General features: G+C 34.2%; 469 protein-coding genes, 2 other RNA genes, 73 pseudogenes and 1 riboswitch (2 of these 545 running past the window's edge). Of the genes and pseudogenes, 175 read left to right on the top strand and 369 right to left on the bottom strand.

Annotation, left to right across the window (positions count from 1 at the left end):
* Positions 1-50: the 3' end of a ferritin-like domain-containing protein gene (locus tag N7U66_RS06720; RefSeq protein WP_267677835.1), read on the top strand. It extends 403 nt beyond the left edge of the window; only the last 50 of its 453 coding nucleotides appear in the window; its start codon lies off the left edge, out of view; the stop codon is at positions 48-50.
* A 90-nt stretch (positions 51-140) separates the two neighbouring features.
* Here N7U66_RS06720 and N7U66_RS06715 read toward each other — a convergent pair whose 3' ends face one another.
* Together N7U66_RS06715 and N7U66_RS06710 are read right to left on the bottom strand one after the other, a co-directional pair.
* Positions 141-791, bottom strand: coding sequence for a helix-turn-helix domain-containing protein (locus N7U66_RS06715; protein ID WP_267677834.1), 651 nt, complete (start codon positions 789-791; stop codon positions 141-143).
* A gap of 21 nt (positions 792-812) precedes the next feature.
* The gene (locus N7U66_RS06710; protein ID WP_267677833.1) at positions 813-1178 is read right to left on the bottom strand and encodes a hypothetical protein; all 366 of its coding nucleotides are present in this window, start codon (positions 1176-1178) and stop codon (positions 813-815) included.
* A 204-nt stretch (positions 1179-1382) separates the two neighbouring features.
* Here N7U66_RS06710 and N7U66_RS06705 point away from each other — a divergent pair, with 204 nt between their 5' ends.
* Positions 1383-2084: an SOS response-associated peptidase family protein gene (locus N7U66_RS06705; RefSeq protein ID WP_267677832.1), complete on the top strand. Its 702-nt coding sequence runs from the start codon at positions 1383-1385 to the stop codon at positions 2082-2084.
* Here the strand turns inward: N7U66_RS06705 and N7U66_RS06700 are convergent.
* The 5 genes and pseudogenes from N7U66_RS06700 to N7U66_RS06685 all read right to left on the bottom strand — a co-directional run bounded on the left by N7U66_RS06700 (position 2077) and on the right by N7U66_RS06685 (position 5045).
* Complete coding sequence (locus N7U66_RS06700) at positions 2077-3108, bottom strand: helix-turn-helix domain-containing protein (RefSeq protein WP_267677831.1); 1032 nt, start codon at positions 3106-3108, stop codon at positions 2077-2079. The genes N7U66_RS06705 and N7U66_RS06700 overlap by 8 nt on opposite strands.
* Positions 3109-3319: 211 nt before the next feature.
* Positions 3320-3388 (bottom strand): annotated as a pseudogene (locus N7U66_RS22480) (hypothetical protein); the annotation flags it as partial.
* Positions 3373-3771, bottom strand: a complete 399-nt coding sequence (locus N7U66_RS22475; protein ID WP_390886644.1) for a helix-turn-helix domain-containing protein — start codon at positions 3769-3771, stop codon at positions 3373-3375. The pseudogene N7U66_RS22480 and the gene N7U66_RS22475, both read right to left, overlap by 16 nt.
* Before the next feature lie 457 nt (positions 3772-4228).
* Positions 4229-4351, bottom strand: coding sequence for a hypothetical protein (locus tag N7U66_RS06690; RefSeq protein WP_267677829.1), 123 nt, complete (start codon positions 4349-4351; stop codon positions 4229-4231).
* A 244-nt stretch (positions 4352-4595) separates the two neighbouring features.
* On the bottom strand, positions 4596-5045 hold the full coding sequence (locus tag N7U66_RS06685; RefSeq protein ID WP_267677828.1) for an arsenate reductase family protein: 450 nt from the start codon (positions 5043-5045) through the stop codon (positions 4596-4598).
* A 362-nt stretch (positions 5046-5407) separates the two neighbouring features.
* On the opposite strand from N7U66_RS06685, the pseudogene trxB reads away from it, so the two are divergent.
* The 4 genes and pseudogenes from trxB to N7U66_RS06665 all read left to right on the top strand — a co-directional run bounded on the left by trxB (position 5408) and on the right by N7U66_RS06665 (position 8772).
* Positions 5408-6393: pseudogene (gene trxB / locus N7U66_RS06680) on the top strand (thioredoxin-disulfide reductase).
* A gap of 121 nt (positions 6394-6514) precedes the next feature.
* Entirely contained in the window at positions 6515-7222 is a 708-nt protein-coding gene (locus N7U66_RS06675) for a tetratricopeptide repeat protein (RefSeq protein WP_267677827.1), read from the top strand.
* Positions 7125-8288 carry a tetratricopeptide repeat-containing sensor histidine kinase gene (locus tag N7U66_RS06670; protein ID WP_267677826.1) on the top strand — a complete coding sequence of 388 codons (1164 nt, stop codon included), beginning with the start codon at positions 7125-7127 and terminating at the stop codon, positions 8286-8288. Before N7U66_RS06675 ends, N7U66_RS06670 begins: the two co-directional genes overlap by 98 nt.
* Positions 8260-8772 (top strand): response regulator, encoded by a 513-nt coding sequence (locus tag N7U66_RS06665; protein ID WP_267677825.1) that lies wholly within the window; start codon positions 8260-8262, stop codon positions 8770-8772. Before N7U66_RS06670 ends, N7U66_RS06665 begins: the two co-directional genes overlap by 29 nt.
* A 51-nt stretch (positions 8773-8823) precedes the next feature.
* Here N7U66_RS06665 and N7U66_RS06660 read toward each other — a convergent pair whose 3' ends face one another.
* From N7U66_RS06660 to N7U66_RS06630, 7 genes are all read right to left on the bottom strand, one after another.
* On the bottom strand, positions 8824-9612 hold the full coding sequence (locus N7U66_RS06660) for a GIN domain-containing protein (RefSeq protein ID WP_267677824.1): 789 nt from the start codon (positions 9610-9612) through the stop codon (positions 8824-8826).
* A 186-nt stretch (positions 9613-9798) separates the two neighbouring features.
* Complete coding sequence (locus tag N7U66_RS06655) at positions 9799-10587, bottom strand: nuclear transport factor 2 family protein (RefSeq protein WP_267677823.1); 789 nt, start codon at positions 10585-10587, stop codon at positions 9799-9801.
* An 11-nt stretch (positions 10588-10598) separates the two neighbouring features.
* Positions 10599-10838, bottom strand: a complete 240-nt coding sequence (locus N7U66_RS06650; protein WP_267677822.1) for a hypothetical protein — start codon at positions 10836-10838, stop codon at positions 10599-10601.
* Complete coding sequence (locus N7U66_RS06645) at positions 10798-11919, bottom strand: hypothetical protein (RefSeq protein ID WP_267677821.1); 1122 nt, start codon at positions 11917-11919, stop codon at positions 10798-10800. Before N7U66_RS06645 ends, N7U66_RS06650 begins: the two co-directional genes overlap by 41 nt.
* Before the next feature lie 96 nt (positions 11920-12015).
* Positions 12016-12435 carry a PspC domain-containing protein gene (locus N7U66_RS06640; RefSeq protein ID WP_267677820.1) on the bottom strand — a complete coding sequence of 140 codons (420 nt, stop codon included), beginning with the start codon at positions 12433-12435 and terminating at the stop codon, positions 12016-12018.
* On the bottom strand, positions 12432-12773 hold the full coding sequence (locus N7U66_RS06635) for a PadR family transcriptional regulator (protein WP_267677819.1): 342 nt from the start codon (positions 12771-12773) through the stop codon (positions 12432-12434). The genes N7U66_RS06640 and N7U66_RS06635 overlap by 4 nt, the downstream gene beginning before the upstream one ends.
* Before the next feature lie 163 nt (positions 12774-12936).
* Positions 12937-13383: a DUF4870 domain-containing protein gene (locus tag N7U66_RS06630; protein WP_267677818.1), complete on the bottom strand. Its 447-nt coding sequence runs from the start codon at positions 13381-13383 to the stop codon at positions 12937-12939.
* A gap of 143 nt (positions 13384-13526) precedes the next feature.
* On the opposite strand from N7U66_RS06630, the gene N7U66_RS06625 reads away from it, so the two are divergent.
* From N7U66_RS06625 to N7U66_RS06595, 7 genes are all read left to right on the top strand, one after another.
* A complete protein-coding gene (locus N7U66_RS06625; RefSeq protein ID WP_267677817.1) occupies positions 13527-13982 on the top strand; it encodes a DUF4442 domain-containing protein in 456 nt (151 codons plus the stop codon).
* A gap of 64 nt (positions 13983-14046) precedes the next feature.
* Complete coding sequence (locus N7U66_RS06620; protein ID WP_267677816.1) at positions 14047-14844, top strand: TIGR00266 family protein; 798 nt, start codon at positions 14047-14049, stop codon at positions 14842-14844.
* 147 nt (positions 14845-14991) lie between these two features.
* Positions 14992-15189 carry a hypothetical protein gene (locus tag N7U66_RS06615; protein ID WP_267677815.1) on the top strand — a complete coding sequence of 66 codons (198 nt, stop codon included), beginning with the start codon at positions 14992-14994 and terminating at the stop codon, positions 15187-15189.
* A 121-nt stretch (positions 15190-15310) separates the two neighbouring features.
* The gene (locus N7U66_RS06610; RefSeq protein WP_267677814.1) at positions 15311-15664 is read left to right on the top strand and encodes a hypothetical protein; all 354 of its coding nucleotides are present in this window, start codon (positions 15311-15313) and stop codon (positions 15662-15664) included.
* 68 nt (positions 15665-15732) lie between these two features.
* Positions 15733-16536 (top strand): MbnP family protein, encoded by an 804-nt coding sequence (locus tag N7U66_RS06605; RefSeq protein ID WP_267677813.1) that lies wholly within the window; start codon positions 15733-15735, stop codon positions 16534-16536.
* Between the two features lie 174 nt (positions 16537-16710).
* Positions 16711-17646 (top strand): cytochrome-c peroxidase, encoded by a 936-nt coding sequence (locus N7U66_RS06600; RefSeq protein ID WP_313791520.1) that lies wholly within the window; start codon positions 16711-16713, stop codon positions 17644-17646.
* Entirely contained in the window at positions 17621-18616 is a 996-nt protein-coding gene (locus N7U66_RS06595; RefSeq protein ID WP_267677812.1) for a transporter family protein, read from the top strand. The genes N7U66_RS06600 and N7U66_RS06595 overlap by 26 nt, the downstream gene beginning before the upstream one ends.
* 117 nt (positions 18617-18733) lie before the next feature.
* Here the strand turns inward: N7U66_RS06595 and N7U66_RS06590 are convergent, their stop codons facing one another.
* The 15 genes and pseudogenes from N7U66_RS06590 to N7U66_RS06520 all read right to left on the bottom strand — a co-directional run bounded on the left by N7U66_RS06590 (position 18734) and on the right by N7U66_RS06520 (position 28025).
* On the bottom strand, positions 18734-19672 hold the full coding sequence (locus N7U66_RS06590) for a LysR family transcriptional regulator (RefSeq protein WP_267677811.1): 939 nt from the start codon (positions 19670-19672) through the stop codon (positions 18734-18736).
* A 114-nt stretch (positions 19673-19786) separates the two neighbouring features.
* Entirely contained in the window at positions 19787-20206 is a 420-nt protein-coding gene (locus tag N7U66_RS06585) for a DUF2141 domain-containing protein (RefSeq protein WP_267677810.1), read from the bottom strand.
* A 99-nt stretch (positions 20207-20305) separates the two neighbouring features.
* Positions 20306-20872 (bottom strand): OmpA family protein, encoded by a 567-nt coding sequence (locus N7U66_RS06580; RefSeq protein ID WP_267677809.1) that lies wholly within the window; start codon positions 20870-20872, stop codon positions 20306-20308.
* Positions 20873-20874: 2 nt separating this feature from the next.
* Complete coding sequence (locus N7U66_RS06575) at positions 20875-21006, bottom strand: hypothetical protein (RefSeq protein ID WP_267677808.1); 132 nt, start codon at positions 21004-21006, stop codon at positions 20875-20877.
* Positions 20960-21634 (bottom strand): hypothetical protein, encoded by a 675-nt coding sequence (locus N7U66_RS06570; RefSeq protein WP_267677807.1) that lies wholly within the window; start codon positions 21632-21634, stop codon positions 20960-20962. The genes N7U66_RS06575 and N7U66_RS06570 overlap by 47 nt, the downstream gene beginning before the upstream one ends.
* Positions 21635-21759: 125 nt before the next feature.
* A pseudogene (locus N7U66_RS06565) lies at positions 21760-23092 on the bottom strand (DUF58 domain-containing protein).
* 95 nt (positions 23093-23187) lie between these two features.
* Positions 23188-24172 (bottom strand): annotated as a pseudogene (locus tag N7U66_RS06560) (AAA family ATPase).
* On the bottom strand, positions 24154-24333 hold the full coding sequence (locus N7U66_RS06555) for a hypothetical protein (protein WP_267677806.1): 180 nt from the start codon (positions 24331-24333) through the stop codon (positions 24154-24156). Before N7U66_RS06555 ends, N7U66_RS06560 begins: the two are co-directional and overlap by 19 nt.
* Before the next feature lie 31 nt (positions 24334-24364).
* The gene (locus tag N7U66_RS06550) at positions 24365-25039 is read right to left on the bottom strand and encodes a DUF4350 domain-containing protein (protein ID WP_267677805.1); all 675 of its coding nucleotides are present in this window, start codon (positions 25037-25039) and stop codon (positions 24365-24367) included.
* An 11-nt stretch (positions 25040-25050) separates the two neighbouring features.
* Positions 25051-25383: a hypothetical protein gene (locus N7U66_RS06545; protein ID WP_267677804.1), complete on the bottom strand. Its 333-nt coding sequence runs from the start codon at positions 25381-25383 to the stop codon at positions 25051-25053.
* 6 nt (positions 25384-25389) lie between these two features.
* Positions 25390-25866: a DUF4129 domain-containing protein gene (locus tag N7U66_RS06540; RefSeq protein ID WP_267677803.1), complete on the bottom strand. Its 477-nt coding sequence runs from the start codon at positions 25864-25866 to the stop codon at positions 25390-25392.
* Between the two features lie 73 nt (positions 25867-25939).
* The gene (locus tag N7U66_RS06535) at positions 25940-26119 is read right to left on the bottom strand and encodes a hypothetical protein (RefSeq protein ID WP_267677802.1); all 180 of its coding nucleotides are present in this window, start codon (positions 26117-26119) and stop codon (positions 25940-25942) included.
* Positions 26120-26295: 176 nt separating this feature from the next.
* On the bottom strand, positions 26296-26685 hold the full coding sequence (locus tag N7U66_RS06530) for a hypothetical protein (protein ID WP_267677801.1): 390 nt from the start codon (positions 26683-26685) through the stop codon (positions 26296-26298).
* Positions 26672-27010: a hypothetical protein gene (locus N7U66_RS06525; RefSeq protein WP_267677800.1), complete on the bottom strand. Its 339-nt coding sequence runs from the start codon at positions 27008-27010 to the stop codon at positions 26672-26674. The genes N7U66_RS06530 and N7U66_RS06525 overlap by 14 nt, the downstream gene beginning before the upstream one ends.
* A complete protein-coding gene (locus tag N7U66_RS06520) occupies positions 26988-28025 on the bottom strand; it encodes a stage II sporulation protein M (RefSeq protein WP_267677799.1) in 1038 nt (345 codons plus the stop codon). Before N7U66_RS06520 ends, N7U66_RS06525 begins: the two co-directional genes overlap by 23 nt.
* 35 nt (positions 28026-28060) lie before the next feature.
* Between N7U66_RS06520 and N7U66_RS21490 the strand changes: the two genes are divergently transcribed.
* The 3 genes and pseudogenes from N7U66_RS21490 to N7U66_RS06510 all read left to right on the top strand — a co-directional run bounded on the left by N7U66_RS21490 (position 28061) and on the right by N7U66_RS06510 (position 29650).
* Complete coding sequence (locus N7U66_RS21490; protein ID WP_313791441.1) at positions 28061-28429, top strand: RDD family protein; 369 nt, start codon at positions 28061-28063, stop codon at positions 28427-28429.
* A gap of 17 nt (positions 28430-28446) precedes the next feature.
* Positions 28447-28776, top strand: coding sequence for a hypothetical protein (locus tag N7U66_RS21485; protein WP_313791440.1), 330 nt, complete (start codon positions 28447-28449; stop codon positions 28774-28776).
* Between the two features lie 270 nt (positions 28777-29046).
* A pseudogene (locus tag N7U66_RS06510) lies at positions 29047-29650 on the top strand (trimeric intracellular cation channel family protein).
* A gap of 25 nt (positions 29651-29675) precedes the next feature.
* Here N7U66_RS06510 and N7U66_RS21480 read toward each other — a convergent pair.
* A complete protein-coding gene (locus N7U66_RS21480; protein ID WP_313791439.1) occupies positions 29676-29903 on the bottom strand; it encodes a peptidylprolyl isomerase in 228 nt (75 codons plus the stop codon).
* 25 nt (positions 29904-29928) lie between these two features.
* Positions 29929-30444, bottom strand: coding sequence for a peptidylprolyl isomerase (locus N7U66_RS21475; protein ID WP_313791438.1), 516 nt, complete (start codon positions 30442-30444; stop codon positions 29929-29931).
* Between the two features lie 530 nt (positions 30445-30974).
* Between N7U66_RS21475 and N7U66_RS06500 the strand changes: the two genes are divergently transcribed.
* Positions 30975-31616, top strand: a complete 642-nt coding sequence (locus tag N7U66_RS06500) for an NUDIX hydrolase (RefSeq protein ID WP_267677798.1) — start codon at positions 30975-30977, stop codon at positions 31614-31616.
* A 43-nt stretch (positions 31617-31659) separates the two neighbouring features.
* Positions 31660-32466 carry a lysophospholipid acyltransferase family protein gene (locus N7U66_RS06495; protein WP_267677797.1) on the top strand — a complete coding sequence of 269 codons (807 nt, stop codon included), beginning with the start codon at positions 31660-31662 and terminating at the stop codon, positions 32464-32466.
* Between the two features lie 237 nt (positions 32467-32703).
* On the opposite strand, the gene N7U66_RS06490 is transcribed toward N7U66_RS06495, so the two are convergent.
* From N7U66_RS06490 to N7U66_RS06480, 3 genes and pseudogenes are all read right to left on the bottom strand, one after another.
* Positions 32704-32835: a hypothetical protein gene (locus tag N7U66_RS06490; protein ID WP_267677796.1), complete on the bottom strand. Its 132-nt coding sequence runs from the start codon at positions 32833-32835 to the stop codon at positions 32704-32706.
* Between the two features lie 43 nt (positions 32836-32878).
* Positions 32879-33175 carry a hypothetical protein gene (locus tag N7U66_RS06485; RefSeq protein WP_267677795.1) on the bottom strand — a complete coding sequence of 99 codons (297 nt, stop codon included), beginning with the start codon at positions 33173-33175 and terminating at the stop codon, positions 32879-32881.
* A gap of 4 nt (positions 33176-33179) precedes the next feature.
* Positions 33180-33672, bottom strand: a pseudogene (locus N7U66_RS06480) (RNA polymerase sigma factor).
* Between the two features lie 479 nt (positions 33673-34151).
* Between N7U66_RS06480 and N7U66_RS06475 the strand changes: the two are divergent.
* Positions 34152-35426: pseudogene (locus N7U66_RS06475) on the top strand (NAD(P)/FAD-dependent oxidoreductase).
* Here N7U66_RS06475 and N7U66_RS06470 read toward each other — a convergent pair.
* Positions 35423-36097, bottom strand: coding sequence for a lysoplasmalogenase (locus N7U66_RS06470; protein ID WP_267677794.1), 675 nt, complete (start codon positions 36095-36097; stop codon positions 35423-35425). The pseudogene N7U66_RS06475 and the gene N7U66_RS06470 overlap by 4 nt on opposite strands.
* A gap of 124 nt (positions 36098-36221) precedes the next feature.
* Here N7U66_RS06470 and N7U66_RS06465 point away from each other — a divergent pair.
* A pseudogene (locus N7U66_RS06465) lies at positions 36222-38379 on the top strand (TonB-dependent receptor).
* A 136-nt stretch (positions 38380-38515) separates the two neighbouring features.
* On the opposite strand, the gene N7U66_RS06460 reads toward N7U66_RS06465, so the two are convergent.
* The 5 genes from N7U66_RS06460 to N7U66_RS06440 all read right to left on the bottom strand — a co-directional run bounded on the left by N7U66_RS06460 (position 38516) and on the right by N7U66_RS06440 (position 40740).
* Positions 38516-38806 (bottom strand): hypothetical protein, encoded by a 291-nt coding sequence (locus tag N7U66_RS06460; protein WP_267677793.1) that lies wholly within the window; start codon positions 38804-38806, stop codon positions 38516-38518.
* A gap of 164 nt (positions 38807-38970) precedes the next feature.
* Positions 38971-39150, bottom strand: a complete 180-nt coding sequence (locus N7U66_RS06455) for a hypothetical protein (protein ID WP_267677792.1) — start codon at positions 39148-39150, stop codon at positions 38971-38973.
* A 256-nt stretch (positions 39151-39406) separates the two neighbouring features.
* On the bottom strand, positions 39407-39796 hold the full coding sequence (locus N7U66_RS06450; protein ID WP_267677791.1) for a hypothetical protein: 390 nt from the start codon (positions 39794-39796) through the stop codon (positions 39407-39409).
* A 204-nt stretch (positions 39797-40000) separates the two neighbouring features.
* Positions 40001-40333, bottom strand: coding sequence for a hypothetical protein (locus tag N7U66_RS06445; protein ID WP_267677790.1), 333 nt, complete (start codon positions 40331-40333; stop codon positions 40001-40003).
* 5 nt (positions 40334-40338) lie between these two features.
* The gene (locus tag N7U66_RS06440) at positions 40339-40740 is read right to left on the bottom strand and encodes a hypothetical protein (RefSeq protein WP_267677789.1); all 402 of its coding nucleotides are present in this window, start codon (positions 40738-40740) and stop codon (positions 40339-40341) included.
* Between the two features lie 224 nt (positions 40741-40964).
* Here N7U66_RS06440 and N7U66_RS06435 point away from each other — a divergent pair, with 224 nt between their 5' ends.
* The 6 genes and pseudogenes from N7U66_RS06435 (at position 40965) to N7U66_RS06415 (ending at position 44201) form a co-directional block, all read left to right on the top strand.
* On the top strand, positions 40965-41423 hold the full coding sequence (locus N7U66_RS06435; RefSeq protein WP_267677788.1) for a hypothetical protein: 459 nt from the start codon (positions 40965-40967) through the stop codon (positions 41421-41423).
* Between the two features lie 16 nt (positions 41424-41439).
* Positions 41440-41619, top strand: coding sequence for a hypothetical protein (locus N7U66_RS06430; protein ID WP_267677787.1), 180 nt, complete (start codon positions 41440-41442; stop codon positions 41617-41619).
* 3 nt (positions 41620-41622) lie between these two features.
* A complete protein-coding gene (locus N7U66_RS06425; protein WP_267677786.1) occupies positions 41623-42891 on the top strand; it encodes a histidine kinase in 1269 nt (422 codons plus the stop codon).
* Positions 42815-42973 (top strand): 2TM domain-containing protein, encoded by a 159-nt coding sequence (locus N7U66_RS21470; RefSeq protein ID WP_313791519.1) that lies wholly within the window; start codon positions 42815-42817, stop codon positions 42971-42973. The genes N7U66_RS06425 and N7U66_RS21470 overlap by 77 nt, the downstream gene beginning before the upstream one ends.
* Positions 42974-42984: 11 nt before the next feature.
* Positions 42985-43329 (top strand): 2TM domain-containing protein, encoded by a 345-nt coding sequence (locus tag N7U66_RS06420; RefSeq protein ID WP_267677785.1) that lies wholly within the window; start codon positions 42985-42987, stop codon positions 43327-43329.
* A 115-nt stretch (positions 43330-43444) separates the two neighbouring features.
* Positions 43445-44201 (top strand): annotated as a pseudogene (locus N7U66_RS06415) (LytR/AlgR family response regulator transcription factor).
* Positions 44202-44380: 179 nt separating this feature from the next.
* Here the strand turns inward: N7U66_RS06415 and N7U66_RS06410 are convergent.
* Positions 44381-45181, bottom strand: a complete 801-nt coding sequence (locus N7U66_RS06410; RefSeq protein ID WP_267678487.1) for an LETM1-related biofilm-associated protein — start codon at positions 45179-45181, stop codon at positions 44381-44383.
* Positions 45182-45189: 8 nt separating this feature from the next.
* Positions 45190-45540 carry a hypothetical protein gene (locus tag N7U66_RS06405; RefSeq protein ID WP_267677784.1) on the bottom strand — a complete coding sequence of 117 codons (351 nt, stop codon included), beginning with the start codon at positions 45538-45540 and terminating at the stop codon, positions 45190-45192.
* A 186-nt stretch (positions 45541-45726) separates the two neighbouring features.
* Between N7U66_RS06405 and N7U66_RS06400 the strand changes: the two genes are divergently transcribed.
* The 5 genes from N7U66_RS06400 to N7U66_RS06385 all read left to right on the top strand — a co-directional run bounded on the left by N7U66_RS06400 (position 45727) and on the right by N7U66_RS06385 (position 50594).
* Positions 45727-46380: a DUF4331 family protein gene (locus tag N7U66_RS06400; RefSeq protein WP_267677783.1), complete on the top strand. Its 654-nt coding sequence runs from the start codon at positions 45727-45729 to the stop codon at positions 46378-46380.
* Between the two features lie 26 nt (positions 46381-46406).
* Positions 46407-46967, top strand: a complete 561-nt coding sequence (locus tag N7U66_RS06395) for a DUF4331 family protein (protein ID WP_267677782.1) — start codon at positions 46407-46409, stop codon at positions 46965-46967.
* Positions 46968-47045: 78 nt separating this feature from the next.
* Positions 47046-48101, top strand: coding sequence for a tetratricopeptide repeat protein (locus N7U66_RS06390; protein WP_313791437.1), 1056 nt, complete (start codon positions 47046-47048; stop codon positions 48099-48101).
* Between the two features lie 29 nt (positions 48102-48130).
* A complete protein-coding gene (locus N7U66_RS21465) occupies positions 48131-48253 on the top strand; it encodes a hypothetical protein (RefSeq protein WP_313791436.1) in 123 nt (40 codons plus the stop codon).
* A 91-nt stretch (positions 48254-48344) separates the two neighbouring features.
* Complete coding sequence (locus N7U66_RS06385) at positions 48345-50594, top strand: TonB-dependent receptor (RefSeq protein ID WP_267677781.1); 2250 nt, start codon at positions 48345-48347, stop codon at positions 50592-50594.
* Positions 50595-51132: 538 nt separating this feature from the next.
* On the opposite strand, the gene N7U66_RS06380 is transcribed toward N7U66_RS06385, so the two are convergent.
* The 4 genes and pseudogenes from N7U66_RS06380 to N7U66_RS06365 all read right to left on the bottom strand — a co-directional run bounded on the left by N7U66_RS06380 (position 51133) and on the right by N7U66_RS06365 (position 56449).
* Positions 51133-51939, bottom strand: coding sequence for an anti-sigma factor (locus tag N7U66_RS06380; protein WP_267677780.1), 807 nt, complete (start codon positions 51937-51939; stop codon positions 51133-51135).
* Complete coding sequence (locus N7U66_RS06375) at positions 51939-52469, bottom strand: RNA polymerase sigma factor (protein WP_267677779.1); 531 nt, start codon at positions 52467-52469, stop codon at positions 51939-51941. The genes N7U66_RS06380 and N7U66_RS06375 overlap by 1 nt, the downstream gene beginning before the upstream one ends.
* 21 nt (positions 52470-52490) lie before the next feature.
* Positions 52491-53075, bottom strand: a complete 585-nt coding sequence (locus N7U66_RS06370; protein WP_267677778.1) for a superoxide dismutase family protein — start codon at positions 53073-53075, stop codon at positions 52491-52493.
* A gap of 156 nt (positions 53076-53231) precedes the next feature.
* Positions 53232-56449 (bottom strand): annotated as a pseudogene (locus N7U66_RS06365) (WD40/YVTN/BNR-like repeat-containing protein).
* Between the two features lie 121 nt (positions 56450-56570).
* Between N7U66_RS06365 and N7U66_RS06360 the strand changes: the two are divergent.
* Positions 56571-57697 (top strand): annotated as a pseudogene (locus N7U66_RS06360) (vWA domain-containing protein).
* A gap of 152 nt (positions 57698-57849) precedes the next feature.
* Positions 57850-59316 (top strand): magnesium chelatase, encoded by a 1467-nt coding sequence (locus tag N7U66_RS06355; RefSeq protein ID WP_267677777.1) that lies wholly within the window; start codon positions 57850-57852, stop codon positions 59314-59316.
* Here the strand turns inward: N7U66_RS06355 and N7U66_RS06350 are convergent.
* The 8 genes and pseudogenes from N7U66_RS06350 to N7U66_RS06315 form a co-directional block, all read right to left on the bottom strand.
* Positions 59313-60524, bottom strand: a pseudogene (locus N7U66_RS06350) (bifunctional alpha/beta hydrolase/OsmC family protein). The gene N7U66_RS06355 and the pseudogene N7U66_RS06350 sit on opposite strands and share 4 nt — an antisense overlap.
* 201 nt (positions 60525-60725) lie before the next feature.
* Complete coding sequence (locus N7U66_RS06345) at positions 60726-61661, bottom strand: transporter substrate-binding domain-containing protein (RefSeq protein WP_267677776.1); 936 nt, start codon at positions 61659-61661, stop codon at positions 60726-60728.
* Between the two features lie 98 nt (positions 61662-61759).
* Positions 61760-62293 (bottom strand): YdeI/OmpD-associated family protein, encoded by a 534-nt coding sequence (locus tag N7U66_RS06340; RefSeq protein ID WP_313791435.1) that lies wholly within the window; start codon positions 62291-62293, stop codon positions 61760-61762.
* A 189-nt stretch (positions 62294-62482) separates the two neighbouring features.
* Positions 62483-64294 carry an acyl-CoA dehydrogenase family protein gene (locus N7U66_RS06335; RefSeq protein WP_267677775.1) on the bottom strand — a complete coding sequence of 604 codons (1812 nt, stop codon included), beginning with the start codon at positions 64292-64294 and terminating at the stop codon, positions 62483-62485.
* A 43-nt stretch (positions 64295-64337) separates the two neighbouring features.
* A complete protein-coding gene (locus N7U66_RS06330) occupies positions 64338-64649 on the bottom strand; it encodes a four helix bundle protein (RefSeq protein ID WP_313791434.1) in 312 nt (103 codons plus the stop codon).
* A gap of 114 nt (positions 64650-64763) precedes the next feature.
* Positions 64764-65958: pseudogene (locus N7U66_RS06325) on the bottom strand (acetyl-CoA C-acyltransferase).
* 5 nt (positions 65959-65963) lie between these two features.
* Complete coding sequence (locus N7U66_RS06320; protein WP_267677774.1) at positions 65964-68372, bottom strand: 3-hydroxyacyl-CoA dehydrogenase/enoyl-CoA hydratase family protein; 2409 nt, start codon at positions 68370-68372, stop codon at positions 65964-65966.
* Between the two features lies 1 nt (position 68373).
* Positions 68374-68828 (bottom strand): annotated as a pseudogene (locus N7U66_RS06315) (MarR family winged helix-turn-helix transcriptional regulator).
* A 485-nt stretch (positions 68829-69313) separates the two neighbouring features.
* Here N7U66_RS06315 and N7U66_RS06310 point away from each other — a divergent pair.
* Positions 69314-69445: a hypothetical protein gene (locus N7U66_RS06310; protein ID WP_267677773.1), complete on the top strand. Its 132-nt coding sequence runs from the start codon at positions 69314-69316 to the stop codon at positions 69443-69445.
* 86 nt (positions 69446-69531) lie between these two features.
* Here the strand turns inward: N7U66_RS06310 and N7U66_RS06305 are convergent.
* The 8 genes and pseudogenes from N7U66_RS06305 to N7U66_RS06270 all read right to left on the bottom strand — a co-directional run bounded on the left by N7U66_RS06305 (position 69532) and on the right by N7U66_RS06270 (position 78624).
* Positions 69532-71303, bottom strand: a pseudogene (locus tag N7U66_RS06305) (AMP-dependent synthetase/ligase).
* A gap of 409 nt (positions 71304-71712) precedes the next feature.
* Positions 71713-75402: a phosphoribosylformylglycinamidine synthase gene (gene purL, locus N7U66_RS06300; RefSeq protein WP_267677772.1), complete on the bottom strand. Its 3690-nt coding sequence runs from the start codon at positions 75400-75402 to the stop codon at positions 71713-71715.
* Between the two features lie 168 nt (positions 75403-75570).
* Complete coding sequence (locus tag N7U66_RS06295) at positions 75571-75900, bottom strand: T9SS type A sorting domain-containing protein (RefSeq protein WP_267677771.1); 330 nt, start codon at positions 75898-75900, stop codon at positions 75571-75573.
* Positions 75901-75919: 19 nt separating this feature from the next.
* Positions 75920-76216, bottom strand: a complete 297-nt coding sequence (locus N7U66_RS06290; protein ID WP_267677769.1) for a hypothetical protein — start codon at positions 76214-76216, stop codon at positions 75920-75922.
* A 26-nt stretch (positions 76217-76242) separates the two neighbouring features.
* Complete coding sequence (locus N7U66_RS06285; protein ID WP_267677768.1) at positions 76243-76725, bottom strand: fibronectin type III domain-containing protein; 483 nt, start codon at positions 76723-76725, stop codon at positions 76243-76245.
* A complete protein-coding gene (locus tag N7U66_RS06280) occupies positions 76691-76945 on the bottom strand; it encodes an endonuclease (RefSeq protein WP_267677767.1) in 255 nt (84 codons plus the stop codon). The genes N7U66_RS06285 and N7U66_RS06280 overlap by 35 nt, the downstream gene beginning before the upstream one ends.
* Before the next feature lie 144 nt (positions 76946-77089).
* Positions 77090-77395 (bottom strand): hypothetical protein, encoded by a 306-nt coding sequence (locus N7U66_RS06275; RefSeq protein WP_267677766.1) that lies wholly within the window; start codon positions 77393-77395, stop codon positions 77090-77092.
* Positions 77396-77402: 7 nt separating this feature from the next.
* Positions 77403-78624, bottom strand: a pseudogene (locus tag N7U66_RS06270) (RsmB/NOP family class I SAM-dependent RNA methyltransferase).
* Positions 78625-79097: 473 nt separating this feature from the next.
* Here N7U66_RS06270 and N7U66_RS06265 point away from each other — a divergent pair.
* From N7U66_RS06265 to N7U66_RS21450, 5 genes are all read left to right on the top strand, one after another.
* Entirely contained in the window at positions 79098-80561 is a 1464-nt protein-coding gene (locus N7U66_RS06265) for a hypothetical protein (RefSeq protein ID WP_267677765.1), read from the top strand.
* A gap of 145 nt (positions 80562-80706) precedes the next feature.
* Complete coding sequence (locus N7U66_RS06260) at positions 80707-82158, top strand: hypothetical protein (protein WP_267677764.1); 1452 nt, start codon at positions 80707-80709, stop codon at positions 82156-82158.
* A 72-nt stretch (positions 82159-82230) separates the two neighbouring features.
* Positions 82231-82704, top strand: coding sequence for a hypothetical protein (locus tag N7U66_RS21460; protein ID WP_313791433.1), 474 nt, complete (start codon positions 82231-82233; stop codon positions 82702-82704).
* A gap of 56 nt (positions 82705-82760) precedes the next feature.
* The gene (locus N7U66_RS21455) at positions 82761-82886 is read left to right on the top strand and encodes a hypothetical protein (RefSeq protein WP_313791432.1); all 126 of its coding nucleotides are present in this window, start codon (positions 82761-82763) and stop codon (positions 82884-82886) included.
* A gap of 31 nt (positions 82887-82917) precedes the next feature.
* Positions 82918-83298: a WD40/YVTN/BNR-like repeat-containing protein gene (locus tag N7U66_RS21450; protein ID WP_313791431.1), complete on the top strand. Its 381-nt coding sequence runs from the start codon at positions 82918-82920 to the stop codon at positions 83296-83298.
* 281 nt (positions 83299-83579) lie between these two features.
* On the opposite strand, the gene N7U66_RS06250 is transcribed toward N7U66_RS21450, so the two are convergent.
* From N7U66_RS06250 to N7U66_RS06195, 13 genes and pseudogenes are all read right to left on the bottom strand, one after another.
* Positions 83580-84020 carry a YceI family protein gene (locus N7U66_RS06250; RefSeq protein ID WP_267677763.1) on the bottom strand — a complete coding sequence of 147 codons (441 nt, stop codon included), beginning with the start codon at positions 84018-84020 and terminating at the stop codon, positions 83580-83582.
* 42 nt (positions 84021-84062) lie between these two features.
* The gene (locus tag N7U66_RS06245) at positions 84063-84341 is read right to left on the bottom strand and encodes a hypothetical protein (RefSeq protein WP_267677762.1); all 279 of its coding nucleotides are present in this window, start codon (positions 84339-84341) and stop codon (positions 84063-84065) included.
* Positions 84307-84435, bottom strand: coding sequence for a hypothetical protein (locus N7U66_RS06240; protein WP_267677761.1), 129 nt, complete (start codon positions 84433-84435; stop codon positions 84307-84309). Before N7U66_RS06240 ends, N7U66_RS06245 begins: the two co-directional genes overlap by 35 nt.
* Positions 84436-84447: 12 nt before the next feature.
* Positions 84448-84774, bottom strand: a complete 327-nt coding sequence (locus N7U66_RS21445; RefSeq protein WP_313791430.1) for a DUF5777 family beta-barrel protein — start codon at positions 84772-84774, stop codon at positions 84448-84450.
* A gap of 16 nt (positions 84775-84790) precedes the next feature.
* Entirely contained in the window at positions 84791-85297 is a 507-nt protein-coding gene (locus N7U66_RS21440) for a DUF5777 family beta-barrel protein (protein WP_313791429.1), read from the bottom strand.
* A gap of 7 nt (positions 85298-85304) precedes the next feature.
* A complete protein-coding gene (locus N7U66_RS06230; RefSeq protein ID WP_267677760.1) occupies positions 85305-85691 on the bottom strand; it encodes an OB-fold protein in 387 nt (128 codons plus the stop codon).
* 86 nt (positions 85692-85777) lie between these two features.
* Entirely contained in the window at positions 85778-86335 is a 558-nt protein-coding gene (locus N7U66_RS06225) for an acyl-CoA thioesterase (RefSeq protein ID WP_267677759.1), read from the bottom strand.
* Between the two features lie 3 nt (positions 86336-86338).
* Positions 86339-86702, bottom strand: a pseudogene (locus tag N7U66_RS06220) (6-phosphogluconate dehydrogenase).
* Positions 86703-86717: 15 nt separating this feature from the next.
* Positions 86718-88043, bottom strand: a pseudogene (gene rmuC, locus N7U66_RS06215) (DNA recombination protein RmuC).
* Between the two features lie 259 nt (positions 88044-88302).
* Entirely contained in the window at positions 88303-88674 is a 372-nt protein-coding gene (locus N7U66_RS06210; RefSeq protein WP_267677758.1) for a hypothetical protein, read from the bottom strand.
* Between the two features lie 84 nt (positions 88675-88758).
* The gene (locus N7U66_RS06205) at positions 88759-89556 is read right to left on the bottom strand and encodes an ABC transporter ATP-binding protein (RefSeq protein WP_267677757.1); all 798 of its coding nucleotides are present in this window, start codon (positions 89554-89556) and stop codon (positions 88759-88761) included.
* 160 nt (positions 89557-89716) lie between these two features.
* Positions 89717-90747: pseudogene (locus tag N7U66_RS06200) on the bottom strand (FecCD family ABC transporter permease).
* Positions 90748-90749: 2 nt separating this feature from the next.
* Positions 90750-91901: an ABC transporter substrate-binding protein gene (locus N7U66_RS06195; protein ID WP_313791428.1), complete on the bottom strand. Its 1152-nt coding sequence runs from the start codon at positions 91899-91901 to the stop codon at positions 90750-90752.
* Positions 91902-91968: 67 nt separating this feature from the next.
* Positions 91969-92177, top strand: a riboswitch (cobalamin riboswitch).
* A 28-nt stretch (positions 92178-92205) separates the two neighbouring features.
* Here N7U66_RS06195 and N7U66_RS06190 point away from each other — a divergent pair.
* Positions 92206-94040: pseudogene (locus tag N7U66_RS06190) on the top strand (TonB-dependent receptor plug domain-containing protein).
* A gap of 6 nt (positions 94041-94046) precedes the next feature.
* A complete protein-coding gene (locus N7U66_RS06180; protein WP_267677753.1) occupies positions 94047-95075 on the top strand; it encodes a DUF5074 domain-containing protein in 1029 nt (342 codons plus the stop codon).
* Positions 95076-95127: 52 nt separating this feature from the next.
* Here the strand turns inward: N7U66_RS06180 and N7U66_RS06175 are convergent, their stop codons facing one another.
* Both N7U66_RS06175 and N7U66_RS06170 read right to left on the bottom strand, forming a co-directional pair.
* Positions 95128-95835 (bottom strand): Dph6-related ATP pyrophosphatase, encoded by a 708-nt coding sequence (locus N7U66_RS06175; protein WP_267677752.1) that lies wholly within the window; start codon positions 95833-95835, stop codon positions 95128-95130.
* Entirely contained in the window at positions 95825-97240 is a 1416-nt protein-coding gene (locus N7U66_RS06170; protein ID WP_267677751.1) for a S41 family peptidase, read from the bottom strand. Before N7U66_RS06170 ends, N7U66_RS06175 begins: the two co-directional genes overlap by 11 nt.
* 131 nt (positions 97241-97371) lie before the next feature.
* Here N7U66_RS06170 and N7U66_RS06165 point away from each other — a divergent pair.
* The 4 genes and pseudogenes from N7U66_RS06165 to N7U66_RS06150 all read left to right on the top strand — a co-directional run bounded on the left by N7U66_RS06165 (position 97372) and on the right by N7U66_RS06150 (position 99687).
* Positions 97372-97880 (top strand): annotated as a pseudogene (locus N7U66_RS06165) (RNA polymerase sigma factor).
* Entirely contained in the window at positions 97867-98337 is a 471-nt protein-coding gene (locus N7U66_RS06160) for a hypothetical protein (RefSeq protein WP_267677750.1), read from the top strand. The pseudogene N7U66_RS06165 and the gene N7U66_RS06160 overlap by 14 nt, the downstream one beginning before the upstream one ends.
* A 126-nt stretch (positions 98338-98463) precedes the next feature.
* Positions 98464-99060, top strand: a complete 597-nt coding sequence (locus tag N7U66_RS06155; protein ID WP_267677749.1) for a DUF4252 domain-containing protein — start codon at positions 98464-98466, stop codon at positions 99058-99060.
* Between the two features lie 87 nt (positions 99061-99147).
* Positions 99148-99687, top strand: coding sequence for a DUF4252 domain-containing protein (locus N7U66_RS06150; protein WP_267677748.1), 540 nt, complete (start codon positions 99148-99150; stop codon positions 99685-99687).
* A gap of 259 nt (positions 99688-99946) precedes the next feature.
* Here N7U66_RS06150 and purB read toward each other — a convergent pair.
* Positions 99947-101291, bottom strand: a pseudogene (purB, locus tag N7U66_RS06145) (adenylosuccinate lyase).
* 203 nt (positions 101292-101494) lie between these two features.
* Complete coding sequence (locus tag N7U66_RS06140; RefSeq protein ID WP_313791427.1) at positions 101495-102166, bottom strand: adenylosuccinate lyase; 672 nt, start codon at positions 102164-102166, stop codon at positions 101495-101497.
* A 36-nt stretch (positions 102167-102202) separates the two neighbouring features.
* Here N7U66_RS06140 and N7U66_RS06135 point away from each other — a divergent pair, with 36 nt between their 5' ends.
* From N7U66_RS06135 to N7U66_RS21435, 3 genes are read left to right on the top strand one after another with little or no spacing between them, the layout of a single operon-like run.
* Entirely contained in the window at positions 102203-102589 is a 387-nt protein-coding gene (locus N7U66_RS06135; protein ID WP_313791426.1) for a heme-binding domain-containing protein, read from the top strand.
* Positions 102590-102644: 55 nt separating this feature from the next.
* Positions 102645-103706, top strand: coding sequence for a glycosyltransferase (locus N7U66_RS06130; RefSeq protein WP_313791425.1), 1062 nt, complete (start codon positions 102645-102647; stop codon positions 103704-103706).
* On the top strand, positions 103699-103887 hold the full coding sequence (locus N7U66_RS21435; RefSeq protein WP_313791424.1) for a hypothetical protein: 189 nt from the start codon (positions 103699-103701) through the stop codon (positions 103885-103887). Before N7U66_RS06130 ends, N7U66_RS21435 begins: the two co-directional genes overlap by 8 nt.
* A gap of 77 nt (positions 103888-103964) precedes the next feature.
* Here N7U66_RS21435 and N7U66_RS06125 read toward each other — a convergent pair.
* The 3 genes and pseudogenes from N7U66_RS06125 to N7U66_RS06115 form a co-directional block, all read right to left on the bottom strand.
* Positions 103965-104412, bottom strand: a pseudogene (locus N7U66_RS06125) (KTSC domain-containing protein).
* Between the two features lie 323 nt (positions 104413-104735).
* Positions 104736-105140, bottom strand: coding sequence for a DUF1801 domain-containing protein (locus N7U66_RS06120; RefSeq protein ID WP_267677746.1), 405 nt, complete (start codon positions 105138-105140; stop codon positions 104736-104738).
* Between the two features lie 36 nt (positions 105141-105176).
* The gene (locus tag N7U66_RS06115; protein ID WP_267677745.1) at positions 105177-105587 is read right to left on the bottom strand and encodes an MFS transporter; all 411 of its coding nucleotides are present in this window, start codon (positions 105585-105587) and stop codon (positions 105177-105179) included.
* Positions 105588-105697: 110 nt separating this feature from the next.
* On the opposite strand from N7U66_RS06115, the pseudogene N7U66_RS06110 reads away from it, so the two are divergent.
* Positions 105698-107335, top strand: a pseudogene (locus N7U66_RS06110) (ABC-F family ATP-binding cassette domain-containing protein).
* Here N7U66_RS06110 and N7U66_RS06105 read toward each other — a convergent pair.
* Both N7U66_RS06105 and N7U66_RS06100 read right to left on the bottom strand, forming a co-directional pair.
* Positions 107336-108268, bottom strand: coding sequence for a DUF4421 family protein (locus N7U66_RS06105; RefSeq protein ID WP_267677744.1), 933 nt, complete (start codon positions 108266-108268; stop codon positions 107336-107338).
* A pseudogene (locus tag N7U66_RS06100) lies at positions 108268-108938 on the bottom strand (SIR2 family NAD-dependent protein deacylase). Before N7U66_RS06100 ends, N7U66_RS06105 begins: the two are co-directional and overlap by 1 nt.
* A gap of 31 nt (positions 108939-108969) precedes the next feature.
* Here N7U66_RS06100 and N7U66_RS06095 point away from each other — a divergent pair.
* On the top strand, positions 108970-109629 hold the full coding sequence (locus N7U66_RS06095) for a TrmH family RNA methyltransferase (protein WP_267677743.1): 660 nt from the start codon (positions 108970-108972) through the stop codon (positions 109627-109629).
* A 73-nt stretch (positions 109630-109702) separates the two neighbouring features.
* On the opposite strand, the pseudogene N7U66_RS06090 reads toward N7U66_RS06095, so the two are convergent.
* The 3 genes and pseudogenes from N7U66_RS06090 to N7U66_RS06080 all read right to left on the bottom strand — a co-directional run bounded on the left by N7U66_RS06090 (position 109703) and on the right by N7U66_RS06080 (position 113412).
* Positions 109703-110486 (bottom strand): annotated as a pseudogene (locus tag N7U66_RS06090) (carboxypeptidase-like regulatory domain-containing protein).
* A 103-nt stretch (positions 110487-110589) separates the two neighbouring features.
* Positions 110590-112460 (bottom strand): annotated as a pseudogene (locus N7U66_RS06085) (DEAD/DEAH box helicase).
* Between the two features lie 376 nt (positions 112461-112836).
* Entirely contained in the window at positions 112837-113412 is a 576-nt protein-coding gene (locus N7U66_RS06080; protein ID WP_267677742.1) for a non-canonical purine NTP diphosphatase, read from the bottom strand.
* A 166-nt stretch (positions 113413-113578) separates the two neighbouring features.
* Here N7U66_RS06080 and N7U66_RS06075 point away from each other — a divergent pair, with 166 nt between their 5' ends.
* The 7 genes and pseudogenes from N7U66_RS06075 to N7U66_RS06050 all read left to right on the top strand — a co-directional run bounded on the left by N7U66_RS06075 (position 113579) and on the right by N7U66_RS06050 (position 117975).
* A complete protein-coding gene (locus tag N7U66_RS06075) occupies positions 113579-114037 on the top strand; it encodes a hypothetical protein (protein WP_267677741.1) in 459 nt (152 codons plus the stop codon).
* Entirely contained in the window at positions 114003-114203 is a 201-nt protein-coding gene (locus N7U66_RS22470; RefSeq protein ID WP_390886643.1) for a hypothetical protein, read from the top strand. The genes N7U66_RS06075 and N7U66_RS22470 overlap by 35 nt, the downstream gene beginning before the upstream one ends.
* A 20-nt stretch (positions 114204-114223) precedes the next feature.
* Positions 114224-114355, top strand: coding sequence for a hypothetical protein (locus N7U66_RS06070; RefSeq protein WP_267677740.1), 132 nt, complete (start codon positions 114224-114226; stop codon positions 114353-114355).
* Positions 114324-114830: a serine hydrolase gene (locus N7U66_RS06065; protein WP_267677739.1), complete on the top strand. Its 507-nt coding sequence runs from the start codon at positions 114324-114326 to the stop codon at positions 114828-114830. Before N7U66_RS06070 ends, N7U66_RS06065 begins: the two co-directional genes overlap by 32 nt.
* Positions 114831-114846: 16 nt before the next feature.
* Positions 114847-115539 (top strand): annotated as a pseudogene (locus N7U66_RS06060) (serine hydrolase domain-containing protein); the annotation flags it as partial.
* Between the two features lie 193 nt (positions 115540-115732).
* Positions 115733-116134, top strand: coding sequence for a hypothetical protein (locus N7U66_RS06055; RefSeq protein WP_267677738.1), 402 nt, complete (start codon positions 115733-115735; stop codon positions 116132-116134).
* A complete protein-coding gene (locus N7U66_RS06050; RefSeq protein ID WP_267677737.1) occupies positions 116074-117975 on the top strand; it encodes a prolyl oligopeptidase family serine peptidase in 1902 nt (633 codons plus the stop codon). The genes N7U66_RS06055 and N7U66_RS06050 overlap by 61 nt, the downstream gene beginning before the upstream one ends.
* Here the strand turns inward: N7U66_RS06050 and N7U66_RS06045 are convergent.
* Positions 117955-118167, bottom strand: a pseudogene (locus N7U66_RS06045) (23S rRNA (pseudouridine(1915)-N(3))-methyltransferase RlmH); the annotation flags it as partial. The gene N7U66_RS06050 and the pseudogene N7U66_RS06045 sit on opposite strands and share 21 nt — an antisense overlap.
* 1010 nt (positions 118168-119177) lie before the next feature.
* Here N7U66_RS06045 and N7U66_RS06040 point away from each other — a divergent pair.
* The gene (locus N7U66_RS06040) at positions 119178-119621 is read left to right on the top strand and encodes a hypothetical protein (protein ID WP_267677736.1); all 444 of its coding nucleotides are present in this window, start codon (positions 119178-119180) and stop codon (positions 119619-119621) included.
* 1 nt (position 119622) lies between these two features.
* Here the strand turns inward: N7U66_RS06040 and rlmH are convergent.
* Positions 119623-120097, bottom strand: a pseudogene (gene rlmH, locus N7U66_RS06035) (23S rRNA (pseudouridine(1915)-N(3))-methyltransferase RlmH).
* Between the two features lie 91 nt (positions 120098-120188).
* On the opposite strand from rlmH, the pseudogene nadC reads away from it, so the two are divergent.
* The 5 genes and pseudogenes from nadC (at position 120189) to priA (ending at position 125067) form a co-directional block, all read left to right on the top strand.
* Positions 120189-121049, top strand: a pseudogene (nadC, locus tag N7U66_RS06030) (carboxylating nicotinate-nucleotide diphosphorylase).
* A gap of 8 nt (positions 121050-121057) precedes the next feature.
* Positions 121058-122059, top strand: coding sequence for a YihY/virulence factor BrkB family protein (locus N7U66_RS06025; RefSeq protein WP_267677735.1), 1002 nt, complete (start codon positions 121058-121060; stop codon positions 122057-122059).
* A complete protein-coding gene (locus tag N7U66_RS21430) occupies positions 122049-122303 on the top strand; it encodes a DUF2147 domain-containing protein (RefSeq protein WP_313791423.1) in 255 nt (84 codons plus the stop codon). Before N7U66_RS06025 ends, N7U66_RS21430 begins: the two co-directional genes overlap by 11 nt.
* A gap of 4 nt (positions 122304-122307) precedes the next feature.
* A complete protein-coding gene (locus N7U66_RS21425; RefSeq protein WP_313791422.1) occupies positions 122308-122478 on the top strand; it encodes a DUF2147 domain-containing protein in 171 nt (56 codons plus the stop codon).
* A gap of 137 nt (positions 122479-122615) precedes the next feature.
* Positions 122616-125067 (top strand): annotated as a pseudogene (priA, locus tag N7U66_RS06015) (replication restart helicase PriA).
* Positions 125068-125240: 173 nt separating this feature from the next.
* Here priA and N7U66_RS06010 read toward each other — a convergent pair.
* Positions 125241-125935: pseudogene (locus N7U66_RS06010) on the bottom strand (LytR/AlgR family response regulator transcription factor).
* A gap of 209 nt (positions 125936-126144) precedes the next feature.
* Here N7U66_RS06010 and rpsF point away from each other — a divergent pair.
* The 14 genes and pseudogenes from rpsF to N7U66_RS05940 all read left to right on the top strand — a co-directional run bounded on the left by rpsF (position 126145) and on the right by N7U66_RS05940 (position 136767).
* The gene (gene rpsF, locus N7U66_RS06005) at positions 126145-126483 is read left to right on the top strand and encodes a 30S ribosomal protein S6 (protein WP_267677734.1); all 339 of its coding nucleotides are present in this window, start codon (positions 126145-126147) and stop codon (positions 126481-126483) included.
* Positions 126483-126783 (top strand): annotated as a pseudogene (rpsR, locus tag N7U66_RS06000) (30S ribosomal protein S18). Before rpsF ends, rpsR begins: the two are co-directional and overlap by 1 nt.
* A gap of 13 nt (positions 126784-126796) precedes the next feature.
* Positions 126797-127258: a 50S ribosomal protein L9 gene (gene rplI, locus N7U66_RS05995; RefSeq protein WP_267677733.1), complete on the top strand. Its 462-nt coding sequence runs from the start codon at positions 126797-126799 to the stop codon at positions 127256-127258.
* Between the two features lie 105 nt (positions 127259-127363).
* On the top strand, positions 127364-128014 hold the full coding sequence (locus tag N7U66_RS05990) for a glycerophosphodiester phosphodiesterase family protein (RefSeq protein ID WP_267677732.1): 651 nt from the start codon (positions 127364-127366) through the stop codon (positions 128012-128014).
* Complete coding sequence (locus N7U66_RS05985) at positions 128014-128265, top strand: hypothetical protein (RefSeq protein WP_267677731.1); 252 nt, start codon at positions 128014-128016, stop codon at positions 128263-128265. The genes N7U66_RS05990 and N7U66_RS05985 overlap by 1 nt, the downstream gene beginning before the upstream one ends.
* A gap of 36 nt (positions 128266-128301) precedes the next feature.
* Positions 128302-128770, top strand: a pseudogene (locus N7U66_RS05980) (DUF6495 family protein).
* Between the two features lie 264 nt (positions 128771-129034).
* Positions 129035-130415, top strand: a pseudogene (gene hisS / locus N7U66_RS05975) (histidine--tRNA ligase).
* Positions 130416-130956: 541 nt separating this feature from the next.
* Positions 130957-131526: an FAD/NAD(P)-binding protein gene (locus N7U66_RS05970; protein ID WP_267677730.1), complete on the top strand. Its 570-nt coding sequence runs from the start codon at positions 130957-130959 to the stop codon at positions 131524-131526.
* Between the two features lie 23 nt (positions 131527-131549).
* On the top strand, positions 131550-132347 hold the full coding sequence (locus N7U66_RS05965; RefSeq protein WP_267677729.1) for a hypothetical protein: 798 nt from the start codon (positions 131550-131552) through the stop codon (positions 132345-132347).
* Positions 132317-132709, top strand: a complete 393-nt coding sequence (locus N7U66_RS05960) for a hypothetical protein (protein ID WP_267677728.1) — start codon at positions 132317-132319, stop codon at positions 132707-132709. Before N7U66_RS05965 ends, N7U66_RS05960 begins: the two co-directional genes overlap by 31 nt.
* A 201-nt stretch (positions 132710-132910) precedes the next feature.
* Entirely contained in the window at positions 132911-135043 is a 2133-nt protein-coding gene (locus N7U66_RS05955; protein WP_267677727.1) for a catalase, read from the top strand.
* A 137-nt stretch (positions 135044-135180) separates the two neighbouring features.
* Positions 135181-135920, top strand: a pseudogene (locus tag N7U66_RS22465) (DUF3891 family protein).
* Positions 135921-136033: 113 nt separating this feature from the next.
* Positions 136034-136519 carry a YciE/YciF ferroxidase family protein gene (locus N7U66_RS05945; RefSeq protein ID WP_267677726.1) on the top strand — a complete coding sequence of 162 codons (486 nt, stop codon included), beginning with the start codon at positions 136034-136036 and terminating at the stop codon, positions 136517-136519.
* A 92-nt stretch (positions 136520-136611) separates the two neighbouring features.
* Complete coding sequence (locus tag N7U66_RS05940; protein WP_267677725.1) at positions 136612-136767, top strand: hypothetical protein; 156 nt, start codon at positions 136612-136614, stop codon at positions 136765-136767.
* On the opposite strand, the gene N7U66_RS05935 is transcribed toward N7U66_RS05940, so the two are convergent.
* From N7U66_RS05935 to N7U66_RS05925, 3 genes are all read right to left on the bottom strand, one after another.
* Positions 136764-137483: an SOS response-associated peptidase family protein gene (locus N7U66_RS05935; protein WP_267677724.1), complete on the bottom strand. Its 720-nt coding sequence runs from the start codon at positions 137481-137483 to the stop codon at positions 136764-136766. The two genes, N7U66_RS05940 and N7U66_RS05935, sit on opposite strands and share 4 nt — an antisense overlap.
* Positions 137484-137662: 179 nt before the next feature.
* Complete coding sequence (locus N7U66_RS05930) at positions 137663-138262, bottom strand: helix-turn-helix domain-containing protein (RefSeq protein ID WP_267677723.1); 600 nt, start codon at positions 138260-138262, stop codon at positions 137663-137665.
* 2 nt (positions 138263-138264) lie between these two features.
* A complete protein-coding gene (locus N7U66_RS05925; protein ID WP_267677722.1) occupies positions 138265-138612 on the bottom strand; it encodes a hypothetical protein in 348 nt (115 codons plus the stop codon).
* A gap of 573 nt (positions 138613-139185) precedes the next feature.
* On the opposite strand from N7U66_RS05925, the gene N7U66_RS05920 reads away from it, so the two are divergent.
* The 8 genes and pseudogenes from N7U66_RS05920 (at position 139186) to N7U66_RS05885 (ending at position 148206) form a co-directional block, all read left to right on the top strand.
* Positions 139186-139737 carry a helix-turn-helix domain-containing protein gene (locus N7U66_RS05920; protein ID WP_267677721.1) on the top strand — a complete coding sequence of 184 codons (552 nt, stop codon included), beginning with the start codon at positions 139186-139188 and terminating at the stop codon, positions 139735-139737.
* Between the two features lie 34 nt (positions 139738-139771).
* Complete coding sequence (locus N7U66_RS05915) at positions 139772-140218, top strand: response regulator (protein ID WP_267677720.1); 447 nt, start codon at positions 139772-139774, stop codon at positions 140216-140218.
* An 87-nt stretch (positions 140219-140305) separates the two neighbouring features.
* Complete coding sequence (locus N7U66_RS05910) at positions 140306-141289, top strand: chemotaxis protein CheB (protein ID WP_267677719.1); 984 nt, start codon at positions 140306-140308, stop codon at positions 141287-141289.
* Complete coding sequence (locus N7U66_RS05905) at positions 141290-141637, top strand: chemotaxis protein CheB (protein WP_267677718.1); 348 nt, start codon at positions 141290-141292, stop codon at positions 141635-141637.
* Positions 141634-144270 carry a CheR family methyltransferase gene (locus N7U66_RS05900; protein WP_313791517.1) on the top strand — a complete coding sequence of 879 codons (2637 nt, stop codon included), beginning with the start codon at positions 141634-141636 and terminating at the stop codon, positions 144268-144270. Before N7U66_RS05905 ends, N7U66_RS05900 begins: the two co-directional genes overlap by 4 nt.
* Positions 144260-145354, top strand: coding sequence for a PAS domain-containing sensor histidine kinase (locus tag N7U66_RS05895; RefSeq protein ID WP_313791516.1), 1095 nt, complete (start codon positions 144260-144262; stop codon positions 145352-145354). Before N7U66_RS05900 ends, N7U66_RS05895 begins: the two co-directional genes overlap by 11 nt.
* A gap of 1566 nt (positions 145355-146920) precedes the next feature.
* Positions 146921-147308 (top strand): annotated as a pseudogene (locus tag N7U66_RS05890) (START-like domain-containing protein).
* 55 nt (positions 147309-147363) lie between these two features.
* A complete protein-coding gene (locus N7U66_RS05885) occupies positions 147364-148206 on the top strand; it encodes an aminotransferase class IV (protein ID WP_267677717.1) in 843 nt (280 codons plus the stop codon).
* Here the strand turns inward: N7U66_RS05885 and N7U66_RS05880 are convergent.
* From N7U66_RS05880 to N7U66_RS21415, 6 genes and pseudogenes are all read right to left on the bottom strand, one after another.
* Positions 148203-148763 carry a YqgE/AlgH family protein gene (locus tag N7U66_RS05880; RefSeq protein ID WP_267677716.1) on the bottom strand — a complete coding sequence of 187 codons (561 nt, stop codon included), beginning with the start codon at positions 148761-148763 and terminating at the stop codon, positions 148203-148205. The genes N7U66_RS05885 and N7U66_RS05880 overlap by 4 nt on opposite strands.
* A gap of 137 nt (positions 148764-148900) precedes the next feature.
* Positions 148901-149173 carry an HU family DNA-binding protein gene (locus N7U66_RS05875; RefSeq protein WP_044404057.1) on the bottom strand — a complete coding sequence of 91 codons (273 nt, stop codon included), beginning with the start codon at positions 149171-149173 and terminating at the stop codon, positions 148901-148903.
* 193 nt (positions 149174-149366) lie between these two features.
* Positions 149367-150291, bottom strand: a pseudogene (fmt, locus tag N7U66_RS05870) (methionyl-tRNA formyltransferase).
* Between the two features lie 31 nt (positions 150292-150322).
* On the bottom strand, positions 150323-152224 hold the full coding sequence (locus N7U66_RS05865; RefSeq protein ID WP_267677715.1) for a RecQ family ATP-dependent DNA helicase: 1902 nt from the start codon (positions 152222-152224) through the stop codon (positions 150323-150325).
* A gap of 96 nt (positions 152225-152320) precedes the next feature.
* Positions 152321-152584: an AAA family ATPase gene (locus tag N7U66_RS21420; RefSeq protein ID WP_313791421.1), complete on the bottom strand. Its 264-nt coding sequence runs from the start codon at positions 152582-152584 to the stop codon at positions 152321-152323.
* Complete coding sequence (locus tag N7U66_RS21415) at positions 152574-152864, bottom strand: ATP-binding protein (RefSeq protein WP_313791420.1); 291 nt, start codon at positions 152862-152864, stop codon at positions 152574-152576. The genes N7U66_RS21420 and N7U66_RS21415 overlap by 11 nt, the downstream gene beginning before the upstream one ends.
* A gap of 91 nt (positions 152865-152955) precedes the next feature.
* Between N7U66_RS21415 and N7U66_RS05855 the strand changes: the two genes are divergently transcribed.
* The 3 genes and pseudogenes from N7U66_RS05855 (at position 152956) to murA (ending at position 155418) form a co-directional block, all read left to right on the top strand.
* The gene (locus N7U66_RS05855) at positions 152956-153249 is read left to right on the top strand and encodes a DUF493 family protein (RefSeq protein WP_267677714.1); all 294 of its coding nucleotides are present in this window, start codon (positions 152956-152958) and stop codon (positions 153247-153249) included.
* Positions 153250-153428: 179 nt separating this feature from the next.
* Positions 153429-154090, top strand: a pseudogene (locus N7U66_RS05850) (DUF4290 domain-containing protein).
* Positions 154091-154098: 8 nt separating this feature from the next.
* A pseudogene (gene murA / locus N7U66_RS05845) lies at positions 154099-155418 on the top strand (UDP-N-acetylglucosamine 1-carboxyvinyltransferase).
* A gap of 115 nt (positions 155419-155533) precedes the next feature.
* Here the strand turns inward: murA and N7U66_RS05840 are convergent.
* The 3 genes from N7U66_RS05840 to N7U66_RS05830 all read right to left on the bottom strand — a co-directional run bounded on the left by N7U66_RS05840 (position 155534) and on the right by N7U66_RS05830 (position 156764).
* Positions 155534-155749, bottom strand: coding sequence for a SnoaL-like domain-containing protein (locus tag N7U66_RS05840; RefSeq protein WP_267677713.1), 216 nt, complete (start codon positions 155747-155749; stop codon positions 155534-155536).
* A 204-nt stretch (positions 155750-155953) separates the two neighbouring features.
* Positions 155954-156277: an amidohydrolase family protein gene (locus N7U66_RS05835; protein WP_267677712.1), complete on the bottom strand. Its 324-nt coding sequence runs from the start codon at positions 156275-156277 to the stop codon at positions 155954-155956.
* Positions 156246-156764 (bottom strand): amidohydrolase family protein, encoded by a 519-nt coding sequence (locus N7U66_RS05830; RefSeq protein WP_267677711.1) that lies wholly within the window; start codon positions 156762-156764, stop codon positions 156246-156248. Before N7U66_RS05830 ends, N7U66_RS05835 begins: the two co-directional genes overlap by 32 nt.
* 300 nt (positions 156765-157064) lie before the next feature.
* On the opposite strand from N7U66_RS05830, the gene N7U66_RS05825 reads away from it, so the two are divergent.
* The 3 genes from N7U66_RS05825 to N7U66_RS05815 all read left to right on the top strand — a co-directional run bounded on the left by N7U66_RS05825 (position 157065) and on the right by N7U66_RS05815 (position 158849).
* Positions 157065-157430 carry a hypothetical protein gene (locus N7U66_RS05825; RefSeq protein WP_267677710.1) on the top strand — a complete coding sequence of 122 codons (366 nt, stop codon included), beginning with the start codon at positions 157065-157067 and terminating at the stop codon, positions 157428-157430.
* 84 nt (positions 157431-157514) lie between these two features.
* Entirely contained in the window at positions 157515-158051 is a 537-nt protein-coding gene (locus N7U66_RS05820; RefSeq protein WP_267677709.1) for a hypothetical protein, read from the top strand.
* Between the two features lie 3 nt (positions 158052-158054).
* Positions 158055-158849, top strand: a complete 795-nt coding sequence (locus N7U66_RS05815) for a hypothetical protein (RefSeq protein ID WP_267677708.1) — start codon at positions 158055-158057, stop codon at positions 158847-158849.
* A gap of 207 nt (positions 158850-159056) precedes the next feature.
* On the opposite strand, the pseudogene N7U66_RS05810 reads toward N7U66_RS05815, so the two are convergent.
* The 25 genes and pseudogenes from N7U66_RS05810 to N7U66_RS05695 all read right to left on the bottom strand — a co-directional run bounded on the left by N7U66_RS05810 (position 159057) and on the right by N7U66_RS05695 (position 175994).
* Positions 159057-160365, bottom strand: a pseudogene (locus tag N7U66_RS05810) (cryptochrome/photolyase family protein).
* 42 nt (positions 160366-160407) lie between these two features.
* Positions 160408-160872, bottom strand: a complete 465-nt coding sequence (locus N7U66_RS05805) for an SRPBCC family protein (protein ID WP_267677707.1) — start codon at positions 160870-160872, stop codon at positions 160408-160410.
* Between the two features lie 62 nt (positions 160873-160934).
* Positions 160935-161396 carry a TspO/MBR family protein gene (locus N7U66_RS05800; RefSeq protein WP_267677706.1) on the bottom strand — a complete coding sequence of 154 codons (462 nt, stop codon included), beginning with the start codon at positions 161394-161396 and terminating at the stop codon, positions 160935-160937.
* The gene (locus N7U66_RS05795) at positions 161393-161932 is read right to left on the bottom strand and encodes a glutathione peroxidase (RefSeq protein WP_267677705.1); all 540 of its coding nucleotides are present in this window, start codon (positions 161930-161932) and stop codon (positions 161393-161395) included. Before N7U66_RS05795 ends, N7U66_RS05800 begins: the two co-directional genes overlap by 4 nt.
* A 3-nt stretch (positions 161933-161935) precedes the next feature.
* Complete coding sequence (locus N7U66_RS05790; RefSeq protein WP_267677704.1) at positions 161936-162619, bottom strand: SDR family NAD(P)-dependent oxidoreductase; 684 nt, start codon at positions 162617-162619, stop codon at positions 161936-161938.
* A gap of 53 nt (positions 162620-162672) precedes the next feature.
* Positions 162673-162894, bottom strand: coding sequence for a hypothetical protein (locus tag N7U66_RS05785; protein ID WP_267677703.1), 222 nt, complete (start codon positions 162892-162894; stop codon positions 162673-162675).
* 2 nt (positions 162895-162896) lie between these two features.
* A pseudogene (gene folE / locus N7U66_RS05780) lies at positions 162897-163407 on the bottom strand (GTP cyclohydrolase I FolE).
* 288 nt (positions 163408-163695) lie between these two features.
* Positions 163696-163974 carry a TIGR03643 family protein gene (locus N7U66_RS05775; protein WP_267677702.1) on the bottom strand — a complete coding sequence of 93 codons (279 nt, stop codon included), beginning with the start codon at positions 163972-163974 and terminating at the stop codon, positions 163696-163698.
* Positions 163975-164403, bottom strand: coding sequence for a hypothetical protein (locus tag N7U66_RS05770; protein ID WP_267677701.1), 429 nt, complete (start codon positions 164401-164403; stop codon positions 163975-163977). It lies immediately after the preceding gene.
* A gap of 148 nt (positions 164404-164551) precedes the next feature.
* On the bottom strand, positions 164552-165343 hold the full coding sequence (locus N7U66_RS21410) for an FAD-binding domain-containing protein (RefSeq protein ID WP_313791419.1): 792 nt from the start codon (positions 165341-165343) through the stop codon (positions 164552-164554).
* A 56-nt stretch (positions 165344-165399) separates the two neighbouring features.
* Positions 165400-166044, bottom strand: a complete 645-nt coding sequence (locus N7U66_RS21405) for a deoxyribodipyrimidine photo-lyase (RefSeq protein ID WP_313791418.1) — start codon at positions 166042-166044, stop codon at positions 165400-165402.
* Positions 166044-167578: pseudogene (locus N7U66_RS05760) on the bottom strand (cryptochrome/photolyase family protein). The gene N7U66_RS21405 and the pseudogene N7U66_RS05760 overlap by 1 nt, the downstream one beginning before the upstream one ends.
* A 5-nt stretch (positions 167579-167583) precedes the next feature.
* A complete protein-coding gene (locus N7U66_RS05755) occupies positions 167584-168501 on the bottom strand; it encodes a DASH family cryptochrome (protein WP_267677700.1) in 918 nt (305 codons plus the stop codon).
* Positions 168452-168895 (bottom strand): annotated as a pseudogene (locus N7U66_RS05750) (deoxyribodipyrimidine photo-lyase); the annotation flags it as partial. The pseudogene N7U66_RS05750 and the gene N7U66_RS05755, both read right to left, overlap by 50 nt.
* Positions 168841-169017, bottom strand: a complete 177-nt coding sequence (locus N7U66_RS05745; protein ID WP_267677699.1) for a DUF2256 domain-containing protein — start codon at positions 169015-169017, stop codon at positions 168841-168843. The gene N7U66_RS05745 and the pseudogene N7U66_RS05750, both read right to left, overlap by 55 nt.
* Positions 169010-170434, bottom strand: a pseudogene (locus N7U66_RS05740) (SDR family oxidoreductase). Before N7U66_RS05740 ends, N7U66_RS05745 begins: the two are co-directional and overlap by 8 nt.
* Before the next feature lie 138 nt (positions 170435-170572).
* A complete protein-coding gene (locus N7U66_RS05735; protein WP_267677698.1) occupies positions 170573-171199 on the bottom strand; it encodes a flavin reductase family protein in 627 nt (208 codons plus the stop codon).
* On the bottom strand, positions 171200-172510 hold the full coding sequence (locus N7U66_RS05730) for an ABC1 kinase family protein (protein ID WP_267677697.1): 1311 nt from the start codon (positions 172508-172510) through the stop codon (positions 171200-171202).
* Positions 172511-172535: 25 nt separating this feature from the next.
* Positions 172536-172984 (bottom strand): annotated as a pseudogene (locus N7U66_RS05725) (TetR family transcriptional regulator C-terminal domain-containing protein).
* A 303-nt stretch (positions 172985-173287) separates the two neighbouring features.
* On the bottom strand, positions 173288-173812 hold the full coding sequence (locus tag N7U66_RS05720) for an MIP/aquaporin family protein (protein ID WP_267677696.1): 525 nt from the start codon (positions 173810-173812) through the stop codon (positions 173288-173290).
* A complete protein-coding gene (locus N7U66_RS05715) occupies positions 173778-173960 on the bottom strand; it encodes an aquaporin (RefSeq protein ID WP_267677695.1) in 183 nt (60 codons plus the stop codon). Before N7U66_RS05715 ends, N7U66_RS05720 begins: the two co-directional genes overlap by 35 nt.
* Before the next feature lie 68 nt (positions 173961-174028).
* A pseudogene (locus N7U66_RS05710) lies at positions 174029-174665 on the bottom strand (arsenate-mycothiol transferase ArsC).
* 26 nt (positions 174666-174691) lie between these two features.
* Complete coding sequence (locus N7U66_RS05705) at positions 174692-175180, bottom strand: GNAT family N-acetyltransferase (RefSeq protein ID WP_267677694.1); 489 nt, start codon at positions 175178-175180, stop codon at positions 174692-174694.
* A 1-nt stretch (position 175181) separates the two neighbouring features.
* Positions 175182-175649 (bottom strand): DUF6428 family protein, encoded by a 468-nt coding sequence (locus N7U66_RS05700; protein ID WP_267677693.1) that lies wholly within the window; start codon positions 175647-175649, stop codon positions 175182-175184.
* A 12-nt stretch (positions 175650-175661) separates the two neighbouring features.
* The gene (locus N7U66_RS05695) at positions 175662-175994 is read right to left on the bottom strand and encodes an ArsR/SmtB family transcription factor (protein WP_267677692.1); all 333 of its coding nucleotides are present in this window, start codon (positions 175992-175994) and stop codon (positions 175662-175664) included.
* Between the two features lie 141 nt (positions 175995-176135).
* Here N7U66_RS05695 and N7U66_RS05690 point away from each other — a divergent pair.
* The 18 genes and pseudogenes from N7U66_RS05690 to N7U66_RS05605 all read left to right on the top strand — a co-directional run bounded on the left by N7U66_RS05690 (position 176136) and on the right by N7U66_RS05605 (position 189405).
* A pseudogene (locus N7U66_RS05690) lies at positions 176136-176994 on the top strand (DUF2911 domain-containing protein).
* A 669-nt stretch (positions 176995-177663) separates the two neighbouring features.
* A complete protein-coding gene (locus N7U66_RS05685; protein ID WP_267677691.1) occupies positions 177664-178002 on the top strand; it encodes a hypothetical protein in 339 nt (112 codons plus the stop codon).
* 16 nt (positions 178003-178018) lie between these two features.
* A complete protein-coding gene (locus N7U66_RS05680) occupies positions 178019-178531 on the top strand; it encodes a 50S ribosomal protein L11 methyltransferase (protein WP_267677690.1) in 513 nt (170 codons plus the stop codon).
* A complete protein-coding gene (locus N7U66_RS05675) occupies positions 178531-178731 on the top strand; it encodes a hypothetical protein (protein WP_267677689.1) in 201 nt (66 codons plus the stop codon). The genes N7U66_RS05680 and N7U66_RS05675 overlap by 1 nt, the downstream gene beginning before the upstream one ends.
* Before the next feature lie 125 nt (positions 178732-178856).
* Positions 178857-179395, top strand: a pseudogene (locus N7U66_RS05670) (helix-turn-helix domain-containing protein).
* Positions 179396-179432: 37 nt separating this feature from the next.
* Entirely contained in the window at positions 179433-180584 is a 1152-nt protein-coding gene (locus N7U66_RS05665) for a PAS domain-containing protein (RefSeq protein ID WP_267677688.1), read from the top strand.
* Between the two features lie 20 nt (positions 180585-180604).
* Positions 180605-182215, top strand: a complete 1611-nt coding sequence (locus tag N7U66_RS05660; RefSeq protein WP_267677687.1) for an ATP-binding protein — start codon at positions 180605-180607, stop codon at positions 182213-182215.
* Positions 182208-182489: a response regulator gene (locus tag N7U66_RS05655; protein ID WP_267677686.1), complete on the top strand. Its 282-nt coding sequence runs from the start codon at positions 182208-182210 to the stop codon at positions 182487-182489. Before N7U66_RS05660 ends, N7U66_RS05655 begins: the two co-directional genes overlap by 8 nt.
* 22 nt (positions 182490-182511) lie before the next feature.
* On the top strand, positions 182512-182643 hold the full coding sequence (locus N7U66_RS05650) for a hypothetical protein (protein ID WP_267677685.1): 132 nt from the start codon (positions 182512-182514) through the stop codon (positions 182641-182643).
* 482 nt (positions 182644-183125) lie between these two features.
* On the top strand, positions 183126-183311 hold the full coding sequence (locus N7U66_RS05645; protein WP_267677684.1) for a CsbD family protein: 186 nt from the start codon (positions 183126-183128) through the stop codon (positions 183309-183311).
* Between the two features lie 91 nt (positions 183312-183402).
* Complete coding sequence (locus N7U66_RS05640; RefSeq protein WP_267677683.1) at positions 183403-183579, top strand: Ig-like domain-containing protein; 177 nt, start codon at positions 183403-183405, stop codon at positions 183577-183579.
* Positions 183580-183586: 7 nt separating this feature from the next.
* On the top strand, positions 183587-184951 hold the full coding sequence (locus N7U66_RS05635; RefSeq protein ID WP_267677682.1) for an Ig-like domain-containing protein: 1365 nt from the start codon (positions 183587-183589) through the stop codon (positions 184949-184951).
* Positions 184944-185111, top strand: coding sequence for an ice-binding family protein (locus N7U66_RS05630; RefSeq protein ID WP_267677681.1), 168 nt, complete (start codon positions 184944-184946; stop codon positions 185109-185111). Before N7U66_RS05635 ends, N7U66_RS05630 begins: the two co-directional genes overlap by 8 nt.
* A 31-nt stretch (positions 185112-185142) precedes the next feature.
* Positions 185143-187164 carry an OmpA family protein gene (locus N7U66_RS05625; protein WP_267677680.1) on the top strand — a complete coding sequence of 674 codons (2022 nt, stop codon included), beginning with the start codon at positions 185143-185145 and terminating at the stop codon, positions 187162-187164.
* 348 nt (positions 187165-187512) lie between these two features.
* A complete protein-coding gene (locus tag N7U66_RS05620) occupies positions 187513-187665 on the top strand; it encodes a lmo0937 family membrane protein (protein WP_267677679.1) in 153 nt (50 codons plus the stop codon).
* Positions 187666-187701: 36 nt separating this feature from the next.
* Entirely contained in the window at positions 187702-188364 is a 663-nt protein-coding gene (locus N7U66_RS05615; RefSeq protein WP_267677678.1) for a hypothetical protein, read from the top strand.
* A gap of 34 nt (positions 188365-188398) precedes the next feature.
* Positions 188399-188896: pseudogene (locus tag N7U66_RS05610) on the top strand (hypothetical protein).
* A 158-nt stretch (positions 188897-189054) separates the two neighbouring features.
* Positions 189055-189405 carry a cupin domain-containing protein gene (locus tag N7U66_RS05605; RefSeq protein WP_267677677.1) on the top strand — a complete coding sequence of 117 codons (351 nt, stop codon included), beginning with the start codon at positions 189055-189057 and terminating at the stop codon, positions 189403-189405.
* A gap of 29 nt (positions 189406-189434) precedes the next feature.
* Here N7U66_RS05605 and N7U66_RS05600 read toward each other — a convergent pair.
* Positions 189435-191278: pseudogene (locus N7U66_RS05600) on the bottom strand (cystathionine beta-synthase).
* A 580-nt stretch (positions 191279-191858) separates the two neighbouring features.
* Between N7U66_RS05600 and N7U66_RS05595 the strand changes: the two are divergent.
* From N7U66_RS05595 to N7U66_RS05515, 17 genes and pseudogenes are all read left to right on the top strand, one after another.
* Positions 191859-192458 (top strand): Crp/Fnr family transcriptional regulator, encoded by a 600-nt coding sequence (locus N7U66_RS05595; RefSeq protein WP_267677676.1) that lies wholly within the window; start codon positions 191859-191861, stop codon positions 192456-192458.
* Positions 192459-192652: 194 nt separating this feature from the next.
* Positions 192653-194443, top strand: a complete 1791-nt coding sequence (locus N7U66_RS05590) for an acyl-CoA dehydrogenase (RefSeq protein WP_267677675.1) — start codon at positions 192653-192655, stop codon at positions 194441-194443.
* Between the two features lie 70 nt (positions 194444-194513).
* Complete coding sequence (locus tag N7U66_RS05585) at positions 194514-195287, top strand: glucose 1-dehydrogenase (RefSeq protein WP_267677674.1); 774 nt, start codon at positions 194514-194516, stop codon at positions 195285-195287.
* A 12-nt stretch (positions 195288-195299) separates the two neighbouring features.
* The gene (locus tag N7U66_RS05580) at positions 195300-195653 is read left to right on the top strand and encodes an acyl-CoA dehydrogenase family protein (RefSeq protein WP_267677673.1); all 354 of its coding nucleotides are present in this window, start codon (positions 195300-195302) and stop codon (positions 195651-195653) included.
* Positions 195654-195680: 27 nt separating this feature from the next.
* Positions 195681-196526, top strand: a complete 846-nt coding sequence (locus tag N7U66_RS05575) for an acyl-CoA dehydrogenase family protein (RefSeq protein WP_267677672.1) — start codon at positions 195681-195683, stop codon at positions 196524-196526.
* The gene (locus N7U66_RS05570; RefSeq protein ID WP_267677671.1) at positions 196519-197145 is read left to right on the top strand and encodes a phosphotransferase family protein; all 627 of its coding nucleotides are present in this window, start codon (positions 196519-196521) and stop codon (positions 197143-197145) included. Before N7U66_RS05575 ends, N7U66_RS05570 begins: the two co-directional genes overlap by 8 nt.
* A gap of 37 nt (positions 197146-197182) precedes the next feature.
* Entirely contained in the window at positions 197183-197599 is a 417-nt protein-coding gene (locus tag N7U66_RS05565; RefSeq protein WP_267677670.1) for a phosphotransferase, read from the top strand.
* Between the two features lie 2 nt (positions 197600-197601).
* On the top strand, positions 197602-198000 hold the full coding sequence (locus N7U66_RS05560) for a hypothetical protein (protein ID WP_267677669.1): 399 nt from the start codon (positions 197602-197604) through the stop codon (positions 197998-198000).
* A gap of 19 nt (positions 198001-198019) precedes the next feature.
* On the top strand, positions 198020-198283 hold the full coding sequence (locus N7U66_RS05555) for an SDR family NAD(P)-dependent oxidoreductase (RefSeq protein WP_267677668.1): 264 nt from the start codon (positions 198020-198022) through the stop codon (positions 198281-198283).
* Positions 198276-198776 carry an SDR family NAD(P)-dependent oxidoreductase gene (locus N7U66_RS05550; protein ID WP_267677667.1) on the top strand — a complete coding sequence of 167 codons (501 nt, stop codon included), beginning with the start codon at positions 198276-198278 and terminating at the stop codon, positions 198774-198776. Before N7U66_RS05555 ends, N7U66_RS05550 begins: the two co-directional genes overlap by 8 nt.
* Positions 198777-198800: 24 nt before the next feature.
* Complete coding sequence (locus tag N7U66_RS05545) at positions 198801-199766, top strand: NADP-dependent oxidoreductase (protein WP_267677666.1); 966 nt, start codon at positions 198801-198803, stop codon at positions 199764-199766.
* Between the two features lie 94 nt (positions 199767-199860).
* Positions 199861-200679, top strand: coding sequence for an NADPH:quinone oxidoreductase family protein (locus N7U66_RS05540; RefSeq protein ID WP_267677665.1), 819 nt, complete (start codon positions 199861-199863; stop codon positions 200677-200679).
* Complete coding sequence (locus N7U66_RS22795) at positions 200666-200839, top strand: zinc-binding dehydrogenase (protein WP_267677664.1); 174 nt, start codon at positions 200666-200668, stop codon at positions 200837-200839. Before N7U66_RS05540 ends, N7U66_RS22795 begins: the two co-directional genes overlap by 14 nt.
* A gap of 31 nt (positions 200840-200870) precedes the next feature.
* Positions 200871-201608: pseudogene (locus tag N7U66_RS05530) on the top strand (SDR family NAD(P)-dependent oxidoreductase).
* 12 nt (positions 201609-201620) lie between these two features.
* Positions 201621-202085: a MaoC family dehydratase gene (locus N7U66_RS05525; protein WP_267677663.1), complete on the top strand. Its 465-nt coding sequence runs from the start codon at positions 201621-201623 to the stop codon at positions 202083-202085.
* Positions 202086-202169: 84 nt separating this feature from the next.
* Entirely contained in the window at positions 202170-203444 is a 1275-nt protein-coding gene (locus tag N7U66_RS05520; protein WP_267677662.1) for an AMP-dependent synthetase/ligase, read from the top strand.
* A complete protein-coding gene (locus N7U66_RS05515; RefSeq protein ID WP_267677661.1) occupies positions 203413-203994 on the top strand; it encodes an AMP-binding protein in 582 nt (193 codons plus the stop codon). The genes N7U66_RS05520 and N7U66_RS05515 overlap by 32 nt, the downstream gene beginning before the upstream one ends.
* A 370-nt stretch (positions 203995-204364) precedes the next feature.
* Here N7U66_RS05515 and N7U66_RS05510 read toward each other — a convergent pair whose 3' ends face one another.
* The 156 genes and pseudogenes from N7U66_RS05510 to N7U66_RS04745 all read right to left on the bottom strand — a co-directional run bounded on the left by N7U66_RS05510 (position 204365) and on the right by N7U66_RS04745 (position 337649).
* On the bottom strand, positions 204365-205645 hold the full coding sequence (locus tag N7U66_RS05510; protein WP_267677660.1) for a Kelch repeat-containing protein: 1281 nt from the start codon (positions 205643-205645) through the stop codon (positions 204365-204367).
* Positions 205646-206112: 467 nt separating this feature from the next.
* Complete coding sequence (locus tag N7U66_RS05505; RefSeq protein ID WP_267677596.1) at positions 206113-206655, bottom strand: DUF4287 domain-containing protein; 543 nt, start codon at positions 206653-206655, stop codon at positions 206113-206115.
* A 3-nt stretch (positions 206656-206658) separates the two neighbouring features.
* Positions 206659-207243, bottom strand: a complete 585-nt coding sequence (locus N7U66_RS05500) for an SRPBCC domain-containing protein (protein WP_267677595.1) — start codon at positions 207241-207243, stop codon at positions 206659-206661.
* Positions 207244-207376: 133 nt separating this feature from the next.
* On the bottom strand, positions 207377-207937 hold the full coding sequence (locus N7U66_RS05495; protein ID WP_267677659.1) for a helix-turn-helix domain-containing protein: 561 nt from the start codon (positions 207935-207937) through the stop codon (positions 207377-207379).
* A 351-nt stretch (positions 207938-208288) separates the two neighbouring features.
* Positions 208289-209725 (bottom strand): amidohydrolase family protein, encoded by a 1437-nt coding sequence (locus tag N7U66_RS05490; protein ID WP_267677658.1) that lies wholly within the window; start codon positions 209723-209725, stop codon positions 208289-208291.
* 170 nt (positions 209726-209895) lie between these two features.
* A complete protein-coding gene (locus N7U66_RS05485) occupies positions 209896-210243 on the bottom strand; it encodes a hypothetical protein (RefSeq protein ID WP_267677656.1) in 348 nt (115 codons plus the stop codon).
* Between the two features lie 157 nt (positions 210244-210400).
* Positions 210401-210625 (bottom strand): hypothetical protein, encoded by a 225-nt coding sequence (locus N7U66_RS05480; protein WP_267677655.1) that lies wholly within the window; start codon positions 210623-210625, stop codon positions 210401-210403.
* Between the two features lie 68 nt (positions 210626-210693).
* Complete coding sequence (locus N7U66_RS05475; RefSeq protein WP_267677654.1) at positions 210694-211620, bottom strand: POT-type proton-dependent oligopeptide transporter; 927 nt, start codon at positions 211618-211620, stop codon at positions 210694-210696.
* Positions 211621-211791: 171 nt separating this feature from the next.
* Complete coding sequence (locus tag N7U66_RS05470; protein WP_267677653.1) at positions 211792-212442, bottom strand: hypothetical protein; 651 nt, start codon at positions 212440-212442, stop codon at positions 211792-211794.
* Positions 212443-213552: 1110 nt separating this feature from the next.
* A complete protein-coding gene (locus N7U66_RS05465) occupies positions 213553-213795 on the bottom strand; it encodes a hypothetical protein (RefSeq protein WP_267676744.1) in 243 nt (80 codons plus the stop codon).
* A 33-nt stretch (positions 213796-213828) separates the two neighbouring features.
* The gene (locus N7U66_RS05460; RefSeq protein WP_267676745.1) at positions 213829-213963 is read right to left on the bottom strand and encodes a hypothetical protein; all 135 of its coding nucleotides are present in this window, start codon (positions 213961-213963) and stop codon (positions 213829-213831) included.
* A complete protein-coding gene (locus N7U66_RS05455; protein WP_267677652.1) occupies positions 213964-214359 on the bottom strand; it encodes a hypothetical protein in 396 nt (131 codons plus the stop codon).
* 673 nt (positions 214360-215032) lie between these two features.
* Positions 215033-216172 (bottom strand): erythromycin esterase family protein, encoded by a 1140-nt coding sequence (locus N7U66_RS05450; protein ID WP_267677651.1) that lies wholly within the window; start codon positions 216170-216172, stop codon positions 215033-215035.
* 245 nt (positions 216173-216417) lie between these two features.
* Positions 216418-217548 carry a WG repeat-containing protein gene (locus N7U66_RS05445; RefSeq protein WP_267677650.1) on the bottom strand — a complete coding sequence of 377 codons (1131 nt, stop codon included), beginning with the start codon at positions 217546-217548 and terminating at the stop codon, positions 216418-216420.
* Between the two features lie 55 nt (positions 217549-217603).
* Complete coding sequence (locus N7U66_RS05440; protein WP_267678482.1) at positions 217604-218452, bottom strand: IS3 family transposase; 849 nt, start codon at positions 218450-218452, stop codon at positions 217604-217606.
* A gap of 2 nt (positions 218453-218454) precedes the next feature.
* A complete protein-coding gene (locus N7U66_RS05435; protein ID WP_267676733.1) occupies positions 218455-218826 on the bottom strand; it encodes a transposase in 372 nt (123 codons plus the stop codon).
* Positions 218827-219010: 184 nt separating this feature from the next.
* Positions 219011-220501 carry an alpha/beta hydrolase family protein gene (locus N7U66_RS05430; protein WP_267677649.1) on the bottom strand — a complete coding sequence of 497 codons (1491 nt, stop codon included), beginning with the start codon at positions 220499-220501 and terminating at the stop codon, positions 219011-219013.
* Positions 220502-220756: 255 nt separating this feature from the next.
* Complete coding sequence (locus tag N7U66_RS05425) at positions 220757-220993, bottom strand: hypothetical protein (RefSeq protein WP_267677648.1); 237 nt, start codon at positions 220991-220993, stop codon at positions 220757-220759.
* Entirely contained in the window at positions 220971-221522 is a 552-nt protein-coding gene (locus N7U66_RS05420) for a hypothetical protein (RefSeq protein ID WP_267677647.1), read from the bottom strand. Before N7U66_RS05420 ends, N7U66_RS05425 begins: the two co-directional genes overlap by 23 nt.
* A gap of 625 nt (positions 221523-222147) precedes the next feature.
* Complete coding sequence (locus tag N7U66_RS05415; RefSeq protein ID WP_267677646.1) at positions 222148-223089, bottom strand: hypothetical protein; 942 nt, start codon at positions 223087-223089, stop codon at positions 222148-222150.
* A gap of 153 nt (positions 223090-223242) precedes the next feature.
* Positions 223243-223716, bottom strand: coding sequence for an SRPBCC family protein (locus tag N7U66_RS05410; protein WP_267677501.1), 474 nt, complete (start codon positions 223714-223716; stop codon positions 223243-223245).
* A gap of 129 nt (positions 223717-223845) precedes the next feature.
* The gene (locus tag N7U66_RS05405; protein WP_267678481.1) at positions 223846-224262 is read right to left on the bottom strand and encodes a glycosyl-4,4'-diaponeurosporenoate acyltransferase CrtO family protein; all 417 of its coding nucleotides are present in this window, start codon (positions 224260-224262) and stop codon (positions 223846-223848) included.
* A 208-nt stretch (positions 224263-224470) separates the two neighbouring features.
* Positions 224471-225121 (bottom strand): hypothetical protein, encoded by a 651-nt coding sequence (locus N7U66_RS05400; protein ID WP_267677645.1) that lies wholly within the window; start codon positions 225119-225121, stop codon positions 224471-224473.
* A 148-nt stretch (positions 225122-225269) separates the two neighbouring features.
* On the bottom strand, positions 225270-226229 hold the full coding sequence (locus N7U66_RS05395; protein ID WP_267677591.1) for an SEL1-like repeat protein: 960 nt from the start codon (positions 226227-226229) through the stop codon (positions 225270-225272).
* Between the two features lie 607 nt (positions 226230-226836).
* Positions 226837-227217 (bottom strand): hypothetical protein, encoded by a 381-nt coding sequence (locus N7U66_RS05390; protein WP_267677498.1) that lies wholly within the window; start codon positions 227215-227217, stop codon positions 226837-226839.
* 167 nt (positions 227218-227384) lie between these two features.
* On the bottom strand, positions 227385-227897 hold the full coding sequence (locus N7U66_RS05385) for a DUF6933 domain-containing protein (protein WP_267676752.1): 513 nt from the start codon (positions 227895-227897) through the stop codon (positions 227385-227387).
* Between the two features lie 70 nt (positions 227898-227967).
* Entirely contained in the window at positions 227968-228765 is a 798-nt protein-coding gene (locus N7U66_RS05380) for a hypothetical protein (RefSeq protein ID WP_267677644.1), read from the bottom strand.
* A 154-nt stretch (positions 228766-228919) separates the two neighbouring features.
* The gene (locus N7U66_RS05375; protein ID WP_267677643.1) at positions 228920-229306 is read right to left on the bottom strand and encodes a hypothetical protein; all 387 of its coding nucleotides are present in this window, start codon (positions 229304-229306) and stop codon (positions 228920-228922) included.
* 528 nt (positions 229307-229834) lie between these two features.
* Positions 229835-230455: a hypothetical protein gene (locus tag N7U66_RS05370; RefSeq protein WP_267677642.1), complete on the bottom strand. Its 621-nt coding sequence runs from the start codon at positions 230453-230455 to the stop codon at positions 229835-229837.
* Positions 230456-231045: 590 nt separating this feature from the next.
* Positions 231046-231792: a hypothetical protein gene (locus N7U66_RS05365; protein WP_267677641.1), complete on the bottom strand. Its 747-nt coding sequence runs from the start codon at positions 231790-231792 to the stop codon at positions 231046-231048.
* 160 nt (positions 231793-231952) lie between these two features.
* On the bottom strand, positions 231953-232519 hold the full coding sequence (locus N7U66_RS05360; RefSeq protein ID WP_267677640.1) for a PHD finger domain-containing protein: 567 nt from the start codon (positions 232517-232519) through the stop codon (positions 231953-231955).
* 133 nt (positions 232520-232652) lie between these two features.
* Entirely contained in the window at positions 232653-232991 is a 339-nt protein-coding gene (locus N7U66_RS05355) for a hypothetical protein (RefSeq protein WP_267677639.1), read from the bottom strand.
* A gap of 280 nt (positions 232992-233271) precedes the next feature.
* Complete coding sequence (locus N7U66_RS05350; protein ID WP_267677638.1) at positions 233272-233595, bottom strand: hypothetical protein; 324 nt, start codon at positions 233593-233595, stop codon at positions 233272-233274.
* A 104-nt stretch (positions 233596-233699) separates the two neighbouring features.
* Positions 233700-234884, bottom strand: a complete 1185-nt coding sequence (locus tag N7U66_RS05345) for a serine hydrolase domain-containing protein (protein ID WP_267677637.1) — start codon at positions 234882-234884, stop codon at positions 233700-233702.
* Positions 234885-235181: 297 nt separating this feature from the next.
* On the bottom strand, positions 235182-235721 hold the full coding sequence (locus tag N7U66_RS05340; RefSeq protein WP_267677509.1) for a hypothetical protein: 540 nt from the start codon (positions 235719-235721) through the stop codon (positions 235182-235184).
* 143 nt (positions 235722-235864) lie between these two features.
* Entirely contained in the window at positions 235865-236071 is a 207-nt protein-coding gene (locus N7U66_RS05335; protein WP_267677636.1) for a hypothetical protein, read from the bottom strand.
* A 412-nt stretch (positions 236072-236483) separates the two neighbouring features.
* Positions 236484-236933 carry a hypothetical protein gene (locus N7U66_RS05330; RefSeq protein ID WP_267677635.1) on the bottom strand — a complete coding sequence of 150 codons (450 nt, stop codon included), beginning with the start codon at positions 236931-236933 and terminating at the stop codon, positions 236484-236486.
* Between the two features lie 296 nt (positions 236934-237229).
* A complete protein-coding gene (locus N7U66_RS05325) occupies positions 237230-237613 on the bottom strand; it encodes a hypothetical protein (protein WP_267677634.1) in 384 nt (127 codons plus the stop codon).
* A gap of 296 nt (positions 237614-237909) precedes the next feature.
* Positions 237910-238359, bottom strand: coding sequence for a hypothetical protein (locus tag N7U66_RS05320; RefSeq protein WP_267677633.1), 450 nt, complete (start codon positions 238357-238359; stop codon positions 237910-237912).
* Positions 238360-238450: 91 nt separating this feature from the next.
* A complete protein-coding gene (locus N7U66_RS05315) occupies positions 238451-239224 on the bottom strand; it encodes a hypothetical protein (protein WP_267677632.1) in 774 nt (257 codons plus the stop codon).
* 164 nt (positions 239225-239388) lie between these two features.
* Positions 239389-239898: a hypothetical protein gene (locus N7U66_RS05310; RefSeq protein ID WP_267677505.1), complete on the bottom strand. Its 510-nt coding sequence runs from the start codon at positions 239896-239898 to the stop codon at positions 239389-239391.
* A 155-nt stretch (positions 239899-240053) separates the two neighbouring features.
* Complete coding sequence (locus N7U66_RS05305; RefSeq protein ID WP_267677631.1) at positions 240054-240773, bottom strand: DMP19 family protein; 720 nt, start codon at positions 240771-240773, stop codon at positions 240054-240056.
* A 173-nt stretch (positions 240774-240946) separates the two neighbouring features.
* Entirely contained in the window at positions 240947-242083 is a 1137-nt protein-coding gene (locus N7U66_RS05300) for a hypothetical protein (RefSeq protein ID WP_267677630.1), read from the bottom strand.
* Positions 242084-242695: 612 nt separating this feature from the next.
* A complete protein-coding gene (locus tag N7U66_RS05295) occupies positions 242696-243433 on the bottom strand; it encodes a S41 family peptidase (RefSeq protein ID WP_267677629.1) in 738 nt (245 codons plus the stop codon).
* An 846-nt stretch (positions 243434-244279) separates the two neighbouring features.
* Positions 244280-245053 (bottom strand): AraC family transcriptional regulator, encoded by a 774-nt coding sequence (locus N7U66_RS05290; RefSeq protein ID WP_267677628.1) that lies wholly within the window; start codon positions 245051-245053, stop codon positions 244280-244282.
* 167 nt (positions 245054-245220) lie between these two features.
* Entirely contained in the window at positions 245221-245739 is a 519-nt protein-coding gene (locus N7U66_RS05285) for an AbiH family protein (protein WP_267678480.1), read from the bottom strand.
* Positions 245723-246478 carry an AbiH family protein gene (locus tag N7U66_RS05280; RefSeq protein WP_267677627.1) on the bottom strand — a complete coding sequence of 252 codons (756 nt, stop codon included), beginning with the start codon at positions 246476-246478 and terminating at the stop codon, positions 245723-245725. The genes N7U66_RS05285 and N7U66_RS05280 overlap by 17 nt, the downstream gene beginning before the upstream one ends.
* A 195-nt stretch (positions 246479-246673) precedes the next feature.
* Positions 246674-247240 (bottom strand): hypothetical protein, encoded by a 567-nt coding sequence (locus tag N7U66_RS05275; protein ID WP_267676736.1) that lies wholly within the window; start codon positions 247238-247240, stop codon positions 246674-246676.
* A gap of 598 nt (positions 247241-247838) precedes the next feature.
* On the bottom strand, positions 247839-248441 hold the full coding sequence (locus tag N7U66_RS05270; RefSeq protein WP_267677626.1) for a hypothetical protein: 603 nt from the start codon (positions 248439-248441) through the stop codon (positions 247839-247841).
* 160 nt (positions 248442-248601) lie between these two features.
* A complete protein-coding gene (locus tag N7U66_RS05265) occupies positions 248602-249108 on the bottom strand; it encodes a hypothetical protein (RefSeq protein WP_267676758.1) in 507 nt (168 codons plus the stop codon).
* 43 nt (positions 249109-249151) lie between these two features.
* Entirely contained in the window at positions 249152-249625 is a 474-nt protein-coding gene (locus N7U66_RS05260) for an ATP-binding protein (protein ID WP_267677625.1), read from the bottom strand.
* Between the two features lie 155 nt (positions 249626-249780).
* Complete coding sequence (locus tag N7U66_RS05255; protein WP_267677624.1) at positions 249781-250287, bottom strand: hypothetical protein; 507 nt, start codon at positions 250285-250287, stop codon at positions 249781-249783.
* Positions 250288-251288: 1001 nt separating this feature from the next.
* A pseudogene (locus tag N7U66_RS05250) lies at positions 251289-252319 on the bottom strand (serine hydrolase domain-containing protein).
* Positions 252320-252523: 204 nt separating this feature from the next.
* Entirely contained in the window at positions 252524-252826 is a 303-nt protein-coding gene (locus N7U66_RS05245; protein WP_267677623.1) for a type II toxin-antitoxin system RelE/ParE family toxin, read from the bottom strand.
* A gap of 14 nt (positions 252827-252840) precedes the next feature.
* A pseudogene (locus tag N7U66_RS05240) lies at positions 252841-253064 on the bottom strand (type II toxin-antitoxin system ParD family antitoxin); the annotation flags it as partial.
* A gap of 192 nt (positions 253065-253256) precedes the next feature.
* Positions 253257-253745, bottom strand: coding sequence for a hypothetical protein (locus N7U66_RS05235; protein WP_267677622.1), 489 nt, complete (start codon positions 253743-253745; stop codon positions 253257-253259).
* Positions 253742-254050, bottom strand: a complete 309-nt coding sequence (locus tag N7U66_RS05230; RefSeq protein ID WP_267677621.1) for a hypothetical protein — start codon at positions 254048-254050, stop codon at positions 253742-253744. The genes N7U66_RS05235 and N7U66_RS05230 overlap by 4 nt, the downstream gene beginning before the upstream one ends.
* 1552 nt (positions 254051-255602) lie before the next feature.
* Entirely contained in the window at positions 255603-256133 is a 531-nt protein-coding gene (locus tag N7U66_RS05225; protein WP_267677620.1) for a hypothetical protein, read from the bottom strand.
* A gap of 31 nt (positions 256134-256164) precedes the next feature.
* Positions 256165-256728 (bottom strand): hypothetical protein, encoded by a 564-nt coding sequence (locus tag N7U66_RS05220; protein ID WP_267677619.1) that lies wholly within the window; start codon positions 256726-256728, stop codon positions 256165-256167.
* A 153-nt stretch (positions 256729-256881) separates the two neighbouring features.
* Complete coding sequence (locus N7U66_RS05215) at positions 256882-257136, bottom strand: rhomboid family intramembrane serine protease (RefSeq protein WP_267677618.1); 255 nt, start codon at positions 257134-257136, stop codon at positions 256882-256884.
* Complete coding sequence (locus N7U66_RS05210; protein WP_267677617.1) at positions 257072-257956, bottom strand: rhomboid family intramembrane serine protease; 885 nt, start codon at positions 257954-257956, stop codon at positions 257072-257074. The genes N7U66_RS05215 and N7U66_RS05210 overlap by 65 nt, the downstream gene beginning before the upstream one ends.
* On the bottom strand, positions 257953-258420 hold the full coding sequence (locus N7U66_RS05205) for a hypothetical protein (RefSeq protein WP_267677616.1): 468 nt from the start codon (positions 258418-258420) through the stop codon (positions 257953-257955). The genes N7U66_RS05210 and N7U66_RS05205 overlap by 4 nt, the downstream gene beginning before the upstream one ends.
* 301 nt (positions 258421-258721) lie before the next feature.
* On the bottom strand, positions 258722-259288 hold the full coding sequence (locus N7U66_RS05200) for an integrase core domain-containing protein (RefSeq protein ID WP_267677615.1): 567 nt from the start codon (positions 259286-259288) through the stop codon (positions 258722-258724).
* A 109-nt stretch (positions 259289-259397) separates the two neighbouring features.
* Positions 259398-259667, bottom strand: a complete 270-nt coding sequence (locus N7U66_RS05195; RefSeq protein ID WP_267677614.1) for a helix-turn-helix domain-containing protein — start codon at positions 259665-259667, stop codon at positions 259398-259400.
* 241 nt (positions 259668-259908) lie between these two features.
* Positions 259909-260433: a DUF4844 domain-containing protein gene (locus N7U66_RS05190; RefSeq protein WP_267677613.1), complete on the bottom strand. Its 525-nt coding sequence runs from the start codon at positions 260431-260433 to the stop codon at positions 259909-259911.
* The gene (locus N7U66_RS05185; RefSeq protein WP_267677612.1) at positions 260372-260731 is read right to left on the bottom strand and encodes a DUF4844 domain-containing protein; all 360 of its coding nucleotides are present in this window, start codon (positions 260729-260731) and stop codon (positions 260372-260374) included. Before N7U66_RS05185 ends, N7U66_RS05190 begins: the two co-directional genes overlap by 62 nt.
* Positions 260732-261299: 568 nt before the next feature.
* Entirely contained in the window at positions 261300-261983 is a 684-nt protein-coding gene (locus N7U66_RS05180; RefSeq protein ID WP_267677611.1) for a hypothetical protein, read from the bottom strand.
* Positions 261984-262141: 158 nt separating this feature from the next.
* A complete protein-coding gene (locus N7U66_RS05175) occupies positions 262142-262945 on the bottom strand; it encodes a hypothetical protein (RefSeq protein ID WP_267677610.1) in 804 nt (267 codons plus the stop codon).
* Positions 262946-263100: 155 nt separating this feature from the next.
* Complete coding sequence (locus N7U66_RS05170) at positions 263101-263424, bottom strand: hypothetical protein (protein ID WP_267677609.1); 324 nt, start codon at positions 263422-263424, stop codon at positions 263101-263103.
* 238 nt (positions 263425-263662) lie between these two features.
* A complete protein-coding gene (locus tag N7U66_RS05165) occupies positions 263663-264085 on the bottom strand; it encodes a hypothetical protein (protein WP_267677608.1) in 423 nt (140 codons plus the stop codon).
* Between the two features lie 158 nt (positions 264086-264243).
* A complete protein-coding gene (locus tag N7U66_RS05160) occupies positions 264244-264702 on the bottom strand; it encodes a hypothetical protein (protein WP_267677607.1) in 459 nt (152 codons plus the stop codon).
* A gap of 163 nt (positions 264703-264865) precedes the next feature.
* Entirely contained in the window at positions 264866-265378 is a 513-nt protein-coding gene (locus tag N7U66_RS05155; RefSeq protein WP_267677544.1) for a DUF6933 domain-containing protein, read from the bottom strand.
* 124 nt (positions 265379-265502) lie between these two features.
* Positions 265503-265640, bottom strand: a complete 138-nt coding sequence (locus tag N7U66_RS05150; RefSeq protein WP_267677606.1) for a hypothetical protein — start codon at positions 265638-265640, stop codon at positions 265503-265505.
* 37 nt (positions 265641-265677) lie between these two features.
* On the bottom strand, positions 265678-265992 hold the full coding sequence (locus tag N7U66_RS05145) for a hypothetical protein (protein WP_267677605.1): 315 nt from the start codon (positions 265990-265992) through the stop codon (positions 265678-265680).
* A gap of 880 nt (positions 265993-266872) precedes the next feature.
* Positions 266873-268014, bottom strand: a pseudogene (locus N7U66_RS05140) (PepSY-associated TM helix domain-containing protein).
* 58 nt (positions 268015-268072) lie between these two features.
* Positions 268073-270499, bottom strand: a complete 2427-nt coding sequence (locus N7U66_RS05135; RefSeq protein WP_267677604.1) for a TonB-dependent receptor — start codon at positions 270497-270499, stop codon at positions 268073-268075.
* A gap of 439 nt (positions 270500-270938) precedes the next feature.
* Positions 270939-271223 carry a hypothetical protein gene (locus N7U66_RS05130; protein ID WP_267677603.1) on the bottom strand — a complete coding sequence of 95 codons (285 nt, stop codon included), beginning with the start codon at positions 271221-271223 and terminating at the stop codon, positions 270939-270941.
* A gap of 855 nt (positions 271224-272078) precedes the next feature.
* The gene (locus tag N7U66_RS05125; RefSeq protein ID WP_267676734.1) at positions 272079-272774 is read right to left on the bottom strand and encodes a hypothetical protein; all 696 of its coding nucleotides are present in this window, start codon (positions 272772-272774) and stop codon (positions 272079-272081) included.
* Between the two features lie 161 nt (positions 272775-272935).
* Entirely contained in the window at positions 272936-273331 is a 396-nt protein-coding gene (locus N7U66_RS05120) for a hypothetical protein (RefSeq protein WP_267677602.1), read from the bottom strand.
* Between the two features lie 189 nt (positions 273332-273520).
* Positions 273521-273937, bottom strand: a complete 417-nt coding sequence (locus tag N7U66_RS05115; protein WP_267677601.1) for a hypothetical protein — start codon at positions 273935-273937, stop codon at positions 273521-273523.
* Complete coding sequence (locus N7U66_RS05110) at positions 273892-274533, bottom strand: RNA-directed DNA polymerase (RefSeq protein ID WP_267677600.1); 642 nt, start codon at positions 274531-274533, stop codon at positions 273892-273894. Before N7U66_RS05110 ends, N7U66_RS05115 begins: the two co-directional genes overlap by 46 nt.
* Before the next feature lie 34 nt (positions 274534-274567).
* Positions 274568-275086 carry an RNA-dependent RNA polymerase family protein gene (locus N7U66_RS05105; protein WP_267677599.1) on the bottom strand — a complete coding sequence of 173 codons (519 nt, stop codon included), beginning with the start codon at positions 275084-275086 and terminating at the stop codon, positions 274568-274570.
* Between the two features lie 1611 nt (positions 275087-276697).
* Complete coding sequence (locus N7U66_RS05100; protein ID WP_267677598.1) at positions 276698-276898, bottom strand: hypothetical protein; 201 nt, start codon at positions 276896-276898, stop codon at positions 276698-276700.
* Positions 276899-276932: 34 nt separating this feature from the next.
* Complete coding sequence (locus tag N7U66_RS05095) at positions 276933-277676, bottom strand: hypothetical protein (protein WP_267677597.1); 744 nt, start codon at positions 277674-277676, stop codon at positions 276933-276935.
* Positions 277677-277833: 157 nt separating this feature from the next.
* Positions 277834-278376, bottom strand: coding sequence for a DUF4287 domain-containing protein (locus N7U66_RS05090; RefSeq protein WP_267677596.1), 543 nt, complete (start codon positions 278374-278376; stop codon positions 277834-277836).
* A 3-nt stretch (positions 278377-278379) separates the two neighbouring features.
* Positions 278380-278964 (bottom strand): SRPBCC domain-containing protein, encoded by a 585-nt coding sequence (locus tag N7U66_RS05085; protein WP_267677595.1) that lies wholly within the window; start codon positions 278962-278964, stop codon positions 278380-278382.
* Positions 278965-279024: 60 nt separating this feature from the next.
* Positions 279025-279855 (bottom strand): helix-turn-helix domain-containing protein, encoded by an 831-nt coding sequence (locus tag N7U66_RS05080; protein WP_267677594.1) that lies wholly within the window; start codon positions 279853-279855, stop codon positions 279025-279027.
* A 157-nt stretch (positions 279856-280012) separates the two neighbouring features.
* Positions 280013-280255: a hypothetical protein gene (locus tag N7U66_RS05075; RefSeq protein ID WP_267676744.1), complete on the bottom strand. Its 243-nt coding sequence runs from the start codon at positions 280253-280255 to the stop codon at positions 280013-280015.
* Between the two features lie 33 nt (positions 280256-280288).
* Positions 280289-280423, bottom strand: coding sequence for a hypothetical protein (locus tag N7U66_RS05070; protein ID WP_267676745.1), 135 nt, complete (start codon positions 280421-280423; stop codon positions 280289-280291).
* Positions 280424-280819, bottom strand: a complete 396-nt coding sequence (locus tag N7U66_RS05065) for a hypothetical protein (RefSeq protein ID WP_267676746.1) — start codon at positions 280817-280819, stop codon at positions 280424-280426.
* Between the two features lie 145 nt (positions 280820-280964).
* Positions 280965-281606 (bottom strand): hypothetical protein, encoded by a 642-nt coding sequence (locus N7U66_RS05060; RefSeq protein WP_267677593.1) that lies wholly within the window; start codon positions 281604-281606, stop codon positions 280965-280967.
* Positions 281607-283128: 1522 nt separating this feature from the next.
* Positions 283129-283587: a hypothetical protein gene (locus N7U66_RS05055; RefSeq protein ID WP_267677592.1), complete on the bottom strand. Its 459-nt coding sequence runs from the start codon at positions 283585-283587 to the stop codon at positions 283129-283131.
* 1097 nt (positions 283588-284684) lie between these two features.
* Positions 284685-285644 carry an SEL1-like repeat protein gene (locus tag N7U66_RS05050; protein WP_267677591.1) on the bottom strand — a complete coding sequence of 320 codons (960 nt, stop codon included), beginning with the start codon at positions 285642-285644 and terminating at the stop codon, positions 284685-284687.
* A 452-nt stretch (positions 285645-286096) separates the two neighbouring features.
* Positions 286097-286435 carry a hypothetical protein gene (locus N7U66_RS05045; protein ID WP_267677590.1) on the bottom strand — a complete coding sequence of 113 codons (339 nt, stop codon included), beginning with the start codon at positions 286433-286435 and terminating at the stop codon, positions 286097-286099.
* A gap of 155 nt (positions 286436-286590) precedes the next feature.
* A complete protein-coding gene (locus N7U66_RS05040) occupies positions 286591-286872 on the bottom strand; it encodes a hypothetical protein (protein WP_267677589.1) in 282 nt (93 codons plus the stop codon).
* Positions 286872-287363 carry a hypothetical protein gene (locus N7U66_RS05035; protein ID WP_267677588.1) on the bottom strand — a complete coding sequence of 164 codons (492 nt, stop codon included), beginning with the start codon at positions 287361-287363 and terminating at the stop codon, positions 286872-286874. Before N7U66_RS05035 ends, N7U66_RS05040 begins: the two co-directional genes overlap by 1 nt.
* A gap of 163 nt (positions 287364-287526) precedes the next feature.
* Positions 287527-288264, bottom strand: coding sequence for an SDR family oxidoreductase (locus tag N7U66_RS05030; protein WP_267677587.1), 738 nt, complete (start codon positions 288262-288264; stop codon positions 287527-287529).
* Positions 288265-288355: 91 nt separating this feature from the next.
* A complete protein-coding gene (locus N7U66_RS05025) occupies positions 288356-288925 on the bottom strand; it encodes a Crp/Fnr family transcriptional regulator (protein WP_267677586.1) in 570 nt (189 codons plus the stop codon).
* A gap of 1135 nt (positions 288926-290060) precedes the next feature.
* Complete coding sequence (locus N7U66_RS05020; RefSeq protein ID WP_267677585.1) at positions 290061-290441, bottom strand: hypothetical protein; 381 nt, start codon at positions 290439-290441, stop codon at positions 290061-290063.
* A 384-nt stretch (positions 290442-290825) separates the two neighbouring features.
* The gene (locus tag N7U66_RS05015) at positions 290826-291182 is read right to left on the bottom strand and encodes a hypothetical protein (protein ID WP_267677584.1); all 357 of its coding nucleotides are present in this window, start codon (positions 291180-291182) and stop codon (positions 290826-290828) included.
* A gap of 546 nt (positions 291183-291728) precedes the next feature.
* Positions 291729-292028, bottom strand: coding sequence for a type II toxin-antitoxin system RelE/ParE family toxin (locus N7U66_RS05010; RefSeq protein ID WP_267677583.1), 300 nt, complete (start codon positions 292026-292028; stop codon positions 291729-291731).
* Complete coding sequence (locus N7U66_RS05005) at positions 292021-292272, bottom strand: type II toxin-antitoxin system ParD family antitoxin (protein WP_267676762.1); 252 nt, start codon at positions 292270-292272, stop codon at positions 292021-292023. Before N7U66_RS05005 ends, N7U66_RS05010 begins: the two co-directional genes overlap by 8 nt.
* Before the next feature lie 188 nt (positions 292273-292460).
* Entirely contained in the window at positions 292461-293195 is a 735-nt protein-coding gene (locus N7U66_RS05000) for a hypothetical protein (protein ID WP_267677582.1), read from the bottom strand.
* Between the two features lie 624 nt (positions 293196-293819).
* A complete protein-coding gene (locus N7U66_RS04995) occupies positions 293820-294245 on the bottom strand; it encodes a hypothetical protein (RefSeq protein WP_267677507.1) in 426 nt (141 codons plus the stop codon).
* 30 nt (positions 294246-294275) lie between these two features.
* The gene (locus tag N7U66_RS04990; RefSeq protein WP_267677506.1) at positions 294276-294455 is read right to left on the bottom strand and encodes a hypothetical protein; all 180 of its coding nucleotides are present in this window, start codon (positions 294453-294455) and stop codon (positions 294276-294278) included.
* A 180-nt stretch (positions 294456-294635) separates the two neighbouring features.
* Positions 294636-295175 (bottom strand): STM3941 family protein, encoded by a 540-nt coding sequence (locus N7U66_RS04985; RefSeq protein ID WP_313791416.1) that lies wholly within the window; start codon positions 295173-295175, stop codon positions 294636-294638.
* 208 nt (positions 295176-295383) lie between these two features.
* Positions 295384-295836, bottom strand: a complete 453-nt coding sequence (locus N7U66_RS04980; protein ID WP_267677581.1) for a UPF0158 family protein — start codon at positions 295834-295836, stop codon at positions 295384-295386.
* A gap of 5 nt (positions 295837-295841) precedes the next feature.
* Positions 295842-296225 (bottom strand): hypothetical protein, encoded by a 384-nt coding sequence (locus N7U66_RS04975; protein ID WP_267677580.1) that lies wholly within the window; start codon positions 296223-296225, stop codon positions 295842-295844.
* Positions 296226-296438: 213 nt separating this feature from the next.
* Positions 296439-296948 carry a hypothetical protein gene (locus N7U66_RS04970; protein WP_267677505.1) on the bottom strand — a complete coding sequence of 170 codons (510 nt, stop codon included), beginning with the start codon at positions 296946-296948 and terminating at the stop codon, positions 296439-296441.
* A gap of 220 nt (positions 296949-297168) precedes the next feature.
* Positions 297169-297882, bottom strand: a complete 714-nt coding sequence (locus N7U66_RS04965) for a DUF7674 family protein (protein ID WP_267677579.1) — start codon at positions 297880-297882, stop codon at positions 297169-297171.
* 1063 nt (positions 297883-298945) lie between these two features.
* Positions 298946-299635, bottom strand: a complete 690-nt coding sequence (locus N7U66_RS04960) for a hypothetical protein (protein ID WP_267677578.1) — start codon at positions 299633-299635, stop codon at positions 298946-298948.
* Positions 299636-299706: 71 nt separating this feature from the next.
* Positions 299707-300300, bottom strand: a complete 594-nt coding sequence (locus tag N7U66_RS04955; RefSeq protein WP_267677577.1) for a DKNYY domain-containing protein — start codon at positions 300298-300300, stop codon at positions 299707-299709.
* 423 nt (positions 300301-300723) lie between these two features.
* Positions 300724-301116: a hypothetical protein gene (locus tag N7U66_RS04950; RefSeq protein ID WP_267677576.1), complete on the bottom strand. Its 393-nt coding sequence runs from the start codon at positions 301114-301116 to the stop codon at positions 300724-300726.
* A gap of 128 nt (positions 301117-301244) precedes the next feature.
* Positions 301245-301622, bottom strand: a complete 378-nt coding sequence (locus tag N7U66_RS04945) for a hypothetical protein (protein WP_267677575.1) — start codon at positions 301620-301622, stop codon at positions 301245-301247.
* 107 nt (positions 301623-301729) lie between these two features.
* Complete coding sequence (locus N7U66_RS04940; protein ID WP_267677574.1) at positions 301730-302071, bottom strand: hypothetical protein; 342 nt, start codon at positions 302069-302071, stop codon at positions 301730-301732.
* 4 nt (positions 302072-302075) lie between these two features.
* Positions 302076-302378, bottom strand: a complete 303-nt coding sequence (locus N7U66_RS04935; RefSeq protein ID WP_267677573.1) for a pepsin/retropepsin-like aspartic protease family protein — start codon at positions 302376-302378, stop codon at positions 302076-302078.
* A complete protein-coding gene (locus N7U66_RS04930; RefSeq protein WP_267677572.1) occupies positions 302362-303048 on the bottom strand; it encodes a hypothetical protein in 687 nt (228 codons plus the stop codon). The genes N7U66_RS04935 and N7U66_RS04930 overlap by 17 nt, the downstream gene beginning before the upstream one ends.
* Positions 303049-303207: 159 nt before the next feature.
* Positions 303208-303999 carry a CPBP family intramembrane glutamic endopeptidase gene (locus N7U66_RS04925; protein WP_267677571.1) on the bottom strand — a complete coding sequence of 264 codons (792 nt, stop codon included), beginning with the start codon at positions 303997-303999 and terminating at the stop codon, positions 303208-303210.
* Between the two features lie 178 nt (positions 304000-304177).
* Entirely contained in the window at positions 304178-304465 is a 288-nt protein-coding gene (locus tag N7U66_RS04920) for a type II toxin-antitoxin system RelE/ParE family toxin (RefSeq protein WP_267677570.1), read from the bottom strand.
* Positions 304458-304697, bottom strand: a complete 240-nt coding sequence (locus tag N7U66_RS04915; RefSeq protein ID WP_267678479.1) for a ribbon-helix-helix domain-containing protein — start codon at positions 304695-304697, stop codon at positions 304458-304460. The genes N7U66_RS04920 and N7U66_RS04915 overlap by 8 nt, the downstream gene beginning before the upstream one ends.
* Before the next feature lie 227 nt (positions 304698-304924).
* Positions 304925-305098 (bottom strand): hypothetical protein, encoded by a 174-nt coding sequence (locus N7U66_RS04910; protein ID WP_267677569.1) that lies wholly within the window; start codon positions 305096-305098, stop codon positions 304925-304927.
* 273 nt (positions 305099-305371) lie between these two features.
* A complete protein-coding gene (locus N7U66_RS04905) occupies positions 305372-306004 on the bottom strand; it encodes a hypothetical protein (protein WP_267677568.1) in 633 nt (210 codons plus the stop codon).
* A 143-nt stretch (positions 306005-306147) separates the two neighbouring features.
* Positions 306148-306555 (bottom strand): hypothetical protein, encoded by a 408-nt coding sequence (locus tag N7U66_RS04900; protein WP_267677567.1) that lies wholly within the window; start codon positions 306553-306555, stop codon positions 306148-306150.
* A gap of 361 nt (positions 306556-306916) precedes the next feature.
* Positions 306917-307771 carry a serine aminopeptidase domain-containing protein gene (locus tag N7U66_RS04895; RefSeq protein WP_267677566.1) on the bottom strand — a complete coding sequence of 285 codons (855 nt, stop codon included), beginning with the start codon at positions 307769-307771 and terminating at the stop codon, positions 306917-306919.
* A gap of 1084 nt (positions 307772-308855) precedes the next feature.
* Positions 308856-309107, bottom strand: coding sequence for a VOC family protein (locus N7U66_RS04890; RefSeq protein WP_390886622.1), 252 nt, complete (start codon positions 309105-309107; stop codon positions 308856-308858).
* The gene (locus N7U66_RS22460; protein ID WP_390886642.1) at positions 309101-309193 is read right to left on the bottom strand and encodes a hypothetical protein; all 93 of its coding nucleotides are present in this window, start codon (positions 309191-309193) and stop codon (positions 309101-309103) included. Before N7U66_RS22460 ends, N7U66_RS04890 begins: the two co-directional genes overlap by 7 nt.
* Before the next feature lie 78 nt (positions 309194-309271).
* Positions 309272-309610, bottom strand: coding sequence for a VOC family protein (locus tag N7U66_RS04885; RefSeq protein ID WP_313791417.1), 339 nt, complete (start codon positions 309608-309610; stop codon positions 309272-309274).
* A 686-nt stretch (positions 309611-310296) separates the two neighbouring features.
* On the bottom strand, positions 310297-310770 hold the full coding sequence (locus tag N7U66_RS04880) for a hypothetical protein (RefSeq protein ID WP_267677564.1): 474 nt from the start codon (positions 310768-310770) through the stop codon (positions 310297-310299).
* 1167 nt (positions 310771-311937) lie between these two features.
* Positions 311938-312615, bottom strand: a complete 678-nt coding sequence (locus tag N7U66_RS04875; protein ID WP_267677563.1) for a hypothetical protein — start codon at positions 312613-312615, stop codon at positions 311938-311940.
* Positions 312616-312818: 203 nt separating this feature from the next.
* On the bottom strand, positions 312819-313748 hold the full coding sequence (locus tag N7U66_RS04870; RefSeq protein WP_267677562.1) for a phage exclusion protein Lit family protein: 930 nt from the start codon (positions 313746-313748) through the stop codon (positions 312819-312821).
* Between the two features lie 152 nt (positions 313749-313900).
* Positions 313901-314221 (bottom strand): hypothetical protein, encoded by a 321-nt coding sequence (locus N7U66_RS04865; RefSeq protein WP_267677561.1) that lies wholly within the window; start codon positions 314219-314221, stop codon positions 313901-313903.
* A gap of 156 nt (positions 314222-314377) precedes the next feature.
* The gene (locus N7U66_RS04860) at positions 314378-314785 is read right to left on the bottom strand and encodes a hypothetical protein (protein ID WP_267677560.1); all 408 of its coding nucleotides are present in this window, start codon (positions 314783-314785) and stop codon (positions 314378-314380) included.
* 218 nt (positions 314786-315003) lie between these two features.
* The gene (locus N7U66_RS04855; protein ID WP_267677559.1) at positions 315004-315546 is read right to left on the bottom strand and encodes a hypothetical protein; all 543 of its coding nucleotides are present in this window, start codon (positions 315544-315546) and stop codon (positions 315004-315006) included.
* Between the two features lie 2058 nt (positions 315547-317604).
* Entirely contained in the window at positions 317605-317976 is a 372-nt protein-coding gene (locus tag N7U66_RS04850; protein WP_267677558.1) for an SMI1/KNR4 family protein, read from the bottom strand.
* A gap of 4 nt (positions 317977-317980) precedes the next feature.
* Positions 317981-318199, bottom strand: coding sequence for a hypothetical protein (locus N7U66_RS04845; RefSeq protein ID WP_267677557.1), 219 nt, complete (start codon positions 318197-318199; stop codon positions 317981-317983).
* 138 nt (positions 318200-318337) lie between these two features.
* Positions 318338-318949, bottom strand: coding sequence for a hypothetical protein (locus N7U66_RS04840; protein ID WP_267677556.1), 612 nt, complete (start codon positions 318947-318949; stop codon positions 318338-318340).
* Positions 318950-318994: 45 nt separating this feature from the next.
* Positions 318995-319048 (bottom strand): annotated as a pseudogene (locus N7U66_RS22455) (hypothetical protein); the annotation flags it as partial.
* Between the two features lies 1 nt (position 319049).
* Positions 319050-319595, bottom strand: a complete 546-nt coding sequence (locus tag N7U66_RS04835; RefSeq protein WP_267677555.1) for a hypothetical protein — start codon at positions 319593-319595, stop codon at positions 319050-319052.
* Positions 319596-319844: 249 nt separating this feature from the next.
* Positions 319845-320492 (bottom strand): SLATT domain-containing protein, encoded by a 648-nt coding sequence (locus N7U66_RS04830; protein ID WP_267677554.1) that lies wholly within the window; start codon positions 320490-320492, stop codon positions 319845-319847.
* A gap of 163 nt (positions 320493-320655) precedes the next feature.
* Positions 320656-321435: a hypothetical protein gene (locus tag N7U66_RS04825; protein ID WP_267677553.1), complete on the bottom strand. Its 780-nt coding sequence runs from the start codon at positions 321433-321435 to the stop codon at positions 320656-320658.
* A gap of 307 nt (positions 321436-321742) precedes the next feature.
* Positions 321743-322630, bottom strand: coding sequence for a hypothetical protein (locus N7U66_RS04820; protein ID WP_267677552.1), 888 nt, complete (start codon positions 322628-322630; stop codon positions 321743-321745).
* A gap of 28 nt (positions 322631-322658) precedes the next feature.
* Positions 322659-323270 carry a hypothetical protein gene (locus tag N7U66_RS04815; RefSeq protein ID WP_267677551.1) on the bottom strand — a complete coding sequence of 204 codons (612 nt, stop codon included), beginning with the start codon at positions 323268-323270 and terminating at the stop codon, positions 322659-322661.
* Positions 323271-323406: 136 nt separating this feature from the next.
* Positions 323407-323715, bottom strand: coding sequence for a hypothetical protein (locus tag N7U66_RS04810; protein WP_267677550.1), 309 nt, complete (start codon positions 323713-323715; stop codon positions 323407-323409).
* Positions 323716-323774: 59 nt separating this feature from the next.
* The gene (locus N7U66_RS04805; RefSeq protein ID WP_267677549.1) at positions 323775-323963 is read right to left on the bottom strand and encodes a hypothetical protein; all 189 of its coding nucleotides are present in this window, start codon (positions 323961-323963) and stop codon (positions 323775-323777) included.
* Positions 323964-324520: 557 nt separating this feature from the next.
* Positions 324521-325012, bottom strand: coding sequence for a hypothetical protein (locus tag N7U66_RS04800; protein ID WP_267677548.1), 492 nt, complete (start codon positions 325010-325012; stop codon positions 324521-324523).
* A 168-nt stretch (positions 325013-325180) separates the two neighbouring features.
* On the bottom strand, positions 325181-325756 hold the full coding sequence (locus N7U66_RS04795) for a hypothetical protein (protein WP_267677547.1): 576 nt from the start codon (positions 325754-325756) through the stop codon (positions 325181-325183).
* A 71-nt stretch (positions 325757-325827) separates the two neighbouring features.
* Entirely contained in the window at positions 325828-327705 is a 1878-nt protein-coding gene (locus N7U66_RS04790; RefSeq protein WP_267677546.1) for an ATP-binding protein, read from the bottom strand.
* A gap of 15 nt (positions 327706-327720) precedes the next feature.
* Complete coding sequence (locus tag N7U66_RS04785) at positions 327721-328494, bottom strand: hypothetical protein (RefSeq protein ID WP_267677545.1); 774 nt, start codon at positions 328492-328494, stop codon at positions 327721-327723.
* Between the two features lie 604 nt (positions 328495-329098).
* Positions 329099-329611: a DUF6933 domain-containing protein gene (locus N7U66_RS04780; protein ID WP_267677544.1), complete on the bottom strand. Its 513-nt coding sequence runs from the start codon at positions 329609-329611 to the stop codon at positions 329099-329101.
* Between the two features lie 256 nt (positions 329612-329867).
* Positions 329868-330332 (bottom strand): PHD finger domain-containing protein, encoded by a 465-nt coding sequence (locus tag N7U66_RS04775; protein WP_267677543.1) that lies wholly within the window; start codon positions 330330-330332, stop codon positions 329868-329870.
* A gap of 1146 nt (positions 330333-331478) precedes the next feature.
* Positions 331479-332060 (bottom strand): DUF3885 domain-containing protein, encoded by a 582-nt coding sequence (locus N7U66_RS04770; RefSeq protein ID WP_267677542.1) that lies wholly within the window; start codon positions 332058-332060, stop codon positions 331479-331481.
* A gap of 591 nt (positions 332061-332651) precedes the next feature.
* Positions 332652-333389 (bottom strand): hypothetical protein, encoded by a 738-nt coding sequence (locus tag N7U66_RS04765; protein ID WP_267677541.1) that lies wholly within the window; start codon positions 333387-333389, stop codon positions 332652-332654.
* A 2034-nt stretch (positions 333390-335423) separates the two neighbouring features.
* Positions 335424-335813: a hypothetical protein gene (locus tag N7U66_RS04760; RefSeq protein WP_267677525.1), complete on the bottom strand. Its 390-nt coding sequence runs from the start codon at positions 335811-335813 to the stop codon at positions 335424-335426.
* Positions 335803-336030: a hypothetical protein gene (locus N7U66_RS04755; protein ID WP_267677524.1), complete on the bottom strand. Its 228-nt coding sequence runs from the start codon at positions 336028-336030 to the stop codon at positions 335803-335805. Before N7U66_RS04755 ends, N7U66_RS04760 begins: the two co-directional genes overlap by 11 nt.
* Before the next feature lie 339 nt (positions 336031-336369).
* On the bottom strand, positions 336370-337062 hold the full coding sequence (locus tag N7U66_RS04750; protein ID WP_267677540.1) for a DUF4238 domain-containing protein: 693 nt from the start codon (positions 337060-337062) through the stop codon (positions 336370-336372).
* A gap of 95 nt (positions 337063-337157) precedes the next feature.
* On the bottom strand, positions 337158-337649 hold the full coding sequence (locus N7U66_RS04745) for a hypothetical protein (RefSeq protein WP_267677539.1): 492 nt from the start codon (positions 337647-337649) through the stop codon (positions 337158-337160).
* A gap of 274 nt (positions 337650-337923) precedes the next feature.
* On the opposite strand from N7U66_RS04745, the gene N7U66_RS04740 reads away from it, so the two are divergent.
* Positions 337924-338391, top strand: a complete 468-nt coding sequence (locus N7U66_RS04740) for a hypothetical protein (protein ID WP_267677538.1) — start codon at positions 337924-337926, stop codon at positions 338389-338391.
* A gap of 201 nt (positions 338392-338592) precedes the next feature.
* Positions 338593-338856, top strand: coding sequence for a hypothetical protein (locus tag N7U66_RS04735; protein ID WP_267677537.1), 264 nt, complete (start codon positions 338593-338595; stop codon positions 338854-338856).
* Here the strand turns inward: N7U66_RS04735 and N7U66_RS04730 are convergent.
* The 18 genes from N7U66_RS04730 to N7U66_RS04645 all read right to left on the bottom strand — a co-directional run bounded on the left by N7U66_RS04730 (position 338853) and on the right by N7U66_RS04645 (position 349789).
* The gene (locus N7U66_RS04730) at positions 338853-339179 is read right to left on the bottom strand and encodes a hypothetical protein (protein ID WP_267677536.1); all 327 of its coding nucleotides are present in this window, start codon (positions 339177-339179) and stop codon (positions 338853-338855) included. The genes N7U66_RS04735 and N7U66_RS04730 overlap by 4 nt on opposite strands.
* 187 nt (positions 339180-339366) lie before the next feature.
* Positions 339367-340071: a hypothetical protein gene (locus N7U66_RS04725; RefSeq protein WP_267677535.1), complete on the bottom strand. Its 705-nt coding sequence runs from the start codon at positions 340069-340071 to the stop codon at positions 339367-339369.
* A gap of 686 nt (positions 340072-340757) precedes the next feature.
* The gene (locus N7U66_RS04720) at positions 340758-341015 is read right to left on the bottom strand and encodes a hypothetical protein (RefSeq protein ID WP_267677534.1); all 258 of its coding nucleotides are present in this window, start codon (positions 341013-341015) and stop codon (positions 340758-340760) included.
* A gap of 3 nt (positions 341016-341018) precedes the next feature.
* Positions 341019-341537 (bottom strand): HEAT repeat domain-containing protein, encoded by a 519-nt coding sequence (locus tag N7U66_RS04715; RefSeq protein ID WP_267677533.1) that lies wholly within the window; start codon positions 341535-341537, stop codon positions 341019-341021.
* Positions 341538-341787: 250 nt separating this feature from the next.
* Positions 341788-342438, bottom strand: coding sequence for a hypothetical protein (locus N7U66_RS04710; RefSeq protein WP_267677532.1), 651 nt, complete (start codon positions 342436-342438; stop codon positions 341788-341790).
* A complete protein-coding gene (locus N7U66_RS04705; RefSeq protein ID WP_267677531.1) occupies positions 342422-342727 on the bottom strand; it encodes a toll/interleukin-1 receptor domain-containing protein in 306 nt (101 codons plus the stop codon). Before N7U66_RS04705 ends, N7U66_RS04710 begins: the two co-directional genes overlap by 17 nt.
* Before the next feature lie 624 nt (positions 342728-343351).
* Complete coding sequence (locus N7U66_RS04700; protein ID WP_267677530.1) at positions 343352-343753, bottom strand: hypothetical protein; 402 nt, start codon at positions 343751-343753, stop codon at positions 343352-343354.
* A gap of 3 nt (positions 343754-343756) precedes the next feature.
* Positions 343757-344230: a hypothetical protein gene (locus N7U66_RS04695; protein WP_267677529.1), complete on the bottom strand. Its 474-nt coding sequence runs from the start codon at positions 344228-344230 to the stop codon at positions 343757-343759.
* A gap of 141 nt (positions 344231-344371) precedes the next feature.
* Positions 344372-344752 carry a hypothetical protein gene (locus N7U66_RS04690; protein ID WP_267676740.1) on the bottom strand — a complete coding sequence of 127 codons (381 nt, stop codon included), beginning with the start codon at positions 344750-344752 and terminating at the stop codon, positions 344372-344374.
* A gap of 167 nt (positions 344753-344919) precedes the next feature.
* Positions 344920-345639: a DUF3667 domain-containing protein gene (locus N7U66_RS04685; protein ID WP_267676747.1), complete on the bottom strand. Its 720-nt coding sequence runs from the start codon at positions 345637-345639 to the stop codon at positions 344920-344922.
* A gap of 5 nt (positions 345640-345644) precedes the next feature.
* Positions 345645-345899: an FUSC family protein gene (locus N7U66_RS04680; RefSeq protein WP_267677528.1), complete on the bottom strand. Its 255-nt coding sequence runs from the start codon at positions 345897-345899 to the stop codon at positions 345645-345647.
* A 388-nt stretch (positions 345900-346287) separates the two neighbouring features.
* The gene (locus N7U66_RS04675) at positions 346288-346608 is read right to left on the bottom strand and encodes a hypothetical protein (protein ID WP_267677527.1); all 321 of its coding nucleotides are present in this window, start codon (positions 346606-346608) and stop codon (positions 346288-346290) included.
* A gap of 156 nt (positions 346609-346764) precedes the next feature.
* Entirely contained in the window at positions 346765-347355 is a 591-nt protein-coding gene (locus N7U66_RS04670) for a hypothetical protein (RefSeq protein WP_267677526.1), read from the bottom strand.
* Between the two features lie 280 nt (positions 347356-347635).
* Positions 347636-348109 carry an SRPBCC family protein gene (locus tag N7U66_RS04665; protein ID WP_267677501.1) on the bottom strand — a complete coding sequence of 158 codons (474 nt, stop codon included), beginning with the start codon at positions 348107-348109 and terminating at the stop codon, positions 347636-347638.
* Positions 348110-348241: 132 nt separating this feature from the next.
* Positions 348242-348631 (bottom strand): hypothetical protein, encoded by a 390-nt coding sequence (locus N7U66_RS04660; RefSeq protein ID WP_267677525.1) that lies wholly within the window; start codon positions 348629-348631, stop codon positions 348242-348244.
* On the bottom strand, positions 348621-348848 hold the full coding sequence (locus N7U66_RS04655) for a hypothetical protein (protein WP_267677524.1): 228 nt from the start codon (positions 348846-348848) through the stop codon (positions 348621-348623). Before N7U66_RS04655 ends, N7U66_RS04660 begins: the two co-directional genes overlap by 11 nt.
* A 160-nt stretch (positions 348849-349008) precedes the next feature.
* Positions 349009-349329 (bottom strand): hypothetical protein, encoded by a 321-nt coding sequence (locus N7U66_RS04650; protein ID WP_267677523.1) that lies wholly within the window; start codon positions 349327-349329, stop codon positions 349009-349011.
* Between the two features lie 19 nt (positions 349330-349348).
* A complete protein-coding gene (locus N7U66_RS04645) occupies positions 349349-349789 on the bottom strand; it encodes a c-type cytochrome (protein WP_267677522.1) in 441 nt (146 codons plus the stop codon).
* A 289-nt stretch (positions 349790-350078) separates the two neighbouring features.
* On the opposite strand from N7U66_RS04645, the gene N7U66_RS04640 reads away from it, so the two are divergent.
* Positions 350079-350504, top strand: coding sequence for a hypothetical protein (locus N7U66_RS04640; RefSeq protein WP_267677521.1), 426 nt, complete (start codon positions 350079-350081; stop codon positions 350502-350504).
* Positions 350488-350679, top strand: a complete 192-nt coding sequence (locus N7U66_RS04635; RefSeq protein ID WP_267677520.1) for a helix-turn-helix transcriptional regulator — start codon at positions 350488-350490, stop codon at positions 350677-350679. Before N7U66_RS04640 ends, N7U66_RS04635 begins: the two co-directional genes overlap by 17 nt.
* Positions 350680-351366: 687 nt before the next feature.
* Here the strand turns inward: N7U66_RS04635 and N7U66_RS04630 are convergent.
* The 23 genes and pseudogenes from N7U66_RS04630 to xerA (N7U66_RS04520) form a co-directional block, all read right to left on the bottom strand.
* The gene (locus tag N7U66_RS04630; RefSeq protein WP_267677519.1) at positions 351367-351759 is read right to left on the bottom strand and encodes a hypothetical protein; all 393 of its coding nucleotides are present in this window, start codon (positions 351757-351759) and stop codon (positions 351367-351369) included.
* A gap of 620 nt (positions 351760-352379) precedes the next feature.
* Positions 352380-353312, bottom strand: coding sequence for a CBASS system CD-NTase-associated NAD(+) hydrolase Cap12 (gene cap12, locus N7U66_RS04625; protein ID WP_267677518.1), 933 nt, complete (start codon positions 353310-353312; stop codon positions 352380-352382).
* Entirely contained in the window at positions 353309-354232 is a 924-nt protein-coding gene (locus tag N7U66_RS04620) for a nucleotidyltransferase family protein (protein ID WP_267677517.1), read from the bottom strand. The genes cap12 and N7U66_RS04620 overlap by 4 nt, the downstream gene beginning before the upstream one ends.
* 329 nt (positions 354233-354561) lie before the next feature.
* Entirely contained in the window at positions 354562-354939 is a 378-nt protein-coding gene (locus tag N7U66_RS04615; RefSeq protein ID WP_267677516.1) for a nuclear transport factor 2 family protein, read from the bottom strand.
* A 656-nt stretch (positions 354940-355595) separates the two neighbouring features.
* Complete coding sequence (locus N7U66_RS04610) at positions 355596-356129, bottom strand: hypothetical protein (protein ID WP_267677515.1); 534 nt, start codon at positions 356127-356129, stop codon at positions 355596-355598.
* 129 nt (positions 356130-356258) lie between these two features.
* The gene (locus N7U66_RS04605) at positions 356259-356780 is read right to left on the bottom strand and encodes a hypothetical protein (RefSeq protein WP_267677514.1); all 522 of its coding nucleotides are present in this window, start codon (positions 356778-356780) and stop codon (positions 356259-356261) included.
* A 1250-nt stretch (positions 356781-358030) separates the two neighbouring features.
* Entirely contained in the window at positions 358031-361075 is a 3045-nt protein-coding gene (locus N7U66_RS04600; RefSeq protein WP_267677513.1) for an Eco57I restriction-modification methylase domain-containing protein, read from the bottom strand.
* A gap of 311 nt (positions 361076-361386) precedes the next feature.
* Positions 361387-362031 carry an alpha/beta hydrolase gene (locus N7U66_RS04595; RefSeq protein WP_267677512.1) on the bottom strand — a complete coding sequence of 215 codons (645 nt, stop codon included), beginning with the start codon at positions 362029-362031 and terminating at the stop codon, positions 361387-361389.
* 227 nt (positions 362032-362258) lie between these two features.
* Positions 362259-363704, bottom strand: a complete 1446-nt coding sequence (locus N7U66_RS04590; RefSeq protein ID WP_267677511.1) for a hypothetical protein — start codon at positions 363702-363704, stop codon at positions 362259-362261.
* A 164-nt stretch (positions 363705-363868) separates the two neighbouring features.
* Positions 363869-364501 (bottom strand): tetratricopeptide repeat protein, encoded by a 633-nt coding sequence (locus tag N7U66_RS04585; RefSeq protein WP_267677510.1) that lies wholly within the window; start codon positions 364499-364501, stop codon positions 363869-363871.
* Between the two features lie 139 nt (positions 364502-364640).
* On the bottom strand, positions 364641-365180 hold the full coding sequence (locus N7U66_RS04580; protein WP_267677509.1) for a hypothetical protein: 540 nt from the start codon (positions 365178-365180) through the stop codon (positions 364641-364643).
* A gap of 812 nt (positions 365181-365992) precedes the next feature.
* Positions 365993-366328, bottom strand: coding sequence for a hypothetical protein (locus N7U66_RS04575; protein WP_267677508.1), 336 nt, complete (start codon positions 366326-366328; stop codon positions 365993-365995).
* Positions 366329-366945: 617 nt separating this feature from the next.
* Positions 366946-367371, bottom strand: a complete 426-nt coding sequence (locus tag N7U66_RS04570) for a hypothetical protein (protein ID WP_267677507.1) — start codon at positions 367369-367371, stop codon at positions 366946-366948.
* A gap of 30 nt (positions 367372-367401) precedes the next feature.
* On the bottom strand, positions 367402-367581 hold the full coding sequence (locus N7U66_RS04565) for a hypothetical protein (protein ID WP_267677506.1): 180 nt from the start codon (positions 367579-367581) through the stop codon (positions 367402-367404).
* Positions 367582-368227: 646 nt separating this feature from the next.
* Complete coding sequence (locus N7U66_RS04560) at positions 368228-368737, bottom strand: hypothetical protein (RefSeq protein WP_267677505.1); 510 nt, start codon at positions 368735-368737, stop codon at positions 368228-368230.
* 133 nt (positions 368738-368870) lie between these two features.
* The gene (locus tag N7U66_RS04555) at positions 368871-369410 is read right to left on the bottom strand and encodes an STM3941 family protein (protein WP_313791416.1); all 540 of its coding nucleotides are present in this window, start codon (positions 369408-369410) and stop codon (positions 368871-368873) included.
* 553 nt (positions 369411-369963) lie between these two features.
* Positions 369964-370209, bottom strand: a complete 246-nt coding sequence (locus tag N7U66_RS04550) for a hypothetical protein (protein WP_267677503.1) — start codon at positions 370207-370209, stop codon at positions 369964-369966.
* A 13-nt stretch (positions 370210-370222) separates the two neighbouring features.
* Positions 370223-370513, bottom strand: a complete 291-nt coding sequence (locus N7U66_RS04545) for a hypothetical protein (RefSeq protein ID WP_267677502.1) — start codon at positions 370511-370513, stop codon at positions 370223-370225.
* 1131 nt (positions 370514-371644) lie between these two features.
* The gene (locus tag N7U66_RS04540; RefSeq protein ID WP_267677501.1) at positions 371645-372118 is read right to left on the bottom strand and encodes an SRPBCC family protein; all 474 of its coding nucleotides are present in this window, start codon (positions 372116-372118) and stop codon (positions 371645-371647) included.
* Between the two features lie 157 nt (positions 372119-372275).
* Positions 372276-373415: a hypothetical protein gene (locus N7U66_RS04535; protein WP_267677500.1), complete on the bottom strand. Its 1140-nt coding sequence runs from the start codon at positions 373413-373415 to the stop codon at positions 372276-372278.
* 383 nt (positions 373416-373798) lie between these two features.
* Positions 373799-374590 (bottom strand): hypothetical protein, encoded by a 792-nt coding sequence (locus tag N7U66_RS04530; RefSeq protein ID WP_267677499.1) that lies wholly within the window; start codon positions 374588-374590, stop codon positions 373799-373801.
* Between the two features lie 152 nt (positions 374591-374742).
* Positions 374743-375123 (bottom strand): hypothetical protein, encoded by a 381-nt coding sequence (locus N7U66_RS04525; RefSeq protein WP_267677498.1) that lies wholly within the window; start codon positions 375121-375123, stop codon positions 374743-374745.
* 592 nt (positions 375124-375715) lie between these two features.
* Positions 375716-376847, bottom strand: a pseudogene (xerA, locus tag N7U66_RS04520) (site-specific tyrosine recombinase/integron integrase).
* Positions 376848-376940: 93 nt separating this feature from the next.
* Between xerA (N7U66_RS04520) and N7U66_RS04515 the strand changes: the two are divergent.
* Entirely contained in the window at positions 376941-377318 is a 378-nt protein-coding gene (locus N7U66_RS04515) for a hypothetical protein (protein WP_267677497.1), read from the top strand.
* A gap of 20 nt (positions 377319-377338) precedes the next feature.
* Here the strand turns inward: N7U66_RS04515 and N7U66_RS04510 are convergent, their stop codons facing one another.
* The 3 genes from N7U66_RS04510 to N7U66_RS21400 form a co-directional block, all read right to left on the bottom strand.
* On the bottom strand, positions 377339-379801 hold the full coding sequence (locus N7U66_RS04510) for a TonB-dependent receptor (RefSeq protein ID WP_267677496.1): 2463 nt from the start codon (positions 379799-379801) through the stop codon (positions 377339-377341).
* A 96-nt stretch (positions 379802-379897) separates the two neighbouring features.
* Positions 379898-381067 carry a hypothetical protein gene (locus N7U66_RS04505; protein WP_313791415.1) on the bottom strand — a complete coding sequence of 390 codons (1170 nt, stop codon included), beginning with the start codon at positions 381065-381067 and terminating at the stop codon, positions 379898-379900.
* A 197-nt stretch (positions 381068-381264) separates the two neighbouring features.
* Entirely contained in the window at positions 381265-381582 is a 318-nt protein-coding gene (locus N7U66_RS21400; RefSeq protein ID WP_313791414.1) for a M23 family metallopeptidase, read from the bottom strand.
* Positions 381583-381892: 310 nt separating this feature from the next.
* Here N7U66_RS21400 and N7U66_RS04500 point away from each other — a divergent pair, with 310 nt between their 5' ends.
* From N7U66_RS04500 to rny, 4 genes and pseudogenes are all read left to right on the top strand, one after another.
* Complete coding sequence (locus tag N7U66_RS04500; RefSeq protein WP_267677495.1) at positions 381893-382183, top strand: hypothetical protein; 291 nt, start codon at positions 381893-381895, stop codon at positions 382181-382183.
* A 15-nt stretch (positions 382184-382198) separates the two neighbouring features.
* Positions 382199-382492 carry a cell division protein ZapA gene (locus N7U66_RS04495; protein ID WP_267677494.1) on the top strand — a complete coding sequence of 98 codons (294 nt, stop codon included), beginning with the start codon at positions 382199-382201 and terminating at the stop codon, positions 382490-382492.
* A gap of 60 nt (positions 382493-382552) precedes the next feature.
* Positions 382553-382681: non-coding RNA, 6S RNA (gene ssrS / locus N7U66_RS04490), on the top strand.
* 50 nt (positions 382682-382731) lie between these two features.
* Positions 382732-384305: pseudogene (rny, locus tag N7U66_RS04485) on the top strand (ribonuclease Y).
* A gap of 53 nt (positions 384306-384358) precedes the next feature.
* Here rny and N7U66_RS22450 read toward each other — a convergent pair.
* The 7 genes from N7U66_RS22450 to N7U66_RS04455 form a co-directional block, all read right to left on the bottom strand.
* Positions 384359-384634, bottom strand: coding sequence for an ATP-binding protein (locus N7U66_RS22450; RefSeq protein ID WP_390886641.1), 276 nt, complete (start codon positions 384632-384634; stop codon positions 384359-384361).
* Positions 384621-384935 carry a hypothetical protein gene (locus N7U66_RS04480; RefSeq protein ID WP_267677493.1) on the bottom strand — a complete coding sequence of 105 codons (315 nt, stop codon included), beginning with the start codon at positions 384933-384935 and terminating at the stop codon, positions 384621-384623. Before N7U66_RS04480 ends, N7U66_RS22450 begins: the two co-directional genes overlap by 14 nt.
* Positions 384936-384979: 44 nt before the next feature.
* Positions 384980-385459 (bottom strand): PAS domain-containing protein, encoded by a 480-nt coding sequence (locus tag N7U66_RS04475; RefSeq protein WP_267677492.1) that lies wholly within the window; start codon positions 385457-385459, stop codon positions 384980-384982.
* Between the two features lie 241 nt (positions 385460-385700).
* Entirely contained in the window at positions 385701-386243 is a 543-nt protein-coding gene (locus tag N7U66_RS04470) for a sensor histidine kinase (protein ID WP_267677491.1), read from the bottom strand.
* 62 nt (positions 386244-386305) lie between these two features.
* Complete coding sequence (locus tag N7U66_RS04465) at positions 386306-386797, bottom strand: PAS domain-containing protein (protein WP_267677490.1); 492 nt, start codon at positions 386795-386797, stop codon at positions 386306-386308.
* 161 nt (positions 386798-386958) lie between these two features.
* Positions 386959-387855: a site-specific tyrosine recombinase/integron integrase gene (gene xerA, locus N7U66_RS04460; RefSeq protein ID WP_267677489.1), complete on the bottom strand. Its 897-nt coding sequence runs from the start codon at positions 387853-387855 to the stop codon at positions 386959-386961.
* 66 nt (positions 387856-387921) lie between these two features.
* On the bottom strand, positions 387922-388275 hold the full coding sequence (locus tag N7U66_RS04455) for an NINE protein (protein ID WP_267677488.1): 354 nt from the start codon (positions 388273-388275) through the stop codon (positions 387922-387924).
* Positions 388276-388325: 50 nt separating this feature from the next.
* Between N7U66_RS04455 and N7U66_RS04450 the strand changes: the two genes are divergently transcribed.
* The 7 genes from N7U66_RS04450 (at position 388326) to aroQ (ending at position 392266) form a co-directional block, all read left to right on the top strand.
* Positions 388326-388721 carry a hypothetical protein gene (locus tag N7U66_RS04450; protein WP_267677487.1) on the top strand — a complete coding sequence of 132 codons (396 nt, stop codon included), beginning with the start codon at positions 388326-388328 and terminating at the stop codon, positions 388719-388721.
* 65 nt (positions 388722-388786) lie between these two features.
* On the top strand, positions 388787-389200 hold the full coding sequence (locus N7U66_RS04445; protein WP_267677486.1) for a hypothetical protein: 414 nt from the start codon (positions 388787-388789) through the stop codon (positions 389198-389200).
* Between the two features lie 211 nt (positions 389201-389411).
* Positions 389412-390053 carry a porin family protein gene (locus N7U66_RS04440; protein ID WP_267677484.1) on the top strand — a complete coding sequence of 214 codons (642 nt, stop codon included), beginning with the start codon at positions 389412-389414 and terminating at the stop codon, positions 390051-390053.
* 200 nt (positions 390054-390253) lie between these two features.
* Positions 390254-390520: a hypothetical protein gene (locus tag N7U66_RS04435; protein ID WP_267677483.1), complete on the top strand. Its 267-nt coding sequence runs from the start codon at positions 390254-390256 to the stop codon at positions 390518-390520.
* On the top strand, positions 390460-390876 hold the full coding sequence (locus N7U66_RS04430) for a porin family protein (RefSeq protein WP_267678478.1): 417 nt from the start codon (positions 390460-390462) through the stop codon (positions 390874-390876). The genes N7U66_RS04435 and N7U66_RS04430 overlap by 61 nt, the downstream gene beginning before the upstream one ends.
* Before the next feature lie 200 nt (positions 390877-391076).
* The gene (locus tag N7U66_RS04425; RefSeq protein ID WP_267677482.1) at positions 391077-391724 is read left to right on the top strand and encodes a porin family protein; all 648 of its coding nucleotides are present in this window, start codon (positions 391077-391079) and stop codon (positions 391722-391724) included.
* A gap of 125 nt (positions 391725-391849) precedes the next feature.
* Positions 391850-392266 (top strand): type II 3-dehydroquinate dehydratase, encoded by a 417-nt coding sequence (aroQ, locus tag N7U66_RS04420; protein ID WP_267677481.1) that lies wholly within the window; start codon positions 391850-391852, stop codon positions 392264-392266.
* A 97-nt stretch (positions 392267-392363) separates the two neighbouring features.
* Here the strand turns inward: aroQ and lpdA are convergent, their stop codons facing one another.
* The gene (gene lpdA / locus N7U66_RS04415) at positions 392364-393740 is read right to left on the bottom strand and encodes a dihydrolipoyl dehydrogenase (RefSeq protein ID WP_267677480.1); all 1377 of its coding nucleotides are present in this window, start codon (positions 393738-393740) and stop codon (positions 392364-392366) included.
* A 362-nt stretch (positions 393741-394102) separates the two neighbouring features.
* Here lpdA and N7U66_RS04410 point away from each other — a divergent pair, with 362 nt between their 5' ends.
* Positions 394103-394960 carry a hypothetical protein gene (locus N7U66_RS04410; protein WP_267677479.1) on the top strand — a complete coding sequence of 286 codons (858 nt, stop codon included), beginning with the start codon at positions 394103-394105 and terminating at the stop codon, positions 394958-394960.
* Between the two features lie 383 nt (positions 394961-395343).
* Here the strand turns inward: N7U66_RS04410 and msrB (N7U66_RS04405) are convergent, their stop codons facing one another.
* A complete protein-coding gene (gene msrB / locus N7U66_RS04405) occupies positions 395344-395739 on the bottom strand; it encodes a peptide-methionine (R)-S-oxide reductase MsrB (protein ID WP_267677478.1) in 396 nt (131 codons plus the stop codon).
* A complete protein-coding gene (msrB, locus tag N7U66_RS04400) occupies positions 395732-396217 on the bottom strand; it encodes a peptide-methionine (R)-S-oxide reductase MsrB (RefSeq protein WP_267677477.1) in 486 nt (161 codons plus the stop codon). Before msrB (N7U66_RS04400) ends, msrB (N7U66_RS04405) begins: the two co-directional genes overlap by 8 nt.
* Before the next feature lie 235 nt (positions 396218-396452).
* On the opposite strand from msrB (N7U66_RS04400), the pseudogene N7U66_RS04395 reads away from it, so the two are divergent.
* The 4 genes and pseudogenes from N7U66_RS04395 (at position 396453) to N7U66_RS04380 (ending at position 399970) form a co-directional block, all read left to right on the top strand.
* A pseudogene (locus N7U66_RS04395) lies at positions 396453-397284 on the top strand (M48 family metallopeptidase).
* A gap of 61 nt (positions 397285-397345) precedes the next feature.
* Positions 397346-398724 (top strand): annotated as a pseudogene (locus tag N7U66_RS04390) (MFS transporter).
* 44 nt (positions 398725-398768) lie between these two features.
* Positions 398769-399011, top strand: a complete 243-nt coding sequence (locus N7U66_RS04385) for a hypothetical protein (RefSeq protein WP_267677476.1) — start codon at positions 398769-398771, stop codon at positions 399009-399011.
* Positions 399011-399970 carry a hypothetical protein gene (locus N7U66_RS04380; protein ID WP_267677475.1) on the top strand — a complete coding sequence of 320 codons (960 nt, stop codon included), beginning with the start codon at positions 399011-399013 and terminating at the stop codon, positions 399968-399970. The genes N7U66_RS04385 and N7U66_RS04380 overlap by 1 nt, the downstream gene beginning before the upstream one ends.
* A 204-nt stretch (positions 399971-400174) precedes the next feature.
* Here N7U66_RS04380 and N7U66_RS04375 read toward each other — a convergent pair.
* From N7U66_RS04375 to N7U66_RS04350, 6 genes and pseudogenes are all read right to left on the bottom strand, one after another.
* Positions 400175-400321: pseudogene (locus N7U66_RS04375) on the bottom strand (GIN domain-containing protein); the annotation flags it as partial.
* Between the two features lie 44 nt (positions 400322-400365).
* Entirely contained in the window at positions 400366-400851 is a 486-nt protein-coding gene (locus N7U66_RS04370) for a GIN domain-containing protein (RefSeq protein WP_267677474.1), read from the bottom strand.
* A gap of 37 nt (positions 400852-400888) precedes the next feature.
* Positions 400889-401995 (bottom strand): hypothetical protein, encoded by a 1107-nt coding sequence (locus tag N7U66_RS04365; RefSeq protein ID WP_267677473.1) that lies wholly within the window; start codon positions 401993-401995, stop codon positions 400889-400891.
* On the bottom strand, positions 401973-402215 hold the full coding sequence (locus N7U66_RS04360; protein WP_267677472.1) for a hypothetical protein: 243 nt from the start codon (positions 402213-402215) through the stop codon (positions 401973-401975). Before N7U66_RS04360 ends, N7U66_RS04365 begins: the two co-directional genes overlap by 23 nt.
* A 20-nt stretch (positions 402216-402235) precedes the next feature.
* Complete coding sequence (locus N7U66_RS04355; protein ID WP_267677471.1) at positions 402236-402535, bottom strand: hypothetical protein; 300 nt, start codon at positions 402533-402535, stop codon at positions 402236-402238.
* Positions 402536-402660: 125 nt separating this feature from the next.
* A complete protein-coding gene (locus N7U66_RS04350) occupies positions 402661-403218 on the bottom strand; it encodes an RNA polymerase sigma factor (RefSeq protein ID WP_267677469.1) in 558 nt (185 codons plus the stop codon).
* Between the two features lie 337 nt (positions 403219-403555).
* Here N7U66_RS04350 and lon point away from each other — a divergent pair.
* The 8 genes and pseudogenes from lon to cmk all read left to right on the top strand — a co-directional run bounded on the left by lon (position 403556) and on the right by cmk (position 411751).
* A pseudogene (lon, locus tag N7U66_RS04345) lies at positions 403556-406003 on the top strand (endopeptidase La).
* Positions 406004-406005: 2 nt separating this feature from the next.
* On the top strand, positions 406006-406512 hold the full coding sequence (locus tag N7U66_RS04340; protein ID WP_267677468.1) for a LysM peptidoglycan-binding domain-containing protein: 507 nt from the start codon (positions 406006-406008) through the stop codon (positions 406510-406512).
* 79 nt (positions 406513-406591) lie between these two features.
* Complete coding sequence (gene porQ, locus N7U66_RS04335; RefSeq protein ID WP_313791413.1) at positions 406592-407425, top strand: type IX secretion system protein PorQ; 834 nt, start codon at positions 406592-406594, stop codon at positions 407423-407425.
* A 470-nt stretch (positions 407426-407895) separates the two neighbouring features.
* Complete coding sequence (locus N7U66_RS04330; protein ID WP_267677467.1) at positions 407896-408750, top strand: hypothetical protein; 855 nt, start codon at positions 407896-407898, stop codon at positions 408748-408750.
* The gene (locus N7U66_RS04325) at positions 408750-409055 is read left to right on the top strand and encodes a hypothetical protein (protein WP_267677466.1); all 306 of its coding nucleotides are present in this window, start codon (positions 408750-408752) and stop codon (positions 409053-409055) included. The genes N7U66_RS04330 and N7U66_RS04325 overlap by 1 nt, the downstream gene beginning before the upstream one ends.
* A complete protein-coding gene (locus N7U66_RS04320) occupies positions 409000-409452 on the top strand; it encodes a hypothetical protein (RefSeq protein WP_267677465.1) in 453 nt (150 codons plus the stop codon). Before N7U66_RS04325 ends, N7U66_RS04320 begins: the two co-directional genes overlap by 56 nt.
* Positions 409453-409458: 6 nt before the next feature.
* Positions 409459-410055, top strand: coding sequence for a DUF6705 family protein (locus N7U66_RS04315; RefSeq protein WP_267677464.1), 597 nt, complete (start codon positions 409459-409461; stop codon positions 410053-410055).
* 1000 nt (positions 410056-411055) lie between these two features.
* On the top strand, positions 411056-411751 hold the full coding sequence (gene cmk / locus N7U66_RS04310; RefSeq protein ID WP_267677463.1) for a (d)CMP kinase: 696 nt from the start codon (positions 411056-411058) through the stop codon (positions 411749-411751).
* Positions 411752-411947: 196 nt separating this feature from the next.
* Here the strand turns inward: cmk and N7U66_RS04305 are convergent, their stop codons facing one another.
* On the bottom strand, positions 411948-412325 hold the full coding sequence (locus tag N7U66_RS04305) for a LysM peptidoglycan-binding domain-containing protein (RefSeq protein ID WP_267677462.1): 378 nt from the start codon (positions 412323-412325) through the stop codon (positions 411948-411950).
* A gap of 394 nt (positions 412326-412719) precedes the next feature.
* Between N7U66_RS04305 and rpsA the strand changes: the two genes are divergently transcribed.
* The 7 genes and pseudogenes from rpsA to N7U66_RS04270 all read left to right on the top strand — a co-directional run bounded on the left by rpsA (position 412720) and on the right by N7U66_RS04270 (position 419118).
* Positions 412720-414558, top strand: a complete 1839-nt coding sequence (rpsA, locus tag N7U66_RS04300; protein WP_267677461.1) for a 30S ribosomal protein S1 — start codon at positions 412720-412722, stop codon at positions 414556-414558.
* A gap of 122 nt (positions 414559-414680) precedes the next feature.
* Positions 414681-415220 carry a bifunctional pyr operon transcriptional regulator/uracil phosphoribosyltransferase PyrR gene (gene pyrR, locus N7U66_RS04295; RefSeq protein WP_267677460.1) on the top strand — a complete coding sequence of 180 codons (540 nt, stop codon included), beginning with the start codon at positions 414681-414683 and terminating at the stop codon, positions 415218-415220.
* Positions 415221-415396: 176 nt separating this feature from the next.
* Positions 415397-416326 (top strand): aspartate carbamoyltransferase catalytic subunit, encoded by a 930-nt coding sequence (locus tag N7U66_RS04290; RefSeq protein WP_267677459.1) that lies wholly within the window; start codon positions 415397-415399, stop codon positions 416324-416326.
* Positions 416327-416329: 3 nt separating this feature from the next.
* On the top strand, positions 416330-416662 hold the full coding sequence (locus tag N7U66_RS04285) for a ribonuclease Z (protein WP_267677458.1): 333 nt from the start codon (positions 416330-416332) through the stop codon (positions 416660-416662).
* A gap of 89 nt (positions 416663-416751) precedes the next feature.
* The gene (locus tag N7U66_RS04280) at positions 416752-417657 is read left to right on the top strand and encodes a ribonuclease Z (protein ID WP_267677457.1); all 906 of its coding nucleotides are present in this window, start codon (positions 416752-416754) and stop codon (positions 417655-417657) included.
* A 134-nt stretch (positions 417658-417791) separates the two neighbouring features.
* A pseudogene (gene pdxH, locus N7U66_RS04275) lies at positions 417792-418438 on the top strand (pyridoxamine 5'-phosphate oxidase).
* A gap of 188 nt (positions 418439-418626) precedes the next feature.
* Positions 418627-419118, top strand: coding sequence for a CAP domain-containing protein (locus tag N7U66_RS04270; RefSeq protein ID WP_267677456.1), 492 nt, complete (start codon positions 418627-418629; stop codon positions 419116-419118).
* Positions 419119-419324: 206 nt separating this feature from the next.
* On the opposite strand, the gene N7U66_RS04265 is transcribed toward N7U66_RS04270, so the two are convergent.
* From N7U66_RS04265 to N7U66_RS04240, 6 genes are all read right to left on the bottom strand, one after another.
* A complete protein-coding gene (locus N7U66_RS04265) occupies positions 419325-419867 on the bottom strand; it encodes an OmpA family protein (protein ID WP_267677455.1) in 543 nt (180 codons plus the stop codon).
* Positions 419868-419871: 4 nt separating this feature from the next.
* On the bottom strand, positions 419872-420777 hold the full coding sequence (locus tag N7U66_RS04260) for a TolB family protein (protein ID WP_267677454.1): 906 nt from the start codon (positions 420775-420777) through the stop codon (positions 419872-419874).
* Between the two features lie 271 nt (positions 420778-421048).
* Positions 421049-421273: a hypothetical protein gene (locus tag N7U66_RS04255; RefSeq protein WP_267677453.1), complete on the bottom strand. Its 225-nt coding sequence runs from the start codon at positions 421271-421273 to the stop codon at positions 421049-421051.
* Positions 421274-421280: 7 nt separating this feature from the next.
* A complete protein-coding gene (locus tag N7U66_RS04250) occupies positions 421281-422225 on the bottom strand; it encodes a PorP/SprF family type IX secretion system membrane protein (protein ID WP_267677452.1) in 945 nt (314 codons plus the stop codon).
* 6 nt (positions 422226-422231) lie between these two features.
* Positions 422232-427514, bottom strand: a complete 5283-nt coding sequence (locus tag N7U66_RS04245) for a gliding motility-associated C-terminal domain-containing protein (RefSeq protein WP_267677451.1) — start codon at positions 427512-427514, stop codon at positions 422232-422234.
* Between the two features lie 60 nt (positions 427515-427574).
* Positions 427575-428978, bottom strand: coding sequence for a hypothetical protein (locus N7U66_RS04240; protein ID WP_267677450.1), 1404 nt, complete (start codon positions 428976-428978; stop codon positions 427575-427577).
* Between the two features lie 357 nt (positions 428979-429335).
* Between N7U66_RS04240 and N7U66_RS04235 the strand changes: the two genes are divergently transcribed.
* The 4 genes from N7U66_RS04235 (at position 429336) to N7U66_RS04220 (ending at position 433508) form a co-directional block, all read left to right on the top strand.
* Positions 429336-429845 carry a SixA phosphatase family protein gene (locus N7U66_RS04235; RefSeq protein WP_267677449.1) on the top strand — a complete coding sequence of 170 codons (510 nt, stop codon included), beginning with the start codon at positions 429336-429338 and terminating at the stop codon, positions 429843-429845.
* Positions 429846-429910: 65 nt separating this feature from the next.
* Positions 429911-431968, top strand: coding sequence for a polyphosphate kinase 1 (gene ppk1, locus N7U66_RS04230; protein ID WP_267677448.1), 2058 nt, complete (start codon positions 429911-429913; stop codon positions 431966-431968).
* Positions 431969-432880 carry a Ppx/GppA phosphatase family protein gene (locus tag N7U66_RS04225; RefSeq protein ID WP_267677447.1) on the top strand — a complete coding sequence of 304 codons (912 nt, stop codon included), beginning with the start codon at positions 431969-431971 and terminating at the stop codon, positions 432878-432880.
* 250 nt (positions 432881-433130) lie between these two features.
* On the top strand, positions 433131-433508 hold the full coding sequence (locus tag N7U66_RS04220) for an outer membrane beta-barrel protein (protein WP_267677446.1): 378 nt from the start codon (positions 433131-433133) through the stop codon (positions 433506-433508).
* Between the two features lie 66 nt (positions 433509-433574).
* On the opposite strand, the pseudogene miaE reads toward N7U66_RS04220, so the two are convergent.
* The 3 genes and pseudogenes from miaE to dnaX form a co-directional block, all read right to left on the bottom strand.
* Positions 433575-434157, bottom strand: a pseudogene (miaE, locus tag N7U66_RS04215) (tRNA isopentenyl-2-thiomethyl-A-37 hydroxylase MiaE).
* A gap of 136 nt (positions 434158-434293) precedes the next feature.
* Positions 434294-434737, bottom strand: coding sequence for a hypothetical protein (locus N7U66_RS04210; protein ID WP_267677445.1), 444 nt, complete (start codon positions 434735-434737; stop codon positions 434294-434296).
* Positions 434738-434832: 95 nt separating this feature from the next.
* Positions 434833-436552 (bottom strand): annotated as a pseudogene (gene dnaX / locus N7U66_RS21395) (DNA polymerase III subunit gamma/tau).
* 247 nt (positions 436553-436799) lie between these two features.
* On the opposite strand from dnaX, the gene rnpB reads away from it, so the two are divergent.
* An RNA gene (rnpB, locus tag N7U66_RS04190) (RNase P RNA component class A) lies at positions 436800-437104 on the top strand.
* 50 nt (positions 437105-437154) lie between these two features.
* On the opposite strand, the gene N7U66_RS04185 is transcribed toward rnpB, so the two are convergent.
* From N7U66_RS04185 to N7U66_RS04155, 7 genes are all read right to left on the bottom strand, one after another.
* Complete coding sequence (locus N7U66_RS04185) at positions 437155-437655, bottom strand: hypothetical protein (protein WP_267677441.1); 501 nt, start codon at positions 437653-437655, stop codon at positions 437155-437157.
* Positions 437652-437855, bottom strand: coding sequence for a hypothetical protein (locus N7U66_RS04180; protein ID WP_267677440.1), 204 nt, complete (start codon positions 437853-437855; stop codon positions 437652-437654). Before N7U66_RS04180 ends, N7U66_RS04185 begins: the two co-directional genes overlap by 4 nt.
* Before the next feature lie 66 nt (positions 437856-437921).
* Entirely contained in the window at positions 437922-438464 is a 543-nt protein-coding gene (locus N7U66_RS04175; protein ID WP_267677439.1) for an ester cyclase, read from the bottom strand.
* 279 nt (positions 438465-438743) lie between these two features.
* Positions 438744-439535 carry a hypothetical protein gene (locus tag N7U66_RS04170; RefSeq protein ID WP_267677438.1) on the bottom strand — a complete coding sequence of 264 codons (792 nt, stop codon included), beginning with the start codon at positions 439533-439535 and terminating at the stop codon, positions 438744-438746.
* 75 nt (positions 439536-439610) lie between these two features.
* The gene (locus tag N7U66_RS04165; RefSeq protein WP_267677437.1) at positions 439611-440153 is read right to left on the bottom strand and encodes an RsmD family RNA methyltransferase; all 543 of its coding nucleotides are present in this window, start codon (positions 440151-440153) and stop codon (positions 439611-439613) included.
* A 159-nt stretch (positions 440154-440312) separates the two neighbouring features.
* Complete coding sequence (locus N7U66_RS04160; RefSeq protein ID WP_267677436.1) at positions 440313-440993, bottom strand: DUF3822 family protein; 681 nt, start codon at positions 440991-440993, stop codon at positions 440313-440315.
* Complete coding sequence (locus N7U66_RS04155) at positions 440959-441702, bottom strand: hypothetical protein (RefSeq protein ID WP_267677435.1); 744 nt, start codon at positions 441700-441702, stop codon at positions 440959-440961. Before N7U66_RS04155 ends, N7U66_RS04160 begins: the two co-directional genes overlap by 35 nt.
* Positions 441703-441829: 127 nt before the next feature.
* On the opposite strand from N7U66_RS04155, the pseudogene N7U66_RS04150 reads away from it, so the two are divergent.
* From N7U66_RS04150 to N7U66_RS04130, 5 genes and pseudogenes are all read left to right on the top strand, one after another.
* Positions 441830-443259 (top strand): annotated as a pseudogene (locus tag N7U66_RS04150) (ATP-dependent DNA helicase).
* Between the two features lie 191 nt (positions 443260-443450).
* Positions 443451-444179 (top strand): 3-deoxy-manno-octulosonate cytidylyltransferase, encoded by a 729-nt coding sequence (gene kdsB / locus N7U66_RS04145; protein WP_267677434.1) that lies wholly within the window; start codon positions 443451-443453, stop codon positions 444177-444179.
* Between the two features lie 80 nt (positions 444180-444259).
* A complete protein-coding gene (locus tag N7U66_RS04140; protein ID WP_267677433.1) occupies positions 444260-444964 on the top strand; it encodes an HAD family hydrolase in 705 nt (234 codons plus the stop codon).
* Between the two features lie 643 nt (positions 444965-445607).
* A pseudogene (locus N7U66_RS04135) lies at positions 445608-446690 on the top strand (iron-containing alcohol dehydrogenase family protein).
* A gap of 1 nt (position 446691) precedes the next feature.
* Positions 446692-447240: a 1-acyl-sn-glycerol-3-phosphate acyltransferase gene (locus tag N7U66_RS04130; protein ID WP_267677432.1), complete on the top strand. Its 549-nt coding sequence runs from the start codon at positions 446692-446694 to the stop codon at positions 447238-447240.
* 320 nt (positions 447241-447560) lie between these two features.
* Here N7U66_RS04130 and N7U66_RS04125 read toward each other — a convergent pair.
* The 4 genes and pseudogenes from N7U66_RS04125 to gcvT form a co-directional block, all read right to left on the bottom strand.
* A pseudogene (locus tag N7U66_RS04125) lies at positions 447561-448284 on the bottom strand (YebC/PmpR family DNA-binding transcriptional regulator).
* 194 nt (positions 448285-448478) lie between these two features.
* Positions 448479-448775 carry a 4a-hydroxytetrahydrobiopterin dehydratase gene (locus tag N7U66_RS04120; RefSeq protein ID WP_267677431.1) on the bottom strand — a complete coding sequence of 99 codons (297 nt, stop codon included), beginning with the start codon at positions 448773-448775 and terminating at the stop codon, positions 448479-448481.
* A gap of 154 nt (positions 448776-448929) precedes the next feature.
* Complete coding sequence (locus tag N7U66_RS04115) at positions 448930-449763, bottom strand: sugar nucleotide-binding protein (protein WP_267677430.1); 834 nt, start codon at positions 449761-449763, stop codon at positions 448930-448932.
* Between the two features lie 124 nt (positions 449764-449887).
* Positions 449888-450958, bottom strand: a complete 1071-nt coding sequence (gene gcvT, locus N7U66_RS04110; RefSeq protein WP_267677429.1) for a glycine cleavage system aminomethyltransferase GcvT — start codon at positions 450956-450958, stop codon at positions 449888-449890.
* A gap of 193 nt (positions 450959-451151) precedes the next feature.
* Between gcvT and N7U66_RS04105 the strand changes: the two are divergent.
* Positions 451152-452785, top strand: a pseudogene (locus N7U66_RS04105) (aminopeptidase P N-terminal domain-containing protein).
* A gap of 231 nt (positions 452786-453016) precedes the next feature.
* Positions 453017-453664 carry an SDR family oxidoreductase gene (locus N7U66_RS04100; protein ID WP_267677428.1) on the top strand — a complete coding sequence of 216 codons (648 nt, stop codon included), beginning with the start codon at positions 453017-453019 and terminating at the stop codon, positions 453662-453664.
* A 93-nt stretch (positions 453665-453757) separates the two neighbouring features.
* Here N7U66_RS04100 and N7U66_RS04095 read toward each other — a convergent pair whose 3' ends face one another.
* The 4 genes and pseudogenes from N7U66_RS04095 to thrA all read right to left on the bottom strand — a co-directional run bounded on the left by N7U66_RS04095 (position 453758) and on the right by thrA (position 459820).
* Positions 453758-454630: an alpha/beta fold hydrolase gene (locus tag N7U66_RS04095; RefSeq protein ID WP_267677426.1), complete on the bottom strand. Its 873-nt coding sequence runs from the start codon at positions 454628-454630 to the stop codon at positions 453758-453760.
* A 152-nt stretch (positions 454631-454782) separates the two neighbouring features.
* Positions 454783-456079 (bottom strand): annotated as a pseudogene (gene thrC, locus N7U66_RS04090) (threonine synthase).
* Positions 456080-456358: 279 nt separating this feature from the next.
* Positions 456359-457288 carry a homoserine kinase gene (locus N7U66_RS04085; RefSeq protein WP_267677425.1) on the bottom strand — a complete coding sequence of 310 codons (930 nt, stop codon included), beginning with the start codon at positions 457286-457288 and terminating at the stop codon, positions 456359-456361.
* A gap of 86 nt (positions 457289-457374) precedes the next feature.
* Positions 457375-459820: pseudogene (gene thrA / locus N7U66_RS04080) on the bottom strand (bifunctional aspartate kinase/homoserine dehydrogenase I).
* 333 nt (positions 459821-460153) lie between these two features.
* Here thrA and N7U66_RS04075 point away from each other — a divergent pair.
* Positions 460154-461373, top strand: a pseudogene (locus N7U66_RS04075) (NAD(P)H-hydrate dehydratase) (it continues 373 nt past the right edge of the window).

Below are 461373 nucleotides of genomic sequence, written 5' to 3'. Positions count from 1 at the left end.
TCGAAACCAGTTTGTCTAGAATAAAAAGGTTAGAAGATTTAGTAGATTAATTATCATTTTCATTGGTTGATTGATAATTAATGCTAATTAAAAAGGATGCTGTTTAGGCATCCTTTTTTCATTATTAATGTAGCTACGTTTTAAGCTATTTCTTTGTTTCGTATGAGTTTTCTATAACGTTTAGGACTGCAGTTGTATTTTTTCTTGAATATTTTACAAAAATAACTCCTACTGGTTAATCCTATGGTATACACAATTTCAGAGATATTTAAATCGGTTTCATTAAGTAGTTTTTCTGCCTTGTCAATGCGAACATTACGTATAAAATCGGCTACCGTAGTATCATGCATTTCTTTAAAACCCTCTTGTAATTTAGCAGGTGACATATAAATTTTGGCACACAAACTGCTTATGGAGTGCTGAATTTCCGGACTCTCTATAATATAGTCTGTAAGCTGTATAATTTTGTTTAATTCCGTCTTGTTTAAAGTGGCAGTTGGTCTTTCTTGGTGTATTTCTTTATAGAACTGTTCAATATGCAAAGCGAGCATTAATAAGTGCTGACTTTCAAAACGTATTAAATCTGTAATGGTATTAGTCAGAATAGCGTCCTTAGAAATCCGTAATTGCTCGGCTACTTTCAGGTTGTAAGTGCATTGGTAAATGTACGATTTAAAGCTGTCAAAGGATTTAAACAGTTCTTGAAGTTTGATGGTGTTCTTGTTATCCTGGGTGGTTATTAAATGTTTTAAAGTACAAAGCTGTGTCGACGCTAATAATATTAATGGCAAAAGAGACGTCTTTTTTTATGTTTATTTTGTTTTCTGAATTATGATCACATGATAATACGCCGATTTAAGTTCTTCAATTTTTTGATATTTGTCGTCGTGATTGGATTTAAAATGTGCCGTACCTTCTAAACAATATATAAAATGAAACAGATGGGCGTCAGGTGTTCCCAATCTAAAACGAAGATCCTTAGTAAGAAGGACCTCAATATCTAGAACAGAAATTCCTCTGCTCAATTGGGCACACGTAATCTTTCCGCAGCCAAAATCAGAATTGAAGACCAATTTAAAGAGGCCGTAATCTTCTGATATTTCACCGCCGACGACATTGTGAAAATTTATAAGTTGTTGGGGTGGGGCAATGCACTGGGTTTTAGAGGGATTTTCCATGGTTTTTTTCTTTTAAGTAAAAATACATTGATTGCTTGTATAAAGTTAGCTTTTTTGCGCTTAACTATACCACTTATGAGATCCTTTTTGAGAACTTTGTATTTTGTCGTAATAAATTAACAGTTTAACAGTGAATGGGTTATTAATAAACGTTATTTTAATATTATTATTGGTTGATTTTCACGTAATTGCAATGTGTAAATTATGTACTATAAACTTTCAAATACGGCCGAATTAGATAGGGTAGAAAATGAATTGAACCTTCATTTTAAACATCCAAAAATCTACGAAACTGAGAAAATTATTAATGGTTTTAAAGAAAATACCGTTAGTATAATTACCTCAGAGAACCCTCATATTATTGATTATGGCATTTGGGGCATTCTACCCATGCCTTTTAATGATGACTGGGAAGCTTTCCAGCAAGTAAGTAATACGCTTAATATTAATAGAGCAGATTTGCAGACAAACAAATGGTACAAGGATGCCTTTTTAAATAGGCGGTGTCTTATCATTATTACTGGCTTTTTCACCTCTTTCATTAAAGATGGTTCAGTCTATCCTTATTTGGTTTATTCCCCCTTAAAATCTACTATTACTTTAGGAGGTATTTATAATATATTAGAAGATGGTTTTATAACCTGTTCTCCCATACTTTCAAGAGCAAACAGTTTTATTCGTAGCATTCATAATATCAATTCAAAAATGCCATTAATCATTAATGAAGCGCAACGAGAGGAATGGCTAGACACTAATAAAAAACAAGACTTAGATTATTTTGCTTATTGTTCGCAACAAACAGAATTAAAAGGGCACCCGATAGCTAAAGAGTTCTATAAAAATGATATCATTTATAATTCCATTCCGGAACCAGTAAATTATGAAGATTTGCCTCTATTTAATTAGCCTTGTTTTTAACCTTATCTTTATACTCTTTAGGCAATATACCATAGCCTTCGTAAAATACCTTTGAAAAATAGCTTCTACTTTTATAGCCTATCTTATATACAATTTCTGAAACGGACAAATCAGTATTTTTAATGTAGTCTCCGGCTAATTCTAAACGAATTTGCCTCATGTATTCATTAATAGACTTATTATATAGTAATCTGAAACCAATTTGTAACTTTTTAGGGCTCATGCCTGCCTGTTTAGAAAGGTGCTCAATATTGGTGGTCTCAGAGATGTTGTCTAGAATATAGTCACACAATTTATGTATTTTTTTGATGTCTTCTTTTGAAAGGGAATCTGGTAATAGCGGCTTATTTTCATGTTTTGTGTGTTCTAAGAGTTGTAGCGCCAATATAAGATTTAACTGTCCTTCGATGGTAAGCGATTTTACTAATCCTTTTTCATCTGTTGCATTTAGCTCCTTTACATGATCTGCAATTTTAATGTTGTAATTACCAATGTGTTGGAAGACTTCATCATTATGACCTCCTCTAAATATTGATAGTATGGAGTTCTGAAGGCTGTCAAGTCGTTTCGAGTTATTCTTACCTTTTTGAAACTCCTTTTTTATAAGCTCAATAATATTAACTTTGATGTCAATATTACGCGGAAAATAAAAAGTGTTTTTTGCATTTGATTTATTAGAAATAATAACATTTTGATAACGTTCCAATAGCACAGGATTTTCTTCGCTATCAGGGGTGAATTTTAAATTCCCTTCTGAAACAAATATAAATTCAATAGGGCTTTCTTTCGCCACTCTTAAAACAATTTTTATATCCTCATTAAAATTCACATTGTAATCTAACAACGATACGCCTAAGTCAAAACTAATACTGCGAATCGTTCCTTTCCCAAGACTATTATTGAAAGTTAAGATGCTTTCTCCAAAACTCTCTGTAATTTCTCCTTGAATGTAAGCGTTTAGTTCCTTTAAAATGAGAGTGTTTTTAGTACTCTCAATGTTTATTATTTTCATAGATAAAACTTCCTTTTCATTAAAAATGACATTGGTTGGTTGGTAAGTTTTGGAATGCAAATAAATAAATAAAGGGCTATATAGATTAACATTTCTGAAACGAAGAATAACACTTTTGGGCGCTTTTTTTTGAAACTAAACTTGGTTTTTAGTAATTAAAAAACTTCTAAAGCGTTATTCTCGAAGGAATTATTATTGTTAACTATGTAAATTATGCCGACTTTTCTTTTTTGACTCTTGATTGACCGATATACTGCTTAGGGGTTAATCCGTAGCGTTCTTTAAATAGTTTTGAGAAATAGCTTCGGAGTTAATACCAATTTTATAAGTGATTTCCGTAATGTTTAAATCAGAATTTTCCAATAATACTTTTGCACGCTCTATTTTATGGTCTCTCATGTATTCGTTTACAGAAGTAGAAAAGAGTTGCTTGAAACCAGCTTGAAGTGTATTCCGGTTCAAACCAACACGTTTTGCAAGTGCGTTAACACTTATTCTGATGTCAAGTTCTTTTTTTATAATATCTACTGCCGCTTCAATTTTAGTGATTGTGGATTTTCTTAGCAGTTTAAGATCATCCGGTTCATTACGCTTTTCAGTAAACTGTTGCAAAAATAAAGTCAAAATTTCATACGTTTTACCTTCTAAAAATACGGATTGCATGAAGTCCGAGAGATCACATGATTTTATTTCCTCGATTAATTCTGAAATTTCTAAAGTATAAAAGCTTTTATAATAAAATTTATTAATACCGTTAAGATCCCTAAAGAGTGTTTCCAAGTCCACACTCATATCACCTATAAACTGCTCTAATTTTTCTTCAAACACTTTTCTGTTAATGTGTATACAGAGAAAAGTTGTGGGTTTATCTTTTGTAAATTTTAATGTCTGAGACTCGCTCGTCGCAGGTGAGAACATTAAGCTTTCTAATCTAGTTAACCTGTGTTCTATATCACTACCAAGGAGTGTTATAGGGGCGTTTAGATTGAACAATAATTTCAAGGGGTTTATTTTTTCTTTTGTGAATTCAATGCAGAGATCTTTCTTGAGTAAGCAATCAGCGATTATAATACCAACACCAAAGTCAAACGTAATAGATTTAAAATACCCATCACCATAGTCATCTCGGAAAATCAAAGCACGTTTGGTTGTTGTCAATATCGTGATCGGCTTTTAGTTCTGCCGCTAACGATAAAACAATGTTTTTAACTTCATCATGTATAACACTAATCTTTTTGGTCATGTCGGGTTTTTTGAAAAAAAATATATTAAAGATACATTATAATTTATAATTTTCTTCTGTTCTTATTACTATATTAAATCAATAATGAGTGTTATATAAAAAAATGTTATATGTATATATGCTACTGAGCGTTTATCATATAATTTTGTATGCTAATTTCTTTTAAAAGCATACCGTACTTTATTAAAAATGGTATAGTAATTAAATTTTAGTAGATTGAATAAATTAAAAAGCAGATAGGTAACTATCTGCTTTTTAATTTTGTGTTATAAAAAACACAGGTCTCAATCAGAATTTCGGCATCAAATCCTTCGGCTTTCACTTTTATTATGCGCTCTACTTCAGAAGGGGTGTCCACTAGAAAGTAATTTTTTTGAAAAATTAAAACGGGAGCTTTTAAGCATTTTGGATGCGCATGTAACACTTTTATCCAATCATTATCATCGAAACTCGTGGTGTCATCGTATTCCGACTTAAAATCGGGATGTTCCGTGTTTATTAAATTCGAAATAGATAGGTCTAGATTTTCGGCAATGGTAGCCCACTGTGTTCCCGTAACTTTCGTTTTAGAAATGTCTATGGCTTGAAGGTTCTTGTCTAATCCGTAAACATAAGCATGCGTTTGTTTTCCTAATGAGGTTTCCGAGTTGTAAAACAAGGTGGTTTGTCGTTCATCTGTCGCTATAGTTCCCATAATACATTGTGTTTTTTTGTTATGGGGAATATAGGTATAAAGATGATTTTCAGATAGCACAATCGGTCTTATTAATAGCTCATTTCAGATTTAAAATAGCGATCCTCACATTTATTGCAGTTAATGGAACCGTTGTGTTTTATATTCCAAATACTGTTATCTACTATGCAATAGGTAAAGCCATGTTGGGAAAAACAAGTTAATAACGCCATATAAGTTGAGTGTAACCATTTAGCATAACTAGGACGTATGCTTTTGTCTTGGTTTCATAAAAAATCATTATTGTTTAATAACATCTGTTGATAACTTAACTGTAAGTTTTCTACCAAAAATACTACTTTTACTGTATTAAATAATGAAACATGTCTGATACAATAGAAAGAGTAAAATGCTTAATAATAGGATCTGGTCCTGCAGGTTATACTGCTGCGATTTATGCAGCCGGAGCGAATATGAAACCCGTGTTATACCAAGGAACACAGCCTGGTGGACAATTAACAACAACAAACGATGTTGAGAATTTTCCAGGGTACCCAACAGGTATTACTGGTCCGAGAAATGATGATGGAACTGCAAAGTCAAGCCGAGCGTTTTGAAACAGACGTTAGAAACGGCTGGATTACCAAAGTTGATTTTTCACGGCGATATACATAAAGTGTGGGTTAATGATGAAAAAGAAATTCACTGTGACACCATTATAATATCTACTGGTGCGAGTGCTAAATATTTGGGTTTAGATTCTGAGCAAAAATATTTGAAATTAGGCGGTGGTGTTTCAGCATGTGCTGTATGTGATGGGTTCTTTTACAGAAACCAAGAAGTGGTTATTGTTGGAGCAGGAGATAGCGCTTGTGAAGAAGCACATTACCTTTCAAAATTATGTAAAAAGGTAACAATGTTAGTAAGGCGTGATGAATTTAGGGCGTCTAAAATTATGGCTTCACGCGTAAAAAACACCCCTAATATTGAAATTTTGTTCAATACGGAAACGGAAGAGGTTTTAGGTGACGGACAAGTGGTTACTGGGGTAAGAGTAGTAAATAATCAAACCAATGAAAAGCACGATATTCCTGCTACAGGTTTCTTTGTAGCTATTGGTCATAAACCCAACACAGATATCTTTAAAGATTATTTGGAGTTGGACGAAACAGGATATATTGTAAATGCGAAACCAGGGACGTCTAAAACTAATGTAGAAGGCGTATTTGTAAGTGGTGACGCAGCAGACCATGTGTATCGTCAGGCGATTACTGCGGCAGGAACCGGTTGCATGGCGGCCTTAGACGCAGAGCGCTACTTAGCGGCAAAAGATTCTACTTTTGAGGTGAGTACTTCTACCTATAACTAAAGATTAACAACAGATCACGACGAACTAAAAGCCAAAACTATGTTTTGGCTTTTTAAGCTTCTGATTTAAAAACAATTATCGGGTTATGAAATAATTTATCTATTTTTGAAAAATTAAAAGTTTGTCCCTAATCGAAGCGAATACTGAGAAATTAATGGCTTTTACTAATCTACCTCAAATGGAACGTGTTAATTCGCTTTTGGAGAAAGCGTATGTAGGTCGCACAAGTGATTTGTCTAAGAGTATCGCCTTGTCTAAAGAAGCTTTACAAATGAGTAGAGATTTAGAGGACCAATTATTAATAGGCAATAGTTTAAACAAGCTGGGGCTTTTTTACATGATCATTAGTGATTTTGAAAAGTCGAATGCGGCATCAAGTGAAGCCATTACCTGTTTTAAGGCTATTAAAAATGAAAGGGGCATAGCAGATGCCAAGTACACTTTAGGCAGCGTGCTTTATAAGTCTGATAATCATCATAAAGGGTTGTATTATTTGCTTGAAGCCATGACTATTTATAAAACATATGATGATTTTTCAAACCTCTCTAAAGTTGAAAAAGCGATAGGAACCATTTATGAATATCTTGGGGATACAATAAATGCCTTTAAAGCCTATAAAAGTGCCATTAAAAATGCTAGGAAAATTAACGATACCAATTTAGAATCCAACGTATTTAATAATCTTTACTGGTTTAGTACTAAAAAAAGGCAAGTCAAAAATTGCGATGAGAATGATCACCTATTCTCTAAAATTAAAACAGGAAAGTGGCGATATAAGAGGTTATGGTTTTGCCCTTTACGGTCGGGCAAAAGTATATTTATTCACTAAAGAATATAAAAAAGCGGAACAGGATTTTATTAAAGCAATTGAAATTCATCAAGAAACAGTCGAAAATATGGGAGCCTCTATGTCCCTCAGTAAATTGGGTAAGTTATATTGTGAATTAGGCGATTACACTAAAGCAGAAAAAACCGTTAAACAAAGTTTGAAACTTACGGTAACATACAATATATCGCTTATAAAAATTAAAAATTACCATTTACTGTACCTTATATTCAAAGGGGCTAATAATATTAAAGAGTCCTTGTTTTATTTAGAGTGTTACCTTAAGGAAAAGGAAAGTGTCATGACGACTCAAGCCTTAAGAATTATTGAGAATTACGACTTGATAAACCGGATGAATATACTAGAGAATGAGGCTAAAATTCAAAGAGAAAAGCAAAAAGCGATAGATAAGAAAAATAGAGATCAAAAGCATATTTTAAAGCAGAAACAGGATTTTTTATCTATAATGAGTCATGAGATTAGAACCCCTTTAAATGCCATAACGACCATTGTGTCTTTATTGAAAAATAAGATTAGGGGTGAGGATAAAAAATTATTTGATAGTTTGCAGTTTGCCTCGAATAACTTAATTATTATAGTTAATGACATCTTGGACTTTACAAAGTTAGATTCCAATAAATCGGTAATAGAAGAGAATAATATAAACTTTAGTGCGCTGTGTGCAAACATATTAAACTTATACGGGAATGCGGCGAATAATAAAGGTATAAATCTTATTTTAAAAAACGGTATTCCGGAGGAACAACATTACCTAATAGATCAGCCAAAAATGGCTCAAATATTAGGGAACTTAATTAGTAATGCCATAAAATTTACAAGAGATGGGGATGTGATATTTCATACGCAACTCATAGCGCAGGATGATATACACGATAAGATTAAATTTATTATAAAAGATACCGGTGAAGGCATTTCTAAACAAGATCTGGAGGTTATTTTTGATAGTTTTTCTCAAATAAAGCCTATAACAACCAGGAGAACAGGGGGGCACGGGTTTAGGCCTGGCCATAGTAAAGAAATTGGTATCCTTATATGGAGGGAGAATTGAAGTCAAGAGTGCTCTTAATAAAGGTTCAGAATTCTATTTTACGATTAAATTAAAGCGCGTCGCTAAAAAGGAAGTTATCGAAATTACTGATTTTGAATTGCTAAAAGGAAAAAAAGCTTTAATTGCTGAAGACACCCCTTTAAACGCCATGTTAATGCGAAAAGTGCTAACCAATTGGGGTATTGATACCGATCATGCCAAAGACGGAAAAGCCGCTTTAGAGGCTTCTAAAAAGAATGCCTACGATTTCATTCTTATGGATGTACACATGCCAGTAATGAATGGATTTGAAGCGACACGATTGATAAAAACCACAGCTAATAAAAACCAAAAAACACCGGTGTTTGCCGTAACCGCAGATGTTTTAACTAGTGACAATAAAGAGAGTACTCATCTTTTTGATGCCATACTATGGAAACCGTTAGAGATTGATAAGCTTTTTAAGGCGTTATCAAACTGTAAATTACAAAAAAGGGCGCTTTAAGTGCGCGCTATTTCTTTCTTATTATGGCTTCATCATCAAATTTTTTCAAATCTATTTTCGGGTTCCCATATATGTACGTTTCTGTATCACCGAAGCTTCAATAGTTAAATTTTTAGTGGCTTGAAGGTAAATTTCAGATCGGCCTTCAGTAAGTAAATTACAGTTTTTTGCCTCAAGTTTATCGGCTTTTAGAGTTATGTTATTATCCGCTTTAATAATTAAATCATCCACATCGCCTTCAATTTTCGCATCACTGCGTTGTAAAAGGTTCATGTTAATAGTTGACGCATTAAACAGTGCTTCCAAATCACTGTTATCACTCATTTCTAATGTAATGGTGTTTGCGGTAACATTTAATTCAGACTCACTCTTGCCTGCGGTTATATAGGTGAAATGATCGGCTTCCAAGGTCATATAAGCTTTTGCTGATTCTTTTGTTTTCAAGATGAAATCTTTTAATTTTAAATCTACAGTAGCAGTAATTTCTGCATCCTCTTTTAATTCAATAATTTTAAGCGAGTCTTTATAGATTACAGTAATATCCATCGTTTTACTTGATGTGATTCTTTTGTTGGTCTTAAAAGACAAAGTGCCAGTATCATCCACAGCGAAATTGATGACCTCGTGTAAATTGTCATCTGTATCTATGTGTACCGCAGCTTGATCTCCATATTTTATTTTTAGCTTAAAATCATCACCAATGAGTAGCCTGTTAAAATTTAGTATTTCAGTAATTTGGGTGGTGACATTTCTGTTGCCTTTTATTTTTTCACTACTCTGAGAAAAACCAGTGAGTGTTATAAAGGTAGTAAGTAGAAGTAGGTGTAATTTTGTTTTCATTAGTATCGTTTATGGTTATGGCAAAGATATAACAAAAACCATCCCAAACTTTTAAAAAGCCTGAAATGGTTATGTACTTGTTGATTCTAAGTGGTTTTAGAAAGTGATTACAAGAAAATATCGATGAGTATATTGGTGATGAATTTAACGATGGTTATCATGTTGATTGGTTTTTTGATTAATGAATTATTGTTTAATAGCTTCTTCTACAATGCTATTGTTTTCTCGGACTATAAACTTTTCGATATGTCCTTGTGAGTCTGATATAAACTCAAAAGTTAAAGGGGCCTGCTGATGCGTAAACAAGGTCTCTGTTTTAGGAAAAATATCGGCATCCATTTTTCCTGCTTTTATGTGCAGACCTTTTTCTGTTTTCGAAATCACTACAAGTCCTGAAGTTTTAGCATTGTAGTGCCCAGTATAAGATTCTAGAAGATCTTGAGACACTTTTGCGTTCTCGGTTTTCGGTTCCTTTTTTATGGTATGATCATAACTTAGAACTCTTTTTAGTTGCCAATTATTTTCTGTTTTTATCCATAAATGAGTGAATTTAGCAAGGCTGGCTTTTTGTTCAGGCTGCCCTTCTTGTGATTCATAAAATTGGTGCTCTCCTTTTTGAATGGCGCCATATAAAACGCCTTTGCTATATAGCGGATAAACAGAAAGACTGCCATTTACTAATTCACGTCTTGACTTTATAGTGTTCTTGGCATTGCATAATCCGTCTTTTATCCCAATGATAAAGACTTCTTTAGATGATGTAACACCCGATTGGTCATGATAAAACTCAAAATCGTCTGCAATTAAGGTTTCAAACGGTTTGATATCACAGGTATTAAAACCATTATTAAAAAGTAAGCTATCGCTTTGTTTTAATGTAATAAATAGTTCTGATTTTATAGACGCTTGAGCGACTACGTTATAACAGAGGCCTAAGAAAAGCGTGGTGGTAATGATTGTTTTGATTGATTTCATGTTGTCTTGGTTTATTCTTTCTTTTCAGAAGTTATTTTCACGCCTTCCTCATCAATGTTCACTTTTACATTTTTAGTGCTGCCTTTCACGCCATTTTCATCAATAATTAAAGTGTTTTCATCGGTTTCAGCTTGAAAACCTTGGGTGTTGATTTTAATTTTCGCATTGTCGTTATTGATATTGACATCGATTTCAAAATCTTCATTTTCCTCAAAGTCTTCTCGGACAATCGTTACAAATAAGTTTTCCATTTTCAACTGTTAGATAATGATTTTCCATGCCTTGATCTAAAAGGTCATTAAACCTGTTTGAATCATTACTATGGTAATTGTAAACATTTTCATTAGCATATAATGTACTGCCAACGGGTAAGTATAAAGTGACTTCTACGCCTTGATCCCGCTGAGATTCATTATTAGGTATCGTGAAATGGTTGTTTAATAAAAGCGTGTTATCTTTTAATTCATAACTATAAGAAATACGGCTGGCCCTTTTTTTGGCACCATCAAAAGAACTTCCTCGAGCCGTTTTTATGACTTTTACTTTTGCAACGCTATCTTGAGTAGATTTTACAAGTAGCCTAATGCCTTGTGAATAGACTACTCGGTCTCCATTTTCATTAAATCCAGTATTAAAATTGCGGAAACGTCTGTTGAAATTTTCTGCAAATTGATCATTACTTCTCATAGATAATACTAAAGTATCTTGTGAGTTTATAGTCTCTAATGTCTTACTCTGAATCACTGGTGCTTTCTCGCTGTAAGAGATACTTTGTTTTGCTCCTACGATGGCAATACCTATTAGTGACAATACCCGGACTCCCAAAAGGGTGAATTTAGCCACATTACCCATCGATTTTAAGTTGGTTATTAAGATTTTTAATCCTAAATAGAACAAGAGTAATAAGGGGATGCAAATAATAAAGTATAACAGTAGAGATACTAACCATAAAGGTGTTTCAGAGGCTTGAGATAACCACAGAAAGTCTGAATTACCCATGTGCACGTGATCTATAAAGTTTGAAGATATAACGGCAACTGTTGTAGCAATTACACCAGCAGCACCAGTGATCATTAGTATGATACCAATAAATTTGGCGAAAATCTTTAATAGGAAAGTGAAGACTTCCGCAAGCGTATCAAAAAAAGTTTGTGAGCTGCTTTTTATGCGATTAGAATCTATCCTTTTCATACCTTCACTTGCTTGTTCAAAACCCTCTTTAAGTTTATCCCCTGCTTTTTGAAGATTGGGTCCTATGCTTTCTGAAACGCTACCAAAACCATCACGAATTTTTTTTTCAATGTTAGAAATGGTAACACTTTCACCAGTCATCTGTATTTTTTCTGAAGTGGTTTTTGCTTCAGGAATAAAAATCCACAGTAGTATGTAAATTAAAACACCTGTACCAAATCCTAGAACCGGAATTAACTAGATGAGTCTAATCCGGATGGCATCGACACCAAAATAGTGTGCTAATCCAGCTGAAACACCTCCAACATAGGAGTTGTCTGTATCTCTAAAAAGTTTTCTGCTAGCACTTTTACTTCTATAGTGATTTTGAGGTTCATCTTCAAAAATTTCATCATCTACAATATAGTCTTCGGGCTGTCCCATAATGGAGATCACTTCATCAACCTCTTTGGTGCCAATAACTTGTTTGTCATGTTTTACACGTTCTGTGAATAATTCTGAGATACGAGCTTCTATATCTGATATTATTTCAGAACGGCCTTGAGAATCTGTAAATGAACGTTTTATAGCCTCAAGATAGCGCTGTAATTTTAAGTATGCATCTTCATCTATGTGAAAAAATATACCTGCTAAATTTATGTTGACTGTTTTATTCATTTTGCTTTAGTTTTTGATGGTGTTACAATGTTAACTGCGGTTTGTAATTCGTCCCAAGTGGTGGTCAATTCTTTTAAAAACAGTTGTCCCGTTTCTGTGAGTCCGTAATACTTTCTTGGAGGTCCTGAGGTAGATTCTTCCCAACGGTAATTAAGAAGGCCTGCGTTCTTTAATCTTGTTAGCAAAGGATAAATAGTCCCTTCTACCACAAGTAATTTGGCGTCTTTTAATGTGCCTAAAATTTCGGCGACGTAGGCATCTTCGTCTTTTAAGACCGATAAGATGCAATACTCTAAAACACCTTTACGCATTTGTGCTTTTGTGTTTTCTATTTTCATGTGCTCATTTTTTTTAAAGGGGTTATACCGTTCGCATGGTAAACGCTTGGATTGATTCGTTTTACTAATTGCTGCATGGCTTCCTTTTAATTTTTGTTAAACTGTTCATTTTTTGATTGATTGAATTGATGATTATTTTTTTCTGAAATACGTCAGTATCGATTTATTTTAAAAAGTTAATGGTTAGCGGGTAGTGATAATAAGCCCCTTCTTTGGCACTTAAACTGGCCTTAATAACAAACACAATTTCCAATATAAACCCGACAACGGCTAAGAATCCAATGGAACCTCCTATATAAAATAGAGGTGTGGGATGACTAATATTTAGGTTCATGCCATCAAAAAAATTGAAATCGATGACATCGAATGTTCCGAAAAGATTAAATAAGAAAAAGGGTACAGTAATTAAACCTATAATGATGCTGTAGAGTAAAATACTAATCTGAAAATTAATGGCTTGCTTGCCGTGTTCGTCTATAAATTCCGATTTATCTTTGTTAATGATCCATAAAACCAATGGCGCAATAAAATTACCAAATGGAATGAGAAACCTTGAAAAGGTAGATAAGTGAATAAAGGTAGCAATGTTATTGTGGTTATTTGTAGTCATTTTAAAAGTATATAATAGTTTCTTATACAAATATATGTCTAAAAAAAGGTATTATGTTACGCATAGTACTAATATTTAACAAAATATTAACATATTGCTATGTGGATTATTTTCAATAATTTTGATAAAAACAAAACAACAATATGACCCTTACACCTAGAAAAATCAACATGTTTAATGCACTGAAGTTGCCTTCGGTTTACTTAATGGGCGTACGCGTCACAGACATAACAAAAGATTCATGTGCCGTTAAAGTAAAACACCGATGGCTTAATCAAAACCCATTTAAATCCATGTTTTGGGCCGTGCAAGGTATGGCGGCAGAGTTAACCACTGGTGCTCCGGTACTCATGAAAATTAAAGAAAGCGGAGAAAAAGTTTCCATGTTAGTCTCTAATAATAATGCCAATTTTTCAAAAAAAGCAACAGGTAAAATCACTTTTGAGTGTAAAGATGGTCATAAAATAGACGAAGCCTTAAAAAAGACTATTGAAAGTGGTGAAGGAGAAACCATATGGATGCAATCCATTGGAACCAATGAAGCTGGGGTAGTGGTATCCACGTTTAATTTTGAATGGTCTGTAAAAGTTAGACGTTAAAATTTTGTAACAAAAACAAAATAATGCGAACTAATAGCCGTATTAATCTAAATAAAATAAAGAAATGAACGCACACGAAATAGATTACAGGATTTACGGAGAAGAAATGCAGTACGTAGAAATCGAACTCGATCCACAAGAAGCTGTTGTTGCAGAGTCCGGAAGTTTTATGATGATGGACGACGGCATTAAAATGGAAACCATTTTTGGTGATGGCTCTCAAAATGACTCCGGATTTTTTGGTAAAATTTTAGGTGCTGGAAGGCGTATTTTAACTGGAGAAAGTTTATTCATTACCGCATTCTATAATACGTTAAGTGGTAAACGTAATGTGTCCTTCGCTTCACCCTATCCAGGAAAAATTATTCCCATAGACTTAGCCGAGTGTGGTGGTAAATTTATCTGTCAAAAGGATGCCTTTCTCTGCGCAGCTAAAGGGGTGAGTATAGGTATAGAGTTTAGTAAAAAATTGGGACGTGGTTTATTTGGTGGAGAAGGCTTTATAATGGAAAAACTTGAAGGTGATGGCATGGCGTTTGTACATGCAGGTGGAACAACCGCTAAAAAAGAACTAAAGGCTGGCGAAATACTTCGAGTAGATACAGGGTGTATTATAGGTTTTACCCAACATGTAAACTATGATATTGAATTTATAGGCGGTATTAAAAATTCGATTTTTGGCGGTGAAGGTCTGTTTTTCGCCAAATTAGAGGGGCCAGGAACCGTTTACATTCAATCACTACCATTTAGTAGATTGGCCAATCGTGTCATCGCAAGTTTGCCTAGAGGCGGAAAAAGCAAAGGAGAGGGCAGTATATTAGGAGGATTAGGAGATTTTTTAGATGGTGATAATCGATTCTAAACGGTATTGATTATTGTTTTTTTAATTGTTAAAATAAGAATGAATTGCGTTTCGTACTCTTTTTTTTATTACATTTAATCGAATTAATAAACCGTTTGCCTATTTATACATCTACTTTTTATTTTAACCTAACCCTATTACTAAATTATGGCAAGAGCAATGTTCGAGTATACCAAGACGATACTCAGTAAAGTTAGTTTTGACGTTAATTTGTTTTGTAAAGAGGTTCAGAAAGCACTTCAACGATTATTACCCTATGAGATTGAAGAACTTAAGATTTATATTGAATCTTTGGTTAGCCGTAATCCCAATTTAAATCAATGTTTAATCTATTTAAAGCAATAATAAAAAAAGCGACTTTCGAGTCGCTTTTTTATTATTCTATAATTAGTAAAACTAAAGTTTCGGGTTTATCTTTGCATAAAGATATGTTACACTGAAATCATTTTTTACAATATTACTTTTTATGTCATTTGCCGCTCGTCCATTATTTTTCGCTGGATATGTAGCTTATTTTGAATTAAACATCGATTACATTATTGAAAACTATTGTGTTAACAAAGAAAAACCACAGTTGCAATGTAATGGTAAATGTCATTTGGCGAAACAACTGGCCTCTGTGCCCTCTTCAATAGATCTTGAAAATGAATTAGCATTAAATAAATTAGTAGAATCTTTCTTTCCTGTATTTTACTTAAATTATAATTACAAGAAACTTATTAAAATTGATTATAAAATTAATCTAGACAAGATTTTATCAGATAATAAGTTGTATTCTTTTTGTTTTGAAAACACACACTTTAGACCTCCAATAGTTTAGATTTTATTTTTTGTCAGTCGTTATCTAAGACTGAAATTCAAACATTTCAATTAATAAAATTTAAACAAATGAAAACTTTAAAATTTACATTTGCGCTTTTACTATGCGCAATACTATTCTCATGCTCATCAAATGACGATGACAACATTGCGGAAGATCTTTCAGGTCAAAAAGGACAATTAATTCTTAAGTTCGATAATGGTATTGGCGATCAGGATTTTATCTTTGGTACTAACTACAGTAAATCAAACAATGAATCCTATAAAGTTGATAACTTAAAGTATATCATTAGTAATATTAGAATTAAAGATAGTCAGGGAAATTTGGTTATGTATCCCGAACAAGACAATGCTTTTATTATTGATGAAGCAGAGGCCAACAATGCAGGCGAAATTTTACTAACTTTAAATAACATTGATGCAGCAGACTATACTGAAATTACTTTCGGAATTGGAATAGACCAAGAGCGTTTTGCTTTAGGGGCAAATGGTCAGGGAAATTTTTTAGAATTGGCAGAATCTAAAGGTATGCTTTGGAGCTGGGCTGCAGGTTATAAATTTATTAGAATAGACGGGACATTTTCTAACGATTCAGTGACAGATGAGCCATTAAATATACACATGGGAAGTGTTGGCTCTTCTTTAGATAATTATCGTGAAGTCACTTTAAGTTTTACCAATACGGCAAGAATAAGACAACATACTTCACCTGAAGTTCATATAAAATCTGATATCTCAAAAGTATTTGATGGTATAACGACTATCAATTTTGCGGATGGATATGATCAAGTACATGTTGATGCGGTTGAAACACCAATAGTGGCTAATAACATTAGCGGAATGTTTATAGTACATCATGTGCATAACGATTAATTAATAATTAAACCATTGGAGAACGAAACATCTTCAATGGTTTTTATTTAATCCATACAATTATGAAAAAAATAATTCTTTTTTTTCTAAGTATTCTTGTATCTGTATCATGTTCTAACAAGGCTGATGTTTTGGTATATGAACCATTTCCAATAGCTCTAGAATTACCTTCAAATTTTCCGAGAGACCACTTATAATTTAGAAAATAACCCGCTTACAGAAGCTGGTTTCGAACTTGGTAAAAAACTATTTTACGAAGGGAAATTATCTTCCAATAATGCTATTGCTTGTGCCTTTTGCCATGAACAGGCGTTTGCTTTTACTCATCACGGACATAATTTAAGTCATGGTGTTAATGGAGGTATTGGTTTTAGAAATGCGCAACCAATTCAAAACTTAGCTTATCAAAGCACTTTCATGTGGGATGGTGCAGCGACACACTTGGACCTTCAGCCAATTATTCCCATAACTAGTGCTTTAGAAATGGGAGAAAGCTTAAGTCACGTAATAGAAAAATTAAGTTCAGACCTTTATTACCAAGAACAATTTGAGCGAGCCTTTGATGACGGTGAGATTAATACAGAAAACATGCTTAAGGCTTTGTCTCAGTTTATGTTGATGATGGTGTCTTCAAATTCTAAATATGATAAATTTATTAGAAATGAAGATGACACAACATTGAGTTCACTTGAATTAGATGGCTTAAGTACATTCGAAACAAAATGTGCTGGTTGTCATGCAACAGATTTATTTACAGATCAAGAGTTTAGAAATAACGGGTTATCTATTAACCCACAATTAAATGATAAAGGACGTTTTAATGTTGGAAATAATCCTAATGATCTGTATAAATTTAGAGTCCCAAGTTTAAGGAATATAGAGGTTTCCTACCCCTATATGCACGATGGTAGATTTGCAACTATAGAAGCCGTTTTAGAGTTTTATAATTCAGGAATTACAGATAATGGTAATGTTGATTCCATATTACAAAAGCGAGATGGGACTTATGGTATTACACTTTCTAATTACGAGAAAGAAAGTTTAACAGCCTTTTTAAAAACACTAACAGATTACGAATTTTTAAATGATGAACGTTTTGCAGAATTTTAGAAAAATAACAGTATTACTTCTTATTAGTATAACACAGGCACAATTTTTAAGTGCTCATGAGAAAAATAGAGCATGTAACAATCATTATAAACACACTTTTTTTTGTGATTTATGTGGTTGTTCTACAAGTAGTGGTAGTTTTGGTTTTGGAACTTTGAGTAATGCTAATTTTGTTGGTGTTCGATATCTTTATCAAAATTTCGAATCTAAAAATGGAATTTTTGAAAATTCACCAATAAGTAAAGAGGTATTTCGTACCTATCAATTATGGGCTCAAATTCCTGTTATAAAAACATTTTACTTAAGTGCGAATGTACCTTATCACGATTTAAGCAGAACATTTAATGGAATAACTGAAAACATATCCGGATTAGGCGATAGTAGTTTAATAGGCTGGTATAAATTGATTTTTTACAAGAAACAGAATGAAGAAACCTTAAACTTTGATGTAAAAAAAGAGGCTTCAGGTCATTCTATTCAATTTGGTTTAGGTTTAAAATTACCTACAGGTGAATTTGAAGAACGATTGGCAGATAATATTAACCCAGGTTTTCAAGTAGGAACAGGAAGTACAGATGGTATTCTATCTTTTGGTTATAATTATGGTGGTAACACGTTAGGTGTTAATACGCTTTTTAGTTATTATTTAAAAGGAGAGAATAAAAATGAATACCAGTTTGGTAACCAATTCAGTTATACAACTAATCTATATACTGCATTGTCAACTAAAAAAATGAATATTATGCCTTTTTTAGGAGTTTCAGGTGATATTTATAGTTCAATTAAACAATATGGAGAAACTTTAAATGACACAGATGGTAGTATAATCAATGCGTCATTAGGTTCAGAATTTGCAGTTGAAGATTTTATTTTTGGAGCAAGTTATACCTTACCTGTGAATCAAAATCTTTTTGGTCACGATGTGAAATCTAAGCAGCGTATTTCTGTCTACATCAATTATGCATTATAACATAAACCTCATAAAATGGGTTACTCTCGGACGCCGTTGAAATAATCTAAAATAGTATAGACTATAGTTTTCAATTGCGCTCAGAGTAAAACATTTTAGTTATTTATAAATCATCTGTTATTTTGCTAAAGGACTAACAATTTGTACATTACGGAAGGCTATAGCACCACGAACAACACTAGCGATAACCTCCTGCATGGCTTCAATAATTTGCATCTTTAGTTCACTTTTGTGATAGATAATACTCACTTCTCTTGCTGGAGAAGGGGCTGTGAAATGATGTAAGTTTTGTTTGGCGCTTTCACTCATATCTATGGTGTGTAAATAGGGAAGTAAGGTCATGCCCATCCCTTCGTTAGAAAGCTTAATAAGTGTTTCTATGCTACCGCTCTCCAGTTGGAAATGCTCATCGGTTTGATCTTTAAACCCTTTACAAAGATTAATGACCCCATCTCTAAAACAATGGCCATCTTCCAGTAAAAGCATGTCGTCAATATCTAAATCTGAAACTTCCAGTATTTTTTTATCTTTTAATCTGTGATTATTGGGGACATAGGCAACAAAGGGCTCAAAATAAAGCACCCGTTCCTTGATGTTTGCATTTTCTAAAGGAGTCGCTGCAATGGCGGCGTCTAAATGACCATCATTAATTCTCGTGATGATCTCTTCAGTGGTAAGTTCTTCTATTTTGAGTTTTACTTTTGGATGTTTTTTTATAAAGGTTTTAAGAAACATAGGCAATAGGGTAGGCATTACGGTTGGAATAATACCGATTCTAAATTCTCCACCTATAAAGCCTTTTTGCTGGTCTACAATATCTTGAATGCGGTACGATTCATTAACAATATTACGTGCCTGACTAACTATTTTCCTGCCAACATCAGTGAGTTCAATGGGTTTTTTACTGCGATCGAAAATTTGAATGCTTAGCTGATCTTCCAATTTTTGTATTTGCATGCTTAAAGTCGGCTGCGTTACAAAGCATTTTTCAGCCGCTTTCGTAAAATTTTGATACTCTGCTACTGCAAGAACATAGGTGAGTTGCGTGATTGTCATATTTGCATAATAATTAATTATGCAAATATACAAAACAATCAATAATATTGATTGCTTAAATGAAAAAAGGAAATAATTAATTATTATTTCCTTTCTATCTTCAATGGAGTTGAGTTAAAATCTAATAGTTAAGTTTAAATCTTCATCTTTAACTTCAATTTCGGCGTCACTATATCTTGGTGGTCCATAACTTAATGGATTATTAGACATGCCGTAAGATTCTGCCGGCATTCCATTGGACTCAAAATCCATTCTCCCATTTTCATTTTCATCGTGTAATGCCATGATACCGTAAGTTCCAGGAGCAACATTTTTAAATGTAATGGTTATTTTTCCGTTCTCTATTTTGCTTTCAGCAGTCTGTACCGCTTCTGTTTTCATAAAAGTAGCTTCGGTATGTAATCCTAATACAACTTTGCCTACATCATTTTTCACATTGTCAATGGTTACTGTGATGTCATGGTTTTGGTTTTGTTGAGCAAAGCCAAATAGTATAGGTAAAATAAATGCAAATGTAATTGTTAATGTCTTCATGAATAAAGGTTTGTTTGTTAATACTGATTCAAATATCCTCAGAAATTAAAAAAGTACCGAAACAGAATGACTCAACTGTTGTTTTTTAAGGCTGAACGGTTAATTTACAATAAAAATCTCCACACGTCTATTTGCTAAACGGCCTTCTTTTGTATTATTATCTGCAATAGGATTGTCTTCACCATAGCCTTGAGACGTTAAACGCTCTTCATTTATACCACTCAAAACCAAGTAGTCTTTAACACTTTTAGCACGCTGCTCTGATAGCGCTAAATTGGTTTGAGTACCTCCAGTGCTATCGGTATGTCCAGCAATGTGAAATTTCATTTTTGGCTGTGATTCCATGATCTTCTTTATTTCATCTATAGCACGTTTGTCTCTTTGATTTAATACGGCAGTACCATTATTAAACACAATGGTACGGGATAAGGCATTTAGTTGACTAGTAACTTCAGCTTTTATGGCTTTATTTCGCTCCTTTTGTTGTAATGCTAGTATGTTGGCTTGTTCCTGCTGCTGTTGTACAGAAGGACATCCTGCGTTTTCAGGTGGGCCAGGTTGTTCCGGGCACTTATCTTGGCTATCCACAATTCCATCTTTGTCGGTGTCTATACGTGGACAACCCCCATCATTGATGGCACCTTGCACTACCTGGGCAATCATCATATTTATCTCGGTGTCCCATCGCCATCATTATCGGGACAGCCACGCATAGAGCCTGGTCCAAAATCGTTAGGACATAAATCTTCTGAATCAATAACACCATCTTTGTCTGTATCTCGGACACCCCTTAGTTTCATAGCTACCAAATAATTCAGGACAGGCGTCTTCAGTATCATTAATGCCATCATTATCGGTGTCTTTTCCGCCAAATCGGAATACAATTCCGGCGGAATGTTGGTAATGTTTTAAGCCATAATCTTCAAAAGCATGTTTGTATACCGATTGTACATTAAAACCAAACGAATGACCTATCCATATATTCAAGCCAACGCCGCCATTTATGGTTCCAGCGCCAATGGTATCTAACCAAGTATAACCGCCTCCAATAGTTATGTAGGGGTCTAAAATGTTTAGCCCATTACTAAATTGATATTTAAACATACCATCTAATGAAATATAAGGATACTCTGGTTCTGAGATCTCCGCATCAAGAATGGGATAGTTCTCTTGAATACTATTTAGGGAGGCAACACCCTCAAAAGACAGCTTGTTTTTAATTAGGCGGCCAGCAGATAATCTAAAACCAGCAGGGTTTTGATTCCATGTTTTAAACCTGCCTACTCCGGCTTCTTGTTCCCGTACAGGATTATTAATGGCACTGGTTCCAAAACTAGTGGTCCAAGGCTTATTTACAGTTTGAGAATGAGACGTTTGAAAACTTAAAGCACAAACGAAAATAAAAAAGAGATAACCAAATGGTTTCATCAAAGTATAGTATTTAATTAATAGCAATGACAAGATATATTAAAAATAGAATACTGAAAAAGATAAGTTTGTTTTGTGGATTAAGTGCTAGAAAACACAGTCAAAAATCAAGATTTAATCAAAAATCACAGTAAACCTCTTGCTTTAATTTCTAAGTACTTGTTTATGGTATTGACAGATAATTTTTCCGGAGCAGTTAAAACACTTTGAATACCATGCTTTTGAAGCTCCTTAACCATTAAACGTTTCTCATAAGAAAATTTTTCAGCGATGGTTTTATGATAAATGGCTTGAAGATTCTCAGCATCCTCAGCAATAAGCGCATCAAGTTCTGTATTTTCAAAAATAACCACCACTAGCAAATGTTTTTTGGCAATGGCTTGTAGATAGGGCAATTGTCGTTTCAAGGCACTAATATGTTCAAAATTAGTGTAGAGCATCAATAAACTTCTATGGGTGACTTTTCGTTTTAATTGTGCATATAATAAACTAAAATCACTATCGGTAAAATGCGTGTCGATGTTATATAAGCGTTCTAAAATAGTATTTAAATAGGTTAATTTTTGTACGGCTGGTAGATAGGAATCTACCGTTTTAGAAAACGTTAACATGCCTACTTTATCATGTTTCTTTAAGGCCACATTACTAAAGGCTAAGGTAGAATTTATGGCATAGTCTAATAATTTCAAGCCGTTAAAAGGCATTTTCATAACCCGTCCCGTATCTATAATAGAATAGATAGGTTGAGATTTCTCATCTTGGTATTGATTAACCATTAGAGCGCCACGTTTAGCAGTGGCTTTCCAATTTACCGTTCTAAAATCATCCCCTTGTACGTAATCTTTAATTTGCTCGAATTCTGAAGTATGTCCAATACGTCTTATCTTCTTAAGTCCAAACTGGGTTAAGCGATTACTCATGGCGCGTAAAATCATATTTCTGCATTTGAATAAATGAGGGATAAACGGCCACCATTTGCTCATTTTGAAATTTGAACTTCCGTTTAACGATCCGTAAACCTGAAGACACATAGATATTAAGAAAACCAAAGGTGTACTCGCCGCGTTCTACTGGACGCACTGTATAGCTAAAATCATGAATTTCACCAGATTTTAAAGGAACTTCATAATTGAAATCTCTTTTTTGAAACTGAACCGGTAGCTCGTCTATTACTGATATATGGGTTTTAAAGGGGTAGTGGTTGGTGATCGTGATAGGTACCGGGTTTTCATCACTATTAGAAAATTTATCGGGTAACAAGCGTCTAACCTTAAAGGGGTGTTTAAAACGATAGAGTAAAAGTAAATCGGTTAGAAATAATACTGAAACTCCAACAGTAACCATCCAAGCCACAGCATACAGAACAGGAATCCAATACGACAATAAAAAGCACACCGATGCGCTCGACATATAAATGTAGAAGCCTTTATGTAAATATAGTGAGCGTAGGAATGTCATGTTTTTCAAAGTTATGAATATGTTATAGTCTTCCGGCTGCAAATAATGCGTGTCTTCAGCCTCTGAATCTCATTATTCCAGTTTGGTTTTAACTGTTACCTCGGTACTTCTACAGATTGTACTATCATTTCCACAACATTCTCTGTCGTCATCCCTTCCATTTCACGCTCTCGGTGTTAAAATAATTCTGTGATTTAACACAGGGATGAGAGCTCTTTTCACATCTTCAGGAATTACAAAATCTCTTCCATTAATAGCCGCAAAGGATTTTGAAGTATTTAAAATAGCAATGGATGCTCTTGGTGATCCCCCTAAATATAAATGCGGATGGTTTCCGGTTTTTGAAACCAGTTCTGCAATGTATTTAATTATTTTTTCTTCTACTAAAACCGATTGAATCTTCGTTTTATAATCTGCTAAATCTTGAGCATTTAAAATAGGTTCTATGAGCGTTTGTGGTTTTTCGCCTTTGCGCTCATGGTGGGTTTGAATGATTTTTACTTCATCTTCTAGGGTGGGATAATCTACTTTTATTTTAAAGATAAAGCGATCTAACTGCGCTTCGGGTAGGGCATAGGTGCCTTCATGTTCAATGGGGTTTTGAGTGGCTAAAACCATAAAAGGATTTTCAAAGAGATAAGTAGTCCCATCTACAGTAGCTTGCCGTTCTTCCATGGTTTCAAACAAAGCTGCTTGTGTTTTTGCTGGTGCCCGATTGATTTCATCTATCAACACAATATTAGAGAAAATAGGGCCTTTTTTAAATTCAAAGGCCGCATTTTTCATATTTAATATAGACGTTCCTAAAACATCACTAGGCATTAAGTCTGGTGTAAATTGAATCCGGTTAAAATCGGTTTTTAAAACCTTAGCAAATAGTTTTGCTGTGATTGTTTTCGCAATCCCAGGAACACCTTCTATTAGTACATGACCATCTGAGAGTAAAGCGACTATTAATAATTCAATAAAATCTTCTTGTCCTACAATGACTTTGCCAAGTTCATTTTTTATCTGCGCTACGGCATTTTTTAAATCCTCTAAAGGGATTCTGTTATTGAAATCTAAATGTTGTTCTTCCATGTGTTATTGGATTTGAATTTTTCTATAGAGGTGTTGAGTTTTTCTAAGGCCTCTGTTTTAATAGTGTCACTATTTAAAATCGTTTCTATCATGTTAAACAGGACTTGAGTGTCTTCTACAGTATTATTGCTTCTTGCTGCCAAGTGCTTTGTAAAAGTCATATCAATGGTATTGGTGCTTAAATGTAAATGACTACGAATATACTCCGAGAAAATGCTCAATTTTATGTTGCGCAAGGTCTATGTGCTTTCCGTTTTCGTAATACATGTTTGCAATAGTACGTGTAAACGCTAGCGTTTGATTCTGTAACGGCTCTACCACAGGTACTGCACGTTGCTTACGTTTGCCTTCAAAAAGCACATAAAAAAGGACTGCTATAAGGGACATATAATACGCCCATTTTAGCTGTTTCGCTTTAAAAAACACATATAACGGTGAAGTGCTTATTTTTTTGCCACGCTTATAGTGGTTGTCTAGATAGATCTGTTTTGACGGATTTAAATACGAGAGGACTCCTGCGGTATACTCATTATTTGGTTCTTCTAAAATAAAATAATTGGTAAAGGCCTGCGGAAAAGTAGATAAAATAATTTCGCCATCTCCAAAGGGGTGTTTAATGATATTGGTATAACTGTCGTTTATATCAACACGCTCTTCTGATGCACTATTGAACACACCTATAACTTCTGTAGAATCCGCATGGGGTGCTTTAAAATAATACATAAAGTTCACTTTGTTAAATGCGTAAGGCGCTTTGCCTTTTAAGTCTTTATCTTTAAGTTGAAGCGCGAACTGGTTATTAAAATTATCAAAATTACTCTTCAAAACCTGTTCTAGATTCAAGGTGTCCAGTAATTTTTGGGTCATGGTTTGTGAGGCTATGAATAACGTGTTGCCTTTGGTGGTCCAATCCGAAGTTTATTCAATTCGGCTTCATCAATAGTTACCCGGTCATTTATAAAAACATAAGAACCAGATATGGTGTTGGTATTTAGGTATTCAAAAGGCGGGCGGTCTACATCAACAACCGCTTCTTTAGAAAACATACGTTCCATTTGTGCATGGAAGATAAAGGTTCCAAACGGAATTTTGTGGTGTTTCGCGTATGAGGGAAACCAATTTAATTCCTCGGGCTTATTAGCTTCTAAGACCACAATAAGTAGTATCGCCAACGCCGTAAGGACCACATATATTTTACCTTTATTACTCAATAGCTATTAGTTAATTTGGTTATTTAGGGTAATGAATTCTAATTTTAAATGTTCAAATTTTGGAGCATCAATCTCAAATTCACCGTACCAGATGTAATCATAAATTCTAGTTATTTTTTCGAATTGGCTTAGCATTGTGTTACTCACGATTTCTTTTTTGTAATCCTCGTTCGTTTTTTGAGGTTGCCAATCAATAATATGGGCTTCGGTAAGCGTTTTTAGAGACCATAAATAATAATATCGAATGGCTAAGCGATAATTGTTTTGTTTGACGGCTTCTGAAATTAAAATAGTAATATCCTCATTTTTAATAATCTGCTCTTCATCAGTAAAGGCCATAGTGCCTTTTTTAGTTTTACCGGAAATAAAATGCTTAGCATTGACTTTTAGAAAAAAACGAATTAAGAGAAATACTAAGCCCGCGAGTAAAATATAAGGGAGTATTCTGAGTATAAACCATAAAACACCACCAGCGGATTCCATACCAAAAATAGCTTCTAAAACTTTTTTTAAGCCATTGTACAGCCAACGTTTAAATTTGGCCCACCAAGAATCTTCATTTTCTCGGCTTTATTTCATAATTAAAAGCGTGGTCCTTTTTATATTCTTGTAAATCTGTTTTAGAGAGTTCCTGCTTTTTATAATACGAAGTTTCTTTTGTAACTGTAGCGTCTTGTTGTGAAAAACTAAAGTTAAAAAGGATGAAAAACAAAAAGAAAACTCTTAAAAGTGGCATGTGCTATTCTATTTTACCTAGAGTGTCTATACGTTCAAATGTTCCTGTAAAATGCTTTTTTTCGTTTAAATTAAAGTAGATAAACACAGAAGCGATTACAATCACAATATTAGATAGAAATTGAAAGAAAGAGCTCAATACATTAAGCATGATATAAACTGGATCAACAATAGTATTTAAAGCGGTGGGGTCGATGTCACCGAAAAAAGACCCATTTTTAGATAAGTATACATGGTGGCCGGTAGGGCAAATACAAAGCTCAATACCATGACTAAGATAAATAATAATAAAACGGTTAAAAAAGTCATTAATAATTCATCTCTAATCAAGCTATAACTTTCACTATAGGCTCCAGTAGCATCTTGCTTTGTAAAGACATAAATAGGCATAACAATGGCCATAGGAATCATAAAGTAGAGTACTGGGAAACAGCATATCATGACAGCGACAATAATGGTTAAAAATTTTAAAACACTCAATCCAAAAAAGCCCCAAAACGAATGGTTGACTTGCGCTCGTATGTCTTGTAACTGAACCAGACCTCTATTTTCTTCATACGATTTCATGTAATGCAATGTCGTAGATACCGTAAACACATAAGCTAAGATGGCAGAAATAATATAGACTAGGTAGGCTAAAATTAATATAATTACGTTGGCACCAGTAAAATAAATTAGCGTTAGCTTGAGGGTTGGTGAAATCAAGATTGAATTGACCCCCCATAGTATATATATAAAAGACTAGTGCAAATAAAAACAATAATAAATAAGGGCCTGCAATAGCTATAATAGATTTGAACAACGGTTTGTATTCGTTACGAATAAAAGCAAAAGTGTCTGTAAAAATCTCGCCCAATTCGCGTTGTTTTTTAAAATCGATGTAGGTTTTCATGATGTTCGTTTAGTTGGTTTGGAAGTAAATGTAATTCTTGTTCTTGTAACGCTAATTTTTGTTTTTCTTTTTTATTTAAAGCCATGGGGTAAAACACATAATAGAAACATATTAGCGTCAATGAACTTGTAATAATTAAAATAGCCAGCCAATCCGGCATTTCAGTATGTCTCGTCACAAAGCCTTCTAAAAAGCCTGCGATAATAAAAAAGGGAATGGTACTCATTAAAATTTTAAGCCCGTTCATTACACCTCGTTTAAAAGATGCTAACCTCGTATAAGTACCAGGAAAGAGCATGCTGTTTCCTAAAACTAGACCGGAAGCACCGGCTATTATAATTACTGAAATTTCAATGGTACCATGAATCCAAATGGTTCTTACAGATTCCCACAGTAACCCTTGTTCGTAAAACATATATTGAAAACTGCCAAGCATGATGCCGTTCTGCATCATAATGAAAAGCGAACCTATAGCGAACATAATCCCATACCCAAAGGCCATAAGAGCGACTTTGATATTGTTTAAGGTGATACCTAAAAACATGTGGAATTCCCCTTGTTCTTTATATACGCCCATGGGGTCTCCCTTTTCAATATTTTCCATGGTCATGTTTACATAATTGTCACCTAGAAAACCTCGAACAAAGTCGCCTTCATTAGCAGCAGAATAAACGCCAACAATGACGAATAATGTAAAGACGAGAAAGGCTACTAGTAATTCGCGATGGTGATGAAAAAACATAAGTGGGAACTCATGTGTAAAAAACGTGATAATCCTGTTTTTTGATTCTTTTTTAGTCTCATAAATTTGTTGATGCGCCACAGATGCTAAACCGTTTAGGTAGCCTTCAGTATTGCTATCGGGGTAGAAGGTTTTAGCATAGCTAAGATGATCAGTGATTTCTATATATAGGTTTGATAAAGCATCTGGTGAAATTACTGTTTTATTTAACAGAACATTTTCAAATGTTAACCATTTATCCTTATTTTGCTTCACGAAAGCAGCCTCACGCATATAGTACCCTCTTTTGCTTTCAAAGAAAAGAAAATATGAAGGAATTTCAAATAGAAACCGCTCAAAATGTAAGCATACAACAAAATGCAGCCACTATTGTCGATAGAATGTGGGCATACCTTATAGATACTGCTATAATTTATGCCTATCTCATCTTGAGTATTTTATTATTGGTGGCATTAGATCTTGATTTAGGGGATACTTGGGCCATTTACTTACTAGTGTCACTGCCTGCTTTTTTATATTATGTGTTGTTAGAAACGTTTTGGAACGGTCAAACCATAGGCAAACATTTAATAAAAACAAGAGTGGTTAAGTTAGACGGTTCAAAACCAGGCTTCGGTAACTATTTTGTACGTTGGATTATGCGTATTGTAGATGTGGTAATCACTTCGGTGGTTTAGCGGCCTTAGTGATTTTATTGAAAGGAAATGGCCAGCGTTTAGGCGATATGGCGGCAGGAACAACGGTGATCTCGTTAAAAAGAAAAGTGACCTTAAGCGATACTATTCTTAGGGATATAGATCCAGGATATTTGCCAATGTACAGTCAGGTAACATTGTTTAACGATACTGAAATGCAAACCATTAAAACAGTATATGAAGACGCGAATCGAAAAGGAAATCATAATGTTATTTTATCTTTAAATAAACGTGTGAGTGACGTGATGCAAGTAGACCCAAAACAAACACCTATTGAATTTTTAAACACCGTAATTAAAGATTACAATTACTATACCCAACAAATGTAAGCAGAGAACCACTTTGTTCATGTGCAAAAAGTGTGTGAATCGCTTATCCCAAATTTATTTTGGGATCTATAAAATTAAAACGAACGAGAGTTACTTTTCATTTTGCTAAAAGTGTGTGAAACACTTTTGAGATTTAAAAAGGGGAATGCTCTCCTTAAGAAAAAAGTGTATAAATCTTGAATATAACCAGCCGCCTGATCGCAGTCGAAGACCTATTTTAAACGAAAACACACTTGGACTTTACTCAGTGTGACATTAAAGCTATAACTCATGTTTTACATTATTGACATTTTAGGTACCATTGCTTTTTCAATTTCACGGCGTTTTAGTAGCCTTAAACAAAAAGATGGATCCTTTTGGAATCCTCATCATCGCCTTTGTGACTGCTGTAGGAGGAGGGACACTGCGTGACGTACTTATCGGTGATACGCCTGTAAGTTGGATGACCAACATCACATTCGTTTATGTCATTACGGCCTCAACAATTTTTGCAGTGATTTTAAAATCGAAAATCGATTATCTAAGAAAATCATTGTTTTTATTCGATACTATAGGGATTGGATTATATACTGTTGTTGGTGTAGAGAAAGGAATTTCAGCAGGATTACATCCCATATTATGTATTGCTTTAGGTACGATGTCTGCGTGTTTTGGTGGCGTTATTCGTGACATTTTATGTAATGAAATCCCTGTGATTTTTAGAAAAGAGGTGTATGCAACAGCCTGTATTTTTGGAGGAATCGCCTATTTCTTAATAAAACGACTTCCTATTGAAGGAGATTTCGTCTTTATCATCGCTGGATTAGTTGTCATTGTCATTAGAATCATTGCCGTAAAGTATAAAATTAGCTTACCGAGTTTGTATAAGCAATGACCTGGACAAAAGCCAAAAGCCAAAACTATTTTAATACCTCCACTTTAGTAATGTAAACATTACGGATGGGCCAGTCGCCACTATCGGTTTCTACTTCTGCAATTTTATTCATAACCTCTAGACCCTTAATAACTTTTCCGAAAATCGTATACTGTCCATCAAGGTGGTATTGATTGGTTTGGGTAATGAAAAACTCAAAAGGTGAGGCCAACTTATAGGCGTTTTCAATCTCACTACTGGGTATAGATATCACTCCCCGATGATGTTGATAGCCGTGTCTAACATCTCGGTGGTAAAAGGTACCTTCCTATTTTGCCTCTCTTTTTCACTACGTCTCGGTCATCTGAGTTACCGCCTTGAATAACAAAATCTTTTACGACACGATGAAATTGAGTGCCATCGAAAATTTTATTTTTTGTTAGAAAAATAAAATTGGCTCTGTGGAATTCAGTTTTGTCAAATAACTGGATATCTATGTTTCCAAATTCAGTATAAATCCTTACTTTATTTTCGGGATGTCTTTCACCATATTCGCGGAAGAATGCCATGGCATTGTCGTCATTTAGCGGCAGATATCTTTCTTCTAAAGATAATTTAGAACTGTCCACTGGAGTTTCGACGCCTGTTGTGTCTTTAACCTTTTTAATTTCTTTTCTAATTGTAGTAGAAGACGTTTTCTTTTGCTTAGAGTGATCTTCTCCACAATTAAATAGTAAAAAGAAAGTACAAAAAATAAGTGTTATACGCATAAATAAAAAGTAATGAATGATCAAAAATAAAAAAGCTGACTTCATAAACCAGCTTTTTGCTTAAATAATGTCTAATTGTTATTCTAAAACAGGCTTTTTAGTATGAACAGAGGCCTCCTCTAATTCTACTTTTATTAGATACAATTCTCTAAGATACTTTTGAATTTTAATATGATTTGTGTGTTTCTTTAGATGAGATTCAGAAAGTAGCATGTTGCGACGAATACCCATTGTCGGTTTGTAGGTTATTACTCCAGCTGTATAACTTTGAAGTTTGATGGCTAACGTTTGTATTACAAGTACCAGTAAAAGGAATAGTAAATAAAAGGAGTGCGCGAAAAAGTTGAATTGTGTATTCTGTTTTTTTTGATTTATGAATTAATTGGTAGTGAATGTATCAATTTATTAATGGTATTTTTAGCGAAAATACAGTGACACCGTTTTCGAGGTAATACCTTTTTGTTTTTAATTAAAAAAGTTGATATTTACGCAATGTGCATAGGTTCACATTGGTATTTATTATTATCTTCACTTCTTAGTTTATTTTACCAAATAACCCTCATAATCCATAATTCATGAAATTTGATGTATTTTCTAAAGCGATAAAAGGCATAGAAAATTTACCCTTACCGGGGCTGTCTTCTCAATTGAAAATGTCTCCACCCTACAGAGAACATTTGGTGAAATTGCAAGCCGGTAAGATAAAGGATGCGCGACAGGCTGCCGTTATGGCTTTATTTTATCCTAACTTAGATCATGAAACACATATTATACTCATTCTAAGAAAAACGTATAAAGGTGTACATTCTGCACAAATTGGTTTTCCGGGTGGAAAATTAGAAGCAGGGGAAACAAAAGAAGAAGCGGCCATGCGTGAAACCGAAGAAGAAGTGGGTGTTAACCAAGAGGATATAACAGTACTCAAGCAATTGACACAAATTTATATTCCACCAAGTAATTTTTATGTGCAGCCCTTTATAGGGATTTGTGATTCGACTCCAATTTTTACAAAACAAGATGATGAAGTAGAGGCATTACTAGAAGTCCATATTAATGATTTCTTGAATGATGCACATTTGATTACTAAAACAGTATCAACGGCTTATGATGTTTCTGTAGATGTTCCGGCCTATAAACTGAACGGTCATTCTGTTTGGGGAGCAACAGCAATGATGTTAAGTGAAGTGAAAGACTTGTTAAACACTGCGCTTAAATAAGATGCTTTCTTTACATTTGTAAGACTTAATAGCTAAAATTACTATGGGATTATTCAAAAAAAATCCTTTCGGACACAATTTATTCATAAAAAAGTGGCTCATCCGTATTTTGGGTGCATTGTCTCATAGACGCTTTCGTGGCTTTAATGAACTACAGATTGAGGGTTCTGAAATTATAAAGGATTTGCCGGACACTAATGTGTTATTCATTTCAAATCACCAAACCTATTTTGCCGATGTGGTTGCCATGTTTCATGTGTTTAATGCGAGCTTAAGTGGAAGAGAAGACTCCATTAAAAATGTGGGATACCTGTGGCACCCCAAACTAAATTTATACTACGTCGCTGCAAAGGAAACGATGAAATCGGGACTTTTACCCAAGATATTGGCTTATGTAGGTTCTATTAGTATTGAGCGTACCTGGAGAAGTGAAGGTAAAGAGGTGAACCGTCAGGTGAAAATGAGTGATATTTCGGCTATTAGTAAGGCTTTAGACGATGGCTGGGTGATCACGTTTCCCCAAGGCACAACAACGCCTTTCAAACCCATTCGTAAAGGAACAGCTCACATTATAAAACGCTATAAGCCTATAGTGGTTCCTATTGTTATTGATGGTTTTAGACGCTCTTTTGATAAGAAAGGATTGCGTGTAAAAAAGAAAAACGTGTACCAAACCTTTGAAATCAAAGCACCTTTGGAAATAGATTATGATAATGAATCTATTGACGATATTGTAAAGAAAATAGAATATGCTATTGAGCAACACCCCTCTTTTTTAAAGGTAATTCCACAAGAAGAACTGGAAGCACAGGAAGAATTGAACAAACAACGGGAGTGGTTAGAAAGTTAATTTTTTTAGCTATTCAGGCTGCTTGCTATCGGTAGTCAGTTTACACTAAACCCAGCACTTTAAGATGCGTTGCGGTTTATACTTCTAACTTCTTTAATTCGGTATAATTTCTATTTAGGCGTTTCATTAAAATACCATAAATTAATTTATAGAATAACCGGATTACGGTAACAAATAACACAGTAATAAGCAACACCACGACACACACTATAATTTTACCGCTAGTGTCTAATTTTGTTACCACATTTGCAACTTCGGGTTGGTCGTGGACGAATAATAAGACATGCCAACCATGGTGACAAAAGCCATAATTAGATTATAACCCACATAGTATTTAACGACTTTACGTGTTTTGATAATACTTTCCATTAGTTTCTTAGTACTGTCAGTAACCGATATTCGTTTGTGTGATTTATATAATAAATACACAAACACAAGAATGACCAGTAAAACTAAAGCCCGTGAGCGTGTTTAACAAGGTCTCATCCATGTTGGACGCTTCTATCCTGTCTCTGTAAGATTTAGAGAGTAGGGGTAAAAAGGAAATTAATACCCGTAATACAAATTCGGCAATACTAATATAGAATAGAGTCTTCACAATCGAAGACGACTTTCTTAATAACATTGGGTATAATTGTGAAGAAGACAGTTGCTCCTCCTCAACGGCATCTTTTTGCCAGTGTTTTTTTAATACATCTAATTTATCCATAGGATCACGGATTTAAAATGGTTCTTAACTTTGTCTTCACGCGGTTCATTTTCACTCTAGCATTGACTTCAGTTATACCCATGGTTTCACTAATTTCTCTATAATTTTTGTCCTCCAAATACAAGAAAACAAGGGCCTTTTCAATATCATTTAGTTCATGCACAGCACTGTACAATAACTTCAACTGTTGTTCTTCTGTATCGTCATAATCTTCAGCTTTAATTTTAAACTGTACGGCGTCAAATTCTGAAGTGTTTATCGTCCGTTTAGACTTTCTATAAAGCGTAATAGCAGTATTTAAACCAACGCGGTACATCCAGGTACTGAACTTAGAATCGCCTCGAAATTTTGGATACGCCTTCCGTAGCTGTATTGTAATCTCTTGAAACAAATCATTATGTGCATCATAGTTGTTTGTATATAAACGGCAAACTTTGTGAACAATGTTCGGTTTTTTCAAGCAATTCTACAAAACTATGTTCTAGCTCTTTATTCAATGTCATTGGTTAGGTTTTGAAACAGCATTTAATTAAAAATTCTTCTTCGCTATATAAGTAGCGTAAAAGTAACATATGTTACAAGATTATTAATAATATTTATTTGGCCCCTGTTCTGTCCTCAGGTGACTAATCTGTTAAGCCCATATATCAGTCCATTAGAAGGATCTAGGATTAGACAATTTCGGGTATATTAACGGCTAAATAAGGTAATCGAATTCTTGTTGTAGCATATATTCGATTTTAAAATCAAAAGAGTAATGTTATAGAAAGATTAATGCTGCTCTTGTAGTGGTCGTAGTTGAACTGTGAGAATCTGTTTATTAAAGAAGACCCTCATTGCTGGAAACAGTAAAATAATGGAAGCGTCATGTCATGATGAAAACAACTTTGTAGAACAAATAGATTTCAACTTTTAAAATAGACTTTAAAACACTTAATTTGTATCTTTAGATACTAATATACGTCAATACCTTTTTATGAATATTCCTAAATCTGACTTTCCCGAATCGTGATCGTTGGTGGTGGTTTTGCAGGAGTGAGCCTTGTTAAAATGCTCGCTAATAAAAAAGCTCAGGTGATTTTATTGGATAAGCACAACTACCACACCTTTCAACCTTTGTTATATCAGGTCTCTTCCTCTCGGATTAGAGCCCGATTCGATAGCTTACCCTTTGCGTAAAATTATTAAAAAGCACAACAGGTCTTTTTTTCGTCCGGCAGAGGTGGAAAAGATTGATGCCGATAAAAAAGAAATTCAAACCACCATTGGAAACCTCTCATACGATTATTTGGTATTGGCCACAGGCACCAAAACCAATTATTTTGGAAACAAAACCATTGAGAAACACAGCATGCCAATGAAAGAGGTCTCACAGGCGCTAGATATTAGAAGTTTGATATTGCAAAATTTTGAAAAGGCGGCTATTGCTGAAACTGAAGAAGAGCGTTTGGCTTTTCTCAATTTCGTCATTGTTGGAGGTGGCCCTACTGGAGTTGAGCTTGCAGGTGCGATAGCAGAACTCAAAAATAATATTTTACCAAAAGATTATAAAGATCTCGATCCCAATATGATGAAAATTCATTTGTTAGAAGGTCACTCCACAGTGTTACCACCCATGAGTGAACATGCATCTCGCAAAGCTGAATTATTCTTAAAAGACCTTGGTGTTATCGTGCATTGTAACACACAAGTTAAAGATTACGATGGTAAGACGGTGCAGACCAATGCAGAGTTGACTTTGAAGTCCGAAACCCTTATTTGGGCAGCAGGTGTTACCGGGAATCCTGTGCATGGCTTAAATGCAAACGCCCTTCAAGACCGTTCAAATCGCTACAAAGTGAATGCATATAATCAAGTAGAGGGTTTTGATTCTGTTTTTGCATTAGGTGATATTGCATTAATGCGAACCGAAGCCTTCCCTGAAGGGCATCCACAAGTAGCACAGCCCGCCATTCAACAAGGGCAATTGTTAGGTAAAAACTTATTGCATTTAATTAATGGTAACCCCATGAAGGCTTTTGTTTATAAAGACAAAGGTTCTATGGCTACTATAGGAAGAAATAAAGCCGTTGTCGATTTAAAACATTACAAGTTTGCTGGCTTTTTTGCATGGTTTATTTGGATGTTTATTCACTTGATGTCATTGGTTGGTTTCCGTAATCGCGTTATTGTCTTATTTAATTGGACCTACAATTATATTAACTTTGATAAAGCGGCACGGTTGATCATTAGGCCTTATAATAAGTCTTAGTTTTTTAAACCTTTTAATATGCCAGTAGTAATTAGCAATTGTGCTAACGCATAAGTAAACATAATACTAAAACTTGATAGAGGAACGGGTGTGTAGAATTTGTTAATAGCTAAAAGACTATCGGAAATTATAAAAATTAATGCCCCTATAAGCACCAAGTTATAACTTACAGTGTTTGCGCGACCTTGTCTTAAAAAAGCAAGGGTGGCCATGGTTAGTAGCACAAGCATATACAGGATGACGGGGATCAATAAATCATTCAATCCAGATTTTAAAAACCAAAAAAGTATTAAAGCATAGACTACGAGTAATACAATACAAATCTGTGGTTTTTTACTTTTATTTCTTTGCTTAAAAAAAAGTAAAGAATACATGACATGCGCTATTAAAAAAGCTAGTAAGCCAGTAATAAAAAAAGCTTTAGATTTAAAAACAAAAAGTAAAAGGATATCACCTATTAGGGAGAATCCTAGGGCAAGTACGGTAAGTTTTCTAATATTAAAACTCAAGTGCTTGCTTTTACTAATAAAGTAAAATAGTAGCGCGCCAACAATTAAAGGTTTAGAAATATAGTGCACATTTTGTAAGCCTTCTAAATTCGCGATTATTGTTTCTATACCTATCAAAAGGGCAAATAATATATAGAAGGTGTGCCTTTTTAACAATTTCATCCTGGTTGATTCTTTTTTAGTAAAAATAGTCAATTCATCTCCAAAATGTCACAGTTCAGTAAGTATAAGTTTTAAAATAGAGACTACAAATACACCTTTGTGGTATCAAATAAAACTAATGAACATGACGAAGTCTTTACTAACCATTCTCATTCTATTAATCAGCTTGCAACTCTCAGCACAAACTACTATTACCGGCTTTGTAACAGATACTAAAAATAATCCTATTGAAGGTGCAAATGTATATTTGGAAGGCACTTATGATGGAAATACCACTGATGTTAAAGGCCAATTTACGTTTGCAACCAGCGAATCAGGCACGCAAAGGCTTATTGTTTCATTTGTTTCTTACGAAAGGTATCAAATGACAAACGATGTGAGTACTTTACAAAATTTAAAGATAACATTACGGGATGATGTCAATACTCTAGATACCGTCGTTCTCTCTGCAGGCACATTTTCTGCAGGCGACAATAGTAAGGTGTCGGTATTAAAACCGCTGGACGTAGTCACTACGGCAAGTGCTTTAGGTGATTTTGTAGGTGCCTTACAAACCTTACCAGGTACCACAACGGTGGCCGAAGATGGGAGGCTCTTTGTGCGCGGAGGAGAAGCAGAAGAAACTCAAATATTTATAGATGGTATTCGTGTATTTACACCTTACACCCCAACGACAAATAATAGCCCGACACGTGGGCGTTATTCTCCGTTTCTTTTTGACGGGATTACTTTTTCAACAGGGGGGTACTCTGCAGAATATGGGCAAGCGTTGTCAAGTGTGCTGTTGTTAAATACTATCGATGAACCAGATCAAGAGAAGACAGATATTGGCATTATGACCGTTGGTGCCACCTTGGGGAATACTCAAAAATGGGATAGCAATTCATTGAGTGTGAATGCCTCTTATATAAATTTAGATCCCTATTTAGCACTTTTTAAGGATAGAAATCAATGGATTAAACCTTTCCAATCGGGATCTGGTGAAGCGGTTTATAGACATCAAACGAATAACGGATTGCTAAAAGCATATACCGCTTTCGATGCTTCTAAATTTGAGTTAATTCAAGAGGATATAAATGATCCGGAGGGCATCCGTTTCAAGCTCAATAATAACAATGTATACTTCAACAGTTCCTATCAAGCCCAACTAAAAAAGAGTTGGACACTGTCTTCAGGTTTTAGTTATACCCAAGCCCAAACGAATAGCAACATTAATACAAGAGTTATAGAGGCAACCGAAAACTCGCTTCATGCGAAATTTAAATTAAGAAAAAAGTTTAGTAACCGGTACAAACTTAATTTTGGAGTAGAGTATTTTGCGACCCGTTTTAATGAAGCATATCAAGATACAATGGTTTCACCTTTTGACTATGGTTATGATAATGGTATTTCGGCGGTTTTTGGAGAAGCAGATCTTATTTTTTCAAGACAATTAGCGCTAAAAATAGGATTGAGGGGAGAATACAGCGAACTTCTTGATGAAACAACAATCTCCCCAAGACTGTCTGTTGCTTATAAAACAGGAAAGAGAAGTCAATTGTCATTGGCTTATGGCGATTTTTATCAAAATCCAAACAGCGCTATTTTAAAGTTTGAACAACAGTTAAAAGCGGAACACGCCCAACACTATATTTTAAATTATCAGTATAATAACGACGGACGCATTTTTAGAGCAGAAACCTATATTAAAAACTATAGCAATTTAGTGAAATACGAGACAGCGTTTACTAGACTGGATAGCGATTACAACAATCAAGGGATGGGATATGCCAAAGGCTTAGATTTATTTTACAGAGACAATAAGAGTTTTAAAAATTTGGATTATTGGGTAAGTTATTCGTTTCTAGATACGGAACGCGACTATAGAAACTATCCCATGGCGGCGCAACCAAATTTCGCCAATAGCCATAACCTCTCTTTGGTAGGAAAATACTGGATTGATGATTGGAAAAGCCGAGATAGGCTTTAGTTATGCTTTAGCTTCCGGGAGATCGTATACCAACCCAAACGTGGAAGGATTTTTAAATCAGAAAACTAAAAGCTATAGCAGTTTGAGTCTCAATTGGGCGTATTTATTGAGTCAGCAGAAGATTTTATATTTTTCGGTTAATAATGTATTGGGAACCAAAAACGTTAATGGTTATCAATATGCTAACACAGCAGATGTAAATAATACTTTTGCCCGTCGCGCATTACGACCAGCAGCAGATCAGTTCTTTTTTGTAGGGTTCTTCCGGACCATAAGTGAAAAAGGAACGGATAATCAATTGGATAATTTATAGTTGAAAAGTGTAGCCGTGAGAGGCGCGATTTAGAAGTGTTATCCCTAGAATTAATAGCAGTACTTAATAATAACTTTCCAAAAACCTTTACTTCAAAAAAAAATGAGACTACTGTAGAAATACCCATTTGTTATCCCTAGGTTAAGCGAATCGCAATACCTCCATAAAACTTAATAAAAAAGTCTTTCGTTTGGTGTGTAAATCTATCGGTGCTTGATTTTTCTGTCGCAACTTTTTTATTCTTTATGACTTTAAAATCGCAATTTAAATGATACCACTTTAAAGTTAATAGACTGGTAATCGTTTGGTTTTGAATATCAGGTCTAACATTTGATGCCGTTTTGGCTTGCAAAACAGATGTTTCATTTTGACTATGCATAGTGAGGCCTATTGTTAGAAATAGGGTCGTGAGTATTAAATTGTTCATACTATTGGACTTTGATTAATTTGCGCATAATAATATACGTAAATTCAAAGCATTAATAGTCTTAAACGCTTAATTTTCAATACTTTTATTTCGTAAGAAAAGATGAGGCCGTTAGAATTTTAGTAGTATATGAAGTATTTTGATGGTTTTAAAAACGTTGCGGTTTAGTACACTTCAATACCAATAGCTGAATATAATATGGTAATAATACTATTCCAAAGTTTCTCTAATGTAACTAATAAAAGGCCTTTTAGGGTATGGATGAAATTTTGTACCATGGCTTCTAAGCCTTCCAAAAAGAAGTCAAGTAAATCCTCGTCTATATCTCCGTGAAATAAGACCAATCTTTATTAATTCGGTTTGTTTAGCAATCGCTTCTACTTGACGTTCACTAAATCCACATACTGCTGTGATGTCTTTTTGAATAATGGTGGTCGCTATATTTTTTTATCTCTTCTATAAGGTTTATAGTATTATCTGTCATGACTTATCGTTTTAAAAAGCTTTCGTCAGTAATTGCTTGGTCTAAGAAAATTAAAATTTCACCTTTAAAAAGAGTAACAACTAAGGGTTTCAATCCTGAAGAGCTGTCCGTGTCTTTCATTTTTTTATATTTTCGGCAATACGTTTAAAGGCGAAGGCACTTAGATAATCTCTGCTTAAACTGGGTTTACCCCGTGTGTTTAAAATGGCATTTATTTTTTCGGAGGCTTTGTTTTTTGGTAGTGGTCTTGCTCCGGCTTGAAGTTCTAAGGTTTCAAAAGCGCCAATGATTGCGTTGTAGGTGTCTGCTCTTTCCATGAACGTATTGCTATCTGTACCATTAGAAACACTTGCTATAAAAGCGAATGTCTCAGTCGTGCTTGTGTCTAAATTTTCTATTATGATCGCGTCATACTTTGCTGCCAATACTGCTTTGCAGCCTATAAGCAATAACATGGTTAACCCTAGAAATGTATATTTAAAACGAGGAGAGTTTGTTATTTTCATAATTCGTATTTTTCACTATGCACTATGCACTATGCACTATGCACTATGCACTATGCACTATGCACTATGCACTATGCACTATGCACTATGCACTATGCACCCACATGTTGTTGACGCCAAAAAAAATACCCTATCAACATGCCAAAAGCCATAGAAATGGCGTGCGCAATACGTATTTCGTTTTGTGTCGGCTGAGACGGTATTTCAGAAACAACAGCCATTAATAATGGACCGATTTTTAAAAAGAAAATCAGTGCAGCCACTCCAAAGAGAATAATAGTGCCCAGGACATCGCTGACTAATTTGTTGCTTTTTCTTGTAATAAATAAATTCATGGCTAAAGCGCCCCGTGAAATAGGTTAATACAAAAAAGGCTTTTTCGGTTTCCCCTTTTATGACTTCGCTAATGGTAATATTATCTGTCGCGGCTAAGATGATATCAAACAGTATTAAAAATACAAATAACCCCATGAGTACGTATTGTACCATACGAACTAATTTAGGATGTTTTTTTATATAGAGGTCTAAATTTTGCATGGGTGTTAATTGAAAAATTCAAAATAGTCTAAATGCCGTTGTGACCAAAAAAAATGGCCGTACAAAACACCAATAATAAGGAGCAGAAACTGAATGCGTCGCTTCATAACAAAATCCTTTGGTTGCTTAAGTCCAACAAATAAAATAGCAAGTAGTAATACCACTACTAGTATAACAGGCAACCACGAATTAGGCCCCAGTATGGGCACTTGACTCCCTAAAAAGAAGTGTCCGCCTAAAACACCCCACGCCAAGGGTAAAAAAAAGTATTTATTATAGGCCCATTGTTTTATAATGAAGTTTATGGTATCGTCTTTCTCATCATTAAAATAGAGATACATGTTAAAGAGCATAAGAAATATAATAGTAATGCCAATGACTGTTTGTACGATGAGGGTGAAATCCATTGCTTATTTTTTGGTTCGATTCATTAAGCGATTTAAAGTTAGTTAATTTTCTTTAGTCTACCTCTTTCCATTTTTAAGATTATTAAATGTTTTTGGGATGTAACATTGCAACACTTAAACAACGTAATTCACATTTCAGAATGAATAAATGACATTTCAGACAATACCTTTTTTAAAACAAAGTGTTTCAAAGGATATTTGCTTAAACCTTAAAACCACATATTATGTACAGACTCGTATTTTTAATCATCATGTCTTTAACTACTCAATTTGAAACACAAGCACAGGAATCCTCTGTCCTACCTACTCATTATGAAATAGGTATGGAAAAAGCCTTTGCACTTTGGCAGGAAAATAAAATCAGTGATGCCGCCAATGTATTTGAGCGTATTGCAAGTGCAGAAACCGAGAATTGGTTACCTTCTTATTATGCCGCTCAAGTGTTAATTCTTGATGCATTTACCAAAATGAAGGATGTTGATGCTTTAAACGCACAATTAAAACGGGCACAGGACTTTGTTAATGACGCTACTGCGATTTCAAAACAAAATCCTGAAATTTTGGTTATGCAAGCCTTACTACATACCGTATATGTGGCTAGCGATGGCGCAAAGTACGGCATGATCTTAGCCTCAAAGGTGTCTCAGATTTATGCTGAGGCTTTAAAATTAGCGCCGAGATAATCCAAGAGTAGTCTATATGAAAGCGGATTGGGGTATGGGTAGTGCTAAATACTTTGGTCAAGAGGTAACACCTTTTTGTAAAGATTTAAAAGCAGCTCTTAATCTTTTTGCTAACTTTAAACCAAAATCTAAATTCCATCCTAATTGGGGAAAGGAAAGAGTCCTGCAAATTATTGCCGAATCGTGTAAAGAGTAATCTATGTTAGCGTTTTTTAAAGATTTAGGAAGAGCCTTTTCAATTGGTGTTTTAATATTCTTAATCATTGGAATAATAATTTATTTCACAGGGAGTGAAATAGAATTCAATGAAAAACTATTGGAAACCTTTATATATAACCAAATATACTCTGTAGTACTGTATATGTCTAATGCGTATGTTTTTAGACTTTTAGTTGCGCGATATAAAAGCGATTTCTATAAACTAAAAAACATAATATTTGCTTCATTTTTCTCTGTACTCATTTCCGTTTTTGCTATTTTTTTATTGCGTTTAGTAGCGAAAGTCTTTATTTATAATCAACCGTTTAGGCTTTTTATTAGTTCTGAATCGGTATTAAATTACTGGTTTTCCTTAACCATATCCATCACGGTAACCGCCATATTTTATATTGCCTATTACCAAAAACACAAACAGGAGAATAAAGTAAAAGAGCAAAAAGTTATTGCGGGTACTGCCAGTGCCAAGTTTGATGCGTTAAAGAATCAATTAGATCCTCATTTTTTATTTAACAGTTTAAACGTATTAACAAGTTTAATTGAAGAAAATCCAGATAGCGCACAAAAATTTACCACGAGCCTATCAAAAGTCTATCGCTATGTTTTAGAACAAAAGAATAAAGATTTGGTTACAGCAGATGAAGAACTACAATTTGCTAAAACCTATATGTCGCTTTTAAAAATGCGTTTTGAAGATAGCATCGTGTTTGATATTCCTGAAAAGGCCCAAAACCCTGAAGCTAAAGTTGTGCCCCTAGCACTTCAGTTATTACTAGAAAATGCTGTAAAGCACAACATAGTGACCTCTGGTAAACCATTGCATATTAAAATTTATGAAAATGAAGGACATCTCGTTGTTGAAAACAATTTACAAACCAAACAAGTCGTGAAAAAGAGTAGTGGTGTAGGTTTAAATAACATTAGACAGCGCTACCAATTATTAACAAACAAACAAGTAAGTATTACCGAGGATAAAACGCATTTTAGAGTGGCTATTCCCATGCTTACCAAACAAATAACAGTTATGAAACAATTACCAAAAAAACAAATGGACGACACCTACGTAAGAGCACGTAAGCACGTAGAAGAATTAAAAGGCTTTTATTATAACTTAATCTCGTATTGTTTAGTGATTCCGTTTTTAATATTTATTAATTACAGAACGTATTGGGAATATAAATGGTTCACGGTTCTCTGCCATTGGCTGGGGAGTTGGCTTATCCTTTCACGCCTACAAAGTATTTATAAATAATGGAGTCCTTGGTCGGGATTGGGAACAACGTAAGATTGAAAAATTCATGGAAGAGGAGCGTAACAAGAGTAATTCACTTTAAAAAATAATACAATGAGAAAATATGAGATAGAGCCCTTTGAAGAAGCTGATTCAAAGCAAAATTTTGAAAGAGAAGAAGCTTACCTAAGGGCAAAAAAGAAAGTCGATAATATAAGAGGTTTTTATGTACATTTGGTAGTGTATTTACTTATAAATATTTTTTTGATTGTCACTATTACAAGTAATTCAGACCAGCCACTATTTAGCTTCGGGACTTTTTCTACTCCTATTTTTTGGGGTATTGGCTTGTTTTTTCATTTTTTAAGTGTTTTTGGAAAAAATTTAATATTTGGAAAAGCGTGGGAACAGCGCCAGATTGATAAGTATATGGATGATGATAAAAGGCGTTGGGAATAATATGTTTAGGCAATAGCTAAAAGTTGAAAAATGATTAGAAAACGGTAGCATCAATTTGTCACGCACTAATCCAACAGTCTAGCAATCCAACAAAGCAATAACCGAATAATTCACTATGCAAGTAATTATAATTGAAGACGAGAAACCATCAGCACGACGTTTACAGCGTATGTTACAAACTATAGGTGTTACAGCAGACACGCTATTGCATTCTGTAGAAGAAGCAATCACTTGGTTCAATCAAAACCAACACCCGGATCTCATATTTTTAGACATTCAATTAAGTGATGGCCTGTCTTTTGAAATCTTTGATGCCATAGACATAAAATCTGCTATTATTTTCACCACAGCTTATGATGAATATGCGCTTCAAGCCTTTAAGTTAAATAGTATTGATTATTTATTAAAACCAATAGATGACGAAGAATTGGAACAGGCCGTTTTAAAATTTAAAGTACGATTACCGAGAGAAACAACGGGTGACTTTAGATTTTAATGACATTAAAAAACTACTGGTTAACCCTATAGAACAGGAGTACAAAAAACGATTTTCTGTTAAAGTGGGTCAGCATTTAAAATTGATTAATATTGATGATATAGAATGTGTTTTTAGTGAAAACAAAGGCACATATCTTCATACTAAGGAAGGGCGGAATTATTTAATAGACCTCTCGCTCGATACCTTAGAGAAAGAACTCTTGCCATCACAGTTTTTTCGTATTAACAGGAAATTCTTTGTGAATATTCATGCTATTAAAGATATGGTGAGTTATACCAATTCCGGACTTCAGATTAAACTAAACAATTATAGAGAACAGGAGATTATTGTGGCTCGGGAACGAGTAAAAGATTTTAAAAGCTGGTTGGAATAAAAATATGTGGTTTATTAATAATTTCAAAAACAGGACATGAAACTGATGATGATTGTCGTATGTTGAGTGTCATTTATGTGCTTACTGTGATCTTATATTGACTGCCGGTTCCTATTCTGCTTAGACTAAAAAAAACACTAGTTTTAATAGACCTGAGTGCTATTTATATTTTCCAAGCGTTACTCTTTATCAATTTTGTTGTCATCAAAAGCAGAAGGCAACAAATTAGGAATTAATTTTATAACAATAGGTAATAAAATAGCACCTCCGGGTAAAATAAAAATAGCTAAACTGGGAATGGTTTTAAAAATATCTAATAAATGTAGTTGTACCTTAGTTTGTTCTTTTTTTGTTAATTCTCGCGTTGTCGCTTGGGTTAATAGAATCATTAACTCTTTACTTTGGGTTAATTCTTTAATAATACGTTTACTATTTCTTTTAATGAGTTTTGAGGCTAATTGGGAAGAGTTAAAGTAGAAATTGCTCAAAGGGTCTGAGGGCTTGAGGAGATGAAAAAGCTTTTTGTTTTCTGCATAAAAATGAGCCATATGCTTTAAAGAGTCGCTAATATTATCTTCAGAGAGGTTCATATCTGTCCCTATAGATCTAATGAAATTGTATTCATAATCTGAGGTAAAGAGGTCTTCCCAAACAGTTAAACAAGCCACATCAAGAAAATACTTTTTTTCTTCAAAGCTAAAATCTGTTTCTATCGCTCTACGATAAAATAGGTTAAAATCTTTCCTGTTAGTCTTTATAAAGGCTACAGACTCTTTAATTTTCTTTAAAATGCCTTTATCTGAAATTAGCTTTTTATTCTTAAAACTTAAAGCATCGTAATTAATATTTACCACCATTGTTTCTATACTTGCAGCATAGGTGTTCACATGATTGGGTGTGTTTAAATACCTTTTAAAAGCAAGAACATCTACAAAAAGCAAAGTGCTTGTAGTTGCTTTATTAAAATTTTTAGTAAGGATATTTTTGTCTACAAAGACTCGGAGTGAATAACACGTTCTAAAATGGAAAAATTATTTTTCCCCATCAATAACTTATCCCAAATCGATAGATCTGCGACCTCCATCTCTTTATAAAAGGCAAGCAATGTATTTACAAAATGGTCAAAGTCTACCGATTTTGTATGGAACCAATGAATATGGTAAAGGGCATCCAACAGGTTCACCTTTATAATTTCATCTTGAGAATACTGGTGCTCATGAATGATATAATGTGGTATAGATTTTAGTACACCATAAATAAAACCATTGGCCCTGAGTTTAAAGTATAAATCATTATAATCATTAAAAACAGGAGCAGTGTTTTTAATAAAGGAGAACATTTTTTTTATCCAGCCATTCGCAGATGGGTTCACAATTATTTTATTTGAGTTATCAAACCAATTGATTTAGTAATAAATTTCAAATGGTTTTTAGTGTTAACAAAATTTTAACAAAACCGCTATTTACTTATTTGCGTAAATATAGGCGAGAACCAAAAAATAATTAACAACAAATCTCAATTTATTATGAAAAAAATCAAAATTTTATTAGGAGCTTCAGCAATTGCGGTTGCCGGTTTCTTTATGGTAGCAGCAGATCACATTGATGCTCCTGCAGTAGCAGGTGGAACAAGTGATATCACAGATTTCTATGCCTTTCAAGGTGAAAACACAAACAATATTGCTTTTGTAGCAAATGTTCAAGGATTATTAAGTCCTACAGCAACGGCCGGTGCAGCATTTGATGAAAATGTTTTAGTAGAAATTAATATTGATACCGATGGAGATTATGTCGAGGATCTAGTATTACAAGCGATTCCTAGAAATGGGAAGATGTATGTTTTCGGACCCGTATCCCCGTCAACTACAGGATTGAATAGTGTTATTCAAACCAGTGCAGTTCAAACTTCAGTAGATATTACGGCCTACGGCTCTCCAGCAGTAACCGCGACAGGAAGCAATGGTGTAATGGTATTTGCGGGTCCAAGAGATGATCCGTTTTTCTTTGACTTTGCACAATACAGTGAAATTATCGCGGGTAATGCACCAGGAGGTTTCAATAATCCTGGATCAGATACTTTTGCCGGGACAAACGTAATGTCTATTGTAATTGAAGTGCCAAAAACGTTAATTGGAGGAACAGGAAACATTAATGCTTGGGTAGAAACGAAGTCTAAATAATAATCAACTTATAAAAATATAGAATCATGAAAAATATAAAAACAATAGTATATGCCTTATTGATCTCTGCGGTAGCATTTAATTGCTCTAATGATGATGATAACTCAACACCAATAGAACCTACTGGAATTAATTTCTCCGGAACTTATACACAAGACGATCAAATGGGAAGGCCTGCTGTTAATACAGTCTTTGTTTCGGCAGCGAGTAAAAATACATTTAACACCACCATTCCATCAGCTCAAGATGCTGCATTTCAAGGTATGTTTGAAACAAATCTTACCGCTTTAAGCCCAGCATTTGCTAATCCTGGAGATCAAAATGCTTTAGGACAAGATGCTGCCGCTTTTACAGGTTTGTTGGCTACCGATGTGTTAAACATATCTTTAGATGGAACCACTACATTTTATGATGGTACCAACGTGTTAACAGGTCGTGCACTTGCAGACGATGTGATTACTGTAGAGTTATTACTCATTTTTGGAGGTGAAGATTTTACTGAGAATCCAGCATTAAGTGATGATCATGTAGATGGTAACGATAAAACATTCTTAACCTCATTTCCATATTTAGCTTCTCCTTTCTAGAAGATTAAATGTAAAGCTAGAGTGTTTTTTTCGAGATGCTCTAGCTTTTTTATTTCCAACAACAAACAAAACAAAACAATGAAAACAACGATATACTCACTTTTGGTGTTACTTCTTTTTGGCTGCACCACTAAAATCGAAAAATTAACTAAAGCTGAAGATTACGAGGTTTTCTTAATCGCTGAAAACACAGCACTAACTCATGCAAAAACAGATCATAGTTTTTGGACAAATAAGTTAGAAAAAACACCTAATCAATTTCCTTACTTAGCGAAATTAGCAGGGACACAAACACAATTATTCAGTACTACAGGTGAGATTAACTATTTAATTCAAGCCGAAAATAGTTTAAAACAACTCAACGAAAAAACAGACTATAACAAATCGTCTTATTTACGGGCCTTAGCTAGAAACTATATTTCTCAGCACCGTTTTAAAGAAGCACTAATTTTATTAGAGAAAGCAGAAATACTTTCTGAAGATTTAGAAAGTACACAAAAGATGTTATTTGATGTACACATGGAATTGGGTAATAATGAGAAGGCAAAATACTATTTAGAACGAATAGTAGATTTAAAGAGTTTTGATTTTTTAATTAGAACAGCAAAATGGAACGACCACAAAGGCAATCTTACAGCTGCCATTAAATATATGGAACAAGCGATGGCAAAAGCGGAAGCTTCGAAAATTAAAAGCACTATGCAATGGGCTTACACAAACATTGCAGATTTTTATGGTCATGATGGCCAAATCCAAAAATCATACGATTATTTTTTAAAAGCATTAGCATTAAACCCTAATGATGCCTACGCTAAAAGGGGTATTGCTTGGATTGTCTATTCATATGAGAACAATCCGGAGGAAGCACTTCGTATTTTAAACAATATTACGACCTCTTATAATGCTCCAGATTATTATTTGTTAAAAGCAGAAATAGCGGAGTATTTGAAAGATGATGAGATGAAAGAATCTTATTTGGAGCTTTACGCAGAGGCCGTTAAAAATAAACAGTATGGTGACATGTATAATGCCTATAATGTTGAGGTATTTGCTGAAAAAAATCCGATTCAGCCATTGCTATTGCAAAGCATGAAATTGAAAACAGAGCTACCGCACAGTCTTACGATTTGTTAGCTTGGTCACAACTGCATAAAGGGAATACTATGGAAGCCTTAGAAATCATGGAGAACCATGTCGTTGATAAAACTTACGAACCAGTAGCGCTTTATCATTTAGCCGAAGTTTATAAAGCCAATAATATTCCGAGAGAAAGTAAAACCACTTAAGGAAGAACTTTTGGGAGCATCTTATGAATTAGGACCTATTATGGCTTTAAAAATAAAACAACTTTAAACAATATTATAACCCAATCTACCAATGAAAACATATAAAAGTTTACGCTATGTAACTTTTATCTTTATCGTTTTCCTAAGTTCGAAAATCAGTACGGCACAACAGTTAAAAGGATTTGTTTACGATACGTATTCACAACCTTTAAATGGTGCATACGTTTATAACTTAAATAGTAAAAATCATGCTCACACCAGTGATAATGGGTATTTTTTGCTAGAAAACAATAAGATAGGAGATACTTTATCCATAGGATTATTAGGATTTAAAAAAACTAAAATAGTACTTTCTCAACAAGACATCACTACGACATTATACGTCGCTCTAGAACGACATATTTTTAAACTTGATGAGCTGGTTTTAAAGCAAGAGAAAAGTGTGTTAAATGCGCTGGTAAAAGTGGATCTTGAAACAAATCCAATTAATTCTTCTCAGGAAATTTTACGAAAAGTTCCTGGATTAATTATAGGTCAGCATGCTGGAGGAGGTAAAGCAGAACAACTATTTCTTCGAGGTTTTGATATCGATCATGGTACCGATATTTCAATAAATGTAGATGGCATACCTGTAAACAATGTGTCGCATGCACATGGGCAAGGTTATAGTGATTTACACTTTTTAATTCCTGAGACCATTAAAAATATAAATTTTGGAAAAGGGCCCTATTATGCTGAAGCCGGAGATTTCACAACAGCTGGCTATGTGGATTTCAAAACGAAGAACAGACTCAATGAGAATACCATAAAATTATCATATGGTCAGTTTAATAGTCTACGCACTTTGGGATTATTCAATTTAATAGATAATGCTAAAAGTGATAATGCCTATATTGGTATTGAGTATATAGAAACCGATGGCCCTTTCAAATCACCACAAAATTTTAATCGCTTAAACCTTTTTGGAAAATATTCAGCTTTTATCAATGAAAACGATAGGGTAGCCGTAACCTTATCTCATTTTAATAGTCGTTGGGATGCTTCCGGTCAAATACCGGAACGATTAGTAAAAAACGGGACGATTGATAGGTTTGGTGCCGTTGACGATACAGAAGGTGGAAATACAAGTAGATCTAACCTAAATGTAGAATATTTTTCAAATCTTAATGAAACGACTTCAATAAAGTCAAATGTGTTTTATTCACATTATGATTTCGAACTGTATTCAAATTTCACATTCTTTTTAGAAGATGCGATTAATGGCGATCAAATTAAGCAAAAAGAGGAGCGCAACATTTTTGGTTTTAATACACAGATTAATACCAAAAAAGCACTAAGTTTTTCAAAATTAGCGACAACTGCAGGGATTGGTTTGCGCTATGATAGCGTAGATGATGTCGAGTTATCACATACCCTAAACAGGAATACCACTTTAGAGTTTATTCAACTTGGCGATATAAACCAAACTAATTTCTTTGGATTTTACAAAGCGGCATTCGATTTTGGAAAATTTAAAATAACACCAGGGTTGCGTTTTGAATATTTTAAATTCTTGTATACAAATACGTTAGCAGAAACCTACGAAACACAATCACAAACCAAGACCGCACTACTTCCAAAACTAGATGTTTTATTTAAACAGAATGACCAGTTGCAATGGTTTTTAAAATCAGGAATTGGTTTTCATTCTAACGATACACGAGTGGTTGTAAACAGGAATGGTGAAGATGTATTACCTAAGGCTTATGGTGTTGATTTGGGTGCCGTTTATAAGCCAATATCAGATTTGGTATTTAATGCAACGGCTTGGTTTTTGCATTTAGATCAGGAATTTGTTTATGTGGGAGATGCAGGAATTGTTGAGCCTAGCGGAAAAACAAGACGTATTGGTTTAGATCTTGGCTTACGCTATCAATTTAGTGATTACCTCTATTTTGATACAGATGCGACACTTACAAAAGCAAGAAGTACTGAGGAAGTTGAGGGGGAAGATTATATTCCGTTAGCACCCATCTTTACGTTTGTTGGTGGCTTAGCGCTAAATGATTATAAAGGGTTTTCAGGCGGAATAAGATATCGTTATTTAGGTGATCGTGCTGCAAACGAAAACTACTCTGTCACTGCTCAAGGTTATTTTATTACTGATTTTAATTTGAATTATGAAATAAACAAGAATATGACTCTTGGGTTTTCCATTGAGAATATTTTTGATACCGAATGGAATGAAACACAGTTTTTAACGGAGTCCAGATTAGCAAATGAAGTGGAATCGGTAGAAGAGATTCATTTTACACCCGGAACACCGTTTAATGCCAAAGCAACGATAACATATAATTTTTAGAAATATGAAACCGATGTTATACTATTTACGTAGGTATATGGAAAGACATAAAACACAAGGATTCATAACCTACAATACTATAATTCTAACGCTATGAATAAGATGGATTTTTGTTTGTTTTTTGTTGGTTGATGAGAAAGTGTCCTGTGTATTTATTTAACTAAATAGGCAGGAGCTTTCCTTGTTTTATAGGAGTTCAAATATGTAAAGTCCATCTTAATGGATGATTAATATTATAAGTGGCGTCTATAAATTTAAGGGGTATAGTATACTATTAAAAAGCTCAGGCCATAAGTCTGAGCTTTTGCTTTTCTAAAAGGCTATAGGTTTTAATTATAGACAGTTGAGCGTATAAATGTGGACTAGAATCCATATTGAATGGGTGACTTTTAACTGGATGTAGGTATTAGAAATAGTTGTTTTTAAGTGTTTTAAGCTTTTTATCAGATGGTTATTTGTTTCGTTTTAACGAGGTCATAAAAAAACTCAGACCATAGTCTGAGTTTTTACATCGTTTTTAAATTTGTTTCTTACTGTTCTATGCGTCAATAACACCTAAAGTGTATAATTGCTCCATAGTAGGCGATGCACTTCCTCCTGCAGGTTCTAAAGTAATACCAAAAGCTTGAGATGCGTTAGCATTTTCTAAACGAAATATTTTATTAGTATCTGTTACAAAATTATCAATGGTACCTAAACTTGTAGGTGTTAATGGATTTAAAGTTAATGACCGAGACCTGGTAGACTTTGCCTTCTGGTGGCTCGGCAAGCCTTGTAGGTCTAAAAAGACCGTGTTATCGCTTTTATCCCAATAAACCTTTGCGTACCCTTCCGGATAAACGGCTTGGCCTGCTAGAGGTACCGTAATAATGTTTTTATCTCTAAAAACATTTAGAATTTGCTTGGTATCTGCTAAATCAGAATTTATATTTTCAATCTGTATTTCTAAGAACTCTTTATCCGTCTCGACCGTTTCAATTTGTGAATTTAATGTTTGATTTTGATTAACCATCCACAATAATCCACCTGCCAAAACAATGGAAGCAGCCCAACCAGTATACGCAAACCAGTTTGATTTTTTAGTATCCATAGAAACCACTTTCGTTTCGTTTGATTTATTATCAAAACCTAAGGCTTCTCTTATACTGTTAAAAATAAATTGAGAGTTTCTAGGTGAAGTCTGTGCGGTTAATTTAACAATTGCCGATTCAATATTTAAAACTTCCTGAAGGACTTCATTATGTTTTAACATCATTTGGTATACTTCCGGATTTTCTTCGTCTGAAAGCGCTCCAGCGACGTAGAGCTCTAAAATTCCGCTATTAATATATTCTTGTGTCTCCATTATTCTAAAACCATTTGTCTTAATTCGCTAATACAATTCCTATTTCTAGTTTTTATTGTACCTATAGGCATGTCTAATTCTTCAGACGCTTCTTTTTGTGTGTACCCTTTAAAGTAAAGAAGTTCAATAACTTTTTTACAATTTTCGGCTAGCTTTGTCACAAACTTCGCAATACCAATGGCATTGGTAGAATCGTCGAGGCTTTCATGCGTAGGCAGTATATCTACGAAATATTCTGCATTAAGGTTTTTAGAACTGTTTTTAAAGCTTTTAGAACGGGTCTTATCTATCGCTGTGTTTCTAGCAATATTAAGAATCCAGGTAAAGAAGCGACCTTTTTGTGCACTGTAAGTATCAGCTTTATTCCAGGCTTTAATAAAAACATCTTGCATTAATTCTTCGGCTATATCATGATCTCTTACGATATTATAAATCACGCCATGCATGCTTTCGCGATACATATTATAAAGTTCTTCAAATGCTTTTTCATCTTTATTCTGAAATTTGACCACTAATGTATCTAACTGCATCTATTATTTTTTAGTAATCGATTATTCAATAATTCCACCACAACTTACACGACTTCCTGCATCTCCACTAGGTTGAGAGGTGAAATCATCAACACCTTGGTGCACAATAACGGCTTTTCCAAGAATGTCTTTGTTTGCATCACCGCAACCAATACACCACTCGTTTGTAGAAAAATTAACTACAGCATAGCCTTTGTCGTCTGCTATGAAGTTTCCAATATCTCCTTTGTGATAACCTGCAGCACTTCCCCATTTTCCATGTGGTTGGTTTGTTGGGTTCCAATGCCCACCTGAAGACTTTCCGTCATCTGAAGAACAGTCTGCTTTTTCGTGTAGGTGTATGGCATGTTCGCCAGGTGTTAATCCTTCTAACATGGCCACCATAGCAACTTCCTCACCTTCTTGCGTGAATACAATATTACCTTTTACAGCACTCTCACTTTTAGCGTTCATGGTTAATTTTACCTTGGCCGTTTTTTCTGTTTCCACCATGGAATCAGTCGTTTCTATTTCGGTACCAGGTTCAACATTATCTTTAGTATTTTTTTTACAGCCCGTCGCAAATAATAAAGCGGAAACACAGGCCAGTAGAACTAATTTTTTCATGTTATCTAATATTTTTGGTTAATGGTGAAAGTTAACGAGATAATTATTCAATTGCAAATACTAAAGGACTTTTAAAAGCCATTATAGATCTGTAATTCCATCTTAATATTTCTATAGGTGCCAATCTTTCAAGTATTGCATTATGATCTTTTCATATTACTCTATTTTAAAAACTTCAATCGCTTTAAAAACAGAAAGGTCTAAGGCTTCCATTTTAGATTGGTAGTTTTTCCAATCCGCTTCATAGAAGGTGTTTATTTTCTTAAATAAATCATCCAACGCTGTTTTTGCAAGATCTATTAAGGTGGTTTCAGTACGCGTGATACCATTTTTTCTTGAACTAACATAGCTAGAAGCCATTCCTATTCTAGAATTTACTGTTGGAATATGGCTGCGTGTAATGCCTTGTCTGTCATCTTCTTTTCCAAAGAAAATATCCTGAATTTCCCCAAGTTTTTTGATAATCTCTTTTGAATCCGTTATCTCTTCCTTGTATTTTTTAGCATCTAACCCTTTTAAATCCTTTTGAAATTTAGACGCTGTTTCTTTGCTTTTAGCCAGTTGTTGCATCGCATCGGCAGCAGTTTGTCTTAGATCTTCAATGCCTTTTAGAGTCGTATAGACCTCTTCCTCATTTTGTTCTGAGACCTCAAGTCGTGGGTCATTTTTAACGACGACCTGTGTTTCTGTTGTTAGATCCCCATAGGTCAACAGGGCACGATAAATGCCTGCTTTTACTTCAACACCGCCTGGTTCTTCTTCCTTCTTCTTGATTTCTTTGGAAGGATAGTCGGCTCCTTTTTCACGTAAACGCCACGTCCATGTATGAATGCCTGTTGAATCTGGTGCTTTCCGTTTTAGGGTACGAATGTGCTTGTCTCCGTTATAGATGTTCATCGTTATTGAATCCCACTTTATTTTGTTTTCGTCTTCCAAAGATCCTTCGTTGTCTTCTATATCTTCCTCTTTTTTATCATCATTGTCTTTCAAGTCTTCCGCTGGTTTTTCAACTTGAATATAATATTGAAGACGCGCCCCATAACCACGATTGTCCCCACTAAAAAGAGCGTCACCGCCAAAACGACTCCCCGTGGCTTGTTGATAGGCCGCTTTGTATGCTGTGGGTGTTGTAAATAGAACTAATTTTTTATTTAAAATAGCAGAGTTAGTCGCAATGTCCCGTAACGGACGAATATCGTCTAGTACCCAAGCTGCACGGCCAAAAGTTCCAATAACTAAGTCGTGTTCACGTGGGTGTATTACTAAATCTTTCACCGGAACGGTAGGAAAGCCTTCGGTCCATTTCGTCCATTTCGCGCCAGCATTAGTAGAGATGTAAAGGCCATCATCGGTACCTAGAAAAAGTAGGTTAGGTGTTTCGAGATCTTCTACAATACAAAGCGCATAACTTTTTACGTCGTTACCATCAACAATACGGTCCCATGTTTTTCCATAATTCTTTGTTCTATAAGCATAAGGCGTGTAGTTGAATCGTCTGTAATCGTTAGCGACCAAAAGCGCTTCTCCTTTATTTTTATTAGAGGCTTTAATTTGTGCAATCCAACTTCCGTGAGGCAGTCCCTCAATATTCTTACCAACATCTGTCCAACTATTTCCTCCATTTTGAGTAATATGCACACGCCCATCATCAGTACCCACCCAAAGCATTTCTTTTTCAATAGGAGAGGGTTCAACCACTAAAATTGTGCAATGGTTTTCTGCTCCTGTGGCATCAATGGTTAATCCACCACTATCTTTTTGTTTTAATTTTTCAGAATCATTGGTGGTTAAATCCGGAGAAATAATGGACCAAGTATCCCCTTTGTCTGTCGATTTATGTACAAATTGACTGCCGAAGTAAATGGTGCTACTATTAAAAGGATCACTATTTATAGCAGCATTCCAATTGAAACGTAATAAAATATCAGCATCAGGAGGGGTGGGCCTTACGCCATAATTATCGCCTGTTTGCCAATCGTAGCGACTCACGTAACCTTGCTGACTCATCGTCCACCCATAACGGGAGTCATCGCGATCTGGAATGACGTCAAAACCATCACCAAAGCTAATCTCTTGCCAATAACTATTTCTAATCCCTTGAGCACGCCAAACATAGGCTGGCCCACGCCAAGAACCATTGTCTTGCATGCCACCATACACATTATATGGGTAGTCATTATCTACATTAATATGATAAAATTGTGCGACAGGTAAATTACCTACAAAGCGCCAAGATTGTCCGCCGTCTTTTGTAATATTCATACCGCCATCATTGCCATCAATCATGAAATTTCCATTTTCAGGATGAATCCACCAGGCATGATGATCTGGGTGTACGCCATTACTTACGCCGTAAGCTGGCATCAACTGCGTAAAATTTTTTCCACCATCTTCACTGACATTGATATAGGTAAAAACCGAATACACGCGATTTTCATTTTGTGGATCTACATAGATTTCAGAATAATAAAAAGGCCGATTTCCAATATCGCTTTTATCATTAATTTTTTTCCAATTAAAACCACCATCGACACTTTTGTATAAGGCATTTTTTTTGGCTTCTACTAAGGCATAGATAATATTGGGTTTATTTCGGCAATAGCCACGCCAATACGTCCTAAATCCCCTTTTGGAAACCCCTCTTTCTCGGTCATTTTTTTCCAAGTATTTCCACCATCATGAGTGATGTGCAAACCGAACCCTTTTCCACCGAATTAAAAAACCAAGGCTCACGTTTATGCTCCCAAAGTGTTGCAATTAATTTGTTTGGGTTCGTGGGATCCATAACCAAATCTGCAGCCCCCGTTTTGTTATTCGCAAATAAGATATTACTCCAGGTAAGACCGCCATCAATGGTTTTATATACCCCACGCTCACTATGTTCCCCCCATGGGCTTCCAATAGCAGCAACATAAATGGTATTTGGATTGGTAGGATCTATAACAATACGGTGGATGTGACGGGTTTTTTCTAAACCCATGGATAACCAGTTTCTCCCACCGTCTAAAGATTTATAAACCCCAAAACCACCATTTAGACTGTTTCAGGATTTCCTTCTCCTGTACCTACCCAAATCACGCTAGGGTTAGATTGTTGGATGGCCACAGCACCAATGGAAGCGGTGACTTCGTTTTCAAAAATAGGATGCCATTTGATACCTCCCGATGTTGATTTCCAAAGACCACCGAGAGGCAGTGCCTACAAACATGATGTCCGGGTTGCTATGCACAGCATCAATGGCTGTTACACGACCGAGACATACCCCCAGGACCTATGTTTCTAGGAGGGTTGTTTTTTAATAAGTTTATGGAAAATTCTTGAGCAGATAGGGTTGCGATACAAAAAAGCAGTAGCAACGAGAAGAGGTATTTCATTCGGTTTCTTTGGATTCAAATTTGATTCAAATCTAAAGGTAGTAAAATCTACCGTTTTTTTCATAAAGACTTGTTAAGATTGGTGTAGAAGACTCTAAAATTATCGTATTTTTATAATCCTATGAAAAATGAAAAACACATACGAAAGGGCTTCGTGTTTAAGCAATATGAAGCGCCCTTTCAATCTCCTTTCGAGAAACTCTTCGATATTTTTAAAGAATTAATTACTCATACTTACGGTGATTTTGATGAAGCCATCGATTGGTTACGAGAGTTGGATAAAGAATACGAATTGACAACACCGGACTACACTATTGATGATTTTATTGAAGACTTGAAAGCCAAGGGCTATATTCGAGAAGAAATTAAGACAGATGGCTCAAAAGGTACTGGTATTACAGCAAAAACAGAACGTGCCATCCGGCAGTCTGCGCTAGATCAAATCTTCGGACAAATTAAAAGAAGTGGTTCGGAAATCATAAAAGTAAGGGTGTTGGCATAGGTGATGAACACACTGGTGATTTCAGAAATTATCAATTTGGGGATAGTTTAGATAAAGTTTCTATGACCGAAAGTCTCCGAAATGCACAGGTAAATCATGGTATTGGAGCGTTTAACTTAACGGAAGAGGATTTGGTGGTTGAGGAAACGACTCATAAATCTCAAATGAGTACGGTGCTCATGATTGATATTAGCCATAGCATGATTTTATATGGGGAAGATCGTATAACACCAGCAAAAAAAGTGGCCATGGCCTTAGCGGAGCTGATTACGACCCGTTATCCAAAAGACACTTTAGATATTTTGGTTTTTGGAAATGATGCTTGGACCATTCAGATTAAAGATTTACCTTATCTAAACGTGGGACCGTATCATACCAATACAGTTGCAGGTTTACAACTAGCTATGGATTTATTACGCCGAAAACGTAATACTAATAAGCAAATTTTTATGATCACCGATGGGAAACCCAGTTGTTTGAGGTTACCCGATGGAACCTATTATAAAGATAGTAACGGCCTTAATCCATACATTACTAATAAATGCTATGCACAAGCACAACAGGCTCGAAGATTGCACATTCCCATAACCACCTTTATGATTGCTCAAGACAACTACCTCATGCAATTTGTAGAAACTTTTACTAAAGCCAATCAAGGCAAGGCATTTTATACAGGCTTAAAAGGGTTGGGAGAGATGATTTTTGAAGATTATGAAACCAATAGGAAGAAACGAATTAAAGGATAAGCATGAGTTAAGAGCAAAGGAGACGTGTTTTTTTCCTTGCTCACATACTAGAAAGAATAAAGACAATAAAGAATAAAGAGAATAGAGAAAAGAAATAAATAAGACACGTGCTGTTTTTTTCTTTATCTAAAATCTCTTCTGAATAAAAGCATATGAAAATAGAAACAATAAAAACCTTAGGTGATTTAAAAAAAGCGGGATACGAAAGCAAATCCATTAAAGATGAGTTAAGAGATAATTTAATAGATAAAATAAAGAACAAGCAAACGACTTTTGAAGGGGTTCACGGTTATGAAAATACGGTGATTCCGGAACTGGAACGCGCGATTTTATCGCGTCATAATATTAATTTTTTAGGCTTACGCGGTCAAGCTAAAACCCGATTAGCACGCTTGATGCTTAATTTATTAGATGAATACATTCCCGTGGTGGAAGGTTCTGAAATTAATGATGATCCTATGCAACCCATTTCACGCTATGCCATTGAATTGATTGAAGAAAAAGGAGAACATACTCCCATTTCATGGCTGCATAGAAGCGAGCGTTTCGCTGAGAAATTAGCAACACCGGATGTTACGGTGGCCGATATTATTGGAGATGTCGATCCTATAAAAGCGGCAAATTTGAAACTCAGTTATGCCGATGATCGTGTGATTCATTATGGTATGATTCCTCGTGCTAACCGCTGTATATTTGTTATTAATGAGTTACCCGATTTACAAGCTAGAATTCAAGTGGCCTTATTTAATATTTTACAGGAAGGAGATATTCAAATTAGAGGCTTTAAATTACGATTGCCTTTAGATATGCAATTTATTTTTACAGCAAATCCTGAAGATTACACCAATAGAGGGAGTATAGTAACCCCATTAAAAGATAGAATAGGCTCGCAGATTTTGACGCATTATCCTATGGATATTGAAACCGCAAAAATGATCACGGCCCAAGAAGCGAAGTTAGATGTAAGACAAAAAGAAATCATTCATGTCCCTGAGCTTGCAAAAGATTTATTAGAGCAAATAGTCTTTGAAGCACGAGAAAGTGATTTTATAGACGAGAAAAGTGGGGTCAGTGCGCGTTTAAGTATTACGGCTTATGAAAATTTATTAAGTACTGCAGAGTTGCGGGCTTTAAAAGGAGGTGATGAAAAAACCACAGTGAGACTGTCAGATTTCTTAGGGATCATCCCTGCGATTACGGGAAAAGTAGAATTGGTTTACGAAGGCGAGCAAGAAGGAGCAGCGCAAGTGGCTTATAATTTAATAGGTGATGCCGTTAAGCATTTGTTTTCCGAGTTTTTCCCAAAGATTGAAAAGTTGAAGAAACAAGAAGATGAAAGCCCATATGATGATGTGGTGTCTTGGTTTTTTAATCATTCTGAAGGGTTTGAATTGTTAGACGACTTTAGAGATAAAGAGTATAAAAGCATGTTGGATGCGGTCTCTCCTTTAGATGATTTACTAGCCGAGCATCAACCAAAATTGTCAAAAGAAGAAAGCTATTTCGTTAAAGAATTTGTGCTATGGGCACTTGTGGAATATAAGCAATTGAGTAAATATAGGTTTACAGAAGGCATTCAGTTTAAAGATCCATATGGCAGTTTTATTAGTGGTATTTAAATAATTTTGGTGATGACTTGAACTGTAGCATGCAGTGTTTTATGTACAGGACATTTATCGGCAATCTGAAGGATTCTTTCTATTTGTTTACCGTCTAAAGGTCCTGTTAACTTAATCTCACGATGGAACGTATCAATTTTTGCCGTATTCGTTTCGCAGTGTTCACAATCTATTGCATGTACTTTACTATAACTGGTATGGACTTCAACATTTTCTAGATTCCATGCTTTACGTTTAGCATACATCCGGATCGTCATAGCGGTGCATGCTGAAAGACCAGCAGATACGAAATCATAGGGAGAAGGGCCAAAGTCGTTGCCTCCATAACTTACAGGTTCATCTGCGGTCATAGAATGCTGACCAACTTTCATGAGTGTTGTAAACCCATCAGCGGCATCCAAACTCGCAATGACTTGGTGTGTGGTGGATATTTCTTCGCTTTTTTGGAAATTAACATAACGTTTAGCCCAATTAGAAATAATGGTTCCCACATAGTGAGAGTCTTCTTTTCGAAGGAGTAAATGATCAGCGCCGTCTAAAGACACGAAACTTTTTGGATGATGCGCAGCACTATAAAGTTCTTCCGCATTTTTTATTGCTACTATCCTATCTTGAGGGGAATGCATTATTAATAATGCTTGGCCCAAGTTTTTTGTCACTTCAGTTAACGATTGATTTTCTATATCCTCTAAAAATTGTTTTTTTATAGTAAACGGTCGACCTCCTAAGTTCACGGTTGCTTTACCAATAACATTAATATCATCAATGCTGCTCTGAAGTAAATGCTTAACATGTTCGGATTCGAAGGTGCGCCAATAGTGGCAACAGTTCTAATAGATTCTATTTGAGACGCGGCAAATAGAGACGCGGTACCCCCTAAAGAATGACCAACAAGCAGTGTAGGAGCAGTGTAATTTTTCTTTAAAAATTGTGCAGCACTTATTAAATCTTCAATGTTTCCGAGAAAAATTGGTGTTTTCAAAATCACCATCACTCTCACCTAATCCCGTAAAATCGAAGCGCAGTACTCCAAAGCCATTTGCGGTTAATGCCCGACTTATATTTTTAACGGCAGAAAGGTTTTTAGTGCAGGTGAAGCAATGCGCAAAAATAGCATAGTTATGAGGGTGCTGGTTTATTGGTAGTTCTAGTCGCCCAACCAATGTTTGATTTTCCGAGTTTAGAAAAGATATTTTTTGAATATTCATAAATTTTAAATAAGCGCTATTTATATGTATAACATTGCAATCTTGTGGTCTTCAATTCTAATTAGGGTATCGTTGCCTTTATTGGTTACGAAATAAGTCTACCTAATGAAGCTTTACTCTATGCTTTTGCTGTGAATCCGCAATCTGTATATCACCATAGCTTTATTGATGATAGTCCTACTATTATTTTAGATATGGGATTTATATATTTAGATTCTCTTTCATCATTCGTTTTTTGTATGTTTTGAACCTCTTAAATAAGTATAGGTTTAATAGCAATGATAAGAGACATAAAATAGATAGAATAGTGACCATTTTGCTAAAAAAAGCAGCTTTTTCTTCATAAGGTGTCACGACATCATAGAGCCACATGTTTAGAATTTTATTTTTTTCTTCAATGGATATAGAGCGATTACCTTTCTTAATGATGTCGGCAAGAATAGGCTTGCCTTTACGTATCGCAAGGCTTAATTTATTGTCATAATCAACAGTTCCATGAACCTTAAGATCTTTATAGCCCTCTTTGAAAATCAAGTATTTTGTTATGGTTTCTAGACCTATAAAAGCATCGGCTTCATCATTATAAAGGGCTAATAAACAAGCTTCTTCGTTGGGTTTTGGTACAAGAATAATATCTGGATAATTTTTAATTAAGTATTCTTCAATAGAAAAGTGAGCACCAACGGAAACTCGTTTGCCCTTCAAGTCTTTTATAGTGATCTCCTTATCATTATGTTTGGTTACAATAACATGACTACCAGTAAATATAGGCTCTGTAAAGGTTAAGAATTGTCTTCTCTCCTCAGTACTTTGTATTTCTAAGATAATATCAATTTTATTGTTCTTAGCGTCTTCGATAAGCGGTTGCCAATTGGTATAATACTTCTTTTTAAAGGTGTGATTAATATTAGCTTCTAGTTTCGAAAAATATTCTAAGAGGATCCCATCTATTTCACCATTATTATTTATAAACTGGTAAGGGGGGTAATTGATATAAATACCTACCGGAATATTCGGGTTCTCAAAAAGGTATTTTTCTTCTTCTTGAGATAATTGTGTTTTAGAAGCACAACTAACCAATGAGATACTGAGACCTAAAAGAAGGAGGGTAAATAATAAATAAAAATGGTTTTTCATTTTAATAGCGTTGGTTACTTCAATTTACCATATTTTATTTAAAACTAATACTTAAATTTCACCAATTGCTTCTCGATTTTATGTTTTCATTGCACAGTTTAATAATTTCTATAATTCTTTTTTGTCTCGGTTTCCTCGCGCTTGGCTTGGTTTAACCAGTATAGATAGCTTTTTCTATATGATGGTGAAAACTTGTTGTAATTTTCGAAAGCGATTTTATTACGATCAAAATGATGTTGTAAATCTTCAGGAATGATGCCTTTTTCGACCGCATCTAAAGCTGTCCACGAACCATTTTGCTTTCCCATTTCAATAATTCTCAAACCGCTTTCATGCATTAAATCTTTTGAATGTAAGTCTTCAATGTGTTTTTTATTTAATGCACTCCAAACACTTTTTGGATTGCGCTTGCAAAAATATTGTCTACGCTTTCCATTTCCCAAACTTTTTACAGTACTATCAATCCACCCATAACATAATGCCACTTTAACAGCCTCTTCCCAACGCATACTCTCATGTTGATGTGCTATTTTATAAAATATAAGGTAAACTCCAGTGTCACTTTCATGATTTTCATGCAGCCATTCGCGCCATTCTTGGTCTTTTTTAAAGTAGTATTCTTTTATAGTCATTAGTTTTTTATCTACCAAAAGCGGGCTATTTCTCTCCACCATATCACGGATTCGATATTACGGCATAATCAAAAAAAGTGTATGGGGTGGCACTTGTATTGTTTTAAATTTTATCTAAAATACTAAAAAAAATAGCTGCTTCATTTCTGAAACAGCTATTTAAAGGTAATTAAAACTAAAAAATTATTTTTAGAAACAGTATTTGTTTTCTGCTTTAACTTTTTCAGCAACTTCTTTACGTAAATCTACAATGTCCGGATAGTTTGCGTATTTTGTAAAACGCTTTAATCCCATCAACATCATACGTTGTTCGTCACCTTCAGCAAAAGAAATAATAGATTCTTTTCCTTTTTCTTCTATAATATCGACGGCGTGATATAAGTATAGTTTTGACATGGCAATTTGAACCGATTGTGAGTCCTCACCAAAACGTTTGGCATTTTTCTCTGTTCTTAAAATAGCAGACTCTGCCATATAAATTTCTATCAATATATCGGCCGCAGCAATCAATAATTGTTGGTGCTTTTCTAGATTCTGACCATATTTTTGAACCGCGCCTCCAGCGACCATTAAGAAGGTTTTTTTCAACTTTCTAATCATTTCTTTTTCTTCTGCGAACAATTCAGAATAATCAGGCGTCTCAAATGAAGGGATGCCCATCAATTCTTCTTGTACGGCTTGAGCAGGTCCTAGCAAATCAACGTGACCTTTCATGGCTTTCTTTACGAGCATACCCACGCAAAGCATTCTGTTAATTTCGTTTGTACCTTCATAGATACGAGCAATACGTGCATCTCTCCATGCCGATTCCATTGGTGTCTCTTCAGAGAAGCCCATACCTCCAAAAATTTGAATCCCTTCATCTGCACAATTTTGTACATCTTCAGAAACCGCCACTTTTAAAATAGAACATTCTATAGCATATTCTTCAACGCCTTTAAGCTCCGCCTCTTGATGCGTGTTTCCAGCAGCTTGACGCATTGCAATACGGTCTTCAATATTTTTCGAAGCTCTATACGTAGCAGATTCCCCAGCATAAGCACTAGCGGCCATTTCTGCTAATTTCACTTTTATAGCACCAAAATCAGAAATAGGAGTGTTAAATTGCTTACGTTCATTGGCATATTGTACCGCCGTTGTTAAAATACGACGCTGAGAATCTAAACAGGCACCAGCCAATTTAATACGTCCAACGTTTAGCGCATTCATAGCGATTTTAAACCCTTCACCACGACCAGCCAACATGTTTTCTAAAGGCACAACCGTGTCATTAAAAAATACCTGACGTGTCGATGACGCTCGAATACCTAATTTGTGTTCTTCTTCACCTAGAGTAATTCCGTTAGGATTTTTTCCATCGTATTCTACTATAAAACCAGTGATGTTTTTATCGTCTTCTATACGTGCAAAAACAATCATCAAACTACAGAACCCTGCGTTTGAAATCCACATTTTTTGTCCGTTAATTTTATAAGACTTTCCATCTTCAGATAGAGTAGCTGTTGTTTTTCCTGAATTGGCATCAGATCCTGCGCCTGGTTCAGTTAAGCAATACGCTCCAAACCATTCGCCAGTTGCTAATTTAGGCACATACTTTTGTTTTTGAGCTTCTGTACCGTATAAGGTAATTGGCATAGTACCAATACCTGTATGTGCACCAAAAGCAGTACTAAACGAACCTGTTCCACTTGAAATGTAATCACAGGTTAAAAGGGTAGAAACAAATCCCATGCCTAATCCACCATATTCTTCCGGAACGGCAACCCCTAAAAATCCTAGGTCACCTGCTTTACGCATCACTTCTTCTGTTAAAGCAAAATCTTTGGCTTCGAATCGGGCTTTGTGAGGGATAATTTCACGCTCATTAAACTCCATTACTGCTTCCTTCATCATTGTTTGTTCTTCTGAAAAATCTTCAGGAGTAAAAACATCTTCACATTTGGTTTCTTTAACAAGGAATTGACCGCCTCTTAATAATTCTTTTTCTGTTGTTGTTTCCATAATTTTTAGATTAAAGAAGATAGAAAATAGAAGATAGACTCTATTACAGACTATTTTGAAATCCCATGGTCATTCGTTGGAATTCTTCTATTTTTTCTTCTAGTATTGTTAAGGTTTCTTTTTTTATATATTTTCTATGTTGTGCGACTAACAACTGGGTGCCTAATTCGAATGAAGCGCCTAAAGAGATGTCAAGAAAATGACTAAAAGATTTATTGGTTCTAGCAGATCCTTCTGCAAGGTTGCTTGGCATAGACACAGAACATTTACTTATCCGGGAACTTAAATCGAATCTTTCGTGTTTAGGAAAGTCTAGGAGCACATCAGAAATGTAATCTCTAAGCTTAGTTTCCAAATCTTTAAATTCTTATAGTTATGTCTTTGCTTCGCACACACCGTGTTTGTATCTCTTTTTCTGTTCTCTCTTAATCTATTATTTATTCTCTTTATTTTAACAATCTTTTTTCTTTTAGTTTAAAAATTCAAATATGCCACAAGCGCCTTGTCCTGTACCTACACACATGGTGACTGCACCGTATTTCCCTTTCATATCTCGTTGACGCATTTCATCAAAGAGCTGTACAGACAATTTTGCTCCGGTACACCCCAGTGGATGACCTAATGCAATAGCACCACCATTGACGTTAATAATCTCCGGATTCAAATCCAATTCACGAATGACGGCTAAGGATTGAGAGGCAAAAGCTTCATTTAATTCAATAAGCGATAAATCGTCCTGTTTTAAACCTGCTAATTTTAAGGCTTTTGGAATGGCTTTTACTGGCCCAATACCCATGATGCGAGGCTCAACACCAGCCGCAGCATAGTTTACCATTCTAGCCACTGGTTCTAAATTTAACTCCTTAACCATGTCTTCACTCATCACCATAACAAACGCGGCACCATCACTCATTTGTGAAGAATTACCAGCAGTAACACTGCCACCAGCAGCAAACACGGCTCTAAGTTTAGCTAGAGCTTCTTTGCTCGTACCAGCACGCGGTCCTTCATCTTTGGTTACCGTATACGTTCTGGTCGCTTTTTTACCATTGTTATCGATATAAGTTTCCTCAACTTCGATAGGAACAATTTGATTTTGAAAACGATCTTCGGCTAATGCTTTTAAGGCCTTCATATGAGAATTATAAGCGAAGACATCTTGATCTTCACGAGATACCTTGAATTGCTTCGCTACGGCTTCTGCTGTATTTCCCATGCCCCAATAATAATCTTCGTGACCCGCTTTTACAATGGCATCGTAATTTAATTCCGGTTTAAAACCGGTCATGGGTACGCTACTCATACTTTCTGCGCCCCCAGCAATGATACAATCGGCCATTCCTGCTTGAATTTTTGCAGTAGCCATTGCAATGGTTTCTACTCCGGAAGAGCAAAAACGGTTAACGGTAACTCCAGGGACATCAACAACTTCTAATCCCATTAAAGAGATTAAACGCGCCATATTTAGACCTTGAGAACCTTCTCGGCATGGCATTACCAACGATAACATCGTCAATACGTTTTGGGTCCAAGTTTGGCAATTCCTTCATCATGTATTTGATGGTTTCTGCTGCCAACTCATCTGTTCTTTTAAATCGGAATACGCCTTTTGGTGCTTTACCAACTGCGGTTCTATATGCTTTTACTATATATGCTGTTTTCATTTTTCTTAGTTTCTTAAAGGTTTTCCTTTGGTTAACATGTGCTGAATTCTTTCCAACGTTTTACGTTCTGTACAAAGCGAAAGGAAAGCTTCACGCTCTAAATCTAATAAGTACTGTTCGCTTACTAACGTTGGCTCCGATAAATCGCCACCAGCCATAACGTAAGCTAATTTATTAGCAATTTTGAGATCGTGTTCACTAATGTAGTTAGAGTCCTTCATTGAGTCAGTACCTACTAAGAACATGCCTAGTGCCTGTTTTCCAAGTACCAAGACATCTTTTCTGTGTACCGGTTGTGTGTAACCAGCATCAGCCATTAATTTAGCGTGTGCTTTAGCCACAGCAATCTGTCTGTCTTTGTTAACAACAACAATATCTTTACCTTTTTGAAGAAGGCCTAAATCGAAAGCTTCGTAGGCAGAAGTTGAAACTTTTGCCATACCAATGGTTAAGAAGTAATCTTGCAAAGTATTTAACTGGACATCTCCTTTTCTAAACGTGTCTGATGCTCTTAAGGTCATTTCTTTAGAACCCCCACCACCAGGAATCACGCCGACACCAAACTCTACAAGTCCCATGTACGTTTCTGCAGCTGCAACAACTTTATCTGCATGTAATGAAATTTCACAACCACCACCAAGTGCCATGCCGTGAGGTGCAGAAATGGTTGGGATAGAAGAATAACGCATGCGCATCATGGTGTCTTGGAAGTATTTGATGGCCATATTTAGCTCATCATATTCTTGCTCTGCTGCCATCATGAAAATCATCCCAATGTTTGCACCAACCGAGAAGTTTGGTCCTTGGTTTCCTACTACTAGTCCCGCAAAATCTTTTTCAGCCATATCAATGGCTTTGTTTAGTCCTGCTAAAACATCACCTCCAATAGTATTCATTTTAGACTGGAATTCTACATTTAGAATACCATCACCTAAATCTTGAACGGAAACGCCGGAGTTTTTAAAGACTTCTGTTGTTTTTCTAATATTGTCTAATATGATAAATGCATCTTGTCCAGGGATTTTTTCTTGCGATTTCTTAGGGATATCGTAAAAATAGGTGGCACCATCTTTAATAGAGTAGAAGTTATCACTTCCGGATTGTACCATATCCATCACCCAATCTGCAGGTTTTAAACCTTCAGCTTGCATCATTTCTATTCCTTTTTCAACACCAATAGCATCCCGCATTTGAAACGGGCCATGTTCCCATCCAAACCCTGCTTTCATAGCATCATCAATTTTGTAAAGCTCATCTGTGATTTCAGGAATACGGTTTGAAACGTAAGCGAATAATGCCGAGAAACTCTTACGGTAGAATTCTCCCGCCTTGTCTTTTCCTTTGATTAATACTTTAAAACGATCTGCAACTTTATCAATTGTTTTTGTTAATTCTAAAGTGGCAAATTTAGCTCGTTTATTAGCTCTGTATTCTAATGTATTTAAGTCTAAAGTTAAAATGTCTTTAGAACCATCAGCTTTTCTTTCTAGTTTATAAAATCCTTGGCCCGTTTTACTTCCTAGCCATTTGTTTTCCATCATGGTATCGATGAAATCTGGTAAAACGAATAATTCTTTGCGTTCGTCGTCAGGGCAGTTTTCTCTAATCCCGTTAGCCACGTGAACTAAAGTATCAAGACCAACAACGTCAACAGTTCTAAAAGTGGCCGACTTAGGTCTACCAATTACGGGGCCTGATAATTTATCTACTTCCTCAACGGTTAAATCTAATTCTTTAACGGTGTGAAACAAACTCATGATACTGAAAATCCCAATTCGGTTTCCAATAAAAGCAGGGGTGTCCTTAGCAATAACAGATGTTTTGCCTAAGAATTTTTCACCATATTCATTTAAAAAGTCTAAAACAGAAGGGGCTGTTTTAGGACCAGGAATGATTTCAAATAATTTTAAATAACGTGCCGGATTAAAAAAGTGTGTTCCACAGAAATGCTTTTGAAAATCTTCAGAACGCCCTTCACTCATAAACTTAATAGGAATACCAGAGGTGTTCGAGGTTATTAATGTCCCAGGTGTTCTGTACTTTTCAAGCTTTTCAAAAACTTGTTGTTTAATATCCAATCGTTCAACAACGACTTCCATGATCCAATCTACCTCTGACACTTTTGCAATATCATCTTCCAAATTACCAGTGGAAATTCGGCTAGCAAAAGAGGGGTGATAAATAGGAGACGGCTTAGATTTTAACGAGGCGGTTAACGCGTCGTTAACTAGTCGATTTCTAACAACGTCATCCTCCAAGGTTAAGCCTTTGGCTTTCTCTTTGTCGTTTAGTTCTCCGGGAACAATGTCTAATAGTAATACATCTACACCAATATTGGCGAAATGACAAGCGATACCGCTTCCCATAATTCCTGAACCAATAATAGCTACTTTTTTAATTCTACGTGTGCTCATATTATTTTAAAACAGTTTGTTTTTGGTTGTATATTTTTTTGTTTGAAATTAATTCGTTTATGGTTTCTGTGACTTCTTGAAAGTGCTTTAATTTTTCTTCAGATATGTGTTCTTTAATCACGGTATTAAAAGTTAAAACACGCTCTCTAGAGTATTCTCTTTTTTCTTTTCCGAAATCGGTTAAATAGATTAATACACCACGACCATCTTCCGGGTTTGGTTTACGTTCTATTAGTCCAAGTTCTTCCATTTTTTTTAGTATTCGTGACAGGCTTGTGGCTTCCATTCCCATAATAGGACCCAAAGACGTTGAAGGCGTACCATGCTCGGATCGATACTTAGAAGGGTGAAACCAGTTGCCATAGTCGTATCGAATTTGGCAGCTTCTTCATTATACATTTTATTAACTGCCAACCAAGTGGTGCGCAGTAAATAATCTATAGTCTTATCTTTCATAGTTAAATTCCTAATGTTGAGGTTTTCAAAGATAAGAAAAAATACTATGCGTGCATAATAAATATGATAAATATTATCAAATTGTTAAAAAGATGTGTTATGCATTGCTAATTAGTTGTTTGTGTGCTACTATTTATTGAAGTATTGATAAAAAAATGGATGTAATAAATCTATTCTTAATGCATATGAAGTGTTTTTATTCAGGTGGTTTAAATCCATACGATTCTTTAATATGTGGCTTTAAACGTAATTATCAGGACAGTTAATATGTCGATTCAAAGGGCATTAGGGGCGTTAATTTTAATTGGAGAGCGCTTCGTTTAACTACTTAAGCTATTTTAATTTTAATAAATAGCAAATAATGCTTGCATTAGATTGTGTGTAGGGCTATTAGAAATCTCCTCTTCTATAAAAAAAAAGGGGCATTTTTATTATATCAACCTTATTAATTTGTTTGAGTATCACAGTCAAATAAATGTTTTACCATGAAACCAGTAATTTTTAGTGCGTCAACGAAAGTGTATGTTATGCCTTGTAATTCAAAACACATACTAGACAAAGTGATGGGTCATGACATTTTTGACAATGTTATTAGCAGAAAAAGCGATAATGATTAGAACCCATTCAGGAGAAGGATACTCTATCTGTGAATGTTTATTGTGAACCAATCACAGGGCTTTTTTAATAGCCATATCAACTAAATTTAAGCTCTATATATCTTGTCATAAAGGTCTTGATAAATGCCTTTAATGATTTCACGTTTCATTTTCATGGTTGGTGTTAAGTGGCCGCCTTCAATAGACCAAACATCTGGTGTTAATTCGAAACGTTTAATTTGTTCCCATTTACCAAATTTTTTATTACAGGTATCTACTTCTTGTTGGATGCGATCGATAACGTCTTGAGAGCAAACAATCTCTGTTTCCGTTTTGCCTATTTTTTTACCTTTTTTATCTATCCAATCTTGTATGAATTCAAAATTAGGTTGTATTATGGCTGCAGGCATTTTCTCGCCTTCGCCAACGACCATGATTTGTTCTATAAATCGAGATTGTTTTAAATCGTTTTCTAACAACGTTGGAATCACATATTTTCCGCCGTAAGTTTTAAACATTTCTTTTTTACGTCCTGTAATTTTAAGAAAACCATCGGCGTCTATTTCGCCTTTATCTCCTGTGTGAAAATAATCGCCAGTCATAACACTTGCTGTTTTTTCCGGATCTTTATAATAGCCTAACATGACGTTCGGTCCTTTTATAAGTAATTCACCATCTTCGGCAATTTTAACTTCAACACCATCTATAGGTTTACCAACAGTACCTACTTTAAAATGATGATCACGATACATCCCTACGGAAACTACAGGAGAGGTTTCTGTAAGTCCATAACCTTCCATAACCTGCATGCCAGCAGCACAAAAAATACGTGTTAATCTGGGTTGCAGAGCGGCGCTACCGTAAACCATAGTGGTGAGTTCGCCTCCTAAGGCTTCACGCCATTTGCTGAATATTAATTTGTTTGCGATACTTAATTTGAATTCGTACCAAGCGCCATTTTCTCCGTAAGGTTTCCATTGTTCTCCCAAAGCAATCGCCCAGTGAAAGAGCTTGCTTTTAATTCCGGACAAATCGGAACCTTTGGCGTAAATCTTATCGTATACTTTTTCTAATAAACGCGGTACGACGCTCATTAAATTAGGTTGTATTTCTTTAGCGTTGTCCCCAATTTTGTCAATACCTTCTGCAAAATAAATGCCGACCCCAGCATATTGATAAACGTAAATTAAAACACGTTCAAAAATATGACAAATGGGTAAAAAACTTAATATTTTTGGATTCCCTTGAGACAGCGGTAATCGTTTTACGGCACTTAAAACATTGCTCGTAATATTATCATGAGATAACATAACCCCCTTTGGTCTTCCAGTCGTTCCGAAGTATAAATAATAGTTGCTAAATCATTTGGTTTAACTGCTACTTTTCTAGCTTCAACGTCATTTTGATTACTGTGGTCTTTTCCAAGTTCAAATAATTCAGAATAATGTTTGCATCCTTCAATATGATCGAAAGAATAGACTTCTTTTATTTGGGTGTTTGCTTTTACTTTATTTACTTTTTCAAGTACTTCAGCATCACTAACAAAACAATAAATAGAGCCACTGTGATTTAATACATACTCATAATCTTCTGCAGATATGGTTGGATAAATAGGGACGTTTTGCGCACCTACTTGCAATACACCAATGTCCATGATATTCCATTCCGTTCTATTTGAAGATGAAATTATGGCTATTTTATCATCTTTTTGAACGCCCATCTTTAATAAAGCCCTACTAACAGCATTGGCCTTGTCAAGATAGTCTTTAGTAGAAATGGGCGTCCATTTTCCATCATATTTCGTGACTAGGGAAGCATCCGGATTATATTTTTCAAGTTGATAATATGGGAAATCGAAAAGGCGTGTAACGTTTATCATTGAACAGTTATGCATTAAAAAGTCTTGCAAAATAGGAATAAAATAAAGGATTGTCAAATATGTGAGACAAAAAAGGAGCTGTTAAAAAACAGCTCCTCTGCTAATTGATTGATAGCAAGAATTTATGTTTTACCAAAGTTTATTTAATAACTAACTATTTTTAAATGAATCCCTTAACTTTCATTTAATTAAATAAATATTTCACATAAATTCGATGTAAAGTTAAGTAGTTTACTCTAAAGTAAGGTGCTTTTTAGAAATTAATTATATAAAAAAGACTGTTTTTTTAATTTTTTAGGCGTGGTATATGCTCGTTTTTAGTCTGTTTATTCCTTAAAAATCTTGAATATACTGTAAAAAATGTTTCACTCGCGAGTCTCTTATTCAATAATTTAATAGGAAAACTTCTTTATTTTTTATTTTCAATCCATAATCGCGCATTCACAAAAGCTTCTAGCCAAGGTGACACTTCATCTTTTCGATCTTGAGGATAATTTGCCCAGTTCCATTGAAATGTTGAACGCTCAATATGTGGCATGGTTACTAAATGACGCCCTGTTTTGTCGCATAACATAGCGGTATTAAAATCTGAACCATTAGGATTATTTGGATACCCTTCATAGCCGTATTTAGCAACAATACTATAGTCTACTTCGTTTTTTGGTAAATTGAATTTTCCTTCACCATGAGAAATCCAAACACCTAAAGTTGTTCCTTCTAAGCTAGATAACATCACAGAATTGTTTTTCTGAATCGCCACTGAAGTAAATGAACTCTCATGTTTTTTAGAATCATTATGATTCATTTTTCCATGCACCTCATGCTCAGGATTAATAAGCTCTAATTCCATAAACAGTTGACACCCATTGCAAATACCGATGGAAAGCGTGTCTTCTCTTTTAAAGAAATCATTAATTACCTTATTGGCTTTATCATTATACTTAATAGCGCCTGCCCAACCTTTAGCAGATCCTAAAACATCGGAATTAGAAAAACCACCAACAGCTCCTAAAAACTGAATGTCACTTAAATCTTCACGACCCGAAATTAAATCGGTCATGTGTACGTCTTTCACATCAAAACCTGCTAAGTACATGGCATTGGCCATCTCGCGTTCAGAATTAGACCCTTTTTCACGTAGAATTGCCGCTTTTGGTCTAGGGGTATTATTGTCAACAGTGGGTAGTTTACCTGTGAAATGTTTAGGAAAGGTATAGGTTAATGGCTGAATCGCATAATTCTTGTAACGTACGTGTGCTAAATTGTTAGCCGTTTGTTCTTGGTCTAATAGAAACGAGGTATTGTACCAAACATCACGCAAACGCGAGACGGTCATAGTAAAAACTTCCTCGTGATTAATGATGCTTAGCACGTCTGTTTCAGTCACTTTTCCGATGTTAAAGAACTCAATATTGGCAGCTTCTAAAATGGTTTCAACAGTCTTGTCTTTGGCTTGAAACACAAGACCTGCATTTTCCCCAAAGAGGACTTTATAAGACTCTTTTTGATTTAATGCTGTAATATCTAATTCAGCACCAAGATTGGTATCTGCAAAGCATAGTTCTAATAAGGTCGTGATTAAACCACCGTAAGCGACATCATGTCCGGCAACAATTTGTTCGTCTTTTATTAGTTGTTGAATAGTATTGAACACCTTTTTTACAAATGCAGAATCAGTAACGGTTGGTGTTTCATTACCAATTTTATTTAGTATTTGAGCGAATGAGCTTCCTCCTAATTTAAACTCATCTTGAGAGATATTAATATAGTAAATAGCGCCCCCATTCTTTTGAAGTACAGGCTCTACAACTTTTGAAATTGCATTACAATTTCCTGCGGCTGAAATAATAACAGTTCCAGGAGAAATCACATCCTCTTTAGGATACTTTTGTTTCATCGATAGCGAATCTTTTCCCGTGGGAACATTGATTCCTAAATCTATAGCGTATTCTGAAATCGCTTGCACGGCTTCATATAAACGGGCATCTTCACCTTCGTTTTTACAAGGCCACATCCAGTTTGCAGATAATGAAACAGATTTTAATCCCTCTTTTAAAGGCGCCCAAATAATATTGGTTAGTGCTTCAGTAATGCTATTGCGACTGCCGGCTACAGGATTAATTAAGCCGTAAATTGGAGCGTGTCCTATGGACGTGGCAACACCTTCTTTGCCTTTATAATCTAAAGCCATTACTCCAACATTATTTAATGGGATTTGTAATGGACCAACACATTGTTGCTTGGCTACTTTGCCACCAACACAACGGTCTACTTTATTCGTTAACCAATCTTTACAGGCTACTGCTTCTAATTGTAAAACCTGATCCAGATAGTTGTAAAACGCATCCGGATTGTATGAAACGCTATCATAATTTCTATCGATAGTCACATCAGTCATAATGGTTTTAGGCGAGCTACCAAACATGTCTTCAAGTGCTAAATCCATAGGTTTGTCCCCTTTGGTCTTAGACTCGAAAGAAAACCGGTAATCACCAGTAACTTCACCTACTGTGTACATTGGTGAGCGTTCTCTATCTGCTATTTTATTTAAAGTCTCTAAATGTTTTTCGGCAATCACTAACCCCATACGTTCTTGAGATTCGTTACCAATGATTTCTTTAGCCGAAAGTGTTGGATCTCCAACGGGTAGTGCATCTAAATCTATTTTTCCGCCGGTGTCTTCGACCAATTCAGACAAACAATTTAAGTGTCCACCAGCACCATGATCGTGTATAGACACGATAAAATTCTCATCGCTTTCCACCATACCTCTTACAGCATTTGCTGCTCTTTTTTGCATTTCCGGATTAGAACGTTGTACCGCATTAAGTTCAATACCGGAAGCAAATGCTCCAGTATCTGCACTAGAAACGGCAGCGCCACCCATTCCAATACGATAATTTTCACCACCAAGAATAACGATTTTGTCTCCTGTTTTTGGGGTGTCTTTTATGGCTTGATCTGCTTTACCATATCCAATACCACCAGCTTGCATAATGACTTTGTCGTAACCCAGTTTTCTTGAGCTTGTGCTGAGCGTAGTTGAAGTATCTTGCTCATGCTCAAAAGTTAAAACAGAACCACAGATTAAAGGCTGCCCAAATTTGTTTCCAAAGTCTGAAGCACCATTACTGGCTTTTATTAAAATGTCCATAGGAGTTTGGTATAACCACGGACGTGCTTCCATTTTTTGTTCCCAAGGACGATTGGCTTCTAATCTTGAATAAGCCGTCATGTAAACCGCTGTTCCTGCCAATGGTAACGAGCCTTTTCCGCCAGCTAAACGGTCTCTAATTTCTCCACCAGCACCCGTTGCAGCACCATTAAAAGGTTCTACCGTTGTTGGAAAGTTATGGGTTTCGGCTTTTAAAGAAATAACCGACTCGTAGTCTTTTGTTTGGTAAAAATCAGGCTTGTCGGCAGTTTTAGGTGCAAACTGTTCTACTCTAGGACCTTCGATAAAGGCGACATTGTCTTTATACGCTGAAACAATTGTATTAGGATGTTGTTTCGATGTTTCTTTAATTAATTTAAAGAGAGAGCTTGATTTTTCTTCACCATCGATAATAAATGTTCCATTAAATATTTTATGACGACAGTGTTCTGAATTGACTTGTGAAAATCCAAAGACTTCAGAATCTGTTAATGGACGGCCAATTTTTTTAGAAACACGGTCTAAGTAGTCTACTTCTTCTTCACTTAGCGATAAGCCTTCTTTTTGATTATAAGCTGATATATCCTCGATATTTAGAATGGCTTCAGGGTGAATGTCTATGCTAAAAGACTTTTGGTTCAGACTTTTATACTTTTCAGAAATCATAGGATCGAAATCTTCATAGTGTTCTGTACAAGCATCAAATTCTTCAATTCTAATAATATCTTCGATACCCATGTTTTGAGCAATCTCAACAGCATTAGTACTCCAAGGTGTTATCATGGCAGCACGTGGACCAATAAAAAAAGCGTCCAAAGACGCTGCATTTATTTTAGGCTGGTTGCCAAATAACCAAGTCAATTTTGAAATGGTTTCGGTTGATAATTCTTTTGTTGCTTGAACAGCAAAGATTTTACTGTTTTGGTTTCCGAAGAAATGAATCATGCTGATTTAGTTTGTGAGTTGATTTTAAAAACACAAATTTAAGTTTTTTAGTCTGATATTTTTACCAAAATAAAGACTAAATTTTAGAGTTATTCACTAGGTTTTAAACAATAAAAAAAGCGACTCTGCTATGAGTCGCTTTGAGTAATCCTATAGCTTTTATATTAATTATTCTTTAATTATTTTCTTAGTGAAGCTTCCATTGTCTGTTTTAAGTCTCAAAATGTAAACCCCTCTATTTAATTTTTCAACATCTATTTCACTATTATTAGAATCTACGATTCCGCTTAGTAAACGTTTTCCTATGATGTCAAAAATCACGTAATACGTACTCTTGTCTGTCTTAATATTTAACATAGAACCTTTAATAGGGTTTGGATAAATATTAAATTTGCTTGAAGAGAAATCAGGAGCGCTTAAAGTGCCAAAGCATGTCCAGGATAAATCATCAATAGCGACTCGAGAACCTTCGGAAGTATTATCGTCTTGAATAACCACACGTACAGTACCTTCTATATTAATGCCGAGATATTGTGGTTGTTTGAACAGAAGAACTGTAAGGAATATCCCCTGCTAAAACATCATTTACATAAACATTAAGAATACCGGGAGCTCCAGTAAAAACCTGAAGTGTTGAAACCGTTAGATCTTCAATGCCACCAGTTACGGTTGGTGTTGTTATAGAACCAGCAGAGTCGGTTCTTACATCAATTACTATAGCTCTTGAATTTAAAGTTTGATCTGTTCTAGCTCGAGTTGCATTCCAAGTACCATCACTTGTAGTCCATGTTCTGTTTGAATAAGAAGAATTCATAGCAGGAATCGTTTCGAAATCTTCGCTTATACATCCAGGACCAGTAGTCGTAGCAGGAAGCGTTGTTTCGGATTTGATTCAGCGCTCATTGGTGAATTGTTTGTAGCAGCATCCCTAGCTAAAACTGTAAAAGTATAAGTGGTTTCCGGAGTTAAATCTGTAACGGTAAAAGTAGTTGCTGTAGCATTTGAAGCAGTATAAAAAACGCCATCAATAAAAATTTGATAAGCAACGACACCCACATTATCTGTAGAGGCCGTCCAAGCTAAATCTATTGTCGTTTCAGTAGGATTGCTCGCAACTAAATTGGTTGGTGTTGTTGGCGCTTGAGTATCAGGTGGTGGTTGGCTTCCCCATCTATTTTGAGCAGGAGTACCTCCCCATATTGCTGTTGCCAAATAAGGATTGTCAATAAATGGGTTGCGATTACCTTGTCCGTAAGTATTTGTATCATCTGCGTGGTAAGCGTTTCTATTATCTTCTATTCCGAGATACAGGATCTTCTGCATTCCACTGTAATAATATATCTATCATATTAGGGTCGATACTATTTAATGTACCTTCTGCGGCATAAGAAGGATAGCATTGTGTTCCATATCTTACGTACATATACATTATTATCCTTGCGGCATCACCTTTAAATTCATCTCCAGGGTACCAATCTCCCGATATGTTCGTTGCATTACCGGAGCCTGCTGCAAATTGTCTATTTCCTCTGTCACTATTCATAGTAACATCTGAAGGTCTTAAATTGTGAGCATCTGCATAAGGTGGACCACTAGTTCCGAATTATCTAGCCGTGGATTGGCTAAAGAATTTGGAAACACGTGCTCTCTATTCCAGTCTGTCCCAGGATTACCACCATTCAAATCTTTATCTCTCGGTAGTGTCTGTAACGTAATTGCCATCTATATCACTATATCCATAAAACAATTGAACATTATTAGGGTTATTAGGGTCTTCATCAGTAATTTTACTTGACTCCCAAATACCTGGAGTGTAGCTCAGCGGGTTGGTGTGCTTTGAGGCCGTTTTAACTGCCAAATCGTCGAATAAATCCAATTCAGTTTTTGTAAAATCGACACCTGAGTAATAAGCCTGAAGATTTGCAGGAGGCGTTAATTGCGCATAGCCTAACGACGTAATTACAAGTAAAATTAGAGCGTAGTGTTGTTTCATGAAAATATTATTTTGTGTTACTTCTTTCTAGTAAAGCCATATAAAATCCATCAAAACCGGACTCATGACTTAAAATTTTCTTGTCTTTAATAAAGGTGAAATTTTTTCCGTTTTCAGATTCTAAAAATAAGTTCACCTGTTCTTGGTTTTCGGAAGGCAATATAGAACATGTAGCATATACTAACTTTCCGCCGGGTTTAACCATTTTAGAATAGTTATCTAAAATTTCCTGTTGTGTTTTTTTGATGCGCTCAATAAATTCAGGTTGTAATTTCCATTTAGCATCCGGGTTTCTACGTAAAACACCTAGTCCCGAACAAGGTGCATCAATCAACACGCGATCTGCCTTATCATATAATTTCTTAATTGGCTTAGTTGAATCAATCACCCGCATTTCAATATTGTGAGCGCCGTCACGTTTTGCACGACGTTTTAATTCTTTAAGCTTGTTATCATAAATATCCATGGCAATCACCTGCCCCTTGTTTTCCATAAGAGCAGCAATATGTAACGTTTTTCCACCAGCACCTGCACAAGCATCTACAACTTTCATGCCTGGTTTTACATCTAAAAATTCGGCAACCAGTTGAGAAGAAGCATCTTGTACTTCAAAATACCCGTTTTTAAAGGCTTCTGTTATAAAAACATTCCCACGTTCGGCCAATTTTAAAGCGTCTCGGATATCCTTTTAAAGCTTCGGTTTCTATGTCTAAATCAAAAAGCTCGGCTTGTAATTTTTCTTTAGTCGTTTTAAGAGTATTCACTCTTAAAATAACGTCGGCCTGCTCATTTAATGCAACCGCTTCCTTATTCCATACTTTTTCACCCAATTCCTTAGCTGCCAAGGCATCCATCCAATCGGGAAATGATTCTTTTATTTTTCTAATTTTAGACAATTCATCAAAACGGCCCTTAATTTTTCGAGAGGGGGTATTTTCAAAATATTTCCAGTCTGGTAATTTGATACCTTTTAAGGTGGCCCAAACTGCAAATAAACGCCAAATATCGTCGCGTGAAAAAGGTTCTTTGACTTCGGCTATTTCGGCATAGAGACGTTTCCATCGAACAATGTCATAAGTGGTTTCGGCAACAAAGCCTCTATCTCTGCTTCCCCAACGTTTATCACGTTTTAGAAGCATTTGTACTACTTTATCTGCGTACATGCCTTCATTAAAGATTTGTAATAAACCATCAACAGTGGCAAAGCATAAATTTCTATGTAATCTCATCATTAAGTATTCTGTTTTCAGTGAGTAGTCATTAGTAAAAAATGTTGAATACTTCTGAAATTTAATTAAATGAATTAAAACCAAGGTATTATGATTTTTAATTCAGCGTGCAAAGGTAGCTTTTTTAAAGGAAAAAAAACAGTATTTATACCGAATTAAACTTTTGTAGTGGTCTAAAATGTACGGATTATTGTATTAATTGAAAACACTAACAGGTGTATGGTTTATTAATGAGTGAAATAAACGGGAATCCAAGGGTGAATTTGAGTAAAAAACGTTGATAATAGCGAAACAGTTGTTTTATGGTTATCCAACACCATTATTTTTTATATGAACAAAAACAACAGTTGTTATCACCTATTATAAGTTAGCTTTTTGAGCTATTCAAAGGGGGGATATTTCTGAGATTAATTAAAAGAGACAAAAACCAAAGCGTAATTAACTTCGTAGGTAGTGAAACCTACACAAATATTATGAAAATACAATTGTTACTTTTATTTATTACTTCTGCATTTATAGCTAACAGCCAAGTGGCTATTGGAACTACTAATATTCAAAATGGAGCTGCTTTACAGATTGAAAGTGATTCTAAGGGCGTACTAATCCCTAGAGTCTCTTTAATGGCAAAAAATTTAGAGGCCCCTATAACACCTTCTCCTATTGCAACGGGTCTCATGGTCTATAATATAGCTACTTCAGGAAGTGATAGCAATGCTGTTGTTCCCGGATTTTACTACTGGAGCGGAAGCTTATGGGTATCATTAGAAGAAACAACTGGTAGTGGTGATTCCTGGTCGCTATCAGGAAATACTGGAACCACTCCTGGTACTAATTATCTTGGGACTTCCAATAATGTTGATTTACAATTTAAAACAAATGCTGTTAGACGCGCCACGATTAAAAATGATGGGGCGTTAATTCTTGGTAATAACAATACACCATTAAGTAATACGTTAACAAGCGTTTATCCCTCAGGCTCTCAAATTGGTATTTATGCGTCTAGTCAAAATTCACCAAGAACCATACGGGCTCTTAATTTTTCAGGAACAGAATTTGTAATCGATGGCGGGAATTTTGATGCCAATGGCGGTAGAGGTGTGATAGGCATTAGTGCAAATATGGCAGCCAATAGTACTGTTACTGTAACGGGGGTTTTAGGGCTTGCAGGCAGAACTTCGTTTACAGAATTGCAGGGAGAATCTGTTGGCGTCTCAGCACAAGGAACCACTGCCTTACACGCTAGAGGTGTGGGCAAAAGTACTGAAGATTATTATGCAGGTTATTTTGAATATGATCAAGATGATAATATAGGTACTTCAACAGGTCCATTTGCTAGAATCGCAGGTAAGGATTATGATTATTTTACTGGAGGCGCCAGTAGAAGAGATGTGACTTATGGGGGGTATTTTGATGCGAATACCAACAGTAATGATTACGTGTTTGTTGGCGCAAGAAATAACAATACCTCATACAAGGTATTAGGAGGAGGTTCTGTGTCTACTATGGTTAAAGATAAGGAGGGTAATAATAGAATTTTGCATACCACAGAGACCCCTGAGATTTTATTTGAAGATTTTGGAATTGGTGAACTTGTAAATGGTGAAGTGTATATTGAAATAGATGAAGTATTGTCAAAAAATATTTACGTCAATAAAAACCATCCCATGAAAGTTTTTATTCAATTGGAAGGGGATTGTAACGGAGTATATGTCACTAATAAAACAAAAAAAGGCTTTTTGGTAAAAGAATTGGGTAAAGGGAAGTCTAATGTTAGTTTTTCATGGAATTTGGTTGCAAACAGAGCAGATGCACTCAATGCAGATGGCAGTTTGTCTTCAAAACATGTTGGGGTTCGCCTGCCTATAGGACCCGCTAAATTAGAGCCAAATAAGCAAACGATTAAATCGTATGATAATACAGAATATTATAAAGACTAAGCTTCATCTGTTATTAGGACTTTTTGAGTTGGCCTAATTATAATCCAAGGTTTTAGAATAGTAAATTATTTAACTTACGTTTAATGTTTTTAGTATTTTGTTAAACAAAATACGAAATCTTTTGTACGTTTGTAAAAAAATAATTATGAAAAGAATATTTTCGTTATTGATTTTAGGGTTTAACGTTTTGGCATATGGTCAAGTGGCTATTGGAACATCTAATATTCAAAATGGAGTCGCTTTACAGATTGAAAGTGATTCCAAGGGGTTATTAATACCTAGGGTTTCATTACAAGCAAAAAACTCAGAATCACCAATAACACCGTCCCCTATTGCTACGGGTCTCATGGTCTATAATATAGCTACTTCAGGAAATGATAGCAATGCCGTTATTCCCGGATTTTATTATTGGAACGGAAGCTTATGGGTGTCATTAGAAGACACAACTGGTACTAGTGACTCTTGGTCGCTATCAGGAAATGCTGGTACCACTCCTGGGACTAATTATCTTGGGACTTCCAATAATGTTGATTTACAATTTAAAACAAATGCTGTTAGACGCGCCACGATTAAAAATGATGGGGCGTTAATTCTTGGTAATAACAATACACCATTAAGTAATACGTTAACAAGCGTTTATCCCTCAGGCTCTCAAATTGGTATTTATGCGTCTAGTCAAAATTCACCAAGAACCGTAAGGGCTCTTAATTTTTCAGGAACGGAATTTGTAATAGATGGCGGGAATTTTGATGCCAATGGTGGTAGAGGGGTTATAGGGATTAGTACAAATATGGCAGCCAATAGTACAAGTACTGTAACTGGTGTCTTAGGGGTGTCAGGCACAACTTCCTTTTCAGAATTACAAGGGGAGTCTGTAGGCGTTTCGGCACAAGGGACAACCGGAATACATGTAAGAGGTGTTGGAAAAAGTACAGTAGATTATTATGCTGGTTTTTTTGAGTACGATCAAGACAATAATACAGGTACTTCAACAGGTCCATTTGCTAGAATCGCAGGCAAGGATTATGATTATTTTACTGGAGGCGCCAGTAGAAGAGATGTGACTTATGGGGGGTATTTCGATGCGAATACCAACAGTAATGATTACGTGTTTGTTGGCGCAAGAAATAACAATACCTCATACAAGGTATTAGGAGGAGGTTCTGTGTCTACTATGGTTAAAGATAAGGAGGGTAATAATAGAATTTTGCATACCACAGAGACCCCTGAGATTTTATTTGAAGATTTCGGAATTGGTGAACTTGTAAATGGTGAAGCGTATATTGAAATAGATGAAGTATTGTCAAAAAACATTTACGTCAATAAAAACCATCCTATGAAAGTTTTTATACAATTGGAAGGGGATTGCAACGGGGTATATGTTACTAATAAATCAAGAAAAGGATTTAAGGTAAAAGAATTGGGTGATGGAAAGTCTAATGTTAGTTTTTCTTGGAATTTGGTTGCAAACAGAGCAGATGCACTCAATGCAGATGGAAGTTTGTCTTCAAAACATGTAGGTGTTCGTCTGCCTATTGGGCCTAATAAATTAGAACTCAATAAGCAAACTCAAAAAAAGTACGACATAAAAAAATAAAAAAAAGACATTTTAAGATGAAAGCTTCGCTATAATGCGAAGCTTTTTTACTTTTATAGAAATTTAAAATTTATGAAATACATTATAAGTACTCTTTGTATCATGCTCTCAATGTTTTCATGTAAAAATGAAGAAGAAAAAAAAGCAAATAGTTTTATTCCTAAAGAAATTAAGGAAGTCATTATAGAGGAGTCTTTAACCGATTCGACATTAAATGTTCGCGCCTTTCAAATATTTGAGGACGGCACATTAACGTTTGCCGGAGCAAACAATACGTATGGTATGCTCGAGCCAAATGGAGAAAGATGGTTGTTTTCCAAACAAGATTATGATAGTTTGAAACTTGAATTTCGAGCGGTTGGTAAAACGACATTAGATTTTTTTATGATGAGCGTTGGTAGTCCAGCTTTAGTTTTTAAAACAGGTGATTCAGGAAAGATGGAATTAGTTTATAAAGAAGACCACGAAAAGGCCTTTTATGATTCTATGGCATTCGGAATGATCAAGAAGGCATTGCTATTGGTGATCCAACAGACAATTGTATAAGCGTAATCATCACTCGTGATGGAGGTGGAACTTGGACAAAACTGTCTTGTGAAACGTTGCCAAAAGCCAAGGAAGGTGAAGCGGCTTTCGCTGCTAGTGATACCAATATAGCTATTGTTGGAGATAACACGTGGGTGGCAACAGGAGGAAAGGCGAGCAGAATATTGTTTTCTCCGAGATAAGGGTAAAACATGGGAGGTCTTCAAGACGCCAATGGTTCAAGGTTTAGAAACGACAGGCATGTATTCACTAGCTTTTTACGATGAAATAAATGGTTTTGCCATTGGAGGTGATTATACCAAGCCGGATGATAATGCAGCGAATAAAATAAGAACGGCAGATGGTGGGAAAACATGGGAGTTAGTTGCGAAAAATAAAAATCCTGGGTACCGCAGTTGCGTGCAATATGTACCAAACAGTCAGGCAAAAGCATTGGTGGCCGTTGGTTTTAAAGGTATTGATTACTCCAATGATTCAGGAAGTACTTGGAAGCATTTAAGCGATGAAGGGTACTATACTTTGAGGTTTTTAAACGATAGCATCGCTTATGCCGCAGGAAATGGAAGAATAAGTAAGTTGACTTTTAGGAAGTAAGATTAAAAATAGTAATGGATTCTATCTAATGATAAGAGCATGCAACTAAAACAATACCATCGCTATTGTCAAGCCTGAGTGCAATTGAAGACTATATTAAGTTATCGGTTTTAACACTTATCGGCTGCGATAATATAATATGAAATACGTGTTTCATAAAAAATAAGAAGAATTATTTTTTAGTCAATTCAAAAGAAAAAGAAACGGCCACTTCTTTAGATAATTTATTACTTACGACACTCGGTATTTTAATGTCAAAGTCAGAAACATTAACTAAAATTTCACCGAGATAGGGAAATCTGTCCACTTGAATTTTGAAAGATGTTTAAAGTCTTATTTTCTAGTTTTTTGGTTTTACCATGAAAGACTAAGCTTCCATTATAAATCATTGTTTTTTGTGTAGAAATATTTTCTAAAGTGAATTCTGTGATCGTTCCTTTAAAGGTAGCTTTTGGATAATCATCAGACTCCGCATAATTTTCATTAAAATGCTCTTCCATTAAAGCATTTTTAAAACGAAAGCCCTTCACCAAGACCAAGGCTGCAAACTCACCATTTTCAGTATTTAAAATGGCAGTAGTATTTTTATTTTCGGCTTTAACCTCTTCAAAAGAGGGGACAGAGGCTTCAAAAACTACGGTTCCTGTTTTCGTTAAGTATTTGTCTTGACTAAACGTGAAACTCGAAAAGAATACGATAATTATGATGACTAAATTTTTCATTGTAAGTTATTTATTAATTTAAATTCTACTAGTGTGCCAAGTTTAATTTTCAAGAAGGCCATCCATTTCCCATTGAATGACTAAATTGATTAAGTTTTGAGGTAGCCTTGGGCCGCCAAAAGGCATGGCGCCAGCTTCTCCAGATTGTCCGGAAATCCTATTGATTAAATCACTATTGTTTATGGCGCTAACCACTTGGTTATAAGTGATTAGTGCGATTGGGGCGCCATTTACAGGAGGGTCACTATGACAAAAGGTGCAATTATTAGATATGATACTTTGAATATCATCTGTATAATTTACGGTCCCCTCCTGGCTCACTTGTGGCCGGCGTTAATAAATCTTCAATACTATCTGTGGTGCAGCTAAAAAGCAATATACCAATAAGACACGTTGTATAAAGTAACTTTTTCATAGTTTCATTTTCTTAAAATACCCGACTTAAATTAAACCCGAAATATATATCACCATCATTCCAATCGCCAGTAGCTTGCCCTAAAAAGCCATTGGTATTCATGGCTTGGGAGTTCGTGAAATGCATTTGAAAAACGTGACCTCCAGTCTCCAAGTCAATACCAATAGATAATGGATTTTTAAAAGGCGAAGTGGTACTTCTATTTAAATGCCAACCGTAGTCTGCGTTTAGCGACCAACGTTTTCCTAATTTATAACGACTCCCAATACCTAAGGCGTATTGTGCATTGTCTTGGTTGGCATCTAGAACCGGATTATCTTGAAAAAATGTTGGTGCCAATTCTAAAGATAATTGCTTACTTATTTTTCTCGGCGATAAGCACTTGTGCCGTATAGCCTAGACGATTTTTAAACTTTAATTTTGGTAGATTAGCTTTTTGGTAAGCCGTATTAACTAAAATAGAATTGTAGCCTACAATGGTAAAAAGAGCCCCCCCTTCTTTTTGTTTAACTAATCTATACTTTATAGCTGCCTCATAGATTTTTTGAAAGGAACTACGAGATACACTAATATTGATTCCCTCTGAAAGGCCATAGATGAAATTCAATCGCGTCACAGCATCATCTAAGCCAAAAAAAGTATCTAGTCCATTCTCTAAACTTCCAAAACGGTGAGCAACAACGAATGTAAATTCCTTTTTAGCGGTAAGTTTAGTCGATTCAAAGTTTACAATTTTCAACCCTTTAAAAGTAGCCGTTGCATAATTATCCTCAGGAGACGCTTGGTCGATTTCATCCAGTAGATCGTCTTGTGAAAATAGCGATAGCGGAAAGGATAAAAGGAGAATGATAAGGTATTTCATGGTTAGTTTATTGGGAGATGGAGCATTGGTCGAATTTTACTTGCTCAAGTAAATCATCATATCCAATACACCGTCCTTTGATTGAAATTTTAGTATTAAGTTCTGTTTTTTGTAAATTATTATCTGCATTAAAGCTACAAAAAATCACATCGTTTAAGGTTAAATTGGAGGTGTTAATTTCAGAAACGTCGCCATTTATTTGAATAGTTTGATTTAGAAACTTTGATTCTGCTAATGTTGAATTATTTTGGAAAGCATTAATTAAATCATCAGCATTTAAAGAAAAAGCCACTGTTTCTTCTTCAATAATTCGATGTTTCTGATATACCACATTGTAAGCGATAATCGCAAGTATAATAATTAGCGATAAAATAACCCAATAGCTTCTTTTCATAGAAATCTGATTTTAGTAGCCGATGTTTTCCTAGGAAACTAATATAGGAATAAAAAACCGAAACGCCCTATGTTATTGGATACTATTTAGTTATGGTTTTCCGGTAATTCAATTTTAACTTTATAGCCTTCTAGCTGCTCTAAGTAGTGTTGATGAGAAAAATCTTCATGGTTAAACTCCGCTTGTCCGGATTTTTTCGTTTCAATCCGTTTTAAAGCTTTAAGATACCGCTTGACCTCAGTATTATCATTTAAAATCAATCCTGGTACTTCAACCGAAATCCCCTCTTTAGTCTTAGCCACCATTGTGAAATAGGAAGAGTTACAATGTTTCATCACCCCCGATTGAATGTTTTCGGCTTCAACACGTATACCGACAACCATGGATGTTCTACCTGCGAAATTTACGGAGGCTTTCATGGTTACCAATTCCCCAACCTCAATAGGATTTAGGAAATCAACCGTATCGACAGAAGCAGTAACACAGTACATTTTTGAATGTTTACTGGCGCAGGCAAAAGCAATTTGATCCATTAAACTTAAAATATACCCCCCGTGAATTTTGCCGCTAAAATTAGAGTGGGAGGGCAGCATTAATTCTGAGATGGTAATGCGTGATTTATCGACTGATTTGTAGTTTGTCATGAATTAATTTCTAAAATGTGGAGAGGATTCTTTTTCTACAGCGGTAATAAAATATTTTGTGTCTCCCATCCAAAAAAATGTTACAAAGCGTTCTACATAGGTTAGTTTTACATATTCTCCCTGAAACTCTTTTAATTTACTAATAACGTCTTTGTCTTGATCTAACACTGAAAATGAAAAAATTTGAGCACCGAGAGATGCCTTGGCTTATTTCTCCTTCATACGTTTTGAAAATGACACCCTTATTACTGAATTTTATGAGTTCACCAGAGCGATTGCCTTCGCTATAGGGAACAAAATAGACAAATGCGTAAAATATAGCGAGAGCTATAACAAGAATGGCTAAAAATTTTAATAGAAATTTCATGTGTTATTTTATATTTTATAAGTTATCGTCTTCTTGTGCTCTTTTTAATATTTTTTCAGGTAAGGCTTTCTTTGCTTTAGCCCCCATTTTTTTGAGTTTTTCAACGCTGGTGATCAAATTACCACGGCCTTCTACCAATTTATTCATAGCCGATGAGTAATCTTTTTTAGCGTCGTCAATTTTTTTACCAACACCTGTTAGATCCTGAACTAAACCTTCAAATTTGTCATATAAGGCACCGGCCTGACGCGCAATTTCAATAGCATTTTGCTGCTGTTTTTCATTATTCCACATACTATCTATGGTACGCAAGGTCGCTAATAAGGTAGAAGGAGTAACAATGACAATATTACGTTCAAACGCTTTGTTGTATAGGGAGTTGTCTTCATTAATAGCAATGGCGAAAGCGGGTTCAATAGGTATAAATAATAAGACAAAGTCTCGGTGATTCAATGTCATACAAATCCTGATAATTTTTAGCCGAAAGCTGCTCAACATGTTTTTTAATAGAATTAATATGGGCTTTTAAATAGACAGCTCTATCTTCCTCTTCTGCATTAACAAAGCGTTCGTAATCGACAAGTGATACTTTACTATCAATAATCATACGTTTGTTATCCGGCAGGTGTAAGACAATATCGGGCAATACACGAGAACCATCGGGTAAGGTAAAACTTTGTTGTACGTAGTATTCCCTGTCTTTTTCTAAGCCGATTTCTCAAGGACGCGTTCCAAAACCAATTCGCCCCAATTGCCTTGCATTTTACTATCCCCTTTTAAAGCCCGTGTTAGGTTAGTGGCCTCTTTTGTCATTTGTTGATTAAGGTCTTTTAAGCCTAACAGTTGTTCTTTTAAAGCAGAATGCATACTGATGCTTTCTTTTTGAGTATCGTCTACTTTCTTTTCAAAGACCTGAATTTTTTCTTGTAGCGGACTCAGTATGTTCTTAATATTTTCTTTATTCTGAAGGGTGAATTTCTCTGATTTCTCATCAAGAATTTTTGTAGCTAACAACTCAAAATCTTTTCGAAGTTGTTCCTGCCGTTCTTCTACTTCTGCCTCACGCTTATGGTGTAACTGCTGAAGATTCTCGTATTCTGAAGTCTTTCTTGTTAACTCTGTATTTAAAAATTCTTTTTCTCTTCTTATTTCTTCGCGCTCATGTTCAACTTTATCTACATTTTTTTTCAGCGCATCAATGGTTAATCCCATTTGACTTTGGCGTTCTTCTAGCGTGCTTTTTTCACTTTTACTTTTCAGTTTTGAAAATAACATGCCTAAGTAAGCACCAACAACTGCAGAAATGAATATGGAAAGAATGAGGATGAGGTTGTCGTTCATTTATGGATTGAATTTATTTAAGCAATTGGTAGTTTCTATTAAATATCAAATATTAATGTCTGAAATTTTTTCCTTACCATAATACAAACTGCCAGTTTTAATACCTTTTGGATATACGAAAAAAATTGTAATAGTTGTAGATCTTAGTTTTTTTGATTCAAAATGCATAATTAGTAAATCTGAATTTTTTCTTGTGCCAAACTCAAAAGGAATCTTTACATTTTCTATATCATCAAAATTATAATCTAAAAAAGTGTCTTTAATTTCTCGGATTATATAATTTTCTATATCTCTTTAATTTAGGTTTTACTTTAGAGACTCTATTAAAAGGAATAAGGTTAGTAAACCTTTTTGCAAGGATATCAGTCGGTCTAAATCTCAAATTATTAGTATGGTCTATTAAAGAAATTTTATTTGGATCAAAAAAACCTTTTTTATCAACGGCCTGTACTTTGACTTTTACAATTACTTTATTTACTTGTTTTGATTTATAGTTGGCACTAAATGTTGTAATTGCTTTAATAGTTTTATTTGCCTTAATAAATTCAATAGTAAAGTCGTTACTCTGAGAATAAGTAAGACTAAAAATTGAAAAGAATATTAAAAAGAAAAAATTTATTTTTAATTTCATTGTTATAGCATTAGGGGAAATATAGTTTTTTTATCAAAGATAATTTTTTTAGGTGGAAGTTAGAAGACTGTAGCTTCAAGTTTTTTAGTTATTTCTTAACACGAAAGGCTCCGAATTCTCATCAAAAACGATGAGGTCCTTTGGGAATAAGTTGTCAAAAGCACCTTGTTTAATGAGGTTGTTAGGTGTGTCTGATACCACAAAATCGTTAGTCATTACAATTAAACGGTCACATAGTTGTATCGCTAAATCTATTTCATGGGATGAAAACAGGATGGTTTTATTGGTTTCTTTTGCTAACTTTTGTAGCAGTTTCAAAATATAGGCTTTATGATACATATCTAAATGTGTTGTGGGTTCATCTAGAATAATTAGTGAGGTATCTTGTGCTAAGGCACGCGCAATCATTGTTTTTTGCAACTGCCCATCACTCAACTGAAAACACTTTTTATCGACAATCAATTCTAAATGGGTTTGCGAGATAGCACTATTAACAATCTCTAAATCTTCCTGGGAAAGTTTGCCTACCCAATTGGTGTAAGGCTGTCTTCCTAATGCAATAAGCTCAAAGACAGATAAATTTTTAGAGGCCACACTTTCTGTGAGCACGAGACTCAATACTTTGGCGAGATCAATAGCTGGATACTCTGAAATGGCCTTGTTGTTCACTAAAATAGTGCCATCAATAGGCTTTTGAATTTGAGATAAGGTGCGTAGTAATGTTGATTTACCAATACCATTGGCACCCACTAAGCCAACGAGTTCCCCTTCATATAATTCCATATTTATATTAGAACTCACAACAGTTGTTGCTTTCTTAGCGTGGTAACCAATAGAAAGGTTTTCGGTTTTAAGTATGGTATGTCTTGTGTTTTTTATCACTAATTCACGAATTGTTTTTTATTTCTTAATCCTCTGTTTGTCAAAGTATAAAATCCCTTGGCTCTTTTTTTGGTTAAACCATCCTGTTTTTTCTTTAATAAACCATTTTTTCGCATCTGAAGGAGGGAACTTATTGGTATTTTTCTTCTAACTTCTAACTTTAAAAAATCATCCTTCTTTTTTTAACGAGCAACCAAACCACTACTGGCGCTCCAATAAGTGAGGTAATGGCATTAATAGGCAATGTATAATCACTGGTTGGTAATTGTGCAATGCTATCACAAATTAACATGACGATAGCGCCGAACAAAAATACGGCTGGTAATAGTATTTTATTATTTGAGGTGTTAAACAGTTGGCGTGTCATGTGTGGGATAGCTAAACCAATAAAAGCGATAGGTCCCGCAAAAGCCGTAATGCTTCCGGCTAATAAACAGGTAGCTAAAATGATTATCATACGACTTTGTTTAATATTTAAGCCCATACTTTTAGCATAGCTTTCACCTAGAAGTAAACTATTTAATGATTTAATAGAAATAATGGTGAATACGATTCCTACACTGTAAACCAATAAGAAAACTCTTACTTCCGGCCATTGCAAATCACCAAGACTACCAAACCCCCAAAAAATGTATTGTTGTAAGGTTTCGGCAGAGCTGAAATACGACAAAACACTTACTATGGCAGATGTGATACTTCCAAACATGAGCCCGATAATTAATATCGCCATGGTGTCTCTTACTCTGGAGGAGACAATTAATACAGCAGTAAGCACAATAAAGCTACCCAAACTTGCCGCAATAACCAAACTCCATTGCGACGCCAATACGCCCGCGAAAACACCTCCTAGTAATGAAGCACCCATGATTACCAAAGCCACTCCTAGACTTGCACCGAAGTGATGCCTAAAACAAAAGGACCCGCTAAGGGATTGCGAAACATGGTTTGCATTAATAATCCGGAAATACCTAGACCAGATCCCACTAAAATGGCGGTGATCGCTTTAGGCAATCTGTAATTCTGAATGATGTATTCTTGATTGGTATATTCGTAGGTTTCTGTAAAGAAGCTGTTAAAAATAGTTTCTGAAGGGATGCTAATAGATCCCAAACTAATATTCACCAAAAACAAAGCAAGTAATACTATTATGAGAATTAAAAAGGTAAGTTGGTATGATTTTTTTGTTGCCAAGATTAGTCTAAAGCTTTAAAGAAAAACGGTTGATATTCGGGTAGCAATTCGGGATGACTTATTTTAATAATGTCTTTTAAAACCAAATCCGGACGTGCGATACCTAATTCATAATAGAGAACACCACCAGTTTTCCCCGTCGTATTTGTAAAAGAATAAATGGTTTTGTTTTTATAAGCGTTGAACTCTGTATAATGTGCATTAGCCGTTTTTAAATCTTCTAAGCTTGTGTAATACGAAGGACTCAGCCATAAATTGGCGGATTTGGCTTTTTCATAAACGACTTCAAAATTTAGTGCCAAACTACCACTTCCAGTAGTGTCATGCCATAAATAATTGGTGTTGGCATCCTCTAAAAATTGCGCTTCTGTACTGCTGCCATTTGGTAAATACCAAACATCTTTATGCATGGCGCCACTTAAAACGGTGGGTTTGGTAGCAGCTTTTGAAGCTATTTGTTTCGCTTCGGAATAATTATTTACAATCCGATTAAAAATAGAATCGGCTTTTTTTTCTTTGTTGTATAAGGCGCCAAAAAATTTAATCCATTCGGCTTTTGCTAAGGGTGATTTTTCTGTCCAATCGCCATTATAAATAACAGGTATATTGGCTTTTTTAATGGTTTCCAAAGTCTTACTCTTGCCATCTACACCAAAGGCAACCACCAGATTCGGATTGATTTCTAATAACACTTCGGTGTTTAGTCCTTCATTTTTACCTAATTCCCTAACTAATCCGCGGTCTATTCGTGCTCTTGTTTTTTCGGAAGAAATATAATCTGTTCCTGGAAAACCTTTCAGCGTCTCTTCAACGCCTAATAATTCTAAAGAAGGCACATGAGTTGTCGAGGTCACTACAATGCTTTCAATAGGTGTAATGATAATGCCGTTGTATGCGTCACGCATAAATGTGGTTTTGGCTGCTTCTTCTGCAGAAATCAAAACATATTTAAAGGTTTCATCGGCTTTAGGCCAAGGGTTTTTAATTTCGAGAACACTAAAATTACCGTTATCTTCAATACGAAACCCTTCAGCATAAGCGATGTTGTTGTTGCCTGTCTCATATATAGGAGGTAAGCTGTTATTTATCCCTTTATCTTCTTTACACGCTAAAATAGCGAGCATAAAGAATAGAATGACACCGTTTTTCATCATTAATGATTTTTAATCAAAAATAAGATTAATTACCGTTTCGCATATAAGATATTCCAAAATAAAGATTATTTTTGCAGCGAATTTTGGTTTGACTTTGCAATTAAGCGAAGTTAATTAAAAGGGAATCAAGTTTAAAACTTGAGCTGTTCCCGCAACTGTAATCTTAGTTCACATTTGTGAATGCTTGTTATTAAACTTCAAGTCACTGGAAAAATTTTCCGGGAAGACCAATAGCAAGACGAAAGCCAGGAGACCTGCCATTTTCAACATCAAAAGAATCTTCGGGAGAAAGATTTTAAGATTTATGAAAAAAAGTATTCTTATTTTTTGGTTACTAATTAATGGTTTTTGCTGTATGGCACAAACCAGGCTGGATTCTGTTCACAATTTGGAAGAGGTTGTATTGAGTGATACTAAACTTAAAAACTATGCTGCTGGTTTTAAAATAACAAAACTTAATGATTCAGTAATTTCTAAAAACACAAACACGCTTACAGGTTTGTTAGCCTTTAATTCTAATATTTATTTCAAAGAAAACGGCTTTGGGATGGTGGCTTCTCCTTCGTTTCGTGGTACAAATGCCTCACAAACTGCTGTGATATGGAACGGTATAAATATTAATTCGCAATTAAATGGGCAAACTGATTTTAACACCATAAATGCCTCTCAGTTTAATTCTATAGCTATAAGAAGCGGTGGAGGCAGTGTGCAATATGGGAGTGGAAGTATTGGCGGGACAGTACATTTAAATAATAAACTTACGTATAGTAATCATTTTGACAATAGTTTACGTGTTACTTATGGCAGTTTTGATACACAGCAGTATACAGTTTCAACTGATTTTGGAATTTCGAAGTTTTCAGGAAATATAGGGGTAACTTATGTTGATTCTGAAAATGATTACAAATTTCTGAGAACGGATGAAGTTAATGAAAACGGACAATTTAACAATCAAAACATCAATGCGAATTTTGGCTATTTTATTAGTGACAGAGATGTTTTAAAGTTTTATCATCAAACGTTTATAGGAGCCCGGAATTTGTCAGGGACGCTAGTGGCGCCTTCGCGTAGTCGCTATGAGGATACTAATATTAGAAATTTATTAGAATGGTCCCGGGTTGGTGAGCGCATAAAATCGGGATTCAAAGTCGCACATTTACAAGAAGCGTTTCAATATTTTGAAAATAAGGATAAGGATAATTTTTCCTTCGGAAAAGTAAATACATTAATTCTAAAACATGATTTAAATTTTCAATTATCTGAACAAATAAAAGTGCAATCTGTTGTTGAGTATAATACCATTACTGGTGAAGGTGGTAGTTTTGGAGATCCTAAAAGAGAGGTCTTTTCTCTATCGGGACTATTAAGTCATAAACTGACTAAAAAACTAAGCTATGGCTTAAATATTAGAAAAGATTTTACCAGTCAATTCGATAGTCCGATGGTGTTTTCCATAGACTCAAAATTCGAATTAGCTAAAACCTATATATTAAAACTAAATGCTTCAAAGAACTACAGAGTGCCCACGTTTAATGATTTGTTTTGGCAACCTGGCGGGAATCCGAATTTGGTTCCGGAATCTTCCTATCAGATAGATTTTGGGCAAGAATTACAATTTAGTTTTTTAAATTTTAAGATGAATGCCTACTATATTTCAACGGAAGACTTAATCCAGTGGCGACCAAATGCTGTTTCGGTCTATGGAGCCCAGTAAATATTGCTGAAACCGAAAATTATGGCGTAGAAGCAGAGTTAAGCTTACAAAAGCAGTTTAATAAGCAGCATTTAGAACTTAAGGGAAACTATTCTTATACAGTTTCAGAAAATAAGATGACTGGTAAACAACTTATTTATGTGCCTTTTCATAAAGGTAATTTATCTTTTGCTTATAGCCATAAGGCTTTTTCTATGTATTATCAGCATGTATTCGTTGGAGAGGTTTTTACAATTTCTAGAGATGAATTAGAGGTCTACGATATTGGGAATATAGGATTAAGTTATGTTTTAAATATGAAAGGAAAAGTGAACTACCATTTAGATTTTAAAGTAAATAATATTTATAATAAATATTACGAAAACGTAGCATTGCGACCAATGCCCAATAGAAATTTTCAAATACAAACAACCATTAAATTTTAAAAAAAAATGAAACTAAACAACTTAGCTTTAATAGCATTAGTAATTGCTGTAACGTTTACCTCTTGTAGTAATGATGATGATTCAACAGCAGTTGTGCCATTAGGTGCTTATGAAAATGGTATTTTAATTTCTCATGAAGGAAGTTTTTCCGGAGGAGTAGGAACAGTCTCATACGTATCAAATGATTTTACAACAATAGAACATGATATTTTTTCTAATGTAAATAGCAGAAGTTTAGGTACTGTGGCACAAAGCATGGCTTTCAATGGAGATTTTGCTTATATAATAATAAATGTATCAAATCAGATAGAAGTAGTGAATAGATATACTTTTGAATCTATTGCGACTATAAATACAGGAGTTATTAATCCAAGATATATGACCATTTCCAATGGGAAAGGTTATGTTACTGCTTGGGGAGATTATTCAGATACAACAGATGATGCTCTATTGGTAGTAGATTTAGGTACAAACACAATACTTGATACAATAGCTACAAGTTACTTACCAGAGGAAATTATTGCTGTAAATAATAAGGTCTATGTAGCAACAGGAATATATGGTAATGGAAATAAGGTAGATGTATTTAATTCAGCAACTGATGAATTAGTAGATAGTATAACTGTTGGGAATTCGCCAAATTCTTTACAACTGGATTCAAACAATGATTTGTGGGTTTTGTCTTCGGAAAATTTAATAGAGATCAATACTAATTCCAATATTATCAATAAAACAGTAACATTTGATAGTTCAATTTCATCTCCTTCTAAGTTGAATTTTGATAGTGGGAATCTGTATTTATATGCAGGAGGTTCAGTATATAAAATGGATGAAACAGCAACAGATTTTCCGACAATACCTGAGTTCACAGATGTTAGTTTTTATGATATGTCTGTCAGAAATGGTTTGTTATATGGACTTGATGCTGGAGATTTTTCAACTAATGGGACCTTAAAAGTATTCGATTTAACTACTAATACAGAAATGGAAGTTATTACTGTAGGTGTCATTCCAGGGGAAGTGTATTTCAATTAAAAAAACATTTTCTTTAACATAAATAAAAGCCTCTTTTAAAGAGGCTTTTATTTTAATACCAAATCACAAAACCAAAAGCCCGTTTTGCTGAATTACAAACGGAGTCTTCCGTTTTAGGGGCATTGTATTCTCGATATACTTTTTCTCCGATAGAAAAGGGAATGGGGGTTTTGAAAATGGGACCATCATAACAAAACGTGTGAAACTCGCCATTTTCGCCACAGACATCGACTTCCTTTGGTAAATTTTCAATGAGCTCTTTGGTGATGGTTTGCCCAACAAAATCTTCAGAAAAATATTTGGCATTGGCACAAACAATCACCGCTTTAAAGCCTAAGTCTATAAATTCATTGATTAAGTGGTTCGTGTCTTTTTTCCAAAGCGGAAACAAGGTCTTTATTTTGAATTTAGATAGATTGTCTTCACGATAACGTTTTAAATCTTCCAAAAATATATCACCAAAAACAGCGTGTGAAAAACCCTCCGTTTTTAAACTATTCACCACTTTGGTCATTATCCTCTCGTAGTCCTCCATAGTGGGTTGCTCCGGCAAATCAATGGTTTGTAATGGAATACCAATGGCATTGGTTTGCGCTTTTAATAAATCTAAGGGCAATCCATGCATGGATACACGATTGTAATGGGTATTAACAGAAGTGACTAACTTGCCTATAGTATAATTAGGATCTTGTAGTAAATAATAAAGTGCTAAAGCAGAATCTTTGCCGTAGCTCCAGTTAAAATAGGTCTTATTGTTCAATGTACATTTCTTTTTTATGTGGTAACAAATCGTTACTGTCAAAAATGGCTTCAATAGTTTTTCCGCTTTTTTGAGGCACAGATTTATTTGTAGCTGCAATATCTGCCAAAGCTTCGGCTAATAGCGGCTCGTTTTCATCGCCTAAAACACCTAGGTTGTTTATGCGTTCTTCTAAGGTGATATCTGGTGTTATTCCATCAATAGGAACCTGACCATTATCTTTATTTACGGAGATGGCCACTAAAGGTTGTAAGGCGTAGGTGTGTCTTGGGTTTGCTTCATTTCTAGTAAAATTAGGAGCATCATACAGGGTTATTGAAGCTTGTGATTTTCCAACGGTAGTCGTTCCTACGTGTATCACTGGTATATAGGCCTTTAAGCTATTAATCACCATTTCACTGGCAGAGGCAGAGGACCCTGTTGCCAAAACATAGACCTTATTAAGGCCTAAACTATTCAATGCGGCACCATTGGCTTCATTAACAAATAGATAGTTAAAATTATTGTCTTGTTGTATACTGTTATAATTTAATTTAGCATACACTTGATTATTAAACTGTCCTGTGACTAAACTTCCCATAATAGCTGAAGAATTTACAGAGCCACCAGGGTTGTATCGTAAATCTAACACTAAATGTTGCACGTTGTTCGCTCGAAATTCACCAAATGCTGCGTTTAAAGCCGTATCAAAATTAGAGGTGAAACCATTATACATTAAATAGCCCACGTTTTCACCTTCCACCTGAAGAATTTTAGTTTTAAAAACAGGGTTTTCTGTGTAGGGTATGCTGGTTAACATGACCTTGTTTATTGTCGGGTCTATACTATCGTCAGTCGTGTCAATCGTACCGTTATCATTATAGCTCGCTAAATTGAGTGTAAAACTGTCTTGTCTTAATAACGTTCTCCAGTTACTTACGGTTAAGGGGGTATCATTAACGGCATAAAACAAATCACCCCGCTTCAAATTCACATTTTCAGCGCTTGTATTGGGCAGGATGTAGCGTACATAACCAAATAGGTCATTCCCATTTTCTGTATATCGTACCAGTCCGAATTCCATACCATTATTTTTAGATACACCATTAAACTGCTGTTCTAGAGCAATATAATCACTGGTGATCCAACTAAAGCGATCTGCGGTACTTCTGTTGTAAATTAGGCTTTCAAAACAAGTTTCGGGAGAATCGAAACTGGCCAGGTAATTAGAGTAGTTACTGCTGTTTTGTTTGTCTTCAGCCAAATCCGGAACACTGTCGCGGTATAAGTAATAGGCATCCATACCACGGTAAACAAAATCATTGATATCTGTAACGGTTATAGGCGTGTCGTCTCGGTCTTCAAAACAACTTAAAGAAATCAACGCGAGTAGTAATACTAGTAGTGCTTTGGGGGATTTTTTCATTTTAATCTTTTCTTTTTCACTCTAAATGTAGTTACTTTTTAATAAATTAAAAATTATTTGTAACAAAATAGAAAGTAGGTCGTCGTAATAACATAAAGCGATAAAAACCACTTTAACGTTTTATACTAACCATGACACAAATAGAATTTTTAAATATAGTATTGCCTTTTAAGGATAAGGTATTTCGGCTAGCAAAAAGATTGTTAGTGTCTACTGAAGAAGCAGAAGATGCCACACAAGAAATATTAATTAAGCTTTGGAATAATAAAAAGAAAATTAAAGACTATAAAAACGTTGAAGCATTTTCTATGACCATGACAAAGAATTTTTGTTATGATAAGTTGAAATCGAAGCAGGCACAAAATTTAAAAATTGTACACAGTAATTACGAAGATCACAGCGTTGCGCTTCAAAAACAGTTAGAAGTAAACGATAGTCTTCACTGGGTTGGCAGAATAATGAAAGGTTTGCCGAACAGCAAAAGTTAGTAATACAATTAAGAGATATTGAACAGTACGACTTTAGCGAGATCGCGAAAATGCTAGACATGACAGAAACAGCAGTAAGAGTGACGCTATCAAGAGCTAGAAAAACAATAAGAGAACAATTAACTAAAACACACAATTATGGTGTTAAATAATATAGAACAATTACTCGAAAAGTACGAGAACGGAGAGACCACATTAAAGGAAGAGCAGCAGTTAAAAGACTATTTTTCGCAAGAAACTGTAGCGCCACATCTAGAAGTGTATAAATCCATGTTTGATTACTTTTTGGTAAACCAACAAGAACAATTTACTAAACAACTACCACTAAACACTAAAAAAAGTTTTAACTATAAGTGGTTATCTGTTGCAGCAGTTGCGGTTCTAATGGTGAGTATTTTCTTTTCTAATCCGTTTGCTAACGACAGCGTCACAATAACAGATGCAGATCGAGCAGATTATGAAAACGCAAAAGCGGCTTTAGCTTTAGTTTCAAAACAATTAAACAAGGGCGTTTCGCAAGTGAGTTACCTAGACGTTATAGGGAAAGCTGGCACACAAGTTGACTATTTAAAAGAATTGAATGACCCCATGGGTAGAATATTTAAATAGAAACTAAACACAATAATTATAACAAGAAAAAATGAACCGAGCGTAAAGTGATAAGTGTATACTTATTTAAGAACATAAAAACGCGAATTCATTTTTACAAATTAATAACAAATAAATACTAAAAAAATGAACACAATAAATAAATTAAACGGAATGAAAAAATCTCTAATTGTATTTGCATTCGCAATACTTTTAATGCCATTAACAGCAATGGCCCAAAGCGATATTTTTGCTAAGTATAGCGGCAATGACGATGTAACTTACGTCTCTATTAAACCAAAGATGTTTCAAATGTTGGCTAAAATGGATATAGAAACAGATGATGCAGATGCTCAAGAATTTTTGAAAATGGTAAATAGTATTACCAGTTTTAAAACGATGGCTACAGACAATAAAATGATAGCCAGCGATATTAAAAAATGGGTTAGTGGGCGTTACGGTGCTTTAGAAGAATTAATGGAAGTTAAAGATAATGGTATGGTGGTTAAGTTTTACGTTAAGGAAGGTAAAGATCAAGATCACGTTGCAGAACTTTTAATGTTTGTTAACGGCTTAGACGCCGTAATGAAAGACAATGATATTTCTATTAATGGTAAAAAGAGAAGTTTAGAAACCGTTGTTATTTCTTTTACAGGAGATATCGATTTAAACCAAATTTCTAAATTGACTAAGAAATTCGATTTACCAGGTGGTGAAGAGTTAGATAAGAAGAAAAATAAGTAAATTTTAATTAAATGAAATGGCCATATTAAACCAAAGGTTTCGTGTGGCTTTTTTACTTAATCACACCAGCAAAAAAAAACAGAACCCATGAAATCAGTAATTAAAACCATAGTCTTTAGTCTTTTATTGTCACTAGCATTAGTAAGTTGTAAAGATGAAGGCTCAGTACAAACGTATTTTGTAGAACACCAAGATTTACCCGATTATAAGCAAATGGATTTATCGGCTAATTTGATGGATTTTTCAAGTGCTGAGTTGTCTGCTGAAGAAAAAGAAACCATTCAAAGTCTTAAGAAAATTAGTTTTACGGGATACCGTGCTACTGGAGATGAAACGGAATATAAGCAAGAATTAGAGAAAGCCAAACGTGTTTTTAAAAATGAAAAGTATAATGAGCTCATGGATTTTAGTATGGGTGGCATGAAAATCAAGGTGAATTCTATTGGTACAGATGATGCTGTAGATGAGATTTTGGTGTTGATGAGTTCTCAAAAAACAGGCTTTGGTGTTGCGCGTATAATTGGTGATGACATTAATCCTGAAAAAGTTATGATGATGATTAATAACATGCAAAAAGTAGATGTAGACAATAGCCAACTAAAAAGTATTATGAACTTTTTTAACTAAAGGTTTATATGTTAATGTAAAAAGGACTGTTGGCGCAGTCCTTTTTTTATTTTAAAACCTTGTTATTCTTCTCAAATTCAGAGGCCTTTATTTTTACACTTGAATTGAGAAATACATAATAAACAGAAGTAGAAAGACACGACCTTAACTAACTAAAACAATAGGTTGTTTTAAATTTAGAAATCAATGCCATTGCCGCTATAAAAGCGCTGTGCTATTACTGTTAGAGCAAAGGATTCCTTCTTATTTGTAAATCTATTTATATACCGGTATAGTTACTTGGCGAAATGGCTTTCAATTCCGTTTTGATAGCCTCACTGACTTCTAAAGTATCAATAAAATTTGAAATGGATGTTTTGGTAATCGCTTCGTTCGTTCGGGTTAATCCTTTTAATGCTTCATAAGGATTGGGATAGGCTTCCCGACGTAAAATCGTCCGGATGGCTTCGGCCACAACCGCCCAATTATTTTCTAAATCCTGAGCAAACTTTGGTTCGTTTAGTAATAATTTACTTAAGCCTTTTAAAGTGGATTGAAATCCGATTAAGGTGTGACCAAACGGGACACCTACATTTCGCAACACCGTACTGTCTGTTAAATCGCGCTGTAAACGCGAGATGGGAAGCTTTGCCGATAAATGTTCAAAAATAGCATTAGCCATCCCTAAATTACCTTCGGAATTTTCAAAATCTATAGGGTTTACTTTATGAGGCATGGCAGAGCTACCTACTTCACCCGCTTTTATTTTTTGTTTAAAATAATCCATAGACACATACGTCCGAGATGTCGCGATCTAAATCGATGAGTATGGTATTGATACGTTTCATGCAATCAAATAAGGCCGCCAAATGGTCGTAATGCTCAATTTGTGTCGTGGGGAAGGAGTGTTGCAAACCTAATTTTTCCTGAACAAATGTGCTTCCAAAAGCCCTCCAGTCTATCTTAGGGTAAGCGACTTTATGGGCATTAAAATTTCCTGTTGCACCACCAAATTTTGCAGCACTCGGTATGTCGTTTAACAAGTTAAACTGCTCTTCTAAACGGACTACAAATACTTGGATTTCTTTACCTAAACGTGTTGGTGATGCTGGTTGCCCATGCGTTCTTGCTAGCATTGGGATGTCTTTCCATTCTTCAGCTAATGCTTTCAATTTTTGTAGAACTTCAAAATAGCCAGGAACATAAACATCGTTCATGGCTTCTTTAATGCTTAAAGGAATGGCTGTATTGTTAATATCTTGAGAGGTTAATCCAAAGTGAATAAACTCTTTATAATCATTAAGGTCTAGTTTATCAAACTGTTCTTTTATAAAATATTCCACCGCCTTTACATCGTGGTTGGTCACTTTTTCGATGTCTTTAATGGCTTGTGCATCTGCCGTACTAAAGTCTTTATAAATCTTACGAAGCGCTTCAAAGACAGAAGGGTTTACCCCTTGTAATTGTGGTAAAGGCTGCTCGCAGAGTGCAATAAAATATTCGATTTCTACTAAAACACGGTACTTAATAAGTGCTTCTTCAGAAAAATAATGGGTTAATTTTTCTACTTTATTTCTATAACGACCATCAATAGGTGAGATGGCATTTAAGTGTGTTAATGACATAGTTTGTGTTGGTTTTTTAAAAGCTGTAAAGATAGCTAAGAAAGTGAGAAGATGGAAGTGAGAAGTGAGAAGTTTTATTCAGTTATTAACGGTGAGGGATGAGTGAGGAGTTAGTAGTGAGAAGTTAGTAGTAAGTAGTGAGAAGTGAGAAGTGAGAAGTGAGTGGTGAAGAGTTGTGCGTTAACTATAATGGACTAGAATTGTCAAGGTTTAAGCGTTATTATTTGTTTTTCAACTGCTTCAAAATAGGTCTCGGCACGTGCTTTGTACCCGCAGCTTTGCATATGGAAATCCCGTTCTAAAACCCCGATCAATTCAGGATGAATCCAATGGTATTCGCTTCCTAATAAAAATAACGTGTTCATGCTATAGGCTTTTGGGGCCACCTTCGCATCGTTTAACATCCAATCGAAACAGGCTTCAATTATTTTTTCTTTATGTTTTGGGAGTAGCGCTTGTTTTAGTTTTGAAGTTCCTTTGCCATAGTACGCTTTTGCTAAGTTTTCGCAAACCTTGGCTACTGGACGTTGTGCGGAATCCAAATGTACTTTATGTAGGTGTTCTGTAAAAACATCTAAGTATGGAATAATCGCTTCTAAATTGATGTCACAGAGGTATTCCAAGACCCAAGCCGCTTTTGATGATCTTTTGTCATCTACCATAAACAGAATATCTAATAGTTTTGGAATTAACCCTGGGTTTTCAAGGACGACGTTTGCATAATAGAGTCGCTTATCACGAGAGTGATTCACATCATCTAATTCTTGATATAAGGCTTCGGTAGTCACGAGATATTTATTACTTTTAAACTCTAAATTTAATGAAATGAAAATTGCAAAAAAAATTCTTTTGGTGCTGCTGGTGGTTGTTCTCATCGCTCAATTTTTTGGCCCGAAAAAAATGACGGTTCGATGGAATCGGTTAATGCTTTTTTAGCAGAAACAAAACCATCGGATGACGTAAAGGCAATTTTAACAGAAACATGTTTTGATTGCCACAGTAATCACACGACATATCCTTGGTATAATAAGATTACTCCAATAAATTACTGGTTGGCTGAACATGTTAATGATGGTAAAAAACATTTTAATGTATCGTTATGGGATAATTATTCTATTAAGAAAAAGGATCATAAGTTTGAAGAACTTATAGAGGAAGTTGAAGAAAAAGAGATGCCTTTGCCAAGTTATACCTACACACACAGTGATGCCAATTTAACAGATGTTCAAATCCAGCAAGTTGTAGATTGGGGCAATAAAGTAAGATTAGGTTATGCTTTAACGCCAAGGCCGGAATAATTTTTTATTATATAGACGATATACAATACTCTAAAAACTCATCAACCTGCTCCCTTTGAATAAAAAACTTTTAATTATCGGTTTTGTCTCGCCCGAGCCTAAAAGCTCGGCTGCAGGAAGCCGAATGATGCACCTAATAGCACTGTTTCAATCTAAAAATTACGACATTATTTTTGCAACCGCTTGTGCAAAAAGTGACAACGCCTTCGATTTAAAAAGTATAGGGGTTACGATTGAAACCATACAATTAAATGCCCCTAGTTTTGACGTGTTTTTAAAAAGCATCTGTCCCGATGTGGTGCTTTTCGATCGCTTTATGATTGAAGAGCAATTTGGGTGGCGTGTGGCGCAACACTGTCCTGATGCCCTGCGTTTATTGGATACAGAAGACCTACATTGTTTAAGAAAAGGTCGAAAACAAGCGTTAGATGATCAATCGGTTTTTGATACGAATTACCTCTACAATGATGTGGCTAAACGTGAAATTGCGAGTATCTATAGATGCGACTTGAGTCTTATCATTTCGGAAGTAGAAATTGATATTTTAAAACATCAGTTTCATGTTAATGAACATTTATTATGCTATCTGCCTTTTTTACTTAATGCCATATCTTTAAAAGAGCACAAAGCATTACCAGGATTTAAACAACGGGAACATTTTATTACCGTGGGTAATTTTTTACATGCCCCCAATGTTGATGGCGTTAAATATCTAAAGACCTCTATTTGGCCAGCCATTAGAAAGAAACTCCCCAAAGCCGAAATGCATGTGTACGGCGCTTATGAATCTTCTAAATTGAGCCAATTGAATGATAAAAGTCAAGGTTTTTTTATTAAGGGCTTTGTTGAAGACATCAATGCGGTTATGCAAGAACATAAAGTTTGCTTGGTGCCTTTACGGTATGGTGCAGGGTTAAAGGGGAAATTGGTGGATGCGATGTTAAACGGTATCCCTTGTGTAACCACAAGCATTGGTGCAGAAGGGATGTATGGTGCTTTAGAGCCTAACGGATTTATTGAAGATGATCCTATGGTATTTGCCAATATGGCTATAGAATTGTACACCAATAAAATTTTCTCGGACAGGAAAACAAAAGCATGGCATCCAAGTGATTAATCTCCGTTTCGATAAGCAGCTCTTTGTTGCCGATTTCTTACAACGATTAGAATTGCTTCAAAAAGGGATAGCTGCCCATAGGAAAAGTAATTTTACAGGGAGCATGTTAATGCATCATACCATGCAAAGCACGAAGTTTATGAGTAAGTGGATAGAGGAGAAGAATAAGAAACAAGACTAGAAGCGCTAAAAAGCATAAAAAAGAAAGAGCCAAAACAACTAGCGTTTTGGCTCTTTTTTAAATAGACTAACATTGAGTTAAGCAGTAACTTCTTGCTTCTTAATTTTTCTATATGGAAATGAATTGAAAATACTACGTTTTCCAAAACGGGTTTGTTTGTCACTTTGTGAAAACTTAATGTATAAGGCTTTGTTCACTCCAAAATATTCATAAGTATTACCATCTAAAAAGGTAACCTCTAATAATAAGCCTTTATGTTTCCAATCTAATATGGCACTGTTAATAGTGGTATCATATTCTTCTTTATTGGCAGCAATCGTTTACGGTGCCATACTTACTAAAAAGTGGTAACCATCAATCACTTTACGACTCATTAACTCGGCTTCATGCGCTTTCTCGTCACCTTCCTGAAACTTATCTCGGATGCCATTCTTTAACTAAATTACGGTAAGACGTCTTTAAGCTTTTTAAAGTCATGTCTTGCTCTACATTAAATAGTTTTTTGTACTCGTTAATACGCTTCATAAATAAAGGTGTTTTTTTAAATCGAGTGCAAAGGTACTATTTCTTTTTACATTGAGGATTAGATTGTTGGGAAAAGTATGTTTTAAAAACAGAATTTTTTTAAATAGGTTTTACTGTTTGTTTACTATTAGTTGTCTTTAAATGAATACCTTTAATTAGTCCACTGGACTTTACGTATCCTCCAAAACTATGTTTGCGCTTTCTTTCGCTATACCGATCTCTTCAATTGAATCGCTATTGAAATTTAAAAAGTCATTTTTTATAGGTAAAACTGGATAATACTTTGTCAAACGTTTTCAAAAAGGTTTCTATACCCCATGATATTACAATTTGTGTTTCGCTTTCATATGCATTACCGATGCTGTGATTAGGGCACTCAATGCTTCTATATTAATAGTATCTAGACTTTTAATATAAAGACAAGAAGACCCTGTTTCATGGGTTCCTAATTGACTTAAAAGGGGCTTGTAGTTTTTAAATCCAGCGATGATGTAGACCACCAAGTTTTGTTTTCTAGGGCAGAAACCAGTGAGAAACCACTCACCTTCGCTACCACTATCGTTGGTGTATTGGTACTTGCCAAAACCTATCATATTTCCTCTCCATAGCGTGGGCGGCTCTCCTGTTAGGTCCTGCATTAATTCTAATAAACGAAAACAATCTTGTTTTTTTTGTTCATCTTTTATGTTACTAAACTGCTTCTTTATTTCTTCGATATCATTAGCCATATATAAGGGGGTTTATATTTAACATCTGTTGCGGTATTAGGTTAAGTTATTTAAGTCGGTATGTATTTTATCTGCTGTAGGTCTTATTAAAAACAAATAAATAATGAGTAGGACGCCGATAAGTAGTAGCTCCGGCTTTAAGAAAATAATTAAAAATGCGGCCACTTCTATAAAAACGTAACTTATAATGCATGCACTTTGATATTGTGTTAATTTTTCATCCATAGATAATGCTGGATCTATTTTGTTAAGTGCTGTTTTAAACATAAAGCGGCTAACTACAATAGCGAGAGCGGGAATTAAGAGATACATTAAAACTAAAGCATCAATCTGTGGAAGTTTAAAAGATTCTATAGACAAGAGATTGCCTAAAAAAATATAGACTAAAACCAATCCAGCGCATAATGCTAAATGTATTATTTGTAGAGGTCTTAATTTTTCTTTCATTCGTGTTGCTTTTTATTCGCGTTCTAAGTTCGTATAATTTTCAACAAAATAAATACTATTAATAATAATGTTTCTCTTTTTAGTACTTTCGCGCTTTCAAAAAGCATAATATGATTACAGTAGATAATATAGCGGTAGAATTTAGCGGCACCACCTTATTTAAAGACGTTAATTTCGTGATTAATGAAAATGATAAGATTGCGTTAATGGGTAAGAATGGTGCTGGAAAATCGACCATGATGAAAATTATTGCTGGCGAGCAAAAAGCGACACGAGGCAAAGTGAATGGGCCTAAAGATACGGTGATTGCTTATTTACCACAGCATTTATTAACTCAAGATAATAGTACCGTTGTTGAAGAAGCGTCTAAAGCCTTTGCCTCTGTTTTCGAGATGAGAGACGAGATGGCGCAGCTTAATAAACAATTAGAAACGCGAACAGATTATGAGAGTGACGCCTACATGTCTATTATTGAAAAGGTCTCAGAGTTAGGGGATCGCTATTATGCTCTAGACGATATTAACTATGAAGCAGAAGTGGAGAAGGCTCTTAAGGGGTTAGGATTTAAACCCGAGGATTTCACACGACTGACTAGTGAATTTAGTGGCGGTTGGCGCATGCGGATAGAATTAGCAAAAATTCTATTACAAAAACCGATTTAATTTTACTCGATGAGCCTACAAACCATATTGATATTGAATCGGTGATTTGGTTAGAAGACTTTTTAGTAAATAAAGCCAATGCCGTGATGGTAATTTCTCATGATCGTGCTTTTATTGATAACATTACTAATCGCACCATTGAGGTAACTATGGGGCGCATTTATGATTATAAAGCCAACTACTCCCATTACCTACAATTACGTGAGGACCGAAGAATCCATCAAATTAAAGCCTATCAAGAACAGCAAAAGTTTATTGCCGATAATATGACATTCATTGAACGTTTTAAAGGGACGTATTCTAAAACCAACCAAGTAACCTCACGTGAACGTATGCTTGAAAAGTTAGAAATTATTGAAGTCGATGAAGTTGATACTTCCGCTTTAAAACTGCGTTTCCCGTCTGCACAGCGTTCGGAGATTTTCCTGTGACTGTGGAGAATTTAACCAAGACATACGATGAACATGTCGTGTTTAAGGATGCTAACCTATCTATAAAAAGAGGGGAGAAGGTGAGTTTTGTAGGACGAAATGGAGAAGGGAAGTCTACTATGATCAAATCTATTTTAGGAGACATTGATTTTGAAGGAAAATGTAGTTTAGGTCATAATGTGCAAGTGGGCTATTTTGCACAAAACCAAGCGGCTTTATTAGATAATGAGTTAACGGTATTTCAAACCGTTGATGAGGTGGCAAAAGGTGATGTGAGAACAGGTATCAAAAATATTCTTGGCCGTTTTATGTTTAAAGGCGATGATATTGATAAAAAAGTAGGGGTGTTGTCTCGGTGGAGAAAAAAACCAGATTGGCGATGGTGAAATTATTGTTAGAGCCCGTAAATTTGTTGATTCTCGATGAGCCCACCAATCACTTGGATTTAAAATCTAAAGATGTGCTTAAGGAAGCCCTACTAGATTTTGATGGTACCTTAATTTTAGTCTCTCACGATCGTGATTTTTTACAAGGGCTTTCAGAAAAAGTCTTTGAGTTTAAAGACCAACGCGTTATTGAACATTTTGAAACCATTGATGCCTTTTTAGAACGAAACCGTATCGATAGTTTAAAAGCTATAGATTTAATGAAATAATTACAAATCAATCTGTTCTTTTACCCATTTCGAGCTTTGTTTTAAAAAGGGAGGTGGATCAAACCGGTAGCCAAAATATAGGCTAGCGTAACTCTTATCGTTTACAAAATTTCGAGCGCTAGCTTTTTTAGCTTCGCTGGAATCGAAATTAAATACGGCACCTGTACTAATGCTGTTAGTGGTATACCCAAATTGTAATTTAAAGTTTAAAGCTTTGGTTACAAAGGAATAGGACGCATTGGAGTGTTCTGATTTTTCATTTGAAAACCGAATCCCTAAGGCAGGCGCTATACCGCCGGTGACAAAATAATTTGTTTTAATCGTTCTCGTGTAATAATACATGGGTGAAATAGAAATGTCAAAATTATTTTGAAAGTATTTCCCAGTTTCGTTAACATCAGACAATCGATTAAAACCGTAATTAAGTGTCGGTACTAAACTGCCCGCACTACTTTTTTGCCATTCATTTAAGGCCACTAAATGTTTTAAAGAAAAATTATCGTTTAATGTATAAGAGGTACTACCAGTAAAGCTGGTGGTTTTTAAATTTGGAAATGCCGCTAGGGTCGTATTGATATTGGTGCGTTCTTGATAAAACCCTTGTACTTTTCTGTATTCAAAGGTCTGTAACCATTGTTTTAAAAAGACACGTAATTGGATGTTTCTAAACTTAGACTGGTTGTTTCCATGCGTACTGCTTGGTGAAAAATTAATACTCAAACCAAGAAATTTATAATTAGCAGAACACTTTAATTTATACACATTATTGGCTTCTACGATAAAGGAACGTTCACCATCGTCTGTAATTAAAAACGATTCACTTTGTTTATTAAAGTCTACTTTAACCAGCATTTTATTTGAAAAATCCACAATGTCTTGTGCGTAGGACGAAGTAAAAATGAATGTAATTACAACTAAAAGTGCCTGTTTCATTAAAAAATGGAGATAAATTCATTAATACCTTCTGTTGCTGTTTTAGCAATGACGGTTAGATTTTTTGTGCTTGAAATAGAAGGATTGGGATCTATAAAATACATGGGTGTATGGTCCGGGACATAATGCATTAAACTCGCTGCAGGATATACTTGCAGCGACGTACCAATGATAAGTAATCGGTCTGCCGTTTGGCAAATCTCTACCGCCTTATCTATTAAAGGTACGGCTTCACCAAACCAAACGATGTGTGGGCGTAATTGATGGCCATTGGTATCTAAATCTCCTAAGTTAAGGTCTTTTTTCCAATCTAACAGTACCTTGTCGTTTTGGATGCTGCGTACTTTTAATAATTCACCATGTAAATGAATGACATTAGAACTACCAGCGCGCTCATGTAAATCGTCTACATTTTGGGTAATGATGGTCACTTTAAAATGGTTTTCAAGATCTGCTAACGCCATATGAGCTTTGTTAGGTTCTACTTCTAATAGCTGTTGGCGTCTTTGATTATAAAAATCGAAAACCAATTCAGGATTGGCCGCAAAACCTTCGGTGACGCCACGGCCATCACCTCATGGCCTTCCCATAAACCATTAGCGTCTCGAAACGTTTTTAAACCACTTTCGGCACTCATTCCAGCGCCAGTTAATACAACAAGATGTTTCATGCTTTAAAAATAATCTTTAATTTTGGATTCTATGATAGATATTAAACTCTTAGAACATTTAGAAACCTTTTTAACGCCAAATCGCTTACAGCGTTTCCATCACGTATTAGAACAGCGCACCAAGTTTTTTACAGTTGCGACCGAAGATGTGTATCAGCTTCATAATACAAGTGCTGTTATTCGTAGTTGTGACGTCTTTGGCATCCAAGAAGTTAATATTGTAGAAGAGCGCAATAGCAAACGCATCGATCGGGAAATAGCAATGGGGGCACAAAAATGGGTAGACTTAAATCGCTATCACTCGGTAAAAGATAGCTTAAACCAATTGAAAGCAGAAGGTTACTGCATTGTGGCGACCACGCCACACACTAATGATTGCGAATTACATGATTTTGATGTGACAAAAAAATCATGTTTTTTCTTTGGGAGAGAAACGGAGGGCCTTTCGGAAGAGGTCATAAAAGCAGCAGATGTGTTTTTGAAGATTCCTATGGCTGGTTTTACAGAGAGTTTAAACATCTCGGTCTCTGCCGCAATCATCTTACAACATGTCACAACTAAATTAAAGAAAACAGACATTCATTGGCAATTAACAGCCGCCGAAAAACTTGAAAAGCGTCTGGATTGGTGCAAGAAAACCATTAAAAGTTATGATGATATTATTGCACGTTATCACGAAACCAAAATATAATTCAAGTAAAATACTTATTTAAAAGGGAAATGTTTTTAAATAGAAAACAGGTTGTTGAAACTGTGCTTTAGAGTTATTTTCTATCGCGACTTAACACTTTGTATTCTTCGTAACACTCACTAATAGCATCCAACATTTGAAGATCATTGGCCTTTTGAATAAATTCTTTAGAGTAGTTACATTGTGATACAATTTCATCTAGATCTACCTTATTAACTTGTAGTAAAACCATGAGTGTTTCACGATCAAAACGAGACGCTAAAAGGTTTCTAATCTCATCGTCTTGTTTCATTTTTTTAAGCTTTTTAAGCTCATTGCCTTTACGGCTAAACGTATTGTATAAAAAGTCTAAGGGATTGAATATGGAGCCTAACACTTTACTAATACTACCTGCAGACTTGTTGTTTCCAGCTTCATAGCCGGTGGTTAAACCAGTAGATGCTATATCTATAATTGGTGTTTACTTGTACCTGTTGAATGTCTATTTCAAGGTAGCCAGTGAGTTTTAAATCGTTTACAACAACTTCTTCTAAGGCTAAAGCCAATTCGGTTAGTGTAATTTTTGAGCTTCCAAATTTTATCCAGTCATTCGTTACACGTACTTTAATAGACTTGTAACCAATATAGGTTAAATGCAAGGTGTCGTTAACTTTTGCCTTAATATTAAATGCACCATTGGCATTTGTAGATGTTCCAATTACCTGATTAAGATTTACAATATTCACGCTCTCTAGAGGCCCCTCTGTTTGCGAGTCTATGATAATACCTTCTACATAATTTCTTTGCTCCATTTGGTCGTCCTGTGAAAAGGTGACAGTAATAGAGAATAGTAATACGAGTGTAAGTAGGTATTTCATTATAGGATATTAAACCATAAAAGTACTAAACAAATTGTATTTAGCACTTTTATAGTTCTCATTTTGACTTAATATTAACAAAATGATTTAAAATCAAGTGGTTTTATCTTCTAGAACGTCTAGGTGTTGCGTGTGTGGTTTTAAATTCAGATTTGTCTCTGTCACCACCATCACTTCTTCTTGATCTTGGTTTAGGACTGTCATCACCACCACGGCGTTTGTCGCTAGAGCCTTCACTGCGTCTTCCGCTTGGTCGTCTATCGCCACCAGCTGATCTTCTGTCACCACGGTTTCTATCTCCACCACCATCTCTACGTCTTCCGCCACCGCTTGCACCACGACCTCGACCACCACGACTTGGTTTGTCTTCTGTGATTTCTACATTAACAAAACGTCCGTTGTGTTTATAGTCTGTAAAGAAAGCCAGTATTTTCTCTTGGTGTTCCTTTTCAGTATTAAAGAAAGAGAAGGTGTCCTTACAATCTACTTTAAAGACATCATCACGACCCAATTGCAATTCTTCTTTTAAGAAATCTTTTAATTTCATCCAGTCGAAACCATCTTTCTCACCAACGTTGATAAAGTAACGTGCAGCGCTTCCGCTAGATTCTCTACCGGAATCTCTTCCGCTATCTCTACCGAATCTCCGGCAGCAACGTTTAAGTTTTTAGATTTTTGGTAATAGTTAAAGAAACGTGTGAATTCTACAGAGAAGAATTTCTTGATTAATTCATCTTTTGAAGTGTCTTCAAACAAAGTATTAATATCTTCTAAATACTTATCAATTTCGTGATTGATTTCTGTATTATGTATCTTATTGGCTAATGAGAGTAACTGTACTTCGCAAATCTCCATACCGTTTGGTATTTCTTTTAGCTCAAATTTCTTGTTAATAATACGTTCAATGCTCTTTAAACGACGCACTTCACTTTTAGAAACAATAACCATAGAGACCCCGGTTTTACCCGCACGACCTGTTCTGCGTAACGGTGTGTATACGTTTCTATTTCATCACTTAATTGATAGTTTATCACGTGTGTTATATCGTCTACATCAATACCACGAGCAGCAACATCTGTAGCAACCAACATTTGTATTTGGCGGCTTCTAAATTGCTTCATCACGATATCACGTTGATTTTGTGACAAATCCCCGTGTAGTGCTCCAGCACTGTAACCATCTTCAATTAAGTTTTCTGCAACCTTTTGTGTATCGCGTTTGGTACGACAAAAAATCACCGAAAAGATATCTCGGATTCGCATCTGCTAAACGCTTTAACGCTTGGTAGCGATCACGAGCATTCACTAAATAGTATTCGTGAGAAACATTATCTGTACTCTCGTTTTTATGACCAACCGTAATTTCTTGCGGACTTTTCATGAATTTTCTTGCAATGGTTGCCACTTCTTTAGGCATCGTTGCAGAAAATAACCATGTATTTTTATCTTCGGGAGTACCGGAAAGAATTTCTGTAATATCTTCCTTGAAGCCCATGTTCAACATCTCATCGGCTTCATCTAAAACCGAATATTGAATTTTTGTAATATCAACCAATCTGCGGCTAATCATATCTTTCATACGACCAGGAGTTGCCACAATAATTTGTGCCCCACGTTTTACCTCACGTGCTTGATCGGTAATGCTAGAACCACCATATATTGCTACTACATTTAAGCCTTTACAGTATTTACCGTAAGCTTTCATTTCATTAGCAATTTGTAAACATAGTTCACGAGTAGGTGATAAAATAAGACCTTGAGTCGTACGACTGTCAATGTCAATTTTTTGTAACATTGGGAAACCAAAAGCGGCTGTTTTACCGGTTCCAGTTTGCGCTAAAGCCACTAAATCTGTGTCTTCGTTTAATAAAATTGGGATTGCTTTTTCTTGTACTTCAGATGGTGTTTCGAAACCTAAATCTGTAATACCTTTTAATAGATCTTCATTAAGACCTAAATCTTGGAATGTGCTCATTCTTTGTTATGTATTTCAATGTCGTAAAATGTTTGGTGTTACATTTAGAAGCGCATTGAACATACTTAACCTAAAACTTCTAATAACACATCCTCTCTCTGAGGAGTAAAATAACGCATATGCGTTTTTCAAGATGCAAAGGTACAACTAATTTTGATATTCTCATGAAAGTGACACTCTTTTTAATTTTGAAGTGGTTTTAATCTGTTGATTTTTAATAATTTGAACGATATAGCACGCTATCTTCTATGACTTTTTAGACTTTTAGGGTAGAAAAAAGGAGGCTTCTCCATATTGATATCAGAGGATGAATCCTTAAAGAGCCAATAAATAGTAACACAATCTCCTTGTTGCCTTTCCTTTTACCTATTTATGGTTATAGATTGTTTAAATATTGGACTAATTGTGTCACTGCTTTTCCACGATGTCCAATTTTGTTTTTTAATTTTAAATCCATTTCAGCAAAGGTTTCCTTATAAGGAGTAGGTTTAAAAATAGGATCGTAACCAAACCCATGGTCTCCTATTTTTTCTTTGGTGATCTCGCCTTTACAAATGCCTGTAAAGGTTTCCGTTTTTCCATTGAGGTGTAAAGCAATGACTGTTTTAAACTGTGCGTTTCGATCATGGGTATCGTTTAGTTTTTTAAGTAGCAAATCCATATTGTCATTCGCATCGCGTTGCTCACCGGCATACCGCGCACTAAAAACACCTGGCTCTCCATGTAATGTTTCGACTTCTAAACCCGTATCGTCTGCAAAGCAATCATAGCCGTAATGAGCTTTAATAAATGCTGCTTTTTGAACGGCATTACCTTCAATAGTATCTTGTGTTTCAGGAACGTCTTCAAAACAACCAATGTCTTTTAAACTCAGCAACTTTATACTCTTTGGAATTAAGCTTTGCACTTCTTTTAATTTGTTTTGATTATTTGTGGCGAAAACGAGTTGCATAAGATTTAATTTTAATTGTAATTCAAAAGTAAAGGTTACTACTGTTTTTAATACCTTATTTGTGATAAAAAATTAAAAGGGGAAAAACACGTATTTAATAGGGAGAGAAGTCCTTATTTATCTCATTAAATTAAGATTAATTTTGTTATCATAAAAAAAATAGATCATGAACACGATTACAGCTTTACAAAGGTTTAAAATAAAACGATTCTCGATATTAAAAACGATTCTTTTATGTGCATTTATAGGTGGCGTCTTTTCTTGTAATAGTTTAAAAGGAATTATAAAGGACATTCAAGAAACCACTGCGCCACCAGGACTTCAATGGGGTTCACGACGTGATTTGACGAGTGAGCAGTTTTCTGCTTATTTTCAAGAATATAAAGACAAAGGATGGATTATTAAGGATGTGGATGCCTATACCAGCGGTTTAGAAACAAAGTATGCCATGATTTGGGAAGAAAATACTGATGCTCGTGGTTGGGCAGAGTGGCGAGACTTAACCTCAGAGGGGTATCATGAAAAATGGGTAGAATATAAAAACATGGGATGGCGGCCTACAGATATAGAATGTTACCAAAAGGGTTCCAATACCGAGATATGCTGGTATTTGGGAAGAAAATAAAGAAGGTATCGGTTGGTCATCGCATCGTGATTTATCATCAACAGCATTTGGTGATTTATTTGAAGAAAAATCAGCAGCGGGATTTCGTTTGGTAGATATAGAAGCTTATTACATTTCGGAAATCTTAAGTTTTCAGCGATATGGTATGAGAACCCTACAAATTTAGAATGGGCCGAATATAGAGGCATGACGCGCACAGAATATCAAGAAAAAATTGATGATTTTGGTAATCGTGGCTACAAAGTCATAGATTTTGAATCATATACTGTTGGTAATACACAAAAATATGCGGCTATCTCGGGAAAAAAACACCTATAATCATAAAACAGCGGTTCGCACAGATAGAACAGAAACCGAATATGCCAATTATTGGCGGTTATATAATGATATGGGCTACCGTTTAATTGACTTCGAGAGCTATAGTACGCCAAGTGGCAAGCGCTATGCTGGGGTGTGGACCGAGAATAACACCATTAGATCACGCTACAGTAAGCAAGAGGCTATTAATGCAATAGTCAACCAATATCAAGTCGATAATGCTATAGCAGGTGTTTCAGTTGCCGTGCTTCAAGGCGGGAATGTTGTGTATCAAAGAGGTTTTGGTGAAGCAGATAAGTTGGCCAACAAAAAGGCTCATGGCAAATCGGTATACCTTATCGCTTCTATTTCAAAAGTGATTGGAGGTACTTTAGCGGCCAAACTAGAAGCCGAAGGACAATTGAAAGATGGGACGGCGGTGTCCTTAGACTTAACGCAACCCACCACTAATTTTTTAGCGATTCCGAGAGAATAGCCACACCCATACCGTTGAACAATTATTTTCACATACGGGTTGTATGTGGCATTACTCCACAGGGCCCGAGCCTATAGGCGTTCATTTTAATACTGCTTTAGCAGCAACACAGCAACTATGGAATGCGCCTACGCTCGCTAATTGCACCATGGGAAGCTCAAGGAATTATTCAACCCATGCCTTTACCTTTATTGGAGCGGTGTTAGAATCGGTTACCAATCGACCAATCTCACAATTGGTAGAAGAAGAAATTGCAGACCAGTACGGTTTGAGTAGTATGAAGGTTATGTTTAAGAATGCTTTTTTAGAGGCTGATTATGAACGGGCAACACCTTATTTTGACACTGGACTTTTAGCGGTTCACGCTAATAATAGCTGGAAGGTGTTAGGGGGAGGTATAGAGTGTAATGCCGTAGATCTGGTGCGTTTTGGATATAAGCACTTAACGGGCGAAATTATTAATGCAGCAACACGAGATAATCGGTTATGGAACCCTGTGAATGTGAATACCACCAATGGCATCGCCTGGGATATAAGAACGCGAAATGGTCGCAGGGTGGCAGAGCATGGCGGCAGTAACATAGGGGCGCTTTCTCATTTAAGGGTGTATAGAGATGATGATTTAGTCATTGCTGTGCTATCCAATCAGCGGGGTCATGCACCTCGAGATTTGGTGGACGCCATTGAGAATGAAATATTAAATCCATAGTGCTATGATCATATTGTGTTGACTTTATCCGTTGGATGGCCTGTTTTACGAATGACATTGATGAAGCCATTTATTACTAAAACCGGACTTCTATTTTAGTAATGTTGCACATTTAAGAAAAAACACGCTCGTGTTAAAGATTCTAATCAATATAAAACCCATTGGGTTTGTGGTTGCTATTCATTAATATAGAATGTTAGCAAAACCTGCAGCATTTATCGGTTTTAAATCAAAAATAGGATTATTTTCGCCATTCAAATTTAAAAAGAATATCATGACGCGTTTAATCAGTGGAGTACTTATTTTAGGATTCATTTCTGTTACTTCTGCCCAAAAAAAACAGGAATATCCTATAGCTCCAAAAGATTCTATCGAGGACACTTATTTTGGAGAAACGATAAAAGACCCTTATCAATGGATGGAAAACCCTGAAGACCCAAGGCTGCTTGACTGGTTAGATAAACAAGAAAAACTGACAAGGAGACAGAAAAAAAAATATGTAAAAAGTTGGAAACTTAGAAGCCGATTGCAACCATGTACAGTGGAGTTAGAACGGAAAAATCTGAGTTGTACAATGAAAGAGCAGATAGTTTAAAAACCAAATACGAATTTAAATATAAATCTTCAAATTCAAATCGTGCTTCTGATTTAGTATATAGGGTAAGAGGTATGAAAAACTATAAAAGGTTGGTCTATATTAAGGATTACAGGTTGGACATAGAAGATAATGTAATTATTAGTAATACTTATTTGAATGAAGATCATGATTTAATTGCTGTCGAGCTGTCTCATAATGGTAGTGATTGGAGAGAAGTTTATTTCTATGATCTTATCACAGGAAAGCAATTTGAAAACAATTTAAGAAATATTAGAGTTACAAGTAATTTAATATGGGATGGTAAGGATGTTTTCTATGATGCATACGATGCACCAAAAAATGGGAGAGAACTATTAGATAAAGCTACAGGGCAAAAATTTTATCATCATAAATTGGAGGATATCCAGGGTGATGATAAATTATTGTACAGTAATCCAGATGAGACAGGAACTAATCGCTTTAGCTATTTTAAATTAAATGATAAATTGTTTTTTAAGCATTTTTATACGGTGAAAGGGAAAATATATAAAGCATTATCTGTGGCCAATGTAAATTCAGAATCTTTTTATTTATCCAACTTTTTGCTGTATCCAAACTCTGAAAATATTCATGTGGATATTGAAGAAACATTTGGTGATCGGGTTATATTGATTACCAATTGGGAAGCTCCAAATAGACGTGTATTAAGAGCCGATATTACTAAATTAAATGATGTTTCTGAGTTAATACCCGAATATGACATTCTTTTGCAAGATGTAAACAAGTTAGGAAAAGAAAAAATAGCTTGTATATATAGTGATAAAGGAAAGAATGTTGCTTTGATATTTGATTTAGATGGTGAGCTATTGCGGAAAATAGATTTTCCGGAAGGTAAAAAACTAAACTATTTTTCTGAGAGTGAAGATAATGCGATAAATACTGATTTTTGTGTGTCTTCATTTTATCATCCAGATATTTGGTATCAAATGTCTCTGTTAGATTTAACTTTCAAACCTATTCAAACACTGTCTGTACCTTATAAAGTTGAAACTTTAGAAACGAGATATGTAAATTATAAGTCTAAGGACGGCACTGAAATTCCAATGTACATCACCTGTTTAAAAGATACGAAGTTGGATGGTAATAATCCGACATTATTGTATGGGTATGGAGGTTATGGAATAACAGTAACCCCTAGGTTTAATGAGTCTCAGACCTTGTGGTTGTTGCATGGTGGAATTATGGCCGTTCCCAACATTAGAGGAGGAGGGGCAAAAGGGAATGCCTGGAGTCAGGCTGGTAGAAGATTAAATAAACAAACGGCGATTGACGATTTTATAGCTGCCGCAGAATATCTTACTAATCAAAAATATACTAATAAAGAAAAGTTAGCCATAAATGGAGCTTCACATGGTGGAATGTTAGTCGGAGCTGCTTTTACCCGTGAGGCCGAATTGTTTAAAGCTGCAATTATTGAAGCAGGGGCTTTAGATATGCTTCGGTTTTCAAAGTATACAGTAGGCTCAGTAAAGACCAATGTAAACGAGTTCGGTGTGCCACAAAATGAAGAAGACTTTTATAATTTAAAATCATATTCACCTTTACATCATATTAATGAGGATGTGAAATATCCTAATCTTTTGCTAATTACTGGTACAGATGACGATAGAGTCCCTCCTTTTCATTCCTATAAATTCTTAGCTACCCTTCAGGAAAAAGGAAGTGATGCGTCTATGTATCATTTGTTTTTTTTAAACGGAAATGGACATGGAGGTGCACTTAATAATGAGGACTATACAAATGAATTAATGACTAAATATATTTTTCTCTTTAGTCAATTAGAGGTAACTATCGATTAGTTTTTCACTGTGATGATAAGGTTCATTCCTCAAAATGGTAAAGCCGCGATAGAGTTGTTCAATGAAAAATAAACGGACCATTTGGTGGGAGAACGTCATTTTTGAAAGGGAAATTTTGCCTTTAGCTTGGTCGTAGACTTCTTGTGAGAAGCCATAAGGGCCACCTATAAAAAAAACCAATTGTTTTACTCCGAATTCATATGCTTTTGCAAGTGCATCAGTCTAGCTATAATAGCTTTCCAAAAAAAGGAAGTTTCGGAATACGTAAAATAAAGTAACTAATAATTCCATATACCCTGAGTAGTTCCAATGTAAGCCAGTCCAAAATAAAACTACTATTATAGAAGAAGGCTTTTGATATGTTTTGTTTTTCAAAGAATACCGTAGCTCAGTTGGCAATATTATAAACGAGATTAGTGTGTTAAAAAGTGTAGAAGATTATTACGACTTGAAATCCTATTCGCCTCTACATGATATTAATGAGTATATAAGACATCTTGATTTTTTGGTAATAATTAAAGTAGATAATGATAGAGTGATACCTTTTTACTCATACAAGTTCTTGGCAACGCTTCAAGGAATAGTAAGTGTTGAGTTTATGTATGATTTATTTGTGGTAACTAGACCTTGTGATGGAGGCATACTTAACAATATGTATTTCACTAATAATCTAATGAATAAAGATGTTTTTCCATTTAGACAGATAGAAGTAAGCGTTGATTAAATTTGTAAGAATGTAGGCTCATTGCTTAAAGGAGTAAAATCACGGTAAAGAGGTTGAAGGATGCATGCGGAAGTCCTTGGAAAAATTATTTATTGAGAGTAATGGATTATTTTAGTTGTACTCCGGTAATTTTGAAATAGAAATTATATTGAGAATGAACGCTTAAGTTTTGTAATTACTATATTTTTGTTCAGCATAAAAATAATTTTAATGAAAAAAATACTTGGGGTTTTAGTTTTTCTTTTTTCTTTTTTCTTTTTCAGGTTTTAGTCAAGAGCCTATAAACGAAAAATTATATAAGTTTGATTATTTTTTAGAGTACTCAAGTACGGAAGGTGAATGTGCTGAAGATTCATGTAAATATTTTAAGCTTATTAATTCTAAGAACAATACTTATAGTCTTACATTATATGAGTATAGACAGGATTCATTACAGGTCTATTTTGATGATTTTTATAAGCTCAAAGCTAATGGGGCAATGCTTAAGAGTGATTTGCTTAAGACTGATACTTTAGATTTTAATTGCGGTTATGAAAAGGTGATAAGAGATCTTTATGCATCTAAAACTAGAAGGAATCAATACAATTTTCATTTCGACTACCATAAAATAAAAGACACCTTAATTAATAATAACCCTTCTGTTAAGTATGCTGTGGTTAATAAGAGAAAGTTTAGAAAGAATAGGAATCTTAAACTTAATGATTTCATAGTTATTGAAAAAAACAGCAATTTAATAGCGCCTAACTTCACTAGTTTTTTTGAATTGGAGCAGTGGAATAAAAGTGGAATACATTCAAATGGAATTATTAGTTATCAATTTCATAAATTCAAACATCATGATGAAATACAGCTTTGGGAACAAAAATTGGTAAGGTATTCTAAATTTGATAAGGTTCTAAAAATCAACCTTTCATGTCAATAACTCACCTATGATGATAAGGTTCATTCCTCAAAATGGTAAAGCCACGATAGAGTTGTTCAATAATAAATAAACGCACCATTTGGTGGGAGAACGTCATTTTAGACAAAGAAATTTTACCATGGGCTTTTTCGTAGACTTCTTGTGAGAAGCCATAGGGGCCACCAATAACAAAAACCAATTGTTTTACTCCGTAATTCATATGCTTTTGCAAGTAGTTGGAAAAGCCAACAGAATCGTGTTGTTTTCCGTTTTCATCCAATAGTATTAAAACGTCGGTATTGGAGCGTTTGGCTAAAATGAGCTCACCTTCCTTTTGCTTTTGTTGCGTTTCGCTTAAGTTTTTAGCATTTTTAATGTCTCGGAATAATTTCCAATTGAAACTTGATATAAAACCCTAAACGTTTTGTATACTCGTCTATTAGCGCTTGTAACTGTTTGTTATCGGTTTTGCCAATGGCAATAAGTTTGATTGTCATGGTACCAAAGGTAAAACTTTTTGGAATTTGGAATTTGAAAATTTGAATATTTTGATTTTCAATCATTATTTTAGCAGTAAAGTAATTTTCAATGATAAGCAAAGCCCAATTCGATAAAGAAATAGAATTAATAATAGCCAATGCTATAAGAGAAGATGTTGGTGATGGAGATCACAGCTCCCTGTCTTGTATCCCTGCTTCTGCTCAAGGGAAAGCCAAACTTTTGGTAAAAGATGAGGGCATCATTGCCGGCGTTGCCTTTGCTAAACAAGTGTTTGCCTATGTCGATCCGAGAAATGAAAATGGAGGTGTTAATTGAAGATGGAAGCAAAGTAAATTATGGAGACATTGTTTTTTATGTTACAGGGGCGTCTCAATCTATTTTAAAAGCCGAACGCCTCGTGCTTAATGCCATGCAGCGTATGAGTGCTATTGCAACAAAAACTAAACAATTTGTCGATTTATTAGAGGGTACGGGTGCGAAAATTTTAGATACCCGAAAAACAACGCCTGGTATTCGTGCTCTAGAAAAATGGGCAGTGAAAATTGGAGGCGGAGAGAACCACCGTTTTGCCTTGTATGATATGATAATGCTTAAGGACAATCACATTGATTTTGCTGGCGGCATTACCAAAGCCATAGAGAAAACCAAACAGTACTTAAAGGAGACCAATCGCGATTTAAAAATAATTGTAGAAGCTCGAGATTTAAATGAAATCAAGGAAATCCTAAAGAGTGAGGGTGTGTATCGTATTTTAATAGATAATTTTAATTACGAAGACACACGAAAAGCAGTGGCGCTTATTGGAAACCAATGCTTAACCGAAAGCTCGGAGGTATCAACGAACAAACCATAAGAGACTATGCCTTGTGTGGTGTTGACTATATTTCTTCGGGTGCTTTAACACATTCTGTTCACAATTTAGATTTAAGCTTAAAAGCAGTCGATTAGTAATTGGTATGTCAGAAATTTTAGAAGAAAATATTGTTTTAGAAGAGAAAATCGTTGAAATTCAACTTAGAGATAAGCTCCTTAAAATTCCTGTGCTTAATATTTTTATTAAGCTATTTAGTAAAGTAAAATTACCAGGTTTAGAAGGACTGTCACTCTACGATTTGATGGAGCTGTATGTTATAGGATTAGCTAAAGGGGCGCTAACAACCAGAGGGAGTGCCATTGCCTATAGTTTTTTTACCGCTTTGTTCCCGTTTTTATTGTTTATTATTATTGTCATACCAAACATTCCAATCGATGGCTTTGAACAAGATTTTCTAACATTTTTAAAATCAGTATTACCCCCAACAACTTCCGATTTCTTTTCAGATAATATCTTTAGAGCCTTACAGGGTAAAAATACCAATAGTGGCCTTTTGTCTACCGTATTATTTTTGGCTATTTTTTTAATGACTAATGGGGTTTACGCATTGTTTTTAGGTTTCGAAAGTTCGTACCATGAGCAATTGACGCGTAACGTATTCAAACAGTATTTTTTTGCAATGGGTGTCGCATTAATTCTGTCTTTACTACTCATTATTACCGTAGCTGTATTAGGGTATTTTCAAATTTATGTCGTTGGTGGTACACTAGATTTTTTAGAGACTTTTGGAATCGATACACATCGTGAAACACATTTTTGGGCCAATGTAGCACAATATAGTTTCTTTGTAATCGTCACATTTTTAGCAACAGCGACATTGTACTATTTGGGAACAAAAGAAGGTAGGTACGCAAGGTTTTTTTCAATAGGGGCGGTGTTTACAACATTATTGATCATCCTTACCTCATATTTATTTGGTATTTATATTAAGTATTTTTCAAGTTATAATGAACTCTATGGTTCCATAGGAGCTTTATTGATTCTCCTGTTTTATTTGTGGTTAAATGCAAATATTTTATTACTGGGCTTTGAGTTAAATATGGCTTTAATGCGTTTAAAAAGAGAACATAAAAATGGTGAATAGATTAATTATAATAACACTTCTATTATTTTCAATTAGTGGATTTTCTCAAGAGGTCTTAGGGAAATGGAAAACTATAGATGACAAAACCGGTGAGGTAAAATCAGTAGTTAAGATCTATAAGCGGGATGGTGAAGTTTTTGGAAAAATTATTGAAATTTTCGATGCTTCTAAACGCGATTTACCCTGTATCAATTGTGAAGGTGAAGACTACAACAAACCTATTTTAGGTCTCGGACATCATTAAAAACATGCAAAAAGATGGGGACTATTATCGACACGGTACCGTAGTGAACCCCGAAGACGGAAAAGTCTACAGACTGCGTTTAGCCCTGGAAGAAGATGATTCAAATGTTTTACAAGTGCGGGGCTATATTGCTTTCTTTTATCAAACTCAGTATTGGAAGCGGGTTGTAGAATAAATAGTATGTTGTATAAGTAACCCATGTCGTTTTATTGCAACCAAGTACGGGAATTACAATATATAAAACGAAGGACTGCTACTGGGAACATCGAACTGAGAAAATTATTAAACGATTTAATCTTCTAAAAATTAAAAGTGAATCATTTTATAGACGTCATATTACCCATTCCACTAGAAAAACTATTCACTTATAGTATTACCGAAGCGGAGTCTAAATTTTTGAAAGTTGGCATGCGGGTGTCTGTCCCTTTCGGGAAAACAAAAATTTATACAGGATTGGTTGGGAAAATTCATAATGAAGCGCCTTTGGTATACGACGCTAAGGAGATTCATCAGATCTTAGATGACGCTCCCATAGTTACCAAAACACAACTGGAACTACGGTATTGGATTGCCAAGTATTATATGTGTACTGTAGGTGAAGCTATGCGAGCCGCTTTACCAAATGCTTTTATTTTAGAAAGCGAAACACTCATTAGTCGAAACCTTAACATGACTGTTGATGAGGCGGATTTAAAAGACGATGAGTTTTTAGTGTTTGAGGCGTTACAACATCAATCGTCGCTTAAAATTCAGGATGTTTCGAATATTCCGGATAAAAAAAATGTACTTCCTGTAATTAAGCGATTGATTGAAAAAGAAGTCATACTACTGCAAGAGGAGATTTACGAAAAGTATAAGCCAAAATATGTACGCTATGTAAAACTGCAAGAAGCCTATGCCTCAGAACAGGGGTTGCAGCAATTATTAAAAGCATTAAGCAGAGCTGAAAAGCAACGACAAGTCGTAATGACTTTATTTAGTATTTCTGCTAAAACAAAAAAACCTGTAAAAGTTAAAGAACTTATTGAGCAAAGCGGAAGTTCTTCTGCCATAGTTAAGACGTTGATAGATAAAGACATTCTAGAAGAATATCACATTCAAACTGATCGGGTACAATATGATGGCGCAGAGAATGAAGCGTCCAAAAAATTGAATGACCATCAAATTGAAGCGCTTCAGCAAATAAAAGACACGTTTAAAACACAAAATGTCACCTTATTACATGGTATTACATCTTCCGGAAAAACAGAAGTTTATGTCAAGTTAATAGAAGAGGTGCTTTCTGAAGGGCGCCAAGTGTTGTATTTGCTTCCGGAAATAGCATTAACAACACAGTTGGTGACGAGGCTGCAAAACTATTTTGGAGAGCAAGTGGCGGTGTTTCATAGCAAATACTCGGCGCATGAGCGCGTTGAGGTTTATAATCAGGTGCTTCATGATTCGGCTAAAGCGAGAATCGTATTAGGGGCACGTTCCTCAATATTTTTACCATTTCAGGACTTAGGATTAATAATCGTAGATGAAGAGCATGAGCAGTCTTTTAAACAATTTGATCCTGCACCACGCTATCATGCACGAGATACGGCAATCGTGTTGGCCCATTTACACAATGCAAAAACACTGTTAGGAAGTGCTACACCAAGCTTGGAATCGTACTACAATGCTAAGGAGGATAAATATGGGTTTGTTGAAATAAACAAGCGTTACAACAATGTGCAACTGCCGGAAATTGAATTGGTAGACTTAGTAGAAAAGCAGAAAAAAAGCTAATGAAAGGGCATTTTACGGACCGATTGGTTAGTGAAATTAATGACGCTTTACAAGACGGGCACCAAGTTATTTTATTTCAAAACCGCCGTGGGTATTCCCCAATAGTAGAGTGCAATACTTGTGGTCATTCGCCACAATGCCCTAATTGTGATGTGAGTTTAACCTACCACCAATACCGTAGCCAACTACGATGTCATTATTGTGGCTATACTATTGCGATGCTTCAAAAATGTATGGCTTGTGGTACGCCAGGTTTAGATTCTAAAGGTTTTGGTACCGAGCAAATTGAAGCTGAAGCAAAAGTATTGTTTCCAGAGCATAAGGTGGCGCGTATGGATTTAGATACGACGCGAGGTAAATATGGTTATGAAAAAATCATCACCGCTTTAGAGCAGCAGGAAATTGATATTTTGGTGGGTACACAAATGCTAACTAAAGGTTTAGATTTTAGAAACGTAAAGCTGGTTGGAATCATGAATGCCGATAATATGCTTAATTTTCCGGATTTTAGAGCACACGAACGCAGTTTTCAGCTTATGTTACAGGTGTCAGGGCGTGCGGGAAGAACCGAGAAACGTGGTAAAGTGCTCATTCAAACCTATAATCCCTATCATAAAATTGTACAGCAAGTCTCTACAAATGACTATAAAGGGATGTTTGAAGAGCAATTGCAAGAACGTTATAATTTTAAATATCCGCCCTTTTACCGCTTGATTAAAATAACGTTCAAACATAAAGATTATAATAGAGTAGAGTTGGCTAGCGATTGGTTTGCCAAGTCTTTGCGACAGGTATTTAAAGCTAATATTTTGGGGCGGAATTTCCGCCCATTTCAAGAATTCGCAATCAATATCATAAAAATGTGTTAATAAAAATACCGCAAACTCAATCCTTAGGAAAAACCAAAGAAGCCATCGCTAAAATAAATAGTAGTTTTGAGGCTGTAAAAGATTTTAGAGCCGTCCGGGTGATTATTAATGTAGATAATTATTAGTGTTTTGGGCCTTTTGAGTATAAAGTGTGTTGCACTCTATTAGCAAAGATTGGCCTAAATTGTTTGACGCGATGGCCTTGTAATAACAACGTTTGCCAAAAAAAAATCCCGCTAATTAAAGCAGGATTTAAAGGGAGAGGTGTATGTAGGTTATATTGTAAACTAGTTTCGGCTTATATATTATTTAAAGCATCTACTAATAATGTTTTCTTATTTCTACTTAAAGGAATTTCATACGCGCCAACTTCAACATTTTTACTGTTAAAACGATCTACTTTATCTAAATTCACGATGTAAGACTTATGTATTCTTAAAAACTTACCTTCGGCAATTCGCTTTCAAAAGCTTTCATTGTAGATAAAACTACTAAAGAGGTGTCTTCTGTTACTAATTTAACGTAGTCACCAAGCGCTTCAATCCATTTAATATCTTTAACATAAACTTTACGTTTCTTCAGGTTGCTTTTTACAAAAATATGTTCCCCTTCAGTTTCATTAAAGTCAAGTTTTAGCTTGTGTTGTTCTAGAGCTTTCTCTACTGCTTGATTAAACCGGTCTCGAGTAATTGGTTTTTGTAAGTAATCTGTCGCATCATAGTTAAACGCTTTAAACGCATATTCTGTTTTGCCAGTAACAAAAATAATTTGAGGTTTATTATTTAGTACATCTAATAGTTCAAAACCATTAAGTACAGGCATCTCAATATCTAAGAAGATAAGGTCTACCTTATGTGTGTTCAAGCCGTTCTTTGTTTCTAAAGCACTGCTATATTCAGCAATTAAATTTAAAGAGTTATTGTTCTCAATCAACTTTACAATAGAAAGTCGCTGTATTGCAGAATCATCAACTACTACGCAATTTAGAGTCATAACGTTAGCATATTTGGGTTTATTTATCGACAATGTTACAAAAAATTCGGATGAAAACCAAAAAACATCGCTAAAATGTAAATTTTAACATTTCGTTAAGTAAGTAAAGAGCGGTTAATAATTGAAGTGAATTTAATAGATAACTATTTGTGAGAGTAAATAAAAAGAATTATTTTTGCACTCATTTTTAACACAATAAATAGATTTTTATGAATCATTATGAAACTGTTTTCATCTTAAATCCCGTTTTATCTGAAACACAGATAAAGGAAACAGTACAGAAATACGAAGAATTTCTTACTAGCAGAGGAGCAAAGATGATATCCAAAGAAGATTGGGGCTTAAAGAAATTAGCGTATCCCATTCAAAACAAAAAAAGTGGATTCTACCACTTGTTTGAGTACACCGTAGATGGTGAACACATCAATCCTTTAGAAGTAGAGTTTAGACGTGATGAGCGTTTTATGCGTTACTTAACTGTAGCTTTAGATAAGCACGCGATCTCGTGGGCAGAAAGAAGAAGAGTTAAACTTAAACAAAAAGCGTAATTATGGCATCTATAGAGCAACAAGCAAAAGGAAAGAAAGAAGGTGAAATTAGATATTTAACGCCTTTAAATATTGACACGAACAAAGCTAAAAAGTATTGTCGTTTCAAAAAATGCGGAATCAAGTATGTCGATTACAAAAATCCGAGACTGGTTAATAGGTTTCATTAACGAGCAAGGTAAAATTTTACCAAGACGTTTAACAGGAACCTCTTTAAAGTATCAAAGAAAAGTATCTGTAGCAGTAAAAAGAGCGCGTCACCTAGCGTTATTACCATACGTAACAGATTTATTAAAATAAAATTATCATAACAATGGAACTTATATTAAAACAAGACGTTGAAAATTTAGGATTTAAAGACGATGTTGTAACGGTTAAGAACGGTTATGGTAGAAACTTTTTAATTCCTACAGGTCACGCTGTGTTAGCAACCTCTTCTGCAAAGAAAGTGTTAGCTGAAAACTTAAAGCAACGTGCTTATAAAGACAAGAAAGTAATTGAAGAAGCGAACAAAACAATGGACGCTTTAAAACAATTAGACATTAAGATTGCTGCTAAAGCAACCGAAGGCGCTTCAGCTGGAGATAAATTATTTGGATCTGTTACTAAAGCCGATTTAGTAGAAGCTTTCCGAGAAGAAGGTCAAACAGTAGACAAAAAATTTGTATCTATTACTGGTGGAAACATCAAGCGTTTAGGTCAATACACTGCAACAGTGCGTTTGCACAGAGCAGTATCTGCAGATATCGAATTTGAAGTTGTAGCTAAAGCTTAATTTTAAATTTATAATAGTTTAAAACCGTTTAGATATTTTCTAGACGGTTTTTTTAATTCATACTTTTTACGCGCTCAACAGTTTTAGAGCAGAAAACGCTATTTTATGAAGTATTTATATTCTTTGCTTTTACTTGTTTGTATGGTGTCTTGCAAGCAGGAGTCTACCAAGACTTTAATGTCTTCGGAAACCAACACGCAAGCCATTAAAAGGTCTGCGTTAATTGATACCTTTAAATACCAACCCGATGTCCTGCCCATTATAAGTGCACACCGGGGAGGAAAAAACATTAAGAACTACCCGGAAAACTGTTTGGAAACCTTACAATATGTTAATGATAGTATTCCAGCTATTTATGAAATTGATGTGGCAAAGACCAAAGACCATCAATTAGTATTGCTCCATGATAATAGTTTAGAGCGTACCACAACAGGAGCAGGTAGATTAACAGCGTTTACTTACCAGCAATTAAAAAATTACAATCTAAAAGATGCTTATGGGAACGTCACGTCTTTTAAAATTCCTTTGTTTTCAGACGTTCTAAAATGGGCAATAGCGAATGACGCTGTTTTAACGGTAGATATTAAACGCAGTGTGGAAGTACAGGTGGTTATTGCTGCTATTCGTCAAGAACAAGCTGAAGACCACTGTATTATTATTACATACGATATGGAACAGGCTAAAAAAGCATACGCATTGGCGCCGAATTATTATTGTCTGTTTCCGCAAGAAATGACGAGGAGCTGGAGTGGTTAATGCAATCACAGATTCCAACAGAAAACATGTTGGCCTTTACAGGAACCCGCTTATCAACAAATGAATTTTATAATAAGGTACAGTCCCAGGGTATAAAAACCATTTTGGGCACTTTAGGAAATTTGGACCAACAGGCAGAGACCAAAGGCGATATAACGTATAAGGTTTGGCAAGAAAAAGGTATAGATGTTTTCGCTACAGATAGACCTTTTGCCGTTGCAAAAGCATTAAATATTACAAAACAAAAATAGACTTCCGTTTAAAGGAAGTGAAAACATTTTTTTTCGATGAAGTACTCTAGACTTACAAAAGAACAATTTGAAGAACTCCACCAAGAATTTATTAATTTTTTAGCCTCGCAAACCATTAGTGCAGACGAGTGGCAGGATATAAAAACCAATACACCGAGACGTTGCAGAACAAGAATTAGATGTGTTTAGTGATTTGGTTTGGGAAGGGGTATTAAATCAAGCCAAGTATTTAGAACACTTGTCGCCAAAAGACATGCATTTGTTTGCTTTAAATGAAGATCACATGCATTTAATAGGAGTGAAAGTGACTACAGACATCGATTTGACTACAACCGAAGGTTTTAATTGGTTACGTAGCAATCTCATGGATGATGCTGTTGAATTTGTACAAGCTAAAAAAGACTATAGCACCGATAAACATTTAGATAAATTCACTTTAATACAGCAAGGCGCCAATATTACAAAAGGAGAATTGTACGCGTATTTATTTAAGCTTATAAATTAATAATTAGTCTGTCATTGCGAGGACGAAGGACGCGGCAATCTCATAAAAAGTATTTCAATTATTAATTTGGGAACAGGTCATGAGATTGCCACACTTCTACTGCGCTTAGTACAGGCTAATTTTTTCTAATGAAAAGCTCGCAATGCGGTGTATTATTATATATTTTTGTCCCACAGAGTCTTTCGGCTAGGCTCAAGACACGCTTTGTCGAAGTGAAACAAAATAAGAATCATTAAAAAGAGCCCTTTTTTAAAAGGAATACACATGGCACAAAAACCAAGCATACCCAAAGGCACTAGAGATTTTAATCCGGAGCAAGTTGCAAAACGTAATTATATTTTTAGTACCATAAAAGCGCAGTTTGAAACCTTTGGTTTTCAACCTATAGAAACCCCAAGTTTTGAAAATTCCGAAACCTTAATGGGGAAATATGGTGAAGAAGGGGACCGGTTGATTTTTAAAATTTTGAATAGTGGTGATTATTTGTCGAAAGTGGAAACCAAGAGTTATTTAGATAAAAACACACTAAAAATCACGCCTCAAATCTCAGAAAAAGCCTTACGTTACGATCTTACCGTGCCTTTTGCACGTTATGTAGTACAACATCAAAACGACATCGAGTTCCCATTCAAGCGTTACCAAATGCAACCCGTTTGGCGGGCAGACCGGCCGCAAAAAGGGCGTTTTAGAGAATTCTATCAATGTGATGCCGATGTGGTAGGTAGTGACTCGTTATGGCAGGAAGTAGAGTTTGTGCAATTGTATGATAACGTCTTTTCAGCTTTAGGATTAAAAGGCACCACGATTAAAATCAATAATCGAAAAATATTATCGGGTATTGCAGAAGTGATTGGCGCCAGTGATAAATTAATAGACTTCACGGTCGCTTTAGATAAACTAGATAAAATAGGCGAGGAGAAAGTTAAAGAGGAAATGTTGGGTAAAGGAATTCCGCAAAATGGCATAGACCAACTGCAACCATTGTTTTCGTTATCAGGCAATTTTGAGTCTCAAATAGAAAGTTTAAACGCCATTTTAAGCACTTCCGAAGAAGGAAAAAAAGGAATTGAAGAACTAGATTTTATAAATAAAGCAATTCAAGCCCTGGGCTTAACATCGGCAAAATTACAGTTAGATGTTACTTTAGCACGCGGACTTAACTACTACACAGGCGCTATTTTTGAAGTTTCTGCACCGGAAGGTGTGGCTATGGGATCCATTGGGGGCGGTGGAAGATACGACGACTTAACCGGTATTTTTGGATTGCCAAATGTGAGTGGCGTGGGCATTAGTTTTGGTTTAGATCGCATCTATTTGGTTCTTGAAGAATTAGGGTTGTTTCGAAACCATAACTAAGAGTACAGAGGTGCTATTCATCAATTTTGGGGACAAAGAGGCTTTATTCAGTTTAAAGGCTGTAAAAGTGTTGCGTGAAGCTGGAATTCATGCCGAATTATACCCAGATCGCATCACCAATGGCAAGCACATGAAAAAGCAAATGAATTATGCGAATAAGCGTAACATTCCATTCGTGGTGTTGGTAGGGGATGAGGAAATGGAAAATTCGGTCTATACCTTAAAACATATGGCATCTGGTGAGCAGTCTAAAGTGTCTTTAGAAGCCCTCATAAAAGCATTAGAATAAAGAGGTATTTTTATAAAATGAAAAAGGCTGTTTACCAACAAGTAAGCAGCTTTTTTTATTGATACTAGTGGCCCCTCGAAAGGAACAGGTTACTACTCTAACTTTTTTTAACGGCAGGATTCTTATTCGAATTGTTTTTGAGACCTACGTGCAACTCTATCAAAGCCATTCCCTGCACCATTATGCTTAGACATTCCTGTACTCATTTTAATAGCTGTGATGGACTGTTCTTAGAATGAAATACAAGTTTGTTTTATCTGTACACCTCTGTATTTCCTGGCATTACAACTTATTATTCACCTCTTCATTAGGTGCTTGATACTATTTTTTAAAGACCTAAATAAATGCGAGTGTGGCATAATAACTCATTTTTTTTAAAGAATTTTACTGTTGCAGTTTTAAACATTAGAGTTGTTGTAGATATAAAAGACAGCTTATCATCTGCCAAGGGGGAGACTTGAGGTATAGACTTTTAATAATGGTTAATATGGATACACGCGATTTGGCAATAATAGGATCTGGGGCCACCGCTATTTATTGTTTGAAACATATTTTGGATAATAGCAGTCGACTCATTAAAACGTTTAATAGCATTACCATTTTTGAAAAAGGAAAGCAAATGGGCTTTGGGATGCCTTATAATCCAGAAACGACTGATATTTATAATTTATCTAATATCTCATCAGAAGAAATACCAAAGTTACCACAGTCCCTTGCTTCATGGCTTCGGGAACAAGATCAGGAGTCGCTAAAAAAATGGAATGTGACTACATTTCCTATTGAAGATTCACAAGTGTATAGTAGGCTGGCATTAGGCCACTATTTTCATGCACAGTTCGACGTGATCATTAAGAAACTTAAGGCTGAAGGGTTTCGTGTTAACGCATTGGTGAATTGTACTGTTACCGATATTCTTCTTGAAATTAAAAGTAATACGGGGAAAGTTGTCGCTAACAATGGTGATTATAAATGCTCTAAAATAGTCATTGCGACGGGGCATAACTTCCTTAATACAGACCAACCAGTTACGGTTATTATGGAACCCCGTGGCCTATTAAAAAAATTCTACCTCGTCAATCGCAATTCTATAATTTTGAGATTGGCATTTTAGGGGCTTCTTTAAGTGCTTTTGATGTGGTGACGTCTTTAGCGCATCGGCATGGTGTTTTTAAAATCGAGGGGGACGCACTACGCTTTCAACTTCATGAAAACGCCAAGGGCTTTAAATTAACCTTACATGCTGCAGAAGGTTGGCTGCCTCATTTACAGTATGAGCAAGAAGAACCTTTTCGTGAAATTTATCGCTATACGAATCGTGAACAAATGCTGGGCCTTCGCAACCCGAACGGATTTGTAAAAATAGAGACTTTTTTTAATGTTATCTGTCGTCCAGCATTAATAAGTGCCTTTGAGAAAGACAATAGCCCTAAATTAAAAAAATGGTTGTCCAACCCAAACATTACGTTTAAGCAGTTTATCGATAAAATGGCTGAGAATCATGAATATATTGATTCTTTTAAGGGCATGCAAAAAGAACTGGTGCATGCTAAGGATTCTATTGACAATAAGAAGCCTATACATTGGATGGAAACCTTAGATGATTTGATGTTTTGTTTAAATTTTCATGCAGAAATGATGTCTGCTGAAGATCATCTCTTCTTAAAAAAAGAAGTTTTACCCTTCTTAATGAATGTGATAGCGGCATTACCTATAAGTTCTGCTCAAATTCTATTAGCACTATATCATGCGAATATTATTAATCTAATACCAGGACGGGTGACTGTAACTCAGACTCAAGAAAATAAAGGGCAGACCCAAGTTGAAATTGCAAAAAGTGAGGAGGACCCTGTCTATAAAACGTATAACATGTTTATTGACTGCTCGGAAAGGATAACATTCAAATGGAAGATTACCCTTTTAAGTCACTGGTGACTTTAGGTCATGTGAGGAAGGCCTGTGCTCCATTTGAATCAAGAGGGAATATGTCCAAATGGAAATCGGTGTTGAACGATAAAGATCTGCTTTCCACACATAAAGGCATGCTTTTACATCTTGGGGGTATTGACGTCGATGGCGCTTATCGCGTAATAAACAAAAAAGGCGAGGTAGAGCCTAGAATTCATGATCTTTCTTTCACCCACACTTTTGGTCTCAGACCCTATTCCTATGGGTTACAAGCGTGCAATACTACTAGTGAAATAATGGTCCATTCATGGCTGTCGGCCGCGATACACGATCATGAAGAAATAGCACCCGAGACCCTCTCAAAAATGTATAATAAAATAGAGGAATAATACTGCCAAAAATTAGGTGAAGATAATTAACAAAGAGATCGTAAGGCTACTTATGATACTTTCACTTTACTAGTAAAAATCATGGGAGTATTGATTTTTTTCAGCAATTAAAATATTTTTTTGTGTCATTCAGGTTCAAAAAATAATAGGAACTTAGATTTTACTTTTTATGCATAAATCAAATTCTTAATTCTGTAGGCAATGGCTAAAAAAACGAATACCGAAAATCAAAAAATCAAAGATTTAAAACAGTTTGAGAAGGATGCTAAGAATAAAGTGTTAACAACCAATCAAAATTTAAAAGTCAATGACACCAATAACTCTTTAAAATCAGGAGAAAGAGGTTCTACGTTATTAGAAGATTTCTTACTTCGGGAGAAAATCACACATTTTGATCATGAACGTATTCCGGAACGTATTGTTCATGCCCGTGGCAGTGCCGCACACGGCTATTTTGAACTTTACGAAAGCATAGACCAATACAGTAAAGCAGGTATTTTTACAGATACGCAACGTATTACACCTGTCTTTGCAAGATTTTCTACGGTAGCGGGATCTAAGGGTTCACCTGATTTGGCAAGAGACGTACGCGGGTTTGCAGTAAAATTTTATACGGCAGAAGGGACTTGGGATTTAGTGGGAAACAACATGCCTATATTCTTTATTCAGGATGCTATGAAATTTCCGGATTTAATTCACGCCGTGAAACCGGAACCCAACAAAGAAATTCCACAAGCGGCCTCTGCTCATGACACGTTTTATGATTTTGTATCCCATACCACAGAAACGCTTCACAACCATATCCGGGTGATGAGCGATCGTGCGATTCCTCGAAGTTTGCGTATGATGGAAGGGTTTGGAATACATACGTTTAGGTTGATTAATGACCAAGGCGAATCACACTTTGTGAAATTTCATTGGAAACCAAAATTGGGTGTGCATTCGGTAACATGGGAGGAAGCAGTAAAAATTAATGGCGCTGATTCTGATTTTCACAGACGTGATTTATGGGATGCTATCGAGGCAGGCCAATATCCTGAATGGGAACTAGGCATTCAAGTAGTACCTGAAGAAGACGAGCATAAATTTGAATTTGATTTGCTTGATCCTACGAAGTTAATTCCCGAAGCGATGGTGCCAGTTCAGATTATTGGTAAAATGACACTCAATAAAAACCCCGAGAACTTTTTTGCAGAAACAGAACAAGTTGCCTTTTTGCCGGGACACATCGTTCCAGGAATCGATTTTACAAACGACCCTTTGTTGCAAGGGCGTTTATTCTCGTACAGAGACACTCAGCTATCCCGATTGGGTAGTCCTAATTTTCATCAAATTCCTATTAATCGTCCTGTTGGAGAGCCGCACAACAACCAACGCGATGGGCACATGCAAATGGATATTCCTAAAGGGCAAACGGCCTATTTTCCTAATTCCTTGAGTGGTGGGTGTCCGCATTTAGCAAAAATGGCTGAAGGGGCATTTACATCCTACGAAGAACGTATTGATGCCAAAAAAATTAGATCGCGAAGCGAGAGTTTTAACGATCATTTTTCGCAACCCGCTATGTTTTATCGCAGTTTAGAAAAATGGGAAAAACAACATGTTGCCGACGCTTATGCGTTTGAATTGGGGAAATGTAACCAAGAACCTATTAAAGAACGCATGTTGTGGCTTATTTCTCAAATTAATCAAGATTTAGCAAAAAAAGTAGCCCATGGTTTGGGACTCGATATTCCTAAAAATATAAGTCAGCCAATAAATCAAGCTATTGGGGCCGATGCTGATATTAAAAAACAACAACCGCCGAAGCAGAAAAATTATCCGGAAAGTGATTCAACTTTAAGTCAGGCTCACACTAAATTTGAGAGCATAGCTACGAGACAAATTGCAGTATTGGTTGCCGATGGATTTTCAATACAAGATTTAAAAAAAATGAAAGGACCTCTAGAAAAGGGAGGCGCCATATTAAAAATAATTGCACCACATGGGGGTCATATTTTGTGTGATGAAGGGATGAAGCACAGGGTAGATGCTGCAATCATGACCACCGAGAGTGTGTTGTTTGATGCTCTTTATATTCCCGGTGGTAAAAAATCAATTAAAAAGCTAAAAGAAGACCCTAAATATAGGGTGTTTATTAATGAAGCTTTTAAACATTGTAAAGCGATAGCCGTGGACCATGAAGGTGAAGATTTACTGAAGGAAACCTTTGTGTGGGAATACAAAGATGATCAAGCTGTCTTTATTAATGATACACCTAAGGCTTTTATTGATGCCATTGCTAAACACCGGTATTGGGAAAGAATGGACCTTGCCGCTAAATTACCCGTATAACTATAAACCTTACTAGAAAAGGCGTTACCAATAGGTCTGCGAGAACATTATTAACAGCAGTAGTAGAGGCCCCTTCACAGGGGTCACTTACTATGTAAACAAAATGTCAATCGTACAGACCGTCCTGTGTCACTCTCATGATTGTAACAAAGTCTATAAAAGGATTCCACATTATTTATCATGCCACTCAAGGGGTAATAGTTAGTGAAATCGCCAATGAGATTGTTAGTGAACTTCGGCCTGCGCCCTGGTTTGAAACGTTAATAGCAATTACGGAACACGATGATAGGTAGCTTGACTTTACCGAAAAGAAATACCTATCATAGTTAGGCATGCCTCTAGATTTTACAGAGAACCCGACTTCGACTAATGAAATTCTTGAACGCATGGCACGTGCAATAAAATCGGCTAAGAATAAATCGAGTTGGGTGAAGTTACTGCTGTCTTACCATTTAGAATTTCTTTATTCAAACTTACGCATCAAGAGTAAAAAGATCGACACTTTTTTTTAAATGAAGAAAAAATACGCCGCAACACGTTAAAGCTTTACGGTATAGAGGATGCCTTAGGTAGAGATTATTATGAGTTTATGCGGTTCTGTGATCGCTTGTCTTTAATCTTATGTAAAGATGAAACCCCGAATGCGGGACGTCTTTTAGAAATTAATACCTCTATAAACAAGAAGCAGTATTTTATTAGTAAGCATGATGATGGTGTTTTAATTCTAAGTCCATGGATTTTTAAAACGAGTCCTTTTGATTCAGAAGTTGAAGAAATAATTATTGAAACCCCAAGTTTTAATTCTTCTAAAGTATTTGAAAAAGCTTTAGAGAATACATGTCCTGCTTTAAAAAAATGGACCTTAATAAAGAGCTGATCTCCATTGTTTTACTTTAATATCTTTTTGGGTTAAAAGTGCTATTTAAAGGATTAATAGATTTTAAATTGATGTTGTACTTTTAGTTTGGAACATTTAAAATTTAAAAAATTATGAAAAATTTACAAGAATTATTTGAGCACCAATTAAAGGATTTATACAGCGCAGAAAGTCAATTAATAAGTGCGTTACCAAAAATGGTAAAAAAAGCAACAGACTCTAAGTTAAAAAAGGCATTTGAAAGTCATTTAGAGGAAACCAAAACGCATAAAACACGGTTAGAAGACATCTGTAAAGAATTAAGTATTAAACCAGGTGGGGAGAAATGTAAAGCGATGGAAGGACTTATAAAAGAAGCTGGAGGCTTTATGGACGAAGTGAATGATAAAGAGGTTATGGATGTAGGATTAATTGCTGAAGCGCAACGCGTGGAGCATTATGAAATCTCAGGATATGGAACAGCAGTACGTTTTGCAAAGGAGCTGGGTCATGCAAGCATTGCAAAAAAATTGCAACAAACCTTGGATGAAGAATATGATGCAGATAATAAATTAGACAAGTTAGCTCAAGGGCGATTGAATGAAAAGGCGATGGCTTAGTTTAAACTTTAATTACTTTTAGAAGATCGTGATTGGTATGTAAATACACAGTCATGATCTTAAGTATTCGTATAACAATAAAATAAAAAATTATGGCATTAGACAGAGAAAACCCAAAAACAAAACACGAAAAGAAACTACATCAAAATGCTACCGATGAAAAAGGCCCTCTAAAAGACGCGCATTATAATCAGTACGGTAAACAGGACGATACGCCTAAGAAAAGAGGTGCGCGCCAAAAGGATTAAATAGGGCTATATAAATTATTTGAAACGAAATAGTTCGGAAGGCCTTCGTATAGTTTAGATTCCAATACCTTATCAAATGTAAGATTGTTGTCATAATACTCTTTAGATATGGTATGTGCATACAAAGGGTGCTCAGTATATGAGGCATCCTTTTTTTTGTTAAATATAGTATGGTTTTCCAGCCAGTTTTCCAGTTGTGAAGTATCTACAATTACTGGCATCATGTTGTTTAGGGTTTGAATTTTATTTATAAATGGGGTCGCATGGGTTAACACTAAAGAACAGGTCATAAAACCGTCGTCTAGCGTGTTGTAAATGCCACCAAGTAAAAAGGGTTTTCCCAATCCTTGGTGTACATAATACGTGTAGATCTGTCCCATCCTTAAAAAACTGGTAAAAAAGCCACCGACAATGATAACACATTTTTTATAATCTGAGATTGCTATATTTTGAGTACTCATATCTTTGAGAGTAACATTTAGCGTGTTTTGAATTTTTTGAAATTTATCCCAGTCCCCAGTATATTGCTCAGGGAGCATTCCCCATATGCCAATAGATATTTTAGTTTTATCTTCTACAGTAATTATAGAAAGCGTTTCCTCATTTAATCCGTTTATTACGAGATTGGGCTTATATAAGTTGGGATATTTGAACGGAATATTGAATGCTTTCTCAATGGAATGCAGAGTAAATTTATTTGATAGTGTATAATACAAAATGCTATATGTTTACACCAAATTAATACTATTTCTAAGTAAAAATTGATTCAAATAAATCATTAAAGAACCTAATTGAAATGAAAAAAGAACAATGTTATTCTAGCGAAGAAAATAAGGTTTTAAATGCCTAGGTTATTTTATAAATACCTAAGATCAAAATAAATTTTCACCTAATATTATCCTAATTTTTTTAAGCAGTTGTTTTTGTATTCTGAAGGACTACATCCAAATCGTTTTAGAAAAACGGTGTACAAGTAACTTCTTTGGGTATACCCATTTTGGTAAGCGATTTCAGCCAATGAATTATCTGTAGTCATTAATAAGTTTGCAACATTCTCAAGTTTTATCTCATCGATCAAGACGCTCAAGTTGCATTTAAAAATAATGTCACACCCTAGCTCTAATCGGTCTATTTTAATAGCTACTTGGGAAGCTAATATTTTTGAGGTTAGATTGGTGTTTAATTGATCCATAATAATACCAGGAAGTTCACTAATTTTCTGAATTTCAAGATTACTCAAAATGTTATCACTATTTAAAATTAAATACTGTTGCATAAAAACAGACTGTAATTCTGCTATTGCAGCTTTGACCAGTACATTATTACCCTGTTCAATATTCCAATATTTCTTAATCTTATTAAGCGTTAGTGAAATCCTTTTGTCTCCGGTAGATTCATGAAAATAGGTCATGTGTCCAGATTTTGAGCGTTGGAAATTATTTAAAAAAACATCTGTAGTATCCACTCCAAAAGTTTTAAGGAATGGATAACTCATACTTAAAATGGAGACTTCGGATCTTTATTACCTGTGACATCCAAAACATTTTTAACTGACGTCTCATAGCTAAAAATAGTGGTTTTGTTAGCAGGACAAACCATTGCCTTGTAAGATTCTCCTTCAAGATTAATTGAAATACTATGTTTACGAGGGTATATAAAATGAACTGCTTTCTTGGCTAAGAGCGTATTTAATATTTCACGATTTGAATTGCTATTACACGATAAATTGGTGAACACAAAATCATTGGAAGTTTTTATCTGAAAAACACTCTTGTTTGTGGCATTGTCTATTTTAGTCACATGCCGATTAAAAGTATGGGTATTATAGCTCTCTGTTTTTTTCATTATTCTATTAAATTACGACTTGATTTTAGATGAAAAATGATTGCTAAAAGAAGTGTGGCAGTACTTGTAACAAGGAATAGAAAATTAATAAATTGATAATTGTCAACTATAAGTAAACTTCCCCACCAGGTGACCGAGATATGATTTGAGAATAAAATTTGGAATTTTTAACATCTTGAGGGATTTAATATTGTTGATTAATTAATGTGTTTTTTTAAACATAAAGGCGTTAGATAAATTTTAACTTCATATCTCTTAATAATAAAAAGTAGAGATGGTTTAATATCAAAAATAACCATTGGGTCAAAATTATATTAAAACGACTCCGAAGTTTTATACAATTAAGCTAAATGGTTGTATAATTCCGTTTTTTTTACGCTAATAGGCTATTTTTGTAGATTAAACAACTCTTATAAAACATTCGTACTTTTATAAGTAGGTGAAATTAAAACGGTTGTTCCTGTTAGGGATAAGGAAAAAGTGTCTTGATTATTGAATTTTTATTAGTAAAAATTAAAATTTTAAGGGGATTATTTTAACTTGTAAAGAGATTACAATTTTCAACGGGCTATTATGAAAATACAGGTTAAATTTGATGTGCAATTGATATGCAAAAACCTTCTAATTGAGAAATTAGATCAATTAGGAGTAGTATACAGATTAAATCCTCCCGGAGGTATAGAAATATTACAAAACTTAGATAAAGAACAAAAAGTTGTTTTGTTTCATGAATTGAATACGTCTGGTATAGAGGTTATAGGTGACCAACAATTAATTCGCGTACAAAAGGTTAAAGAGATCATTTCTAATCTTGTAAGACTTGATACCTTCGATGAGAGCATGAAAGTGTCTGCTCATATAGAAGAGAAGCTGCCATACACCTATAGTTATTTATCAAGAATTTTTTCAGAAACAGCTCACATATCTATAGAAAAGTTCTTAATTTTAAAGAAGATTGATTTCGTCAAAGAATTGCTAACAGAACAAAATTTGAGTTTAACAGAGATTGCGTATAAATTGAATTATAGCAGTGTCTCCCATTTATCAAAACAATTTAAAAATACCACAGGATTTAGTCCTTCTTATTTTTTAAATTTAAAAAAGCAATTAAATATCACGGGATAATTACTAAACTAACCATACTCGCAGAAAATAATACATGATAGAGAAAAACTTGAATATCGCTTTAGTAGATGACGATAATGATGACAGAACGTTATTTGAATTGGCTATTAGTCGCATTGGTATACCATCTCAATTAAAAATGTTTAAAAGCGGCATTGAACTAATCACTTATATAAGAGACCCAGCAATTCGAAGACCAGATTTATTGTTTTTAGATCTTAATATGCCTAACATGGATGGATTAGAATGTTTAAAAGAGATAAAACAAGATCCTGGGTTAAGAGATATTACAGTTATAATTTACTCCACCTCTTGTTCAGAAAAAGATATCGAAGCGACTTTTTTAGAAGGCGCAAACATTTATCTTAATAAACCATCAGATTTTAATGATTTAAAAAAGGCGTTAAAACGAATATTAGCTTTAGACTGGCAATACCAAAATTCGACTTTAAATAGGGATAATTTTTTATTTAGACTTTAGTTCAAAAAGATAAGAATAAAATGAAAAACGTTAATCGATAGTTATAAAAACAGTTAATTTCCCTACTGTCGGATAAATTGAATTAAAATGGCTGAAAATTTTAGAACCTTTGTCATTGGTGCTTCATCCGGGGGATATAGAGCATTAAAGAAAATCCTTTGTGATATCCCAACAGGTTTGAATGCGGCTTTTTTAGTCGTTTTACATAGTGCTTTCAATTCCACAAATTCTTATGCCTCCATTCTAAAAAAAAATGTTGATTTAACTGTGGTTGACGCAGAAAACGGCATGCAAATAGAAGTCGATACCATCTATTTTGCGAAACCGGACCATCACCTCTTTATTAGTAATAATAAAATTTTGTTATCAAAAGGTCCTAGGGAAAATTTATTTAGACCTTCTATCGATGTGCTTTTTCGATCGGCCGCGGTAGCGTATCAAAATAGATGTATTGGAATTCTTTTAACAGGAAGACTCAATGATGGAACTAACGGTTTAGATGCCATTCAAAAATGTGGAGGGTTGACCGTTATTGAAAACCCGGAAACAGCTGAGTTCAGTGGTATGCCTTTGTTTGCTCATAAGACTATAGCTATTGATTATGTCGTTAATCCGGAAAACATGGCTGAGGTTATACGCAAGATCGTTAAGGAAGAGTTTCCTGAGGACAAAAACGTGCCTATTAATATTGTTCGAGAAAATGATATTGCCATGCGCATTAAAAGTCAGATTAGCTTACAAGATAAGTTGGGTAAAAAAGTAGCAATGAGTTGTGCAACATACGGCGGTCCCTTATGGAAAATGAAAAACTCAAATCCAGTGAGGTATCGTTGTCATGTGGGCCATGCTTTTACTCAAGAAGCACTATTGAAAAGTCAAGATGCTTCGCTAGAGGAAGCCCTATGGGTTTCTATAAGAACGTTAGAAGAAAAAAAGACATTGTTGAACAACATGATCATTGAATATGAAAATAAGGGGATGAAGACGTTAGCAGAATCGTATAATAATAAAATAGAAGAGGTCTCAGAACATATCAATAGTATTAAGTCCGCTTTACAATTAAATGATTAGATGGTAGGTAAAAAAAATGAAACACAAAGAAGAGCAGATTTGTATGTTGTTGGAGTGGGTGCATCAGCTGGTGGTCTCGATGCTTTAACTAAATTCCTAAAGAATTTTAACGGAGTAAGTGCCGATATCTGTATCGTCATTGTCATGCATTTAAGCCCAGATTATAAAAGTCAGTTAGCTCCTATATTAGACAAGCGCTGCAAGTGGCCCGTCGTTTCGGTTGAAGATAACATGGTGCTAAGTAGTGGTAATGTCTATGTGACGCCACAAAATAAACAAATTCGGATTTATAATAGTAGCTTTGTGCTGGAAGATTTGTCTCCGAATATGCCTTTACACCATCTATAGATAATTTCTTTAGTTCTTTAGCAAAAGATAAAGCTAAAAAGGCCATAGGCGTCATATTGTCGGGATTTGGAAAAGATGGGTCAAAGGGTATGTCTGCTATTAGAGCGCTAGGTGGTTTTACTATCGCTCAACTTCCTGAAACGGCAGAACATCGCGACATGCCATCGGCAGCCATAGATACGGGTCATGTAGATTTGATTGTGCCTGCAGAACAAATGTACGATGATATTATTCAGTTTATTACCAATACACGAGCCATTGCTTCAAGTCTTCCCAAAACGAATTCTGTAGATGCTATTTTCGAGTTATTGGAAAAACGATCAGGCACAGATTTTTCAATGTATAAACCAACGACAATCATGCGTCGTATTAATCATAGAATAGCATCTCTTCAGCTTGGGTCTATGCTAGACTATTATGAGCTTATAAAATCTAATCCAAGAGAGTTGGACAATCTTTTTGATTCTGTGTTGATTGGAGTTACCGAGTTTTTTCGTGACTTGAATGCTTTTGACCATTTAAGGAAACAGCTTGCAGACATGCTTGAAGATAAAGAGCCAGGAGATTCTATACGTCTGTGGAGTGTGGGTTGTGCCACTGGAGAAGAATCATATTCCATAGCGATATTATTATATGAATTACTAGGTAAAAAAGTAAACCAGTATCACATACAGATTTTTGCATCAGATATAGATGAGCGTGCCATTAATTTTGGAAGAAAAGCCATTTATAACAAAGAGCTTTTAGGTAATGTGCCTGCAGAAATTATAAGCACCTATTTTGATAAAATAGATCAACTGCATTACGAGGTAAAAAAAGAAATTAAACAACATATTTTATTTACTAGACACGATATCACAACAGACCCACCGTTTGTAAAACTTGATTTAGTAGTTTGTAGAAATTTATTAATCTATTTTAATAACAATTTACAGAAACAAACGCTTCAAATTTTTCATTACTCTTTAAAACCTAAGGGCCTTTTGTTTTTAGGAAAATCTGAAAGTGTGAGTGTGGCAGCAGATCTATTCTCTAAAGTTGTAGGTGATAAAATATATAGAAAGGCTGAGGCATCTTTAAATTATCAGTTAAAGTTTTCCAAGCTTAGGACTCGAAATCAAGAAATTAAAAAAGAGGAAAAGAAAAACAATATTCGTAATATGAGTATTGTAGATGTGGCCAAAGAAACACTCTACTATAAATACGATAGCCCCTTTGTAATTATTAATGAGCATGCTGAAATAAAGGAAGTACATGGTAGTCTAAGACTTTATTTAGAGATTAGCCAAGGGACCATGAACGTAAGTCTTCATAAAATGGTTAATCCTGAATTGTCCACTATAGTTAAAGCTGTGCTCGCTCAAGTTAAGAAAACCAATATTACACATACGAGCCATGTGGTTAAATTCAATTTGTATGAGCAACTACACTATGTACGCATAAAGATGATTCCTTTAGTTTACAGAATAAGTGAGACACAATACTTCATGGTTATTTTTGAAAAAGTAGAACCTAGTGAAGGCCAATTAGTGCTTCAAAAAAAACTGGAAACTTCAGATTTTGTTAACCTTCGCATTAAAGAGTTGGAAGATGAATTAACCTCGACCCAAGAGCACCTTCAAATTTTTACAGAAGAATTAGAGGCCACTAATGAGGAATTGCAAACCATAAACGAAGAGCTTCAGTCTTCGAATGAAGAATTAAAATCTAGTAATGAAGAACTGGAAACGAGTAATGAAGAACTGCAGTCTGCTAACGAAGAATTAAATACGGCCAATCAGGAGCTTCGACTCACCAATGATTTATTGATTGAAAAAGAACAAGAGCTTAAAGAAGAGAAAGAAATAAGTCAAAACAATGAACTTATTTATAGAACGATAGCAGAAAACATACCTGATGCAGCAGTCGGTATTTTAAATAAAGCGCTCAATATTGAGTATTTGGCCGGTCAAGGGGTTGATGAATTTGAAGCTGCAGAGGTTATTGGAAAGCACATGCCAGGAATAAACCCGTCGAAAAAAGAGGCAAAACGTATAGAAAAACTCTGTATGGAAACACTCGAAGGCAAACCAGGTTCTATTCAGGTAAAATACAACAATCGCTACTATGAAATAAAAACAGTACTTTTTAAATTACCAGGTTCAGATGAAGATAAAATACTGTATTTGGCTCAAGAAATAACGTCATTAAAACAAAGTCAGTTAATTCTTGAAACAGCTTTAAAAGCCTCAAATTTAATTCTTTTTCAGTATGATTTTGATGTCAATGAAATGATTTTTGACGAAGCACTTTATAAATTTCTTGAATTCAGTCCAAAAAAGAAAGTGACGGAAGCTGATATTATTAAAAAAGTGCATCCTGATGATGTAGTGAGTAGAAGTAAGAATATGAAGCAAGCGAAGAAGACAGGTGAAATTAATCACGAAGTTAGGCTGATGCTTAAAGAGGGAATTAGATACGTGAGAGTTACTGGTAGAGTGCTTTTTGATGAGGAAAAAAACGCGAGAAAGGCTTTTGCAACGATTTTAGATATTACTCAGGATAAAATGTTATTGCAAAAAATAAAACAAAGCGAAGAACGGTTTAAAAAAATTGCAGATACCACACCAATGACTATCTCGGATAACAGATAGAAACGCACAATGCACGTATATTAATAAAACATGGCTAGATTTTACAAATAGCAAACTGGAAGATAATTTGGGAGATAACTGGTTGAAATTCCTTCATACAGAAGATAAAGAGCGCGGAATGGGAATATATATGGAGGCCTTTGAAAAAAGAATCCCATACTCTGTAAAATATCGGGTAAAAAAACACGATGGTACCTATCAATGGTTTTTAAATCATGGCATTCCCAAATTTGACATAGATAATAACTTTGTAGGCTACTTGGGGTCGAATACCAATATTCAAGACCAAGTGGCGTTTAGTGAAGCCTTAGAGGAAAAAGTAAACCAGCGTACAAGGGAAGTGACTAAAGCGAATAAAGAGCTCATAAAGCTCAATATGAATCTGGAAGAGTTTGCTTACATGGCGAGTCATGATTTAAAAGAGCCCTTACGAAAAATAAGAACTTTTAATTCTCTAATTGTCTCCGAAGATACTGATGTTGATACGATTCCAACCTATGCTTCTAAAATTGAACATTCCGCTCAACGCATGACGGATTTAATAGATAATATTTTAGAATATAGTAGGATTGAAAATAATAGTATTCAATCTGAAAAAGTGGTTTTAGATGATACCCTCAATCAAGTATTGTCTGATCTCACAATAATGATAGAAGAACAAGAGGTTACTATAAAAGCAGAAGATCTAGGTACGGTAAACGGGATTCAAATTAGAATATATCAGCTGTTTTCTAATTTAATTAAGAATGGGGTTAAATTTAATAAAAAGAAACCCATTATTGATATTACGGTATCTGAAGTAGAAGGTGAATCAGTTCCAAAGCGCTTTAATGCAAATAAAAAGTTTCATTTCAAAAAGATCGTTTTTAAAGACAATGGTATTGGTTTAGATGTAGACAAAAAAAATTATATTTTTAAACCCTTTAAAAGATTAAATTCTTCTAGTGATTATACTGGAACGGGAATTGGCTTAGCGATATGTAAACGTATTATGGACTTACATGGTGGGTATATAGATGTAGAAAGTGAAAAAGGAAAAGGAGCAAGCTTTATCCTTTATTTTCCTATGAGTAAAGAGGCATAACCCAATGGGTATTTCTCAAGTTTGAATTTATTTATGCATTGCTATTTTAAGGGCACCAACGCGGTTTGCCTTTTTGATCCGTTTATAGAGCGCTTCAATAGTACATGCCTTGAACTATTGGTGCTAACAGTCTAATTACAATAGTAAGTGTGACGTTTGTAATTCTTTACGCTTAGGTCATGATATAACACTTGTCCGGTAAAATTAGATATTCATGTATGTTTTTAATACCAAAGATGTTCATTAATAGATGTTTTGTTCCACAAGTGAAAAATCTTACAACAAATTGAATAAATTGTATAATAAACGCATTCTTATTGGTTTATATATTTGTTAAAAAAAGAACCAGCACTATTAAATCTATGGAACAGAAGCCTAAAAATCCCGTAAAGCAGTTCGCAAGAGTTGGTAAAGTTTTTTCTAAACAATTTGTAAAAACATCAAACTTTATAGCGAATTCTAAATCTCGAGAGATGAATACGAATTGATTAAAAGACACCATTCGTTTAAATTAATGCGGGAAGGATTACGAAAAAATTATAATTAAGAACAGGATATAAACATGAAAATTTGTGGTTTGACTGTCAATCATTTGAGAATTTTTCGATAGTTTGAAGACAGGTGTTCTTGCGCTTATATTTTTAAAGAAAGGTATAATTGTACACCAGGTTCCGCTAGGTAAAGTAAATAGAATAGTAGCCATTGATTATATAAACTCAAAAAAGAACTATTAACCATTGTATATCCTGTGTTTATTGAAAAAAAACTGTGATACTTTTATAATAAAGCATCGAAACTTTAGCAGGGTAAAGGTTTGACACTGTTTGGGAGCATTTTTTATAACATAGCTTTACTTCGTTAATATGTGGCGCTTTTTTTAGTTCAAAGATAAACCTTCGTTAAGACTAGCAAGTATTCAACGTTTATTCGTTGTAATACATCTGCCTTTTTGTTTAGAAAAAAAGGATAGATTTGCTGGTACTTATTTATTACCCAGTTTCACAATTAAATAAAAAAGCACTTTGCAATCTGGTTTTTAGTGTTTTACTTACTGTGATTTGAAGTGTAGCTCTTATTTGTTCCCTCAATGGATTATCTAGACAAAAAAAAGCCGGAACCTAAGTTCTGACTTTTAATGGTCTTTGTAGCGAGAACGGGGCACGATCCCGTGACCTCCAGGTTATGAATCCAACGCTCTAACCAACTGAGCTACCTCGCCATAATTTTGAGTGTGCAAATATATAAACAATTATAGTTAGTACAAATAAAAAATCGAGTTAAATTTAAACTCCAAGTTTTTGAGGTGTCATTGTAGATTTTAATCTCAATGGTCTCATAAAAAAACAGAACTTGAATAGCATTATTTAAGAGGCGTCAATGGAATTTATAAACAGAAATTATAGGCCTGATTGTCTGAAATAGCGTAGGTTCGAAGTGATAAATAGAATATGTAACCCTTATTTTTTTATCGTGACATTAATATAGATTTTCACTTTTTGATATTAATTTTTTTAACACTAATTAATGTTATATATTGGACAAAATATTATTATAATAAACCAACAAATGGACGAAAAATTAAAATACGAACTAGAATTTCCTATTCACGCTTCTCCGCAATTGCTATATCAATATATCTCGACACCGTCTCGGTTTATCTGAATGGTTTGCAGACAATGTAAATTCGCGAGGAGAGCTTTTTAAATTCATTTGGGATGGATCAGAAGAGTCAGCAAAACTTATTACTAAAAAGAGTGGTGAGCGCATTAAATTTAAATGGTTAGTAGATGAAGAGGATCCCTATTATTTTGAAATAAGAATACAGGTTGACGAAATTACTAAAGACGTGTCTATCATGATAACCGATTTTGCTGAAGAAGGTGAAGTGGATGAAGCAAAAATGCTGTGGGAAAATCAAATTTCAGATTTAAAACAAGTATTGGGTTCTGCATAATGAATTTTATATTTTAAACTTATATTTGTCCTGAAGAAATTCAGGACTTTTTTTTATGATTAATGACAACGGAACTTTAAGTGAACAGGTGAAAACGTTAAGTGTTACTAACAGAGGTTATGCCTATGGAGATGCTTTATTTGAAACTATAAAAGTATCCTATGGGAAGCTATTATTTTGGGAAGATCATTATTTTAGACTCATGGCGTCTATGCGCATCATGCGCATGGAAATCCCTATGAGTTTTACCATGGAATTTCTTGAAGAGGAAGTGCTAAAAACCATTGAAGCTAATGATTTACAGCGTACCTCTACGCGCGTTAAAATTAGTGTACACAGAAATGAAGGGGGCTTGTATGCTCCTACAACCCACGACATAAGCTTTGTAATTACGGCGAAACCCATTGGTCATGATTTCTATTTGTTAGATGAAAGCCATTACGAGGTGGATTTATATAAAGATTTTTACATGTCCCCAAGCTTATTATCAACGCTTAAAACAAATAATAAAGCGTTAAACGTATTGGGGAGTATTTATGCAAAAGAAAATGATTTAGATAACTGTTTGGTATTGAATACCAATAAGAATGTGATTGAAGCATTAAATGGGAATGTATTCCTGGTGAAAGGAAATGTCATTAAAACGCCACCTTTGACGGATGGTTGTTTAAAGGGAATTATGAGAAAGCAAATTCTAGAAATTTTAAAATTACTACCAGAATATGTTGTTGAGGAAACATCAATCTCTGCCTTTGAGCTTCAAAAAGCAGATGAATTATTTGTGACTAATGTTATCCAAGGCATTCAGCCGATAACAAAATACAGAAAAAAAACATTTTCAAATGCTACTTCTAAAATGTTGCTTCAAAAATTAAATGTGAAGATAAGATTGTCTTAATTGTAGCTGGGATTTTCAGGGGCGTTAGACCAAATACTATAATCGCCACCCAATTCTATCATTTTTTCTTTCCAAAAAAATTCGTAGTCTTTTTCAATAATGGTATTTTTATATACGTTTTTGGTAACTACCCAGGCATTAGACTTGAGTTCTTCTTCTAATTGATTGATGTCCCATCCAGAGTACCCCAAAAAGAACTTGATATCTTTCTCATTTATTTTTTCTTCAACTATTAATTTTGATACCACACTGAAATCACCGCCCCAAAAAATACCCAATGAAATTTCTATGCTATTCGGTATCAATTCGGGTACTTTATGTATAAAATAAAGATTGTCTTGCTCTACCGGGCCGCCATTATACACTTTGAACGCCGCATTTATCTCAGGAATTAAATCATTTATAGTGTAATCTAATGGCTTATTAAGTATAAAACCAATAGAGCCTTCTTCTGAGTGATTTGTTAATAAAACAATGGACCGATTAAAAGATAAATCTCCAATTATTGATGGTTCTGCAATTAACAAATCCCCTTTTTTTGGTTTGGTCAAAATCATATTAAAAAGGAATTAATCTTACTAAATGTAAAGTTTATTTATTAAATATACAACGTTTACATAGGTTAATATACAAAAAAAAGCCTTCTCACGAAACTTCGTGAGAAGGCTTTTAAATGATATAATGTTGTAAATAATTAGTTTACAGCACTTGATAAATCAGATCCAGCTTTAAACTTAACAACGTTCTTCGCTTTGATTTTGATTGTTTTTCCAGTTTGTGGGTTTCTTCCATCTCTTGCAGCTCTTTTAGAAACTGACCAAGAACCGAATCCTACTAATGAAACTCTGTCACCTTTTTGTAAAGCGCCTTCAATTTCAATTAACGCACATTCTAAAGCTTTTTTTGAAGCTGCTTTAGTAATTCCTGCGTGTTCTGCCATAGCATCGATTAAATCTGTTTTGTTCATAATTTAAATTTTAATTATTAATAAATAGTTGGTAAACAATATTTTTGTTAAATCCTCTACAAATTTATACGGATTATGCTACTATGCAAGTAATAGCAAGGGAAATACCCAAATTTGTTGATAACTTGAAGCATTTGTTAATAAAGGAGGTGGTTTTTTAGGGTTTTTCAACTTTATCACTGTTGATAAGGCTTTACGCCATTTTTGCATCCGTTTCAAAATGGTAACCATTTAAAAGTGATTTTATATCCATACTGCGTTTTCCAGGGAGTTTTATCTCCGTAATTTTTATAAACCCCTCCTTTACAGCGACTTTAGTTTCTTTTTTCGTTGAAATAATTTGGCCTATTTCATAATCATGCGCTATTTTTTCTTTTTCTGAGGTATAAATCTTTACATCCAATATAGCATCCCCATTATAAAGGGTGCTCCAGGCCGCTGGATATGGGCTTAGACCTCTAATTTTGTTATATATGGTATCCATAGAGGCCGTCCAATCAATTTTACAATTTTCCGTATTTAGCTTATAGGCCGTTTTGCTAATGGCATCCTCTCGGTTGCGGTATGGTGTCGACCGCACCGTTTTCAATGAGTTTTACCGTCTTTAATACTAGTTTGCTACCAAGCATCATAAGGGTGTCGTGAAGACTTCCTGCATTCTCATTGGCTGCAATGGGTTGTTCTTCTTGAAGAATCATAGCGCCAGTATCAATTTTTTCATCGATAAAGAATGTAGAAACTCCTGTTTTTGTTTCTCCATTAATTATGGCCCAATTTATTGGAGCTGCCCCACGGTAGTTTGGTAAAAGAGACGCATGAAGATTAAAGGTGCCGTATTCAGGCATTTGCCACACGGCTTTTGGTAACATTCTAAATGCAACCACGATTTGCAAATTGGCATCAAGGGCCTTTAATTCTTTTAAAAAATCGTCAGCTTTAAGATTAGTGGGCTGTAAAATATTTAGTTGGTGTGCTTCAGCAAATGTCTTTACGGCACTTTTGTTAAGTTTACGGCCACGACCTGCAGGCTTGTCAGGTGCCGTAATGACACCAACAATAGTATAGTTGTTTTCTATAAGTGTTTGCAACGTAGTGACAGCAAAATCCGGCGTGCCCATAAAAACAATACGTAAATCTTTTTTTTAGTCATTAGATATGTGCTAATTTGTAAGTGTTCGTGTGAGTGATTTTTATTATTTCTTGTTCTAATAACGCTTTTAATGTGTTATTTATTTGTGTTTCAGTAAAGTTGAGCCGTTTAAATAACTCTCGGGAGGATAAATGCTCGGTCTCTAGGGCTTCAATGATTTTTCTAGTAATTATTTTGGGATCGATGGTTTTTATGGGTTTCCTACTTAGACAAACAGAACAAACCCCACATGCAGTCACTTCTTTTTCGCCAAAATAGGAGAGGAGTTGTAGACTTTTACAAAGGGTGTCATTATTTATATAGCTTAAGATCGAATGCACTTGCTTCTCTTTTAAAACATTCTGCTGTTTTATAATAGTAGAAATTCTATTAATGGTGTTGTCATCTTCTCTCGGTTGTAAATAGGTTATTTGAGCATCGGTCTTCGCATTTTTAAGTGTAATGATCGCCCCTTTCTCTAATTGTTTAAGCACAGCAAAAACAACGTTTTCATTCACTGAGGCTTTCTCGGCGACCAAAGAGGTGTTGATTTTAGTTTCCTGTTCAAAAACACCACCATAGGTCCTTAAAATAGCTTTTACCACCGTGTTACTCTCAGCGTGTGTCTCTAGGTAATTAAAAAGAGCGGCATTACTTACCGCAAATTGAACGATGGTTCTTTGGTTGAATTGTTTTGATAAGGTAATTACACTTGTTCTGTCGAGTAATAGTAGCGCATTGTAGGCTAAAAGGGTATTGAATTTATAAATTTTACAGAATTCATTAAAGTTAAAATCGAAAGTGTCATCAACACCTTCTCCGTAAGGTATTTGGAAATAACTGCTTAGTTTTCTGTAAGTGATCTTTATAAAATCAACACTAGGCAGCACATTTAAAAACTGATTTTTCACTAGAATTTCATCGGAGTTATTTTTTAGAATAACAGCAAATGCTTTATTGCCATTTCTACCTGCACGGCCAGCCTCTTGAAAATAGCTTTCCATACTTTCCGGTAAGTTTAAATGGACTACTGTTTTTACATCCGGTTTGTCTATTCCCATTCCAAAGGCATTAGTCGCTACCATGATTTGCGTTCTGTTTTGCATCCAGTTATCGAGTGCAGCATCCTTTTCTTTGTTGGTTAGGCCGCCATGATAATACGTCGAAGTGAAGCCTTTGCCTTCAAGAAACCGACTCACTTCTAGTGTGGCTTTTCTGTTTCGAACATAGACAATTGAAGCGGCCGGATTTTTTTTTAAAATCGCCTCGAGTCGGAAATATTTATCTTCTTCATGAAAAACCATATAGGCTAAATTCGGTCGAAAAAAAGACTGTTTAAATACTTTTGGACTAATAAAATCGAGTTCGATAATAATGTCATCTACGACTGTTGGCGTGGCACTTGCGGTTAAAGCAATAACATTGACGGTAGGTTGTAACTCGCGTAGCTTTGTAATGTTTTTATAGCTTGGTCTAAAATCATTTCCCCATTGGCTAATACAATGGGCTTCATCTACTGCAATAAGATTAACATTCATCTGTCGTATGCGGTCTTGAACAATATCTTGTTGCAATCGTTCGGGAGATAAATACAAAAATTTATAATTCCCATAAATGCAATTATCTAAAAGAGTGTCTAGCTGTGAATATGAAATACCACTCGTTAAAGCCATGGCCTTTATGCCTTTATCTTGTAAGGCCTGCACCTGGTTTTTCATAAGTGCCACTAAAGGGGAAACGACAATGCAAATGCCTTCTTTCACTAAGGCTGGAATTTGAAAACACAGGGATTTACCACCGCCAGTGGGTAAAAGAGCAAAGGTGTCTTCTCCAGCTAAAACCGATTGGATAATCGTTTCTTGTAGTGGTTTAAAGGAGGTGAATTTCCAATACCGTTCTAATATGTCTACAGGGTGTTTCATTACTGCTCATTACCGTCTAAATGACGCATTCGGTATGTTGGCTTTACATAACGATAATAAATTATTTAGATTTGTCATTTCGAATTTAATTACGTTTTACAATGCTTTTACAACATCGATGATGTAATCTGTTCTAGCTTTAATAGAACCAAAAGGAACATCTCTTAAGTTGTAACCATACTTAGTGTAGGTCTCTAGAAGTTTTTCATGAATTTCTATAGCCTGATCGAAATTTTCATAGCGTTCATTGTCACTGGTAAAAATATCTTGCCAAGGCGCCAATATAAAGATGGAATCATAAACATGTTCTGTACAAGCGTGCTTGAAAAAATCGGCATAAGTGGTGCCTTTATAATCCATATATGCAGGTACATCTCGGAATCCCACGATCTAAAAACACAAATTCATTGTTACTGGCGTTCGCTTCTTTGAATTGCTTAATTCTTCCGTCTAAAAGTAATTCACTAAACTTTATGGGGTCTGTTAAAAAAAGCTGTTCTATGCCTTCTGCTTTGGCTTTAATGATGATTTCTCGCGAAATTTCTTCAAAGCAAGTAAACCCTCTTTTTGTTAACTCATTTATTAGTGATGATTTCCCTGTGCCAGGACCTCCGGTTATGACAATTGTTTTTGTATTCAATTATGGTATAATTTTAGCTGTAAAATTCGTAATTTAAAAGGTATAAAAAAAATACAAAGGATAACTTATCTTTGTAACATATTTGAGACTTATGAGTGAGAAACAAAATCCAGATGAATTTTATAAGAAGCTAAAAGAGCAATTGCAAGATACGGCACTATGGCCAACCGAATACTTATATAAATTTATTGTTACTTCTGATGCGGAAAAAATTTCTGAAATTGAAGCTATTTTCAACCATTTAGGAGCGGTAATAAACACAAAAGAATCTAGTAACGGTAAATACACGAGCGTATCCATAAATGTACGGCTAAAAAATCCGGACGCTGTGATTGACAAGTACAAAGAAGTAGCCACAAAAATAGAGGGTGTTATTTCCTTATAAATTATAAGTTAAGGCTTTATTATAAATGATAAAAAGGCAAAGGTAAAGGCTTGACGACTAAATATTTCTGCTTTTTGGCGCAATTTCTTTGTAATTATAACGTTATGCATTAAACTTTTTGTATTTTGCCCAAGCATTAGAATCTTCAATGCAATACATTAATTCTACACATTTTTATTTTGATAGACGACATAGAATACAATACAGAGCGTGAGCATTTAATCATTCCGAATACGGAAGACACGTTCAAAAAATGGTAAATTTTGCTATTAAGCAAGAGACTAAAGAAGAACGCAGTAAAGTAGCTAAAGCCATTATTTCGGTCATGGGAAATTTACAACCTCACTTGCGTGATGTGCCCGATTTTCAGCACAAACTTTGGGATCAGTTATTTATCATGTCTAAATTTGAGTTGGATGCCGATTCTCCTTATGGAATGCCATCTAAAGAACTTTTAGAAGAAAGACCTGAAACTTTAGAATACCCTCAAAATTTCCCAAAGTATCGCTTCTACGGAAATAATATCAAGACCATGATTGATGTCGCCATTTCTTGGGAAGATGGTGATTTGAAAGAAGCTTTGATATATACTATTGCCAACCACATGAAAAAATGTTTCTTAAATTGGAACAAAGATACCGTGGAAGACAGTGTGATTTTTAATCATTTATTTGAATTGTCTAATGGGGAGCTCAATCTTAAAAACTCTGAAGAAGAGTTAACAGATTCTACAAGTTTGTTAAAAAGCAGTAATAAGAAAAAATATACCAATACACACTCGAACAAAAAAGGATCTCAAAATAAATCCAATACGTCTAATCGCAACAAAAAACGATATTAAAATAGCAAATGGGTACATTTATTATTGAAGGCGGTCACCAGCTAAAAGGTGAAATACAGCCTCAAGGCGCTAAAAACGAAGCATTACAAATTTTGTGTGCTGTATTGCTGACCTCTGAAAAGGTTACTATCAATAATATTCCGAGATATTATAGATATCAATAAATTGATTCTTCTGTTAAAGAATTTAGGAGTTAAAGTTGATAAAATAAAAGAAGGAACGTTTACTTTTCAAGCAGACGACCTTAATTTAAAATATTTAGAATCCGCACTATTTAAAGAAGAAGGACGCGGTTTACGTGGCTCTATCATGATTGTTGGCCCACTATTAGCACGTTTTGGAAAAGGGTACATCCCTAAACCAGGAGGTGATAAAATTGGACGTCGTCGTTTAGATACTCATTTTGAGGGCTTTATTAATTTGGGCGCAAAATTTAGATACAATCGTGAAGATTATTTTTATGGTGTAGAGGCTGAAAAATTAAAAGGAGCAGACATGCTTTTGGATGAAGCATCTGTTACTGGAACAGCAAATATTGTTATGGCTGCTGTTTTGGCAGAAGGAAAAACAACGATTTACAATGCCGCTTGCGAACCCTACTTACAGCAGTTATGTAAAATGCTGAATCGCATGGGCGCAAAAATATCTGGCGTGGGTTCTAATCTATTAACCATTGAGGGTGTTGACCACTTAGGTGGAACAGAGCACACCATGCTTCCGGACATGATTGAAATTGGAAGTTGGATTGGTCTTGCTGCAATGACCAAGAGTGAACTCACTATTAAAAATGTGAGTTGGGACGATTTAGGACAAATACCGAGATGTATTCAGAAAACTGGGAATTACTTTAGAAAGACGTGGAGATGATATTTTCATTCCGAGAGCATAAACAGGGTTACGAAATACAAAACTACATTGATGGTTCTATTTTAACGATTGCTGATGCCCCTTGGCCTGGTTTTACACCGGATTTACTGAGTATCGTCCTAGTAGTCGCTACACAAGCCGGAGGAGAAGTTTTGGTACACCAAAAAATGTTTGAAAGTCGATTATTCTTTGTAGATAAGGTGATCGATATGGGCGCAAAAATTATTTTGTGCGACCCACATAGGGCGACCATTATAGGACATGATTTTAAATCACAACTAAAAGCCACCACAATGACCTCTCCGGATATTAGAGCCGGTATTTCATTATTGATTGCTGCATTATCAGCAAAAGGAACCTCTAAAATCCATAATATCGAACAAATCGATCGCGGGTATCAGCACATTGTAGAACGTTTACAACGTATAGGAGCCAAGATAGAACGAGTAGAAGGAAACTAAATTTAAGTCTTTTACGTAAAGCATAAAAAAAGCTTCCGTTTTAATGGAAGCTTTTTTTATGCTATAAAGTATTAATAGATACAGTTAACTTTATTTCATAGTATAAAAATACTGCTCACTGGTAATTTTTGCCGTCTTTAAATTTATAGACGCCAACTTCTTTTATTTTTTGCCTGCCTCCTTCTTTAAAAGTGCAATCGAAATTCATTTTTGAAGTAAAAAAATCACCGGCTATTAGGGGTTCAGAAACAGAGCTTGAATGCACACTTCCTAACCATTCCTTACCTTTATTCCAAACATTTTGCATGCCTGTGATTATCTCTCCAGGCACACCAGGCTATTACATTTTCTGCATAAATTTTTTTAATACACTCTAGGTTTTACCTTTAGGGCACTTTTGTTTCCGTTTTTGATCTATAGCCTTGGTTTCCATAATTTTATATTTTATGAGTTAAACTATAACGCTAACAAATTTTTGAAAACTAACAGATACAAACGGTTTAGATGGCTTACGCTCGCTGTATTGTAATACACATTAAAGCGTCTTAACATCAATTTTAAAAACCTCAGCCGCATTTTTCCGGAGAATTAATTCTTTTTTTTCATCTGCTAATTCTAATTGATTCATGAATTTTAAATAAGACTCCATATTAGAAATGGGCCAATCTGTGCCATATAATAGATAATTTGGATCACCAGCATAAGTAATCATTTCTTCGATTTCTTTTTTCATGTAGCGTTCAAATTTTTCAGAAAAATTGCCTAAAACCAATCCCGAAATATCAGCATAGACATTTTTGTTTTTGTACACCACTTCCATACAGTCTTTAATCCAAGGGTTTCCAATGTGGCAAATCACTATTTTTAGGTCTCGGATAATCTACTGCCAAATCGTCAATGTGTAACGGATGAGAGTATTTTACTTTGCCAGTAGGCGCATAAGTATCTCCAGAATGAAACATGACAGGTACGTCGTACTCTATGGCCATTTCATACATGAGTTTAAACCGAATATCGTTTGGGTAAAAGGGTTCGTAACCAGGATAAAATTTCAAACCCTTTATTAAACCTTGTTCCGGATATTCACTTATTTCTCTAACATCTCTGTGGTCGTAATGTAAATAACTAACACCAGCAACAACGCCTAAATTATGACGCCCTTTAATAGCTTCTACAACTTGGCGGGTACTGGGACGGTGTTCATTAACTTTATAAGAAGACAACACCAGTGAATAATTCACCTTGTTTTGTGCCATATTCTCAGTAAGGTTATTAAGGCAATCTTCTAGTGAAACAACGCGGTCTTCATGGTAATTGTTAATATGGGTGTGTACGTCTATGATCATGTTTGTTTTAGCTTTAAATGCAGTGGTTTAGAATATTAATATTTACAAAATGGGGGCTTTTGAAGGATTTAATAGTCTTTTTCTGTTCTCCAAAAAACAGATTAAAATTGGTCATATTAAAAATAATGAAAATACCAAAAATCTACTACAATAACCCCATTCATTTTCTTGTTTTTTTTAAGGGTAAACCACCCTTTTTAATTTGGTGTTATGTCTTTTTAAAAACAAGTTTTTTCCTGCAATAAATTTTATATTCTAGACATAACTTGCATGTATTATAAACCAAAAGAAAATTTAATTATGGAAAATGAATGCAAAAATGACTTCTTTAAGGACATGAAGTTGTCAAGACGAGAAATTGAAACTTTTGAAAAATATGTAACTACTATTGAAAAAGCACAAAAGAATGGTGTAGAGTTTTTAAATGCAGACGTTTTGGCATTTACACCTGCAGCTTTATTAGTTGTAGCCGTTGCAAAATTTGCGTACGATGTGTACCAAGATTATGGAACAATTGCATCAGATCCCCAAGACTTTCAAGTACACTTTAAAAGTATTATTAAAGAGCTTAATGCGTTAGAATCTATGGATCAAGATTCACCAAGTTTAGATACTTATGCAAGATTAAGAAAGGACTTAATTTGCGCCAAAAAAAAATCTAAATAATTTAGTAATTAATAAAGATGTCTTGAGGAAATAGCTTGTAAAGCTTATTTAAGTTAAGGCATCTTTTAATTAAAAAAACAAACAATGTATATATTATATTTAATAATTTTTGGAGCTTGGTTACTTTTTACCATGGCTTGGCAATTTGAAAAAGTAAGAGAACAAAACAAAATACTACGGATCATAAACACTTTTAATATATTACCCATTTGGACTTTTTTTGCACCAAATCCTGGGATGTATGATACCCATCTTTTATATAGAGATAAGTTAGATGGTGGAGAATTTAGTGATTGGGATGAGATCGATGTCGTACAAAGCCGAAAATTTTATCATTTTATTTGGAATCCTCATAAACGAACAAATAAACTAACTATTGATGCTATTTCTGAGGTTAAGGCCATTAAAAATGCTGGGATACTAAAAGAAATTGACGACACAATTCTTGTTAACCAAATTAAATTCTCTAAAGGTTATATGTTATTACTAAATATGATATTTAGCCATAAAAAGAAAAAAGACACTTCAGTATCTCGGCAATTTATCGTTTTAGATTCTACAAATATTGGCGGCCAAAGAAATTTAATCCCTTTATTTTATTCACCTTTTCATAAATTTTAAATCATGGAAATTACAATTATATACTACTACATCATTTTAATATTATCTATAGGATTATCTATAAAATCGTTCGAATATTTATCCACTATAAAAATGTTTCAAAAAGGGAAGGCTTTTGATTATTCGGTAATTGGAATAGATATGTTTCAAATGGGAAAACTCGGTTGGTTTTTTAACCTTATTTATTCAAAAAACGGTGTGATTTCACTTATTGCTTTATCTTTAATGTCTACCGTAATTATTTATGTCTCAGCATTTAATAGTGTACTGTTTAGTAGTGCTGTGGTGGTATTATTAAGTGTCAATTTACTATTGTATTACAGACATTCTTATGGTTTGGATGGAGCAGATCAAATGTCGTTGTTGCTTATTATCACCTTGTTTTTATGTTATGTTTTTGCAAGTGATCCTAAGATTCAAAAAATTGGTATTTTCTTTATTGCCTTTCAATTATCGTTATCGTATACCGTTGCAGGAATTGCAAAATTATTTTCTAAACAATGGAGAAGCGGTTTAGCTATTCAGGGTATTTTAAGCACTTATACCTATGGTATGAAATTTACTAGAGAAAAACTTACCAAAAACAAGTTTATGTGTTTGACTTTATGTTGGCTTACTATTATAATGGAAATATGCTTTCCCTTAGTTATATTTTTAGATCCACAAATAACTTTAATCTTTTTAGGTTTCGGTTTCTTATTTCATTTATCGATAGCAATAGTAATGGGTTTAAACGATTTTGTATGGGGTTTTTCAGCTGCCTATCCAGCATTTTATTATTTATCGACCTTAATATAATGTCCTTTTAACTCGATTGAATTCATTTATATAAACATTAGTCTTTCAAGACTAATGTTTATAATAGCTTTTCCTTTTTTGATATATTAATAATTGTAGCAGTGCCTACTGTGTAGTTTTTAAAAATAAAGAATTTGAGAAAAGGTTTTGGTTTTATAAGTATTCTGTTCCTCTTATAATTTTCACTAGATTTTGAAAGTTCTACTATTAACTTACTGCTTCCTTGTATACTCGCAAACACCGCTCGCGCGCTTCTTTATGGTCCACTATTTTTTCTCGGATAGTTGTCGGTACCAAACTCAGGAACCCATTGTTTGATGTATTTCCTATCCTTATCAAATTTATCAATTTGTGTCGTAGGATTGAAGATTCGAAAATAAGGAGATGCGTCAACGCCGTGAACCCGCCACCCATTGCCAGTTCCCTACGTTACTTGCCATCTCGTAATCGTGTAGCTTTTCTGCAAAATAGGCTTCTCCTAAGCGCCAATCGATTAACAAATGCTTGCATAAAAAGCTACCCACTAACATGCGTACGCGATTGTGCATAAACCCTGTTTTGTTTAATTGTCGCATACCAGCATCTACTAAAGGGTAGCCCGTTTTTCCTTCACACCGGAGTTTAAACTCCTGCTCATTATTACGCCATTCAATGCGGTCATATTTGGCTTTAAAAGCGTCTTTATGGGTGTCTCGGAAAATGCCATAAGATTTGCATGAAAAATTCACGCCATATCAACTCCTGCCGAGAAAATTTCATTCTTTTCCGCAATGGCTTTCTTAATCATTTTACGTATGCTTACGGTGCCGAATCGTAAATGGGGTCCTAATCGTGACGTGCTGTCTTTTGCTGGAAAATTTCCGGTAGCTTCATAGTCTTGAATTAAAGTTGGGGTCACCGTATACGGGGCAATGTCTTGCTTTGATTTCCTAAATCCAATGTCTGATAATTCTAAATTTGGAAGCCTTGAGTTTTGAATTAGGTTATTGAGAAAATCATTGGTGTAGTAGATTTTTAAATCATGAGAAATGAAGGCTTCTTTCCATCTTTTCATAAAGGGCGTATACACGCGATACGGCTTACCGTCGTCCTTTGTGATTTCGTCTTTTTCAAAAATAACCTGATCTTTAAAGCTTTTAAAAGAGATATCATTTTCTTTGAGTACCTTTTCTATGTTTTCATCACGTGCGGTAGCATACGGTTCATAATCATGATTGGTAAACACAGTGTCTATGGTGTAGTTTTCAATTAATTGTTTGAAGATGACTTCAGGTTTACCAAAATACAAGGCGATGCTGCTACCGTATTCATCCTGCACGGTTTTTCGTAATGTTTGAATCGTGGTATGAATAAAATTCACACGAGCGTCGTCTTCCGGTAATTTTTCTAGAATGTCACTATCGAAAATAAATAGGGGTAACACGGGATGGTCAGATTTCAGGGCTTCATAGAAGCCCACATTATCGTCCAAACGCAAGTCGCGTCGAAACCGGAATATATTTACAGTTTGTTTCATTAAAAAGATAAATTTCACTTACGCATCTGCGGCGCGGACTCATTATTTATAAACGCCAAAAAGGGCTTCCAGTTTTTTAGTACGGTACTCGAAAATCTCATTGAGTTTTGGTTTTACTAGAAATGGATGTACCAGTTGCCCCAAAATGCCAAAGGGGATTTTGTAATCAATAATATCCTCCATCTCAATGCCACCATCAATTTCTTTAATAAAATGTTTATGATGCCATAAGGCATAGGGACCAAAACGTTGTTCATCGACAAAGTAATCGCCCTCTTGCACATGGGTGATTTCTGTGACCCATTTGGTTTTTATACCTAAAACCGGGGTTACAATGTATTGAATGATTTGTCCTGCAAACATGGGCCTATCTGCTCCGTAAAGAATATTGAAGCCCATGTAATCCGGGGTAATTGTTTTCAAATTATTCGGACTGGATAAAAAGGCCCAAGCTTGTGCTTTGGTAATGGGAAGCTTTTGTTTTTTATGTAATCTGTATATTTTCATAATGTGCCAGCGACGGATCGCCATTTTTAATTATATTTTCAGCGCTAGTGCAGCGCTCTTATTTAATTATTGACTAGGATATACGCATTTAAAGAGGTTGCAATCAACATCCAAATCATATAAGGGAACAGCAAATAACTCTTAGCGTGCATTTTTTTCCTATTGCAAAAGAAAAAGGTGAACACAACAATCGTTAGTGTACTAATAACAACTAGAGCGAACGCTATTTTGTGTTGATTGAAAAACACGTAATTCCATGAGACATTTAAGACCAATTGAAAGGCGACTGCCAATCGCAATTGTAACGTATCCGATTTTAAAAACAAGTAGCCTAAATAGATAGAAAAACAAATCATGATGAGCGTCCAAGCAATACCAAAGACCCAGCCTGGTGGTGTCCAAGGCGCTTTGTTAAGGCTAGTATACCATTGGGTTAACGGGCCATTATTCATCAACCAGCTTCCATAAGCTAACCCTCCAAAATTAAGGATTAAGAAAAGCAATATACGTTTGGCTAGTTTCATAAATACTTGGTTATTTTTTTACTTAAAGGGGTAGTGGCAGAGTAGAAATAATCCTTAAGGACACCGTTTCCATCTACTAAATATTTTTGAAAATTCCATTTCACTGAAGAATTAGAGCTTCCGTTTTTCGATTTTTGTGTGAGCCATTGATACAAGGGGTGTATTTCATGTCCCTTAACATCAATTTTTTCAGTGATTAAAAAAGTAACACCATAATTTACTTCACAAAATGTTTCGATCTCTTTTGCATTTCCAGGTTCTTGCTTACCAAATTGATTGCATGGTACACCAATGACCATTAGGGTGTCTTTATAGGTGTCACTCAATTCTTGTAGCTGCTTATATTGCGGTGTAAAGCCACATTTGGAAGCCACATTAACAAATAATACATGTTTGTTTTTAAAATCTGATAAATCAATAGCTTTGCCATTCAAGCTCCTTATTTTAATGTCGTAAATAGAGGTGATTTGACGGGTTCCGGTCGCTTCAATAGGCTTGGTGAAAAAGGTTTTAAAGAAAACTTGAAATGGATTCATAACTTAAATTTTGAAACTTACAATACCACAATCCATTTCAAAAATTTGCCCGTAAATAGACGCCGCTTTATCAGAAATTAAAAAGTCTGCCATATTGGCAACTTCTTCAGGATTTAGAAATTTTTTAAGAGGGTGGCGATCCACCATATTTTCTACCATTTTCTCATTCCGGAGCAATTTAGAAGCCAAGGTAGTGTCTGTTACCGTTGGCGCAATGGCGTTAATACGAATGCTTGGCGCTAATTCAGCACCTAAGGATTTCACTAAACCTTCAACACCAGATTTTGCTGTGGCTACACTGGCATGAAAGGGCATGCCTAGTTTAGCAGCAACGGTACTAAATAATAGAATAGCCGGTGACTTCCCGTTTTTCAAAACAGGTAAATATTTTTGAATAGCCTTTACCGCGCCAAGGACATTGATTTCAAAATCGGCTCTAAAATCGTCTAAGCTTAGCCTGGAAATGGGTTTCAAATTGATGCTGCCTGGGCAATAGATTAGGACGTCTAGAGCCTCTAAGTCTCGGAGGTCATCCTTTAACACATCACAGGCGTGATGTGTTAAATTTTGATGTGACTGTTTTGGGGACGTTCTACTAATGTTTATAACCTTATTATTGTCTAATAGACAGGTAATAATGGCATTGCCAATACCTTTGCTTCCGCCTATAACTAGTATGTTTTTCATATTTTTATGAGATGTTTTAGCATAGACGGAAGGCAGCTTTTAAGCTGTATTCTCTATGATGTAGGGCGACCTTTTAATCGCTTTTCAATTTTTTGCTTCATAGCTGTAAGACGTTTCATAACGTCCATAAGCTCAGGGTTTTTTGTTTCTTTATAAATTTCGTTTAAGCCTAATATGAGTTCTTTTACTTGGCGCGAAGCTATTATACGTTCATTCGTGGTTATAAATGTTGTACCCGCTTCTTCAAATTCTAAGGCTTTTTTTAAAATGTCCATTGTCAATCTTTTAGATAATTCTGTAATTCAGTTATTTTGGCTTGCGATTTAAAAGCGCCTCCGTAATAAGCAGTTACAGTTGTAGAGGTATCGTCTTTGATACCGCGTGATGACACACATAAATGTTTTGCATCAATAATTACAGCTATATCTTCTGTTTCGAGAATTAGTTTTAATTCGTTTGCTATTTGATTTGTTAAACGTTCTTGTACTTGCGGTCTTTTCGCAAAATATTGTACAATCCGGTTCAACTTTGATAGACCAATAACCTTGCCGGAAGAAATGTATGACACGTGTGCTTTACCAATGATAGGAACAAAGTGATGCTCACAGTTAGAGTAAAACGTGATATTTTTTTCGACAAGCATCTCGGTTATATTGATACTTATTGTCAAATAAAGCAATTTTTGGTTTATTATTCGGGTTTAATCCGGAAAATATTTCATCAATGTACATTTTAGCCACGCGGTCCGGTGTGCCCCTTAGCGAATCATCAGTAAGATCTAAGCCCATAACGTCCATGATTTCTTCAAAAAGAAGGGCAATTTTTTCTTTCTTTTCTTCATCACTCCATTTAAAAGCATCCGTTTTCATGGGGGTTTCTAGTCCTGTATATAAGTGATCGTCACCAATATCTTCAGAAGAGAAACCATTGAGCTTCATTCCGTTTTTTTCTGTAAGCAGTTCTAAATTTGGATTTTTCATCGGTGGTGTTTAATTATTTTTAATACGTTAGATGCTTTTTGCTTGTCATTCGCTTATTGGAAAGTAATACCTTTAGAGCTCGTGCCATAGCAATATTTATCGTTTACTTATTTTATTATGTGTAATTTGTTTTTGTCTAGAGCTTTTAAAACGCCCCTCATCAAAATCACGTTTTTTCGAGTGCTTTGTTGTACGACCTTGTACCCGAGCGCGCCAAAGTTTAAAACTGCTAGATTTCATCTCGCGTCTCATAAGGTTTATTACCTCTTGTTCTTTAATGTCAAATTGAAAGGCAATGGCGTCAAATGGTGTTCTGTCTTCCCATGCCATTTCAATAATGCGATCTAGTTGCTCTAAAGTATAGTCTTTTGTCATCTATTGGTCCATGAATTTGTATTGTTCATCAAAATTTACTTTTAACGCAAACAGTCGATCAAAAAAAGACTTATTCTCCTTAAAGGTTTTACTGTTTCTAAAATGAATAAACTTGCCTTGAGCATGAATGCTGGAACCGTTGGTCTTGTAAATAACCAAGTGGTAATAAGGAATCGCCCAACTAAAATTTTTTAAACCTTGATTGATATGAATTAATATACCACTCGGTCTTAATTCAATATTTGCATAGTTTATGTCAGAAATAATATTGAGATAGCGGTGTAAACTCGGACTCACTTCATCAACAATCATACGTTTAGAACCTGTACCTTTCATTTTAATGGATTGCATAAAGGAGTACGGCTTCCCAAGTAAATCGTTGATTAATACTTTGGTTTTCTTGTCTGTGTATGTGGTGTTAAATATCAATTTTTTATTTCTAATGTAATCAAAGTTACGAAATGTTTAACTTTAATTAATATTTGTTAAACAAAAATTAACATATTAGTTGTTTATGGTGTCATAGTTTTGAGTGATGGCAGTGAAATTGTTGGTGTAAAGTATTCAATTTAAGCTATTAAGAATTCCGGGTCATAATTTTTCTGTCGCTTAACGTATGCCTTCCTAATATGCGTATAGCTTCTTTTTTAACAAGAACATCTTCTTTCATACTCCAAAGTCTATCACTTGCTTTTTTCCTGGATTCTTTTTCATTCACTATGGGAAACGGGTAGTCTTCACCCAATTCAAAACCGGTTATTTGTTGATCAAAATAGGGTAATTCTGATGGGTTATGAATATGAGGCGCTTCTAGTCTTGACAACTCCGGCACCCATTTTTTAATAAATTCACCTTCTGGGTCGTGCGCGATGCTATTTTTCAAAGGATTGTAAATTCTTAACATATTTATACCTGTTTCTCCTGCCTGCATTTGTATTTGCGGATAGTGAATACCGGGTTCAAAATCTAAAAATTGAGAGGCTAGGTATTCACTCATATCCTGCCAGGGTTGCCAAAGATTATGGGTGAACATAGAAACGATCATGGCGCGCATTCTAAAGTTCAAGTATCCTGTTTCATTTAAACATCGGATGCAGGCGTCAACAAGTGGAAAACCCGTTCGTCCGGTTTTCCATGCATTTTGAAATTCTAAATTTACAGATTTATCTAAGTGGTGATAGCCTTTATTGATACTTTGAAATTCCATCTGACTTTCCATTTCAAATTTCTGGATAAAATGTGCCTGCCAACGTAATCTGGAAAGAAAGGCATTCAAATGTTTTTTATGATAACTCTCATTAAAGACCTCGCCTGTAGCATTGATTACTTCCTTTATTGAAAGGTTTCCCCAGGCAATGTAAGGAGACAAACGACTACAACTTAGTCTCGGCTTCTAAAGGTTTTGAAATATTAAAGCGATAATTTTTATGGCGTTCCTTTAAAAACGAATGCAAATATTTTAATCCTGTTGTTGTTCCTCCTTTCTCGGATGGTTTTACTCTCATTACATTTTAAATCAGTAGTATTGAAATCTTTTTTCAAAGTTTCAAGTTCTTCTATAGATATAAGTTGATTGGGTCTTGGGAGAAATTTATAGTCTTCCTTCATTATAAAATGCTCCCAATCTTCAATCCAGGTTTTCCTATTTTTAATGCCGCGAAAAACACCATTGTTAACATTCTCAATCCACTGAATATTATTTTTTTTACAAAATGATAAAAACGCGAGATCCCGATCAAATGTTTTTTTGATACCTGTTTCCTGATGCGAGTAAACCGTTGTAATATTAAAATGTTTTTGAAGTTTCAACATACACGATTCAATAGTGTCATTAATAGCAAGTACCTTCGATTGATTGTTTTTTAAATTACTGTTTAAGTCTTCTATTGATTGCTTTACAAAGTTCCAATGTCTTTCACTATAGTGTTTATCATGGAGGAGAAAATCTTCAAAAAGATAGAGTAGAAGTACCCGCTTTCCGTAATATAATGCCTTGTAAATGGCTTCGTTATCTGTTAAACGTAAATCTCGTTTTAACCAAACAATTTGAAGTTCTTCTTTATTGCTCATTAAAATTGGTTAGGATTTTCAATGATTTTTTGAGCCCTTTCTTTTATAACCTGTAAATCTTCATTATTCATTTTGTCCAGCAGACTATACATCATGCCCATTCTAAAATTCCCACTCAATTTTTCACGCTTTTCGTCCGAGAAAATTCCAATACAAACTATTAAAAGGACAAGCTTTGTCACCTACTTTTTCTTTATGATTGTAATGGCATTCTTTACAGTAATTGCTCATCTTATTAATGTAGCTTCCACTTGAAACATAGGGCTTTGTAGCAATTTTACCACCATCTGCATATTGACTCATACCTCGGTATTTGGGAGTTGCACCCATTCAATAGCATCAATATAAATACCTAAATACCAGGCATCAACTTCATCTGGATGTATTTGTGTTAGTAATGCATAATTTCCTGTTATCATTAATCGTTGAATGTGATGGGCGTAACTATTATTTAAAGAATTTGTAATGGTCTGTTTTAAACAATTCATTTTCGTATCACCCGTCCGAGAAGAATTTAGGCAATGGATTGTAGTTTTCTAAGTGATTTTGTGTTTTATAATCGGGCATTAACGCCCAATACATACCACGCATGTATTCTCTCCAACCTATAATTTGGCGAATAAACCCTTCTACCTGAGAGACATCTATATTTTCGCCATATTCACGCCAATAATTTAGAATGGTGTCTATCACATTCTTTGGTGATAATATTTTACAATTCAAGGCAAACGACAAACGCGAGTGAAAGAGATAGACTTCTTTAGTATGCATGGCGTCTTGGTAATCACCAAAATGTACTAAAAGATTTTCGCAAAAGTATTTAAGCTGGTCTAATGCCTGAGTTCTATTTATAGGATATTCAAAAACAGCTCTATTAAACGTTCCAATGGTGACCACGCCTTCAGATTGTAGTAATTCTATAATTTCTGAAACCTCATTATGAAATGCTTTAAAATCGGGAATGGCGTTCTCACCTTTCCATTTGTTTCTATTGCTTTTGTCATAATTCCATTTACCACCTTCTGGTTGTCCAGCAACCATTAATATATCGTGTTTCTTTCGCATGTCGCGATAAAAAGACTCCATTACCCATTGTTTCTTTCCTTTGAAGAAAGTGTCTAAATCGTCACGATTGGTATAAAAATGTTCAGTAGAGAAGACTTTGGTATTTATTTTCAGGGTATCACAAAAGGTCTTGAGCTGGTCATCTAGACGATATTCATCTCGGCATTTGGTATTGAAACGTATCAATGGCATGTGTTTTAATAAGTAGCTGAAGGTTTTTGGCGAGGTTTTGAGTATTGTGTTTATCATCTAATGTATAATAAATAACAGTACATTTATTGGACTCTAGATGTTTTGCAAAGTCTCGCATAGCCGCAAAGAAGCCAACTACTTTTTGAATGTGGTGTTTAACATAATCGGTTTCCTGCCGCATTTCAAACATACAGTAGAGGTAGTCTTCGTGAGGGTCCCTGTACCAAGAATGTTTGCTGTTTAATTGGTCGCCTAAAATTAATCGTAGTGTTTTCAATCGTTTCAAAATAAAGTGTCTTGTAACCACAAGCGTTGAAACTTACCTGCGCTATCATAGCGCTCAGCTTGTCGTTTCACGTTAAATGTTCGGTCTCTTGGATCATTACCTACACCTGAAACATACATCCAGTTGCCATAATTGCTATGTACATCGTAGTCTATTAATTGGGATTCAAAATAGGCAGCACCAATACGCCAATCTAAATTTAAAGTTTTGGCAAAATAACTCGCTACGTTTTGTCGCCCACGATTACTCATCCAACCTGTTTTTTTAAGTTCAATCATATTGGCATCAACAAAAGGTTCGCCTGTTTGCCCATTAATCCATTGCTCAATGACTTTTAGATTCTTTTTCCATTCGTAATCTTTTTCTAAAATACCGCCAATAAGAAAAATGTTGATTTTGTGCTTTAACGAAATGTATTTAAAATAATCTCTCCAAATTAATTCAAAAACCAACCAGTACGTCGAATCGTTTTTAAAATACTCTTGCTCAAACTGTATTACGTACCAATAAATAGTTCTAGCGCTTAAACTACCATTAGCCAGCCATGGAGAGAATTTAGAACTAAAATTTGTTCCTATTAATCCATTTCTTGTTTTCTTATAAACACCAAGTTTTTTAGAGGTAAAAAAGTAATCTTCCAAACGTTTAATGGCTTCGGTTTCTCCACCTCTAAATGGGAATGCAGCATTCGGATGGGTTTCAAAATCATCAAGCCCCAACTCTTTTAAGGAGGGGCTTTTTGTGTCGTTTTGAATTGTTTCTTGTTGAAAAGCAGCAGTCTCTCGGTTGGGTTTCAGGGCGTATTTCACTGTGGTCTTGTACTTTTTTACGAAACTCAGTAAAGACCTCCGGAACCGCTTTAAAAGAGAAGGGGAGGTCTTCCGGGTGGTATAAAAACTGATTATAGGTTTCAACAATCTCTATGTCTTCCGGAAGTACACCCAAAACGTTTTCACTAATAGCTAATTCCTCGGGCGTCCATTCCTTTTGAAAATAAATGGACTTGAAATGAAATTGCTTATGTAATTTGGAGATGGATGCTTCTGTAAAGGCGTGATATATAAATAATGGAATATTAAAAGGCCGTAATTCCGATTTTAGATCCGCTATAGTTTCTATTAGGAACTGTGCTCTAAATTTTTCTGTTTTTTTGAATCCGAAACCATCTTTAGAAAATTGTCCGGGGTCAAAGCAGTAAACAGCCACAACTTGACTGCTGTTGTTTAAGGCTTTACTAAAAGACGTGTTATCTCTTAATCGTAAATCGTTTCTAAACCAGATGAGGCCGCTGTTTTGTTTTTCCTGCATTTGTCACTACAATATTTTACGTTGTTCCAATCCTTTTCCCATTTTTTACGCCAAGTAAATAGCAAACCACAAGTAGGGCAGGTTTTGGTTGGGCGGTTTTGTTTTTCTATACGTTTAGGCATTGGCTAATTTATTTATCATCCCTTTAAATATAAACCCATGAAATGGTAAAACACTATACCAATATAAGCGACCTGCTAATCCGCGAGGTCTAAAAACAGCACGCTGGTATACTTTTCCTTTGGCAACCCGAAATTCTAACCAGGCTTCCCCAGGTAATTTCATTTCAGCAAAAAGTAAAAGGCGTTTGTTTTTTTTATCGATAAGAAGCACGCGCCAAAAGTCTAAAGCATCCCCAGTTCTAATCGTATTTTTATTCGTTCTACCGCGACGTAACCCGGTACCGCCCACCAACTTGTCCATATAGCCACGAATTTTCCATAAAAACGTGCCGTAATACCAGCCGTTTTCACCTCCAATAGCACATATTTTCGCAAAAGTGCGGTCCTCGTCTAGAACGTTTCTTTCTTTTACATCTTTAAAACAGCCATATTTTGGGACATGGACGTATTTTGTTGAAACCCGCTTTTTATAGCGACTGCTAACAAAAGAATCCTTCCAACTGGAGAGTATACTGTTTTGTTTAATCTTGACAAAGGCAAATTGTACGGCTTCATCATAATTCATGGGTTCAATATCTAATAGCCTGTTAATGTTGCTTTTATTACCAATGATTTCAACACCCATGCTATTGACTAAGGTTCACGCTAGTTTGTATGAGGTTGATGTTACAAAATAAAGCCAGTAACTCGATAATTTGGGGGTCATTACTGGAACTGTAATAATAGATCTTTTCAGTTTTCTAATTTTCGCAAAACGCAGCAACATTTGCTTATAGGTTAAAATTTCTCGGACCAAAAATGTCATAAGATTTATTATATAAACGGGAATCGCCTAGGCCGCGACTTAAAAAGGATAGGACATCTCGAATACCAATGGGTTGCGTTTTTGTATTCAACCATTTTGGCGCTATCATAACGGGAAGTTTTTCTACTAAATCTCTAATAATTTCAAAAGAAGAACTTCCGAGCCTACTATAATACCCGCTTTAAAAACAGTTAAGGCATAGGTTGAAGATTGTAATGCTTGTTCTACATTTTTTCGCGATAACAAATGTTTCGAGAGCTTAGTATCGTTAGTAATACCGCTTAAATAAATAACCTGCTTGGTATTAGTTTGTTCGATGTAGTGTTTAAAATTCATCGCACAGTCGTTTTCCATTTGATGAAAACTATCAATGCTATTCGACATAGAATGAATTAAATAATAGGCAGCATCGATATCTTTGGGGATGTTTTCAAGTGTTTCCGGATTTAAAAAATCGGCTTCAACGACAATGACATGATCCTCTGCTCTATAGCGGTGTTCTGTTCGTAGTTTGCCCCGTACCGCACATATTACAGTATGACCTTGTTCTATTAACAGGGGTATTAATCGTTTTCCTATATACCCCGTAGCACCTGTAACTAATACTCTCATTTTATTTAATTTATAACTTTAGATCACACCTCGCGGTTTTGAAATGTTGTAAGCCATTGATTTTTATTGACCTTCCTATTAATGGAGTTTATTTTTATCTAAACATTTTTATTCTCTATTATGCCCAATCCAATAATATTACCAATTTAAATTTTTGGTCTCTCGGTAATTCAATCTTGTTTTTAATTTCGGAATGGTATAGCCGTCTAGACCATTAATGGCTGCGATATTGGCCTTTTCCAAATCTATAAAACCATCTTTTGCTAGCAAATGATCTTGAATATACAAATTTTGAATTTCGCCTATCACCAAAATCGTCTCATTCGCTTTAATAAAATATTCCTCAATAAATTTCATTTCTATTTGAATGGGTGCTTCTTTAACAAAAGGGGCAATACAGTCTCTTTTGTATTCTGAAATTAAGCCTGTTCTATCAAATTCTGAGATTTCTGAAGGGTATTTTGCCGAGGTATGGTGGGCATCCTCAAGAATGGATTCATGAATAGGGTTCATCGTGTAAATACCAGTGTCTTTAATATTAGTGTAAGTATTACGTGTAACAGTGGTCGGTCTACAAAAGAAACCTAGCAAAGGAGGGTTGGACCCAACATGTGTCACAGAACTAAATACAGCAACATTTTCAACACCTTCTTTTGAGGTTGTAGCTATTAAATTAGCGCTTTTAAAACCGGAACAGCTATTAATAAGGTTAATCTTATATAGATGCTCTAAATTATTAATGTCCTTACTGTTGAAAACCGCCATTTATAAGGTGTTAAAGTTATTTATTTTAACATCTTGAGCTTTTAAATCAAACATCAAGTTATATAGGCCAAAAAAGGTGCGGTTGATATAAATAAAATGTTTAGAGCCTCGATTGCCATTCATTTTACGTAATTCTGCACTTTTACTATACCGCTGGCCTAATTCTCCAATTTTTTCGAAAAACTGTGGATTAGAAAAATCAAAAGTTTCATTATGGAACGGCTGGGTAAATAAACTTAACATTTCGTGAAATAAACTTCTAAAAAAGGCAAGTTCTTCGAGCGAATCATCTGCTCGGAGAATTTCCAATTCATACATTTTGGCATCAAAAAGTTCGGGGTTATCGATACATTCTTTTTTAGCTAATTCAAAATAAGGGACATAGAATTCGTCCGGGATGCTTTTCATACAGCCAAAATCTAGAGCAACGAGTTCTCCTTGTTTAGAAATTAAAAAATTACCTGGATGCGGATCGGCATGTACTTTTTTCAAGTTATGTATTTGGAACATATAGAAATCCCAAAGGGCTTGGCCTAAGATATTTGCTTTGTTCTGGTCGGTATTATAGGCGGTGAATTCAGAAAGGTGTTCACCTTCCATCCAGTCCATAGTAATGATGCGTTCTGAAGACAATGCTTCGTAATAACGAGGAAATTTGAGATTAGGGATGTGTTGGCACGCTTTCACGAGTTCCATACTTTGTTCAATTTCTAAGAGATAATTAGTTTCTTCAACCAATTTATCTTCTACTTCCTGAAAGTATTTATCGCTATCTTTTCCTTTAATGTTAAACATCTTAATAGCAATAGGCTTTACCATGGCTAAGTCACTAGAAATACTCTCTGCGACACCAGGGTATTGAATTTTTACAGCAAGTTTCTTTCCATCCTTTTCTGCAATATGTACCTGCCCGATGCTGGCAGCATTTACAGAGGTTGCATTGAAGGTCTCGAAAATTTCAGTTGGTAATTTACCAAAGTATTTTTTGAAGGTTTTGGTCACTAAGGGCGCCGATAAGGGAGGCACGGAAAACTGCGCTAATGAAAATTTCTCTACATAAGCTTGCGGTAATATACTCTTTTCCATACTTAGCATTTGCGCAACTTTAAGCGCGCTTCCTTTCAGTTTTTTTAAGCCATCATAAATGTCTTCGGCATTATTTTCATTTAATCTTTCTTTAGATTCTAATTCGGTTTTCGTAATGCGATCACCATAATACTTAATATAATTAACCCCAACCTTGGCACCCGTTTGGACTAATTTTGAGGCGCGTTGGATTTTTGAGGTTGGTATGTTGTCTATCGTTTTCAAAGTGGTAAAATTTAAATTAATTCATCTAGATTTTCTCTTTGAAAATGAATTTTCCAAAGTCAATTAAACTTTTAAGGGGTGCAACATCCAGCACATCAAAACTCGTGTTTACCGATTTTTCGATAAAAATATCCGTTTTTTCAAAATTAGGTGAGGTGTCATCCAGCGAAATTTTATAGTTAATAAGAGTTGCAGCCAAGCGGTCTCTTTTAAGCTTCTAGTTTGGATTTTTTCTAATTGATCTTGTTTTAGGTCAATCATCTCAATGCCTAGTTCTGAAATATAATGTGTAAAGCTTGACTTTAATGTCGCTAAGGCGCCTAGTGATTTCATGCTGTTTTTATGCTTGTGTAGGGCATAAATAACATAACTTCTATTCGCTGTTAAATTTTCAAAAAAAGTAAAATAGAAACTAAGGAGTTGGTTGCGAGGCTCAAAATCTTTATAGTCTTGACTTTTATGTAGCGCGGTCATTGTATTATCGAAGAACGTATTGAATATTGCTTTTTCTAAGGCTTCAAACGAACCGAAAAACTCATAGAATTTGGACTCTTCAAAATGGTTGTGCTTTGCAAAACTATAGACCGATGTTGGTTGCTTGTCGTGCTCTAATACATAATCCATATAATAAGTAATCATGTCATTTGCACTCATGTTTTTTTTCTTTGCCATCTTATTGAAATTTGATAGCCTAAAGATACGAAATGTTTAACTGTTTAAGGTTTAAGTTAAACAAAATTAACAAGAGTTTGTGACCTACGATTGTAGTCGAATACACTAACAGTTTATGTCTTTGCAGCAGGAGTCCTCCTTAACTAGTTTACAAGACGATACGGCTGCGATTGCACCTAATATGGGTGCTGAAATATACAACCATAAATACTGATAATTACCAGTAAATAGAGCAGGAGCAATGGAGCGAATAGGGTTCATGGAGGCCTTTGTCATTGGGCCAGCAAACATGGCTTCGAGTAAAATAACGCCGCCTACAGCAATGGCAGCCATCGTGCCAATTTCTTTACTTCCTGTAGACACATTGATAATAACAACCATTAAAAAGAACGTGAGTAGAAACTCCAAAATGGCAGCTTTGTATGGGGGAAATCCTTGAGCGGGGGTGGTTTCCCCTAAAAACTGACTATCAGGAAATAGAAACCACAAAAGCGCACTGGCTACTATTGCTCCAATGGCTTGAGCAATAATGTATTTAGGGACTTCTTTCCAGGCAAAGCGTTTGGCAAAGGCAAATCCAATAGATACCGCGGGATTAAAATGGGCGCCGAGAGATGTCTCCAAAAGCATAAATCATGGCCATGACTATTAATCCCCAAGTCATTGCAACACCAACGTGAGAAATATCTCCATTTGTAATTTCATTGATGGTCATAGCACCAGTTCCACAAAAAACCATTGCGAATGTTCCGATTGCTTCAGCGTAGTATTTTTTCATATTTATTTCCCACGAAAGTGGGAATCTGTTTAAGGTTGTACTTAATTATTCCTATGAAAATAGAAATCTTAGTTTTTTACTTGTTCAAAAACATACTTCATTTCTGTTGCTATTTGGTTGGAGCGCTCCGGATATTTTTCGTCCTGTTGTGGCGTATTATCAAATAGCTTTGGATCGTCATAGGTCACAGGAATCCTTCTTTCCGCACCAGCAATAAAAGGGCAGGCTTCATCTGCGGATGAGCAGGTTAATATGGCCGCAAACGCTGACTCCTGGATTGAACACATGATCAAATGTTTTTGAAAAACCAATAATGGGATGCGCGTTAGCGTCAAATTTAATACCATATACGGGATTACTTTCCACAGATAGTGTTTCAATTTGCACCCCACAGCTTTGTAACGTCTCAGCTATTTTAGGGAATAATGCCGTGGCTTCTGTACCACCGGAATAGCAGGTTACTTTTTCTACCTTATAATAAAAGGCCATAATCTGTGCCCATACTTGAGATAAATGGCTTCTACGTGAATTATGAGTGCAAATAAAGTTAAGCCTAATAGGCTCATGAGCGCTTTTTTTCTCTGTAATATAGTCAACAAGGGGTTGTAGTACTTTTTTTCGGTCATCGCTAACCGTTATAACATTGAGCGTTTGTATGTGGATTTGTAGGGAATCAAAAGAGGTTCTATTTTCTGATTGTATCATGCTTTTGAGCTGTTTTTTTAATAAAGCTAAACCCCAACGGTTTTACTTCTTCTTTCTAAAATAATATTATCTAGCCACTTATTATTCAATTTTCCTATTTTTTCTCTATAACCAATGATTCTAAAACCGCAACCCAAATGTAAGTTAAGACTGCTTTTATTTTCCCTCATAATACCGGCTTGTAAGGTCCAAATCTCATTGTTTTCACTTATGGTAATTAGCTGCTCTAATAATCGTTTTCCAATGCCTTGTCCGCGGTGATCCTTCGCCACATAAACGCTCGCTTCTGCAACACCTCTGTAAACTGGTCTTGTGGATGTGGCACTTAACGCAGCCCAACCCAAATAAGCATTTTTTTCTTTAGCTAAAAGTCTACCAAACGATAGGTGAGCGGCCTGCCACTTATCCCAATCGGGAACTTCTGTTTCAAACGTGGCCAACGCTGTGTTAATCCCTTCTTTATAAATGGTTTGAACTTGAACATAGTTGGTTTTATTTATGCCAACGCATTCCATGCTAACAGCAACCAGATTCAGGAGAGCAGCTAGCTTGATCTTGCAGCTGAGAGAGTTTTACTTTTTGTTTAACGGGAATACCACAGGCATCTTTCGCTAAACAATCTGTGACTAAAGACGTTAATAAAAAAGTATTGTTCTCAAAGGCTAAACCAAATTTTTCAATGGTTTGCTCCCCTTGGTATTCCACCTCTATTTCTAAGTCTTCAAGATTTAAAGTGTCTTGAGAGAGTGCTATAATTTTTAAGAGTTTTTCGGGATGTAATCTGTGATCATAATCGTTTGCATTCCGGAGCTGAAAATTCACTTTTTTTTCTTGCCTTAAAGTACCACCACAATCTATAAAGGTTTTAGAAATCTTTCCTATTTCTGTGACATGAAAATGGTTAGGAACTAATGTCCCATTTGGTAAGGTAAATGAAATCGTGTCTAATTTTTCTAAGGTATTTTTAATTTCTGTAAGTGTCATAATGTTTAAGTATTAACAGCAGTCGCCGTGGTTTATAGTGTCTTCATTTAAAAAAGCGAACAACACCGTTTTCATAGATTTCCAATTTTCCGGGTCTATACAATAGCAAACACTAGTGCCTTCCACCGAGCCTTTAATTAATCCTAATGTTTTTAGTTCTTTTAAATGTTGTGAAATGGTGGGTTGTGCCAACCCAATTTGATTGACTAAATCGCCACAGACGCAAGAATTGATTTCAAAAAGATGTTGAATGATAGCCACGCGAGCCGGATGCCCAAATGCTTTTGCAAATAATGCGATTGTGTTTTGTTCTTTTGTGAACTTTTCTGATTTAATTAAGCCCATTTAATTTGTTTATTGCAATGTTACGATTAATGAATGAGAAATACAAATACTTTCTGGTTAATTTAAGGTTTTATTAACAAGCAAAAGCCTAGCTTATTCGTAAATTTACTCTCGTTTTATAACCAACACACTTAAAATATTATGAAAAAATTACTTTTATTGGCTATGGTATTTGCTGTATCATTTACTACAAATACTACCTATGCCCAAGTAGAAACACCACAACCGAGTCCGTTCTCAAAAGTAGAACAGAAAGTTGGACTAACCGATGTTACTTTAGAATACTCAAGACCTGGGATGAAAGGACGTACCATTTTTGGAGATCTAGTACCTTATGGAAAATTATGGAGAACAGGCGCAAATGCAAATACAAAAATCACGTTTAGTGATGATGTTATGATTGGTGGAAAAGAAGTGAAAGCTGGATCTTATGCCGTTTTTACAACACCGAACGAAAAATCTTGGGATGTTGTTTTTTATTCTGATGCAGATAACTGGGGTACACCAGCAAAATGGGATGATAGTAAAGTGGTAACAACGGTGAAAGCTGACGTTATGAAAATGCCTATGAAAATGGAAACGTTTACGATTATACTGGATGATTTGTCTAACAATTCAGCAACCTTAGGAATGCTATGGGAAGATGTTTATGTTCCTGTTAAAATAGAAGTGCCAACGGCAAAAAAAGTATCTGCAAATATAGAAAAGGCTATGTCTCGGACCTAGTGCTGCAGATTATTATTCATCGGCAGTATATTATTTACAAGAAGGTAAAGATATTGAAAAAGCAGTGAAATGGATTGATAAGGCTGTAGATATGACTAAGGACGAACCACGTTTTTGGTATTTACGTCAGCAATCTTTAATTCATGCCAAAGCAGGAAATAAAGAAGGTGCAATTGCTGCAGCAAAGGCCTCTTTAGCTGCTGCTGAAAAAGCGGGTAATACAGATTATGTAAAAATGAATAAAGCGTCTCTTAAAGAATGGGGGGCTAAGTAATATTGATTTTTAGAGTCAGTCTCTAGTAAAAAGCGCAATCGTACGATTGCGCTTTTTTTTATGTTTTTTTTAATGTATTCATACTTACCAGTTGATGAGAGCATTGACGAAGTATGCTAAACGTTTATTTAATACATTGGTGCGCCACGAACAGTACCTCATGCTATTCCCATGAGTTAATTCTCGCTAGAAAGGAGGGGTGCACTTTAGCTTTGGAGGTCATTGCTTATGCTCCGTTATTTTAACTTTAAATCATTTCTTCTACTTTTAATAATGAGGCACTAACTATAATAATAGGGTGTTGTTCGCTAATTAGTAGAGGAGTATGGTGGTAATGGGTTTTAATACGGTATCTTTACTTTTGTGTTAATGATCTCTTGATATTAATGACCTCTTCGCAACACTTCAGCGAATGGTTGAGGCTGTTTTTTAAGCTTTTATTTCGATTAATGAAACTTAGTAGTCAATTTGATGCCTGATTGCTATACACCAGTATCTCAATAGTAATGTTAATAATACGTTTTGCCGATGTCATTAGGCTGCAATTCGTTTCAATTTTAAAACAAGACTTTTTTAAAACGGTTTTCTTATTTGTTCCATTTTTTATCACTATACACTGGACTCCATAATAAATAAGCAGCAACCATTTTATGGAAGTGCACTCAAAAAATGATTTCAAATATAGAAATAAACAAACCGGCACCTATGGCTAAAGGAAACCGGATAGACCTGTTTAATCGGGAAACAGATTTCAAGCAGACCATAAAAATATTAGAAGCAGGAAAACCGGTGTTAATAACGGCGTTTTACAGTAATGGTTTATTGTTGCTTAAGGCGTTAAAAATGCATCTTAAGCGAAAGTTGCCAAATAGCTCTTTCCAGGAACAACGGGCGTATCGATCGGAATACCATAAGTTGTCTAATCTTGTCTTAATTGAAATCGCAGACCATGAACTGTCTGTTAAAAAAGGGCCTTCAATAGGATGGTTAAAGAAACTGTATCCGTGAAACCAGTCATTTCTTATTGCCTTTTCCTCAAATACAAGGACTCAACAGTGCTTGGCAGTGGTACAAAAATGGCATTACTATTCCTATGTTAAGGAATAAATTACATCCCTATTATGGGACTTATTTCCCTACGCGTTTCGATCATTTAGAACTTTTCGATCGTTGGTTAAAATATTATGAGGGGGCGAAAAAAACGGCAATAGACGTTGGCATTGGTAGTGGCGTTCTATCACTACAAATGATAAAGCATGGCTTTCAAAAGGTTTTTGGTACAGACATAAATCCTAATGCCATTATAGGGTTAACAGAGTATATGGGGGAGACAAAGTTATCTCGGAAAATTGATTTAGATTTGGGGTATCTTTTTGGAAAGTTTGAAAAACAAACAGAACTTATAGTTTTTAATCCGCCCTGGTTACGCGAATCCCATAATGTTGACAACCTTGAGGAAGCTATTTATTATAATGAAAACCTCTTTCCTGATTTTTTTGAAGGCGCCAAACAACGTCTTTTGCCGAAGGAAAGCTAGTGCTCTTATTCTCGAATTTAGCCCAAATAACTAATGTAACAACAGTACATCCTATAGAAAAGGAACTTACCGAAGGTGGGCGATTTCAATTGGAACATTTTTTTAAAAAGTCTGTAAAATTAGCGTCCTCAAAAACAAAGCGTGATCAACATTGGCGTGCACTAGAAGAAGTAGAACTGTGGGTGCTGACTCATAAATAATTTCTAAAAAAAGGATGAAATTATATTTATACTATAACATATCTTTTGTCTGAGAAACAACAGCTTTTTGAACTGTTTTAGTTGTACATTTAAAAAAAAATCTTTTGAAACTACATATTAAATACATGGTAAGCAACCGCTGCAAAATAGCAGTTAAAGAAGATTTAACAAAGCTAGGTCTACACTTCGTTATTGTAGATTTAGGTGAAGTAGAGGTCATGGAAAACATTACCCCGAACTGCGAAATCAAATTAAAGCCGTTTTACTTAAATCCGGATTTGAATTGATGGACGATAAACGGGCTGTTTTAATTGAGAAAATAAAAAATGCCATAATTGAAATGGTGCATCATTCTGATGCAGTAATCAAAGTAAATTTTTCAAATTATTTAAGCGAGAAGTTAAGCCATGATTACACGTATATGTCTAACTTATTCTCTGAAGTTCAAGGCACGACTATTGAGCAATTCATTATTGCACACAAAATAGAAAGAATCAAGGAATTCATTATTTACGGCGAATTAAATATTACTGAAATTGCTTGGAAAATGAATTATAGTAGTGTCGCCCATTTATCGAATCAGTTTAAAAAAATGACTGGACTTTCGCCTTCTCACTTTAAAAAATTAAAGGATAAAAGACGTAGCCCATTAGAAGAAATTTGATCAAGATAAGGGCTTGAATCCCATGACAATGAAAGACATGAAACACACACAAGTTACAGATTTTAATTATGCGCGTAGTCTAATTGAGGCTAGCTTAGACCCCTTAGTCACTATAAGTGCAGAAGGGAAAATTACAGATGTTAACAAAGCATCGATAAATGCTACGGGCATTTCGCGGGAAGCACTTATTGACACTAATTTTTCGCAGTATTTCACAGACCCTAAAAAAGCACAGGAAGGGTATTTGCAAGTCTTTGAAAAAGGTTTTGTGTCGGATTATCCATTAACGATAAAACATAAAAATGGAGATTTAATGGATGTATTATATAATGCTTCCGTTTATAGAGATGACAAAGGGCATGTGCTTGGCGTTTTTGCCGCGGCTCGTGATGTCACCATTCAAAAATGGGCGATAGATATAAGAGAAGCTAATGCAGAGTTGGCTGCTCAAAATAGAATAATAGAAAAACGTGCTGCTGAGTTGGTCATTGCCAATAAAGAACTGGCGTTTCAAAATAAAGTAAAAGAGAAACGCGCCGCAGAATTGATTATTGCTAACAAAGAGCTCGCCTTCCGTAATACTGAGAAAGAAAAACGTGCTGCTGAGTTGGTCATTGCCAATAAAGAATTGGCATATCAAAATAAAGTAAAAGAGAAACGCGCCGCAGAATTGATTATTGCTAACAAAGAGCTCGCCTTTCAGAATACTGAAAAAGAAAAACGTGCTGCTGAGTTGGTTGTTGCTAATGAGGAACTGGCGTTTCAAAATATTAAGAATACAAAACAAGACCTTACCAATAAAAAACTTCAAGCGTCTAATATTAATATAAAATTAGATTCCCAATATTCTTTGAGTCTCATTGAAGCGAGTCTAGATCCATTGGTTACTATTAGTTCAAAGGGGAAGATAACAGATATGAACGAGGCTTTAACCAATGTTACGGGACTAACAAGGGAAGAGCTAACCGATTCTGATTTTCTAGATTATTTTACAGAGCCAAAAAAAGCAAGAGATGTTTATTTGGAAGTATTTGCAAAAGGGTCTGTTGCCGATTTTCCATTAACACTGCGTCATAAAAACGGTAAATTGACAGACGTATTATTTAATGGATCCACGTATAAAGACGAAGATGGAAATGTAGATGGGGTTGTTATTGTTGCCCGTGATGTTACAGAACAAAAAAAGTAGCTAAAGAGCTTACAGAAGCCATGCTGTTTGCAGAAATGGCTACATTACTTGCTGAGGAAGCAAAAATAAAAGCTGAAAAAGCGACATTAATTGCTGAAGAAGCTATGAAAGCTAAACAGCAATTCTTGTCTAACATGAGTCATGAAATACGTACGCCAATGAATGCCATCATTGGTTTTACGAAAGTGGTTTTAAAAACAGACTTGACCGCGAAGCAAAAAGAGTATTTAAGAGCCATAAAAGTAAGTGGTGATGCATTAATAGTCCTTATTAATGACATTCTCGATTTGGCAAAAGTAGATGCTGGTAAAATGATGTTTGAACAAATACCATTTAAAATTTCCTCATCGCTACCAGCAATGCTTCATTTATTTGAACCTATAATTCAAGAAAAGAATTTGAAACTGGTTAAAATTTACGACGACAACATTCCTGAGGTCCTCGCTGGCGACCCGGTAAGACTACATCAAATCATTTTGAATTTAGTGAGTAATGCGGTAAAGTTTACCTCAAAAGGAAAAATTACAGTCAGTACTAAGTTACTAAATGAAGATGACCATAAAGTATCTGTAGAATTCTCAGTGAAAGATACTGGAATAGGAATATCAGACTCAAAAATAGAAACGATATTTGAAAACTTTCAACAAGCATCAAGCGGAACCTCCCGCTTGTATGGTGGAACAGGTTTGGGGCTTGCTATTGTAAAACAATTAGTGGAACTACAGGGTGGATCTATTCTTGTGACCAGTGAAATTAATGAAGGATCTACTTTTAGCTTTGTATTACCTTTTCAGAAAACAAAAGCAGATGCTGAGGTAGAAATGGAATTAATAGCCTACGATAAAGATGTCTCTAACATAAAAGTATTGGTTGTAGAAGATATACCACTCAATCAATTACTTATGAGAACACTGTTGGATGATTTTGGATTTGATTGTGATATTGCCGATAATGGAAAAATTGCTATTGATAAAATGCAAACCATACCGTATGATCTTATTTTAATGGACTTGCAGATGCCGGAAATGAATGGGTTTGAAGCCACCGATTATATTCGAAACACTATGAAAAGTGATATTCCCATTATCGCTTTAACAGCAGACGTGACTACAGTAGATTTGGATAAATGTACAGCGGTTGGGATGAATGACTATATAGCAAAGCCTGTTGATGAACGGCTATTATATAGTAAAATGTTAGGGTTTATAAAAAAAACACATGTGGTGAACGACGCTGAGGTAGATGAGCTTGTTAATCCAGTAAGCATAAAGTGTACTAATTTACACTATTTGAATACCCGTACTAAATCTAATAAGATATTGATGATAGAAATGATTTCTCTCTATCTAGAACAGACACCTCCTTTAATTATAGCAATGAAACAAGGGGTGTTAAATAAGGATTGGCCGTTGTTACAAGACGCTGTACATAAAATGATTCCTTCATTTTCCATAATGGGAATAAGTGTTCATTTCGAAAACATTGCAAAAAAAATTCAGGAATATGCCAGCGCCGGAGAGCAAACAGAAAACATCGAAGAGATGGTGTTTCAACTTGAAAATGTATGTACGCAAGCCTGTGAGGAATTAATGGTAGAATTGAACACTTTTAAAAATTTAAATAATGAATAGTAATAATAAAGTTAAACTTTTTCTAGTGGATGATGATGCCTTATTCTTAAAGTTATTAGAAATTGATTTTATGGAAAGTGCAGATTTTGAGATTGAAACCTTCTCTACAGGGGAACTTTGTATTTCAAATTTATCAAAAAATCCGGATGTAATTGTTTTAGACTACCACCTCGATGGCATTCAAAAAGGCGTGATGAACGGTTTAGAAACATTAGATCAAATAAAAGCATTAAATCCGAGAGATCCCAGTTATAGTATTATCTTCCCAAGATAAAATAGCAGTAGCCGTGGAATGCATGCATCATCAGGCAACAGATTATATTGTAAAAAGCGAAACGGCATTTATTCGGCTAAAAAAAGTGATAGCAGAAGTATTGCGTTATAATACCATGGAAAAGCAATTGAAATGGTATATGGAGCGCATGTAATAACTGTTTATTAAGTACCTTAAAAAGGTGTCACGTATGCTTAGAAATACCCCTAGATTACTTTCGCACTTCTTTTAAAGCACGGTAGCCTTAATTAATATGTCTCTTCATTAGAGTCTGTTACATTTTAGATCACTAATGCTTTTCTTACTTTCATGAATAGGACATGAGTTCAGGTCCATCCTTAATTTTATGTGGCATCATCATGAGCCTTCTATTTCTTATATAACTCTTTCCCTTAACAGGTTAACTCAATAAAGCCAATGACTCCAAAACCTAGGCTGAATGTTTAGAGTAATCCTGGACTGTTAATTAGGCTAAAAGACCTACAAAACCATACGTCCTTCCTTTTATTATTCGTACTCAAAGCGGTGGTGTTCGCATGTTAACGTGTGAATGATGTAACTAATTTAATAAGTTATACAACACTTCTTAGTGCTTATGAATCCACCTTTGTCCTGTAAATATAATTTCTATAGCGCATGGATACAACAGGTGTAAACGATACATGGAGCGCTCAAAAAAGCAAACTTAAATTAAAATTTGCTGCATTGACCGATTCTGATTTGTTATTTGAAACAGGAAAGAAAGAAGAGATGATTGCCAAACTTCAAATACGCCTTGGAAAAACGAAAGAAGAAATAGAAGCACTCTTAAAAACAATATAGGCTGTATTTTTTTAAGAGGTTTATAAATAAAAAAGTCGGAATAAACCGCTGTAAAAGCAGCACTAAAAACAAAAACTAAAACCCAATAAAAATGAAAATTAAAAATTTAATTTTACCCTTTGTAATACTATGTATTTCATTGTTTTCCGGATGTTCAGATGATGATTTTCAAGAAGTCATAGGGCTTTGCCCTGTTGTTACCTCAACAAATCCAGTGGATGGTGCTATTAATGTGCCTTTAGACCGAGACGATTACCGTTTTGTTTAACAAGGAGATGAATCCAACAACGCTTACCCAATCTTCATTTATTATAGAAGAAACAGGTTCAGTTATTATTGCAGGAAATGTTTCTCTTAATGGAGCAACGGCTTCGTTTAACCCAACAAATGCTTTATTAATTAACACGACCTATGTTGGTACTGTTAAAACAGTGGTAAAGGATATAGACGGTAATGCATTGCAAGAAGACTATGTTTTTACATTTAGCACAGGCTCAACAGTTACTCCAGTGGTTGCTTCAACAGATCCATTGGACTTAGCAACTAACGTATTCCTTAATAAAACAGTTGCTGCAAATTTTAATATGTTGATGAATCATACCAGCATTAATACAAACACGTTCCTTTTAAGACAAGGAACAACAGATGTTGCAGGTGAAGTGGCCTATATAAATCAAGTCGCGTGTTTTAATCCAACCAACAATTTGTTAGATAATACTGAATATACAGCTACAATTACTACAGGAGCAAGAAATGTGCAAGGAACTGCTTTAGTAAGTGACTATACGTGGACCTTTACAACAGGTACTGTTGCAGGACCTACAGTCATATCTACCGACCCTATAAATAATGCTTCAGGAGTTGCTCTTAATAAAGTTATCACTGCAGAGTTTAGTGAACCTATGGACAATACGACTATTAATAGTACCTCTTTTACTTTAAAAAATGGATCAACGGTAATAACTGGAACGCTATCTTATTACGGTACAACGCTTACCTTTATTCCAGCAAGTCCACTTTTAGAAGCAACGACCTATACAGGAACTATTACTACAGATGCTGAAAATACTAGTGGTGTTGCATTGGTAAATAATTATGTATGGAACTTTAATACGCTGTCAACTGGAGGAACGATGGTAGACCTTCAAAGTGTTGCGCGATTTGGAATTATTGCTGGTGTTGCGGTAAGCAATAATGCAGGATTTAGTGAAATTAGAAACATGGATGTAGGTATTTACCCAGGTGTAAGAAGCTCTTTAACTGGATTTCCTCCTGCAGTTGTAGTCAATGGCGCCATTTTTGCTTCAGATGACACCGCACCAGCAGGCGTACCTGCTATGCTATTGCAAGCTAAAGATGACTTGACTGCGGCATATTTATATGCTGAAGGGGCCTCTTCTCCAGCACCTGCTACCGTATCCGGAGACCAAGGCGGTACAACTTTAGCACCAGGAATCTATAAATCAACCTCTACACTTTTAATACAATCAGGTGATTTAACACTTGACGCACAAGGCGATCCTAATGCCACCTGGATTTTCCAAATCGCTTCAGACTTTACAACCGTGGGAGGCGCTGGAGGAGACGTCATTTTAGCAGGTGGAGCGAAAGCTAAAAATGTTTTCACGGCAAGTGGGTAGATCGGCGACCATAGGCGATTATACCGACTTTAAAGGAAATATATTAGCCTTAACTTCTATTACCATGAATGTCTATGCCACCGCAGAAGGTAGAATGTTAGCTAGAAACGGAGCTGTTATAATGACACATACCAATATTATTACTAAACCTATTGATTAACAAGCATCTAAATATTTCTCAATTTCAAATTATGAAAAATAAAATTAATTTAAAAAAGGGATCGCATTCAGCGTGGTCCCTTTCTCTAAAAAGCCTTTTTGTAAGTGCTTTAATAGTCATCGGAATCCAAGCCGTACAGGCACAAGAGGTGCAATATTCTGCACCTACCTGGTATTTTGGAATAGCTGCTGGCGCTAACATAAACTTTTACGAAGGCTCAACCAATCAGTTATCTACAGATTTTACACCTCCTACAACGTTCCATAAAGGAAACGGTTTTGGGTTATTTCTTGCACCTAGCATAGAGTTTTACAAACCCGATACTAGATTCGGATTTATTTTACAAGCAGGATTAGACAGTCGTAAAGGAAATTTCGATAAACAAGTAACCGATTGTAATTGTCCAGCAGACCTGACTACAGACCTTAGCTATATTACTGTAGAGCCTAGTTTGCGTTATGCACCATTTAAATCGAATTTATATTTCTACGGTGGGCCACGTATTGCTTTCATTCAAAATAAAGAATTTACATACCAACAAGGTGTAAATCCAAATTTCCCTAATCAAATGGCACCTGCAGACGTAGAAGGCGATTTTAGTGCTGTGGAGAAAACAATTATCTCTGCTCAAATTGGAGCAGGATATGATATCCCCTTGTCTTCTAATAGTGAAAAGACACAATTTACACTGTCTCCTTTTATAGCATTCCACCCGTATTTTGGGCAGAATCCACGGAGCATTGAAACTTGGAACTTAACAACTATTAGAGCAGGTGTTGTTCTTAAATTTGGTCAAGGTCAAAGAATGGATACTCCAGTACAAGTTGCCACTGTAGTAGTTCCTCCTAAAGTTGACTTTACCGTTGATGCGCCCTTAAATATTCCTGAAAAACGAAGTGTAAGAGAAATATTTCCATTGCGTAATTATGTGTATTTTGATTTGGGATCTACTGAAATTTCAAACCGTTATAAGTTACTTGACAAGGGTGAAGTAAAAGCCTTTAGTAGAGAACAACTGGAAACAGAACCACCATTAATTCAATCTGGGCGTTCAGCAAGACAAATGAATGTGTATTATAATGTGATTAATATTCTTGGTGATCGTATGGTTAAATACCCTTCAACTTCAATTAACTTGGTGGGGTCATCAAAGCAGGGGCGAGAAGATGCTGAAGCAATGGCAGGGTCTGTTAAGAGCTACTTAGTGGATGTATTTGGAATTAATGCGACAAGAATTAGTATTAAAGGTCAATTCAAACCGGAAAAACCGGAAGGAAATGGAGGTGTTCAAGCGGATATGGTTCTTCTACGTGAAGGCGATCGTCGCGTTTCTATTGAGAGCAATTCTTCAGAATTATTAATGGAATTCCAAAGTGGACCCAATACACCGCTTAAACCAATAGAAATCGTTGCTATTCAAGAAGCGCCTATTGACAGCTATGTAACCTTTAGTGCAAAGAGTGATGAAGTAAAGTTTAAGACTTGGTCATTAGAGATTTCAGATGCTGAGGGCGTTACACAAAAATTCGGACCTTATACAAGAGAAAGTGTTAGCATTTCCGGAAAATCAATTTTAGGCACGCGACCTGAAGGCACCTACAACGTGAAAATGATAGGACAAACTGAAAGTGGTGATATCATCGTAAAAGAAACGTCTACACATATGGTGTTGTGGACGCCATCTGAGATAGAAGAAGGCATAAGATACAGTATTATTTTTGAATTCGATCAGTCAACTGCACCGTCTATATATAAAGAGTATTTAAGTAATATTGTAAGCCCTAAGATTCCTGAAAACGGAACGGTTATTATTCATGGTCATACTGATATTATAGGAGAAAGAGATTATAATAAAAAATTATCTACCCAACGTGCTAATGAAGTGAAAGATATTCTTAAAAACAGCCTTTTAAAAGTAGGAAGAAATGATGTTACCTTTAAGATATTAGGATTAGGTGAGGCTGAAAATGTGTCTCCTTTTGAAAATAAATATCCAGAAGAAAGAGCTTATAACAGGACGGTAATTATTGATATAATTCCTAATAAAATTTAAGACATTTGCTTAATTATTTACCAAGGGAATAACATTTAACTAAAAGGATAGGGGTTCAATTTCTATCCTTTTTTTAATTTAAATAGTTCCCAATACAAGTTATTTTATTAGCCCATTAGCAGTCACTAGTGGTGATTAAAAAAACCTTTTATAGGTGTAGTTATAGGATGCCCTTATATAACTCATTCAATTAAACCTGTGATTTATGTAATAGTGTCCTATAATTATATAACGCAATGTAGCGTTAAATAATCACCTTTGTCTGTATAATTAGCTTTTTGGTTGTTAGGGGATAAAGCCTAACTTAAAATTGAATTATAGGATATTAACCATTAAAAAAAAGACAAAATGAGAAGTTTATTATACATTATTGCAGTCATCTTGATTATTGGCTGGGCATTAGGCTTTTTTGTCTACAGCGCAAGTGAATTAATACACGTTTTATTAGTTGTGGCTGTTATAGCGATACTATTAAGACTGATAGGCGGTAAAGGGATTTAGTAAGAATAAATAAAAATAACAAATAAAATAAAAACCATGAAAATAATAAAATTTACAATTGCATTATGCGGATTAGGCTTAATTTTTACATCATGTAATGATGATAAAAGACAAATAGCTGCAGAAAACGTAGAAGACTATTCGCACTATGTTGATTCAATAAGTAATTTAGAGCTAGCTAATGCGAGTTCGAATTGGGAAACTATTGAAAATGAGCATACTGCTTATAGGTTTACTGCAAATAAAAATGTAGATGAACTTAAAGAAAATGAAACATTAAAAAAGGACATAGAGGAATCAACATCATTATTTGAAGCCTACAAAACAGAGGTTATGGTTGATAGAGAACGTCAAGAGATTATCGCTTTAAAAAATAATTTGAGAATGTCTCTTTTGGGAAAAAATCACATGAATGATGACATGACGTTTGAGTGGATAAATAAAGACAATATCTTAAGTGTCTATCAAAATTTTGTGGATACGGCAGAGGCTAATAAAGATAATTATTCAAGAGAAGATTGGGATGAAATTAAGTTGTTATACGAGGCAATTGATACCGGAAAAAACACTGTTGAAAATGAAGGGTTAACAAGTGCTGATAACATGAAAATTGCAGGCTTAAAACTAAAGTTTGCACCTATGTACACCTTCAATAGAATGGGAGCAAAATCAGAAGAAAACGCGAAAGCAAAAGAATAACATATATTAAAAATAATTTAAACAATAAACGAACATGAAAAACACAATTATAACAGTCATACTGGTATTAGTAGCAAGTATTACAATGAATGCCCAAGAAATTTCTAAAAATGCATTAGGTCTTAGGTTAGGAGATAGTGGGGGCTTTGGAGGGGAAATCTCTTATCAAGCTCGTTTAAGTACTAGCCATAGACTAGAATTGGATTTAGGATGGAGAGACGGTAAAAATTTTGATGGCTTTAAGCTTACAGGTTTGCACCAATGGGTGATGCCAATAGAAAACCGCTTTAATTGGTACCTTGGTCTTGGTGGAGGTGTTGGATCATATGATTTTAATAATTATAATAATAACAATGATAATTATAAAGATACTTTTGTTTTTATCGCAGGAGATATAGGTGTTGAATACAATTTTGATATCCCTTTATTAATATCATTAGATTTTAGACCGTAACTTGGTTTTGGGGATTCCAATTACAATAATGATGGTTTAGATTTAGACATTGCTTTAGGTCTTAGATATCAGTTTTAAAGTTTCATTAAAGAGAAGAATAGAAAGAAAACTCTTTATAAAAAAGCCGACTTATAAGTCGGCTTTTTTCTTTCTTGGATGTCTGTATCGACAAGAGTTGTAAAGGATTTCAGGACACGGCCTCTTATGTTTAATTTTAAACGTATATGCTATAAGCTATGGAACATTATGAATTTGAAAATTTAATTGCTTTTAACATTAAAGATACTTTAGACTACGTTTCAAACTCAGTAAACATTAAACATATTCTAAACAAAAAGACAGGAAATATTATGGCAATGTCTCTAGATTATGGTAAGGTTTACCAGCCCACAGTAAGCTCTTTTTCTACATTCCTTCATGTTATCGAAGGTAAAGCAGAGGTAGTATTAAACAATTTGTCAAGTTACATGCAAAATGGTGATTCCATGATTATTCCAAGTCAAACGGTTTATACCATTGAAGCAAACCAAAGGTTTAAAATGCTTTTTATTGTTCTAGAAAGTGGTTGTGACGATTTAAAATCTTAAAAACAAATACAACTCCTGGTCCTTATTAATCAAAGTTCTTCAACAAATTTTAAAAATACTTTTTTATGAAGATCAAGATCCATGTTAGGAGAAAGTGATGCACGAACAATATAATCTTTGTCGCCTTCTTTAGTCGTCCCTTGAGTAGATGTTGCCGGTATCGTCCAATAACATCCTTTTAACTGTCCATAGCTCACACAAAACTTACTTTCATTTGGAATTTCGTTAATCATTAAATGGATTAACTTAAGATTCAACTGTCTTTTATATGCTTCTTTTTCTTCCTCCGTGTTCCCTTTAGTTGGGAGGTCTAAGGAAAATACAGACGGGGTAAAACCTTGTTTGGCCAATTCAGAGGAAACAAAATTTATTTTTGCTTCGGCAGCACTTCATTAATAAAACTTACAAACTCACGTGTGTTTTGATAAGCAGTACTAATTCTTTGGTTCATTGAAGGCAATTGTTTGGCTAATATTTCATATTGAAGTGCTGTCGCCTCATTATCGCAAAGTCCTAGATGCTTTTCAATTTTTTCAATTAAAGCATTTGTTTTTTGATTTCCTATGCAGTAGCCGGCTGTACATTGCCCTCCACTTGGGAATTTAGACCCACTAGCATATGAAATGGTGCGCACCGTTGATAAAATTTCACCTTCGCCTAAAAAATGGACGTTAGGACAAAACGTTTGGTCTAAAATAAAAACAGGATCTATGGCCGCTTCCCCAGTTGCCGTTTTACGCTCCTTACGCAGTACCTCTTTTAATTGTATTAGATTTGGTACTTCAACTCTAGGATTTGTTGGAATTTCAGCAATAATGTATGGGATCGCATCATCGTTTGCGATTTTATCTAAAACCGTATCGATACTTTGAACCATATCATTATCGCCATCCACAGGTAAATCAACCACTTCAACGTTGTCAAGACAGGCGGCAACACGTCTTGCTTGGTCATTGGTTCCGCCATAACAATTTGGAGGCACAACAAATTTAATAGCTTTGCCTTGATGTTTTTCTATGGCCTCATGAATGAGCCCCATCATAATAGCATATTGCATAGATAAGCCACTAGAAGCTACTAATGCCTTCGTGTTAGACCCCGTAATCTTATTAATTGAATTTAAAACATTTGATTTGTTTGCCTCTACAGGACTGTTTTGAGGTTCAACAGCAGATTGATTCACTAGTGATTTTAATGCAAGAAGAGCATTCGCTGGTGTCATAGCAATCGTTTCTCTTCTTCTCACGTGCTGAATGTCTGATACGTAACTTTCATTGTCTTGCCCGTTTATAATTAAAACACTTCCGAGCTGCGATTGCAGATTGATTAAAAAGTCGATACGTGGGTGAAGTACCATAGTATTTATATCATCGTGTTGTGATATGAAAACAGTACTCCCGTTGAACTGGGGAATATTAGCGGTGTTTTCCACCTTTTTCAATTCAAATTTATAACCATAAACTTGTTTTATTACTTCGGCATCAAAACAATCGGGTAGTTGACCTGTATAATTGATTTGGGTGTTCTTATTATCCAGTAAATTTTTTCTTAGAACGGCCAAAATGGGCACCGTCTTCGAAGAAAAACTGATGACATTTTTTGGTTCTAGCGCATGTAGCTTTGCAATACTCCATTCTAGAACACAAGATAGCGGGTGTCCTAATCGAATATAGTCATAAGCAGTGGGTAATTTAGCAAGTGCCGATGATTCAGAATTGTTATCCTTAAATAATAGTTCAAACTGGTCTAAGAATTGCGTTTTGGCCAATGCTTCATTATAAATATCCAGCCGATGGGTGGTGATGTTCAACCAGTCTATTGGCATATTCCCTGTTACTTCTTTGATGTATTTTAGTATTTTATTGTCCTGCATAATGCTCACTTTTAAATAGGGCGATAATATACATTAATTAGATTTGTTTTAAAAGTGTTAGAGGTGGTATTGTTGTCTCGAATATCCTAAAAAAAGTGGCGTTTTTTAAAATGGATTTTACTAGATATTGCTTGTCAATACTTTAAAGCACATTGATTGATGTAAAAAAAGATTTTTACTATTTTATGGGGTAAACAAGGCATTCTTAAAGTAATATTTGAAACATTGATACTATTTACTTGTAGGTCGCCCATGGTTCATCTCAGCAAAACAGCATTGTTGTCCACTAGTAATTTATTCTAACTCGAGTTTTAATGTGGATCGTGTAATCCCGAACTTTTATTTGTTTAATTTAGCATTTAAACAAAGTCGTATTTGTTATGTAAGTCACAGAATTAAATGTCAAAATTATAGTCCAAGAGCTTGGTTGGTTTCAAAATCTATTTTTACTTCAAAGTAATTTTTTTCGAGCAGTTCGTATCCCTTAAAGCAGTAATGAAAGACTATATGCCAATGACTATCTAGTATATAGACACCCGTACGACACTTTGATTCAAAAACACCAAATTAAAGATACCCTTTGAAAACTGTAGTCCATACAACCCCTCTTGAAAACCTAAAGGAAAAAATTTTATCCTACACTTTGGTGGATGATGAGGTATTGAAAGAACAATTGCAATCTTATCAAAAACTAAATCTAAAAAAAGGGGATACTTTAGTAATTCCAGGACAGTTGGTGCAACACTTCTATTATGTTGTGACTGGGTGTATTTATTATTATAAGTTGGATGAAGGCGCGCAAAACGTATTAGAATTTTATACCGACGATGTGTTTTTTACCGATCTACCTGCTTATGTAAAGGAAACACCTTCCAATTATTATCTCAAGGCTTCCGAGGACACGATAGTTTACGCCATAAAGAAAACGGATGCCGAAAACTCCTTTAAAAAGTCGCATCAGTTGGAGCGTTTTGGTCGGTTGTCTATGCAAGAAGCTTTTATAAAGAGCTTTACTAGGATAGAACGTCTTAATAGTCGTACGAATGAGGAGCGTTATTTACGTCTTTTAAAAAAACGTCCAGATCTGTTTCAGCGTGTTCCACAATACCTTATTGCTTCCTATTTAGGATTGACACCAGTAGGACTTTCTAAACTTAGGAAGCGTTTAGGAAAGAGTTAACGTCTTCAGCTATTTTAATTTGTATTAGAGTTATAGATACCTTGGGCTTTTTCTAAAGAAGCAGTCCTTATTATCTATAATAATCGATATTCCCACTTTTATTAAACCAGTTTAATGAGATTCCTAGGAATAAATCCTAACTTGAACTTCATAAATCAGTTAAATAAATTGTTATGGCCAATACGTATATAGAAATGGAAACCCTCAAATTTTTGTTGTTCAACGTTCACGATCTTAAAAGTGTACTGGAACAGGAACGGTTTGCGGAATATGATGAGGCATCTATTGCCATGATGCTTGACTCTGTTAAGGATTTTTCAGATAAAGAACTCTATCCTTATTTTCGGGAGATGGACGAAAATCCAGCACATTTTAAGGATGGAGAAATTATAGTGCATCCTCAAGTAAATAAATACATGAAAGCAGGTGGCGACATGGGGTTTATATCGGGACCATTCTCCTATGAATCCGGTGGCATGCAAATGCCTTCAATGGCAGTAAATGCCTCTGCCTTTATTCAGGAAGCAGCTAATAATCACTTACCTGGTTACATTGGTCTTACTGTAGGTGCGGCGGAATTGATTGCACATTTTGGAAATCAATTTCTTAAGGATACCTATGTGCCAAAAATGATATCGGGAGCTTGGGGAGGCACCATGTGTCTTACCGAACCACAGGCTGGTAGTTCGCTTTCAGATATTGTAACCACGGCCATTCCTGATGGAGATGCTTATAAAATAAACGGTCAAAAAATATTTATTTCTGGAGGAGATTATAAGGGCGCTGAGAATATTGTACATCTTGTTTTGGCGCGCATTAAAGGAGCGCCTGCAGGAACCAAGGGGATTTCACTTTTTGTCGTGCCAAAGCATCGCCTCGATGAAGGCGGTAATTTAGAAGATAACGACGTCACTACGGTTGGCGATTTTCAAAAAATGGGACAAAAAGGCTATTGTACCACACACCTGTTTTTTGGCGATAAAGAAGATTGTACCGGGTGGTTGGTTGGTGAACCCAACCAAGGCCTAAAATATATGTTCCTCATGATGAACGGTGCAAGAATCGCTGTGGGCCGTGGGGCGGCGGCAATTGCTACGGGAGCATATCATGCCTCGCTTAATTACGCCAAAGAAAGACCTCAGGGACGGGAGCTACAACAAACAGGTAAAAAGGATGCCTCCCAAGAACAAACCCTTATCATCAATCATCCTGATGTACGCAGAATGCTGCTTTTACAAAAAGTAATTACTGAAGGGGCTTTAAGCCTGGTATTTCTAACGTCGCGGTATCAAGACCTTTCGCAATCACTTCCGGATGCAGAAAGTAGAGCGAAATACAAATTGCTGCTGGAAATATTAACGCCGGTAGTGAAAACTTACCCTTCTGAAATGGGGATTACTTCGGTAAATAATGGGGTGCAAGTACTAGGAGGTTATGGTTTTTGTTCCGATTATATTTTACAGCAATATTTAAGAGACATTCGAATATCAGCTATTTATGAAGGCACCACAGGCATACAGTCTCAAGATCTTTTGGGAAGGAAGGTTACCATGGAAAACGGGAAAGCACTACAATTACTCTCTGAGGAAATTATGAATACTATCAAAGAAAGTATGGCGTACGAAGCGTTGAAACCCTTGGCAGAAAAATTAGGAAATAAACTGGAGCTAACCCAAGAAGTGCTAAAATCCCTTATGACTTATGCAGCAAAGGGTGATTACCAACGATTCTTGGCAGACGCCACGCCATTTATGGAATTTTTTAGTACCATTATCATGGCATGGCAATGGCTAGATATTGGTTGCGAAGCACAAAAAGCATTGCTTTCCGGAGACACTAATTTTAGTGCTGAATTCTACGAAAACAAGATTCATGCCATGCAGTTTTATTTTAAATACGAGCTCCCTAAAACCACAGGACTCGCAGAACTATTGATGGATAAACAGGCATTGACTTTAAATTCAGAGAAGCAGGTATTCGCTTGATTTAAAAGAAATTTATTTAACAACCAACAACCAACAACCAACAACCAACAACGAACAACCAACAACTAACATGAGTATAAAATCAAAATTTGACCTAACGGGAAAAGTAGCCATTATCACGGGTTCAAGCAAGGGTATCGGGCTTTCTATAGCCGGAGGGCTTGCTGAAAACGGGGCTAAAGTAGTCATAAGTAGTAGAAAGCAAGACGCTGTTGATGAGGTAGCGAAAGAATTTAAAGACGCTGGTTTGGAAGCCATAGGAATTGAATGTCATATTGGAGACGCTGCCCAAAGGCAACAACTCATAGCCAAAACGATGGAAGCCTATGGGCGAATAGACATTTTAGTTAACAACGCTGCTATAAATCCGTTTTACGGACCGTTGGAAGCTGCAGAGGAAGCCGTGTTTGATAAAATCATGAACGTGAATGTTAAGGCGCCTTGGGTGCTTTCTAATTTAGCGCAACCGCACATGAAAGCAAATGGCGGTGGGAGTATTATCAATATTGCATCGGTAGAAGGTATTCATCCCGGATTTCGATTAGGACTTTATAGTATGACGAAATCTGCTGTGATTATGCTTTCAAAAAACCAGGCAAAAGAGTGGGGCCGCTATGGTATTCGTTCTAATGTGGTCTGTCCTGGATTGATTAAAACAAAATTTAGCGAAAGTTTGTGGTCAGATGATAAATTGGTGGCGCAATACACCAGTATCGTGCCTTTAAAGAGAGTGGCCGAACCCGATGAAATGGCTGGAATTGTTATGTTATTGGCGTCCGATGCGGGATCTTATATGACAGGCGGCGTGTATACTGCAGATGGCGGATATTTAATTTCAGGTTAATATAAAAGAATTATGAATTTTGATTACAGCGATACATCGATAGCACTACAAGAAAAATTGAAGGAATTTATGGAAATTCATGTCCTCCCTATTGAAAAGGAGGTAGAATTATTTCATAAAAATCCTGAAAATAGTTGGAAGCGTTGGCCTGGTTTGGAAAGTTTAAAACAAAAGGCTAAAGATGCCGGACTCCGGAATGTGTTTTTACCCGGTTCTTATGGCGCACTTAGTGCTGGACTTTCGAATTTAGAATATGCTCCTTTGGCAGAAATCATGGGGCGTGTTTTATGGTCGTCCGAAATCTTTAACTGTAACGCTCCCGACACCGGAAATATGGAGGTGCTTGCTAAATATGGAACGCCGTAACAACAAGAAAAATGGTTGAAGCCTTTAATGAATGGAGACATACGTTCGGCTTTTTTAATGACGGAGCCTGAAGTTGCTTCTTCCGATGCCACTAACATTGAAACCGCTATAGTTTCCGACGGAAATGATTATGTCATCAACGGTCGAAAATGGTGGGCCTCCGGTGCTATGGATCCCAATTGTAAAATTGCCATCGTAATGGGTAAGACTGATTTTGATGCACCACGACATGTACAACAGAGTATGATTTTGGTACCCATGGATACCCCTGGCCTCAAGATTGAAAGAGGGTTGAGTGTTTTTGGATATACAGATTCGCCGGAAGGTCACGCTGAAATCATTTTAAATAATGTTCGCGTCCCTAAAACGAATTTACTCTTAGGTGAGGGTAGAGGTTTTGAAATCGCACAAGGTCGTTTAGGCCCTGGGCGTATTCATCATTGTATGCGGTTGATTGGTATGGCGCAACGTGCTTTAGAAATCATGTCGGAACGCACAGTACAAAGAAAGCCCTTTGGTAGAACCTTGGATACTTATAGCAGTGTACGACAGGATATCGCTCGTTCTGCTTGTGAGATACAACAGGCACGTTTGTTAGTGTTATCTGCCGCTTATAAAATGGATAAAGTGGGTAATAAAGAGGCAAAAGATTTAATTGCCATGATAAAAATAGTTACCCCTCAAATGGCTTTAAAAGTTATTGACAGAGCCATTCAAATTTTAGGAGGAAAGGGCGTTGGAAGCGATACCCCTTTGGCGCATTTCTTTGCCGCTGCAAGGGTGCTACGTTTGGCTGATGGACCTGATGAAGTTCATATGAGTCAACTGGGAAAAAGTACGATAAACAAGTATATACAAGCGTCTAATGTCTAACGAAAAAAACTTAAAAGAGGTACGGGAAGGAGAGGAGCTCAATCAGGGTAAGCTTAAGGAGTTTATGCTAAAACATTCCCTAATAGCGAAGGAGAATACAGAATTGACAGTGAAACAGTTCTCCAATGGGTATTCTAACCTAACCTATCTACTTCAAATGGAAAGCAAAGAATATGTCTTGAGGCGGCCTCCCTTTTCAGCTCCAAAACGCGGGCATGATATGGGACGTGAATTTAAGGTGTTACAGCATTTAAATCCTGTATACGATAAGAGCCCTAAAGTCTTTATATTTAATGAAGATCCCAAAATTATAGGTGCTCCATTTTATATTATGGAGAAGGTTGACGGAGAGATTTTAACAGCTAAATCTGCGCTTGACAAGCAAGTTTCTCCCGAAGAATTTAAAACCATCTCTGATACTTGGGTTGCTGCTTTTGTAGAATTTCACAATATAGACTATAAGGCTGCAGGGCTTTCCGATCTAGGAAGACCAGAAGGCTATGTGGAACGCCAGGTGCATAATTGGGGCAAGCAATATCCGGCCGCAGCAACCGATGAGGTACCAACAGCACAAAAGGTAATGACATGGATGAGCGAAAACCAACCCGAGAAAATATGATCACACCCTAATTCATAATGATTTTAAATATGATAATGTGGTTTTTAAAACGGATGGCTGGAAGGATATTTCAGCTGTTTTAGACTGGGAAATGTGTACGCTTGGAGATCCTATGATGGATTTGGGAACTTCATTGGGCTATTGGACAACGGCAGGTGATCCCGAGTTTATGAAACAGGGGCTGCCGTCTTCAACGATTATGAAAGGCAATCCTTCACGTACTGAAATTGTTCAGCAGTATGCTCTTAAAAGTGGTAGAAATATTGACAATCTCACCTTTTACTATGTTTACGGACTTTTTAAGATTGCGGTAATTGCTCAGCAGATTTATTACCGATATAAACAGGGCCATACCAGTGATCCCAAGTTTGCGCATTTGAATAAGGCTTCTGCATTATGTTGTAATACCGCTTGGCAGGCCATCCAAAAAAATCAAATAGATAATTTGTACTAACAATGGACGAGCAATACTTTTTGAATATGAACCCAGGGCAAGTATCAGACTTTGTAAAGAACACATCCGGAGCTCCCGTTGTTATGCTAAATATGGTAAAATACAAAACTTTCGTGCCTGAAACGGGAATGACAGGAAAGGAGTCTTACACGGAATATATGCGTCAAGCAACGCCTTTTTTTCTTAAGGCGAATGCGGAAATAGTGTTCTACGGTGCGCCCAAACACATATTAATAGGTCCGGAATCAGATCCCCTATGGGATGATGTACTCATCGTAAAGTACCATTCTGTTTCTGATTTTATGGCCATGATAAAGGCCGAAGGATATCCTTCAGAATTGAGGACGCAAGCATTAGCCGATTCACGATTAATTCATTGTGCACCTAATAAAAAAAAATAAATCAACCAAAAACGAAAAAATGAACTTTAAAGATAAAGTAGTAGTAATTACAGGTGCTGGTAGTGGCATTGGGGCAGCCACGGCAAAGCTTTTTGGAACGCATAAGGCCCATGTAGTGGTCTCTGATATCAATTTGGAAAATGCAGAAAAAGTAGCAATTGAAATCCGAGATGCTGGTGGTAAGGCCTCGGCATTAGCAACAGATGTGACTCAGTTCGAGCAGGTGGAGGAATTACTACAAACTGTTATTAAAAAACAGGGTCGTCTCGGACGTCATGGTTAACAATGCAGGAATAGGAGGTAAGCACCAAGCAAAGACAGCAGATCATTCCCTTGACGACTGGCATAATGTAATTGCGGTTAATCAAACAGGCGTATTCTATTGCATGAAATTGGCGCTAGAACAGATGCAGAAACAGGGCTATGGTAACATTGTGAATGTTGCTTCTTTAGCGGGTTTAAAAGCTTCAGGAAATAATTTGTCTTATTCCGCTAGTAAATTTGCAGTGGTGGGCATGACAAAATCGGCTGCTTTGGAGTATGGCAGAAAAAACATTCGAATCAATGCGGTGTGTCCAGGATTTACCCATTCGGCTTTGTTGGAACAATTGCTTTCCGTGAGTCCCGATATGGGTGATAAGCTAAAACGCTTTATACCTATGGGCAGGTTCGGGGAGGCGAACGAAATTGCTGAAGCTATTTGCTGGCTGGCCTCTGAAAATTCAAAATTTATCACGGGACAGACCATAACCTTAGACGGCGGAACTTCTTTATAATAATAAATAGATAATTAAAACAAGATGAATAAACAACAGATATTTAAAAAAAGACCAGTAGGAGCCGCAGATGCATCTACATGGTCCTTAGAAAAAAATCCTATTCCGGAACTAGAGGAAGGGCAAGTCTTAATAAAGAATCATTATATCTCTCTTGACCCAGCTATGCGTGGTTGGATGAATGAGGGGAAATCATATATAGCACCGGTAGAAATCGGGGCAGTCATGCGCGCAGGTTCAGTTGGCGAGGTCATAAAAGCAAAAAACCACCCGACATTCAAGGTTGGCGATTTCGTTTCAGGGCATGGCGGCGTGCAACAATATGTGGCGACAGATGGAAAAGGCTATTATAAAGTGGACCCAAATTTAGCGCCACTTCCCACTTATATTGGCACCTTGGGGATGCCAGGAATGACCGCTTATTTCGGAATTTTAGAAGTAGGTAAAATTAAAGAAGGAGATGTTGTCGTGGTTTCGGGAGCAGCTGGTGCCGTAGGCAGTATTGTTGGACAAATAGCCAAGATAAAAGGGTGTAAAGTCATTGGCATCGCAGGGGGTACGGATAAGTGTAAATATGTAGTCGACGATTTGGGCTTTGATGCGTGCATCGACTATAAAAACGAAGCGGTAAAGGAGCGATTAAAACAAGAATGCCCTAAAGGATTGGATGTTTATTTTGATAATGTTGGAGGCGAGATTTTGGATGCCGCTTTAGGAAGATTACGAATGCACGCAAGAGTCGTTATTTGTGGGGCGATTTCTCAGTATAATAACAAGGAAAATATGAGAGGGCCAGCCAATTATCTTTCATTATTGGTGAATAGAGCAACTATGCAGGGCATGGTTGTATTTGATTGGGCCGAACGCTATGGAGAAGCGGGTCAGCAAATGGGCAAATGGATGGCCGAAGGCAAGCTGAAAACACGTGAGGATGTTTATGATGGTATTGAGAACTTCCCGGAGACTTATAACCGATTGTTTTCTCGGTGATAAACTGGGTAAATTGGTATTGAAAGTTATAGAAGATTAATGTCTTGCTAAAGCGTGAAGATTATTTCAAAAACAAAAGAGCAAAATATAAAAAATGAAAGCAATACGATGTAATACTTACGGTCCACCGTCCAATTTGAAGTTGGAGGAAATAGCCTCCTTGCATGCAGGTCCAAAGGAAGTTTTGGTACAGGTAAAAGCCTGTGGATTAAATTTTCCGGATACACTAATCATTCAAGGCTTGTATCAATTTAAACCGGAGTTACCATTTACTCCGGGAAGCGATATAGCTGGTGTCGTCAAGGAAGTGGGCGATGGTGTGACTCATTTAAAGGTTGGCGATGCCGTTTTTGGTTTTGTAGCACATGGTGGCTTAGCTGAAGAAGTTATTGTGCCAGGAAACGCTTGCTTTCCTAAACCACCCCAAATGGAGTATCCAGTAGCGGCCTCTTTTATGATGGCTTATGGCACTTCTTATCATGCATTAAAAGATAGGGCCAAGCTAATGAAAGGGGAAACACTTTTAGTTTTAGGAGCCTCGGGAGGGGTTGGTTTGGCCGCTGTTGAATTGGGCAAATTAATGGGGGCGAAGGTTATTGCGGCGGCGTCTAATCAAGAAAAGCTAGACCTCTGTAAGGCGTATGGCGCAGATGAACTAATAAACTATACCAAACAAGATTTGAAAGCCATTTTAAAAACGCTAACAGAAGGTAAAGGGGTAGATGTCGTTTATGATCCTGTTGGGAGCGATTTTTCTGAGCAGGCACTAAGAGGTATCGCATGGAACGGTCGCTTTTTAGTGGTAGGCTTTGCAGCAGGTACGATTCCTAAAATTCCGTTAAACCTTCCTTTACTTAAAGGCGCTTCGATTGTTGGCGTTTTCTCGGGGTGGTTTCGCAATGAAATATCCTAAAGAGAATATGGCCAATACCATGACCCTAATGCAATGGCATGCCGAAGGAAAGCTAAAACCACACATTCATAAAATAGTGTCCTTAGAAGCTACTGAAGTAGCTTTAGACGAAATGATGCATCGCAAGGTAAAAGGAAAAATGGTTGTTCAGATTTCATAAATAACAAGCAATAACACTAAAAACAAAAGACATGAGATTAAAAGATAAAATAGCAATCGTTACCGGAGGTTCTCGGGGCATTGGAAAGGCTATTTCCGAACTCTTCGCTAAAGAAGGTGCTACCGTTATTATCATGGATCTACTGCCTCAAGGCGAAGCAGTCGCTAAGGATATATTGGCGTCAGGGGGAACCGCAGAATTTCATAAGGTTTCAGTAACCGACAAATCGGCTGTAGAAAATCTTTTTAAACAGGTGAATTCTAAATACGGGAAAATTGATATCCTAATTAATAATGCAGGGATTACACGGGACCGTACCTTAGAAAAGATGAGTGAGGATGAATTTGACGCGGTCATCGAGGTGAACTTAAAAGGGGTGTTTATTTGTACACAAGCGGTAGCTCCTTATATGAAGTCGAATAACTACGGAAGAATTGTTAGTGCGGCTTCCAATGTGGGTTTGCGTGGTAATTTTGGGCAAACCAATTATGCAGCAACCAAAGCAGGGGTCATCGCCATGTCTAAAACGTGGACGATGGAACTGGGTAAATATGGAATAACTGCCAATGCTATAGCTCCTGGCTTTACAATGACCGATATGGTTGACAATATTCCGTAAGTACAGTTAGAGGCCATTAAGGCCAGTATCCCTTTAAAAACGGCTGCACACCCCATAGATATCGCCTATGGTTATTTATATCTAGCCTCTGACGAGGCACGCTTTGTCTCAGGAATTTGTTTAACCATTGATGGGGGGACTTCACGATAAACAAGAGATAAAATGACTAAACTGGTTTTTAAAGACTTAAAGGAATTTAGTACCTGCGAAGGGAAAGCACTTCCACCTGGAGAATGGGTTACCATAACACAGGAAATGATAAATGATTTCGCCAAAGCGACATTGGATTTTCAATGGATACATGTAGATGTGGAAAAGGCAAGGCAACAGTCTCCATTTAAAAAGCCAGTGGCACATGGCTTTATGTCTGTATCCCTATTGTCCAAAATGTTGGGAGACCTTCCGGAGGTTAAATCGGTAAAAATGGGGGTGAATTATGGCTTGAATAATGTTCGTTTTCCAAATGCCGTCTTGGTAGATAGTAAGTTGCGACTGAACGGGAAAGTGACTGCTATTGAGACCTATGCTGAAAACGGTGTTAAAGTCACCTGTCACTGTTCAGTGGAAATTGAAGGCGCTGATAAACCAGCTTGTGTAGCAGAATTTATTAGTCTTATGTTTGAATGACCTTTATTCTAATATTTTAGCGCCCCTTATTAATTAGAACCCTTTATTTTGTATATTCAAGGGTTGTCAAAATAAACCAAACCAATGACCAGACTTTTCGATTTATTAGACCATCAATTAAAAAATAATCCATTAGAAGCTTCCATTAGTGGAAGAAATTCAACTGGGCAATGGGAATCGTATAGTACCCAAAAACTAATGGATACTGCCGAAAAAGCGGCAGCAGGATTATTAAAACTAGGACTTGTTCCCGGCGATAAGGTCGCCATTGTTGCCTATAAAAATAGGCCGGAATGGATTGTAATGGACTATGCTATACAAATAGCAGGAATGATTAGTATTCCATTGTATCCTACAATTAGCGTTTCGGAATATGAATACATTTTGAATGAAGCTGAGGTAAAAGCCGTCTTCTGTGGCGGATTGGATTTGTATGCGAAACTATCGGAAACTCAAAAAGCAGTCGCTACACTAAAACACATTTACACCTTTGATGCGGTAAGTGGAAACCCTTTTTGGGAATCAATTTTTGACACTCAAGGCATTTCAAGTTTAGAACAGATCAAATCCAATATAAAAGGAGATGATTTAGTAACCATTATATATACATCAGGAACTACAGGAAACCCCAAAGGTGTTATGCTAAGCCATGCTAATATTATGCATGTTGTTAAAGCAACCGCAGCATTATTAATAGCTAAACCCAATGAGAAAGTGCTAAGTTTTCTTCCGATTTGCCACGTTTATGAACGCGCCGTGTCTTTTTGTTATTGCTATAAGGGCGTTTCAGTATTTTTCTGTGGAACAGACAATCTTAGTGGACCCGATGGAGATTTGCTAGCAGTTCGACCTGTGGTTTTCACTACAGTGCCGCGATTATTGGAAAAGATTTATGAAGCTATTTACAACAAAGGTTTGGCTCCGGAAGGAACTAAGCGTAAACTATTTTTTTGGGCTTTGGATTTAACCGATGATTACGAGCTAGACCAGCAGTTGTCTTTTGTTGAAAAGCTAAAGTGGAAACTGGCCGATACATTAATTTTTAGTAAATGGCGGGCTGCTTTAGGCGGTAATATAAGGCAAATTATTACTGGTGCCGCTCCGTGTCCAGTTAAGATATTACGTGTTTTTTGTGCGGCAGGTATTCCTATTAGAGAAGCCTACGGATTAACGGAGACCTCACCGACGTTAACAGGGAACAGCTTGGAGCCAAATGGTACCATTATAGGAACCGTTGGGTATGCCATTGAAGGTGTTTCCTTATTTATTGATACAAAATCCGGCGAGTATAAAGAAGATGAAGGTGAAATTTTGGCTCACGGCCCCAATGTCATGCTCGGGTATTACAAAAAACCGTGATAAAAATGACGAGGTATTCCAGATCATTGATGGGAAAAAATGGTTTCGTACAGGCGATATAGGAAAACTAATTAAAGGACCCGATGGCAGGGCGTTTCTTAAGATTACAGATAGGAAGAAAGAGTTATTGAAAACCTCAGGGGGAAAGTACGTCGCTCCTGCACCCATTGAAAACCGTATTAAGGAAGACTTTTTGGTTGAACAATTGATGGTTATAGGGGATAATCAAAAGTTTGTTTCCGCTTTAATTTTACCTTCAGAAGCAGCGCTAAAAAGTTGGTGTCTCCATAAGAAAATGGCGTGGACCAATTTGGAGGAAATGATACAAAATAAAAAGGTAATCCGTAAATATCAGAAAGTCATTGATAGCTACAACCCGGAATTTGGTCATATAGAACAAATAAAGAAATTTAAACTAATAGCCACGCCTTGGCTGCCCATTCATGAAGATGGGGCATTAGCAGAACTCACGCCTACTCTAAAACTAAAAAGGAGAGTTATACGAGAAAAATACAGTTCGGAAATCTTGGCTATTTACGAGGGGGAGTAAAAGTTGTTTGTGAATGGACATGATTTGTTTTCTCGGTTAATCAAATAATTGGGCGAAAATGGAGCGAAGCATAGGGTGGTCTAAATGATTTTCCGAGTAGGCAAGAACTTAGCAATAAATTATTCTACTTAGTTTAAAAGCAGGAAATGTTAAAAAGCTTAATTATATGAGTCAATTGAGAACAGACACTGTAGCCTCGCCAAAAATTAGAACCTTATGAAATTCGATTTAACACTTCAAGTATTTGCAGATCAAATTAAAGTAGACTTTTCAAATATATTATTTTAAGAGGAAAAGCAAAGAGACGTAACAAGCAAAAGGTTCTAATACTTAGTATTAGAACCTTTTGCTTGTTGGAATAATCAAGGGATTAATTAAGTTTCCAAACTTGATTATCTACGGATGTAACTTGGGTGGTTATGGTAGTTCCTCCTATAGCATATAACGATCCACCCAATGCTACAAAATTATAATTTCTTGCAGCAATTGGTGTTGTTTGCATGGTTGCTGGACTCCAATCTATACCATTTTCAGACTCATAAAAAGTAGTAGAACTTGAAATATTACTTGGTGGAGGTGTGATCAGAATTAATTTATCACCAAGTTTTACAGTCTTAATAGAAGTGTATCCTCTCTCTGCTGTCATCCAAGTTGTTTCATTATTCCAAGTGATACCATCAGAACTTGTATATAATGTAATCGAATTTTCGCCGCTATCAGCAGAAGGTTCTAGAGCAATAAGGTTATTATTTATAGCGGTAACCAAAAAACTATATTTTGATTCAAAACCATGGTTAGCAGTTTCTAAGATCCAATTTAAACCATCAATACTGCTATAAGTTGCGCGTTCATCAGATAATTCAACAGCACTTGCATTATATCCTGCTACTCTATATAGTTTTCCGTTATACACAGTCATTAGTGCATTATTGTATTGACTGAATGGTGTTGTTTCAGTCTCTTCTACCCAAGTTACTCCATCAACTGAACTAAATATTTTTGAGGAAACAAAACCATCAAATATACCTCCGTATAGCCGGAGTTTATTATTGAAAGTTATTAACTTATGTCCATAAACAGTTCCATTAAGTGCACCTTCATAAGTCCAAGTGATACCGTCAGTACTAGACCAAATATCATCAAGTGCTATATCTCCTGCATCTTTTCCTCCAACGATCCAAAGTTTGTCATTAAAAGCAGCCGCAGATGCATTAATTCTTTTTGGGTAGTCTGCATTTTCAGTTAATTGCACAGTAGTTATTAATTCTGTAACAAAGGATTGTATTTCGCTTTCGGCAACTATTGCTCCTTGAATATTCGCTTGTACCTTCCAGTAGTAAGTGGTTGCATTCATTAGTACATTACTAACGTCAACGGTAAACGTTGGATTGACACTTTGTATTTCTGATGCTACTAATGGGATGTTACCTTGCTCAGTACCAATAAAAATTGAATAATTTACCGTCTGTTCACTGTCGTAGGCTTCCCATGCAAATTCAGGTAGAACTTGTACAAGGGTTCCGTCTGCTTCTGGAGAGGTTAAGATAATACGATTTAAAGTTGGTGCGTTTCCGCCTTGATCGTCATCCTTACTACAAGAAAGAATGAGTAAAAAGCTACAAAATATTGCTGTGAAATTTAAAAGTTTCATTTGGAATGATTTAAGGTTTAATAGCTTGGTGCTATTACAAAGCTAATAAATTCTTAATAAAATCAAAATCTGTAATGTTCAATACCTTTATTCATACAAACTGGATGTTTAGAATGCATTTTCCTTATAACTATCACAAACTAAAATTTTGGGTGCTCTACCAATTAGAAAATCTTTCTAAAAGCTTAAACCAACTTTGTTTTAAAAGCTGTCTTCTCCTTAAATTTAGCTGTAGTTTAAAAGGTTCTGAATACCGTCTGATTACTTTGTCATTTCTGTACATAATGTTTAAAATTATGTAGCCTTATTTCAGGACGGGTCAAAATTAACCACAACGGTATTCTATAAGAAAAGTAGCAGGTTTTAAATGCCACACTTTTCGGATAGATGAAAGATAATAAAAAAGTGCAAACCAAACGGCTTGCACTAATTTTGCTATTTTTTATATACGTTGTTGTAGCCAGTACTTATTCTGCTTTTAGGTAGGCTTCTTTCAGTAATTCTTTTAATTCAGAGTCTATTTGGCTTATGTCAGTTAATCTAACTCTATGCGTACACATTGTTCCAAAAGATCCGTAATTTTCAAGACGTTCGGTTATTAATTTATCCTTAAGTTTTAACCCTAAATCAATTCGTGATTTGGTAGCAGGTTTTATTACGGCAAACTTTCTTTTTCTATCCAAACTTACTTCTGTCTTCTTGGGTGTAATTTTCACATCGCTTCCAAATTTTTTAACTAATGAGATTAAACTTTCAAAAATTGGTAATAAATTTTCCTTGCCCTTGTATTGTTCTGCAACCAAATTTTTATCATTGGATTTTTCTTCTTTTGATAACGACACAATAGTGTTAGCAAATCCGTGTGTTACATTATGTTCTTTTTTTAAATAATTTACAGCCTCACTATGCTTCACGAACGTTTTTGATTTAAGTAAAGATTTCCACTCCGTTAGTGATTTGCCTGTTTTTTCAGGCATATTGTCAATCATTGTTTGTAATGCTTTGTCCATAGTTTAATACTTTGCACTTGGTTCCCCTGTTTCTAAATAGGACATTAAATTTAAGTAAGATTGTTCATTACCTTGGATAAAAAACTTCATCAATGACATATACTTTTCATTGTTTTTATATCCAATTCCATAAGAGGTAACCTTTGTTTTTGTGGAACTTACTTCTTCGAAAAGAATTACATTGTACAAGTCTTTTTCATCGGCTTTCATAAATTCAGGAAAATTCTTTGTCAATTCAGCCTGAAGCGTTAACATCCGTTTTGGGATATAATTTAGTATGTGAAGCGTAATGGTAGATTCATCTCCAATTTTTCCAGCTTTATTATAATTGGTTTTGATAATTCCGTTGTTTTTAAAATCTATTTCTGCGATTGCTGTTGCCCAACTTTCCCAACCTTTTTTAGTTGTATAAGCATTCCATACGGAATCTAAAGCTACATTGACAATAAATGACTGTTTTAAAACCATATTATCAACTTTCGAAGAATCAATAACAGATGTAATTCTGTTTTCAGTATTTCCAGTTGTTTGAGCAACTAAAACAAAAGGAAAATATAGAAACAATAATGTGTATAATACTTTTTTCATAATAGTAAAACTGATAAAACACAAAGTACCATAAAAAAATACTAATGAGATAGTAAAAAATTAACCTTTCTTGTCCAAAGGAAAGAAATTCGGTTCGTCTTTATGGAAGTCAGAATTAATAAACTCTTGAGGATTAAAGCCGAGAAAACTCTTTAAATTCCTTAATGAAATGAGATTGGTCTGAATACCCAAATTCGTAGGCGATGTCTACCCATTTTAATTGATTTTTGTTCTGAATTTGCTTAAGTATTTCGTTGAACCTGAAAATTCTATGGAATGCCTTTGGTGTCAATCCAAAATAGGTTTTGAATTGATTAATTAGATGTTTTTGAGAAAGAGGATAAGAAGCTATGATTTTATTGCTTTCTGAAATTGGCTTTGTATATAATTGAGATAATACATTTAGAAGTTCAGCACTCGCTGTCTTGGTTATATCAAATTTAGTGTTCAACCAATTTTCTACACATTTAAATTTTTCTGAAGGATTTTCTGCATTTAAAATTACTTGTCTCAATTCTAAAATCTCGTTGCCAAAGAAATCTTGTGCATCTATTACTTTGTTGTTAAATTGATTGATTGGTGTGTCAAAAAATGGGAATGCACCATTCGTTTTAAATTGAATTACGAGCATTTCGGAATCTTGGTGTGCCGAAATAGAGAGAAAATCTTTGTGCATTCCGAGAAATCCATACATTTTTAAAAGTTCCGTTGGGTTTTAATGTATCTCTATCGAAGGTATAATATTCAAACCCATCCAATTCGAATATGATAAAAACGTGTCCTGTTGGCACTAAACGTTCGATTGAATGGTCTCGGCTTAAAATCCTTGTAATAAAATATAGTTTCAATATAGTCTACAAGCGGTTTTTCTAATATGTGAGTTTCAAATATCACTGTTTATTCGTATTGGCTACAACGTTTGTGTATAAGAAAAGTAGCGGGTTTTACCCACTAATTCTTCGGTTTATAACTGACCTTTAATTTATTCATTTTGTTTCGATTAAGAGATTAAACCGCTATTTTTTATACACGTTGTTCTATGCAGTTATTCATCTCCAAATTTTCCATCCATTTCCTCTAAAATCAATTTTGGGTCAAATCCATAACCATCTTTGAAAACTAACTCTACATTTCGTATATTTTCTGTAACATCTCCTTTAATAATTACAAAGTCTGCCTTTTTTCCTTTCTCAATTGTTCCAATTTCGGGTTTGGAAAGAATTTGTGCCCCATTACTTGTCATAACTTTGATAGCTTCCTCGGTTGTTAATCCTGCTTCCTTTAATAATTCAAAATTTCGTTGGTCTCCAAAGCCTGGAACTACATGTCTTCCTGCATCAACTCCTGCTGTTAATGTTCCTCCCATTTTAAAAAATTGGTGCTCAAATTCCATTATTCGTTTCAGTCTTTTTTCTCTAATATTATCATTTGATTTTTGAGTATCGAAATCATTTCTTCTCTCACGATATTGTGACTTTAAAAATGACGACATTACTTTTAACGTGCGTTCCTCTGCAAAGGCTCTATTTGGAACGCTTGCCTCATAAATCGCTAAGGTCGAAGTCAAAAAGACATTATTATCAATCATTAGCTGTTGAAGCTGTTTAACCTCTTTGCTATTAATAGTCAACTCGTCCATATATTCTCTTGAGCCATCACAAATGCCCATTGTCTTGTTTTTTCTAAAATCACTTGTGCTATTCAAACCGTGTTCTATTCCGTCAATCCCTAAATTTGTAGCCTGTTCAAAGGTGATTGAACACAAATGTCCTGTTACTTTTGCATTCCGTTTATGCGCCTCGTTGATGATAATTTTCAAGTCGCTTGGTGTTGTATGGCGATAAACTTTAAACCACCTTACTCCTCTTTCTGTCCAATATTGAATTGTGTCTTTAATGTGGTTTTCATTGCGTGGAATAATCATATTTGGATTACCTCCCTTTCCCGTAAAATAAGGCCCACTTGTTATTATATTGGGCCCAATGAATTTGCCTTGCTCTATTCTTTTTGACAATTCGATTTCCTGTTGTGGTGAAGCTGAACCACAAGTTTGGATAGTTGTTACTCCTGAAGCCAAGTAAAGTTTTGATGCCGTTTCTCCTACAAATGGGAATCTTGGAATATGAAGATGATTGTGAACTCCTACAATTCCGGGAATAATTGTTTTTCCTTTTAAGTCGATTATAGTGGCTCCCTTTGGTAGGTCAATTTCCGATTTTTTTACAATTGCTTGAAAATAGCCATTTACAATAATCAACGTTTGGTTTTCATTAGCTGGATTTCCTTTCCCATCAAAAACAGTTGCATTAATTAAAGCAAGAACATCAGATTTATACTTTACATATTTCAGAATATTTTTATCTAATTCAGTTCGTTCTCGTTTAGAGCTTTTATCCGATTTCAAAGCTATGAATTCAGATTTAGAATTTTGTTTACAACCAAGAATGGTTATTAATAAAAGTATGAATGCTAAATGTTTCAAGAGGTGTTTTTTTAATTGCATAGAACGTTGATGTGTATCTTGGAAAGTTGCGTGTTTGTGTGCGAGGAATTTCCGAAGGAAATTCAGACGCAGCAAACACGCAACGACCTTAAGTTTAGCCTAAAATAGCAATTTTTTATATACGGTGTTGTGTACAGTTTTTTATTTTTTCAGTTCAATAAATTCAGTTTTTTCACAAGAAACAATGGCAAAGATTGAATTCTGTATGTTGAAATCACAAGTGGTTTCAGACTTGTCGGTTTTCCATATTCAAATTCCAGTTTTAATTCAGATTCTAAATATTCAAAAATTCGGTCATTGCATTTTATTTCTCCCTCAAACCAATTAGTCCAACCAAACAGTATTTTTTTAAACCCTTTTCTTAATATCAAAAAATCGTCATCAATTCCAGCGTCAAATCCGTAATATTTGGCAGTAACTATCCAACCTCTTTTTCTTAATTCAGAGATTATTTCATTCCACTTTTCAGTTTTGATATTTATTGCAGTTTTTCTCAAGTTCAATTCAACGTTTTTTTCCTTCTTTTAAGTTAGTTGAGTAATTGTACACAACGGTCTCGGCTATGAGTAGTTGCGTGGTTTAGCGATTAACTTTGCAAGTACACACCAAGTTGGAAATTCCGCAGGAATTTCCAAAGTATGCGAGAACAAGCAATTACTTATAGCCATTGTTGTAGGTAGTTTTTTTATTTATTAATATATATGCAATCAGTCCAATTCCGATGATAGTCATTCCAACTATTCCGATTTTCAGTCCTAACATTGGATTGTCATATAATTTATCATTAAACAAACCAAAAATTAAAGAAATCAATCTTGTTGGTAAAAATGCTAAACTACTTAAAATTGCTAAATATTTTGGATTAGAATATTTTGTCAAAATCGAGTGGATTATTGGTGCAATATGAATTTCCGAAATTGCAAGAAAAAGTAATGAAATCAAATAAGTTACTGTATGCTGTTCAGTCGGTACTTCGGAATTAAGAATAATATTCCGAATGATATTACTCCAAAAACAAACCCAAGCATTAATTTAAAGAACTGACTGCTGTAAAAGTAAGTCCACAAAATAATTGCAATTATACTAATAGGTAAAATGAAAATAGAGTTGATTGATTGCCATAAATGATTTGGGATACCTAAAGTTGATATTTCACTCAATTGTAACTGTAAATCAAAAGTCCGAATGCTTGATAATTCGTAAAATCCCCAAAATAAACCAACAACAATAAATGCAATTAAGATGTTTAAAATTCTTTTACCTATTGGAAACTCATTTTTCTCAATTTCATCCATCCCTTTTTCTTTTGAAAGAATGATAGGAATTATTGAGATTAACATTAATATTCCGGATATTACAAATCCGATATTGTAGCCATATGTTTCTCCTAAATATCCAATTAGTAAAATCCCCAGGAAAGAACCCAAATTTATTGCGAGATAGAATATCGTAAATCCTGAATCTAATAGTTTAGTCTTATTCAGATATGTTTTTCCGAAATTTGAGATGATATTTGGTGTGAAAAATCCGCTACCTAAAACGACAAGAAATAAACCTAAATAAAGTCCAGTTGTGGAAGGAATGCATAAACTGAAAGCTCCGATTGCTTGAATAATTCCACCAATTATAATTGTTTTTTTATTTCCAATAAGTAAGTCTCCAAAAAGACCTCCGATAATTTGAGAGAAAACTAACGAACCTACAAGCCAACCGTAAATCGTTAAGGCTTCAGTTCTTTCCATATTCAATGTTTCTCCTACCATATAAAGAACCACAAGAGCACGAAATCCATAATAAGATGCTCTTTCCAACATTCGTGAAATAGAGTAGTAGAGAGTTTCTTTTGTGTGTTTCTGATCTTGAATTTTTTCCATTCAGTTTATTGGGTTGGTAAATTACCTACAACGTTGTTGTATAAGATTAGTTGCGTGTTTTAAGCACTAAAGATAACAAACAAATCACAGATAGAAAGTCCGCGAGGACTTTCGTAAGTAGGCTAAAACCAGCAATTAATTATACACGTTGTTGTGTGTTCGTTTTTTTTGTCAGATTAATATATTACTAACTTTTAAAAATGTTAGTTCAGAGTTCTCTAAAAATTCTTTCAGTTCAGTGTTTTTATCAGCATTCTCGTTAGTTAATTCAAAGAGATATACTCGTGCATTAACAGTTTTAGGAAACATTAACCAAAACCGAAACCTTTTAACTTTTGGTGAGTCAGACAGAAATTCAAGTTCCTCCAAATTCGATATTGTTAGATTATCGCCTCTACTCATTTCGTAAAATACTCTTTCAGAAACAGAAAGAGAATCAAGTTCTTTGTCAGATTTTCGAGGTTCAGTTGAGAATCCGCTAAACAATTGAGGATATAAAAGACCTTTTTTAAAAATCAGTTTTAATGATTTATCTAATCCATATATTTTGAACGATTTATTGTCATAAAACAATTGAATTTCATCTATTTCTTCAATTTCATTAATTGCTATTTCCGTTATATCATTAGAAAATGTTTCGTAAAATTGTTTCTCGTATTTTGTTTTAAAAAATTCTTGAGCCCAATAATTTTCTTGTTCTCCTTGATTTTTAAAAGGTGGTTTTAATTCAGTACTTTTTTTGGTATTAACTTGTTCAAGATTGCTTTGAGATTTGCAACCAATTGAGAAAGTCAGAAGTAACATTATTGTAAATAATTTCATTTTCTTCGATTTAGTTTCTCAAATGTTATTTAATATTATTAATCAAAAAAGTCAAAATGAGTGAACTGTGATTTTCGTTGAGTGACGATGTTCTCAAAATGACACACAACGTTACGTGTAAGGTAAGTACGGGTTAGTGTGCGGGGATTTTCCGTAGGAAAATCCGAAGCAAGCTAACACGAACAGCCTTTAGGTTAAGCCATAAAAGTAGTATTTATTTTACACATTGTTACCAACCGTTATTTTATTTTTCTCCATATGGTTTTGCAGCTCCGCAGAGTTTTGTTTTACGTGCTACTATTGATTTTATCTTTTGTGCGTTACGATTTGCCGTTTGCTATATAAATCCGTCGTAAGAGTTGCGTTTTTCTAAGGTCAGAAAATGCTTGAGTAATCATTTTTTAATCTTTTACGCATACAGTTTTGCCGCAACGTAAAAGAGTCCGTCGCAACAGTGTCGCGTTGTGTTTTTATCCGAAATCGGTTGAGTAAGTAGGAGAGAAGCATTGTTTTTTTACTTTTAAACCACTTTTAAGCAACTTTAGGATTTTTTTTCGAGCCGAGTGGGCATGTGGGCTAACGGTTCGTGTAAAGTAAGTACGTGTTTGATTGCGGGGATTTTCCGTAGGAAAATCGGAAGCAAGCAAACACGAACTGCCTTTAGGTTAAGCCATAAAAGTAGTATTTATTTTACACATTGTTAGCCCACGTTATTTTATTTTTCTCCATATGGCTTTGCAGCTCCGCAGAGTTTAGTTTTATGTGCTACTATTGATTTTATTTTTTGTGCGTTACGATTTGCCGTTTGCTATATAAATCCGTCGTAAGTGTTGCGTTTTGCTAAGGTCAGAAAATGCTTGAGTAATCATTTTTTAATCTTTTACCCATACAGTTTTGCCGCAACGTAAAAGAGTCCGTCGCAACAGTGTCGCGTTGTGTTTTATCCGAAATAGGTTGAGTGAGCACATGAGAAGTGTTGTTTTTTTATTTTTAAACCACTTTTAAGCAACTAATTTAGTAAACTTAAACGTACCGGAGAAAATTCCGAAGGAATTTTCCAAATAAGCACTTGCCAAAGCAATTAATTATACACCGTGTTGTGTGTAGTTTTTATTTTTCAATTTCTTTTATAGGATTCGTCATTAGCCCAACAATTTTAGAAACTACATACTTGGCAACTACTGTTCCACCTTCGTGACCATTACCTTTCATTCCTATTTTAATTTTATCTTTGTGGTATTTTCTTAATGCATCATTAATAATCCACATTTTAGCTTTTCCTGAAGTTGGAACAGGACTATTTTTTTGAGTAATGACTTGTCCATTCTCATCCATAAATTCAGGCCAAATCATAAAAAGCTGGTCTTTATGTTTCCCATTATATTCTTACCAAAAATCCCAACGAATTCCTTGATAAGGAAGTGTTTTTCTGCCACCTTCTGATTGCGTTAAAATGCGATATTCTACCTCAAAATCGTGAGAGTATCCAATTTGTTTATCGTAAGGTTTATGATTTTCCATTTATTCGAATTCAGTGTTATGGAATACTAATAGTTTGTCTGTAAAAAAAATGATTTCTTTTTTCTCTTTTAGTTTAAAGTCAATTAATATAATCAGTCCAAAAATAACAACTACAATTGGTAAAATCCAATTTCCTTTAATCAACGAAATTATTGAAATCAAAATTCCGAGTGTGAGTAAAAATTTCACTGCAATATTCAATGGTGATTTAAAGTCAAATTTCAAATCGTAATTTTTTCCGTCATTTGAAATTCCGATTATTCTATGGTTGTTAGGAAAACGATTCCGCATTAATTCGAACTTTTTAGTTCCGACATAACCATTGTAAAATCCGTTCACAATTAGGTTGTTCAGAATCTTTAAATTTTTATCACTTTTGGTTATCGTTTGTCTCATTTCTCAAATTACACACAACGGTTCGTGTATGATAAGTTGCGTAGTTTGAGTGCGGGGATTTTCCGTAGGAAAATCAGAAGCAAGCAAACAAGCAACTACCATTGTGCTAGCCCAAATTAGCAATTTTTTATACACCTTGTTAGCCCACGTTATTTTATTTCATCACAGTTGGAACTCCAGTTTCGCAAAGTATTGTTTTAAAGATAGCTATTGATTTTATATTTTGAAGGTTAAGATATGCCGTTTATAATAGCAATCCGTCGTAAGAGTTGCGTTTTGCTAAGGTCAGAAAACGCTTGAGTAATCATTTTTTAATCTTTTACGCATACAGTTTTGCCGCAACGTAAATCAGTCCGTCGCAACAGTGTCGCGTTGTGTTTTATCCGAAATAGGTTGAGTGAGCAGGTGAGAAGTGTTGTTTTTTTACTTTTAAGCAACTTTAGGATTTTTTTTCGAGCCGAGTGGGCATGTGGGCTAACGTTCTTGTGTATGGAACGTAGCGTTTAAAAAGGTAATAATTTCGCTTATAAAACAGAGCTAAATTTTTAATTTTGTTTTTAACTTGTCAAACGTAAAAGCCAAATTAAAAATTTGGCGGACTTAGTAAATAAATAGAAACTTCTCGCAAAGCCTGATTTAGTTATGTTTTATACACGGTGTTAGCAACAGTATTTTATTTCGGATATTTAACTTTTTCTCCTTTTGATATAAAAACTAAAGCATCAAAATGTTTAAACCAATTGGTTTTATTTTCTTCAAGATTAAACATTCCTTCATATTCTTTTTCCTCATATTCTGAATTTTCAATAATTATTTGCTTTGAGTCAATAAAATAATTTTTTTCAGTTGAAGGCAAAAAGTGTAAAAGGTTTTCCTTGTCATTACTAGATTTCTCTATCCATTTAGCTTTTCTATAAGGCATATGTATTGATGAAATAGCAATGTGATAAGAAATGTCAGGATTTATATTCACGAATTGACTTCCCATCGTTTGACCTTTCATAAATTCGTATTCATATTTTGCCATATGTGCATTTGCCAACCATACAATGAATTTTGTTTCAGGCATTGTTTTGACTAAAAAATTTAGGTTTTTAGCCATTTGGCTATCTCTAATTGGTATGCCCTTTTTACTGCTTTTATGAGTTGAATTTATAATAATGTCGCTTTTGTAGCTTTTTAAAATTTGAGACCAAAGCTCATTTTTAATTACTGTCTCATTTTTTAATAGTTTTTCAACTTCATTGATTAAGTATTCCAAACTTGATTTGTCAAGAACTTTGTTTGCCTTTTTTCTGTTTTTGATATAAGTTTCAGTTGTTTCGATAAAGTCTTCTTCAAAATTGACAGAGTTATCTTTTAGAAATTCAGTCAGTTTATTTGTGAAATTGGTCCAAGTATAACGAGAACCCATTTGATTATCAAAGCCCCAAATAGTAACATTATGTTCTTTTAAAAATTCAAATAGTTCTTTACATTGGATCGAACGAGACCAAAAAGAATATAAATTAATTTTGCTGTGGTCAAAATAAAGCCCAAAAAAATCAGCTTCAAAAGCGATGTCTTTATATCCTTTTTCTAAAACTAAATATTTTACAAATTCAGTTTTAGCTAAAAAATCCGAACCAATGTGATGTTCAGCTTCTCCCAAAAAGACAACTTTTTTGTCAGTTAAATTTATGTCTAAAATATCTTTAATATCTTCAGTTAAAAGATTATCCATTGAGTTCAATTCGTAAATGTTCTGTTCAATTTGAGCAAATATTGAATTGAGGCTAAAGACCAAAAAAATGAATAAGATAATTTTTTTCATAAGAGCTTATTTGATTCAAAGTCAAAAGAAGGTAGATTTAATTCTAAAAGTGTTAAATATGTTTTAATTATGAAAACTTTAATTAATTGAATCAGCGTGAGTTTATATTGTTGCTAACGTATTTGTGTATGATTTTTTGCGGGAAAAGGACGCGAGTCATTTTCCGTTGTTGCGGAAAGATAATTAATAAGATTGAATTTCCGGTGAGGAAATTCAGCCGCAATTAATTATACACCTTGTTGTGCTTAGTACTTTTTTGGTTTTATGATATCACCTTCTTTATTAATATATAAATAGTCACTGAATCCTTTAGGAAGATATACTCCGGCAATATTACCTTTGAAATGTTCAACTTCTTTAAACTGCGGTTTAACTTTTATCTCGCCCTTTATGTTCATAAAACCATATTTGATTTGAGTTAAACTTTCTCCTCTTTTATAAAAAGGAATCATTCCATTTGAGACCTCACCTAAAAAAAAGTCCTTGCTAATTTTGAAAAGAATGTTTCCTTTTTTGTCTATATAACCTACTTCGTTTTTGGTGGAGAATCGTGCAACTCCCTCTTTAAAACTAATCAAGGTCTCAAACATGCTGTTAGGTTTAATCACAACATCTCCATTTTTGTTAACATATCCATAGCCTTTTCCTTCTTCATAGAATATTGCTAAACCTTCACTAAAGTTGTCACAAGTGTATGAGGATTTTATTTCAAGAATCTCTTCTCCTTCTTTGTTTAAAAACTTAGTCTTATATCCGGAGTCTTTTACTGCAGCAAGTCCATTGGAAAAATTAGTAGCCAAGTAATATTTTGGTTCTATCTTGTATTTTCCTGATTTATTGATGTAACCAAAATCAGAGCCATTCTTTGAAACTAAAGCGAGACCGTTTTCGAAATTACTTGCAGTTTTATATTGTGGGCTTATAACAACATTTCCTTTAGTGTCTATATAGCCAAAACCATTTTTTGTTTTTACAATTGATAAACCTTCATAGAACTTATTAAGTTTATAATACTGTTCCAGTTTAATATCAATCATTTCTCCTTTTGTATTGATATAAATTTCTTTATCCTCCTTTGTTGTAACAATGGCTATGCCATCTTTGAACTTTCCTGCATCTTCAAAATAGGGAGGTATTACAAATTGCCCTGTATTGTTAATATATCCATAAAAACCCTTTTCTCTAATAGCTGCTAAACCTTCAGAAAAATCTAGTGCATAATAAAATTTAGGCTCAATAATCACGTCCCCAACAGAATTTATATATCCGTATTTCCCATTATTCATTTTGATGGGATATAAGTCATCTTGTTTATTTTGGGAGTTACAACTAATAATAAACAAGATTGAGAATACAAATATTATAATTTTTTTCATTATGTTTTTTTAAGTATGTCTTGCCCTGAAATATGGCTACAGTTTAAAATTGATTTTATGCGGTTAATTTATAGACCATATTTGGTGTTTTGAAGTCTAAAGATAAATGTAATCTTATTTCATTGTATAGATTAATTGCATTTTTTGCTACTGCTTTAGCGTGTGGTACGTTAGCAAAGGTCTGGTCGAGATAAAACTCATCTTTTAAGATCCCATTTACCCTTTCTGCCATTGCGTTTTCGTAACAATGATTTTCTTCTGTCATACTAATATCTATCTTTTTTCTTTTGAGTATTTGCGTGTAAACATTGCTACAATACTGTATTCCTCTATCGGAATGATGTATGAGCCCTTCAATATTTTTAGCTTGGTAAATAGCCTTATTAAGCGCTCTCACGCATCCTTTTAGTTCCGGACTATCACTAAGATCATATCCTACAATTTTACGAGAATACATATCTGTTATTAAAGCCAAATAGCAAAACCCTTTTACTGTTCTTATGTAGGTTCTGTCTGATGCCCAAACTTGGTTAGGTCTTGTAATCTCTATACCTTTAATACTGTTTTTGTACTTATAAAAACGATGATGTGAGTTTGTAGTCTTCATACTATATTTTTTTCTAAGTGTTAACATTTTATGCTCTCTAAGAATCTTATTTAATGAGTCTCGTCCCACTTTTACTTGTTGTTTTTCAAAGTCTTTTTTTAAGGATTTTGTTAGCTTAAGCACACCTTCTCTTGGAAGGGATTTACGTCTTTTCTTTACTATGTTTATAACTTGCTGTTCTATTTCTTTACGCTTGTCTGCTCTATTTTTGTACTTATAATAGGCATCACGTTTAAGGCCAAAACAATGGGTTATAGCCTGTAAAGAAGCAAATCCCTTAGATTTCTTTTTAGCTATGATTAAGGCTTTATACTTAGCTTTTTTTTTAGATCAACCACAGATTTATAGCCTAGATCTTCAGCAGCTACTTCCAGGTAAGAATCCAGTACCATAGCATCGAGATCCTTTTTTAGCAGCAACTTTTTAAGCTGTTCATTCTCTTTTTGAAGTGCTTTAATTCTAGATATTTCGTCTTTAGTTTCCACTTTTACTCCGGTATTCATTAAGTCTTTACGATTGTACTTTTTAATCCATTCATTGACCGTTGTAGGTGCAATAGAGTAGAGTTTGCAAAGTTCGCTTTTTGTGTGTTTTCCGATTGTAAGTTCGGCTAAAATTTTTAATTTAAAAGGTTCTGAGTACCGTCTGATTACTTTGTCATTTCTATACATAATGTTTAAAATTATGTAGCCTTATTTCAGGACGGGTCAAAATGGTGTACAACGGTCTCGGCTATGAGTAGTTGCGTGGTTTAGCGGTTAATTTAGCAAGTACACGCCAAACTGAAAATCCGCAAGGATTTTCAGAAGTAGGTGAGAACAAGCAATTACTTATAGCCATTGTTGTGCGTAGTTTTTAATTTAAATTTTGTTCACTAATATATTCAGCTGTAATTTTTCCAACTTCCTCCGAATGTTCCCCATACCAAATAAAATGCTCTGCATTAGATATCTTATGTAGTACGATATCATTATTTAAAGCTTTCATTTTATTGTAGAATGTTTCTGCTGTTGAATAAGGACAGTTTCGGTCATTTTCTCCGTGTATTAAAAGGAATTTAGTATTTGTTTTTTTTGTCAATTCATTAGGCGAAATTCCGTTAACTAAATTCTTTTCTTGGTTATATTCTTTAATCCAATTGCTACTACGTGTTGTTAAATCATAAACTGCTGCGTTAGCAACGACAAAATTTGGAATGGCACTAATATCCGGATTATCTGAAGGCTCATTCCAATCATCTACAAGAACGGTTGAAATGCTTAAATGACCACCAGCTGAATTTCCTGTTGCCAAAATTTTATTTTCGTCTATGTTCAATCTATCAGAATTTTCTCGCAACCATCTAATGGCAGATTTTGCATCTTTTACAGCATCAAAAGGATAAGTTCCGTGTCTACCTTTAATTCTATATTCAACTGCTGTGGCAACCCATCCCATTTCCGTATATTGTTTTGCAGTTTCAAAAAACCAATCTGGTTTTCCCTGTGACCAACTTCCGCCGTGGAAATATACTATAGTTGGTCGCTTCCCTTTAAAAGTACTGTCAGGTTGGAAAATATGCATTTCGAGATTAAAGCCATCTACTTTCTTATATATTTCGATAGTATGTGATGCTCTGTTGGTAATGTGTGAATTATAGATACTGCTAATATTTTTTACACTTTCACTATTATCCTTGCAAGAGATTGTAAATTCATTATAAATAGAATCAATGTTTTTAACACCCAAATTATCTATATGGTTGTAGATATATTCTCCTTTCCATAAACATTTGATATACTGATTTGAAAAACTAGAGTCAACCGCATTTAAATCAGCTAATAGTTGTTGATTATCTTTTCTATTGTAAATATTGTTTTCAAGATATTTTTTTGATTGTATCGATAAATATGATTTAATATAGTTCTTAAAGTATTTATTTTCATAAGCCTTTATATCATTTATTTTCTGAAGATTATGAGAAACCCTTAATTCATTTGCTTTAGATGTTTTAATCTTTTTGCCTGTAAATTCATAGTGTAGCTGAGGATATTCTAGAAGATATTTATCAAACAAATATGTAAAATTCATAACTTCTTCATTTAGCGTTGACTTATCAAGTTTATCTTCATATTTTGCCAAATGAGAGGTAAATATGTTTTGTAAAGAATCAATTTTGGATGTGAATTCTGATTCTTCCAACACGTGAAGTTTGTAAAAATTGTTTCCGATATATTTGATAACTGGTGTTCCTAATTCTTCCTGTTCTTTGAGAAAGGTTTCCTTAACAGTTTCAGTATTTGACACTTGAGCTTTGCAACTTTGAATTATAATTAATAATAAAAGAAAGAAGTAGTTTAATTTCATTTTTTTTGATTTTTTCTATAAGACTTTGTTTTATTTGAAATGTTACAGGAAATTACGCACAACGTCTCTGTATATGGCTCGTAGCGTGCAAATTATGAAATTACTTTCGGATTAAGCACAAGCCGATTTTTTAATTTTTCTTATTATCTTTTTTTCTCAATAAGCCAAATTAAAAAATTTGGCGGACTCGCAAATATACCTTAACTTCGATTAAGCAACTAACTAGCTATGAGCTATATACGTTGTTAGCAAACGTTATTTTATCAGTTCAGCTAATTCAGTCGGATTTATTTTCTTTGCTCCAAATTCTTGGTTTAAGATATTCATATTATTTAAACTCAAAACAGAATTCGTTCCAGCTTTTTTTGCATTATCATTTGTACAAAAATAATCTCCATTAATAGCCGGATGAGAAGCTAATGAATCTCCATCAGCCCATTCTGCAACTGCATTCGCAATAACTGAATTTTCAGAGTCTCGGTGCTTTTCCAACTCCTTTGAACCAACTATTTGTATCATATTTATAACCAATTTGTTGAATGTCATAAATTCCAGCTTTTAAGTTTTTAATTCTATCACATATTGAAAAAACTTTGTCAAGTTCTTGTTGGGTCATTTTAAATCTCAAATCATTAACATCTTTATTTGTAACTCCACCAATTCTTGGTAAATTAATAATCTTAAAACCTAAATTCACAGCGTCTGTTAGGTGTTCTTTTAAAAATTCATTATTTCCAGGATGAGCATCTGGATTTGGTCCAATTGTGAAGGACATTTTTATTGCTCCATTTTCTTCAGTTACGTTAGTTTTGAAATTAGCCTTATATTCTCGAAAGAAATCTTTACGATTCTTCTTTTGTATTCCTTCAAGAGTAAATATAGTTTCTGAAATAAATGCTTCTATTTGTCCGGAGTCAATGGCTTTTCGTATTTGTTTATAATCTTCTATTATTGGGTCTTTTGGGAAATTATTTGGTGAAGCTACTTTTCTCCAAACGTTTGAATCAAATGTTATTTTCATAAAGTTTGGTTTTAATGTTTGCTAACGGTTCGTGTAAGGTAAGTACGGGTTAGTGTGCGGGGATTTTCCGTAGGAAAATCCGAAGCAAGCTAACACGAACAACCTTTAGGTTAAGCCATAAAAGTAGTATTTATTTTACACATTGTTAGCCCACGTTATTTTATTTTTCTCCATATGGCTTTGCAGCTCCGCAGAGTTTTGTTTTACGTGCTACTATTGATTTTATCTTTTGTGCGTTACGATTTGCCGTTTGCTATATAAATCCGCCGCAAGAGTTGCGTTTTACTGATGTCAGAAAAGGATTGAGTATGATATTTTATTTCACATACAGTTTTGCCGAAACGTTAAAGAGTCCGTCTCAACAGTGTCGCGTTGTGTTTTATCCGAAATAGGTTGAGTGAGCAGGTGAGAAGCGTTGTTTTTTTTATTTTTAAATCACTTTTAAGCAACTTTAGAATTTTTTTTCGAGCCGAGTGGGCATGTGGGCTAACGTACCGGCTATGCGTAGTGCGGGATTTCAAGGCACTCCACTGTCCGATTACCGAAAAGTTTGTTTAATGTAATTAATTTCATATTAGCACTTTCACCCGCATTACGTATAGCCAATGTTGGCGGTATGTGCTTTTTATTTTCTCTTTGGATATTCATAAATATTAGTTACTTGTCTATAATTTTTAAGTCTTTCTCTTACATTCTCAAGATTATCTGAGGTGTCCACAAGTTGAACATAGTAATGTTGTGGATTATTCTCATCTCCGACTTCTCCATTGTTTCGTTCAATTATTTCTTTCACTTGTTTTAAGTCTGTTCCATTCTTAAATTTCAATGATATTGCTGCTTGGTGGTCAATTGTCCCACCACCGAAACTTTGCATTGGAAATGAAATTTCTGATTGTTCAATTATCGTTGCAACTGTCATAATACTGTCAACAATTTCATTAATCTTTTTTGTTGCATCTTTTGCATTGTCGTCCTGTTCTCCTTGCCATTTACTACGGTCAACCAATTCTTTAATTGGAGTTGTTTGAAGATATGTGAAACCTAAAGTTGTGTGGTGGTTAGATACTCCATCCATAAAAAACAAATGAAGTCCGCTGTTGTCAAAGGCTTTTAATATGTCTTTGGGTTCAATAGTTACGGGAATTTGGAGATTATAAATGTAATGTGTCGGTTTGGCTTCAAGTTGTTTGATATACCCCTTCATTTTTGATTGCATCTTGCTGTTACTCCGCAAAAATTCTTCACACTCTTGATTAAATGGGATATCGTCTATTTGGTCGTCAGGACTTACCCAAAATTGAATTGCATAGTGATAACCACAAGCGTGTCCATAGGTTTTGTTGTCAAGAAAAAGTCGTTCGTTGTCTGTTATTTCTTTTGTGTCAGTTATTAGTAAAGCTGCGTTTGGTTTGTAAATATTTGAACGATTAAAAAAGGCATTCTTAACAACAATATATTTCGTCTTCCCTGTCGTAAAAGGAATTCGCTGTCTGCTAAATGCGAACAAAAGTCCGACTATCAATGTCAAACTTGTAAATGTCAATATGATTTTGGTTCGTGTTTTCATTGCATTATCGCCAACGGTCTCGTATAACCGTCAGTTACGGGTTAATATGCGTTGCTTTTCGGTTTAGTACAGACGTTAGCAATTCCGCGTGGATTCGGACGTAGTCGAATCCGCCGTAATTGCGGTTATACATTGTTGTACACAGTACTTTTTTTATTTTATCATTTCTTTCCATTTGTCAGATTCCGCAAACTCTTTTACAATTCGGTTTCTTTCAGTTAGTAATTCAGTCATATATTTTTTCAGAAACAGCTTGTCCGCTAACTTTCCTAAAATTCCAAAAGGCGATTTGTAATCAAAAAAGTCGGTCATCAAAGTTCCGCCATTCGATTCCGAAAAATGATGTTCGTGTTTAAATTCCGCAAACGCTCCTTTAACCATTTCATCCGCAAAGTATTTTGGTCGGTCATATTCCGTTATTTTGGAAGTCAGTTTTTGATAAATTCCAAAGTGCTTTGCTCGCCAAGTTACGCTTTCATTCATTCCAATTAATCCGCTTGTTTTTCCTGCGATTGCTTCTTCATTAGTTTGTTCAGTCGATATTTTATGCAAATCGATACTTCGTGACAAGTCAAACACGATATTTCTATCAGCTTTTATTTCAGTTTGAAGTTCGATTCTTGGCATTTTTGGGGTATTGTGTACAACGTTGTTGTATAAGATTAGTGGCGTGTTTAAGCACCTAATTTAGTAAATAAACACGAGATAGAAAATCCGTAAGGATTTTCGTAAGTAGGCGAGAAATAGCCATTAATTTTATACGGTGTTAGCTACAGTTTTTATTTGTCTTTTTATCAGTTTGTCAATTCGTCTTTTGTTTTCTTGCTGTAATAATGAAGGATATAAATTCATTAAAGTATTTACGACCATTATTATCAGTCCGAATAATAAGTTGTGAGTAAAACTTTTATAGACGGCAAAAAAAGTGACGAAAATAAATCCAATCAGATGGCTTATTTCCGCAAGAGTCATTTCTTTTCGTATTTCAGTCAATTCAACTTGTTTGTTTCCAAGTTTTATTTTTTGATTAAAGAATTTGAAAAAGGTGTTTTTCACAACCCATTTAAAATATCCAATTCCGATTTTTTTATTCGTGTTCTTACTCACAATAAAGTTCAGATTTGACAATTTTTCGTAATATTCCGTTTTCACGAGTATACTATTCAAAATCATTCCCACAATCCAAGATATAAAGGAAATTGATATTCCAAATGTCAAATATTTAATCATAAATTTTCTTGTTCTGTCAAATTGTAGCTAACGTTTATGTATAAGATTAGTGGCGTGTTTTAGCACCTAATTTAGCAAATAAACACCGAGATAGAAAATCCGCTAGGATTTTCGTAAGTAGGCGAGAACTAGCCATTAATTTTATACGGTGTTAGCCACCGTAATTTATTTTTTTTAGATAACTTTTCAGATTGTCAGAAACCTCAAATGGATAATCATAATACATAGCACAATCATCCTTTTTTAATTCCTTGTTATTTTTATCGGTCAGAGAATAATTCCGCTCAATTCTATTGAAATCAGAATTATAATATTCAGTTATTTTTTCATAAGCAACTCCGTCAGTACACATACTGTTAAAGAAATTTGTGTTTCTTTGAAACGCAATAGTTTTATCTTTTATGTCAAAATAGTGCAAGTATTCAATATACCAATCTCCGCTTTCGCTTGTTGGAAATTCGCCAATTAGTACAATATTCCCGTTTTTATTTTTCCAAATATTGTATGTTGTTTCTATAGTTTCCCGCCAATTTTCATTAAGCACTATTGTTAATTTTTCTTTATTGGGTTCTTTAGTTAAAACTTCTAATGTCAGTTTGTTTTGGGATTGTAAAGTGTCAACAATTATTTTTTGACTTTTTAACCTTTCCAAAATGTCAGTTTCAGGAAGTAATTCAGTTGAGCGATTAACTTTATCTTCTTTTATGTCTTTGAGTAAATCACTCGTTATTTTTTTCGTTTCGCCTTTTTGTTGACAAGAAACAAATATGAATATTAACAATATGTATTTTAGGTTTCTCATTTTCCCTTATGGTGGCTAACGTTGATGGGTATGGTTAGTTGCGTTTATAAGCAACTAATTTAGTAAACTTAGACGTGCCGGAGAAAATTCCGAAGGAATTTTCCAAATAATCACTTGCCACAGCAATTAATTATACACTGTGTTGGCATTAGTTTTTCTTTAATTTTTTTAAGCGACCTATTGAATATTGGTCGTTTTGTGAAGCGGCCCTTTCATACCATTCAATAGCTATAGTTACATCTTGACTAACTCCTTGTCCATTTTCATACATGTAAGCAATACTCACTTGAGCAGTTACAAAACCTAATTGAGCAGATTTTTCATAGTTATCAGCTGCTTTTTTGTAATCCACTTTTACACCTTCCCCATTATAGTAGAGATTGCCAAATTCAAAAAGCCCATAAACATTATTCTTTTCTGCTGCTCGACTTAAATATTGAAATGCCAAATCAAAATTCTTTTCAACGCCTAATCCTTGTCTGTATATTCTACCTACGTTAGTTATAGCGGTTGACTCATTTTGATTTGCTGCTAGTTTAAAGTAATACAAGGCTTTATTAAAGTCTTGCTCGACTTTTTTGCCTAGTAGAAAGAGAGTCCCAAGATTATTCTGAGCTAGGCTATGGCCTAATTCAGCAGATTTTTCATACCAAAAAATTGCACTATCAATATCAATTTTAGTTCCATACCCATTCTCAAAACAGTCTGCAAGATTCGACATTCCATAAGGGTCACCAAGATTTGAAGCCTGCCTGAACAAAACTATTGCCTTTTGATAATCTTTGATGACATGGTAACCATTCTTGTACATATCACCAACATTGTTTTTAGCCCTTGCGTGTCCCATTTTAGCTGACTGACCATAGTAGTTAAAGGCTGTCTCATAATTCTGTTTTACAGTTAAGCCTTTAGAGTAACAGTATCCCAAGTTGTTTAGTATAGTGTCACTTTTTGGTTCAGTTTTTTCCCATTCCTTAACCAATTGACTAATCTCTGATTCAGATTTGTTTGTCCAGTCAGTTTGTGCTAGTGCATTAAAGCACAAGATAAGTGGAATTATATAGGTTGAAATTTTTATTAGTTTATTCATTTTCTCAATTAATGCCAACGGTTCGTGTAAGGTAAGTACGGGTTAGTGTGCGGGGATTTTCCGTAGGAAAATCCGAAGCAAGCTAACACGAACAGCCTTTAGGTTAAGCCATAAAAGTAGTATTTATTTTACACATTGTTAGCCCACGTTATTTTATTTTTCTCCGAGATGGCTTTCCAGCTCCGCAAAGTTTTGTTTTATGTACTTATCGATTTTAAGTTTTGTGAGTTACGATTTGCCGTTTGCTATATCAATCCGCCGTATGAGTTGCGTTTTGCTATGGTCAGAAAACGCTTGAGTAATCCTTTTTTAATCTTTTACACATATAGTTTTGCAGCAATGTAAATCAGTCCGTCGCAAGAGTGTCGTGTTGTGCTTTTATCCGAAATCGGTTGAGTAAGTAGGAGAGAAGCGTTGTTTTTTTACTCTTAAACCACTTTTAAGCAATTTTAGAATTTTTTTTCGAGCCGAGTGGGCATGTGGGCTAACGTTGATGTGTATTGGTTAGTTGCGTTTATAAGCAACTAATTTAGTAAACTTAAACGGACCGGAGGAAATTCCGAAGGAATTTTCCAAATAAGCACTTGCCATAGCAATTAATTATACACCGTGTTGTGTGTAGTTTTTATTTTCGCTTTTCATTAAATTCCTTTTCTGCTTTTTCTCTTGTCAATTTCATAAAATCTTCGCCATATTCTTCTTCAATTTCATAATTCATTGATTCCTCGTAGCAAGCCTGTGGATAATTAGGAACACAATTAGCTTTCATAGTTATACTATAATTCCGTTTCATAAAATCAGAATAATGCATTTCAAGTTCAGTCGCATATACTAATCCCATTATTGTGTATTCTTTAATTCCATTTTTATAATCAGTTTCCGCTTTTTTGTGCATGAAATCGCATTCAATTAAAATTGGGTCTGTCAATTCTAAAGTTGTTGGTTTTTCTTGGTTATTTTTACATCCGAAAACCAATATGGTAAAAGTCAGAATCCAGTATTTCATTCAGTTTTATTCTGTTAGTTTTGAGTATGCTAAAATTACACACAACGTTACGTGTAAGGATAGTTGCGTTGATAAGCCACTAAAATAGTAAAAATGGAACGAACCGGAGGAAAATCCTTTAGGATTTTCCGAGTAATAGAGAACCAAGCAATTATTTTTACACATTGTTATGCACAGGTCTTTATTTTTGTAATCATTACTTCCCGTGGATTCTTCCATTTAAAAACTTCGGTTGGCGTGAAATTTAATCTTTTGGCTATATCGCGGAAAGGCATATTTTCAAATGTTCCATATTCATATTTCCAATATTCAATATTTTCAAGATAATAATTTTGAGTTCCAATTGTTTTGCGATCACCATCAGTCGGCAAAATATTTATTTCTCCAATATATCTCTTCAATTCTTTAAAATCTAAGATTATATTTTCGTAAATAAATTGGCTGTATAGGTTATCCAGGAATACATTTTGAAAATTTTTAATGTCAGAAGCTTTGAGATCCGGAATTATAAGAGAAAATTTAGTTTCAGCGTTTACAATTAGCCAACACTTTTTTCGGTTGACATAGAAAACAGTCCCATTCCATTTTCCGAGTTTTGAGATCGATTCTATAGTTGGTTGGCTTACATACTTTGACACAAGTTTTTCAAGTTTTTTTGATATGTAAATTGGTGTTGTCATTCACTTGTGCATAACGGCTCTTGTATGGTGCGTTTGCATCCCGAAGGGTGCATATGCATTATACAAATTGTTATGTGCTGATTTTTTTGTAACTAAACCTAACCTTTTTAGTTAATATATTCTTTTCGAAAGTTTTTTCTTCGATTAGGTTATTTTCATTATCGTATTTATATTCAATATGCTTATTTGATTTTATAAACAATCTTTTAATTAAATTATTTTTATCATCATATTCATACGAAACTGTTAAATCTTTATTACCATTCTTAATATTATAAACTTTTGACTTATTTCCTTTCTTGTCATATTCATATTCTGATAAACGAATTAATTTACCGTTAGGATTGAAAGACTTTATTTTTGAATATTTACCGTCTTTATTGTAATAGTACTTACTACTTCTAAAATAGTCTTCGCTGTTTTTTCGTTTGTTATGAAGTTCAGTATTTAAGTTCTTTTTGTTATACGTCCGTTTTTGATGAATTAACAAAGTTCCATCTCGCTTATGTTGGAAGTTATCTGTTCTATTGCCATTCTCGTCGTATTTATATGTAAGAATAGTTGAAATTTCTCCAAATTTATAACCTGTTTGTTTTTCCATTAACCCTTTTGAATTGTGTTCAATGGTATAGCTATATCTTATTTCACCTTTTTCATTAAATCGTAAATCTTTAATATGCTTTCCGTTTTTATTATAGAAATCTTGATCAATCAAAATGCTATCATTTGTCTCTAAATTAAATTCATAAGTCAGTTTTTCACCAATCCGGTTTTTAACTCTAAGACTTTCTTCTTTTTCGGATTCGTTTTGTCCGAATAATTGGATTGAAACAAATATTATAAAAAGTATAGTAAGCTTTATTTTCATAGTTTTTTTATTTGCACATAACGTTTATGTATAAGAATAGTTACGGGTTTGTATGCGAGGATTTTCCGAAGGAAAATCAGACGTTACAAACACGCAACGACCTTTGATTAAGCACTAAACCGCAATTATTTTTATACGGTGTTGTAAAACGTTTTTATTCGTTTGTTTGTTCAGACAGAGTATTAAATTCAAATACTTTGTTTTCAATATTAACTGTTGTGAATTTTTTAAAGTCATTCACAAAAAGAGTAATATCCTGATTTCTGTCGCTTACTATTTCTAAATTATACTTTTCATTAATTATTATTTTTAAAGGTAGTTTGCTTTTTTTAATAGCGAATGATGTAAAACTTTCAAACATCGTATTTATGTTTATTAAACTATCCTTTGATTTTATAGTACTCCCAATTCCAATTCCGTCATTATTTTTAGAATTCACATAAGATTTGAAAGATATTTTCACTTTTATTGAATCAGTTAAGTTTTTAGTTTCTTTTATTGAGATACTGTCAATAGGATGTTTCGACTTAATAAACTTCAATTGAATTTTCTTGTTTTCAATCAAATATTCTCCGAACCAAATTCATTGATTATAAAATATGGTCCATCTATATGTCCTTTTATTTGATTCTTATCGTTATAATATGATAATGGTGAATCTCCTTTGTATGAAATAAAACCAAATTTTTGATTTGGCAATAAATGAATAAAAGATAAACTGTCAGATGTAAAATAGATTTTTTCTCTATTGTTTTCTTGAGAGTAAAAGTTTTTACTAATTAAAAGAATTGTCAAGAGTAAAATTGTTTTCAATTTCATAATATATGTTTATTCAAATTTATTCGTTTTGTGTTTTGAATAAAAATTCAATTTAGTAATCAATTCGTTTGAACTAGTGAAAAGGACTGTTGGTTGAGTCAAATGTTTTACAACGTTGATGTGTATCTTGGTTAGTTGCGTGTTAAGCAACTAATATAGTAAACAAAGACAAACCCGAGAAAATTCCGAAGGAATTTTCCAAATAAGCACTTGCCAAAGCAATTAATTATACACGGTGTTGTAGTGCGTTTTATTTAATATTTTTCACAATTTTATTTGTCAATTTTATAACTCCTTTTTTAGTCAGTTTTCCTTCTTTGTAAACCACTTTAATTTTTTCAGTTCCAGCGATTGCATTAAAATTATCATCACAGTCAGATGTTTTTATTGTATCTGCAACGTAAATTCGGTATTCAGAATCGATTGTCATATTTTCAACACATTCATAGCAAGGGTCAGGTCCACAATATCCAATGTTAATCGGTTTTGAGTCTATTTTTTCTCCGTTCAGTTTGTAAGTGTTCAGGATTGGAACGAAACAATCAGCTTCTCCAAGAGTGATTGTAGATATGTAGTTTCCATTGGTAGAAATTTTTCCGTAAATATGCTCATATTCAGCATCTTTGGTATATTCAGAACTTAATTTGATATCTAACTTTGGTAAATCAAGAATTTCGTCTGTACAACCATTTATTTTTATTGGAAGAGTTTTTGTCGGAAACTGGTCAATAAATGCTTGAAATTGGTCGTTGACTTGAGGAATTTCTGAAATCGGTTCTTGAAGTTCAGTTGTCAGACTTTTGTCATTTTTGTTTTCTGATTTACAGCTCGAAATCAGAACTAATGTTATTATTAATAATATTCTTTTCATCGGTTTCCTTAAATGCACTACAACGGTTTGTGTAAGGGTAGTTGCGTTGATAAGCCACTAAAATAGTAAACAAAACCGAACCGGAGGAAAAATCCGCAGGATTTTTCCGAGAAGCACAGCCCAAGCAATTACTTTTACACCTTGTTGTGTACAGTGCTTTATTTATTTTTTGCGGTTTGCTTTGCCGTTTAGAAGGTCAGTCGTTCGCAACTTTTCGTTTTGCGTTAATCAGCAGTTTTAGAGTAATATTTTTATCCGCAATAGGAGTAGAGCATAAGTCCGCGCAACAGTTGCCCACCGTTTTGTATATCCGTTTATAATCCGCTTTTTTATCCGCAAAAATCCGTTTAGTTGTGCTCCTAATTACGTTTTACTTGCGTTAGAATTTATTGGACTTAAACCACTAAAATTTAATTATTTTTATTTTTTTTCCGGCCGAGTGAGGCATTGTACACAACGTTGATGTGTATGATTAGTGGCGTGTTTAAGCACCTAATTTAGCAAATAAAAACGGAATAGAAAATCCGAGAGGATTTTCGTAAGCAAGCTAAAACCAGCCATTAATTATACACGGTGTTGTACACTGGCTTTTACGTCCAACGATTTTTAATTTCCGCTATGTGATTTTCTAATCTCTCCGAAAAACTTTCTTCATTAAACTTCTCTTTCTGTTCCAATCTCTTGATGATTTTTACACTTTGAGTCCATATTTGTATTAATTCAGATATTTTTGGTTTCAACGCTACTGCATTGTCAGGTGTAAAATGTACCGTTTTATTTCTTAAACTAAACAGGTTTGTTATTTCGTTCAGATGTACTTTATTATTATTTAAATCGTCTTTGAATATATAAATTAAGCGTTCCATTATTTTTGAAATCGAAATTCTTGCGTAGCTAAACTCATCAATGATTTTTGTTTGACTTAAAAAGAGTAGATGTCTATTTACGAGTGTCTCAATAAAAAAACCAAAGTTGTTTAAATGACCTAATATTTCAATAGAATCTATTCGGTGATTTAAGCCAAACTTATGCTTTTCTGTTTCCGCTCTGAGTTGGGCTTTTTGCCAACAAGTTGACATCAAATTCCTTGTCTCCTCAGTTAGAATATCAGGAATATCTGATTGCAAAAGTCCAACAGCGTCATTCGGTAAATCCGTTTTTTCAATTATCTCTCTATCTTCTTTTGACGGCTCAATTGCGTCTAGTTCTTTAGAGAATATGATTGATGCAAATTCGTATTTTAAAGCTGTGTGTAAATAATGAAATGATTCTTGAAGAAAGAATGTTGCACCAAATTCTAACTTTGAATAAGTATCTATTTCGTGTTTACTGTTCATTTTTTTTGCTTGTGTACAACGTTATTGTGTAAGGAACGTTGCGTGTTTGAGTGCGAGGATTTTCCGAAGGAAAATCAGAAGCTAGCAAACAAAGCAACGACCAAACGATTGAACTAAAATAAGCAATGTTTTTTACACGGTGTTGTGTGTAGTGTTTATTTCAGTTACTTTTCTTTATTACATTATATGGCAAAAGTTCGACAATTACTTTTCCGTTCTCATCTTTTTTAATAATTTTTTCAGGCTTGTTTTCTCCGTTTGTCAAAATTCTCGCTTTATAAAACAATTCCGGATTTCCATTTAAGAAACCATTTCCAAATTCCGATAAATCAGATTTCGCTTTTTCCAAACTCTTTTTTAATTCACTCTTTTTTGGAAAGTCATATCCATTATGATTTTTATTCGGTTCGGACATTCTTTGAATATCAGAAATCGAAATGGAATCCCATTCTGATTCAAAAAAGTCATCGCAATTTCCTTTTCCCAGTATTATATCATAATTGTATGGATAATCAGTTGGGAAATCAGATGCAGTTATTTTTATATACTGCTCTTCTTTTCTCCAAATAATATTCGTAAAGTACGTTTCAATTTTTTTACTATGTAATTGAAATCCGTTTTTCTCTACAAATGTTCCAATTATTTCCAATGCAGTGTTTGAGAACAAAATATGCTTTCTCGAAGGTTTAGAATTATCGGTATTTTTCAAAAAGTCAAATATTCCCATAATATTGGTTTACATTACACACAACGTTTATGTATAAGATTAGTGGCGTGTTTAAGCACCTAATTTAGCAAATAAACACTAGATAGAAAATCCGCGAGGATTTTCGTAAGTAGGCGAGAACTAGCCATTAATTTTATACGGTGTTGTAGCACGTATTTATTTTTCTTATCCAACTTTTTTTGTTTTCAATAATTTCATTTGGTAATTCATCGATTTCGTTTTGTTCAATTTTTCCTAAACAAGAAGCAAGTATAGTTTCAGTTCCGCTAATTTTTAGAATTTCATTTCGGTCAGGTCTTCCATATTCCAATATTATAAAGGATGACCATATTCCGACACGATATTGATATTCCATTATAAATCGTGCAAAATTTTGAATTCCAAGCTCTTCCATTAACTCTTTTCCAAGTGCAACTATTCCTTTATATTCTTCAGTATCTGTTTTGTTAAAATCGAAAGGATGAATTTCCATAAAATACAGATTTTTACATCCAAAAAGAAAGTCAGTTGTCCTTGAGTTCGCCATTTTTTAAATATGCTATAAACAGTTTTGTTATATTTATCTATATTTTTTTATTAGTAAAAAATTCCTTTCGCAATCAATGTCAGATTGATAGTAATCCATTTTGAAATTGTCGTGAGTAAATTTCAATCTCCAGTCAACTGCGCCAAAATACACAAACGAAATAAATAAAGACCAAACTAAAATTAACAAGCCAAAAATTCCAATTATTTTCTTTATAAGTTTTCCTTTAATCTTGTCCAAGAGCAAAACAATTCCCCCAATTATTATTGTCCAAAATATTAGATTTCCTAAAAATCCGAATAGATAAATTTCTCCGAGACATAGAAAAGACCCAAGTTGTGTCAGTTTCTTGTATAAATGGAAATCCGTAAAATTTAGGTCCACGTTCGGGATAATCACAAACATATTCAAAAATCAGACATTCATCTGTAACAAATCCGAGTGCTGTTATTATCGTGAATATGAGTTTTTTCATATGTGCTACAACGGTCTCGGCTATGGTTAGTACGGGAATTAAAATCACTAAATTTCCGATTAAGCACTTAGCCAAAGCTTTTTATTTTGTTTTTATCTTTTCATTTTAAAAGCCAAATCAAAAGATTTGGCGGACTTTATAAATGTGCACAGACTTCGGGTTAAGTACTAAAACCCGTATTAATTATAGCCATTGTTATGTGCTGGCTTTTCTACTTTCAATTTATCAAAATATTCATTCATTTTATCCCAAACGGCATAGTATTCTAATTCTTTCGCTCGTTCATCATTTCCCATATCTGTATTAATTACTATGTATCTGCCTGTTTTTTTCTCTTTGTCAAAATACATCCAAGTTCCTACTCCTGCATCTCCTCCTGAATGTCCTATGTAGCCCAATGCACTATGTCCAATGAATAGGGCAGGACTATAATCTCCATTATAGGGATTCCCAGCATTTCGTGATTCAAAGTTTTGTTCTTCTAATTGTTCTGTGAAGAGTTCTTTGTAGCTGTCTGTTGAAAGTAATGTACCTTCTCCTGAATAACCTTTAACTAATTCAGCTAGGTATTTAGCCATATCGCTACTTGAAGAAATCAACATTCCATCGGGATAAGTTATAGCTGTATAAAAGGGTAAAAGCGTATTATCATTTCTATATAATCTCGAATGCTTTTTTATATCCACATCCTCAAGTGACCAACCTGAAGAATTCATACCTAAAGGCCTTAAGATATGTTCTTCGGTAAATGAATCAAATGCTTGACCTGTCGCTTTTTCGATAACCAAAGCACATAGTGTAGCACCTATGTTTGAATAGTTATACCGTTCTCCTGGTTTGAAGTTTATGTAATTATCATCTTGATAATATGCACCATTAAACTCCAAATATCCTTTTAAATATTTTTCCATTGGAATATCAAGTTCATTTGGGTTTAATCTTTGAGCTGGATAATCTTTGCTTACCTTTGTCAAGTCTTGGTTTTTTGTAAGAATCCAAGCTCGATTCATATATTGGTCCGTATCATTAATACCGTAAGTATGTGTCGCTAATTGTCTTATGGTAATCGTTTCATTCGGATAATTTGGGTTTATCACTTTAAAAGGCAAATAGTCCTGAATAGGGTCGTCTAAATCTAGTTTCCCCATTTCTTTAGCTTTCATTAAAGCAATACCAATTAGGGTTTTAGAAACCGAAGCAATATGCTGTATGGTGTTTTCAGTATACTTCTCTTTTGTCTCAAGATTAGCTAATCCAAAGCCTTTTTCATAGAGTACTCCGTTTTGGTCGACCATTGCAACTGCAAATCCATTTATTTGTCCATTTTTTTGAATAGAATCTAATTCCGCTGTTAAAGAATCCATTACGATTTGCTTTTCACTTATTGGATTGTCGGTGTTTTTTTTACTTTGATTACACGATGAAAAAGAAATTACTATGATTAATATTAAAGCTAATTTTCTCATTTGTTCTTTTGGTTTCCTTTAAGGATTAAAAAATTGGATTATTGTTACACTTTTGTTTTTTCAGCTTGCACATAACGTGTTTGTATATGGTTTGTTGCGTGGTTTAAGCACCTAATTTAGCAAATAAAAACCGAATAGAAAATCCGCGAGGATTTTCGTAAGTAGGCTAGAACTAGCAATAAATTATATACGGTGTTAGCCACCGTTTTTTATTTTTATTAGTTCGAGTATTACTCCGCTTTTCTGTAATTCAGAAACTTTGTCTTTAACTTTTTGGTCAGAAAGATTTTCATCAGTCCAAAAGTAAGTTGGTATTTTTCTTATTTTCAATTTTAGCGAATTAGAAGTCAGATTTTCAATTCCGTAATCAAAGACCATATCTAAATCGACCATAACTAATTTTTGTCCATCGATACGATAAGAAACAGAAGAGAAAAATTCCGATTTATTTGTCTCATAAACTCTATGTTTTCCATTTTCTAAAAATTCGAATATTGTATTCAAATAAAGTTTTTTTCCGTTCGATATTATTTGAAAAGGTTCGACATTTGAGTTAATTACTTTCCATTTTCCAACAATCGGACTTTCTATCTTTTTATTACTATTCAGTTCGGTCAATTCTGAGTTTCCATCATATTTATCTTGAATAACATAAATTCCGATTAGAACAAATCCAATAGCAAAAACTACTAGAAATGCGAAAATGATAATTAATATGTCTTTAGTTTTTCTCAAATGGTGGCTAACGGTTTTATGTATGGCTTGTTGCGGAAAATCAGCTATGATTTTCCGACGTAACCGAAAGATAGCAAATTGCAATGAATTCCGATTAGGAATTCAGCCGCAATGAGCTATACACGTTGTTGTACACAGTTATTTTATTCAGTTTCTTTTATAGATTTCAGCGTGTATTTATCATATGCCATTAAGTCAAAGACTTTTGATTCGCCAGTAATCAGCCACTTTTTATAAATCAATTTTCCATTCAGATAAACATAAAGTTCATTGTCCTTAGTTTTTTCCTTAAACACCATTTTCAGTAAAAGTTTTATTGAAATCACGAACTCTTTTCGGTTCAGCTCCATTTTCTCTTTCATATTCAGCCCAAAGCATTACGTCTCTTGGGTCAGTTCCGCTAAAATCAGGTTCTTTTCAAAGTTTTCAATTCCGTTTTGAGTTAGATAAACTATACAGCGAATAATTCGGTCAGAATTCAGGTAATCGTATTCAGTTAGATATTCCGCTAAAATTTTATTCGCTAATATTAAGTCCGAGTCAAATCGGATTTTCATTTCGTCAGTAATATCTTTTGGTAATTCTCTCAATTTTTATTTTCAGCGAAATGCTTGTTTTTAATTGTGTACAACGGTTTCGTATAACCGTCAGTTACGGGTTAATATGTGTTAATTTTTGGTTAAGAACTGGCGTTAGCAATTCCGAGTGGATTCGGACGTAGTCGAATCCGCCGTAATTGTGGTTATACATTGTTGTGCATAGTTATTTTTCCAGTTTACTTTCAAATTTTTCAAGCGTAATTTCTTTCCGCCACCAAGAGTATTCTCCGTATGCAATTTTCTTGTCGTAATCCACTTCTAAATAATCGGTATGGCAAGAAAATAGGTCATAATCATTTTTTTGTTCAGGTTTCGAGTCGTATTCGATTTTCGATGGTGCAATTAAATAATATTTTCCAACTTTAAACTCCTCAATATATGGTCGACATAAGATTCCGTTATCTCCCCAAATTTTTATTCGTTTTCGAGATTCCGAACCTTTATATTTTTTAATTATTTCAACCGTTATCGAATAAGGAAATTTTTCATTTCCGTGTTCCAAATAATCCGTGTATTCAATGACTTTAATAAGTGCCACGAATTCCTGATTATCAGAAACTGCTCCGAATCTACAATCCCAATTACATTCGCAAGAACACGCGAAAGATTTCATTGAAATCAGCAGTATAAAAATTATTAGAATTCGTTTTTTCATAATTATGCACAACGGTCTCGTATAAACGTCAGTTACGGGTTAAATTAGCGATTATTTTCGGTTTGGCACTGACGTTAGGAATTCCGAGTGGATTCGGACGTAGTCGAATCCGCCGTAATTGCGGTTATACATTGTTAGCCACTGGCTTTTTTAAATTCTTTTTCAGTCGTTTTATATTCCGTTCGTTTTCATTAAAAACCGATATGCACGACCTCATTTCCGGGTCACAAATACTATTAACCAACAAGTAATTTTCAAATCGTAGAATTGTCATTGTTAATCCCCAATTCCAGCCGTGAACCATTGTAAAATTTCGCAAAACTTTTGGTGTTATTTGTCAAATTCCAACTTTCTTTTTCCGCTATTTCCAACATTTTCTCTTTAAATTCAGTTTCGTTAAGAGAAATGTCAATTCGCACAAAATTCAGTCGTCTTTTCTTAATTATAAAGACTATTAAAGCTAATGAAAACCAAACGATAATAGAAGTTATGATTTCCTTTTCAGTCCGAATTCCGTTATAATTTTCAGAATTTAGCCAATAAAGGTTCATAATTCCAACACTCAATAGAATTAGTCCAAGAAAATAATGCCAAAATAATTGCCAATTTGATAGCAACAAAGTTTTAGTCTTATCCATCTTTTTGATTGAAGTACTGGTCATTTTTAAGCTTGTGGCTAACGTGTTCGTGTAAGGCTTGTTGCGATATGTTTTGCTAAAGTTAAATAAAAAAGGGTTAACAATTTATAGTCATTAATGTTTCAGATGAAAAATGCTGAAGCAATAAGCTTTACACGTTGTTAGGCACTGGCTTTATTCATTCAAAATGTTCAATTCCTTTTGAAATTACAATCCTAATTAATTCATCTAAACTGATCTTTTTTATATTCTCAAAGAAACTTATTACTTTATTCAATTTAGGTTTTGGTAATTCTTTACTGTTTTCCGAGATAACTCTCTATTGTGGTGTAGAGTTCTTGGAATGAGAATAAAATATTGTCTTGCACTAATTCAACAATTTTCACATCAATAACATCTTTATTTTCTACTTTAAAAAATAGAACAGAAGGAAGTTTCGCTTTCTTTTTAATTTCAAAAGCTCCTAAAAATATTTTATTGAAAGAGCTAATTAAACGTTTATCTTCACTATTTATATAGAAAATTGATAAGTCAAAACCTGAAAGCCTATCCAATTTTGCAAAACCACCTTGTGTTTTTAATATTTTTCTAATTTGCTTATCGTGAAAATCGTAAAGTATGAAAGCGAATGATTTCGCTCTTCCATTCTTTAAATGACTTTCACAAATCTCTAAAAAGCGTTTAAGAAAGTATTCATAATTATATCCAATTCCTTCTCCACTTTGTTGTTCAAATATTGGATTCATATTATAATTTATTCAAGGTTTAGTTTATTCTGATTCTCTGTTTTAGATTTATGCTCAAGTACCTTGTCAATAACGTAACTACTTTGGTCGACTAAATACGTTTGTAAACTTTCATCGTAATTACGAGTTCGGACAAAATCACTTTTAAAGCGTCACCTTTTCTGAATGCTTCATTGTTAAGTCGGTTAATAAAATCTGTATCTTTAATTGAAGCTTTTATTGGATAACCTCTAAAAATAAATGCCCATTTTGCTTGTCCTTCGAAATGGATTGTCTTAATAATTAAAATTGCCTCATCAGATAATATATCAGATTCAGGAATAGATTCTATTTCAGAAACAGAAAGGTTTTCTATAACATTATTAAATTCAGATTTCGGGATACTAATAATTTCTCTTTCTTTATTTTCAATTTTTAAATCTGTGATATTATCGTCGTTATTTACGATAATGAATGTTTGTTGAATTTTTTGTTGAGCTCCGTAATTTTGATAAATATTGTAAACTATTTTTGGAACATCAGTATTCTGAATTTGCTTTTGCTCTAATATGCTTTTTATTTCCTCCAAATCTTTTTTACCTCCAACATTTGCAGAATAGATCGCAATTAGTCCTAACAAGACACCAACACTTAAATCTCCAATTTTATCTAAAATTAAGTCTTTGTATTTTGACTTTATCTTTATTTTAAAGCTTCCATTTTCAGGTGGAGAAACTTCAATTACTAAATCATCTGATTTGTAACCTAATTCCGTATTTATTAAGTATAGTAAGTTTTTATACTCATCTAGAAAGTCAGTCAAAGTTTCTACTTTGATATTTCCGTCTCCTCCAAATTTAATGGTTAGTTGGTTATTTTCTGTCATTCTTTTTTAGCTTGTGCCTAACGTTACGTGTAAGGATAGTTGCGTGATTAAGCCACTAAAATAGTAAAAATGGAACGAACCGCAGGAAAATCCGCAGGATTTTCCGAGTAAGAGTGGACCAAGCAATTATATTTACACATTGTTAGCAAATCGTTTTTTGTTCATTAAGCGACTAAATTCAGTCCGCAATTTTTACATTCAGTTTCATTCGTTAAAATTCCGCTATTGCAAGCAGGACATTTGTCTGTCACTTTTATAATTTCTTGATTATATTCTTTTTGTAATTCGTCTAATAATTCAACATCTTTTTCCTCAATTAGATTAAGGATCCGTTTTCCAAAAGGTCGGTACCAAGATTTTAATTCAGCCCAATATATTTTGTGTTTATTCTTGTTTTGAGAAAATCCAATTATTTTATATTCAGACTTTGTAGAGAATATATTATCAAATGTCAATCCTTTTTCCTGATTAAAAATATTTCTTTGTTTTTCCTCCTTATTAAGAGCTTTATATTCAATAAATAAACATTCTTTCTTGTTCAGGAAATCAATAATTTCAGATGTCTTTATTTTTGGTTTAAAAAACAATGGATTTAGAAAATATTTTACAGTCAGATACCAAATAGATAAAACAATTAAGATAGCAATTATTATTAAAAATATCGAATTTCCCATTCAGTTCTGAAATGTTTGCTAACGTGATTGTATAAGATTAGTTGCGTTGTTTAAGCAACTAATTTAGCAAATACAAACCAAATAGAAAATCCGTCAGGATTTTCGTAAGTAGGCTTGCACTAGCAATTAATTTTATACGGTGTTGTAAGCCGTTTTTATTCTTTTATTGTTGCAAATTTGTCAATGTTATTCTCGATTAAATCTGCGACTTGTTTGTAAAGCTTTTTCTTAAATTCTTTGTCGTAATAATAATCTTCAATTTTTTCAGTCGATTTTAATTCTTTATATCCATCAGCAAACGAATTCCATCTTTTTTCCCAATCTTTGGATTCATCGTTAAAAACTGCTTTAAGTTCGCTGATTTTTGTCGATTTTCCAGTTAATTCTTTCAGTACATTTTCATAGTCAGTATTCAATTCGGTCATTTTTAGTTCGTCCCAAGTTTCTGCAACTGCAACAATAAATTCAGGTCTGTTGAAAATAAATTGATAAACTCCGCCATTGTCAGTATCTCCGTTAAATGATAGAAATGCCCAAAATATTTTTTGTTCACGAGTTAATTTATTCCACAATTCATTGTAGTCCTCAATTCCACTTTTAGCAACTGTCTCGTCAAAGAATTTATACATATATTCCCACATTCTGTTGTCATATTCATCAAATTCATTCCAGTCATATTTTGTTTTTGTCGAATCAAGCCATTTCTGAGAAATTTCCATTGATATAATCAGTTCATTTTGGTTTCCATCATTTAATGAGTAGAAATTAACTGGTTTAGGGTTTTCAGATGTTGATTCTGTGGGGTTTTCTTTTTTCTTGTTTAAGTAAAAAAACATAAGTCCGATTGCTATAATTATTCCGATTATTATTTTCATTGGCGTTTTTCTCAAATGGCTTACAACGTCTCGGCTATGGTTAGTGCGGGATTAAAAGGAACTGCCCTTTTGATTAAGCACTTAGCCAAAACTTTTTATTTTGTTTTATCTTTTTTATTTTAAAGCCAAATCAAAAGATTTGGCGGACTTTGTTAAAAGCTCTACACTTTGGGTTAAGCACCAAAACCCGTATTAACTATAGCCATTGTTAACTGCTGGCTATTCTTCTTTTTTTCAGGTAATTCAAGTATTGATTCTCCACTAGTCTCGATAAATTCAATATTGCTCGAACTCTTTTGTATTGATGTAACTAAATCAATTTGTGCTTGTTGCGTTTCAGAGATTTCATCTTCCTTTTTAGGTTTTGGTAAAGGTTCTACTCTAATTTCTACGTTAAAACCATTATCGATTCTGTTTGCTAATTTGTTAAGTGCAAATACGACTCCATTTTCAAGCTCGTTTTTTCTAGCAGTATCGCCATTATTATAATGTTCTTCCAATACTTCTTTAGCAATCTTTTTAATTTCCGTTTCCATCATTCCGTTGGCGTAAGTGTCAACCCCTTTAGTTTTAGCTATCGGAACTCCTTTTTCACTTAGTTGATTTCTTAAGACCTTTATTTCCAAAATTTGCTTATAATGGTTCAAAATCCTTTCAGTTGCTTTAGATAAAACATCAGCTACCTGAAGTCCGATTACTACGTAAAGAAGAAAATCACTAGAAGAAATTGTTTTGATTTTATATTCTTGTTTTTCTCCCTCTACAGCTTCTGATATATGATTTAGAATAAATGTAAGTTCCGAAACTTCTTTTTTGAAAGAAGAAAGTTTATTATCTATGAATTCTCTTGGGATAGTATATCCAAGTTCGCATTCTCCTGGTTCAAGTTCTTCTTCCTCTATTCCAAGTTCTTTGAATCCTGCAAGAGTGTTTGTAACGGCAGTTTGAAATAATTTAAACTCAGCATTAATTGCTTTTATGTCTTCAAGAGCTTTAGCAGGAGTAATTGTATTCTGAGATAATATTTGTTCTAATTTTGTCTTCAATGGATTACCGAGTAGGTCATCTGCTGTTATTTCATCAATTACCTGTTTCCAACTAGGAGAGAAACCATTGTACTTTGAATTCTCAAGAGCTTTGTATAAATTTTCGAGAGCCTTAACAAAATTTGTTTGATGAGTAGGTTGTTGTGGTTGGTTTATTTGGTTTTGCAAATGAGTTTCAATCTGCTGAATCAAAGTTGCTTGATTCGTTTTGGTTAATTCTTGTTGTATATCCAACAATATTCTATGTAATCTTTCTACGTTCATATTTTGTGCTTGCAGTTAACGTTAAGTGTAAGGATAGTTGCGTGATTAAGCCTCTAAAATAGTAAATATTAACGAACCGGAGGAAAATCCGCTAGGATTTTCCGAGTAAGATAGAACCAAGCAATTATTTTTACACACTGTTGTGTACAGTGCTTTATATTTTTTATTCCATTTATCACACCGAGTGGTATCCGTTGTCAATATTGCTTTTTGCTTTAAACAGCACTTTTAGAGTCATGTTTTTATACGTAATAGGAGCAGAGCGGTAGTCCGTTACAGTCGCGCATTTAAGTTGTCAGAAAGCGATTGAGTGGTAGAACCGTTGCGCATTGCTCCGTTTTGCTATTTAATCCGTTTACAAACCGTTATTTTACGTAATAATTACGTGTTAATTTTTTTGATAAAAATTAATGCTTTAGAGTATTAGTTTTAGCGAATATGGTTTTTTTTTGGAGCCGAGTGAGCCATTGTACACAACGTTTACGTATAAGATTAGTGGCGCGTTTAAGGAACTAATTTAGTAAACAAATACTTGCCAGCGGAAAATTCCGCAGGAATTTTCCAAGTAGGCTAGAACCAGCCATTAATTTTATACTTTGTTAGGCAACGTTATTATTCCGTACTGTTCTTTTTTATTAAATCTAATACGAAATTCATTTGTACGTCCTTTTGGTTCAAATAATCCTCAAAAGTTTGCTTTACTTCAAAGTCAGGAATAATTCCTCTGTTATATAGTTGATTTTCTTTTTTCGGAACATCTTGTTCCAAATTTACGATAGAAAATGAGGTTGAAATTTTAGATTTTGGAAGAATATAAGTAAAAGGTGTATGTCCATTGTGTCCATAATATCCACCCATTGTTTCCTCTCCAATTACAGTTGTATTACTATTTCCAGCTACCATTGAAGCAAATAAACTTCCTGCTGAAGCAATTCTTGGGCTTATAAGAAGATATATTTTTCCTTTAAATGCTTGCTTGTTAGGTGTTCTTACTTTATGGTCTTCGCTTAAAGGACCTTGATAAAAGCGATTTTCTTTTTCTATATAAAATTCTTTTTGAAACCATTTGTTAAATTTGCCAACGCCTAAAAACCTCAAAAATGACGGCACTTTACTCTCTATATATTTTAAATGTGGTATTTTTTTAAAACTTATCCAAGCTTGCTTATTCTCTGAAAAATTTCGGTCGGTCAAATAAGAGTATGTTACTAAATCATTTGGGTCAGTTCCGCCACCATTGTAGCGTACATCTACAATTAAATTTTTTATTTCATTTTGTTTTATAGTTGTAAAAATACTATCTAAAAATGAAACATATTTTAGATGTCTTTGGTCTTCTTCGTTTCCCATTCCAAAGTCATTAATGGTTAAAATTCCGGTAGACTTGTCAATTGATTTATAACTGTAGATTTCATTATCGTTCCAATCTTTATAATTTACTTCATCGTATGGTTTTGAAAATCTGTTTTTTGCATTTGCATAATAGTTTTTATAATCAATGCTTTTTACGGTTATTTCGTCTGTTTCATCTGACTTGTTTTCTTTATATTTTACCGAAAATGTTTCTGTTATACCATATTGTAAACGATAATATTTACTAAAACTGTAATTTAAACCTATTCGCTTTCCTGTTTTATTTATTCCGTCCGTAGTATAGTATTTGTAGAGATTTTTTACAATATTCTCAATTTTTTCATTGTTTATTGATATGATTTCAGAACCTAAAGGAATTTTTCCTTTTTCAAAATTAATAATCCATTTTCCATCAATCCATTTTATTGGATATGGAAAATAACCTTTTTTTTCAGTTCTTAAAGATTCATTTAATTTTTCAGGTATAGATGTATCGTTATGTAGACTACCTTCAAAATCTGTTAGCTGTAAAATGATATTATAAAAATCACGATAAGTAGAAGATTTATCAATTTGGTTATCTGCCCAATTATAAATGCTATCGATTTCTTGACTTGTACGATATTTGTATAATCCGAATTTGTTGTTACTCTTATTTTTTTTAACACTTCTAAATCTTTTCGCATCTTTTTCTGTGAAAAAGGGTCATCTATGGATTGTGCAAAAATTACATTTGATATAATACAAAAGAGAAGAGAGAAATATGATATTTTTTTCATTTGGGTTTGAAATTTTTCCAAATGTAATGAGGAAATAATATTGGCACTTGTATAATGTTGGCAATTATAATTTTTGAATAATGCTTTGTTGGTAATTTTTAGGTGAAATTCCAACAAAACGTTTGAACGTTTTGGAAAAATGTGCCAAGTCTGTAAAATTGTATTGATACGCTATTGCTGTAAGTTCTGTTTGCTGATTAATTAACTTTTTGCTTGAAAATACTTTTTTCATCAATATGTAATTAATTGGTGACATCCCTGTTGATGTTTTGAATTTTTTAGCAAATCCAAATTTATTAATGTTCGCAATTTTTGATAGTTCGTTTAGACTAAATTTGTCGTAAATATGAGTTTCAATGTAGTTGTTAATTTGCTTGAAACTATTTAAATTTAATTCAGAATATTCATTTTCGTTTTCTTGAGAGTAGGATTTTAACTTGCTAATAAATTGTCGTAAATAAAATTCGATATTTTCAGTTTCCTGTTTGTCAATAGCATTTTTAAGTTTCACAAATAAATTGTTAGCATTTTTACTCTTTATGTTTCTATTAATAAATTTGATGTTTTTCCCATTTAATATATTTTTCATTAATTGATTTGGAATGTAAATAGTATCAAATTTCAATTGATTTTTTTTGTCAAATAAAGGATTAGAATGTATTTCGTAGGGATTAGTTATTGATATAGTACCAGCTTCACTAAAAAGGCTTTGATTTTCAAAATCAATTTGTTCAATTCCTTTATGTATTAGTGAAATACAAAACGTTTCGTGAAAGTGTTTCGGAAATTCCGTTGTTTGGTTTTCTATAGTTATATATTCTAAATCATCTAAAATCATTCTTGTTTTCTCGATGTTTTTTTAATGTTGCCTAACGTGATTGTATAAGATTAGTTGCGTGTTCAAGCACCTAGTTTAGCAAATACAAACTGAATAGAAAATCCGAAAGGATTTTCGTAAGCAAGCTTGAACTAGCAATTAATTTTATACGTTGTTGGCAACTGGCTTTATTTTAATTGTTCGCAATAATTTTTATTCACAACTCTGTCTCTCATTTTAGCTTTGTCATTAAAGTTCCTAGAGATATTCCGAACTATATCACTATAATTATCTATATGTTCTGCTTTTTGATGGTAAAATAGTTTAATTGAAGCACAATTTTCGTGTTCAAAAATGGTGTTAAGAAGTGTTCTGTCTGAAATACCACAAGAATGTCCAAAAATAAAAATCTGAAAATTCCCACTATTAATATATTCCAAAAGCTTTTTATAGTTGTCTGTCTCTAGATAATTAATTGACTTTATGTGTTCAAGATAGCTATTGTCGTTTAATTTTTCTATTGACTTATAATCATCATCAATTTCATCTCCGAATCCGAAAATCACAGGATTATTGTCGTGTCTATCTGTAGTTCCGTGTATATGAATTGATTTTACAGAAGAATATTTATCCTCATTATATTGGTCAAATTCTCTTGGGTTGTTATATGATTTGTCGGTGAAAGTGTAATTAAAATTTAGGAATATTGTTTCGTCTCGGAATTAAGTCAAAATAATTAGTTGCAGAATCTGATTGCAGAAGTTTTTTAATTTCTGATAATGGTTTTTTTGAGTCAATTCTTTGAATCAATCTTCTTTTGCTTTCGCTTAACTCGTCCATTGTTATTTGCTTTTCAGCAAGAGCTTCTAAATCTTTTTTTATTAGATTGTATTCTAATTCCGCTTTTTGGTTTAAAGATGATTCTGAAAAGTCTTTTAGTTTAAAAGGATGATAAATTTTATAACCAATTATTCTTTTTGTATTTAAATATTCTTTTCCTAAATCATTATTAAAGTTAGTCTCAATTTCTTTGAGATACTCAACTAATTTATTTTTTACATTATTAAAGTCAGAATTTAGTTGTGTTACACTATAGCTTCCTGCTTTTCTAGAATTTTTTAATAAAGTGTAGTATTCATTTTCAATATCCACCCAATTATGGATACTAGAATTATCTGTAATAATTTGAAAAAATTTATTTTTAAAAATTAGCTTTATATTTTGCCTTTTTAAAGTTTCGCTAAAGTCTTTATAATTAGTTGCAGTAATTTGACCATAACCTCTTTGTTTTACAATTATTTCTTCATTTTCATATTCAGTATTTATTGCTAATTCAAGAACTTCTTTGATACATTTTTCCCAATAACTGTCTATGAAATGTCTGTAGCTGGTTTTCATTCCGTGAGCTAAATCAAATCCATTTCCAATTAATATTATTCTGTTCATTTTATTGTTTGTTCGGATGTTTTTTCAGCTTGTTGCCAACGTTTGGGCTATGGTTTCGTTGCGTGAAAATCCGCGAGGATTTTCCGCCGTAAACCGAATATAGCACATTTGCGAGGACTTTCCGAGAGGAAAGTCAGAAGCAATGAACTATAGCCGGTGTTGTAAACAGTTGTTTTATTCATTTTATAATTCCGATTACCGGAATTTATACCATTTTTTCTGTTCAGTTGTCGGTTCAGTCAATTCAGGTGGAATAGTTTTCGAGCCTTCTATTAGTCCATAAACCGCTGTATTAAATCCAGATTCAACTTCCAAGTCGTTTTGACATTGTTGGATTATGAAAGCTGTCGACATTGCGCAAGCTACAGACATTTCCTTTTCGGTCAACTTGTGCTTTTTCATTATTTCATTTGCTTTGGCTTGGGTCAAGTTCAGGGATTGTAAAAAGTCAAGTTCAGTTTTTTGGATTTCAGCTGATTTTATTTTTTTATTGTCAACAGTTACTCCCATATTCGCCAAGACAGCTCCAATCACATTAATCAGTTCAGGTCCTTGCTCATTCGCTTCTTGAGAAAGAACTGCTGTTCCAGGTTTTGCATCATCAATATTCAGTCCGAATGATTTGAATAAAAATGAACCTGATAATCTTGATGAAGTTGCGATTGCGGTCGCAGAATGTACTTCCCTATTTTTTCCAATCGCACTTGCAATTAGGTCAACTATTTCCCCTGTTACTTTATTCTGATTTTGGCTTATTTCCATTTATTGGGTTTGTTTGGGCAATTGTTTACAACGGTTTGTGTAAGGGTAGTTGCGTTGATAAGCCACTAAAATAGTAAACAAAACCGAACCGGAGGAAAAATCCGCAGGATTTTTCCGAGAAGCACAGCCCAAGCAATTACTTTTACACCTTGTTGTGTACAGTGCTTTATTTATTTTTTGCGATTTGCTTTGCCGTTTAGAAGGTCAGTCGTTCGCAACGTTGCGTTTTGCGTTAATCAGCAGTTTTAGAGGACTATTTTTATCCGCAATAGGAGTAGAGCATAAGTCCGCGCAACAGTTGCACACCGATTTGTATATCCTTTTATAATCCGCTTTTTTATCCATAAAAACACGTTTAGTTGCGCACCTAATTACGTTTTACTTGGGTTAGAATTTATTGGACTTAAACCACTAAAATTTAATTATTTTGATTTTTTTTTCCGGCCGAGTGAGCCATTGTACACAACGTTGTTGTGTATCTTGGTTAGTTGCGTTTATAAGCAACTAATTTAGTAAACTTAAACGTGTCAGAGAAAATTCCGTAGGAATTTTCCGGATAAGCACTTGCCATAGCAATTAATTATACACCGTGTTGGCGTTAGTTTTTTACGTAAATTCCAAATCCAAATATTCTCATAATTAAGATAGCAATAAAAAACAAACCAATTAAAACAAATGTTTGTCTTACTTTCAGAATTGAGAAAGCATTGAGTAATAAAATAATTCCTCCAAATATGAATATTACTTTATAACGCAAACTGTACATTTTATTATCAGTTTTAAAATTCTCTAAACTTATATATTTCTTACCATTATGTTCGAGGGAATAAATTGGAATTCGCTCTAATTTGTCCGTGAAGTCATAACTGTTTTTATCAACCCTAATTTTAATTACATCATTTTTTTTTAAATTCATAAAATCTTTAAAATTATTAGAAATTTTAATCCCTCTCTCAATAACAAATTCAGCATTATTTTTTTTAGTCCAAAACTTGTAACCATAAAGACCTCTCGTCCCAGTGATAGGCTTTATTTTAGTGCTTAAAACTACATTTATTTGTTGTAGTTTGTTTTCGTTAACGTCAGCATTTTTAATAAATCCGAATAGTAGAAATAATAATCCTAAAATCAGAAAAGGAATATTTAAGTCAGATTTTAACTTTTTAAATTTATTTTTTTTCTTCTTATTCTTTTTCCCCATTTATGATTTTCAAATTAATGCCAACGTGATTGTATATGGTTTGTTGCGTGTTTCAAGCAACTAATTTAGTAAATAATAACCGACCAAGAAAGTCCGCGAGGACTTTCGTAAGTAGGCGAGAAGCCAGCAATAAATTATATACGGTGTTACCTGCAGTTTTTTATTTTTCTTGTTTCCAAATGTTAGTTATAAACTCTATTGAATTTGGATTAAATATGCTTGCTGTTCCATTTGGAATTTCTCCGGTTTCTTTATATCTATCCTCGTGTTCTTTTGATCTGAAATTATACGCTGAATAATCGAAATTCTGTTTTAGATTATTCTCTCTTATTATTCTCCAAACTTCGTTACGAGTACATTCAGGACAAATTTCTTTAACTTTGTCAGCGACTTGTATCGATGTTAAAGGGTAACGTTTAATTAAATTTTCTTTAACCTTACGAACGACATCTACTTGGTCAATTGGTGTTATGTCTCCAACTAATTGAAGAGTTTTCGCTCCTTTTTTCTCAGTAAATTCTCCTTCTTTAATGAATGTTAATTTCTTCGCTAATCGTTCATCTATTACCATTAATTGATTATTTCCTTTTTCAATTAATGCTTTTTCTGTGTCTAATATTGCAGCATTTTGTGGTCCTGCTTTTCCGATTTTAGTTACTAAATCCATCCAAGAATTATTGTTTTTTTCAATTCTATGATTAATGATAGATTCAAGTTCGAAATCTTATTTTTTGTGTTCTACCACCATATCTAAAATAAATTTCTCCATTTTTTATATGGTTATCTTTCCCTTCATCTTTTTTTGCAATTATGGGTTTTACATTTGCTTCAGTAATTTTAAATACCCCAAAATTTAAATTATTAATTTCCATTAATTCTTGTTCCCATTCAATATGTCCCGAAAAAATATCAAGTAAATAACCACTAATTTTTTCTGGGTCAATTTTTTCAAATTGATTTTCTGATTGGTCAGAAAGTCCTGTTGCTTTTCTTGGACTATCAGTAATCCCAAAAATCAGATAACCACCTTTATTATTAGAAAAGGCAGAGAAGTCTTTGAAATAATCCGCTAAACCAGCAAAATTAAACTGTTCTTTAAATTCAACAGTTTGACCTTCTCGATGATACAGATTTCCATTTGCTTTAATTCTCAATAATTCAACAATTTCTTCTCTGTCTATCATTTTTTTTAAATTGCAGGTAACGGTCTCGTGTATGATTTCGTTGCGTGTTTAAGCATTAAAGTTAGCAAACAAATCACAGATAGAAAATTCCAGCGGAATTTTCGTAAGTAAGCTCTAACTAGCAATGAATTATACACATTGTTGTAACACGTTTTTTATCTGAATAGATTTTTAATTCGTTCAAGTATACTTTCATTAGATGTTTTAAAATTGTCTTTAATAGATTCAGAGTATTTTTTTTTAGTCCTAAAAACTTTAAAATTCTGTTCATAAACAGATTCCGTATATTCTTTTCCTATATGTTCAATTCCATTCTTGTCAATTAATATCGTTTTACAATACAAATATCGATATCCAGTTTTACCCATTTTGATTACCATAAAACCTTTCTTTATAAAGTCAGATTCGAAATTTTGACTTTTTAATGTTTTATGTACAGTCTCTTTTAATCTTGGTAATTGACTTAAGATTGGTTTTATTTCGAGTTCATTTGGCGTAATTGTATTATTCCAAAAGTCAATTGTTAATTCACTCACATTTTTTTCAGATGCAGCATTGAAAACCCAATCAGCCATATATCCTTTACTATAATAAAAAGTCGTACTGAAAAACTGTTGAGTTATAGTATTCGGCAATCCTTTCAGTCTATTTATTTTAGGCAATATTGGTTTTTTTTAAATGTGTTACAACGGTTCGTGTAAGGTAAGTACGGGTTTGAGTGCGGGGATTTTCCGTAGGAAAATCGGAAGCAAGCAAACACGAACAGCCTTTAGGTTAAGCCATAAAAGTAGTATTTATTTTACACATTGTTACCAACCGTTATTTTTATTCACCAAGTTAGCCGTTTCGTATATCAATCCGCCGCAAAGATTGCGCCTTGCTTTGGTCAGTCAGAAATTGGTTTTATAAATACTTTGATTTGCCGTAATGTTAATCAGTCCGACGTAAGAGTTGCGCGCTTATTTGGTCAGAATGTTATTGTGATTTTATATCCGCTAACTGGTATAGTTTTTAATTTTAGAGATCTTTTAGATTCTATTTTTTTAGAGCAGAGTGGGATGGTTGGTAACGGTTCGTGTAAAGTAAGTACGGGTTAGTGTGCGGGGATTTTCCGTAGGAAAATCCGAAGCAAGCTAACACGAACAGCCTTTAGGTTAAGCCATAAAAGTAGTATTTATTTTACACATTGTTAGCCCACGTTATTTTATTTTTCTCCATATGGCTTTGCAGCTCCGCAGAGTTTTGTTTTATGTGCTACTATTGATTTTATTTTTTGTGCGTTACGATTTGCCGTTTGCTATATAAATCCGTCGTAAGAGTTGCGTTTTGCTAAGGTCAGAAAATGCTTGAGTAATCATTTTTTAATCTTTTACGTATACAGTTTTGCCGCAACGTAAAAGAGTCTGTCGCAAGAGTGTCGTGTTGTGCTTTTATCCGAATTCGGTTGAGTAAGTAGGAGAGAAGCGTTGTTTTTTTACTTTTAAACCACTTTTAAGCAACTTTAGGATTTTTTTTCGAGCCGAGTGGGCATGTGGGCTAACGGTTTTGTGTATGGCTCGTTGCGGGAAATCCGCGAGGATTTTCCGCCGTGACCGAAAGATAGCAAATTGCAATGAATTCCGAATAGGAATTCAGCCGCAATGAGCTATACACGTTGTTGTGGCTAGTTTTTCTTTTTAATAATTTTCACAATTCGGTTAATTATAATTTCCGATAAATTCCATTCATATCCTTCAAAATCTGTTGTGTTAATAAATTGAACGACAACCGCATCTATATCTTTGTGGTATTCTGCCAAACTTTGATAACCAACCACTAAACCGCCGTGATTATATTCGTAAGGATAGATTTCTTCTTCTCCTTCTTCAAACACCGAACCATCATTTAAGGCTCTAATAAAGATGGCAACATCTTCTGCTGTTGCCAACATTCCATTATCACGTGCCTTAAAGTCTTCTTCAATTCCTACATAATATCCGCTCATCACATCTTCCAAATCCACTTCAGATATCGAAAAGTAGGTGTTTTTCAACTCTATGGGAATTAATATTTTTTCTTTGATATAATCATTGTGATTGTATCCTAAAACCTTATCCAAAATCCTACGAAGTAACAAATAATTCGTGTTTGAATATTCATATCCTTTGTCCGGTTTAAAACTAGCAGGTAAGTCTAAAGCAAACTCTAAGGCATTTTTGCCATTTTCTTCTTCGTTTTCCCGTAACGCTGGATTGTCGGTAAAGTTTGGAATTCCGAGACCGGTGTTGAATCATCATTTTTAATGTGATTTCATCGGCATTTTCTATTCTTCCTTTTAGTTCGGGAAGATAATCGGTTAATGGTTTATCAAAAGACAAACGCTTTTCTTTGACCAATTTCGTAGCTGCTACAGCTGTATACAACTTACTAATACTAGCAATTTTGAACAATGATTTTGGGTCGGCTGGAATTTTCTTTTCTCTATCTTTCCAACCGCCAGTATAGAACTGGGGTTGTTTTCCTGCTTGGTCTACGTAAACAATCATACCATCAAAACCATAACCTATTGCTTCATCTACTTGTTCTTGAACGGTATCTCGGTAGCGGTAAAATCCAAGCCTTTACCAAAATCCAAGGGACGAAAAATAATGAAACTACGGTTCCAATAAGCAATAATGCTCTTACAATCCATTTAGCTTTTTTATTTTTTATCATTTTTCTGTTTCAGTCTTCTTTTTTGTGTTTGGTTTTATAATTCAGGGTGCGCTTTCAAATTAGCCACAACGGTTCGTGTATGATAAGTTGCGTGTCAAGCAACTAATTTAGTAAACTTAGACGTACCGGAGAAAATTCCGAAGGAATTTTCTAAATAGGCAACGACCAAAGCAATTAATTATACACCGTGTTGTGTGCAGTTTTTTATTTCAGTCGTTTTTTAATATCCATTCTCTGATGTAAAATCCTAACGATTTCAACAATTTCATTTTCGACTTTTCTGTAAAAAATCAGATGCGATTTAATTTTCGTTACTCGATAGTTTTTTCGAGTTTGTTCTGCGGATTTTCCAGTCAGATAATTATCCGCTATAAATTCAATCTCTCCAATTATTAGGGCATAATATCTGTCGGCTTGCTCTTTAGACCATTTGTGGAAAGTATAAACCCAAATGTCATTTAAATCATCTATCGCTTGTTTACTTATTCGATATTTGTTTTTACTCATAAGTTTTGGCGATGTAACTCAGCCAGATTTTGTTTTGGGTCAAAATTTTCAACAAATCCGCTATTTTCTCCAACTTCAAGAGCTTTAATCAGTTCTCTTTCCTTTTTTTCTTCACGTTCTAATAAACGTAATGCTGAACGGATAACTTCGCTAACCGAACCATATCTTCCGAATTTACTTCTTCTCGTATAAAATCCTCAAAATGATTTCCTAGTGATATTGATGTGTTTTTTCCCATTTTGACTATAATTTACTCAAAGATACCAAATCTTGGTAACGTAGCCAAATTGCACACAACGGTGTAGGCTATGAGTAGTTGTGGTGTTTTGTAATCTTTTTTTCAGATAGGGAAGTTATTGATTATTTGTAGTCTTTTTCAAATGCTTAACCCTCTACACAATTACTTATAGCCATTGTTGGCAAATCGTTTTTATTTTTTGTAAATCAATGAGTTTTCAATTCCTTTTACGGTTTGTAACCAACCTTCGTCATTCAACATAAACATTTCAAGAGGCAGGTCCAATTTTTCTCCCTTCATTGAATTTTGAATTGTTCCAATACAAGCTGCTCTTGAATTGTCAGAATAAGTGTCAAGCACAAACCCAAGCATTAAAATGTTTTCATTGTTTCTAACCATTGCATAATGATATACTTCATTTATGACACTTACTTTTGAAAAATTACTTTGAAATTTTTTCAATAATTTTTCTGAAATCGGTTTCATTGGTGTTCCTACTGTAACTTGCGTTTCTTCTTGAATTGTTTCCGTTTGAATATTTTCTCTGTTTCGTTCAAGCACAAACATTGTTGGCATATCTGAATCTATAACAACTCTGTCAATTCCGTTTGCTTGACAAAAGTCAACGACATCTTTTCCTTTCATTGCCGTATATTCGGTAACTTTTCCAGTCCATTTCACAAGATTTTCTGATGATGTAAAAGCTCCCGAACTTTTAGTCCGTCTTGGTCGAAAACAGAAGTAAGTTTTAATGTCGAACCCTTTTCCAAAGTTTCCCAATCGTTTTTCGGTGCTCCACCATTTATAGATGACAATACTAACATAGAGTTCCCATACATTATTTCCTCTATTGCTTTTCTGTAATTCTCTTGAGTTCTGTTTTTGCCATATTTTTCCAATAACCTAATCAATTTCGTGTTATCAGGATTTTCATTAGTTTCGGAAACTTTCTTTTTCGTTCCAAAAAGTTTGTCAAATATTCCCATTCAGTTTTCGTTTCGTATAAATGTTTGCCAACGGTTCGTGTATGATAAGTTGCGTAGTTTGAGTGCGGGGATTTTCCGTAGGAAAATCAGACGCAAGCAAACAAGCAACTACCATTGTGCTAGCCCAAAATAGCAATTTTTTATACACCGTGTTAGCCCACGTTATTTTATTTCATAACAGTTGGATTTCCAGTTTCGCAAAGTATTGTTTTACAGATAGCTATTGATTTTATATTTTGAAGGTTAAGATATGCCGCTTTTAATAGCAATCCGCCGTAATAGTTTCGTGTTGTTTAAGTCAGAATACGGTTGAGTAATAAACTTAGAGCGGCATCAGCTTTTTACATCTATCTTTGCCGCAACGTAAAAGTGTCCGTCGCAACAGTGGCGCGTAGTGCTATTATCCGAAATCGGTTGAGTAAGAAGGTGAGAAGCGTTGTTTTTCACTTTTAAACCACTTTTAAGCAACTTTAGGATTTTTTTTCGAGCCGAGTGGGCATGTGGGCTAACGGTTCGTGTAAGGTAAGTACGGGTTAGTGTGCGGGGATTTTCCGTAGGAAAATCCGAAGCAAGCTAACACGAACAACCTTTAGGTTAAGCCATAAAAGTAGTATTTATTTTACACATTGTTACCAACCGTTATTTTAATTTACCCAGTTAGCCGTTTCTTATATCAATCCGCCGCAAAGATTGCGTATTGCTTTTGTCAGTCCGAAATCAGTTTTTATGTATTTGATTAGCCGTAATTTAAACCAGTCCGCCTTAAGAGTTGCGCCAGGCTTAAATCCGTTTTTATTATAGCGTAGGAGTGAGGTTTGTCCGACGTAAGATTTACACTCTTATTTGCCGAGAATGTTATTGTAAAATTTTATCCGGTAACTTTAGTGGTTTTTATCCTTAGAGATTGTTTAAGAAGTGTTTTTTTTTAGAGCCGAGTGGCATGGTTGGTAACGGTTCGTGTATGATAAGTTGCGTAGTTTGTATGCGGGGATTTTCCGTAGGAAAATCAGAAGCAAGCAAACAAGCAACTACCATTGTGCTAGCCCAAAATAGCAATTTTTTATACACCGTGTTAGCCCACGTTATTTTATTTCATCACAGTTGGAACTCCAGTTTCGCAAAGTATTGTTTTACAGATAGCTATTGATATTATATTTTGAAGGTTAAGATATGCCGTTTTTAATAGCAATCCGCCGTAATAGTTTCGCGTTGTTTAAGTCAGAATACGGTTGAGTAATAAATTTAGAGCGTCATCAGCTTTTTACAACTAGTTTTACCGCAACGTAGATCAGTCCGACGCAACAGTGTCGCGTTGTGCTTTTATCCGAAATAGGTTGAGTAAGTAGGTGAGAAGCGTTGTTTTTTTACTTTTAAGCAACTTTAGAATTTTTTTTCGCGCCGAGTGGGCATGTGGGCTAACGTGATTGTGTTGATTAGTGGCGTGTTTAAGCACCTAATTTAACAAATAAAAACCGGATAGAAAATCCGCGAGGATTTTCGTAAGTAAGCGAGAACCAGCCATTAATTATACACGGTGTTGGCAACTGGCATTTTACTTTTTATCTTTTTTTATTTCAGTTTTATTTTCTTTTAACATTTTAATTATTGGATATGTTTTATCCCATTCAATTTTTTTGTTAAAATAATACTCTTCTGAAATATCAGCCTCAATTTGATTTATAAAAGAATCAACCCATTCATAATATTGCCAACTATTCGTTTTGAATAAAGAACTTAAATGAAAATGAATTTCAATTTCGTATGTTGCTATAAATGCAGGTTGGTCATTGTTATATTCTGACCCAAGATAGTATTTTCTATATTCCCAAGGAATATATGTGTTTATTCCGCTAATTATTGTTTTAAGATTAATTGTAAACCTTTCAGTAATTAGAGAAATAGAATTGTCAGAGTTTCTCTTTAATTTACTGTTCTTTGGTAATTTTAAATCAAAGTGACTAAACATTACTCCGTTCTTAAAGCTTGAAACAATTTTACCAGCAGACTTTTTCTTTCCTTTTTTCTTTATCTCAAAAACTCCATCTATTTCATCGTCTGATATAAACGATTCTCTTTGTTCCATTGGTTTTGAGAACAGTTCTAAAAATCTGTTGTTAAGAAGAACGTCTCGGAATGTCATTTCTTTCATATTCAACGAGTTCATCTTTGTCAAATTTTGAGTTATTAAAATAAACAGATAAATGGCTGGATAATTTTTCTAGTAAATAATATTCTGACGCTTCATTGATAATTTCAAGAAACTTCATTCCTTTTTTAAAGACATTTTCAAAGTCAACTTTATTCCAAGTCTTTTTTAATGCTTTGTCTTCTTTAAAAGCATATTTTAAATTACTAGCTAATTTGTTTGCATAATCATAATTGTCAATATCTATAACTTTCTTTTCTTTTTTATCTAAAATGAAAAATCCTTCAATTTTTTTTGAGAATTTTTTTCTTCCAAAAAACTTATTGAGATAAAAAATAAATCCAATCAGTGTAAGTATAGAACCTATTATGAGAAATATTAGATTTTTATATTTGAAGTCGAAATATTCAAATATACTAGAAGCAATAAAACTTATTCCTAGTCCTATGACGATGGCTGCTGCAACTAGTTCAGCGAGATTCTTTTTATTATTTAATATACTCGATAAAAATTCCGTTCGATGATTGTTCATTCTTTAGGGTTAGTTGATTTTGCTTGTTGCCAACGTTGATGTATAAGATTAGTTGCGTGTTTTAAGCACCTAATTTAGCAAATACAAACTGGATAGAAAACCCGCGAGGATTTTCGTAAGCAAACTCGAACTTGCAATTAATTTTATACGGTGTTAGCTTGCGTTTTTTTTCAGTTGTTCCGTATTAATTAAAATCAATATTCCTCCAATAATAAAGCCACTTATCAGTCCTCCAAAATGAGCAGCATTGTCAATTCCGCCTAAAAATCCGAATAATAAACTTACTCCAGCATAAAATCCTAATAGCATCCAAGTCATTCCACGCATATAGTTGGGATAAATCTTAAAAACTGTAAAGGCTAAAATTAGTCCATAAAGCCCGAAAATAGCACCGAGACGCTCCAACACTAACTGTATTCTCGTGCCAATAAATACTCGCTAAACTTGCAAGTATTCCGCAAACAATGTAGATAATTATTAGTTTTACAGAGCCAAGAACCTTTTCCAATAAACTGCTACCAAGTCCAAGTCCGATTAAGTTCATAAACAAGTGTAAAAGTCCACCGTGAATAAACATAGAAGAAAATAATCTCCAATATTCTCCATTCATAACTTCAAATCGTCGATTTCCTCCAATTTCGAGCAATTCTTTTGGCGTAGGTGAAACTATATTTAGTCCGTCAAATGTCATAATTAGGAAAACAATGATATTTAGAAGCAATAAAATTGCTGTGGCTTTATTTTCACCCATTGGATTTAAAAAGCCTATCATATCTTTTAAATCATCTTCTTTTAATGGTTTATTCTTTTTAAAATCGTTTAACTCCTTTTCGTCAATTTTTGGTATTAATACCATTGCTAGAAGTATAAAAGCTCCAATTCCAAAAGAGCCGAAAATCCAAGGGAACGAATTGCCAAGTCTTTTTTCAAAAACATCTTTTTTAGGTACAAGTATTATTTGTTTCTTTTCGTTTATATTAGGTTTTTTTTCTTTGATTGCCTCTATAAATCCGTCTCTGTCGTCTGAATATCCAAGTCGTTCAAAATATTCTACATCTTGAAAATCATAGGTTTTAAATTCTTTCTCTGATTTGTTTATGAAAGTTCTATACTCTGAATTTTTCCTTTGTTCATTAATTCTATTGCTTACATTCTTATTATATTCAACTCCATACCAAATTGAACTTGTATTTTCGAAAGGACAAGCGAGATATAAGTAAAAGTTCAAATTATCATTATTTCGCCCGAAGTTCTCGCAGTTACATAAGGAAGACTTGAGTTTTGGTCAATATCAAATGAAGCTATTTTGAAATATTTTTCCTTTTTTAATTCTTTTACTTTTAAGATTGATGATATTTCGTTCAAGTTAAAAGAACTTTTCTCAATGTAGTTTTGACTTATAATTATTGGTACAGCTATTGCTGCTGCCATAGCAAATTGATATCCAAAATATCCATTATCTCTTTTACCCCTTACATTTAAAATTCGAATCCTTCTTCGTAACCAAATGAGTATTGGAATCCAGGGAAGAGCGAAAGGAATCCAAAAATTCAACAAGTTTTCCTTTAAAGGTAAAATACCTAGTTTAATATCTAAAGTCCAACGAAAAAGGTTGTAAAAAAGAATAGTTCCTATCGAAACTATTAAAAATGGAATATATACTTCTTTAAGTTTTGTCTTAGTATTGTTCAATTCTCAATGTTCGTTTTAAATGTTCGTTAAGGGACATCCTTTACACAAGTTAAAGATTAGACTTTACACTAAATTAGTTTCTAACCTTGTTGATTGTTGTTTATTTCTCAGATGTCTCTCATCAAAGAAACCTAAAAGTACATTTCTATAAAATACTTTCCAAATTCCATTTCCAATATCTTCAATAGCGACATATTTATCCATTAAAGCAGCAGTTACATATACCCAGTAATAGGACTTCCATCTGATAGAACCATTCTTTGTAACCTTAAGCACTTTGTATTTAGAATCATAGTCAAAATTAGGGATTCTTTCTGGGAATGGTCTCGGTAGAAAAATCATGGACATCAGCTGGTGTTTTCATATCTAAAGCTTCATGTGGTCTTATGTTATTATATTCCTTTACAAAGTGATTTAAACGTCTTTGTTGCGCTTTTAAATCAAAGGCTGAGGGTTTTGCACAAGCAGCCTTTAAATCACGATGCATGCGTTCATGCCTGCCGTTTTGTTGCGGGTGTGCAGGATCAGAAAACACAGGAGCAATTCCAAGTTCAATAAACCAATACGAGAGTCTTGTATAGCGTTGAATAGCTCTCACAGAACCAAAGGGACTCCCATTGTCTGTGTGGATTTGTTTAGGTATGCCATAAGTTCTAAAAACCCTTGTAAACTCAGCTTTAGCAGACTTTAAATTTTCTTTATAATGCCCTTTAGCAGTAAACAAAAAACGGCTTTTAGAGTCTGCAATGGTTAGAGGATGACAATAGATTTTATTACCCATTAGAAATTTCCCTTTGTAGTCTGCGCTCCACACTTCATTACATGCTTTTGGATCGAAAATAGGGAAGACTGGCTTGACTCTTCTCATTCGTTTTTGAGGACAAACTAAACCGTTTTTCTTGAGTATATTATGAACAGTAACGATAGAGGGTACTTGGTCGATAGTAAACTCTTTAAACAACAATTCTCTGATTTTTTTAGCACCCCGTGAGCTTGTGTTTTGCCTTTAACTTTAAAATGCTTTCAACGATATTTTCGCCTGTAGCATTAGGATGATTAATGGGGGCTTTAGATAGTCTTTTTAAGCCTTCAAAACCTTCATTTTCGAATCTACTAATTAACTTATAAGCTGTTGGTCTAGAGATTTCAAAGTTTTTGCACAATTCTGTTATGGTATATTTTCCTGTACGCCATTCACAGATAAATTCAATTTTTTGTTCCATAGTTGTTGTTTCTTTCCAAGGCATGATAATTTGATTTTGATCTCAAATTACAACCTAAAAAAGTGTAAACTATGTGCCTTTAACTTTGTAAACTATGTGCCTTTAACGTACCTAAATGCAAGCTAACGTGATTGTATATGGTTTGTTGCGTGTTTTAAGCACCTAATTTAGCAAATACAAACCGAATAGAAAATCCGCGAGGATTTTCGTAAGTAGGCTATAACTAGCAATAAATTATATACGGTGTTGGCAACAGTTTTTATTTTTAATCTCCTTTTCCGACTGGAACTATAACAAAAGCAAAGTCAATTTCATTCGGTACGCCATAATCAGTCAAATATTTTCCTCCAAGTCCACTAACTTGCGATTTTTTGTCCTCAACTTCAAGTCCATAGGTTTCTCCGAACGTAAACTTAACTCCATTATCTAATTTAAGAGTATCTGTGTCTGAAACATTAAATACTTTAAATTCTCTCGGTTTTATAATTAAGTCTTCTATAATTCCAATATTTTCATTCGTTTCGTTGTAAAGAAATACTTTATATTTTGTACCTGTTTTATTGTATTTTGCTGGAATTATTGAAACTTCAGTTCCTTTTTCGATAAAGATGTTTCCGTGCGAATCAGTCCATTTTTTTTCTTTAGGCTTTTCCATTGGGTCAAAACCGTACATAAACTTATTGAGTTGACCATTCGAGCTTTTCAGTCCGACAATATCCATTAATTCCTCAAAATACATACAAACTCTTTCCCTGTCTTCGGTATCTAATTCCGAGATAAATGTCTGCAAACCTTGAAAGTCCAATTCTGATTTTTTCTTGATATTTTATATCAGTTGGGTTTTCAGATTCGGAAACAGTTTTAAAATCAGTCGCAACTTGGTTTATTTTTTCCGTGAAAATTGGTCGCATTTTTTCGTCTGCAATTCCAGGATAGTAATTCGGATAGGGTTGTTTTATGAACTTTTTCTTTGCAATGAATTCTGTAAACATTTCATTCGCATTTTCAGGTGTTTTCATTTCAGTTGCATTTTGTCCGCAAGCAGATAATGTCAATAGGATTATTAAAATTTGAATGTATTTCGTCATTTTCTCAAATTGTTGCCAACGGTTCGTGTAAGGTAAGTACGGGTTAGTGTGCGGGGATTTTCCGTAGGAAAATCCGAAGCAAGCTAACACGAACTGCCTTTGGGTTAAGCCATAAAAGTAGTATTTATTTTACACATTGTTACCAACCGTTCTTTTAATTTACCCAGTTAGCCGTTTCGTATATCAATCCGCCGCAAAGATTGCGCATTGCTTTTGTCAGTCCGAAATCAGATTTTGGTATTTGATAAGCCGTAATGCTAATCAGTCCGCCATATGAGTTGAGCCAGAGTTAAATCCGTTTTTAGAAAAGAGTAGGAGTGAGTATTGCCCGAATTAAGAGTTGCGCTCTTATTTGCTGAGAAAGTTATTGTAAATTTTTGACTGCTAACTTTAGTAGTTTTTATCCTTAGAGATCGTTTAAGGAGTATTTTTTTTAGAGCCGAGTGGCATGGTTGGTAACGTGATTGTATAAGATTAGTGGCGTGTTTAAGCACCTAATTTAGCAAATAATTACTAGATAGAAAATCCGCGAGGATTTTCGTAAGTAGGCGAGAACTAGCCATTAATTTTATACGTTGTTGGCAACAGTTTTTAATCTTTTTGTTAATTCAGATATTGTCATTTTCTGAATAATATTATTCGTATTTGCACTTAAAATATCGTCATTTTCCAATTTTAAAGTCATTAATTCCGATTGTTCTTTTAACTCAAGTAAAGATTCGTTTTTCTGTATTTCCACAAGTTTTGTATCAAATCTTTTTTTCAGAGTTATTGTTCCGTTATTATTTAGCAATTCAAAACCTGCATAGTCAATTAAGCGCTTAATTCCACTTAAAAACTTAACTCCTAAAATTCCGATTGCTATCATTCCGATTTCTGTGATTAGGGAAAATATACTGAATTCACCTTCGCTTGAAAATGAACCAATCAGACCTAAAATTCCGAAAAATCCAATTAAACAAAATATTGTTCCCAAAACAATCGCAACAATATCCACTAAAACAGCTTTGTCAGTTCGGGTAACTTTAATTGAGTTGCCGAATTTGTCGGCTTTAAAACCAAGATTTTTTAAATAATCAAGATTTTCAATTTCAGAAATTTTTTCACTAATAGTGTTTTCCAAATCTGTGATATTCTCTTGAATATTTCGGTGATTTAATTCCGCTTTTAAATTTAGTTGAGATTGGAATGTCAACTTTTTATGAATTGCTAAAAGTTCAATTAATTCTCTATCAGTTTTTTCTTTGTACATAGTTTTTCTTTAATTGTTGCCAACGTTGATGTATAAGGAAAGTTGCGTGTTTGTGTGCGAGGATTTTCCGAAGGAAAATCAGAAGCTGGCAAACGAGCAACTAACTTTGGTTTAGCTAAAACTAGCAATTTTTTTTATACGGTGTTAGGCAACGTATTTTATTCAGTTCCTCTGTATTTCGCATATCTTGTTTTCATTTCTTGTTCAATTCCTGTGCTGTCCCCAAATCCACGAATTCCTTTTAGTGTTTCTCCGTAATTTGGGTGAAGTCCACCTTTACAAATTATGTCTTGAATGTCGTCTTTGAATATTAATACACCACGTTGGTAAATATGTACTATCAAAACGCCGATTGGATATGGTTCAATATTATTCTTTCTACGAACATAGTTGTATCCAATTAGTCGTTCGTTTTGGAATCCATAATTATCGGTCAAATTTTGAAATTCCATTAGAATTGCGGTAGCTCCATCAATCAATTCTTGCAATGTCATTTCAATTTTTTTCGTCCTCCATTCGTGATATTTACTATTAAATTCACTATCTCGATTCAATAACGAGATTAATTTTTCCCGCAATTCAGAGTTTAAGTTTTCTCTATAATAATTGGAATAATTTTCAAATTCATAGTTGAATTTTTGATACCAATTCTTTTTTTTATATTTCACGAAATATCGTAATGGAACTCCACCTTGAGCAAGTTTTTCTGCAATAAAACCAGCCCACATATCGTCATTCGTTTTATTTGCAGTTACTAATGCAAAACTCAAATCGTGTCCAAGAGGAAAGTCAGTTTTGGAAAAGGCAAGCTTGAAATTTTTACTTGCTTCTTTATAATTTTGTTGGGAATATTCTTTTTTTGCTATCGCAACTAACTGATAATATTCTGCATATTCACATTCTTGCGCTGACAAATTTGTCATCAAACCAAGGAATATCAATGTTAGCAGAATTTTTTTCATATGTTGCCTAACGTTTTGGGCTATGGTTTCGTTGCGTGAAAATCCGCGAGGATTTTCCGCCGTAAACCGAAGATAGCAAATTTGCGAGGACTTTCCGAGTAGGAAAGTCAGAAGCAATGAACTATAGCCGGTGTTGTGCTTAGTTTTTTTGTTTTTTAAGTTAAAATCACAGAGATTACTCCTAAAAATCCGAATCCAAAAAATGAAATTAAAGTCAGATTTTTTAATGAGTTTAATTCCGTTAACTTATTTTCTATTTTTTTTTCAGACTGGCTTAGTTTTTTCCGTTCCGATATTAAATCAAAAAAATTAACTCGATTTATTCCTGCATTTGGTCCAAAGTCAATTCCGTTTTCGTTCAGTAATTTTTTATAGTTTAATATTAAATTATCACTCAATTCATGATATTTTTTCCAAGTCAGATATGCAAATCGTCCAAATCCAATAATTGCAAAAATCACAGGAATATAATCCCTCATTGGTTTGTTGAGTATTAAAATCAGAATCAAACTCGTAAGAAGAATTACTAATAATTCAGTTCTATATTTTCTACTTTTCTCCATTTCAGAAATTAAGCACAACGTTTATGTGTAAGGAACGTTGCGTGTTTGAGTGCGAGGATTTTCCGAAGGAAAATCAGATGCTAGCAAACAAAGCAACGACCAAACGATTTAACTAAAATAAGCAATGTTTTTTACACGGTGTTGTATGCAGTTTTTATTTTATTCGGTTGAGTATTATGAAATCATAATCTGTAAAATTTTCAGGTCTTATTCCATTTGAGCCTCTTGCAAACATTATACGGTCATTTTCTAAAACGTCTATTATACAAGGCCAAACTAACTGTCTTTCGGTTTCTAATTCCGTAAATATAAGGTCAACCGTTATGGGTGATTTATCATAATCAACTTTATAACTCAAGCTAAATTTTTTTCCGTCTTTTATGAATTCTTTTCCGCCTAATAAGTCTGTTCCGAACTTGATATACGCATAGCCTTCTTTGTCAAATGTAAAATATCCAACATCATTTTTATCCGTCCCTTCCCATTCTCCAATTAACTTGAAGTCAGATTTGAGTTCAAAACGATTAAAAGAGATTAATGATAGACTAATTACTAAAGTTAATATCAGTTTATTCATAATGTCCGGTCAAATTGCATACAACGGTCTCGGCTATGAGTAGTTGCGTGGGTTAGTACCTAAATTTATAAGTACGCACCAAGTTGGTAATTCCGCAGGAATTTCCAAAGTAGGCGAGAAAAAGCAATTACTTATAGCCATTGTTGTGCATTCGTTTTTTATTCAATTATTAAATTCACTCTAACTTGTCCTTCATCTAAAAAGTCACGATTGAAAATCCTTTTTCCAATTATTTCTTTAGACTTTTTTATATCATTTAAATCTCCGCCTAATTCAAGTTTATATTTGTTGGATTCAGTATTATTTTCCGATTCCAAAAAGTCGGAAACGTGTAAATAGTATTTGTCCAAAACATCTTCTAAAGGATATTGATTATTGCTATCATCGGATTCCAATTCGTAAGCGATAGTTATTCGGTATTTTGCGTCATCGTCGTCATTCAGGTCTTTATAAATTCCGTTCTCAACGAGCTCATACAGTTCAGTATTTTCATATTTCTGACTTTTTTCCAATGAGATATTTTTCATAATATTATATTCCATTCGAAGTTCTTGATTAGAAGACGAGTCAGATATTTTTTCTTTTTTACCTCCAAATAATTTATCAAATATTCCCATTCAGTTTGATTTTAGTTCGGTTTTCTTAAATGACGCACAACGTTACGTGTAAGGATAGTTGCGTTGATAAGCCACTAAAATAGTAAAAATGGAACGAACCGAGAGGAAAATCCGTTAGGATTTTCCGAGTAATAGAGAACCAAGCAATTATTTTTACACATTGTTATGCACAGGTCTTTATTTTTGTAATCATTACTTCCCGTGGATTCTTCCATTTAAAAACTTCGGTTGGCGTGAAATTTAATCTTTTGGCTATATCGCGGAAAGGCATATTTTCAAATGTTCCATATTCATATTTCCAATATTCAATATTTTCAAGATAATAATTTTGAGTTCCAATTGTTTTGCGATCACCATCAGTCGGCAAAATATTTATTTCTCCAATATATTTCTTCAATTCTTTAAAATCTAAGATTATATTTTCGTAAATAAATTGGCTGTATAGGTTATCCAGGAATACATTTTGAAAATTTTTAATGTCAGAAGCTTTGAGATCCGGAATTATAAGAGAAAATTTAGTTTCAGCGTTTACAATTAGCCAACACTTTTTTCGGTTGACATAGAAAACAGTCCCATTCCATTTTCCGAGTTTTGAGATCGATTCTATAGTTGGTTGGCTTACATACTTTGACACAAGTTTTTCAAGTTTTTTTGATATGTAAATTGGTGTTGTCATTCACTTGTGCATAACGGTTCGTATAACCGCAGTTACGGGTTAATATGCGTTAATTTTCGGTTTAGGCAACGACTTTAGCAATTCCGAGTGGATTCGGACGGAGTCGAATCCGCCGTAATTGCGGTTATACATTGTTGGCAATAGTATTTATTTCCATTTTTTTATATCTCGGAATTAATTCCGAAATTATTTCAGTGTCTGAAATAAAAATAACTTTATTCAGTTCAGATTTTTTACTTGTTTTATATACTTTAATATTCAAAAGTTTATTTTTTGAGTCGTAATAAAAATTTATTGTATCAGTTTCTCCGAGATGATGTCAATTTAAATTTTGGATTAAGTTCTTTTACAAGTTTATGAAATCGATGATTATCTATTGCTTGTTTACTTTCAATTTCTATCATTGTCACGATATTTTCAGTATTGTAATTGAATTTAATTGTTTCCGATTCATTTTGTTTTTTAACCTCAAAATGGTTTTCAGCTGTTTGAGATTCTGATATGTTTTCGATTCTGAATTTCTGTTGAACTTCTTCGTAAGTCAAATTAATTTGTGAAAAGCTAATTAATGATATAAATAAAGATATTATTGTGATGATTTGTTTCATGTTCATTAGGTTTCGATATTATTGCCAACGGTTCGTGTAAGGTAAGTACGGGTTAGTGTGCGGGGATTTTCCGTAGGAAAATCCGAAGCAAGCTAACACGAACAGCCTTTAGGTTAAGCCATAAAAGTAGTATTTATTTTACACATTGTTACCAACCGTTCTTTTAATTTACCCAGTTAGCCGTTTCGTATATCAATCCGCCGCAAAGATTGCGCATTGCTTTTGTCAGACCGAAATCAGTTTTTATGTATTTGATTAGCCGTAATGTAAATCAGTCCGCCTTAAGAGTTGCGCCAGGCTTAAATCCGTTTTTATTATAGCGTAGGAGTGAGGTTTGTCCGACGTAAGATTTACACTCTTATTTGCCGAGAATGTTATTGTAAAATTTTATCCGGTAACTTTAGTGGTTTTTATCCTTAGAGATTGTTTAAGAAGTGTTTTTTTTTAGAGCCGAGTGGCATGGTTGGTAACGGTTGGTATATGAAACGTAGCGTCTAAAAAGACACTAATTTTTCGGATTATACACGAGGCGAATTTTTAATTTTTATATTTTATTTTTCTGTTCTAAATATACAAAATTAAAAATTTGGCGTACTTTGTAAACACACAAAAACCTTTCGGAAATCCTGTGACAGCTATGTTTTATATACATTGTTGTACACAGTATTTTCCCCAAGCCTTTGATTTTAAGTACTTAATATTTCGTTTATGCAATTACTTTTAGTTTCAAATTTGTCCAATTTCAGATGGCAGATACTAAAGTAAATAGACAACCAACTTACTCAAAAGTTTTCTTCTCAAATGTTTCTTCTGCAATGTAATGGAACACTCTTTTTTGCTTGGATGAAGCGTTGGCGTAAAAGTGTGTGGAATGGTAATTTATAGACTAAACTTTAATGCTATCTAAAGATTTTTTCTTTTTATAATTTCGTCCGTACCACAATAGAATTCCAGTTACTGGCAAACTTGCAACGAGTAAACTAACTAAAAATGCAATAATTTTGCCCACAATTCCTCCTATTGCTCCAATATGTATGTCATAATTCATTCGTAGTATTTTGTCAGCAACTTTGGTGTTTTCATACTTTCCATAAATGGTTTCGGATTGTATTTCGTTCAATGTGTTTTGGTCAAAAAACAAAAAGTCTGCATCGTAGTGTAAACCTTTACTATTGCCTACTTCGACATAAATTGCATCTGAATTGGAATGTGGATAATGTATTTCAAAACTTTCCGCATTTGGTTTTTCTTTTTCGAGTTTAGTTAAAAGGAAATCTATTGGTAAAACATCAGTTATATTTACAAGGTTTTCACTCTGATTTTCAGGTATTAAAAAAGTGGGATTTTTTTCTCCACCTGCCGATTTATAAACGACATATTGAAGCCAATCATAGGACATCATTGAACCCGTAAATGCTATGATTAACGCAAGTGAACAAACATAAAACCCTATAACTGTATGCAAATCGAAATTTTTACGTTTCCAACGTGTTGTTTTTTTCCAATCAAATTTTAAACGCTGTTTTAAGTTTTTACGCTTTTTAGGTAACCATAAAAAGAAACCGAAATAATGATTAAAAGAAAAATTAAAATCGACACTCCAACTACTTGTTCGCCATTATCTTTTGGTAACCAAAGTCGCATATGACCTTTTAAGATAAAAGCAAAAAAACCTGAAAGGTGGTCGTCAATTTGTATAATTTCTCCTGAATACGGATTTAGAAAAACACTTTGGTAAAACTACGGTTCTGCATCATAAAAAATAACTTCAATAGCATCGTCATTTTTTCCAAAAATAGTTCCGTGAACAGAGTTGTTTGGAAATATTTTTTTAGTAAGTTCTTTTGCTTCTGTTGGTGTTAAATTAGATTCGATTTGTGGTGCTACTTTTTTATAATCATCATAAAGGCTTTCAATTTCTTCTTTAAAAGCCCAACAACAACCTGTAATTGCAACAATGAAAACAACAAGTCCAGTCGCAAGTCCTAAAATTTTATGTAGTTGAAAAAGTATTTTTTTAAATGACATTGTTTTAAATTTAAAAAGAGCAACTATTAAAATAAGTTGCCCTTTTGACTTTGACTAATTAAAATTTATATGAAATATTTGCCAATAATGCTCTTGGTGTTTGTGGATTTATAGTTGACCAACCTTTGTAATATTCTTTATTAAATGCATTGTTTAATTTTAACCCAATTCTATATTTATCGGCTTGATAAAATACAGATGCGTTTGCAACTATATAACTTGGTAATGTAAAATTGCCTGTTGTCGTGTAGTTCTTTACAAAACGCTCACTTGCACCATTAAAACCAAAGCCAGCACCAAAACCATTTAATTTTCCTTCTTGAAATTCGTAATTTGCCCAAAGATTATAAAGTGTTTTTGGACCAGCTTCTAAAGGTCTTTTATTTAAAATTAATGGGTCGTCCGTTTTTGTAGTTATACTTTCGTTATTACTATATCCAGCTCTTATATTTAACCCTTTAAGTGGATTGGCATTGATTTCTATTTCTACACCTTTGCTCTCAATTTCTCCACCTTGAATTCTATTAAAAGGTGAATTTGGGTCAATGATAACTCTATCTTTTACTTTAATATCGTAATAGCTAATAGTTGCGTTTAAACGGTTATTAAAGAAATTTGTTTTCAATCCAAACTCTAATTGATTGGCTTGCTCCGGCTTAAAAGTTTCTAACCTTTGTGGACCATCTTCTGGATTTCCTACTAATTGAGGTGCAACATTATTAAAGCCATTTTGATAGTTAGCAAAAACAGATAATTTGTCTTTTATTAGTTGATATAGTAAGCCAAATTTTGGCGAAAAAGCTGTTTGTACAAAATCGTCTTCTGTATTATTCAAATCTCCTTTATTGTCAAAACGGTCTAATCGTAAACCTATCATTGCAGATAGATTTTCTGTAAAGTTCACAACATCTGAAGCATAGATGCTATAAATATTATAAGAGGATTTATTGTTTCCAACAGCTTGCGATTCTAAAACACCATCAACTCCAGCAGTTGAAAGTGGAAATAAATCAGTTTCTACAACATCCGGCGTAAAAGGATTGTCTCCATTTGAGCCTCCTTCAAGTGTTATATTTCCATAAAATGCGTAACCACTATTATTACTTGTTTCGGTTGCATTGAAATAGTCTAATCCAATAACGATTCTATTTCGAAGCGATGCAATTTTAAAATCTCCTATAAAGTTTTGTTGAATATCGGTTGTTTGTGTATTTGCATTTTGTTTGCTGATAAAACGAGAAAATGTATCATCGCCTAAAATACCAAATTCAAATAGATACGAGTAATAGCCTTTCGTAGAAGTTGAGCTTTTGGAAAGTAAGGTTTGTGATTGCCAAGTGTCCGACAATTTATAGTCCATTTCAATTCTATAATTCTGTGTTGGATTTAGCAATGTTAAATCGTTGCTTGTAAACGAAAGCTTGTTGTTGTAACCCAATTCCTCAAGATTAGCTGATTCTGTTGGTGCACTTCTGTTCAAGAATAAAAAGGTTGGATTTGTTTGTTCTGCTTGTGTGATTTCTCCGTAAAATGAAAATGAAAGTCTGTTGTTGACTTTATACGATAAAGATGGTGCTACAAAAAATGATTTTCTAAAACCTGCATCTTGAAAACTTTGTTCTGTAGTGTAAGCTGTATTTAATCTGAAATACAAATTATCTTCTTTACTTAATGCAGTATTGAAATCTCCCACGATTTGATTAAGTCCATAAGTTCCGGATGTAAAAGATAATTCTCCACCAGTTCCAACATAAGGTTTTTTGGTAACAACATTTATAAGTCCACCATAAGAACTTACCGAATTTCCAAATAAAGTTGCAGAAGGACCTTTTAGAACTTCAATACGTTCAATATTTGCAGGATTAATTGTTCCGTTTGTTAATCCAGGCAGACCATTTACTAATTGTGGTTGAACAGAAAATCCACGAAGAGCATAATATCCAGCTCCATCTCCACCACGACCAGTTGAAGCCCATAATTGTTCTACTCCTGTTGCATTTTTTAGAGCATCATCAAAATTTGTAACTACTTGTGATTGTAAAAGTTCATTGGTAATTGTACTATACACTTGTGTGTTTTCAATATCTTTTAAAGGAAGTTTAGAAACATATGCTGTTTTCTTTCTCGAAAATTTATTACGTCTTTCTCCTTCAACAACAACTTCGCTCAAGATTTCATTTCCTTCGTAAAGTATAATTGTTTCTAATTTTGTGTTTTGATTATTTGAAACTGAAATGGAAATTTCTCTTGTTTTAAATCCCAAGTAAGAAATTGAAAGCGTGTAGTTTCCGTTTTCTAAATTAGTTATTTCAAACTCTCCATTTTCGTTGGATTGCGTTCCTTTGGTGGTGTTTTTTAAAGAAACATTTACTCCGAAAAGAGCAGTTTTATTATTGTCTGTGACAGTTCCGGAAACTGTTCCGTTTTGTGAAAATGCTAAATTAGTTAGCAAAAATAAGGTTAAGATTAGTAATAAATTTTTCATTGTTTTTATTTAGACTAAATATAAATAATTAATTTTTCGACAAAAATATATTTCGCATTTGACATAGGCAAATTATTTAGAATAAATCTAAATAAAGATTTTTAAGAAGTTGATTTTCTGTTGTTAGTACTGTGTTTTTTTTCTATCGAAGACGAAAAGTAGCAAGTGCAAAGAAATTATCTCGCAGAGTAATTTTTTGCTCTTGCGGGAATTAAGTACTAAATTTTCTGAAAACTTTTTTAGCGAGGAACATTCCAAATAAGCCCATTTTTCATAGGTTTTTGATATTCAGAATGTGATTTGTTATATTGTGTACAACGTGATTGTGTATGATTTCGTTGCGTGGTTTAAGCACTAAAGTTAGCAAATAAATCACAGATAGAAAGTCCGCGAGGACTTTCCTAAGTAGGCTATAACTAGCAATGAATTATACACGGTGTTACCTGCTGGCTTTTAACTTTTCAGTTATAATGTCAAATATTTTTTCTTCATTCCCTTTTCTAAAATACCAAGTGGCATTAAAAATTGTTTCTTTTAATCCACTTTCGTTATAATTCATTTTGGACAATGGCAAATGAGCCAAAATTAATTCGCTAATGTCAAAATTCACAAATGGTGAATCAGATGCCTGATTCCTAATTTTGTAGACCAAAGATTTGACTTCGGAAGTCGTACTGTTTTTATAATATTCTTTATTATCGAATTTTGTAAAGTTATAGTTCATTTTATTTTTTCTTTTCCGAATTCGTTGTTAAAATCACGAACTCTTTTTTCGGGATATTCATATTCTGCGTTCATAAGTAAATCTCTCCAATCAATTCGTGTTAATTCAATCATTTTTTTCAGATGAACAATGTCCTTATTTCCTGTAAATATTGCTGCTCGAACAATTCTTTGACTTCTAAAATCCTTGTTGGAAATTATTAATTCTTGGATACTTCTTTTAGCTTCTCCGAGTTTTTCCCATAATCAGATTCAAGTCTATTTTTTATGTCAATTGGATATAAATTCAGATTTATTGTCTTTTGGTCAATATCAGATTCGCATTTTAAGTCAGTATTTATAACCTCGATTATTTTACCGAAACCAATAGTCCGACTTCCTTCGCAAAATTTGAATTCCATATTTTCATAAAGCCGTTTTGCAAAATATCCAGTTCCTAAAATTGCAATTTCTGCTTTTACTTTTTCTCCAGGTTCAACTTTTTCTTTTCCAATATAAGTCTGGTTTCCTGAAGTTAAGTATTACGGGTAATTTTCAAATTCAATATGTGGTCGATAACCGTGAACTTGCATATCCTTTTCGTCCACCTTGTTCAGTAGATAAAAATTCTAATTCAGCTATGAAGTCAATTTGTTTCACGATGGTTTGTTTAGCTGCAGGTAACGTTCCGGCTATGGTTAGTACGGGAATTAAAAGTAATTAATTTCCGATTAAGCACTTAGCCAAAACTTTTTATTTTGTTTTATCTTTTTTGTACTAAAGCCAAATCAAAAGATTTGGCGGACTTTATAAAAAAACACTAAACTTTAGATTGAACACCAAACCCCGTATTAATTATAGCCATTGTTAGCAAAAGTTATTCTACTTCAGTTGCAATAATAGAATTAGATAAAAATTCTTTATTATTTAACATTTTCATTTTTGGAATCTTATTCAAAAATTCATTTAGTTTTTTAAAATTGTCTTTCTCAGTACTTCTATAACTACTTGCATTGTAATATAATATATAATTCAATTCTATTGTTTCTTTTTTGATTAAGTCATATTTCTCTTTTATTTCTGTAACTAATTTCTCATCCATTACTTGAACATTATGTTTGTAATTTAGTTGAATTTTATATTCTCTTTTTTTACAGAAATTACCATCGAAACGTTCTATTTTTATGTTTTTATAGGTTTTAGATTCATTTGGTTTTATTTCAACCATTTCACTTTTCAAATGTGTTTGGTCATTATCTTGCATTGGTTGTATATAGCCTTCATCGTTAGTTTTACATTTTTTATTTGATGTTATTTTCAAACTATAAGGTGCAACATTAAGTCCGTGAAAACCTAGTTGATTTCTTTTATCATAGTGTTTGTCGAAAAAGTAGTTTTTAGGCTTGATAAAAAATGCAGTACTATCGGTATTGTTCTTTACTATTAAATCTATTTTTAAATATTGTTCGTCAGCCTTATATTCAGCTTTAACTATATTAAATGATAATTCACTTTGTCCAAAAGTAAGTAATGATAAAAAGGAGAATATTACGAATAATTTAATTTTTTTCATTCTAGTGTTTTTTAATTTTTGCTAACGTTTATGGCTATGGTTTCGTTGCGTGAAAATCCGCGAGGATTTTCCGCCGTAAACCGAAGATAGCAAATTTGCGAGGACTTTCCGCGAGGAAAGTCAGAAGCAATGAACTATAGCCGGTGTTAGCCACTGTTTTTTTATTTGTCATTTATTAATTCCGAATGAGTTTTTGCTTTTTGAACATCAACTTTCCATTGTCGGGTAAAGTCATCTTGTTTCAAGTCAGAAATCCGTTCGAGTAAGAAAGTCCGAAGTTCCTCAATAGGCATTTCTTTATACATATTCTTAAACACAATTTTTGTTTTCCAAACATTTGGGATAAATCTTAACCAATTCCGCCATTCTTCAGTCATTTCAGCTTTTCCAATGGCTTTGTATATTTGTCCATTTCCGTCACAAAATAATTTGTCTTTATAATATTTTTCAAAAACCGAATCTTTATTTGTGTAGATATATTCATCGTAACAAACATATTCCATCAAATCTTCGTAATTCCATTTTTTAGTCGATATGTCAATTATTGGAAACGTCATTTTTTAAATTGTGGCTAACGGTTAGTATATGGCAAGTAGGGCAGTAGAAAGCGATAAACTTTCAAGTTTGCTCTGAGCCAAAACGTTGTATTTTGTTTTTAATTTATTCATTCTTAAAAGCCAAATCAACGATTTGGCGGTGTTTGTAAATAGCACTTAACTTTCGTAAACCACCGAACGCCCTATTTGCTATATACAGTGTTGCCCACAGTTTTTTTTAATACGAACTACCTCCACCACCACTTCCGAAACGATTGTTGTAGCTTCTTCAGTTTCAGGTTTCTTGGTAGTCTCGTTTATTTTTTCTGTTGGTTTCTTTACAGTAAATGTTTTCACTTTAGCATCTTCTTTGTAAAAATATATTCCATTTGCTAAGAGAATTTCAAAATACTTGTTTTCATCAATTGGATTATCGGTTGGTGTTAACCAACCTTTCTTAATTGATTCATAAGTAAACAACCAATTTTCATTCATTAATGATTCCTCTGTCAATTCAGTTAAAAGTTCGTCTGTACTAACCGTTGTGTTAATAAGTCCTCTGCTTTTTAAATCCATAGCGATTAACATTGACACATAATCATTAGAAGCAAAAATCCGTTCTGCCATTTTATTTTTAAGTTTAATATTAAACTCAACACACATCCGAGTGCCCAAGCCACTTCATAATTATGACCTTTGGGTAAATGAATATCGATTAATTTTTCGATAATATTTTTAATTTTTCTTTTTGAAATTCGACCAATATTGGATGCTAATATTTCAGTTACTACTGGCAATGTTCTTGGCTCTGTTATTCCAATTTTTAGAATAAGTGATTCGTAAGTGTCCCAGTTTTCATCAAATAGTTGTAAATATTTGAGGACTTGAATTGAGAAAAGCAATACAGAGTCTTTTGGATTCTCGTTTGAATGAATAAGTGAAAGACTTACAAATCTTTCAATGTCTGTCAATTGAGAATTTGCTCTTTTTCTAAAGGTAAATGAACCTAACTCAATTGACCATTTACTGTCAAATGCAAAAGGTGCTTTAGAAATTTTTGTTTTTTCTTCATTAATGTCAAGTTGATATTCTGTTAGAAGAGACTGGATAAATTTGAATGCTTTTTCAGCATCAGCATAACTGTCACAATACAGATAATAGTCATCAATGAATCTATAGGATTTTACATTTTTTAATTTTGCTTGAATTTGTTCGTCCATCAAACAAGTTATTATTTCTGCTATGACCAATGAAGTATCAGGTCCAATTGGTATTCCTACTGTTTGACCAGGAGTTAAGATTTCTTAAATCTTTATCTAAAGCGTTTCCAAGCAATGTCGTATCAGTTCTATTTGCTTTAGCTACAGGTTTTGTGTGAACTAACCAGGGTATGGAGTGTGTGTAAATTGTTCCGTAAAATCTTGATACATCAGTTCTTACTTCATATATATTGGCAAATGATCCATTTAAACGCCTTCTTTTAAATTCACTAAAGTTGTGTTTAGGAATTAATGCTCTATCCTTTTTAGGGTCTTCAATTGGTGAACTTGATGAAATGGTCGATTTTTTTAATATTTCATCAATTTCTGTCCATCTATCCGCAATAGTTGAAGTTAATTTTGATTGGTGAAGTGGATTTGGGATATTTATTATGCGTCTTGATAATTGTACTTTCGGAATTGAAAAAACAACCCAATTAGAATCAGAATATTTTAAACGTTCTCGGTCTTGCAAATGGACTTGATACTGAATTCCATTGTGTTTTAATAATGTCAATTTTATCCGAAAAAGACTTGCTTTCAAATGGTGGTGGAAGTTCTTTGGGGAAATATCCCAACTTTAGCATCTCTTTTTCTGTCATTTATGATGTTTCTTTAATTGTGGGCAACGGTTCGTGTATAAGTTGCGTAGTTTGAGTGCGGGGATTTTCCGTAGGAAAATCAGAAGCAAGCAAACAAGCAACTACCATTGTGCTAGCCCAAAATAGCAATTTTTTATACACCGTGTTAGCCCACGTTATTTTATTTCCCACAGGAGTGGATTTTAAAACGTAAGATTTTGCTTTACAGTGAATTATTGATTCTAATTTTTTATGTGTTGAGATATACCGATTTTATTTCTAATCCGCCGCAAGAGTTGCGTTTCACTGATCTCAGAAAAGGATTGAGTATGATATTTTATTTCACATACAGTTTTGCCGCAACGTAAAAGAGTCCGTCGCAACAGTGTCGCGTTGTGTTTTATCCGAAATAGGTTGAGTGAGCAGGTGAGAAGTGTTGTTTTTTTACTTTTAAACTACTTTTAAGCAACTTTAGGATTTTTTTTCGAGCCGAGTGGGCATGTGGGCTAACGGTTCGTGTAAGGTAAGTACGGGTTAGTGTGCGGGGATTTTCCGTAGGAAAATCCGAAGCAAGCTAACACGAACAACCTTTAGGTTAAGCCATAAAAGTAGTATTTATTTTACACATTGTTACCAACCGTTATTTTAATTTACCCAGTTAGCCGTTTCGTATATCAATCCGCCGCAAAGATTGCGCATTGCTTTTGTCAGTCCGAAGTCAGATTTTGGTATTTGATAAGCCGTAATGCTAATCAGTCCGCCATATGAGTTGAGCCGGAGTTAAATCCGTTTTTAGAAAAGAGTAGGAGTGTGTATTGTCCGAATTAAGAGTTGCGCTCTTATTTGCTGAGAAAGTTATTGTAAATTTTTGACTGCTAACTTTAGTAGTTTTTATCCTTAGAGATCGTTTAAGGAGTGTTTTTTTTAGAGCCGAGTGGCATGGTTGGTAACGTTGATGTGTATAAGTTGCGTAGTTTGGGTGCGGGGATTTTCCGTAGGAAAATCAGAAGCAGGCAAACAAGCAACGACCTTTGTGCTAGCCCAAAATAGCAATTTTTTATACACCGTGTTAGCCCACGTTATTTTATTTCCCACAAGATTGGTTTTTAGAACGCAAGTTTTAGTTTTATAGAGAATTATTGATTCTTATCTTTTACGTGTTAAGATTAAGAGTTTTTATGCCCAATACGCCTCAAGAGTTGCGTTTCACTTACGTCAGAAAAGGGTTGAGTAAGATATTTTATTTCACATGCAGTTTTGCCGCAACGTAAAAGAGTTGGTCGCAACAGTGTCACGTTGTGCTTTAACAGAAATCGGTTGAGTAATAGGGTTAGAAGCGTTGTTTTTTTTACTTTTAAACCACTTTTAAGCAACTTTAGAATTTTTTTTCGAGCCGAGTGGGCATGTGGGCTAACGGTCTCGGCTATGAGTAGTTGCGTGGTTTAGCACTCAACTTTGCAAGTACACACCAAACTGAAAATCCGCGAGGATTTTCAGAAGCAGGCGAGAACAAGCAATTACTTATAGCCATTGTTGTAGCACGTTTTTTATTCTTCGTAAATTAATTCAATTTCCAATTCCTCGAAGTTTTCTGCTTTGCTGTTATCCATATTTACCAATGTTTTACGACTTCCGTATATTCTATGTGGAATTCCAGGGTCATAATAATATTGATAGTAATTTAAATCAGTGATATCAAAAACTGCGGTTTTCATTATTTCTTCAGCTTTTTTTCCCTCAATTCCCATTTTTTCTAATAAAACAACTACTTGTCTTTTGGTGTCATCTCGGATTTAATTCTACTTCTTCCTTAAGTACACAATAAAATTCCTCAAAATCAACTTCTACGATTGATAATTTGGCGTTGCCTTTAATAGGTTCTCCACCAACCATATTTGGCAATTCTTGTTCATATTCGAATGGTGAGTTTAAATCGTATTCAGTTCCAAAAGGAAAATGAAAATATTGTAATTCATAAAGTATTAACTGTTCAATTCCGTCTTTAGAACTGTAAATTTCAGCTAAAGGTTTCATTGCTTGTTTTACTTCTTTTAATTTGTCCGGTTTTCGAGCTTGAATGCTTTTTTCTAATTCTCCGAGCATATTACTCATTAACTTGCTAATGTCTTGCCAATTAACAATTTCCAAGAACTCTCCATATTCATCTGTCTTGTAAATAACTTTAGTTACATCATATTTTTTGACAATTTCATTAACTGCTTTTTTGTCCTCGTATATTTTATTCAGATTTTCTTTATATGTGTTTATTAGATAATTTTTATAAGACCATTGAATTGTATAGGATTTTTCGGTTGAGTCAATAACCTTGAAGTTAGCAATGTATTGCGTAGAGTCATTTTTAGTTAGTTTATCATTGGTCCACATTTTTTTAATTTTAGTGACTTTAAAATTATAATTGTCACCTTTTGACCAATATGCAATAAAAGAGACTTTGGTAGTATCTATTTGACTAAATATAGGTGTAGTAAATATTAATAGAAGAATTAGGCTTAATAGTTTGTTCATTAGTTTTTTCTCAAATGTGCTACAACGGTATTGTATAAGAAAAGTAGCAGGTTTTAAATGCCTCACTTTTCGGATAGATGAAAGATAATAAAAAAGTGCAAACCAAACGGCTTGCACTAATTTTGCTATTTTTTATATACGTTGTTGTAGCCAGTACTTATTCTGCTTTTAGGTAGGCTTCTTTCAGTAATTCTTTTAATTCAGAGTCTATTTGGCTTATGTCAGTTAATCTAACTCTATGCGTACACATTGTTCCAAAAGATCCGTAATTTTCAAGACGTTCGGTTATTAATTTATCCTTAAGTTTTAACCCTAAATCAATTCGTGATTTGGTAGCAGGTTTTATTACGGCAAACTTTCTTTTTCTATCCAAACTTACTTCTGTCTTCTTGGGTGTAATTTTCACATCGCTTCCAAATTTTTTAACTAATGAGATTAAACTTTCAAAAATTGGTAATAAATTTTCCTTGCCCTTGTATTGTTCTGCAACCAAATTTTTATCATTGGATTTTTCTTCTTTTGATAACGACACAATAGTGTTAGCAAATCCGTGTGTTACATTATGTTCTTTTTTTAAATAATTTACAGCCTCACTATGCTTCACGAACGTTTTTGATTTAAGTAAAGATTTCCACTCCGTTAGTGATTTGCCTGTTTTTTCAGGCATATTGTCAATCATTGTTTGTAATGCTTTGTCCATAGTTTAATACTTTGCACTTGGTTCCCCTGTTTCTAAATAGGACATTAAATTTAAGTAAGATTGTTCATTACCTTGGATAAAAAACTTCATCAATGACATATACTTTTCATTGTTTTTATATCCAATTCCATAAGAGGTAACCTTTGTTTTTGTGGAACTTACTTCTTCGAAAAGAATTACATTGTACAAGTCTTTTTCATCGGCTTTCATAAATTCAGGAAAATTCTTTGTCAATTCAGCCTGAAGCGTTAACATCCGTTTTGGGATATAATTTAGTATGTGAAGCGTAATGGTAGATTCATCTCCAATTTTTCCAGCTTTATTATAATTGGTTTTGATAATTCCGTTGTTTTTAAAATCTATTTCTGCGATTGCTGTTGCCCAACTTTCCCAACCTTTTTTAGTTGTATAAGCATTCCATACGGAATCTAAAGCTACATTGACAATAAATGACTGTTTTAAAACCATATTATCAACTTTCGAAGAATCAATAACAGATGTAATTCTGTTTTCAGTATTTCCAGTTGTTTGAGCAACTAAAACAAAAGGAAAATATAGAAACAATAATGTGTATAATACTTTTTTCATAATAGTAAAACTGATAAAACACAAAGTACCATAAAAAAATACTAATGAGATAGTAAAAAATTAACCTTTCTTGTCCAAAGGAAAGAAATTCGGTTCGTCTTTATGGAAGTCAGAATTAATAAACTCTTGAGGATTAAAGCGTGAAAACTCTTTAAATTCCTTAATGAAATGAGATTGGTCTGAATACCCAAATTCGTAGGCGATGTCTACCCATTTTAATTGATTTTTGTTCTGAATTTGCTTAAGTATTTCGTTGAACCTGAAAATTCTATGGAATGCCTTTGGTGTCAATCCAAAATAGGTTTTGAATTGATTAATTAGATGTTTTTGAGAAAGAGGATAAGAAGCTATGATTTTATTGCTTTCTGAAATTGGCTTTGTATATAATTGAGATAATACATTTAGAAGTTCAGCACTCGCTGTCTTGGTTATATCAAATTTAGTGTTCAACCAATTTTCTACACATTTAAATTTTTCTGAAGGATTTTCTGCATTTAAAATTACTTGTCTCAATTCTAAAATCTCGTTGCCAAAGAAATCTTGTGCATCTATTACTTTGTTGTTAAATTGATTGATTGGTGTGTCAAAAAATGGGAATGCACCATTCGTTTTAAATTGAATTACGAGCATTTCGGAATCTTGGTGTGCCGAAATAGAGAGAAAATCTTTGTGCATTCCGTAAATCCATACATTTTTAAAAGTTCCGTTGGGTTTTAATGTATCTCTATCGAAGGTATAATATTCAAACCCATCCAATTCGAATATGATAAAAACGTGTCCTGTTGGCACTAAACGTTCGATTGAATGGTCCCGCTTAAAATCCTTGTAATAAAATATAGTTTCAATATAGTCTACAAGCGGTTTTTCTAATATGTGAGTTTCAAATATCACTGTTTATTCGTATTGGCTACAACGTTGATGTGTATGGTTAGTTGCGTGTTAAGCAACTAATTTAGTAAACTTAAACGTACCAGAGAAAATTCCGAAGGAATTTTCCAAATAAGCACTTGCCAAAGCAATTAATTATACACCGTGTTGTGTGTAGTTTTTATTTTTCAATTTCTTTTATAGGATTCGTCATTAGCCCAACAATTTTAGAAACTACATACTTGGCAACTACTGTTCCACCTTCGTGACCATTACCTTTCATTCCTATTTTAATTTTATCTTTGTGGTATTTTCTTAATGCATCATTAATAATCCACATTTTAGCTTTTCCTGAAGTTGGAACAGGACTATTTTTTTGAGTAATGACTTGTCCATTCTCATCCATAAATTCAGGCCAAATCATAAAAAGCTGGTCTTTATGTTTCCCATTATATTCTTACCAAAAATCCCAACGAATTCCTTGATAAGGAAGTGTTTTTCTGCCACCTTCTGATTGCGTTAAAATGCGATATTCTACCTCAAAATCGTGAGAGTATCCAATTTGTTTATCGTAAGGTTTATGATTTTCCATTTATTCGAATTCAGTTTTATGGAATACTAATAGTTTGTCTGTAAAAAAATTGATTTCTTTTTTCTCTTTTAGTTTAAAGTCAATTAATATAATCAGTCCAAAAATAACAACTACAATTGGTAAAATCCAATTTCCTTTAATCAACGAAATTATTGAAATCAAAATTCCGAGTGTGAGTAAAAATTTCACTGCAATATTCAATGGTGATTTAAAGTCAAATTTCAAATCGTAATTTTTTCCGTCATTTGAAATTCCGATTATTCTATGGTTGTTAGGAAAACGATTCCGCATTAATTCGAACTTTTTAGTTCCGACATAACCATTGTAAAATCCGTTCACAATTAGGTTGTTCAGAATCTTTAAATTTTTATCACTTTTGGTTATCGTTTGTCTCATTTCTCAAATTACACACAACGTTTGGTGTAAGGATAGTTGCGTTTATAAGCCTCTAAAATAGTAAATATTAACGAACCGAGAGGAAAATCCGCAGGATTTTCCGAGTAAGAGAGGACCAAGCAATTATTTTTACACGTTGTTGTGCCTAGTTTTTTTTATTCCATTTTGTTAAAATACTATCAGCTTGTTTCTTTGTAATGTTTCCAAAATAAGGTTTTCCGTAAATCCGCTGTTCCTCTCTTTCCATTATCAAAGGTGTTCCGCAAGAGAATTCGTCTAACTTATAAATTGAATGATTAGCCTCAAAGTAATCTTTATTTCCATTGTCGTCTCTGAAATGATATGTAATATTCAAACTTTCTGTTGTCGATGAGTCAATATCTCTTTCATACATATCCATTTCGCCGGATATTCCATTTTTCCAAAAGAGTATATTTGAGTTAATCCAAATAACTTTTCCAATGAAAGTTGTATTATTATCCGGAGCATGATTTACATAATTCATTCCACTTGTTATGTCACTGAAGCTAAATACTTGTTCAAATTCGGAAGGCTCAAATCCAGTTATGTTGTCGTCAGAATATGCTAAATTACCGAGATATTCTGATTCCCAATTTTCAGAAATTTCCATAAGTCCAATTTCCGCTCTTTTTGCATTAAATGCCATTCCATATTTTTCATAGTTCCGTTCTTTATCTAGTGAAGAAATAGTGATTTTATACAATATAAATCCAACGAAAAGTATTCCGATAATTGCAATTGATATTTTCTTTAAAGGGATTTTCATAATTAGGCACAACGTTACGTGTAAGGATAGTTGCGTGATTAAGCCTCTAAAATAGTAAATATTAACGAACCAGCAGGAAAATCCGCTAGGATTTTCCGAGTAAGATAGAACCAAGCAATTATTTTTACACACTGTTGTGTACAGTGCTTTATATTTTTTATTCCATTTATCACACCGAGTGTTATCCGTTGTCAATATTGCTTTTTGCTTTAAACAGCACTTTTAGAGTCATGTTTTTATACGTAATAGGAGCAGAGCGGTAGTCCGTTACAGTTGCGCATTTAAGTTGTCAGAAAGCGATTGAGTGGTAGATCCGTTGCGTATTGCTCCGTTTTGCTATTTAATCCGTTTACAAACCGTTATTTTGCGTAATAATTACGTGTTAATTTTTTTGATAAAAATTAATGCTTTAGAGTATTAGTTTTAGCGAATATGGTTTTTTTTTGAGCCGAGTGAGCCATTGTACACAACGTTTCGTGTAAGGATAGTTGCGTGATTAAGCACCTAAAATAGTAAATATTACCGAACCGGAGGAAAATCCGCTAGGATTTTCCGAGTAAGATAGAACCAAGCAATTATTTTTACACATTGTTATGTACAGTGTTTTATATTTTTTTATTGCGTTTACGCCTCTGAAAGTCAGCTATTCGCAACATTTCGTTTTGCTTTAAGCAGCAGTTTTAAATTCGTGTTTTTATCCGTAATAGGAGTAGAGCAATCGTCCGCAAGAGTTGCGCATTTAACTTGTCAGAAAGCGATTGAGTGGTAGATCCGTTGCGTATTGCTCCGTTTTGCGATTTAAACCGTTTACAAACCGTTATTTTACGTAATAATTGCGTGTTAATTTTTTTGATAAAAATTAATGCTTTAGAGTTTTAGTTTTAGCGAATTTGGTTTTTTTTGAGCCGAGTGAGGCATTGTACATAACGTTTCGTGTAAGGATAGTTGCGTGATTAAGCACCTAAAATAGTAAATATTACCGAACCAGAAGAAAATCCGCTAGGATTTTCCGAGTAAGATAGAACCAAGCAATTATTTTTACACATTGTTATGTACAGTGTTTTATATCTTTTTATTGCGTTTACGCATCTGAAAGTCAGCTATTCGCAACATTTGGTTTTACTTTAAGCAGCAGTTTTAAATTCGTGTTTTTATCCGTAATAGGAGTAGAGCAATCGTCCGCAAGAGTTGTGCATTTAACTTGGCAGAAAGCGATTGAGTGGTAGATCCGTTGCGTATTGCTCCGTTTTGCTATTTAAACCGTTTACAAACCGTTATTTTACGTAATAATTGCGTGTTAATTTTTTTGATAAAAATTAATGCTTTAGAGTTTTAGTTTTAGCGAATTTGGTTTTTTTTGAGCCGAGTGAGGCATTGTACATAACGTTGATGTGTATGGTTAGTTGCGTTTATAAGCAACTAATTTAGTAAACTTAGACGTACCGGAGAAAATTCCGAAGGAATTTTCCAAATAAGCACTTGCCACAGCAATTAATTATACACGGTGTTGTGTGGCGTTTTTTTATTTTTCAATTTTCTCAAGAACGAATTCAGATTTTTTCCCATAAAGCGCTGAAGTCAGATGTAATTGCTTATCGACTAATTCATAGTCCATTTCCCAATTCACACTGTCTTTTAGTAACACATTTATTTTTCCAATAGATGGTTTTAATTCGTAAGTTCCATTCATACTCAATTTCGAATCAATTTTTTGCGTATAAATTCCGCTCTTATTGAATTCCATTACATTATTGTCGTAAGTCATTTTTGCAACTTTTATGACATTATCTAATTCCAATGAATCAGTGAAAATCTCTTTAAAATGCTTTAAAATAGAAACAGAATCGGTTTGAGTATTCAGATAAAAGTCTCCACTATTTACTGAAATAATTTTCCATTCTCCAATTACATTGGCTTGCTCGTTTTGCGCACAGGAAACAGTCAGATTAATTAAAAAAAGTAACGTTGAAATTCTTTTCATAGGTTTGAGTTCAAATGACACACAACGGTTCGTGTATGATAAGTTGCGTAGTTTGAGTGCGGGGATTTTCCGTAGGAAAATCAGACGCAAGCAAACAAGCAACTACCATTGTGCTAGCCCAAAATAGCAATTTTTTATACACCGTGTTAGCCCACGTTATTTTATTTCATAACAGTTGGAGTTCCAGTTTCGCAAAGTATTGTTTTACAGATAGCTATTGATTTTATATTTTGAAGGTTAAGATATGCCGCTTTTAATAGCAATCCGCCGTAATAGTTTCGTGTTGTTTAAGTCAGAATACGGTTGAGTAATAAACTTAGAGCGGCATCAGCTTTTTACATCTATCTTTGCCGCAACGTAAAAGTGTCCGTCGCAACAGTGGCGCGTAGTGCTATTATCCGAAATCGGTTGAGTAAGAAGGTGAGAAGCGTTGTTTTTTACTTTTAAACCACTTTTAAGCAACTTTAGGATTTTTTTTCGAGCCGAGTGGGCATGTGGGCTAACGGTTCGTGTAAGGTAAGTACGGGTTAGTGTGCGGGGATTTTCCGTAGGAAAATCCGAAGCAAGCTAACATGAACTGCCTTTAGGTTAAGCCATAAAAGTAGTATTTATTTTACACATTGTTAGCCCACGTTATTTTATTTTTCTCCATATGGCTTTGCAGCTCCGCAGAGTTTTGTTTTACGTGCTACTATTGATTTTATCTTTTGTGCGTTACGATTTGCCGTTTGCTATATAAATCCGCCGCAAGAGTTGCGTTTTACTGATGTCAGAAAAGGATTGAGTATGATATTTTATTTCACATACAGTTTTGCCGAAACGTTAAAGAGTCCGTCTCAACAGTGTCGCGTTGTGTTTTATCCGAAATAGGTTGAGTGAGCAGGTGAGAAGCGTTGTTTTTTTTATTTTTAAATCACTTTTAAGCAACTTTAGAATTTTTTTTCGAGCCGAGTGGGCATGTGGGCTAACGTTGATGGGTATGGTTAGTTGCGTTTATAAGCAACTAATTTAGTAAACTTAGACGTGCCGGAGAAAATTCCGAAGGAATTTTCCAAATAATCACTTGCCACAGCAATTAATTATACACTGTGTTGGCATTAGTTTTTCTTTAATTTTTTTAAGCGACCTATTGAATATTGGTCGTTTTGTGAAGCGGCCCTTTCATACCATTCAATAGCTATAGTTACATCTTGACTAACTCCTTGTCCATTTTCATACATGTAAGCAATACTCACTTGAGCAGTTACAAAACCTAATTGAGCAGATTTTTCATAGTTATCAGCTGCTTTTTTGTAATCCACTTTTACACCTTCCCCATTATAGTAGAGATTGCCAAATTCAAAAAGCCCATAAACATTATTCTTTTCTGCTGCTCGACTTAAATATTGAAATGCCAAATCAAAATTCTTTTCAACGCCTAATCCTTGTCTGTATATTCTACCTACGTTAGTTATAGCGGTTGACTCATTTTGATTTGCTGCTAGTTTAAAGTAATACAAGGCTTTATTAAAGTCTTGCTCGACTTTTTTGCCTAGTAGAAAGAGAGTCCCAAGATTATTCTGAGCTAGGCTATGGCCTAATTCAGCAGATTTTTCATACCAAAAAATTGCACTATCAATATCAATTTTAGTTCCATACCCATTCTCAAAACAGTCTGCAAGATTCGACATTCCATAAGGGTCACCAAGATTTGAAGCCTGCCTGAACAAAACTATTGCCTTTTGATAATCTTTGATGACATGGTAACCATTCTTGTACATATCACCAACATTGTTTTTAGCCCTTGCGTGTCCCATTTTAGCTGACTGACCATAGTAGTTAAAGGCTGTCTCATAATTCTGTTTTACAGTTAAGCCTTTAGAGTAACAGTATCCCAAGTTGTTTAGTATAGTGTCACTTTTTGGTTCAGTTTTTTCCCATTCCTTAACCAATTGACTAATCTCTGATTCAGATTTGTTTGTCCAGTCAGTTTGTGCTAGTGCATTAAAGCACAAGATAAGTGGAATTATATAGGTTGAAATTTTTATTAGTTTATTCATTTTCTCAATTAATGCCAACGTCTCGGCTATGATTAGTACGGGAATTAAAATTACTGAATTTCCGATTAAGCACTTAGCCAAAACTTTTTATTTTGTTTTATCTTTTTTATTCTAAAGCCAAATCAAAAGATTTGGTGGACTTAGTTGAAAGCACTAAACTTTGGGTTAAGCACCAAAACCCGCATTAATTATAGCCATTGTTGGCAATAGTTTTTTAGAAGGAGTGGAGAGGGGGATTCGAACCCCCTTACCATTATCTTGATAAGTCAATGTCATTTAATCAGTCCTACGAGTCGAATTTGTGTTTGGCTCCACACAATAGCACCCACTCCGACAATTACGCTTTTCAATATATTCATAGTTTTAAGTTTTAGTATTTCATTAATAAATTGCTTTACAATGAAGCTAATCCAAAATTCTAAGCTCGTAATCACATTATAAACTAAATCAACTTGTTGACACAAGCTCTTCTATTCTTTATTAATTCGGTTTGATAAATCAGTAAATACTGAATTTAAATCAGTCGAATCAGTTAACTCAAAAATTTCCAATAGTGAATAAACACTTTCTGCATTCCATGCTGAATTTTTAAATCCATTTATTTGATACCTGTCCTGCAATTTTGACAAATTACTTTTAGATGCTTTATCTCCAATTTCCTTTTCAAGTAAATCTATGAACTGATTTAAGTCAGACACTGGTACAACCCAATCTCTTTCTGCTTCAAGAATTCTTTCTACAATCTGTCTGTCAGTTTTACTTTCAATCTGATTGTTTTCAAGGACATCAAATAAATTATCAAAAGTCATTAATCGTATTTCTGTTTTAATTATTGCCAACGTTGATGTATATGATGCGTTGCGTGGTTTAGCACATAATTTAGCAAATAAAAACCGACTAGAAAATCCGCGAGGACTTTCGTAAGTAGGCTATAACTAGCAATGAATTATACACGGTGTTGCCATTAGTTTTTTTTCCAACGTTGCATTAATTCGCCTGTTTTTTCTTGGTATTCAAAAACAAGTCTATCATATAATCCTCTGTCCTCTGACCAACCGTCTTTGTCAAGTTCTGTCATTTCAGTTCTTCTGTCAATAGATTGAATTGATTGAAGATACATTTCCTCAATTTTATTCATTTTGTTTATGTTTTCACAGATAAGTAATTCAACTTCTTCTCTCAAATCGTGCATTCGTGAATAATGCTTTTTTCTATGGTCTTTTACCACAATGTTTAATAATCCCATTAAAAGTAAGATTTTATAAAATTCAGTATTGAACTGATATTAGTTAGTATTGCTCCAGCGACAAATGCTATTATCGAATAAATTACATATCTCTTAATTTGTCTATTCTGTAATTTTAAATTTTCGATAGTCAAATTGTCAATTTCCGATTGTTTGTCATTCATAGAGTTTTGGTATTTTAAACTCTCATTCTGAAGTTGCAGGTTTTCAGTATTTAAAATCTCTACTTCGTTGTTTCTATGTTCTGTTAGTCTTTGGTCATAAAAGGTAGTGAAATCCCAACCTTTTTGAGTAAGTTTAATATGTTGCCTTGGTACGTATTCCGCAAGTTCTAATTGTTGAAGTCTATCTGCTAAAAAACTAGCATCATAATAAGTGTGACCTTTTCGAGATAAATCTCGCTCAAGTTCGTGAAAGTTCATTCTTCCACTTCTGTCTTTTAAGGTATGCACTATAACTTGAAGTGCTGATTCTTGTCTTTCGATACTCAATTTTCTCGGTTTTTTTTAAATTAATGGCAACGGTTAGTATAAGAATAGTAGCGGATTTTGAGACACTACGTTTCTTGTAGAGACAACTGTAAATATAAAAAAAGCGACTTCGATAAAGTACCGAACCCGCTATTATTTTTATACCTTGTTATGTGCTGTTCTTTTACCAAGGGCATTCTACACCATCAGGGTAAAACTCCTCACTATAGAATTTTCCAGTTGGTCCATTATTATCGATAAGGGCATATTTTGTAACTCTTTTTGCAGCTTCTTCAACGGTTCCTGTTCCTCTGTGATTATTGAAATCTGTTTTAGTAAAACCTGGGTCAACCATATTTACTTTTACTAAGGTCTCACGCAGTTCGTATGCCAAAACAATGGAATACATATTTAAAGCTGCTTTCGAAGATTGATATACAGCTCCTTTAAAGTGATAAAATTTGTTCGATTCATCACTTGCCAAAGTAAGTGAACCTTGACTTGAACTTAGGTTTACAATACGTGGTTCGGAAGATTTTTTTAATAAATCAATAAATGCTTGCGTTACCCTAATTACTCCATAAACATTGGTGTCATAAACCGATTTGAATACATCTACACTAGAGGTAAGCGCAGATTGGGGCATTCCTCCGTTTATTCCTGCGTTGTTAATTAAAACATCTAAAACTTCGGAATGCTTTATAATTTCTGCCCGTGCAGAATCAATTGATTCCTGATTGGTTACGTCTATTTGGATAATCTGAACGTTGTCTAATCCTTCGTTTTTAAGACTTTGAACAGCTTCTAGTCCATTTTCTAGGCTTCTACTTCCTAAATAAACATAGAAACCTTCGTTTAATAACTGTCTTGCTACTTCAAAACCAATACTTTTATTAGCTCCTGTAATTAATGCTGTTTTCATTTTTCTTTAATTTTAAATTGATAAATAAATTAACAACACAAAGGTCGCTATAAGAAAAATGAAATCATTTGCCATATGGCAAAAAGCAAATTTAACTAATGTTCTTTCTAATTCGGCTTAATGATGATTGTGTAATTCCAAGGTAGGAAGCTAAATAAGAAAGCGGGATTCTGTTTGCCAATTTTGGAAATTTTTCTAAAAAACTAAGATACCTTGTAGTAGCATCTTGGTCAACGAGCGGACTTCTTCTTTCGAGTTTTTCAGTCAATGCTTTCTGAACAATTTTATGGACAATAGCATCCCAAATAAGAATGGTTTTGGATAAATCTTCCCAATCTTCTTTAGAAAAAATCAAAAGTTTACAATCTGTTACTGCTTCTACATATTCGGTAGCCTCTATTTTGGGTTGAAAATGCTGATAGTCTACGATTAAATGATTTTCATCAACAAAATATTTAGTAATTTCTTCTCCCTTATTATTAAAATAACATACTCGAAGCACACCTTCTAAAATAAAACCAACTTGTCTTGGGGTTTTTCCTGCTTCTGAAAAGTAATCACCCTTTTGAAGCTGTAATTCGGTTGCCTTATTAGCGATTAGTTTTATTTGTTGTTGATTTAAATCGCCAAACTGTAAGATGTATTCTATCAATTCTTCCATTTGACCAAAATAATTGAAATTGTTTTTTCAGGATTTGTCATTTGGCAAAAAGAGCTTGTTTTTAATTGCACATAACGGTTCGTGTAAGGTAAGTACGGGTTTGTATGCGGGGATTTTCCGTAGGAAAATCCGAAGCAAGCAAACACAAACTGCCTTTAGGTTAAGCCATAAAAGTAGTATTTATTTTACACATTGTTAGCCCACGTTATTTTATTTTTCTCCATATGGTTTTGCAGCTCCGCAGAGTTTTGTTTTACGTGCTACTATTGATTTTATCTTTTGTGCGTTACGATTTGCCGTTTGCTATATAAATCCGTCGTAAGAGTTGCGTTTTTCTAAGGTCAGAAAATGCTTGAGTAATCATTTTTTAATCTTTTACGCATACAGTTTTGCCGCAACGTAAAAGAGTCCGTCGCAACAGTGTCGCGTTGTGTTTTATCCGAAATAGGTTGAGTGAGCACATGAGAAGTGTTGTTTTTTTATTTTTAAACCACTTTTAAGCAACTTTAGAATTTTTTTTCGAGCCGAGTAGGCATGTGGGCTAACGTTAAGTGTAAGGATAGTTGCGTGATTAAGCCTCTAAAATAGTAAATATTAACGAACCGGAGGAAAATCCGTTAGGATTTTCCGAGTAAGAAGGAACCAAGCAATTATTTTTACACACTGTTGTGTACAGTGCTTTATATCTTTCATTCCATTTATCACACCGAGTGTTATCCGTTGTCAATATTGCTTTTTGCTTTAAATAGCACTTTTAGAGTCATGTTTTTATACGTAATAGGAGCAGAGCGGTAGTCCGTTACATTTGCGCATTTAAGTTGTCAGAAAGCGATTGAGTGGTAGGTCCGTTGCGTATTGCTCCGTTTTGCTATTTAGTCCGTTTACAAACCGTTATTTTGCGTAATAATTACGTGTTAATTTTTTTGATAAAAATTAATGCTTTAGAGTATTAGTTTTAGCGAATTTGGTTTTTTTTGAGCCGAGTGAGCCATTGTACACAACGTGATTGTATAAGATTAGTTGCGTGGTTTAAGCACCTAATTTAGCAAATACAAACCGAATAGAAAATCCGTGAGGATTTTCGTAAGTAGGCTTCCACTAGCAATTAATTTTATACGGTGTTGGCAATAGTATTTTATTCAGTTTCTGTTTTAATCATTTCTTTTTCGACAGTAATTCCATCCGATTCAGTTTTGCACATAATTTTGTTATTATCGATTCCAATAATTTCAATCACGTATTTAATTCCGATTAATGATTCCATTTTAGGGTCATTAACTTTTGTATAAACTATTTCATATTTACAATCTGTTAACCATTTAACTCTGCTTGTCATTTCCCAACCCATTTTTGGATAAGAGTCAATTTGAAGCGAGTCATTGCGAACAGTAATTAAGTCAGCGTAATCTGGGTCAGAATAAGTAAACTTACCAACTTTAAAATCCGAACAATTTTTTTCTTGCGCCCAACCATTCAAAGTCAGATTTAGGATTAATATTAAAATCAAATTTTTCATATTCATTCTTTAATTTTTGAAATCAACATTTTCCCTTTGGTAATCCATAATATTGGACCAATTAATCCAATCATAACAGTCAGAATCCAAGTAGTTTTATCTCCATTGAAATCTTTTGTTAGTATTAGGTAAATTGCTCTGAAAGTTGTGATAACTGACCAAAAACAAATTACTATTATTGAAAGTATTAAAATTGGATGCATTTCGTTTTTCGATATTATTGCCAACGTTACGTGTAAGGATAGTTGCGTTGATAAGCCACTAAAATAGTAAATATTAGCGAACCGAGAGGAAAATCCGTAGGATTTTCCGAGTAAGAGAGGACCAAGCAATTATATTTACACATTGTTAGCCACAGGTTTTTTTCAGATATAGTCATTAACGTCATCTTCTCGGAATCCATTCTTTCATATCTCGTAATACTTGTCTTTGCATAAACTCAAAGAAATCAGAATATTCTGATTCGATAATATCCCAACCTTTTACGTTTTGTCCGAAAGATGGATGAAATACAATTATTTTTTCAGTGACTTTTTCGTCTATAATCTCAAATCCAACAAAGGTGTCCATACCTTGTCTGCGACCAAAAGTCAGAACTTGTCGATTTTGTTGACACTCAATTTTAAACTGTTCATTAATTGATGAATTCGAATTAATTTCCTTTTCAAAATTCCACGGAATGAATTGAGTTAAATTCAGTTTCGCAAACCAATTATATGAGTTTGGTATTTTGTAATTCATATTTAGGGTCTTGTTTTTTCAACTTGTGGCTAACGGTTCGTGTAAGGTAAGTACGGGTTAGTGTGCGGGGATTTTCCGTAGGAAAATCCGAAGCAAGCTAACACGAACTGCCTTTGGGTTAAGCCATAAAAGTAGTATTTATTTTACACATTGTTACCAACCGTTCTTTTAATTACCCAGTTAGCCGTTTCGCATTTGAATCCGCCGCAAAGATTGCGCATTGCTTTTGTCAGTCCGAAATCAGATTTTGGTATTTGATTAGCCGTCATGCAAATCAGTCCGCCGTAAGAGTTGCACCCTGGTTTGATCAGAATATTATTGTAATTTTTTATCCGCTAACTTTTGCAGTTTTTTAATTTAGAGATCGTTTAGATTCTATTATTTTTCACAGCAGAGTGGCATGGTTGGTAACGTTGATGTGTATGGTTAGTTGCATGTTAAGCAACTAATTTAGTAAACTTAAACGTATTTGATAAAATTCCGAAGGAATTTTCCAAATAGGCAATTGCCAAAGCAATTAATTATACACCGTGTTGTGTGCAGTTTTTATTCAGCTATTCTTTTCTTCAAATCCATTCTTTCGTGCAATATTCTCGTTATTTCAACATAATTTTCGTTCAAAGTTCTGTAGAATATTATATGTCGATTTGCACTCATTCCGTGAAGTTGCTTTGATATTCCATCGTAGAATTTCCCTATGTCCGGGTTTTCGGCAATTTCTTGGCAATTAGAAATCAGTTCTGCGTAATATTTGTCAGCTTGTTTTTCCGACCAAACTTCAAAAGTGTAATCCCAAATTTTTGATAAATCCTCAACAGCTTTATTGGTTAACTTATATTCAGCCATTCGAGTGCTTTTTCGCTTTTAAAGATTCAAGATGTTTTTTTGGGTCAAAGTCGTGAGCTATTCCGCTGTCAATTCCTTCTTGAATTGCCTTTTTTAATGCAATGACTTTACTTTCTTCCTCTTCTAAAAGTCTTAATCCTGCACGAATAACTTCGCTAACGTTTTTAAATCTTCCTTCGCTTATGCTACTTTTCACAAATTGGTCGAAATAATTTCCGAGTGATATTGATGTGTTTTTATTCATTTGAGTACTAATTTACATCAAATATACCAAAAATTGGTATAATCACCAAATTTCTCAAATTGCACACAACGTTCGCGGCTATGAGTAGTTGCGTGGGTTAGCACTTAACTTTGCAAGTACGCACCAAACTGAAAATCCGCGAGGATTTTCAGAAGTAGGCGAGAACAAGCAATTACTTATAGCCATTGTTATGTGCTGGCTTTTTTAAATTTATTTTCCATTCCGTAAATCAATTCTCGGAAGTTTTGAAATCCGCCAAGATTTAATTTTTCAGGTTGTTTTTTATCTCCAATTTGGAATGTCACAACTCCGATTATTATTGGTAACGTTAACCACCAATTAAAACTCCAAATCCACCAAATTCCAATCATCGCAAAAATTCCGGTAAACATAATATTTCGTCCAATCCGAGATAATTTATGAGACTTAAATTCAAATTCCGACATTGTCCCTGGCGCAATTCTATTCACTTCATCAATCAATAGTCCACCATATTTTAGAAAAAATGGATTTATTTCAGAACTCGGTTTTAATTCAGTCGTGTCAGCTCCTTTTTCAGTCAGATTTTGTTTTAATGTTCTAAATATTGAAGCAGTTTGACAATTTTGTCCCAATAGTTTAATTGTCTCGATATTTTCTCTTTCAGCGTATTTAGAAATGTACTCGCAAAAATCAGATACAGTTCTACTATCTTCATTTATTAAAATGTCTTCCAATTCCGAAAGTGGTCTGTCAATTTTAAATTCTTTGTGATAGATTTTAGCCAATTTTTTAGGACTTACTAAATCACAAGCATCTCGCCAATCTAAGATTGAACTTTCATAGTTAAAGTCCATTCCCTTAACAACAACTGGGTCAAATTCAATTGCGAATTGATATTGAGAAATCAACATCTGAAATATGTCTTCTTTATTGTATTTCATTTTTTGCACGATGTTTTTTCAGCTTGCACATAACGTTACGTGTAAGGATAGTTGCGTGATTAAGCACCTAAAATAGTAAATATAACCGAAGCAGAGGAAAATCCGCTAGGATTTTCCGAGTAAGATAGAACCAAGCAATTATTTTTACACATTGTTATGTACAGTGTTTTATATTTTTTTATTGCGTTTACGCCTTTGAAAGTCAGCTATTCGCAACATTTCGTTTTGCTTTAAGCAGCAGTTTTAAATTCGTGTTTTTATCCGTAATAGGAGTAGAGCAATCGTCCGCAAGAGTTGCGCATTTAACTTGTCAGAAAGCGATTGAGTGGTAGATCCGTTGCGTATTGCTCCGTTTTACTATTTAATCCGTTTACAAACCGTTATTTTACGTAATAATTGCGTGTTAATTTTTTTGATAAAAATTAATGCTTTAGAGTTTTAGTTTTAGCGAATTTGGTTTTTTTTGAGCCGAGTGAGGCATTGTACATAACGTTTATGTATAAGAATAGTTGCGGGTTTGTATGCGAGGATTTTCCGCAGGAAAATCAGACGTTACAAACACGCAACGACCTTTGTTTAAGCACTAAACCGCAATTATTTTTATACGGTGTTGTGCGTTCGTTTTTATTCCGCTATGTTTATTTTCATTCCGTTAATTATTGTTTCGTTTTTCAATTTCGACACAGTTTTTAATTCCGATTTAGGATTCCATTTGCTTAAAATCAATTCGTTTTTCTCGTTCCACCCAATTATTTTATATCCTTGAGGAATCAATCCTTTTCCAAGGTCATTTTCTTTTTTGTTATTTTCTATAACTGACCAAAAAATTCTTGAATATCCTAATCCGCCTTTGTCAAATTGATATTCATAATATTTATATTTTTTGTTCGGTGAAATAGAGTCCGAAAGAATTATCAAATCAGATTCATTTAGTGAATGTTCCGAATTAAGAGCTTCCACGACATCGTCCAAATCCGAGTTGATTTTGATTCCAATTCCGACTATTCCAATCAGGATTATTCCAACAATTATTAAAATCCATTTTTTCATTAAATTCCTTTGAATATTTAGTCCAATTTATTAATTAAATGCTCTCGGAACACTTTTATGTAAAACCTTATCAAGACATTTAGAGTGAGCATAAACTGCTTGAACATCTTTTGTTTCCTTATCACATTCTATCGTGATTTCAATCGCTTTGTTAAATGTTGAATCTTGACCACAAAAACAACATAAAACTTCTAAATCTCTGTTTTCCATTTGTTCTAAAAATTTTGTTTTTTTCTCTAATTTTGTTGGTTTTCACGGTTTTTCTTAAATGACGCACAACGTTAATGTATAAGAATAGTTGCGGGTTTGTATGCGAGGATTTTCCGCAGGAAAATCAGACGTTACAAACACGCAACGACCTTCGGTTAAGCACTAAAATAGCAATTATTTTTATACGGTGTTGTGTGTAGTTTTTTTATTTGAATCGGTTTTTTCATATGCTACAGAAATCGTTTCAAAAAGTTCTTCTAAATTACAGTCAATTAAAGCACTTGAAATGAGAATGTTTTTTTTATAATTCCAATTATGCATAAAAGTCAGGAATCTTTTCAATAAATTTCTTTTTTTAGTTTTAAACACAGTCTTATTCAAAGTCAACTCTATATTATTTTTCTTAAATCTCTGTATTTCGGAAATATCACACCATCTTATTTTTCCTAATGATTCATATTTCGAATTATCAATTAAGAAATCATCTGAAATGAGAATAGCATATTTTCTTGGAAGAATTCTTAAAAAGGAATACAAAAGAGTTGAAAAATAAGCAATACCTATTATACCAATAATCTGAATATATTCTGCTTTCATAAAGAAGTGTCTAATAAATATCTCAGGGTTCAGTAAAAACGAAATAGACGCAAAAAGCATTAAACTAAAAAAAAGTATACCTAAGATAATCCGCCAATTTTTAAATTTAATTTCTCTCCTCATTTAGTTTATTGCTTAGTTCGGTTGCTCAAATTACACACAACGGTCTCGTATATGAAAAGTAGCGCTGAAAACAAGCGATAGATTTTCGGATTAACACAAGCCGAATTTTTAAATTTTACTATTTATCTTTTTACTTGGAAATCGTCAAATTTAAAAATTTGGCGACTTCGAAAAAATGCCCGAGCCTTTGTGTTAGCAACAACTCGCGCTATTTTTTATATACTTTGTTGTGCGCTGGCTTTCTGCGTTCTAATTCATTTTCTACTCTTTTTTCAAGCTCTCTATGTTTAAAATCAAACCAATTTTGTCTAAAATCAGAATGGTCAATTTTATACTTAAATTTTTGAAATGGCTTTTTGTTCGTTAAAATACTTTGTAATTCTAACTTCAGATTTTGGTCGGTTAATTGCTCAACAAAAAGTTCCATAATTTTAAATGACTCAAAACTTTCTAAAACCTCAAGTTTTATAAAATCCTTTTTATGTTTTTCGACTTCCTCTAAACTGTCCCTAAAAGCCTCTTTAAAATCTTCCTCGTCTGAAAATTGCGAGAAGCTTGGTATTGCTATAATTTCGTCAGTCTTTAAATTATAATAGCAGTCAAATCCGCAATCCAATTCTTGAGCAATTTCTTTAACGATATTTGACTTAACGTTCTTCATTTGTTTTAAACTAAATAAGAGTAGACGGCACAAATTAATATAATTATTCCAATTGCTATTCGGAAGTATTTTTGTTGTTTAGCCTTTCGAGGAAATCCATCTTTTTTAAGTTCCCAAGAAAATATAATTTCAAATAAAGTCGGAAATGGATTTAAAATGAAATCACATACGTGATAACTTTCTTTTGCCTTAATGTTTTTCTCAACTTTGTCACGCTTTTTTGACAGATATTTTGCCGTTTCTATTTTCTTTGGTTCGACTTTTCGATTTGCTAATTCGTTTGTCGCAAGTCGAACAGCTTTCGGATTCCACTTTTCAGGTGCTCCTGCAATTTTGAGCAATTCCTCTGTTGTTCTTTCTTTTATTGGCGGTGTAAATTCGTCCGTCATAATACTTTTAAAAATTCCAAAATTTTGAATTGAATAACTATTTTTCTTGATTTGGTCAGCTTGCGCACAACGTTACGTGTAAGGATAGTTGCGTGATTAAGCCACTAAAATAGTAAAAATGGAACGAACCGGAGGAAAATCCGCAGGATTTTCCGAGTAAGAGTGGACCAAGCAATTATATTTACACATTGTTAGCAAATCGTTTTTTGTTCATTAAGCGACTAAATTCAGTCCGCAATTTTTACATTCAGTTTCATTCGTTAAAATTCCGCTATTGCAAGCAGGACATTTGTCTGTCACTTTTATAATTTCTTGATTATATTCTTTTTGTAATTCGTCTAATAATTCAACATCTTTTTCCTCAATTAGATTAAGGATCCGTTTTCCAAAAGGTCGGTACCAAGATTTTAATTCAGCCCAATATATTTTGTGTTTATTCTTGTTTTGAGAAAATCCAATTATTTTATATTCAGACTTTGTAGAGAATATATTATCAAATGTCAATCCTTTTTCCTGATTAAAAATATTTCTTTGTTTTTCCTCCTTATTAAGAGCTTTATATTCAATAAATAAACATTCTTTCTTGTTCAGGAAATCAATAATTTCAGATGTCTTTATTTTTGGTTTAAAAAACAATGGATTTAGAAAATATTTTACAGTCAGATACCAAATAGATAAAACAATTAAGATAGCAATTATTATTAAAAATATCGAATTTCCCATTCAGTTCTGAAATGTTTGCTAACGTTTAGGCTATGATTAGTACGGGAATTAAAAGTAATTAATTTCCGATTAAGCACTTAGCCAAAACTTTTTATTTTGTTTTATCTTTTTTGTTCTAAAGCCAAATCAAAAGATTTGGCGGACTTGGTTAAAAGCTCTAAACTTTAGATTTAGCACCTAAACCAGTATTAATTATAGCCATTGTTACCTGCTGGCTTTTTCAGTATTCAGCTTGGATATTTCCATTTATCATCCAATATTCGTAAACTTCTTTATTCCGACCTTTTAGTAAACTTCTGCTTAAATCATTACACTTTTTACTCCAATATAGACCTTCATAAATTCCAACAACTAATAAATTGTCTATTTCCTTATCGTTCTTGTTCCCCAAATGGTTGAAGAAAGTAAATGAGTCTGTAATCAGTTTATTCGGTTTTTCTAATTCTGTAATCTGTTCCGAAAGTCTCAAGCTTAAATCTCCAAAGACAGAATAAAGTAAGTCGTCAGAAGTATGATCACTTATTTTATCAAAATCAGGCACATTTTTATATAATTCCTCAATTAACGGATGCATATAAGCTTCCAAACCGTTTGATTTCGTATTTATTTTGACTTCATTTCCAAAGCTTGTATTACTTTCAAAAATCAGACTCGAAGTATCCGAAGTCCCAAAGTCAATTGCTTCCACAAGACAATTAAAAATTTCGGTTTTTGTCAAATCACAATTACTAAAATCTGTTGATTTAAGATTGCATTCAGAAAATCGTGCGTTTCTAAAATTAGAATTTGAGAACTCCACTCCGAAATAACAATTCTCAAACATCGCATCTTGGAAATTAGAATCCGCATAAGATTCTCCATTATCGAAATCCACATTCCGATAGAATCTTTGTCCGTTTTGATAATATTCTAATATTTCTTTTTTTGTTTTCAATCGTGGTTTTTTGCTTGCAGGTAACGGTTTGTGTAAGGGTAGTTGCGTTGATAAGCCACTAAAATAGTAAACAAAACCGAACCGCAGGAAAAATCCGCAGGATTTTTCCGAGAAGCACAGCCCAAGCAATTACTTTTACACCTTGTTGTGTACAGTGCTTTATTTATTTTTTGCGATTAGCTTTGCCGTTAAGAAGGTCAGTCGTTCGCAACGTTGCGTTTTGCGTTAATCAGCAGTTTTAGAGTAATATTTTTATCCGCAATAGGAGTAGAGCAGTAGTCCGCGCAATAGTTGCGCACTGTTTTGTATATCCGTTTATAATCCGCTTTTTTATCCGCAAAAATCCGTTTAGTTGCGCACCCAATTACGTTTTACTTGCGTTAGAATTTATTGGACTTAAACCACTAAAATTTAATTAATTGGATTTTTTTTCCGGCCGAGTGAGCCATTGTACACAACGGTTCGTGTAAGGTAAGTACGGGTTAGTGTGCGGGGATTTTCCGTAGGAAAATCCGAAGCAAGCTAACACGAACTGCCTTTAGGTTAAGCCATAAAAGTAGTATTTATTTTACACATTGTTAGCCCACGTTATTTTATTTTTCTCCATATGGCTTTGCAGCTCCGCAGAGTTTTGTTTTACGTGCTACTATTGATTTTATCTTTTGTGCGTTACGATTTGCCGTTTGCTATATAAATCCGCCGCAAGAGTTGCGTTTTACTGATGTCAGAAAAGGATTGAGTATGATATTTTATTTCACATACAGTTTTGCCGAAACGTTAAAGAGTCCGTCTCAACAGTGTCGCGTTGTGTTTTATCCGAAATAGGTTGAGTGAGCAGGTGAGAAGCGTTGTTTTTTTTATTTTTAAATCACTTTTAAGCAACTTTAGAATTTTTTTTCGAGCCGAGTGGGCATGTGGGCTAACGTTGTTGTATATGGTTTGTTGCGTGTTAAAGCACCTAATTTAGCAAATAAAAACCGAATAGAAAATCCGCGAGGATTTTCGTAAGTAGGCTAGAACTAGCAATAAATTATATACGGTGTTGCCACACGTTTTTATTCCGCTAATCTTTGTCAAATCCATTAAATTCCATTCTTTTCATTGTCGGACAATTATTTACAATTATATCAAATTCCGACACTTTATTGTTTGGTGTAACGTACTGTTTACTTACAACCTTATCAAAACTATATGTCAATTCATAAACGTTTTTAAATTCAGTCGGTTTTATTGTTAATTCTGCTTTTTCAGATTCCGTTTTCTGTGGAATAGTATTTAATTTCAAAGCGATTTCGTTTTCTCTCAATTTTTTCAATTCAGATATTAAGTCAGCATCTGCTTCAAGTTGATGAAAGAAAAGAACAGAATTTTCATTGATTTCGTATGATGGCGTATTTCCGTCACAAGGTTCGTAAATCACGAATTCGTTATTCAACTTTTTTAAACTAATCCAATATCTCGGAAATCTCTTTAAGTATACTTTTTTGGGTTTGTGTTTTTTTGAAATTTCTTTCTCGTAATAAGAAATTGCATCATTATCCATTCGATTCGGTTTCCAGTTAATTACCTTTTCGTAAATCTCCGAATTTCGTGTTGTGTCGATAAAAAGTTGATGTTTTGTTAAGTCAAGACTTTTGGGATTATTTCTTTCCAAAATTGTGTCTAAATCAATTTTCCACGCAGGAATTTCAGTCGGTTTATTTTCCGCCTGTTTTGGTTCTTTTTTCTGTTTGCAAGAAATCAGAATTCCCAATATTAATGTTATGTATATAGTTTTTCTCAAATGTGTGGCAACGGTTTGGCTAAAACCAGTTTTAATTGGTTTTAGGTTTTGTTGTAAACAGTTTTCTCTAGTTGGTACCACCAGTAATTCGAATTCAAGATTTCTCTTTTCATTTCAAATAATGGAGCATTGAATTTGAAGTCAAATTTACTAAAGTCGTTCTCCTTTGATAAATACTTATAAATCGGTTTGAATTTGTCTGAAACAATTCCAAGAATGCTGTTGTTTTTTATGATGTTAACGAATACTAAAGAATCAATATCAACTCCTTCAATTTTCTTTATCGTCTGTTTATTATACGAATAAACACATTGGTGATCTGCAAAAAAATCCGGTGTGATTCTTTTAAGGCTGGGATGAACGTTTTTGGCTAATTTACCACACCAATACACTTTTTCATCAGTGGTTGCAATTTTGGAATCCCAATGTGATAAAACTTGCTTTGGATTTTCATCAGGGTTTAACTTCAACCATTCTTTTTTATAGGTATTGTCAAAAAACAATTCTAGATTCTTTTCATTAATAATCTTCGCACCTGGACCGTAATAATATCTGTATTTGTCTTTTGCATAATTTTTACCCAGTGGTTCGAAGGTTTCAAAATCAACTTTTGCTTTAAATGGTGTTAAGAACATTTTTGTTGAATTACTTTTCTCAATGAGGGTGAAACCAAATAGTGTTTGTTCATTTCTGAAGAAGGTTTGGCTAAGCCATTCGCAATTATTTGGATTGATTTCAATTGGGATGCCTGTTTTACCGAGATAAGATCCAGTTCAACAATTTCCCCTCATGTTGAAAGTAGTTATCAATCAGATAGTTTTCACCAATAGATATCTTGTTTATTATTTGATAGTTCCTTCCGTAACCACCGTTCCCATCCGGGAAAGCATTTTACGGTAATGTCATCACAAATTGTTTACAACGTTTAAGTATAACCGTCAGTTACGGGCTAAATATACCAAAAATTTCGGTTCGTCACTGACCTTAGCAATTCCGAGTGGATTCGGACGTAGTCGAATCCGCCGTAATTGCGGTTATACATTGTTGTAAAACGTTTTTTATCCAAATTGCCACCATTTTTTTCGTTTTATCAGTTTATTTATCGAAAAGGATTTTGTTATTCCATTCGTCTTCTCGTGTTCCAATTGTTGGTTTACTGGTTCAATCATATTTTGCCAACTTGCTGAAAAACTTGCTCGAATTTCACTTCCATTTGGTGTGTAATTCAATTCGATTGGAATTTCGCCAACGTTCTCAAACAATTCTGAAAATTCTTTTTTAAATCGCTTGGGCAAATACCAAGTTACTTTCGGTTCATTTTTCCAATGTCCGAAACTTGCAACTAAAACATCACAATTTTTAAAGTCCGAAATTGTTGGTTTTTCAACTTGATTTATTCGTGTAGTAACAATTAGATTATATCCAAAGCCTGTTTCAAAGTCAGATTCCAAAACTAGTCCACCACCATAATTTCCGTTTTCTAATCTGAATGTTAAACAAGTTCCTTTTTTAAAAATCGGTTCTTTTTTGACAATTCGCTTACGTGCTTTTGGTTTTGCTTTTTCTGATTCTAATTTGGCTAAAAACTTGTCAAGAACAACTTTTCTTTTTTTATGTCCGATTCACTTGCGTCAAGTTCTTCCCATAATTTTAAATCAGATTCACTTTCTACAATTCCACGAATTTTTTCGAAAATGTCATTTGATAAACTTTTAGTTTCCCAAAGAGCCAAAGCCAAAGCAAACCAAAAATCATTTGTTCCATTTGGGTTTTCAGAAATCAGTTTGTTTTTGATTTCGTTAGGTTCTTTTCCATCATTGTATAAATCAAAAAAATCAGCATAAGTATCTGCTGAAGTATCGTTACTTTTTATTGCTGTTCCCCAAGTTCCCAATTCAGTTCGTGATTTTTTTAAATGTTTTACAACGTTTATGTATAAGGTTAGTTGCGTTGGCAAGCAACTAAATTAGTAAAAATGGAACGAACCGGAGGGAAATCCGCAGGATTTTCCGAGTAGGCAAAAACCAAGCAATTAATTTTATACGGTGTTATGCGTTCGGCTTTTTATTTATTATAATAGTCCTCATAGACTTTTAGAAACTCTGATTTCAAACCATTTAATTTTCTACTTTCAATTGTCCATTTCTCTCTATGACTCCTATTTTTATTGTCATAATTCTTTGGGATGTCATCGCTAAAGTCAGATTTGAAATTTAAAATATTATGTTTTACAAAATATATCTTTTCAAGTATTTTCCCCTCTCTTGATTCCCATTTTTCTATTAAATCTAATAATAATTGAGCATAATTTTCTAGAGAATTTAGTGAATAATCACTTGTGAACTCTTCTTTGGTTTTCTCTAAATATTGTTTTATTTCAGTTTTTGGGTCAAAGCTATTTTCCATTATTTTATTTTTCTAAAATCAAAAGTTGCAAATCATTATCAATAGACCATTTTTTAAAGTTGTCTAAAAAACTTTTACCTAACAAGAGAGGTGATTCTTTAAATCCGATTGAAGCCACAACATTTTTTATAGTGAAATTACCAACTTTTAATTCTTTAATAATAATCCTTCTACAACTAATAATTGAGCCATCAGCAATTCTGTATAAACCTGACTCTATATAGTCTTCTTTTTTTAATAATCCTTTTGAAATCAAATCATCTTCTAAATTTAGTGATATTGAAATTTCACTAGCTCCGAGAATCAAGTACAAAACTTTTTGTAATTGAACCAAATTCAACATTAATTTTATAAACACCGTTTTCGTTATTTAGTCTAATTTGATCTTTGTCTTTTTTTGATATGACTTCAAATGTTTTGTTGTGATTTTTTGAGGAAAATGGGTCACTATCGTTTTCTTGATATTTTTTATCATGTTTAGCTAGAGATATTAAGTATCTAAACGCATTAAATAATTTGTCATTATTATCTCTGTCCGGATTCGAAATGTTAATTATATTTCTACTTTCGGTATTTCTGATTTCTCCATTTTTATCATATTTTTTGTATTTGCTACAACCTTTCTTATCATAATTACATTTAATTTGAAATAAGAAATCCCCATACGTATAACCATTGCCTACAAAGTCCTTATTTTCTATATTAATTTCATGAATAGAAATTTCTTCAGAATATAAAGCAATCATTTTATAATTATTGCTTTCTTGTCTTTTTTGCATTTCAGTAAGTACTAAGTTGTCAAAGAAATAGTCAGGTCGTAACTCATAAATTTTTAGTTTGCCACCTTCAGTTAGCTCTAATTTTCTTCCACCTTTAAATTTAGTATTTATATAATTGATTGCTTCAGGAATGCTTAGTTCTTGAGAATAAATGTTTAAAAAGATTAATGAAAATAAAACAACAATATATTTTTTCATAATTAGAATTCTATTTTAGTACAGTTGAGTCAGAGCTGACGCATAACGTTTATGTATAAGGTTAGTTGCGTTTATAAGCCACTAAATTAGTAAAAAGGGAATGAACCGAGAGGGAAATCCGCAGGATTTTCCGAGTATGGCAGAACCAAGCAATTAATTTTATACGGTGTTAGCTGTAGTAATTTTTTTTATTCCGATTAATGTTATAAAAATTCCAATTCCAAATAAGAGCCAATAAATTAAGTCAAAATTATAACCAATCAGCCAATTGTCATAAGAAGTTCCCATATAACTTGTAGTAACTATAATTAAGTTTACAATGAAATGAAGCATTATACAGTAACCGCTTTTTTTAGTTTTTAAATATATTAATCCGAGTATAATTCCACTGAAGAAAGTCGGTATTAAATTATTTGGTGTTTCAATGTGCATAATTGAGAAACAAAGACTTGAAGTAATGATCGCTATAATTGGGCTATTATTTTTCGATAATTTATCCAATAAAAATTTTCGATAAAATAGCTCTTCGATAATTGGTGCAATTAATATTGCGGAAATTAAATTGTAAATTAAAGCACTATTATTACTAGAAATATTTACATAATTATTTATAGGAATCCCTTGATAATATTCAATAATTTTGGTGAAATCCCAAAAAGGTTTATTTAATAATAATAAACCAATTGCAATTAATGGTAAATACAAATATATTCTAGGATTATAATTCTGAATTTTCAAAGCTCTTTTTAAATCAAAGTTTGGTTTCCGGAAGAAAAAATAAATTAGGAAAAACGAACCAATGACAGATAATATTCTAGTTATTCCATAAATATGAGTAAAATCATCTGGTTTTCCAATCAGATATACAATTGGAAGAAGTATTGCGAGTTGAATTATTGTCCAAAATACAAATGCTAAAATTGTATATAAAAATGCTTTAATTATACTCATTATTTTTGTTGGGAACGATTTGGTTTTTATTACAGCTAACGTTACGTGTAAGGATAGTTGCGTGATTAAGCACCTAAAATAGTAAATATTACCGAACCAGCAGGAAAATCCGCTAGGATTTTCCGAGTAAGATAGAACCAAGCAATTATTTTTACACATTGTTACCAACTGTATTTTTTTAAATTAAATTTTTTAAATCTTGTCGACCAACAATAGCCATTATCTCAACAATATCACCATTGATTTTATAGAACACACTATCCGATCCACAAACGCAACGTCTATATCCAGTTTTAATAAAATCAACTGATTCGAATGAATATGGCCTTTGAGAGATAATATCAAAGTATTCAAAAAAAGAGTCAAAATATTTGTCAGCTTGCGCGATACCAAATTTTTTAACTCCGTAATGATGAATTCTAATTAAGTCCTCTTTGGCAGTGTTACTTAATCTGTATTTAGCCATTTAATAAGCTCTTAGATTGAGATAAAATCTGCTCTTTACTATCAGAGGTAAACCCACCGTTTTCCGCCTTATCTAACTTTGCAGCAATCCAATCAATTTGTTTTTGTTGTTTGCGTGCTTGTCTAATTAAGTCATTAACAAGTTCACTTTTGCTTGAGTATTCATTATTCTCAACCTGAGTTTTTAACCAATTATCATTTGGTTCAGTAAAAGAAATGCTTTGTCGTGCCATGAGATGCGTATTTGATGTAAAATTACACCAAAAATCTCTGTTTCCCAAATTTTTTAATTAAAAGTATTGGTTTTTTTGAGAGTAGAGTGGTTATAGTTGGTAACGGTTGGGCTATGAGTAGTTGCGTGATTTAGCACTAAACTTTGCAAGTACACACCAAGTTGGAAATTCCTGCGGAATTCCCAAAGTAGGCGAGAACAAGCAATTACTTATAGCCATTGTTGTGCTTAGTGCTTTTCAATTTTGTTTATTAATTTTTCCAATTCAATTAACTGTTCCTTGTATTGCTTAATAATACTTTTCAAGTTTTTTGACATATAATGTTTTTCCAATTCGATACCCTTAACAGCATTTATTCCTTTTGTCATCGAAGAAGCCGAGACCTTTTGTTCTTGGGTCAAGTCTCATTTGAGCTAAGATTTCTACTAAAGGCTGAAAAAATTCCCTTTTTAAAACAAATGGATTAAAATTCCCTTCTCGTAAATATGGCATTATTTGAGACGAATAAAGTTCGGCAATTGGTTTATACCTTGGGTCATTCATAGGGTCAGAATTTAGTTCCTTCTCAAGTTCCACTCCATAGTCTCTAAATTCGCTACTAAAACTTTGAAGGCTTAAACTGAGAGATGTTGTATGTTCTGAAATCCCTGATAAATATCGATTAAATTTTTCTCTTAAAGTTTCATAGAGATGCACCGAATACTAACATATCCATTAGTGCTATTCGATATTTTTACAATTTCCTTAAAATCGGTTTTCTCATTATTAAGTTGAATATATTTGATTAATTCATCTTTATTGAGGGATTTGAAAATTTCGCCATTTAGCGATGAATAAACTTGTAAATTTTGAATTTCAAAGTCCTCTTTTTCGTGTTCAACTAAATATTCCTCTAAAGTTTGAATTTGCTTTTTAAGAGGCTCTTCAACACTTCGTAGTTCAGCAATCCAGCGTGCTCCAGATTTTTTAATTTTCTTTTTGTTCGAGCGTTTTTCAATTAGTTCTTTTACCCAAATACCTAAGAGTAAAGTAAATATTGGCAATAAGTATTTTAGCCAGTCAACTTTAGTTTTTTCCTTAACCATAACAATTTTGGTTAAGTTATCAGTCGAAATAGGAATGTTTAATTCTTTTTTGTCGAAATGAAGAATTGTTGTGTCGACTTTTTGAGAAGTCTGTTTTAATAAACTATCCGATGAAATAGGGGATTTTTCTTTTTTTAACGAGTCAATTTGTATTCCAATTGAATTTTGGCTAAAAGCATTAACTGTGAAGAAAATCAGAAAGGTTATTAAAGTTCTATTCATTTTTTTCGGCATTAAGCACAACGTTGATGTGTATGGTTAGTTGCGTGTTAAGCAACTAATATAGTAAACAAATACAAACCCGAGAAAATTCCGAAGGAATTTTCCAAATAAGCACTTGCCAAAGCAATTAATTATACACGGTGTTAGGGCAAGTTTTTTGCTTTGCCAATATCATCATCTGTTTTTAAAATTCCGTCTTTACCTTTCGAAATTAGAACATAGCTTAGTCCGTTTTCTTTTTGTTCGTAAAAGAACTCATTATTCCAATAATCCAATGTTATCTTTTTTCTCAATGGATTATTTCTAATTATAATGTTCAGTTTTTCAGGATAGATTCCAAGTGCTTTTTTTTCTTTTTCAAGAATCTGATCTATTTTGTCAATTTTTTCGACAGTTTTCCTCTGTCCATAATCAGAAAAGAAGAAAAACCTTACGACAATTATAAATAACAGTAAAATTCCAAATAATTTCCAAACAGGATGAATCATTAATTTTTTTGGAAGATTATTTTCCTTTTCATATTCACGTCTCGGCTTTTTTCCGTTTCGCAAATTTATAATCTTCGCGCCATAAAAGTAAATCTCCAATTATATCTAACATTCGGTTTTTATCAAATTTGCCCTAACGTTTTGTATATGGGCTGTGGCGTGTCTCGGCACAGACCTTTCCTTATAAAAACTGGCTTTGGAAAATCCGCAGGATTTTCCAAGTGTGGACTGACCAAGCCATAGCTTATATACGGTGTTGGCAACAGTTATTTTTTTAGTTCGATTATCCAATTCACTAAATATTCTTTAAATGAATTATCAATATCATAAATTTCATTTGTGAGTTGGTTGGTTCCTTTTTTTGTCATAAAGTGGTCTAACTTTTCGATTTCTTTAAATTCAATATTTGTGTTTCCAATTCTATTTAGTTCGCTTTTACTTTGTTCGGGTCAACTAAAATATCTTCTTTTCCAATAATTACCAAAGTTGGAAAATCAATATTTTGATAGGTTTTTGTGTTATCAATTCGAGCAAATTCAACATTATGAGGCATAAGGTAATTAGAAAAGGATTTTTTATTCACGTTTACTTTTTTAGATTCCTTCTTTCCAATTTTCCATAAATCCAAAGCACTTTTATTTGGGTTTTGGTCAATCAATTCATAAACATAATTTAAAGCGTTTATTCGTTCTTCTGTGCTTTTTCCAATTATTAACTTGTCATAATTTTTAATTCCATTTTCAATTTGATATTTCAATAATTCTCTTGGCTTTTCGATTGGTGCTGACCATTGAATTAAAAAATCAGGTTTTACATTGTGTTCAATTGATAGGGTTGTAACTATTCCACCTAAGCTGTGACCTAAAAAGCCTATAATTTTGTTTTTAGTGAATTTTGAATTTTTAAATTCGCTGTAAATTTCAATGAAATCATTTGTGTAAACTTTTGGTTGGTCATTATATTCTCCTGTAGATTTTCCAACTCCTCTTTTGTCAAATTTGAATACACCAATATTATTTTCAAGCAAATACTCGGTTAAGTAATTATGAGCTTTTTGGGATATTTTTCCAGTTCCTGATATAATTACTAAGATTTTATTATATTCAGATTTTGGTGTTAATAGTGTTCCGAAAACTGTGATTTTTTCATCTACTTTTTTATTTATTTCTGCAATGTTATAACTTTGAATATTCTCTATTTCCTTTTCATTATCGAACTTTTCTTGACAAAAAATCAAGTTTGAAATGAATAGGATTAATATTATCGGAATGTTTTTCATAATTATTGCCAACGTTTCGTGTAAAGTAAGTACGGGTTTGATTGCGGGGATTTTCCGTAGGAAAATCGGAAGCAAGCAAACACGAACTGCCTTTAGGTTAAGCCATAAAAGTAGTATTTATTTTACACATTGTTAGCCCACGTTATTTTATTTTTCTCCGAGATGGCTTTCCAGCTCCGCAAAGTTTTGTTTTATGTACTTATCGATTTTTTTTTTTGTGAGTTACGATTTGCCGTTTGCTATATCAATCCGCCGTAAGAGTTGCGTTTTGCTATGGTCAGAAAACGCTTGAGTAATCCTTTTTTAATCTTTTACACATATAGTTTTGCAGCAATGTAAATCAGTCTGTCGCAAGAGTGTCGTGTTGTGCTATTATCCGAAATCGGTTGAGTAAGTAGGAGAGAAGCGTTGTTTTTTTATTTTTAAACCACTTTTAAGCAACTTTAGGATTTTTTTTCGAGCCGAGTGGGCATGTGGGCTAACGGTTCGTGTAAGGTAAGTACGGGTTTGTATGCGGGGATTTTCCGTAGGAAAATCCGAAGCAAGCAAACACAAACTGCCTTTAGGTTAAGCCATAAAAGTAGTATTTATTTTACACATTGTTAGCCCACGTTATTTTATTTTTCTCCATATGGTTTTGCAGCTCCGCAGAGTTTTGTTTTACGTGCTACTATTGATTTTATCTTTTGTGCGTTACGATTTGCCGTTTGCTATATAAATCCGTCGTAAGAGTTGCGTTTTTCTAAGGTCAGAAAATGCTTGAGTAATCATTTTTTAATCTTTTACGCATACAGTTTTGCCGCAACGTAAAAGAGTCCGTCGCAACAGTGTCGCGTTGTGTTTTATCCGAAATAGGTTGAGTGAGCACATGAGAAGTGTTGTTTTTTTATTTTTAAACCACTTTTAAGCAACTTTAGAATTTTTTTTCGAGCCGAGTAGGCATGTGGGCTAACGGTCAAGTATAAGAGCAGTAGCGGATTTCAAGGCGATTACCTGTTCGATACTACCAAAGTTTATCTAATGCACAGAACTTCGATTTATCCCTTCACCCGCTATTGCTCTTATACAATGTTGTGTGTAGCTTTTAGTTCATAGAATGTAAGCCCACTGTATTTCCTTCAGAGTCAATAAATAACGCTGAAAATCCGTGTTCTCCAAGTGCCATTCTTGGTTGTATTATTTTACCACCTGCTTTTTCTACTCGGCTTATTTCTACAGAACAATCATCTGATGCTAAATAAACGATAGTACCACCGACTCCAGGCTTAATTTGTTCCATTTTCACTAATGCTCCGCTAATATTTTCCTTCCCTTCTACCCAAGGAAAACTTAGCATTTGCATTTCACCCATACCTTCGGCATTTGTAGAGGTGTCAATTGAATATTTAAAATTGTTTCGTAGAATTTTTGTGCTCTGTTCATATCTTCTACATAAATTTCTACCCATGTGAATGGGTTTTTAGCGCTTGTTGTCATAATATTTGATTTATAACTAATGATTTATCTATGCTGGTCAATTAAAATGTTATTTCCGTCAGGATCAGTCAACGTGATGTGCCCTGGACCCGTTGTAGTTTCGTCTGCAACTTTCGTTAATTCGATTCCGGCTTCTTTTAACTGTTTTTGAATATCCCTTACATCATCAAATTTATCAATATTTTGTGCGTTTTCGTCCCAGCCCGGATTAAAGGTGATAATATTGTCTTCAAACATTCCTTGAAACAGACCAATAACAGCGTTACCATTTTTTAAAACAACCCATTTTTGGTCTATATTCCCTCCTTTGTCTTTAAACCCTAGTTTTTTATAAAATTCTACTGATTTGTGGATGTCTTTCACTGCCGAGACTAATTGAAAATGCTCCTAATTTCATATTCATTTGATGTTAGTTTAATTTTTTAGGTTTTGGTTTTTTAAGTTACACACAACGGTTCGTGTAAGGTAAGTACGGGTTAGTGTGCGGGGATTTTCCGTAGGAAAATCCGAAGCAAGCTAACACGAACTGCCTTTAGGTTAAGCCATAAAAGTAGTATTTATTTTACACATTGTTAGCCCACGTTATTTTATTTTTCTCCATATGGCTTTGCAGCTCCGCAGAGTTTTGTTTTACGTGCTACTATTGATTTTATCTTTTGTGCGTTACGATTTGCCGTTTGCTATATAAATCCGCCGCAAGAGTTGCGTTTTACTGATGTCAGAAAAGGATTGAGTATGATATTTTATTTCACATACAGTTTTGCCGAAACGTTAAAGAGTCCGTCTCAACAGTGTCGCGTTGTGTTTTATCCGAAATAGGTTGAGTGAGCAGGTGAGAAGCGTTGTTTTTTTTATTTTTAAATCACTTTTAAGCAACTTTAGAATTTTTTTTCGAGCCGAGTGGGCATGTGGGCTAACGGCTTCGGCTATGAGTAGTTGCGTGAGTTAGTACTTAACTTTGCAAGTACACACCAAACTGAAAATCCGCGAGGATTTTCAGAAGAAGGCAAGAACAAGCAATTACTTATAGCCATTGTTGTACGCTGGCTTTAATTCGGCCAATTTTCGTTGGTTATTTCTATTTCAGTTCGGTCGAAATAAACATCATAAGTATTAGTCAATCCGAAGGCAATGTCAGCAAATGTTTTAATCAAGTCGTGATATCTTCTTGGTACAGAAACATTTCCATTATTATCATAATTTGGAAATGGAATTGGGCATCTACCTCCATCTACAACGCAATAAGATGTTCTAAAAACTAATGCATCGTTATAGAAAAAATCAAGATAATGAGAAACACCAGGATTGTCATCTGGATTATTTCGTGCCCAAGGTCGGTCAACTCTGTCTTCAGCATTTCCAACGTCAATTCCCCAAGCAATCGTAATAGATAAATCTTCTTTGTACGAAGCAACGTCCGAATGTTCTCTGTGAGTTATCACATTTTCATTTCCGTTAAATACTTCCCAAAAAGTAAATTGATTTCGGTAAGATGGTCCGAGAACCGTGTCCCCAACACGCAATTCTATTCCAATCGTCTCGTGAAGAGCCTATGAATGTGTCTAAAAGTTCATTTAAAGTCATAATTTTTTATTTAGAGTTTGTTTTTCAGCTTGCGTACAACGGTTCGTGTATGATAAGTTGCGTAGTTTGAGTGCGGGGATTTTCCGTAGGAAAATCAGACGCAAGCAAACAAGCAACTACCATTGTGCTAGCCCAAAATAGCAATTTTTTATACACCGTGTTAGTCCACGTTATTTTATTTCATAACAGTTGGATTTCCAGTTTCGCAAAGTATTGTTTTACAGATAGCTATTGATTTTATATTTTGAAGGTTAAGATATGCCGCTTTTAATAGCAATCCGCCGTAATAGTTTCGTGTTGTTTAAGTCAGAATACGGTTGAGTAATAAACTTAGAGCGGCATCAGCTTTTTACATCTATCTTTGCCGCAACGTAAAAGTGTCCGTCGCAACAGTGGCGCGTAGTGCTATTATCCGAAATCGGTTGAGTAAGAAGGTGAGAAGCGTTGTTTTTCACTTTTAAACCACTTTTAAACCACTTTTAAGCAACTTTAGGATTTTTTTTCGAGCCGAGTGGGCATGTGGGCTAACGTTAAGTGTAAGGATAGTTGCGTGATTAAGCCTCTAAAATAGTAAATATTAACGAACCGGAGGAAAATCCGTTAGGATTTTCCGAGTAAGAAGGAACCAAGCAATTATATTTACACACTGTTGTGTACAGTGCTTTATATTTTATATTCCATTTATCACACCGAATGGTATCCGTTCGCGATATTACATTTTACTTTAAACAGCGATTTTAGAATCATATATTTATCCGTAATAGGAGCAGAGCAGTAGTCGGCGACCGTCACGCATTTAAGTTGTCAGAAAGCGATTGAGTGGTAGAACCGTTGCGCATTGCTCCGTTTTGCTATTTAATCCGTTTACAAACCCTTATTTTACGTAATAATTACGTGTTAATTTTTTTGATAAAAATTAATGCTTTAGAGTATTAGTTTTAGCGAATTTGGGTTTTTTGTGAGCCGAGTGAGCCATTGTACACAACGTTGATGTGTATGGTTAGTTGCGTGGTTAAGCAACTAATTTAGCAAATAAATCACAGATAGAATATTCCGCAGGAATGTTCGTAAGTCGGCAGTGCCCAAGCAATTAATTATACACGGTGTTACCAACTGTGTTTTCTTTTTGGGATTTCATAAAAAATATACACTCCTTCTTCAACTAGAACCTCAATACTGTCAGGAATAGCAGGAATGGAATCATTTATAATTTCGTTTTTAAGTGTACCATTCTCGATTTTTAATTTCGGTCTGATTGAGGATGTATAAATATGAATTGAAGAATATTTAGTATCCAAATCTAGAACTGCAAATCTTTTTAAATCCGGGTAAATAATCTTTACTTTATGATTACCAGTATTTCTATCCAATATACCTATCTCTATTTTTTTGTAGATACTGTCCATAGATTCGTAATAGTAATCTACTTCTTCATATTTATCGCTAAGATTTGTTAAATCAGTCCTGTCTTTTCCCTCGAAAATAACATGATTTTCTTTCCCTGTTAAGTATATTCTAGTCATATTTGAAGTGTCCGCTTCGATGTCTTTAATTCTTTCAGCTCGTGACTCTTTGAATTTATTTCTAAAATCTTTCTTTTTATCATTTGTTAGATTTCTCCATACGCTCATCACTTTTTTATCTAACGTATCTAATTCAAGAGAAATATTTCTTGTTGGGTAGGCTTCGACATTAATATTAGTTATTTTTTGAAAATCCTTGTGTGGTTTACAGGATAAACTTAAAAGTAGGAATATTAGGAATATCGGTAGCGTTCTTCTCATTGTTGGTAACGGTTAGTATATGGCAAGTAGGGCAGTAGAAAGCGATGAACTTTCAATTTTGCTCTTAGCCAAAGCGTTGTATTTCGTTTTTATCTTATTCATTATAAAAGCCAAATCAACGATTTGGCGGTGTTTGTAAATAGTACTGAACTTTCGTTAATCACTGAATGCCCTATTTGCTATATACAGTGTTACCACACGTTTTATTTTGCCTGTTCCAAAAGTTCATAGTATAACTCTTTGTATGTGTCATATGCGTTTTTTTGCTTGAAATTAAGAGAGAACTGTTGTTCCCAAAGTTTTAAAAATAGAACCAAAAATGTCCAAACAGGACTGTCATCAGGCAAATTGACTTTCTGTAAAAAATTTTCAATCCTCACATCAATATTTGGATGTCGAGTACCACCATATAAGTCATTTCTTGAAAATAACATTGAAGCAAGACCAATGGTGATTGCTATAACTGTCGCATTTCTATTACGACAATTAATCAGCATTAGATCAATTGCTCTTGAGTCTGCTTCAAGTTCTAAATCCTTGATGGCATCATTTGAAAGACTATTTAATTGAATATTATTTATATGTTCATATTCGGCATGAGCGATTTCGTGATATAAAATAAAATTAAGGACTTCTACATATAGGTCGTTAGTTCTTAAGATGTAGTATCCTTCGTCAGTTTTTTCATCAAAATATTCCGGATTTGGGAAATAATCTTTATCCCATTCAGTATATACACGAATTAAAGATTTAGAGTAGTCAAATAATTCCTTCGACAAATCTAAAATATCCGTATTTTGTTTTTTTGGAGGCTCAATACCTTGCTTAAGGTAATCAGGTATAGCGATTCCTTCTTCGTGCATTACAAACATTGAAAAAGTAATTGACCATATATAAGAGAGAAATGTTTCGTGAATATTTATCTGACCACTACTTTCAATAAAGGGTGTTTGTTTTTCTATTAATGGAAGTTCTGCAATATGATACTTTATATGACTTTGTAGTTTAAAGTTTAATTGTAATTCATTAATCAGTTCTGTATTTCTTTCTACTAATCTATGAGTCAAATTGTGTTTTAAAACTCTAATTGGTTGAATTCCATTATGTGTATCTTTTTTTACGCTGACTTTCATTTAATGTGTGGTAACGGTTTTGGCTATGGTTTCGTTGCGTGAAAATCCGTGAAGATTTTCCGCCGTAAACCGAAGATAGCAAATTTGCGAGGACTTTCCGCCAGGAAAGTCAGAAGCAATGAACTATAGCCGGTGTTGTGCATAGTGTTTTTTTATTCAGTTCCGTATTCCATATTTAAGTCCAAAATTTTGTGTCCGAATATCTCTTTCTTTTCCAAATCCACAACAATTGTCAGAAATAAATTTTGTTTTTCAGTCGGAAGTAAAATATGGTCAAAGGTTTTTAAATCATTCCGATAAACTTTTTCCACGAGTTCTTTTTCGTAAACAATTCGGTTCACGATTTGATTTTCAGTCAGTTTTTTGACATAATTCCAAATGTCAATCGGCTCATCAATTTCCGTTTCGGTAATGTCAGTCATTCCATTACCAAAGGTTTTTTTAAATTCTATTTCGGTTAATTCTTGCGTCATTCTCGGACATTATGCACAACGGTCTAGTATAACCGTCAGTTACGGTTAAAATATACCAAAATATTCGGTTTGGCACTGACTTTAGCAATTCCGAGTGGATTCGGACGTAGTCGAATCCGCCGTAATTGCGGTTATACATTGTTGTGCGTAGGTTTTTTATTCATAAAATTTATTCAAGTCAATTATTTCAAATACATCTTTTTCTAGAGTTTCTTTTCCGTTGAAATATATGTATCTCCATTTAACTTGTGATGTGTCATTATTGATTTCAATTCGGTCGTTTGGGGTTATAATTCTAACTAATCTTTTGTCCGTATGTACAAATTGAATTTTCAAACTGTCAATCACTTCGAGCATTTGTCCGTTGTACCACATAACATCATCCGCAATAGTATAAAAATCATCTTCTCCATATTCTTTTTTCATTTCCGCTATCTGTATTGAGTCAGGCGAAATTCCGACAACTGTTTTTTCAGTTAGATTAATTTCAAAAAATTCGTTTTTATTTTCCGTTTTACACGAATAAAATAAAGTCAGAATTATAATTATTTTTAGGTATTTCATTTTCTCGACTTACGCACAACGGTCTCGGTATATGGCTCGTAGCGTGTAAATTAGAAATAAATATTCGGTTAGGCACGAGCCAAATTTTTTAATTTTCTTATTATCTTTTTTTTTCTATAAGCCAAATTAAAAAATTTGGCGGACTTGCAAATATGCCTTAACTTTGAATTAAGCAACTAATTAGCTATGAGCTATATACGTTGTTGTAGCCAGTTATTTTATTTATTACCAAACAAATAATTCCAGTTATCATCAACGTATTTATGGTTAAATTCTTTTTCAGAGTTCATATATCCTCCTTTTATCATTCTTTTGGTTGATAATTCATTTATTTTATCGAATGTCAAATTTTCATTATAGTAGTGAGTGAAATAGTAAAAAGTCATATCAATTCCGTCATTAATTATCCAATTGTTTGATAAACGTTCTGCTGATAGCACATTTACACTTCCTAGTGTGTCTTTTTTGTTGTCTAATCCGATACTCATTAATAGAATTACAGCCTTGTCAGAGTTTTCATTTATTAAAATATTATCATTTATTTTCCAGCTAAATTGATTCTTCAGAAACCAATATTTTGGATAATTCAATGAGTCAATTTGCCTGGCATTAATTGTATTTTCAAATTTTCTTATCAATTCATTTTTACCGCTAAAATCATTGTTGGAAATCCAATAATTATACTTATTTTCAAGTGATTCATCATTACAAGAAAAACAAATTAAACCTATCAGAAATATTAGAAAGGGTTTCGTATTCATTGGTTTTTTTTAATTGGCTACAACGTTTCGTGTAAAGTAAGTACGGGTTTGATTGCGGGGATTTTCCGTAGGAAAATCGGAAGCAAGCAAACACGAACTGCCTTTAGGTTAAGCCATAAAAGTAGTATTTATTTTACACATTGTTAGCCCACGTTATTTTATTTTTCTCCATATGGTTTTGCAGCTCCGCAGAGTTTTGTTTTACGTGCTATTATTGATTTTATCTTTTGTGGGTTACGATTTGCCGTTTGCTATATAAATCCGTCGTAAGAGTTGCGTTTTGCTATGGTCAGAAAACGCTTGAGTAATCTTTTTTTAAACTTTTACACATATAGTTTTGCAGCAATGTAAATCAGTCCGCCGCGAGAGTGTCGCGTTTTTCTTTTATCCGAAATAGATTGAGTGAGCAGGTGAGAAGCGTTATTTTTTTTACTTTTAAACCACTTTTAAGCAACTTTAGAATTTTTTTTCGAGCCGAGTGGGCATGTGGGCTAACGGTTCGTGTAAGGTAAGTACGGGTTAGTGTGCGGGGATTTTCCGTAGGAAAATCCGAAGCAAGCTAACACGAACAGCCTTTAGGTTAAGCCATAAAAGTAGTATTTATTTTACACATTGTTACCAACCGTTCTTGTAATTTACCCAGTTAGCCGTTTCGTATATCAATCCGCCGCAAAGATTGCGCATTGCTTTTGTCAGACCGAAATCAGTTTTTATGTATTTGATTAGCCGTAATGTAAATCAGTCCGCCTTAAGAGTTGCGCCAGGCTTAAATCCGTTTTTATTATAGCGTAGGAGTGAGGTTTGTCCGACGTAAGATTTACACTCTTATTTGCCGAGAATGTTATTGTAAAATTTTATCCGGTAACTTTAGTGGTTTTTATCCTTAGAGATTGTTTAAGAAGTGTTTTTTTTTAGAGCCGAGTGGCATGGTTGGTAACGTTTCGTGTAAGGTAAGTACGGGTTAGTGTGCGGGGATTTTCCGTAGGAAAATCCGAAGCAAGCTAACACGAACTGCCTTTAGGTTAAGTCATAAAAGTAGTATTTATTTTACACATTGTTAGCCCACGTTATTTTATTTTTCTCCATATGGCTTTGCAGCTCCGTAGAGTTTTGTTTTACGTGCTACTATTGATTTTATCTTTTGTGCGTTACGATTTGCCGTTTGCTATATAAATCCGCCGCAAGAGTTGCGTTTTACTAATGTCAGAAAAGGATTGAGTATGATATTTTATTTCACATACAGTTTTGCCGCAACGTTAAAGAGTCCGTCGCAACAGTGTCGTGTTGTGTTTTATCCGAAATAAGTTGAGTGAGCAGGTGAGAAGCGTTTTTTTTATTTTTAAACCACTTTTAAGCAACTTTAGAATTTTTTTTCGAGCCGAGTGGGTATGTGGGCTAACGTTAAGTGTAAGGATAGTTGCGTGATTAAGCCTCTAAAATAGTAAATATTAACGAACCGCGAGGAAAATCCGTTAGGATTTTCCGAGTAAGAAGGAACCAAGCAATTATTTTTACACACTGTTGTGTACAGTGCTTTATATTTTTTATTCCATTTATCACACCGAGTGGTATCCGTCGTCAATATTGCTTTTTGCTTTAAACAGCACTTTTAGAGTCATGTTTTTATACGTAATAGGAGCAGAGCTGTAGTCTGTTACAGTTGCGCATTTAAGTTGTCAGAAAGCGATTGAGTGGTAGTTCCGTTGCGTATTGCTCCGTTTTGCTATTTAATCCGTTTACAAACCGTTATTTTGCGTAATAATTACGTGTTAATTTTTTTGATAAAAATTAATGCTTTAGAGTATTAGTTTTAGCGAATTTGGTTTTTTTTTGAGCCGAGTGAGCCATTGTACACAACGGTTCTCGCTATGAACAGTTGCGTGGGTTAGCACGGACTTTTGCAAGTACACGCCAAGCTGAAAATTCCGCAGGAATTTTCAGGATAAGCCTGTAATAGCAATTTTTTATAGCCAATGTTGTGCATAGTTTTTTAGTTAAATTTCGATTTTATTTTATTCCGAGAATGAGCTTTTTTCAACGGAAAGTTTGTTAATGGATTCAGCTATTTTTTCCACTTGTCGTGTCTCGTGATTCCGTGAAATATAGTTCGTCAGTTAAATTTCCATTTCCGTTATGAGTCAAGATTAGTTGATTTCCAAATCCGTCCGCTCCGATTGCGATTCCATTTTCAGGAAACCCATTCCATTCACGAGCGTTTTTTGTTTCAAGTCCAATATGATTACAAGTCCGACTTATTCTTTTTCGGTCAGATTTATCAAAGAAAGGATATAGTTCAAATTCAAACTTGCCCGAAATCAATAATTCTCCACCATTTGATTTTATCATTCGGTTTTTAAATTCAGATGGGAATTTCACATTCAATTCCGATTCTGTTTCTGTTATATATTTTTCTTCTAATGGGAATGGCATTTTTTTAATCAGATATTAAAAATGAAACAATTAGTATTGCATAGGCAGTCCAATAAAATGATTGAAACCCTTTTGTGATTATACTTTGTTTATCAGCTAACCAATTATTGTTTGGATTCTTACGAACCACCTCTTTCACTAATTTGGTAACAGCGTATTTATTCCAAACAAAAATTATTGCTCCTACAAATAAAATAAATGTGATTTTTTCTAAAACTCCCATTTTCTCAAATTATGCACAACGGTTTTGTATATGATACGTTGCGTGGTTTAACACGTAATTTAGCAAATAAAAACCGGATAGAAAATCCGCGAGGATTTTCGTAAGTAAGCCTTCACTAGCAATGGATTATATACGTTGTTAGCAACTGGCTTTTGTTTCTTCAAAACTCTTTTTTGCTATTAAATTTGGGTCAGGATAAATGAATTCTGAATTAATACCCTCTTGTCTAATTTTATCTTTCACATAATCAGTTAATTTTTTGTTTATGTTATAGCATTTTGAAAATCTATAAATTACATCTTCTTTATTTCCAAATTGTTCGTTACCAACTTGTTCTATTGGTTTAAAAGGGTGAGAATTCCAAATAAAAACTCCTTCTTGATTTATAATATTCATACTGTTATTAAGTGAAAACTGTATGTCATTTTCTTCATTAATATCTGAGAAATAAGTCAATGGAAACTCAATTAGTCTTTCTATTTTCGTTACGAATTTTATTAGACTATCTTGGTGAAGCATTTTTGTTGCCATTTTAAGTCTGTCTCTTCCAAAGAATTTTTCCATTTCAGTTTGTTCAATTCCTTCAGATTCTCCATTTTGGATGACATTATCTTTTACGTGTCTCTCCATTTCCGAAATTCCTTTTTCAACGAGAGAGACTAAACTGGTTGAAATTAAATCCTTTTCCTCAATGTGGTATACACTAAAGTATTTTTCTATTTCTCTAGATTCATCCTTATATTCATTCACGTTTTCGGTAGCAAAATATAATGCGTTTTTGAAATTATTACTCCAATCTACTAAAGGTGTTGGGCAACCATAGTGTTGTAAAAAACTTAAAACTGCAATATCATTCTCTCGGGCTTATTCCATTTTTTTTGAAGAACTTTTCTAAAATTCCACCATTTTGTTTTTTTGCATTGCTGATAGTTTTTTCTATGAAAGTTTTATAGTCCGTACCGTTTTCATATAACTTTTCATTTATCCAATATCTTTGAAGTGAACTGTAAATTCTCCATTTCGCTTCTGTTACTCCTCGATAAAGTGTTGATTCCGAATTTTTATGTTGCTCATATATAGAATCAAAATCCTCTTTAGTGTCAATCATTATTTGCTCAAAAAAGAGAGCTTTTTGTAATGTTGTTTGATATTCAGTCATTAGCTCAATCGAAGAATGTGGTGGTGTCCATTGTGTTCCTTCGTAAGCTAAGAGAGAAGCTCTTACAACTGAGCTTACTGTAGATTCATCTACTGTTCCATCTGCTCTAAATTTGACTTTTATTAAATCTTCTAGCAAGTGATTTGACCAAATAGTTTTGACACCACCATTATTCAGCCAGTCAGCAAATAGCTTGATTCTAGAATTCAAATTTGATGATGTATCAACTTCTTTCATTTAGTTCGGATTTCAGCTTGTTGCTAACGGTCTTGTATATGGCTCGTAGCGTGCAAATTATGAAATTATTTTCGGATGTAGCACGAGCCGAATTTTTAAATTTTTCTTATTATCTTTTCTCAATAAGCCAAATTAAAAAATTTGGCGGACTAGCAAATATACCTTAACTTCTATTAATCAACTAACTAGATATGAGCTATATACGTTGTTGCCACACGTTTTTTTGCGTTACATTCCGAGCTGTTTGGATTATTTCGTCACTACAAAATATAAAATTATACCAGGAATTAACATCATTGCAATGTAAATCAAACGAGTATTTGCAAAATATAAAATATGTGTCCATATCCAATCGTACCATTTTACTTTATAATAGTCTCGAAATTTTATTCTGAATTTGTTATTATCGATTGGGTCGTGGTTTTCATAGCGACGTAATATATTTTGATATTCCTTTTGAAGTCTATTGCAAAATTCCATTTTGTCGTTTTCAGTAGCATTTTCTTCATAGGACTTATAATTTTGAAGTTCATTATATAAGTCAGCCAAATCCAATGCGCAATCGTGAAAATTTTTAGCTTTGACTGGATAGTTTTGTGCATTTTCTATTAATGAAAAAACTAATACTAAAATTGACAAGGCTGTAATCGTAAATGCTATTACATTCGCATCTATCGCATTTGGATTATATAAATTATAAACAGATACCAATCCAAAAATTATCAGGTAAGCAGAAAGAAAACTTATACTCAAAGTTGAATATTTTGCGATTGTTTTTAATCGAGTATCAGCTGTAAATCGAGTTCCTTTAGTTGACCAAATTTTATGTTTTAGTTCCTCAAGAAATCCTTTATCTAAATGTTCCTTTCCTTTTTCTTTCTCAAAACTTTTTGTCATTCGCTATGTTTTTTTCAAATGTGTGGCAACGTCTCGGCTATGAGTAGTTGCGTGGTTTAGCATTTAACTTTGCAAGTACACACCAAACTGAAAATCCGCGAGGATTTTCAGAAGTAGACGAGAACAAGCAATTACTTATAGCCATTGTTAGCCATAGTATTTTTTAATTTCCGAATAGACTTTTGTCGTTCATAAACGGACTTTCAAAAGTTGTCCAATCAGTTGTTTTTATTGATTTTCCGTCAGTATTCATTGGTGTGAACCTAACTTTATATTTTCCTTTATTCTTGTAAGTAAATGCTCCTGCACACATTCCGTGTCCGACATTTAGTTTACCATTCCATTCTTTAATGTAAAACACTTTTTTATCGTTAGTGCTCAAGTCAACAACTTCAGTCTTATACCAAATTTCAGATTCCGATTTGTTTTTAACATCAAAAATCGCATTTGCAGAAGGTCCACAACCATAGTGTACAACTTCTGTTTCTTCAAATTCAACATTCAGATTGGAATTCAGAGTTTCAAGTTCCTTTTTGTCCGTTGTTTTCCAATAAACTTTTTCTCTTTCTTTTTTCTCTCTGTTGTATTGCTTCATTTCTCTTTCTTCATTTTCGGTCCGGTCATAGTATTTAAGAAAGTATTTCGTATTAGGCTTTAATTCTGATGCTGGACAAAAAATGGCTTGAGTTAATTGCATTTGTCCAGTATAGAATTCTTCAAGATTAAGTTCAATTAATTCTCCGCTTTCACTTTCAAGATAAACTTTTCTGTTTTTAAAACTATTTATTGTCTTTTGACTATATGCGTAACCTTGAATGATAAATTTTGAATTCAAGCTAATTTCTTTAGTTTCCGGAAAGAAATACATTGCACTCATTGCACAATCCGCAAATACTGTTTTAATTCCGAAAGTCAGTAATAAAAGAAGTATGATTTTTTTCATAATGTTAGTTTCTTAAATAACTTCAAATATCGTTCCGTTCATATTATGGCTAACGTGTTTGTGTATGATTTCGTTGCGTGTTTCAGCAACTAATTTAGCAAATACAAACCGAATAGAAAATCCGCGAGGATTTTCGTAGGTAGGCGAGTACTAGCAATGAATTATACACGGTGTTGGCAATAGTTTTTCTTAATTAAAATTTAATCTAATTCCTTGACATTCATTATTTATTAACAAGAAATCATTTGTCCATAAACTCTTTTTGTTTTCAGCATAAAATTTATAATTTCCTCTTGGTAAGTAAAATTTAATGACACTTTCTGTTGTTTGACAGTCTCGGAATTTCATTCCAGTAATTTGTTATTGAACCACCATTATAAACAATATTGTCGCTTTCTAAAATCATTGATATTTTTCCTCCGTTATTAGATTCGGTTACATAGAAGAATACAACATTAGGATATTCATAGTAAGGTGTATACTTCAATGGTTCATTTTCATAAAAGCTCATAATTCCGTAATCTGTCATTGAATTGTCCGGATAAATCAATTTGAATTTGTAATAACTCGTAACTTTATCGAAGTTATAAATATCATATACTAAATGGCTAAAACCAATATATTTTACAACTTTACCATCTTGTAATAAAACTTCTCTTTTAAAAAGAACTTCCTCATATTCATTGTTAATTTTAACTGAAGTCCTAACTATCGCATAATACCAACCATCAGAGAAGTTTTTTATATCTAATTCCTTTTTATTGTTTATATATTTTTTATTTTTTTTTGTTGTTTTACGTATGTCTTTATTGTATTTTTTATTTTTTTTAAGTGAAATTTTGGCAAGTTTGTTTAATTTTTGACTTATCCATTCTTTTTGTCTTCCATAGCTATGGATCGGTTCTGTTTTTCTATAGTTTCTTAAATTTTTACTTCTATTCGATGAAATATAAGAATAAGCATAATTATCGTCTCTTGGTATCCAACCTGCTTCTCCAGTATAAGGATTAGTGTTTCCTCTTGTCGAAAAGTTATCAATGTTTGTAGAATTGGGTGCAGTTCGGTAATATGGTTTAACTACTGTTCCGTCACTACGAGTATAACCATTTACAAGAACATGATTTGGATTAACTTGAGCGTAAATATTCCAAAAAACACCTAATAGGAAATAGAGTATTAATAAAGCCTTGTTCATTTTAATTATTATTTAAAGTATATGGTACCTATTCTAAAATGCAATTTTGAATGTTTTTAATGAATTCAATTTTCAAATCGATAAACTCAAGTAATTTAGGTTCTAATTTATTCGGAATATCAAATTCGTTTCCTCCTACAAATCTATCTCCCGCAATTTTTGAAAGCTCACGCATTTTTTCAGTTAGTGCACTTTTTTTATCATTTTCAATGCTTGGAAATAAATATGTATAAGTCTCAATTAATGAATAGAAATCGTTCCGATGTAATATAATATTTAGTTCTGAATTTTCATTAGACTTAACAAGTTCGAGCTGAAACTTAGATAAATTATTATTAAAGGCCTTTAAAGCATCGTGCTTTAATCCATAAATAGCAATTTGTTTTTGAATTTCAAGTTCTTTTTTCACTCTGTTAGAGTCTATTTTATGAACTAAATGGGTCAGGTATATTAAAATTCCGATATTAATTATTGCAAAAATTGGGTTCAGAATTCCGCCAAAATAATCTCCGAAAGCTCCCCAAACTGCTGTCTCGTTAGATATTCCTCCATTAAATTTTATGAAATAAGGAATAGCAACTGTTAATATTAATATTAAGCATGCAATCGTAAAGTATTTGTAAAATGAATTTACTCTCAATGTTCGTTTTTTTAATTGTTGCCAACGGTCTCGTATAACCGTCAGTTACGGGTTAATAAGCGTTAATTTTCGATTTAGCACTCACGTTAGCAATTCCGAGTGGATTCGGACGTAGTCGAATCCGCCGTAATTGCGGTTATACATTGTTGTGTGCAGTTTTTTTCCATTCAGATTTTAGATTATTCCATTCAGTCCGGAATTGACGAAAGCCATTTTGGTCAAAATCATCTTTCGGGACTTCTTTCTCACTTGGGTTTCCATAAAACTGCTCAACTTGGTCAGTAAAGTCAATTACTTGATTTATGTAAAAGTCAATTGGTATTTTCGTTTTATTTCCTTTTTCAGTTGTGAATTCAACCATACCGTTTTCGTGTTTTACACTCCAATCAATTCCGTTATTGCATCCACAAATCAAAACGTAATCTTTCTCGTCATTCGGTATCATAAAATGTCCGCAACAAGGCACCAAATAATTATCAAAATCTCCGATTGAATAATCTTTTTTTAAAGTCCGAAGCAGATAAAGTCCGAAGCACTTAAACACCACGAGTCAGATTCCGAGTTAGATAAAATTTCATCTCCGATTTTCAGATACAATTCTCCGTGAGAACATAAATCGGTTTTATCGTCCAATCCGTCGTCTTTAATCCAATGCTGTCTTAAAATCTTTATTTCAAATTTAGGGTTCGTCATTTCTCAAATTGCACACAACGGTTCGGGCTATAATTTCGGCGTGGGGTAGGAGTTGCTACCTGTCGGCCTGATTGTTTTGTTATTAAGATGAAGATAGTTAATTTTTAATAATTCAGTCGCGCTGAATTATAGCCGTTGTTGTACACCGTTTTTTATTCAGTTATTATTTTATTATTATTATCAAAAATCCAAACTCCTATCACTATTGTTAGCGAATATATCAAAACCCAAATTGTCTGTTCAGACCATCTTGTAATAAATCCGCTATCAACGATGAAAAACGTAATCCAAACCGATAAAAAACTATAAATTGATAATATAATTTTCTCGTTTAGGGTTGAGAATTTATCTTTCAAAAACCTTTTAATTAACCAAAATATTACCATTGCAGGAATTGACGAAAGAAGGCCGACAATTATCATTACAAATATTATTTCGTAAGAATTTAATATACTCGTAAAACTCGAATCATTTATAATAGCACCTAATATTAATGCTAATAAAAGAGGTGAAATGATTATCGTAAATAACCAAATTTTGATAATATATCTCATATATTATTCAGTTGTTATTTTATACTTTTCGTCTATTAATTCCCAATAATTTTTCTTTCTGTCAAACACAAATCTCATATCAGAAACGTAGCCATTTGTTCCGCCACAGTCTAATGCAAAATCCGCTTTTTTAAATTTCAATCCATTGTTGAAATGCATTTTCCTCTTTCCAGTAACATTTACAATTCCAAAATTCACGTCAACTGTATCAGTTCCAATTTTTTTGTGAGTCAGACGCAAAGCCCGAATTGTCTTTTTTTCTTTAACTGACAAATCAATTAGTTCCTCAATCGTCAAGAATTTGTATCGTTCGGATACGTTCATTTTGGAAATCCGTTTTCCGTTTTGATTCAGTTCGATATATTTCCAACCACTTGATAGTAGAAGGTCAAATCTGCTATTTAATGCCTGAACATAGATGCTATCCAATTCGCTTGGTTTAATCGAATTCAGTTCCATTTCTTGTCCAAATGACAAAAATTCGATAAAGGTCAATATAATTACAAATGCTTTTCTCAAATGGTGTACAACGGTCTAGTGTATGATTTCGTTGCGTGTTTAAGCACTAAGTTAGCAAATAAATCATAGATAGAAAGTCTGCGAGGACTTTCGTAAGTAGGCTATAACTAGCAATGAATTATACACATTGTTGGCAATAGTTATTTATTCTATGGTTCCTGTATTTACCTGATTAATAAAAGTTCTCATTGATTTTTTATATTCAAATACCATTGGAAATGTTACAATAACCTTTTGACCTAAAAGAGCATTAAACTCTATTTGAGAAATAACATCATAATCTTTCAAAATTCGTAAGCTTTTATCATTCCAAAAACTTTTTGAGTGAGTTATAGCATTTCTTACGGCAATTAACTCCATTGATCCTTTAATAGACCATTCAAATTCAGGATCAACGTATTTCTTTAATGCTTCAATTTTGCCTTGAGGAAAATTTTGGATTGGTAAACTCTTGTCTAGCATTAAATCGTTTAGAATTTCATCAAATATTACAACTAGATCTTGAATGAGCATACCAGCGACCCTTGTTACTGTTTTTTTGAAGTTTTTCGAAGGGTCTCTTCTAAAACGCATTTTCTTTTTGTTGGAAGTTACGACGCGATGAGTAATTGACTCGAAATTATTCTTTTCAATATTCCATTTTAATGAATCTTTTCCACTTTCATTTAATTCTTCACGAGGCTCAAAATCATTATCCTTACTGACTTTTAAGGAATGCATTAAAGAATATAGTGTGCAAGTCCATTCGTTTAGGTTGTCTAAGTTTTCCTTTAAAATCAATATGTTTTTATTTAATTGTTCAAATCATTATTGGAATTAACTTTTATTGATTCTTTCAAAATGCTTAGAAATGTTTCATTTCGTTTTTCTGCATCATCTAAAAAAGCATCAAAAGAGAGCACTGTAATTCCAATTGGGCATTCTATTTTTTTGTCTTTTACTTTATAAACAATACTTTGAGTTTTATAAAATGCTTTTCCAACACTATAAATTTCTGTATAGTCATTCGAATCTAAATAAAGTTCGAAGTCTTCATCAATATCTACAATACCATAAAACCACATTCGTTGTATCCTATTTGGGAAATATTGTAATAAACGCCTTGCTCTTCTTTGAATTTGACCAATAACTTTTTCATTTTCATGCAATCCTGCCTTTCGTTTCTTAAGTTCTACAATTACTAAGTCTACTCTTTGTTCAGCTGGATTACCATTAAAAATAATTGATATATCAGGTCTTGTTGTTTTGTCTTGACTAATCTCTTCTTCTAAGGCTAATTCATCAATTAATTTACTTAATTCTTGGTCACTTAAAATTGTATTATAAGACATGAATTTATCATCTAATAACCACGCGTTATTTCTGTAAAGATTTGTGAAATATTCTTTTGACCTGAATGTTTCACGTATAGGAACAATCATTTCGTGTATTTCTGATTCACTATTATTATGGTTTGTACTCTTAAGTTTTTGAATTATTAAATTTCTATAAAGTATATATTCGGTAAGTACTCTAGAAGATACTTCTAATGATTTTTTGTATAAAGTATCAGTTAAATAGGTCGCTTCTAGGGTTTCTTTTTGATCTTTAAAAAAACTTTCTTGAGCTTTTTCAAGAAGTTTGTTTTTGTCTACAAGTCCAGCAATATTCTCATTGAAATAACCTTCTAAATGAGGGTATTTTTTATCTAAAAATGCTTTTTGGTTTTTGTTCCTTTCGACTATAGATGGGATTTCTTGTTCAAGGATAATTTTAATTTCCTCTATTACTGAATATTTAAGAGCATTAAACTGATTTTTTTCTAATTCTAGTCTTTGTCTCGAATTACCAACTTTTCCTTTGAAATAATCAGATTGAATTAAGAAAATACAATTATATCCTTGAGGAATATTTTCTTTAGAAATAATATCAGAAATCGGAATAGTACGATTATCAGCGTTTAATGCGATAGTAAGATTTGAATTTTCAAAGTCTTGTTCTACTTTGTATAATAGCTCAAAATCAGCATATAAATCAGTTTGTTCTATTTTAAAAATTTTACTTTTTAATTTGGGTAATTTCTTAGAAGAAATGATTTTTTTATCTGAATGAAAATTTTTATCTGGATTTGGTATTTCTGTTCTTACATCTATTGATATATTTACTTCATTACCATTTTTATTAATGATATATAATCTAGGCAAGAAATGTAATTCTATTGATTTTGCTAAAGTTTCAGCTCTAATATAATCATAGGTTTTAATGCTTTCTAATTTATAGTTTTCCAATAATAGCTTTGTTCCATTAGAATTTAGTGATGTTTTCTTTTCAAAATCTCTATCAAATTTATTATCAAGTGTAAATGTTCTTTTGGAATCATCAGATAAAGTATCATAGAATGCTTTTTTAAAGTAGTTTAAGAAAACTAAACGACCTAAACCTTTGTTGTCTGGTGAATCTGTTTCTAAAAGTTCGCAAAACTTGTCAAACCCTCTATTTGTAAATCCATGACCGTTATCTGCGATTTCAACTTTCAATGATTTTGCTTCTTCAAAAGACTGAATAGTGATTATTAAATTAATCTCAGAAGCATTTGCATCTAAAGCATTTGCGATAGCTTCAAAATAAACTAAATCTAAAGATGGATTAGGAAAAAATTGTTTAATTGCTTTTGAAATATTTATTTTCATTTAGGTAGTCATATTTTATTCCTTATCGGGTTGTTTTCCATATTCTAAAAGGTCGATATGAACTGGCGTTGATCTATATTTTCCAGTTTGCATACTTTCTATAAAATCATCTTTAGAAATCCCAAAAGCACTTGAAATATAATGAAAATGAGGTTGACCGTTTTTCCAATTTTCTCTACCACCAATACTATTGTAGGTTAGAAAAAAACAGTGCCAATTATCATCATTTACGAAAAAATGCGAAACTATAACCTTTCTGTGGTCAATAACATGTTTTAATTCTCCGTCACTTAAATCAGTATCTCCGGTTTTATCAATTGAACCGTCTTCTTTTACGTGGAAAATCTTTGGAAGTTTTTTTCCTTCAAATCCGTTGGGTAAATTTTTAAAATGATATTTGCTGTAAAGATATCCAAAGTCATTAAATGATTTAAAAATTAAAGACATTAATTGGTCAGGGTTTAATATCATACCCTTTAATAACCTAATTTGGTCTTTTTTACGTTCAGTTTGTAAAAGTTTTATAAAATTATCATGAACTTTTGTGTTCTCGAATTTTTCAAAAAATCCAACTAAAGTTTCTTCTGCTTTTCGACGAAAATAATCATCGTCTAATTGAGCTGTAAGAATAGCGTTTTCCATACTTAGAATATCGCGCAATGAAATCATTCTTCTTTGAAGTTCGAATGTTTTATAATATTCAACAGGATTCACATTTTCTACCTTATCAGAGGCGAAAACCCTAGTGAAGCTTTTTCCATTCTCGTCATATATTTTTTCTGTATGCATGTCCTAATTATTGCCAACGGTTCGTGTAAGGTAAGTACGGGTTAGTGTGCGGGGATTTTCCGTAGGAAAATCCGAAGCAAGCTAACACGAACTGCCTTTAGGTTAAGCCATAAAAGTAGTATTTATTTTACACATTGTTAGCCCACGTTATTTTATTTTTCTCCATATGGCTTTGCAGCTCCGCAGAGTTTTGTTTTACGTGCTACTATTGATTTTATCTTTTGTGCGTTACGATTTGCCGTTTGCTATATAAATCCGCCGCAAGAGTTGCGTTTGACTGATGTCAGAAAAGGATTGAGTATGATATTTTATTTCACATACAGTTTTGCCGAAACGTTAAAGAGTCCGTCTCAACAGTGTCGCGTTGTGTTTTATCCGAAATAGGTTGAGTGAGCAGGTGAGAAGCGTTGTTTTTTTTATTTTTAAATCACTTTTAAGCAACTTTAGAATTTTTTTTCGAGCCGAGTGGGCATGTGGGCTAACGTTACGTGTAAGGATAGTTGCGTTGATAAGCCACTAAAATAGTAAAAATGGAACGAACCGGAGGAAAATCCGTTAGGATTTTCCGAGTAATAGAGAACCAAGCAATTATTTTTACACATTGTTATGCACAGGTCTTTATTTTTGTAATCATTACTTCCCGTGGATTCTTCCATTTAAAAACTTCGGTTGGCGTGAAATTTAATCTTTTGGCTATATCGCGGAAAGGCATATTTTCAAATGTTCCATATTCATATTTCCAATATTCAATATTTTCAAGATAATAATTTTGAGTTCCAATTGTTTTGCGATCACCATCAGTCGGCAAAATATTTATTTCTCCAATATATTTCTTCAATTCTTTAAAATCTAAGATTATATTTTCGTAAATAAATTGGCTGTATAGGTTATCCAGGAATACATTTTGAAAATTTTTAATGTCAGAAGCTTTGAGATCCGGAATTATAAGAGAAAATTTAGTTTCAGCGTTTACAATTAGCCAACACTTTTTTCGGTTGACATAGAAAACAGTCCCATTCCATTTTCCGAGTTTTGAGATCGATTCTATAGTTGGTTGGCTTACATACTTTGACACAAGTTTTTCAAGTTTTTTTGATATGTAAATTGGTGTTGTCATTCACTTGTGCATAACGTTATTGTGTAAGGAACGTTGCGTGTTTGAGTGCGAGGATTTTCCGAAGGAAAATCAGAAGCTAGCAAACAAAGCAACGACCAAACGATTGAACTAAAATAAGCAATGTTTTTTACACGGTGTTGTGTGTAGTGTTTATTTCAGTTACTTTTCTTTATTACATTATATGGCAAAAGTTCGACAATTACTTTTCCGTTCTCATCTTTTTTAATAATTTTTTCAGGCTTGTTTTCTCCGTTTGTCAAAATTCTCGCTTTATAAAACAATTCCGATTTCCATTTAAGAAACCATTTCCAAATTCCGATAAATCAGATTTCGCTTTTTCCAAACTCTTTTTTAATTCACTCTTTTTTGGAAAGTCATATCCATTATGATTTTTATTCGGTTCGGACATTCTTTGAATATCAGAAATCGAAATGGAATCCCATTCTGATTCAAAAAAGTCATCGCAATTTCCTTTTCCCAGTATTATATCATAATTGTATGGATAATCAGTTGGGAAATCAGATGCAGTTATTTTTATATACTGCTCTTCTTTTCTCCAAATAATATTCGTAAAGTACGTTTCAATTTTTTTACTATGTAATTGAAATCCGTTTTTCTCTACAAATGTTCCAATTATTTCCAATGCAGTGTTTGAGAACAAAATATGCTTTCTCGAAGGTTTAGAATTATCGGTATTTTTCAAAAAGTCAAATATTCCCATAATATTGGTTTACATTACACACAACGTTACGTGTAAGGATAGTTGCGTGATTAAGCCTCTAAAATAGTAAATATTAACGAACCGGAGGAAAATCCGCTAGGATTTTCCGAGTAAGATAGAACCAAGCAATTATTTTTACACACTGTTGTGTACAGTGCTTTATATTTTTTATTCCATTTATCACACCGAGTGTTATCCGTTGTCAATATTGCTTTTTGCTTTAAACAGCACTTTTAGAGTCATGTTTTTATACGTAATAGGAGCAGAGCGGTAGTCCGTTACAGTTGCGCATTTAAGTTGTCAGAAAGCGATTGAGTGGTAGATCCGTTGCGTATTGCTCCGTTTTGCTATTTAATCCGTTTACAAACCGTTATTTTGCGTAATAATTACGTGTTAATTTTTTTGATAAAAATTAATGCTTTAGAGTATTAGTTTTAGCGAATATGGTTTTTTTTTGAGCCGAGTGAGCCATTGTACACAACGTTAAGTGTAAGGATAGTTGCGTGATTAAGCCTCTAAAATAGTAAATATTAACGAACTGGAGGAAAATCCGCTAGGATTTTCCGAGTAAGATAGAACCAAGCAATTATTTTTACACACTGTTGTGTACAGTGCTTTATATTTTTTATTCCATTTATCACACCGAGTGTTATCCGTTGTCAATATTGCTTTTTGCTTTAAACAGAACTTTTAGAGTCATGTTTTTATACGTAATATGAGCAGAGCGGTAGTCCGTTACAGTTGCGCATTTAAGTTGTCAGAAAGCGATTGAGTGGTAGATCCGTTGCGTATTGCTCCGTTTTGCTATTTAATCCGTTTACAAACCGTTATTTTGCGTAATAATTACGTGTTAATTTTTTTGATAAAAATTAATGCTTTAGAGTATTAGTTTTAGCGAATTTGGTTTTTTTTGAGCCGAGTGAGCCATTGTACACAACGGTCTAGTATAAGAAAAGTAGGGCAGTTGTAAGCGATACTTTTCGGATTAAGCTAAAGCCGAATTTTTAAATTTTGTTAATTATTTTACTCTTTTTAATTAAGCCAAATTTAAAAATTTGGCGACTTGGAAAACACGCACAGACCTTTTGATTAAGCACTATTCGCCCTATTTTTTTTATACATTGTTGTAACACGTTTTTTTTCGCGTTACATTCCGTCTTCTCTTTTCGAAAGCCAATCTTTGTATTTTACTTTTAGTTCATTTCGCTTTTTCTCAGAGTCAACTATTATATCTATTCCGCCATCATAAGGTGCTATGATATAATTCCTTTTTGGACAGACAAACATTGCTCGGAATTCATCATCCGCAATATCTTTCAGCAGTTTGTTTTGGGAATTCCGTTGCCATTTATCAGTTCTGAAATAAACATTATAGAAAAAATCATCTTCATATTCTTCTCGATAGATTTTATGAAGTTCAATTGTTCGACATTTCTCAAATTCTCCATATTCCGACAATTCAGATGATATTTCGTCAGTAAATTCTATTTCGTATTGTCCAGATACAATTATGACTTCGCTATTTTCTCCAATTAATTCCGAAATCAATTTGTTTTGTCTGTTCAGGATTATTTGATATTCATTTTCCGATTCTGCGTATCTTTTTGATTCGGGCAAACTATGAATTCGCAACCATTTATTCGGATAAACACCTTTTAATTCGTGTCCGATTGGATTGGATTCCGGATAATTTAAATCCCAGTATTTGTTGAATTCTATGCGGTTCATTAAATGTGTTACAACGTTTCGTGTAAGGTAAGTACGGGTTAGTGTGCGGGGATTTTCCGTAGGAAAATCCGAAGCAAGCTAACACGAACTGCCTTTGGGTTAAGCCATAAAAGTAGTATTTATTTTACACATTGTTACCAACCGTTCTTTTAATTACCCAGTTAGCCGTTTCGTATTTGAATCCGCCGCAAAGATTGCGCATTGCTTTTGTCAGTCCGAAATCAGATTTTGGTATTTGATTAGCCGTCATGCAAATCAGTCCGCCGTAAGAGTTGCGCCCTGGTTTGATCAGAATATTATTGTAATTTTTTATCCGCTAACTTTTGCAGTTTTTTAATTTAGAGATCGTTTAGATTCTATTATTTTTCACAGCAGAGTGGCATGGTTGGTAACGGTTTTGTGTATGAAACGTAGCGTGTAAAAAGACGCTAAATTTTCGGATTAACAGAGAGCCGAATTTTTATATTTTGTTTTTAATTTATCAATCTTAAAAGCCAAATTTAAAAATTTGGCGGTCTTCGCAAGTAAACACAAACCTCTCGGAAAGCCTTTATTAGCTATGTTTTATACACGTTGTTGTAAAACGTTTTTTTAGCGTTTATATTGAAGTTGATATAGTTCGTCATTTTCTGAATTAAAATCGATATCAATACTAAACTCGTGATTTTGTTTTTCTCTTAATAATGCTCCTGATAGATGTAGTATTTCTTTGCCTTTAAAAGGGACAATCATAAATCCAAAAAAGCGATATTCCTTTATGTTTCCGAATTGAGGTTCAAGTTCAATTAAGCGAGGTACAAGTTCTTCTTTGTCAAAGGGAATTAATTCATTGTTTAGCATAGAACTTATTTCTTCAAACTTTTTTTCTTTGAGTAAACTCACAGTTTTGTCATTCAGACCCATTCTCTTTTCAACCTGTTCCAATGTGGAAATTGGATATTCAAATTGTTGTTTTGAATTGTCTTTGGAAATTAAAACTACGTGAATAGCATCGTAATTATTTTTTTCTTCTTTTAGATTTTTATAAAATATATAAGCAATATTTGAAGAAGGTAATTTGGGTTTATCTAATCTTTCTTCGATAGCATCACTTTCACTCATTTCGAGTTCGAAATATTTCTTTTTTCCGTCTTCTGTTGACGCTGAAACTCCAACAGCATATTTACATTGTCCACCATAAAAATCCGTAATTTCTTTTACTCCAGCATCTTCATTGTCAGTTATACTAATAAAGTTTGAAAGTAGTCCGGTTTTTTGTTCACCATCACGTTTATTTCCGCAAGATGTTATTAAAAATGTACAAATTAGTAGGCTTAAAATTCTGTTCATTGGTTTTTCTTAAATGTTTTACAACGGTTCGTGTATGATAAGTTGCGTAGTTTGAGTGCGGGGATTTTCCGTAGGAAAATCAGACGCAAGCAAACAAGCAACTACCATTGTGCTAGCCCAAAATAGCAATTTTTTATACACCGTGTTAGCCCACGTTATTTTATTTCATAACAGTTGGAGTTCCAGTTTCGCAAAGTATTGTTTTACAGATAGCTATTGATTTTATATTTTGAAGGTTAAGATATGCCGCTTTTAATAGCAATCCGCCGTAATAGTTTCGTGTTGTTTAAGTCAGAATACGGTTGAGTAATAAACTTAGAGCGGCATCAGCTTTTTACATCTATCTTTGCCGCAACGTAAAAGTGTCCGTCGCAACAGTGGCGCGTAGTGCTATTATCCGAAATCGGTTGAGTAAGAAGGTGAGAAGCGTTGTTTTTTACTTTTAAACCACTTTTAAGCAACTTTAGGATTTTTTTTCGAGCCGAGTGGGCATGTGGGCTAACGGTTCGTGTAAGGTAAGTACGGGTTAGTGTGCGGGGATTTTCCGTAGGAAAATCCGAAGCAAGCTAACATGAACTGCCTTTAGGTTAAGCCATAAAAGTAGTATTTATTTTACACATTGTTAGCCCACGTTATTTTATTTTTCTCCATATGGCTTTGCAGCTCCGCAGAGTTTTGTTTTACGTGCTACTATTGATTTTATCTTTTGTGCGTTACGATTTGCCGTTTGCTATATAAATCCGCCGCAAGAGTTGCGTTTTACTGATGTCAGAAAAGGATTGAGTATGATATTTTATTTCACATACAGTTTTGCCGAAACGTTAAAGAGTCCGTCTCAACAGTGTCGCGTTGTGTTTTATCCGAAATAGGTTGAGTGAGCAGGTGAGAAGCGTTGTTTTTTTTATTTTTAAATCACTTTTAAGCAACTTTAGAATTTTTTTTCGAGCCGAGTGGGCATGTGGGCTAACGGTTCGTGTATGATAAGTTGCGTAGTTTGAGTGCGGGGATTTTCCGTAGGAAAATCAGAAGCAAATAAACAAGCAACGACCATAATGTAAGCCCAAAATAGCAATTTTTTATACACCGTGTTAGCCCACGTTATTTTATTTCCCACAAGAGTGGATTTTGAAACGCAAGGTTTTGCTTCACATTGAATTATTGATTCTAATTTTTTATGTGTTGAGATATACCGATTTTATTTCCAATCCGCCGCAAGAGTTGCGTTTCACTGATCTCAGAAAAGGATTGAGTAGGATATTTTATTTCACATGCAGTTTTGCCGCTACGTAAAAGAGTCCGTCGCAACAGTGGCGCGTAGTACTATTATCCGAAATCGGTTGAGTAAGAAGGCGAGAAGTGTTGTTTTTTTACTTTTAAACCACTTTTAAACCACTTTTAAACCACTTTTAAGCAACTTTAGAATTTTTTTTCGAGCCGAGTGGGCATGTGGGCTAACGGTTCGTGTATAATAAGTTGCGTAGTTTGAGTGCGGGGATTTTCCGTAGGAAAATCAGAAGCAAGCAAACAAGCAACGACCATAATGTAAGCCCAAAATAGCAATTTTTTATACACCGTGTTAGCCCACGTTATTTTATTTCATAACAGTTGGAGTTCCAGTTTCGCAAAGTATTGTTTTACAGATAGCTATTGATTTTATATTTTGAAGGTTAAGATATGCCGTTTTTAATAGCAATCCGCCGCAAGAGTTGTGTTTCACTGATCTCAGAAAAGGATTGAGTAGGATATTTTATTTCACATACAGTTTTGCCGCAACGTAAAAGAGTCCGACGCAACAGTAGCGCGTAGTGCTATTATCCGAAATCGGTTGAGTAAGTAGGAGAGAAGCGTTGTTTTTTTTACTTTTAAACCACTTTTAAGCAACTTTAGGATTTTTTTTCGAGCCGAGTGGACATGTGGGCTAACGTGATTGTGTAAGGATAGTTGCGTGTGCAAGCAACTAACTCAATAAGAATGGAACGAACCGCAGGAAAATCCGAAGGATTTTCCGAGTAGGCAAGAACCAAGCAATTATTTTTACACGGTGTTGTAGCACGTTTTTATTTTTTTTATCCAGTTATTTTTGTTTTTGATAATGTCAATCGGTAATTCATTAATTTCTCTCTGTTCGATTTTTTCCAAACAAGCTGAATATATTGTTTCAGTTCCATTAATTTTCAGAATTTCATGTCGGTCAGGTTTTCCAAATTCCAATGTTATAAACGATGACCAAACTGCAACGCGATATTGATATTCCATAATAAATTCCGCAAAACTTTGAATTCCGTTTTCCTTTATTATTTCCTTTCCAAGTTCAACTCTTTCTTTGTATTCTTTTGAGTCCGATTTGCTAAAGTCAAAAGGATGTATTCCTAAAAAATAAAGGTTTTTACAGCCGAATAGAAAGTCCGTCGTTTTATTGTTCATTTAATGATTTTAAATACTTTCTGAATTTCAGCATTCTAATTCCAGTGAAAACCATAAAAACAATTCCAAAAACACAACCAAATAGACTAATAGTTTGCGGTGTTGGTCTTTTACTTCCTAATCGGTGAAATAAAATTGACACAATAAAAACTAAAAGTCCGATTATAAATGGTATCAATAAATTCCGCCAAGATTTTCTAATATTTTCTTCTGTCATTTTGGTTTTCTCAAATGTGGTACAACGGTCTCGTATAACCGTCAGTTACGGGTTAATATACACTAACTTTTCGGTTTAGCACAGGCTTTAGCAATTCCGAGTGGATTCGGACGTAGTCGAATCCGCCGTAATTGCGGTTATACATTGTTGTGTAACGTTTTTTATTTCAGTTTGTTAAATATTTCAATTTTCAATTCCTCAACGGAAATATTATATTTTTCAAAATTATTTTCCAATATATCGACATATCTTTCATCTGTACAACTTACATACTTTATTGCTTGTTTATACACTAAAGTATCAACCATAAGTCTTAAATAAGCAGGAAAATTCTCCCTTCTATTTGTTTTTATGAATAACCTGTTGCCGAGATAAAGGGAAAAGATAATCGTCTTCATAAACTTTCGGCATTTCGTTTTTTTCTAATATCACAGGATTATCAGAACATAAGTATGGGAATTTATCAGTACTCTCTATAATCGTATAAGGCGTTCTGCATTCAAATCCTCTCATTGAGTCCATTAAAGAATTATAATACTTGTAAGCATTTAAAAACGGCTCGCTGTTTTTTAATTCCTCTTCACGTTTTTTATCTTTAATTCCATTTTTATCTTTTATAGCTAATCCTAAAGTATTCAAGTCGTTATTTCTTACGAAGTTTCTTAACTCTTCTTTTCTGTGAGGTAAACGCCAATACATTAGGCTTACAAAATGATTAAGAGCTGGCATATCATCTTCGTCTACATTGAAACGATTGTCAATACTCGATGAATTTATCTTTTCAATTAGTTTTGCAGCATTATTATCGAAATGGCTATAGTGTTGAGTTTCTAAAAAGTCCGTTTCAGATTCATTGAATTTTATCGTGTTTCCATCTTTTTCAAAGAAGTAAGATTCCGGTGAAAACTCCTTTCCATTTTTAATAAATCTTTTTTCTTGAACATTAAATATTTTAAACTTATTTGATTCTTTGGTAAAACCTTTTAAGTAAAAAACCGGTAAATAATGATGTCTCCAAGATTTGTTTTTCATTCAAATTATGATGAGTGAGCAAATGTTACACAACGGTTTCGTATAACCGTCAGTTACGGGTTAAATTAGCGATTATTTACGGTTTAGCACTGACTTTAGCAATTCCGAGTGGATTTGGACGTAGTCGAATCCGCCGTAATTGCGGTTATACATTGTTGGCAACTGGCTTTTACTTTTTCAAATTCAGTTTGTTTAATCGTTCCAAAAATCAGTTTATCTCCATTGAGAATAAATCTTGAAGGTTTTATTTCCTCAATTTGATTCCAAAAACGCTTTGTGTCCGCCAATTCCAATTCATTCCGAGATTCGTTTAAGTCGGTTGAAAATCCACCATAATTGACAAAAATTTCCATTGCTTTAAACCTTTGCTTTTTCTCAAAAATTAGCCATTGATCATAAATGTCAAACAATGATTTTTGAGATAATTCAAATTCTGTCATTTCATCGAAATAAGCAATTTCATTTTCATAAGTCCAGCCCCTTTTCAATTCAGATTCGGTCGGCAGGAAAGAGTCGCTGTCGAATGAAACTATTGAAAGATATTTATCGATAATAAGTTCAGGAAATTTAGAAATCAGTGAATTCATATCGTACTTTTCGGATAATATTTCAATCCAATAGTAATCTTTATATGTTCCGAGTTTATCATTTTCAGCTTGTTGCCAACGTTTTTGTATATAATTTGTAAGGAAAGTTAAAAATAATTGATTTTCAGATAGTTACAGTATTTATTTTATGCGCGATTTGCTGAAATTTATTACTTACTTTCCTTATTGATTATATACTATGTTGTATGCAGGTTTTTTAATTTTCTTCTAATGTAATTCTTTTATTTTATATTGGTCAAATTATATTTCCATTATGTTAAAACCTAACCATATTACTTACTTAAGATTAGCTGATTCTGTTATTAATAATTTGAACTTACCTTATAAGTCTTATACCAGTTCAGATAAAGAGCTTTTTCAGAGTATCAATTCAGATGTTCCTTATGAGAGAATCTACTCTAACGACTTGGAAAAATTCTTTTTGGAAGATTTTGATGCAAGTAAAGAAGTTGAAGGTAAACAATCTCTTTTTAATTCTATTTTATACTTCTTGAGGAATGAAGATTTGATACATATTAATAAAAATAATATTACTCTGTCTTATAAAGGAATACTTAAAAACCTATACGGTTTCGAATATGATTATATAAAGGAAAAACAAGAAGCAGAGGAAGCCGGACAACAACGCAAGTTTGAAAATAAGATTCGCATTTTTAAAACTGTATGGCCAGTCATTACCTTTGTGAGTGGACTCATAATAACTTATTTCTTTACTAAATAATCCTACTGCACTAGATGCTCCTATAAAATACATAAGGATTCCAAAAAGTGCCAAAGCCATTAATTTCATATTTTATTCATTTAGCGCGTTATACTTCCGCACAGTTATTAATTCAGATTATCAGTCCAGTGTAACATTTGCGTACTGATTGTAATTCAGATGTTGATTGTTTTTTATTATCTTGGTTGAAAATATAATTAGATGCCTAATAAAAATCAGATTGAAATTTCTATAGATTTAATAAACCACTTTACAAATATTCTTGAAGACACTTCTAACACAAATGAGGATAGGATAGAATCTTTAAAAGCATTACATCGTGTGGTAAATGATTTAGGAAGAAATATGGACTATACTGATTTTACGGGTGAAATGGGCAGAAATAAAAACAATCACTTATTAGCTATTCCTCAGTCTATCATTTTAGCAAAAGACCTTGTTAAAAGGTTGAAAACAGAACTTTAATATTTTGCTAATACAAACTTATCTCTCCAAAATTTATTAGAGTTTAATTCCTCTACTATTCCTTTAAAGTGTTCTTCTTTAAATACAATCTTATCGTCTCCTACTTTAATGAACTCATATATAAGAGCTAAATATATTCTGTATTTAATTGTGTCTGAATTTCGTGTTGGTATTAATGGTCCTTTTGGGCGTTTTTCGTTTTCTATATCCTCTTCATCTAACTCATAATGTCCTATATGCCTACTTTTAGTAGATATCATCTCTTCTGTTAATTCTTCAGTAGAGATTTCAGCATATGCTTTCCTCATATCATCAGTAATCATATCTTCATTGTTATTTCAACAACTCTTTATATACCTTTCCACCGTATGAGTTAGTTACTTGCATACAACGTGTTTGTATAAGATTAGTTGCGTGTATAAGCACCTAATTTAGCAAATACAAACCGAATAGAAAATCCGAGAGGATTTTCGTAAGCAGGCAAGTACTAGCAATTAATTTTATACGGTGTTAGCCACTGGCTTTTTCCGTTATTTTATTAACTTTCACATAGAACCAAGGTGAAGACTCAAATCCGTTTTTCTCATCGTTCATATATTCCACCATTTCGGTCCATTTGTCATTTTCGTTAATCAGTCCGAATTCGTTTATTTCAATTCCGAACTTTTCGATTAAGTCACTTGCTAAATCGTGGCAATGAAAACTATGAAATTCACTACTATCTTCAATTCCGATTAAGTCGTAGCCTAAAGTCAGTTCGTCTTTGTTTTCTATTATTCCTTTTTTTAAATTTATTGAAAGTCCGATTTCGCCAAAACTTGTCTTTTCAGGATTGAATAAATTTAGTAATTCGGTTCTTTCTGATTCGGGAAAGTTAATACTCAATATTTCACTTTCTGCTTTTGGAAAAAACGAACTTTTATATTCGGTTAAGGTTTCTAAATCGGCAAATGTGCAAATCCATCCGATTTTATTTTCCTCCATTTTTTTGTCAGTCCAATTCTGTATTTCTTTAATCAGCTTTTCATTGAGATTAAAATCCGATTTAGTTTCTGCACTAACATTTTTTCCGTTTTCAGACCACGAAATCGACCAAGCGTCAAAAAAAGAATCGTTGATACAAGTGCTACAAGTATGCATTTTTTTTCCTTCGTAAGCTCCAAAATTGGAATCACGAAGTTTAATTAAATAATATGCTCCAATGTAGTATCTCAATGTTTTTTCAGCTTGTGGCTAACGTTAAGTGTAAGGATAGTTGCGTGATTAAGCCTCTAAAATAGTAAATATTAACGAACCAGGAGGAAAATCCGCTAGGATTTTCCGAGTAAGATAGAACCAAGCAATTATTTTTACACACTGTTGTGTACAGTGCTTTATATTTTTTATTCCATTTATCACACCGAGTGGTATCCGTTGTCAATATTGCTTTTTGCTTTAAACAGCACTTTTAGAGTCATGTTTTTATACGTAATAGGAGCAGAGCGGTAGTCCGTTACAGTTGCGCATTTAAGTTGTCAGAAAGCGATTGAGTGGTAGAACCGTTGCGCATTGCTCCGTTTTGCTATTTAATCCGTTTACAAACCGTTATTTTACGTAATAATTACGTGTTAATTTTTTTGATAAAAATTAATGCTTTAGAGTATTAGTTTTAGCGAATATGGTTTTTTTTTTGGAGCCGAGTGAGCCATTGTACACAACGGTCTTGTGTATGAGCAGTAGCGGATTTTACAACACTACTTTTCAGATTATCAATGTAATGAATTTCAAGTAATTTCCTTTGGGTTTAGACCTTAAATCGCTATTGCTTATACACCGTGTTGGCGGTAGTATTTATTTCTTTTTCAAGCTCATAACGTAGTCATAACTTTCGTTCAAATATTTCGAAACATTGTCCAAATCCTTTAACATTTCTTCGGAATTAGTATGTAACCTTTCATTTTTGCTCCATAGGATAGGAAGAATGTTGTATCAAGTTCTTGAATATATTTTTCTTGGATTTCTTTTGAAAATCGAATACCTATTTCTCCTGCTTTGTTTAATGCAGAAAACATATAACCATTCGCGGAAGTATAAGGCATTGTCTTTCCCAACCTTTCAAAACGAGGACATTTTGAAATTAACTCGTCATAGAGTTTTAGTTTTTCCTGCCAATTATCCATATCTTACTTTTTAATTTTTTTTAATGCTCCAAGATATTTATTCTTTACGCCATTATCTCGTTCTGCATCTGCCAATTTCTCAATTTTTGTCAAAAGCTTTGAATTATATTCAAGTTTCAATTTAAGGATTTCTCCCAATGCAAATGCACTTGCCCAACGCACAACTGTGCCATCAGACTTTGCATTTGACAATAGGTTTTTTATCGCATCTGATAAGTCGGCTGGGAATAATTTTGCAATGTTTCCGATAACTTTTGCACTTTCCCATTTTACTCCGGGTTCGTTTTCTTTTAAGGATTTTGTTACAAAAGTAAAAACAGTTTCATCTGCGATTTTTGGTTGTTTTTTAGTTGCATATTCTATAGCTTCAATACAACTGGCTTTAATTGGTTTTGGTTGTTTTTCTGAAAAAACCATTAGTTCATCAATGGGCAAAGTGCCTTCCAAGAGCCATTCTCCAATTTGCTTAACTTTAGCTTTGGCTTTAATGGTTTTGTCTGTAAAGATTTGTTCAAGTGTCATAAATTTTCTTTTTTTGCCAATTCCTGCATTTGTCCAACTGACCAATTGGTTGTTTAAACACTCCTCTCTTTTCTGACTATTCTTTTATTTATATTATGATTGTTCATATTACCGCCAACGTTGATGTGTATGATTAGTGGCGTGTTTAAGCACCTAATTTAGCAAATACAAACCGAATAGAAAATCCGCTAGGATTTTCGTAAGCAAGCTCGAACTAGCCATTAATTATACACGGTGTTAGCGGTAGTTTTTATGCAGCAAGAGCGTAATTTTTTTCGCCACCAGATTTTATTTTATCATTGGGGTCTGTTCCAAAACTATTTACAAATCGAATAATATTTTCTTTAATATCAATTTCCACTTGATAAAAATTTCCAGCTCTTAAAAACACTTCTTCACGAGTTTTCTTATCTATTGCAATTTTTAAATCGTCAATTCTATAACCAGCGAAATGACCATAACTTGGAAATGGTAAGTCGGACTGAATTTCAAACCTTTGACCTTTTTTAAATTTAGCTATCGATTTTAAACTTGCAGGTAATAGAATTGGTCGTAATTCCTCAATCTCTTCAATTGTTTTATCTTCTTTTGAAATCAATTTTTGATACTTTAATCTTGATTCAGTAGAATTAAAACCTATCAATTCATAATTTCCTCTATGAATTGTATTTGAGTTCTTTTCAATGATTGGTTGAGAAGATTTTATTGATTTTATAATCTCTTCTTTTTCGGTTTTATTAATAGCTTTTGAGTTATTTCGAATTGCTCTAACTAATTTCAAAAATACTGCATCGAAACCATCTGAAATAAATTTGATTTTTTTCGAATCATCTGTAGGCAGTACAACTTCATTGGATAAGTCAGCGTGTAATAAATCAGTTAATTCATCTCGGAATTTCACATTTTCTATATTTAATCGGAATTATTTTTTGCATTAATCCAGTACGTTTATTATCTAATGCTTTTTTTAACTCAAACTTTACCCAATCTGATTTTACAGAATTTGGTGAAAGTATTAAAACGAGATGTGAAGATGTATCAAGAGCGTTTTCCAATCTTGTAACTAAACTATCGCCCAAGTCAAGTTGGTCCTCATCGAACCAAGTTTCGATACTATTTTCTAATAAAGCATCTTTCAACATTCGTACGAATTTTTTATCTGTACTACTATGAGATATAAATACTTTCATTGGTTGATTGTTTTTTTTTAAATTACCGCTAACGTTAAGTGTAAGGATAGTTGCGTGATTAAGCCTCTAAAATAGTAAATATTAACGAACGGGAGGAAAATCCGTTAGGATTTTCCGAGTAAGAAGGAACCAAGCAATTATATTTACACACTGTTGTGTACAGTGCTTTATATTTTATATTCCATTTATCACAACGAATGGTATCCGTTCGCGACATTACATTTTACTTTAAACAGCGATTTTAGAATCATATATTTATCCGTAATAGGAGCAGAGCAGTAGTCGGCGACCGTCACGCATTTAAGTTGTCAGAAAGCGATTGAGTGGTAGAACCGTTGCGCATTGCTCCGTTTTGCTATTTAATCCGTTTACAAACCGTTATTTTACGTAATAATTACGTGTTAATTTTTTTGATAAAAATTAATGCTTTAGAGTATTAGTTTTAGCGAATTTGGTTTTTTTTTGGAGCCGAGTGAGCCATTGTACACAACGTTTTTGTATAAGATTAGTTGCGTGTTTTAAGCACCTAATTTAGGAAATAAACACCAGCTAGAAAATCCGCGAGGATTTTCGTAAGTAAGCGAGAACTAGCCATTAATTTTATACGGTGTTGTACACCGTTTTTCATTCATTTATTTCTATTCTATTATTTTTAAATATCCAAACTCCTATAACTATTGTCAAGGAATATATTAACACCCAAATAGTCTGTTCAGACCATCGTGTTACAAATCCATTATCTACTATGAAAAATGTAATCCAAACTGATAAAAAGGCATAAAGTGATAATATAATTTTCTCTGTCAAGTTCGAATATTTGCTTTTTATACTTCTTTTAATAAACCAAAAAATCACCATTGCAGGTATTGACGAAAGAAAACCAACAATTATCATTACAAATATTATTTCATAAGAATTCAATATACTGTTGAAACTAGAATTATTAATAATAGCACCTAAAACTAACGCTATTAAAAGCGGTGAAATTATTATTGTAAATAACCAAACTTTAATTATATATTTCATTTACTATTCAGTTGTTTCTTTTCCATAAACAAGATAAAATTCAGACACTTGTCTCACAGTTTCAGCGTCCATTTTTTCTTTCTTTTGGTCGATTTGTTTAACTAATTTAATTCCGTCGAAATAGTATTTACTATTCACAATTGTGTCAGTTCCAGTTTCATTAAATTCCACAATTCTCGCAAAAGTTAAACTGTCTTTCTTAAAGTAAAATTCATAATTCGCTGGCGATTGATTTGGTTGTCCTACTTCTGCGATTATTCTATAAATTTCTCCGTCTTTGTTAGTCAGTTCATAGATTGATATTCCACCAACAATTTCGCCATCCAAATCCTCCGTGTTAAATTCAGTAATCGATTCCGATAGATCTTTTCGATTCTCAATTTCGTTCACGTATTTTTCTATTTCAGCTAATGTTTTATCATTTCTACAGCTGATTAGAAATCCGAATATTAATAATATGTAAAATGCTTTTCTCAAATGGTGTACAACGGTTGTGTGTATGGCTTGTTGCGGAAAATCAGCTATGATTTTCCAACGTGGAACGAAGATAGCGAATAAGATTGAAATTCCGAGAGGAATTTCAGCCGCAATGAGCTATACACGTTGTTGTACACAGTTTTAATTCCCATGCATATTCCAATATTCAATTTTAAATTTAGTTACAATAGAATCCTGAGATATTTCAATTAAAAGTTTAGCGTCTTCAACAGGGTCAATATCCCACCCGTAATCGACTATTAATTCATATCCGATAGTATTTTTTTCTAAATTCGCATAGTTTTCGGGTTGTCCAATTAAATTTGTTAATTCTTTATAAGTCATTCCCTTTTGAATATAGTTTTTTATTAAGTCATCAACCATATTCAATCTGTTTTCTTCGACACCAATTCCGCTTTTATAATTGTCCCATTTTTCTTGATTGAATTTTTCTTTTTTATCGTCACAAGATGAAAAAAACATTATAATTAAGAATATGAAGTATAAATTAGATATTTTCATTTTGATGCTTATGAAATGCTTTGTTTAATTGTGTACAACGGTCTAGTATAAGAATAGTAGCGGATTTTGACGCACTAACTTTTCTGTTAAACACAGACCTTTTTATATTTACTTTCTTTTGTTTAAACGATTAAACCGCTATTATTTTTATACCGTGTTAGCTGCTGTTATATTATTTTTTCCACAATAATTCCTGTTAAAACAACCACTATCATAAAAGTTATCATTCCTAAAAAATAGCTCAAGATACCTTTCAAGTAATTCAATTTCTTTTTACCATCAAAAAACTGTCCTATTGCCCAAGCTGTATAAATTATGGCAATGTTGGCTCCATACTGCAAAACAGGATAATCAATAATCCCTTCAACAATACCGAACAATGCAAATATTAACATTGAAATTCCCATTGTGAAGCAGAGTAAAATGAATATCTCATAGTGATTATACTTGTATTTTCTAAAAAATAGTTTAATCCATATTGTTATGAAAACAGCCATTAAAATATTGGCATACCCATAATTTTTTGAAATCCAATTGAATATTTTTCCGATAATTCTATCATTCCAATGATCAAAATTCATATTTATATAACCGTCCTCAAATTCCAAGAACTGTTGAGCGATTGTATATATCACTGAACAGACTATTAAAAAAAGTATTGGTTTGACTAGTCTTTTTCTGTCTTCAAGAATAAATTCTTTAACAGCTTTACCAGGTCTCAATATTAATTCCTTAACGGTATAAAGTATTCCTTTGTCAAAGTTTAAAACACTTCCTATTTCGGTTGCAATGTATTTTCCGTCAATTCGTTTAAGTGAATTTGGATTACCACAAATCGGGCAATAATTTTGAGTTATTTCAATATTACATTTTTTACACAAACGCACAATTCTTATTTTAAATTACGTTCTTTTAAAAGGCTATCAATTTCGGATTTCTTGTATTCGTTCTTGTTTGACAATTTATAAACTGCATACAAAAGAATTATGCCAAAAAAGTAACTAAAGTTACCTGCTGTAATGCTGTAAATTAAAATACCTATCAAAACTCCAATTAAGGTTGCATCAATAATCCGGGTAGTTTTAATTTTTTTAGATTCCTTCAATAAATCCTCGTCAGTTAATTTGTTTAATTCTTTTTTGTTCATTCGTATTTCGGTTGTTCTAATTGCAGCTAACGTGATTGTGTATGATTTCGTTGCGTGGTTTAAGCATTAAAGTTAGCAAATAAATCACAGATAGAAAGTCCGCGAGGACTTTCGTAAGTAGGCTATAACTAGCAATGAATTATACACGGTGTTACCAACTGGCTTTATTATAGTTTAATCCAATTTAATTCGTTTTCCTTAATATTCTTTAAAAAATCAACGTTAATATTTTCCGCTGAATTCATTTTTCCGTTTTCTATTTTTATTCGCTCGTTTTGTAATTCGCGAGAAAATTGGTGATAAAAAACTCCGATTTCGTTTAGTTTGTTTTTCAGTCGTTTGTCAGTCAGAAATTCAATCCATTTTTTCGCTTCTTTGTTTTCCGCTTTTAATTCACTTGAGTTTTTTTTGGTATACTCTTTTCGTTTCTGTTCCGAAGCATTTCAATTCGGCGTTTTGAGAAGCGTTTTCTTTCGAGTTTTTTCTGTTCTTTTTTCCAATCAGGTTTAGATGAATCGTCCGAATATTTTTTTCCTAAAACAGAACCACAATCGCAATCTTTAGTTGTCGTTAAGAAAGTCTGAATTTCATTAGAATTTGGTATATCCAATTTATATTCTGCGTAATTCAGTCCGAATTCAGACGCAATTCCCTTGATTTCTGAAATGTTAGATTTCTCTTTTGTAACTAAAAAGTTGAATTGGCACATAATTTTCTTTCAGCTTGTTGGTAACGTGTTTGTATATGGTTTGTTGCGTGGTAAAGTAACAAATTTAGCAAGTACAAACCAAATAGAAAATCCGCAAGGATTTTCGTAAGTAGGCTAGAACTAGCAATGAATTATATACGGTGTTGGCAACTGGTTTTATTTTTCCGTTCCTTTAATTCGGATTTCGTTTGCTTTTTTTATGTTTTCAGGTGTTTTGCTAGTTAACTTAATTAAATTAATTACAGTATCTTTTTCAGACGTTTTTATTTTGTTCAGTTCAATTTTAAGAATAAAATTCTCGTCAACTGAATAGTCATTGTAATCTTGGTTGACAACATTTTCGTCAATTTGAAATATTATTGGGTTTGTGTCTAAAGTCAAATATTTACTCGTAAGTTCATTTAGGGATATAAAATTTGGTTTATAATCCGATTTCATTTCTATAAGAATTTTTCCAAAATATTCTTTACCATTTTTTTCAAAACTTTCTTTCTCAACTTTCATAGTTTCAATCTTATCAGGATTGATTGCTGAAATTGAATTTTCATTAAGAAAAATTCCGTTTACAAAAATTCCGACAGGTTTGTTTTTAGAATGAAACGTGTTTAAACTATCATTACAGATAACTTTTATTTCAGAGTTTTCTGAATAGTTCAGTTTCGCAGCAGATTTCTTTCCGATATTGTCTTGACTAAATGAATTAAAAGTCACGAACAATAATATTAGTGCAAAAATATTTTTCTTCATATCAGTTTGGTTTTTATAATTCAAATTTAAAGTGATTTTAGCTATTCCGAAACTAGTAATGAGTGAATAAGGTTCTTTATTGAGTAAACGATATTTAATGGTTAGTTAATCAGTTTCTTGGTTTGGTTAACTTGTTGCCAACGGTCTCGTATAACCGTCAGTTACGGGTTAATATGCGTTGCTTTTCGGTTTAGTACAGACGTTAGCAATTCCGCGTGGATTCGGACGTATTCGAATCCGCCGTAATTGCGGTTATACATTGTTGTACACAGTACTTTTTTTATTTTATCATTTCTTTCCATTTGTCAGATTCCGCAAACTCTTTTACAATTCGGTTTCTTTCAGTTAGTAATTCAGTCATATATTTTTTCAGAAACAGCTTGTCCGCTAACTTTCCTAAAATTCCAAAAGGCGATTTGTAATCAAAAAAGTCGGTCATCAAAGTTCCGCCATTCGATTCCGAAAAATGATGTTCGTGTTTAAATTCCGCAAACGCTCCTTTAACCATTTCATCCGCAAAGTATTTTGGTCGGTCATATTCCGTTATTTTGGAAGTCAGTTTTTGATAAATTCCAAAGTGCTTTGCTCGCCAAGTTACGCTTTCATTCATTCCAATTAATCCGCTTGTTTTTCCTGCGATTGCTTCTTCATTAGTTTGTTCAGTCGATATTTTATGCAAATCGATACTTCGTGACAAGTCAAACACGATATTTCTATCAGCTTTTATTTCAGTTTGAAGTTCGATTCTTGGCATTTTTGGGGTATTGTGTACAACGTGATTGTGTAAGGATAGTTGCGTGTGCAAGCAACTAACTCAATAAGAATGGAACGAACCGGAGGAAAATCCGAAGGATTTTCCGAGTAGGCAAGAACCAAGCAATTATTTTTACACGGTGTTGTAGCACGTTTTTATTTTTTTTATCCAGTTATTTTTGTTTTTGATAATGTCAATCGGTAATTCATTAATTTCTCTCTGTTCGATTTTTTCCAAACAAGCTGAATATATTGTTTCAGTTCCATTAATTTTCAGAATTTCATGTCGGTCAGGTTTTCCAAATTCCAATGTTATAAACGATGACCAAACTGCAACGCGATATTGATATTCCATAATAAATTCCGCAAAACTTTGAATTCCGTTTTCCTTTATTATTTCCTTTCCAAGTTCAACTCTTTCTTTGTATTCTTTTGAGTCCGATTTGCTAAAGTCAAAAGGATGTATTCCTAAAAAATAAAGGTTTTTACAGCCGAATAGAAAGTCCGTCGTTTTATTGTTCATTTAATGATTTTAAATACTTTCTGAATTTCAGCATTCTAATTCCAGTGAAAACCATAAAAACAATTCCAAAAACACAACCAAATAGACTAATAGTTTGCGGTGTTGGTCTTTTACTTCCTAATCGGTGAAATAAAATTGACACAATAAAAACTAAAAGTCCGATTATAAATGGTATCAATAAATTCCGCCAAGATTTTCTAATATTTTCTTCTGTCATTTTGGTTTTCTCAAATGTGGTACAACGGTTTTGTGTATGATTTGTGCGGCTGAGAATCCGCAGGATTTTCAGATGTAGCAAATCAGTTGTTTAAATATAAGATTTTTAATTGAAGTTAAAGAGTAAGCATGAATTATACACATTGTTGTACGTAGTTTTTTTATTTTTTAATTATTCCTAATGCTCTTGCTTGTTCGTGAAAAAGTTCAGTGTGTTTTTTTGCAAGTCTATTTAGAGATTCAGTGTTTTCAATCAAATTGTTTTGATTATTAACTACTTTATCAAGTATTTTATATGTCTCTTTGTTTTGTTCAAATGATTTATATAGATGGTCAATTGAAAAATTTAAGCGTTCCACTACTTTTTCAAGAAGTAACCGAATCTCTAAATCATTCATATCTTCAAACCTTTTGCTAATTTTCAAGTGATTTGAATTATTATTTGATTGGCTTTTCCATTCTTCAAAATTTATAACTTTCATATTGTTTATGGCTTAAAATCTATTTAACATAATCCATTAAATATTCAAATTCTGTTTTTGTCATTGTGAAATTATGATTAAAGTCATAATTATATTCCTCATTTAGAATTTTAGTGTATTTGTCATTTATTTTATTCAGAGAATCTTCTTTTGTTATAAAATCAAACACATAATTTTCATAAGGAAATTCTCCTTTGTTATTAATTCCACGTAATGCTGGTCCAGTCATCTTTTTGTCTAATTTGTGACAAGCAGCACAATTAATATTAAATATTTTTTTTCCTTCAGTTGCATTTTCGGATAAACTTGGTGAAACTGTTCCGCAAAAATTCTGTGGTATTTCAGTCGCACAACCTAGATAATTAGTTTCGCTTAAATTGTACAGAAAGTAAGAAATTCCGATTGTCAAAATCAAAAATCCGCTTGAGATTATCAAAATCCGATTCGTTAATTTTCTCATAGATTTTCTTGTGTAGTTCGATTTTCCAAAATTACGTACAACGGGTTTGTGTAAGGAACGTTGCGTGTTTGAGGCGAGAATTTTCCGCAGGAAAATCAGAGGTGGCTAACAAGCAACGACCAAACTGTGTAACTAAAATAAGCAATGTTTTTTTACACGGTGTTATATGCTGTTTTTTTATTTATCTGCTTATTCATATTCAAATTCACTTGATATTAAATTTTAATAAAAATATTTGTGTTTAATGTTAGAAATAATTAATATTGTGTTAGAAATAAATAACATAATTATGAAAGCAAGAAATTTCGCCATAGCAAAGTTTACTGCGGCAGCCATTATTTTGGGTTTAATGGGCTTTTGGATATTCAAGACAACTACGCCACTTAATGAATTGGCTTATGGCACCATTGGAGTCATGCTGATAATAGTCGGATTTGTAATATATTACGGAATTCAAGCACTTAAGGATGCTAAATCGGGACTAAACGCTGAAGATGAACTCTCAAAAAAAATTACTCAAAAGGCTGCTTCCATGGCTTTTAGTATTTCGATTTATATGTGGCTAATTGGTATGTTTGCACTCGATATATTTTCTGTCGATTCAGTAAATAAAGCCAAATTGGTAATAGCGATTGGCATGATGGGTATGACCCTGATTTTTATTTTTATTCGCTTGTACCTGTCAAAAGTAGGGGTGGATGACAACAAAGATTAAGGAACTCCGTGCCAAGGAGGGCTTGACACAGATTGAACTCGCTCAAAAAGTTGGAGTGCGCAGAGAAACTATTGTTTTTCTCGAGAAGGGAAAATATAATCCTTCCCTTAAATTGGCGTATGATATATCAAAGGTATTCAAAATGAGAATCGAAGATGTTTTTATTTTGGAATAATGGGAAAACAAAACCGAAGAGCTCTAATTGCATATAACGGTTTGTGTAAGGGTAGTTGCGTTGATAAGCCACTAAAATAGTAAACAAAACCGAACCGGAGGAAAAATCCGCAGGATTTTTCTGAGAAGCACAGCCCAAGCAATTACTTTTACACCTTGTTGTGTACAGTGCTTTATTTATTTTTTGCGATTAGCTTTGCCGTTAAGAAGGTCAGTCGTTCGCAACGTTGCGTTTTGCGTTAATCAGCAGTTTTAGAGTAATATTTTTATCCGCAATAGGAGTAAAGCAGTAGTCCGCGCAATAGTTGCGCACTGTTTTGTATATCCGTTTATAATCCGCTTTTTTATCCGCAAAAATCCGTTTAGTTGCGCACCCAATTACGTTTTACTTGCGTTAGAATTTATTGGACTTAAACCACTAAAATTTAATTAATTGGATTTTTTTTTCGGCCGAGTGAGCCATTGTACACAACGTTGATGTATATGGTTTGTTGCGTGGTAAAGTAACAAATTTAGCAAGTACAAACCAAATAGAAAATCCGAGAGGATTTTCGTAAGTAGGCTAGAACTAGCAATAAATTATATACGGTGTTACCACACGTTTTTCATTTATTTATCCCAACTTTTATCTCCTTTGTATTCCCACAGTTTTCTGTCAAACGGTTTTACAATCTCAACATCTTTTTCTCTATTTACTTCGCCGGATTTTATTCGCCATTCGAATGTTTGGACACCAGTATATTCTGTTATAAAATGAACTTCTGCGTGAGACCGAGATAAGTTCCGACAAAAGGTTTTCAAACTTATCTTTCCATTCGTTCCATTCATATTCCACAGATTTTAAATTTGCTCCGAAATGGATTATTCTTCCACCATAAGCAAAATTCGGACTCTCATTTGGGAAATCAGAATTGTCAGTTATTGAAAACATTTTTCTCACCAATGGTGGCCATTCAGATTTCGAAGGTAGTTTTTCAATTACTTTTTGATTATTAGCATTAATTCGGCTCTGTATTTCAGAATTCGGAAGTCCATAATCTAATTCCGTTATACAGCCATAAATTCGCGTAGCCATTCCCATAATCAGTCAATATTTTTATTTATGCGTAATGTTTTTCTCAAATGTGTGGTAACGGTTTGTGTAAGGGTAGTTGCGTTGATAAGCCACTAAAATAGTAAACAAAACCGAACCAGCAGGAAAAATCCGCAGGATTTTTCCGAGAAGCACAGCCCAAGCAATTACTTTTACACCTTGTTGTGTACAGTGCTTTATTTATTTTTTGCGATTAGCTTTGCCGTTAAGAAGGTCAGTCGTTCGCAACGTTGCGTTTTGCGTTAATCAGCAGTTTTAGAGTAATATTTTTATCCGCAATAGGAGTAGAGCAGTAGTCCGCGCAATAGTTGCGCACTGTTTTGTATATCCGTTTATAATCCGCTTTTTTATCCGCAAAAATCCGTTTAGTTGCGCACCCAATTACGTTTTACTTGCGTTAGAATTTATTGGACTTAAACCACTAAAATTTAATTAATTGGATTTTTTTTCCGGCCGAGTGAGCCATTGTACACAACGTGTAGTATATGAAAAGTAGGCGATTTCGAAGCACTAAAATTTCGGCTAAGCACAAAGTTTGATACGCGCCAAAAGCCTTGAATTTATTACTGTTTCGCCTATTTTTTATATACATTGTTAGCCACTGGGTTTTATTCAGTTTTCTCAAATACTAGCATTTCGTCAAATCCACTTCTCAAAGCCAAATCTTTTAATGTTACTATAAACCTTTCTAATTCACGACTTAAAATCGATTCATAATCTTCACTCATAGAATTGAAATCATTCGGCAATAGATTTTGAATTGCATAATTAATTCCTGCTAATATTGTCGGGAAGTCAATGAATACTAATTTATTCTCCTTAATTTCTGTTTCAAGATTTATAAATCTTGGTCGACCTGCATAATGAAATGATACACTTTTGGTTGAACGTCCTTTTTTTAGTTTTTCAAATTGAAGGTTTAAATCTGTATTCAGCTTTTTCGGAATAATAATTTTGATTAAACAATCTTCATATTTTGTTCCATCTTCTTCAAACCCGCCTTGTTCAATTAAATATCTACAAGTTGGTGAGATTAAATTCTCAAAATAAACAGAAGCTAAAGTTGAAGAAGGAAAGAAATTTACTGACGAATCTCTTTGGGTTCTGAATAAATCTCCAACTGTTGAAATTGCACTTATAAAACTATCAGGTTCTTTTTTTGAAAATCCGGCAAGTGAAATACCTTTAATGTCGGATAATATCTTTAGTTCTTTCTCAACAACAAAAGCACATTTAGACAACCCTAACCGCCCCATAAATATTCCTAACTCGAAAAGAACATTATCCCGTGATTGAAGCATTTCCTGTTCTCTAACAATTACTTTGTCATCAGTCGTCCCAAGTAGAATTCCAAAGTCATATTGTAAAGTTGCTTTGAGCAAATCGTGAAGGAAATTGTTATTTATCTTAAATACCGCTGTATCCCAAACAGTATCATTCCAAATAGTTACTTCAAATTCAGGCTCTAAAATTTTCTTAGCTGATTCAGCTAAACTTAATTCTTCTGAAGATGAACCAATGAATATTCGCTTTTTTCTCATATTACTACTGCTTTTTTAAGGTCTAACAGGATAGAGTCAATTTCCGACATAAGATTTCGTAGGCTATTTAGTTTACTGCTATCATTACGAAAGATGTATTCATTATCGTCAACCGATTTTAATTTATTTGAATGTTCTACATTTTCAGATAAACTCTTTAGCTGTAAGTATATGATTGGCACTAACTCATAAAAGTTTTTACTTGAATATTTATATGTTTCAATGTCGTAGCAAATAGCATTAAAATCAAAACTTGTGAGTTTAATTTCTTGGTCTGAATCGGCTTTAATATTCTTTAAAAACCGAATCATTTTTTTTAATCTTCCATTTGTTTCAGAACTTCTATCATTTATTCTTTTAATGCTCAAAAATGGATAATCTGGGTCGCCTTTTGAGTTTAATTCTTTATTGTAAACTTGAATACCACGGAAATCTGAATCTTTATCTCTCAACACGGCAGTAACATTATCATACCAATTCGCAATCACTATGTCTACATCTCTATTAAGGCTTTTGTTTGTGATTTTAATTGCTTTTGAATGTGATATGTCGCATATGTCATAAACAGGTACTAGCGTGCTTTCTGAATCTATTCGATTCTTTTTTAAATCATTTATTGCACTACCTGAATAACCTGCATTGTCGATTTCTCCCTGAAGTTTGTGAATTTGAGTATTGTTTAATTGATTTTTTAAGCTTTCTGTAGTTAGTACTGTCGTTATTGATTTGCGGTCAAAAGTGTAGAACTTGTCACATATAACTAGTAAATCAATATCACTAGTTCCTTTGATATGTGTATTAGTCATTACCGAACCTTGATATTTATAAACTACTTCTGTTAAATTTTCTTTTAGGTGGTTTTGAACTCTTTCTCCTGCTAATTTACTTTTTTGGGTGTATTCAGGTTCTACACCTTTCATCGCGTAACGGACATATTTTAATATATTGCTATATGAAATAGAAGATAATTCATCCGAAAAAGACTTTTTAACTGCAATATTTTCTCGGATTCGTTCTTGCTTGTATGTTTTCGATTAGTCTTCTATAGTCTTTCATATTTTCTTTTGTTCGTTGTTTGGTTTACCTTGTGGCTAACGGCTCCGTATAACCGTCAGTTACGGGTTTCAAGGTACGTTTTTTTCGGTTTTGTGAAATGTTTCTGTAGGAATTCAAATTCAATTAACCATCAAGCGCCGTAATTGCGGTTATACATTGTTGGCAACTGGCTTTATTTTTTTATTTAAGTTTTTCAATTCTGTTTTTTTGCTTTAACCACAGCAAGATTATTGATTATTCTCCATTCATTGTCCGTGTCCAACACAAGAGAGTTATATGAAATAAAATCATTTTCAGAACTTTCGATTCTCAACTTAACGGATGCTATTTTTCCGCTTCGGTCAAGTTCCGTTATTTCCATCTCTCTAGGAAGCCCTCCAAATATTCCTTTTTCAATTTTGTTTAGGTATTCTTTTTTGTCAATAATCATAACACCGTAAGTTCCCATAAATCCATTGTTTGTAACTCTGAAATCCTCGTGAAGCACTTTGTCCAAAAGTCCGACATCGCTATTATCTCCGCCTTTTACAAAGTCAATTATTGTTTGTTTTATTCTTTCGGTTTCATCCATTTCAGTTTTGGTTTGAGTTATTTCAGCTTGTTGCCAACGGTTTGGCTATGGTTTGTTGCGGGAAATGTCCAACGGACTTTTCTGCGTGAACCAAAGATAGCAAAAGTGCAGGAATTTTCCAGCGGAAAATTCCGCCGCAATGAATTATAGCCGGTGTTGTAAATAGTTGTTTTATTTGTCACGGTTTTTTGTTTGATTTTTTTCCGTCCGAGTAGAGTCCGACTTCGATTTTTTCCGCACAGTTTATAATTCTGATTTTACACGTCCGAGTGAAGTCCGACTGCGCAATACTCCTAACAGTTTGTAATTCCGACTGCGAGTTGCTCCGTTTTGCTTATAGTTCCGATTTCCAGTTTTTGTTGACTTTAGGTCATTCGTCTTAAAAAACATATTCTAAAAACTCCGTAAATGAGATTTTTTTGTACGTCGCTGGGCAATTATTTACAACGGTTACGTATAAGAATAGTGCGGTTTTGTGTGTGAGGATTTTCCGAAGGAAAATCGGAAGCTAACAAAAGCGAACTAACCTTTGATTAAGCACTAAACTAAGCATTATTTTTATACAATGTTACCACACGTTTTTATTTGTTCAGTCAAAAGTCAGTCGCACTTAATAGTAGTGTTTTGTTTTAATCAGAATTATTAAACTTTCAGCACTACTCATTTTTTTTGGATTTCTTGGTGGTATTTAAAGAGTCAATATCTTTTTGGATTAAAAATGAATTATGCAATTTGGATTCTTCCAATTCCTTTTTCTGTTCTGATTGAAAGTGTTTTATTATTCCAACACGTTCTATGAAATCATAAAAACCATAAACACCTCCAAAAATGGAAATAACAAACAAAAAACCAAAAGTTTTTACTTTAAATTTCGAGAATTTTAAATCATATTTCAGTTTACTATCAACCATCCACCTTTTGTTTATTCCGTCATTTTTAAGAAACTCTTGTATTTTTGACTTATCAAATTTTATGTTTCTTAAAGTAAAGTTAGAGTCCAATATTAAAGTTACTAACGATTTCCTTTCGAGGTATTCACATATAAATAAAGCCCTTTCTTTAGATATTTTATCTTTTTCAAAGAAATGGTTAACTACACTTTTAAAAGCGTGTGTTTTTTCGTGAGTTAACAAATCTTCTAAGAACAAGTCCGCTACTTTAGATTCTTTCTCGGTTAAGGCTTTGTTCATCGGTTTTTTTTTAATGTGTGGTAACGTGTTTGTGTATGGCTCGTTGCGGAAAATCAGCTATGATTTTCCGCCGTAACCGAAAGATAGCAAATTGCAATGAATTCCGATTAGGAATTCAGCCGCAATGAGCTATACACGTTGTTGTACAACGTTTTTTAATTTCGGTTTCCATTTTTTCAATTCTGCTAACATTTCATTTTTAGTATCTTCTAAATGTTTTTTGTCGGGATTTAATTTATCTAACTCATCATAATATTCAACAAAAAGCCCGTGAATATTTTCAAATCCGACGCTATCATAACAATATTTGTCTGATTCAGAGTAAAAATCATAGCAAGAAAAAGCATCATTTTTAATTTCGGAAACTCCTTTTATAATATCCTTTTTATTGGTCAAAATTTCGTTTATTATTCCGCTTGAATAGAGTAGTGCTGCTTTTCTTTTTGTTGGAATTTCAATATTCAATTCTTCGATTGTCCATTTTAGATATTTTCTCAATTCAGATATTTCGTCAGTTCTTTTCATTGCTGCTAAATTTCCAAGGTATTTTGAGTCATAACCGTCTAAAAGTCCAGCAATAGCAAATTCAGGATATTCCTTTTCAGATAGATATCCGCAAACATATTTTCCTAAATATTGATTAAATTTCATTGGTTTCACAAATGTTGTACAACGGTTCGTGTAAGGTAAGTACGGGTTAGTGTGCGGGGATTTTCCGTAGGAAAATCCGAAGCAAGCTAACACGAACTGCCTTTAGGTTAAGCCATAAAAGTAGTATTTATTTTACACATTGTTAGCCCACGTTATTTTATTTTTCTCCATATGGCTTTGCAGCTCCGCAGAGTTTTGTTTTACGTGCTACTATTGATTTTATCTTTTGTGCGTTACGATTTGCCGTTTGCTATATAAATCCGCCGCAAGAGTTGCGTTTTACTGATGTCAGAAAAGGATTGAGTATGATATTTTATTTCACATACAGTTTTGCCGAAACGTTAAAGAGTCCGTCGCAACAGTGTCGCGTTGTGTTTTATCCGAAATAGGTTGAGTGAGCACATGAGAAGTGTTGTTTTTTTATTTTTAAACCACTTTTAAGCAACTTTAGAATTTTTTTTCGAGCCGAGTAGGCATGTGGGCTAACGGTTCGTGTAAGGTAAGTACGGGTTAGTGTGCGGGGATTTTCCGTAGGAAAATCCGAAGCAAGCTAACACGAACAGCCTTTAGGTTAAGCCATAAAAGTAGTATTTATTTTACACATTGTTACCAACCGTTCTTGTAATTTACCCAGTTAGCCGTTTCGTATATCAATCCGCCGCAAAGATTGCGCATTGCTTTTGTCAGACCGAAATCAGTTTTTATGTATTTGATTAGCCGTAATGTAAATCAGTCCGCCTTAAGAGTTGCGCCAGGCTTAAATCCGTTTTTATTATAGCGTAGGAGTGAGGTTTGTCCGACGTAAGATTTACACTCTTATTTGCCGAGAATGTTATTGTAAAATTTTATCCGGTAACTTTAGTGGTTTTTATCCTTAGAGATTGTTTAAGAAGTGTTTTTTTTTAGAGCCGAGTGGCATGGTTGGTAACGGTCTTGTGTATGAAACGTAGCGTATAAATGAACGCTAACTTTTCGGATTTAACACGAGCCGAATTTTTTATTTTTATGTTTAATTTCTTTTCTAAATATAACCAAATAAAAAATTTGGCGTACTTTGTAAATACACAAAAACCTCTCGGAAAGCCTATAGTAGCTATGTTTTATACACGTTGTTGTAAGTAGTGCTTTTCGCGTTCTGCTTGGTTTTCCGATGTTTATTATTTAGTTCAAATGTGAGCGTTGGCAAGACATACTCTTTTGCGATTTTTGGCTTGTGTGTTGGCTAAAGCGAATTGCAAATGTGTATGGCTTTAAGCGTTGGCATTTTCTATTAATTCAATTTCATTTTCTGACAATCCGTACAATTCATAAACTTTTTGGTCAATTTCTTTGGTCGTTTTATCAATTTCTGTTTTCAAAGATTGTGCTTTTACTTTTTGTTCATTAAAATACTGCATCCATTCAGCTTCTTCGCTTAATGAAAAGTTGCTAAATTCAATTTTATTTTCTTTTGCCACAATTTTTCTAACTTTCTCTAACTCCTTAAGAAATTCTCCAAAATTTAGTCTATCCCAATTTTTTAATTTCATTGGAAACTTTGAAATATTAAACTTATTAGAAAGTAAGTCAAGTAAGTTTGTCAAGATTGAATTGTAGCTAATATAGTTTGACCTTATTTTTGTTGTGAGTTCTATTATTTCTTTTTTTAGACCAATTTTAATTGGTAGTTTTTCTAAATATTTAGGCTTAATATTATAGTCGATATGAACATTTTTGAAATAAAAATTCATTAACGAAGAATTTAATATTCCTATTAAAAAATCAAGACTCTCATCATTACTCGAATTTTCTTCAATAAATGAAAAATTATTTAGAGGATAATATTTTCCCTCTTTATCTAATGCTGAAATTATCCTAATTGGCATACTTAACTTTCGTATATATTGAACTAAAATTTTTGGGCGTTCAAATGAATTTTCTGAATAGCCTGCTAAATGATTTCCAAAATTCAGATAATGACCTTCCCAATTAAGTTGAAACTTTTTTACAGTACTCGCAGAAGGTAAACAGTATTTCCAGTTATCGTCCAAGCTATCATTTGAGACATACTTTTTGTTATTACCTGTCTTAATACCATATCTTACATTGTAAAGAGTTTTAAGAGGAACAGAACCTTTTTTAATTTTAACCAAAAGAGATGCAACATTATTAGTTAAACTTAAATTAAATGGTGTGCTTTCAAATTTTAGCCAATCATTTGATTCAATCCGATAATTTTTAAAGATTGTATTATCAACTAAAAAAGTTGGAATAATACCTTTGTTTAGTTTATAAGTTTGTATTACTTGATTTTCGGATTTCAAAGTGTTTTCCAATATGAAAACAGCTGGAACAATGTCAGGTGCGTCTTTAAAAATTCTTTTTTCCAACTCTATTAATTCGACAATTTTTTTGTTCAATAAATTGTCTCTCAATTTTGCATATTTATCAAGATAATACCAAGTATTTGGTGTGATGAAACCAAGAACACCATTTTCTTTGCATAACCTTGAAATCCCTAATTCGGTAAAATGAACATATGTTTCTATTTCTCCCTTATTACACCAATAATTACTGTTAACAAAATCTTTTTGTGATTTTGGAATTTTAGCTCCCCAAGGTGGGTTTCCAATAATCACATCAAAACCTCCTTTTGAAAATATATTAGGAAATTCTTTTTGCCAATTAAAAGCTTTTTCTTCATCTATATTTTGGTCGTCAATTAAGCTATTCCCACATTTGATATTACTATTTAAGGATGTCAATTTTCTACCCTTTTGTGCTGTTCTTAACCAAAGTGAAAGTTTAGCAATTTCAACACTTTCATCATTTATGTCAACTCCATAAATATTGTTTTCCAAAATAGCGTTTTCAACTTCGCTTAATATCATTGCATCTCCAAAAAGTTTAGCTTGAAGTTCGTCAATGTATTGATGTTCTGCGATTAAAAATTCTAATGCTTGGTTTAAAAAGGCACCACTTCCACAAGCTGGGTCACAAATTGTAATTTGTAATAACCATTTTCTATAATCTTCTAACTTTTTAGTGAGTTTTTTTAGTGTTGCTTTTTGTCTGCCTTTACGCTCTTTTTCATATTCGGCTTCTTGTATGTCGAGTTCAATTTTCTTTTCCTCACATAATTTTCCAATAGTATTATCAACGATATATTTTGTAATGTACTTTGGTGTATAGAAAACACCGTCTTTTTTACGTTTTGTTTTGCTTTGAACAGTTTTTATTCCTTTTATTTCTGACTGAATTTCGTCAATATCGTTTAAAGAATGCTCAAAGATATGTCCAAGAATATTTACACTTACTTCACTTTCAAAATCGTAATTACTTAAATTAACTGTGTGTTTATAAAGTAGGTCATCGTTGATTTTGATATTGTCTAAAATCTTGTCAGGTGCGAACAAACCTCCATTATAAGCGAAAATATCGTGCTGTTGTCCTTTGTGTCCTGTATTCATATAACCGAAATATTTTAAAAAACGGTCGTACAAAGGAAAATACTCATCGTATTTGTCTTTTAAATCTGTCCATTGGTTTACAATTGAACGAATTGAATTTGGTGGAAGTAATAATCTATCTTCTGCAAAGAAGATGAATAAAAAACGGTCAAGTAACTTTTGGGTTTTTTTGAATAAAGTGAGTTTGTCGTATTGAGGGTTTTCTTTTTGAATACTATCAAATACCTCATTTCTGAAAGATGCGTAATCTTTATAAAGTGCTTCTGTAATTTTTTCCTCTTGCGTTAAAGATTCGTCTTTAATCTTTTTAGGAATGTCTTTTAAAAGATATTCAGACGATAGGCAAAGCCAAAGAATTTCAAAACGCTCTTTTGTAAGTTGAAACAAATTAAATTCCTCAAAATCTACCGCGTTGTCAATGTAAAATCGCAATTTTTCAAAGTTGGAAGTAATTACATAATTACAACCTGGTTGGTTGTTTTTATATCCAAATGCTTGGGTTTCTACTTTGCTTAAATCGGTTGTACTTGTTCCTTTCAGTTCAATTACCGCAAGTGCTTTTTCGCCTTTTAAAATTGCTCCATCTGTCTTTTTTGAACCTTTTATGTTTTTTAATTCCGTTGTGAGATTAAAATCAGGTGTTGGATTTTTAATGTATCCAAATACGTTTACAAAAAGGTCAATCAGAAACTCGCCTTGATATTGTTCCTCTTTTGAATTGCGAATATTTTCCTGAATTGCAGGATTGTGGAAATGGTTTGTAAATCTGTCGTAAGCAACATTAACTTTTTCGGACTCTAATCCCTTTAAATATTTGTTTAGAACAGAGTTCTGAAATAAGCTCATAAAATTTGAATCGTTTTTCTCAAAGTTAATATCATTTCAAGCGTTGGCAAGAAACAGCTCTTTTATTTTTTTTCAGCGTTGGCATTTAGCGTTGAAAAAAAAATGAATGTGCTGTTTGTGCGTTGGCTTTTTTAGTTCAAATGTTGATGTTTAGCACGATTTTTCGCATTACTTACAACGTTGTTGTATAAGATTAGTTGCGTGATTTAAGCACTAAAGTTAGCAAATAAAACACAGATAGAAAGTCCGCAAGGACTTTCGTAAGTAGTCTAAAACCAGCAATTAATTTTATACTGTGTTGCCCACAGTTTTTATTCTACGTTGTAATTTCCATTCGCCCATTTTATTGACGGTTCAATCCAATCTTTTAAAGGTTTAAATAAAAATCCGTGTCCCATTCCTGTATTCAGTTCTATTTCTTTAAAGTGTTTTATTTCGCAGTTCGATATTTTCTTTCGTTCGAATGAAGAAACTCCAAATGGGTCAGACTTTTCGTAAATCGTTAAAATATTTCCGCAAAAATTGATTTCAGGTATATTTTGAATATCACTATTCCTAAAACTTGCAATAAACACGAAATTCAAATCATGATTATTTGCTAAAGTCGAAACGTATTGAGCAATATATCCGCCTTTTGAAGTTCCAACCACAGTTATGTTTTTCGGTTCTGTTCCGTTTTTTATTAAACTGTCAATTTGGGTTACAATTCCGATTGCGTATTCTCTTGCGTTAACATTTCCACTCCGTTTTTCGCTTATTACTTTAAGTCCACTTTTTTTAAATTCAGCTATAATTTCGTTGTATTCAGTCCGCCCAAATTCAGGATGCAATTCATTCAGTCCGTGTTCTTCTAGAAATCGGTTGTGAAGAAAGAAAACAAATCGATCATCATTTTTGTTTCCGCACGCAAATAAATTTGAGCAAAAAAGAATTCCAATTAATAAACTTATTTTCATTGAGTTACGATTTTTTCAAATTTTGGGCAACGGCTCGGCTATGGTTAGTACGGGATTAAAATTACTGAATTTCCGATTAAGCACTTAGCCAAAACTTTTTATTTTGTTTTATCTTTTTCTTTATAAAGCCAAATCAAAAGATTTGGCGGACTTCGTTTAAAGCTCAAAACTTTGGGTTAAGCACAAAACCCCGTATTAATTATAGCCATTGTTATATGCTGGCTTTTTTATTCTCTCAGAGGTTGTGAACATACATATGTTACTTGTTTAGATTTTCTTTTAGGATAGGCTTCTTTCCTTTCCTCAAGTGTTGCATATTCACATATACTTTTTCTGTAACTCCTATAGTCAATAATGTTAAGTATTAAATCACGTAAAATATGGTCTAATTTCTGATAGTTGATAAACATTTCTGTCGAATTCTCACCAAATTCACCATTATGAACAGCCGAATGTCTTTCTTTTGTTACTAGATTTTCAACATTTTCATTAATAGGAATACAGCCAAATTCGAATAGGTCATACATTTTTTGAACAGTACTATTTTTTCTTCTATTTAATTCTCCAAGCTTTGATTTAAATATTCCAAAAGCATTTTTATTTGTTGAGTTTATGAGTGATTTTTTTGAATCCAAAACTTTAAAAATAGATTCCTTCACAGTATTTTCCCAAATATCATTATCTATTAGATGTTCATCAAAAACATTAATTGATTTCTGATGATTAGAACAAAATTTTTCTAATGCATTAATAAGGATTGAATATGCTTGATGTATACCTGAGGTTGAATGAGCAGAATTAATTGAAGCGACAATTGAGGTTAATTCTAATTCTAAATCATTATGATAGAAAGAGTCGAAGCAATTTCTAAAGGTTTGTTGGAAAATCGAAGAACTATTTGAATGATGTTCATTAATTGGAACATAATCACTTGTATTCGTGTTTGAATGTTTAGTAAAGGAATAATTATACACTATTTGTGAATCCGAACCATCAACCTTATAGAAATCCCCTGTTAGTTCTCGTCTAACATAGACATTCCCTCCATTTAATAAAGATAAAAAACCTAAAAACTGTTTTTTAAAAACTTTATAATGTTCAAAAGTCAAACGACCATAACCGCCAGTTCTAGTAAAGTCTATCTGAATATTATCATTTGTTTTAGATTTACTAAAAATTAGATGGAAGTAGTTTTCTTTATAACCTTCAATCTGAATATATAATGTACAACTTGTGTGGTCGAAATTGACATTAAATTTATCAACCTCTCCATATTGTCTGTACTTTTTTATATCTGTTCGGTCGGCAAACTTTGTGTTAAATCCCTCTATTTCTACAAAGAGGATTGCATCTTCTGTATTGTCTTCCTCTTTTGGTACATCTCTTTCCTTTTCTGTTAGTTTAACGTAATTTCTACAAACGAATTTGGCTTTATAGTTTTTGTGTTTATACAAAGTGAAAGTCAAATCTCGAATTTCTATTTCGAATCCTTTTTCTGTTATTCCATTAAGATTAAATCTGCTAGAAAAGTCTTCATCTTCAAAAAAGCCTTCTTTTAGAAATGTTTCTAAAAAATAAACACCATTCTCTTCAAAAACTAAAGCAAAAGGTAATTCACAACTTTTGTTTTCGTTAATTAAAGTTCCTTCGGTTATGGTATATCTATGGTTCAAATTTTAGTTCAGGTTTTTAGCTTGCATATAACGGTCTCGGCTATGAGTAGTTGCGTGGTTTAGCACTTAACTTTGCAAGTACACACCAAACTGAAAATCCGCGAGGATTTTCAGAAGTAGGCGAGAACAAGCAATTAATTATAGCCATTGTTGGGCATAGTTTTTTATTCAGTACAATATTTGTTCAATTCCGAAATATCAGTTTTATATTTTGGATACTTTTCTAATAGTTTTAATTCGATAGCTTTTTCTTTATCAGCGCAAGCATTTTCTTTTGAGTCCATTGCTTTATAAATCAAAGCTCTGGTTTTATAAGAAATTGAATTATCTGGTGCTTTCTCAATCGAAATGTTTACATCTTTTAAAGCCTCATTATAATTTTTTGTCAAATAATGGACTACGCTACGATGCTCGTATGAGTAAGCATTTGGATTTACCTCAAGTTCGGCAGTAAAATCATTTATTGCCTTTTGATATTCACCAATATTTCGATAAGCATACCCACGATTTGTTCTTGTTGTATGTTTTTCAGGTTTCAATTCTATAACCTTGGTAAAATCCTCAATACATTCTTTAAACTTCAAATTTTTCTCTCTGACGTAACCTCGCTGAAATAATAATTCCGCATTGTTAGGATATAGTTTTATTAATTCAGTTAGATTTTTTTCGGCTTTGTCCCATTCCTTATTTTCAATTTGCTTTTTCGTAATTTCTAGCAAATCATTTGGCGAAACTTTTTTTGTAGTTCCGCAACTTGTGAGTAATAAAGTCAAAAATATTAATGTTAATTTCTTCATTTTCTTAAATTATGCCCAACGTGTTTGTATATGGTTTGTTGCGTGGTTTAAGCACCTAATTTAGCAAATAAAAACCGAATAGAAAATCCGCGAGGATTTTCGTAAGTAGGCTAGAACTAGCAATAAATTATATACGGTGTTAGCCACCGTTTTTTATTTTTATTAGTTCGAGTATTACTCCGCTTTTCTGTAATTCAGAAACTTTGTCTTTAACTTTTTGGTCAGAAAGATTTTCATCAGTCCAAAAGTAAGTTGGTATTTTTCTTATTTTCAATTTTAGCGAATTAGAAGTCAGATTTTCAATTCCGTAATCAAAGACCATATCTAAATCGACCATAACTAATTTTTGTCCATCGATACGATAAGAAACAGAAGAGAAAAATTCCGATTTATTTGTCTCATAAACTCTATGTTTTCCATTTTCTAAAAATTCGAATATTGTATTCAAATAAAGTTTTTTTCCGTTCGATATTATTTGAAAAGGTTCGACATTTGAGTTAATTACTTTCCATTTTCCAACAATCGGACTTTCTATCTTTTTATTACTATTCAGTTCGGTCAATTCTGAGTTTCCATCATATTTATCTTGAATAACATAAATTCCGATTAGAACAAATCCAATAGCAAAAACTACTAGAAATGCGAAAATGATAATTAATATGTCTTTAGTTTTTCTCAAATGGTGGCTAACGGTTCGTGTAAGGTAAGTACGGGTTAGTGTGCGGGGATTTTCCGTAGGAAAATCCGAAGCAAGCTAACACGAACTGCCTTTGGGTTAAGCCATAAAAGTAGTATTTATTTTACACATTGTTACCAACCGTTCTTTTAATTTACCCAGTTAGCCGTTTCGTATATCAATCCGCCGCAAAGATTGCGCATTGCTTTTGTCAGTCCGAAATCAGATTTTGGTATTTGATAAGCCGTAATGCTAATCAGTCCGCCATATGAGTTGAGCCGGAGTTAAATCCGTTTTTAGAAAAGAGTAGGAGTGAGTATTGCCCGAATTAAGAGTTGCGCTCTTATTTGCTGAGAAAGTTATTGTAAATTTTTGACTGCTAACTTTAGTAGTTTTTATCCTTAGAGATCGTTTAAGGAGTATTTTTTTTAGAGCCGAGTGGCATGGTTGGTAACGGTCTCGGCTATAATTAGTTGCGTGGTTTAGCACTTAACTTTGCAAGTACGCTCCAAATTGAAAATCCGCGAGGATTTTCAGAAGTAGGCGAGAACAAGCAATTACTTATAGCCATTGTTGTACGCAGGTTTTTTATTCGGTTAAATTTACTATACATTTTTCTCTTATTCGCCAAATTTGGTCAAATTCAAATTCCGATTTGGTTTCGCTTAACCAATTTTCGATAAACTTTTTATGATAATCAACTTTGAATTCCGCAACCTGATTTGGTTCAATTAGCTTTTCTTGGATTATGTCTTTCTCAATTTTCTTAAATTTCGATTGTTCACTTGTTAAGTCAGTCCGGTTTCCATTTATTCTTAAGTAACAATGTGCTTCGGAATAAATTCAATTGAGTTATCAGTCAGTTCAGTTCCAATTTTTGGCGTGTTCGATTCGGTCATTCGGTAAATTCCGATTATCAATTCAATATTTGGCACATTATTAAAATCCGCAATACTTTTTAAAAGAGCGTGTTTCGAACTACAAGTTCCTTTTTGTTCAGATAGTACGAGTCCAAAATCAGTCCGATTTTTATTTCGTCCGTATGGTAAATTCTTAATGAATTCGGTCAATTCATTCCATGTTTCAATTCCTTTGCTTTTTGCAAGTTCAGTTAGTTTATCCTTTGATGTTAATTTGTAATCTATGTTCATTTCTCAACTTGCGTACAACGGTTCGTGTAAGGTAAGTACGGGTTAGTGTGCGGGGATTTTCCGTAGGAAAATCCGAAGCAAGCTAACACGAACTGCCTTTAGGTTAAGCCATAAAAGTAGTATTTATTTTACACATTGTTAGCCCACGTTATTTTATTTTTCTCCATATGGCTTTGCAGCTCCGCAGAGTTTTGTTTTACGTGCTACTATTGATTTTATCTTTTGTGCGTTACGATTTGCCGTTTGCTATATAAATCCGCCGCAAGAGTTGCGTTTGACTGATGTCAGAAAAGGATTGAGTATGATATTTTATTTCACATACAGTTTTGCCGAAACGTTAAAGAGTCCGTCTCAACAGTGTCGCGTTGTGTTTTATCCGAAATAGGTTGAGTGAGCAGGTGAGAAGCGTTGTTTTTTTTATTTTTAAATCACTTTTAAGCAACTTTAGAATTTTTTTTCGAGCCGAGTGGGCATGTGGGCTAACGTTTATGTATAAGAATAGTTGCGGGTTTGTATGCGAGGATTTTCCGCAGGAAAATCAGACGTTACAAACACGCAACGACCTTTGTTTAAGCACTAAACCGCAATTATTTTTATACGGTGTTGTGCGTTCGTTTTTATTCCGCTATGTTTATTTTCATTCCGTTAATTATTGTTTCGTTTTTCAATTTCGACACAGTTTTTAATTCCGATTTAGGATTCCATTTGCTTAAAATCAATTCGTTTTTCTCGTTCCACCCAATTATTTTATATCCTTGAGGAATCAATCCTTTTCCAAGGTCATTTTCTTTTTTGTTATTTTCTATAACTGACCAAAAAATTCTTGAATATCCTAATCCGCCTTTGTCAAATTGATATTCATAATATTTATATTTTTTGTTCGGTGAAATAGAGTCCGAAAGAATTATCAAATCAGATTCATTTAGTGAATGTTCCGAATTAAGAGCTTCCACGACATCGTCCAAATCCGAGTTGATTTTGATTCCAATTCCGACTATTCCAATCAGGATTATTCCAACAATTATTAAAATCCATTTTTTCATTAAATTCCTTTGAATATTTAGTCCAATTTATTAATTAAATGCTCTCGGAACACTTTTATGTAAAACCTTATCAAGACATTTAGAGTGAGCATAAACTGCTTGAACATCTTTTGTTTCCTTATCACATTCTATCGTGATTTCAATCGCTTTGTTAAATGTTGAATCTTGACCACAAAAACAACATAAAACTTCTAAATCTCTGTTTTCCATTTGTTCTAAAAATTTTGTTTTTTTCTCTAATTTTGTTGGTTTTCACGGTTTTTCTTAAATGACGCACAACGGTTTGTGTAAGGGTAGTTGCGTTGATAAGCCACTAAAATAGTAAACAAAACCGAACCGGAGGAAAAATCCGCAGGATTTTTCCGAGAAGCACAGCCCAAGCAATTACTTTTACACCTTGTTGTGTACAGTGCTTTATTTATTTTTTGCGATTAGCTTTGCCGTTAAGAAGGTCAGTCGTTCGCAACGTTGCGTTTTGCGTTAATCAGCAGTTTTAGAGTAATATTTTTATCCGCAATAGGAGTAGAGCAGTAGTCCGCGCAATAGTTGCGCACTGTTTTGTATATCCGTTTATAATCCGCTTTTTTATCCGCAAAAATCCGTTTAGTTGCGCACCCAATTACGTTTTACTTGCGTTAGAATTTATTGGACTTAAACCACTAAAATTTAATTAATTGGATTTTTTTTCCGGCCGAGTGAGCCATTGTACACAATGTTACGTGTAAGGATAGTTGCGTGATTAAGCCACTAAAATAGTAAAAATGGAACGAACCGCAGGAAAATCCGCAGGATTTTCCGAGTAAGAGTGGACCAAGCAATTATATTTACACATTGTTAGCAAATCGTTTTTTGTTCATTAAGCGACTAAATTCAGTCCGCAATTTTTACATTCAGTTTCATTCGTTAAAATTCCGCTATTGCAAGCAGGACATTTGTCTGTCACTTTTATAATTTCTTGATTATATTCTTTTTGTAATTCGTCTAATAATTCAACATCTTTTTCCTCAATTAGATTAAGGATCCGTTTTCCAAAAGGTCGGTACCAAGATTTTAATTCAGCCCAATATATTTTGTGTTTATTCTTGTTTTGAGAAAATCCAATTATTTTATATTCAGACTTTGTAGAGAATATATTATCAAATGTCAATCCTTTTTCCTGATTAAAAATATTTCTTTGTTTTTCCTCCTTATTAAGAGCTTTATATTCAATAAATAAACATTCTTTCTTGTTCAGGAAATCAATAATTTCAGATGTCTTTATTTTTGGTTTAAAAAACAATGGATTTAGAAAATATTTTACAGTCAGATACCAAATAGATAAAACAATTAAGATAGCAATTATTATTAAAAATATCGAATTTCCCATTCAGTTCTGAAATGTTTGCTAACGTTAATGTATAAGAATAGTTGCGGGTTTGTATGCGAGGATTTTCCGCAGGAAAATCAGACGTTACAAACACGCAACGACCTTCGGTTAAGCACTAAAATAGCAATTATTTTTATACGGTGTTGTGTGTAGTTTTTTTATTTGAATCGGTTTTTTCATATGCTACAGAAATCGTTTCAAAAAGTTCTTCTAAATTACAGTCAATTAAAGCACTTGAAATGAGAATGTTTTTTTTATAATTCCAATTATGCATAAAAGTCAGGAATCTTTTCAATAAATTTCTTTTTTTAGTTTTAAACACAGTCTTATTCAAAGTCAACTCTATATTATTTTTCTTAAATCTCTGTATTTCGGAAATATCACACCATCTTATTTTTCCTAATGATTCATATTTCGAATTATCAATTAAGAAATCATCTGAAATGAGAATAGCATATTTTCTTGGAAGAATTCTTAAAAAGGAATACAAAAGAGTTGAAAAATAAGCAATACCTATTATACCAATAATCTGAATATATTCTGCTTTCATAAAGAAGTGTCTAATAAATATCTCAGGGTTCAGTAAAAACGAAATAGACGCAAAAAGCATTAAACTAAAAAAAAGTATACCTAAGATAATCCGCCAATTTTTAAATTTAATTTCTCTCCTCATTTAGTTTATTGCTTAGTTCGGTTGCTCAAATTACACACAACGTTTCGTGTAAGGTAAGTACGGGTTAGTGTGCGGGGATTTTCCGTAGGAAAATCCGAAGCAAGCTAACACGAACTGCCTTTGGGTTAAGCCATAAAAGTAGTATTTATTTTACACATTGTTACCAACCGTTCTTTTAATTACCCAGTTAGCCGTTTCGTATTTGAATCCGCCGCAAAGATTGCGCATTGCTTTTGTCAGTCCGAAATCAGATTTTGGTATTTGATTAGCCGTCATGCAAATCAGTCCGCCGTAAGAGTTGCGCCCTGGTTTGATCAGAATATTATTGTAATTTTTTATCCGCTAACTTTTGCAGTTTTTTAATTTAGAGATCGTTTAGATTCTATTATTTTTCACAGCAGAGTGGCATGGTTGGTAACGGTCTCGGCTATGAGTAGTTGCGTGGGTTAGTACTTAACTTTGCAAGTAAACACCAAACTGAAAATCCGAGAGGATTTTCAGAAGTAAGCGAGAACAAGCAATTACTTATAGCCATTGTTGTGTACAGTGTTTTTTATTTCAATTCCGTTATTAGTTTTTCAATATTTTTCACAATTTTATTTTGCGAAATGTTCTTTCCGTTTCCTAATGAAAAAATTTCGTCACAAATAGAGACTAATCTTCCAAGTTGGGATTTTTTATTTGGCGACCAAGTTTCTCCAATTTTAACCTTTTCATTTTCGTTGGTCGTAGCAAAATAGTAAGTCGTTCCGTCAAAACCGATTAATTCATCCTCTGATTTTTTTATATTTTCATCCAATAATTTAAAAAGTTCAATGATTTTCTCGGTAAAGATTTTCGGTCAATTTTGTTTTGTTAGAAATCAGTTTAACATTCTTATTATTTTTGGAATACCAGTAATTCGTGGAAAGTTTATTACTAACAACATATTTCCTGTCTTCCATAGTTTCTATTGAAAATGAATACTCATTAGAAAATGAAGGCATCGAAGTATATCTTGCAATTGGTTTTTCGGAATAATTTTGATACAGTAATGGAAAAACATTATCGTAATATTCTTTAAGAATTCCCTCGTAATTTTCAAATTCTTTTGCAGGTTTCAAATGAGCTTTTTGTGCAAAACAAAAGAGGGAGGATAAAATCAAAATTAATATTAAAGTCGTTTTTTTCATTTGTCGGTTTACATTGTACACAACGGTTCGTGTAAGGTAAGTACGGGTTAGTGTGCGGGGATTTTCCGTAGGAAAATCCGAAGCAAGCTAACACGAACTGCCTTTAGGTTAAGCCATAAAAGTAGTATTTATTTTACACATTGTTAGCCCACGTTATTTTATTTTTCTCCATATGGCTTTGCAGCTCCGCAGAGTTTTGTTTTACGTGCTACTATTGATTTTATCTTTTGTGCGTTACGATTTGCCGTTTGCTATATAAATCCGCCGCAAGAGTTGCGTTTCACTGATCTCAGAAAAGGATTGAGTATGATATTTTATTTCACATACAGTTTTGCCGCAACGTAAAAGAGTCCGTCGCAACAGTGTCGCGTTGTGTTTTATCCGAAATAGGTTGAGTGAGCAGGTGAGAAGTGTTGTTTTTTTACTTTTAAACTACTTTTAAGCAACTTTAGGATTTTTTTTCGAGCCGAGTGGGCATGTGGGCTAACGGTTTGTGTAAGGGTAGTTGCGTTGATAAGCCACTAAAATAGTAAACAAAACCGAACCGGAGGAAAAATCCGCAGGATTTTTCCGAGAAGCACAGCCCAAGCAATTACTTTTACACCTTGTTGTGTACAGTGCTTTATTTATTTTTTTGGCGATTAGCTTTGCCGTTAAGAAGGTCAGTCGTTCGCAACGTTGCGTTTTGCGTTAATCAGCAGTTTTAGAGTAATATTTTTATCCGCAATAGGAGTAGAGCAGTAGTCCGCGCAACAGTTGCGCACTGTTTTGTATATCCGTTTATAATCCGCTTTTTTATCCGCAAAAATCCGTTTAGTTGCGCACCCAATTACGTTTTACTTGCGTTAGAATTTATTGGACTTAAACCACTAAAATTTAATTAATTGGATTTTTTTTCCGGCCGAGTGAGCCATTGTACACAACGGTCTCGTATAACCGTCAGTTACGGGTTAATATGCGTTGCTTTTCGGTTTAGTACAGACGTTAGCAATTCCGCGTGGATTCGGACGTAGTCGAATCCGCCGTAATTGCGGTTATACATTGTTGTACACAGTACTTTTTTTATTTTATCATTTCTTTCCATTTGTCAGATTCCGCAAACTCTTTTACAATTCGGTTTCTTTCAGTTAGTAATTCAGTCATATATTTTTTCAGAAACAGCTTGTCCGCTAACTTTCCTAAAATTCCAAAAGGCGATTTGTAATCAAAAAAGTCGGTCATCAAAGTTCCGCCATTCGATTCCGAAAAATGATGTTCGTGTTTAAATTCCGCAAACGCTCCTTTAACCATTTCATCCGCAAAGTATTTTGGTCGGTCATATTCCGTTATTTTGGAAGTCAGTTTTTGATAAATTCCAAAGTGCTTTGCTCGCCAAGTTACGCTTTCATTCATTCCGATTAATCCGCTTGTTTTTCCTGCGATTGCTTCTTCATTAGTTTGTTCAGTCGATATTTTATGCAAATCGATACTTCGTGACAAGTCAAACACGATATTTCTATCAGCTTTTATTTCAGTTTGAAGTTCGATTCTTGGCATTTTTGGGGTATTGTGTACAACGTGTTTGTATAAGATTAGTTGCGTGGTTTAAGTACTGAAGTTAGCAAATAAATCACAGATAGAAAGTCCGCAAGGACTTTTGTAAATAGGCTTTTACCAGCAATTAATTTTATACGGTGTTGGCAACTGGCTTTATTCATTCGTGTCTCGGATATTCAAATTCACTAAACTTAATTTCATTTATATTCGTAAACCATTTTAAAGCTTTAATATTTTTCTTCGTTAACTCTTCATCTTCTTTACTAAAAGGTTCAATTTCGTCGTATCCAAATTTGAATTGTTTACAGTCGTTAGTTGCTGCAATTAATATTACTTTTTTATGTTTATAGTTAGTGTAAACAGCATAAGTGTCAATAACAATCGGCAAAAGAAAATTTACTTGTTCTTGAGTCATATCAGTTGTATAGAATACGAAAATGATTGCTGTTCCATCTATTTCTCCATACCTTCTCGCTAAAAATGAGCCTTTAGTATGGTTGTAATCTTCTATAAAGCTAAATAAGTTTTTAGAAATAACTCTTCTGTTAAATCTATTAAATGACAAAATTTCTTTAGCAAACTTAATACTTTGCTCATTCGGATTAGGAAGAACTTCTCTTTTTACAAATTCGTCAATGAAATAGCTTACTTTGTCATCTTGTAGCTTTTTTTGAACTTTTTGTTTTTTTATAAATTCATCCCAATTTCCATCTATTTGAAATAACATTCCATCATATTTGTCAGAAGTTATTTGTTTGGAAAATCCTCTGTCATTTTCTATATAATGAGCAAGAATGTCACTTTCTGTTCCGGAAATGAGAATATTTTTTTTAACCCATTCCTTTTGGGTTTGCATTTCCATAAATTGCTTATGAGTATTAAAATCAAACTCATCCTCTTCACTTGGTAAAATCAAAACTTCTTTATTTCCAAATGCTTGTTCTCGTTTATCTAAATACTCCTCAAAATCTTTAATCGTATCTAAAAAATCTGTGACATTAGCGAAAGAATTTTTGTCAAATATGTGAACGAACTTTTCAGTTTTGGTGTTTCTGTTGAAAGGGTAGAAGTGAACTTTTTCTCCTAAATGGACAATTATTCTATGGGTTTTGGTAATATCTTGTTTTCTAATTATATGATTTCTTCCATCTTTAGTTTTTATTTTTATATCGTAATTAGAAGCTAAAATTTTCTTTTCAGCACCATATAATTGACGGACATCTTTTTCAATAGATTTCCGAAAATATCTTGAATAAATTCCCTTAAATTCATAGTTTTTTACACAAACTAAAATCAAGATTCCATTGAAGTGAATTAGTAAATCACAAATCTCTTTTTTATTACCTAATTCGTCTTTTGGATTAGCGTAACACCAATAGCTTAAAAAGGAATTTGTCGCTAAATCATAAACTAACGATTCTCCTTCAGCTCCTTTTTTTGGTTGTTCATTGTTCAGCGGTTAGTTTTGTTTAGCTTGTTGCCAACGGAATTGTGTATGAAACGTAGCGTGTAAAAAGACACTAACTTTTCGGATTAACACAGAGCCGAATTTTTATATTTTGTTTTAACTTATCAATTTTAAAAGCCAAATTAAAAATTTGGCGGACTTTCTAAACATACACAAGCTTTTGGGTTAAGCACTTATTAGCTATGTTTTATACACCGTGTTAGCAACAGTTTTTATTCGTAATATTCGTATTTATAATCTTCTTCTCGTCTTAAAATTCCATTTTTGTCTTTAGAAACTACTTTCATTAATAGTCCGTTTGAATATTCGTAAACAGTACTAAATATTAAATTTTCACTATTATCTGTTTTCGTAGTTTTTATAATTTGTCCGATATCATTTCTGTCATATCTGAATATTATTGAATCCATATTTTGATAGACAAATTCTCCATTTTTGTATTTATATTTTAATTTTTTATCTGCGGAATAACCAAAAACAAAATCTCCTTTTTTCTTGTAATAACTTTTAAGTTCATTTTCTGTGGTTTTGACCTTAAATATTCGATTTTTTCGATAAATATAAATTAGACATTCTTCAAGAAGAAATTCGGTTGCATTTGTGCTTTTATAATAATCACAACTCTTAATTAGTTTGTTGTCCGAATCGTATTCATATTCAGTTAAATCTTGGTCTTTATCGTCTAACCAAGTCCATTCTGTTCGTATGGTTTGGTGATTGTCATTGTACTTGTATTTCACGTCCCAACCGTCAGTAGAATCTGAATCATAAAACTCACGTTCTCTAATAATATCTCCATTTATAGCAAAATTTTGGATTAGCTCGACATATTCTTCATTTAACTTTCCATTATCAAATTCCTTCGTTGATACTGTTAAGGATTTTACTTTTAGTTTACTGTATAATTCGTGGTAAGAATTATCTAAATCATAAAAATCTTTCTCTTGTCCAAATGATAAAAGTGGAATAAAAATCAGTAATATAAATTTAAGCGATGAGTTCATTTAAATTGTTGCTAACGTTGATGTGTATGGTTAGTTGCGTTTATAAGCAACTAATTTAGTAAACTTAAACGGACCGAGAGGAAATTCCGAAGGAATTTTCCAAATAAGCACTTGCCATAGCAATTAATTATACACCGTGTTGTGTGTAGTTTTTATTTTCGCTTTTCATTAAATTCCTTTTCTGCTTTTTCTCTTGTCAATTTCATAAAATCTTCGCCATATTCTTCTTCAATTTCATAATTCATTGATTCCTCGTAGCAAGCCTGTGGATAATTAGGAACACAATTAGCTTTCATAGTTATACTATAATTCCGTTTCATAAAATCAGAATAATGCATTTCAAGTTCAGTCGCATATACTAATCCCATTATTGTGTATTCTTTAATTCCATTTTTATAATCAGTTTCCGCTTTTTTGTGCATGAAATCGCATTCAATTAAAATTGGGTCTGTCAATTCTAAAGTTGTTGGTTTTTCTTGGTTATTTTTACATCCGAAAACCAATATGGTAAAAGTCAGAATCCAGTATTTCATTCAGTTTTATTCTGTTAGTTTTGAGTATGCTAAAATTACACACAACGGTTCGTGTAAGGTAAGTACGGGTTAGTGTGCGGGGATTTTCCGTAGGAAAATCCGAAGCAAGCTAACACGAACTGCCTTTAGGTTAAGCCATAAAAGTAGTATTTATTTTACACATTGTTAGCCCACGTTATTTTATTTTTCTCCATATGGCTTTGCAGCTCCGCAGAGTTTTGTTTTACGTGCTACTATTGATTTTATCTTTTGTGCGTTACGATTTGCCGTTTGCTATATAAATCCGCCGCAAGAGTTGCGTTTTACTGATGTCAGAAAAGGATTGAGTATGATATTTTATTTCACATACAGTTTTGCCGAAACGTTAAAGAGTCCGTCTCAACAGTGTCGCGTTGTGTTTTATCCGAAATAGGTTGAGTGAGCAGGTGAGAAGCGTTGTTTTTTTTATTTTTAAATCACTTTTAAGCAACTTTAGAATTTTTTTTCGAGCCGAGTGGGCATGTGGGCTAACAATGGTATAATGAACATTATGTTCATTATACCGCTAATTTAAGATATAACGAACATATGTTTATTATATCTTTTATGTTTTTTAGTAATCCAGGGGATTCATAACGTCTTTAAATGAAGTAGTGGCAACATGCGTATAAATTTCTGTGGTCTTGGTAGAAGCATGACCCAATAATACTTGAATTTGTCTTAAATCTACCCCCGCTTCTAGTAGATGTGTTGCAAAACTATGCCTAAGCATGTGTGGTGTTACAGGAATTAATATCCCTGCTTTTTTAGCGGCATTTTTAACTAGTTTAGCAATACTCTGACCGTGAATATTGACTGCCATACAAGCCTTCGATAATATATTTTTCTGGTTTGTATTGTTTATAATAGTCTCTCAAATCTTTCAATAGTGTATGTGAGAGTAGCGTATATCGATCTTTATTACCTTTTGCAGCCTCAATACGTATGAGCATTCTTTTACTATCAATATCTGTGATTTTTAAATTTACTAATTCATTTCTACGTATTCCGAGATGAGTAAAGAAGACTAACAATACATTTGTGTTTCAAGTTATTGGTGTGCTCAATAATCTTTAACACATCTTCTTTAGAAAGTACTTTGGGTAATTTTTTTCTTTTCTAGGTCTTTCTATTTGGTAAAATCGATTGGGCATTCCTAGTACCGCTTCATAATAAAATTTAATACTATTTATAACAGAATTTATGTGAGAATTGGATTTGTCTTCTTGTATTAATTTTAAAATGTACTTTCTAACATCATCCTCATTAATAGCTATTAATTCTTTTGTGTTGTAATAATTAATAAATGTTTCAAAAGTGGAAACATAAGATTTTACCGTATTGTTAGCATACTTTTTTAATTCTAATTTATCTAAATAATTGTTGGGGCAAACCCTGTAATTCTTTGGGAGTTTTCGATTTCTAAACCATGTAATATCTATGGGCTCATTATTCTCATGTATTTGTTTATTATCAAAAAAGTAATTACAGTTGACCCAAGCCACACCGCTAAAAACATTGAAAATGTCATCGATATTCTGTTTTGAATTCAAAATATATGCCATGTTAAACTCATTACTCCATTTTACATTAGGTAATTCTTTAACAAGTGCTTGAATGATCTTATCGGTGTTGAATTGTAGACCAATATATCTTTTGCCTCTAATTAAAAGATGTTTCAGTGTAATGCTTCTACCTTTTTCCATAATGTAGTATTTTGTGTAATTTACTGGATGTAAATGATTTAATCGTATCTTATTCGAATAAGATTCGTATAATATACTGTTAAATTAAAAAACATGAGATTTTATAAAACGTGTTTGTATTGTGATAAAGAATTAATAGGACGAACCGATAAAAAGTTTTGTGATCCACAATGTAAGAGCGCCTATCAATATCAACAAGGAAAAGAACATCCCGAACGCTTTTATAATAAAGTGGATAACCAGTTAAAACTTAATCGAAAAATATTAAAAGAATATAATAAAGGCGGTAAAGTTATCTTACGGGCAGAGCTATTAAAAGAGCAAGGCTTTAATCCGAATTTCATCACCCATTATTGGAAAAATGGTAAAGGTGATACCTACCTGTTTGTCTACGAGTATGGCTTTTTAAAAAAGAGGGAGAATAATAAAGAAAAGTATGTTTTGATTAAATGGCAAGAGTACATGGAATAACAGCTCTTTGGATTTTTATATTAAAAACGCATACTAGTCCTCACATTAAACACACGTGGCGTTAAATAATTAGGAATGGCATATTGTCTTTTGCTATACACATCGCGTACCCATGTATTGGTAATGGAATTTTGAACATCAAAGACATTAAAAATCTCAAGCCCTAGAGATAAAGCTTTAAACGGCTTTTTCCACCCGGAGGTATACTGCTTTTTATCATCTACCAACACAAACTGAAATCCAACATCGGCACGTTTATAATCCGGTAACCGCAAGGGATAGTCGTAAGGATCTGCATAACTTGGCGAACCACCAGGTAACCCCGTGTTGTACACTAAATTTAAATACATTTTAAAATTAGGGAGGTTAGGTACATAGTCTTGAAAAAGCGCTGCAAACTTTAAACGCTGATCTGTAGGTCGTGCAATATACCCACGGTTGTTAATATTTTCTTCGGTTTTAAGATACCCAAAGCTAAACCAGCTTTCGGTTCCTGGCACAAATTCACCGTTTAAACGTAAATCTAATCCATAAGCATAGGCTTCTGCTGTATTATTAGCTCTGTAGCGAATGCGAACGTTTTCTACCGTGTACGGATTTACGTCACTTAGTTTTTTATAATAAGCCTCCGTAGTTAATTTAAACGGCCGGTCCCACATTTTAAAACTGTAATCGTTTCCTAATACCAAATGAAACGATTCTTGTGCCTTTACATTGGCTTGTACCATACCATTAGCATCACGTAATTCTCTGTAAAAGGGCGGTTGGTAATACAAGCCACCACTAATACGAAAGAGCATGTCTTTTTCCCAATCGGGCTTTATAGCAAACTGTGCTCTAGGGCTTATCACAGTTTGTGATGCGCCATTAATATTGTCATCTGTTACATTCCAACTATGAGAGCGAATACCAGCATTGTACCGGACATCTGCACCGCCAAGGGTGGCGCGTTTGCTCCATTGTAAATACGCCTGTAGCCTATTGATTTGGGTGTTGTTGCGTGCTTGTACATTTTGAAAAGCAGTGATAGGAAAACTGTCGGGCTCATAAGGTTCTTCATTAAACCCTCCAGCACCTGGCGGATTGATAGAAAAGCCTGCCGAATCTATAACTTCCCATTCTATCAAGCGGTCACGAATGTCTTCATTAGTATATTTTATAGACCATTTAATTTCATTGTCGTTGATATCTGCTGTGCCCTTATGTTCTACTGTCGTAATAAGCGCGTCTAAATCGTTTCTCCCATGATTTAATTGACTGCCAATACCTTCAGAAAAGTCGACTTCTCCTAAATCTTCATCACCAATATTACTATTGACTTCTCCTAAACGGTATTGTGCAAAAATATCAAAATGTTCTTCTTCCGTGGTATGGTAGGTTGAAGCCACGAGATTCACCTTTACATTTTCATTTACTTGGTAGCTCCCTTGTATTGCTCCAAATAAGGTTTGATAGCTGTCGCGTTCCTGACCTTCATAAAAGACTAATAAGGCTAGCGGATTATCTAATGTTCCAAAATTGGTCTGTCGCGTTTGTGGTTCGTAGTTGTACCTATTTAATGATGCATTCCCAAGAAAAGACAATTCCAACCGGTCTGTAAACTGATAGGTTAAATATGTTTGCGCATCTAAAAAGGTGGGATTGTAATTGGTTTCGGTTTCTTTAGCGCTCACCAACAGGGAATTGTCGCGATATCTTACACCCGCAATGCCTGTAAACTTAGAGTCTTTACTAGCCGTTTCTATAGCGACACTACCACCAAGCAGGCTTAAATCTGCCGACGTACCAAAACCAATCGGTTTTTTATAAGTGATGTCTAAAACCGAAGAGAGTTTATCGCCATACTTGGCTTGAAAGCCTCCTGCTGAGAAATCTACGTTCGCTACCAAATCACTGTTAACAAAACTTAAGCCTTCTTGCTGTCCAGAGCGCACTAAAAAGGGTCTGTAAACCTCAATACCGTTAACATACACCAGGTTTTCATCGTAATTACCGCCACGAACAGAATATTGAGTGCTTAATTCGTTATTGTTATTAACGCCAGGAAGTGACAAAAGAATATTCTCAACGCCTGGATTAGCACTCGGGATGGCTCGTAAAAGTTTCGGTTCAATCGTCACAATGCCTTCGACATCTTTTCGTTTTTTGCCGTTTAATACGACTGTAGACATTTGCTCTACACTCATTTTCATCACGGGATTAAACTCAAAAATTTCACCGTTTTTTAGATTTACTGTAACACTCACATTTTTATGTGAGATATGAGAATAGACAAGGTTAACGTTGGTGTTCGATGGGACAATGAGTTCGTAAAAGCCATTACTATTGGTCTGTGTGCCTTCAGCCTCCGTTTTAATGTTAACCCCTTCTATAGGCAACTGCTGTTCATCTAAAACAACACCGTTTATAGTGGCGGTTTGCGCTAGTGTAAATAACGGAACAAGAAATAGAAAGAGTTTTAGTGCGTTGGTTTTTGTAGTCAAGGTATATTGTTTTTGTCGCTGTCAGCCTGCGCGCAATCTAAGTCTTATCAAAATAAACAGACCTTTCAACAGCACTCTATTTGACATTTAGTGTCCTTATTTTCTGAAAAAAGTTGATTCAAATGTAGTACTATTTCCTACATGATCTGTAACAATTACTTTTAATTTGTTTTTAGTATCGTGTACCACGCCATCATTAAAATCGTAAGTTAATGTCTTCTCTTTATAATCATATTCCATTAAAATCCATTGTCCATTTACCGTCGCTCTATAATTGGAGACCCCAGTAAGGTCGTCATCAATTTTCACTTTTAAGAAGCGGTATTTGCTTAACCAAGACCCATCTTTAAAATTTACGGGCGTTATGGTTGGTGCCACCGTATCTCTTGCTAAAACGTAAGTACCTAAGTCTTTAGTGCGTGTATATAACGTATTTCCTTTACGTTTGGTAGAGGAGTAGCTGGGGAAATTATTCCAACCCAGTAATTCTGCGATGTATAATTGCTTTAAATCAGCTTCAGCATATTGGCTAATATCGTAGCTAATAGTGAAGGTTTTTTTTACTGGCAGTGTGGGTTTATGCAAGATTAACGTATCATTTCTTACACTAAAATACATATAGAAACTATCGTAAAACGTGTCTTTTGGAAAATGAACACTTACATTGCCTTCCGCTAAATCTGTACTTTCACTGTGCTGAATGTAATACTGTGTTTTTATTTCTTCTGCTACATCCAGCGGTACGGTTTCGTCCCCTTGTATGTTGATGTCTATAACGGTTTCATTGCCTTTAAAATCGCATATCTTTACTTGATAGACTGCAGAAGTACCTGCTGCAATAGATAAGTATCCTTGGTCTATGGCATTATTATAGAGGCTTAACGGATTATTTTTTTCTATAAAGAGTTTCTGAAGCCGTTCATCATGTTCCTTATAATGTTCATAATCAATCAATCGATTTAAATGTTTGGTCTCTGCAAATGAAAACCGCCTGAAATCAATTTCAAAGTTGGGGAGCCCATTATAAAAGGTCGAAATCGTATAAACCCCATTATTATTAGCAGCCATATCTTGCCGGTCCACCGTTTCAACCGCAAAGCCTATAGTGCCAAAGGCTTTCAAATCTTCTAATTTATAATCGCCGCTTTTTTGAGGGATTAGACGTAGTTTTTGCTTTTTATTCGATCCATTAATGTGAGAGTGTTTTCCAATAGGATAGGCGTAAACATTAGAAACTATAGGTTTTCCGGTGTCTTTTACGTCCATGCCAAAGAGCATCGGGTTAATGGGCCGCTCTGCGTTATCACGAATTTCAAAATGTAAATGGGGCCCGGAAGAACTTCCTGTGTTGCGGAATAAGCAATAACATCATTTTTTTTAATCTTGAGGGTGTCTGCTGTTGGAAACAATTCAATAACAAACGATTCTTTTTCGTACTGTTGGGCTTTTACATAGGCTTCAATTTACGGGCTAAACTTTTGTAAGTGCGCATAAACACTGGTGTAGCCATTAGGGTGTGTAATGTAAAGAGCTTTTCCGTAGCCATAATGCGCCACTTTAATGCGGCTAATGTAACCATCGGCAATGCCGTATACTTTTAATCCTTCTACGTTTTGAGTTTTAATATCTAAACCAGAGTGAAAATGATTGGATCGTAATTCAGCAAACGTTCCTGCGAGTACCACAGGAATGTCTAAAGGCGACTGGAAATACTCTTGAGGATAAGGGTTTTGGGCAAAAAGCGAAGGGCTTAATGCTAAAAGGAAAAGGATTAATCTCATAAAATAAAATTGGTATTAGCGCTAAAGTATATAATTGATAACAAACAGCAAAGAGAAATCAATTTCTGAGCCATAAATTTTGTGTTGCGTCTAAAAAAGAGTCTATTAGAGTGTACTCGAGTTATTCTGTATCCCGAAAAAAATAGGTGGGTGGAAGTTATGATGGTATATAAACGATAATATTTAACACAGCAGTCTGATTGTCAGAATACAAAAAATATTTTATTGAGCACTTTAAATTTTATCATAAAACAATTGTAAAATAGGTTGCGTTCTGTTAACTTTGTAAGATAAGTATTGATATTTGTAAATGAGTAATATAGAAGTAATTGTAGATGCTCTAGAAAATAAAATTAGTAAAGTTTTACACCAACAAAGGGTTTTAAAGCAAACTAATGTAGCATTATTAGAGGAATTACAGCAATCTAAAAGTACCATTCAAGATCAGGATTTAGCAATAGCGACCTGGAAAGAAAAGTACGAATCGCTCAAGATGGCCAATTCAATACTTGGCAGTGATAACGATAAACGAGAAACTAAACTCAAAATAAACGCGTTAATAAGGGACATAGATCATTGTATTGGTCAATTATCAGAATAACGCAACATAGTATGTATGGCTGAAACGCTTAAAATAAAGCTTTCAATAGCTAATCGAGTGTATCCTTTAAACATTCCTCCAAGTCAGGAAGAAGGATTGCGAAAAGCGGCTAAAAAAATTGATGCTATGATACAGCAATTTGAGCAAAGTTATTCTGTAAGAGATAAACAAGATGTTTTAGCCATGTGTGCTTTGCAATTTGCTTCTCAAGTAGAACAGAAAACGATAGAAAAGGAGCAAGTGAGTGAACATGTTGAAGTGAAGTTAAAAGCACTAAATGATATGATTCACGAGCATTTAAGTTCTTAAAATACGTTCTTATAAATAAATTAAAGGTTACTGCCTACATTAATTATTTTTTTTTGATAAACTCAACGTTAATTCTTTAAAAAGGGTGAGTTGAAGTTGTAAAAGCGTGCTGCTAGTATTAGATTCATTCCAATGCTTGGGCAGATACTTGATCAGCTTGTTAACCCTAAACTTGTTTTTAAGGAGTTTATACAAAACCAAAATTGATGTAGGCTTTTTTATATTCAAAACTAACTAAAATGGATAATACAATTTTAATAATTGTTGGAAGTATAGCTATAGGCGCAATCATAGGATTTATCATAGCTAAATTACTAGAGAGAAATAATGCTTCTAAGCTAATAAAAAATGCTAAAAAAGCAGCTTCAAGTATTTTAAGAGATGCAAAAAGTGAAGGTGAAAGCATAAAAAAAGATAAAATACTACAAGCCAAAGAGAAATTCTTAGAGCTTAAAGCAGAGCATGAAAAAGTGATCTTATCACGCGATAAGAAAATGTCGGAAGCTGAAAAAAGAACCCGTGATAAGGAATCGCAGGTGTCTAATGAATTGGCTAAAAACAAAAAACTTAACGATGCTGTTGAAGCTAAAGATAAAGATTACAATCACCGTTTAGATATTCTTGATAAAAGGCAAGAAGAGTCAGATAAGCTCCATAAAAGGCAAATTGAACAATTAGAAGTGATTTCTAGTTTGTCTGCAGAAGAAGCTAAAACGCAATTAGTAGAGTCTTTAAAAAGTGAAGCTAAAAGTGATGCCATGTCCTACATTCAGGATAAAATGGAGGAAGCTAAACTTACCGCACAACAAGATGCAAAGAAAATTATTATAAATACCATTCAGCGTATAGGAACAGAGGAAGCTGTAGATAACTGCGTTTCTGTATTTAATATAGAAAGCGACGATGTTAAAGGGCGTATTATTGGCCGTGAAGGAAGAAATATTCGAGCGATTGAAGCTGCAACAGGCGTTGAGATTATAGTAGATGATACTCCGGAAGCCATTATTTTATCGTGTTTCGATTCTGTAAGACGGGAAATTGCACGATTGTCTTTGCATAAATTAGTCACCGATGGTAGAATACACCCTGCAAGAATTGAAGAAGTTGTAGAAAAAACGACCAAGCAAATTGAACAAGAGATTATTGAAGTGGGTAAGCGTACAGTTATAGATTTAGGAATTCATGGATTAAATCCTGAATTAATAAAAATGGTTGGACGCATGAAATACCGTTCGTCTTACGGTCAAAACTTATTACAACACTCACGTGAAGTAGCTAAACTTTGTGGCGTTATGGCGGCAGAGTTGGGCTTAAATCCGAAGTTAGCAAAACGCGCAGGACTATTACACGATATAGGTAAAGTGCCGGATGCCGAAGCAGATATGGAAACCCCACATGCTATTTTAGGGATGCAATGGGCCGAGAAATTTGGCGAAAAGCCGAAGTGTGTAATGCCATTGGAGCACACCACGATGAAATTGAAATGACTTCACTATTATCACCAATCATTCAGGTGTGTGATGCGATCTCCGGGGCAAGACCAGGGGCAAGACGTCAAGTGTTAGATTCGTATATTCAACGTTTAAAAGATCTTGAAGATGTTGCTTTAGGTTTTAACGGTGTGAAAAAAGCTTACGCTATTCAGGCTGGACGCGAATTACGTGTTATAGTAGAAAGTGAAAAAGTAAATGACCAAAATGCAGCAGATTTATCGTTTAGTATTTCACAAAAAATTCAAACCGATATGACCTATCCTGGTCAGGTTAAAGTTACCGTGATTCGTGAAACTCGAGCGGTAAACATAGCTAAGTAATATTAAACAAGAAGATATAAGCTAAAGCACAACCCTAAAAGGATGTGCTTTTTTTATTTGGTGTTAGCTCTTGTGGGTATCTTTATTTCTTTTGCAAAGAAAAGCGTAAAGGTAGAGCCTACATTAACGACGCTAGAAACTTCTATTTTTCCTCCAAAAGCCTCCATTTGACTCTTTGTTAAATAAAGCCCAACACCTTCGGCATTCTCATTATGATGAAAGGTGCGATAGAGTCCAAAAATTTCGCTACCGTATTTGGCTAAGTCAATACCTAAACCATTATCTTCAAATTGTAAAACCGTGTAGTCGTTGGATTCACTTGAGCTTATATTTATTACTGGATTCCTCTCTCGGATGTCTGTATTTTATAGCATTAGATAATAAGTTTTGTATGATACTTTCTAAGTAAGCAGGGTTAAATAGTATGGATAGATGATTGTTTAACTGATTATTTATAATGACCTGATGTTCTGTAAGGTCCATATCCAATAAACAAATACCAGATTCAATATATTTATTAAGTAAAATGTGTTCTGTGGTAATTTTGTTTTGAGATTCTACCGAAACAATTTTATTAAGATTTAAAATGGTTTTACTTAAAGAATCAGACAAAACGTCTAGGACATTCATGATTTCTTCCTTCTCACTATCAATAACAGTTTCCTTGTAAAAATTTAATAAACTTTTAAAATTTCCGAATGCTCTTTAAGATTATGAGTCACAATATGTGCGAAATTTTTAAGCGTGTTGTTCTGTTTTGTGATTAAACTTAGGGTATTGTTTATTCTGTTTTCATTTTCAACAAGTTCTGTAATATCGGTATGTGTGCCAATGACTCTTACAGGAACACCCTTTGAATCTCGAGAGATTATTTTACCTTTATCTTGTATCCATTTGTAGGTGCCGTCATTACACAATACACGATGTTTGTTTTGGTAAATCAGGCATAAACCGTTGAGATGGTCTTGAAAATCTTGAAAATATTTTTCTTTATCATCGGGGTGAACACGATCATTCCAATCCTGGGAATTGATTCCAAAGCTAGGATCATCATCAAGATAGCCAAGAATGAATTTGGATTCTTTAGAGTAGGAAACAATATCCTCATTTGTAGTGTTATCCCAATGCCGAGACACCAACATTAAAATTTTCAAGTGCAAATTGCCATTTTAAGGTTTCAAAATCATCAATTCCATTACGATTATCACTTGCATTTTTAGACTTCATTAGTTAGGTTATCTATAAAAGTTTATGGGGAGAATTTTAAATATCTATAAGTTAATATAAAAGATATATTTCAATATAAAAACTTTTTTAGTAGTCATTATAACCTTGGAGCGCTATATGATGTCATTTTTATGTTTTTCTTAACTAATTAGATTAAAAAAGCACACGTTAACTGAATTTGCCTTTTTTGTTATTTATAACGACTGTGAACGTTGTTCCAACATTTACTTCACTTTCAATAGAAATCTTTCCACCAAAAGATTCAATTTGATTTTTAATAAGATACAAACCAACACCTTCAGCATCTTTGTTATGATGAAATGTTTTATAAAGCTCAAATATGTCTTGGCCATACTTTTCTAAATCGATACCTAAGCCATTATCGCTAAATTTAAATATGATATTGCCATTTGAAAACTGTGAAGTAATCACCACCAAGGGATTTCTGTCCGGATGCTTATATTTAATGGCATTGGAGATTAAATTTTGCATGATGCTCTCTAAATATGCAGAATTGTAATAAATGTAAAGCTTTGGGTTGATTTTATTAATAATCGTGGCTTTACTTTCTGAAATAACAACGTCTAATAACTTTAGCGTACTATCAATAAATTGGCTAACATTGAGCTTTTCTACATGGGTATCTTTCTTTGATTGTACAGAAACAATTTGATGTAAATTTTGAATGGTTTTATTTAAAGAGGCAGACACTTCCTTGAGATGTGCAATTAATTCTTCTTTTTCTGAATAGCTTTCGGCATCATCATAAAACTCTAAGAGACTTTCAAAGTTCCCGAATACTGTTTTAAGTTATGAGTAACAATATGGGCAAAATTCTTTAATTTGTTATTCTGTTTGGTCGCTATAGTTAGGGCGTTTTCAACTTTAGTTTCGTTTTTTATTTCATCTGTAATATCTGTGTGTGTACCCACAAAATGTATGTACCCGTCAGATTTATGATCATTAATGATCTTTCCTTTGTCTAGAATCCATTTATAGGTGCCGTCCTTACACTTGACACGATGCTTATTAATATATAGTGGTTTTAAGCCATTAATATGATCCTGGTAATCTTGGAAGTACTTTTTGCGATCTTCAGGATGTACGAGGTTATTCCAATCATCTGTATTAGTGCCAAAGGAAGGGTCGTCTTCAAACCCAATGATGGATTTGGATGATTTTGAAAAAAATACGGTGTCTAATTTTTCATTAAAATCCCAAACTCCAATTTTTGAAATCTCTAATGCAGCAAGTAGCCTTTCCATTTGGTTTTGATCCGGTTTTTTCAAATTCGAAAATAATGTCTTCGTTTCACGCATAATTAGAATTATTGTGTACTTGAAGGGATTCGGATTATTTGATTAATAGCTCTCCTAATATACATAAATTATCTGTAAAATGCACATTGGTCTATTAAAAGAGGATTTCACTGCCTAGGATGAAAGTTTTCAATCGCCGCTTTTAGATGGCTTTTATCGACATGCATGTATATTTCTGTAGTGGTAATGCTTTCATGGCCAAGCATGAGTTGTATGGCTCTTAAATCGGCACCATTTTCTAATAAATGCGTCGCAAAAGAATGGCGAAAGGTGTGCGGGGAGATCGTTTTACTTAGATTTATGGAAGTGGCTAGATCCTTAATAATAGTAAAAATCATCGCTTCGGAGAGTTGTTTTCCGCGTCTATTTAAAAATAAAGTATCCTTAAAGTCATTAGAGATATCCATGTGGTTTCGAACGTCATTTCTGTAAATACTGATGTATTTTTGCGTGCTTTCAACAATAGGTACAAAACGTTGCTTATCGCCCTTACCGGTTACTTTTATAAAACCTTCTTCAAAGAATAAATCAGAAATTTTTAATGCGGTTAATTCACTAACCCGTAAACCACAGCCATATAATAATTCTAAGATGGCACGGTTGCGCTCCCCTTGTGGTGTGCTTAAATCGATAGCACCAATGAGTTCATTGATTTCTGATTCTGATAAGGTATCGGGTAATTTCCGTCCAATTTTTGGAGAGTCAATGGTGTCTAAGGGATTACTCTCTCGATATTCTTCAAATATTAAGTAATTAAAAAAACCTTTTAGTCCGGAAATAATACGTGATTGTGAACGCGCATTCACACGTTTAGCAATGGTATAGATAAACTGCTGCACCGTTTCTTTAGTAATCGCAATGGGTGATGTAGTAATATTGTTAGCTTCAAGATAGCTTATAAGCTTCTTAACATCAAAACTATAGTTATTTATAGAGTTTTGAGATAACCCGCGTTCTATCTTGAGATATAATTGGTAGTCTTTAAGTGCGTCTTGCCAGTTCATATGCTAAAAATAAAAAAGTCGCTTACAAAATAAGCGACTTTTTCAATATTTTTAAATGCGGTATAATTATAAACCAGGATACTTTTCAGTGATGATATCGATACCATCAATAATCCACCAAACACCTAATCCACCTAAAGTTAAAATAAATAGAATGTTCCAACCAATAGGACTTCCTAAATACCATCTGTGGGCAGCAAAGCCACCTAAAAACAGCCATAAAAGCAAAGCTATAAGCATTTTATCTGCTCGCTTAACCATTACTGCGGGAGAGGTCATCGCCTCGACATCTGAATCGTTAGTAGACACGGTAGTCGTAGATTCTACACTAGTTGTTGCTCTTTTTACAGGAAACGAAGCACTCGCTGTCGTTACCGCCATAAAAAACACTAAAAATGAGAGTAATAGTTTAATTTTCATAGTTAATTGGTTTAAGTTTGTTACTCAATATTAAGAATTTTAATCCAACTATGAAACATATCATCACATTTTTTTTGCTCTCTTTTACTGTTTTATTCGCATCGGCGCAGCAAACGCATGAGTTTGTAGGCGTGATAAAATTAAATGACTCGTCATTAATCTCTTTAAAAGTAGTTCTCATTGAGCAAAATAATAATATTAGTGGGTTCACGTTAACAGATCTTGGTGGCGAACATGAAACCAAAACGAGCATTATAGGGTTTTATAATGAAGCGACTAATATTCTAGACTTCAAAGAGGTCGAAACTATTTATACCAAGTCCCCAGTATCTGAGGCTGATTTTTGTTATATGAATTTCATCTCAGATAACTACAGACTTGGCAAATCTAATAAGCTAACGGGGAAGTTTAAAGGGTTGTTTCCGAGACAATACCGTGTGTATTAATGGAGAACTGTTGTTATCTACGGTAGAGAAATATAATCAACGTGTAGAAAAAGCGACCAAGATGATTGCTAAAACAAAGCGCATACCGAGATAGTGTAAAACAAAACATTAATCTAATAAAAATGATGGATTCTGTGCAAATGAATGTTTTAAAAAGCAATCAGGTAATGAGTGTGTTTTCCAAATCTAAAACGGTTAGAATTGAAATTTATGACGGCGGACAATTGGATGGTGATCGTATTACCTTAAAAGCAAATGATAAAACACTGTTAACTAATTTTGAAACCAAGGCTGAGCCCAAAGTGGTAAACTTAGAACTAAACGCTAAGAAAACAGCATTAGTTCTAACCGCCAATAATGTAGGAACGATGTCTACCAATACAGCAGTTATTGAAATCTTTGTTGATGGACAGAAAATAAGAGCATTAACAAACTTAAAAACGAACGAATCGACTCAAGTCGATCTATATCTTAAATAGCAAGCAGTCATTGAAGAGTATGGCTCTTTGAAATTGCGCTCTATAACAACAAATATGAACTCATATCTTTGTTATTTTTTGTTTAATATACTGATTTTTAGACACTTGAAATTATGCTATATTCCTTTAGATGTTAATATATTCTAAAGAAATAATTCGAAATTAGACAGCCACATTATCTTTGCATCAAACTTTAAACAACTTATTTATTATGAAAAAAATAATTTTATGTGCAGCAGTTGCTGTATTTGGTTTGACAAATATGAACGCCCAAGACAATAGTATGAATAATACCAATGATGCTATTGATTTTGGCTTAAAAGCAGGGGTAAACTTTGCAAAACTCACAGGCGATGATGTAGAAAATGCCGATGGTAGAACGGGAATACATTTTGGAGTAGTAGCAGAAATTCCAGTATCTGATGTGTTTTCAATACAGCCGGAAGTTTTATATTCACAACAAGGGTTACAAGAAGATTTCACAGGAGGAGAATATAAATTAAAATTAGATTACATTAATGTTCCTGTTTTTGCTAAATTTTATGTGGCAGAAGGCTTGGCCTTAGAATTAGGGCCACAGTTTGGTTTTAATGTGAGTTCAAAATCTGAAGTTCAAATTGAAGGTGCAGATGGAGAAGAGATTTCTTCAATAGAAAGAGATTTGGAAGATAGCGTTGAAGCTTTCGATTTTGGTGCTGGTGCGGGTGTTTCTTATAAATTTGATGGAGGTGTGTTTTTACAAGCGCGCTATGTATTAGGATTAACCAGTGTGTATCAAGGCAGTAGCGAAGGTATTTTTCAAGACGACTTAAATAACTCTAACTTAAGTGTTTCTTTAGGGTACAAATTCTAACAGATAACTTAAATGCTAAAGATAAAGGCCGAAACGACATGTTTCGGCTTTTTATTTTTTAAGTAATATTTTATTCATAATAATATTTTACTAATCAGGTTGTTAGCGTTGTAAAGGTGTTTTTTTCCATTTTTAATTTGTGTAAAACAATTTTGAATGTTAGATTCGTTTATTCAAATCAATAAATGAATTTAAATATTATGAAAAAATTATTATTTACTGCTGCAATCGTAGCATTAGGATTTACCACTGTAAATGCACAAGAAGTAAAGTTTGGAGCTAAGGCTGGTGTTAACTTAGCCACTATTGGCGGAGATGCAGAAGACGTAGATGGATTAACATCTTTCCATGTTGGTGGTGTTGCAGAGATTATGGTTTCAGAGAAATTTTCTGTTCAGCCGAATTGGTGTATTCTGCTCAAGGAGCGGCATCTGAATATACTGAAGATTTTTTCGGTCAAGAAATAAAATATGAAACGAAAACAAAATTAGATTACTTAAATCTTCCTATTATGGCTAAATATTACGTAGCAGAAGGTCTAAGTATTGAAGCTGGACCTCAAGTTGGCTTTTTAATCTCAGCAAAATCTGAGGTTGAAGCAACAAGTGAAGGAGAATCTGCTTCTGATGAGGGAGATGTAAAAGATAGTTTCAAGAGTATTGATTTTGGAGCAGGAGTAGGTCTAGGTTACAAGTTAGAGAGTGGTTTAAACTTTTCAGCGCGTTACAACTTAGGTTTAGCAAACATTGCTGAAGATGTAGAAGGTCAGGATTTTAGTATTCAGAATAATGTTATTCAAGTTTCTGTTGGATTTATGTTCTAATTGAAATTAAAAATACAACTAAAAACCGAAGCCTTAGGCTTCGGTTTTTTTTTTTGATTTAAAGACGTTCTTTTGATTAATATTTTGTGATCAGAGGCATATCTTTTTTTTTTTTTTTTTTTTGAACCCAATTTATTTGTCCAATAGATTTTAAGAGTATAGTTTTGTTGGCTCATATTAACAAAATGAATTTAAATATTATGAAAAAATTATTATTTACCGCTGCCATTGCAGTATTAGGATTTACAACTGTAAATGCACAAGAAGTACAATTTGGAGCTAAGGCTGGGGTTAACTTTGCTACCCTATCCGGAGACAATGTGGATGGTGTAGATTCAAAAACAGGTTTTCATGTTGGAGTTGTTGCTGAAATCATGGTTTCTGAGAAATTCTCATTTCAACCGGAAATAATGTATTCTGCACAAGGGGCTAGTACGTCTTATTCAGAGACTCAAAATTTTGGAGGAGATACATATTCTTATGAGGAAGAGGAAAAGGCTAAATTAAATTATATTAATTTACCTTTAATGGGTAAATTCTACGTTGCTGAAGGATTTAGTGTAGAAGCTGGTCCGCAAATAGGATTTTTAATTTCTGCTAAGGGGGAATATGAATATTCAGAAACGCTTAATGGCGTGACTCAATCAGGTTCTGAAGAAGAAGATATTGAAAATATTAGTAGTGTTGATTTAGGTGTAAACTTTGGTTTAGGTTATAAATTAGATAATGGTCTTAACTTTGGTGCTAGATATAACTTAGGATTATCTAACATTAACGATTATGAAGGTGCTGATAATAATAAAGTTCATAATAATGTTATTCAAGTTTCTGTTGGATTTATGTTCTAATTGAAATTTAAATTACAACTAAAAAACCGAAGCCTAACGCTTCGGTTTTTTTTTGCCATAACTTTTGTATTTTTGGTATTATATATAATCATTTAAAACATTTCTGTGGTCACGGAATAATACACATGAAAAAAATCATCATTATCAATGGTCCTAATTTAAATTTATTAGGAAAACGAGAACCCAATATATATGGCAGCTTATCCTTTACAGAGTTTTTCGATACAGTAAAAGCGAAGTATCCTAAAGTTACTTTAGAACATTTTCAATCCAATATTGAAGGCGAGTTAATTACAAAGTTACAAGAAGTGGGGTTTACATATGATGGTATCGTTTTAAATGCGGCAGCCTATACGCATACATCAATAGGTATTGGAGATGCGGTTAAAGCGATTGAAACACCGGTAGTAGAGGTGCATATTTCTAATACGTTTGGCCGTGAAGCATTTAGACACGAATCCTTTATTTCTCCAAATGCGAAAGGCGTCATTTTAGGCTTTGGGTTACAGAGTTATGAATTGGCGATTCAAAGTTTTCTATAAAAGAGAGACCTAAAACAAGTTCCACTTTAAAAAGTATAGAATAAAAAAATGCGATTCAGAAGTGAATCGCATTTTTTATATAGTTTAACAGCTAACCTTACAAGTGAATCACTTCACCATAAGCATCTGCAACGGCTTCCATAACCGCTTCACTCATTGTTGGATGCGGGTGTACCGCTTTTAACACTTCATGCCCAGTAGTTTCTAGCTTACGTCCTAATACAGCCTCAGCAATCATATCAGTGACTCCCGCACCAATCATGTGGCAACCTAACCATTCTCCATATTTCGCATCAAAAATCACTTTTACAAAGCCATCTTTAGCACCGGAGGCACTCGCTTTTCCGGAGGCAGAAAATGGAAATTTCCCCACTTTAATGTCTAACCCTTGGTCTTTAGCTTGCTTTTCAGTTAAACCAACACTAGCAATTTCTCGAGAAGCATAGGTACATCCTGGAATGTTACCGTAGTCTAAAGCTTCCACATGCTGTCCTGCTATTTTTTCAACACACAAAATACCTTCGGCGCTCGCCACGTGGGCTAACGCTTGTCCAGGCGTTACATCGCCAATAGCATAGTACCCTGGAATATTGGTTTGATAATAATCATTCACCAAAATTTTATCTCTGTCAACAGCAATGCCAACATCTTCTAGGCCTATACCTTCAATATTTGTTTTAATACCAACAGCAGACAACACCAAGTCGGCTTCTAAAACTTCCTCGCCTTTTTTAGTTTTAACAGTAGCTTTCACCCCTTTTCCGTAAGTGTCTACACTAGTTACTTCGGCGCTAGTCATTATTTTAATACCACTTTTCTTAAATGAGCGTTCTAATTGTTTAGACACGTCTTCATCTTCAACAGGCACAATGTTTGGTAGATATTCTACCACTGTTACTTCTGTTCCCATCGCATTATAAAAATAAGCGAACTCTACACCAATGGCACCAGAACCCACAACAATTAGTTTCTTGGGTTGCGTTTTTAATGTCATAGCTTCACGATAACCAATAACTTTTTCACCGTCTTGAGGTAAGTTGGGTAGCTCGCGAGAGCGTGCACCAGTAGCAATAATAATATGATTGGCGCTATATTCTGTGCCGTCTACATCAACCTTTTTACCAGTTTTTAGTTTACCAAAACCGTTAATAACGTCAATTTTGTTTTTTTTCATTAAAAACTGAACGCCTTTACTCATGCCTTCGGCCACGTTGCGGCTTCGATTAACCACCGCATCAAAATCCTTATCGTAATCCTTAACAATTAAACCGTAATCATTGGCATGTTTTAAATATTCAAAAACTTGAGCAGATTTTAAAAGCGCTTTAGTTGGTATACACCCCCAATTAAGGCAAACACCACCTAAACTCTCTTTTTCAATAATGGCCGTTTTAAAACCCAATTGCGAAGCGCGAATAGCAGTAACATAGCCACCAGGACCACTACCAAGAACAATAATATCGTATTTACTCATTGTGAAATTTTTAGTCGTTTTTAAGAAGCTACGAATTTACGAAACTAAGCTGAAATAATAAATTGATGTTTACTTTTTTATTTATGCCAGTGCCTTAAGACGGACTAGTGCCTTATATTGGGTAACCTCATCGGCTCTATATTTATTTTTTGACGCATTTGCGTATACCATTCATTTGAAATCAAATCTGTTGTAATAGGGTAAAAGAATGTTTAAAGCCGTTTCAGTTAGAAATTGACATGATCTTACTTAAAATTAAAACAAGCGGCACCACTTAATACTTATTTGAGAGATATTTAATATTTTAAAACCAGAATTAAACTTATTTTTGAGGCATCACATAGTCAATAAAAAAGGAAATCATGAGAGATATAAAATTGGTCGCTATACTACTAATCTTTATGACATGGTCATGCAAAGAAGAAGCCAAAAAGGCAACTCCTACCACTACCATTTTAAAAGGCGAAGTCATTTTTAGACCAACGAGCGATACTTTATTACTTTTAAGAGCAACAGAGAATGCTAGTCAAGAAAATAAAATGATTGGAATTCCTATAGTAGATGGTAAATTTAATTATGAATTTTCTTCTGAAGAAGATTTAGCCTATCAACTCATATTTAAGGAGGAATATGACAAAGGAAACGCGAAACCTATCATTTTTTTTCCTACAGAAGGTAGCGTAAGTTTTAAGTTGCATAATGTTAAAGATTTTTCAAGTAATGAAGTGACTGGCGGTCCTTTAAATAGCACATACAAAGAATTCACCTCCAAGATATTAAATCCATTTAATAATGCCGTGATATCAATATATAAAGAATTTGAAGCGGTAACCTATCAAGATAGGCACTCTACTGCTTTCAATACCATTGCAAGTAAATTAAGAGCAGCTTCGCAAGAAGAGAAAATGGCTATTTATAAACAAATGAATGCTTTAAAAGAACAAGGTCTCGATAAAAGTACGCTAGGAAAAGAAGTGGATGCCAAGTATGAAAAATTAGAAATGAAGTATTTTGATGATAAATATGATTTCATAACGGCCAACCCTAGCGTGGTCTCTTACTATTTAGTGATTGCAGATTTAATGAGGGTCACGGATAGAAAACAACCAAGTAATGAATTGATCTTTAAAGCATTCAACACCTTAAAAGAAAAGTTTCCTGAACATGCTTATACCACTTTGGGAACGACCCTAATGAATGAGATAAACGAGAGGAAGTAAGGTGGTCAATTAAATGACTCTTCGACGTGTAAGGCTAAAGATTTCAATCTGTTTTTCATAATAATACAATGGTTATTAGGGATTTATAGGGATCATTGCGTGTTTCAGAATAGTTAATCAAAAGTCACAAAACTTAAGTATTGAAACTATAAAACTAAATGTATGTTGTTCTTGATGGAGCAGTAAATTGTGAAAATTTTGATGTTCATAATGCTTGTATTACAAGGATTGATAGTCAAAGTAGAAATTTCAAGTGCAAAGCACATGTGAACTTTATTAAAAGAGCAATTACTTCCTAATGTACTATAAATTTGGAATATAAGAAACTCAAAACCCACTCAAGAGGTGAGTGGGTTTTAAGTTATAATTAGTAGGCATTAAACTTATTTGTCTTCAAATTTTACACTCACAGAATTTACACAATAGCGAGTTCCAGTTTCTGTGGGACCATCATTAAATACATGGCCTAAATGCCCGCCACAGTTGGAACATACAATTTCGGTTCTGGTCATGCCTTGGGTTTTATCTAAAACATACTTCACCGTGCCCTTAATACTTTCATCAAAACTAGGCCAACCACAATGGGCATCAAATTTACTTGAACTTTCAAATAATTGCTGATCACAACCTGCACATGTATAAACCCCTTTCTCAAAATGCAAATTATACTTTCCCGAATGGGGCATTTCGGTGCCTTTTTTTCTTAAAATTCTATATGCTTCATCGGTAAGGAGCTCACGCCATTCATCTTCCGATTTTTCTACTTTAAAATTACTCATCGGTTTTGGGGATAAAATTTAAAGCAACGCCATTAATACAGTGTCTTTTACCTGTTGTTTCACTAGGGCCATCATTAAACACATGCCCTAAATGCCCGCCGCAAGTAGCACAATGTTCTTCCGTTCGTGCACTACCTAAATTATAATCTACAGAATAGTCGACATGGCCTTTAATGGCGCGATCAAAACTTGGCCATCCGGTTCCGGAATCAAATTTATGTGCACTTTCAAATAAAGGCGTTTCACACGCCGCACAAACAAAGGTTCCAGGGCTATCTTCCTTATTTAATGGACTTGAAAAAGGTCTTTCGGTTCCCGCTTTTCTTAACACGTAATATTCTTTCTCTGAAAGTGTCGCTTTCCACTCCATGTCGGTTTTGGTTACTGGATACACTTTAGCGTCTTGTTTTTTACCCTGCGCTGTTCCATTACAGCTAAAAGCGAAAGTAACCAGTAAAAGCAATGCTATTTTTTTCATGTTTTTAATTTTCATATCATTCAATATAAAGTTAATGCTTTTTACGTTTTGCATAGGCTGTAAGTCGTAACTTTATATAAAAAATAACAGTTCTTTTGTAAAAAGAATATTTTTATTCACTTAAAAGTATAAAAAGGTGTTTTATCGCATCAACTCTATTATTTGGTAATTCCTTAACAATATGTTGCTAGAACTTTTTGTAATTTTATACTTAGATTAATTAAAACCATAAAAAATGAAATTCAAATCCAGTATAACATTAGTGCTTACACTTCTCGTGTTTTTTTCCTGTGCAAGAAATCCGTTTACAGGACAGTCGACGCTAGCCATTGTACCCAATTCACAATTATTTCCTACCGCTTTTGCACAATACAATCAGTTTTTAAATGAAAACAAGGTCATTACAGGGACCAAAGAAGCAGAGATGATTACTAGAGTAGGGCAGCGCATAGCAGTTGCTGCAGAACGTTGGTTGAATGCGCATGGTAATCAGGGGTATTTAAACGATTATAAATGGGAGTATAATTTGGTAAAAGACGAAACCATAAATGCATGGTGTATGCCCGGCGGAAAAATTGTGTTTTATACGGGTATTTTACCAGTAGCACAAAATGAAGCGGCTGTTGCAGCGATTATGGGACATGAGGTAGCACATGCTTTAGCGAATCATGGTCAACAACGTATGAGTGCTGGTATGTTACAACAAGTGGCTGCAGTGGGAATGAATGTGGCATTGAAAGATGATAAAAATTTAGCATTATATAATCAAGCCTTTGGTATTGGATCTCAGGTAGGCGTGATGCTACCTTTTAGTAGAGGTCATGAAACAGAAGCTGATAAAATAGGTCTAATATTAACGGCTGTGGCAGGGTACAATCCGAGACGAAGCTGCTAATTTATGGAGACGTATGGAACAAGCTAGCAATGGCCAAGCACCACCGCAGTTTTTAAGCACACACCCAGCTACAGGAACACGTATTGCTAATTTGGAAGCTTTGGCGCCAGCAGCAAAAGCGGAAGCTAAAAAATATGGTGTAAAATCATTTAGACCCGTTTCACCGTTTTAATGATAGGTTAACATAAAAATGCTTATTTTCGAAGCCGCTCTTAAAAATGAGTGGCTTTTTTATGGAACATATACAAAAAGGAAGTAAGAAGCTATTGAATGCTTGGGCCTTTTACGATTGGGCAAATTCGGTATACACCTTAACCATCGCTTCTTCAATATTTCCTATATTTTATTCTGCTTTATTTGAAACCAAAACAGATACGGTCTCGGCCTTTGGGTTCGTCATGAAACCCACCGTTTTAATTTCTATTGTTACCGCATTTACCTTTTTAGTGGTAGCGTTTTCATCGCCTATATTATCTCGGAATTGCAGATTATGTGGGTAATAAAAAGAGTTTTATGAAATTCTTTTGCTACGTTGGAGGTTTAGGTTGTATAGGTTTGTATTGGTTCGATTTAGATCACATACATTTAAGTATTCTGTTTTATTTTATGGGCCTTATTGGGTATTGGGGGAGTCTCGTATTTTATAATTCTTATTTACCGAGATATCGCTTTCCCTGAACAACAAGATGACATTAGTGCCGCAGGCTTTTCTTTAGGCTATATTGGGAGTGTACTTTTACTGGTTTTGAATTTGGCCATGGTAATGAAGCCGGACTGGTTTGGATTTGATTTAAGTATTTCTCAAAGTCTAATGGATAACGGAACAGAAGCCGATATTTTAGCCGAATTAAAAAAAGTGAAGAATGCCGCTTCTTTTGAAGCTATGAAACTATCTTTTATTACTGTAGGTTTATGGTGGATTATTTTTAGCCAATACACGTTTTATATTTTGCCTAAAGGGGTGTCTAATGGACATAAAGTATCTAAAGCCGTAATTTTTAATGGGTTTAAAGAATTAAAACAGGTGTGGCAAGAATTACAAAAAACCGTGCGTTTAAAAGCGTATTTAAAGGCTTTTTTTGTGTTTAGCATGGCTGTGCAAACCATCATGCTTATGGCCGTGTATTTTGGAGAAAAGGAAATTTTATGGGCCGATAATGATGAGAAAACACAAGGCTTAATTGGTAGTATTTTAATAATCCAGTTGGTCGCTATTATTGGTGCAGTGCTAACCTCTAAAGCTTCGGCCGTATTTGGGAACATTAAAACCTTAATTGTCGTTAACGGGATTTGGATGTGTTTGTGTTTTTATGCCTATTTTATGATAACGCCTGTTCAATTTTATATTGCTGCTGGATTAGTAGGATTTGTCATGGGTGGTGTGCAATCTTTAGCACGATCAACCTATTCTAAATTTATACCGGAAACTCAAGACACCACCTCGTATTTTAGTTTTTATGATGTTGCCGAAAAAATTGGTATTGTTATCGGTATGACCATTTTTGCGGTGGTAGATCAAATTAGTACCATGCGTTATGCGATTCTGTTCTTATTTGTTTTCTTTTTGGTAGGCATTAGACTCCTTTTTAAAGTACCAAGAGAAGAAGTATAACTGAAAACTGTATTTTTGCGAGAAACCTAAATTGAAATCTATAAATGACTGAATTAAAAAAGACCTCACTACTTGTATTATCACTACTATTAATTACTTTGTTTTCGTGCGAAAATGAACCCTTAGACCCAGGTTTTTTATCTCAACAAGAAGCGACAAATGCAAGTTTGGTTGGCACCTGGCGTGTCGTTTCCTTTTCTGCTGATGTTACCAGTACCACAAATGTAGATGGGGTAGAAAGGGTTGTAGGTAATACTATCACTGGTTCAAATCGGAATATACTTTAGTGTTTGCAGCTGATACATTTGAAACTAATGGGAGTTATAATGTAACAACAATAACCGTTATAGATGGTAATAACGCGGGCACGACCACAAACGTATTATCTAATGTTTCAGGATCAGGCAACTATGTTACAGATGGTAATATAATGAGCGTAGATGGCTCTTTTTTCGATGTGTCCATGAATGGAAGTAATACGTCCGGGCAAGGAGAAGCGCAGGAAGTGGCATACACCATTAGTGAGAACGGGCAAACGCTTACTTTTAATCAAAACGAGACGCAAACTCAAATAGCCAATGGGATAGAAGTAATTTCAGACATCGTTTCTTCCTCTGTATGGGTAAGAACGGTAGCGCAATCAAGTTGTGATATCGCAATAAATAATACTGCTATAGCTGTAGCAGCCTACAATAATAATCCTACTAGTGCGAATTTATGTAACGCCTACAGTGCAGCTCTGCAAAACGAAATACTAGTCTGCGGTGATGCAAATGGGATGATTCAAGCGACTATAGATGGGTTAGGAAATTGTACTACAGGTACTACTTCTCCTTTTGCGATGACTTTTAAAATAAATGGGATGCAGTATAATCTAAACAACCCCTTTGGTAATAATGAATCTTCAACAACAAACATCTTTTCAGCCTATCCTTTTAGTGAGTATATCTTGTTACAATCTCGTAACGGACTTTTAGGAAATATTGAAATAGATTTGTGGATAAAAAGAACGGATCTGATCGCTGGCACCACGTTTCAAGTGAATCAAGATACTATGGAGACGACCACTCATATCGATTTAATTGATAATAATAATACAATGGATGAAACAACAGTCTCCGGGAGTATTACCATAGATTTTGTGGATCCTGTAAATAAAATAGTCAGGGGCACCTTTGAATTTAATTGTGCGGAATACCGAGACACCAACACTAATAAACCAAAACGTTACGGAAGGAACCTTTGAATATGTTTATATCTAAGAAAATAATTTAAGTAAAAAAGAGCCACTATTCTACATGTAGAATAGTGGCTCTTTTTGTTCTTAGTGATGTACTAACCGCTAATTGCTGATACTCCCGCAGCCAGTAACCTTAGTATCTTCTCGTTTTGGGCTTCCCTTGTATTCTATGTCACCGGAGCCTGTTACCCGTGCCATTAAATCACCATTACAAACAATAGAGACATCCCCGTAACCCGTGACTTTTGCTTCAACATCGTTCGCCTGTAAGTCAAAGCCATGAAAGTCTCCGTAACCTGTGACACTCGCTTTTAGCTTATTCGTTTTTCCTTTTAAGGTTACATCTCCGAGAACCAGTTACTGAAGCGTCAATACTACTGGCTTCAATGTCTAATACAATATCACCGAGAACCTGAGACCCGTGTTTCAAAATGATTAGCTGTAATCTTATTTTTAGAAACAATATCACCGAGAGCAGACAAGGTCACTTTATCTATCTCCTTAAATGGAATGGTGATGGTGATGGTTTTATTCCAACTTGGTTTTAGACTAATGTTATTTTCGGTTTTTATAATGAGATCACTACCATTAACTTCGGTAATAATGTATCCCAATAAGTTTTCTTCGCCCTCAATAGTGATGTTGCCTTCTTTTCCTTCTACTAAAATAAAGTCCATCCAGCCCGCACACTTAATAGTATCGTAATCATTAGTGCTTCCGGTTATGGTTGTCATTTCTCCATTCCCTTTAATCGTTTTATTACCCCAAATTTGAGCGTTTACGAGCGAGAAGCTACACAATGTAACTGCTAGAACCCATATGATTTTTAAAGGGTTAAGCATAGTGTTTTTAGTGTTTAAGATGTTGTAATTTGTTGTTGAGTTCATAATGAGTCTGTTTTTCGTTGATTGAATGCTTGATGATTTAATTTTTATAAAAAGTTACACTTCCGTATTCAGAGTTAATACGTATCATATTTCCCGAATTTTGAGTTTTATGGTAACCCGTATAGTACTTGTCTGATGATTCAATGCGTTTTTTTGTATATTCGAACCCGTCTTCGTCGTTAAGTGCACCATACTCCAAGGCAATATTGAAATCGAAAACGAAAGCGGGATCATAACCTATTTTAATGCCTACATAATCTGATTCTATCGAAACATGGTTTACGCTTGTATTTAAGCGGTCAATTTTTATAGAACCATAATCAGCATTGATAGAAACGTTTTTATAAACATCCCCTAGTCTTAAGGTTAAATAATCACCATTACCTTTTACATCATTGGCTTTGCTTATAGTTAATCCACCGTAATCACAATTATAAGTGATGTTCTCGGCTATTTCAACAATAGATTTTGAGTAATCGGCATGGATGTCTAAATTATTGGTTTTAGACACTGTAAAGCCACTGTAATCTGCATTTATTTTTCCGCTTTTGATATATTCAAAATAGCAATTGTTGGAGTAATCGAAATTTATAATATTGTTATCTGCCATGAGTTCTTTTGTGGTAATTTTACCATAATCACAATGTAACTCTGCCCGACCTTCTAATTTAGCTAAATTGATGTTGCCATAATCGTTACTTAAATTCACATGGTTCGTTGCTGGAATTTTAACGATATAATTAATTTTCATATTAACATTGTTAGTACCACTGGTCCAGCTGCTCCACCAAGATTTGTCTTTGTTTTTAGAGAACTTGGTTACCGCCGAAACAAAGTCTTGGGTGTTAGAAAAATCGACATCAATTTCGTCTAATTTCTTTTGGACTTTATCTTCGTCATTTCCAGTGGTCGTTATGGTAATTTCAAAAGCTATGGTGTTTTTATCCCAGGTGACTACATCTAAATTACCGTAGCTGTTATTAATTTTTAAAGTGGCATCTTTAGTCACATTAAAAGCCTTTTTAATTGTTTTTTCTTTCTTGTATTTTCCCTCATTTTGATTAGGATCAGTCGTGTGAGCGACTAGTATTAAAGGCAATATATAAAGGAGTAACAACACCTTAAAGTGTAATGCTAGTTTCATTGTTGTTTTGTTTTAAATTTTTAGTTGTTTCTATGTTTTCTAGTACCGATTTTAGTACGTGGATCCTATTCCAAAAGTTATCAATCATGGCGTGAATGACACGCTTGTCGTTTCCACTTTCAGTGAGGTCTGTTTTTAACAGTTTGTATTCTTTTTCAAGAGTTCCCATACGTTTTAATGCGTCAAGGATAAGCACTTCGGTTTCTCGGAGTTCGTTCATTGTTAACTTTTTCTAGCTCCTCACGAATAACAGAAGTAAAAAAACTTTGCGTTTCTGCCATTTCTCGGAGATACTTGAGCCAAACCTTCTACTTGCTGCGTGTTATCGAAATTAAAAGCTAAGGTTACTAAAAGTAGTAACGAAGCAGCAATACCAATAAAAGGTAGAAAAAGATTACGTTTATTTTTAGTCCCTTTTTGCGCACTATTTTGAGCGATTAGTTTTTCTAAAAATCGTTTTTCATGACCACTGTTTGGCACGTCAACATCAAAACGTGTTTGGTGTTTTTTAAAAAGCTGATGTAATTTGTCGTCTTTCATTTGTAGTTCCGCCTAAGCGGTAATCTTTTAATTAGTGTTTTAGATGTCTTTCGATTTCGCTCCTGTTAACATTGAGTTGAATTCGTATTAATGTATTGCGACGCTTTTGCCATCCTCTAATATTCTTAGCAAACCAAGGCTTGCATTTTTTTTCTTAAACTGGTTTTAGCTCTTGAGATGGTTGTTCTACAATTCGCTTGAGACCATTTTAAGATCTCGCTAATTTCTTCATAGTCATACCCTTCAATTAAATGCAAAGTTAAGGCCACGCGATAATTGTCTTTTAAGCTATTCATGGTATCAATAACCTGTTTTGCTTGTATGCTTTTAAAGGCATAATCTTCAGTAAAACCTCCTGGGTCTTCCACCTTATAAAGCACTTCGTCTAAAGACACTTCATCAAACTTTGTACTCTTGTTGTAGTGGTAAATGCTTTTGTTTATAACAATGCGTTTTAACCAGGCTCCAAAAGTTTTAATGTCTTTTAAAGATTTCAATTTTGTGAAGGCTAACAAAAAAGCATCTTGCATGACATCTTCGGCTTCATAACTATCTTTTACAATGCGCAATGCGGTATTGTACATCGCTTTATAATACCTGTTATAGATTTCCAATTGCGCAAATTGGTTCTCTTCTAAGCAGAGTGTTATTAATTGTTCAATATTGTGGTTGGTTAGTGTCAAAAAAAATTAATTTCTATTATAAAGATATAGCTTCCATCTATTTGTTACAGTTTTATATTTTTTTTTTTAAGGTAACGTGCTTAGAGTTATTAGCGACTTTCTAAAAAGCCGAGATTAACAATCAATAGGGTTACTGTAAGAACCATTCCCTCCTAACAATATTTAATTTTCAAGAAAGCAACTTGGCATATTAATTGAACTTTTACTTACATCGAAAATGCCGAAATACTTAGTAACATTTTATAAATCAATGGCTTTCGAAATATAAACAGTTTAATTTTACTAAAAATTCATTGTGATCATAATAAATAAATGACATAATGACGTAAATATATATATGAAGAAATCTAATTTAATGAGTCTAGACAGTTTGTCATTACAGGATTTTGATGAAAATTCAGAGTTAATTCCATTAATGACACCAGTAAGATGAAGAGGAAATAAATAACGAGCAATTACCGTAAACCTTGCCTATTTTATCTTTAAGAAATACGGTATTATTTCCAGGTGTTGTCATTCCTATTACTGCTGGTAGAGATAAATCTATCAAGTTAATTAACGATGCCAATAAAGGTTCTAAGGTTATTGGAGTCGTGTCTCAAAAGGATGAATCTATAGAAGATCCTAAGGCTGGAGATATTAATACAATTGGTACCGTGGCGCGTATTTTGAAAGTGCTTAAAATGCCCGATGGGAATACCACTGTTATCATTCAAGGTAAAAAGCGATTTAGTGTGGCCGAAGTCATTACTGAAAAGCCATACATGAATGCAACCGTGCGTGAAGTTCCCGAGGCGAGACCTGCAAAAAGGAATAAGGAATTTAATGCTATTATTGAGTCTATTAAAGATTTAGCGCTTCAAATAATTAAAGATTCTCCTAATATTCCTAGTGAAGCGTCGTTTGCTATTAAAAATATAGAAAGTGATTCGTTTTTAATCAATTTTGTATCTTCTAATATGAATTTGCCTGTTGCTGAAAAACAGAAACTATTAGAAACAAACGATTTAAAACAAAGAGCGTTACAAACCTTAAAATATATGAATGTTGAACTTCAAAAATTGGAGCTCAAAAATGACATTCAAAGTAAGGTTCAGACGGATATGAATCAGCAGCAGCGTGAATATTTCTTAAATCAGCAACTTAAAACCATTCAAGAAGAATTGGGTAATAGCAATGCTGAGGAATTAGAAGAAATGAAAACGCGAGCAAAAACCAAAAAATGGGATGAGAAAGTATCAGAACATTTTGAAAAGGAGTTGGCCAAAATGCAACGTATGAATCCGCAGGTAGCAGAGTATTCTATACAACGTAATTACTTGGATTTGTTTTTAGATTTGCCTTGGAATGAATTTAGCAAAGATAAATTTGATTTAAAACGTGCTAAACGAATTCTTGATAAGGATCATTACGGGTTAGATGATGTCAAGAAACGTATTATTGAGCATTTAGCTGTTTTGAAATTACGTAACGATATGAAATCACCCATACTTTGTCTTTACGGACCTCCAGGCGTTGGTAAAACCTCGTTGGGTAAATCGATAGCTGAAGCTTTAGGAAGAGAGTATGTGCGTATGTCTTTAGGAGGGTTGCGTGATGAAGCCGAAATTCGCGGACACCGTAAAACCTACATTGGTGCTATGCCAGGACGAATTATTCAAAGTTTAAAAAAAGCAGGAACTTCGAATCCTGTGTTTGTTTTAGATGAGATTGATAAATTGTCTAATTCGCATCAAGGGGATCCCTCGTCTGCATTGTTAGAGGTTTTAGACCCGTAACAAAATAGCGAGTTCCATGATAACTTCTTAGAAATGGGTTACGATTTGTCTAAAGTGATGTTTATTGCTACGACGAATAGCTTAAACACCATTCAACCGGCATTACTCGATAGAATGGAAATCATCAATGTTACGGGATATACTATAGAAGAGAAAGTTGAAATTGGAAAACAGCACTTATTGCCAAAGCAATTAAAAGAACACGGGTTAGAAGACAAGCATTTAAAATTAGGGAAACCCCAAATAGAAAAAATAGTAGAAGGGTATACCCGAGAATCGGCGTGCGTAGTCTTGAAAAGCAAATTGCTAAAGTGGTGCGTTATGCAGCGATGAATATCGCTATGGAAGAAGAATACCACGTAAAAGTAACTAATGACGATGTTGTAGAGATTTTGGGAAGGCCCCGACTAGAGCGTGATAAATACGAAAATAATAATGTTGCCGGAGTCGTTACAGGATTAGCCTGGACACGAGTAGGGGGAGATATTTTATTTATAGAATCTATTTTAACGAAAGGGAAAGGGACTTTAACAATTACTGGAAATTTAGGTAAAGTCATGAAGGAATCTTCTACCATTGCGATGGAATACATTAAATCTAATGCCGATGAATTTGGTATTAACCCCGAAGTTTTCGATAAATACAATGTGCACATTCACGTGCCGGAAGGCGCGACACCAAAAGACGGTCCAAGTGCTGGGGTAACGATGTTAACCTCTTTGGTTTCTTTATTTACTCAGAAAAAAATAAAGAAAAGCATTGCCATGACAGGCGAAATTACACTCCGTGGAAAAGTATTACCAGTTGGTGGGATTAAAGAGAAAATTTTAGCGGCTAAACGTGCAAAAATTAAAGAGATTTTACTGTGTGAAGACAACCGTAGAGATATAGAAGAGATTAAACCGGAATACTTAAAAGGATTAACGTTTCACTATGTTAGTGATATGAAAGATGTGATCAAGTTTGCGGTGACAGACAAAAAGGTGGAGAACGCTAAAAAGCTTTAATAATGAAACTCTTTTTTATTATATTGTTGTCCTTCTTGGGGATGTATGCCAGTGCTCAGAGCACAGATACCTTAGACGTTACCATAGACGATAGACCTGCGAAGCTTAACACCAAAACAGGGAAATTTATATTTACAGACAAAGCAGCGACTAAATCACCTGTTGATAAAGCAAGGGAAGTATCTCAACCCAAAACCTTAAAAAATAATTTACATACCGTTGCTAAAGGGGATACGTTTTATTCTATTTCTAAGTATTACGGTATTAGTATTCCTCAATTAAAGTCTTTAAATGATATAAAGGATAATAATTTAGAAATAGGGCAGCAGTTAAAAATTGGTTACTCTCAAAAAGCCATGGTGAGTAATAGTAAAACGCACACGGTAACGAACGATGATACGCTTTACAGCATTTCCAAGCGTTATACTATTTCTATTTCAGATTTAAAAGGCCTAAACCACTTAAATACAGACGCTATTCATGTAGGTCAAGTGTTAAAACTAAAATAGAAGCGCTTATATGGACCTTACTAAAAATAAAAAAGGCAGATCTACGTTTTAAGATAGATTTAGTTACTTTTGCAGCTTTATGCTAAAAAAAATTGTGCCATTATGTTGTTTGTTTTTTAGCACCTACTGCATTGCGCAGCTAGGCGGACAATCGACCTACCAATTTCTTAACTTAGTAGCCTCACCACGACAAGCGGCTTTAGGTGGTAAAGTGCTCACCAATGTCGATTGGGACGTTACTCAAGGCGTGTACAATCCCGCTACCATTAACGTGGATATGGATAACCAGTTTGCCTTAAATTATACCAGTTATTTAGCGGGTATCTCTTATGGAACCGCAGCTTATGCCTATACTATAGATAGACGCAATCAAACAATTCACGCAGGGGTGACGTATATTAATTATGGTGATTTTGAGGGCTATGATGAAAATGGAGTAGCCACCAGTAATTTTTCTCGAGGTGAAGCGGCGCTATCATTTGGCTATGCCTTACAAATAGGATATTCTGATTTCTATGCCGGTGCTAATTTAAAACTCATTAATTCGTCTTTAGAGCAATACAATTCGTTTGGAGTGGCTACCGATTTGGCAGTATTATATAGCAACGAACGTTTAGATTTTCAAGGGACTTTAGTCGTTAGAAATCTTGGGACGCAAATAACGACCTATGCAGGGCGACGGGAATCGTTACCATTAGAGGTGGATTTAGGCTTGTCTCAAACGTTAGAAAATGTGCCTTTGCGTTGGCATGTGACTTTCGAAAATTTACAACAGTGGCCCATTGGGAATCCTAATCCAGCAAGAGTCACCACCGATTTAGAAGGCAATCAAACCGAAGAGAAAGTGGGGCTTTTAGCTAATGTTGTAAGACATACTATTTTGGGCGCTGAACTCTTTCGAACGCGGCTTTAATATTCGTTTAGGGTACAATTTTAGACGCGCAGAAGAGCTGCGTATTGTGGACCAGCGAAATTTTTCAGGGCTCTCAGTTGGTTTTTCTGTGAAGCTTAATAAAATGCGTTTTAGTTATACGCATGCTAAATATACTGCTGCTGGTAACTCCAACTTCTTTGGGGTGCAGGTGGATTTGAGGTAGCTTATTTTCACCACTCATCAAATTTAAAAGCTTTTAATCGAATAGTTGCTGCGCATAATTTCTATAAGCTCTTAAGATAAACAGCTTATAACTTTCAGGATTTCGATTACGGTTTTAACCGTAATCGAGGCATTTTTATTACACTAGTTTTGCCTCTCAAGAAACGAGCACACGCCTTGAAAAACATGTTTGCTCAAGGCAAACTGCTACTCCTCATTATTCCTTTTAATGTTGAGCCAAGGGGGTTACTATGGCATGACTAACCAGTAAAAACGAATCTTATTAAATGAACCAAAACTTTCAATTAAAACTCAATTTTGGGCTACTGCTCATCACTGTTATTTGCTGTTTTACAAACTGTGAGAAAGACTACCTCGAGCAAGAGTCTTTAAAAACCATTACTCCATCGAAATTTAGAATTAAAACCTTAAACAAGAAGGATGTAGAAGCCAATGTGCTCCTTGCAGATAAAATTCTAAAACTGAACTCCAAATCGGATGCCAGTACCATCCAAAACAAAGAAATTTACAATACTGATTATAGTTTTACCATCGATACAGATCAGGTTAAACACATTGAAAATGTAGCGACTGGGTATCATTCTTATACCTTTGGTATTATAAGAGATACTATTACGAATAATAAAGTAGAAAATTTATTGTTATCTTTAAATGCAGACAATGAATATAATGCCTATATCGTGCAATACGGTTTTTCAAAAGCAGAGTATTTGAATTCAGATAGCACTCTTTTAAACTCTAGCACAACAACTTATATACCAATAGATTTTGATTTTAGTGTTTTTGCGGATGGTGAATTGGCAAAGGATTACCGGATGCCGGAACTACAGTGTGATTTTCATTGGGAAACCAGTACAGTAGATGATAACGAAGGCCAGTTAGTTGGTGAGACTTCTAGTTCCAGTCAGACTGTTTTAGTGGCAAGTAATTGCCAATATGTTTCTAGTGGAGGCTCCGGAGCACCTGGCAATGAAGATGATGATTACTCAAACACGGGCACTACTGACTCAGAAGGTACTTCGGTACGGGAGGCGGTGTTGGCGGTACTGACCCCACGGGCACCAATACAGATCCGTAACTTGAAGAAAACCCTTGTAAAGACGTTGAATGTGAGGAAATAGTGACTGCTCCTGTTTTAGTTGAGAATGAAGATGACCCGTGTGATATTTTAAATGGATTGATTAATGATACTAAGGTAATAAATGCTATTAACAATTTAAAAGCTAAAACCCAAGGAATACGAGAATATGGTTACGAAATTGAATACAAGTATGATAGTAATGCTGAGGCATATGCCTATGACCCAATTTTAAAAACATCCGGAAATGAATTGTCTGTTAGCTTAGCAATTGGAGGTTATATCCAAGGACATGCTCACAACCATCCTAAAGCTGCTTTATCCCTTCCATCATGGGGGGGATATTAGGTTAGCCTTTATACAGGAAAATAATAATATAGCGTTTAATGATGGTAACATATATAATATTACAGTGGTAAAAGACCCTGAACATATTGATAATAGTATCGTTTATGCAATTACCTTAAATGATTTGAATGCATTAGAGACACAAATAGCTCTTGAAATGAATAAACCCAAAATATTAAAAGAACTGGATACTTTAAAAAAAATTGAAAAGATAAATAAAAACTTTGGAAGAAAGTTTAATTCAGTCGAAGACAATGCAGATGATTTAGAAACGAAATTTTTGGAAGTTTTTGCCGATTATGGTATAACATTTTACAAATTGAATGAATTAACTAACAATTGGGAAAAGCTAAAATTAGAGAATAACACTTTGAATGTAGAACCTTGTAATAATTAAAAAAAAATGAAAACGATAAAACTACTTATATTATTAACCATTGCACTATTTAGTATACAGTGCAAATCACAACAACTAATAGTCAATTTAGAAGATCATGATGGTTCAGCGATTGTACACTCCTATTATAAAGACTCAAACAATTTATTAACTCCTTTTGTTGGGATCTGGGTTTTTGAAGATGGCACAACCTATTTTAAGCTAATCCTTGAAAAGAAGACTATGGTAAATGCAGGGGATCATTTTGAAGATTTACTAATAGGAGAATATCAATATAAAGAAAATGGAGTAGAATTAGTAAATACATTAAACAAATTAACTGATACATTACCTAATGAATATCATCACAGTATTGATGGCAACTACGTGAATACACGGCATTCGCCTTTTTATGATTTCACCACAGATACTTTTTGGATTGATTTGACTATGAGCGAACCTAATGGCAGAAGCTCTAGTCTAGGCCTAAGAAAAACAACTGTAAATGGTCAGTCAGCTATTCAAGTATTTAAGCGAGGCAATATGTTAGTATTAGCACCTGGAGATCCGGAACCTGCACCTTCCGTGATACCAAATGGGTTTTATTACTTATTAGCACAATAACAACTACCTATATACCCACGTCTAACTAAATAGCAGTTAAGAGCTAAACGGTTTAGTTTACTTCTTTCCTGCTATCTTTGTTTTAAGCCTAAAAATGGCGCTCCAATCTCTAAAGCAAGAGAATTGTTTTTAGCCATTTCAAAAAATTAGAGTAGTACTACTACCTATGCCAATGGTACAATAATACGAAATATGGGTAGTGGTCATTTTATGATATGCAGGTCAGTTTCAGAATGTCCATCATTGATTAATACTTATGCAAATAATACTAATATTCCCTTAACAAAGGAGAGTTTTAGAACGGAATTATCTCAAAAAATTGAAAATTTTATCAATACAAAATTTATGAATACAGTAAATAGCATGCTTTCTGATAATGGCTATAGCCCTTTGTAAGAATAATTAATAATAGCTTATAATGAAAAGAAGACCGAGAGATTATCCTATACTATTTTATGTCATAAGATCAATTAACATATTTTGTGTCTTAACCTATTTTTTTTTTATGGTTAATGACATGATTTACATATCTATATATTTGTTGGTTTTCTTTTATATTTGGATATTAATTATTCTTTCTATTATTGAGATTGGGTTTGTTATTAATGGTGACAAAGCATTATTTAACACCTATAAAAAAACAAATATTTTTTTTATAGTTATTTATTTTTTAACGATTATTATCGTTCTTTATCCTTTTATTACTTCGCTATTTAAGAAACTTTTCGGATAAAAATGAAATAAAATATTTTTATAAGTTTGTAGATTAGGTTTTCAAGAAGAGAATTAGCGTCGAAACAACAAAAGCATAAATAAAATCAAGTGATATGTATTTTTAACAGTTTAATACCATTTGCCTTTCAATTATTGAGATTAACATTTTCCGGAGTAAGTATTCAAGTCTTCATAGAAATAATAGAATGATGAGAATATTCATAAACGAATGTTGTTTGCTAATTATGTAAGTATAATATTCTATTTTTGTACCATAAATTACAGGATGCAAAAAATAACCATAGCCATAGACGGGTTTTCGTCAACAGGAAAAAGTACAGTAGCCAAGCAACTCGCAAAACATTTAGGATATGTTTATGTCGATACTGGTGCCATGTACCGCGCCGTGACTTTGTTTACCATGCAGCAGGGGTTTATAGATGAAACTCATTTTGATGTTAATGGACTAGTTGAAAAATTAGGAGACATACACATAACGTTTAAGTTTAATCCAACTTTGGGTTTTGCAGAAGTGTATTTAAACGGAGTAAATGTAGAAAAAGAAATCCGTACCCTAGAAGTATCGAGTTACGTGAGTAAAGTAGCAGCCATTCCGGAGGTACGCTACCAGTTGGTAAAACAACAACAACAAATGGGCAAAGACAAAGGGGTGGTTATGGATGGTCGCGATATTGGGACGGTGGTCTTTCCTTATGCAGAACTTAAACTATTTATGACGGCCTCTGCCGAAAAGCGCGCTAAAAGACGCTATGAGGAATTGATTGAAAGAGGCGATGAGGTGCATTATGAGGACGTGTTGCGCAATGTTCAAGAGCGCGATTATATAGATTCTAACAGGGAAGATTCGCCGTTAGTGCAAGCCGATGATGCAGTAGCCATCGATAATTCCGACCTGACTTTAGAAGCGCAATTTACTAAAATTTTAAACTTAGTTGAAATGACTTTTGAGGGTTTGGAATAAGTTTCTTTTCTCAGTTTTAGAATAGAAAATGATTAGGTATTAGGAGAAAGGGCAATAAGGCGTGGTGTGTTAATTGGTTTAATTGACTTTATATTTATGATATTGCCACACTACACTCACTAAAACGATTTCATTTAAAAAAAAAAGCGAGCCAACATCATGTCCACTCGCTTCAACAGAAATGCGCTATTAATCCCTACAAATTCGGGATTATTAATTGTTGATCTGGGTGAATAACATCGGGATCCTTTAAAATATCTGTATTGGCCTTAAAAATAGCATTGTATTTTCCTGCGTTTCCATAATACTGCTTGGCAATGGCGCCTAAGGTTTCTCCGCTTTTTACGGTATGCCTCGCAAAAACGCTGGTATCAGCAACTTTAATATCAGCAACGATATCGCTAGGTTTGTTGCCTCCAATTGCTTTTATCTCGTCCCAAAGTAGGTTTTTTTCATATTGGTTAGCAGCAGTTCCTTTAACTGTTAACACACCATTAGACTCAGAAACGTCTCCGTTTTGAATGTTTAATTTTTCTCCTAAATCAAGGACTCCTTGATATTTAGCTCTCACCATAATACGTTATTTTTAATATTAAACTTATAGTTTAAAGATAGTCAATTACCACTCAATTTTTAGATTTGTAATTTTGATTTTGTACACAATTAATAACTTATTAGTTTAAATGTACTTCAGCACCGATGAAACACATTTCAATAATATGCTTATTAGCTTGTTTTCCGAAGTATAAGTTTTTTATTTCAAATTAGGGAATATAGTTAAAAAGTAGTATTTTTGCACTCCTTTTTAGCGAATAGTAGGAAGATAGAAAGGGTTAAAACAAATCAAAATCTAACACTTCTGTGGTGTTGTCGTTATTACTTCCTTAAAACACACAGAATACAAAACGTAATGTTATAAAGGTACCATATAGATGGACATCTCAAGTAACATTGCTAGAATTATTTAAATGGCTGAAAAAGCAAAACAAGCAGAAGTTGAAGCTACCGAAGCAACAACAGCAACAAAAGAAGCTCCAGTAGTATCTGAAGCGCAAGCAAATCCTGAAAAATTCTTAAAAGAATTTAACTGGCACAATTACCAAGAAGGTATTGATGAGGTAGAAGATTCTCAATTAAAAGAATTTGAAAAATTAGTATCTGAAAATTTTGTAGATACTTTAGACGACGAAGTTGTAGAAGGAGAAGTGGTACACATGTCAGATCGTGATGTTATTATCGACATCAACGCAAAATCTGAAGGTGTTATTTCTTTAAACGAGTTTCGTTACAATCCAGATTTAAAAGTTGGAGACAAAGTAGAAGTATTAATTGATGTGCGTGAAGATGCAACAGGTCAATTGGTATTATCTCACCGTAAAGCACGTGTTATCAAAGCTTGGGATCGTGTAAATAATGCACACGATACAGGTGAAATCGTAAATGGTTTCGTTAAATGTAGAACAAAAGGTGGTATGATTGTAGATGTTTTCGGTATCGAAGCATTCTTACCAGGTTCTCAAATTGATGTTAAGCCAATTAGGGATTACGATGTATACGTAAACAAAACTATGGAATTTAAAGTGGTTAAAATCAACCACGAATTCAAAAACGTAGTGGTGTCTCATAAAGCTTTAATTGAAGCTGATATTGAAGAGCAAAAGAAAGAAATTATTGGTCAATTAGAAAAAGGTCAAGTATTAGAAGGTGTGGTTAAAAACATTACTTCTTACGGTGTATTTATCGATCTTGGTGGTGTTGACGGTTTAGTTCATATTACAGATTTATCTTGGTCAAGAATCAATCATCCAAACGAGATTGTTGAGTTAGATCAGAAATTAAATGTGGTAATCCTTGATTTTGATGAAAACAAATCAAGAATCCAATTGGGTCTTAAGCAATTATCTAAACATCCTTGGGATGCCTTAGGTGAAAACGTTGCTGTTGGAGATAAAGTAAAAGGTAAAGTGGTTGTAATCGCAGATTACGGTGCATTTATTGAAGTTGCAGAAGGTGTTGAAGGTTTAGTTCACGTTTCTGAAATGTCTTGGTCTACACATTTACGTTCTGCTAATGATTTCGTGAAAGTTGGAGATGAAATCGAAGCACAGATCTTAACATTAGATAGAGAAGATCGTAAAATGTCATTAGGTATCAAGCAATTATCTGCAGATCCTTGGACAGATATTACTACAAAATACCCTGTAGGTTCTAAGCACACAGGCATTGTACGTAACTTTACAAACTTTGGTGTTTTTGTTGAATTAGAAGAAGGTATCGATGGATTAATTTACATCTCAGATTTATCTTGGACTAAGAAAATCAAGCACCCGTCTGAGTTTTGTGCCGTTGGTGATAAATTAGAAGTTGTTGTACTTGAGTTAGATGTTGAAGGACGTAAATTATCTTTAGGTCATAAACAAACGACAGAAAATCCTTGGGATAAGTATGAAACTGAGTTCGCTTTAAACACAACGCATACAGCTGAAATTGCTGAGGTTGTAGATAAAGGAGCAACTATTGAATTTAATGAAGATATCGTAGCATTCGTACCTTCTCGTCACCTTGAAAAAGAAGACGGAAAGCTATTGAAGAAAGGCGATTCTGCAGAATTCAAAATTATTGAATTTAATAAAGAATTTAAGAGAGTAGTAGCGTCGCATACTGCCATCTTTAAAGCTGAAGAAATGGCAAATGTAAAAGCCGCTGTTGCAAAACAAGCGTCTCAAGCTGCCGAAGCAAAACCAACTTTAGGGGATGCTAATGATGCTTTACAAGCACTTAAAGATAAAATGGACGGGAAGAAATAATTCCTGAAATTTTAAATATTAAAAAGCCTCTCAGCAATGAGAGGCTTTTTTTGTTTCTATCAAATGTGATAACTTCTAATATTTTGCATTACCTTTGTTTTTCAAATACCCTTACCGCGTATATGAGTCAAAAAGTGTTACTTAATGCCACAGCCATCAATATCATTCTTCACCGTTTGGCTTGCCAATTAATTGAAAATCACAAGGACTTTTCCAACACCGTTTTAATAGGATTGCAACCCGTAGGTAAATATTTGGCGAATCGCTTAGCCCAAATACTTAAATCAGACTATAACATCAAGAATTTACAGTTGGGGCTTTTAGATATCACCTTTTACCGGGACGATTTTCGACGTGGTGACAAAATTCATGAAGCCAATACCACAGAGATCAACTTTATTGTTGAAGATAAAAAAGTAGTGTTTATAGACGATGTTTTATATACAGGAAGAAGTATTCGTGCAGCGTTAACAGCCATTCAGTCTTTTGGAAGGCCAAATGAGATCGAACTATTAACCCTTATAGACAGAAGATTTAGCAGACATTTACCAATACAACCCAATTATCGTGGTCGGCAAGTGGATGCCATAAACGAAGAAAAAGTAAAAGTGAACTGGAAGGAGAATGAAGGTGAAGATGCCGTATATCTAATTAACAGTTAAGTTAAATAAAGAATAAAAAAGAATAAAAGAGAGATAGAATGAATGTACATCGGCGATTATACCGAGCATTACTGAAATAAAAATATTTTTATTACACGTATCAAGCTAGATTTCTTAAAAAAACTTATAAATAACAACAGGTAAACGAAAGACTACCAACAGAAGACTAGAAAACCATGAGCGAATTAAGTGTCAATCACTTATTAGGAATAAAAAACCTTCAAGAAAAAGACATTCAACTTATTTTTGAAACAGCAGATCATTTTAAAGAAGTCATTAACCGACCAATTAAAAAGGTACCCTCGCTTCGTGACATTACTATAGCTAATTTGTTTTTTGAAAATTCTACACGCACAAAATTGTCTTTCGAATTAGCAGAGAAACGATTGTCTGCAGATGTGATCAATTTTTCAGCAGGACAATCCTCGGTAAAAAAAGGCGAAACCTTAATAGATACTGTTAACAATATCTTATCTATGAAAGTAGATATGGTAGTCATGCGTCATCCAAACCCTGGAGCCAGTGTTTTTTTATCAAAACACGTGACCGCTAATATTATTAATGCAGGTGATGGTGCGCATGAGCATCCCACACAGGCCTTGTTAGACTCTTATTCCATACGAGAACGTTTGGGGGACGTTGCTGGAAAAAACGTGGTTATTGTGGGTGATATATTGCACAGTCGCGTGGCGCTCTCAAATATTTACGCTTTAAAATTACAAGGCGCCAATGTTATGGTATGCGGACCAAAAACTTTATTGCCTAAACATATCGATAAATTAGGGGTTAAAGTTGAAACTAATTTACTTAAAGCCTTACAATGGTGCGATGTCGCCAACATGTTACGCGTTCAAAACGAACGTATGGAGATTAGCTATTTTCCATCAACAAGAGAATATACACAACAATTTGGAGTTAATAAAACACTCTTAGAGTCTTTAGATAAAGAAATAACCATCATGCATCCAGGACCTATTAATAGAGGCGTTGAGATTACTAGTGATGTTGCAGATTCTAAACAAGCCATTATTTTAGACCAGGTACAAAATGGTGTAGCTATTAGAATGGCGGTGATTTATTTATTAGCTTCCAAAATAAAACAATAGATTATGATACTAGATCAAGATGGAAATATTTCCATCATCACTCAAGAAAAGGCGACTATTATTGAATTAGTAAAAAAAATAGAAGCGCTATATCCAAAATTCCAAAAGCATAATATTATCGTGCAGTTGTCTTCCTTAGAAAAGGTAGGGTTGCAAGATATTATCGAATTTCTGCGTATTTCAAACACGCATCGGGCGGCAAAACAATCTTTTGTTATCGTGACCAATGCCATTAATACAAGTGAAACACCAGATGAAATTATTGTGGTGCCTACACTTAAAGAAGCTTATGATATTATAGAAATGGATGAAATGGAGCGTGATTTAGGTTTCTAACATGCGCCGGAGGCTTCTGTTTTTTCGTTTGTTTGTTATATGGATTAACATGGAATAAGCCATTAAAGAAAACAAATTAACTATAATTAATGAAACTAAATATTCTAGGTTGCTACAGTGCAACACCACGAACATTTACCAATCCTACAGCCCAAGTTTTAGAGATCAATAATCATCACTTTTTAATTGATTGTGGCGAGGGTACACAAGTACAACTGCGAAGACATAAGATTAAGTTTAATCGAATTAAACATGTTTTTATTTCCCATTTGCATGGGGATCATTGTTTTGGTCTTGTGGGGTTGATTTCTACCATGCGATTACTCACGCGTGAGGCAGATTTACATATTTATGCCCCTAAAGGTTTAAAACAAGTCATTACTCTTCAAATGAAGCTCGCAAATTCTTGGACCGATTATCAACTTGTCTTTCACGAATTAACAAGTACCGAATCTGAACTTATTTTTGAAGATGACAAAGTAGAGGTCTATACGATTCCTTTAGATCACCGGGTGTATACGAATGGTTTTCTTTTTAAAGAAAAAGAAGGGGAGCGTAAATTAGATATGAATGCTGTTTTAAATGCAGATATTGATGTGGCCTATTATAGAAAACTAAAGCAAGGGTTTGATGTGCTCAATAATACTGGCGAAATTATTAAAAACGAAACCGTTACCAGCGCTCCAGAAAAACCTAAAAGCTATGCTTTTTGCAGTGATACGGCTTACAAAGAAGATATTGTTCCACTTATTACAGGAGTAGATGTGCTATATCATGAATCTACTTTTTTAGAACAACATGCGCAGTTAGCACCAAAAACAAAACACAGTACAGCTAAAGAAGCGGCCAAAATTGCGAGTAAAGCTCATGTTGGAAAACTAATATTGGGTCACTATTCTACACGATATGATGATTTGAACGTTTTTAAAACAGAAGCCAATGCGTATTTTGAAAATGTAGAATTGGCTGATGATGGGAAAGTATTCGAATTTTAAAACGAATCGTCTTGAATGTTATATTTTTGTAAATCAAATTTATCTTCATTTTTCATTCAAGCATTCAATACTTATGGATCTCGTGAATGGCTTAAAAAGGTACCGTAATATAGAAAAATCTCTTAAATTGTAATATGGAAAAAGACTTAGGACACTATCGAAAATCGTATGAAAAAGGGGAGCTCTTATTGAATAATACCCCGAGATAACCCCTTAGAGCTTTTTAGAGATTGGTTCTTAGAGGTCGATGCCAACTTTCCTGAAGATGAAACCAATGCCATGACGATTGCAACGATAGGACTCGATGGTTTTCCAAAAAGTAGAGTGGTGTTACTCAAAAAATACACCCATGAAGGCTTTATTTTTTACACGAACTATAACAGTGAAAAAGGGAAGGCTATTCAAGCGAATCCAAACGTTTGTTTGTCTTTTTTTTGGCATGGGGCAGAACGACAAATTATTATAAAAGGAAAAACAGAACGCATAGCTGCCAATTTGAGTGATGGGTATTTTGAATCAAGACCCAAAGGAAGTCAATTAGGGGCTTTAGTATCTAAGCAAAGTGAGGTGATAGCCAGTAGAGAATACTTAGAGCAAGCACTTGAAAATCTTGAAAAGAGATTTGAAGGAAAGGAGATACCTAGACCGAGTGCGGGGTGGGTTTATTGTAAAGCCTGTAGAAATCGAATTTTGGCAAGGCCGACCCAATCGATTACATGATCGTATAAATTATAAACTCAACGTAAATTTTGAGTGGAATAAAACGCGCTTGTCTCCATGATTAAGAGTTATCGACCAAATGAATTTTAATACGCTGAAATACAGATTCAAGTCAAGCAAAAGTAATTTTAATCGTTGAAAAGCATTATTTTTCGCTGAAATACATGTATTTCATCGATTTTAACATTTCTTTAACATTCTTTTAAGGTACGCTAGGGTATATTTAAATCCCCAAACAAAGTATCCCTTATGAAAAATGTATTTAACCTTGTGTTTGTTTTCTTTTTAGTAACACTTTCTACCTCGTGTTCCACCGATAGTATTGACGATTCGCAAGAAGTAGCAGAGACTATTTTTATTCCGCAATCTAAAACGATTGAACTTGAGATTATGGAACTAATAAATGAGTATAGGAGCGCTCTTGATCTTAATATTTTAGGAGATCATAATATTGTTAAAGCGCAAGCTTACAAACATACGGACTACATGGTTACTGAAGATGATGTGTCACATGCAAATTTTTATTCTCGTAAAACTTACTTGATGAATAATGCAGGAGCGCAAGTGGTAGCAGAAAATGTGGCTTATGGTTTTACTAGTGCGCAATCTGTTGTAAATGCTTGGATAAATAGTGAAGGACATAAAGAAAATATTGAAGGCGATTTTACTCATTTTGATGTCTCTGCTGAGCAGAATGCAGAAGGTGATTGGTTTTTTACAAATATCTTTATTAAAAAATAAATGTGTAGTTGATTATGTAAAAAAAGACGCTTCGTTTTGAAGTGTCTTTTTTTCTTTAAAACCAAAATGGGTCAAACCGGAGTCGATTTAAATAAAATGAATGTGCTGTATGCTGGCTTATTATGTGAGTCCTTTCCAGGTATTCTTATTCACAAATGAGAAAAACGAATACTCACTAAAAAGGGTGTTAACTGTGGTTGTTATTTTTATTGATTGTAACCACTAGTAATTATAAACTTAGAGCGTCTATTTAATTGATGCTCTTCTTCACTACATTTTACATCATTTCCACAAGTATTAACCAGTTGAGATTCGCCATAACCTATGGCACTCACAATTCTATCAGTGACAATCCCTCTGCTATATAAGTATCCTCGTGTAGATTTTGCTCTCCTATCCGACAGTTTCATGTTATATGCATCTTTTCCTCGGCTATCGGTGTGTGATTCAATTTTTATAACCATGGTTGGGTGTTCTCGCATAACCGCTATAATATTTTCTAATTCGTAAGCAGCATCCGGTCTAATGTTCCATTTATCAAAGTCAAAGAAAATAGGATTAATAACAATCTCGCTATCTATGATTAATGGTGTTAAAAATAATTCAACTTGTATTTCATCACCATTCGTTTTGGTTGTAGTAATTTGTCTTTTATCTGGTCTATAATCCGGTTTCTCCCCTAAGATGTTGTATACTTTGTTACAGCCAATGTCCTTAAACTCATAAAAGCCATCAGCATTAGAGGTCACTGTTTCAATAATTTTGCCGAGACTCGTCCATTAATTTAACAGTCACTTCAGGTAGGGGTTCTAAGGATATTTTATCTTTTGTGATACCTGTTATGGATTGTTTACAGTCGTACTTCCCAAAAGCATAAATATCATCACTTCCTTTTCCTCCTTCCCGATTGGATGAAAAATACCCCATATTGGTATCAGAATCTATAAAAAAGCCAAAATCATCGAAACCACTGTTGTATGGAGCGCCAAGATTTTTTAGATAAATCGGCGTGGTGTCATTGGCTTTAATTTTAAGAATATTAGATTCAAAAATGTCTAATAAACCTAGATTTAAATGAGCATCTGACGAAAAATAAAGTGTAGAGTCTTTCGCTATAAAAGGAAAATTTTCGCGGCCTTCAGTATTAATATCTCGACCTAGATTTATAGGGGAGCCGTAAGTACCATCGTTGTTTATGCTAACTTTAAAAATATCTGTTTGTCCAATACTTTCCGGTCGGTCTGAAACAAAATAAAGTGTTTTCCCATCTGGACTTAAAGCTGGAGAGCCGTTGGAAAAAGTATCGGCGTTAAAGGGTAAGTCTGTAATGTTAGTCCATTCACCTTTATTTAAAGTCGCTTGGTAAATGCGTAAATTTGAGGTCCCTTCATCGTCATACGCGGCTTTATTCTTTCTGTTAAAATTGTCCCTTGTAAAATACAGGGTCTTTCCATCATTACTAATCGCTACAGAGGCTTCATGTAATTTTGAATTAACTTTTTTAAAAGATAGGGATTCCACTTCATTGACTATTTTTTTCTCATCAACAAGGTTAACTTTAGCTTGGTGAATATCGAGAAAAGGTTCTTTATTCCACTGGTATAATTTTTTAGGATCCGTTATTGTATCGTTCACTCTAGAAGAAGCAAAGTAAAGCATGCCGTCTTTTTCAAAACTACCAAAATCTGAATATACAGAATTAATAGGGAGATTTTCAAAATTAACATATACATACTCTGTAGATTCAAGCGCTTCAAATTTTTCGATATTAAAACTGTCTTCATCTTTAAAACGTTTGTCATTCTGTTTACGTTCTTTGAAAATTTTAGTCCAAGAGGTTGCCTTCTCAAATTGATTTAAACTTCGAAGGGTTTGTATGTATTTGTATAAATACTCAGGGTTGATGTCATCGTAATTAGTAACTGCTTTTTCATACCGAGAAATTAGCCAATTTTACGTTAGAATTATTATAGTAACAATCTCCTAGTCTTGAGAGTACATGTGCTGTTGTATCACCTTTTTTGAGTGTTTCCAAATATAATTCCGCAGCTTGATAATAAGCATAGTCTTTAAAAAACTGATCCGCAACTTTTACTTGTGCTTGAGAATGTAAAGCACAAAAGAGAAAGGGTAATATGAATAGAATGTTTTTCATTTATAAACTAAAAGTATCTAGGTGATTTAATTCGTTTTTGAGGTTTGAAGATCTCGTACATTAGTAGTATTTCATGAGTACCACTAGTATAAGGTCTTAAATCTGAGAGAAAATATTCATAAGTATAACCAATTCGCAATTCTTGTGAGACTTGAAAATCAACAAGACCTCCTAAAGTAGTGGTGTCTTGATTGTATCGATAGCCGCCTCCTACCCATAGTTTTTCAAAAAACAAAAAATTAGCGTTGATGTCAAAAGAAATTGGCGCCCCGTTAGTTACTTTTGCTAAAACCGAAGGTTTAAATTTTGTCATTTCGCTTAGACTAAATACATAACCGCCAGTGAGGTAATAACCAATACGCTCAAGCGCTAAATAATCAACATTTTCAACTCTGTTTGTTAAATTATAATCGGTATTTAATACTCTAGGGGCAGATAAACCAACATACCATTCATTAGTGTGCCAAAATAAACCTAAACCAATATTAGGGTTCCAGCGACTACTAACATCACTAAAAAATGGATCAGAATAGACTTCTTCTTCATCAAGAAACCCAAAATTATCTAAATTATAATGTGTAACACCTGCTTTTAAACCAAAGGCTAACTTTGTATTTTCACTCGTATTAATAGTATATGAAAAATCACCATAGACAAACACAAAATTCTCATAGCCAAGTTGATCATTTATAACAGAGAGTCCTAAACCAACTTTTTCGTTTCTTAATGGTGAATGTATTGAAAGTGTTTGGGTTGTAGGGCCTCCCTCTATACCTACCCATTGACTCCTATGTACACCAACAATACTTAAAGTTTCTCTACTACCAGCATAAGCCGGGTTTATAGAAATGGTATTGAACATATATTGGGAAAACTGAGGGAGTTGTTGTGCAAATGAAAATCCACAACAAAAAAATAGAAAGGCAATTATGTGTGGTGTATTGTTTTTCATTTGATTTTATTTTGTTCCTAGATATAATGGTCCAGTTATAGGGTCTAAGCCACTATCTCTTAAAATAATCACATAGTAATAGGTTCCGTTTGGTAATTTATTTGCTGGACCTACAGAGCTTTTAATAGAAGAGCCATCCCAATCGTTTTGATAGTTTTTACTTTCAAAAATGATACCTCCGTATCTGTTAAATATTGTTAAATCGATAATGAATCCACATTTGGCTAAGCCTTGAACGGCGAATAAATCATTAAAACCATCTCCATTTGGTGTGACTGCTTTGGATACTTTAAAGCTTTCACTACCACAGGGTAAAACGATACAATCAGCATTGATATCTATGGTAACTCTTATTGTTTCACTGCAATACTCTGACGGTATTGTATAACTAAAAATATAAATGCCCACTTCTAATTCTAAAGGATCAAAAGTACCATTCGTATTTAAGGTAACCGTACCCTGTTCAACAGTCCAAGCTATTGAAGTGTCGGCATTAGCAGGTAAGTATTGAAATAAATCGATGATCCCATCATCGGTACAACGTTCATCCGCAAAATCGGTTATTACATTTTCTGTAATTACATTTAATATTTGAGTAAACACATTAGAATTATTGCAACTATCTGTTGCGGTCCATTCCCATATAATTTGATAATCTTGACCGTCACCGGTATTTGTATTTGTTTCTTCTAAACTTACAGTTATTGCACTATCTGAACACGCATCAGCGAACTCTAAAGTTGGCGGTTCCGGAATATCAGAACAAGCCACAGAACTTTCAGTCTCAATATTGGTTACTAATGTTGGCCCCGTCGTATCTTCTAGAGTAAGTGTCGCCGTAAGGTTGGTGGTGTTACCACAATCATCGGCTACGGTATAGATAACGGTAATGGTTCCCCCAAGGCCACAAGTCGTGCTTAGGTTATTAAAATCGTAATCTGAAGTCACTGTATTGGTAGCATCGGCATCACAAGCATCCGTTCCGCAGGTTTCCGGAGCGGTTATGTTATTAGCGTTCCAAGCATCGGCCACCGCTTCGTTATCCGTCCCTGCACATTCTAAGGTCTCACTAGTTACCGTACAGTTCGATAGATCTGGACCAATGGTATCTTCTAGAGTAAGTGTCGCCGTAAGGTTGGTGGTGTTACCACAATCATCGGCTACAGTATAGATAACGGTAATGGTTCCCCCAAGTCCACAAGTTGTGCTTAGGTTATTAAAATCGTAATCTGAAGTCACTGTATTGGTAGCATCGGCATCACAAGCATCCGTTCCGCAGGTTTGCAGAGCGGTTATGTTATTAGCGTTCCAAGCATCGGCCACCGCTTCGTTATCCGTCCCAGCACATTCTAAGGTCTCACTAGTTACCGTACAGTTCGATAGATCTGGACCAATGGTATCTTCTAGAGTAAGTGTCGCCGTAAGGTTGGTGGTGTTACCACAATCATCGGCTACAGTATAGATAACGGTAATGGTTCCCCCAAGGCCACAAGTCGTGCTTAGGTTATTAAAATCGTAATCTGAAGTCACTGTATTGGTAGCATCGGCATCACAAGCATCTGTTCCGCAGGTTTGCAGAGCGGTTATGTTATTAGCGTTCCAAGCATCGGCCACCGCTTCGTTATCCGTCCCTGCACATTCTAAGGTCTCACTAGTTACCGTACAGTTCGATAGATCTGGACCAATGGTATCTTCTAGAGTAAGTGTCGCCGTAAGGTTGGTGGTGTTACCACAATCATCGGCTACGGTATAGATAACGGTAATGGTTCCCCCAAGGCCACAAGTCGTGCTTAGGTTATTAAAATCGTAATCTGAAGTCACTGTATTGGTAGCATCGGCATCACAAGCATCTGTTCCGCAGGTTTGCAGAGCGGTTATGTTATTAGCGTTCCAAGCATCGGCCACCGCTTCGTTATCCGTCCCAGCACATTCTAAGGTCTCACTAGTTACCGTACAGTTCGATAGATCTGGACCAATGGTATCTTCTAGAGTAAGTGTCGCCGTAAGGTTGGTGGTGTTACCACAATCATCGGCTACAGTATAGATAACGGTAATGGTTCCCCCAAGGCCACAAGTCGTGCTTAGGTTATTAAAATCGTAATCTGAAGTCACTGTATTGGTAGCATCGGCATCACAAGCATCCGTTCCGCAGGTTTCCGGAGCGGTTATGTTATTAGCGTTCCAAGCATCGGCCACCGCTTCGTTATCCGTCCCTGCACATTCTAAGGCCTCACTAGTTACCGTACAGTTCGATAGATCTGGACCAATGGTATCTTCTAGAGTAAGTGTCGCCGTAAGGTTGGTGGTGTTACCACAATCATCGGCTACAGTATAGATAACGGTAATGGTTCCCCCAAGGCCACAAGTTGTGCTTAGGTTATTAAAATCGTAATCTGAAGTCACTGTATTGGTAGCATCGGCATCACAAGCATCCGTTCCGCAGGTTTGCAGAGCGGTTATGTTATTAGCGTTCCAAGCATCGGCCACCGCTTCGTTATCCGTCCCAGCACATTCTAAGGTCTCACTAGTTACCGTACAGTTCGATAGATCTGGACCAATGGTATCTTCTAGAGTAAGTGTCGCCGTAAGGTTGGTGGTGTTACCACAATCATCGGCTACAGTATAGATAACGGTAATGGTTCCCCCAAGGCCACAAGTCGTGCTTAGATTATTAAAATCGTAATCTGAAGTCACTGTATTGGTAGCATCGGCATCACAAGCATCCGTTCCGCAGGTTTCCGGAGCGGTTATGTTATTAGCGTTCCAAGCATCGGCCACCGCTTCGTTATCCGTCCCTGCACATTCTAAGGTCTCACTAGTTACCGTACAGTTCGATAGATCTGGACCAATGGTATCTTCTAGAGTAAGTGTCGCCGTAAGGTTGGTGGTATTACCACAATCATCGGCTACGGTATAGATAACGGTAATGGTTCCCCCAAGGCCACAAGTCGAGCTTAGGTTGTTAAAATCGTAATCTGAAGTCACTGTATTGGTAGCATCGGCATCACAAGCATCCGTTCCGCAGGTTTCCGGAGCGGTTATGTTATTAGCGTTCCAAGCATCGGCCACCGCTTCGTTATCCGTCCCTGCACATTCTAAGGTCTCACTAGTTACCGTACAGTTCGATAGATCTGGACCAATGGTATCTTCTAGAGTAAGTGTCGCCGTAAGGTTGGTGGTGTTACCACAATCATCGGCTACAGTATAGATAACGGTAATGGTTCCCCCAAGGCCACAAGTTGTGCTTAGGTTATTAAAATCGTAATCTGAAGTCACTGTATTGGTAGCATCGGCATCACAAGCATCCGTTCCGCAGGTTTCCGGAGCGGTTATGTTATTAGCGTTCCAAGCATCGGCCACCGATTCGTTATCCGTCCCAGCACATTCTAAGGTCTCACTAGTTACCGTACAGTTCGATAGATCTGGACCAATGGTATCTTCTAGAGTAAGTGTCGCCGTAAGGTTGGTGGTGTTACCACAATCATCGGCTACAGTATAGATAACGGTAATGGTTCCCCCAAGGCCACAAGTCGTGCTTAGGTTATTAAAATCGTAATCTGAAGTCACTGTATTGGTAGCATCGGCATCACAAGCATCCGTTCCGCAGGTTTCCGGAGCGGTTATGTTATTAGCGTTCCAAGCATCGGCCACCGCTTCGTTATCCGTCCCTGCACATTCTAAGGTCTCACTAGTTACCGTACAGTTCGATAGATCTGGACCAATGGTATCTTCTAGAGTAAGTGTCGCCGTAAGGTTGGTGGTGTTACCACAATCATCGGCTACGGTATAGATAACGGTAATGGTTCCCCCAAGGCCACAAGTCGTGCTTAGGTTATTAAAATCGTAATCTGAAGTCACTGTATTGGTAGCATCGGCATCACAAGCATCCGTTCCGCAGGTTTGCAGAGCGGTTATGTTATTAGCGTTCCAAGCATCGGCCACCGCTTCGTTATCCGTCCCAGCACATTCTAAGGTCTCACTAGTTACCGTACAGTTCGATAGATCTGGACCAATGGTATCTTCTAGAGTAAGTGTCGCCGTAAGGTTGGTGGTGTTACCACAATCATCGGCTACAGTATAGATAACGGTAATGGTTCCCCCAAGGCCACAAGTCGTGCTTAGGTTATTAAAATCGTAATCTGAAGTCACTGTATTGGTAGCATCGGCATCACAAGCATCCGTTCCGCAGGTTTCCGGAGCGGTTATGTTATTAGCGTTCCAAGCATCGGCCACCGCTTCGTTATCCGTCCCTGCACATTCTAAGGTCTCACTAGTTACCGTACAGTTCGATAGATCTGGACCAATGGTATCTTCTAGAGTAAGTGTCGCCGTAAGGTTGGTGGTGTTACCACAATCATCGGCTACAGTATAGATAACGGTAATGGTTCCCCCAAGGCCACAAGTCGTGCTTAGGTTATTAAAATCGTAATCTGAAGTCACTGTATTGGTAGCATCGGCATCACAAGCATCCGTTCCGCAGGTTTCCGGAGCGGTTATGTTATTAGCGTTCCAAGCATCGGCCACCGCTTCGTTATCCGTCCCTGCACATTCTAAGGTCTCACTAGTTACCGTACAGTTCGATAGATCTGGACCAATGGTATCTTCTAGAGTAAGTGTCGCCGTAAGGTTGGTGGTATTACCACAATCATCGGCTACGGTATAGATAACGGTAATGGTTCCCCCAAGGCCACAAGTCGAGCTTAGGTTGTTAAAATCGTAATCTGAAGTCACTGTATTGGTAGCATCGGCATCACAAGCATCCGTTCCGCAGGTTTGCAGAGCGGTTATGTTATTAGCGTTCCAAGCATCGGCCACCGCTTCGTTATCCGTCCCTGCACATTCTAAGGTCTCACTAGTTACCGTACAGTTCGATAGATCTGGACCAGTAGTATCATTTAGAGTAATGATTTGTACGTAGTTGGCTATGCTGTTTCCACAAGCATCAGTAAATGTCCAAGTGTTAGTATAACTACCGTTTGTAGAGCACGAACTGTTATTTGGTACAAATGGTCCTGCAGTTTTAATAGGAGTTAATCCTGAACAAGAAGCTATAGGAGCTAATGCTTGAGCATCTTCTAATTCCGAAGCATTTGCACATTCCAAAGTGACATCAAGAGCTCCAGGATTTGTTATCCAATTTGCAGGAGAAGGATCGTTAATAGTGATTATTGTTGGAAGATTGTTTCCAACCCCACAGGCATTGGTTGAATTAGAACTGTTGGAAGTTTGAACTATAGGATTAATTTCACCGTTATAATTGGCTTCGAACTCAATGGCAAAGGAATCCATACAACCATTTTCTAAAAAATAGCATTTGTCTTTTATTTGAGTTTGAAAATTAATATTTAATTACGGGTTTCCAATATCAAAAACGCCATTTGCAACATTGAATGTTAAAACATTAGTATTGGTATCAAAGGTATAGCTTACTCCTGAAGGCAAGCCTATTATTGGTTCTACCAAGGTTGCCACAGGAGGTATTGTAGTTGTCAATACTGCATTTTCTGCATTGTCATTCCCTGAATTCGTTATTTCCGGATTAAAATTTACATTTGTCGGATTCGCTTGAGGGGTTACAGATGATGGTGTCCCTATAACAATCATTTCTAAAACCGGCTTATAGACTTCTATAGCGAGGCCCAATAAATACAACCCATAGGTCTCTTGAGTCGACGTTATGCGAAACGTTGCTGACGTTTGATTATTCGTTATAAGTGAGTTTCCATTATTTGACAAAGGAAAAATGGAGGCATCAAACCCTAATGTATTAGTACTGGCTGGATTTCTATCTGTAAAATTATTATTACCATTACTAGGTCCTTTTGTTATTCTACTATTGAAGAAGTTGTTGGCATCTCTTAGAGGCGCATCTAAGTCTACAAAGGTATTTGCTACATTTTTTATTTGTAGTTTATCCCCACTAATATCTCTATCTCCTTCAAGTGCACCCATGACCACATCTGCTTTCACAGCACCGTTGGGAACCGTTTGAAAACCATCGAAAAGTACGTCTATACTTGGAGCAGCACTTTTAATATGTGCATAGCCATCAAATAATGTTATGTTTTTCATTCGCAACGATGGACTACTATATACAACTACCATTTGCCACCCCCCTGATGTACCCGTGTTAGAACTGGCATGAGAGGTTAAAGCACCAGTTTTTGCTTCTACATTGGCGACTTGATATTTTCCGAAAGGATTGTTTAGATTTTGAACATCGGAGGTGATATCTTTTACACAGATATAAGGATCATTCATAAAATGCGGATTTTCATCACGCCCCCTATAAATAATGTCGTCTGCAACAATAGTAGTATATGCTACTTGGTTTGGTAGCATTAATTTCACTTCGTTAAAATTCCAATTGGGTTGATTATCAAGTTCAACACCATTTTGGATATTTCCTTTGTCAGCTGCAGCCCAATAGAGTAATACGCTTTCTATAGTTAAACATGCTGCATTAGGCTTAGGGTTAGATAAATTTGCACTGCTAGAATTAAAAGTGCTCGGATCGTTATCTATATCAACATAAACATTGTCAGAAAAATCGTGATTGCCATCTTCTCCATTGTAATCTGTGGTGGCTGTTCTCGATAAAACATTATTTGCAATCATGGTAACATCACCACTTATGGTTTCGTTATAGCGAGGAGTGAAAATCTTTTTAACTTGAGCTGTTGCAATATTTGCCCCAAATGCAAAAAGTATAAATAAAACTAAACTCGAATAATTTTTGGATAAAATTTTCAAATTAATTATTTTTAGTTAGTACTGATGTTATATATTCCTAGAGTGAATATTACAGAAATTGCGTTAGGCTGTATTGCTATTGAATAAAAAGTAAAATATAATTCAATAAAGCACAAAAGGCTGATAAATAAGTCTAAAGTAATTTTATAACATACTCATTTTTTTAATTAATATGCTAATAAATAATTGCAACTTAATTATTCACAGTTTAAGGGGAACTTAGGTTAAATTGTTCAGATGTTAATAGCATATACAAATGAAACAGTATTTATATATTAATTCAAAAAAAAGAGTTAAATAACTTAAATACTCGTTAAAATGTTAAAAACATAATAAAAAACCATAAAAAAGGATAAAATGCAAATTAATACGATTAAAAGTGTTAAAACAGTGTATTTTGTAAGACATGCAAAATCTTGCTGGAATAACAACGACTCCGATTTTGATAGACCCCTAAAAAAAAGAGGCATTAAAGATGCTAATTTAGTATCTAATTATCTTAAAAACAAAGCGATAGATCCTGATTTAATTTTGTGTAGTTCTGCAAATAGAACCAGATTAACAGCCGATATCTTTATAGAAAATTTAGCGCTCAATTCGGTAAAAACAGAGTATATTAAAGCCCTTTATGACTTTTCGGGGGAAGGGTTATTGAATGTTTTGAAATCTTGTGATAATTCTATCGATAAAGTGCTAATTTTTGGTCATAACTATGCCATGACCAACGTGGTCAATCAGTTGGGAAGTACGCCAATAAGTAATATGACAACTTCCGGATTTGTTGAAATAGATTTTAATATAGACCGTTGGAAGGATTTAAAAAAAGGAGACACTAAATTAATTGTTTTTCCAAAAGATTTAAGGTAATACTAACATGCAGTATTTAATTTAATGAGAACAATAGAATATATTTGCTATAAATATTGTTTTTAATGATTAAAAAATCTAAAGTTAATACGTATATCAATAGAGAGTTAAGTTGGTTGCAGTTTAATGAGCGTGTGCTTCAAGAAGCTTCAGATGAGACTGTTCCATTAATAGAACGCCTTCGTTTTTTGGGAATTTTCTCAAATAACTTAGATGAATTTTTTAAGGTACGATATGCCACAGTTAAGCGTATTGATGAAGCTGGTAGAGGGGGGAAAAGTGAACTAGGAGGTATAAAGGCGTCTCAATTATTGGAGATTATCACTCAGATAGCAATTAAACACCAGTCGGCTAGTTTAGAGATTCTTAGCAGCATTCACTCTAAGTTAAAAAAAGAACATATTTATATCATAAGCGAAAATCAAATTACAAAAAAACAGCATGATTTCGTTAAAAATTATTTTATTCAAAACATTAGTCCTGCTTTAGTGACTATCATTCTTGATGATGAAATTTCCATTCCTAATCTTAAAGATAGCGCAGCCTACTTGGCGGTAAACATGGCATTGAACTCAGGTAAAAACCGTTATGCCTTAGTTGAAATTTCTAAAACGATGGAACGATTCGTCGTCTTACCTAACGAAGATAATAAGCAATATGTCATTTTGGTGGATGACTTATTAAGGTATTGTTTGCATGACATTTTTAATATTTTCGATTACAAATCGATTACTGCTCATATGATTAAAATCACTAGGGATGCAGAATTGGATTTAGAAAGTGACTTGAGTAAGAGTTTCATGGAAAAAATAAGTGATAGTGTAAAGGACAGACAAGACGGGGAACCTATTCGCTTTGTTTATGACAAAACTATCGATGAGAAAACACTGCATTTTTTAATGGAGAAGATGGGGATAGAGACTTCAGACAGCATCATTCCTGGAGGGCGATATCACAACCGTCGTGACTACATGAGTTTCCCAAGTTTAGGAAGAGCAGATTTATTATATGAAAAAATACAACCTTTACCTATAAAAGGATTAAGCTTAGAAACGAGTATTTTTGAAGCCATTGCAAAAAAAGATTATCTGCAATACACGCCATACCATACTTTTGCCTACACGGTTAAATTTTTAAGAGAGGCCGCACTCGATCCAAATGTAAAAACAATAAAAATAACCATATATAGATTAGCACAAATTTCACAAGTAGCAAGTTCTCTTATTAATGCTGCGATTAATGGAAAAAAAGTAACGGTCTCTATGGAAATTCAAGCCCGTTTTGACGAGCAAGCGAATATAGAATATGCTGAGCAAATGCAGCGCGAAGGGGTGCAGTTAATTTTTGGAGTGCAGGGGCTTAAAGTACATAGTAAAATGTGTATCGTAGAACGGGAGGAAAACAATAGAATCGTGCGCTATGGTTTTATAAGTACCGGGAATTTTAACGAATCTACGGCTAAAGTTTATACAGACTACACGCTTTTTACGGCCAATCCAAAAATATTGAAAGACATCAATAAAATATTTAGTTTCTTTTCTGTAAACTATAAGATTTATAGATATAAACATATTATTACCTCTCCGCATTATACTAGAAATGTGTTTTTCAACTTGATTGATCAGGAAATAGCAAACAAATTAGAAGGAAAACCCGCTTATATTCATTTAAAAATGAATAGTATCTCAAGCTATAAAATGATTGATAAGCTTTATGAAGCAAGTAGAGCAGGAGTACAGATAAGAATGGTTGTTCGTGGTATTTGTTGTTTGGTTCCAGGGATTCCAAATATGAGTGAGAACATTGAAGTCATTAGTATTATTGACAAATTTTTAGAGCATACTCGATTATATACTTTTTGTAATGATAATAAGCCCAAAGTATATATTTCCTCTGCAGATTGGATGACACGCAACATAGAGAACAGGGTAGAGGTGAGCTGTCCTATTTATGACGAAGAAATAAAAGCAGAATTGATAGATACCTTTGAAATTTGTTGGAATGATAACGTGAAGGCAAGAATTTTAGATAAAACTCAAAAAAATAAATACAAAAAGAATAATAAACCAAGAATAAGAACTCAATTTGAGACTTATGAATACTATAAAAACAAGCTACACTAAATGCTTAAAATTTTAAAATATGCTGCTATAGATATTGGATCTAATGCTGTGAGGTTGCTGATATCTAATATTATAGAAGAAAAAGATAAACCCACAATATTTAGAAAAAGTTCGTTAGTTCGAGTACCTATTCGTTTAGGGGCTGATGTCTTCTTGAATTCTGAAATCTCAGCAGAAAGCACACAGCGTATGGTGGATACCATGCAAGCTTTTGCATTATTGATGAAATCCCACCGTGTAGATAAATTTAAAGCCTGTGCAACCTCTGCCATGCGCGAAGCAAACAATGGCAAGGAGGTGTCTAAACTAATATTAAAGAAAACAGGAATTCCTATTGATATTATTGAAGGAGAAGAAGAAGCCGCTATAATTGCAGCCACAGATTTACATGCTTTTATTGACAATAATAAAACTTACTTGTATGTAGATGTTGGTGGTGGAAGTACCGAGTTTAGCGTCATCCACAATGGAGATAAAACCGTGTCAAAATCATTCAAAATTGGCACCGTTAGATTGCTAAATGATATTGTTAAAAAAGAAACCTGGCAAGAGTTAGAAGCTTGGATAAAAATGCAAACCAAAGACTATGAAAAGGTAGATGTTATTGGCTCTGGTGGCAACATTAATAAGATTTTTAAAATTTCAGGAAAAGCTATTGGTAAGCCATTAACCTATTTCTATTTAACGTCTTATTATAACATGCTTCAATCGCATTCCTACGAAGAGCGAATTACCCAACTTGATTTGAATCAAGATAGAGCCGATGTTATTATTCCTGCCACACGAATTTATTTATCTGCAATGAAATGGAGTGGTGCAAAAGATATTTATGTTCCAAAAATAGGATTAGCAGATGGCATCATAAAAAGTGTCTATAACGAAACTGTTTTGAGCCATTCAAAGTTAAAATGATGCACTTTATCTTTTAATTCATTCATTTTTGTGAAAATAATATATCTTAGTTAGTAGTAATTTTTCTATCGATCACTCAATATAAATTTATTTTCATGAAAAAACACGTACTCCTATTGTCCCTCGCTTTAGTATCACTTTATGGCTTTTCACAAAATACAGTTTATGGTTTTCGGGCAGGCTATAACAGCTCCAATTTAAATTTTGAACCGAAGTACCAGCCGGTATTTCTAATGAACACAGAAATGGATTGGCCATTGGTTTCTTTGTCGAATCAAGAATTGCTGAAAATTTGTCGTTTGCTCCGGAGATTCAATTTTCTGCAGAAGGGGCTAAAGAAGAATTTCTTCGTATTGATTACATTCAGCTACCCCTACTTTTAAAATACGAATTCGCTAAATTCTTAGTAATAGGAGTTGGGCCACAGCTAAGTGTTAAAGGACATGATTATGAGGATGAAAAGAAAAACTTAGCCTTTTCAGGCATTGGAGCCTTAGAATATTATCTCTCAGATCATTTATTTATAGATTTTAGGTACACCTATGGCGTCACTAACATATATGATGATAAAACCAATTTAGACGCTAAAAACACGAACATACAAATAGGTTTTGGCGTGAAATTTTAACCAAACCAACAAACACAAACTAAATATGCCAGTACTTTTGTATTGGCATTTTGTTTATGTGTTTATTTAACCGTGAATGGTTTCGCTTTTACTGAGGTCCTTCATGATTTCTGCTTCATAATCCAGCAAACCTTCCCATTTCTCATCAACCTCTTTTCGATCTCCGTATTGTCCGGCAAAACCTAAGAACATGGTGTAGTGGTTGGCTTCACTCACCATCAATTTTCTGTAAAATTCAGCTAATGTTTTGTCTTCCAGTTCTTCAGAAAGCAGACGAAACCGTTCGCAACTTCTCGGCCTCTATTAAGGCCGCATATAATAGCCTGTGTACTAATTGTGTGGTTCTGCTGCCGCCTTTAGGGAAAAAAGTAATGAGTTTGGCGACGTAATCGTCCTTGCGATCGCGGCCTAAAGTCCAGCCATTTTCAATAATGAGATCATGAACCATTTTAAAGTGGCTAATCTCTTCCTTAACTAAAGCAACCATCTCTTGTACCAAATCGGTGTATTACGGAAAGCTTACGATTAAAGATATAGCAGTACTCGTTGCTTTTTGCTCGCAAAACGCGTGATCGGTTAAAATGTCCTCTATGTTTTTTTCTACAATGTTAACCCAACGTGGGTCTGTGGGTAGTTTAAGTCCTAGCATATTAAAATTTATTGTTTTTTTCAAACGTATTTTCTTCTATGTGGTATTTACCCCGCTCATTAATAAAGAGCACAAAAGATCTTGTTTTCTCGGCTTTGAGGGTTATAGAATAAAAATGTAAAGTTTACTGTATTTGTTATAAAGGAATCATCGTATACTGCGTAGGCCTCATTAATGATGTAATTCGGAGAGAATCTTTTAAATTAGGATTAATTTTTAAAAAGAAATCATTGTCAATAATTTTTGAAAAAATGAGTTTATTATTTTTTTTAACAGTGATTTCCGCTTTTCTGTTTCTAAAATGTTTTTTATCCTTTAAACCATCGCTATGAGATATCTTTAATACGGCGTTTTCCATATCTATATATGCCTTAATCTTTATTCTAAAACCATTACTTAAAATGGTGTCCGTGACAACTGTTGTGTATTTCTCAGGCACATATGTAACCCGTTCTGAAAATAAATCCAGCAATTGATGTGCTTTTAAAACTTCAGCGTTTGTTTTATATACGCGATCACGGCCATCGCAGCTCAATAGGCCAATAAGAGTAATTAAAATGAGTAGTATAAATTTATTCATTAACCTTAAACTATTAAAGTGATACAAAGGTAACCAATAATCAAAAAAGGGAGTCTGTATTTTTAGGTCTTTCGTCAAGGCCACCTACGGCCAATTTAAAGATCTAAATCAAAAGTTTTACGAAGTAATTCGATATTCGGATTTTTCTCTTTTAGTTTCTCGTATTTTTCTTCAGGAGTATAAGCAAATTTCTTTTGCATTTCTTCATTAACTTCTATATCCGAGAGCGATATCATAGTTCTTTAAATGCTTGCGTAAATACTGAAGTAAATCGAAGGATTGTCGTTCCACTTCTACTTTATTTGTAGCGTTTGGAAAGGTTAAGTGTATTGTTGTTCCCTTTAATGTTGGTGTATCTATTGATAAAATAGAGGCCAAATTCATTTTGCCTTCGGCTTCAATACGCGAGACAAAAGCACTCCATACTTCTAAAAGCTCATCTTGATTAAATGGCTCTCTAGGCAGATTTTCTTCGTCTCGGCTCATTATCTTTTTGCTGTGCAATGTGCTCTTTTTTCGCGCGAATACTACTTAAAGATAAGCCAGATCTTGGTTTTTTATCTGTAGTTAAAACAATTTTTGGTTTGGGAGACGCCACTTTAGCGACCGTCGCTACTTCGGGCTTAACAACCTTTTCTTCCGTAGCTTGAACGGGTGTAGTTTCCTCGGTTTTAGGCCGTTTTACGGGAACAGGGGTAATACCAATGCGCTTAAAATAGGAAGGCGGAATTATGAACCGACTGCTATTTTTTTTTCTCCATCAAAAGTGATAGAGGCAAGCTGCATGAGACAAAGTTCAACAAGTAATCGTTGGTTTTTGCTGGTCTTGTATTTTAGGTCGGTGTCGTTGGCCAGTTCAATGCCTTTTAACAGAAAGGCCTGAGAGGCTTTTTTAGACTGTTCGATATATTTCGCTTTGGTTTGTTCGCCCACTTCTAGTAATTCAATGGTAGTAGGATTTTTACAAACCAAGAGGTCTCTAAAATGGGAAGCTAAGCCGGCAATAAAATGATGGCCATCGAAGCCTTTGGATAAGGTGTCATTAAACTGAAGTAATAACTCAGGTATTTTATTGTCAATTATAAAATCGGTGCTGGTAAAATACGTTTCGTAATCCGGAACATTTAAATTTTCTGTGACCGCTTGTCGCGTAAGATTTTTCCCTGAAAAACTAACCACACGATCAAAAATAGACAAGGCATCTCGCATAGCGCCATCTGCTTTTTGAGCGATAATATGAAGTGCATCATCTTCGGCAGTAATCCCTTGTTCTTTTGCAATATATTTTAAGTAATCTTTAGCGTCCTTAACAGTAATACGCTTAAAATCAAAAATCTGACAGCGTGAGAGAATGGTTGGGATGATTTTATGCTTTTCAGTAGTTGCTAGAATAAAGATACAATGTTTTGGTGGCTCTTCTAACGTTTTTAAAAAGGCATTAAAGGCCGCTTGAGAGAGCATGTGAACCTCATCAATAATATAGACTTTATATTTACCAACTTGTGGCGGTATACGTACTTGATCGGTTAAACTTCTAATATCATCCACCGAGTTATTAGAAGCGGCATCTAATTCAAAAATATTAAATGCAAAATCTTCATCACCTGTTTCATTACCATCGCTATTAATCATTTTAGCAAGAATACGGGCGCAACTTGTTTTTCCAACACCTCGAGGTCCTGTAAACAATAACGCTTGTGCTAGATGATTGTTTTCTATAGCATTCAATAAAGTATTTGTAATAGCCGTTTGCCCAACAACGTCTTTAAACGTTTGCGGACGATACTTTCTTGCCGATACTACAAAGTGTTCCATTATTATTTACGCTAGTTTGAATGATTTTCGAGAGACTCAAGTATCAAAAAATTTGTAACTATTGAATAACGATCGTCTGTGATTTTTGGAAAATCAAAAAACGGAAGGTTATGTTTTTAATCAAAAACAAAGTTAAAAATTCAGCTTAAATAAGTAAAGTATAAAGGAGCAATTTATGCAGAGTTATTAACATATTATAAGTTTTTAAAAGTTGTAATTCTAATGGTCTTAATCGTACCTTTGTTGGCAAGTAAATCGCCTTATCGCGTCTTATTTATAAGATGAGGAAAGTCCGGACACCACAGTGCAATTATAGTGGTTAACAGCCACCAGTCGTGAGGCTAGGAAAAGTGCAACAGAAAGTATGTACAGGTCATGCTGTAGTGAAACCAGGTAAACTCTATATGGTGCAATGTCATGTATACTAACGTTTGAGCGTGCACGCGCGATTGTTAGAGGGTAGGCAGCTAAAGTGTGCCAGTAATGGTACACGTAGATAAATGATAAGGGCTCGTAAGAGTACAGAATCCGGCTTATAGATTTACTTAAATAAACAAGCCCTTTGATGATTCAAAGGGCTTTGTTTTATTATTTAAAATGTTTTATATATAAAAAGCAATTCCTTCATAGACATAGCCGTTTCCACCATTCCCTAATATATTAAAATCTGTTAAATAGATATGATCCTTTAAGTTGTGATTATAATAAGTATGTACAGGTAGACTATTAGAATTCCCCGTAGTATAACCTAGGATTCCTTCATATCGCCAAGTTCCGTTAGAAGAAGCTTGTGTTACAGGAACATTTGTCCCTGATATATTTCCGGAACTATCGCTTGGCAGACTTATTAATTGACCATATTCATTGACATAAATATTTAATATACTCCCAGCAATTGCTGGATGACCGCTTACACCTGTTGTAATTACTCTATCTCCATTACCAAGATTGTACCATCTAGTTATAGCTTGATAGGTAGGCCCACTAGTAGCTACAGTACCAAGAGTCCTTTCATAAGCGTATTGGGCGTTAACTCCTTCATCAAAACTATTAGTATAAAAATGATCTCCGTTTCTGTAAAATTGATAAATATTGGCACTCATAGAATTATTACTCCCCGTGTTATCACCTCCAGAACCACCGAGCCTTCATCAATAGGGCCGTCATTTTCTAACCTGCTACTTTGTTCTGCAACCGTAATTTCTTCATTGGCGTCTTGAATAGGTTCATTCGAGCACGAGCTAAAAGCAAAAAATAGAAGCGTAACAATTAAAAAGTTAAATAATACATTTGTTTTTTTCATGATAATATAATTTTAAGTTATTTATCATCATGTTCAAAAAACGGATTCAATGTTACCCCAATATTTTTATTGCGTTAAGGGTGGTACTTCTTGGTAGCCTAATTGCTGAAATAGAGAAAGTCTATCAAAATAAGCATCTTCTTGCATTAATTTTCCGTCATCATTAAAAGTCCAGACACTAATGCCATGTAATTTAATATCCTTACCAGTTGGTGGATTTCCACGATATTCTCCAATATTTGTTCCACTGACTGTCCAATTCGTATACACTATGTTTCCAACAATATGAGTATCAGTAATAGCGACATTAAAATTTGGAAAAGCATCTAGAAAAGGCTGTCTGTTTGTGCGGTCATATTCTTTTTGGTTATTAGCAGCTCTTTTTCCATTAGTATTTCTAATAATATCAACAGAAGTATGACTATTGAACAAACTTGGATCATTAGTGTTCCAAGATGCAGCAATACTTGCTATTGTATTTCGCAACAAATCTTCATCAAGTGCATTCATATGCTCTTCAGAGTTTTCTGATTTAGACAACGTATCTTCATCTTTTTGACACGATGCGAGTACGAAAAGGGCGAGGAATAAATAAATTAAATGTTTCATAATGCGTGGTTATTTAAATTGATTAAAAATGAACCAAAACATAAATAAACAAGGAAAGTTGAAAAAGATATGGGATATTTCTTTGTCTCTCTAAGTTAGTAAAAATTAATGAATTAAAGCGTAGTATTTTAAGATTGTATTTCTTTTTTAAGCTTAGTAAAATGTCATGACGTATGTTTTTACTTTCTAGTATAAGGAAGAAACTATAACTTTGACATACAAAAAAAGCCATCTAATGTGCATTAGATGGCTTATGAATGTTATTAAGTGTTTTTATCGTTAGCTAAAATTTATGGTTGTACAGGTTTCGCCATATACGTGAGAAAGCACTACTTGAACCGCTTTGTCCGACGTTTCAGCGTTTCCAATGATAACCCCGTCATCTAATAGGTCTCCATTATCTGCCCAATCAAATGTTCTATCGTCATTTGCTCTATTCACAATAGTACGTTTACCTTCTTTTATACTAACTCTAAACGATTTATATTCCCTATTATATTCCACGCCTGCAGGATAATACGTCTCTGCATTAAAGAAAGAATCTCCTTTTGAAAACAAATAGCAAACGCAATTACCAATGTCGCTAGCTTCCGACACTCTAACGGTGTTATTAAGAATTATTTTCCACTCTCCTTGAACTAAAGCAGTGACCAGGTTCATTAAAATAGTGCCTTTTTCTGCTATTTTCCCTTCTATTTTCGACTCAAAATTAATGAGAGCAGATATTGTTCCAGCTCTGTTCTTTTGTGACTCATAAATAATTTCACCAACCGACATTGTAAAATTATAATTTTGATTCTTTAAGTTTTCTTCTAATTGATTAGAAAATTGATCAAAATCAACAGTTGATTTATTCACAACACCTGTTAATCCAACATAAGCAATGTTATTTTTATAACTACTGTCAAATAAGGATAGCACACTGTTGACATCTTTTGTATCTTCGAGTTCATTAGAGGCATCAATGTAAGATTTTAGTAAATTTGTCACAGGGTTTTCTTGTGCAAATCCTGTAAAAAATGACAGTAGAACAACTGCCATTACGAGTTTTGAAAGCGTAGGGTTTTTCATTTTAGGGGAATTATTAAGTTACTTTTTTTAAATATTAAAAAAGCTAATATATAAAAAGAATGCTTAATGCTTTAATTAATTATCCATTTCAAAAAAACTAAACATATTACCACCATAACTTTTTGAGTATTTATAATGTGAAATATGAGACAAATTTGTGTGTTTAGAGTGTTCTATAATTAAAAGCCCTTCTTTTTCTAAAAGATTATTTTCAAAAACTAATTCTCGTATTTTAGAAAATTCCTCAACGGGAAATTCATAAGGAGGATCTGCAAAAATAATAGTCGATTGCAGCTTTGTATTTTCAAGAAATTTAAAAACGTCGCTTTTTACGGTTTGTATAGGCATATCAAAACTTTCAGCCGTTTCATTAATAAACTTAATGCAGCCAAAATCAACATCAACACAAGTGATTTGTACGGTACCCCGAGATGCAAATTCATAACTGATATTTCCTGAGCCTGCAAACAAATCTAAAACCGAAATAGAATCAAAATAGAATTGATTATTTAAGATATTAAATAGCGCTTCTTTCGCCATGTCTGTTGTAGGACGTACAGGTAGCTTTTTTGGAGCTGTAATTCTTCGGCCTTTAAATTCTCCTGATATGATGCGCATTATAAACTTTTTAGTAACGTGAAGTGTGAGTGATTTGTTTTAGGTTTTTCAGCAAAAGTGAAAGTATCCATTCGGTTACCAAAATCTACATTTCTAATATACTTATAAACCATCATGTATACGGGATCTGTAGTATGGATTTCTCCTAAAAGAAGAACGTTAATGGTTTCTCGGATTGAGTGATAACTGTTCAATAGTAAAAAGGATATAGTAAATAAAATCCTCCGGCGTTTCGTATTCGAACGTGTTATACAAGGTTAATTGACCGTCCTTAATAGCGACAATCTCAAAATGAGAAGGGTTGACATGAACGTATAATTTTGATTCGATGGCATGCTTTTCAGTCCGCAAGATAGATTCAATTAAAACTGTAGAGTAATGCTTAAAGGTGAAATCTCCAAAATGATCGTATATAAAATTGTTAGCATTAACATAAGGCACATAGACATTTACACTATCGTTAAGGGTAATCGTGTCATATGTTATGAAATCTGTTTTTAAAATCTTAGTATTCAATTTGAGATAGTCGGCAATAATATCTTTATTAAATAAGGCTTTTGGAACTAAAGCAGAAAGCTCGTTAACATGAATAACGGTCACTGTGTTAAAAACTTCATGTAAAATCGTTTCGGTATTAAAAACATGTTTTAATTGGTCTAACAATTCTAGAGGATTTTTCTTTTTAGAGTTTAGAAATGTTTTAAGATGGCTTATCGTTTTTGTTTCTGTATTTAGAACACAAAAAGAAAGTCCATTCAAACTTACTTGAATGGACAACTCTTTATGATGTATTTTTGTTTCTATTTTACTTTGGGTCATATAGTTTTGGCCAGTTGCCATTTACTTTTACTTCTTGCATCGAGCCAACACGAATAGCATCTCCGTTAATTTCTTCTACAGAGTGTGCGGTGTTTTCGATATTTACATAATCTGGATCTTGATCATGTAAGACGTCAGCTTTTTTAACATAAGCTTCGAATACAGATAATTTTTTATCTCCTTCTTCTTCTTGTATTTTTCCTGCGTTAAGAACAAATTCTGTACCCTCTTTAGCAAAAGGGACATTTTTCATAGTCTTATAGCGATCAGAGCCTTTGAACAAAGAATCTTTTACAGAAACAAAATCTAAGGTATCTGTAACAGTAATCTCTTTTCTGTACTCAATCCCGCGATACGCTTTCGTTTTCTCAACATCAATGACACTTGTATCTCTTCTTTCTAAAATAGCAAATTTAGCATTCTCGATAAAATTAATTAAGCTATCATAGCTCTTGGTATACTTTCCATTGATTTCCTTGTATGCCAATTGAGAATCTCTAATATCCACCAAATTTTCAATAACCTTAGCATAACGTTTTTCTTTTTCTTGTTTAAAAAGAATTGGGTTATAAACAGACATAAATGTAAGATATCCTAAAGCTCCAATAAATATCCAAAGTACGATAGTTAAAAACGGCTTTGCTTTTGAAGGGATAAACTTATCTATTACCCAAACGATAGCAACTGTTAGTAGGATAACAACAACTGCAACAATAATTAGTGTAAACATATTTTAAATTTAGTTATATTATATTAAAAGATCTCTCGCAAATCTACAATTTTTTTTTATTCGTAAAAACCAATAAGAGTAAAAATCATCATATCTTTGAATAATTCTTAAATTCCTAAATGTTTTAATGACCTCATCTGAATTTTATTCTCTTATAAAACAGCATTTTCCGTTTGATCCAACCCTAAAACAAGATATTGTATTATTACAACTTTCTGAATTTATTTTAGAGAAGCGCTCCAACACGATTTTTTTGTTAAAAGGGTATGCAGGTACTGGAAAGACTACAATTATTGGTACAATTGTTAATAATTTATGGAAAGCAAAAATGAGCGCCGTGTTGATGGCTCCAACGGGTCGAGCAGCCAAAGTCATGGCTAATTATTCTAAAACGGAAGCATTTACTATTCATAAGAAAATATATTTCCCAAAAAAAGAGCAAAGCGGGGGAGTGAAATTTGTTTTACAACCAAACAAACATAAAAACACCATTTTTATCGTTGATGAAGCGTCAATGATTCCGGATACACCAGGAGATTCTAAAACATTCGCAAATGGTTCACTGTTAGACGATTTAATGCAATACGTTTATCAAGGGCATCAATGTAAATTAATACTTATAGGGGATACGGCACAATTACCCCCAGTAAAATTAGAAATAAGTCCAGCACTAGACGAAAAGGTATTAAGTTTAACCTATAATAAGGACGTCGCAAAAATGGAGCTTGATGAAGTGATGCGACAACAACAAGACTCGGCATTCTTGAAAATGCCACGCTGTTGCGTGAAGCTATTTCCGGTGGATTTTATGACAGCTTTAAATTTAATCTCAACGGCTTTAAAGATATTGTACGCTTAATTGATGGAAATGATGTATTGGATGCCATTAACGATGCTTATAGCACCTTGGGTAATGAGGAAATGGCGCTTATTGTTCGAAGTAACAAACGCGCGAACTTGTATAATGAGCAAATAAGAAGACGCATTTTGTTCAACGAAAACGAATTATCCTCCGGGGATTATTTAATGGTCGTTAAAAACAATTACTTTTGGTTGAAGCCTACAACAGAAGCAGGGTTTATTGCTAATGGTGATATTATTGAAGTTCTTGAAATTTTTAGCATAAAAGAATTGTATGGTTTTCGCTTTGCGGAAGTTAAGGTACGTATGGTAGATTATCCCAAAATGACTCCATTTGAAACCGTATTAATGTTAGATACCATAGCAGCTGAAACACCTTCACTACCCTATGAAGACTCCAATAGGTTATATCAGGAAGTACAAAAAGACTATGAAGACGAAAAAAGTAATTACAAGAAATTTCTTGCCATTAAAAACAACAAGTATTTTAATGCCCTTCAAGTTAAATTCTCATATGCTATAACGTGTCATAAATCTCAAGGCGGGCAATGGCATACGGTGTTTGTGGAACAGCCTTATTTGCCGGATGGTATTAATAGAGATTATTTGCGTTGGTTGTATACAGCAGTAACGAGAGCAAAAGAAAAATTATATTTAATTGGTTTTAAAGATGCGTTTTTTGAAACAGAGGATTAGGTTGTAATTGAGAGCAATGCACCTATTTTAGTTATTCAATGCTTGAAATAAAGGGGTCGCAAATCTTGTTTTTTGTTGTCATTCACAATAGAAGACATTAAATTTGAGAGTTATATTAAGTTTAAAACCTCTAAACCTTAAATTCCTATTTATTATTTCTATTTTTGAATACTTAATTATTTAATTATTAAATGAAGATAATAGCAATGATCCCTGCACGTTATAGTGCATCACGTTTTCCTGGTAAACTCATGCAAGATTTGGGAGGAAAACCGGTAATTACTCGTACCTATGAAGCCACGTTGGCCACAAATTTATTTGATGAAGTTATTGTCGTGACTGATAGTGAAATTATTTTCGAAGAGATTGCATCTATAAATGGCAAAGTGATGATGAGTAAAAAACCTCATGAATGTGGCAGCGATCGAATTGCTGAAGCTGTTGAATTTATGGATGTGGACATCGTGGTTAATGTGCAAGGAGATGAACCATTTACAGAAGTAGATTCGCTTAAGGAACTCATAGAAGTCTTTAAAAAAGACACAAAAAAAGAAGTCGATTTGGCTTCTTTAATGGTGCATATTCAAGATTGGAAAGAGATTGAAAACCCGAACACCGTAAAGGTGATTGTAGATCAAAATAATTTTGCGCTATATTTTTCTCGAAGCCCTATTCCGTTTCCTCGTGATAAAGAAGTGGCTGCTAAATATTATAAGCATAAGGGGGTTTATGCTTTTAGAAAAGAGGCTTTGTTAGACTTTTATCATTTACCAATGCTCACTTTAGAAGCTTCAGAAAAAATTGAATGCATTCGTTATTTAGAATACGGAAAACGTATAAAAATGGTAGAAACGAATGTCCAAGGGGTAGAAATTGATACGCCTGAAGATTTGGAGCGGGCAAAAAAATTGTGGAAATAACGAAGACATTTCTAAAAATTGCTCTGTAGACTAGGAGGAAGGCACCTCTTTTTAGCTCTTAAACTGATATTTGAAACAAAATGGACAAAACATATCGTTCTATAAAGGTTATTGGCTTTGATGCAGATGACACGCTTTGGGTCAATGAAACCTATTTTCGCGAGGCTGAACAAGAGTTTTGTAACTTATTAAACAAATTCGAAACACCTAATAAAATAGATCAAGAATTGTTTAAAATGGAAATGAAAAACCTTGAATATTACGGTTATGGGGTAAAGGGTTTTATATTGTCTATGGTTGAAATGGCATTAGAGCTGTCTAATAATACGATTTCAAATCTAACCATCGCAAAGATTATCGATATAGGTAAAGACATGATAAATAAACCTGTAGAATTGCTGGATGGTGTAGAAAACGTGTTAAAAACGTTATCAAATAAGTACAGATTAATATTAGTCACAAAAGGGGATCTGCTCGATCAAGAGCGCAAATTGGAAAAGTCTGGTCTAATAAATTTTTTTCATCATATTGAAGTATTGAGCGATAAAAAAGAAGTCAATTATACTAAACTTTTAAGACATTTAGATATTAAGCCTTCAGAATTCTTAATGATTGGAAACTCACTAAAATCTGATGTTTTACCTTTAATAAATATTGGAGCAGAAGCTATTCATGTGCCATTTCACACGACTTGGGCTCATGAAGAGGTTCCTGTGAATGTGCATGATAATGCGACCTATCTAACGGTTTCGAGCTTAAATGATATTATCCAATTGATGTCTTAAAAAGTTGAATATAAAGGATTTAAATATAGGCTTCAAAAAAAAATGGTTTAGGCAATATATTGTCTTCTTAATAACACACATAAATATCGGCTTACCTTTAGATGTCACTAAGGTCTATAGTAACGTGAAAAACGCATGTGTAATCGATGTCACGGCGTATTTACACGTTGGTATTAAAGCCATTCATGGTATTGAAAGTAAGAGTTTCAAGTTTGTAGATACTAATGTTCATGGGTTCGAGTTGGTTCGGATTATGATTGCTTTGTTAAGGAGAGCATGTTTTTTTTGTTTTACATCCATGGAAAATGATAAGGATCGATACAGGTTTCTTGTGAAATTAAATCTAGTAAAAAAATAGAATTGAGCCCTTAAACGATTTGTATCCACAACAAAATGACTTAAATTGCGGCCATTATTCGGCTGTGCTTTGGTTTAAGCTTTACGGACAAATAAAACCTAATTCAAATAGAAAAGAATTGGTTTTGAGATTAGCATGCGCTACATTTTAAGAGCTAGAAGTCAACGAGTTAAAAAACTATCAATTGGTGGGAGTTAGTCATTAGTTGATGATTTTTAATTGGTGTATTGTAAGATGCTGATTAATAATTTTTAAAACAACAAATAACATAATTTGATTAAATAAATGAATTTTAGAAATTTCCCAATGGTGTCCAAAGTAATTTTTGGACGAGGTAGTTTTGATCAATTAGAAGAAATTATTTCACCTAAAAGACGAAATAGCAAAGCCCCATTTATATTTTTTGTTGATGATGTGTTTAAAGGAAATACTTGGTTGACTTCAAGAATTCCATTATCTTACGACGATAAACTTGTTTTTGTATCTGTAGCGGAAGAACCTAAAACAGATCAAATAGACCAACTTGTAGAAGAGATTATTCTTAACTTCAAAGAACTGCCTTCTGGTATTATTGGGATTGGAGGAGGAAGCGTACTTGATGTTGCTAAAGCGGTTGCCATAATGCTTACTAATGATGGAGAGGCTAAGGATTATCAAGGGTGGGATTTGGTTAAAAATCCCGCAGTTTATCATGTTGGTATACCTACTATCTCAGGAACCGGAGCAGAAGTATCACGAACAACAATACTTACTGGACCAAAGCGTAAATTAGGTATGAATAGCGATTACACACCTTTTGACCAGGTGGTTTTGGACCCGTAACTCACTAAAGATGTGCCAAAAGAACAATGGTTTTATACAGGAATGGATTGCTATATACATTGTATCGAATCATTAAATGGGACCTACTTAAATGCCTTCAGTAAAAGCTACGGAGAGAAAGCATTGGAATTATGTAAAGATATTTTTATTGGTGATAACTTATCAAAACAAGAGGCACAAGATAAACTCATGATGGCCAGTTGGCATGGAGGTATGAGCATTGCTTATTCGCAAGTTGGGGTTGCTCATGCATTAAGTTATGGGCTGGGATATTTATTAGGAGTAAAGCATGGTATAGGTAATTGCATCGTTTTTGATCACCTAGAAGCGTACTACCCGGAGGGCGTTAGATTGTTTAAACAAATGAAGGCCAAGCATGATATAGAATTACCTCTTGGGATATGTGCCAATTTAACCGATCATGAGTTTGATACCATGATTGATGTCGCTTTAAGTCTTGAGCCACTTTGGGAAAATGCTATTGGTAAAAACTGGAAAAAGACGATTACCCGTGCGGCCATAAGAGAATTATACGAGAAAATGTAATATGCAAAAAATAGCCAAATTTATATACTCAAAATTATTAGGCTGGGAACTGGTTGGTAACACTAACATGTCCATGGACGTGGTTAAAAAAGCAGTCATTATTGCTGTGCCTCATACGAGTTGGCATGATTTTTATATGGGAGTCCTACTTAGAAAAGTAATAGGAATAAAAACTAATTTTGTAGGAAAGAAAGAATTATTCACATGGCCTTTTGGATATTATTTTAGAGCTATTGGAGGCGTGCCTTTAAATAGGAGTAAGAATGAAAATAAAGTGGAAGCCATCGCAAAGGAGTTCGAAAAACGTGACGAATTTAGAATCACTTTTGCTCCTGAAGGTACCGTAAAGAAAGTAGAGCAATGGCGCACAGGCTTTTATTATATTGCTAAAGCTGCAAAAGTTCCTATTATCATGTTTACCTTAGACTTTAAGAACAAACAAAACAAAGTATCGGAACCGTTTTATCCAACAAGTGACATAGAGGCTGATTTTATCTATATGTATAATTTCTACAAAGGCGTCATCGGAAAAGTGTCAAAATACAGTTAATCGATGATATGTGTGTTTTATCGATTATTTATCGATAATCTTGACGATATAAAATTAGCTGTGGTTTTTATCGAAAAAGGAACGCAAACGTTGTATTAAACTAAAATTAATAGTAGTTTGGTACTATAATTGAAACTATTATGGTGTAGTATTCGGATGAAACATAAAGTAAACTTTAAGCCCTAAGTCCCTAAAAAGAAACATTCACCTACTACGACATTATAATTAAAAAGCTACTTCACCTACTGAAGTAGCTTTTTACTTTTCTATCAAAGGCAATTATATAAGGTCTTTATCCAGAACCCTAAGATTTTATCTCATTACTCCTCACTGCTTTCCTCCATGGTATGATATACATTTTGTACATCGTCATTGTCATCTAATTTTTCCAAAAGTTTTTCAACGTCGGCCTGTTGTTCCGGTGTTAAGGTTTTTGTTACTTGAGGAATGCGCTCAAAGCCGTGAAGACAGTATTTCTATTTCACGTCTTTCCAATTCTGCTTGAATGGCGCCAAAACTTTCAAACGGTGCATAAATTAATATCCCATCATCATCTGCAAACACTTCTTCCGCTCCAAAATCTATAAACTCCAATTCTAATTCTTCAGGATCTAAACCTTCCGCATCAATTCTAAAATTACAAGTATGATCAAACATAAAAATAACTGATCCAGAGGTTCCTAAACTGCCATCACATTTATTAAAATAGCTTCTCACATCAGCAACGGTTCTTGTATTGTTATCTGTTGCGGTTTCTACTAATACGGCAATTCCATGAGGTGCATACCCTTCAAAAATAACCTCCTTAAAATCACCTTGATCTTTTTCACTGGCTTTTTTAATGGCACGCTCCACATTGTCTTTTGGCATGTTTACAGCCTTGGCATTTTGTATCACAGCACGTAAGCGTGAATTACTCGCTGGATCTGGACCTCCTTCCTTTACGGCCATGACAATGTCTTTTCCTATACGTGTAAAGGCCTTACTCATGGCAGACCAGCGTTTCATTTTTCGTGCTTTACGGAATTCAAAAGCTCTTCCCATATATCATCTTGTTTTTTTTATTCCCACTTAGACGGAAATGTATTTTTATTTTAATATCCACGAGGGTGGAAACCTTCTTAAATCTTCAATCGCAAATTTAAAAAAATCTAGGAGGTTTAAAAATATAATGAACATCTAAAAGCAATTGCCTTAAGACGACAGTATAGCAAATTTTATTTGTATTAATAAACGAGTTACTCTTCTTCTTCTTCTTCAACAATGCCTTCAATAACAAGCGCGAGCTTTATATCTTTTAGAGTGATGCCGCCAGCATCATGAGTCGTTAAAGAGATGTTTAATACATTGTAGGAATTAGACCAGTCCGGGTGGTGGTTTAAAGCTTCACACTCAAAAGCAATCCGACTCATGGCGCTAAAGCAATCTTTAAAATTGTTAAATTCATACTCAGTATGTATAGCGTCATCTTCATAATCCCATTCCGGTAATTTCTCTAAGTGTTTTACGATTTCTTTTTCTGATAGTTTAGACATAATATGTGCTTTTTTAATGGGTCTACTACTGCAAGGAATTCTCGATAGAACCTTTAGAGTGACCATTGGTTTAATTAATTATAAAAATAAGAATAGTCCTGTCCATTTAATAGATTATCCTTTCTTTTTTTGAAAAAAGACCCTCAGAAAGAGACTAAATTTCTAATTCTTTCAAAATGTCACTACTTTCTAATTGTAGATGTTTAGGCAACTTGTTTTCCTTACTCATAACAGCTAAATAACGCTCGTCATTGGTGGTATACACATTTTTAAAGGTGGGTTTGGAAGCTCCTAATCGTGCTGTGATTTCTTCGATAAAATCATCATGGTGCACTAAATCGTTGCTTCCCAAGTGAAAAACACCATATTTATTGCGATTAATAATATAATGTATTTGCTGGGTTACTTTAGAATCTGTAGTAACGTTCATGATTAAATTAGGAAACACTTCAATAGGTGCCCCTTCTTTTAAGAACGCCTTAATCTCTGTTATTCGTGGCGAATGCACTCCAAAAACCATAGGCAAGCGTATAATAGTCACTAGCTTTTTTGGCAAGCGTAAGAGCATGTTTTCAATTTTAATTTTAAAGTGCCCGTACATGCTATGACTTAGTGTTTTATCTAATTCATAGCTTGGGAATTTGCTATAAGCATCAAAAACATTTGCAGAAGATAAAAAAATAAGGCGTGCATTATTGGCGACTATATATTCTGTAAGATGGGCATGTGCAATGATTTGGGCAGAAAAATTGCCTCTCAGGGCAGAAATAATAACGGTGGGTTTTACAGCCTCAAGAATTTCGAAAATATCATCTTCTTCCACATGATACTGAAAATAATGTTGATTCTTGTCAAAGCTGTAATTATCAGTTCTATAGGTGCCATAGGTTCTAAAATAGGAACAGAGCTCCTTGTAAATCGCTTCACCTAAAAACCCACTTGCCCCTAAAACAAGAATTCTATTTTTTTTATCTACTTCTTTCTTCATTATGAGTTACAACTAAAATAGTTATAAACTATTGTCACACAGGGCACCCTCCGGGTTCCATTTCGTCTAAACACAAATAAAGATTTTGACAGCACTTAATCAGACCTCCAGTTGAAATAGTTAATTAGCCTTTATAAAAAGGTAATTTCACAACGGTTGCAGGAATGGCGTTTTTTCTAATTTGTATGTTTATTTTGCTTCCAAAATCACTAAACACCGGAGAAACATAACCTAAACCAATACCTTTTTTTAGTGAAGGGGACATCGTGCCGGAGGTTACTTTTCCAATATGGTTGCCGGCATTGTCAACAATATCGTACCCACTTCTTGGAATGCCTTTGTCGTCTAATTCAAACGCCACCAATTTTCTTTTTAATACATGTTTTTTCTGTTCAGCTAAATTTTCAGAATTTGTAAAGTGTTTCGTAAACTTAGTTATCCAGCCTAAACCAGCTTCTAAAGGGGATGTGGTATCATCGATATCATTTCCGTAAAGACTATAGCCCATTTCTAACCGTAAAGTGTCTCGTGCAGCAAGACCTATTGGTTTAGCGCCAGCCTGAGTTACTCGATCCCAAATTTGTTTCACGTCTTCGTTTTTACAATAAATTTCAAATCCACCACTGCCTGTGTAACCTGTAGCCGAGATAATGACGTGCTCTATACCTGCAAAATCACCAACAATAAAGTTGTAGAATTTGATTTCTGATAGATCATGACTTGAAAGGGGTTGCATTTTTTCAACGGCATTTGGACCTTGTATAGCAAGTAAAGAATAGGCTTCAGAAACGTCTTTCATTTCTGCTCCAACATCATTTTTAGAGTAAATCCAATTCCAATCCTTTTCTATATTACTGGCATTTACCACTAATAAATACTGTTCTTCTTTTATTTTATAAATGAGTAAGTCATCTACAATGCCACCGTCATCATTAGGAAGACACGAATATTGCGCTTTTCCAACCGTTAATTTGGAGGCGTCATTACTGGATACTTTCCGGATTAAAGCTAAAGCATTTGGGCCTTCAATTAAAAACTCGCCCATATGAGATACATCAAATACACCAACATCCTTTCTAACGGCTTCGTGTTCAATATTGACGCCATCGTACTGTACGGGCATGTTGTATCCTGCAAATGAGACCATTTTTGCACCAAGTGCTTCGTGAGTTGATGTTAGCGCTGTATTTTTCATTGAAAAGTATTTTTTATTATTCTCAATAAGGTGAGAATTTTATAATAGTTCTAAAAATTTATGAAGCAAAAGTATTGAAAATTATCGAGTCGGTTTCAACATTAAAACGATTAAAAATTTGTTAATTTCGTTAACGTTTTTGCCTACTCTTCATTATTATGCTTAATTTTCAACTTCAACAATATTAAACAAAATGAATACTCGATTGATATTACTTATTCTTTCTTTTTTTACAACAATTAGTTTTGCACAAAATGGAAATCCTACAGACTACTTAAAACCAGAATTTCACAAGAGTAGAAGAGCGGCGTTGCGGGCTAAAATGCCAGCAAATAGTGTGGCTGTTTTTTTTGCCAATCCGGTGAGAAACCGTGCCAACGATGTAGACTATATATACCATCAAGATCCAGATTTTTATTACTTAACCGGTTATAAAGAGCCAAATACAGCTTTAATTGTTTTTTCTGAAAACCAAACAAATACGAACGGCACAGCATTTAATGAGATTCTTTTCGTTCAGGAAAAGGACAAGCGGGCCGAAATGTGGACGGGTTACAGGCTGGGTGTCGAAGGTGCCAAAGAGCAACTTGGTTTTGAAATGGTTTTAAATGGAACAGCCTTTCGGGATTCAGGAATAGATTATTCGAAGTTTAATAAAGTGTTTTTTAATAATTTCAATGATGATTACAGGGATTCTAAACGAAATAAAGCTGATTTATACGATTTGGTAAACACGTTTAAATCTCAAATAGGATATGATACCGCTCCGGAAGAATCAGAGATGGTAAGACGAGTTAAAACGACTATAAAAGCGACGGATATTGAGAACAGTGCGAATGTGGCTCAAAAAATCGGAGAAATTTATACAGATTATCCCGAATTAAAAGCAGATGAAAACATTGTTAAATATGTTACTGCCGAAACTAATGCCTTAAGAAAAGAAGCCAAAGAGAACATTATTAAAATAGAGGCTGTGCCTAAAAAAAATAATTTAGCGCCTAGGGAATTAACAACCTTTATGGCAGAGTTACGACAAATGAAAACACCGGAAGAGATGGTGTTATTAACCAAAGCGATTCGTATTTCGGCACAAGGTCAAATAGAAATTATGAAAGCCATGCATCCCGGAATGTCTGAAACAGAAATACAAGGCGTTCATGAGTTTGTTTACAAAAAGTATGGCAGTGAGTATGAAGGGTACCCAAGCATCGTGGGTGCAGGAAATAATGGTTGTGTGTTGCATTATATTGAGAACACAAAAATGAAAGTAGAGAACGATTTGGTGTTAATGGATTTAGGAGCAGAATATCATGGCTATACGGCAGATGTTACGTGAACAATTCCTGCCAATGGGAAATTTAACAAAGAACAGCGTGCCATTTATGACATTGTTTTAGAAGCGCAAAATGCAGGGATTGAAGCGTGTCAAGTAGGCAATGCCTTTTGGGCCAGTAACCAAGCGGCTCAGGACGTGGTAAATAAAGGATTAGCGAGATTAGGCATTATTGAAACTGAAAACATAAAGCATAGTTATTTACCGCATGGGGTGTCTCATCACATAGGACTAGATGTTCATGACCCGGGAACTTACGGCCCTTTAGAAGCCAATCAAGTGATAACAGTAGAACCTGGAATTTATATTCCGAAGGGAGTCCTTGTGACAAAAAATGGTGGGGCATTGCCGTACGTATTGAAGATGATATTTTAATTACAGAAAACGGACCCGTAAATCTATCTGCCGATGCGCCAAGAGATGCTGACGAGATCGAGAAATTAATGCGTCAGAAAAGTGCTTTAGATGATTTTATATTACCTAAGCTAGATTAAAAAAAACAGCTTTTGTAATACTAAAAATTCATTTAGATCAATGCATATTATTTCTAGGGTTCCATGTTTATGTATAGGACACCTGGTAGAAAATACGTTTCATGCGGGTCAACGGACCCCATTTATCTTACAGAAAATACCATTGCTAAAACTACGTTAAAACTATACTAAAGCCAAGTTAAATGAGAAAACTAGAGCCGTTGTGCGACTTTTTCTTCGTATCTTAAGGTTATGGAAAATATACTAGTAGCAGGTGCCAATGGCACCACAGGAAAACAAATAATAAATCTATTAAAAGAATCACAATACTTTAATCCGATTGCGATGGTGCGTGATGAAACGCAATTTAAATCCTTTGAAAATCAGAACGTAGACGTTGTCATGGCAGATTTAGAAAAAGATGTCTCTCATGTTTTTAAAAATAACACTATCGATAAAGTAATTTTTGCAGCAGGATCTGGTGGTAAAAAAGTAGAGGAAGTTGATCAAAATGGAGCCAAACGCATGATTCATGCTTCTGTAGAATCGGGAGTTAAAAAGTTTGTCATGTTAAGTTCCATGGGGGCAGATAAACCTAAAGAAGCGGACCAATTGGTAGAGTATTTGAAAGCAAAGCATAACGCAGACGAATATTTAAAAAATAGCAGCTTGAATTATGCTATTGTGAGACCGGGAACATTGAATAATGAATCGGCAACAGATAAAATTGAGCTCGAGGAAAAATTGAATAAACGGGGAGAGATTAGTAGAGCAGACGTCGCGCAAACTTTAATAAGAAGTCTAAACGATGATACTGCTAATAAAAAAACCTTTGAAATTATAAGTGGTGAAACACTTATAGGTAAAGCATTACATAAAGTGTCTGCTATAGAAGCTTAAACTTTTTCATTAAAAAACCATTGCATTTTTATAGCCACGAAATCAGTGGCTATTTTTATACCCTGGGTTTTACTACAAATTTCAGGGAAGCCTTTACTTATTATTTATTTTTTCTAAATAACTGTTAATATGCTTAAAATAGAGCGTAGGTTGATCTAACCATCCATAATGGCTACAGTTGTCAAGAATGACCAACTCTGAGTTTTGAAGTGCGCTTTTCGCGACTTCTGCAGTTTCTAAATCAATAATATCTTGTTTGCCTTGAATGATGAGCACAGGGACTTTAATTTTCTTTAACCCTTCTGTGCAATCAAAAGCAATCGCGCTTATGTTTTGCCACACCAGCCCGTTTATAACAGAATTGCCTTGCGTAAGCCGTTCTGCAACAACAGGAATATTAGATTTGTCGAATAAATAGGCAGGCGCTAAAAAAGTACCGCGTTTTAATCTTGCGAGATAGGTGGTATCTCCATTTGCGATTTTACGATTCCAATAGTTTAGTGAATCTCGTTCTAAGCGGGTTAATTTTGAGGTGATATCAATTCTAGAAAAAAGATCTAGTTTAAGACCTCCTGAAGACGATAAAATAAGACCTCGAATGCTTTCGGGGTGCTTGGAAGCATAATAAGCCCCTAGCATGCCGCCAAACGAATGTCCTAGAATCACCCAATTATTAAGCCCCAGGTGTTTTCTAATCACCTCGATGTCTGCTACCATAGCATCCATTGTGATGGTTTGTGCATTTATGTTTGGTATTTTAGATTCCCCAGTGCCTCGCTGATCATAAATAATGGCTTTATTGGTTTTACCAATAATTTGCGCTAAAGCCTTAAAACCCTCACTATTCATACCCGGACCACCATTAATAATTAATATGGGTTGTCCTTGTCCATATGAGGTTAAATGAATGGTGTTATCTCCTGATTGGATGTATGTTTTGTCTTGAGAGTATGTGAAAAAGGACAAAAAAACTAGCGTTAAAAGTAATACTATAGTCTTGTTATTCATTGTCTTATATCTTTTTGTACCCGGTTTGAGACTTCACACGATGCTATGATTCTGCTTATTGTAATAAAACCAGATGCTTAAGTGTTCTTAATAATTTAGGAATAATACTGCTATTTTTCAAGTAAGTACGCCTTTAATTCGTCATAGCTGCTAATCTTAATGGCGACCTTCTCTTTTCCCATGACGGCTAGAATTTGCTTTGGTAATTTTTGTTTCTCCTTAATAACGTCCTCAACCACCTCTAGAAATTTAGTTGGGTGTGCCGTTTCTAAAAATACACAATGTGCACTAGGATGCTGCTTTAAATAGGCTTTGCAACCTAAATATCCTACAGCTCCGTGCGGGTCTGCAACGTAATTAAAGGTGTCATAAATCTCTTTTAAAGCGTCACGAGTAGCTTCATCACTAAAACTAAAAGAGGATAAGTTTGATTTTAATACCTCAAAATTATTTTTATAAATCTCACGAATACGAATAAAGTTACTAGGATTTCCAACATCCATGGCATTACTAATGGTTTGTACCGATGGTTTGGGCGTATATTGTTCGGTCTTCAAATATTGGGTGACCACATTGTTTTCATTATTAGAAGCGATAAAATGCTTAATAGGTAAGCCTAGTTGTTGCGCCATCATACCCGCGCAAACGTTTCCAAAATTACCACTTGGTACAGAAAACACAAGGTCTTTATAGGTCTTATACAATTGCTTGTAGGCAAACATAAAATAAAAAAGCTGTGGCATCCAACGGGCTACATTTATAGAATTGGCAGATGTGAGTTGCATTTTACTGGTTAATGCCTCGTCTAAAAAAGCACGTTTTACCATCTCCTGACAATCATCAAACACACCGTCAACTTCTAACGCTGTAATGTTTTGACCAAGGGAGGTTAGTTGTTTTTCTTGAATAGCACTTACTTTTCCACTAGGGTAGAGAATAACCACATTGACCCCTTTAACACCAAGAAAGCCATTGGCGACGGCACCTCCAGTATCTCCGGAGGTGGCCACTAAAACGGTGACCTCGTTAGTGTTATCTTTGTTGAAATACCCTAAACAACGTGCCATAAACCGTGCGCCAACATCTTTAAAAGCCATGGTTGGGCCATGAAAGAGTTCTAAAGTTGAGATGCTATCATTCAATGTTATTACAGGGAATTCAAAAGACAAGGTGTCTTCAATAATTGTTTTAAGGATGTCTTCAGGAATATCCGGGCTCACAAATGGCTTGATGGCTTCAAATGCGATTTCCGAATTGCTTAGCGTATCGATGTTTTTAAAAAACGAATGCGGTAAAGGGGTAATACGCTCCGGAAAGTACAAACCTTTATCTCGGCGCAAGACCTTTTATGACCGCCTGTTTGAATGTTGTGTTTGGTGCTTGTTTGTTTAGACTGTAATAGTTCATGTTTGCTTTTGTCTGTCGACTGCACTCAGGATACACTTGAGCGAAAATCTTTTAATATTAATTTAGCTTATACCTATACTTCTTTCAAATCTGCATGACAAATTTTTTTGGCTATTGCTAAGATAGCCAAGTCGTTAAAAAAAAGCACATTGTAATGATATCTTGATTATTAGCTTGTCATTATTATTTTATATTTCTCGTTGTCATGCTGAGCTTGTCGAAGCAGCTTTTAAATAGATGCCTCATTTTGTTCAAAAGGAGTGAGCTCACTCTTTTTAATTAGTTACTTTTAATTACTCGAATACCTTCCATATTAATCTTTGACAGATGAATATCAAAATTAATATCTGTTTTAGAGTATACTTTTTTCATAGCATGGGCGACTGCTTCTGCAGCTGCTTTCCCTTTTGATAAAGCAAAAATGGAGGGCCCGGAACCGGAGATGCCAGCACCTAAAGCACCTGCTTTTATGCTTTCTGTTTTCACGACATCAAAATATGGAATCAATTGGCTTCTAAAGGGTTCAACAATAATATCGTTTAACGAATCACTAATTAATTCATAGTCACTCGTATGCATCGCATGTACTAAACTCCCTAAGTTTGCCCATTGGGTAATCGCTTTCTTAAGTGCTATTTGTTTTGGTAAAATAGCTCTTGCTTCTGCCGTTTTTATTTCTATTTCAGGGTGAATGATGGTGGCATATAATTTTGAAGGAGAAGGGATTGCTAATACCTGTAATGGCGTGCATGATTTCACTAATGTAAAGCCTCCAAATATGGCAGGTGCAATATTATCTGCATGTTCGCAGCCACTAGCGAGGGCTTCTCCTTTCATCGCGAAATTGGTGATTTGTGTTTTGTTAAAAGGGCTGCCTAATAATTGGTTAATCGCCCACACACTGCCCGCTGCACTAGCAGAACTGCTGCCAATCCCACTGCCGGGTTTTATCTTTTTATAAATTTCGATTTCGAATCCGCAATGAGGTTGGGCTACTTCCATTAAAGCTAAAGCTGAAACACCCGCAACATTTTTATGAGCTTCAAATGGTAAATCGTAACCTTCAATTTTTGTAATGCGAATCCCTTTGTCTTTAGTTTTCCTTACTACCATTTCATCTCCAATGGTATCTAAACAAAAGCCAAGAACATCAAATCCACAGGATACATTAGCCACGGTGGCAGGTGAAAATATTTTTATTTCATTCATATTTTATATTCAATATGGAACAGAGGAAAGAAAATTAGACCGCAACTGGAGTGTCTTTATCCTGTTTCCTCTATTCCTTACGTGTTTTAATTATTTCCAACGCGAATAATATCGGCAAACAACCCGGAGGCCGTGACATCTGCTCCAGCACCAGCACCTTTAATAATCATGGGTTGCTCGGGATAGCGTTGCGTATAAAACATCACGATATTATCTTTTCCTTCCAAATTATAAAACGGATGCCCTTGTGGAATTTCCTTCAACCCAACCTTGGCTTTCCCCTTATTAAATTCTGCAACATATTTTAGCTGACAGTTTTTTGCTTTTGCTGCAGCATATAGCTTTTGAAAATGAGTTTCTTCTTGAACTAAAGTACTATAAAAATCAGCGACTGAGTCACTTTCTAAGTTTGCCTTTGTTAAAAAAGAAGCGTTGGTTATGTCTTCCAAATTCATTGCGGTGCCGCTCTCTCCGGCTAAAATTAAAATTTTTCGAGCGACATCAACACCACTTAAGTCTATTCTTGGATCAGGCTCGGTATACCCTTCCGTTTGTGCTTGCTTAACCACATCATGAAAGGGCGTGGAAGCATTAAAATTGTTAAAAACAAAGTTTAAACTCCCGAGACAAAACCGCTTGAATGGAGGTGATTTTATCTCCGGAAGCCATTAAATTACTTAAGGTGTCGATAATAGGTAGACCTGCCCCCACATTGGTTTCAAATAAAAACGGTGCATTGTATTCTAGTGACAATGCTTTTAGTTTTACATAGTTTTCATAAGTACTTGAACAGGCAATTTTATTACAGGCAACTACGGCGATACTCTCTTTTAGATATTTGGCATATAACTTTGAAACCGCTTCATTAGCAGTCACATCTACAAAAACACTGTTACGGAGGTTTAAAACTTTTGCATTTTTAAAAAAGCCTTCTAGGGTAGCCACTTCTCCTTCTTTTAACTCCGCTTTCCAGGCGTTCAAATCAATACCGTCTGCATTAAAAACCATCGTTCGAGAATTGGAGAGCCCTGCAACCCGTAAATTAATTTTTAGATGCTTTTTTAAATACTGTTGCTGTTGTTTTATCTGTTCTACTAGGCGTTCGCCCACATTTCCTACACCAGTGATGAAGACATTAAGTTGTTTGGTGTCACTTTCAAAAAAGCTTTCATGTAGGGTATTCAGCGCTTTCTTTACATCTTTTTCAGCAATGACCGCAGAGATATTTCTTTCTGAAGCCCCTTGTGCAATCGCCCGTATATTAATATTGTTTTTCCCTAAAGTACTAAACATTTTACCACTAATGCCTTGGTGGCTTTTCATTTTATCACCTATTAAAGCGATGATTGCTAACTCTTTTTCAACAAGAATCGGGTCAATTTTCTTTGTGGCTATTTCATATTCAAAAACTTCATTAATGGCAAATTCTGCAAGATTGGCTTCTTGTACTTCAATACCAAAACAAATGGAGTGCTCAGAGGAGGCTTGTGTAATTAAGATGATATTAATTTTCTCTTGAGCCAAGGTTTCAAACAAACGTTTAGAAAAACCAGGCACGCCTACCATACCATTACCTTGAAGGGTTAATAAGGCGATGTTGTTTATATTGGTAATGCCAGTGGCGGTGGAAGATTTTCCATGACTATTCTCTGAAATAATAGTTCCAAGAGCTTTGGGGTCCATAGTATTTTTAATATGGATTGGTATTTTTAAATCTAATACAGGTTGCACCGTTGGCGGATAAAGTACTTTAGCGCCAAAATGTGATAATTCCATGGCTTCCTGATAGCTAATGTGTTTAATAGGGTAGGCTTGTTTCACTAATTTAGGATTGGTGGTATACATGCCACTAACATCGGTCCATATTTCTAGTCGCTCTACGTGTAAGGCGGCAGCAATAATGGCAGCAGTGTAATCTGATCCGCCACGCCCTAACGTCGTAATCTCATGGTTTACAGATTTTGAAATAAACCCAGGTACGATGGTGATACTTTTATTAGACGTATTAAAATAGTTCCGAATATTTAAATTGGTAGGCTCAAACTTCACTTCAGCTTTTGTGAAATTTGAATTGGTTACAATTAGCTCTTGCGCATTTTTTAATACGGCACTTATGGCTCTACTTTTAAGGGTTTCAGCAATAATAAATGAAGATAATAGTTCACCAAAACTTAACAGACGATCTGATGTTTGATGTGATAATTCATTGATTAAAAAAATACCATCTAAAAGATTTTTTAGTTGTTTTAACTTTTCTTCTAGAGCATCTGCAACTTTGGTCTCGTTGGTAGGAATTAATTCAGAAAGCATGGCTAAATGTTTGTTCTTAATGGCTTTATACTCCTTTTTATAGTCTTTTTTGTTATCCTTGGCTAAATGTCCCGCTTTTAATAGCTTATCGGTAATTCCACCTACCGCAGAGACAACACATATAACCTTGCTTTGTTTGGCATTCGCTTCTAAAATAGCGATAACTTTATTGATGTTTTTTGAAGAACCTACAGAGGTTCCTCCAAATTTTAATACTTGCATGGGTATTCTGTTTTAATCGAAATTAATTTTGAAAAATTAGCATAGAAGCTAAAATAGGTGCGGAAGTGAATATCATTAATAACCCAAAAGGGTCATCGTAATCATAGTAATGCCTGCAAAAATAGTAATACGTACGTCAATAACTGAAGTCGTATTTAAGGGTGCTATTTGAGCGTTGTTGTTCATTTTTGAATGTATTACATAGTAAATGTATTACTTTTGCGCTAATAACAAAACAAAACTTCCATTTTTATAAGATTCTGAATTAAAACGGAATGTATTTCACTATCGAAATAAATAGGGGGTTAGAATTACGGATTATTAAATTATAAAATGAAAATATTCTCTAAAGAACAAATATACGCTGGAGACAAACGGACAGCCGAAAAACAAAACATTTCCTCAACCGATTTAATGGAGCGTGCGGGAACACAAATTTTTAATTGGTTGCACATACGCATGCAAGGGGCGCAAGTGCCTATTCATGTGTTTTGTGGTATTGGTAACAACGGAGGGGATGGATTAGTAGTGGCCGGACATTTAATTTCACATGGTTATAACGTAAAAACTTACGTTGTCAACTGTAGTACCAAGCGCTCAAAAGATTTTTTAATTAATTACGATCGTATTAAAAACGTCACGAAGGATTGGCCAATATTATTAAGTTGCGAAGAAGATTTTGAAACCATAGTCATCGATGATAAGGATATTATTATAGATGCTATTTTTGGCATCGGTATTAATAGACCGGTTGCCCCTTGGGTAAAGGCGCTGTTTACCCATTTTAGAGCGACTCGAGCCTTTACAGTATCCATAGATATTCCTTCCGGCTTACATACAGATACTGTGCCAGGAGGATAAGGAGGCGATTGTAACTGCAGGGTATACCTTGAGTTTTCAAACCCCAAAATTAGTTTTCTTTTTACCGGAAACTGCAAAATATACGACACAGTGGGAAGTGCTGGACATTGGAATTGATCCCGAATATTTGCTTACCACCGAAACAGCCGCAGAATTGATTGGAAAGAATGAGGTTTTGCCCATTTACAAACCACGTGAAAAGTATTCTCATAAAGGCACCTATGGTCATAGTTTAATCATTGGTGGTAGCTATGGAAAAATAGGAGCGGTTACTTTAGCCAGTCGGGCAGCATTATCTGTTGGCGCTGGAAAAGTGACGGCCTATATACCAAAATGTGGCTACACGGTGTTGCAGACCTCTTTACCGAAGCCATGGTTATTACAGATCCGGAGGAAGAAAAGATTACAAAAATTAATTTTGATATCGCGCCAACCGTTATTGGTTTTGGGGTAGGCGTAGGGACAGATGTTAAAACAATTGCTGCTTTTGAAGCGTTTTTAAAAACCAATAAAACACCTTTAGTCGTTGACGCCGATGGATTAAATATTTTATCTAAAAAGAAAGCGCTTTTAAAAACATTACCTAAGCAAACCATTTTAACACCACACCCTAAGGAGTTGGAAGGCTTAGTAGGGAAGTGGAAAGACGATTTTGATAAACTAAAGAAAGTCAAAGCCTTTTCAAAAAAACA

This window comes from Lacinutrix neustonica (assembly GCF_026625145.1).
In the GTDB taxonomy this organism is placed as follows: domain Bacteria; phylum Bacteroidota; class Bacteroidia; order Flavobacteriales; family Flavobacteriaceae; genus Lacinutrix; species Lacinutrix neustonica.
The sequence above is the reverse complement of the archived record's forward strand: the minus strand, read 5'-3'. Positions and strand labels throughout refer to the sequence as shown.

Coding starts and splice junctions, on each gene's coding strand:
- N7U66_RS05160 (WP_267677607.1), bottom strand. CDS start 264,702: ATGGGAATATTTGATAAATTATTTGGAGGTAAAAAAGAAAAAATATCT.
- N7U66_RS04180 (WP_267677440.1), bottom strand. CDS start 437,855: ATGAAAAAAACAAATGTATTATTTAACTTTTTAATTGTTACGCTTCTA.
- N7U66_RS21465 (WP_313791436.1), top strand. CDS start 48,131: ATGGAAGCCTTAGAAATCATGGAGAACCATGTCGTTGATAAAACTTAC.
- N7U66_RS05180 (WP_267677611.1), bottom strand. CDS start 261,983: ATGTACAAAGAAAAAACTGATAGAGAATTAATTGAACTTTTAGCAATT.
- N7U66_RS05220 (WP_267677619.1), bottom strand. CDS start 256,728: ATGAACAATCATCGAACGGAATTTTTATCGAGTATATTAAATAATAAA.
- N7U66_RS04975 (WP_267677580.1), bottom strand. CDS start 296,225: ATGACGGACGAATTTACACCGCCAATAAAAGAAAGAACAACAGAGGAA.
- N7U66_RS04615 (WP_267677516.1), bottom strand. CDS start 354,939: ATGGATGAAACCGAAAGAATAAAACAAACAATAATTGACTTTGTAAAA.
- N7U66_RS04100 (WP_267677428.1), top strand. CDS start 453,017: ATGGAAAATATACTAGTAGCAGGTGCCAATGGCACCACAGGAAAACAA.
- N7U66_RS05520 (WP_267677662.1), top strand. CDS start 202,170: ATGACCAGACTTTTCGATTTATTAGACCATCAATTAAAAAATAATCCA.
- N7U66_RS04785 (WP_267677545.1), bottom strand. CDS start 328,494: ATGCATACAGAAAAAATATATGACGAGAATGGAAAAAGCTTCACTAGG.
- N7U66_RS06335 (WP_267677775.1), bottom strand. CDS start 64,294: ATGGAAACAACAACAGAAAAAGAATTATTAAGAGGCGGTCAATTCCTT.
- N7U66_RS21425 (WP_313791422.1), top strand. CDS start 122,308: ATGCAAAAAGATGGGGACTATTATCGACACGGTACCGTAGTGAACCCC.
- N7U66_RS05070 (WP_267676745.1), bottom strand. CDS start 280,423: ATGGAAAATCATAAACCTTACGATAAACAAATTGGATACTCTCACGAT.
- N7U66_RS04675 (WP_267677527.1), bottom strand. CDS start 346,608: ATGTGCCAATTCAACTTTTTAGTTACAAAAGAGAAATCTAACATTTCA.
- N7U66_RS04820 (WP_267677552.1), bottom strand. CDS start 322,630: ATGAACAAGGCTTTATTAATACTCTATTTCCTATTAGGTGTTTTTTGG.
- N7U66_RS05390 (WP_267677498.1), bottom strand. CDS start 227,217: ATGAAATACTGGATTCTGACTTTTACCATATTGGTTTTCGGATGTAAA.
- N7U66_RS05185 (WP_267677612.1), bottom strand. CDS start 260,731: ATGACGAAATACATTCAAATTTTAATAATCCTATTGACATTATCTGCT.
- N7U66_RS05555 (WP_267677668.1), top strand. CDS start 198,020: ATGAACTTTAAAGATAAAGTAGTAGTAATTACAGGTGCTGGTAGTGGC.
- N7U66_RS05510 (WP_267677660.1), bottom strand. CDS start 205,645: ATGAAACTTTTAAATTTCACAGCAATATTTTGTAGCTTTTTACTCATT.
- N7U66_RS05775 (WP_267677702.1), bottom strand. CDS start 163,974: ATGACAAAAGACTATACTTTAGAGCAACTAGATCGCATTATTGAAATG.
- N7U66_RS05800 (WP_267677706.1), bottom strand. CDS start 161,396: ATGAAACTAGCCAAACGTATATTGCTTTTCTTAATCCTTAATTTTGGA.
- N7U66_RS05275 (WP_267676736.1), bottom strand. CDS start 247,240: ATGGAAATAAGCCAAAATCAGAATAAAGTAACAGGGGAAATAGTTGAC.
- N7U66_RS05065 (WP_267676746.1), bottom strand. CDS start 280,819: ATGAGACAAACGATAACCAAAAGTGATAAAAATTTAAAGATTCTGAAC.
- N7U66_RS04565 (WP_267677506.1), bottom strand. CDS start 367,581: ATGGAAAACAGAGATTTAGAAGTTTTATGTTGTTTTTGTGGTCAAGAT.
- N7U66_RS05345 (WP_267677637.1), bottom strand. CDS start 234,884: ATGGATTCTTTAACAGCGGAATTAGATTCTATTCAAAAAAATGGACAA.
- N7U66_RS06250 (WP_267677763.1), bottom strand. CDS start 84,020: ATGAAAAATTTAGTCATCATAATTATCGTATTCTTTTCGAGTTTCACG.
- N7U66_RS04850 (WP_267677558.1), bottom strand. CDS start 317,976: ATGCCATTCCCATTAGAAGAAAAATATATAACAGAAACAGAATCGGAA.
- N7U66_RS04450 (WP_267677487.1), top strand. CDS start 388,326: ATGAAACATATCATCACATTTTTTTTGCTCTCTTTTACTGTTTTATTC.
- N7U66_RS06575 (WP_267677808.1), bottom strand. CDS start 21,006: ATGAAACTAAGGGGTGTCCGAGATACAGACAAAGATGGTGTTATTGAT.
- N7U66_RS05575 (WP_267677672.1), top strand. CDS start 195,681: ATGAATGGAGACATACGTTCGGCTTTTTTAATGACGGAGCCTGAAGTT.
- N7U66_RS05540 (WP_267677665.1), top strand. CDS start 199,861: ATGAAAGCAATACGATGTAATACTTACGGTCCACCGTCCAATTTGAAG.
- N7U66_RS04175 (WP_267677439.1), bottom strand. CDS start 438,464: ATGAAACATTTAATTTATTTATTCCTCGCCCTTTTCGTACTCGCATCG.
- kdsB (WP_267677434.1), top strand. CDS start 443,451: ATGAAGATAATAGCAATGATCCCTGCACGTTATAGTGCATCACGTTTT.
- N7U66_RS06645 (WP_267677821.1), bottom strand. CDS start 11,919: ATGACTGGTGAAAGTGTTACCATTTCTAACATTGAAAAAAAAATTCGT.
- ppk1 (WP_267677448.1), top strand. CDS start 429,911: ATGATTAAAAAATCTAAAGTTAATACGTATATCAATAGAGAGTTAAGT.
- N7U66_RS04690 (WP_267676740.1), bottom strand. CDS start 344,752: ATGAAAATATCTAATTTATACTTCATATTCTTAATTATAATGTTTTTT.
- N7U66_RS04745 (WP_267677539.1), bottom strand. CDS start 337,649: ATGAATTCACTGATTTCTAAATTTCCTGAACTTATTATCGATAAATAT.
- N7U66_RS06670 (WP_267677826.1), top strand. CDS start 7,125: ATGATCACCTATTCTCTAAAATTAAAACAGGAAAGTGGCGATATAAGA.
- N7U66_RS04600 (WP_267677513.1), bottom strand. CDS start 361,075: ATGAGCTTATTTCAGAACTCTGTTCTAAACAAATATTTAAAGGGATTA.
- N7U66_RS06405 (WP_267677784.1), bottom strand. CDS start 45,540: ATGTTCTCCTTTATTAAAAACACTGCTCCTGTTTTTAATGATTATAAT.
- N7U66_RS05960 (WP_267677728.1), top strand. CDS start 132,317: ATGGAAGATTACCCTTTTAAGTCACTGGTGACTTTAGGTCATGTGAGG.
- N7U66_RS05270 (WP_267677626.1), bottom strand. CDS start 248,441: ATGGGGAAAAAGAATAAGAAGAAAAAAAATAAATTTAAAAAGTTAAAA.
- N7U66_RS05320 (WP_267677633.1), bottom strand. CDS start 238,359: ATGAATCCAATATTTGAACAACAAAGTGGAGAAGGAATTGGATATAAT.
- cap12 (WP_267677518.1), bottom strand. CDS start 353,312: ATGAGAAAAAAGCGAATATTCATTGGTTCATCTTCAGAAGAATTAAGT.
- N7U66_RS05100 (WP_267677598.1), bottom strand. CDS start 276,898: ATGGGAATTGAGGGAAAAAAAGCTGAAGAAATAATGAAAACCGCAGTT.
- N7U66_RS21475 (WP_313791438.1), bottom strand. CDS start 30,444: ATGAAGTCAGCTTTTTTATTTTTGATCATTCATTACTTTTTATTTATG.
- N7U66_RS06075 (WP_267677741.1), top strand. CDS start 113,579: ATGAACACGATTACAGCTTTACAAAGGTTTAAAATAAAACGATTCTCG.
- N7U66_RS04525 (WP_267677498.1), bottom strand. CDS start 375,123: ATGAAATACTGGATTCTGACTTTTACCATATTGGTTTTCGGATGTAAA.
- N7U66_RS05355 (WP_267677639.1), bottom strand. CDS start 232,991: ATGGAAATTCATCCTTTCGATTTTAACAAAACAGATACTGAAGAATAT.
- msrB (WP_267677477.1), bottom strand. CDS start 396,217: ATGAAAAAAATAGCATTGCTTTTACTGGTTACTTTCGCTTTTAGCTGT.
- N7U66_RS04715 (WP_267677533.1), bottom strand. CDS start 341,537: ATGACACTTGAACAAATCTTTACAGACAAAACCATTAAAGCCAAAGCT.
- N7U66_RS04250 (WP_267677452.1), bottom strand. CDS start 422,225: ATGAAAAACAATACACCACACATAATTGCCTTTCTATTTTTTTGTTGT.
- N7U66_RS04385 (WP_267677476.1), top strand. CDS start 398,769: ATGACTGAATTAAAAAAGACCTCACTACTTGTATTATCACTACTATTA.
- N7U66_RS04660 (WP_267677525.1), bottom strand. CDS start 348,631: ATGAACAATAAAACGACGGACTTTCTATTCGGCTGTAAAAACCTTTAT.
- N7U66_RS05715 (WP_267677695.1), bottom strand. CDS start 173,960: ATGAAAAAATACTACGCTGAAGCAATCGGAACATTCGCAATGGTTTTT.
- N7U66_RS04860 (WP_267677560.1), bottom strand. CDS start 314,785: ATGAAATACCTAAAAATAATTATAATTCTGACTTTATTTTATTCGTGT.
- N7U66_RS04435 (WP_267677483.1), top strand. CDS start 390,254: ATGAAAAAATTATTATTTACTGCTGCAATCGTAGCATTAGGATTTACC.
- N7U66_RS04780 (WP_267677544.1), bottom strand. CDS start 329,611: ATGACAACACCAATTTACATATCAAAAAAACTTGAAAAACTTGTGTCA.
- N7U66_RS05060 (WP_267677593.1), bottom strand. CDS start 281,606: ATGAAAATCCCTTTAAAGAAAATATCAATTGCAATTATCGGAATACTT.
- N7U66_RS04870 (WP_267677562.1), bottom strand. CDS start 313,748: ATGAAAGTCAGCGTAAAAAAAGATACACATAATGGAATTCAACCAATT.
- N7U66_RS06610 (WP_267677814.1), top strand. CDS start 15,311: ATGTCATTTGCCGCTCGTCCATTATTTTTCGCTGGATATGTAGCTTAT.
- N7U66_RS06320 (WP_267677774.1), bottom strand. CDS start 68,372: ATGAGCACACGTAGAATTAAAAAAGTAGCTATTATTGGTTCAGGAATT.
- N7U66_RS04955 (WP_267677577.1), bottom strand. CDS start 300,300: ATGTTCTTAACACCATTTAAAGCAAAAGTTGATTTTGAAACCTTCGAA.
- cmk (WP_267677463.1), top strand. CDS start 411,056: ATGCAAAAAATAACCATAGCCATAGACGGGTTTTCGTCAACAGGAAAA.
- N7U66_RS04560 (WP_267677505.1), bottom strand. CDS start 368,737: ATGGGAAATTCGATATTTTTAATAATAATTGCTATCTTAATTGTTTTA.
- N7U66_RS04530 (WP_267677499.1), bottom strand. CDS start 374,590: ATGAACTCATCGCTTAAATTTATATTACTGATTTTTATTCCACTTTTA.
- N7U66_RS06490 (WP_267677796.1), bottom strand. CDS start 32,835: ATGGAAAGTATTATCAAAACACGTAAAGTCGTTAAATACTATGTGGGT.
- N7U66_RS06150 (WP_267677748.1), top strand. CDS start 99,148: ATGAAATCAGTAATTAAAACCATAGTCTTTAGTCTTTTATTGTCACTA.
- N7U66_RS05435 (WP_267676733.1), bottom strand. CDS start 218,826: ATGTATAGAAATGACAAAGTAATCAGACGGTACTCAGAACCTTTTAAA.
- N7U66_RS05925 (WP_267677722.1), bottom strand. CDS start 138,612: ATGAAAAAAACAGAGAGCTATAATACCCATACTTTTAATCGGCATGTG.
- N7U66_RS05300 (WP_267677630.1), bottom strand. CDS start 242,083: ATGAACGTAGAAAGATTACATAGAATATTGTTGGATATACAACAAGAA.
- N7U66_RS06280 (WP_267677767.1), bottom strand. CDS start 76,945: ATGAATAGTGACAGAGGAAATAGACAATTTGCAGCAGGCTCCGGTAAT.
- N7U66_RS06570 (WP_267677807.1), bottom strand. CDS start 21,634: ATGAAACCATTTGGTTATCTCTTTTTTATTTTCGTTTGTGCTTTAAGT.
- N7U66_RS05385 (WP_267676752.1), bottom strand. CDS start 227,897: ATGACAACACCAATTTACATATCAAAAAAACTTGAAAAACTTGTGTCA.
- N7U66_RS05175 (WP_267677610.1), bottom strand. CDS start 262,945: ATGAAAAAAATTCTGCTAACATTGATATTCCTTGGTTTGATGACAAAT.
- N7U66_RS06660 (WP_267677824.1), bottom strand. CDS start 9,612: ATGAAAACAAAATTACACCTACTTCTACTTACTACCTTTATAACACTC.
- N7U66_RS04805 (WP_267677549.1), bottom strand. CDS start 323,963: ATGACGAACCCTAAATTTGAAATAAAGATTTTAAGACAGCATTGGATT.
- N7U66_RS22475 (WP_390886644.1), bottom strand. CDS start 3,771: ATGCAATCCGTATTTTTAGAAGGTAAAACGTATGAAATTTTGACTTTA.
- N7U66_RS04610 (WP_267677515.1), bottom strand. CDS start 356,129: ATGAACAAAGCCTTAACCGAGAAAGAATCTAAAGTAGCGGACTTGTTC.
- N7U66_RS05040 (WP_267677589.1), bottom strand. CDS start 286,872: ATGGGATTATTAAACATTGTGGTAAAAGACCATAGAAAAAAGCATTAT.
- N7U66_RS06425 (WP_267677786.1), top strand. CDS start 41,623: ATGTTAGCGTTTTTTAAAGATTTAGGAAGAGCCTTTTCAATTGGTGTT.
- N7U66_RS04755 (WP_267677524.1), bottom strand. CDS start 336,030: ATGACAGAAGAAAATATTAGAAAATCTTGGCGGAATTTATTGATACCA.
- N7U66_RS06065 (WP_267677739.1), top strand. CDS start 114,324: ATGCGGCTATCTCGGGAAAAAAACACCTATAATCATAAAACAGCGGTT.
- N7U66_RS04825 (WP_267677553.1), bottom strand. CDS start 321,435: ATGAAAAAAATCATACTTCTTTTATTACTGACTTTCGGAATTAAAACA.
- N7U66_RS05245 (WP_267677623.1), bottom strand. CDS start 252,826: ATGAGTAAAAACAAATATCGAATAAGTAAACAAGCGATAGATGATTTA.
- N7U66_RS04990 (WP_267677506.1), bottom strand. CDS start 294,455: ATGGAAAACAGAGATTTAGAAGTTTTATGTTGTTTTTGTGGTCAAGAT.
- N7U66_RS06290 (WP_267677769.1), bottom strand. CDS start 76,216: ATGAATTCTTCTTATTCAAACAGAACATGGACTACAAGTGATGGTACT.
- N7U66_RS06355 (WP_267677777.1), top strand. CDS start 57,850: ATGAAAATAGAAACAATAAAAACCTTAGGTGATTTAAAAAAAGCGGGA.
- N7U66_RS06115 (WP_267677745.1), bottom strand. CDS start 105,587: ATGAAAGAAAAATTAAGACCTCTACAAATAATACATTTAGCATTATGC.
- N7U66_RS04640 (WP_267677521.1), top strand. CDS start 350,079: ATGAAAGCAAGAAATTTCGCCATAGCAAAGTTTACTGCGGCAGCCATT.
- N7U66_RS05020 (WP_267677585.1), bottom strand. CDS start 290,441: ATGAAAAATTTGATTTTAATATTAATCCTAAATCTGACTTTGAATGGT.
- N7U66_RS04730 (WP_267677536.1), bottom strand. CDS start 339,179: ATGATTACTGATGATATGAGGAAAGCATATGCTGAAATCTCTACTGAA.
- N7U66_RS05315 (WP_267677632.1), bottom strand. CDS start 239,224: ATGACAGAAAATAACCAACTAACCATTAAATTTGGAGGAGACGGAAAT.
- N7U66_RS06530 (WP_267677801.1), bottom strand. CDS start 26,685: ATGAAATCGTATGAAGAAAATAGAGGTCTGGTTCAGTTACAAGACATA.
- N7U66_RS04830 (WP_267677554.1), bottom strand. CDS start 320,492: ATGACAAAAAGTTTTGAGAAAGAAAAAGGAAAGGAACATTTAGATAAA.
- N7U66_RS06050 (WP_267677737.1), top strand. CDS start 116,074: ATGTACAGTGGAGTTAGAACGGAAAAATCTGAGTTGTACAATGAAAGA.
- N7U66_RS06225 (WP_267677759.1), bottom strand. CDS start 86,335: ATGACAAACTACAAATCAGTCGATAAATCACGCATTACCATCTCAGAA.
- N7U66_RS04465 (WP_267677490.1), bottom strand. CDS start 386,797: ATGGAAAGGCTACTTGCTGCATTAGAGATTTCAAAAATTGGAGTTTGG.
- N7U66_RS05695 (WP_267677692.1), bottom strand. CDS start 175,994: ATGGGCTTAATTAAATCAGAAAAGTTCACAAAAGAACAAAACACAATC.
- N7U66_RS05005 (WP_267676762.1), bottom strand. CDS start 292,272: ATGAATAAAAACACATCAATATCACTCGGAAATTATTTCGACCAATTT.
- N7U66_RS05380 (WP_267677644.1), bottom strand. CDS start 228,765: ATGAAAATAAAGCTTACTATACTTTTTATAATATTTGTTTCAATCCAA.
- N7U66_RS05855 (WP_267677714.1), top strand. CDS start 152,956: ATGAGTGAGAAACAAAATCCAGATGAATTTTATAAGAAGCTAAAAGAG.
- N7U66_RS05875 (WP_044404057.1), bottom strand. CDS start 149,173: ATGAACAAAACAGATTTAATCGATGCTATGGCAGAACACGCAGGAATT.
- N7U66_RS04890 (WP_390886622.1), bottom strand. CDS start 309,107: ATGCTAAGTTTTCCTTGGGTAGAAGGGAAGGAAAATATTAGCGGAGCA.
- N7U66_RS06685 (WP_267677828.1), bottom strand. CDS start 5,045: ATGGGAACTATAGCGACAGATGAACGACAAACCACCTTGTTTTACAAC.
- N7U66_RS06625 (WP_267677817.1), top strand. CDS start 13,527: ATGACCCTTACACCTAGAAAAATCAACATGTTTAATGCACTGAAGTTG.
- N7U66_RS04970 (WP_267677505.1), bottom strand. CDS start 296,948: ATGGGAAATTCGATATTTTTAATAATAATTGCTATCTTAATTGTTTTA.
- N7U66_RS05135 (WP_267677604.1), bottom strand. CDS start 270,499: ATGAAAAATTTATTACTAATCTTAACCTTATTTTTGCTAACTAATTTA.
- N7U66_RS06390 (WP_313791437.1), top strand. CDS start 47,046: ATGAAAACAACGATATACTCACTTTTGGTGTTACTTCTTTTTGGCTGC.
- N7U66_RS06470 (WP_267677794.1), bottom strand. CDS start 36,097: ATGAAATTGTTAAAAAGGCACACCTTCTATATATTATTTGCCCTTTTG.
- N7U66_RS06120 (WP_267677746.1), bottom strand. CDS start 105,140: ATGGCTAATGATATCGAAGAAATAAAGAAGCAGTTTAGTAACATAAAA.
- N7U66_RS06630 (WP_267677818.1), bottom strand. CDS start 13,383: ATGACTACAAATAACCACAATAACATTGCTACCTTTATTCACTTATCT.
- N7U66_RS06620 (WP_267677816.1), top strand. CDS start 14,047: ATGAACGCACACGAAATAGATTACAGGATTTACGGAGAAGAAATGCAG.
- N7U66_RS04270 (WP_267677456.1), top strand. CDS start 418,627: ATGAAAAATGTATTTAACCTTGTGTTTGTTTTCTTTTTAGTAACACTT.
- N7U66_RS06105 (WP_267677744.1), bottom strand. CDS start 108,268: ATGAAACAGGCACTTTTAGTTGTAATTACATTCATTTTTACTTCGTCC.
- N7U66_RS21420 (WP_313791421.1), bottom strand. CDS start 152,584: ATGGATTATAAAGGCACCACTTATGCCGATTTTTTCAAGCACGCTTGT.
- N7U66_RS05615 (WP_267677678.1), top strand. CDS start 187,702: ATGAAAATAATAAAATTTACAATTGCATTATGCGGATTAGGCTTAATT.
- N7U66_RS05655 (WP_267677686.1), top strand. CDS start 182,208: ATGAATAGTAATAATAAAGTTAAACTTTTTCTAGTGGATGATGATGCC.
- N7U66_RS05125 (WP_267676734.1), bottom strand. CDS start 272,774: ATGAAAAAAATTAAATTATTCGTAATATTCTCCTTTTTATCATTACTT.
- N7U66_RS21405 (WP_313791418.1), bottom strand. CDS start 166,044: ATGAGCAATAAAGAAGAACTTCAAATTGTTTGGTTAAAACGAGATTTA.
- N7U66_RS04915 (WP_267678479.1), bottom strand. CDS start 304,697: ATGGCACGACAAAGCATTTCTTTTACTGAACCAAATGATAATTGGTTA.
- N7U66_RS05685 (WP_267677691.1), top strand. CDS start 177,664: ATGATTTCAAATATAGAAATAAACAAACCGGCACCTATGGCTAAAGGA.
- N7U66_RS06210 (WP_267677758.1), bottom strand. CDS start 88,674: ATGAAATTAAAAATAAATTTTTTCTTTTTAATATTCTTTTCAATTTTT.
- N7U66_RS05360 (WP_267677640.1), bottom strand. CDS start 232,519: ATGGGAATATTTGACTTTTTGAAAAATACCGATAATTCTAAACCTTCG.
- N7U66_RS06540 (WP_267677803.1), bottom strand. CDS start 25,866: ATGGAATCCGCTGGTGGTGTTTTATGGTTTATACTCAGAATACTCCCT.
- N7U66_RS04120 (WP_267677431.1), bottom strand. CDS start 448,775: ATGTCTAAACTATCAGAAAAAGAAATCGTAAAACACTTAGAGAAATTA.
- N7U66_RS05420 (WP_267677647.1), bottom strand. CDS start 221,522: ATGAAAATAACATTTGATTCAAACGTTTGGAGAAAAGTAGCTTCACCA.
- N7U66_RS05265 (WP_267676758.1), bottom strand. CDS start 249,108: ATGGATTTAGTAACTAAAATCGGAAAAGCAGGACCACAAAATGCTGCA.
- N7U66_RS06395 (WP_267677782.1), top strand. CDS start 46,407: ATGAAAAATATAAAAACAATAGTATATGCCTTATTGATCTCTGCGGTA.
- N7U66_RS04795 (WP_267677547.1), bottom strand. CDS start 325,756: ATGCATTCCTTAAAAGTCAGTAAGGATAATGATTTTGAGCCTCGTGAA.
- N7U66_RS06635 (WP_267677819.1), bottom strand. CDS start 12,773: ATGAAAATAGAAAACACAAAAGCACAAATGCGTAAAGGTGTTTTAGAG.
- N7U66_RS06535 (WP_267677802.1), bottom strand. CDS start 26,119: ATGCCACTTTTAAGAGTTTTCTTTTTGTTTTTCATCCTTTTTAACTTT.
- N7U66_RS05310 (WP_267677505.1), bottom strand. CDS start 239,898: ATGGGAAATTCGATATTTTTAATAATAATTGCTATCTTAATTGTTTTA.
- N7U66_RS05460 (WP_267676745.1), bottom strand. CDS start 213,963: ATGGAAAATCATAAACCTTACGATAAACAAATTGGATACTCTCACGAT.
- N7U66_RS05945 (WP_267677726.1), top strand. CDS start 136,034: ATGAAAAATTTACAAGAATTATTTGAGCACCAATTAAAGGATTTATAC.
- N7U66_RS05545 (WP_267677666.1), top strand. CDS start 198,801: ATGAATAAACAACAGATATTTAAAAAAAGACCAGTAGGAGCCGCAGAT.
- N7U66_RS04255 (WP_267677453.1), bottom strand. CDS start 421,273: ATGAAAAACATTCTATTCATATTACCCTTTCTCTTTTGTGCTTTACAT.
- N7U66_RS04330 (WP_267677467.1), top strand. CDS start 407,896: ATGAACCAAAACTTTCAATTAAAACTCAATTTTGGGCTACTGCTCATC.
- N7U66_RS06095 (WP_267677743.1), top strand. CDS start 108,970: ATGATAGATATTAAACTCTTAGAACATTTAGAAACCTTTTTAACGCCA.
- N7U66_RS06275 (WP_267677766.1), bottom strand. CDS start 77,395: ATGAAACAACACTACGCTCTAATTTTACTTGTAATTACGTCGTTAGGC.
- pyrR (WP_267677460.1), top strand. CDS start 414,681: ATGAGTCAAAAAGTGTTACTTAATGCCACAGCCATCAATATCATTCTT.
- N7U66_RS05445 (WP_267677650.1), bottom strand. CDS start 217,548: ATGAAAAAAATTATAATATTTGTATTCTCAATCTTGTTTATTATTAGT.
- N7U66_RS04165 (WP_267677437.1), bottom strand. CDS start 440,153: ATGCGCATCATATCAGGAGAATTTAAAGGCCGAAGAATTACAGCTCCA.
- N7U66_RS04720 (WP_267677534.1), bottom strand. CDS start 341,015: ATGGATAATTGGCAGGAAAAACTAAAACTCTATGACGAGTTAATTTCA.
- N7U66_RS05785 (WP_267677703.1), bottom strand. CDS start 162,894: ATGGACATTTTAAAAAAAGCCTTAGAATTTGAAGAAGCGGGTACAACA.
- N7U66_RS05305 (WP_267677631.1), bottom strand. CDS start 240,773: ATGAAAATAATAATCGGAATAATTATAGCAATCGGACTTATGTTTTTT.
- N7U66_RS06525 (WP_267677800.1), bottom strand. CDS start 27,010: ATGAAAACCTACATCGATTTTAAAAAACAACGCGAATTGGGCGAGATT.
- N7U66_RS04790 (WP_267677546.1), bottom strand. CDS start 327,705: ATGAAAATAAATATTTCAAAAGCAATTAAACAATTTTTTCCTAATCCA.
- N7U66_RS06520 (WP_267677799.1), bottom strand. CDS start 28,025: ATGCGTGAGGCTGCTTTCGTGAAGCAAAATAAGGATAAATGGTTAACA.
- N7U66_RS04930 (WP_267677572.1), bottom strand. CDS start 303,048: ATGAAAAAATATATTGTTGTTTTATTTTCATTAATCTTTTTAAACATT.
- N7U66_RS05885 (WP_267677717.1), top strand. CDS start 147,364: ATGATTAATGACAACGGAACTTTAAGTGAACAGGTGAAAACGTTAAGT.
- porQ (WP_313791413.1), top strand. CDS start 406,592: ATGCTAAAAAAAATTGTGCCATTATGTTGTTTGTTTTTTAGCACCTAC.
- N7U66_RS05570 (WP_267677671.1), top strand. CDS start 196,519: ATGTCTAACGAAAAAAACTTAAAAGAGGTACGGGAAGGAGAGGAGCTC.
- N7U66_RS05525 (WP_267677663.1), top strand. CDS start 201,621: ATGACTAAACTGGTTTTTAAAGACTTAAAGGAATTTAGTACCTGCGAA.
- N7U66_RS06615 (WP_267677815.1), top strand. CDS start 14,992: ATGGCAAGAGCAATGTTCGAGTATACCAAGACGATACTCAGTAAAGTT.
- N7U66_RS05500 (WP_267677595.1), bottom strand. CDS start 207,243: ATGAAAAAAGTATTATACACATTATTGTTTCTATATTTTCCTTTTGTT.
- N7U66_RS21400 (WP_313791414.1), bottom strand. CDS start 381,582: ATGAGATTAATCCTTTTCCTTTTAGCATTAAGCCCTTCGCTTTTTGCC.
- xerA (WP_267677489.1), bottom strand. CDS start 387,855: ATGAACTGGCAAGACGCACTTAAAGACTACCAATTATATCTCAAGATA.
- N7U66_RS04655 (WP_267677524.1), bottom strand. CDS start 348,848: ATGACAGAAGAAAATATTAGAAAATCTTGGCGGAATTTATTGATACCA.
- N7U66_RS04370 (WP_267677474.1), bottom strand. CDS start 400,851: ATGAACTCAACAACAAATTACAACATCTTAAACACTAAAAACACTATG.
- N7U66_RS05165 (WP_267677608.1), bottom strand. CDS start 264,085: ATGAATAAACTGATATTAACTTTAGTAATTAGTCTATCATTAATCTCT.
- N7U66_RS04355 (WP_267677471.1), bottom strand. CDS start 402,535: ATGAAAGACGACAAATTACATCAGCTTTTTAAAAAACACCAAACACGT.
- N7U66_RS04505 (WP_313791415.1), bottom strand. CDS start 381,067: ATGGACGTAAAAGACACCGGAAAACCTATAGTTTCTAATGTTTACGCC.
- N7U66_RS04365 (WP_267677473.1), bottom strand. CDS start 401,995: ATGAAACTAGCATTACACTTTAAGGTGTTGTTACTCCTTTATATATTG.
- N7U66_RS06580 (WP_267677809.1), bottom strand. CDS start 20,872: ATGATGATTGCCCAGGTAGTGCAAGGTGCCATCAATGATGGGGGTTGT.
- N7U66_RS05195 (WP_267677614.1), bottom strand. CDS start 259,667: ATGCCTTGGAAAGAAACAACAACTATGGAACAAAAAATTGAATTTATC.
- N7U66_RS06705 (WP_267677832.1), top strand. CDS start 1,383: ATGTACTATAAACTTTCAAATACGGCCGAATTAGATAGGGTAGAAAAT.
- N7U66_RS04570 (WP_267677507.1), bottom strand. CDS start 367,371: ATGAAAAAATGGATTTTAATAATTGTTGGAATAATCCTGATTGGAATA.
- N7U66_RS04210 (WP_267677445.1), bottom strand. CDS start 434,737: ATGAATAAATTTATACTACTCATTTTAATTACTCTTATTGGCCTATTG.
- N7U66_RS06485 (WP_267677795.1), bottom strand. CDS start 33,175: ATGGATAAATTAGATGTATTAAAAAAACACTGGCAAAAAGATGCCGTT.
- N7U66_RS21460 (WP_313791433.1), top strand. CDS start 82,231: ATGAAATACATTATAAGTACTCTTTGTATCATGCTCTCAATGTTTTCA.
- N7U66_RS05830 (WP_267677711.1), bottom strand. CDS start 156,764: ATGATCATAGACGTACACACCCATATTAACAATTACCATGAAGACCGC.
- N7U66_RS05705 (WP_267677694.1), bottom strand. CDS start 175,180: ATGGAATGCGTTGGCATAAATAAAACCAACTATGTTCAAGTTCAAACC.
- N7U66_RS05915 (WP_267677720.1), top strand. CDS start 139,772: ATGATAGAGAAAAACTTGAATATCGCTTTAGTAGATGACGATAATGAT.
- N7U66_RS04280 (WP_267677457.1), top strand. CDS start 416,752: ATGAAACTAAATATTCTAGGTTGCTACAGTGCAACACCACGAACATTT.
- purL (WP_267677772.1), bottom strand. CDS start 75,402: ATGATTCATTTCTTCGGAAACCAAAACAGTAAAATCTTTGCTGTTCAA.
- N7U66_RS04740 (WP_267677538.1), top strand. CDS start 337,924: ATGTTAAAACCTAACCATATTACTTACTTAAGATTAGCTGATTCTGTT.
- N7U66_RS04875 (WP_267677563.1), bottom strand. CDS start 312,615: ATGAGAAGAACGCTACCGATATTCCTAATATTCCTACTTTTAAGTTTA.
- N7U66_RS06230 (WP_267677760.1), bottom strand. CDS start 85,691: ATGAAAAGAAGCTATTGGGTTATTTTATCGCTAATTATTATACTTGCG.
- N7U66_RS04425 (WP_267677482.1), top strand. CDS start 391,077: ATGAAAAAATTATTATTTACCGCTGCCATTGCAGTATTAGGATTTACA.
- N7U66_RS04285 (WP_267677458.1), top strand. CDS start 416,330: ATGATACTAGATCAAGATGGAAATATTTCCATCATCACTCAAGAAAAG.
- N7U66_RS06385 (WP_267677781.1), top strand. CDS start 48,345: ATGAAAACATATAAAAGTTTACGCTATGTAACTTTTATCTTTATCGTT.
- rpsF (WP_267677734.1), top strand. CDS start 126,145: ATGAATCATTATGAAACTGTTTTCATCTTAAATCCCGTTTTATCTGAA.
- N7U66_RS06260 (WP_267677764.1), top strand. CDS start 80,707: ATGAAAAGAATATTTTCGTTATTGATTTTAGGGTTTAACGTTTTGGCA.
- N7U66_RS04440 (WP_267677484.1), top strand. CDS start 389,412: ATGAAAAAAATAATTTTATGTGCAGCAGTTGCTGTATTTGGTTTGACA.
- N7U66_RS05550 (WP_267677667.1), top strand. CDS start 198,276: ATGGTTAACAATGCAGGAATAGGAGGTAAGCACCAAGCAAAGACAGCA.
- N7U66_RS06040 (WP_267677736.1), top strand. CDS start 119,178: ATGCTTAAGAGTGATTTGCTTAAGACTGATACTTTAGATTTTAATTGC.
- N7U66_RS05045 (WP_267677590.1), bottom strand. CDS start 286,435: ATGACTTTTGATAATTTATTTGATGTCCTTGAAAACAATCAGATTGAA.
- N7U66_RS21490 (WP_313791441.1), top strand. CDS start 28,061: ATGAAGGAATTTCAAATAGAAACCGCTCAAAATGTAAGCATACAACAA.
- N7U66_RS05745 (WP_267677699.1), bottom strand. CDS start 169,017: ATGCCTAAACGTATAGAAAAACAAAACCGCCCAACCAAAACCTGCCCT.
- N7U66_RS05335 (WP_267677636.1), bottom strand. CDS start 236,071: ATGGAGCTGAACCGAAAAGAGTTCGTGATTTCAATAAAACTTTTACTG.
- N7U66_RS05400 (WP_267677645.1), bottom strand. CDS start 225,121: ATGAGAAACCTAAAATACATATTGTTAATATTCATATTTGTTTCTTGT.
- N7U66_RS06590 (WP_267677811.1), bottom strand. CDS start 19,672: ATGACAATCACGCAACTCACCTATGTTCTTGCAGTAGCAGAGTATCAA.
- N7U66_RS04315 (WP_267677464.1), top strand. CDS start 409,459: ATGAAAACGATAAAACTACTTATATTATTAACCATTGCACTATTTAGT.
- N7U66_RS05260 (WP_267677625.1), bottom strand. CDS start 249,625: ATGATAGACAGAGAAGAAATTGTTGAATTATTGAGAATTAAAGCAAAT.
- N7U66_RS04595 (WP_267677512.1), bottom strand. CDS start 362,031: ATGAAAATAAGTTTATTAATTGGAATTCTTTTTTGCTCAAATTTATTT.
- N7U66_RS05605 (WP_267677677.1), top strand. CDS start 189,055: ATGGAACATTATGAATTTGAAAATTTAATTGCTTTTAACATTAAAGAT.
- N7U66_RS06155 (WP_267677749.1), top strand. CDS start 98,464: ATGAACACAATAAATAAATTAAACGGAATGAAAAAATCTCTAATTGTA.
- N7U66_RS05085 (WP_267677595.1), bottom strand. CDS start 278,964: ATGAAAAAAGTATTATACACATTATTGTTTCTATATTTTCCTTTTGTT.
- N7U66_RS05515 (WP_267677661.1), top strand. CDS start 203,413: ATGTCATGCTCGGGTATTACAAAAAACCGTGATAAAAATGACGAGGTA.
- N7U66_RS06595 (WP_267677812.1), top strand. CDS start 17,621: ATGATGAACGTTTTGCAGAATTTTAGAAAAATAACAGTATTACTTCTT.
- N7U66_RS06700 (WP_267677831.1), bottom strand. CDS start 3,108: ATGAAAATAATAAACATTGAGAGTACTAAAAACACTCTCATTTTAAAG.
- N7U66_RS05645 (WP_267677684.1), top strand. CDS start 183,126: ATGGATACAACAGGTGTAAACGATACATGGAGCGCTCAAAAAAGCAAA.
- N7U66_RS05625 (WP_267677680.1), top strand. CDS start 185,143: ATGAAAAATAAAATTAATTTAAAAAAGGGATCGCATTCAGCGTGGTCC.
- N7U66_RS06055 (WP_267677738.1), top strand. CDS start 115,733: ATGTTAGCAAAACCTGCAGCATTTATCGGTTTTAAATCAAAAATAGGA.
- N7U66_RS04225 (WP_267677447.1), top strand. CDS start 431,969: ATGCTTAAAATTTTAAAATATGCTGCTATAGATATTGGATCTAATGCT.
- N7U66_RS05010 (WP_267677583.1), bottom strand. CDS start 292,028: ATGGCTGAATATAAGTTAACCAATAAAGCTGTTGAGGATTTATCAAAA.
- N7U66_RS04835 (WP_267677555.1), bottom strand. CDS start 319,595: ATGAAAGAAGTTGATACATCATCAAATTTGAATTCTAGAATCAAGCTA.
- N7U66_RS04985 (WP_313791416.1), bottom strand. CDS start 295,175: ATGAGGAGAGAAATTAAATTTAAAAATTGGCGGATTATCTTAGGTATA.
- N7U66_RS05720 (WP_267677696.1), bottom strand. CDS start 173,812: ATGCTTTTGGAGACATCTCTCGGCGCCCATTTTAATCCCGCGGTATCT.
- N7U66_RS04940 (WP_267677574.1), bottom strand. CDS start 302,071: ATGGAAAATAGCTTTGACCCAAAAACTGAAATAAAACAATATTTAGAG.
- N7U66_RS05660 (WP_267677687.1), top strand. CDS start 180,605: ATGCTGTTTGCAGAAATGGCTACATTACTTGCTGAGGAAGCAAAAATA.
- N7U66_RS21430 (WP_313791423.1), top strand. CDS start 122,049: ATGGTGAATAGATTAATTATAATAACACTTCTATTATTTTCAATTAGT.
- N7U66_RS05455 (WP_267677652.1), bottom strand. CDS start 214,359: ATGAGACAAACGATAACCAAAAGTGATAAAAATTTAAAGATTCTGAAC.
- N7U66_RS04290 (WP_267677459.1), top strand. CDS start 415,397: ATGAGCGAATTAAGTGTCAATCACTTATTAGGAATAAAAAACCTTCAA.
- N7U66_RS04515 (WP_267677497.1), top strand. CDS start 376,941: ATGAGATTTTATAAAACGTGTTTGTATTGTGATAAAGAATTAATAGGA.
- N7U66_RS05905 (WP_267677718.1), top strand. CDS start 141,290: ATGGTAGGTAAAAAAAATGAAACACAAAGAAGAGCAGATTTGTATGTT.
- N7U66_RS04630 (WP_267677519.1), bottom strand. CDS start 351,759: ATGGGAATGGCTACGCGAATTTATGGCTGTATAACGGAATTAGATTAT.
- N7U66_RS04085 (WP_267677425.1), bottom strand. CDS start 457,288: ATGAATGAAATAAAAATATTTTCACCTGCCACCGTGGCTAATGTATCC.
- N7U66_RS04845 (WP_267677557.1), bottom strand. CDS start 318,199: ATGGGAGTTTTAGAAAAAATCACATTTATTTTATTTGTAGGAGCAATA.
- rpsA (WP_267677461.1), top strand. CDS start 412,720: ATGGCTGAAAAAGCAAAACAAGCAGAAGTTGAAGCTACCGAAGCAACA.
- N7U66_RS05955 (WP_267677727.1), top strand. CDS start 132,911: ATGGCTAAAAAAACGAATACCGAAAATCAAAAAATCAAAGATTTAAAA.
- N7U66_RS04775 (WP_267677543.1), bottom strand. CDS start 330,332: ATGGGAATATTTGACTTTTTGAAAAATACCGATAATTCTAAACCTTCG.
- N7U66_RS05635 (WP_267677682.1), top strand. CDS start 183,587: ATGAATCCAACAACGCTTACCCAATCTTCATTTATTATAGAAGAAACA.
- N7U66_RS04865 (WP_267677561.1), bottom strand. CDS start 314,221: ATGACGCAAGAATTAACCGAAATAGAATTTAAAAAAACCTTTGGTAAT.
- N7U66_RS06345 (WP_267677776.1), bottom strand. CDS start 61,661: ATGAAAAACCATTTTTATTTATTATTTACCCTCCTTCTTTTAGGTCTC.
- N7U66_RS05880 (WP_267677716.1), bottom strand. CDS start 148,763: ATGATTTTGACCAAACCAAAAAAAGGGGATTTGTTAATTGCAGAACCA.
- N7U66_RS05290 (WP_267677628.1), bottom strand. CDS start 245,053: ATGATTTTAGATGATTTAGAATATATAACTATAGAAAACCAAACAACG.
- N7U66_RS05920 (WP_267677721.1), top strand. CDS start 139,186: ATGAAAATACAGGTTAAATTTGATGTGCAATTGATATGCAAAAACCTT.
- N7U66_RS04705 (WP_267677531.1), bottom strand. CDS start 342,727: ATGAAAGTATTTATATCTCATAGTAGTACAGATAAAAAATTCGTACGA.
- N7U66_RS06070 (WP_267677740.1), top strand. CDS start 114,224: ATGACGCGCACAGAATATCAAGAAAAAATTGATGATTTTGGTAATCGT.
- N7U66_RS04480 (WP_267677493.1), bottom strand. CDS start 384,935: ATGAATGTCCTAGACGTTTTGTCTGATTCTTTAAGTAAAACCATTTTA.
- N7U66_RS05075 (WP_267676744.1), bottom strand. CDS start 280,255: ATGATTTGGCCTGAATTTATGGATGAGAATGGACAAGTCATTACTCAA.
- N7U66_RS05015 (WP_267677584.1), bottom strand. CDS start 291,182: ATGAATTACAAAATACCAAACTCATATAATTGGTTTGCGAAACTGAAT.
- N7U66_RS04585 (WP_267677510.1), bottom strand. CDS start 364,501: ATGAAGAAATTAACATTAATATTTTTGACTTTATTACTCACAAGTTGC.
- N7U66_RS05930 (WP_267677723.1), bottom strand. CDS start 138,262: ATGAGTTATCCATTCCTTAAAACTTTTGGAGTGGATACTACAGATGTT.
- rplI (WP_267677733.1), top strand. CDS start 126,797: ATGGAACTTATATTAAAACAAGACGTTGAAAATTTAGGATTTAAAGAC.
- N7U66_RS05910 (WP_267677719.1), top strand. CDS start 140,306: ATGGCTGAAAATTTTAGAACCTTTGTCATTGGTGCTTCATCCGGGGGA.
- N7U66_RS06170 (WP_267677751.1), bottom strand. CDS start 97,240: ATGAAAAAATCCCCCAAAGCACTACTAGTATTACTACTCGCGTTGATT.
- N7U66_RS06585 (WP_267677810.1), bottom strand. CDS start 20,206: ATGAAGACATTAACAATTACATTTGCATTTATTTTACCTATACTATTT.
- N7U66_RS06650 (WP_267677822.1), bottom strand. CDS start 10,838: ATGGAAAACTTATTTGTAACGATTGTCCGAGAAGACTTTGAGGAAAAT.
- N7U66_RS05030 (WP_267677587.1), bottom strand. CDS start 288,264: ATGAAAACAGCATTAATTACAGGAGCTAATAAAAGTATTGGTTTTGAA.
- N7U66_RS04645 (WP_267677522.1), bottom strand. CDS start 349,789: ATGAGAAAATTAACGAATCGGATTTTGATAATCTCAAGCGGATTTTTG.
- aroQ (WP_267677481.1), top strand. CDS start 391,850: ATGAAAAAAATCATCATTATCAATGGTCCTAATTTAAATTTATTAGGA.
- N7U66_RS05590 (WP_267677675.1), top strand. CDS start 192,653: ATGGAAACCCTCAAATTTTTGTTGTTCAACGTTCACGATCTTAAAAGT.
- N7U66_RS05450 (WP_267677651.1), bottom strand. CDS start 216,172: ATGAAAAAAATTATCTTATTCATTTTTTTGGTCTTTAGCCTCAATTCA.
- N7U66_RS05735 (WP_267677698.1), bottom strand. CDS start 171,199: ATGGCGGTTTTCAACAGTAAGGACATTAATAATTTAGAGCATCTATAT.
- N7U66_RS04500 (WP_267677495.1), top strand. CDS start 381,893: ATGAGTAATATAGAAGTAATTGTAGATGCTCTAGAAAATAAAATTAGT.
- N7U66_RS06495 (WP_267677797.1), top strand. CDS start 31,660: ATGGGATTATTCAAAAAAAATCCTTTCGGACACAATTTATTCATAAAA.
- N7U66_RS06655 (WP_267677823.1), bottom strand. CDS start 10,587: ATGAAATCAATCAAAACAATCATTACCACCACGCTTTTCTTAGGCCTC.
- N7U66_RS06380 (WP_267677780.1), bottom strand. CDS start 51,939: ATGGAGACACAAGAATATATTAATAGCGGAATTTTAGAGCTCTACGTC.
- N7U66_RS05130 (WP_267677603.1), bottom strand. CDS start 271,223: ATGAACTATAACTTTACAAAATTCGATAATAAAGAATATTATAAAAAC.
- N7U66_RS05410 (WP_267677501.1), bottom strand. CDS start 223,716: ATGCCAAGAATCGAACTTCAAACTGAAATAAAAGCTGATAGAAATATC.
- N7U66_RS04155 (WP_267677435.1), bottom strand. CDS start 441,702: ATGTTTACACTAATTATTGTTGCAGTTGTTGTTATCCTACTAACAGTT.
- N7U66_RS04895 (WP_267677566.1), bottom strand. CDS start 307,771: ATGAAAAACATTCCGATAATATTAATCCTATTCATTTCAAACTTGATT.
- N7U66_RS06450 (WP_267677791.1), bottom strand. CDS start 39,796: ATGAAAATAACAAACTCTCCTCGTTTTAAATATACATTTCTAGGGTTA.
- N7U66_RS04140 (WP_267677433.1), top strand. CDS start 444,260: ATGGACAAAACATATCGTTCTATAAAGGTTATTGGCTTTGATGCAGAT.
- N7U66_RS05145 (WP_267677605.1), bottom strand. CDS start 265,992: ATGAACATGAAACAAATCATCACAATAATATCTTTATTTATATCATTA.
- N7U66_RS06555 (WP_267677806.1), bottom strand. CDS start 24,333: ATGACTTTTACAAAGCACTTGGCAGCAAGAAGCAATAATACTGTAGAA.
- N7U66_RS04980 (WP_267677581.1), bottom strand. CDS start 295,836: ATGAAGAACGTTAAGTCAAATATCGTTAAAGAAATTGCTCAAGAATTG.
- N7U66_RS04650 (WP_267677523.1), bottom strand. CDS start 349,329: ATGAAAGTTATAAATTTTGAAGAATGGAAAAGCCAATCAAATAATAAT.
- N7U66_RS06435 (WP_267677788.1), top strand. CDS start 40,965: ATGTACAGACTCGTATTTTTAATCATCATGTCTTTAACTACTCAATTT.
- N7U66_RS05985 (WP_267677731.1), top strand. CDS start 128,014: ATGCAATCACAGATTCCAACAGAAAACATGTTGGCCTTTACAGGAACC.
- N7U66_RS05620 (WP_267677679.1), top strand. CDS start 187,513: ATGAGAAGTTTATTATACATTATTGCAGTCATCTTGATTATTGGCTGG.
- N7U66_RS06180 (WP_267677753.1), top strand. CDS start 94,047: ATGAAACTAAACAACTTAGCTTTAATAGCATTAGTAATTGCTGTAACG.
- N7U66_RS06500 (WP_267677798.1), top strand. CDS start 30,975: ATGAAATTTGATGTATTTTCTAAAGCGATAAAAGGCATAGAAAATTTA.
- N7U66_RS06025 (WP_267677735.1), top strand. CDS start 121,058: ATGTCAGAAATTTTAGAAGAAAATATTGTTTTAGAAGAGAAAATCGTT.
- N7U66_RS04620 (WP_267677517.1), bottom strand. CDS start 354,232: ATGAAAGGTGTAGAACCTGAATACACCCAAAAAAGTAAATTAGCAGGA.
- N7U66_RS05505 (WP_267677596.1), bottom strand. CDS start 206,655: ATGGACAAAGCATTACAAACAATGATTGACAATATGCCTGAAAAAACA.
- N7U66_RS05295 (WP_267677629.1), bottom strand. CDS start 243,433: ATGGGAAACGAAGAAGACCAAAGACATCTAAAATATGTTTCATTTTTA.
- N7U66_RS05280 (WP_267677627.1), bottom strand. CDS start 246,478: ATGAACAGAATAATATTAATTGGAAATGGATTTGATTTAGCTCACGGA.
- N7U66_RS06265 (WP_267677765.1), top strand. CDS start 79,098: ATGAAAATACAATTGTTACTTTTATTTATTACTTCTGCATTTATAGCT.
- N7U66_RS05940 (WP_267677725.1), top strand. CDS start 136,612: ATGGCATTAGACAGAGAAAACCCAAAAACAAAACACGAAAAGAAACTA.
- N7U66_RS04320 (WP_267677465.1), top strand. CDS start 409,000: ATGCTCACAACCATCCTAAAGCTGCTTTATCCCTTCCATCATGGGGGG.
- N7U66_RS05495 (WP_267677659.1), bottom strand. CDS start 207,937: ATGTATGGATTTCTCGGAATGCACAAAGATTTTCTCTCTATTTCGGCA.
- N7U66_RS05155 (WP_267677544.1), bottom strand. CDS start 265,378: ATGACAACACCAATTTACATATCAAAAAAACTTGAAAAACTTGTGTCA.
- N7U66_RS06375 (WP_267677779.1), bottom strand. CDS start 52,469: ATGCAGTTAGATACATTAGTGGTCAAATTTCAGAATAAAGATGAAAAA.
- N7U66_RS05640 (WP_267677683.1), top strand. CDS start 183,403: ATGAAAATTAAAAATTTAATTTTACCCTTTGTAATACTATGTATTTCA.
- msrB (WP_267677478.1), bottom strand. CDS start 395,739: ATGAGTAATTTTAAAGTAGAAAAATCGGAAGATGAATGGCGTGAGCTC.
- N7U66_RS05200 (WP_267677615.1), bottom strand. CDS start 259,288: ATGAGAAGAGTCAAGCCAGTCTTCCCTATTTTCGATCCAAAAGCATGT.
- N7U66_RS04170 (WP_267677438.1), bottom strand. CDS start 439,535: ATGAAAAACCCTACGCTTTCAAAACTCGTAATGGCAGTTGTTCTACTG.
- N7U66_RS04340 (WP_267677468.1), top strand. CDS start 406,006: ATGAAACTCTTTTTTATTATATTGTTGTCCTTCTTGGGGATGTATGCC.
- N7U66_RS04160 (WP_267677436.1), bottom strand. CDS start 440,993: ATGGCAACTGGCCAAAACTATATGACCCAAAGTAAAATAGAAACAAAA.
- N7U66_RS21450 (WP_313791431.1), top strand. CDS start 82,918: ATGGTTCAAGGTTTAGAAACGACAGGCATGTATTCACTAGCTTTTTAC.
- N7U66_RS05120 (WP_267677602.1), bottom strand. CDS start 273,331: ATGACGTTTCCAATAATTGACATATCGACTAAAAAATGGAATTACGAA.
- N7U66_RS04735 (WP_267677537.1), top strand. CDS start 338,593: ATGCCTAATAAAAATCAGATTGAAATTTCTATAGATTTAATAAACCAC.
- N7U66_RS06310 (WP_267677773.1), top strand. CDS start 69,314: ATGAAACCAGTAATTTTTAGTGCGTCAACGAAAGTGTATGTTATGCCT.
- N7U66_RS04920 (WP_267677570.1), bottom strand. CDS start 304,465: ATGGCTAAATACAGATTAAGTAACACTGCCAAAGAGGACTTAATTAGA.
- N7U66_RS05115 (WP_267677601.1), bottom strand. CDS start 273,937: ATGGCAGAACGGATTTTTGCTTCTAATGATTATGTGTCAATGTTAATC.
- N7U66_RS05475 (WP_267677654.1), bottom strand. CDS start 211,620: ATGGAAAAAATTCAAGATCAGAAACACACAAAAGAAACTCTCTACTAC.
- N7U66_RS04115 (WP_267677430.1), bottom strand. CDS start 449,763: ATGAAGAAAGAAGTAGATAAAAAAAATAGAATTCTTGTTTTAGGGGCA.
- N7U66_RS05990 (WP_267677732.1), top strand. CDS start 127,364: ATGAAGTATTTATATTCTTTGCTTTTACTTGTTTGTATGGTGTCTTGC.
- N7U66_RS04700 (WP_267677530.1), bottom strand. CDS start 343,753: ATGAAATATATAATTAAAGTTTGGTTATTTACAATAATAATTTCACCG.
- N7U66_RS05230 (WP_267677621.1), bottom strand. CDS start 254,050: ATGGGAATATTTGACAAACTTTTTGGAACGAAAAAGAAAGTTTCCGAA.
- N7U66_RS06460 (WP_267677793.1), bottom strand. CDS start 38,806: ATGAACAATTTAATACTCACGACCCTATTTCTAACAATAGGCCTCACT.
- N7U66_RS06340 (WP_313791435.1), bottom strand. CDS start 62,293: ATGACTATAAAAGAATACTACTTTAAAAAAGACCAAGAATGGCGCGAA.
- N7U66_RS04810 (WP_267677550.1), bottom strand. CDS start 323,715: ATGATACCGAATGACGAGAAAGATTACGTTTTGATTTGTGGATGCAAT.
- N7U66_RS04665 (WP_267677501.1), bottom strand. CDS start 348,109: ATGCCAAGAATCGAACTTCAAACTGAAATAAAAGCTGATAGAAATATC.
- N7U66_RS06710 (WP_267677833.1), bottom strand. CDS start 1,178: ATGGAAAATCCCTCTAAAACCCAGTGCATTGCCCCACCCCAACAACTT.
- gcvT (WP_267677429.1), bottom strand. CDS start 450,958: ATGAAAAATACAGCGCTAACATCAACTCACGAAGCACTTGGTGCAAAA.
- N7U66_RS21440 (WP_313791429.1), bottom strand. CDS start 85,297: ATGAAATACCTTATCATTCTCCTTTTATCCTTTCCGCTATCGCTATTT.
- N7U66_RS05470 (WP_267677653.1), bottom strand. CDS start 212,442: ATGAAATTATTTACAATAATGTTACTTCTGACTTTCTCAATTGGTTGC.
- N7U66_RS06445 (WP_267677790.1), bottom strand. CDS start 40,333: ATGCAAAATTTAGACCTCTATATAAAAAAACATCCTAAATTAGTTCGT.
- N7U66_RS04635 (WP_267677520.1), top strand. CDS start 350,488: ATGACAACAAAGATTAAGGAACTCCGTGCCAAGGAGGGCTTGACACAG.
- N7U66_RS06135 (WP_313791426.1), top strand. CDS start 102,203: ATGGAATCGGTTAATGCTTTTTTAGCAGAAACAAAACCATCGGATGAC.
- N7U66_RS06550 (WP_267677805.1), bottom strand. CDS start 25,039: ATGACCCAAAAATTACTGGACACCTTGAATCTAGAACAGGTTTTGAAG.
- N7U66_RS04605 (WP_267677514.1), bottom strand. CDS start 356,780: ATGAAATTTAATCAATATTTAGGAAAATATGTTTGCGGATATCTATCT.
- N7U66_RS06430 (WP_267677787.1), top strand. CDS start 41,440: ATGAAAGCGGATTGGGGTATGGGTAGTGCTAAATACTTTGGTCAAGAG.
- N7U66_RS05580 (WP_267677673.1), top strand. CDS start 195,300: ATGAATTTTGATTACAGCGATACATCGATAGCACTACAAGAAAAATTG.
- N7U66_RS05465 (WP_267676744.1), bottom strand. CDS start 213,795: ATGATTTGGCCTGAATTTATGGATGAGAATGGACAAGTCATTACTCAA.
- N7U66_RS06640 (WP_267677820.1), bottom strand. CDS start 12,435: ATGAATAAAACAGTCAACATAAATTTAGCAGGTATATTTTTTCACATA.
- N7U66_RS05330 (WP_267677635.1), bottom strand. CDS start 236,933: ATGAAATCTTTCGCGTGTTCTTGCGAATGTAATTGGGATTGTAGATTC.
- N7U66_RS05795 (WP_267677705.1), bottom strand. CDS start 161,932: ATGAATCCATTTCAAGTTTTCTTTAAAACCTTTTTCACCAAGCCTATT.
- N7U66_RS05365 (WP_267677641.1), bottom strand. CDS start 231,792: ATGAACAGTAAACACGAAATAGATACTTATTCAAAGTTAGAATTTGGT.
- N7U66_RS05825 (WP_267677710.1), top strand. CDS start 157,065: ATGGAAAATGAATGCAAAAATGACTTCTTTAAGGACATGAAGTTGTCA.
- N7U66_RS04185 (WP_267677441.1), bottom strand. CDS start 437,655: ATGAGTGCCAATATTTATCAATTTTACAGAAACGGAGATCATTTTTAT.
- N7U66_RS05415 (WP_267677646.1), bottom strand. CDS start 223,089: ATGAAAACACGAACCAAAATCATATTGACATTTACAAGTTTGACATTG.
- lpdA (WP_267677480.1), bottom strand. CDS start 393,740: ATGAGTAAATACGATATTATTGTTCTTGGTAGTGGTCCTGGTGGCTAT.
- N7U66_RS05325 (WP_267677634.1), bottom strand. CDS start 237,613: ATGGATAAGACTAAAACTTTGTTGCTATCAAATTGGCAATTATTTTGG.
- N7U66_RS06240 (WP_267677761.1), bottom strand. CDS start 84,435: ATGAAAAAGTTACTTTATACAACGTGTCTTATTGGTATATTGCTTTTT.
- N7U66_RS04855 (WP_267677559.1), bottom strand. CDS start 315,546: ATGAATACGAAACCCTTTCTAATATTTCTGATAGGTTTAATTTGTTTT.
- N7U66_RS06285 (WP_267677768.1), bottom strand. CDS start 76,725: ATGCAGAAGATCCTGTATCTCGGAATAGAAGATAATAGAAACGCTTAC.
- N7U66_RS06370 (WP_267677778.1), bottom strand. CDS start 53,075: ATGAAAAAATTAGTTCTACTGGCCTGTGTTTCCGCTTTATTATTTGCG.
- N7U66_RS06160 (WP_267677750.1), top strand. CDS start 97,867: ATGGTGTTAAATAATATAGAACAATTACTCGAAAAGTACGAGAACGGA.
- N7U66_RS22795 (WP_267677664.1), top strand. CDS start 200,666: ATGAAATATCCTAAAGAGAATATGGCCAATACCATGACCCTAATGCAA.
- N7U66_RS04235 (WP_267677449.1), top strand. CDS start 429,336: ATGCAAATTAATACGATTAAAAGTGTTAAAACAGTGTATTTTGTAAGA.
- N7U66_RS05805 (WP_267677707.1), bottom strand. CDS start 160,872: ATGAAAATATACAGATTACATAAAAAACAAAAGCTTCCCATTACCAAA.
- N7U66_RS06195 (WP_313791428.1), bottom strand. CDS start 91,901: ATGATGAAAAACGGTGTCATTCTATTCTTTATGCTCGCTATTTTAGCG.
- N7U66_RS05095 (WP_267677597.1), bottom strand. CDS start 277,676: ATGAACAAACTATTAAGCCTAATTCTTCTATTAATATTTACTACACCT.
- N7U66_RS04360 (WP_267677472.1), bottom strand. CDS start 402,215: ATGAACGAACTCCGAGAAACCGAAGTGCTTATCCTTGACGCATTAAAA.
- N7U66_RS04905 (WP_267677568.1), bottom strand. CDS start 306,004: ATGAATAGAACTTTAATAACCTTTCTGATTTTCTTCACAGTTAATGCT.
- N7U66_RS04245 (WP_267677451.1), bottom strand. CDS start 427,514: ATGGATTCCTTTGCCATTGAGTTCGAAGCCAATTATAACGGTGAAATT.
- N7U66_RS05585 (WP_267677674.1), top strand. CDS start 194,514: ATGAGTATAAAATCAAAATTTGACCTAACGGGAAAAGTAGCCATTATC.
- N7U66_RS04770 (WP_267677542.1), bottom strand. CDS start 332,060: ATGAACCGCATAGAATTCAACAAATACTGGGATTTAAATTATCCGGAA.
- N7U66_RS05000 (WP_267677582.1), bottom strand. CDS start 293,195: ATGAAATACAATAAAGAAGACATATTTCAGATGTTGATTTCTCAATAT.
- N7U66_RS04555 (WP_313791416.1), bottom strand. CDS start 369,410: ATGAGGAGAGAAATTAAATTTAAAAATTGGCGGATTATCTTAGGTATA.
- N7U66_RS05430 (WP_267677649.1), bottom strand. CDS start 220,501: ATGAAATTAAACTACTTCTTTCTTTTATTATTAATTATAATTCAAAGT.
- N7U66_RS06420 (WP_267677785.1), top strand. CDS start 42,985: ATGAGAAAATATGAGATAGAGCCCTTTGAAGAAGCTGATTCAAAGCAA.
- N7U66_RS05820 (WP_267677709.1), top strand. CDS start 157,515: ATGTATATATTATATTTAATAATTTTTGGAGCTTGGTTACTTTTTACC.
- N7U66_RS05025 (WP_267677586.1), bottom strand. CDS start 288,925: ATGGAAGAATTGATAGAATACATCTTACAGTTTGGCGATTTAAATCAA.
- N7U66_RS04305 (WP_267677462.1), bottom strand. CDS start 412,325: ATGGTGAGAGCTAAATATCAAGGAGTCCTTGATTTAGGAGAAAAATTA.
- N7U66_RS06080 (WP_267677742.1), bottom strand. CDS start 113,412: ATGCAACTCGTTTTCGCCACAAATAATCAAAACAAATTAAAAGAAGTG.
- N7U66_RS04455 (WP_267677488.1), bottom strand. CDS start 388,275: ATGAAAATTAAACTATTACTCTCATTTTTAGTGTTTTTTATGGCGGTA.
- N7U66_RS05405 (WP_267678481.1), bottom strand. CDS start 224,262: ATGATTTTGAATAGTATACTCGTGAAAACGGAATATTACGAAAAATTG.
- N7U66_RS05560 (WP_267677669.1), top strand. CDS start 197,602: ATGGACGAGCAATACTTTTTGAATATGAACCCAGGGCAAGTATCAGAC.
- N7U66_RS06440 (WP_267677789.1), bottom strand. CDS start 40,740: ATGGATTTCACCCTCATCGTACAAACAGTCATTGGCATTACTATTATA.
- N7U66_RS04765 (WP_267677541.1), bottom strand. CDS start 333,389: ATGAACAGAATTTTAAGCCTACTAATTTGTACATTTTTAATAACATCT.
- N7U66_RS06690 (WP_267677829.1), bottom strand. CDS start 4,351: ATGACCAAAAAGATTAGTGTTATACATGATGAAGTTAAAAACATTGTT.
- N7U66_RS04925 (WP_267677571.1), bottom strand. CDS start 303,999: ATGAGTATAATTAAAGCATTTTTATATACAATTTTAGCATTTGTATTT.
- N7U66_RS04495 (WP_267677494.1), top strand. CDS start 382,199: ATGGCTGAAACGCTTAAAATAAAGCTTTCAATAGCTAATCGAGTGTAT.
- N7U66_RS06605 (WP_267677813.1), top strand. CDS start 15,733: ATGAAAACTTTAAAATTTACATTTGCGCTTTTACTATGCGCAATACTA.
- N7U66_RS04130 (WP_267677432.1), top strand. CDS start 446,692: ATGCAAAAAATAGCCAAATTTATATACTCAAAATTATTAGGCTGGGAA.
- N7U66_RS05055 (WP_267677592.1), bottom strand. CDS start 283,587: ATGAAAAGAATTTCAACGTTACTTTTTTTAATTAATCTGACTGTTTCC.
- N7U66_RS05790 (WP_267677704.1), bottom strand. CDS start 162,619: ATGAAAAACATACTAGTTATAGGCGGAAGCAAAGGTATTGGCAATGCC.
- N7U66_RS04760 (WP_267677525.1), bottom strand. CDS start 335,813: ATGAACAATAAAACGACGGACTTTCTATTCGGCTGTAAAAACCTTTAT.
- N7U66_RS05865 (WP_267677715.1), bottom strand. CDS start 152,224: ATGAAACACCCTGTAGACATATTAGAACGGTATTGGAAATTCACCTCC.
- N7U66_RS06140 (WP_313791427.1), bottom strand. CDS start 102,166: ATGAGAACAACCACCAGCAGCACCAAAAGAATTTTTTTTGCAATTTTC.
- N7U66_RS05370 (WP_267677642.1), bottom strand. CDS start 230,455: ATGAAAAGAATATTATTAATAATAACATTAGTTCTGATTTCGAGCTGT.
- N7U66_RS05090 (WP_267677596.1), bottom strand. CDS start 278,376: ATGGACAAAGCATTACAAACAATGATTGACAATATGCCTGAAAAAACA.
- N7U66_RS05650 (WP_267677685.1), top strand. CDS start 182,512: ATGCATCATCAGGCAACAGATTATATTGTAAAAAGCGAAACGGCATTT.
- N7U66_RS04410 (WP_267677479.1), top strand. CDS start 394,103: ATGAGAGATATAAAATTGGTCGCTATACTACTAATCTTTATGACATGG.
- N7U66_RS05225 (WP_267677620.1), bottom strand. CDS start 256,133: ATGGAACAAAGAGAATCGTTTATATCAGACGATGAAATAGATGGAGTT.
- N7U66_RS05700 (WP_267677693.1), bottom strand. CDS start 175,649: ATGACACTTACAGAAATTAAAAATACCTTAGAAAAATTAGACACGATT.
- N7U66_RS22460 (WP_390886642.1), bottom strand. CDS start 309,193: ATGAACAGAGCACAAAAATTCTACGAAACAATTTTAAATATTCAATTG.
- N7U66_RS04670 (WP_267677526.1), bottom strand. CDS start 347,355: ATGAAGAAAAATATTTTTGCACTAATATTATTGTTCGTGACTTTTAAT.
- N7U66_RS05665 (WP_267677688.1), top strand. CDS start 179,433: ATGAAACACACACAAGTTACAGATTTTAATTATGCGCGTAGTCTAATT.
- N7U66_RS04540 (WP_267677501.1), bottom strand. CDS start 372,118: ATGCCAAGAATCGAACTTCAAACTGAAATAAAAGCTGATAGAAATATC.
- N7U66_RS04575 (WP_267677508.1), bottom strand. CDS start 366,328: ATGAACATAGATTACAAATTAACATCAAAGGATAAACTAACTGAACTT.
- N7U66_RS05815 (WP_267677708.1), top strand. CDS start 158,055: ATGGAAATTACAATTATATACTACTACATCATTTTAATATTATCTATA.
- N7U66_RS04680 (WP_267677528.1), bottom strand. CDS start 345,899: ATGAACAAAAAAGAATTAAACAAATTAACTGACGAGGATTTATTGAAG.
- N7U66_RS04995 (WP_267677507.1), bottom strand. CDS start 294,245: ATGAAAAAATGGATTTTAATAATTGTTGGAATAATCCTGATTGGAATA.
- N7U66_RS05170 (WP_267677609.1), bottom strand. CDS start 263,424: ATGAGGGATTATATTCCTGTGATTTTTGCAATTATTGGATTTGGACGA.
- N7U66_RS04260 (WP_267677454.1), bottom strand. CDS start 420,777: ATGCTTTACTTTGCTTCTTCTAGAGTGAACGATACAATAACGGATCCT.
- N7U66_RS06400 (WP_267677783.1), top strand. CDS start 45,727: ATGAAAAAAATCAAAATTTTATTAGGAGCTTCAGCAATTGCGGTTGCC.
- N7U66_RS04750 (WP_267677540.1), bottom strand. CDS start 337,062: ATGAAAAACAAATCTTGGAGACATCATTATTTACCGGTTTTTTACTTA.